This window comes from Larkinella harenae (assembly GCF_054780515.1).
In genome coordinates this window covers 315,311-704,896 of the sequence record NZ_BAAGWE010000003.1, presented here as the reverse complement: position 1 = coordinate 704,896, position 389,586 = coordinate 315,311, and the positions used below count along the sequence as shown (strand labels likewise).

325 protein-coding genes, 7 tRNA genes, 1 rRNA gene and 1 riboswitch (1 of these 334 running past the window's edge) are annotated in these 389,586 nt (G+C 50.1%); of the genes, 195 read left to right on the top strand and 138 right to left on the bottom strand.

From position 1 onward, the window contains the following. Positions 1–11 precede the first annotated feature (11 nt). The 11 genes from rrf (at position 12) to typA (ending at position 13,031) form a co-directional block, all read left to right on the top strand. Positions 12–123, top strand: a 5S ribosomal RNA gene (rrf, locus tag ACYVH9_RS20010). Positions 124–310: 187 nt separating this feature from the next. Continuing rightward, a complete protein-coding gene (locus ACYVH9_RS20005; protein WP_460638155.1) occupies positions 311–676 on the top strand; it encodes an ISAon1 family transposase N-terminal region protein in 366 nt (121 codons plus the stop codon). Between the two features lie 654 nt (positions 677–1,330). Then, positions 1,331–1,960 (top strand): TetR/AcrR family transcriptional regulator, encoded by a 630-nt coding sequence (locus tag ACYVH9_RS20000; protein WP_460638154.1) that lies wholly within the window; start codon positions 1,331–1,333, stop codon positions 1,958–1,960. Next, complete coding sequence (locus tag ACYVH9_RS19995; RefSeq protein WP_460638153.1) at positions 1,917–3,335, top strand: TolC family protein; 1,419 nt, start codon at positions 1,917–1,919, stop codon at positions 3,333–3,335. The genes ACYVH9_RS20000 and ACYVH9_RS19995 overlap by 44 nt, the downstream gene beginning before the upstream one ends. A 43-nt stretch (positions 3,336–3,378) precedes the next feature. After that, positions 3,379–4,512 carry an efflux RND transporter periplasmic adaptor subunit gene (locus ACYVH9_RS19990; protein ID WP_460638152.1) on the top strand — a complete coding sequence of 378 codons (1,134 nt, stop codon included), beginning with the start codon at positions 3,379–3,381 and terminating at the stop codon, positions 4,510–4,512. 38 nt (positions 4,513–4,550) lie between these two features. Then, a complete protein-coding gene (locus ACYVH9_RS19985) occupies positions 4,551–7,976 on the top strand; it encodes an efflux RND transporter permease subunit (RefSeq protein ID WP_460638151.1) in 3,426 nt (1,141 codons plus the stop codon). A 67-nt stretch (positions 7,977–8,043) separates the two neighbouring features. Continuing rightward, complete coding sequence (locus ACYVH9_RS19980; protein WP_460638150.1) at positions 8,044–9,321, top strand: metallophosphoesterase; 1,278 nt, start codon at positions 8,044–8,046, stop codon at positions 9,319–9,321. Positions 9,322–9,391: 70 nt separating this feature from the next. Next, entirely contained in the window at positions 9,392–10,240 is an 849-nt protein-coding gene (locus ACYVH9_RS19975; RefSeq protein ID WP_460638149.1) for a dienelactone hydrolase family protein, read from the top strand. Positions 10,241–10,345: 105 nt separating this feature from the next. Further along, positions 10,346–10,636 (top strand): hypothetical protein, encoded by a 291-nt coding sequence (locus ACYVH9_RS19970; protein ID WP_460638148.1) that lies wholly within the window; start codon positions 10,346–10,348, stop codon positions 10,634–10,636. Positions 10,637–10,797: 161 nt separating this feature from the next. Beyond that, positions 10,798–11,013 (top strand): hypothetical protein, encoded by a 216-nt coding sequence (locus ACYVH9_RS19965; protein ID WP_460638147.1) that lies wholly within the window; start codon positions 10,798–10,800, stop codon positions 11,011–11,013. Between the two features lie 203 nt (positions 11,014–11,216). Continuing rightward, positions 11,217–13,031, top strand: a complete 1,815-nt coding sequence (typA, locus tag ACYVH9_RS19960; RefSeq protein ID WP_460638146.1) for a translational GTPase TypA — start codon at positions 11,217–11,219, stop codon at positions 13,029–13,031. A gap of 36 nt (positions 13,032–13,067) precedes the next feature. Here typA and ACYVH9_RS19955 read toward each other — a convergent pair whose 3' ends face one another. From ACYVH9_RS19955 to ACYVH9_RS19920, 8 genes are all read right to left on the bottom strand, one after another. Further along, positions 13,068–14,051: a hypothetical protein gene (locus ACYVH9_RS19955; protein ID WP_460638145.1), complete on the bottom strand. Its 984-nt coding sequence runs from the start codon at positions 14,049–14,051 to the stop codon at positions 13,068–13,070. 17 nt (positions 14,052–14,068) lie between these two features. Continuing rightward, a complete protein-coding gene (locus tag ACYVH9_RS19950; protein WP_460638144.1) occupies positions 14,069–14,671 on the bottom strand; it encodes a hypothetical protein in 603 nt (200 codons plus the stop codon). A gap of 1 nt (position 14,672) precedes the next feature. After that, complete coding sequence (locus ACYVH9_RS19945; RefSeq protein ID WP_460638143.1) at positions 14,673–15,965, bottom strand: LVIVD repeat-containing protein; 1,293 nt, start codon at positions 15,963–15,965, stop codon at positions 14,673–14,675. Between the two features lie 125 nt (positions 15,966–16,090). Next, positions 16,091–16,519: a hypothetical protein gene (locus tag ACYVH9_RS19940; protein WP_460638142.1), complete on the bottom strand. Its 429-nt coding sequence runs from the start codon at positions 16,517–16,519 to the stop codon at positions 16,091–16,093. Between the two features lie 71 nt (positions 16,520–16,590). Further along, positions 16,591–17,049 carry an META domain-containing protein gene (locus ACYVH9_RS19935; RefSeq protein ID WP_460638141.1) on the bottom strand — a complete coding sequence of 153 codons (459 nt, stop codon included), beginning with the start codon at positions 17,047–17,049 and terminating at the stop codon, positions 16,591–16,593. Then, a complete protein-coding gene (locus tag ACYVH9_RS19930) occupies positions 17,046–18,293 on the bottom strand; it encodes a serpin family protein (protein ID WP_460638140.1) in 1,248 nt (415 codons plus the stop codon). Before ACYVH9_RS19930 ends, ACYVH9_RS19935 begins: the two co-directional genes overlap by 4 nt. 165 nt (positions 18,294–18,458) lie before the next feature. Further along, positions 18,459–20,138, bottom strand: a complete 1,680-nt coding sequence (locus tag ACYVH9_RS19925; RefSeq protein WP_460638139.1) for a hypothetical protein — start codon at positions 20,136–20,138, stop codon at positions 18,459–18,461. After that, complete coding sequence (locus ACYVH9_RS19920; RefSeq protein ID WP_460638138.1) at positions 20,135–20,680, bottom strand: RNA polymerase sigma factor; 546 nt, start codon at positions 20,678–20,680, stop codon at positions 20,135–20,137. Before ACYVH9_RS19920 ends, ACYVH9_RS19925 begins: the two co-directional genes overlap by 4 nt. 135 nt (positions 20,681–20,815) lie before the next feature. Between ACYVH9_RS19920 and ACYVH9_RS19915 the strand changes: the two genes are divergently transcribed. Both ACYVH9_RS19915 and ACYVH9_RS19910 read left to right on the top strand, forming a co-directional pair. Continuing rightward, positions 20,816–21,694, top strand: coding sequence for a sugar phosphate isomerase/epimerase family protein (locus tag ACYVH9_RS19915; protein WP_460638137.1), 879 nt, complete (start codon positions 20,816–20,818; stop codon positions 21,692–21,694). A gap of 111 nt (positions 21,695–21,805) precedes the next feature. Beyond that, positions 21,806–24,739, top strand: coding sequence for a PVC-type heme-binding CxxCH protein (locus ACYVH9_RS19910; RefSeq protein WP_460638136.1), 2,934 nt, complete (start codon positions 21,806–21,808; stop codon positions 24,737–24,739). A gap of 91 nt (positions 24,740–24,830) precedes the next feature. Here ACYVH9_RS19910 and ACYVH9_RS19905 read toward each other — a convergent pair whose 3' ends face one another. After that, entirely contained in the window at positions 24,831–26,159 is a 1,329-nt protein-coding gene (locus tag ACYVH9_RS19905; protein WP_460638135.1) for a UDP-N-acetylmuramate--L-alanine ligase, read from the bottom strand. A gap of 327 nt (positions 26,160–26,486) precedes the next feature. Here ACYVH9_RS19905 and ACYVH9_RS19900 point away from each other — a divergent pair, with 327 nt between their 5' ends. Further along, positions 26,487–27,965, top strand: coding sequence for a type III PLP-dependent enzyme domain-containing protein (locus ACYVH9_RS19900; protein WP_460638134.1), 1,479 nt, complete (start codon positions 26,487–26,489; stop codon positions 27,963–27,965). Between the two features lie 195 nt (positions 27,966–28,160). Here the strand turns inward: ACYVH9_RS19900 and ACYVH9_RS19895 are convergent, their stop codons facing one another. Then, positions 28,161–28,688 (bottom strand): D-glycero-alpha-D-manno-heptose-1,7-bisphosphate 7-phosphatase, encoded by a 528-nt coding sequence (locus ACYVH9_RS19895; protein WP_460638133.1) that lies wholly within the window; start codon positions 28,686–28,688, stop codon positions 28,161–28,163. A 178-nt stretch (positions 28,689–28,866) separates the two neighbouring features. On the opposite strand from ACYVH9_RS19895, the gene ACYVH9_RS19890 reads away from it, so the two are divergent. Together ACYVH9_RS19890 and ACYVH9_RS19885 are read left to right on the top strand one after the other, a co-directional pair. Next, a complete protein-coding gene (locus ACYVH9_RS19890; protein ID WP_460638132.1) occupies positions 28,867–29,955 on the top strand; it encodes an OmpA family protein in 1,089 nt (362 codons plus the stop codon). Positions 29,956–30,363: 408 nt separating this feature from the next. Then, positions 30,364–32,478, top strand: coding sequence for an outer membrane protein assembly factor BamB family protein (locus ACYVH9_RS19885; RefSeq protein WP_460638168.1), 2,115 nt, complete (start codon positions 30,364–30,366; stop codon positions 32,476–32,478). 24 nt (positions 32,479–32,502) lie between these two features. Here the strand turns inward: ACYVH9_RS19885 and ACYVH9_RS19880 are convergent, their stop codons facing one another. Beyond that, positions 32,503–32,985: a DUF3291 domain-containing protein gene (locus ACYVH9_RS19880; protein ID WP_460638131.1), complete on the bottom strand. Its 483-nt coding sequence runs from the start codon at positions 32,983–32,985 to the stop codon at positions 32,503–32,505. A 220-nt stretch (positions 32,986–33,205) separates the two neighbouring features. Then, the gene (locus tag ACYVH9_RS19875; RefSeq protein ID WP_460638130.1) at positions 33,206–35,881 is read right to left on the bottom strand and encodes a valine--tRNA ligase; all 2,676 of its coding nucleotides are present in this window, start codon (positions 35,879–35,881) and stop codon (positions 33,206–33,208) included. A 181-nt stretch (positions 35,882–36,062) separates the two neighbouring features. Here ACYVH9_RS19875 and ACYVH9_RS19870 point away from each other — a divergent pair, with 181 nt between their 5' ends. From ACYVH9_RS19870 to ACYVH9_RS19835, 8 genes are all read left to right on the top strand, one after another. Beyond that, positions 36,063–36,989: a DUF72 domain-containing protein gene (locus ACYVH9_RS19870; protein ID WP_460638129.1), complete on the top strand. Its 927-nt coding sequence runs from the start codon at positions 36,063–36,065 to the stop codon at positions 36,987–36,989. A 171-nt stretch (positions 36,990–37,160) separates the two neighbouring features. After that, on the top strand, positions 37,161–37,754 hold the full coding sequence (hisH, locus tag ACYVH9_RS19865) for an imidazole glycerol phosphate synthase subunit HisH (RefSeq protein ID WP_460638128.1): 594 nt from the start codon (positions 37,161–37,163) through the stop codon (positions 37,752–37,754). Positions 37,755–37,865: 111 nt separating this feature from the next. Continuing rightward, positions 37,866–38,585, top strand: a complete 720-nt coding sequence (gene hisA, locus ACYVH9_RS19860) for a 1-(5-phosphoribosyl)-5-[(5-phosphoribosylamino)methylideneamino]imidazole-4-carboxamide isomerase (protein WP_460638127.1) — start codon at positions 37,866–37,868, stop codon at positions 38,583–38,585. Between the two features lie 60 nt (positions 38,586–38,645). Further along, the gene (gene hisF, locus ACYVH9_RS19855) at positions 38,646–39,407 is read left to right on the top strand and encodes an imidazole glycerol phosphate synthase subunit HisF (RefSeq protein ID WP_460638126.1); all 762 of its coding nucleotides are present in this window, start codon (positions 38,646–38,648) and stop codon (positions 39,405–39,407) included. 2 nt (positions 39,408–39,409) lie between these two features. Then, positions 39,410–40,015, top strand: coding sequence for a bifunctional phosphoribosyl-AMP cyclohydrolase/phosphoribosyl-ATP diphosphatase HisIE (hisIE, locus tag ACYVH9_RS19850; protein ID WP_460638125.1), 606 nt, complete (start codon positions 39,410–39,412; stop codon positions 40,013–40,015). 98 nt (positions 40,016–40,113) lie between these two features. Next, positions 40,114–40,455 (top strand): phage holin family protein, encoded by a 342-nt coding sequence (locus tag ACYVH9_RS19845; RefSeq protein ID WP_460638124.1) that lies wholly within the window; start codon positions 40,114–40,116, stop codon positions 40,453–40,455. A 121-nt stretch (positions 40,456–40,576) separates the two neighbouring features. Then, positions 40,577–41,353 carry a hypothetical protein gene (locus tag ACYVH9_RS19840; protein WP_460638123.1) on the top strand — a complete coding sequence of 259 codons (777 nt, stop codon included), beginning with the start codon at positions 40,577–40,579 and terminating at the stop codon, positions 41,351–41,353. Between the two features lie 63 nt (positions 41,354–41,416). Continuing rightward, positions 41,417–41,971 (top strand): LOG family protein, encoded by a 555-nt coding sequence (locus ACYVH9_RS19835; RefSeq protein ID WP_460638122.1) that lies wholly within the window; start codon positions 41,417–41,419, stop codon positions 41,969–41,971. Here ACYVH9_RS19835 and ACYVH9_RS19830 read toward each other — a convergent pair. Next, positions 41,968–42,144, bottom strand: a complete 177-nt coding sequence (locus ACYVH9_RS19830; RefSeq protein ID WP_460638121.1) for a hypothetical protein — start codon at positions 42,142–42,144, stop codon at positions 41,968–41,970. The two genes, ACYVH9_RS19835 and ACYVH9_RS19830, sit on opposite strands and share 4 nt — an antisense overlap. 281 nt (positions 42,145–42,425) lie before the next feature. On the opposite strand from ACYVH9_RS19830, the gene ACYVH9_RS19825 reads away from it, so the two are divergent. Next, positions 42,426–43,958: an OmpA family protein gene (locus ACYVH9_RS19825; RefSeq protein WP_460638167.1), complete on the top strand. Its 1,533-nt coding sequence runs from the start codon at positions 42,426–42,428 to the stop codon at positions 43,956–43,958. Here ACYVH9_RS19825 and ACYVH9_RS19820 read toward each other — a convergent pair whose 3' ends face one another. Both ACYVH9_RS19820 and ACYVH9_RS19815 read right to left on the bottom strand, forming a co-directional pair. Next, the gene (locus ACYVH9_RS19820; RefSeq protein ID WP_460638120.1) at positions 43,959–44,375 is read right to left on the bottom strand and encodes a DUF6157 family protein; all 417 of its coding nucleotides are present in this window, start codon (positions 44,373–44,375) and stop codon (positions 43,959–43,961) included. It lies immediately after the preceding gene. 23 nt (positions 44,376–44,398) lie between these two features. Then, complete coding sequence (locus tag ACYVH9_RS19815) at positions 44,399–45,145, bottom strand: hypothetical protein (protein WP_460638119.1); 747 nt, start codon at positions 45,143–45,145, stop codon at positions 44,399–44,401. 304 nt (positions 45,146–45,449) lie between these two features. On the opposite strand from ACYVH9_RS19815, the gene ACYVH9_RS19810 reads away from it, so the two are divergent. Continuing rightward, positions 45,450–46,877, top strand: coding sequence for a serine hydrolase domain-containing protein (locus ACYVH9_RS19810; RefSeq protein ID WP_460638118.1), 1,428 nt, complete (start codon positions 45,450–45,452; stop codon positions 46,875–46,877). Then, on the top strand, positions 46,874–47,704 hold the full coding sequence (locus tag ACYVH9_RS19805) for an SDR family oxidoreductase (RefSeq protein WP_460638117.1): 831 nt from the start codon (positions 46,874–46,876) through the stop codon (positions 47,702–47,704). Before ACYVH9_RS19810 ends, ACYVH9_RS19805 begins: the two co-directional genes overlap by 4 nt. Positions 47,705–47,743: 39 nt before the next feature. On the opposite strand, the gene ACYVH9_RS19800 is transcribed toward ACYVH9_RS19805, so the two are convergent. Beyond that, complete coding sequence (locus tag ACYVH9_RS19800) at positions 47,744–50,032, bottom strand: TonB-dependent receptor (RefSeq protein WP_460638116.1); 2,289 nt, start codon at positions 50,030–50,032, stop codon at positions 47,744–47,746. Between the two features lie 438 nt (positions 50,033–50,470). On the opposite strand from ACYVH9_RS19800, the gene ACYVH9_RS19795 reads away from it, so the two are divergent. The 9 genes from ACYVH9_RS19795 (at position 50,471) to ACYVH9_RS19755 (ending at position 62,981) form a co-directional block, all read left to right on the top strand. Next, positions 50,471–50,983, top strand: a complete 513-nt coding sequence (locus ACYVH9_RS19795; RefSeq protein WP_460638115.1) for an RNA polymerase sigma factor — start codon at positions 50,471–50,473, stop codon at positions 50,981–50,983. A gap of 272 nt (positions 50,984–51,255) precedes the next feature. Next, the gene (locus ACYVH9_RS19790) at positions 51,256–52,728 is read left to right on the top strand and encodes a phytoene desaturase family protein (protein ID WP_460638114.1); all 1,473 of its coding nucleotides are present in this window, start codon (positions 51,256–51,258) and stop codon (positions 52,726–52,728) included. Between the two features lie 77 nt (positions 52,729–52,805). Beyond that, a complete protein-coding gene (locus tag ACYVH9_RS19785; protein WP_460638113.1) occupies positions 52,806–53,642 on the top strand; it encodes a phytoene/squalene synthase family protein in 837 nt (278 codons plus the stop codon). A 272-nt stretch (positions 53,643–53,914) separates the two neighbouring features. Continuing rightward, positions 53,915–55,813 carry an AAA domain-containing protein gene (locus tag ACYVH9_RS19780; RefSeq protein WP_460638112.1) on the top strand — a complete coding sequence of 633 codons (1,899 nt, stop codon included), beginning with the start codon at positions 53,915–53,917 and terminating at the stop codon, positions 55,811–55,813. 152 nt (positions 55,814–55,965) lie between these two features. Continuing rightward, positions 55,966–57,537, top strand: a complete 1,572-nt coding sequence (locus ACYVH9_RS19775) for a hybrid sensor histidine kinase/response regulator (protein ID WP_460638111.1) — start codon at positions 55,966–55,968, stop codon at positions 57,535–57,537. A 27-nt stretch (positions 57,538–57,564) separates the two neighbouring features. Continuing rightward, on the top strand, positions 57,565–61,179 hold the full coding sequence (locus tag ACYVH9_RS19770) for a response regulator (RefSeq protein WP_460638110.1): 3,615 nt from the start codon (positions 57,565–57,567) through the stop codon (positions 61,177–61,179). Between the two features lie 40 nt (positions 61,180–61,219). Further along, entirely contained in the window at positions 61,220–61,585 is a 366-nt protein-coding gene (locus ACYVH9_RS19765; RefSeq protein ID WP_460638109.1) for a response regulator, read from the top strand. A gap of 14 nt (positions 61,586–61,599) precedes the next feature. After that, positions 61,600–62,409 carry a CheR family methyltransferase gene (locus ACYVH9_RS19760; protein ID WP_460638108.1) on the top strand — a complete coding sequence of 270 codons (810 nt, stop codon included), beginning with the start codon at positions 61,600–61,602 and terminating at the stop codon, positions 62,407–62,409. Next, complete coding sequence (locus ACYVH9_RS19755; protein ID WP_460638107.1) at positions 62,391–62,981, top strand: chemotaxis protein CheB; 591 nt, start codon at positions 62,391–62,393, stop codon at positions 62,979–62,981. Before ACYVH9_RS19760 ends, ACYVH9_RS19755 begins: the two co-directional genes overlap by 19 nt. A 9-nt stretch (positions 62,982–62,990) precedes the next feature. Here ACYVH9_RS19755 and ACYVH9_RS19750 read toward each other — a convergent pair whose 3' ends face one another. Then, positions 62,991–63,767 carry a hypothetical protein gene (locus tag ACYVH9_RS19750; protein ID WP_460638106.1) on the bottom strand — a complete coding sequence of 259 codons (777 nt, stop codon included), beginning with the start codon at positions 63,765–63,767 and terminating at the stop codon, positions 62,991–62,993. A gap of 255 nt (positions 63,768–64,022) precedes the next feature. On the opposite strand from ACYVH9_RS19750, the gene ACYVH9_RS19745 reads away from it, so the two are divergent. Continuing rightward, positions 64,023–65,648 (top strand): amidohydrolase family protein, encoded by a 1,626-nt coding sequence (locus ACYVH9_RS19745; RefSeq protein ID WP_460638105.1) that lies wholly within the window; start codon positions 64,023–64,025, stop codon positions 65,646–65,648. Between the two features lie 127 nt (positions 65,649–65,775). Here ACYVH9_RS19745 and ACYVH9_RS19740 read toward each other — a convergent pair whose 3' ends face one another. Continuing rightward, complete coding sequence (locus ACYVH9_RS19740) at positions 65,776–67,371, bottom strand: M28 family peptidase (RefSeq protein ID WP_460638104.1); 1,596 nt, start codon at positions 67,369–67,371, stop codon at positions 65,776–65,778. Positions 67,372–67,524: 153 nt separating this feature from the next. Continuing rightward, entirely contained in the window at positions 67,525–68,505 is a 981-nt protein-coding gene (locus ACYVH9_RS19735; protein ID WP_460638103.1) for a lysylphosphatidylglycerol synthase transmembrane domain-containing protein, read from the bottom strand. Between the two features lie 145 nt (positions 68,506–68,650). Here ACYVH9_RS19735 and ACYVH9_RS19730 point away from each other — a divergent pair, with 145 nt between their 5' ends. From ACYVH9_RS19730 to ACYVH9_RS19710, 5 genes are read left to right on the top strand one after another with little or no spacing between them, the layout of a single operon-like run. Beyond that, positions 68,651–70,738: a DUF7657 domain-containing protein gene (locus ACYVH9_RS19730; protein ID WP_460638102.1), complete on the top strand. Its 2,088-nt coding sequence runs from the start codon at positions 68,651–68,653 to the stop codon at positions 70,736–70,738. Positions 70,739–70,741: 3 nt separating this feature from the next. Continuing rightward, positions 70,742–71,488, top strand: coding sequence for a glycosyltransferase family 2 protein (locus tag ACYVH9_RS19725; protein ID WP_460638101.1), 747 nt, complete (start codon positions 70,742–70,744; stop codon positions 71,486–71,488). Then, entirely contained in the window at positions 71,469–71,870 is a 402-nt protein-coding gene (locus ACYVH9_RS19720) for a DUF2304 domain-containing protein (RefSeq protein ID WP_460638100.1), read from the top strand. The genes ACYVH9_RS19725 and ACYVH9_RS19720 overlap by 20 nt, the downstream gene beginning before the upstream one ends. After that, entirely contained in the window at positions 71,863–72,891 is a 1,029-nt protein-coding gene (locus tag ACYVH9_RS19715; protein WP_460638099.1) for a glycosyltransferase family protein, read from the top strand. The genes ACYVH9_RS19720 and ACYVH9_RS19715 overlap by 8 nt, the downstream gene beginning before the upstream one ends. Continuing rightward, positions 72,888–73,646, top strand: coding sequence for a TylF/MycF/NovP-related O-methyltransferase (locus tag ACYVH9_RS19710; protein WP_460638098.1), 759 nt, complete (start codon positions 72,888–72,890; stop codon positions 73,644–73,646). Before ACYVH9_RS19715 ends, ACYVH9_RS19710 begins: the two co-directional genes overlap by 4 nt. Before the next feature lies 1 nt (position 73,647). On the opposite strand, the gene ACYVH9_RS19705 is transcribed toward ACYVH9_RS19710, so the two are convergent. Both ACYVH9_RS19705 and ACYVH9_RS19700 read right to left on the bottom strand, forming a co-directional pair. Further along, complete coding sequence (locus ACYVH9_RS19705; protein WP_460638097.1) at positions 73,648–74,394, bottom strand: hypothetical protein; 747 nt, start codon at positions 74,392–74,394, stop codon at positions 73,648–73,650. After that, positions 74,372–75,577, bottom strand: coding sequence for a glycosyltransferase family 9 protein (locus ACYVH9_RS19700; RefSeq protein WP_460638096.1), 1,206 nt, complete (start codon positions 75,575–75,577; stop codon positions 74,372–74,374). Before ACYVH9_RS19700 ends, ACYVH9_RS19705 begins: the two co-directional genes overlap by 23 nt. 142 nt (positions 75,578–75,719) lie before the next feature. Between ACYVH9_RS19700 and gcvP the strand changes: the two genes are divergently transcribed. Beyond that, a complete protein-coding gene (gcvP, locus tag ACYVH9_RS19695; protein ID WP_460638095.1) occupies positions 75,720–78,602 on the top strand; it encodes an aminomethyl-transferring glycine dehydrogenase in 2,883 nt (960 codons plus the stop codon). Positions 78,603–79,142: 540 nt separating this feature from the next. On the opposite strand, the gene ACYVH9_RS19690 is transcribed toward gcvP, so the two are convergent. Then, on the bottom strand, positions 79,143–79,802 hold the full coding sequence (locus ACYVH9_RS19690) for a phosphatidylserine decarboxylase family protein (RefSeq protein ID WP_460638094.1): 660 nt from the start codon (positions 79,800–79,802) through the stop codon (positions 79,143–79,145). Positions 79,803–79,945: 143 nt separating this feature from the next. After that, positions 79,946–81,220, bottom strand: coding sequence for a Glu/Leu/Phe/Val family dehydrogenase (locus tag ACYVH9_RS19685; RefSeq protein ID WP_460638093.1), 1,275 nt, complete (start codon positions 81,218–81,220; stop codon positions 79,946–79,948). Between the two features lie 336 nt (positions 81,221–81,556). Here ACYVH9_RS19685 and ACYVH9_RS19680 point away from each other — a divergent pair, with 336 nt between their 5' ends. The 4 genes from ACYVH9_RS19680 (at position 81,557) to ACYVH9_RS19665 (ending at position 83,871) form a co-directional block, all read left to right on the top strand. Next, positions 81,557–81,940 (top strand): TraR/DksA family transcriptional regulator, encoded by a 384-nt coding sequence (locus tag ACYVH9_RS19680; RefSeq protein WP_460638092.1) that lies wholly within the window; start codon positions 81,557–81,559, stop codon positions 81,938–81,940. A 214-nt stretch (positions 81,941–82,154) separates the two neighbouring features. Further along, positions 82,155–82,580 carry a phage holin family protein gene (locus ACYVH9_RS19675; RefSeq protein ID WP_460638091.1) on the top strand — a complete coding sequence of 142 codons (426 nt, stop codon included), beginning with the start codon at positions 82,155–82,157 and terminating at the stop codon, positions 82,578–82,580. An 87-nt stretch (positions 82,581–82,667) separates the two neighbouring features. Beyond that, positions 82,668–83,120, top strand: coding sequence for a hypothetical protein (locus ACYVH9_RS19670; RefSeq protein ID WP_460638090.1), 453 nt, complete (start codon positions 82,668–82,670; stop codon positions 83,118–83,120). Then, positions 83,083–83,871: a phosphoglycerol geranylgeranyltransferase gene (locus ACYVH9_RS19665; RefSeq protein WP_460638089.1), complete on the top strand. Its 789-nt coding sequence runs from the start codon at positions 83,083–83,085 to the stop codon at positions 83,869–83,871. The genes ACYVH9_RS19670 and ACYVH9_RS19665 overlap by 38 nt, the downstream gene beginning before the upstream one ends. Positions 83,872–83,956: 85 nt before the next feature. On the opposite strand, the gene ACYVH9_RS19660 is transcribed toward ACYVH9_RS19665, so the two are convergent. From ACYVH9_RS19660 to ACYVH9_RS19645, 4 genes are all read right to left on the bottom strand, one after another. Continuing rightward, positions 83,957–84,883 (bottom strand): helix-turn-helix domain-containing protein, encoded by a 927-nt coding sequence (locus ACYVH9_RS19660; protein WP_460638088.1) that lies wholly within the window; start codon positions 84,881–84,883, stop codon positions 83,957–83,959. Between the two features lie 171 nt (positions 84,884–85,054). Further along, positions 85,055–86,224, bottom strand: a complete 1,170-nt coding sequence (locus ACYVH9_RS19655; RefSeq protein ID WP_460638087.1) for an acyl-CoA dehydrogenase — start codon at positions 86,222–86,224, stop codon at positions 85,055–85,057. 101 nt (positions 86,225–86,325) lie between these two features. Further along, positions 86,326–87,300, bottom strand: coding sequence for an NADPH:quinone oxidoreductase family protein (locus ACYVH9_RS19650; RefSeq protein WP_460638086.1), 975 nt, complete (start codon positions 87,298–87,300; stop codon positions 86,326–86,328). An 11-nt stretch (positions 87,301–87,311) separates the two neighbouring features. Further along, positions 87,312–88,205, bottom strand: coding sequence for an EamA family transporter (locus ACYVH9_RS19645; RefSeq protein ID WP_460638085.1), 894 nt, complete (start codon positions 88,203–88,205; stop codon positions 87,312–87,314). 46 nt (positions 88,206–88,251) lie between these two features. Here ACYVH9_RS19645 and ACYVH9_RS19640 point away from each other — a divergent pair, with 46 nt between their 5' ends. The 3 genes from ACYVH9_RS19640 (at position 88,252) to ACYVH9_RS19630 (ending at position 92,197) form a co-directional block, all read left to right on the top strand. After that, positions 88,252–89,187, top strand: a complete 936-nt coding sequence (locus ACYVH9_RS19640) for a polysaccharide deacetylase family protein (protein ID WP_460638084.1) — start codon at positions 88,252–88,254, stop codon at positions 89,185–89,187. Positions 89,188–89,359: 172 nt separating this feature from the next. Continuing rightward, positions 89,360–90,298 carry a CPBP family intramembrane glutamic endopeptidase gene (locus tag ACYVH9_RS19635; protein ID WP_460638083.1) on the top strand — a complete coding sequence of 313 codons (939 nt, stop codon included), beginning with the start codon at positions 89,360–89,362 and terminating at the stop codon, positions 90,296–90,298. Positions 90,299–90,340: 42 nt separating this feature from the next. Beyond that, positions 90,341–92,197: a MutS-related protein gene (locus ACYVH9_RS19630; protein ID WP_460638082.1), complete on the top strand. Its 1,857-nt coding sequence runs from the start codon at positions 90,341–90,343 to the stop codon at positions 92,195–92,197. Between the two features lie 3 nt (positions 92,198–92,200). Here ACYVH9_RS19630 and ACYVH9_RS19625 read toward each other — a convergent pair whose 3' ends face one another. Beyond that, a complete protein-coding gene (locus tag ACYVH9_RS19625) occupies positions 92,201–93,778 on the bottom strand; it encodes a M81 family metallopeptidase (protein ID WP_460638081.1) in 1,578 nt (525 codons plus the stop codon). 157 nt (positions 93,779–93,935) lie between these two features. Then, the gene (locus ACYVH9_RS19620; protein WP_460638080.1) at positions 93,936–95,636 is read right to left on the bottom strand and encodes an ArnT family glycosyltransferase; all 1,701 of its coding nucleotides are present in this window, start codon (positions 95,634–95,636) and stop codon (positions 93,936–93,938) included. A gap of 91 nt (positions 95,637–95,727) precedes the next feature. Between ACYVH9_RS19620 and mog the strand changes: the two genes are divergently transcribed. Then, positions 95,728–96,264 (top strand): molybdopterin adenylyltransferase, encoded by a 537-nt coding sequence (gene mog / locus ACYVH9_RS19615; protein WP_460638079.1) that lies wholly within the window; start codon positions 95,728–95,730, stop codon positions 96,262–96,264. A gap of 3 nt (positions 96,265–96,267) precedes the next feature. Here mog and ACYVH9_RS19610 read toward each other — a convergent pair whose 3' ends face one another. Continuing rightward, positions 96,268–97,548, bottom strand: coding sequence for an anthranilate phosphoribosyltransferase (locus ACYVH9_RS19610; RefSeq protein ID WP_460638078.1), 1,281 nt, complete (start codon positions 97,546–97,548; stop codon positions 96,268–96,270). A gap of 281 nt (positions 97,549–97,829) precedes the next feature. Beyond that, positions 97,830–98,480 carry a phosphatase PAP2 family protein gene (locus tag ACYVH9_RS19605; RefSeq protein WP_460638077.1) on the bottom strand — a complete coding sequence of 217 codons (651 nt, stop codon included), beginning with the start codon at positions 98,478–98,480 and terminating at the stop codon, positions 97,830–97,832. A gap of 116 nt (positions 98,481–98,596) precedes the next feature. Between ACYVH9_RS19605 and ACYVH9_RS19600 the strand changes: the two genes are divergently transcribed. The 9 genes from ACYVH9_RS19600 (at position 98,597) to ACYVH9_RS19560 (ending at position 106,328) form a co-directional block, all read left to right on the top strand. After that, complete coding sequence (locus ACYVH9_RS19600; protein WP_460638076.1) at positions 98,597–99,145, top strand: YceD family protein; 549 nt, start codon at positions 98,597–98,599, stop codon at positions 99,143–99,145. 79 nt (positions 99,146–99,224) lie between these two features. After that, positions 99,225–99,419, top strand: a complete 195-nt coding sequence (rpmF, locus tag ACYVH9_RS19595) for a 50S ribosomal protein L32 (protein WP_460638075.1) — start codon at positions 99,225–99,227, stop codon at positions 99,417–99,419. Between the two features lie 184 nt (positions 99,420–99,603). Then, on the top strand, positions 99,604–100,542 hold the full coding sequence (gene plsX, locus ACYVH9_RS19590; protein ID WP_460638074.1) for a phosphate acyltransferase PlsX: 939 nt from the start codon (positions 99,604–99,606) through the stop codon (positions 100,540–100,542). A 128-nt stretch (positions 100,543–100,670) separates the two neighbouring features. After that, entirely contained in the window at positions 100,671–101,657 is a 987-nt protein-coding gene (locus ACYVH9_RS19585) for a beta-ketoacyl-ACP synthase III (RefSeq protein ID WP_460638073.1), read from the top strand. 91 nt (positions 101,658–101,748) lie between these two features. Next, positions 101,749–102,312 (top strand): elongation factor P, encoded by a 564-nt coding sequence (gene efp / locus ACYVH9_RS19580; RefSeq protein ID WP_460638072.1) that lies wholly within the window; start codon positions 101,749–101,751, stop codon positions 102,310–102,312. A gap of 63 nt (positions 102,313–102,375) precedes the next feature. After that, positions 102,376–102,849 carry an acetyl-CoA carboxylase biotin carboxyl carrier protein gene (gene accB / locus ACYVH9_RS19575; RefSeq protein ID WP_460638166.1) on the top strand — a complete coding sequence of 158 codons (474 nt, stop codon included), beginning with the start codon at positions 102,376–102,378 and terminating at the stop codon, positions 102,847–102,849. 77 nt (positions 102,850–102,926) lie between these two features. Continuing rightward, on the top strand, positions 102,927–104,270 hold the full coding sequence (accC, locus tag ACYVH9_RS19570) for an acetyl-CoA carboxylase biotin carboxylase subunit (RefSeq protein ID WP_460638071.1): 1,344 nt from the start codon (positions 102,927–102,929) through the stop codon (positions 104,268–104,270). 171 nt (positions 104,271–104,441) lie between these two features. After that, on the top strand, positions 104,442–105,782 hold the full coding sequence (gene xylA, locus ACYVH9_RS19565; RefSeq protein ID WP_460638070.1) for a xylose isomerase: 1,341 nt from the start codon (positions 104,442–104,444) through the stop codon (positions 105,780–105,782). An 84-nt stretch (positions 105,783–105,866) separates the two neighbouring features. Beyond that, positions 105,867–106,328 carry a nuclear transport factor 2 family protein gene (locus ACYVH9_RS19560; RefSeq protein WP_460638069.1) on the top strand — a complete coding sequence of 154 codons (462 nt, stop codon included), beginning with the start codon at positions 105,867–105,869 and terminating at the stop codon, positions 106,326–106,328. On the opposite strand, the gene ACYVH9_RS19555 is transcribed toward ACYVH9_RS19560, so the two are convergent. Further along, a complete protein-coding gene (locus ACYVH9_RS19555) occupies positions 106,320–107,147 on the bottom strand; it encodes an enoyl-CoA hydratase-related protein (protein WP_460638068.1) in 828 nt (275 codons plus the stop codon). The two genes, ACYVH9_RS19560 and ACYVH9_RS19555, sit on opposite strands and share 9 nt — an antisense overlap. A 122-nt stretch (positions 107,148–107,269) precedes the next feature. Here ACYVH9_RS19555 and ACYVH9_RS19550 point away from each other — a divergent pair, with 122 nt between their 5' ends. After that, a complete protein-coding gene (locus ACYVH9_RS19550; RefSeq protein WP_460638067.1) occupies positions 107,270–108,367 on the top strand; it encodes a T9SS type A sorting domain-containing protein in 1,098 nt (365 codons plus the stop codon). A 49-nt stretch (positions 108,368–108,416) separates the two neighbouring features. Here the strand turns inward: ACYVH9_RS19550 and accD are convergent, their stop codons facing one another. Together accD and ACYVH9_RS19540 are read right to left on the bottom strand one after the other, a co-directional pair. Then, positions 108,417–109,259, bottom strand: coding sequence for an acetyl-CoA carboxylase, carboxyltransferase subunit beta (accD, locus tag ACYVH9_RS19545; RefSeq protein WP_460638066.1), 843 nt, complete (start codon positions 109,257–109,259; stop codon positions 108,417–108,419). Positions 109,260–109,348: 89 nt separating this feature from the next. Next, entirely contained in the window at positions 109,349–110,047 is a 699-nt protein-coding gene (locus ACYVH9_RS19540) for a DNA alkylation repair protein (RefSeq protein WP_460638065.1), read from the bottom strand. Positions 110,048–110,124: 77 nt separating this feature from the next. Here ACYVH9_RS19540 and ACYVH9_RS19535 point away from each other — a divergent pair, with 77 nt between their 5' ends. Beyond that, the gene (locus ACYVH9_RS19535; RefSeq protein ID WP_460638064.1) at positions 110,125–110,685 is read left to right on the top strand and encodes an NADPH-dependent FMN reductase; all 561 of its coding nucleotides are present in this window, start codon (positions 110,125–110,127) and stop codon (positions 110,683–110,685) included. A 58-nt stretch (positions 110,686–110,743) separates the two neighbouring features. On the opposite strand, the gene ftsZ is transcribed toward ACYVH9_RS19535, so the two are convergent. The 17 genes from ftsZ to ACYVH9_RS19450 form a co-directional block, all read right to left on the bottom strand. Next, positions 110,744–112,168, bottom strand: coding sequence for a cell division protein FtsZ (ftsZ, locus tag ACYVH9_RS19530; protein WP_460638063.1), 1,425 nt, complete (start codon positions 112,166–112,168; stop codon positions 110,744–110,746). 175 nt (positions 112,169–112,343) lie between these two features. After that, positions 112,344–113,738, bottom strand: a complete 1,395-nt coding sequence (gene ftsA, locus ACYVH9_RS19525) for a cell division protein FtsA (RefSeq protein ID WP_460638062.1) — start codon at positions 113,736–113,738, stop codon at positions 112,344–112,346. Next, positions 113,735–114,511 carry a cell division protein FtsQ/DivIB gene (locus ACYVH9_RS19520; protein WP_460638061.1) on the bottom strand — a complete coding sequence of 259 codons (777 nt, stop codon included), beginning with the start codon at positions 114,509–114,511 and terminating at the stop codon, positions 113,735–113,737. The genes ftsA and ACYVH9_RS19520 overlap by 4 nt, the downstream gene beginning before the upstream one ends. Positions 114,512–114,543: 32 nt before the next feature. Further along, on the bottom strand, positions 114,544–115,932 hold the full coding sequence (murC, locus tag ACYVH9_RS19515) for a UDP-N-acetylmuramate--L-alanine ligase (RefSeq protein ID WP_460638060.1): 1,389 nt from the start codon (positions 115,930–115,932) through the stop codon (positions 114,544–114,546). A 67-nt stretch (positions 115,933–115,999) separates the two neighbouring features. After that, positions 116,000–117,097: an undecaprenyldiphospho-muramoylpentapeptide beta-N-acetylglucosaminyltransferase gene (gene murG, locus ACYVH9_RS19510; RefSeq protein WP_460638059.1), complete on the bottom strand. Its 1,098-nt coding sequence runs from the start codon at positions 117,095–117,097 to the stop codon at positions 116,000–116,002. An 85-nt stretch (positions 117,098–117,182) separates the two neighbouring features. Then, entirely contained in the window at positions 117,183–118,337 is a 1,155-nt protein-coding gene (locus ACYVH9_RS19505) for an FtsW/RodA/SpoVE family cell cycle protein (RefSeq protein ID WP_460638058.1), read from the bottom strand. Positions 118,338–118,402: 65 nt separating this feature from the next. Then, positions 118,403–119,764 (bottom strand): UDP-N-acetylmuramoyl-L-alanine--D-glutamate ligase, encoded by a 1,362-nt coding sequence (murD, locus tag ACYVH9_RS19500; RefSeq protein WP_460638057.1) that lies wholly within the window; start codon positions 119,762–119,764, stop codon positions 118,403–118,405. A 131-nt stretch (positions 119,765–119,895) separates the two neighbouring features. Next, positions 119,896–120,228 (bottom strand): large-conductance mechanosensitive channel protein MscL, encoded by a 333-nt coding sequence (gene mscL, locus ACYVH9_RS19495; protein WP_460638056.1) that lies wholly within the window; start codon positions 120,226–120,228, stop codon positions 119,896–119,898. 113 nt (positions 120,229–120,341) lie between these two features. Further along, positions 120,342–121,124, bottom strand: coding sequence for a transglutaminase family protein (locus ACYVH9_RS19490; RefSeq protein ID WP_460638055.1), 783 nt, complete (start codon positions 121,122–121,124; stop codon positions 120,342–120,344). A gap of 170 nt (positions 121,125–121,294) precedes the next feature. Beyond that, positions 121,295–121,543, bottom strand: a complete 249-nt coding sequence (atpC, locus tag ACYVH9_RS19485) for an ATP synthase F1 subunit epsilon (protein WP_460638054.1) — start codon at positions 121,541–121,543, stop codon at positions 121,295–121,297. A gap of 85 nt (positions 121,544–121,628) precedes the next feature. After that, a complete protein-coding gene (gene atpD, locus ACYVH9_RS19480; RefSeq protein WP_460638053.1) occupies positions 121,629–123,152 on the bottom strand; it encodes a F0F1 ATP synthase subunit beta in 1,524 nt (507 codons plus the stop codon). Positions 123,153–123,466: 314 nt separating this feature from the next. Further along, positions 123,467–125,092 (bottom strand): M28 family metallopeptidase, encoded by a 1,626-nt coding sequence (locus ACYVH9_RS19475; protein WP_460638052.1) that lies wholly within the window; start codon positions 125,090–125,092, stop codon positions 123,467–123,469. 110 nt (positions 125,093–125,202) lie between these two features. Then, on the bottom strand, positions 125,203–127,911 hold the full coding sequence (locus ACYVH9_RS19470) for a TonB-dependent receptor (RefSeq protein WP_460638051.1): 2,709 nt from the start codon (positions 127,909–127,911) through the stop codon (positions 125,203–125,205). A gap of 239 nt (positions 127,912–128,150) precedes the next feature. Then, the gene (locus ACYVH9_RS19465) at positions 128,151–129,143 is read right to left on the bottom strand and encodes an aspartate-semialdehyde dehydrogenase (protein WP_460638050.1); all 993 of its coding nucleotides are present in this window, start codon (positions 129,141–129,143) and stop codon (positions 128,151–128,153) included. 110 nt (positions 129,144–129,253) lie between these two features. Further along, positions 129,254–129,901: a hypothetical protein gene (locus ACYVH9_RS19460; RefSeq protein WP_460638049.1), complete on the bottom strand. Its 648-nt coding sequence runs from the start codon at positions 129,899–129,901 to the stop codon at positions 129,254–129,256. Positions 129,902–130,048: 147 nt separating this feature from the next. Next, entirely contained in the window at positions 130,049–131,683 is a 1,635-nt protein-coding gene (locus tag ACYVH9_RS19455; RefSeq protein ID WP_460638048.1) for a sodium/sugar symporter, read from the bottom strand. A 156-nt stretch (positions 131,684–131,839) separates the two neighbouring features. Then, on the bottom strand, positions 131,840–133,309 hold the full coding sequence (locus tag ACYVH9_RS19450) for a TonB-dependent receptor (RefSeq protein ID WP_460638047.1): 1,470 nt from the start codon (positions 133,307–133,309) through the stop codon (positions 131,840–131,842). A gap of 85 nt (positions 133,310–133,394) precedes the next feature. Here ACYVH9_RS19450 and ACYVH9_RS19445 point away from each other — a divergent pair, with 85 nt between their 5' ends. After that, a complete protein-coding gene (locus tag ACYVH9_RS19445; RefSeq protein WP_460638046.1) occupies positions 133,395–133,802 on the top strand; it encodes a gamma-glutamylcyclotransferase family protein in 408 nt (135 codons plus the stop codon). Positions 133,803–133,821: 19 nt separating this feature from the next. On the opposite strand, the gene ACYVH9_RS19440 is transcribed toward ACYVH9_RS19445, so the two are convergent. Together ACYVH9_RS19440 and ACYVH9_RS19435 are read right to left on the bottom strand one after the other, a co-directional pair. Continuing rightward, complete coding sequence (locus ACYVH9_RS19440) at positions 133,822–135,264, bottom strand: S41 family peptidase (RefSeq protein WP_460638045.1); 1,443 nt, start codon at positions 135,262–135,264, stop codon at positions 133,822–133,824. Between the two features lie 256 nt (positions 135,265–135,520). Next, positions 135,521–136,192 (bottom strand): hypothetical protein, encoded by a 672-nt coding sequence (locus tag ACYVH9_RS19435; RefSeq protein WP_460638044.1) that lies wholly within the window; start codon positions 136,190–136,192, stop codon positions 135,521–135,523. A 176-nt stretch (positions 136,193–136,368) separates the two neighbouring features. Here ACYVH9_RS19435 and ACYVH9_RS19430 point away from each other — a divergent pair, with 176 nt between their 5' ends. The 4 genes from ACYVH9_RS19430 (at position 136,369) to ACYVH9_RS19415 (ending at position 141,739) form a co-directional block, all read left to right on the top strand. Next, positions 136,369–137,406, top strand: coding sequence for an oxidoreductase (locus tag ACYVH9_RS19430; protein WP_460638043.1), 1,038 nt, complete (start codon positions 136,369–136,371; stop codon positions 137,404–137,406). Positions 137,407–137,536: 130 nt separating this feature from the next. After that, positions 137,537–137,998: a MarR family winged helix-turn-helix transcriptional regulator gene (locus ACYVH9_RS19425; protein WP_460638042.1), complete on the top strand. Its 462-nt coding sequence runs from the start codon at positions 137,537–137,539 to the stop codon at positions 137,996–137,998. Between the two features lie 66 nt (positions 137,999–138,064). Next, positions 138,065–140,518, top strand: coding sequence for a 3-hydroxyacyl-CoA dehydrogenase/enoyl-CoA hydratase family protein (locus tag ACYVH9_RS19420; RefSeq protein ID WP_460638041.1), 2,454 nt, complete (start codon positions 138,065–138,067; stop codon positions 140,516–140,518). 45 nt (positions 140,519–140,563) lie between these two features. Beyond that, positions 140,564–141,739: an acetyl-CoA C-acyltransferase gene (locus tag ACYVH9_RS19415; RefSeq protein ID WP_460638040.1), complete on the top strand. Its 1,176-nt coding sequence runs from the start codon at positions 140,564–140,566 to the stop codon at positions 141,737–141,739. A 28-nt stretch (positions 141,740–141,767) separates the two neighbouring features. Here ACYVH9_RS19415 and ACYVH9_RS19410 read toward each other — a convergent pair whose 3' ends face one another. Next, complete coding sequence (locus ACYVH9_RS19410) at positions 141,768–143,996, bottom strand: LysM peptidoglycan-binding domain-containing protein (protein WP_460638039.1); 2,229 nt, start codon at positions 143,994–143,996, stop codon at positions 141,768–141,770. A 282-nt stretch (positions 143,997–144,278) separates the two neighbouring features. Between ACYVH9_RS19410 and ACYVH9_RS19405 the strand changes: the two genes are divergently transcribed. Together ACYVH9_RS19405 and ACYVH9_RS19400 are read left to right on the top strand one after the other, a co-directional pair. Then, positions 144,279–146,093, top strand: a complete 1,815-nt coding sequence (locus tag ACYVH9_RS19405) for an acyl-CoA dehydrogenase family protein (protein WP_460638038.1) — start codon at positions 144,279–144,281, stop codon at positions 146,091–146,093. Between the two features lie 248 nt (positions 146,094–146,341). Beyond that, positions 146,342–147,790: a Gfo/Idh/MocA family protein gene (locus ACYVH9_RS19400; protein ID WP_460638037.1), complete on the top strand. Its 1,449-nt coding sequence runs from the start codon at positions 146,342–146,344 to the stop codon at positions 147,788–147,790. Positions 147,791–147,853: 63 nt separating this feature from the next. On the opposite strand, the gene galK is transcribed toward ACYVH9_RS19400, so the two are convergent. Continuing rightward, positions 147,854–149,023 carry a galactokinase gene (gene galK, locus ACYVH9_RS19395; protein WP_460638036.1) on the bottom strand — a complete coding sequence of 390 codons (1,170 nt, stop codon included), beginning with the start codon at positions 149,021–149,023 and terminating at the stop codon, positions 147,854–147,856. Between the two features lie 193 nt (positions 149,024–149,216). Here galK and ACYVH9_RS19390 point away from each other — a divergent pair, with 193 nt between their 5' ends. Continuing rightward, positions 149,217–150,758 carry a YifB family Mg chelatase-like AAA ATPase gene (locus ACYVH9_RS19390; RefSeq protein ID WP_460638035.1) on the top strand — a complete coding sequence of 514 codons (1,542 nt, stop codon included), beginning with the start codon at positions 149,217–149,219 and terminating at the stop codon, positions 150,756–150,758. Between the two features lie 3 nt (positions 150,759–150,761). On the opposite strand, the gene recF is transcribed toward ACYVH9_RS19390, so the two are convergent. Beyond that, complete coding sequence (gene recF, locus ACYVH9_RS19385) at positions 150,762–151,847, bottom strand: DNA replication/repair protein RecF (protein ID WP_460638034.1); 1,086 nt, start codon at positions 151,845–151,847, stop codon at positions 150,762–150,764. A gap of 193 nt (positions 151,848–152,040) precedes the next feature. Between recF and pdhA the strand changes: the two genes are divergently transcribed. The 5 genes from pdhA (at position 152,041) to serS (ending at position 157,469) form a co-directional block, all read left to right on the top strand. After that, positions 152,041–153,075 carry a pyruvate dehydrogenase (acetyl-transferring) E1 component subunit alpha gene (gene pdhA / locus ACYVH9_RS19380; protein ID WP_460638033.1) on the top strand — a complete coding sequence of 345 codons (1,035 nt, stop codon included), beginning with the start codon at positions 152,041–152,043 and terminating at the stop codon, positions 153,073–153,075. 174 nt (positions 153,076–153,249) lie between these two features. Next, complete coding sequence (locus ACYVH9_RS19375; RefSeq protein ID WP_460638032.1) at positions 153,250–153,951, top strand: tetratricopeptide repeat protein; 702 nt, start codon at positions 153,250–153,252, stop codon at positions 153,949–153,951. Positions 153,952–154,125: 174 nt separating this feature from the next. Continuing rightward, positions 154,126–154,635, top strand: coding sequence for a 6,7-dimethyl-8-ribityllumazine synthase (gene ribH, locus ACYVH9_RS19370; RefSeq protein ID WP_460638031.1), 510 nt, complete (start codon positions 154,126–154,128; stop codon positions 154,633–154,635). A 121-nt stretch (positions 154,636–154,756) separates the two neighbouring features. Continuing rightward, on the top strand, positions 154,757–156,091 hold the full coding sequence (locus ACYVH9_RS19365) for an aspartate kinase (RefSeq protein ID WP_460638030.1): 1,335 nt from the start codon (positions 154,757–154,759) through the stop codon (positions 156,089–156,091). A 94-nt stretch (positions 156,092–156,185) separates the two neighbouring features. After that, positions 156,186–157,469 carry a serine--tRNA ligase gene (serS, locus tag ACYVH9_RS19360; protein WP_460638029.1) on the top strand — a complete coding sequence of 428 codons (1,284 nt, stop codon included), beginning with the start codon at positions 156,186–156,188 and terminating at the stop codon, positions 157,467–157,469. Between the two features lie 61 nt (positions 157,470–157,530). Here serS and surE read toward each other — a convergent pair whose 3' ends face one another. Beyond that, on the bottom strand, positions 157,531–158,271 hold the full coding sequence (gene surE, locus ACYVH9_RS19355; protein ID WP_460638028.1) for a 5'/3'-nucleotidase SurE: 741 nt from the start codon (positions 158,269–158,271) through the stop codon (positions 157,531–157,533). Between the two features lie 74 nt (positions 158,272–158,345). On the opposite strand from surE, the gene ACYVH9_RS19350 reads away from it, so the two are divergent. Further along, entirely contained in the window at positions 158,346–159,251 is a 906-nt protein-coding gene (locus ACYVH9_RS19350) for a diacylglycerol/lipid kinase family protein (protein WP_460638027.1), read from the top strand. 32 nt (positions 159,252–159,283) lie between these two features. Here ACYVH9_RS19350 and ACYVH9_RS19345 read toward each other — a convergent pair whose 3' ends face one another. After that, positions 159,284–160,735, bottom strand: a complete 1,452-nt coding sequence (locus ACYVH9_RS19345; protein WP_460638026.1) for a TonB family protein — start codon at positions 160,733–160,735, stop codon at positions 159,284–159,286. Positions 160,736–160,827: 92 nt separating this feature from the next. Here ACYVH9_RS19345 and ACYVH9_RS19340 point away from each other — a divergent pair, with 92 nt between their 5' ends. The 3 genes from ACYVH9_RS19340 (at position 160,828) to ACYVH9_RS19330 (ending at position 162,752) form a co-directional block, all read left to right on the top strand. Further along, entirely contained in the window at positions 160,828–161,148 is a 321-nt protein-coding gene (locus tag ACYVH9_RS19340; protein ID WP_460638025.1) for a hypothetical protein, read from the top strand. Further along, a complete protein-coding gene (locus ACYVH9_RS19335; protein WP_460638024.1) occupies positions 161,145–161,813 on the top strand; it encodes an ATP-binding cassette domain-containing protein in 669 nt (222 codons plus the stop codon). Before ACYVH9_RS19340 ends, ACYVH9_RS19335 begins: the two co-directional genes overlap by 4 nt. A gap of 195 nt (positions 161,814–162,008) precedes the next feature. Then, entirely contained in the window at positions 162,009–162,752 is a 744-nt protein-coding gene (locus ACYVH9_RS19330) for a YHYH protein (RefSeq protein ID WP_460638023.1), read from the top strand. A 22-nt stretch (positions 162,753–162,774) separates the two neighbouring features. On the opposite strand, the gene ACYVH9_RS19325 is transcribed toward ACYVH9_RS19330, so the two are convergent. After that, the gene (locus ACYVH9_RS19325; protein ID WP_460638022.1) at positions 162,775–163,668 is read right to left on the bottom strand and encodes an outer membrane beta-barrel protein; all 894 of its coding nucleotides are present in this window, start codon (positions 163,666–163,668) and stop codon (positions 162,775–162,777) included. Between the two features lie 38 nt (positions 163,669–163,706). On the opposite strand from ACYVH9_RS19325, the gene gldB reads away from it, so the two are divergent. The 5 genes from gldB (at position 163,707) to ACYVH9_RS19300 (ending at position 170,007) form a co-directional block, all read left to right on the top strand. After that, entirely contained in the window at positions 163,707–164,681 is a 975-nt protein-coding gene (gene gldB, locus ACYVH9_RS19320) for a gliding motility lipoprotein GldB (RefSeq protein ID WP_460638021.1), read from the top strand. A 42-nt stretch (positions 164,682–164,723) separates the two neighbouring features. Beyond that, positions 164,724–166,538, top strand: coding sequence for an ABC transporter ATP-binding protein (locus ACYVH9_RS19315; protein WP_460638020.1), 1,815 nt, complete (start codon positions 164,724–164,726; stop codon positions 166,536–166,538). Between the two features lie 24 nt (positions 166,539–166,562). Then, positions 166,563–166,988: a Fur family transcriptional regulator gene (locus tag ACYVH9_RS19310; RefSeq protein ID WP_460638019.1), complete on the top strand. Its 426-nt coding sequence runs from the start codon at positions 166,563–166,565 to the stop codon at positions 166,986–166,988. After that, complete coding sequence (locus ACYVH9_RS19305; RefSeq protein WP_460638018.1) at positions 166,988–168,796, top strand: MutS-related protein; 1,809 nt, start codon at positions 166,988–166,990, stop codon at positions 168,794–168,796. The genes ACYVH9_RS19310 and ACYVH9_RS19305 overlap by 1 nt, the downstream gene beginning before the upstream one ends. A gap of 260 nt (positions 168,797–169,056) precedes the next feature. Next, positions 169,057–170,007: a serine hydrolase domain-containing protein gene (locus ACYVH9_RS19300; RefSeq protein WP_460638017.1), complete on the top strand. Its 951-nt coding sequence runs from the start codon at positions 169,057–169,059 to the stop codon at positions 170,005–170,007. A gap of 84 nt (positions 170,008–170,091) precedes the next feature. Here ACYVH9_RS19300 and ACYVH9_RS19295 read toward each other — a convergent pair whose 3' ends face one another. Both ACYVH9_RS19295 and ACYVH9_RS19290 read right to left on the bottom strand, forming a co-directional pair. Then, positions 170,092–171,303 carry an ATP-grasp domain-containing protein gene (locus ACYVH9_RS19295; protein ID WP_460638016.1) on the bottom strand — a complete coding sequence of 404 codons (1,212 nt, stop codon included), beginning with the start codon at positions 171,301–171,303 and terminating at the stop codon, positions 170,092–170,094. Between the two features lie 62 nt (positions 171,304–171,365). Then, positions 171,366–172,829 (bottom strand): leucyl aminopeptidase family protein, encoded by a 1,464-nt coding sequence (locus tag ACYVH9_RS19290; protein ID WP_460638015.1) that lies wholly within the window; start codon positions 172,827–172,829, stop codon positions 171,366–171,368. A 223-nt stretch (positions 172,830–173,052) separates the two neighbouring features. Here ACYVH9_RS19290 and ACYVH9_RS19285 point away from each other — a divergent pair, with 223 nt between their 5' ends. Then, complete coding sequence (locus ACYVH9_RS19285) at positions 173,053–174,684, top strand: carboxylesterase/lipase family protein (RefSeq protein WP_460638014.1); 1,632 nt, start codon at positions 173,053–173,055, stop codon at positions 174,682–174,684. Positions 174,685–175,085: 401 nt separating this feature from the next. Continuing rightward, positions 175,086–175,238 carry a hypothetical protein gene (locus ACYVH9_RS19280; protein ID WP_460638013.1) on the top strand — a complete coding sequence of 51 codons (153 nt, stop codon included), beginning with the start codon at positions 175,086–175,088 and terminating at the stop codon, positions 175,236–175,238. 77 nt (positions 175,239–175,315) lie between these two features. Here ACYVH9_RS19280 and ACYVH9_RS19275 read toward each other — a convergent pair whose 3' ends face one another. From ACYVH9_RS19275 to ACYVH9_RS19265, 3 genes are all read right to left on the bottom strand, one after another. Beyond that, positions 175,316–177,034, bottom strand: coding sequence for a GMC oxidoreductase (locus ACYVH9_RS19275; RefSeq protein ID WP_460638012.1), 1,719 nt, complete (start codon positions 177,032–177,034; stop codon positions 175,316–175,318). Positions 177,035–177,048: 14 nt separating this feature from the next. Further along, the gene (locus tag ACYVH9_RS19270) at positions 177,049–177,570 is read right to left on the bottom strand and encodes a gluconate 2-dehydrogenase subunit 3 family protein (RefSeq protein ID WP_460638011.1); all 522 of its coding nucleotides are present in this window, start codon (positions 177,568–177,570) and stop codon (positions 177,049–177,051) included. Between the two features lie 358 nt (positions 177,571–177,928). Then, a tRNA-Phe gene (locus ACYVH9_RS19265) sits at positions 177,929–178,001 on the bottom strand. Positions 178,002–178,066: 65 nt separating this feature from the next. Between ACYVH9_RS19265 and ACYVH9_RS19260 the strand changes: the two genes are divergently transcribed. From ACYVH9_RS19260 to ACYVH9_RS19240, 5 genes are all read left to right on the top strand, one after another. Then, positions 178,067–179,407, top strand: coding sequence for a 4Fe-4S dicluster domain-containing protein (locus ACYVH9_RS19260; protein ID WP_460638010.1), 1,341 nt, complete (start codon positions 178,067–178,069; stop codon positions 179,405–179,407). A 131-nt stretch (positions 179,408–179,538) separates the two neighbouring features. Beyond that, entirely contained in the window at positions 179,539–180,804 is a 1,266-nt protein-coding gene (locus ACYVH9_RS19255) for a hypothetical protein (RefSeq protein ID WP_460638009.1), read from the top strand. A gap of 12 nt (positions 180,805–180,816) precedes the next feature. After that, positions 180,817–181,617, top strand: a complete 801-nt coding sequence (locus ACYVH9_RS19250) for a (Fe-S)-binding protein (protein WP_460638008.1) — start codon at positions 180,817–180,819, stop codon at positions 181,615–181,617. 74 nt (positions 181,618–181,691) lie between these two features. Beyond that, positions 181,692–182,189 carry a hypothetical protein gene (locus ACYVH9_RS19245; RefSeq protein ID WP_460638007.1) on the top strand — a complete coding sequence of 166 codons (498 nt, stop codon included), beginning with the start codon at positions 181,692–181,694 and terminating at the stop codon, positions 182,187–182,189. A 2-nt stretch (positions 182,190–182,191) separates the two neighbouring features. After that, positions 182,192–182,683, top strand: a complete 492-nt coding sequence (locus tag ACYVH9_RS19240) for a GAF domain-containing protein (protein ID WP_460638006.1) — start codon at positions 182,192–182,194, stop codon at positions 182,681–182,683. An 18-nt stretch (positions 182,684–182,701) separates the two neighbouring features. Here ACYVH9_RS19240 and mnmC2 read toward each other — a convergent pair whose 3' ends face one another. Then, positions 182,702–183,382 carry a tRNA (5-methylaminomethyl-2-thiouridine)(34)-methyltransferase MnmC2 gene (gene mnmC2, locus ACYVH9_RS19235; RefSeq protein WP_460638005.1) on the bottom strand — a complete coding sequence of 227 codons (681 nt, stop codon included), beginning with the start codon at positions 183,380–183,382 and terminating at the stop codon, positions 182,702–182,704. Between the two features lie 31 nt (positions 183,383–183,413). Here mnmC2 and ACYVH9_RS19230 point away from each other — a divergent pair, with 31 nt between their 5' ends. Next, positions 183,414–183,887 (top strand): DUF4293 domain-containing protein, encoded by a 474-nt coding sequence (locus ACYVH9_RS19230; protein WP_460638004.1) that lies wholly within the window; start codon positions 183,414–183,416, stop codon positions 183,885–183,887. Positions 183,888–183,963: 76 nt separating this feature from the next. On the opposite strand, the gene ACYVH9_RS19225 is transcribed toward ACYVH9_RS19230, so the two are convergent. Next, complete coding sequence (locus ACYVH9_RS19225; RefSeq protein WP_460638003.1) at positions 183,964–184,941, bottom strand: KpsF/GutQ family sugar-phosphate isomerase; 978 nt, start codon at positions 184,939–184,941, stop codon at positions 183,964–183,966. A gap of 88 nt (positions 184,942–185,029) precedes the next feature. Here ACYVH9_RS19225 and recQ point away from each other — a divergent pair, with 88 nt between their 5' ends. Then, positions 185,030–187,237, top strand: a complete 2,208-nt coding sequence (recQ, locus tag ACYVH9_RS19220; protein ID WP_460638002.1) for a DNA helicase RecQ — start codon at positions 185,030–185,032, stop codon at positions 187,235–187,237. Between the two features lie 45 nt (positions 187,238–187,282). Then, positions 187,283–188,572, top strand: coding sequence for a phosphoribosylamine--glycine ligase (purD, locus tag ACYVH9_RS19215; RefSeq protein ID WP_460638001.1), 1,290 nt, complete (start codon positions 187,283–187,285; stop codon positions 188,570–188,572). A 470-nt stretch (positions 188,573–189,042) separates the two neighbouring features. Then, a riboswitch (SAM riboswitch) is annotated at positions 189,043–189,151 on the top strand. Between the two features lie 148 nt (positions 189,152–189,299). On the opposite strand, the gene ACYVH9_RS19210 is transcribed toward purD, so the two are convergent. From ACYVH9_RS19210 to ACYVH9_RS19165, 10 genes are all read right to left on the bottom strand, one after another. Then, entirely contained in the window at positions 189,300–189,788 is a 489-nt protein-coding gene (locus ACYVH9_RS19210; protein WP_460638000.1) for a DUF6644 family protein, read from the bottom strand. Next, a complete protein-coding gene (locus ACYVH9_RS19205; RefSeq protein WP_460637999.1) occupies positions 189,785–190,141 on the bottom strand; it encodes a DUF6152 family protein in 357 nt (118 codons plus the stop codon). Before ACYVH9_RS19205 ends, ACYVH9_RS19210 begins: the two co-directional genes overlap by 4 nt. 33 nt (positions 190,142–190,174) lie before the next feature. Continuing rightward, the gene (locus tag ACYVH9_RS19200) at positions 190,175–192,391 is read right to left on the bottom strand and encodes a xanthine dehydrogenase family protein molybdopterin-binding subunit (protein WP_460637998.1); all 2,217 of its coding nucleotides are present in this window, start codon (positions 192,389–192,391) and stop codon (positions 190,175–190,177) included. Between the two features lie 6 nt (positions 192,392–192,397). After that, on the bottom strand, positions 192,398–192,871 hold the full coding sequence (locus ACYVH9_RS19195; RefSeq protein ID WP_460637997.1) for a (2Fe-2S)-binding protein: 474 nt from the start codon (positions 192,869–192,871) through the stop codon (positions 192,398–192,400). Between the two features lie 242 nt (positions 192,872–193,113). After that, the gene (locus ACYVH9_RS19190; protein WP_460637996.1) at positions 193,114–193,887 is read right to left on the bottom strand and encodes a carboxypeptidase-like regulatory domain-containing protein; all 774 of its coding nucleotides are present in this window, start codon (positions 193,885–193,887) and stop codon (positions 193,114–193,116) included. Positions 193,888–194,004: 117 nt separating this feature from the next. After that, a complete protein-coding gene (locus tag ACYVH9_RS19185; protein ID WP_460637995.1) occupies positions 194,005–194,739 on the bottom strand; it encodes an ABC transporter ATP-binding protein in 735 nt (244 codons plus the stop codon). A gap of 19 nt (positions 194,740–194,758) precedes the next feature. Then, a complete protein-coding gene (locus ACYVH9_RS19180) occupies positions 194,759–195,259 on the bottom strand; it encodes a hypothetical protein (protein ID WP_460637994.1) in 501 nt (166 codons plus the stop codon). A 41-nt stretch (positions 195,260–195,300) separates the two neighbouring features. Beyond that, positions 195,301–198,330, bottom strand: a complete 3,030-nt coding sequence (locus ACYVH9_RS19175) for a tetratricopeptide repeat protein (RefSeq protein ID WP_460637993.1) — start codon at positions 198,328–198,330, stop codon at positions 195,301–195,303. A gap of 148 nt (positions 198,331–198,478) precedes the next feature. After that, positions 198,479–199,405 carry a sugar phosphate isomerase/epimerase family protein gene (locus tag ACYVH9_RS19170; protein ID WP_460637992.1) on the bottom strand — a complete coding sequence of 309 codons (927 nt, stop codon included), beginning with the start codon at positions 199,403–199,405 and terminating at the stop codon, positions 198,479–198,481. Between the two features lie 6 nt (positions 199,406–199,411). After that, a complete protein-coding gene (locus ACYVH9_RS19165; protein WP_460637991.1) occupies positions 199,412–200,701 on the bottom strand; it encodes a Gfo/Idh/MocA family protein in 1,290 nt (429 codons plus the stop codon). A 243-nt stretch (positions 200,702–200,944) separates the two neighbouring features. Between ACYVH9_RS19165 and ACYVH9_RS19160 the strand changes: the two genes are divergently transcribed. Then, positions 200,945–201,886 (top strand): toxin-antitoxin system YwqK family antitoxin, encoded by a 942-nt coding sequence (locus ACYVH9_RS19160; protein WP_460637990.1) that lies wholly within the window; start codon positions 200,945–200,947, stop codon positions 201,884–201,886. 2 nt (positions 201,887–201,888) lie between these two features. Here the strand turns inward: ACYVH9_RS19160 and ACYVH9_RS19155 are convergent, their stop codons facing one another. The 5 genes from ACYVH9_RS19155 to ACYVH9_RS19135 all read right to left on the bottom strand — a co-directional run bounded on the left by ACYVH9_RS19155 (position 201,889) and on the right by ACYVH9_RS19135 (position 206,855). After that, complete coding sequence (locus ACYVH9_RS19155) at positions 201,889–202,593, bottom strand: SGNH/GDSL hydrolase family protein (RefSeq protein ID WP_460637989.1); 705 nt, start codon at positions 202,591–202,593, stop codon at positions 201,889–201,891. A gap of 87 nt (positions 202,594–202,680) precedes the next feature. Continuing rightward, positions 202,681–203,649, bottom strand: coding sequence for a hypothetical protein (locus tag ACYVH9_RS19150; protein WP_460637988.1), 969 nt, complete (start codon positions 203,647–203,649; stop codon positions 202,681–202,683). 35 nt (positions 203,650–203,684) lie between these two features. Next, the gene (locus ACYVH9_RS19145) at positions 203,685–204,761 is read right to left on the bottom strand and encodes a hypothetical protein (protein ID WP_460637987.1); all 1,077 of its coding nucleotides are present in this window, start codon (positions 204,759–204,761) and stop codon (positions 203,685–203,687) included. Between the two features lie 25 nt (positions 204,762–204,786). Continuing rightward, on the bottom strand, positions 204,787–206,490 hold the full coding sequence (locus ACYVH9_RS19140) for a M56 family metallopeptidase (RefSeq protein ID WP_460637986.1): 1,704 nt from the start codon (positions 206,488–206,490) through the stop codon (positions 204,787–204,789). 2 nt (positions 206,491–206,492) lie between these two features. Continuing rightward, positions 206,493–206,855 (bottom strand): BlaI/MecI/CopY family transcriptional regulator, encoded by a 363-nt coding sequence (locus tag ACYVH9_RS19135; RefSeq protein WP_460637985.1) that lies wholly within the window; start codon positions 206,853–206,855, stop codon positions 206,493–206,495. Positions 206,856–207,045: 190 nt separating this feature from the next. On the opposite strand from ACYVH9_RS19135, the gene ACYVH9_RS19130 reads away from it, so the two are divergent. Together ACYVH9_RS19130 and ACYVH9_RS19125 are read left to right on the top strand one after the other, a co-directional pair. Beyond that, positions 207,046–207,519: a gliding motility lipoprotein GldH gene (locus tag ACYVH9_RS19130; RefSeq protein WP_460637984.1), complete on the top strand. Its 474-nt coding sequence runs from the start codon at positions 207,046–207,048 to the stop codon at positions 207,517–207,519. A 1-nt stretch (position 207,520) separates the two neighbouring features. Continuing rightward, on the top strand, positions 207,521–208,150 hold the full coding sequence (locus tag ACYVH9_RS19125) for an LON peptidase substrate-binding domain-containing protein (RefSeq protein ID WP_460637983.1): 630 nt from the start codon (positions 207,521–207,523) through the stop codon (positions 208,148–208,150). 21 nt (positions 208,151–208,171) lie between these two features. On the opposite strand, the gene ACYVH9_RS19120 is transcribed toward ACYVH9_RS19125, so the two are convergent. Further along, positions 208,172–209,308, bottom strand: a complete 1,137-nt coding sequence (locus ACYVH9_RS19120) for an AI-2E family transporter (RefSeq protein WP_460637982.1) — start codon at positions 209,306–209,308, stop codon at positions 208,172–208,174. 71 nt (positions 209,309–209,379) lie between these two features. On the opposite strand from ACYVH9_RS19120, the gene ACYVH9_RS19115 reads away from it, so the two are divergent. Further along, positions 209,380–210,225 (top strand): SdiA-regulated domain-containing protein, encoded by an 846-nt coding sequence (locus tag ACYVH9_RS19115; protein ID WP_460637981.1) that lies wholly within the window; start codon positions 209,380–209,382, stop codon positions 210,223–210,225. Positions 210,226–210,242: 17 nt separating this feature from the next. Here ACYVH9_RS19115 and ACYVH9_RS19110 read toward each other — a convergent pair whose 3' ends face one another. Further along, entirely contained in the window at positions 210,243–210,731 is a 489-nt protein-coding gene (locus ACYVH9_RS19110; protein ID WP_460637980.1) for a GNAT family N-acetyltransferase, read from the bottom strand. A 281-nt stretch (positions 210,732–211,012) separates the two neighbouring features. Here ACYVH9_RS19110 and ACYVH9_RS19105 point away from each other — a divergent pair, with 281 nt between their 5' ends. Further along, positions 211,013–211,498, top strand: coding sequence for a hypothetical protein (locus ACYVH9_RS19105; RefSeq protein WP_460637979.1), 486 nt, complete (start codon positions 211,013–211,015; stop codon positions 211,496–211,498). A gap of 31 nt (positions 211,499–211,529) precedes the next feature. Here the strand turns inward: ACYVH9_RS19105 and ACYVH9_RS19100 are convergent, their stop codons facing one another. Both ACYVH9_RS19100 and ACYVH9_RS19095 read right to left on the bottom strand, forming a co-directional pair. Further along, positions 211,530–212,636 (bottom strand): GHMP family kinase ATP-binding protein, encoded by a 1,107-nt coding sequence (locus ACYVH9_RS19100; RefSeq protein WP_460637978.1) that lies wholly within the window; start codon positions 212,634–212,636, stop codon positions 211,530–211,532. 260 nt (positions 212,637–212,896) lie between these two features. After that, on the bottom strand, positions 212,897–214,267 hold the full coding sequence (locus ACYVH9_RS19095; protein ID WP_460637977.1) for a Gfo/Idh/MocA family protein: 1,371 nt from the start codon (positions 214,265–214,267) through the stop codon (positions 212,897–212,899). 239 nt (positions 214,268–214,506) lie between these two features. Here ACYVH9_RS19095 and ACYVH9_RS19090 point away from each other — a divergent pair, with 239 nt between their 5' ends. Further along, positions 214,507–215,529 (top strand): LacI family DNA-binding transcriptional regulator, encoded by a 1,023-nt coding sequence (locus tag ACYVH9_RS19090; protein WP_460637976.1) that lies wholly within the window; start codon positions 214,507–214,509, stop codon positions 215,527–215,529. 10 nt (positions 215,530–215,539) lie between these two features. On the opposite strand, the gene ACYVH9_RS19085 is transcribed toward ACYVH9_RS19090, so the two are convergent. Continuing rightward, positions 215,540–217,018 carry a xylulokinase gene (locus tag ACYVH9_RS19085; protein WP_460637975.1) on the bottom strand — a complete coding sequence of 493 codons (1,479 nt, stop codon included), beginning with the start codon at positions 217,016–217,018 and terminating at the stop codon, positions 215,540–215,542. A gap of 177 nt (positions 217,019–217,195) precedes the next feature. Here ACYVH9_RS19085 and ACYVH9_RS19080 point away from each other — a divergent pair, with 177 nt between their 5' ends. Both ACYVH9_RS19080 and fcl read left to right on the top strand, forming a co-directional pair. Next, positions 217,196–218,104 carry a metallophosphoesterase gene (locus ACYVH9_RS19080; protein WP_460637974.1) on the top strand — a complete coding sequence of 303 codons (909 nt, stop codon included), beginning with the start codon at positions 217,196–217,198 and terminating at the stop codon, positions 218,102–218,104. Between the two features lie 126 nt (positions 218,105–218,230). After that, a complete protein-coding gene (fcl, locus tag ACYVH9_RS19075; RefSeq protein WP_460637973.1) occupies positions 218,231–219,169 on the top strand; it encodes a GDP-L-fucose synthase in 939 nt (312 codons plus the stop codon). A gap of 86 nt (positions 219,170–219,255) precedes the next feature. Here fcl and ACYVH9_RS19070 read toward each other — a convergent pair whose 3' ends face one another. Then, positions 219,256–219,891 (bottom strand): acetyltransferase, encoded by a 636-nt coding sequence (locus tag ACYVH9_RS19070; RefSeq protein ID WP_460637972.1) that lies wholly within the window; start codon positions 219,889–219,891, stop codon positions 219,256–219,258. 115 nt (positions 219,892–220,006) lie between these two features. Here ACYVH9_RS19070 and ACYVH9_RS19065 point away from each other — a divergent pair, with 115 nt between their 5' ends. The 3 genes from ACYVH9_RS19065 to ACYVH9_RS19055 all read left to right on the top strand — a co-directional run bounded on the left by ACYVH9_RS19065 (position 220,007) and on the right by ACYVH9_RS19055 (position 225,185). Beyond that, on the top strand, positions 220,007–220,792 hold the full coding sequence (locus tag ACYVH9_RS19065) for a UDP-2,3-diacylglucosamine diphosphatase (RefSeq protein ID WP_460637971.1): 786 nt from the start codon (positions 220,007–220,009) through the stop codon (positions 220,790–220,792). Between the two features lie 78 nt (positions 220,793–220,870). Continuing rightward, positions 220,871–222,133, top strand: a complete 1,263-nt coding sequence (gene sbcD / locus ACYVH9_RS19060) for an exonuclease subunit SbcD (protein ID WP_460637970.1) — start codon at positions 220,871–220,873, stop codon at positions 222,131–222,133. Then, entirely contained in the window at positions 222,105–225,185 is a 3,081-nt protein-coding gene (locus ACYVH9_RS19055; protein ID WP_460637969.1) for an AAA family ATPase, read from the top strand. Before sbcD ends, ACYVH9_RS19055 begins: the two co-directional genes overlap by 29 nt. Positions 225,186–225,281: 96 nt before the next feature. Here ACYVH9_RS19055 and ACYVH9_RS19050 read toward each other — a convergent pair whose 3' ends face one another. Both ACYVH9_RS19050 and ACYVH9_RS19045 read right to left on the bottom strand, forming a co-directional pair. Beyond that, the gene (locus tag ACYVH9_RS19050) at positions 225,282–226,112 is read right to left on the bottom strand and encodes an enoyl-ACP reductase FabI (protein WP_460637968.1); all 831 of its coding nucleotides are present in this window, start codon (positions 226,110–226,112) and stop codon (positions 225,282–225,284) included. Positions 226,113–226,205: 93 nt separating this feature from the next. Beyond that, a complete protein-coding gene (locus tag ACYVH9_RS19045) occupies positions 226,206–227,579 on the bottom strand; it encodes a methyltransferase RsmF C-terminal domain-like protein (RefSeq protein ID WP_460637967.1) in 1,374 nt (457 codons plus the stop codon). Positions 227,580–227,853: 274 nt separating this feature from the next. Between ACYVH9_RS19045 and ACYVH9_RS19040 the strand changes: the two genes are divergently transcribed. Beyond that, positions 227,854–231,066, top strand: coding sequence for a SusC/RagA family TonB-linked outer membrane protein (locus tag ACYVH9_RS19040; RefSeq protein WP_460637966.1), 3,213 nt, complete (start codon positions 227,854–227,856; stop codon positions 231,064–231,066). A 101-nt stretch (positions 231,067–231,167) separates the two neighbouring features. Next, positions 231,168–232,622 carry a SusD/RagB family nutrient-binding outer membrane lipoprotein gene (locus ACYVH9_RS19035; protein ID WP_460637965.1) on the top strand — a complete coding sequence of 485 codons (1,455 nt, stop codon included), beginning with the start codon at positions 231,168–231,170 and terminating at the stop codon, positions 232,620–232,622. A gap of 86 nt (positions 232,623–232,708) precedes the next feature. On the opposite strand, the gene lon is transcribed toward ACYVH9_RS19035, so the two are convergent. From lon to ACYVH9_RS19010, 5 genes are all read right to left on the bottom strand, one after another. Further along, on the bottom strand, positions 232,709–235,228 hold the full coding sequence (lon, locus tag ACYVH9_RS19030; protein WP_460637964.1) for an endopeptidase La: 2,520 nt from the start codon (positions 235,226–235,228) through the stop codon (positions 232,709–232,711). A gap of 208 nt (positions 235,229–235,436) precedes the next feature. After that, the gene (locus ACYVH9_RS19025) at positions 235,437–235,967 is read right to left on the bottom strand and encodes a DUF6702 family protein (protein ID WP_460638165.1); all 531 of its coding nucleotides are present in this window, start codon (positions 235,965–235,967) and stop codon (positions 235,437–235,439) included. A gap of 82 nt (positions 235,968–236,049) precedes the next feature. Next, positions 236,050–237,387: an RIP metalloprotease RseP gene (rseP, locus tag ACYVH9_RS19020; protein ID WP_460637963.1), complete on the bottom strand. Its 1,338-nt coding sequence runs from the start codon at positions 237,385–237,387 to the stop codon at positions 236,050–236,052. A gap of 247 nt (positions 237,388–237,634) precedes the next feature. Further along, a complete protein-coding gene (locus ACYVH9_RS19015) occupies positions 237,635–238,804 on the bottom strand; it encodes a 1-deoxy-D-xylulose-5-phosphate reductoisomerase (RefSeq protein ID WP_460637962.1) in 1,170 nt (389 codons plus the stop codon). A gap of 106 nt (positions 238,805–238,910) precedes the next feature. Further along, a complete protein-coding gene (locus ACYVH9_RS19010; protein WP_460637961.1) occupies positions 238,911–240,404 on the bottom strand; it encodes a GH3 auxin-responsive promoter family protein in 1,494 nt (497 codons plus the stop codon). 237 nt (positions 240,405–240,641) lie between these two features. Between ACYVH9_RS19010 and ACYVH9_RS19005 the strand changes: the two genes are divergently transcribed. The 15 genes from ACYVH9_RS19005 to ACYVH9_RS18935 all read left to right on the top strand — a co-directional run bounded on the left by ACYVH9_RS19005 (position 240,642) and on the right by ACYVH9_RS18935 (position 258,841). After that, a complete protein-coding gene (locus ACYVH9_RS19005; protein ID WP_379848302.1) occupies positions 240,642–241,667 on the top strand; it encodes a rod shape-determining protein in 1,026 nt (341 codons plus the stop codon). A gap of 82 nt (positions 241,668–241,749) precedes the next feature. Next, on the top strand, positions 241,750–242,589 hold the full coding sequence (mreC, locus tag ACYVH9_RS19000) for a rod shape-determining protein MreC (RefSeq protein ID WP_460637960.1): 840 nt from the start codon (positions 241,750–241,752) through the stop codon (positions 242,587–242,589). Positions 242,590–242,647: 58 nt separating this feature from the next. Further along, entirely contained in the window at positions 242,648–243,154 is a 507-nt protein-coding gene (locus ACYVH9_RS18995; protein ID WP_460637959.1) for a hypothetical protein, read from the top strand. 68 nt (positions 243,155–243,222) lie between these two features. Then, on the top strand, positions 243,223–244,722 hold the full coding sequence (gene glpK, locus ACYVH9_RS18990; protein ID WP_460637958.1) for a glycerol kinase GlpK: 1,500 nt from the start codon (positions 243,223–243,225) through the stop codon (positions 244,720–244,722). Positions 244,723–244,830: 108 nt separating this feature from the next. Beyond that, positions 244,831–245,640, top strand: coding sequence for an exonuclease domain-containing protein (locus tag ACYVH9_RS18985; protein WP_460637957.1), 810 nt, complete (start codon positions 244,831–244,833; stop codon positions 245,638–245,640). Between the two features lie 156 nt (positions 245,641–245,796). Next, complete coding sequence (gene nuoK, locus ACYVH9_RS18980) at positions 245,797–246,144, top strand: NADH-quinone oxidoreductase subunit NuoK (RefSeq protein ID WP_460637956.1); 348 nt, start codon at positions 245,797–245,799, stop codon at positions 246,142–246,144. A gap of 126 nt (positions 246,145–246,270) precedes the next feature. Next, a complete protein-coding gene (gene nuoL, locus ACYVH9_RS18975) occupies positions 246,271–248,184 on the top strand; it encodes an NADH-quinone oxidoreductase subunit L (RefSeq protein ID WP_460637955.1) in 1,914 nt (637 codons plus the stop codon). A gap of 52 nt (positions 248,185–248,236) precedes the next feature. Further along, the gene (locus ACYVH9_RS18970; RefSeq protein ID WP_460637954.1) at positions 248,237–249,691 is read left to right on the top strand and encodes a complex I subunit 4 family protein; all 1,455 of its coding nucleotides are present in this window, start codon (positions 248,237–248,239) and stop codon (positions 249,689–249,691) included. Positions 249,692–249,754: 63 nt separating this feature from the next. Beyond that, positions 249,755–251,146: an NADH-quinone oxidoreductase subunit N gene (locus ACYVH9_RS18965; RefSeq protein ID WP_460637953.1), complete on the top strand. Its 1,392-nt coding sequence runs from the start codon at positions 249,755–249,757 to the stop codon at positions 251,144–251,146. A 29-nt stretch (positions 251,147–251,175) separates the two neighbouring features. Beyond that, positions 251,176–251,718 (top strand): GtrA family protein, encoded by a 543-nt coding sequence (locus ACYVH9_RS18960; RefSeq protein WP_460637952.1) that lies wholly within the window; start codon positions 251,176–251,178, stop codon positions 251,716–251,718. A gap of 124 nt (positions 251,719–251,842) precedes the next feature. After that, complete coding sequence (locus tag ACYVH9_RS18955; protein ID WP_460637951.1) at positions 251,843–252,034, top strand: hypothetical protein; 192 nt, start codon at positions 251,843–251,845, stop codon at positions 252,032–252,034. Between the two features lie 73 nt (positions 252,035–252,107). Continuing rightward, positions 252,108–252,710, top strand: a complete 603-nt coding sequence (locus tag ACYVH9_RS18950) for a SprT-like domain-containing protein (RefSeq protein WP_460637950.1) — start codon at positions 252,108–252,110, stop codon at positions 252,708–252,710. Between the two features lie 25 nt (positions 252,711–252,735). Beyond that, complete coding sequence (porU, locus tag ACYVH9_RS18945) at positions 252,736–256,113, top strand: type IX secretion system sortase PorU (protein WP_460637949.1); 3,378 nt, start codon at positions 252,736–252,738, stop codon at positions 256,111–256,113. Between the two features lie 116 nt (positions 256,114–256,229). Beyond that, complete coding sequence (gene porV / locus ACYVH9_RS18940) at positions 256,230–257,471, top strand: type IX secretion system outer membrane channel protein PorV (protein ID WP_460637948.1); 1,242 nt, start codon at positions 256,230–256,232, stop codon at positions 257,469–257,471. A gap of 86 nt (positions 257,472–257,557) precedes the next feature. Beyond that, a complete protein-coding gene (locus tag ACYVH9_RS18935) occupies positions 257,558–258,841 on the top strand; it encodes a M16 family metallopeptidase (RefSeq protein ID WP_460637947.1) in 1,284 nt (427 codons plus the stop codon). 90 nt (positions 258,842–258,931) lie between these two features. On the opposite strand, the gene ACYVH9_RS18930 is transcribed toward ACYVH9_RS18935, so the two are convergent. Next, positions 258,932–259,849 (bottom strand): PfkB family carbohydrate kinase, encoded by a 918-nt coding sequence (locus ACYVH9_RS18930; RefSeq protein WP_460637946.1) that lies wholly within the window; start codon positions 259,847–259,849, stop codon positions 258,932–258,934. Positions 259,850–259,940: 91 nt separating this feature from the next. After that, positions 259,941–261,125, bottom strand: coding sequence for a hypothetical protein (locus tag ACYVH9_RS18925; RefSeq protein WP_460637945.1), 1,185 nt, complete (start codon positions 261,123–261,125; stop codon positions 259,941–259,943). A gap of 175 nt (positions 261,126–261,300) precedes the next feature. On the opposite strand from ACYVH9_RS18925, the gene cysS reads away from it, so the two are divergent. Genes cysS through ACYVH9_RS18910 form a run of 3 tightly spaced genes read left to right on the top strand, consistent with a single transcriptional unit; the run spans position 261,301 to position 264,248 of the window. Beyond that, on the top strand, positions 261,301–262,800 hold the full coding sequence (gene cysS, locus ACYVH9_RS18920) for a cysteine--tRNA ligase (protein WP_460637944.1): 1,500 nt from the start codon (positions 261,301–261,303) through the stop codon (positions 262,798–262,800). Positions 262,801–262,809: 9 nt separating this feature from the next. Next, a complete protein-coding gene (locus tag ACYVH9_RS18915) occupies positions 262,810–263,820 on the top strand; it encodes a M28 family peptidase (RefSeq protein ID WP_460637943.1) in 1,011 nt (336 codons plus the stop codon). Then, the gene (locus tag ACYVH9_RS18910) at positions 263,817–264,248 is read left to right on the top strand and encodes a hypothetical protein (RefSeq protein WP_460637942.1); all 432 of its coding nucleotides are present in this window, start codon (positions 263,817–263,819) and stop codon (positions 264,246–264,248) included. Before ACYVH9_RS18915 ends, ACYVH9_RS18910 begins: the two co-directional genes overlap by 4 nt. Before the next feature lie 107 nt (positions 264,249–264,355). On the opposite strand, the gene ACYVH9_RS18905 is transcribed toward ACYVH9_RS18910, so the two are convergent. From ACYVH9_RS18905 to ACYVH9_RS18890, 4 genes are all read right to left on the bottom strand, one after another. Further along, complete coding sequence (locus ACYVH9_RS18905) at positions 264,356–266,113, bottom strand: RagB/SusD family nutrient uptake outer membrane protein (RefSeq protein WP_460637941.1); 1,758 nt, start codon at positions 266,111–266,113, stop codon at positions 264,356–264,358. A 17-nt stretch (positions 266,114–266,130) separates the two neighbouring features. Further along, on the bottom strand, positions 266,131–269,235 hold the full coding sequence (locus ACYVH9_RS18900; protein ID WP_460637940.1) for a SusC/RagA family TonB-linked outer membrane protein: 3,105 nt from the start codon (positions 269,233–269,235) through the stop codon (positions 266,131–266,133). Positions 269,236–269,947: 712 nt separating this feature from the next. Beyond that, positions 269,948–270,031 (bottom strand) — tRNA-OTHER (locus ACYVH9_RS18895). 106 nt (positions 270,032–270,137) lie between these two features. Continuing rightward, positions 270,138–271,550, bottom strand: a complete 1,413-nt coding sequence (locus ACYVH9_RS18890; protein ID WP_460637939.1) for an MBL fold metallo-hydrolase RNA specificity domain-containing protein — start codon at positions 271,548–271,550, stop codon at positions 270,138–270,140. 124 nt (positions 271,551–271,674) lie between these two features. On the opposite strand from ACYVH9_RS18890, the gene pbpC reads away from it, so the two are divergent. Further along, entirely contained in the window at positions 271,675–274,017 is a 2,343-nt protein-coding gene (gene pbpC, locus ACYVH9_RS18885) for a penicillin-binding protein 1C (RefSeq protein ID WP_460638164.1), read from the top strand. A 164-nt stretch (positions 274,018–274,181) separates the two neighbouring features. Beyond that, positions 274,182–275,345, top strand: a complete 1,164-nt coding sequence (locus tag ACYVH9_RS18880) for a Gfo/Idh/MocA family protein (RefSeq protein ID WP_460637938.1) — start codon at positions 274,182–274,184, stop codon at positions 275,343–275,345. A gap of 70 nt (positions 275,346–275,415) precedes the next feature. On the opposite strand, the gene ACYVH9_RS18875 is transcribed toward ACYVH9_RS18880, so the two are convergent. Further along, positions 275,416–276,144, bottom strand: a complete 729-nt coding sequence (locus ACYVH9_RS18875; RefSeq protein ID WP_460637937.1) for a ThuA domain-containing protein — start codon at positions 276,142–276,144, stop codon at positions 275,416–275,418. Between the two features lie 83 nt (positions 276,145–276,227). Between ACYVH9_RS18875 and ACYVH9_RS18870 the strand changes: the two genes are divergently transcribed. Beyond that, entirely contained in the window at positions 276,228–276,668 is a 441-nt protein-coding gene (locus ACYVH9_RS18870; RefSeq protein ID WP_460637936.1) for an NUDIX domain-containing protein, read from the top strand. Between the two features lie 6 nt (positions 276,669–276,674). Here the strand turns inward: ACYVH9_RS18870 and ACYVH9_RS18865 are convergent, their stop codons facing one another. From ACYVH9_RS18865 to ACYVH9_RS18825, 9 genes are all read right to left on the bottom strand, one after another. Then, positions 276,675–278,057 (bottom strand): high affinity choline transporter 1, encoded by a 1,383-nt coding sequence (locus tag ACYVH9_RS18865; RefSeq protein ID WP_460637935.1) that lies wholly within the window; start codon positions 278,055–278,057, stop codon positions 276,675–276,677. Positions 278,058–278,140: 83 nt separating this feature from the next. Then, positions 278,141–279,019, bottom strand: coding sequence for an inositol oxygenase family protein (locus tag ACYVH9_RS18860; RefSeq protein ID WP_460637934.1), 879 nt, complete (start codon positions 279,017–279,019; stop codon positions 278,141–278,143). Positions 279,020–279,110: 91 nt separating this feature from the next. Continuing rightward, positions 279,111–280,211 (bottom strand): serine hydrolase domain-containing protein, encoded by a 1,101-nt coding sequence (locus ACYVH9_RS18855; RefSeq protein WP_460637933.1) that lies wholly within the window; start codon positions 280,209–280,211, stop codon positions 279,111–279,113. A 32-nt stretch (positions 280,212–280,243) separates the two neighbouring features. Beyond that, complete coding sequence (locus ACYVH9_RS18850) at positions 280,244–280,831, bottom strand: 5-formyltetrahydrofolate cyclo-ligase (protein WP_460637932.1); 588 nt, start codon at positions 280,829–280,831, stop codon at positions 280,244–280,246. Positions 280,832–280,835: 4 nt separating this feature from the next. Beyond that, complete coding sequence (gene bshC / locus ACYVH9_RS18845) at positions 280,836–282,395, bottom strand: bacillithiol biosynthesis cysteine-adding enzyme BshC (RefSeq protein WP_460637931.1); 1,560 nt, start codon at positions 282,393–282,395, stop codon at positions 280,836–280,838. A 133-nt stretch (positions 282,396–282,528) separates the two neighbouring features. After that, entirely contained in the window at positions 282,529–282,849 is a 321-nt protein-coding gene (locus tag ACYVH9_RS18840) for a PadR family transcriptional regulator (RefSeq protein ID WP_460637930.1), read from the bottom strand. 103 nt (positions 282,850–282,952) lie between these two features. Continuing rightward, positions 282,953–283,675 (bottom strand): 3-keto-disaccharide hydrolase, encoded by a 723-nt coding sequence (locus tag ACYVH9_RS18835; RefSeq protein ID WP_460637929.1) that lies wholly within the window; start codon positions 283,673–283,675, stop codon positions 282,953–282,955. A gap of 79 nt (positions 283,676–283,754) precedes the next feature. After that, entirely contained in the window at positions 283,755–285,119 is a 1,365-nt protein-coding gene (locus ACYVH9_RS18830; protein ID WP_460637928.1) for a Gfo/Idh/MocA family protein, read from the bottom strand. 135 nt (positions 285,120–285,254) lie between these two features. Continuing rightward, positions 285,255–285,830, bottom strand: coding sequence for a hypothetical protein (locus ACYVH9_RS18825; RefSeq protein ID WP_460637927.1), 576 nt, complete (start codon positions 285,828–285,830; stop codon positions 285,255–285,257). Positions 285,831–285,992: 162 nt separating this feature from the next. Between ACYVH9_RS18825 and prfA the strand changes: the two genes are divergently transcribed. Further along, complete coding sequence (gene prfA / locus ACYVH9_RS18820) at positions 285,993–287,066, top strand: peptide chain release factor 1 (RefSeq protein WP_460637926.1); 1,074 nt, start codon at positions 285,993–285,995, stop codon at positions 287,064–287,066. Between the two features lie 90 nt (positions 287,067–287,156). Here the strand turns inward: prfA and uvrB are convergent, their stop codons facing one another. After that, positions 287,157–289,184: an excinuclease ABC subunit UvrB gene (gene uvrB, locus ACYVH9_RS18815; RefSeq protein WP_460637925.1), complete on the bottom strand. Its 2,028-nt coding sequence runs from the start codon at positions 289,182–289,184 to the stop codon at positions 287,157–287,159. 163 nt (positions 289,185–289,347) lie between these two features. Here uvrB and ACYVH9_RS18810 point away from each other — a divergent pair, with 163 nt between their 5' ends. Then, on the top strand, positions 289,348–289,608 hold the full coding sequence (locus tag ACYVH9_RS18810) for a hypothetical protein (RefSeq protein WP_460637924.1): 261 nt from the start codon (positions 289,348–289,350) through the stop codon (positions 289,606–289,608). 47 nt (positions 289,609–289,655) lie between these two features. Here the strand turns inward: ACYVH9_RS18810 and ACYVH9_RS18805 are convergent, their stop codons facing one another. Further along, entirely contained in the window at positions 289,656–291,113 is a 1,458-nt protein-coding gene (locus ACYVH9_RS18805) for a M61 family metallopeptidase (protein WP_460637923.1), read from the bottom strand. A gap of 337 nt (positions 291,114–291,450) precedes the next feature. On the opposite strand from ACYVH9_RS18805, the gene rpmH reads away from it, so the two are divergent. The 5 genes from rpmH to ACYVH9_RS18780 all read left to right on the top strand — a co-directional run bounded on the left by rpmH (position 291,451) and on the right by ACYVH9_RS18780 (position 295,162). Further along, positions 291,451–291,618: a 50S ribosomal protein L34 gene (gene rpmH / locus ACYVH9_RS18800; RefSeq protein ID WP_111628991.1), complete on the top strand. Its 168-nt coding sequence runs from the start codon at positions 291,451–291,453 to the stop codon at positions 291,616–291,618. An 85-nt stretch (positions 291,619–291,703) separates the two neighbouring features. Next, the gene (locus ACYVH9_RS18795; protein WP_460637922.1) at positions 291,704–292,114 is read left to right on the top strand and encodes a ribonuclease P protein component; all 411 of its coding nucleotides are present in this window, start codon (positions 291,704–291,706) and stop codon (positions 292,112–292,114) included. Between the two features lie 87 nt (positions 292,115–292,201). Next, positions 292,202–293,863, top strand: a complete 1,662-nt coding sequence (locus tag ACYVH9_RS18790) for a S41 family peptidase (protein ID WP_460637921.1) — start codon at positions 292,202–292,204, stop codon at positions 293,861–293,863. An 82-nt stretch (positions 293,864–293,945) separates the two neighbouring features. Further along, positions 293,946–294,638, top strand: a complete 693-nt coding sequence (gene tsaB / locus ACYVH9_RS18785; RefSeq protein ID WP_460637920.1) for a tRNA (adenosine(37)-N6)-threonylcarbamoyltransferase complex dimerization subunit type 1 TsaB — start codon at positions 293,946–293,948, stop codon at positions 294,636–294,638. A gap of 5 nt (positions 294,639–294,643) precedes the next feature. Beyond that, entirely contained in the window at positions 294,644–295,162 is a 519-nt protein-coding gene (locus ACYVH9_RS18780) for a DUF2480 family protein (RefSeq protein WP_460637919.1), read from the top strand. Between the two features lie 64 nt (positions 295,163–295,226). On the opposite strand, the gene ACYVH9_RS18775 is transcribed toward ACYVH9_RS18780, so the two are convergent. The 5 genes from ACYVH9_RS18775 to ACYVH9_RS18755 form a co-directional block, all read right to left on the bottom strand. Next, entirely contained in the window at positions 295,227–296,048 is an 822-nt protein-coding gene (locus ACYVH9_RS18775; protein WP_460637918.1) for a hypothetical protein, read from the bottom strand. 117 nt (positions 296,049–296,165) lie between these two features. Then, a complete protein-coding gene (locus tag ACYVH9_RS18770) occupies positions 296,166–296,756 on the bottom strand; it encodes a ribonuclease HII (RefSeq protein ID WP_460637917.1) in 591 nt (196 codons plus the stop codon). Positions 296,757–296,822: 66 nt separating this feature from the next. Further along, a complete protein-coding gene (locus ACYVH9_RS18765) occupies positions 296,823–297,833 on the bottom strand; it encodes a vWA domain-containing protein (protein ID WP_460637916.1) in 1,011 nt (336 codons plus the stop codon). Positions 297,834–297,843: 10 nt separating this feature from the next. Continuing rightward, positions 297,844–298,809, bottom strand: coding sequence for a hypothetical protein (locus ACYVH9_RS18760; RefSeq protein WP_460637915.1), 966 nt, complete (start codon positions 298,807–298,809; stop codon positions 297,844–297,846). Positions 298,810–298,828: 19 nt separating this feature from the next. Further along, on the bottom strand, positions 298,829–299,629 hold the full coding sequence (locus tag ACYVH9_RS18755) for a DUF58 domain-containing protein (RefSeq protein WP_460638163.1): 801 nt from the start codon (positions 299,627–299,629) through the stop codon (positions 298,829–298,831). Positions 299,630–299,832: 203 nt separating this feature from the next. On the opposite strand from ACYVH9_RS18755, the gene ACYVH9_RS18750 reads away from it, so the two are divergent. The 8 genes from ACYVH9_RS18750 (at position 299,833) to ACYVH9_RS18715 (ending at position 309,671) form a co-directional block, all read left to right on the top strand. Continuing rightward, positions 299,833–300,276 carry a DUF4296 domain-containing protein gene (locus ACYVH9_RS18750; RefSeq protein WP_460637914.1) on the top strand — a complete coding sequence of 148 codons (444 nt, stop codon included), beginning with the start codon at positions 299,833–299,835 and terminating at the stop codon, positions 300,274–300,276. Next, complete coding sequence (hemG, locus tag ACYVH9_RS18745) at positions 300,273–301,598, top strand: protoporphyrinogen oxidase (RefSeq protein WP_460637913.1); 1,326 nt, start codon at positions 300,273–300,275, stop codon at positions 301,596–301,598. Before ACYVH9_RS18750 ends, hemG begins: the two co-directional genes overlap by 4 nt. A gap of 89 nt (positions 301,599–301,687) precedes the next feature. Continuing rightward, positions 301,688–302,488 carry a polyprenol monophosphomannose synthase gene (locus ACYVH9_RS18740; RefSeq protein ID WP_460637912.1) on the top strand — a complete coding sequence of 267 codons (801 nt, stop codon included), beginning with the start codon at positions 301,688–301,690 and terminating at the stop codon, positions 302,486–302,488. 135 nt (positions 302,489–302,623) lie between these two features. Continuing rightward, the gene (locus ACYVH9_RS18735) at positions 302,624–303,076 is read left to right on the top strand and encodes a carboxymuconolactone decarboxylase family protein (RefSeq protein ID WP_460637911.1); all 453 of its coding nucleotides are present in this window, start codon (positions 302,624–302,626) and stop codon (positions 303,074–303,076) included. A 33-nt stretch (positions 303,077–303,109) separates the two neighbouring features. Further along, positions 303,110–303,463 (top strand): YciI family protein, encoded by a 354-nt coding sequence (locus tag ACYVH9_RS18730; RefSeq protein WP_460637910.1) that lies wholly within the window; start codon positions 303,110–303,112, stop codon positions 303,461–303,463. A gap of 47 nt (positions 303,464–303,510) precedes the next feature. Next, positions 303,511–304,755, top strand: a complete 1,245-nt coding sequence (locus ACYVH9_RS18725; RefSeq protein ID WP_460637909.1) for an RNA polymerase sigma factor — start codon at positions 303,511–303,513, stop codon at positions 304,753–304,755. A gap of 480 nt (positions 304,756–305,235) precedes the next feature. Beyond that, the gene (locus ACYVH9_RS18720; protein ID WP_460637908.1) at positions 305,236–305,580 is read left to right on the top strand and encodes a hypothetical protein; all 345 of its coding nucleotides are present in this window, start codon (positions 305,236–305,238) and stop codon (positions 305,578–305,580) included. 80 nt (positions 305,581–305,660) lie between these two features. After that, entirely contained in the window at positions 305,661–309,671 is a 4,011-nt protein-coding gene (locus ACYVH9_RS18715) for a S8 family serine peptidase (RefSeq protein ID WP_460637907.1), read from the top strand. Between the two features lie 36 nt (positions 309,672–309,707). On the opposite strand, the gene ACYVH9_RS18710 is transcribed toward ACYVH9_RS18715, so the two are convergent. Together ACYVH9_RS18710 and ACYVH9_RS18705 are read right to left on the bottom strand one after the other, a co-directional pair. Beyond that, a complete protein-coding gene (locus ACYVH9_RS18710) occupies positions 309,708–310,130 on the bottom strand; it encodes an EamA family transporter (protein ID WP_460637906.1) in 423 nt (140 codons plus the stop codon). 324 nt (positions 310,131–310,454) lie between these two features. Then, positions 310,455–311,369 carry a carboxypeptidase-like regulatory domain-containing protein gene (locus tag ACYVH9_RS18705; protein ID WP_460637905.1) on the bottom strand — a complete coding sequence of 305 codons (915 nt, stop codon included), beginning with the start codon at positions 311,367–311,369 and terminating at the stop codon, positions 310,455–310,457. Between the two features lie 104 nt (positions 311,370–311,473). Here ACYVH9_RS18705 and gcvT point away from each other — a divergent pair, with 104 nt between their 5' ends. Together gcvT and ACYVH9_RS18695 are read left to right on the top strand one after the other, a co-directional pair. Further along, positions 311,474–312,568, top strand: coding sequence for a glycine cleavage system aminomethyltransferase GcvT (gene gcvT, locus ACYVH9_RS18700; protein WP_460637904.1), 1,095 nt, complete (start codon positions 311,474–311,476; stop codon positions 312,566–312,568). Positions 312,569–312,717: 149 nt separating this feature from the next. Beyond that, positions 312,718–313,434, top strand: coding sequence for a 2-phosphosulfolactate phosphatase (locus ACYVH9_RS18695; protein ID WP_460637903.1), 717 nt, complete (start codon positions 312,718–312,720; stop codon positions 313,432–313,434). A gap of 10 nt (positions 313,435–313,444) precedes the next feature. On the opposite strand, the gene ACYVH9_RS18690 is transcribed toward ACYVH9_RS18695, so the two are convergent. The 5 genes from ACYVH9_RS18690 to ACYVH9_RS18670 form a co-directional block, all read right to left on the bottom strand. Beyond that, positions 313,445–315,271: a tetratricopeptide repeat-containing sensor histidine kinase gene (locus ACYVH9_RS18690; protein ID WP_460637902.1), complete on the bottom strand. Its 1,827-nt coding sequence runs from the start codon at positions 315,269–315,271 to the stop codon at positions 313,445–313,447. A 306-nt stretch (positions 315,272–315,577) separates the two neighbouring features. Then, positions 315,578–315,817 carry an acyl carrier protein gene (gene acpP / locus ACYVH9_RS18685; protein WP_460637901.1) on the bottom strand — a complete coding sequence of 80 codons (240 nt, stop codon included), beginning with the start codon at positions 315,815–315,817 and terminating at the stop codon, positions 315,578–315,580. 134 nt (positions 315,818–315,951) lie between these two features. Further along, entirely contained in the window at positions 315,952–317,250 is a 1,299-nt protein-coding gene (locus ACYVH9_RS18680; protein ID WP_460637900.1) for a TolC family protein, read from the bottom strand. 63 nt (positions 317,251–317,313) lie between these two features. After that, the gene (locus ACYVH9_RS18675; protein WP_460637899.1) at positions 317,314–318,891 is read right to left on the bottom strand and encodes a DHA2 family efflux MFS transporter permease subunit; all 1,578 of its coding nucleotides are present in this window, start codon (positions 318,889–318,891) and stop codon (positions 317,314–317,316) included. 2 nt (positions 318,892–318,893) lie between these two features. Continuing rightward, positions 318,894–319,979 carry an HlyD family secretion protein gene (locus ACYVH9_RS18670; RefSeq protein ID WP_460637898.1) on the bottom strand — a complete coding sequence of 362 codons (1,086 nt, stop codon included), beginning with the start codon at positions 319,977–319,979 and terminating at the stop codon, positions 318,894–318,896. A 219-nt stretch (positions 319,980–320,198) separates the two neighbouring features. On the opposite strand from ACYVH9_RS18670, the gene ACYVH9_RS18665 reads away from it, so the two are divergent. After that, positions 320,199–320,720 (top strand): MarR family winged helix-turn-helix transcriptional regulator, encoded by a 522-nt coding sequence (locus ACYVH9_RS18665; RefSeq protein ID WP_460637897.1) that lies wholly within the window; start codon positions 320,199–320,201, stop codon positions 320,718–320,720. Between the two features lie 80 nt (positions 320,721–320,800). Continuing rightward, positions 320,801–322,156 (top strand): NAD-dependent succinate-semialdehyde dehydrogenase, encoded by a 1,356-nt coding sequence (locus ACYVH9_RS18660; RefSeq protein WP_460637896.1) that lies wholly within the window; start codon positions 320,801–320,803, stop codon positions 322,154–322,156. Positions 322,157–322,162: 6 nt separating this feature from the next. Here ACYVH9_RS18660 and ACYVH9_RS18655 read toward each other — a convergent pair whose 3' ends face one another. From ACYVH9_RS18655 to rpmG, 7 genes are all read right to left on the bottom strand, one after another. Further along, complete coding sequence (locus ACYVH9_RS18655) at positions 322,163–324,115, bottom strand: sensor histidine kinase (protein ID WP_460637895.1); 1,953 nt, start codon at positions 324,113–324,115, stop codon at positions 322,163–322,165. 55 nt (positions 324,116–324,170) lie between these two features. Next, a complete protein-coding gene (gene rimO / locus ACYVH9_RS18650; RefSeq protein WP_460637894.1) occupies positions 324,171–325,493 on the bottom strand; it encodes a 30S ribosomal protein S12 methylthiotransferase RimO in 1,323 nt (440 codons plus the stop codon). Between the two features lie 92 nt (positions 325,494–325,585). Then, positions 325,586–325,786: a hypothetical protein gene (locus ACYVH9_RS18645; protein WP_460637893.1), complete on the bottom strand. Its 201-nt coding sequence runs from the start codon at positions 325,784–325,786 to the stop codon at positions 325,586–325,588. Positions 325,787–325,792: 6 nt separating this feature from the next. Beyond that, positions 325,793–326,257 carry a hypothetical protein gene (locus ACYVH9_RS18640; protein ID WP_460637892.1) on the bottom strand — a complete coding sequence of 155 codons (465 nt, stop codon included), beginning with the start codon at positions 326,255–326,257 and terminating at the stop codon, positions 325,793–325,795. A gap of 24 nt (positions 326,258–326,281) precedes the next feature. Then, on the bottom strand, positions 326,282–327,241 hold the full coding sequence (gene ftsY, locus ACYVH9_RS18635; protein ID WP_460637891.1) for a signal recognition particle-docking protein FtsY: 960 nt from the start codon (positions 327,239–327,241) through the stop codon (positions 326,282–326,284). 135 nt (positions 327,242–327,376) lie between these two features. Beyond that, a complete protein-coding gene (locus ACYVH9_RS18630; protein WP_111626371.1) occupies positions 327,377–327,532 on the bottom strand; it encodes a DUF4295 domain-containing protein in 156 nt (51 codons plus the stop codon). Between the two features lie 33 nt (positions 327,533–327,565). Further along, positions 327,566–327,748 carry a 50S ribosomal protein L33 gene (rpmG, locus tag ACYVH9_RS18625; RefSeq protein WP_038121932.1) on the bottom strand — a complete coding sequence of 61 codons (183 nt, stop codon included), beginning with the start codon at positions 327,746–327,748 and terminating at the stop codon, positions 327,566–327,568. Positions 327,749–328,016: 268 nt separating this feature from the next. On the opposite strand from rpmG, the gene ACYVH9_RS18620 reads away from it, so the two are divergent. Next, positions 328,017–329,252: an NADH-quinone oxidoreductase subunit D gene (locus ACYVH9_RS18620; RefSeq protein WP_460637890.1), complete on the top strand. Its 1,236-nt coding sequence runs from the start codon at positions 328,017–328,019 to the stop codon at positions 329,250–329,252. Here the strand turns inward: ACYVH9_RS18620 and hpt are convergent. Beyond that, positions 329,249–329,776, bottom strand: coding sequence for a hypoxanthine phosphoribosyltransferase (gene hpt, locus ACYVH9_RS18615; RefSeq protein ID WP_460637889.1), 528 nt, complete (start codon positions 329,774–329,776; stop codon positions 329,249–329,251). The two genes, ACYVH9_RS18620 and hpt, sit on opposite strands and share 4 nt — an antisense overlap. A gap of 123 nt (positions 329,777–329,899) precedes the next feature. On the opposite strand from hpt, the gene ACYVH9_RS18610 reads away from it, so the two are divergent. Further along, positions 329,900–331,120, top strand: a complete 1,221-nt coding sequence (locus ACYVH9_RS18610) for a tetratricopeptide repeat protein (RefSeq protein WP_460637888.1) — start codon at positions 329,900–329,902, stop codon at positions 331,118–331,120. 92 nt (positions 331,121–331,212) lie between these two features. Here the strand turns inward: ACYVH9_RS18610 and ACYVH9_RS18605 are convergent, their stop codons facing one another. Beyond that, positions 331,213–331,683 (bottom strand): Lrp/AsnC family transcriptional regulator, encoded by a 471-nt coding sequence (locus ACYVH9_RS18605; RefSeq protein ID WP_111626375.1) that lies wholly within the window; start codon positions 331,681–331,683, stop codon positions 331,213–331,215. A gap of 418 nt (positions 331,684–332,101) precedes the next feature. Between ACYVH9_RS18605 and ACYVH9_RS18600 the strand changes: the two genes are divergently transcribed. Continuing rightward, the gene (locus tag ACYVH9_RS18600) at positions 332,102–333,643 is read left to right on the top strand and encodes a glycoside hydrolase family 10 protein (protein ID WP_460637887.1); all 1,542 of its coding nucleotides are present in this window, start codon (positions 332,102–332,104) and stop codon (positions 333,641–333,643) included. Between the two features lie 80 nt (positions 333,644–333,723). Here the strand turns inward: ACYVH9_RS18600 and ACYVH9_RS18595 are convergent, their stop codons facing one another. The 3 genes from ACYVH9_RS18595 to ACYVH9_RS18585 form a co-directional block, all read right to left on the bottom strand. After that, positions 333,724–334,566, bottom strand: coding sequence for a sugar phosphate isomerase/epimerase family protein (locus tag ACYVH9_RS18595; protein WP_460637886.1), 843 nt, complete (start codon positions 334,564–334,566; stop codon positions 333,724–333,726). 162 nt (positions 334,567–334,728) lie between these two features. After that, complete coding sequence (locus tag ACYVH9_RS18590; RefSeq protein ID WP_460637885.1) at positions 334,729–335,970, bottom strand: 4-hydroxy-3-methylbut-2-enyl diphosphate reductase; 1,242 nt, start codon at positions 335,968–335,970, stop codon at positions 334,729–334,731. A 60-nt stretch (positions 335,971–336,030) separates the two neighbouring features. Next, positions 336,031–337,557, bottom strand: coding sequence for a GH3 auxin-responsive promoter family protein (locus ACYVH9_RS18585; protein WP_460637884.1), 1,527 nt, complete (start codon positions 337,555–337,557; stop codon positions 336,031–336,033). 228 nt (positions 337,558–337,785) lie between these two features. Here ACYVH9_RS18585 and ACYVH9_RS18580 point away from each other — a divergent pair, with 228 nt between their 5' ends. The 42 genes from ACYVH9_RS18580 (at position 337,786) to rpsG (ending at position 380,179) form a co-directional block, all read left to right on the top strand. Continuing rightward, the gene (locus tag ACYVH9_RS18580; protein ID WP_460637883.1) at positions 337,786–340,221 is read left to right on the top strand and encodes a penicillin acylase family protein; all 2,436 of its coding nucleotides are present in this window, start codon (positions 337,786–337,788) and stop codon (positions 340,219–340,221) included. Continuing rightward, positions 340,221–340,571, top strand: coding sequence for a hypothetical protein (locus ACYVH9_RS18575; RefSeq protein ID WP_460637882.1), 351 nt, complete (start codon positions 340,221–340,223; stop codon positions 340,569–340,571). Before ACYVH9_RS18580 ends, ACYVH9_RS18575 begins: the two co-directional genes overlap by 1 nt. Positions 340,572–340,660: 89 nt before the next feature. Further along, positions 340,661–341,263: an OmpH/Skp family outer membrane protein gene (locus ACYVH9_RS18570; protein ID WP_460637881.1), complete on the top strand. Its 603-nt coding sequence runs from the start codon at positions 340,661–340,663 to the stop codon at positions 341,261–341,263. Between the two features lie 534 nt (positions 341,264–341,797). After that, complete coding sequence (gene smpB / locus ACYVH9_RS18565) at positions 341,798–342,259, top strand: SsrA-binding protein SmpB (protein WP_460637880.1); 462 nt, start codon at positions 341,798–341,800, stop codon at positions 342,257–342,259. Between the two features lie 129 nt (positions 342,260–342,388). Then, on the top strand, positions 342,389–342,901 hold the full coding sequence (locus tag ACYVH9_RS18560) for an HNH endonuclease (RefSeq protein WP_460637879.1): 513 nt from the start codon (positions 342,389–342,391) through the stop codon (positions 342,899–342,901). Positions 342,902–343,082: 181 nt separating this feature from the next. Further along, complete coding sequence (gene rpsA / locus ACYVH9_RS18555) at positions 343,083–344,867, top strand: 30S ribosomal protein S1 (RefSeq protein WP_460637878.1); 1,785 nt, start codon at positions 343,083–343,085, stop codon at positions 344,865–344,867. A gap of 156 nt (positions 344,868–345,023) precedes the next feature. Next, positions 345,024–345,094, top strand: a tRNA-Cys gene (locus ACYVH9_RS18550). A 365-nt stretch (positions 345,095–345,459) separates the two neighbouring features. Continuing rightward, complete coding sequence (locus tag ACYVH9_RS18545) at positions 345,460–346,626, top strand: cytochrome c3 family protein (protein WP_460637877.1); 1,167 nt, start codon at positions 345,460–345,462, stop codon at positions 346,624–346,626. A 45-nt stretch (positions 346,627–346,671) separates the two neighbouring features. After that, positions 346,672–349,776: a TAT-variant-translocated molybdopterin oxidoreductase gene (locus ACYVH9_RS18540; RefSeq protein WP_460637876.1), complete on the top strand. Its 3,105-nt coding sequence runs from the start codon at positions 346,672–346,674 to the stop codon at positions 349,774–349,776. A 57-nt stretch (positions 349,777–349,833) separates the two neighbouring features. Continuing rightward, complete coding sequence (gene nrfD, locus ACYVH9_RS18535; RefSeq protein ID WP_460637875.1) at positions 349,834–351,261, top strand: NrfD/PsrC family molybdoenzyme membrane anchor subunit; 1,428 nt, start codon at positions 349,834–349,836, stop codon at positions 351,259–351,261. Positions 351,262–351,309: 48 nt separating this feature from the next. After that, entirely contained in the window at positions 351,310–351,843 is a 534-nt protein-coding gene (locus ACYVH9_RS18530; protein ID WP_460637874.1) for a DUF3341 domain-containing protein, read from the top strand. Positions 351,844–351,858: 15 nt separating this feature from the next. Next, positions 351,859–352,473, top strand: coding sequence for a c-type cytochrome (locus ACYVH9_RS18525; RefSeq protein WP_460637873.1), 615 nt, complete (start codon positions 351,859–351,861; stop codon positions 352,471–352,473). A 37-nt stretch (positions 352,474–352,510) separates the two neighbouring features. Beyond that, positions 352,511–353,833 carry a quinol:cytochrome C oxidoreductase gene (locus ACYVH9_RS18520; RefSeq protein WP_460637872.1) on the top strand — a complete coding sequence of 441 codons (1,323 nt, stop codon included), beginning with the start codon at positions 352,511–352,513 and terminating at the stop codon, positions 353,831–353,833. Positions 353,834–353,872: 39 nt separating this feature from the next. Further along, a complete protein-coding gene (locus ACYVH9_RS18515; protein WP_460637871.1) occupies positions 353,873–355,000 on the top strand; it encodes a cytochrome c oxidase subunit II in 1,128 nt (375 codons plus the stop codon). A 31-nt stretch (positions 355,001–355,031) separates the two neighbouring features. Next, positions 355,032–356,912 (top strand): cytochrome c oxidase subunit I, encoded by a 1,881-nt coding sequence (locus ACYVH9_RS18510; protein ID WP_460637870.1) that lies wholly within the window; start codon positions 355,032–355,034, stop codon positions 356,910–356,912. Continuing rightward, positions 356,887–357,909 carry a COX15/CtaA family protein gene (locus tag ACYVH9_RS18505; RefSeq protein WP_460637869.1) on the top strand — a complete coding sequence of 341 codons (1,023 nt, stop codon included), beginning with the start codon at positions 356,887–356,889 and terminating at the stop codon, positions 357,907–357,909. The genes ACYVH9_RS18510 and ACYVH9_RS18505 overlap by 26 nt, the downstream gene beginning before the upstream one ends. Position 357,910: 1 nt before the next feature. Beyond that, positions 357,911–358,798, top strand: coding sequence for a heme o synthase (cyoE, locus tag ACYVH9_RS18500; protein ID WP_460637868.1), 888 nt, complete (start codon positions 357,911–357,913; stop codon positions 358,796–358,798). A gap of 6 nt (positions 358,799–358,804) precedes the next feature. Continuing rightward, positions 358,805–359,395 carry a cytochrome c oxidase subunit 3 gene (locus tag ACYVH9_RS18495; protein ID WP_460637867.1) on the top strand — a complete coding sequence of 197 codons (591 nt, stop codon included), beginning with the start codon at positions 358,805–358,807 and terminating at the stop codon, positions 359,393–359,395. A 17-nt stretch (positions 359,396–359,412) separates the two neighbouring features. Continuing rightward, positions 359,413–360,189, top strand: a complete 777-nt coding sequence (locus tag ACYVH9_RS18490; protein WP_460637866.1) for a cytochrome c oxidase subunit 3 — start codon at positions 359,413–359,415, stop codon at positions 360,187–360,189. 22 nt (positions 360,190–360,211) lie between these two features. Continuing rightward, a complete protein-coding gene (locus ACYVH9_RS18485) occupies positions 360,212–360,541 on the top strand; it encodes a cytochrome C oxidase subunit IV family protein (protein ID WP_460637865.1) in 330 nt (109 codons plus the stop codon). 1 nt (position 360,542) lies between these two features. Next, complete coding sequence (locus tag ACYVH9_RS18480; protein ID WP_460637864.1) at positions 360,543–361,232, top strand: SCO family protein; 690 nt, start codon at positions 360,543–360,545, stop codon at positions 361,230–361,232. Between the two features lie 8 nt (positions 361,233–361,240). Further along, a complete protein-coding gene (locus tag ACYVH9_RS18475) occupies positions 361,241–361,783 on the top strand; it encodes a DUF420 domain-containing protein (RefSeq protein ID WP_460637863.1) in 543 nt (180 codons plus the stop codon). 240 nt (positions 361,784–362,023) lie between these two features. Continuing rightward, positions 362,024–362,413 (top strand): DUF983 domain-containing protein, encoded by a 390-nt coding sequence (locus tag ACYVH9_RS18470; protein WP_460637862.1) that lies wholly within the window; start codon positions 362,024–362,026, stop codon positions 362,411–362,413. A gap of 111 nt (positions 362,414–362,524) precedes the next feature. Next, positions 362,525–363,112 (top strand): RNA polymerase sigma factor, encoded by a 588-nt coding sequence (locus ACYVH9_RS18465; RefSeq protein WP_460637861.1) that lies wholly within the window; start codon positions 362,525–362,527, stop codon positions 363,110–363,112. Further along, on the top strand, positions 363,093–363,926 hold the full coding sequence (locus ACYVH9_RS18460; RefSeq protein WP_460637860.1) for a hypothetical protein: 834 nt from the start codon (positions 363,093–363,095) through the stop codon (positions 363,924–363,926). The genes ACYVH9_RS18465 and ACYVH9_RS18460 overlap by 20 nt, the downstream gene beginning before the upstream one ends. Before the next feature lie 4 nt (positions 363,927–363,930). Further along, complete coding sequence (locus ACYVH9_RS18455) at positions 363,931–364,953, top strand: outer membrane beta-barrel protein (RefSeq protein WP_460637859.1); 1,023 nt, start codon at positions 363,931–363,933, stop codon at positions 364,951–364,953. Between the two features lie 190 nt (positions 364,954–365,143). Then, positions 365,144–365,226 (top strand) — tRNA-Tyr (locus ACYVH9_RS18450). Positions 365,227–365,269: 43 nt separating this feature from the next. Next, positions 365,270–365,345, top strand: a tRNA-Gly gene (locus tag ACYVH9_RS18445). Positions 365,346–365,430: 85 nt separating this feature from the next. Next, positions 365,431–365,502, top strand: a tRNA-Thr gene (locus ACYVH9_RS18440). Positions 365,503–365,562: 60 nt separating this feature from the next. Then, on the top strand, positions 365,563–366,750 hold the full coding sequence (gene tuf, locus ACYVH9_RS18435) for an elongation factor Tu (RefSeq protein ID WP_265993608.1): 1,188 nt from the start codon (positions 365,563–365,565) through the stop codon (positions 366,748–366,750). Positions 366,751–366,928: 178 nt separating this feature from the next. Beyond that, positions 366,929–367,002, top strand: a tRNA-Trp gene (locus tag ACYVH9_RS18430). Between the two features lie 12 nt (positions 367,003–367,014). Next, a complete protein-coding gene (secE, locus tag ACYVH9_RS18425) occupies positions 367,015–367,206 on the top strand; it encodes a preprotein translocase subunit SecE (RefSeq protein ID WP_460638162.1) in 192 nt (63 codons plus the stop codon). A gap of 77 nt (positions 367,207–367,283) precedes the next feature. After that, positions 367,284–367,841, top strand: a complete 558-nt coding sequence (gene nusG, locus ACYVH9_RS18420; RefSeq protein WP_460637858.1) for a transcription termination/antitermination protein NusG — start codon at positions 367,284–367,286, stop codon at positions 367,839–367,841. 86 nt (positions 367,842–367,927) lie between these two features. Beyond that, positions 367,928–368,371: a 50S ribosomal protein L11 gene (gene rplK / locus ACYVH9_RS18415; protein ID WP_460637857.1), complete on the top strand. Its 444-nt coding sequence runs from the start codon at positions 367,928–367,930 to the stop codon at positions 368,369–368,371. A gap of 27 nt (positions 368,372–368,398) precedes the next feature. Continuing rightward, complete coding sequence (gene rplA, locus ACYVH9_RS18410; RefSeq protein ID WP_460637856.1) at positions 368,399–369,097, top strand: 50S ribosomal protein L1; 699 nt, start codon at positions 368,399–368,401, stop codon at positions 369,095–369,097. Between the two features lies 1 nt (position 369,098). Then, complete coding sequence (gene rplJ / locus ACYVH9_RS18405) at positions 369,099–369,635, top strand: 50S ribosomal protein L10 (protein ID WP_460637855.1); 537 nt, start codon at positions 369,099–369,101, stop codon at positions 369,633–369,635. Positions 369,636–369,703: 68 nt separating this feature from the next. Continuing rightward, complete coding sequence (gene rplL / locus ACYVH9_RS18400; protein ID WP_460637854.1) at positions 369,704–370,090, top strand: 50S ribosomal protein L7/L12; 387 nt, start codon at positions 369,704–369,706, stop codon at positions 370,088–370,090. A 202-nt stretch (positions 370,091–370,292) separates the two neighbouring features. Continuing rightward, positions 370,293–374,156, top strand: coding sequence for a DNA-directed RNA polymerase subunit beta (gene rpoB / locus ACYVH9_RS18395; protein WP_460637853.1), 3,864 nt, complete (start codon positions 370,293–370,295; stop codon positions 374,154–374,156). A gap of 87 nt (positions 374,157–374,243) precedes the next feature. After that, positions 374,244–378,572 carry a DNA-directed RNA polymerase subunit beta' gene (gene rpoC, locus ACYVH9_RS18390; protein ID WP_460637852.1) on the top strand — a complete coding sequence of 1,443 codons (4,329 nt, stop codon included), beginning with the start codon at positions 374,244–374,246 and terminating at the stop codon, positions 378,570–378,572. Positions 378,573–378,778: 206 nt separating this feature from the next. After that, on the top strand, positions 378,779–379,099 hold the full coding sequence (locus tag ACYVH9_RS18385; protein WP_460637851.1) for a DUF3467 domain-containing protein: 321 nt from the start codon (positions 378,779–378,781) through the stop codon (positions 379,097–379,099). A 122-nt stretch (positions 379,100–379,221) separates the two neighbouring features. Further along, positions 379,222–379,635 carry a 30S ribosomal protein S12 gene (gene rpsL / locus ACYVH9_RS18380; RefSeq protein WP_460637850.1) on the top strand — a complete coding sequence of 138 codons (414 nt, stop codon included), beginning with the start codon at positions 379,222–379,224 and terminating at the stop codon, positions 379,633–379,635. Positions 379,636–379,711: 76 nt separating this feature from the next. Continuing rightward, entirely contained in the window at positions 379,712–380,179 is a 468-nt protein-coding gene (rpsG, locus tag ACYVH9_RS18375; protein ID WP_460637849.1) for a 30S ribosomal protein S7, read from the top strand. Positions 380,180–380,234: 55 nt separating this feature from the next. Here the strand turns inward: rpsG and ACYVH9_RS18370 are convergent, their stop codons facing one another. Then, positions 380,235–382,985 (bottom strand): ligand-binding sensor domain-containing protein, encoded by a 2,751-nt coding sequence (locus ACYVH9_RS18370; RefSeq protein WP_460637848.1) that lies wholly within the window; start codon positions 382,983–382,985, stop codon positions 380,235–380,237. Between the two features lie 244 nt (positions 382,986–383,229). Here ACYVH9_RS18370 and ACYVH9_RS18365 point away from each other — a divergent pair, with 244 nt between their 5' ends. From ACYVH9_RS18365 to ACYVH9_RS18355, 3 genes are all read left to right on the top strand, one after another. Further along, positions 383,230–386,202, top strand: coding sequence for a SusC/RagA family TonB-linked outer membrane protein (locus ACYVH9_RS18365; protein WP_460637847.1), 2,973 nt, complete (start codon positions 383,230–383,232; stop codon positions 386,200–386,202). An 18-nt stretch (positions 386,203–386,220) separates the two neighbouring features. Next, positions 386,221–387,699: a RagB/SusD family nutrient uptake outer membrane protein gene (locus ACYVH9_RS18360; RefSeq protein ID WP_460637846.1), complete on the top strand. Its 1,479-nt coding sequence runs from the start codon at positions 386,221–386,223 to the stop codon at positions 387,697–387,699. Between the two features lie 81 nt (positions 387,700–387,780). Continuing rightward, positions 387,781–389,385 (top strand): glucoamylase family protein, encoded by a 1,605-nt coding sequence (locus ACYVH9_RS18355; RefSeq protein ID WP_460637845.1) that lies wholly within the window; start codon positions 387,781–387,783, stop codon positions 389,383–389,385. 60 nt (positions 389,386–389,445) lie between these two features. Here ACYVH9_RS18355 and ACYVH9_RS18350 read toward each other — a convergent pair whose 3' ends face one another. Further along, positions 389,446–389,586, bottom strand: partial view of a DUF5989 family protein gene (locus ACYVH9_RS18350; protein ID WP_460637844.1) — the 3' portion only. The gene runs 9 nt beyond the window's last position; 141 of the gene's 150 nt are visible here — the last part of the coding sequence; the start codon falls outside the window, past its right edge; its stop codon occupies positions 389,446–389,448.

Genomic DNA, 389,586 nt, shown 5'->3' with positions numbered 1-389,586 from the left:
GCAAGAGCTGGGATGGTGGTAAGGGTGCGGGGGAACACCTCTTCCCATACCGAACAGAGCCGTTAAGCCCCGTTACGCCGATGGTACTGGAGTCACTTCCGGGAGAGTAGGTTGCCGCCACCACAGAATGATTAGCCTGCCGGGTTCGCCCAGCAGGCTTTTTTTTGTTGTCTTCTTTCTGGGGGGCAGCAGGTCTAGTGTGGGGAAACGGAGGATCAGTCGGAAAAGTTGGGGGCGCGGAAAAAAGTAGTTGTTTTGCAAAGAATCAATATTAAGTGCCTTGCCAGAGTCCTCCCAAACCCTCGTTCGTTTGCTGGTGCCCGAGGGAATCTTAGGATATTTCGAGCTGTCCAAGGTCGCTCGAACCCGTACCGGTCTGCACATTTATCGGGTTGAAAAGAACGAGCCTCCCATTGACTGTAAAGATCAAAAAATGGAGTCTAAAGGCTTTTTGCCAGAGATCGCCATTCAGGACTTTCCAATTCGCAACCAGCATGTTACCCTCTTTATCAAGCGTCGTCGGTGGGAAGTTAAAGAGACCGGGGCGATCATCAGCCTAGATTGGCATTTAGTCCGGCAAGGCACGCGAATGACGAAAGGATTTGCGGCTTTTTTATCGGGGCGCCGAAGCGAAAGGATTGTATCGATAACAACCCCATCAGTTACTTTCAAGTAGGGAAATACTTTCATCTGGACGGTAAATTACTTCAGCATCAGTACAAAGATCACATCAGTGATTACAAGAACTGGAACCAGCGTGCGCATGCGGCCGAATGGGTTTATATCCTGAAAACCTCAGTGCTTCTCTGAGCATTGACGAGACGTCTCTGTCGAACGGAGAGCTGTATACAATTGTGACCAACAAAGCGGCCATCCTCCAGGGGAGTCAGAGATATTCCCTTCTTCCTATTCCGATTGACCAAACTGTATGCCTAACTGCCCACAACTTTTCAGCTTGATCTCTGTTAATTGGTTTTATCCTGCAAAATTTCGGGTTGACATCAATCTTCTCTACGATTTAGGCTATTTAGAAGGAATCAGAATGTTCTGTCTGCTTGCTTTTGGTAATGCCTTTTCACAAAATGACCATATAGGCTCCCTATTTTTGATTTCCAATCTTGTCTTCCCAGCTGATATCTTCTTTTACCTTTCATCTTCCAAAATAGGTTGTTTCATCCCCAAAATCAGCCGATTCACTCTTTTACTGTTGATCAACAACTTCCGTTGATAGACATTTGTAGTGTGCTCTAATGAAATAATAATGAAAACTATGGAAACTTTGAACTTATTATTAGTTTCCCAAGTTTCGGATTAAAAATGTTCTATTTCATTGGAGGTCAAAGAACGAATCATAGCAAAGGCTGAAGCTCTATTCTGGAAATTCGGTACCCGAAGTATCACAATGGACGATATTTCCAGAGAAATTGGTATTTCCAAAAAAACGCTTTATCAGCACTTTACGGATAAGGATGACATCGTATACCAAGTCATTCAGTACCGATTGGATAAAAATCGCGATACGGTAGTTTGTCATATTGCTGATGCGCATGATCCCATTGAAGAAATACTACTGGCGTCGGAAATGGTGCGACAACATCTGGCAGAAATGAACCCGGCTTTGATGGTTGATGTGCAACGGCTTTATCCAAGAGCCTGGGAAATCTGTACGGAGTATAAAGAAAAGTTTTTGCTGGAGTCAATTCGGTCAAATTTGAGGAGAGGAATTGAGCAGGGGCTTTACAGGCCGGAAATGGATGTGGAGATCATGGCTCGTTTGCGCGTAGAGTTGATACGTATGGCGGGGGATGTCGACGTGTTTCCTAGATTGGCGAGTATGACCGAAGTCCAACTACAGTTACTTCATCATTTTGTGAGAGGAATACTTACCGAAAAAGGATTAATTATCTACAACCAACATGTTCAGAAATATCAGCATGATCCCAATTCCACTTCCCGCTAGAACGCTCCTTGGTGTTCTGCTATTAACGGGGATTTTAGGCTCGGCGATGGCCCAGACACAGCGCGACTTTTCACTCAACGAAGCTATTCAATTCGCAACTCAGCAAAACCTTAATGTCAAGAATACCCAGTTGGATGCGTTAAGCGCTGAAGCTCGCATCAAGGAAGTGAAGGGCCTGGCGCTTCCTCAGGTAAACATTGGTGCCTCAGCCACTTATAATGCAATTATTCAAAAGTTTATTTTTCCGGCAGGTGGCTTTGGTGCTCCCGTTGATTCAACCGCAACGGGCGGTGGCGGTGGGGGCGATGACGTTACAGCGATTCCTTTCGGGGTAAAATACCAGGGAAATGTGGCCGCTAACGTCAATCAATTGATTTTTGATGCCTCTTACAAAATAGGTTTGAGAGCTGCTGCTACGTATCGGGAATTAGCTCAGAAGAACATTACGGCTTCTAAAATCAATGTGGCTGAGCAAGTGGCCAAAGCATATTACGGGGTTTTGGTAAGTGCTGAACGTCTGAAGCTGCTGGATTTAAATATCGCCCGAGTCGACACACTGCTGCGCGAAACCAGAGCAATGAATACCCAGGGGTTTGTCGAAAAGATTGACATAGACCGCCTGGAGGTGCAGTTGAACAATCTGAAAACCGATCGGCAAAATGTAAAGAACTTGGTTGACTTGAGCTATAATCTGCTAAAATTCCAGATGGGCTTACCCATCAATTATCCCATTCAGTTGACCGATCAGATCGAAACATATAGCCAGCAGGACCTCGAACGTGCAGCGGTTTTAGATTCATCTTTTGATTATGGTCAACGCATCGAATTTTCGACTCTGCAAACCCAGGTTACTTTAGCTGATTTGGATTATCAAAGCATTGGAAAGCAATACTATCCTCGTTTGACGGCCGCTGTCACGTACGGGCATAACAATGGCCGGAATAATTTCATGGACTTCTGGACTACACAGTGGTTCAATTCGGCGGCTGTTACGCTGAATCTGAACGTACCGGTTTTTGACGGTTTTCAGAAGCGATACGCGGCTCAACAACGGAAAATAGCCGTTGATAAAGCGCGGCAAAGTGGAGAGTTGCTCAAGAATTCGATTGACCTACAGATTAAACAGGCAACAGTAACGCTCACGAATAACCTGCAAACCTTGCAAAGCCAGAAACGAAATATGGACCTGGCCGAAGAGATTGTGCGGGTTACCCGAATAAAATACAAAGAAGGTGTCGGTTCTAATATTGAGGTGTTAAATGCCGAAACCTCGTTCCGGGAAGCCCAGACCAATTACTTCGCATCACTACTGGATTATATGATTACCAAGGTTGATCTGGACAAAGCGTTGGGAAAACTATACACCGGCCAGTAACCATTCATATTCACGATTTCAAAGCAGTTTACTGATTTACAAGATGAAGACATATTACATGATAGGATTGGCAGCGGCAATTTTCATGTCCTGCTCGTCAGAAGAAAAAAAGTCGGACATAGCCTCGAAAAAACAGGAGTTAGCCGATCTGAAAGCCCAACAAACGGAACTAGCGGGCAAAATCCGGACGCTGGAAGCAGAAGTTTCCAAGCTGGATCCCAATCAGGTCGTTCAAACAAAGGTGAAGGATGTGACGGTGGCACCATTAGCCGCCACCACATTCAAGCATTTTGTGGAACTACAGGGTACTATTGACGCTAAAAACAATGTACAGGTCAGTCCCAAAGCCGGTGGGCCGGTTACGGCAGTGTATGTTAAAGAAGGGGATGCTGTAAAAGCCGGTACGGTTTTGGCCAAAATTGACGATCAGATCTTGCGAGAATCGCTGGAAGAGATTCGGAACCAGCTCACCCTGGCGAATACAGTTTACGAGAAGCAAGCCAACCTGTGGAAACAGCAGATCGGCACGGAAATTCAGTATCTGCAAGCGAAAAACAACAAGGAAGGGCTCGAAAAGCGGCTGGGGACGCTCAATGCCCAGCTCTCGCAGTCGAACGTAACCTCGCCGATTTCGGGGGTGGTAGACCGGGTCAATGTGAAAGCGGGTGAAACGGCCATGCCGGGCGTCGGTATTGTCAACGTCGTTAACCTGTCGCAACTGAAAGTGGTGGCCAAAGTGGCTGATTCGTACGCGGGAAGTGTGCGTCGGGGTGATGCCGTTGTGGTCCGGTTTCCAGACATCAACAAAGAGCTTACAACCCGCATCAGCTTCGTTTCTACCACCGTTGATCCGTTGAACCGAACATTTACAATTGAAGCTCCGCTACCGTCTGACAACAGCCTGAAGCCGAACATGCTGGCGCAGGTTAAAATCAATGATGTTTCGAAACCAAAAACCATTGTTATCAACCAGAATCTGGTGCAGAGCACGGAAAACGGACAGTTGGTGTACGTGGCCGTAAACGATAAGAATAAGAAAGTAGCCAAGGCCCGTCAGGTAAAAACCGGTCTGAGCTACGGGGGGCAGGTAGAGATTACGGACGGGTTACAGGCGGGCGATCAGCTCATTACACAAGGCTATCAGGAGTTGGTTGACGGACAACCGATCAACTTTTAAGTTTCCTTTTTCACGAGTGGCACAAACAAACCATCGCCATGAAATTTGAACAGTATAAAACCCTGGGATTCACCAACTGGTGCGTAGAGAACCGGACGGCTATTTACATCTTTACGTTTATCATCACATTAGGCGGATTGGTGGTTTATAATAACCTGCCCAAGGAGCAGTTTCCTGACATTAAAGTACCTCAGATTTACATCAATACAATTTATCTGGGTACCGCTCCGGCGGATGTAGAAAACACCATTAATAAACCCATCGAGAAACAGTTAAAATCAATTAATGGCGTTAAGAAAATCAAATCCAATGCCTTGCAGGATGTATCGGTTATTCTGGTAGAATTCAATCCGGATGTACAGATACCTGATGCCTTGCAGCGGGTTCGGGATGCCATCGACAAAGCCCGTCAGGATTTACCTCAGAAGCTCGACAATGGCCCCACAGCACAAGATGTCAATTTCTCAGAATTCCCGATCATGAACGTCAACCTGGCGGGGAACTTTTCACTGAAGCGATTGAAGGAATACGCCGAGGATTTGCAGGACGGGATTGAAGCCATGCCGGAAATCAGTCGGGTTGATATCGTGGGCGCGCTGGAACGGGAGATTCAGATCAACGTTGATTTGCCCAAAATGCAATCGGCGGGGCTGGCATTCTACGACATCCAGCAGGCCGTGCAGGGTGAGAATATCAACGTGTCGGGTGGTGAACTCAATGTAGACGGTGTTCGGCGGACGCTGCGGGTAAAGGGCGAATTCAACGCGGTGCAGCAATTGCAGAATTTGCAGATTCGGACGTCGACGGGTGCCACGGTTCGGCTGGGCGATGTGGCCGATGTTCAGGACAGCTTTGAAGAACAGCAGGATTTTGCGCGGTTGAATAATAAATCGGTTGTAACGCTGAATGTGATCAAGCGCTCCGGTGCAAACCTGATTTCGGCGTCTGACAAGATTGAAGAAATCATCAAAGAATACCGTGAGACCCGCTTTCCACAAGGGTTGGATATCAAAGTCACCGCCGACCAGTCTGAGCGGACCCGCGCTGACTTGCATGACCTGATCAATACCGTAATTCTTGGTTTTATTTTCGTTGTATTGGTTCTTATGTTTTTCATGGGCGTTCGGGATGCCATTTTCGTTGGACTTTCCGTACCGCTTTCGGCGTTGGTGGCCTTCGTATGTATGCCCATCGTTGGGCCGGTGGTCGGAACGGTTTTTACCCTGAATACCATCGTTTTGTTCGCGTTCCTGCTTGGTCTGGGCCTGGTCGTAGACGATGCCATCGTGGTTATTGAAAATACGCACCGCTTGTTCAACCTCAACAAAGACTGGGACATTAAAAAAGCCGTAAAGGCGGGTGCGGGTGAAGTATTTATTCCGGTGTTGTCTGGTACGCTGACCACCATTGCGCCGTTCTTTCCGCTGTTATTCTGGCCTGGAATCGTGGGTGAATTCATGAAGTTTTTGCCGCTAACGTTGATTCTAACCCTGTTCTCGTCCCTGTTCGTTGCGTACGTTATGAACCCGGTCTTTGCCGTCACGTTCATGAAGCGCCACGACGAGGATCATCATGAGGATAATCAGGGCTTTCAACCCATCCGTCGGCCATTGATTATCATGGCGGTTCTGGCGGGTTTGGGCTATGTGATCGACCGCGGTATTGGTAATTTTATGGTGTTTTTCATCATTCTGTACGTATTCAACCACTATATCCTCACCCCTTATATTATCGTTCCGTTCCAGGAAAAACTGCTGCCCAAGTTGAAAAATGGGTATCGGAAACTCATATCCTGGGTATTGGTCGGCTGGCGGCCCGTCGGAGCAATCGTCAGCATGGTTGTATTACTGGTCTTGACGTTTTTCCTGATGGGTATCGTACAACCCAAAGTGATTTTCTTCCCGAGTGGTGATCCGGACTACATTTACGTTTACAATGTGATGCCGGTCGGTACGGATGCGCAAGTAACCGACTCTGTGACGAAAATCATCGAGAAACGGGTTTTTGACGTACTCGACAAGCATAAGGCGAATGACATTGTAAATTCCGTGATTGCCAACGTAGGAAAAAACGCCGGTGATCCGTTCAACCCCGACCGGTCAGACACGCCCCACAAATCGAAAGTGACAGTGGCTTTCGAGAAAAAAGAACTCCGGCACGGAATCTCGTCCGAAATGCTGCTCAATGAAGTCCGGACGGCTACGCAGGGCATCCCCGGAACGGAAATCTCGGTTGAAAGGGAAAGCAACGGACCGCCGACCGGGAAACCCATTTCGATCGAAATTTCGGGCGATGACTTCAAGATGTTGCAAAATCTGGAAAAACAGGTACGCCAGAAAGTAGCCCAATCCGGAATCCAGGGAATTGATCAGTTGAAGTCCGATTTGATTACCAACAAGCCGGAGATTGTCATCAACATTGACCGGGAGAAAGCGGAGCGCGAAGGCATCTCGTCGGCGCAGGTAGCAATGGCCGTTCGAACAGCCTTGTTTGGATTGGAGGTGTCCAAGTTCCGGGATGACAAAGATGAGTACCCCATCATGGTTCGGCTGAAGCAGGACGACCGTAGCCAGATCGAGCGTCTGCTGAGTTTGAATATCGTGTACCGCGACATGAACCTGGGTGGCCAACTGCGGCAGGTGCCAATTCAGTCGGTGGCCAACATCAGCTATTCGACGACGTTCAGCCAGATCAATCGGCAAAATCAGGAACGGGTTGTTACGTTAGCATCCGATGTCGTGCCCGGTTATAACGCCAACGAGATTGTGGGCCAGATTCAACAGCTGATCACAGAGATCGAAGTTCCAAACGGATACGTCATCAAAATGGGCGGTGAACAGGAGGATCAGGCGGAGTCGATGAACTTCCTAACGTCGGCTTTCGGCCTGGCCATGTTGCTGATCTACCTGATTCTGGCCACGCAGTTCAATTCGGCGGTCAAACCCGTCATTATTTTCTTCACCATCGTGTTGTCATTGATCGGGGTCTTGCTTGGATTCATGATCACTGGAAAAACATTCTCCGTCATCATGTCCGGAGTCGGTATTATCGCGCTGGCCGGCATTGTGGTGAAAAACGGTATTCTGCTCATTGAGTTCATCGAAGAGCTCCGGGAGCGGGGTACGCCGTTGCGCGAAGCGATCATTGAAGGCGGAGCGATTCGTCTGACGCCGGTTTTGCTGACCGCTTCAGCGGCTGTACTTGGGCTGGTGCCGCTGGCCTTGGGTCTAACCATCGACTTTGTCGGACTCTTCCAGAATTTTGCCCCACACATCATTATCGGTGGCGACAGTGCGGTGTTCTGGAATATCCTGGCCTGGACGATCATCTACGGACTGACCTTCTCAACGGTTTTGACGCTGGTAATCGTGCCGTGTATGTATTGGGTCAGTGAGCGAGTGAAAGGACGGTTTTCGAAAAAATCGTCTGAACGGGTCCACGAACCTGAATTAGTAAACGAATAACTAACTGTATAGAACCGAAAAACCCACAGTGTTTGTTTACGCTGTGGGTTTTCTATTTTCAACCATTATGAACCGTCTTGTTTTGTTTGTCATTGTATCGGCCATTCTCGTCCTGATTGATTGGTATGTTTTTCAGGCCGTCAAAACCGTAACTCGCTCAACTTCAGAAGCTACGCAGCGGGTTATTCATTATATTTACTGGGGTTTCACCGCCATTACCGTTATCACCTACCTGACGATGCAGGTGTTGCCACCAGACGCGGTAGGGCGGGTAACGCGAGGGTTTATCTGGACGGCCATTCTGATTCCGTATTTTTCCAAAACCGTTGCCATTCTGTTTATTTTCGTCGATGATCTGGGGCGATTTGTGCGTTGGGTCGCTTCATTGTTTTATCGACCCGATATTCGGGCGGCAGTTAACGATACAACCCAGGCCACTATTCCGGCTACGAACGTTATTCCGCGTTCCGAGTTTTTGATGAAAACCGCTCTGATTGCGAGCACCGTGCCCCTGGTAGGGTTTACGTATGGGATCATCTCCGGTGCGCACGATTACCGCATCCGGCGCATTAAACTACCGCTTAAAAATCTACCTTCGGGTTTTGATGGACTAAAAATTGCTCAACTGTCGGATATTCATTCCGGGAGTTTCTTTAACAAGACGGCGGTGAAGGGAGGGGTAGAAATGCTATTGCGCGAAAAGCCGGATGTCGTTTTTTTTACCGGTGATCTGGTCAACGACACGGCGGATGAGGTAGAACAATACATCGATATTTTCAACAAGGTTAAAGCACCGATGGGCGTTTATTCGACGCTGGGTAACCACGACTACGGTGAGTACGTGAACTGGCCGAGCCTGCAAGCCAAGCGTCAGAATTTGCAAAACCTGATGGCCGCCCATAAACTCCTGGGTTGGAATTTATTGATGGACGAAAACCGTGTTTTAGAACAAAACGGGGACAAAATCGCTTTAATAGGCATCCAGAACTGGGGTTCAGGCCGGTGGCCCAAATACGGCGATCTGGCCAAGGCATATAAAGGTGCCGAAGATTACCCGATTAAACTGTTGCTCTCGCACGATCCAAGTCATTGGGATGCGCAGGTTCGGCCGCAGTTTTCGGACGTTGATGTCATGTTTGCGGGCCACACACACGGTATGCAGTTTGGGGTTGAAATAGGCAATATTCGATGGAGTCCATCGCAATACGCTTATAAACAGTGGGCTGGTCTGTATCAGGAGGGCCAGCAATACTTGTATGTCAACCGGGGATATGGCTATTTAGGGTATCCGGGCCGAGTTGGTATCCTGCCGGAAATAACCATTTTTGAGTTGAAGAAAGCATAATTCCGAACCGCCGGTCGGCCCAGCCGACCGTTTTACTTTAGCATCCCAGGACATAATCTAAAACCACGCTATGAAAAAACTCTCACTTTTTGCCTGTGGCCTGTTGGCCGCGCTGGCTTCTTATGCCCAGGCGCCGTCCTGCTGCGACCAGCCCACGGCTGATGTTTCGAATGATATGGCACTTTTGGCCAGTAATAAATCATTTGTTATGCTGCACGAAGAACCATTGCCCTTTCATTACCAGAGCGCTGCGGGTGAGATGGTGAAATTTAAAACGCCCGATGGAAAGGAAGCCAACGGGTTTTTGCTGAAAGCACCGAAGGAAACCAACAAATGGCTGCTGGTCTACCAAGAATGGTGGGGCCTGAACGATTATATCAAGCAGGAAGCAGAGAAACTTTACAATGATCTGAAAGACGTCAATGTCCTGGCGGTAGATATGTACGACGGTAAAGTGGCAACCACCCGCGAAGAGGCTTCCAAACTGGTTCAGGTACCCCGCGAACGGTTGGGGGCTATTATACAGGGCGCCATTTCGTATGTTGGCCCCCAGGCTCAGGTGGCCAGTGTTGGCTGGTGTTTTGGCGGAGGCATGTCATTGCAATCCGCCATTCTGGGCGGCAAACAAACCGTGGGCTGTGTGTTGTATTACGGTCAGCCGGAAAAAAACGTGGATAAGTTAAAAGCCCTGAACACGGATGTACTGGGTATTTTCGGGGCGCAGGATTCCGGCATTCCGCCCGCAGCGGTGGCCGAGTTTGAAAAGAACATGAAAGAAGCTGGCAAGGGAGTAACCATCAAAATGTACGATGCTCCCCACGCTTTTGCGAATCCCAGTAATCCGGGGTTCAATAAAGAAGCTACCGCCGACGCTTACCAGATCACCCTAAATTACCTGAAAAGCCATTTGAAAGTGTAAGGCAGTTTGGCAATCTGAACAACTTTTTTGGATTATGCGTTAAACTTATGAGAACCAAACGAGTCTAACGGTTATCGACCTGTGTAACTAAAGACTTTTGTGATCATGAAAACGCATAATCTGACTTCGTTGCTGGTGATTGCAGTATTAGGAATTGTGTTGACCAGTTGTGCGCCTTCGGTGGGGGTAAGAGCCGATTATGGCTATGGACCCCGGTACGGATACGGTTATAGCCCATACCGTTATTATCGTCAACCGCCGGTTATTGTAACCCCACCGCCCCGGGTCTATTATAAATCGCATCCCCGGCGTCACCGGGAATATCGTTATCGTAATTACCGGAGAGCCCCGCAACAATACGGATATCGCCAAAACCGCAGCCGTGGGCCGCGTTAAGGCAATGTTTCATAAAAAACCGTTGCGTAAGCAACGGTTTTTTACTTTCTGCTGCGCTATCTTCCCCTTTTGCTGAATTGACTGAATAGAAAAAAGTTTATCAACTTTACGTAATTTTAGCTTGTCTTTGCGTTTTAGCAATAAGAAGAGCCGGTGAATCTATGAAAAAGCTTTTGATACTGTGTCTAACCCTGGGATTGATGCTTCCGCTGGAAGCCACGGTCGAAGCGGCAGCGGTTGATGTGCGCTCCGTAAATGGTGAACTACAGAACACGTTGGTCTTAAAACGGAAAAAAGCACGCGCTTATCGGAAAAAGAAAGGCTTTATGTGGGGTCTTTTTAAGAAGAAAAACGGGTGCGGTTGTCCGAAGTTCTAATCCGTACGTATCGTAAATTGTACTTATAGCCGGGGTAACCCGGCTTTTTGTTTTTCAACAGGTTAATAAATTGTAAAATACTGTTATTCAGCTAAAAATTCCGTATCTTTGCGGCTTAATTGAGAAGACAATAGAAATCCCTTTTAACAAACCGGACGAAAGCGCCTTTTACCTCTTGTCTTTGCTCTTTTATTAAACCTTGTATGCAATCTATTCGCAACATAGCTATTATAGCACACGTTGACCACGGGAAGACTACGCTGGTCGACAAAATTATTCACGCTTCCAAGCTCTTTCGGGAGAATCAGGAGTTCGGTGATCTGATCTTGGATAACAATGACCTGGAACGGGAGCGTGGTATCACGATTGTATCGAAAAACGTTTCCGTACGTTACAATGATGTCAAAATCAACATCATCGATACCCCCGGTCACTCCGATTTTGGGGGTGAAGTAGAACGCGTTTTGAAAATGGCCGACGGCGTATGTCTGCTTGTTGATGCCTTTGAAGGTGCGATGCCCCAAACGCGCTTCGTACTTGGCAAAGCGCTGCAATTGGGATTGAAGCCGATTCTGGTCATTAACAAGGTTGACAAAGAAAACTGCCGTCCGGAAGAAGTACACGAAGAAGTGTTCGATCTGATGTTCAACTTGGGTGCCACCGAAGAGCAATTGGATTTTCCGACGGTTTACGGATCCTCGAAGCAAGGCTGGATGGGCCCCGACTGGAAAACGCCAACGGACAACATCACGTACCTGCTGGATACCATCGTGGAGCATATTCAACCGGCTCCCGTGCTGGAAGGAACACCGCAGATGCAAATTACCTCCCTCGATTATTCGGCTTTTGTGGGCCGGATCGCCATTGGCCGAGTAGTACGTGGAACCCTGAAAGAAGGCGCTAACATGGCGTTGGTGAAAGCAGGAGATGTCATTAAAAAGGTTAAGATTAAAGAACTGCAAACGTTTGAGGGCTTAGGCAAACAAAAGGTGGCCGAAGTACAATGCGGTGATATCTGCGCTGTGACCGGCCTGGAAGACTTTGAAATTGGCGATACCCTGACGGATGCTGAAAATCCGGAAGCACTCGACCGGATTGCGGTAGACGAACCGACGATGAACATGTTGTTCACGATCAACAACTCACCGTTTTTCGGGAAAGAAGGCAAGTTTGTTACATCGCGCCATTTGCGGGATCGGTTGTATAAAGAGATTGAGAAAAACCTGGCATTGCGGGTTGAAAACACGGATAGCGAAGACCGTTTCCTGGTATACGGACGTGGTATTCTGCACTTGTCGGTTCTGATCGAAACCATGCGTCGCGAAGGCTATGAGCTACAAGTTGGTCAGCCGCAGGTGTTGTACAAGTTCGATGACAACGGCAATCGCCTGGAACCGGTTGAAACGCTGGTCGTGGACGTGCCGGAAGAAACCGCCGGAAAGGTAATCGAGCTGGCCACGCAACGGAAAGGTGAGCTGCTGATTATGGAACCGAAGGGCGATTTGCAGCACCTGGAATTCGAAATTCCGTCGCGCGGGTTGATTGGTTTGCGTTCGAACGTGCTGACGGCTACGTTTGGTGAAGCCGTCATGACGCACCGTTTCAAAAGCTTTGAACCGTACAAAGGTGCCATTCCTGAGCGGATCAACGGTTCGTTGATCTCAATGACCAGTGGCGTTGCTACGGCTTACTCCATTGATAAATTGCAGGATCGGGGTACTTTCTTCATCGAGCCGGGTGATGAGGTGTATACGGGTCAGGTAATTGGTGAGCATAACCGCCAGAACGATATCGTTGTGAACGTACAAACCGCGAAGCAGTTGACGAACATGCGGGCTTCGGGTTCAGATACCAACGTTCGGATTGCACCGAAGGTATCGTTCTCCCTGGAAGAGTCCATGGAATATATTCAGAAAGATGAATACCTGGAGGTAACGCCAAAGTCGATGCGGATTCGGAAGATCTACCTCGACGAAAACGAGCGGAAACGCAATCAGCATAAATTTGCGATGGCATAAAAAACAAGAGCCCCGGCCTAAACCGGGGCTTTTTAATTAAAGACGTTTTACCACTTGAAAACCGAGGGCCAAACCGTCGTCAACGGGAGGTGTATACACATTGATGGACACTTTCCTGTGCGATTGTGCTTTTTTGTACGCGCTTCGATTGATCAGGCTCAGCAACGTAGTTGCGGCTCCCGCTCCGATGTTGATCATCGAAACGGTTCGCTTCGACCGGTTACTGGGTAGTTCCCGGCCATAATAGGTGCTTTGAGTCAGGACGTTGTAATCATAGGAAAACTTTTCCAGGTTGATGATTCCCAAAGTCGTGGTCGCAAGTCCGGTCAGTATGCCCCAGGTGCTGATTTGTTTAGGATTCATACCCGGCCGGTTCATGAACTGTGCCCCACTTAGGGCCACATTGGCACCATTTAATAAGGCCGACGAAATAGCGTACGAGTTGGTGACCTTGTATTGTTTTGAAATAACCGGCGGAGGAGGGGGCGAATACGACGGCTGAATCATCTGGCATTCCTCCCGCGTCAACCCCGACTCGGCAATCCAGTTCAATAAGTCCGGATCGTCCATTTCGTAAATCGTTGCGTACTGGTAGCGATCATTGATTTTTTCAGCCATTTCCCGGCCGGCAGTTTGTTCAACCAGGTAACCCACTGCACAGATTGCTCCATCTTGATCAATAAAACACGGTTTTCGTTCGTGTTGATAGCTGTAATTCTTGGGGAAAATACCGCGTTGCCGGTATTCCTGTAATTTGTCCAGCAATAGAAGCCGTTTCTCTTGCCGCTCCGTGCTTAAATCATTAGTATTCTTTTGCCGCAATTGGTGTTCGACGTATTCAAGATGGGTATGAATGCGCAGACTGTCATTGGTTGTTTCATTCGGTTCATAGCCAAACTTGGCAACAAAACTTTCGTTGCCGATCAGCGGATTGATTGTAGTCGCTGCAATCTGTTTGTCTAATTGCAGGCCCGCAAGGGCTAACAACAAGCCCACAAAGAGTAAAAAACGAGATTTCATACGGCTACGAAGGAACGTTAAAAACTAACACCCAATCGAAAGGCTACTCGGTTATAGACGCGGCTTTCGTGTTTATAAAATTCATTCCAGCCCAACGGTTTTTCGACTTCGGCTTCCTGGCGCCGGTAGCTGAGCGACATAATGAAATTGGCATTCTGGGGCCGGCCAATCCGAAAACCGATACCGGGCGAAATCACCCAGCCACCCCGGGTTTCGTAGCCGGTTGGATCCTCGTGTAGCCACGTAAAACCGTACCCTGTGTCGAGACTGGAGAACACCCGAAGATTCTTTTTCCCGGGTTTGGCCAGATCGTACCGAATACCCGCGCAGACGGGTGTGATAAGGGCCGCCGTATACCAATCGACGCCCACCGTACCGCCTACGGCCAGCCTGGGTCGTAGTTGAACACCGTTGAAGGTTTGAGCCGTTATATTTTGCCGTTTTCCGACGTTCTCCGTCGAGAAATTGATATTGTAGCGGAATTGCCCGAACGAAGCACCAAACTCCGTCATGTTCGTAAAAAAGGGCTTAAAACGCTCCTTCTCCGTTTGGTCCTGCGCGTAGGCTGGAACTACCAGCAGACTCAGCAGCCAGATTATGTTGCCAACGAACGGTTTCATATCAGCTGGCGGGGTAAGGACGTTGGACGGGAATTTTGCTCAGCAGCCGCAGTTTTTTCGGGTTGCTGTAATCATACTGATAAAAGCCGTCCCGGCCAATCATCAGCAGTGATGTCCCGAGCGGAATTACATCGTAAGCCTGAAATCCTTCCAGGTGCTCCAGCTGATCGATTTTCAGCGCATCGGCGGCATTGAATGTTTTCAGACCGTAAGCTCCCTCGCAGATGAACAGGGTTGGAAAGTCGATACCCAGCCCGTGCGGATTTTTCATCGCGTAACTTTTCAGTAGCCGTGGACTGTAAAGATTAGAAACGTCGACTACGTCCAGTTGGTTGGTAAAGCCCTGGCAGGCGTTGCCGGAACGCAGCGTTACATAGGCTTTATCTTCGTGTACGACCACCGGGTCGCAGACGTTGGCGTGGGCGAATGTCGACATCCGGACCGGTTTTTCCGGATTACTGTTGTCGTAAATGTGCATACCAGACTGTGCACCGATGAACAGCTTGTCTTTGTAGGGGAAAATAGTTTCGATACCCCAGCCCAGATTGACTTTGTTGCCGATTTTAGGGTTGGAAGGAGTTCTGATATCAAACAACTGCATATCGGACTGGCTGACGGTATACAGGTAGTTGTCGTACAGGGTAAAACGTGCCATCGAACCGCCGGTTCCGTTGGTGTTGGGCGAGGGAGCTGCACTACTGAAGCTTTGAACCCAACTCCCCCGGCTGTCGAGCGCCATAAAGCAATTGGTGCAGCCGTTGTTCGTCAGCGTGTTCTCGCAATTGGTGCTGACGGTCTGCGTAATGTATTCAACTTTCTGATCGTTGATGATATTCTGTTGGGCATTGACCGACCAGTAACCGCCCTCAAACTGACCATTCGGAAACACGCCTGTAACCCGGTTGATTTCCCGAATATTTTGCAGATTGCTAATATCAAACGCCACCAGATCCATGTAGCTGTCGGCATACAGGGTATGATTACGAATAGCCATGTCGCCATTACCCGGAATCCGTAGAAACGCAACCATTTTAGGAGCCGACGGATTGCGGTTGTCAATCACGTGAATCCCTTCCTTGATTTCGTTGATGAGCAGAAAACCGTCTTTTGTGTAGATTTTACCCGGATTGGCGAGGGTGCGGGGCGGTTCGGTCTGAACGCCGTTCCGGACCTGTTCGATGGTCACGGTAAAGGGCGTGAACTGCCGGATTGTCCGGGTTTCTTTGCATTTGTCGGTGCAGCCAGTCAGGCCTGCCAGCATGACGCCCAGCAAGAGGTAGATGGTAAATCGCATAACAGCAAGGTGTTTAGGTATATCTGCTCAGACCCGGCTGCTTTCTGAAACGTTGGAATAGCCCATAAAAAATTGCCCGGCAGGCAAAGCCGCCGGGCAATCCGGTTTGCACAATGAATCAGAGGTCAAAGTTTTCGGTATTCGTAAACAGCTCCGTCGGCCAGCACCCCTCCTTCGGGAGCGCGTTCATACAGCCGCAGGGTATTTTCCTGAACACCGTAAGGTTGGTAGGTCGTATCGGTATAATAGATCGCTACCTTAAACCCGGCAATATTTTGAATTGGAGACGTATAAAAAGACGTCTTTTCTTCTTCTTTATCGTTTTTCAGCCGCCGGAATGTTCCGTCGGTAGCGTATTCCAGCACTTCTTTATAACCTGCTTCCTGCGCTGTCACCACGGTGCCGGTCATCCCGTACCTGATGTGGGTTAACTCCCACCGACCACTGAGTTGAGAATCTCGTGGAGGTGCTGGCGAGCAGCCACACATCGGCTCGCAGGCCAGGGCGCAAAAGATAAGCGCCAAAAGGAATAAAGAACTACGGACTAATCTCATACGAAAAAGTGGAGGAAGCCGGCTGGTGTGGATTTTTACCGGCTTCCGTACCGTATTATTTTCAGGTTGTATTATTTCTCTTTTTCGTACACCAGGGCGTCCGTGCCACTGTCTCCAACCAGCAACCGTAACCGGCCATCGACAATTTCGTACCGTTTCACGGCTTGCAATTTTTTGAAATAATTGTCTTCAAACGCCATCGCTTCCGGCGGACCAGCCATTTTGGTAGCGCCAATGGCACTAACCTGCACGGCATCCGACGCTGGAGATCCGGTTAGGGTACTGAAGTAGTGGTTTACCGAAGAACGACCACCAATTTTGTAAGCTACCCGGTTAGCCACTTCGCTACTCGCCGAATCGGGCGTCAGCACCAGCGATACGTCAAATTTGGAAGCGGGTTCAACCAGTTTATAAGTTCCAGCCGCCGTGGACGCGGACGCAAACAAAGGCTGAACCGTTGAGTTTGTCGTATGATTACAGGAAGCAGCGCCTAATAGAATCGCTGAAACCAGCATTAGGGTCATTTTCATTGTATTGTTGTTTGTGGATTGACAATCTTACCCATGAAGAGGACCGAACCCGTTCCCTTCTCGGTGATCAGCACCACGAAAGGCCGGTCGCAGATCAGCGAGGGAGGCATCGAAGTTACCTCAACGCCAATGCTGGTTACGGCTGCCGCTTCTGTTCCTTTCTCATCGACAGCAACAAACGTGTTCTGTTTGACAAAACTGACTTTCAATCCCTGCGTGGTACTGATTTTTGAAAAATTGGCTGCATCCGTGAAAGCTGTCGGCATTCCCATTTTTGAGAGCGCATCGTTCAGATTAGCTTCGTACTCCAGCGCAAATTTGGGCAAGCCAATGGCCACTTTGCTTTCTTTCATCGCCTGTTGCAGGTCGGCCCATTCCGTTGCATTCAACGAATTAATGACTGCTTCGGCAGACGAGCTTTCGTTGGGTAGCAACACCGTCATGGAATAGGTGCCATCGCCATAGGGTAGTTCAAATGCTCCGTAGGTAGGCCGGAAAGCGTGGCGAATACCGGCGTTCATGTGCATCATTTTAACGGTTTTATCGGAACCCGAAACCAGTTTAAATGAAGCGTCGGCGGTATTTTTCGGATCAAACTGGTATTTCCAGTCGCCTTTGAAATACAGGGCATTCAGCAGAAACAGGACTTGATCATCCTTAATCTCCTGAATAACTTTCTTTATTTTGGCATTGGTATTGTCGCTCGCCCATTGATTTATTTTATTGATGACCGGAGCCGGATTGCTAAAATCCTCACCCGAAATCTGGGCATTGAACGTCTTTTTGGTAGCATCGAGGTAAGATGGCGCAACGGAAAAACCGTTGCGGTACCAAATGGAATTAGCCAGTTTTGTTGTTACTTTCGGATCAGCGGTGGGCAACCCTTGCATTAAAAACTCATAGGTCTGGTTGGCGTCGGCCGTTGAAACACCTTGCAGGTGCATCGCTTTTTTCATTTCGTCCGCCGTCTGACCATCAGCGCCATTCAGCAGCATACCGAGGGCCATGTGCAGGCTCAGCGGAGAAACAAAAATATTCTCATCCTTCTTCTGCTGTTCGTTAACCCGCTTCAGAAAGTCAAAAGAAAAATCGTTCGTTTTTTGGGCAAAAGCCCGGGCTTCCGGTGTCGATTTCAGACCACCAGTGTTTGGATTGGGTGAATTGTCGTTGTTCTGACAGCCAGCGGTTGTTACCAGCAAAGTTGCTGCGGCTACGAAACTTGAAAAAAATGCTACTCGTCTCATCACAAATCGGTTTTGTTTTCCTCGTTGAGCACTCAATGACAAAGACCCGATTTGTACTGAATAGGTTGGAAGGTGTTGAAAAAATAGAGAGAAAAGTGGGAGAATTAAGAAAAAAAGCAGAATTACGTTACCGGTTTTGCAAATATGGTAACGTAATTCGGTGTGTTAGAAATGGTAGTTAAGTCCAAACCCAACGCCGATTGCCTGCGGCCGAACTTGCAATACGGCATCGGATTGCGTACCATTTTGCAGCGCCTGCTGGTAGGATCCTGTCAATGAGCCGGACCAGTGGTGGGTCGGGTGGTAATTGACTCGAAGTCCGGCAGTACCAGCCAGCGAGGTAGGGCGGTAGACTTGATCCTCCGGATTTATTTCCAGACTTCCGCTAATGGTATTCTTCAGAAAAACGTTGGCCATCACTCCACCCAGAACGGAATAGCTAATTTTCCGTTGGGGCAAAATATGGTAGCCGACGTTAACCGGTACCTGGATGTACTGAAAGTTATTGGAAACAACCTGGTCTGCCGGAATAACCTTCAGGTAAGATGAGTTGACCAGATTGTTCTTGTCTAGCCCGGTAGGAAGAAAGGAATTGCCATTCTGGGGAGCGGGAGCATCCATCGCCAACGAGGCATTAGGGCTGCTGCTGCGCACGGCATTGATGAGCAGGCTTTCCGTCTGGTTGGTGAAGGCGTTCGTTACCGAAGCATTGTTTTGAGTCTGCGATCGTCCATTCAGGTATTGTACACCGGCTTCTACGGACCAGTGTTTATTGAGCTGCACCCCGGTGCTGGCCTGCCAGGCCATCGAAATCTGGGCCTGATTCTGGAGCGTGGCTGCACTGGCCACTCGGCTGCTTTGCATAACACCATTATAAACGCTATATGCCTCGCCAAGCCTTGACTGTACAGATGCCATCGGATTGAACGACATGGGTGTTGCGGTCAAAGCTGCCCAGTATTCTTTTCGTGAGGACTCTTTCGGCTGTTGTGGTTCAATCGTCGTTTCGGGTGCCCGGTACCAGATGATTCGACTGATCGGGCGCGGAGCCTTGGCAACGGTTACTTTATTCTTGATGTAAGCGGCTTCGTAGGCTAGCCGCGTGTCGGCGGTTTCGGCGACTGGTTCAAAACCAGCTGGGGACGCTTCCGGATGAGCCATCGGTTGCTCGGGTGTGGTTGGCCGATCTGAGCCTGACTTCGACACACGCTGGGGGGAGTGAGCGTCGGCTAACCGCCCGGCATCGGGCTGACGTTCGGGGCCAGCTGAAGCCTGGGGTACTGCATTCGTCCGGTTCTTGGAGGCCAATACCGATTGATTTCTACGAACCTCACCAATTGTTCCAGTGTTTTCCGAACTTTTCTGTACCGATGAAATGGAACTGCCAGCAGCGCGTTTGCCGGGCGATGCCGAATGGTTCTGGGCTAGGGCTTCATCCTGTTGGTCGGTGTTTCCGGATTCGGGGCGTTGCTTTGCCAGGTCTGGAGTTGCCGGATTGGTAGACTGCTCTGGCGCGGCAGCAACGGTTTTATCCTGTGCTACCGCCTGATCGGCATTCGTCTTGGTTTGTGGGGACCCCGTCGTTTGACCAGCCACCGGGCGGTTGAGGTCTGCGGTATTAATAGATTGGGTTGCCCACCAGCCTACTAAAAGGGCAATAACAGATGCGGCCACTCCGTATACCCAGGGTCTTACCCGGGGCCAGAGTGGTATTATGGGCTCAGCCTCCTCCTCGTCTAACCGACGGGCAATGCTGTCCCAAAGCTCATCCGATGGGCTTTCTTCAGCATTTTCGAAGAGGTTGCGCCACTCTTCATTAAATTGTTCTTCTTTAGAGAGACTCATTTCGGAATCGGACGCTCGTTCTGAATCTTTTGTTGCAGCAGCATGCGGGCACGCGAAAACTGCGATTTAGATGTACCTTCTGAAATATCTAATAATTCCGCGATTTCGGGGTGTGTATAGCCTTCAATCGCGTACAGGTTAAATACAGCCTGACATCCCGGCGGGAGTTCCTGCACCATCTTCAAAAGTTGCTGGTAGTGCAGACCCGATAGGCTGTCTTCCGTCTGCGGTAGGGCATTGGGGGCCACATCGTCCAGCTCCGCCTGGTTCTGCCAGGGTTTCTGTTTACGAATGTGCTTTAATGCCGTATTGATCACAATCCGTTTGAGCCATGCTTCCAGAGGGCACTCGAAACGAAATGTATCAATATGCTGAAACGCTTTCACAAATGAATCCTGCAACACATCTTCGGCGTCGTCACGGTTTTTCGTATACCGTTGGCTAACCACAAAGAGCTTCCTGGCGAATAACTCGTACAGTTTTCGCTGAGCAGTTCGGTCTCTATGTCGACAGCCGTCAACTAACGCTCGTTCATCCAACATATTGTTTCATTCTCCTGACCCCAACGATGTAGTAATGGTTGGAATGCACTCAAAAAAAATTTACGCTAACCCACTGGCAACGAGCGAATATGAATTTTGACCTGTACTTTTGACTAAAATCTATTCCTAATCTCCATGAATCGACGCACCGCCCTCCGGCAAACACTGGGTTTTCTGAGCCTCAGTGAACCGGTTTTCCGAGACTTTTTCGTCTCTAAAATTACTTCACAAAACCCAAATGACCAACGCTTTCGCATTGGAGCCTGCGATTGGTCGATCGGGCAGTCCAGTAAAATCGAAGCCTTCGACGTAGCCAAAACCATCGGTCTTGATGGAATTCAGGTGAACATGGGTTCGGAAAAAAACGACATGCACCTCCGCCAAAAGAGCCTGCAAAAAACCTGGCGCGAAACCGCTAAACGAACCGGCGTTCAGATCGGTGGGCTGGCGCTGGGGGAGCTCAACAATGTACCTTATAAATCCGACCCACGGGCAGAACAGTGGGTTCAGGATAGCATCGCTGTTGCCAAAGCTTTGGGGACCAAAACTATTTTGCTGGCTTTTTTTAACAAAGGGGATTTAAAAAACGATCCACAAGGAACGCAGGTTGTGATTGAGCGGCTAAGGGCCGTTGCACCAAAAGCAGAGAAGGCGGGCGTGACGCTAGCGATTGAATCCTGGCTGAGTGCCGAGGAGCATATGACGATTATTGATGCAGTGGCGTCGCCCGCTGTGAAAGTGTATTATGACGTGTGCAACGCCACAGTAATGGGTTATAATATTTTAAAGGAAATTCGCTGGTTGGGAAAGCAAAAACAGATCGCTGAATTCCACTTCAAGGAGAATAGTTATTTGCTTGGCCAGGGAAAGGTGGATTACCCGGCGGTCCGCAAGGCGTTGGACGATATTCAATACCAAGGATGGATTCATATCGAAGGTGCTGTGCCAGAGGGTAAAACCATGTTGGAAAGTTACACTTATAATAATAAGTTTGTAAGAGATATTCTTTCGTAGGACGGTTTCTTCACTGTTCCACGATTTTTTGCAATTGTCACTTATTATAATAAGTTTATTAGTCCTTAAATGTTGTTTTTCAGGTAATTATTCCACGTGGAACACTAAACCATGAACGTAACTATTCCTAGCCCCCTTCGATCTCTAAGTGCGTCCGTTCTATTGGGAGGACTGACTTGGTGGAGCATTGCAGTACCTCAATCAGACCGGCAAGCTGGTGCCCGACCCGACCCCATTGAGCCCATTCGCAAGGGACTGATGGTAGCGTCCGATTCCAGCAGACTGTACCTGCCCGACGACCTGGAGGCCACGGTCTGGGCGGAGGCTCCAATGTTTTATAACCCGACCAATATTGATGTTGATACCCGCGGGCGCATCTGGGTAACGGAGGCTGTCAACTACCGAAACTTTAACAACAAACCCGAAACTCGGCTCGATCATCCGAACGGCGAACGGGTGGTTATTCTGGAAGATACCAATGGCGACGGCAAGGCCGACCACTCGAAAGTTTATGTCGAAGACAAGGACCTGGTGTCACCCCTGGGTATTGCAGTCATCGGTAACAAAACCATCGTGTCGGCGGCTCCGCATCTGGTTATCTATACCGACGAAAACGGCGACGATAAACCCGACAAAAAAGAGGTTTTTCTAACCGGCTTCGGCGGACTCGACCACGACCATTCGTTACACGCTCTGGTAGCCGGACCCGATGGACGCTGGTATTTCAATACCGGTAATGCAGGGCCGCATGCCGTAACTGATAAAGCTGGATGGACGCTGCGGTCGGGAAGTATTTATACAGGTGGCACCCCCTACAACAAACTTAACAAAGGCAATATGGTCAGCGATGACGGCCGGGTTTGGGTTGGCGGTTTGGCCTTACGGATCAACCCCGATGGCACGGGGTTGAAAGTAATGGGGCACAACTTCCGGAACAATTACGAAACCGCGCTCGACTCCTATGGCAATATGTGGCAGAACGACAACGACGATCAGGTGGTGGCCTGCCGGACCAGCTGGTTGATGGAGGGCGGTAATATGGGCTATTTCAGCCAGGATGGAACCCGGTACTGGCAAGGTGATCAACGGCCCGGCCAGGATGTTCCAACGGCGCACTGGCACCAGGAAGACCCCGGTGTTGTTCCGGTGGGCGACATCAGCGGAGCCGGTTCGCCAACAGGGATGGTTTTTTACGAAGGCGATCAGCTGGGCGAAAAATACCGGGGCGTATTATTGAGCGCCGAAGCGGGACGGAACGTTATCTTTAGCTACAAGCCCGAACCACAGGGGGCCGGTTACCGGATGCCGAGGACTGACTTCATCAGTACGTTTCCGCAGGTAGAAGAAGATTACAAATGGAACGACATCAGGGACGACATTCGCAAATGGTTTCGCCCGAGCGACGTGGCCGTTGGAACCGACGGAGCCTTGTACATTGCCGACTGGTTCGATCCGGTGGTGGGTGGACACCAGATGAAAGATAAAAAAGGGTACGGACGGATTTACCGAATTACACCGAAAGGGAAAAAGCTGACGAACCCGCAGATCAATACCGCAAAAACGAAAGGACAGATTCTGGCGCTGACAAACCCGGCGGTTAATATTCGGGTATTGGGTTTTGAAAAATTAAAAGCGCAGGGTGACAAGGTTGTAAAACCCGTGGCCAAACTGCTGAATGCACCCAATCCATACCACCGGGCGCGGGCCGTCTGGCTGCTTTCGCAACTCGGTCCCAAAGGCAGGCAAAAAGTGGAAGAATTGCTGACGTCCGATCAGGTCGATTTGCGGATTACGGCATTTCGGGCGCTGAAGCAGGTGCAGCCGGATATGGTGGCGCTGGCCCAAAAGGTAGTTGATGATCCGTCGCCGGCCGTTCGGCGAGAAGTTGCCATTGCCTTGCGGGATGTGCCCTTCGAACAATGCAAAGACTTGTTGATAAAATTGGTCAAAGGATACGATGGCACCGATCGGTTTTATCTGGAGGCTCTCGGGATTGCGGCTGACAAAAAAGAAGAAGCTTTGTATGCAGCCTTAAAACCGTCCGTTTCGGCTAACCCGATTCAATGGGATCAAAAAAGCACAAACCTGATCTGGCGGCTTCACCCGGTCAGTACGGTGGATTTAATGAAGCAACGGGCGCAATCCCCGTCGTTAACCGCCGATGCCCGCAAACAGGCGTTGGTAGCCCTTGGTTTCATGAAAGATGCCGCAGCCGCCCGGGCAATGGTCGAACTATCGAAAAGCCTGGACCAAACCGTTGCTCCACTGGCCAACTACTGGGTGAACTTCCGGCGGTCGAATGATTGGGCTACCTTGCTGAACTGGGATGAAGTGATGCCACCCAAGCTGTCGGAAGCTGAGCAAAAAGCGCTGGCCATGCGGCAGAAATTAATGGAGGAATATGCTCCGGCGGCAGACAAGCTGAAACTGGCAAAAGAGATGGCGGTGAATCCGGAGGGAGGGAAGCTGCTCGTTGGTCTGGCGGCTGAAAAGAAATTGCCGGAAAGCCTGAAGCCCGCTATCAGTGAAGTTATTTTTACCAATCCTGATCAGAGTGTGCGCACGATGGCAGGCGACTACTTCACTCGCTCCGGGGGAATGGCTTCGCTGTCGTTGAAAAAAATCGCGGCCTTGACCGGCAATGAGGCTACCGGTTTGACGGTTTTCAAAACCAACTGTGCTACCTGCCATCGTCACGGGCAAGAGGGAAAGGACATTGGTCCAGAGTTGACGAAGATTCATCAGAAGTTTGATCGGAACGGTTTGCTGGATGCCATTCTAAATCCGAGCGCCGGACTGGCATTTGGGTATGAGCCGTGGCTATTGACAACGAAAAACGGGCAGACGTTCTACGGTTTTCTGATCAGTGATGGTCAGCAGGCGGTGGTAATGAAGGATGCCGCCGGACAAAAACATACGATTCCAACGTCACAAATTGCCTCCCGCAAACAATACAGTACGAGCCTGATGCCCGATCCGTCGTCGCTGGGACTATCTGAACAACAACTAGCGGATCTGGTGGCGTATCTGCTGAAAAAGTCGTGAACTAGAAATGACGCAGATTAAAGGATTAACTAAGAAGCGTTAGTGACAATCTTTTAATCTGCGTCATTCCAGTTTAGATAGCTGTGGAGTGCTAATTCAGGCTATTGAACGTGGCTGAACCCATCAGCAGAAAAACCGTTGGCTGACCGTTGTTCTGGGTTTTTAAAAAAGTTTGTAAATCTGCGAAGTCAGAAAAAACCTGTAAATCGGGGCGGTCGAAAGCCTTTGCGAGCTCGTTGATTGAAAGAGATTCAGGACTCGAACCGGAGTTATAGAAGATAGCGGCTACATCGGCTTTATCCAGTTTGTCGCGGTACTGGTTCAAAAACGTCTTGTTCAAGCTACTAACCAAAGGCAGCTCAACACCAGCGATCAGTCTGTGGTTGGGATACTGGGCTTTTACCGCTTCGGTGGCGGCTTCTATTTTGGAGGGCGACTGAGCCAAATCCTGGAAAATAATGGTAGAGCCGTCGGTCGTCTTTTGTAATCGCCGGGGTAAACCCGTAAAGCTCTGAATTGCCTCATAAAACATTTCCTCCGTAATGCCCAGGTGGTCGCAGACGGCCAGAGCACCACTAAGGTTTTTCATGTTGTGTTTACCAAAAAACGCAACGGGCACGTTCCCCTGGTTTTTGGTGACCAGTACGGTTTTTCCGTTTTCGATCCGGTACGAATGCACGTCATACGGCTGGCGGGTTACATCCTCCCGTTCTTTCAGGGCAACGACGTCCAGCATGTCGTCGGTATCGTCAAAGACGATGGTTCCGGATTTGTCCATTGAATCGGCCAGTAACTCAAAATGACGGACATATTGCTCGTAAGTGGGGTAGAGGTTGGCGTGATCCCAGGCAATACCGCTGATCAGAACAAGATGGGGCTGATAATGCAAAAACTTTGGCCGGGAGTCGATGGGCGACGTGCCGTGTTCATCGCCCTCTATAATCACCACGGGCGCATCCGTACTCAGCCTAACGGCCGTATCAGAACCTTCGGTATCGGCCCCAATCAGGTAATCGAAATGACGTTGGTGGTACGTAAGCACGTGCAAAATCATGGATGCAATCGTAGTCTTGCCGTGGCTACCCGTAACCACGATCCGCTGTTTATTACGGCATAGGTGGTACACAAATTCCGGATAGGAGTACACCGGCAGGTTTAGTTCCTGCGCCCGTTGCAATTCTGGGTTGCTGGGTTGGGTGCGTACGCCCAGCACAACTACATCGAGACCATTGTGAATTGCGTCGGTATGCCAGCCAGCCTGCGCCGGCAGCAAACCGTATTGGTTAAGTTGGGTTCGGGAGGATTCGCTAAGTTCCTCGTCTGAACCAGTGATGTGGTGTCCCTGTTGATGCAGCGCAATGGCCAGGTTGGTCATGACGCTACCGCCGATGGCGATAAAATGAATGGTCAATGGCTTCATTCTGAATGAATTTGTGGCGCTAAAAATACAAGTTCTTTTGATTTTAAAATGAAAAGTCGCCGGAGAGGCCATAAAACCGAGCGTATCTACGGGTTGATGAGGCACGACTTCAAAAATTAACCCGATTAGCCGAATCAAAAACCGTGTTTTTTCGTTTTCAATAATGCGAAAGTATATTTATGCAGCAGCTTGACAATCAGGCGCCCGGTCTGTGTTACATTTTGTTTCTGTAAACAGGTTACCGCCCCGTTGCAAAGCTGCCTTTTTTATGGCATTTTCGCAGACTTTTTTCAAACCAAGACACTCTTTTATGCTTCTGCCGAAAGGATGAAAAGTTACAATGACCTGATCGAACAGACCTTTGAATTTCCAACCCTGGAATTCAAGGTGGAGAACAACAATCTGCTGTTTAACAATGTTCCGCTGATGGATATCATCAAGCAGTATGGAACACCGCTTAAATTGACCTATTTGCCTAAAATTACCGAGCATATTGAACATGCGCGTTTGTTGTTCAAGAATGCGATGAAGCGGTATAATTACAAGGGTACGTATACCTATTGTTATTGCACAAAGTCGTCGCATTTTCGTTTTGTCCTGGAGGAAGCCTTAAAAAATAAAATTCATCTGGAGACTTCATCGGCTTTTGACATTCCGATACTTCGGGAGTTGTACAAGGACGACAAGATTGACAAGAGTACCTTCATTATCTGCAACGGTTACAAGCGCCCCTTGTACACGCAATACATTGGCGAACTGATTAATGATGGATTTAACGTAGTTCCGGTTCTGGATAACCTGAAAGAGATCGAAGCTTACGAAAACGTGACGGCCGAAACCGTGAACCTAGGCATCCGGATCGCTACGGACGAAGAGCCGAATTTTGCGTTTTACACCTCCCGGCTTGGTATTCGATACAGTGATATTAATGAACTTTATCGTTCGAAAATCCAGAATAGCGATAAGTTCAAGCTGAAAATGCTGCACTTTTTTATCAATACTGGGATCAAAGACAGCGCCTATTACTGGAGTGAGCTGAGCCGGTTCATGTATAAATACTGCGAATTGCGGAAAATCTGTCCTGACCTGGATTCCATCGACATTGGTGGCGGCATGCCGATCCAAACGTCGTTCCAGTTTACGTATGACTATCAAGCTATGGTAGACCAGATTGTGGAAAGTATCCAGTGGATCTGCAATAAAAACAACGTACCGGTACCGCACATCTTCACGGAGTTCGGCAGTTATACGGTAGGAGAGAGTGGCGCCGTTATCTATAAGGTGATCGATCAGAAATTGCAGAACGACAAGGAGCTGTGGTATATGATCGATGGTTCGTTCATCACGCATTTGCCGGATTCGTGGGGCCTGGGTCAGAAATACATCATGCTGTCGGTGAACAACTGGGATAATCCGTATCAGAAAGTCAATCTGGGTGGGTTAACCTGCGATTCGCACGATTTTTACAATACGGAAGCCCACAGCGCCGATTTGTATCTGCCAATTTTTGAACGGGACACTGAAGATCAGTATATTGGCTTTTTCCATACCGGTGCTTATCAGGAGTCGCTGGGTGGCTATGGCGGGATTCAGCATTGCCTGATTCCGGCTCCGCAGCATGTTATTGTGGATCGGGACAGCGAAGGCAAACTAACAACGCGTCTGTTTGCACCCGAACAGGATAGCGAGGTAATGTTAAAAATTCTGGGTTATCAACAGACTGCAACACCGGTAAAACTGGAAATTGAAGCGGCTGCTGAAGAGCAGGAACAACCAGAAGAAGAATTAGAAAAACAGGAAAATTAAAATAGCACAGTTTTTGCCCTGTCCACAAAAGCCGTACGGCTTTTGTGGACAGAAAAAAGGAGGAGAAATGAAAAAGATCGGTATGATTTTGGGCCTGGTTGCCCTGGTATCACTCGGTTCATGTGCACGCAGGGCGTGTCCGGCGTATGACAGCCATTTGCAGCAGAAGCAGCCCGTTCCGACAGAACAAGTTGCTTAATTAACCGCAGCGAGCTCAACCACCATTTTTGAAGCTTCCAGTAAGTTGGACGCCTGTTGATCCCCAACTGGTGGCTTGGGTATCTCGTGCGTTATGTGCAACGTCCGCACGCCCACCCGCTTGCCGGCTTGTATATCCCGCAATGCGTCGCCGATCATCCACGAACGGCTGACGTCGATATTATATTTGGCAATGGCTTTTTCCAGCATCAAGGAATTGGGCTTGCGCAGGAGCGACTGCGTATCAAAATCAGGATGGTGCGGACAGTAGTAAATGTCGTCGATCAGGTGGCCACATTGATCCTGCAGATACTGGTGACACCGCATGACGTCATTCCGTGAATACAGTCCTCGGGCGATTCCGGCCTGATTGGTGACCACAATTAACAGATAGCCAGCGTTTTTTAGCAGCTGCAATCCCTCGACAACGCCTTCCGGAATAATAAAATCTTCTACCCGGTACACGTAATCTGTTCGGTCTTCGTTCAAAACACCGTCCCGATCTAAAAAAATGCACTTGCTCATTGTGTGGAATGTTATTATTTTCCTTGTGTGACTAATTTGAAGTCGTTCATTGTACATTGAACAACCTAATTAGTGATAAAATTATATTTTTTTGCTTTTTGTTGCTAAAAAAAGTGAAAAAAAGTATGTCTACAACGACAGTTCCATACGTTACAACGGGAGACAGGTGATGAATGGCATGACAAAACGGTGGTTTTTGATTTTATGGTTTCTGATAACCGGTTTTAATTTGGACGCGCAGGCGCAGAAAATCGTCCAGCGCGATACCGATCCACCCCAGGTAAATAACCATCATGGCGGTTTGGTGACCAAAGTAGAATACACGCAGCATAAAATGATTGTTCATTTCAGGGCTGAAAACAATGAGCATGCAACGATTTATGGACCAGGCCACCCCAACAGCTGGCGTCTGTACGATGAACAGAACAAAAAAGAGTATGCTCTGCTGTACATCCGAAACATTCGGGTTGACGGCAATCTCATCGTCCCGATGCTGGACAAACCGCAGGGAGAAGAGTTCACACAGGCTCGACTCCTGACCTGTGAAGCCCATTTTGAACGCCCTGGGAAGGATACACGAAAAGTTAACCTGATTGAAGAGGGAGTGCAGCAATACAAAAGTCGGACTCCAAACGGTATTAATGCTCAGTGGCCCTACAATGTATATGATCTTCGCGTACTGGTGTACAAAGATGATATGCGTAATGCTAGCCCACCCGCCACGAAAGCCGCCGTTAAACCGAAGCCAGCGGCTCCGGCCCCAAAATCAACCGTGAAGCCGAAACCCGCAACGCCGACCAAAAAACCGGCTCCCCAAACCGTTCCGAAGGATTCCGCGATTGCGCAAATACCACCTAAAACATTGCCGAAGCCCACAGCGCCAGCTCCCAAAGTAGAAAATTTTGGCTCGAATGTCGAAGCTGGCCGAACCTACCGGCTCAATAACCTGCTGTTTAACCAGTCGGCTTACGAGATCCAGCCGAATTCGTATCCCGAGCTGGATTCACTGGTGGCCCTTATGCAACGTAATCCTACGATGGAAATTGAACTGGCCGGCCATACCGATAACGTGGGTGATGCCAAGCTAAACATAGCCTTGTCGCAGAACCGGGTTAATGCGGTTAAAAGCTACCTGGTGAATAAGAAAATTCCGGCCAATCGGATCCAGACCAAGGCATACGGCGGAAGTAAACCCATTGCAAGCAACGCCCAGGAACAAACCCGACGCCTGAATCGCCGGGTAGAGGTGACCATTCTAAAGCAATAACTTGTTTCGGCTGGTTGCTACCAGGGAAGTTCTAAGAGGTTTTCAATCGACAAACCCGTCTTTTCTCTACCAAATCGCTGCGTATCGTTTAGTAGGTTGGCGAAGCTATATTCTTTTATCATCCAGATAAGGTACGGTTGGATTCTTCCCTGATCGGCGGAAAGAGGCCTTGCATTCTCAATCGGTTGCAGATCACATTCTTTTTAAGATGGCAACAGAAATAAATAGTAAGAACGTAGTGGTTAATTGAAACAGGATGCGGCCGCGTTCCGCCTACACCCGAGCATGAAACGTAGTGAAAAAATGAGTAAAACCACTGGCAATCATTTCTTGTCAGTGGTTTTTTGGCCCACCACCCGAAAAATGATTGTAGCGGGACTGGTTGTGGGGAGCTGGCTATTGTACGGTATGCAGGAGCCCGGTAACCAGTTGGAAACGGGCCGCGACTGGCCCAGTTACGGTGGGAATAAGGCAGGAAACCGGTATTCTCCTCTAGCGCAGATCAACACCCAAAACGTCAGGAATTTGCAGGTAGCCTGGACGTATGACGCTTCCGAAAAGCCCGACGCGAACGGTCGGCGGAGAGATCGGGCGATCCAGTGCCAGCCGATTGTTGTACACGGTATTTTGTACGGCACAACGCCCGAACTGAAATTATTCGCCCTGAAAGCCGGTACGGGTGAGCAGATATGGAAATTCGAACCTTCTAAAGATGACCGGCTTAATTCAAACCGGGGCGTCATGTACTGGGAAAGCGGGGACGATCAACGCATTCTGTATACGGTAGGCTCCAGCTTATACGCCGTTAATGCGCAAACTGGTCAGTTAATTACCACGTTCGGGAACAACGGGCGAACGGATTTGCACCAGGGACTGCAAACCAACCTGGACCACGACGTCAGTAAATTGTCGGTGACGGCTACATCACCCGGAGTTATTTACCGCAATACGGTCATTATGGGATCTAGTGTGTCGGAGTCGGGGGACGCTGCTCCGGGCCATATTCGGGCTTTCGATGTGGTGACAGGAAAATTAAAGTGGGTTTTTCACACCATTCCGCAACCCGGTGAACCTGGCTACGATACCTGGCCGAAAGATGCCTACAAAAAAATCGGTGGGGTTAATAACTGGAGCGGTATGTCGCTCGACGAAAAGCGGGGTGTTGTTTATTTTGGAACCGGTTCGCCCGCTTCGGATTTCTACGGCGGTGATCGGAAAGGAGCCAATCTGTTTGCCAACTGCATTATGGCGCTCGACGCCGAAACCGGCAAAATGAAATGGTATTACCAGACCATTCACCATGACCTCTGGGATCGCGATCATGCCTGTCCGCCCAATCTGGTGACGATAAAACGGAATGGAAAAGCCGTTGATGCCGTGGTGCAGGCCACCAAAGATGGGTTGGTATACGTGCTCGACCGTGATAAAGGCACCGCCCTGTTTCCAGTTGAGGAACGGAAAGTGCCCACTAATGGGTTGCCCGGTGAACATCCGTATCCGACGCAAAAATACCCGCTCAAACCGTTGCCGCTCTCCCGCCAGGTCTATACAGAAGCCGATCTGACGGATGTTTCGCCCGAAGCCCGCGCGTATGTAAAGGAACGTTACGAGAAAATTCGAACTGATCATAATTTTGCACCACCGAATACGACCGGAACCTTGTTGTTTGGCTACAGCGGTGGGGCTGAATGGGGCGGGAATGCGGCTGATCCTGACGGTATTTTCTATCAGAATGTAAATGAAGAGCCCTGGGAACTGATTATGACGGAGCGGGCTAACGTCAATAAACCCAATGCGCCGGTAACGGCCGGAAATGCGCTCTACATTACCAATTGCGCTGCCTGCCACGGACAGGATCGCAAAGGCAGTGGCCCAGAATTACCTCCCTTAGTCGATATTGGTAAAAAACGATCCGCCGACGAAATCAAAGCAATTCTAAAAACGGGTAGCGGCCGGATGCCTTCGTTTCAGCACCTTTCGGAGAAGGATCGCGATGCCATCGTCAACTTTTTGCTGAATAAAGAAACCAGTTCTCCCACGGTTGCCAGTAAGTCATCTGGTAATTCTGTCGAAAAAAACGCCAGCGGTTTTCCGTACCTGCCCGCCTACGTGAGCAAGGTTTGGCGACGGTTTACGGATCAGGATGGGTATCCAGGCATCAAACCGCCCTGGGGAACGCTGAATGCGATAGACCTGAACACCGGCGAATACCTTTGGCGAGTGCCTCTGGGTGAATACCCGGAACTGACGAGAAAAGGCGTTCCCATTACCGGAACCGACAGTTACGGTGGCCCGGTGGTTACGGCAGGTGGGCTGGTTTTTATTGCCGGTACGAAAGATGAACGAATTCGGGCGTTCGACCGGAAAAACGGGAAAATAGTCTGGGAATACCAGCTCCCGGCGGGTGGTTTTGCAACCCCGATTACCTATGAAGTGGCTGGAAAACAATATGTTGTCATTGCCGCTGGCGGGGGGCGTGGCCAGAAGCCCGGTGGAAACTACATCGCTTTTGCCCTGAAGTAACTACGGAATAGGGAAAGGAGTGATTCAGGTCTGTGTCAGATTATTCGTGTCGATCTGTTCGGCGGGATTTTCAAATGGATTTCGGAAGGTAAAAGCGAAACGAGTGGGGCCAAACTGGTTTAGGGCATCGAGCCGCTGACGAGCCTCCAAAGGCGTTGGAAACTGCCCGGCTTCCATCCACCACAAAGCCATGTAAAAACCCTGGAACTTACTGAACCACTCCCGGCGACGCTTCATAATGGCTGTATGGGCCGTATGATACGTGTAGTGTTTCAGTGCATCGATGGTTTCCCAGACGGACAGGTTAACCAGAATCAACTCATCGTCGAAAGCCTGAACGGTCGTGGCGTCGCCTTCATCCGTTTTGAGCCGCCAGACAAAACCGGTGCTTTGGTCGGCCAGAGCATTAATAGGGTCCAGATTGGCTACGAAGTCGGCCAGCAGAGGACTGTCAAGCGGAGCCAGCAGGTGGGCTACGTTGACCTGTGCAAGTTGATAGGTTGGCATAAAACAGCGGTTGAAAAGTCGAAATTGGGATAAGGCGGACATCCGTTCAATGCTGACCTGCCTGAAATGGTAAAAGCTCTGGTTGAAATGGCCAGATCGAGTTATCACCGGTAGAGCCGACGTGATGTAAGCCGGGAGTTCACCGCAAAAAATGAGTCCGTGTTTTGCGTTTCTCAGCAGGAAACGCAAAACACGGACTAAAAGAGATCAATCGAATAACTTACAAGGCGGCCAGATTTTCTTCCAGCGTCTTGATTTTCGCTTCGGCGTCGGCCAGTTTCTGCCGTTCGCGTTCGATCACTTCTGGCTTGGCGTTGGCCACGAATTTTTCGTTCGAAAGTTTCTTCATGACCGACTCCAGAAAACCTTTGGCGTAGGCTAATTCCTTCTCAATGTTGGCCCGTTCCTGCTCAACGTCAATTTCTCCGGCGATGTTGACGAAGAACTCCGTGTTTTTAATCAGGAAGGACACGCCCTCGGCTTTTTCGGTAACGTAGCTAATTTCGGAAACCACTGCCAGTTTCTGAATCAAACTTTCGAGCGGCCGGAAACGGACTGTGTCGTCGGTTTTGATTGCCAGCGGCAGGGCGGTTTTCGGGCTGATCTGTTTGCTGTTCCGGACATTCCGAATGGCAGAAATGATTTCGAACAAGGTATCAAAATCCGCCAGCAACGCTTTGTCAACGGCTCCGGCAGTTGGGTAGTCCGAAACACAGATGCTTTCGCCTTCTTGCCGTTCGCTGATCTCTTGCCAGATTTCTTCCGTGATAAACGGCATGAACGGATGCGCCAGTTTCATCAGCCGTTCGAAGAAGTCAATCGTTGCGTCGTACGTAACTTTATCGATGGGCCGGACCTGATCCTGCTGTTCGTAACCCGGCTTAATCATTTCGAGGTACTGCGAGCAGAAATCGTCCCAGATCAGCTTATAAACCGTCTGTAGGGCGTCCGACATCCGGTATTTGCTGAAATGATCTTCCAGATCAATCAGGGTCTGGTTCAACTTCGATTCAAACCACTGAACCGCCAGCGGTTTTTCAACCACCGACGTATCTTCGCTCACCCGCCAGCCTTTCACCAACCGGAAGGCGTTCCAGATTTTGTTGCAGAAGTTACGGCCCTGCTCCACCAGCTTCTCATCGTACAGCAAGTCGTTGCCCGCCGGGGAGCTGAACAGCATACCCGTCCGCACGCCATCAGCCCCAAATTGTTCAATCAGGTCAATGGGATCCGGTGAATTGCCTAACTGCTTTGACATTTTACGGCCAAGTTTATCCCGCACCATTCCGGTAAAATACACATTCCGAAACGGTTCCTGGCCCTTGAATTCGTAACCTGCCATAATCATCCGGGCAACCCAGAAAAAGATAATGTCAAAGCCGGTAACCAGGTCATTGGTGGGGTAATAATAATCCAGATCGCCCGGCGCGGCTTTCGGATCGTTCGAGTCGTTGGACGGCAAAAAGACTGACATGGGCCAGAGCCAGGACGAAAACCAGGTATCGAGTACGTCTTCGTCCTGCGTCAGATCGGTTTCGCTCAGGGCAAACAACTGGTATTTATCACGGGCAATCCGCAACGCGTCTTTCTTGGTTTTGGCGACGATGATAGTGCCGTCTTTCATGTAAAACGCCGGAATCCGGTGGCCCCACCAGAGTTGACGGCTGATGCACCAATCGTGCGGGGCTTCCATCCACGAGCGATACATGTTCTTGAATTTAGCCGGGTGCAACTGAACGGTATCGTTCATGACGTTTTCGAGCGCCGGTTTTGAAATCTCTTTCATTTTCAGAAACCATTGCAGCGACAGCTTCGGCTCAATGACCGCGTTGGTCCGTTCCGAAAACCCGACGTTCGACTTGTATTCTTCGGCTTTGACCAGATAGCCTTTTTCTTCCAGTTCCTTAATGATAGCTTTCCGGGCCGCAAACCGATCCTGGCCGACGTAAATCTGCGCTTTTTCGTTCAGCGTTCCGTCGTCGTTCAGAATGTCGATCACCGGCAGGCGGTGTTTGATGCCCAGTTCGTAGTCATTCGGGTCGTGGGCGGGCGTTACTTTCAAACCACCCGTACCGAAATCCATCGTCACATACTCATCCGTGATAATCGGAATTTCCCGGTTAATCAGCGGAATCAGGGCTTTTTTGCCGTGCAGATGCGAATACCGCTCGTCGTTGGGATTCACGCAAATAGCCGCATCGGCCATGATCGTTTCGGGCCGAACCGTGGCAATGGTGATGTAGTCGGGGTTTTCGTCGCCCTCTGCTCCATGCGCTCTGCTCCCCGCAATCTCATACCGAATATAAACCAGCTTTTGCTGAACCTCTTTGGTGATGACCTCCTCGTCCGAAACCGCCGTCCGGCCCTGCGGGTCCCAGTTTACCATCCGAACACCCCGGTAAATCTGGCCTTTATTGTACAGATCCACAAACGTGTCAATGACGGCATCGTACAGCGCCGGTTCCATCGTGAAGCGCGTGCGGTCCCAATCGCAGGATGCGCCGAGCTTGCGGAGTTGTTTCAGAATGATACCGCCGTATTTGTGGGTCCATTCCCAGGCATGTTCCAGAAACTTCTCCCGGCCGATGTCACGTTTTTCAATGCCCTGCTCCTTCAGCATCGCCACCACTTTCGCTTCCGTTGCGATGGATGCGTGGTCGGTTCCCGGCACCCAGCAGGCGTTTTTGCCCTGCATCCGGGCTTTCCGAATCAGCACATCCTGAATGGTATTGTTCAGCATGTGGCCCATGTGCAGCACCCCGGTTACGTTCGGGGGCGGAATGACGATGGTGTACGGTTCGCGCTCGTCGGGGGTGGAATGAAAAAAGCGGTTTTCCAGCCAGTACTGGTACCACTTTTCCTCGATGTCTTTCGGATTATACGTCTTTGAAATCATGTCGATGCGAAGTGCGAGGTGAGACTAGAGATAAAAGATTGTTCCGATTGGCTAAGTCTTTTCTCCTTTGTCTTACTTCTCTTGTCTATTTCATCCACAAAATTAGTCAATTCAGAACGGGCGCGAAAACGAAACACCGGATTTGGTGGTTTTACGTTCACACGACCATCTTTCTACGCTCATGGACTTCGGAAAACTGCCCAACGTTGATACCGTTGACTTTACGTTACCGGCCGATTCCTCTTTCAATCAAACGGTTTGGGACAAGGTGGAGCCGACCGTGGCTCCGGAAGTATTTATTGGTGGACCGCTCTGGTCAAATAAAACGTATGTGGGCCGAATTTACCCGTCGCAGGCCAAAGAGCGGGATTTCCTGCATTATTACACCCAGCAATTCAATACCATTGAGCTGAACAGCACCCACTACCAGATTCCGACGCCGGGAATGATTGAAAAGTGGAAAACCGAAGCCGCCAGTTCGTCGATCCGCCCCCGGTTTGTGTATTGCCCAAAATTTCCGCAGGCCATCAGCCACGAGCGGGCGCTGGTAGCCGCCGAGTCATTAACCGAAGAATTTGTCAATGCCGTGTTGAGTCTGGAAGAATTTCTGGGCACAACGTTCCTGCAACTGCCACCGAATTTCGGGCCAGACAAGTGGCCGGTGCTCGAAAAATACCTGAAGAGCCTGCCCGATGACCTGGAAGTTGCCGTGGAGTTTCGGCACCCCGACTGGTTTCGCAACCCGGGCATCTGGCAGCAAACGCTGGAACGGCTTTGCGCCCTGCACCGCCATGTCGTGATGAGTGATGTAGCCGGTCGGCGCGACGTGCTGCATATGAGTCTGACCAGCCCGAATCTGGTGTTACGATTTGTGGCGAATGAAGGCCACCGGACGGATTATGAGCGCACCGATGCCTGGGTAGAGCGACTGAAAACCTGGTTTGGAAAGGGGTTACATACAGCGTACCTGTTTATTCACGGTGGAGAGGAAAACGACACGGCCCCCGAACTGATTCGGTACTGGGTGCAGCGACTTAACGCGGTTTGTGGCCTAAATTTGCAGGAACCGACAATTCGACCGGAAGTGGTTCAGGGTAGTTTGTTTTGATTTTATAACTCGCCGGTTTACCTTTGCCGCATGAATCCTGCAAAAACCGTTCGTCATCATCATCACTCTGTCTGTTAGCACGGCAGAACGGATGCGTTTTTGGGGTTGAGCAACGAAACAACGAATTCCCGATACCAAGCCCGGTTCTGTCAACGAACCGGGTTTTTTGTTATGAAAACCGTCATTATCAAATACAACGCCGGAAATGTGCAGTCGGTAATGTATGCGCTGGACCGGATCGGCGCCAATTACCTGCTGACCGACGACGAAGCTGAAATCCGTTCGGCCGATAAAGTTATCTTTCCCGGTGTCGGTGAGGCCAGCACCGCGATGGCCTACCTGCGCGAACGCGGTTTGGATAAGGTCATTCCGTCGCTCAAGCAGCCAGTGCTGGGTACCTGCGTCGGGATGCAACTGCTTTGCCGGTATTCGGAAGAGGGCGATACAACCTGCATGGGGGTGTTCGACGTGGATGTTCGGCGGTTTCCGGCCACGCCCGGTTTCAAAGTTCCGCACATGGGTTGGAATAGCCTGACCAACCTGAAAGGACCACTGACGGAAGGGCTTCCGGACAATGCCTACGTCTATTTTGTGCACAGTTACTGCGCCGACGTTTGCCCGGAAACCACGGCGGTTTGCGATTATGTCCGACCGTTCAGCGCGATGTTGCAGAAAAATAACTTTTACGCGGCCCAATTCCACGCCGAAATCAGCGGCAACGTCGGACAACGAATACTGGAAAATTTTTTGAAAATAGATTCATAGCGATGAGAAGATAGACAAGAGAATAAGGAAGAACAAAAACCGTCAAAACATTCTCTTGTCTCAACTATCTTGTCTTAACGGTCCGCTGTCGCGGCTCTCTTGTCTGAAAAAATGCACATTATACCCGCAATTGACCTTATTGAAGGGAAAGCCGTTCGGTTAACCCAGGGCGATTACAGCCAGAAGAAAGAATACAACGCCCGCCCGCTCGAAGTGGCCCAGCAGTTTGAAGATGCTGGTTTGACGCGCCTGCACCTGGTTGACCTCGACGGGGCGAAGGAAAAACGCGTTGTCAACTGGAAAGTACTGGAACTCATTGCGGGCAAAACCGGGCTACACATCGATTTTGGCGGGGGTGTGCAGTCGGAAGAGGATTTGCGGATTGTGTTCGAATGTGGTGCCAGGCAGTTAACGGGTGGCAGTATCGCCGTTAAAAAACCAGACGTGTTCGAACGTTGGTTGAGTCAATACGGCCCGGAAGCGATCATTCTGGGCGCGGATGCTAAAAACGAAAAAATTGCGGTAAGTGGCTGGGAAGAAGCTACGGAGGTTTGGGTGTACGACTTTGTGGAAAACTATGTGGAAAAAGGGATAAAATACGTGATTAGCACCGACGTAGCCAAAGACGGCTTGTTGCAAGGCCCTTCGTTTGAACTGTACCGGAATTTACAGGACCAATTTCCGGGCCTAAATATCATCGCCAGCGGGGGTGTCAGCGGAATGCAGGATCTGGAAGTGCTGGCCGACATGAATGTATTCGGTACCATCGTCGGCAAAGCGATTTACGAAGGCCGGGTGACGTTGAAGGAATTATCGAAGTTTTTAAAATGAGAATAGCGGTTATATAGAATTTTCTCAGATGAACTCGGTGTACCAACACCTTATTAACTTATGCTAACCAAACGTATCATTCCCTGCCTGGATATCAAAGACGGCCGGACTGTGAAAGGAACTAATTTCGTCAACCTGCGCGATGCGGGTGATCCGGTCGAACTGGGCGCGATTTACGCCCGGCAAGGCGCTGATGAACTGGTTTTTCTGGATATTACAGCGACGGTTGACGAGCGTAAAACGCTGGTGGACCTGGTTCGGCGGGTTGCTCACGTGGTCAACATTCCGTTTACGGTCGGCGGAGGCATCTCGTCGAAAGCCGATGTATCGGCGCTGCTTAATGCCGGGGCGGATAAAGTTTCCATCAATTCCTCGGCGGTTCGGAATCCGGCGCTGGTGGACGAGCTGGCGCAGGAGTTTGGTAGCCAGTGCATTGTGGTTGCTATTGATACCCGGTTTGTCGACGGCGAACACGTTGTTCACACGCACGGTGGGCGGAAACCGACGGAAATCCGGACAATTCCCTGGGCGAAAGAAATTGAAAACCGGGGCGCGGGCGAAATTCTGTTGACCTCAATGGATACCGACGGCACCAAAGCCGGTTTTGCGCTGGAACTGACATCGCAAATTTCGGGCGCGGCCAACATCCCGGTGATTGCGTCGGGCGGTGCCGGTTCGATGGAGCACTTTGTGGATGTGTTTACGAGTGGAAAAGCTGATGCCGGATTAGCCGCCAGCATTTTTCACTTCAAAGAAATTGAAATACCGGCCTTAAAAGCATATTTGCGAAATAATGGTATCGAGATTCGTTTAACGGATTAAGGATGAAGACAGAAATTGATTTCTCAAAAAATACCGACGGTTTGATTCCGGCCGTCATTCAGGATGCCGAAACGGGCAAAGTGCTGATGCTGGGCTACATGAATCAGGAAGCTTACGCTAAAACTCTGGCCGAAAATGTGGTAACGTTTTTCAGCCGCAGTAAACAACGGCTCTGGACCAAGGGCGAAACCTCTACTAATTTCCTACATGTGCAGGAGATCAGGGTGGATTGCGACGGCGATACGCTGTTGATTAAAGCCCGGCCCGCTGGTCCAACCTGCCACACCGGAGCGGATACCTGTTTTGATGAAGTGAACGGAGGGAAAGGGTTATTTCTCAATTACTTGCAGAGCGTTATTCGGGATCGTAAGCGGAACCCGAACGAAGGTTCTTATACGGCGTCCTTGTTCAAAAAAGGCGTCAATAAAATTGCACAGAAAGTAGGAGAGGAAGCCGTAGAGCTGGTGATCGAAGCCAAAGACAGCAATGACGACCTGTTCAAAGGAGAAGCGGCTGACCTGTTGTATCACTACCTGATTCTACTGGAACAGAAAAATATTGATCTGGATGAGGTGATTGCGGTATTGCAGCAACGCCATTCCCGCTAAAGCCATCAAACAATGGTTTAAAGTTTACAGTTTGAAGATTGGAGTTAGGTATTTTTTCATACAACTTTAGCCGTCAAACTTTAAACTCTAAACGCATTATGGGTCTTATCATACGCATTCTGATCAGTGCCGTGGCGGTATTGATTGCCAGTTACATCCTGAAATCATTCGGCGTATTTGTCGACGGTTTTGGAACAGCCATCATTGTAGCCATTGTACTGGGGTTGTTCAATGCCATTCTGAAACCGATTTTGGTGGTACTCACCATTCCAATCACCATTATTACCCTGGGATTGTTTTACCTGGTCATCAACGTGTTGATGGTGTACTTAACCGCTTCGTTGGTACCCGGATTTCATGTCGATAATTTTATCGGGGCTTTATTATTTAGTATTATCGTGTCCATCGTTAGCAGCATCATCGGCTCGCTGGTTGATTGAAAATCAGAACTATACACAACGAGTCAGGTCCGGACGGGTCTGACTCGTTGTGTTACGGGCCGGTTGGAATTTTGATAACCTTTTGCTAGGCAATGTGTTATTTAACAAAATCGCTCACGCAATGAAACATTTTATTTTCTCAATACTTGCTTTATGCCTTGGTCTGACCACTGCTTTCGGCCAATGCGATCCTCCCACACCGGCGCAAAATGCGGCTTACGAAAAAATTGTAAAAGAACTGCAGAACCAGTTTCGAAACCACCCACCATCGGGCGACTGGAAAATATTTGACGAACGGCATTCGCTGGGCAAGCTGGAGTTGAGCGATGAGTACGGGAAAATCTTCCGGATTTGCGGAGATCGTTATGATTTAACATTCATACAGGCTTCGGCAGCTAATCAGCAGCGTGCTCGCGCCGACAGCGCCACCGCCATTGGTGACACCATCACGCAACAGCAACGCTCGTTTGTGATGAGTACAGACTCGGTTTATCGCGAGGCAGACCCCAATCGGGCCAGCGATTTGTCAAAATCGACCGTCGATATCAACGTAGAAATGAATGCCGGAAATTACCGGGTTGAAGAACCGATTAGCAACCGTTTTGCGGCTTCCTACAAAACGATTCCGGTAAAGGGGGCTGCACTGGCGCTTCAGATTACCTTAAAACCCAACGAAGCCGGTATTGCCGCCCGGCCTGAAACCGTGGTTTTGCTGGGAAACTGGAAAAATAATCTTCAGAAAAATCCGAAGGGTGATAAGCTGTATCACTATTCGTATCGGAAGGGCGGCACCCTGATTGAAAACCTGGTCGTAACGATCAAAGCTCCGTTTGATGTCGCCAGCGAAATTGTGAAGAACATCGACTGGCAGGCTATCAGCAATACCCTGACGAAATAAATCCTGTTGTACATTATTGATCAGCACTAGCTGAATACCGCTTCGCAATTGTATTTTTGCGACATGAAAAGTATTGTCGTTTACTGCGGCTCAAGTGCCGGTACCAATCCTGTTTACAGAGAAGCCGCCCGGGAATTAGGCGAAAAATTCGCAGAGAAAGCAATCCGGCTGATTTATGGAGGAGGAAATGTGGGCCTGATGGGAGCTATGGCTGACGCGGTGTTATCGAACGGCGGTCAGGTTACGGGCGTGATTCCTAATTTTCTGGCTGCCCTGGAAGTGGCGCATAATACCCTTACGGAGTTGCACTTCGTTGAAACCATGCACGAACGTAAATTCAAGATGGTGCAGTTCGCCAAAGGAGTTATTGCGCTGCCCGGCGGCTATGGTACGTTCGACGAGCTGTTTGAAATTCTGACCTGGCGGCAATTGCAGCTGTATGACGGCCCCATTGGAGTCCTGAATGTGAACGGTTTTTACGACTTGCTATTGCAGCAGTTGGACCGCATGGTGGATGATGGTTTCCTGAAAGCGGAAAACCGGGATTTACTTATTGTGGCAACGACGGGGGAGGAGCTGCTGGCGAAAATTGAGGAGTACTGGGAGCAGCAGGTCTAGATGTCGTAATCGGTAGGTTTTGAAAACTGCACGAACAGGAAGAACGTGAAGATAGCGACTAGTAACCAGCCCATAATCAATCCTTTAGCAACGCAGGAAAAGCCGAATACCAACCCGATTAGACACAACAGGATATTGACCAGCAGGCGAATCAGCCCGCGGTACGATGACACGACATGGAGAAAGACAGGCTTCTTTTTCTTTCTTCTAAACGGATCCATCTTCATGGAGATAAATACGGGTATAAAGTTTAGAAAAAAAGTAATACTTTATACGCTTTGTCTTCTAAATATTTACAGCAAAAAACAGGCCGATCAGGTAGTGTGGCATCAGGTTTGACAGTCCTTTCGATAAACTAATTCCGATTCATTCTTCGTTCTTATTGTTTATGAACTCCTCTACCGTAGCAATGAAACTTCGGGAATGCACGTTGATTGGACTTTTGGGACTTATTATGCCGGTGGCCGTTGCCCAGCAAAATCCGGCGCTCAAGGCAGAAGGTCTTGGAAATCAGGTTAATTCTGAATACAATGAAGTAAATCCGGTTATTTCACCGGACGGCAAGACGCTGTATTTTGCGCGCATCAGCCACCCCCAGAATACCCACGGCAATAAAGGCAGTCAGGACATTTGGTACTCAGAACTCGGACCCGGTGAAAAATGGGGCCCAGCCCGACGCATGGGCGCTCCGCTCAATAAAGATGAGTATAACTGCGCATACAGCATCACGCCCGACGGAAATACGATGTTGATTAAGGGCGCCTACAACAACGGTACTTACGAAACCCGCGGTTTTTCAACCAGTAAGCGAACGGCCAATGGGTGGTCGGCTCCGCAGAAAATAAACATTCCCGGTTACGAGCGAACCAGTAAAGGTCAATACGACTGCGGCTATCTCTCGGCTGATGGCAAGGTGCTAGTTATGGCCTTCAGTGAAAAAAAGAATAGTAAAGAAGATGATATTTACGTCAGCTTCCGCCAGAAAGACGGTTCGTGGAGTAAACCGTTGAACCTGGGTCCGGAAATCAATACCGATGGAACCGAAACAACGCCGTTTCTGGCCGCTGATGGCGCTACCTTGTATTTTTCCAGCGACCGGCCCGGCGGATTGGGCAGCAACGATATTTATGTTGCCAAGCGCGTTGATAAAACCTGGAAGCATTGGTCTAAACCGGTGAACCTCGGGCCATCGATCAATACGGATGGGTATGATGCTTATTATTCGGTAGCCGCTTCGGGCGAATATGCCTACATGACGAGCTTCAAAAATACCTTGGGCAAAGGTGATATTGTGCGGGTCAAACTCATCGATAAATCAAATCCGGATGATAAAACCGTTCCGCAGGAAACCCGTCCCGATCCGGTAGTGCTCGTTAGCGGAAAAGTCATTGACCAGAAAACCGGTAAGCCCATTGAGGCCAAGGTCGTTTACCAGACCTTACCCGATGGCGCCGAAGCTGGCGAGGCAACGTCGGACCCGGTTACGGGCGAATACAAAATCGTATTGCCTTACGGAAAGCAATACAGCATGCGGGCCGTAGCTCCCAATTTTATTGCCGAAGGAGGAAATATTGACCTGACCGAAGCCAAAGGTTTTCAGGAAATCAAAGGCAAAGAACTGAACCTGATTCCCATCGAGGTGGGGCGGGCCGTACGGCTTAACAACATTTTCTTTGATGTCGGAAAAGCGACCCTGCGCGACGAATCATTTCCGGAATTGGACCGGATGGTGACTACGTTCAACGAAAATCCCAAAATGGGCGTCGAAGTGGGGGGGCATACTGATGCTACGGGTTCCAATGAATTAAACCTGAAGCTTTCGCAAGATCGCGCTGATGCCGTTCGTGAGTATTTTATTGGCAAGGGCATCGAGCCTGATCGGGTAGCCAGCAAAGGTTACGGCGAAGCCCGGCCCGTGGCCAGCAACGATACCGAAGAAGGGCGGCAAACCAACCGGCGGGTGGAGTTTGTGATCAAGAAAAAATAGCTACGCTCTCTTTGTGTTCATCGCCTTCAATACCTTCACCGACTCGTCTTTGCTGAAGTTGTCGTAGGCGTTGGTTTCAACGCCTACCAGAGCCATTTTGCCCGCCCGGTCGTAATGAATACCCCAGCCATACCGTTTGGTCAGTGGTGAGGCCCGGAAGCAGGGTTGGCCTTTGGAAAAAAAATGGACTCTGGCGGTGGCCAGCTCGCTTTCAGCCAGGTCGTTGCGCCGGGCATATACCTGAAACAGAACCTCATCGGATGTATACTGATACGGTTTTTTGCTCAGCAACTCAAACTGAAGGTTCGCCACCGACTTGGTATCACCCTTCGATGGTGGAACTTCACCCTGAGTTGCCGGACAATCATCAGCAACCGCAATAAATGTATCCTGGTAATTGGTCGTATGAACTTTCATAGCGCTCCGTTTTGATCGGAGCACTAATCTAAGCCGGGCCGCCGGAAATTCCGTGCTTTCGGAAAGGTTTCTTCCGTTCGTTGCCGGATTCGGCCGAGTAGCACGAGCATATCCAGCACATTATCGGTTTTTTCAGGATAATTCTCCAGCAGCGTATGCCAAGCCAGCAACGATTGGTCAACGCTGACCAGCACCAGCTTTGCCTTTCCGTTGAAATAATCCTGAATCGTAGCGTTATGAGCGAGTCCTTTATTGATTTGTAAGGCCGAAACTACTTTAACCGGAATCAGCGTGCGGTACCATTTAATGGTTTCCCAGGCGTCTTTCAATCGGTTCAGCACAGCAACGGCTTCTTCTTCGGATCGAATGCCCAAATTGGTTTCAAAGATTTGCTGATGGCCTGCCTGTTCCAAGAGGTTTTTTTCCTGTTTCAGCCAGGCTGCGGTTTGGCCCAAGTAATTATCGCATAAGGCCATGAGTGGATTGGGTACTTCTTCTTCGGTGGAAACATCAACCGCATTCAGTTCCTGCTGCAGCATTTTGGCTTCAGGCAAAAGCCGTTGCGCGCGGGCTTTATCAAGGTACGATTTTGTAAGCTCCAGTGTTTCCATCAACCGATTCACCAGCGTTTCGGCATTCATCGAAGGTTGCTCCAAACCATCCGGATGCTGTGCCGAAAAATTCTGACACCGCTTGGTGAACGGACATCGTTCACACCACGAATCACAGTAATTGTAAATGCCTTCTATTGGCTCCACTTCCTCTTTCATGATTATTAGACAGTTACGGTATTTATAACGTTCTGTAGATAAACGCTTGTTATAAGCTACAAAAAATATACTGGTGAATTTACAGGATTTGGTATAAAAAACCAATGTTGCCTGGTATTAATACAGTATTGTTCTGTATATAATTTTCTTTGCAACGGTTTCTTTGGTACTTCCTTATGCGGTACAATTTTTTATGAATAGAACTTTTCCAGTTTACCTGCAGAGTTAATACTTGCTGAATTTTAAGTAATTCCTGGGGGTTATTATCAAGAAGAGTTATTTTTAGCCTGTCAACCCGTCCACCATGAAATACATCTTTTATTTACTGCTGCTGGTTTCGTTCTCATCCATGGCGCAGACCCCGGAAGCCGCTTCATTTGATACGCTAACTGAAACCGTCAAACGACATTTCAACAACCAGCAACCTGACTCGCTTTACGCTCTGATGGGCACATCCTTTCAGACTCAGATTTCGGCTACGCAGTTCGCCCAGATTTCGCAGGGGCTGAAGGCGCAATTAGGCAACTGGCAAGCAACCGAACGGCGAAACATCAAGAACGGTATCGCTCGTTATAAGGTAACATTTGAGAGAGGCCTGATTGACTTTTACGTCAGTCGCGATAACGCGGGCAAAGTCCAGACGTTTCTGTTCAAACCTTACGAAGCCGATGTGGCTGATAAAACCGCGCCGGTATTGAGCAGCAACCCTCTTCGGACGGTTTTTGATAAACAGGTAGATGCGGTTGCGCAAGGGTACATCAAAAAGTCAAATACCGTTGGACTGAGCATCGGGGTATGGCGAAACGACAGTCTGTTTACCTACAATTATGGCGAAACCGCCAAAGGAAACGGCCAGCTTCCGGATGCCAATACACTGTTTGAAATTGGTTCGATCAGCAAGACGTTTACGGCTGCGTTGCTGGCCGATGCTGTGCAGAGCGGACGGGTTAAGCTCAACGATCCGGTGAACAAGTATTTGCCAGACTCGATTCCGGCTCTACAGAAAGATGGTATTCCGGTGACCCTCAAAACGTTGTCGAATCATACGTCTGGCCTGCCGCGCCTGCCGACAAATTTGCTACCAACGGCAACGGATGCCACCAACCCCTACAAGCATTACGATCGCAAACTACTGTATACCTACCTCAAAACAGCGACGGTATCGCGTCAGCCGGGCACCGAATACGAATACTCCAATCTGGCGGTCGGACTGCTGGGCACCATTCTCGAAACCGTTTATAAAAAACCGTACGAAGAACTCGTAAAAGAACGCATCGCAAAACCGTTGGGCATGACGCATACAGTCATTATGGTAAATGAAGTCGATAAAAAACGGTTTGCCCAGGGGCATGATGATCAAGGAAATCCGGCGTCGTCCTGGGAGTTTCAATCGCTGGCGGCTGCGGGAGCACTGCGGTCGTCGGTGCATGATCTGGTGCCTTACCTGAAAGCTGCGTTGGGAAAAGGTCCGCAGAAGGTGGTTGAGGCTCTCAAAGAAACCCAGCAAAAAACATTTGCCAACGACCAGCTAACCGTTGGCCTGGGCTGGCACTGGCAAACGAAAGATGCGCAGCCCTGGTTTACGCATCAGGGAGGAACGGGCGGTTTTGTTACCTTTGTTGCGTTCAACCCGTCCCGCCAGGCGGCTCTTATTATACTGACCAACAGCCAGAGCCCCATTGATGGATTGGTGGCTGGATTTGTTAAAATCACCGAAGAAAAGACCAAATGAAAATTGAAACTGTCAGTATTTTGGGCTGCGGCTGGCTGGGGTATCCGCTGGCTGAACAATTGCTGGATAGCGGCTATATCGTGAAAGGCAGTACTACCTCCCGGGAAAAGTTACCGATTTTCTGGAAAAGGGGTCTTAAACCGTATGAACTGCGGTTTGATCCGGAACCTACGGGCGACGATTTGGCGGATTTTCTGGATACTGACGCCCTGATCATCGATATTCCGCCCAAAGCCGGAAAGCAGGGTGACGATTTTCATCCCCAGCAGATTCAGGCCGTAGCCGCTGCGCTGCGGAAAAACGGCGAAAAAATACCGTACATAATTTACGTCAGTTCGACCTCCATTTATCCAGACCTGAACCGTGAGGTGAAAGAGGAAGACGTGGTCATGCCCGCGCAATCGGAATCGCCGGCTTTTGTAGAAGCTGAACAAACGGTTCTGGCACTGACAAATTCAACGATTCTGCGGTTTGGCGGTTTGTTAGGTTACAACCGCATCCCGGGCCGTTATGTGGCCGGAAAACAAAAGTTGACGACGGGTTCGATTCCGGTGAATTACATCCACCGCGACGATGGTGTGCAAATTATTAAAGCGTTCCTGAAAAATCCGCAGCCGGATCAAACGTTCAACGTGGTGTCGCCCGAACACCCAACGCGCGAGGCCATTTATCGGAAAAACTGCGATGATTTTGGCTATGAAACGCCTACTTTCGAAGAACCGTTGGAAACCGCGCCATTTAAAATTGTCAGCCCGGCCAAGCTGATCGACACACTCGGGTATGACTTTCAATATCCCGATCCTCTGGCATTTTATTACGCACCTTAAATTTGCTGTAAATCTCCGTTCAGATTCTGGACCACGTTATCAAAACTTCCATTTTAACCGCACAGATATATTGCGGCCCGGATCATCGGCGTAGTACCGAAAACGATTCAGGTAATCGCGGTAAACCGTGTTGAACACATTGGCAACCGTGAGCCCCACGTCCAGTTGGTGTTTCTCCGAAACCGGAACCGCAAAACCCGCCGTGATATTCCAGAGCGCGTAGGCAGGTGGGGGAGGAAGGAAGTCACTGTTGGCCGGAACGCGGTGCTGGCGAGCTACCCACAGGTTTCCAAGACCCACAAAAACATTCTGCAAGGTTCCCCATTTGCCGGGCTCGTAGCGCAGGCTGTTTTCCCAGCGGTTGGGTGGTATCATCACAATGGGTTGTTGCAGAAGTAAATCCTGAACATACAGCAGTGACAGCTTCGACGAGCCGCTTAACTTCGGCCACAAATCGGCTTGAACACTGGCATCCATTCCGGCATATAGCGCGTCAGTTTGCGTGTACTGGAACGATGGAAAAGCACCCCGGATGGTCAGAATAGGCTCTGCCCGAGGTTTCAGGTAGATATAATCCCGAATGGTGTTGTAGAAAAAACCGATCTCGGCCTGTACTTTTTTGCCGGTGTATTCAGTACTCAGGCTCAGCGTGTACGCCTTTTCCGGGTTCAGCGTGCGGTCGCCAAGTTCGTACGTTGCTGCGCCGTGGTGTACACCATCGCTGAACAGTTCGTTGACATTGGGCGCGCGCCAGGAAGTTCCGGCGTTGAAGCGCGTTGTCCACTGGTCATTCAGGAAGTACGTCGCACCGAGGGTTCCCGAAAAATTCTGAAAGACGAACAGCGGTTTTTCCAGAACCTGACGCTCATACCGAAAAACCTGCGTGTGCCGGTAGTCGTACCGCAGCCCGGCTTCGTATTCCCAGCGGTTTCGCTTCAGCTTTTCGATCCAGAAAATCCCCGCGTTATACGTCCGGAAGTTCGGAATCAGCGGGCGGCCGTTCATGATGTTGTACTGGTAAAAGGTGCTGATACCCAGGCTTCCGGTCAGTTTTTCGGCAATGGGTTTGTGTTCAAAAATTACATCGCCGGTGTAAGTGGTCAGCCGAAAGCGGAGTTCCGGGCGATTTAGAGCCGCCAGCGAATCGTTCTTAGGCCGGTGAAGGTCGTATTCCAACCGGTCGTCGTACTGGCGGGCCAGTGTCAGGCTCCAGTTGCCGCCCGCTGCTGGCTTCCAGTCGGTTTTCCATTTTAGTAAGTCGTGCGCAATTTGCTGAAAGGGTCGCCCGATGGTGTACGAAAAGCCCGATTTTATGAACGGTTCGCCATTTCTCAAAATAGCCTGTAGATCGCTCAGATTGCCGATATGGGAGCCCGAAAAGATACCTAATTGGCTGAAGAACCGGCTGTAGTACAGTTCGGTACGGAATCGCTTGCTGCGGTAGCCCGTTGCGGCCGAAAAGTTTTGTTCCGAAATTCCGGTATTGTCCAGGAAATAATTGGGAGTGCGGAGGTTGCCGCCCCGTTTGAGTGTGCCCTGCACCCGCCAGCCGAAGCCTTGGCCAAAACCGCCTTCGGCCTGTAGTGACGCAACACCCTGGCGACCGTTGCTGAAACCAACCAGATTAAGTTCGCCGTGTACAGGCCGGGTGGTTGGTAATGCATCGGGTTCAACGAGAATCACGCCCCCAATGGCATCGGAGCCAAACCGGACCCCCGCAGCGCCTTTGATAACTGTAATTCGGTTTGCCACGAACGGATCAATTTCCGGCGCGTGTTCCGAGCCCCACTGTTGTCCTTCCTGCCGAATTCCGTTATTCAGAATCAGCACCCGGTTGCTGTGCATTCCGTGAATGACCGGTTTTGCGATGGACGAGCCAGTTTGTAAGGTCGTAACGCCGATCACGTTGCGCAAGGCATCGCCCAGCGACTGCCCCCGGGTTTGATCGAGTGCCTGGCCGGCCAGCTGCGAAATTGTCTGACTGTTCAGGGCCGCAGCTCGTTGGGCCGTCACATTCACATCCTGTAAATGGATATCATCTTCTGTGAGCAGTACATTTTTTTCAGCGGTGTGAACCAGCGTGACGGCTTGGCTGATCTCCTTGTACCCTAAAATGCGACTAACCAGCGTGTATTGCCCCTGACAGAGCCGGTCAATTCGGTATTGGCCCTGAGCATCGGTTGTGGTTCCCCTGGAAATTTCTCTTATAAATACCGCTGCACCGGGGATGGGTTGATGGCTGTCTTTGTCTAGCACAATGCCTTTGATGAAACAATCGCAGGGTTCTTGGGCAAAAGTGGGGAACAGATTTCCCACTGCAAGCAGCATAGCAAAAAGAAAAGAAAAATATATAGAACTAGTCAGTCTCACCGTCAAGTAGTTACCAAGATAAACGACTGCAAAGTTACGTTAAAATTGCAACACTGTTGCAGAGGTGGTGCGGTTTTTATTGGGTGTAGGACAGATTCTGAAAAGGGCCAGTTTGAGCCGGAAAAGGCTTGTCTGTTAAGTTTGTTTAACTAAATTTGGGAAAAGTTAAACAAAGTGTGGTGTGCGATTCCACACACTGTGGTAATTATTCCACAATTTGTTCTTTGGCATTGTTGGGGAGTTACGTTCCATTTTCTCATTTAAGAAATTGTAAGTTATTGTTTATGACAAGGTTATGGTTAATTAGAGAGATCTAATTCAAAAAAAGAAGGTTTTGGTTGCATTGTTGTCTAATGGATAAGCAGACTTGGTTCAACGAAAAACGACTTATAAATCATGACAGCACTTGAATTTACCTACAACATCGGAAAAGTTTCAAAGTCGCTGAAACCTTTTGCCCTGCGGTTGACGAAAGACGTTGAGGATGCAAATGACTTGTTGCAGGACACCTTACTGAAAGCTTTCACCAATCGTGACAAATATACCGATGGTACAAACCTGAAAGCCTGGTTGTATACCATCATGAAAAATACGTTCATTACCAATTACCAGCGCATGGTGCGGAAAAACACGTTCATCGATACAACGGACAACCTGCACTATATTAACTCGACGGAGAGCAGCACCGATAACACGGCTTACTCTTCGTTTGCTCAGGATGACATCAACCGGGCAGTTAATTCGCTGGACGATACGTACCGGACGCCATTCATGATGCACTTTCGCGGCTTTAAATACCACGAAATCGCTGCCCGGCTGGATATCCCCATCGGAACAGTTAAAAACCGTATCCACATCGCTCGTAAAGAGCTGAAAGATAGACTGAAAGTTTACGCTTATCAGTCGTAACACGAGATGAAGAGATCAGACAGGAGATGAAAGATATAGAGGAAGGAGAAATGTGTTAGTGTAAAGTAATCTTTTATCTCTTGTCTTTTCTCGCACATCCCGAAAGACATTGATTGAGTAGTTTTTGGTTAAAAAAGAGGAAGGTTCCGAAAAGTTAGATGGTTTCCGTCTAACTTTTTTGGTTGAAATGAGGACGGATTCTCCAATCCGTCTTTTTTGTGTTTATTGCAACCCATTGTAACCGAAGCGGTTTTGAAAACCGTTGGGCACGTATGTCTAAGCATGTTATTGTAATTGGGGCCGGTTTTGCCGGTTTGTCAGCAGCCACGAGTCTGGCCGATAAGGGGTTTCGGGTTACGGTTCTGGAAAAAAACGACCAGGCCGGGGGCCGGGCCCGTGTCTTTCAACAAAACGGTTTTACGTTCGATATGGGCCCCAGCTGGTACTGGATGCCCGATGTGTTTGAAACCTATTTTGGCCGGTTTGGCAAAAAAACGGCCGACTATTACAACCTGGTTCGGCTTGATCCGTCGTATGCGGTTATTTTCGGGGCCGACGACGCTGTTGACCTGCCCGCGGGGCTGGAAAGTCTGCAGGCAGTTTTTGAAGAAATGGAGCCGGGTGCCAGTCGGCGGCTACTCGATTTTCTGAAACAGGCGGCTTATAAATACGATGTTGGCATCAATCAGTTTGTTTGGAAGCCCAGCCGTCGGGTTTCCGAATTTATGAGTTTGAAGTTGTTACAGGATGCGCTGCGGCTGGATGTGTTTCAGTCTTTTTCCAGTCACATTCGTAAGTATTTCAGCAACGAGCGATTGTTGCAGTTGATGGAATTTCCGATTCTTTTTCTGGGCGCAACTCCCCAAAATACACCGGCCCTATACAGTCTGATGAATTACGCCGAGATTTCGATGGGAACCTGGTACCCCATGGGCGGTATGCACGAGATTGTAAAGGCTATGGTTAAACTGGCCGAAGAGAAAGGTGTAGAAATATTATTAAACCGTCCGGTCAAACAAATTGATGTAACAAATGGTATAGCCACCAGAGTTGAAACGTATCAGGAAACGTTTGACGCCGATATTGTGGTGGCGGGGGCCGATTATCAACATGTCGAAACCAAATTGCTGGCCCCGGAATACCGTAACTACGATGATCGTTACTGGAATAGTCGGGTGATGGCCCCGTCGTCGTTGCTGTTTTACCTGGGAGTGAACAAACGGATTCCGCGTTTGCGGCACCATAATCTGTTTTTCGACGAAGATTTTGGACTGCATGCGCTCGAGATTTATGAAAAACCGCAGTGGCCGACCAAACCGCTGTTTTACGTGTCGGCACCGTCGAAAACGGATGCAAGTGTGGCCCCGGCCGGTATGGAGAATTTGTTTATTCTGATTCCGGTTGCGCCGGACTTGAACGATCCGGAAGAAACACGCGAACGGTATTACAACATCGTGATGGATCGGCTGGAAGCGTACGTGGGCGAGTCCATCCGTGAGCATGTTGTGTTTAAACGGAGCTACGCCCACAGCAATTTTATCGCCGATTACCACGCTTTCCGGGGTAATGCCTACGGGCTGGCCAACACATTGCGGCAGACGGCCATCTTGAAACCCGGCCTGAAGAACAAAAGGGTGAACAACTTGTTTTACACGGGTCAATTGACGGTTCCGGGGCCGGGTGTGCCTCCTTCGTTGATCTCCGGGTTGGTCGTAGCCGATGAGGTAGCCAAAGAATTCAGATAGAAACGTGTCCTGAAATGAAATGACAAATAGCTGGTCCAACGGTAACAGAACCGGGATGCAGCGCAGCAAAACTCTTTATGATCGAGTTATTCAATCGAACCGCGGTAGAATGCAGCAAGCTGATTACCGAGCAATACAGCACCTCATTCACGCTGGGTATCAAAACATTGGATCGGAAATTTCATTTTCCGATCTATGCCGTCTACGGTTTTGTCCGGTATGCCGATGAAATTGTAGATACGTTTTACGATTATGATCAAAAATATTTGCTGGATAAGTTCAAGGCGGATACGTACGAAGCCCTCGAAGACGGTATTAGCCTGAACCCGATCCTGCATGCTTTTCAGCGGGTGGTGAAAGAATACGGTATCGAGCGGAGTCTGATCGACGCCTTTCTGAAAAGCATGGAAATGGATCTCTATTTCAATGAATACAACGAGAACGGGTATCAGGAATACATCTATGGGTCAGCCGAAGTCGTAGGGCTGATGTGCCTGCGGGTATTTTGCGAAGGCGATCGGGCCATGTTCGACCGGCTGAAAGAACCGGCCTGCAAATTAGGATCGGCTTTTCAGAAAGTGAACTTTCTGCGGGATGTGAAAAGTGATTATGTAGATCGCGGACGGATTTATTTCCCCGGTGTCGATTTCAATGACTTTACGAAAGACGCCAAACGGCTGATCGAAGAAGATATTCAACGGGATTTTGACGAAGCCTACGCCGGAATCATCAAATTGCCCCGCGGTGCGCGCATGGGAGTTCATCTGGCGTACACCTATTACCAAACCCTCTTTAATAAAATCAAGCAGGTGCCTGCATCCCGCATTCAGGAAGAGCGGGTTCGGGTGCCGGACATGAAAAAAATTGCCCTGTTGGCTCAAACTTACGTACGGTTTCGGTGGAGTGGTATATAGCTCGTTCATAATCATTCACCTGGTTGCTGAAATAAACTCCATTACTTCTTACACCTCCTTCTTTTTTAAGCTTTTGCGCTGTATTACAAACCGCTCTGAAAAAGCCTGATAAGACGATTTGTTAAGCGTATTCGACTATCCGAAACCCGCATCCAAAAGAATAATAAGGACTCTCCAGTAACATCACAACCGTATCGATCCGAATCAGGCAACTGGGTTGATACGGTTTTTTTGTGGAACAAAGGGGAATCGAATAACCGTTACCTTTGTAGATGGATTATTTCAAACACCTGCTCGATTTATTAAAAACCGAACGCGAAGAAGATCGCCAGCAATACCGCAGACTGACCGAAGCTACCTCCATTGCCGAACGACGGGCTAACGGCCTGACCTGGTATCCCATCGCTATTCGGGGTTCAGAAATGAGTCGGGGTGATTACCTGACGGTGGAAGTCGAGCGCACCACTCACCACGAGTTTTCGCATCAATTCCGGGCAGGCATGCCCGCCGTGTTTTTCAGCAACCACGATCCCAAAAACGACCGCGTGGAAGGTACGGTTTCGCACCAGAGCGGCAATCGGCTTAAAATTACGTTGCTGACCGACGAGTTGCCGGATTGGTCGCGGGATGGTAAACTTGGTGTTGAGCTGCTTTTTGATGACAAAAGCTACGACGAAATGCAGGATGCGCTCAAGCTGGCGAATGGGCAGGCTGAGAAGTCGCAAAACCGCCTGGTGCAAATCCTGACCGGGCAGGCATCGCCCACTTTTCGTACAGATCTTCCGCCGTTTCCATTTCCACAACTCAATGAAAGTCAGCAGCGAGCAGTCGACCGGATTCGGGCCGCCAACGAGCTGGCCATCGTGCATGGCCCTCCCGGAACGGGCAAAACTACTACGCTGGTACAGGCTATTAAAGCGCTTTACAAAGAGAATCATACGAAAATTCTGGTCGTTGCGCCCAGCAATACAGCGGTGGACTTGCTGAGCGAGCGACTTCATGAGCAAGGGCTGAATGTGCTGCGGGTGGGCAATCCGGCCCGCGTTTCCGAACGGCTGATGGCGCTTACGCTGGACCATAAAATGGCGGAACATCCTATGATGAAGGAAGCCAAAAAGCTTAAGAAACAGGCCAGTGAATTCAAAAATATGGCGCACAAATACAAGCGCAATTTTGGAAAAGCCGAACGAGATCAGCGGAAGGCGTTGTTTGATGAAGCGCACCGGATCATGAAAGAAGTGGCTGATTCAGAACAATATATCATTGATGATTTAGTCGCAAAAGCGCAGGTTGTCACCGCAACGCTGGTGGGGTCAAACCAATACATGATTCGGAACCTTCGCTTTCATACCGTCGTGATCGATGAAGCCGGTCAGGCGTTGGAACCGGCCTGCTGGATTCCGATTCTGAAAGCGCAGAAGGTGGTGCTGGCGGGCGATCATTGCCAGCTTCCACCCACCATCAAATCGCCGGAAGCCGCCCGTAAAGGGTTGAATACAACCTTGTTGGAAAAATGCGTTGGGTGGCATCCCGAGGCCGTGAGTCTACTGGAAGAGCAATATCGGATGCACGAGTCCATCATGGGCTATTCATCGCAGGTATTTTACGCCAATCGGGTGAAAGCGCATCCATCGGTGGCTACGCACGCGCTGTTTGCGGGTGATACCTCTTTGCAGTTTATTGATACGGCAGGTTGCGGTTTTGAGGAAAAGCTCGACGGAACGAGTTCCACCAATCCGGAAGAAGCAGCTTTGTTAATCAAGCATTTGACGCAACTCGTAGGCGATCTTAGCCCGTTCTATAAACCGCATGATTTTCCGAGCATCGCAATTATTTCGCCGTATAAGCAACAGCTCGTGGTTTTGCAGGAGCAACTTGCGCACACGCCTGATTTACAAGCTTATTTGTCAAGAATTTCAATCAATACCGTTGATGGCTTTCAGGGTCAGGAACGGGATATTGTGTACATTTCGATGACGCGCAGCAACGCGGATGGGGAGATCGGTTTTTTGTCGGATATACGTCGGATGAACGTTGCCATGACCCGCGCCCGAAAAAAATTGATCGTCGTTGGCGATAGCGCGACGCTGGCGAGCCTGTCTTTTTACGCTGACTTTATCACTTATTCCGAAAAACTCGACGCTTATCGCAGTGCCTGGGAGTGGTTGTAATGAGGCTATTTAGCTCATAATAATTTATTTACTGTACACAATTAGATTTGGAACCACCCACTTTACTGACCTATCTTCACATTTCCTTTTAAAAGGAAGAGTCGGAAACACGTAAACGGCCTTTTTCGTAGCCCTAAATACCTGCGTTGCCTATGATTTTAATTGTTGATGACAGGCCGGAGAATATTTTACCCTTAAAGAAGATCCTTGAATTACATAGCTTTTCGGTCGAAACCGCTGAATCGGGAGAAGAGGCCCTGAAAAAAGTGCTTAAAGCCCGGTACGCTGTTATTATTCTGGATGTTCAGATGCCCGGGATGGACGGTTTTGAAGTGGCCAATGCCATCGGCGGGTTTAGCAAATCCAAAGATACCTCCATCATTTTCCTGTCGGCTGTCAATACCGAAAAGAAGTTCATCACCCGCGGATATACTTCCGGCGGGGTTGATTACCTGACAAAGCCCGTCGACCCGGACATTCTGGTCCTGAAGGTGAAAACACTGTACCGGCTTTATCGCCAGCAACAGGAGTTACGCGAAACGCAGCAATCTTTACAGAAAGAAGTGGAAGTCCGCAAACAGGCACAGGAAGAAATTGCCGCCCGGATGCAGGAGCTGTGGACCGTATTGGCGTCGCTGCCCCAAATGGCCTTCACCGTGGCCCCCAACGGTCAGATTGAGTACGTGAATGAGCATTGGTTTCGGTATTCAACCGATGCAAAAGCGTTTCCCCAAACGCACGCTGATGACGACGTTTGTTCCGAATGGGAAACGTATTTGAAAAATGGAATAGAGTTTACGCGCGAAATCCGCCTGATGGAGCTCAAAACCGGCGAGTATCGCTACCATTTGTTACGGATTGTCCCCGTGAAACAGCAAAACATTCCGGTGCGTTGGGTCGGCACCTTCACGGATATTCATCCGCAAAAGATGGCGGCTGAATTGCTGGAACAAGAAGTCGAATTACGAACGAAAGAGCTGCTGGTCAAAAACGTCGAGCTGGAACGAAGCAACCACGAACTTCAGCAATTTACTTGGGTTGTTTCCCACGATTTAAAAGAGCCACTGCGGAAAATTCAGATTCTGAATGATTTAATTAAGCAGAAATATTTAGTGGGTAATGAAGAAGCCATTGCCTATCTCGACCGGTCCATTAATTCGTCGGCCCGGATGTCTAGTTTGATCAAAGATCTGCTGGATTATTCCCAATTATCGACCCCGGCGCTTTTTCAACCTACGGATCTTACTGGCGTTGTCCAGGAAATTGTGTCGGATTTTGATGAAGTAATCAGCCGGAAAAACGCCCGCATCCTGGTTGATCCGTTACCGGTAATTGACACGATTCCGGGCCGCATTCGTCAGGTTTTTCAAAACCTGATCAGTAACGCGCTGAAGTTTTCAAAATCTGATACCTCGCCGGTTATCCGTATTTCGGCCGAACGCATTGCGGAAAAGCAGATTGACAGTAAAATAGATCCGGGAGGGAGCTTTTATCGGATCACTGTAAGTGATAACGGGATTGGATTCGATGAAAAATTTATTGACCGCATTTTTGTGATATTTCAACGGCTGGCTACCCAGTCTAGCTATGAAGGAACCGGAATTGGGCTGGCCATCGCCAAAAAGAACATGGATCGGCACAACGGAATTATTTCTGCAAAGAGCCAACTCCATGAAGGAAGCCAGTTTATTCTGATTTTGCCAATTCATCAGGTTAACGAGTAGCGTAACTGCATTAACTATAAAGCACACATGCCGCAAACGATATCAAATACCGTTATTCGACAGCTTCAAATTGTCTTTTCTCTTTCTGTTTTATTGTTGTTGGTCAGTTTGGTGGCTTCTTTTTACAGTACGCAAAAGCTGATCGAAAATTCTAAGCTGGTCAATCACACCAATCAGGTTCTGATCGAGGCAGAAAATATTATTTCGTACGTAAAAGATGCTGAAACGGCGCAGCGGGGGTACCTGATTACACTTGATCAGACGTTTCTGGACCCTTATAATGGAAGCTACGAAAAAGTAACGGCCAGTTACAACACCGTTCAGGAGCTTACCCTCGATAATCCGGCTCAGCAAAAAAATCTGGCGGATGTCAAAGCGTTGTATCAGGCAAAGTTTGCCCAAATGCAGCGGATTATCGACATGACGAAACGCAGCAAAACGTTTGGCCGCGATACCGTTGCCCGCCATACGGAGATGACACGCGGAAAAAAAGTAATGGATGATCTCAGAGCGCTCGTCAACCAGATCAAAAAAGATGAGAATACCATACTGACGCGCCGGCTTGAACAGCAGCAGGTCTACATCACGTATACGCCGTATCTGCTCGTTATCGCAGCTATCATTTCTGTGATCATCACCGGAAGTGCTTACATGCGGATCAAAAAAGATCTCGACGACCGCATTGCCAAGCAGAGAGAATCGGAGGCAAAATACCGGGAAACCGCGGAGCGGATAAGCCTTATGGAAGACATCACGTCAGACATTGCCGAAGGAAACTACGCCATTCGGAGCCAGGATGACCACGATGACGAACTGGGGCGGATTGCCAAAGCGCTCAATACAATGGCTGAATCGCTTGAAACCACCTTCACGGATTTGAACAGGCGAAACTGGCTGCAAACAGGAACGGTTAACCTCAGCGAGGCCATTCGGGGCGAGCGAAATCTGGAGAAGCTGGCTAGTAACCTGATTTCGACCATTACCGCCTATATTGATGCACCGTTAGGAACGGTTTATATCATCGACCGCGACTCTACGTTTAAATTGGCCGGCAGTTTTGCAACGACCAACGCGCCTGAACTGGTTGAGGCTGGCAAAGGGCTGATTGGGGAGGTCATCAAAACGAAAAAAACGATTATTATTCAGGATCTGCCGCCCAATTACCTCCAGGTTAGCTCATCACTGGGAACAACTCCGCCGACGGCCTTACTTATTGTGCCGCTGGTGTATGCCCATGTGTGCATTGGCGCCATTGAAATTGGCCTGCTGCGGAATCCCGAACCCATAGAAATTGAGTTTTTAGAATCTAACCTGGAAACAATTTCCACGGGAGTCAATTCGGCCCTGGATTATGTGAAGCTGCAAAATTACCTGGAGGAAACGCAGGCGCAGTCGGAAGAATTGCAGGCGCAGCACAATGAGCTGGAAAACGTCAATGCAGAGCTGGAAGCGCAGGCGCTAAAACTCCAGGCATCCGAAGAAGAATTGCGGGTCCAGCAGGAAGAGTTACAGCAAACCAACGCAGAACTCGAAGAACGCAGCTTTTTGCTGGAGGAGAAAAACAACGAAATTCAGAAAAAAGCCGAGGAACTGGAAATCAGTACCCGCTACAAATCCGAATTTCTGGCCAACATGTCGCACGAGCTTCGGACGCCCCTCAATTCCATTCTGCTGCTAAGCCGCCTGCTGGCCGAAAATAACGAAGAAAACCTGACGAACGATCAGATTGATTACGCCAAAGTCATTCAGTCGTCGGGGAATGGGTTGCTTGGGTTGATTGATGAAATTCTGGATCTTTCCAAGATTGAAGCGGGGCAGATGAAACTCGAATACGCCGATATTTCACTCCCCGAGATAACCGAAGAATTACAGGCTTTGTTTGCGCCGTTGGCCAAGGAAAAAGGGCTGGATTTTACGATCGATATTGCCAAAAACGTACCGCAGGTCATTGAAACAGATAAAATGCGGCTGGGGCAAATCCTGAAAAATTTGATTTCAAACGCTCTCAAATTTACGTCACAAGGTGGAATTACGCTTATCGTGAAGCGGGCCGCCCGGAAAGATTCCGTGCTCAGCTTTACGGTAAAAGATACAGGTATTGGCATTCCGCCGGAAAAACAGCAGCTTATTTTTGAAGCGTTCCAGCAGGCTGATGGCTCTACCAAACGGAAGTACGGCGGTACCGGATTAGGGCTATCGATCAGCCGCGAATTGGCAAAACTGCTCGGTGGCGAAATTGTACTTTCCAGCAAAGTAAACGAGGGTAGTGAATTTACGGTGTACCTGCCGATCAAAGGAATGCTAACCGAGCAGGAACCTGGTCAGACGCACTCGTACGTAAGCCGGAAGTTGGAACTGCCCCCGCAGCCAGCGGCCGAAAAAACCGAAGCGGTAAGCAAGTACCTGAGCACCGTTATTCCATCGAATATTCCGGATGACCGCCAGACGATTACGGAGCGAGATAAGGTGATTCTGATTGTTGAAGACGATACGAATTTTGCGAAATCGTTGCTGGATTACTCCCGGAAAAAAGGCTACAAAGGCATCGTGGCCGTGCGGGGGGACGAGGGGTTGAAACTGGCCGGAACGTATAAGCCACTCGGTATTTTGCTTGATATTCAATTGCCGATCATGAGTGGCTGGCAGGTTATGGATGCCTTGAAAGCGGATCCGGAAACCCGCCATATTCCGGTTCACATCATGTCGTCGCACAAGCTGAAAAACGAAAGTTTGATGAAGGGGGCGGTCGATTTTGTGGATAAACCGATGGCTTTCGAGCAGATGTCGGAGATTTTTAACAAGATCGAGTATGTGTTGAACCGTACGAGCAAAAAAGTGCTGATTATTGAAGACAATCCGAAGCACGCCAAGGCACTGGCGTACTTCCTGGAAACCTTTAATATCCATTCTGAACTGAAGAGTAACGTTGCCGAAGGAGTGGACGCGTTGCAGAAAGATGAGATTGATTGCGTGATTCTGGATATGGGTATTCCGGATAGCAAAGCCTACGAAACGCTCGAAGAAGCCAAGAAAAACCCGGGACTCGAAAACCTGCCCATTATCATCTTTACCGGAAAAAGCCTTTCTTTAGCCGAAGAGCTGAAAATTAAGAAATACGCCGATTCCATCATCGTCAAAACCGCTCATTCGTACCAGCGTATGCTCGACGAAGTTTCGCTGTTTCTGCACCTGGTCAATGAGAATAAAAAAGCCGGTAACCTGACGGAAGATTTCAAAAAGCTAGGGGCATTGAGCCAGGTTCTGGCAGGAAAAACCGTCCTGATTGCCGACGACGACGTACGCAATATATTCTCGCTGACGAAAGCGCTTGAGACGTATAAAATGAATGTTATTACGGCGCTGGATGGGAAAGAAGCGTACCAGAAGCTCCAGGAAAATCCGACGATCGATGTGGTGTTACTGGATATGATGATGCCGCAGATGGACGGGTACGAAACCGCAAAAAAAATCCGGGAAAACTACCAGTGGAAAAACTTGCCGGTGATTGCCGTAACGGCCAAAGCCATGACGGGGGATCGCGAAAAGTGCATTCAGGCCGGTGCATCGGATTACATCACCAAGCCGGTGGATATCGATCAGCTTATGTCGTTGCTGCGGGTCTGGTTGTATGAACGATCCTAAAAAGAAGCAGAGCACCAGGAAACAAACTTAACATGCCGCCATGCGTAAGAAGCGAGTTTTAATTATTGATGATGATGCGCGAAATATTTTTGCGCTGAGCGCGACATTGCGGTCTAAATCGTTCGATTGTCTTTCGTGCACGAATGCGCAGGATGCGCTGGAACTGTTGAAAACGGATGAAGAGGTGGATGCGGTTCTAATCGATATGATGATGCCCGAAATGGACGGGTATGAAGCGATCCCGAGAATCAAAAACATCGAAAAGCGCGTTAAAACGCCCATTATTGCGGTGACGGCCCAGGCAATGGTGGGCGATCGGGAAAAATGCCTGCAAGCCGGAGCCACGGATTATATCTCAAAACCGGTAGACGTCGATCGGTTGTTGCAACTGTTGGCGAATGTGTAACAACGCGACCTATGATGATTGATGATGAGGAAATAGAGTTGTTGTTGAGCGATCTATTTGAATTATACGGATATGACTTCACCAATTACGCCCAGGCGTCTCTGAAACGACGAGTTAACCGGCTGTTCATGCTGGATAAATTTCCGAGTTTTGCCGAATTTCGATACCAGGTTAAGTCTGATCCAAACTATATAAAGCGTGTTGTAGAAGGGTTGACGGTGACGGTTACCGAAATGTTTCGTGACCCGTTGTTTTACAGCGCTCTACGAACGGAGGTTGTGCCAACATTGGCCGCCAAACCGTTCATTCGGATCTGGCACGCAGGCTGCTCAACTGGTGAGGAGGTATTTTCGATGGCAATTTTGCTGAAGGAGGCCAATCTGCTGCATAAATCATTGCTCTACGCCACGGATTTAAATCCGGAAGTGCTCGAAAAAGCGCGCAGCGGTATTTTTCCGTTGGCACAGATGAAACTGTATTCCGCTAATTACATCGAATCGGGCGGTAAAAACGACTTCTCGTCTTATTATACCGCGCAATATGGACAGGTTAAATTTGATGAAGCGCTGGCAGAACGAATGATTTTTTCGACGCACAACCTGGTTTCTGACCGGTCTTTCAACGAATTCGATTTGGTGTTGTGCCGCAATGTATTGATCTATTTTGACAAAGATTTACAGGATCGTACCTTAAAATTGTTCGATGAAAGTATCGGCACACTCGGCTATCTGGCGTTGGGTTCCAAAGAAACGCTGAACTTTTCGGCGATCAAGCCCCAGTATAAACTGTTTCACAAAGAAAAAATATGGCGCAAAGTGAGTTGAGAGACCGGTGCAAAGCGGTGGTCATTGGCGGATCTGCCGGCAGTATTGAAGTGCTGTTGCGACTGCTGCCAGCGCTGCCCTCTGCTTTATCATTTACGGTTATTATCGTATTGCACCGGAAAAGCTCAACCGACTCATCGCTAGCGGATTTGCTGTCCTTAAAAACCGCAGCTCCCATCAAGGAAGTCGAAGACAAAGACCCGGTCATCCGTGGAGCCATGTACCTGGCGCCCGCCGATTACCACCTGCTGATCGAAAAAGAAGAGGTGTTTTCGCTCGATAATTCCGAAAAAGTCAATTACAGCCGCCCATCGCTCGATGTTACGTTTGAGTCGGCGGCTGATGTGTACGGTTCTTCGTTGGTTGGCATCCTGTTGTCGGGGGCTAACTCCGACGGTACGGCGGGGCTGAACGCTGTCAAGAAAGCCGGCGGTATCATCGTCGCCCAAAAGCCCGAGTCGGCGGTTTCGAGCTTTATGCCCCAGCAAGCTATCCTGCACACACCGATCGATCTCGTTCTGGACGTAGATGGCCTGGTTGCCTTTGTCCGTTCGCTGAACAGGGTTGCGTAGCGAGAGCGGTTATTGTTCCTCCACGTGTCCGGCACCCAGCTCCTGAAATAACGTCTGCCAATACTGAGTAACTGCCGGGTTGTTTTCTTTCACGGATGCATCCGGCGAAAACGGCAGGATCATGGTAATATCCGGGCTACCGATGGTATACCGTTTCAACTGTCCAACATCGGCTTTGGCCCAGGCTTCGGCCTGCGCATTGTCTTTGGGAGGAGTTTTGTGAAAATCCCGGCGCCCGGCCCGGTAAACACTTTCGACCATATCGCTCAGGTAATAAACTTTTACCGTTGCCCCCGTTTCGTTGGCTTTGGCAATCACCGGCAAGCTCGCCCAGATGTCGGTTTCTTTGTTCGAGGAGGAGGCATTGGGCGTGGCCAACTGCTGCAACACTCGCTGGCGGATGGCGGCCTTCTCGCGGCCGAGCGACAAATCAAAGCTCGTTTGGGCGGCTTCACGGTCGGTGGCATTGGCGCTGCTGACGTCTTCCATTTCGGAGCGGGTGGTGACTGAAAGCGCCCGGGCTTTTGATGTGTTCTCGTGAATAAAATAGACGTCTAATTGATCGCCCTTGCCTTTCATATTTTGGTCAATGATCTCATTGACGGCTCCCTGGTATTTCTGAGCCACGAAGGCTTTGTTGGCGTTGACGCTGACGGATTTGTCGAGAAAGATCAGCGTGTAAATAGGTCCGGCTTTAGGTGAATTGGCATCGGTTTCTTTTCCGCTATCGGAGGAGCAGGCAACGAGTGTCAGCAGCAGAGCGCAGCTAAAAAGTACGGTTTTCATAAAAGTAAGTGGTCGTTGAAGGCCGATTGCCCAACCGCGCAGTGTCGGGCTGTTGGTATTGGTAAAACGTTACGTGCCGTCAGATGTTTGTTACTACCATTCGTGATCCGGTATAATTTGTATTTTCTCCTTCAATAATGATCCGAATCTTGACTTTTCTAGGCTCAGGATCAAAACCGGGTTCTGGAAAAATCAAATGTACAACAAACTCTGTATCTTGCTTAATCTGCTGATCAACAAACCCTCACTTCCGGTATGAACTCGATTTTTACCCATCGGTTTGCCTACATACTCATTCTGCTTTTCCTCACATCCCGCTTACCGGCCCAGATCACCAGCGCCCCCGCCCGGAAGGAAGGAGATGGTCCCAACAAGCGTCTGATCATCCGGGGAGTAACACTTATCAACAGCACTGGCGCTCCTCCGGTTGGGCCGGTGGACATTGTGGTGGAGAAAAACCGCATTGCCCAGATTCGGCAGGTGGGCCATCCCGGCGTTCCGATCGACTCAAAAAACCGTCCGCAGGCTGGCCCCGGCGATAAAGAATTGAACTGCGAAGGTATGTATCTGATGCCGGGTTTTGTGGATATGCACGGCCATATCGGCGGCAAGGGTCAGGGCACGCCGTCGGAGTACGTTTTCAAACTCTGGCTCGGACACGGTATTACCACCATTCGGGACCCATCGGCGGGCAACGGACTGGACTGGGTACTGGAGCACCGTGCCAAAAGTGAACGCAACGAGATTACGGCACCGCGCATTAAAGCCTATACGTCGTTCGGACAGGGAGCCAAGGAGCCTATCTCGACCCCGGAACAGGCGCGGGCCTGGGTGCGGGAGAACGCCAAAAGAGGAGCCGACGGGATCAAGTTTTTCGGGGCCGAACCGGCGGTTTTTCGCGCGGCTCTGGACGAAAACAAAAAGCTGGGCCTGCGCTCGGCCTGCCACCATGCTCAGCTGGAAGTGGCCCGGATGAACGCCCTGGCGACGGCCAAAGCTGGACTGACCACGATGGAGCATTGGTACGGGTTGCCCGAAGCGTTGTTTGAAGACAAAACGATTCAGTCGTATCCCGCTGATTACAACTACAACAACGAACAAAACCGGTTTGAGGAAGCGGGTAAACTCTGGCTGCAGGCCGCCAAACCGGGAACGGAAAAGTGGAATAAAGTGATGGACGAACTGATCGCGATGGACTTTACCATCGACCCGACGTTCAACATTTACGAAGCCAACCGCGAACTGATGCTGGCGCGCCGGGCGGAGTGGCACGACGAGTATACGCTTCCGGCGCTCTGGCGGTTTTACGGACCCAGCCGGATTTCGCACGGATCGTACTGGCACAACTGGGGAACGGAACAGGAAGTGACCTGGAAACGCAATTATCAGCTCTGGATGGCGTTTATCAACGAATACAAAAACCGGGGTGGCCGTGTCACAACCGGTTCGGATTCGGGCTTTATTTACCAGTTATACGGTTTTGCGTACATCCGTGAGCTGGAGCTGTTGCGTGAAGCGGGTTTCCATCCGCTGGAGGTAATTCGGGCCGCAACGCTGAAAGGGGCCGAAGCCCTGGGCATGGCTGATCAGATTGGCTCGGTTGAAGTGGGTAAGCTAGCTGATTTCGTCATCACGGAGGAAAACCCGCTGGCCAATCTGAAGGTTCTGTACGGAACCGGTGCTATTCACCTGAATGAGAAGAACGAAGTAACGCGGATCGGTGGCGTGAAATACACCGTAAAAGACGGTATTGTTTACGACGCGAAGCAGCTGCTGGCCGATGTCCGGAAAATCGTAACTGACGCCAAGCAGAAAGAAAACTTCGAAATCACCCAGCCCGGCGTGGCTCCCAAGCCTGCCAAACTTTCGGGCGGAAATTAGTTTCTGAACTCGGCTTACACAGATTAAAGGACTATCGGCCCGCCGACGCGGCTAAGATGGCTATCGCAATCTTCATTTAAATCCTGTTTAATCCTTTGATCTGTGTAAGCTGAGTTCAAGACGGGTATTACGGTTTGTTGCTATCAACCACCAGCTTATTATCCCGGTTCACGATTTCCCAGGCCGTATAAAACACCAGCCGTGCTGATTTTTCGGCCAGCTTGAAATCGATTTTTTCAACGTCATCGCCGGGGCGGTGATAATCGGCGTGCAGTCCGTTGAAGTAAAAAATAATGGGGATTTTATGCTTGGCAAAGTTGTAGTGGTCGGAACGATAATAAATACGCTGTGGATCGTTGGGATCGTTGTACTTGTAATCCAGCTCCATCATCGTGTATTTCCGGTTAGCATCTTCGCTGATCTGGTGCAGTTCCGATGAAAGTTTGTCAGAACCAATCACGTAAATGTAATTGTCGGATTTTCCTTCGTGGAGATCGTCCACCCGGCCCACCATGTCGATATTCAGGTTGCTGACGGTTTTGTTCAGCGGTAAAACCGGATCCATATCCGCGTAATATTCGGAACCCAGCAAGCCTTTTTCTTCGCCCGAAACCGTCAGGAACAAGATACTCCGGCGCGGGCCGTGACCCTCGGCTTTGGCTTTGGCAAAAGCCTGCGCAATTTCAATGACCGACACCGTTCCCGAGCCGTCGTCGTTGGCACCATTGTTGATCTGGCCATCTGCACCAATGCCAATGTGATCGTAGTGCGCAGAAATGACCAGAACCTCGTCTTTTTTGTCGGTTCCTTCCAGAAAGCCCAGGACATTGCTGCTTTCCAGAATTTCGTCTTTCCGTTCGGCTTTCAGGCTGATTTTACCTTTCAATACCCCGGAGTTGGTTTTCCCGGTTTTGTTAATCTTGGCCACCGCAGCCTGTAATTTGGCGGGTGTGGTGTTGAGCAAATCGGCGCCCATTTCTTGGGTAATCAGAAAGGTGCCAACGGCGCCAATCTTTTCCATCGACGGTTTCAGGCCCATCCGGTTGAACCGGCCCATCAGGGCCGTACGCTGGGCCACCAGCCGACGATAGGCTTCCGGCGATTCGGCCGAAATGATGAAGACCTGGTCAGCACCTTTGTCTTTGGCAATCAGCGCTTTTTTGCGAACGCTTTCTTCATTGCTCCAGTCCGACGGTTTGGTTGAGTTGGAAATGACATAATTACCGTTTGCCTTTTTGGGCTCGCCTTCCAGAATGACCACGGCTTTGCCCTGGACGTTCAGCTTGGCGTAATCGTTATAGCCATCCGTCAGAATACCGTAGCCCGCAAAAACCGTCTCGACCGATGTTTCCTGCATGACGGCAAACAACCCGTTGACAATGAAATCTTTCGGATAAGTGTAGATTTTGTCACCTGCCTTGACGTAAAAGTCACCCCAGGTTTTCTGATACAACTTAAACGGTTGAAAATAACTCGTCTTGCCGCCGTCGGTTTTGACAATGGGCTGGAGGTTTTCGGCGGCAAATTGTTTGGCAATGTAGTCGGCGGCTTTCCGCTGACCCGGTTTCCCGGTTTCGCGGCCTTCCATGTCGTCGGCTGCCAGCACGCGAAGGTGTTTTTCGAGATCGCCAGCCTGAATAGTGTTGGCGTAATCGGTGACGGTTTGGGCCGCAGCCAATTGGCCGAACAGCAGCAGACCGACACCATACTTCATATACTTCATAGGAATGTTGTGAAGAAATAAAAAAGCAAAAGCAGGACCAAACCGATCCTGCCTGTGCAAAGATAAACGAAATCATGGGTTAATTTAGTACGGTCTTGCCTACGGCACGGGGAGCGTAGCACCAACGGAGAAACGGATCGGGGGCTTTGCCGGTCAGGACGATTTTTTGGTCAGCAGCAGAGGAACGATCAAAAAACTGAGGCTGCTCAATACCAGGTTGATGGCAAAGCCAACGGCGTGCAGAAAGGTGGCAATAACCGCGCCTTCTGCGGCCGGAAAACCGTACAGCACCAGCACCCGGCTGACCAGAAAGTGATACGTTCCGATGCCCCCCTGCGTAGGCACTGCCAAACCACCCAGCGAACTGACGGCTAAAATGGTAAGGGCAGCCGTGGGCGGGAGCGAATGGGTATGGTCCAGTGCTAATAGCAGAAAATAGGTGCTAAGCCACGAAATAAGTTGATTTAACACTGTTAGAAGTACAAACAAATAAAAGTTGGGTAATTGTCGAATCGCAGAAAATCCACGCCAAAGGCCCTTAACAGTGTTAAGTAGTTGTACCAACAAGTGATGTTTTCTTATGCCAGAGTTTAGTAACATTTTCCCGGCCAGTACGCCGACTAGGAGCAAAGCCGCCATTCCGCTGAGCAGCCACCAGCCATTTGTGGTCGGCAGGTTGAACGCCAGCCCGGATGCGTAGGTTTGCATCCGGGGCAGTTCGACCAGGAACGTGAGCAGCAGAACCAGCGCGAGCATGCCCAGATCGATTACGCGCTCAGCCACGACGGAGCCAACGCCCTGCGAGAAAGGCACGTTGTCGGTTCGTTGTAAGGTAGCGCAGCGGGTTAGCTCGCCCGAGCCCGGCACGATTAGGCTGGCAATCACACCCGCGAGGATGGAAACCGTAGCCCGGAAAACCGTTGGGAAGTAGCCCAGCGCTATCAGGGGCTGCTGCCAGCGTTTACCGCGTACCACATAAACCAGAACCGTTAGCACAGCTACCAGCCCAATCCAGCCGTAATGCGCTTGCCGAAACTGTTGACCGATAGCAACAAATGAAATATCCTTGAGCGCATAGATGAGCAGCCCAAGGGCTAGTACAATCGGCAGGATCTGTTTAAAAAGTGATTTCATTCTGTTGGGACGACTCGGCCGTAAGTTAGGCAAACAAACCGATAATTTATGGCACATAATTTGACCCGGATTGGGCGTCCTGTTACTTTTAAGCTATCAGGAAAACTAGATTTAGTTTTGTTATCATTAATTTGCTTCACCAAGCATGTCAAAGTCGGATAAGAAAAAAACGGCTCCTGTTTCGGCCAAACCCAAGTCCAGCATTGCTCCGGCGGCTGAGATGAAAGAGCCATCGGCACATTCATCTGCAACGTCCACGCTGACCGAACGCCCCCCACAGCCCGGAGGTATTGAGCTGATTCGATTCGATACGCGCTTGAAGTGGTTTTTAGGAATGTGCCTGAGCTTGTTTATCCTATTTACCCTGGCCAAAATTCATCCCATTTCCCTCCCGATGTGGAACCAACTTTTGCCTGATGGCAGCGACGCCAAACGGGGGCTCATTTCCGGCACTCCGCGCGCCATCCGGATGGACGACTACGCTGTGGGAACGCCCTGGGTGTTATCCCAGGCCAATCGGGGGTTCCCGGTCGAAAACGAAACCATCGGGGGCGAAAAAGCTCCGATTTTACTGCTTCCAACCCGGCACTTCAGTGCCTTATTCCGCCCCGACCATTGGGGGTTCTTTTTTCTGAGTCTGGATCACGCTTATGCCTGGATTTATGCTTTCCGGGGAATGTTTGCTCTGGTGGGCGCGACGTTGATGTTGCTTTTGCTAACCCGGAACAATTTCTGGCTGTCGGTCTTTGGCAGTCTCTGGCTCTTTCTATCGTCGGGCACCCAATCCTGGACGTATATTCCAACGATGATGATTGGGTGCGTCAGTTTTCTATTTGTAGCGGCCATTTACCTGGTATACAGCACCCGCAAAATTCACATTCTTGGCAGTTCGCTGGCGCTGGCCTGGCTGGCTTTTGTCTACGCCCTGTTGCTTTACCCGCCGTATCAGATTCCACTGAGTTATGCTGTAGCGGCTCTGCTGGCTGGCTACATGCTAAATAATTTTTTACCCCAAAACATGCTGGTGCAGTGGCCAGTCAAAACGGTGGGGGCGGTTCTGGCAGTTGCGGTGTTGGCGGTTTCGGGCCTGGCGTTCTATGCCGATGCCAAGCCGACGCTGGATGCGGTTATGAACACGGTTTATCCGGGCCGACGCAGCGAATCGGGCGGTACGGGTTTCATTGCCAACTGGTTTTCTGAATATTTCTCCTGGTTGTATACGGACACGAAGTTTCCCAAAAACTGGCTCAACCACTGCGAGCTGTCTCATTATGTTTCCTTTGCGCCCATCGTTATTCCGGCCGCTGGCCTTTCGTTTGCCCTGACCCGCAAAATAGACTGGGTGGTGATGTTGCTGAGTCTGTTCGTTATTTGGGGTTATATCTGGATTGAGATCGGGTTTCCGGAGTGGCTGGCGAAGGGAACGCTGTGGAGCATGAGCCCGACGCGTCGCACGCAAATTCCGTTCGGGATTGCCAATGTATTGCTGACGATTGCTTACCTGTATTTCCTGACAACCCGGCCGTGGCCGTCTCGCTCATCGTTGTACACGGTTTTAGGGGGCGTGGCTGTGCTGGTGTTTATGATTTATGCGGCCTATGTAAACATTAACGATTCCGACGGTTTTTTCAAAGGCCACCAGATGATCGTTCCGGTGGTGTTCATGACCGGGCTTGGGTTGTTGTTGCTCCCAACCTGGCAGATCCCGTACCGGACAGCCCTGTTTAGTGTGGGAATGATTCTTTTCCTGCTGCCGAATTTTCGGTTGAACCCGGTTTCGAAAGGGCTGGGCCCCATCACTGATCATACTTTGTACAAAACCGTGCAAAACCTTCACCAGCAGGAACCCAAAGCCCGTTGGGTTATATTCGGAAGTCAGTATCTGTCGTATCTGGTAACTGCTACAGGAGTCGATTTGCTGAGCGGGGTTAAATATACGCCGGCCCGCCAACTGCTAAAAGTGCTCGATCCGCAGATGAAACGGGATTCGGCCTATAACCGCTACGCACACACGGTTTACAGCACCTATATAGATGGACGGACCGATACGGTCGTTATTCAGAATACCTTTGAGGATGGGTATCAGGTCGCGATGGATCCCTGCTCGCCCCGCTTTAAACAAATGAACGTCAAATACATTATTTTTGATCGGCAACCTCAGCCGGTGGAAGTGCGGTGTATGAAGCAAGTGAGTACGCTCGGGTCAATCAGTATTTACCGCATCAATGACTAAAGAATGCTGACGACGCCCTGTATTCTGGTGATTGTGCCCTGCTATAACGAAGAAACCGCGATTCCGGCTGTCATTAAGGAAATCAATCAGGCCAAGCAAAAATTTGGGCTCCGGCTTGACATTCTGGTGGTCAACGACTGCTCGACCGATCGCTCGCTGGAGGTTATCCGCCAGCTCCATTGTTTGTACATTGACTTGCCCGTCAATTTGGGCATCGGGGGGGCCATGCACGCCGGTTATAAATTTGCGTATCGGCACGGGTACGATATTGCCGTCCAGATTGATGGAGACGGGCAACATCCGGCGGACGAAATCAACGTCATTCTGGAAGCCATTCGAAACGACGAAGCAGATGTTGTGATAGGATCCCGGTTTCTCAAAAAGAACGGTTTTCAGTCAACGTATCTGCGCCGAACGGGCATTCATTATTTCCGGTGGCTGAACTGCCTGCTGATCGGGAAAACGATTCACGATAGCACCTCTGGTTTTCGGGCCTTTAATCGCCGGACTATCGCCCTAGTGAATGACTATTACCCGGATGAATATCCGGAGCCGGAATCCATCGTCCAGTTTGGGCTGAACCGCCTGCGGATTCTGGAAGTGCCGGTGACGATGCGCGAAAGACAGGGGGGCGTTTCGTCGATCACCTGGTTGCGGGCGGTCTATTACATGTGGAAGGTAACGCTGGGAATTATCTTTGTCTATATGCGTTTACGAAACAAACCGCCGTATGGAAACACTACCGATTAAGATTCAGCTTTTTAGCCTGTGCGGAGCCCTGGTCTTTATGTATTTCATTGCCCGGCTGATCGTGAAAGGTAAGCTTCGGGAAGAATATTCCATCATCTGGATCCTTTGCACACTAATTCTTCTGGTTTTTTCAGTCTGGCGGAAGGGGCTGGAACAGATTGCTACCCTCTTGGGGGTGTTTTATCCGCCATCGCTGATTTTTCTAGCGGCCATTTTTGCCATCACGGTTTTTCTGGTACACCTCTCACTGGTTAATTCGCGGCTCCAGACCCAGATTAAAAACCTGACCCACGAAGTTGCTTTTCTTAAACAGCAAAGTGAAGCAAAAAAAACGGCCATTGATCAATCTTTCTCGAAAAAAAACGGCGACCGGAATGGCTAAGATTCATATTATCAATCAATATGTGTGGCCGGATGGGTCGCCGGTTTGCCTGATTTCGGAGCAGCTGAGCGTTTACCTGACCCAGCAGCGGGTGCCGGTGGTAATGGTGGGGGGGGGGGGAGAATACCGCCCGTCGTCGCGCCCGAAGCCCGCGTGCGAAGTGGTGAATCTGCCCACCCGGGTTTTCAAACGGAACAACGTCTTTCAAATTCTGGCAGAATATGCTTCGGTTTTTCGGACGTTCAGACGGTACATCCGGCAACACGTCCGGCCGGGCGATCTGGTCATCATCACCAGTGCCCCCTTTCTAAATATTCTGCTGCGCCATTCAATCCGACCGCAGAAAGTAACGACGTTTTTCTGGCTGTTTGATTATTTTCCGGCTTCTATTTTCACCCTGAATGCCCCCCGGTTTTTATACCGCTGGGTTAAAAAATGGTGGGATTGGGAGCTTTCATATTTTGAAACCGTCATTAAAATTTCTTCTAATCTGGGCTATTTTGGGCCCAATGCCGTCGTGCATCGCCAATGGCCAATGATCCCGATTGCCCCCAATCCTGCCATTATTCCGGCACGAAAAGCCCTGTATACCGGCAATCTCGGTCTGGCGCACGATGTCGATGCGCTGGTGAACGAATGCGAGCAGTTGCGCGATGCCGGTTATGAGATCAATATTCATGCGGATGGCCCGGGTTTAGCACAACTGCCAGACTGGCTCAAGGCCCGTTCAAAAGGTGTCTTCAAAAGCAGCGAGCAATTGATTCGGGCTCTCCACGAACACGAAGTCCATCTGGTAACGGGAACACCGGGCACCGACGAGCTGAGTTTTCCATCCAAACTCTGGAACAGTATTGCTTCCGGACGACGCATCATTGCTTGCGGTTTTACCGGGAAAATGCAAGAAGAGCTAAGACTGACCCTGGCAGCGGACTATAAACGCCATTTACCGGATCTAGCCGCTTTCATTACGTCGTCTTTTCAGTTGGACCCACGGAATCATTCAAAAACTGCTATGCCATGAGCCTGCTTACGATCGTTCAGAACGCCCTGCATCCGTTCGGAATTCATCTCAATCGCTACATCGAGCGGGCGGTGGGCGGTTTTTCGTACCAGACCGTTTCGCCCAATGCCACATATGCTCCCTGGACGACGGATCAGGCCTTTCTGAACATTTACCGACAAATTTGTTCGCATACGCTGGTCGATGTGTACCGTTGTTATGAATTATGGACGCTGATGGCGCAGGTCGGAAAATTGCCTGGCCCGGGCGACTGCCTGGAAGTGGGCGTATGGCGGGGCGGAACAGCCGGTTTGATGGCTTCCAAAATGAAAGAAGACGGTTTAGCGGGTCAATTATACGCAGCCGATACGTTTGAAGGGGTGGTAAAAGCCAACGAAAACGACGCATCTTATCGGGGGGGCGAACACGCGAATACCAGCTTGGAAAGGGTGGAAGCGTTACTTTTCCGGCAGTTAAACTGTACCAATGTGCGGTTGTTAAAAGGGATTTTTCCGGATGATACGGCGCACCAGATTCCCGCCGATGCAGTTTTTCGGTTCTGTCATATTGACGTTGATGTGTATCAGTCGGCTAAAGACATTCTGGGCTGGGTGTGGGAACGTCTGCTGGTGGGTGGTATAGTGGTCTTCGATGACTACGGTTTCTCGACCTGCGACGGCATAACCCGGTTAGTGGAAGAATGGCGGAACGACCCAAGATGTCTGCTGATTCATAACCTAAACGGTCATGCCATCCTGTTCAAAGTCAGTTCATAAGCTAGCTTTGGCTTGCCAGGTGTTCGGCGACCAGCCAGCCGTGCTCCAGGCTGTATTCGATCACTCGGAAGTCGGGCCGGTTTTGCACATCGGTCAGGGAGCGAAAGTGTTTCAAATGATGAATATCATCCAGAATGAGCCAGTACGGTTTTGTGCCAAGCGTATCCCGGACGGTTTGGTATTCCAGCCAGCCAATACCTCCCGCCGAATCCAGCACAATCAAAGGACGCTGATCTCCCCACTGCAGCAGCAATTGGTGCAACAAGTCTTCCGGCCGTGTTAAAAAAGTCTTTCCAAACCAAGCCGTCAGGTTAACCAGCGGATGGCTGCCGAGCTTGCCTTCAAGCTCGGCGGTATAGAATCCGGCCGGATTCTGTATATCGTCAATAAAAACCGCCGGATACCGTTCATGATGGTGAATGGCTTCGTCCTTTTGAATGAATTGGAGGGCTTCTTCCTGCGCGATGGTGGCACCCCAAAGCGGTTTTACGAACCCCCAATGGCGAAGGTTAAAGCGGGCCAGGAGATGAAACGCCAGATTAGCCTCGATGGTAAAATACCGTTGGGGCGGCCGATTGGCCGGAAAGGCGTTAGCAATCGTTCGGGTTGATCCCTTGCCGATAAAAGTTCCGGTTTCGATCACGGTAGTAATGATGTGTCGGGTAAACAATTCGCGTAACGTACTTTGAAACAAACTATCTTCCGACATTGAAATCGAGAAGTGATTATGATCTGTATACAGTTTCATAATAATGGTGGACTTTTTGAATGATGACGCTATAAACCGCCGGGGTTTCGAAGGATTCTGTATAAAACTGTTTAAAACCGACGCGGGGCAGAATGTAATCTTGGCTGGCTTTGTGGTTATGAATAACGGTTACCGGAAAGTTGCCAATGGGAAAAAACTCAGCACCGGTTCCGTTTTTAAAAAAGGCAATAACCGGACAGAAAATCGCGCAGAGATGGGCGGGCATCGACTCCAGCGTTAAAGCCAGACGAGCCTGCCGAGCCAGGTTAGCCAGATCATTCAGATTTAGCTTGCCAACGGCGTCAATCAGGCGGTACGTGGAGGGAGCAAATTTGGGATGTTGAAAAATAGCGGTCGACTCTTTTTGTTGGCCACACAAAATTAAGGTAGCAACTGTTTCCTTTAACATCCGCTCTGTTAATTCCTGCCAGAACGGGACAGAAAGTTGCCGCCGGGATTCACCGGTTTCTGGAAAAAGCAGAATGAACGGCTGCGGAGGAAGCGGTTGACCCAGGTGCCGCGCCAATTCATTTGGGGAAGACGCGGGCAGTGGGAAAACCGGTTGAATCGTTTCCAGACGTGCGTCGATGCCTAAAGCACGGAACAACGGTTCGCTCACCGAAAAATGGTGAAAAGCGCTACCAATGGGTGGTACAAAAAACTCATGGTCGAGTAACCCGCCGTACCGGCGGGTTCCCATGCCTATACTCTTTCTGACTCGAATAAAGGGCAACAAAAAATGGGAGGGAGGATCCGCGTAGCGAATATCCAGGGAATAATCGTACGTTTCCCAACGCAGGGCCCCAAGGGCTTGCCAAAAACTACGCCAATATGCCCATACCCGCTGCAGGAACGATTGCCGTCTGCGGTTGGCAACGATGTGGTCAACCGAAATGAATCGGCGCACTGCCGGATTGGCATCGATGATGGGCTTAATCCAACTGCCGGCTACCAAATCAATGTGGGCGTTGGGATATCGTGCCTGGATGAGCGGAAATACGTACGACAAAATCAGGGCATCACCCAAATGGCCAAACGTCAGAATCAGGATACTGGTCGGAGCGCCCGGGGGCGAGGTCCGGTTTTTGCCAAACAGCCAGACCAAGAAATCCGTAACGAGATCAACCGACCAAAGAAAAAGTCGAATCGACAATTTTCGTTCGTAATAGCGTCGGACAAACATACTAATAGCGGACTTGAAGGAAAAAGAGTTGAAAGAAAAAAGATATACTTCCTGCCTGCAAGATAAGATTACGCGTAAAACTTAGATTTTTCGTAATTTCGTAAAACCATTCCAATCAGTTCTCTTGGTTGCAACTCCATCAATGAAGCTCAATCTAAACTATCAGGAACGTTTCGAAGACCGGCACAACGGTTCCGACGTTTCACAAACGAATGCCATCCTGAAAACCATCGGCGTTGCGTCGGTGGACGAACTCATCGAACAAACTGTTCCGGAAATCATTCGGCTCGAAAAACCGCTTGATCTACCGAAGGCCAAATCGGAACACCAGTTTCTGGCCGATTTCAAGAAACTCGCTCAACAAAATAAAGTATACAAATCGTACATCGGTACGGGCTATTACGACACCATCACGCCGAATGTGATTCTCCGCAATATACTGGAAAATCCGGCCTGGTATACGGCGTACACACCGTATCAGGCAGAAATTGCGCAGGGACGGCTGGAAGCGCTGCTGAATTTCCAGACGGCCGTAATCGACCTGACCGGAATGGAAATTGCCAACGCGTCGCTGCTCGATGAAGGAACCGCGGCCGCCGAAGCCATGCACGTGCTGTTTGCACAGCGTCCGGCGGCTAAAAAATCGGCGATGACCTTTTTTGTGTCGGAGCGTTGCCATCCGCAAACAATTGACGTCATCAAAACCCGTGCCACACCCCTGGGCATTCAGGTTCAGGTGGGCGACCATCAGCACGTGAATGTGACGTCCGATGATTTGTTTGGAATGCTGGTGCAATACCCCGCTTCCGATGGAGAGGTGTTTGATTATACTGATCTGATCGCGGCTGCCCACGAACACCATGTCTTTGTAACCGTAGCGGCCGATCTGCTCAGCCTGACGATGCTGACATCACCAGGCGAAATGGGGGCCGACGTGGTGGTGGGGTCTTCGCAGCGGTTTGGCGTTCCGATGGGGTACGGTGGACCTCATGCGGCTTTTTTCGCAACCAAGGAGGCTTTCAAGCGGCAGATCCCGGGCCGGATTATCGGCGTTTCGGTGGATGCTGAAGGCAATCCGGCCTTACGGATGGCACTACAAACCCGTGAACAGCACATTCGCCGTGAAAAGGCAACGTCCAATATCTGTACAGCACAGGTGTTGCTGGCGGTGATGGCGGGCAGCTACGCGGTGTACCACGGTCCGCAGCGGCTCAAGGCTATTGCCGAACGCGTCCACGGCTTGACCAAACTGTTTGCAACGGTTTTGCGCTGGAACGGCTACACGGTACAGACTCAGCATTACTTCGATACCCTAACCGTTAAAGTTGACGATGTCGAATCATTGCAGAAGTCGGCCCGGATGGCGGAAGTGAACCTGCGGTATCTGGACGACGAGCACGTTTGCGTTTCTTTTGACGAAGCCAAATCCATTGATGACGTTATTCAACTGCTGGATGTTTTCGGTCTTTCGGCCGATCTAGACGCTGCCGTTGAAACGCTGGCCATCACCTGGCCGGAGCGGCTGATTCGGACGTCGGAGTACCTGACGCATCCAGTGTTCAATACGCACCATACTGAGCATCAGATGTTGCGGTATTTGAAGTCATTGGAAGAAAAGGATCTTTCGCTGGTTCATTCGATGATTTCGCTTGGTAGCTGCACGATGAAACTGAATGCAACCGCTGAGATGATTCCGGTAACCTGGCCGGAGTTTGGAGCAATTCACCCATTTGCACCGAAAGAGCAGGTGGCCGGGTATCAGCAACTGATAAGCGATTTAAGCCGCTGGTTGTGTGAAATTACAGGCTTTGCGGCTGTTTCGCTGCAACCCAACTCCGGAGCGCAGGGCGAGTATGCGGGCCTGATGGTCATTCGGGCGTACCATGAAAGCCGGAACCAGAGTCACCGTACGGTATCGCTCATTCCATCGTCGGCGCACGGGACCAACCCGGCCAGCGCCGTGATGGCTGGCATGAAGGTCGTTATTGTCAAATGCGACGAGCGTGGCAACATCGACGTGGAAGATCTGCGGGCGAAGGCCGAGCAATACAGCAATGACCTGTCGTGTCTGATGGTCACCTATCCGTCAACGCACGGTGTTTTTGAGGAAACCATCAAGGAAATTTGCGCGATTATCCACGAACACGGCGGTCAGGTTTACATGGATGGTGCCAACATGAACGCTCAGGTAGGGCTGACAAGTCCGGCAACGATTGGGGCCGACGTTTGTCACCTGAATCTGCATAAAACCTTCTGTATTCCGCACGGCGGAGGTGGACCCGGCATGGGGCCGATCGGCGTTGTGGAACACCTGGAACCGTTCCTGCCGGGAAATCCGATGGTGGAAACAGGTGGTAAAAAAGCCATTCATGCGATTTCGGCTGCTCCGTACGGTTCGGCCAGTATTCTGACGATCTCATATGCCTACATTGCAATGATGGGGGGCGAAGGGTTGACGAATGCGACAAAAACCGCTATTCGGAATGCCAATTACTTGAAAGCTAGGCTGGAAGAGTATTATCCGATTTTGTATACGGGGAAAAACGGTCGGTGCGCCCACGAAATGATTGTGGATTGTCGTCCGTTCAAAGCTGCCGGAATTGAAGTAGAAGACATTGCCAAGCGGTTGATGGACTACGGTTTTCACGCGCCAACGGTTTCATTCCCGGTGCCGGGCACGATGATGATTGAGCCAACCGAATCCGAATCGAAAGATGAACTCGACCGTTTCTGCGAGGCCTTGATCAGCATTCGGGCCGAAATCCAGGAGGTGGAGGAAGGCAAGGCCGACAAAGGCAATAACGTACTGAAACAGGCGCCCCACACCATTCGGGTCTTCATCGCCGATCAGTGGGATCGTCCTTACAGCCGCGAAAAAGCCGCTTTTCCGTTGCCCTATGTAAAAGCCCGCAAATTCTGGCCGAGCGTCAGCCGGATTGACAACGCTTACGGTGACCGGAATCTGGTCTGTGCGTGTTTGCCAACGGAGGAATACGAGGTGGAAAACGTGGAAACGGCTTCGTAATATCAAAAATAGCCTTCCTAAAAAGCCCACACCCGAACCCAGGTGTGGGCTTTTTTATTTGATGCTCACCACTGAACAGACGGGCTAATGGTCCAACTCAGCGAGTTCTTTTCAACCTTTTCTAAGGCCTTTGGCCAGGTTTTTTCGAAATGCTCAAGGTATTCATTCGTCCGCAATATCAATCGCGACGGTAAACACCGTCTGAGAATCAACGGTTTTTAGTGCGTAGTTTTCCATGGAACCGGTCCATTCCTGGGCGTGTAAACTGTCCAGCGTTGTTCATGCCGCCAAATGCGTAGACCTTCACCAAGAGCAGAGGGCCATGCCGGCTATGTCGCGTTGCCCCAAAGAATGTTCCAGACGGTTTTGCACACGGCACTGATGGTGCTCTGAACTTCTTGCATTTCCATAATCGGTTGTTTTTTACAGAGGATCGGAAGGAAAGGAGCAGTAACGGCTATTGGCGGGGTGGATTCCGGCTGCGAGTTGGACCGCGCTACAAATCAGGAAGGCGGATTTGATTAGGTTAGCACAAGCCGCCTACAAATCCGCAATGACGGTGATGCCACCTTTCGTTTTTTCGCCAATTTTTACTTTTACCTCGGCATCCAGTGGCAAAAATAGGTCGACCCGCGAACCGAATTTGATAAAGCCCAGCTCGTGGCCCTGTTGCACCTGTTGGCCTTCTTTGGCATACCAGACGATGCGCCGGGCCAGCGCGCCCGCAATCTGTCGCAGGAGAACTTCGGCCCCGTTTTTAGCCTTGATAACAACGGAAGTCCGTTCGTTTTCGGTGCTCGATTTCGGGTGCCACGCTACCAGGTACTTGCCGGGGTAGTATTTTACGTACTCGACAGTACCGCTAATGGGATGGAAATTGATATGAACGTTCAGGGGCGACATGAAAATGGAAACCTGCCGACGCTTTCCCCGAAAATATTCCGGTTCGTCTACTTCTTCAATCACTACCACCGTACCGTCGCAGGGTGAAATAACGTGTTGGTCGTTCAGCGGAGTGGAACGGCGGGGTTTCCGGAAAAACTGTAAAATCAACAGGAAAAGCACCAGGCTAATTGCCAAAACCAGCGTAATAGCTGTTTCATTGCCGTTAAAAAGATAAGAAATTGATAAAAAGTTGATTCCTAGCAGGATCAACACTGTCCAAAACAAAATTTGATATCCTTCCTTGTGGATGGTCATAATCGGTATGTCTTATTAATAAGATGGGCCGGAGCGGTGAAGGTACGAAACAAACCCCATTGTCGCCAACGGGTTTGTTACATTCGGACCATAGCAAGGACCCGTTACCAGCCGGTTTAGGACTGGTAACGGGGTCTGTTGAGTTAATAACCTCCGCGGAATTTGTACGTGCTGGCCACCTTGTCGATGGCTACAATATAAGCCGCCAGGCGCATCGATACTTTGTATTTCTGCGATGTTTCAAAAACCCGGTCAAAGGCGTCCTTCATGTTGCGGTCGGCCCGGCGGTTGATCCGATCAAGCGTCCATTTATAACCGATACGGTTTTGAACCCATTCGAAATACGAAACCGTTACGCCACCGGCATTGGCCAGAATGTCCGGTACAACCAGAATCCCTTTTTCGTTAATGATATCGTCGGCACTGGCCGACGTGGGGCCATTGGCACCTTCCACAATCATTTTGGCCTGGATGGAATCCGCATTTTCGGCCGTAATCACATCTTCCTTAGCTGCCGGAACCAGCACATCAACCGGTAGAGCCAGCAGTTCTTCGTTTGTGATATGCTCGGCTTCCTTAAAACCGTCGAGGGTTCCCTTATTGGCATTTCGATAAGCGATGACTTCGCCGATGTCAAGGCCCTTCTCGTTGTAATATCCTCCCGTTACATCGCTGATTGCCGTTACCGTAACGCCCCGTTCGTGCAGCAATTCGGCCGCAAATGAGCCCACATTACCAAAGCCCTGAATCGCTGCGGTTGAGCGGTAGGGATTCATCCGTAACTTATCCATCGCTGATAGCGCGGCTACTGTTACCCCGCGTCCGGTCGCTTCCGTGCGGCCCAGGGAACCTCCCAACACGAGCGGTTTTCCGGTTACAACTCCGTTGATGGTCATACCGCGCGATTTTGAGTATTCATCCATGAGCCAGGCCATTTCCCGCTGACCGGTGCCCATATCGGGGGCCGGGATGTCGCGGTCGGGACCAAATACATCGAGCATCGCCACCGTGTAAGCCCGAATCAGGCGCTCAATTTCACCCGCCGACATGTCACGGGGGTTGCAGGCAATGCCACCTTTGGCTCCGCCGTAAGGAATATCGACCACGGCACACTTCCAGGTCATCCAGGCCGCCAAAGCCCTTACTTCGTCCAGCGTCACGGCCGGATCAAGTCGAATGCCGCCTTTTGAGGGCCCCAGGATGGTTGAATGAATAACGCGGTGACCTTCAAATACTTTAATGGACCCATCATCCATCGTAATGGGTAACCCTACCATGACTTGCCGGGCCGGAACTTTCAGAATGTAGTACATTTCTTCCGTAATGCCGAGCATTTGTGCAGCCGCATCAAACCGCGACATCATGGATTCAAGCGGATTTTCTTTATCTTTTATAGGAGCTGGTTCAATGTATGCCATGATCTTGTCTTTTTAGTGGATAAGCTTCCTAAAGCCAGGCAGCAAACTTATCAAAAAAGATAACGATGTCAGTTAAGAACTATTTTTTCGTGGTATTGTATAATTTCAATATTCAAAATCATGTATCAAGCAGAAGCCACTCTGCCAAACACGTTTAAAGGTACGTGCGCGCGTAGCCAAATTTTGATTGGCTTTTGTAGGTATTTACCAATGACTGTTTTTTGAACTTTTTTTTAAACGGTATACTCCATTCGTTGAAAAAGAATCAATAGAGTTGTAATTTTGTTGTTTAATTAGACGGAGTTAATTCACCCACTTAACTAGCTGATCAGTACGATGGTTCAGGAAGAAAAGAAAAGATACTCGGAAGAGGAGCTAAAAGAGTTCGAGGTGCTGATTAGTCAGAAATTAGAGGCCTCCCGTAACGAACTAAACTATATCAAGGAGACGCTAAGCAAGCGAAACGATAGTGGTACGGATAATACGTCGGGAACGTCCAAACTACTTGAAGACGGGGCTGACACCAGTGAACGCGAAAATTTCAGTCAGTTGGCCGCTCGCCAGCAGAAATTTATTCAGCAATTGGAAGCGGCTTTGATTCGGATCAAGAACGGAACGTACGGTATTTGTATTGATACGGGCCGACTGATTCCGAAGGAGCGGCTGCGGGCCGTTCCGCACACCCAGCAGACCATTGAAGCGAAACTGAAGCGCTCGTAATTCTGCTCAGCAATTTAGCAAGGAGAAATACACTCACTTTCCCGTTCCAAATCCGGAACGGGATTTTTTTTGCGTATAAGTAGGGATGACCATTCGGTTTTTTTTCGTCCAATAGCTAGAAGGAATACCGAAACCAAGCTGAATGCCAAACTTTTTCCAAACAAAATGAACGCTAATTGGTAACTACTACAACGGCCACAAACGACGAACCGCTATGTTAGAGAAACTGGAAGAAATCAGGGAAAGCATCTTTAAATATTTGGAAGCGCGGATTGAGCTATTTAAGCTGGAAACACGTAGCCAGGTCGAAAACGCGGCATTAAATGCTGTGCACGGAATTGTACTTGGCTTTTTGATAACCATTACCACTATTTTCCTGTTCTCCTTACTGGCAGCCTACCTGAACGAAGTGCTGGACAGCCGGTATTTGGGATTTCTGATTGTGGCTGGTTTTTTTCTGCTGCTAACTCTGATCTGGGCGTTTGCAAAAGGAAGCGTAGAAAATATGCTCCGGAAAACAACCTACAATATGCTTAAGAACAAGCAGGAAAAAAGAGCGGAGGATCGGGCCGACGCCATCCAGGAATTAATGGCTCAAACGCGTAATTCGATGGACGAACGCGGTTCGGCCGCCGAATAAAAACCGACAATTATCCTCAAATTTGAAGTAAGTAGTACGTAATATCGCAAGTCAATCCATTTTTTACTAATTTTAGAACGCTCTTTTATGGATACAAATGTGCCCTTTTCAGATACATCAGCCCGTCGGGCCGAGTTGATGGAAGCCACCGAGCAGTATAAAAATTCGATTGAAGCCAATGTCAAGGCCTTAAAAGAGGATGCCGCAGAGGTCGGCAAAACCGTGGCGCTGGTAGCAGGCGTTTGTTTAGCCGCTTATGTGGTTGCCAGTATCGTATTGCCTAAGTCTGATAAACCAGATGTAGACTATGATGAAGACGATGAAGAGGCTGAGTATTCAGGCGGAAGCGCCCGTGACCACGCGCGTCGGGCCGCTAAAGCCGCGGAAGATGCTCCTAAAAAATCGGCAATCGGTGGCGCTATCACCGGGATCGTGACGTCAATTTTGACTAATCTAGCCCGTCAGCAGCTAACTGAGTTTATTTCGCGTATACGTCAGAATAATGCAACCACACAACCAGAACCAGGCCAGTACCCGTAACTCGCTACTTGATGCCCTGTACAGCCGCAAGGAAACAGGTCAAAAATCATTTGCCGTCTTGCTCGATCCAGATAAGATCGAGCAAGACTCGTTTAAAGACCTATTGATCCGGAGTGTGGAAAACCGGGTCGATTTCTTTTTTGTAGGTGGTAGTCTGATCACCAACTTCATTCTACGCGAAGTTGTCGAAACCATTCGGACCTATACCAACATTCCGGCGATCTTGTTTCCGGGAAACAGCCTTCATATTGAGCCCAGTGCTGATGCAATTCTGCTGCTTTCCCTGATTTCGGGCCGTAATCCGGAATTTTTGATTGGGCAACATGTCATTGCGGCCCCTCTTTTGAAAAAAAGCGGTCTGGAAATCCTGCCGACCGGGTATATGCTGGTCGATAGCGGTACGCAAACCACCGTCTCCTACATCAGTAACACCACCCCACTGCCGCACGATAAACCGGGTGTAGCCGCCTGCACAGCCATGGCTGGGGAGATGTTGGGCTTAAAGCTTATTTACATGGATGCTGGCAGCGGAGCCCGGCGACCGGTTTCGCCGGAAATGATTGCTGCTGTTCGCTCGTGTGTCGATACGCCGATTGTAGTAGGCGGGGGCATCAATTCCGTCGAACGCGCGAAGGTTGCGTTGCAGGCCGGTGCCGATGTGATTGTAGTGGGCAACGGCATTGAGCATAATCCCGAATTGTTACCCGAAATTGCCGCTGTGGTTCAGGAAGCCAACCGGCAACTGGCCTGAAGCAATAAAATCAAAAAGGGCGTAACGAAAGAAGAGGGATACATCCTTTCTTTCGTTACGCCCTTTCTGGCTTTTCACTGCTTACTTATACGTTCATCAGCGACTCCCGACGGCGCATTTTACCCGCCGGAATACCGAACATCATCTTAAATCGACGGCAGAAATACGCCGTATCCTTGTAACCCACTTCGGCACCAATGGCCCGGATGCTTTTCTTCGACGTCCGGAGCAAACCGACGGCAGCTTCCATTCGCTGGTATTCAATGTAATCCTGCGGATTAATTCCCGTCAGCATTTTGAAATACTGCCCGACGTAATCTTCCGACACGTTGGCTACATTGGCCAGCACCTTGTTCGACAGATCGCCACCCAGGTTATCCTTGATGTAAGCGAAAATATCGATCAAACGCGGATCTTTGAAGTACGTACTGTTGGTCACTAGCTGTTCAACAAAGAGACGGTTTTTCAAAATGTAGCGAATAACTTCAATAACGATTTCTTCAGTTTTGATTTTGATGATCCGCCCTTTGCCGGCTGTATCCAGCATATCTTCCGCCAAAATCTGGTTAATCGTGTGCACCAGTGAATCTTCCCGCTTGATGATAAACGGAGGAACATCCAGCGAATTGAAGAAGTTGACCGAGTCAAAAACTTTGGCTTCAAACGATACGTAGCCGAATGAATTCGGCATGTTACCGATTTTCTGCGGATCGCGGTTGGCCTCAAAGTATTGCTCCCGGTGAATCATGAACTCTTCGTTCGTGACGGTTTTGGGTTGCGAAGCATCACCGTAAGTAACGGTAACGTGTTTTCCACCCGGAATAAACAGCATATCGCCAGTTTCTACCTTTACCTTTTCTTCGCCAAACGATACTTCACCATTGTAGAGAACCGTCAACGTATTTTCAACATCATAATAATTTTTGATGGTGATAGGCTGTAAAATACGGATGTTGCGGGCTTTTATGAATTTTACGCCCAGCGATTCGATTATTTTATTATAGTCTTCCATAGGGGGAAAGTAATGTATCTACATGGATTATACTGCAAAGTTGCACAAAACTAATAAATTGTACAAATCCAATACAATATACATTCTTGCGAAAAGATAAAAAAAATAGCGCGATACCAATAAAGCAGCGCGCGTGTTTTTTGAAAAAATTGTGCTAGCGGTGAAAAAGTTCTATTTGATTAGCTCACGGGCGATTACTAATTTTTGGATTTCGGACGTACCCTCGTAAATCTGCGTAATCTTGGCGTCACGCATCAACCTTTCAACATGATACTCCTTGACGTATCCGTATCCTCCGTGGATTTGAACGGCTTCGGTAGTAGCCCACATCGCAACTTCCGAAGCAAATAATTTGGCCATGGCAGCCGCCTGTACATAGTCCTTGTCTTCGTCTTTCAAACGAGCGGCTTTGTAAACGAGCAGACGAGCAGCTTCGATCTTTGTCGCCATTTCGGCCAGTTTAAACTGGATAGCCTGATGCTCAAAAATTTTTTTTCCGAAAGATTGCCGTTCCTGCGCGTACGCCAACGCCAGTTCATAGGCACCAGCCGCGATGCCCAGCGCCTGAGCCGCAATGCCGATCCGACCGCCGTTTAAAGTAGACATGGCAAATTTGAAGCCAAAACCATCGGCACCGATCCGATTTTCTTTCGGAACGGTTACATCCGAGAACATCAGCGAATGCGTATCCGAGGCCCGAATGCCCATTTTATCCTCTTTTTTTCCCACCACAAAACCGTCCTGCCCTTTTTCAACGATCAGGCAGTTGATGCCGCGGTGCTTTTTTTCGACATCCGTTTGCGCCATCACCAGACAAACACTGGCCGCATTGCCGTTGGTGATCCAGTTTTTGGTACCGTTCAGCAAATAATAATCACCTTTGTCGATGGCCGTTGTGTGTTGTGAAGTGGCATCCGAACCTGCTTCCGGTTCGGAAAGGCAGAAGGCACCGATGACTTCGCCCGTAGCCAGTCGGGTCAGGTACTTCTGCTTTTGCTCCTCAGTACCAAATTTTTCCAACCCCCAGCAAACTAGCGAGTTATTGACCGACATGATAACTGAGCAGGAGGCATCGACCTTGGAGATTTCTTCCATCGCGATGACGTACGAAACCGTATCCATGCCACCTCCGCCGTAATCGGGTGGTACCATCATGCCCAGAAAGCCCAGTTCGCCCATTCGCCGGACCTGCTCGGCCGGAAACTTGGCCGCGTTATCGCGTTCGATTACACCGGGCAGCAGCTCAGTATGGGTAAAATCCCGCGCGGCTTCCCGCACGGCCAGGTGTTCTTCAGTGAGGTTAAAGTTTAAACCGGATAATTCCAGTGTGGAAGATGCCATATGTGTTCAAGTGTTGTTTAGTGCATGCGAATTTCTGTTGTTTGCCCGGATAAACAAATGGGCACAGAAGCCCTTCGTTGAAAGCCTCTATGCAGGGTCTGTTACGGGACAATAACTATTTTTCCCAAGATCTGCCGATTCATCATTTCGCGCAGCGCCTGAGGTGCTTTTTCAAGTGGGTAGGTGGCTTGAATATGCGGTTTGATCGCCCCCTGCTCGTAAAACGTCAGCAATTGCTGTACATTGTTTAAATTATCATTCGGTTGTTTTTCGGCAAACGCCCCCCAGAACACCCCTACTACCGAGCACCCTTTCAGCAAAGCTAAATTGAGCGGGATGGACGGAATTTGTCCAGCCGCAAAACCGACCACCAGATACCGGCCACGCCAGGCCACGGAGCGTAAAGCCGCTTCGGTCAGGGTGCCGCCAACGGGGTCATAAATTACATCGACGCCCTTGCCGTCGGTTAGTTCCCGGATACGCTGGCGCAGGTCGTCGCGGCTGTAGTTGATGGTGTGGCTGGCCCCGGTTTGGCGGCAAAGTGCCAGCTTTTCGTCCGTTGAAGCGGCTGCAATCACGGTGGCACCCATCATTTTACCTAATTCAACAGCAGCCAGTCCAACGCCCCCGGCGGCTCCCAATACCAGCAGCGTTTCGCCCGGTTGCAGGTTGGCCCGGTCTTTCAGGGCGTGATACGACGTGCCGTAGGTATACATCAGCGCAGCCGCCGTGCCATACGCCATGCCGTCGGGCAGGAGAAACGTCTTGAAACCGTCGGCCAGGGTTTGTTCTGCAAAACCGCCTGAGCCGGTCAGGGCAAAGACCTTGTCACCGGGTTTCAGGTGCGTAACTCCGGCCCCCACTTCGTTGACCACCCCGGCCACTTCCCCGCCCGGCGAAAACGGAAAGGGTGGTTTGACCTGGTATTTTCCCTGAATCATGAGTGTATCCGGAAAATTTACCCCGCAGGCCTTTACCTGAATCACCAGTTTGCCTGCCGTAGCCCTGGGCGCTTCGGTTTCTTCCAGCATCAGACTTTCGGGTGGACCGTATTGACGACAAAGAATAGCTTTCATGGATCATTTTCTCATTTAAAAGTCACAATCAGTACCGCGCCTGTGACCATGATGGTTGCGCCAATGAGTTTTTGAACAATATTCGTTTCCCGGAAAAAATGGTAGCCAAATAGTACGCTCAACAAGGCGGAGGTTTGAAACAGCGCCAGCGCATAACCGACCTGCGTACCTCCGAAGGCGATGTTGGTTGAAAACTGCATTAACCCGGCGGAAATAAATAAGCCGATATAGGTTGTTTTCTGCGTCATGAAAACACGACACTGCTCCTGCCAACGACCGCGCAACGTGATGCTGACCCAGACAAGGGCGAAGATGAACCCCAGCACGCACCAGCATACATAGGTGGTCAGGGGTGATGAAAGCAGCATGGCCCGCTTAATGAAAACTGCTTCAATGGCGGAGCACACCAGCGCGATCAGCCGAAACTGAATTTCCGGCTTTTTAAGCAGCTCCCACGAAAAACCGTGCCCACGCCCGCCGGAGCCAAGAACAATATAACTACCTGCTACGATCAGTGCAACACCCAGCAGACCCAGCCAGCTCGGAACTTCATTCAGCAACACGATGCCGAAAATAATACTAACCACGGATTTGTAGGCGTTGACTGGCCCCAGCACGGATAAATCCCCGGTTCGTAGGGCTTTGACCAAAAAAACATTGCCCAAAACACCCAGCAGATTGAAAATGAAAACGTTCTGCCAGAATAGGCCAGGAAGATCAAGCAGATTCAAATCCGACCAGAATGGAAACGTCAGCAGGCTTAAAAAACCGTAGGTGGCCGCCGTTACGAAGAGCGGTTCGGCGTTGCGCTGGGTGAGTTGTTTTTGAAAAACGTTGGATAAGGGATTGGCCGCAATGCGAACTAAAATGGCTACGGTGGTCAGCGTAATGATGAGTAATACCATGTAATTCGTAATCTTGTAAAAAATACGGTTTTCAAAATCCGATGTTATGAAGCATTTGGGTCTCTTTATCAGTTTTTGCCTTTTCAGTGCCGGTCTTTGGGCTCAGAAAAAAATCGCCATTACCGTTGATGATTTACCCGGGGTGACGCAATACTACCGAACACCCGATGGCAAGCTGCTCATGAACCAACAACTGGTCCGGCATTTTACAACGCACCGGGTTCCGGCCATCGGTTTTGTGGTTTCGCAGTGGTTGTCCCGCGACGGGGCGCCCGACCCGAGCCAGGTCAATGTACTAAAAATATGGCTTGATGCCGGACTTGAACTGGGCAATCACACGTTTTCGCACAAGGATTATACCGTCATTACCGTTCAGGATTATTTTGACGAAGTAGTTCGTGGCGAGCAAGTTATCAAACAACTGGTAGAACAGCGCAACAAACCGTTCCGTTTTTTCCGGCACCCATTTTTGCGCAAAGGCGAGACGCCCGCCAAGAAAGATTCGCTTGAGCAGTTTTTGGCCCAGCGAAAATACCGGGAGGCTCCCGTGACCGTTGACAACAACGATTATCTGTTTTCGCTGGCTTACGACAAAGCGCTGCTGAAGGGTGATACCGCGGCTGCGGCTGAAGTAGGGCGACAGTATCTGGATTACATGACGGCCTGCGTCCGGTATTACGAAGCCCAGTCGGATTCGTTGTTTGGGCGGCTTATTCCGCAGACCCTGCTGACGCACGCCAATACGATCAATGCGGTTTACATGGGCGAACTGCTAAACCGGCTGGCCCAAAGTGGATACAAATTTGTGTCGCTGGATGAAGCGCTCCAGGACGAAGCGTACCAATCGCCGGATCGTTACGTTGGTAAGGGTGGCATTTCGTGGATACACCGTTGGGCGATAACCCAAGGGAAGAAAGGTCCCTTTTTCAAGGGCGAACCCGAGGTGCCCGCGCTGGTAACCCAATGGGTCGAAGGGAAATAATTCATCCGCTGTACTACAAGCCCCGAGGGCTATCTATTAGTCAAGCCCTGAGTGCAACCCGGGAACGGGGTTGCCAGTTCAATGGCCATAAGTTACAGTTCGTTGCGGCTTATTGACCGTTTTGACCGGATGGTTTTGGTTCCCCGGTGGCTTTCCTCCAATTTTAAGGATCATGCGCACCCTTATCCGTTACCTTCGCGAACAGCTGAAAGCCGATTTTCGCGCCGATTTGTATGCAATTGCCGCGCTGTTTCTGGCGGTTTGCATCAGTATTAATTATTACCTGGATCTGGAAGATAGCTACATTGACGCCCATCGGGGGCAGAACATCCGGATTTTTTATTACTTTTTGCTGTACGCCTTTGCGTATTATTCCGGTGTTGCGTTGTGGACACGGTTTCACCGGCGGCTGGACATCTGGCGCCGATCCGACTTCTGGCTATATAGCCTTTCAGGACTGGCCATTTACAGTTGGTATGCCGGTTTCTACGGTTTTAGCGACTGGAGCCATGCGGTGTTTAATGGGCAGATTTACACATTCGCATTTTACTGTCTGCGTAATTTACAATCACTGCTGACGGTTATTCTGCCGTTGCTGCTGTTTTACCGATTTGTTGAAAAAGAGCCAAACGGTTTTTACGGGATGCGTCCGAAGTGGAAAGGACTGCAAGTTTACTTTGTTTTGCTGCTGTGTATGGTGCCGTTGATCACCTATGCATCGTTTCAGCCGTCTTTTCTGGAGTCGTACCCGACGTACCGCGACACCAATGCCGACGAGTTTTTTAACGTACCAACCTGGGTCACAGCTTTGGTGTATGAATTAGCCTACGGCTGGGATTTTGTGCCGACCGAATTGATGTTCCGCGGTTTTCTGGTAATCGGGATGGCGCGGATTCTGGGCCGGGGCGCGGTGTTGCCGATGGTGATCACGTACGCATTCATTCATTTCGGTAAGCCGCCGGGCGAAACCGTTAGTTCCATTTTTGGTGGGTACATTCTGGGCGTCATTGCGCTACAAACCCGCAGCATCTGGGGTGGTATCATTATTCACCTTGGCGTGGCCTGGCTGATGGAGCTGGCGGCTTTTATTCAGGTAGGATTGAGGGAGTAGATTCGCTTATGGTGCTGGTTAAACGTGATAAGGATACCGTGTATGGAGATTTATAAAAAGAAAATAGGTGAATATGAGGGTAAACTTGCCGAATTACAGCAAGCTTTAGATCAGCTTTCCACCATTCGTCTGATTGCCTTTGTCGGATCAATTGCGCTCATTCTTTTTCTGGCTAATGCCGGATCGGTTACGGGCGTATTGCTGGTTCTGTCCGTGAGCCTGCTGGGTTTTGGGTACCTAATCAAGCAATACAATCGGAGAACTGCCCAAAAAAGGCATATTACTTTCTTAAAGGAAATCAATGAACAGGAGGTTTTAAGGGCGGAGAACAAACTGGCGGCCTTCCCAACGGGCCAGCGTTTTATCAACCGCGATCACGCCTACGCGTCCGATGTCGATGTGTTTGGCAACCACTCGATTTTCCAACTGATTAACCGAACCACCACCGAATCAGGGCAAATCCGGCTGGCCGAATGGTTGACCGAGCCAGCTTCGAAGGCGGTTATTCAGGAAAGGCAGCAAGCAATTCAGGAGCTGACTCCGCAACTGGATTGGCGGCAGCATTTTCAGGCTGCGGGGATGCCCTTCACGAATGCCAAAAGCGATTATGCGAAATTGCTGAACTGGATTGATAAACCCGTTCATTTGCTGCCCAGCCGATCGAAGCACCTGACAGTAGCTCTGGTGCTGGCGGTTTTGGCAACGGTGGCAGGTGTTGTCTGGCTGCGGCATTTGGTTCAGGTTATTTATCTGAATCAGGCGTTTTCAATTGCCTACCTGATTCCGTTCCTTTTCATGATGGTGGTCAATTCGCGGGTATTGAAAAAGGTCAAACCGCTTGCTGAAGAAATCATCGAAAATACCCAGCAAAATGTTAATATATTGGGCGGTTACGAATCACTTATCTCCGCCATTGAAACCGGAAGCTTTCGGGCAAAACCGTTGCAACAACTTCAGGGTACGCTCCGGCAGGGTGACTACTCCGCCGTGCAGGAAATTGGCCGCTTAAAGAAAATTCTGGAAGGTTTTCAGCAACGGGGAGCACGCAACCCGATAGGTGGTAATGCTTTCTATAGCATTTTGAATAGCTTTTGGCTACTGGATATTCACTGGATCATTCTGACGGAAAAATGGAAAAGCAAAAACCGTTCGCACCTGCGCAATTGGGCCTGGGCGGTCAGTGAGTTTGAGGTATTCAGCAGTCTGGCCGGTTTTTCATACGCCAACCCGTCTTTTACATTTCCGGAAATCAAGGAAGAGCTGTACTGGATTCATTTTGAAGCGCTCGGCCATCCGTTGATTCATGCGGAGCGCAGGGTCTGCAATGATTTTGACTTGACGGGGCGCGGCACCATTGCCATGATTACCGGGTCCAACATGGCCGGAAAAAGCACGTTTTTGCGCACGATCGGGATTAACCTGGTTTTGGCCCTCATGGGCGCGCCCTGTTGTGCCGCATCGGGGCAGGTATCCACCATGCGGTTATTTACCAGCATGCGGACGCAGGATAACCTGGAGGAGGGTGTTTCTTCTTTTTACGCCGAACTGAAGCGAATTGAGCAACTGCTCGCGCTGGTAGAAAGCGGACAGCCTATTTTCTTTCTACTGGACGAAATGTTTAAAGGCACCAACTCGCAGGATCGCTACAAAGGCGGGGTTTCGCTCATCAAACAGTTGAACGAACTCAATGCGTTTGGCCTGATTTCGACCCATGATCTGGAGCTGGCCAACGTGGCCGCCGAACACATGACCGTAACGAATTTTAGCTTTAATAGCGTCATTCAGGACGGCAATCTGCTTTTTAACTACAAGCTGAATCGTGGGATTTGCACCGACTTCAACGCGAGTGAATTAATGAAAAGGAGCGGGATCAAGCTCCTTTCCCTATTCGATCAATAACCGTTATTTGGATTCTCCCGAAATCGGCACCAGTTGGGCCGCCAGATTGGGCGTTTTCATGTCTTTGTCAAACGGAAACATGGGGCGTTGAATCCGCTTGTACGGCAGCCGGAACAAATCCTGATCGACGCCACCCGGAGTCAGGGCCATAATCCAGTCGGCCTGCATGGTATACAATTCGGGCTCGAGATACCCGATTTTCACGACTACTATAGCGGCTTTTCGGGGTTCGAGGCCCAGCCGGGTAAAATCCCGTTCTTTGTGGTACGGTTTGCGTTTCTGAGTGACGATCACGTGCACACTGCCTACTTTTACCACCACTTCTACTTCTGCATCGCGATCGCCTTTTACAATCGATTCAACCGTGCCTTTCAGCGGAACCGGCGGAGCAAAGCGGGCATCAACAATGGCCCCGGCTTTACCGTCTATCTGTCCACCCACACCAACTACCAGGGCTTTTTTTATCAGCTCCGGATCGGGAATAGATGCGTAAAGTAGCGGAGGACCATCTGCCCGCTGAAATTCCGGGCGGGCCAGCAATTGCGTGAGGGTCCAGGTGACATCTCCAGCACCTCCGGCCGTGGGGTTATCGCCCGTATCGCTGATGAAGAAAGGACGCTTCTGGCTTGGAATGGCTTTGGCCAGGCACTCGTTCAGCGTCCCCGTGGGGGCAACAAAATCAAACTGCGACCGCACGTTCCAGAAAGCCGTGGCTAGTTTTTCGGCGGTTTGGACCACCTTTGCTTTATCGTCGCCTACGGCCATCACAACGGCATGGTTGCGTGGTTCGTCGGCCCAGGCATACCCAATCCAGATGGCGGCATCCACAATTCCGTCCTGTTTGTCGGCCAGCGGTGCTACCTGCTGATACAAACTTTTACCCGGCTCGATGCGTGTGCTCGTTTTTTCGCCCGGCAACAGAATCGGGACCGGTATCCAGGCTTTGTACGCGGGTTTCCCTTTGCCACTTTTGATCCGTTCCAGCAGGTTGACAACCGCACGTTCCTTGGTTTGCATCGCATCTTCGTGCGGAGCCATCCGGTAGCACGTCATCAAATCGGTATTTTGAGCCAGGCGCCAGGAAACGTTACCGTGCAAATCCATCGACGTAGAAATGAGGGTTTTATAACCAATTACTTGCCGAATACGCGTGATGAAATCGCCTTCCGGATCGTCCAGGCCCTTAACACTCATCGCGCCGTGAATATCAAAATACAGACCGTCGTAGGGAGCGTACTTCTTGAGCGTGTCCAGCGTCTTGTTCACCAGCGATTCGTAGGCTTCGCGGGTGACGGCTCCCCCGGGCAGCGACTTCCCGACGATGGCGGGCAACCAGATGGCTTGTTTGCGCAGGGGCGATACGGGCATCATGAACGGATACGCATTGAAAACTTCACCACTGTATCGGGCGTGAAACGCTTCTTCGTGCGTGACAGCCGGAGAAAACGTACTGGATTCGATTCCTAAACCCGCGATGGCGATTCGGGGAAGTTTCGTAGCCGGAGCCTTATTGGAAGACTGCGCCAAAGTGGAGAAGGCCAACGAGAGACCAACCGAAAAAGTTAAGAGAAGCTGTTTCATACCACAAGTTAAATTATTGGGAAGAATAGAGGCTATTTCTTAAAATTATTTAAGAATATAATGGCACAAATGACATGCCTACTAGTGCATAAATAGAAAAAAGGCAATCCAGATTAGCTCATCACGGCAGTGCCTTTCTGGGAGAAATCGTACTGGATTACTTAAAATCCGGTTTTCGACGGAGAAATACGAAACCGGCTTCTTCCCGGATAATTTCCAGGTTTGGATTGTACCGGTATTGGTCGATGTTGATGTTGCGGGTTACAAAAAACGCCGGTTTGTCTATCGGGCCATTGAGCAGCCAGTCTTCGTTATAGCTATTGGGGTTGGTTGGCGGCTGTTTCTGAAAATAGAAAAGATGCGCGTAACTTTTATAGCCGATGGGTTCGATATAAATGTCCTGCCCCTGTTTTGCTTCGTAAAAATCGATGACAGCACCCTGCGTAAAACGCTCAATTTTGGGCGCAATAACCGGCAGCACAAACCACAATAGCAGCGGGGTCGCCAGAAACAACGCCAGCATGCTCCACACGGGCTCTTTTTTTCGCACCCACATAACGCCCAGAATGGCCAAACCGTAAAGCGTACCAATCATCCATTCCCAGCCCGCCCATTCAACCGGGGCGGTTAGGTTGGCGGCTGCAAACCGATCTTTAATGTGCGGAATCAGCTCGGCGGCATTCATGCCCACGAGTGGCAGGGTCGTAATCAGTAAACCCAAAAGGCTGCCAATCAAGGCAATGCCAACCGTTAGCCAGCGGTTCCACCGGACCGATCCGTTTAAATAACCGTACAAAACCGTCACGGCCAGGTAAGAAACCGGAAACCAGGCCATCGACGAATAATGCACGATTTTGGTTTTGACGATTGAAAAAAGAATCATCACAACCCAAAAAAGAATGATCATCCAGCGTCGGAAGAAAACCGTTCGTTCAACTGTATCATTCGCATTTCGATTGTGATTATCCAGAGCAGGTTGCTGATCCGCACGAACTCCGGAGGAGTTAAGGAAAAAGCCGCGAATGGCCAGCAGTGACATCGGAAAACAACCCAGCAGCACCACCACGAAATGATAATAAAAAGGCTGCTGGTGGCCAGCATCAGGCGTGGAGAAAAGCCGGATCTGGTAACTAATAAACTCTTCAAAGAACCAGAAGCCGTTCTTGATCAGCTCCAGTCCGAACCAAACCGAGGCCACGAGCAGCGCGCAACCAAAAAATAGCAAACCGTTCCGAAAGCTGAGTATGGGTCGAAACCGTTGCGTAGCCCAATACACCAGAAACGTCAGGCCAAGCAACAAACCACCAACGGGGCCTTTGGTCAAAACGGCCAGTCCGACAAAAAGCCCCGACAAAACCGCCATCCACGTGGCTTTGGCCGTTCCATACGCTAAAACCGCCTGCGCAATAAACCATACGCTCAGGAAGATAAACAGGTTGAAAGTGGGGTCGATAATGCCGGATTTGAAGTACAGATGGGGCGTTAATGAACCGAAATAAACCAACGCCCAAAAAAGTCCAAAACGCTCGTTAACTAATTTCTTGCCGAGTGAATACAGCACCAATAGCGTAATAACTCCGATCAGGGCGTTCGGAAAGCGGGCGGCAAACTCGTTGATGCCGAACGCCTTCATGGACAAAACCTGCAACCAGAAGAACAAGGGCGGTTTTTCCCAGAAAGGTTGAAAATTGATTTGAACACGGGTATAATTGCCCGTCACGATCATTTCGCGGGCTGATTCGGCAAAGTTGATTTCGTCCCAGTCAAACAGGTGGACGCGGCCCAGAAACGGAAAATAGAACAACGCTCCGGCCACAACCAGCAACAAGGGAATGACGCGCGACAGAATTCGGGGCATAGCGTAGGAGTTAATTGCGCAAAAGTACGGAAACTCCCGTTCGGTAGTGCGTCAGCGTGTATCTTTGCCGCAGCATCTTAAAACGTCTCTGATGGCAATTCCTATTCGTATCGGTGTAATCAATGTGTCGGACCGGGCCAGCGCGGGTATTTACGAAGACATTCCGGGCAAAGCCGTGGTGAATTTATTGACCCGCTACCTGAGTTGTGCGTGGGAGCCCGTTTACCGCGTGATTCCCGACGAGCAGCCCCAGCTGGAAGCAACGATGATCGAGCTGGCCGATGCAGAAGGCTGTTGCCTGGTGGTAACAACGGGCGGAACCGGCCCCGCGCTGCGTGATGTGACCCCCGAAGCCACCGAAGCAGTTTGCCAGAAAATGCTGCCAGGGTTTGGTGAATTGATGCGGCAGGAAAGTCTGAAATACGTGCCGACCGCCATTCTGTCGCGGCAGACCGCCGGGATTCGTAACCAGACGCTGCTGCTGAACCTGCCCGGAAAACCGTCGGCCATCGAGCAGTGTTTGTCGGTGGTTTTTCCGGCTATTCCGTATTGCATCGACTTGATTGGTGGGCCATACCTGACCACGCAAGAAACCGTCATGAAGGTATTTCGTCCTAAATCGGCCTAGCTTTTACAGAAATTGGCCGTTCAGTTGGCCTTCGATCCAGTCCATACCGCGGCCCAGTAAGGCCTGCATGAAGCGGGCACGGTTATCAAAGTCAGGGCTGGAAGTCTGTTCTGCGGCCATAAAGTCCCGAATCAGCCGGGCGTTGGTGTTGACCTGGAGATTCATTATCATTTCGTCACTTTCGGTACGGTATTCGGCAAAAGCCGGTAAATCAGCGTCGAAATGTTGATAAAATAAATGGCCCCGGGCGGTTCGAACGGCGCACAGAATCCCGCTGCTTCGGCTGGTGGAGGGCGACAGGCTACCTTCCAGACCGCGTTTCAGAACCACAACGGCTTCGAAACCGGCCATGAGCGCCAGTTCGGCCATTTTCATTTGCGTACTGACCTGAAAAACGGAGGTGACCAGGATGCGGGCATTGCAGGGGTTCAAGATTTTTTCAAGAGTCGATAAAAACGGACGCTTCAGAATGACTCGCCGACGATCAACCCAGCGGTTGAGCGCGGGTGAAAGCGCCTTCTGATCGAGCACCCAGCCGAATGGCTCCGGCGGGGTATTGATTTCGTGGTTGCTCTGGAGCATCTGGCAACCCAGAAAAAGGTATAGATCGTGGGCGTTGAGAGCGTACTTAGGGCCGGGCGTGCGACCTACCACGGACAAGGCGCCGTAGCCCCGCTGCTCAAAAAAATGGGCCAGTAAAGGAGTAATTAAGTAGGTATGCTCGACGCCATCGAACGGTTCGGCGATCTGGACCAGCGTGCGGTCAACGCAACTTAACTGACGGAAACCGGGGGTGATGGTTTCCATAGCAGCCTCATACAACCCCTTATATTCATCGTTGGATTCGCTACGAATGCGTAAGATGCTGGCTGCCATGCCTTTGAAGGTTTCGCATTCATCTTTCTGAAACAAAAACGTACCCAACTGGTGAGCCTCACTGGTGCGTAGAATATGCCCTTTCAGGAGCTTGGTCGCGATAGGAAATAAGCTTGTTGGTAAATCGGGACAGGCCTTATTGATAAAAAAAGCGGGATTGAGAAAAGCATCTTTCCCAAAAATCATTTCGAGGGTGCGTTCTTCGGTTGTAGGACCTTTAGCCAGCAACGCCCCCAGAAAGGCTCCTTTTTGCAAGGGGTCTACCTCGCTAGACAGCAATGCCTGCTTGCATTCTTCCACCAATGTCGGCGGCAATGAGCGGCTACCTTGCTTACCAATCCCGATGTGCTGAATGCCCCGGCCCAGAGCGGTAGTGGCGGGATCAGCAATGAATGGCGGTTGAGACATGATCAATAAGAACCTCTGATTTTTATCATGAAATTACAAAAAGAGATAGTTTTTAGCAGAGAATGCTTTTTTTTAACCTGTATTTTTGATAAAAACCGAATAATTGTTGATACTTAGTTGCTTCGAATAGCTATTATTTTGGAAATAGGTTATTATTCCAAATCAGTAGTAGTTGGGGGCTGGTTATTATCGGCTAGGTCTGTAGGCAAAAGACGAGCGGGCAAGTTATTTACCGCCTAGATGTAATTATTTGCAGATTATTTTGGATGTGATTCTGAGGGTCAAAACTTTATCCGCCGATATTGCCAGCTTTTGGGGTGTTGATCCAGGTAAGCGCCTAGCCCTAAAAATGTGGCTAGGGACGACAGCGTACCAATAAAGGAACCAACGTAAATATCTTCCACAAAATGCTGGAACAGATACAGGCGCGAGTAAGCAGTGATGATGGCAAGCAGGGCGAAAACCCAACCCCGGCTTTTTCGCTTATCGAGCAGGGCCAGCATGCAGAAAACCGCAAAAGCCGTGGTCGAATGCCCGGAGGGAAAACTGTTATAACTATGAATATCAAGGCCGTCTATAATCCGGTATTGCCAGTCTGAATGCTCAAAATACTTCAGCGGGCGCAGGGAGTCTGAAAAAATAAGCTGTTTCAGAATGCGTACGATTAGGGTTGATCCCAGGAATGAAACGGCTCCCATCAGCGCAAAACGAAAGGATCGGAAGGCCAGCACCACGGTAATGATAATGGCAAAAGCGCCGTCGCCCAAATACGTTACATTCTGGAAGAATACATCAGCCGCGGAAGCGTTGTGTGTATTCACCCACTGCATCAGTTCGGCTTTGCTGTAAAGCAGCAGCAGCGTGCCGACGATCACCACGAAAACCAGATAAACACTAAAAAATGAGCGGTTTGCTTTGATCACTTCTCCCATAGCTGGCAAAATTAACAGTTCCTATAACCCGTTGGGACAAAGGTGTTCTAAATTGTGGGTTAATCTTTTATGGTTCATAAAAAGTTCGTAACTTTGCGGACTATTTTGAGAAGAGCGTGAAGGAGTTACAGAAATATACCGTCTCAATCGGTAGCCTTGATCACAAATCGTACGAGTTTGACTTTGAGTCGGGCGATGCGTTTTTTGAGGCTATGGAGCAGGAGTTGATTCAACACGGATCTTTCAAGACGCATTTGGTGCTTACCAAGTCGGCCTCGATGATTCAGCTGAATTTCCACATCCAGGGAACGGTAGAACTGATTTGCGACCGGAGCCTGGAGCCGTTTGGCGAGCCGATCGACATTCGGGAGCAGCTGTTTCTGAAATATGCCGATCGGGTTGAGGAGTTGACTGATGAAATTGAATTGATTTTGTGGGATACGCAGCAAATTAATATTGCGCGGTACCTGTTCGATTTTATCGTGCTGGCATTGCCAATGAAAAAACTCCATCCCCGTTTTCGTCAGGAGGAGAGTGAGGAAGACGAAGAGCAGGAGGGCAAGGTTGTGTACCGGTCAGGCGCATCGGACACAGAGCCGGACGACCAGGAGCCTCCGATTGATCCCCGCTGGGATTTGTTACGAAAACTGAATAATAATAATTAATACCACTGTTGTTTCTTCCGCGTCCGTTGGGGCAGTGGAAGGAATGGCAAGACTGACTGATAATTGACAAAATAAAGTTATGGCACATCCCAAGCGCAGACATTCAACCACCCGGCGGGACAAGCGTAGAACGCACGATAAACTGACCGCGAAGGCACTTTCCTTTGATGCAACAACGGGCGAAATTCACGTTCGTCACAAAGCGCACGTATTCGAAGGCAACCTGTATTACAAAGGCAAAGTAGTGATCGAAAACTACGCGCCCACTGCCTGATCATTCAGCCCCCAACCCCCTGCAGGGGCTTTTTCTGGTTTATCGAAACCCTCTTTTAGATGGTTGGGGTAACAAGTATTTCACAGGAATCTGCACTGGATGAGCGTGAAATACTTTTTTATTGGCGGGCAACTAGTATTTTTACACGTACTTTTACCAATTCAGCGCACCCAAACCTGGTTCAATGAGAATCGCAGTCGACGCTATGGGTGGCGATTTCGCTCCAGAGGCTATAGTAGAAGGAGTTGTAATGGCCACTAACGAATTATCGAATAACGTTACCATCGTACTGGTGGGAAAACAGCCGATAATCGAAAGCCTTCTTCAGAAGTATAACTACGCAGGCTCCAGCGTGGAGATTGTCCACGCAGAAGATGTAATTGAAATGGGCGAGCACCCCACCAAGGCGCTCTCGCAGAAACCCAATTCCAGCATCGGAGTTGGGTTTAAACTTTTACGCGACAAACTCGTCGACGCTTTTTGCAGCGCGGGCAATACCGGAGCAATGCATGTTGGCGCTTTGTTTAGTATAAAGGCCATTGAAGGAGTCATGCGGCCCGCCATTGCGGGATTTGTTCCGCAGTTAAGTGGTGGTTTCGCGGTTATTGTGGATATTGGTGCCAATGCCGATTGCAAGCCGGAAATGTTGCTGCAATTCGGTGAGATTGGCTCTATCTACGCCCAGTATACTTTCGGTATTGATAAACCCCGGGTGGCTTTGATGAACATCGGCGAAGAAGAACAAAAAGGTTCGCTGGTGGCGCAGGCGGCTTATCAGTTGCTGAAAAACAGCCGAAAAATTAATTTTGTCGGGAACATGGAAGGGGGCGACTTCTTCCGCGATAAGGCCGATGTGATCGTTACAGACGGTTTCAACGGTAATATCCTGTTCAAAATGGGCGAATCCATTTACGAAATCACCAAAGAGCTGGGCCTCCAACACGATTTTATTGATAAAACCAATTATGAGTCGGTGGGTGGCAGCCCAATTGTTGGGGTGAACGGAAACGTTATCATTGCCCACGGTATTTCATCGCCCTTAGCCATCAAAAATATGCTTAACCTGGCGAAAAGGCAGGTCGAATCCGGCGCTTATACCAAAATTGCCCAGGCGTTAAGTTGACATTTGACAATAGATAAAAGACATGAGACAAAAGATTGGCGACAGCGGTACATGGATTTTAACACCCGGCGATTCTATTGTCTTTCATCAACCTTCTTTTGTCTATAAAATTGATTGCACCCCCGAGTATGAACAGTAGAGCGGCAATTACAGGCGTATACGGCTACGTACCGGACTACATCCTGACCAATGCAGAGTTGGAAAAAATGGTGGATACCAGTGACGAGTGGATCACCAGCCGCACCGGTATTAAAGAACGGCATATTTTAAAAGGCGAAGGGCTGGGCACGTCGCACATGGCGGCCAAAGCCGTAGAAGGCTTGCTGAAAAAAACCGGTACGGAACCCAACGAAGTGGAGTTGTTGATTTGTGCAACCACCACACCGGACTATGTATTTCCGTCGACGGCTAATCTGATTTGCGATATGACCGGCATCCGGGCTATCGGCAGTTTTGATATACAGGCCGCCTGTTCGGGTTTTTTGTATGCCTTAACGATTGGTTCTCAATTTATTGAGACCGGAAAGTATAAAAAAGTTGTTGTTGTGGGGGCCGATAAAATGTCGGCTATTGTGGATTATACCGATCGGACCACCTGTGTCTTGTTTGGCGATGGGGCCGGGGCGGTTTTACTGGAACCGAACACGGAGGGCAACGGTATTGTGGATTCCATCATCCGTTCCGACGGGGCGGGCCAGAATCACCTGGTACAGAAAGCCGGAGGAAGCCGGTATCCGCCCTCCCACGAAACCATCGACAAGCGCTGGCACTTCGTCTACCAGGATGGGCCATCGGTGTTCAAGTTTGCTGTCAAAAATATGGCCGACGTCTCCGCCGAAATTATGGAGCGTAACAACCTGACCGGCAACGATATCGCCTGGCTGGTGCCCCACCAGGCCAACAAGCGGATCATCGAAGCCACTGCCAATCGCATGGGGCTGGGCATGGACCGGGTCATGCTGAATATTCATAAATACGGTAATACCACCGCAGCCACCATCCCGCTTTGCCTGTTCGACTACGAGTCGGAATTGAAAAAAGGTGATAACCTGGTTCTGGCCGCTTTTGGCGGAGGGTTCACCTGGGGAGCGGCTTATGTAAAATGGGCCTATTAATAAGTCTGGAGTTTGAGACCGATCGTTAAACGCTTTTTACGTAAACGGAATAGTGCCTTAAACGCTGAACATTAAACGTTAAACTACTAGAATGGCAACGACCGCAGATCTTCGGAACGGTCTCGTGATCAATTTCAATCACGATCTGTTTCAAGTTGTAGAATTTCAACACGTTAAACCAGGTAAGGGGGGCGCTTTTGTCCGTACCAAATTGAAAAGCCTTACGTCGGGCAAAGTGCTTGATAATACCTTTAACGCTGGCGTATCGATTTATCCGGTGCGGGTAGAGCGTCGTAAATTTCAGTATCTCTACAAAGACGAAGCGGGTTACAATTTCATGGATAATGAAACGTTCGATCAAATTAACCTGACGGATAAGCTGGTTGAAACCGCCGATTTGATGAAAGAAGGCCAGGAGGTGGAGATTCTGATCAACGCCGAAACAGAAACGCCCCTGACGTGTGAAATGCCGCCATTTGTTGAATTGGAAGTAACCTATGCTGAGCCCGGTATCCGGGGAGATACCGCCAACAGCCCCAAAAAGAAAGTTGAAGTTGCAACCGGCGCGACCATCATGGTACCGTTGTTTATCGAACAGGGCGATAAAATCCGGGTTGATACCCGCACGTACGATTACGTTGAACGAGTAAAATAAAAGAATGGTGGATGATGAATGAGTAAAAGAATTCATCGTTATCATTCCCCATTCAAAAAAGAGATGGACACGAAAGACATTCAAAAACTCATTGACTTTATTGCCCAGTCGGGTCTGGATGAGGTCAGTATTGAGACCAACGAACTGAAGTTGAGTGTAAAACGCTTTGGACAGGCACCGGTTGTTACCAGCCAGCCAGCTTTACCAGCGGTTTCCCAACCGGCTTTGCCAGCCAGCCAGCCAGCGGCTGCTCCGGCATCCAGCCCGGCTCCGGCCCCCAAAGCTGATACATCGAATTACCTGACCATCAAATCACCGATGATCGGAACGTTCTATCGTTCGTCAGGACCGGATACTGCCGCGTTTGTGGAAATTGGTGATGAAGTAAAGCCGGGGAAAACCGTGTGCATCATTGAAGCCATGAAGCTCTTCAACGAGATCGAGTCCGAGGTAGCGGGCCGAATTGTCAAAGTGCTGGTGGAAAACGCGACGCCGGTCGAATACGATCAACCTTTGTTCCTTGTCGAACCTATCTAAGTCTACGGTTTACAGTTTACGGTTTATAGTTATCCTGTGAACCGTAAACCATAAACCGTAAACCGTAAACTGACTTTATGTTCAAGAAAATACTCATCGCCAACCGGGGCGAAATTGCGTTGCGGATCATCCGGACGTGTCGCGAGATGGGCATCAAAACGGTGGCGGTTTATTCAACTGCCGACCGCGATAGCCTGCACGTGCGGTTTGCCGACGAAGCGGTTTGCATTGGCCCTCCGCCCAGCCGTCAGTCCTACCTGAATATTCCAAATATAATCTCTGCCGCCGAAGTAACCAGCGCCGATGCTATTCACCCCGGCTACGGTTTTCTGTCCGAAAATGCGGAATTTTCCCAGATCTGCGCCGACTACGGAATTAAATTCATCGGCGCAACGGCCGAGCAGATCAACGCCATGGGCGACAAAGCAACGGCCAAAGCAACCATGAAAGCGGCCGGAGTGCCGGTTATTCCGGGTTCGGATGGGTTGCTGGAGTCGGTTGAACAGGGCAAGCAGCTGGCGGCTGAGATGGGTTACCCGGTTATTGTGAAGGCAACCGCCGGTGGTGGTGGCCGTGGTATGCGGATTATTCGGAGCGAAGCTGATTTTGACAAAGCCTGGCTTGACGCCCGGATGGAAGCCGGGGCCGCGTTTGGCAACGACGGGTTGTACCTGGAAAAATTTGTGGAAGAGCCGCGCCACATTGAGATTCAGATTGTTGGGGATCAATACGGCAAAGTTTGCCACTTGTCGGAGCGGGATTGCTCGATTCAGCGTCGGCATCAGAAACTGGTTGAAGAAACCCCCTCGCCAATCATCAGCTCGGAGTTGCGGGAACGAATGGGCGAAGCGGCCATCAAAGGAGCCTCGGCCATTGGATACGAAGGGGCCGGAACCATTGAGTTCTTGGTCGATAAGTACGGGGAGTTCTATTTCATGGAGATGAACACCCGGATTCAGGTGGAGCACCCAATCACGGAAGAAGTTACCGATTTTGACCTGATCAAGGAGCAAATTAAGGTGGCTGCCGGGGTGCCGATTTCCGGAAAAAATTACCTTCCGAAGGTGTACGCAATGGAATGCCGCATCAACGCGGAAGATCCCGCCAACGGCTTTCGGCCGTCGCCGGGTAAGATCACGAACCTGCACTTCCCCGGTGGGCACGGCATCCGAATTGATAGCCATGTGTACAGCGGTTATACCATTCCACCAAATTATGACTCAATGATCGCCAAAGTGATTGTATCGGGTCAGTCGCGCGAGGAAGTAATCACCCGGATGAAGCGGGCTTTGCAGGAGTTTGTTATTGAAGGCATTAAAACCACAATTCCGTTCCACATTAAGCTGATGGATGACCCCAAATTCCAATCGGGTGAATTCACCACTGCCTTTCTGGAAGGATTTGATTTCAGCACCTTATAAAAAAACTGCGGACTTAGGTCCGAAATCTATCAAATCGGAAGCCCGCAAGAGCTTCCGGTTTTTTGTTGGGTGCTCGGGTGAGGATATTTTATTGGATACTTCCTTTTAAGCTTGGTATCTTGTCGGGAGAACCTGATTTTTAGCGTATTCATTTTCTAATCCCAAAATGACATGTCAACATTGAATCTGACACTGGGCGACAAAACGTATTTTCCGTTTGTAAAAGAGCCCATTGCTTATGAAGGACGCGAATCGGACAATCCACTTGCCTTTAAATGGTATGATGCAAACCGTACCATCCTGGGAAAACCGATGAATGAACTGTTCCGGTTTGCTGTTGCCTACTGGCATACGTTCTGTGGCACGGGGGCGGATCCGTTCGGGCCGGGGGTTAAGCAATTTCCCTGGGATGCCAGCGTCGATCCGTTGGCGGCTGCGCACGAGAAAATGGATGCGGCTTTTGAATTTATAACCAAAATGGGCATGGAATATTACTGCTTCCACGATGTGGATGTAGCGCCCGAGGGTAAATCCAACGCCGAATTTGAAAGCAACTTCCGGAAAATTGTTGATTACGCCAAACAGAAACAACAGGCCAGTGGTGTAAGGCTTTTGTGGGGTACGGCCAACCTCTTTTCGCACGCCCGTTACATGAATGGTGCAGCCACTAACCCGGATTTCCACGTTTTGGCGCACGGCGGTTGGCAGGTCAAAAATGCCATTGATGCCACTATCGAGCTGGGTGGCTCGGGATATACCTTCTGGGGAGGTCGCGAAGGCTACATGTCGCTGCTGAATACAAACATGAAACGCGAACAGGAGCACCTCGGTCGCTTCCTGACGATGGCGCGTGATTATGCCCGCAAACAGGGTTTCAAAGGGGCTTTCTATATCGAGCCCAAACCGATGGAACCGAGCAAACACCAGTACGATTTCGACGCGGCTACGGTGGTCGGTTTTCTGAACAAATTCGGTTTGCAGGACGATTTTGAGTTGAACGTCGAAACCAACCACGCTACATTGGCGAACCACACGTTTGCGCACGAATTGCAGGTTGCCGCCGATAATAACATGCTCGGTAGCATTGATGCCAACCGGGGTGATTACCAGAACGGCTGGGATACCGACCAGTTTCCGATGGATCTCTACGAACTGACGGAAGCCATGCTGGTGATTCTGGAAGCGGGCGGCTTGAAATCGGGCGGGGTCAACTTCGACGCTAAAACCCGCCGGAATTCCACTGATCTGGAAGATATTTTTATCGCCCATATTGGTGGGATGGATGCCTTTGCCCGGGCCGCCATCGTTGCTGAAGCTATCCTCGCCAAATCACAATACAAAAAACTGCGCACCGATCGTTACGCCAGCTTCGATACTGGCGAAGGCGCTCGGTTTGAGAAAGGCGAACTGACGCTGGAGGACCTGCGGGAATTTGCCCTGAACAATGGCGAGCCCAAGCAGATTAGTGGTAAACAGGAACTTTATGAAATGATTATCAATCAATATATTTAGGCGTTGCGGACGATCCTCCTGTCAGGTCATGAATCAGCGCTGGCAGGGGATCGTTCTCGTAAAACCGTACTTCATTAGCAAGCGATGAAAAAGGGCTTACTGCTTCTGGGTTGCCTGTTGCCGCTGACAATTTTGGCACAGTCGGATGAGGAGAAAACCGTTCGGGCTACAATCACCCAACTGTTCGATGGCATGCGAAAAGCGGATACAACGCTTTTTAAAGCCGTTTTTGCCCCGGGTGCTTCCTTACAGAGTGTGGCGAAAAACAGAGAGGGCGGGGTCAGCGTTCGGAATGAATCAATTACGGATTTTGTGACTTCGGTGGGCAAACAGAAACCGGGCGCGCTCGACGAACGGCTTTCGGCTTATGACGTAAAGGTTGACGCCGAATTAGCCGTAGCCTGGACCCCGTACGTTTTTTATTACAACGGTCAGAAAAGCCACTGTGGCGTCAACGCCTTTACGCTGGTCAAACTGAGCGGTGTGTGGAAAATACAGACCATCATCGACACCCGCCGGAAAGACGGGTGTCCGGATTTACATTAATTCATCTCCCCTCCATTTTGGGGCTCGTTTTTCCAGAAAGGCGGCCATGCCTTCCCGTGCATCGGCGGTTTGCTGAATCTGTTGAAACTGCTCGTGCAAAAAAGTCTGCTGCTGATCGGGCGGGATTTTTTTTAATTGCTGATACGCGCGCAGTCCGAACTGCATAGCGGTTGGCGAATACTGCTTCAATTCATCGATCCATTGCTGAGCGGCCTTGTCCAACTCATCGCCAGCGACTAGGTTCGTCACCAAACCCACGGCGAGGGCGTCGGTTGCTGATAAAGTCCGGGCGCGCAAACAAAGATCAAGAACCGTTCGGGCAGGCATAATTTCGAGCAGACTGGCCATCACCTGAAACGGAAACAGCCCCCGCTTTACCTCCGGCAAACTAAACGTAGCGGCATCGGTAGCAATGACGTGGGTGCTGCCAGCCACCAGTAAGAAACCGCCCGCATACACCGGGCCCTGTACCTTTGCCAGACACGGTTTTTGTACATTGGCCAGCAGTTCCGCCAATCGCACTGGGCCAGCGGGTGGGGGAACAGTATCATCTGTTGATTCGCCTGCCGACAGACTTTTCAGGTCCATACCGGCGCAGAAGACGTCGCCCGAAGCGGCCAGCACCACCAGCCAGACATTCTTTTCGTAACGTGCGTACGTCAGAGCAAACGCCAGTTCATTCAATAGCGTCGTATTAAGTGCATTTTTCTTCTCCGGCCGATTGAGCGTTAGGGTCAGGACGTGCTCTTTCTGCGCAACCAAAAGATGCCGAAACCGTTGTGTGCCGAAACGGGCGGTTTGTTGGGGTGTATAAAGCATTCGTTGTCAGGCAATAATCTAGACGATAGTTGGTAAAAGTAATACTACAAAATTGTGTTTTCCGTTTCAACAATACGAGACAAACGGTTCTTATAGTTTCCTCCTACTCCTTACCGGCTGCTATGAAAAAAATCGCTACGTTATTGTTGCTTCTTGGTGGTCTGCCTGCTTTTGGCACACACATGGTTGGTGGTTATATTCAGGTACGAAATGTACAGGGGTTAACGTATGAGATTACGGTCAGACTTTACATGGATCAATCGCCTGTCAGCGCACAGACAGACAAAATTGAGGTTTGTTTCGATACGGGTTTAAGTGCCGTTTCGGTTTCACGTATCCAGAGCGTTGTGCTGGATGGCGGTGTGTTGATGAACGAATACCGGGCAACACACTCGTACAATGGCAGCGGTTCCGGTAACCGGACGATATCCGTATCCATCCCCAACCGAACTGATTCCCGCAATGCTCCTATGGCTTTTCGCATGCCCGTATATTTCCGTACGACTTTTACGACGGCTCAATCGAACAGCACACCCACTTTTCAGAATCTGGGCCAGCAGGTAACCGGGCTGGTCAACCAGCGAAACGAATATAATTTTCGGGCTAGCGATGCCGACGGAGACAGTATCGTTTATTCACTCATTCGGCCGCAGGACGGCGCTTGTGGCCGCATCCGCATTCCGGTTTCTCCATACACGTTCCCCAATGACGTAACACGAAAAGGAACGTTTAAGATCAATGCTCAAAACGGGCAATTAGTCTGGAACGCACCCACCGAAACCGGTCGGTACAGTTTTGCGGTGATGGTGAAAGAATGGCGTAATGGGCTCCTGATCAGTGAAACAATCGCTGACATGATGGCCTTGATCGTTGATAATGTCGGCGGTAACCCGGGGTCGGTTCCTTCGTATGAACCGGCCGTGGAAAGTGACTTACTGACGGCGGTAGAACAACGGATTGATGATCAGGATTTGACCCTTACGGTTTTTCCCAGCCCGTCGCCGGGGCGTTTTCAGGTAGTACTGCAAAGTCAGAAACCCACCACGGCCACCTTTCAGTTGCTCGATAGCCAGGGTAAAATGATCCAGGAAGTCAAAGCGAATGCAGCCGCTCTGGAACACCGGCAGTCCATCGGAAATGAACAGCTGGCACCCGGCTTGTACCTTATTCGAAGCTTCGTTCGTGGACGAGTCTACACCAGCAAGGTAATCAAGCGGTAAACGGTTTTACGACAATAGTTTCCGGTTCCCCTGCGGTTAGGCTCCTGATCTATTGCAGCATTTTAAACAGCGTCGTGAGTTTTTCTTTCAGATCTTTCCGGTCGACAATGAAATCCAGAAAACCGTGTTCAAGCACGAATTCGGCGCTCTGGAATCCTTCGGGCAGGTTTTTGCCAATGGTTTCGCGAATAACGCGCGGACCGGCAAAACCGATCAGGGCACCCGGTTCGGCAATGTTGAAATCGCCCAGCATGGCAAATGAAGCCGTAACACCGCCGGTGGTTGGGTCGGTCAGCAACGAAACATACGGTATTTTTTCGTTGGATAGCTGCGCCAGTCGAGCGGATGTCTTAGCCATTTGCATCAGCGAATAGCCTGCTTCCATCATCCGGGCTCCACCCGAGCGCGAAATCATCAGAAACGGTGTCCGGGTTTTCAGCGAATGATCGATTGCCCGCGCAATCTTTTCTCCCACGACTGACCCCATTGAACCGCCAATAAAGTTAAAATCCATGCAGGCGATGGTCACATCCAGGTCATTTATTTTCCCGTAGGCCGACCGGACCGCGTCTTTCAGGTTCGTTTTGGCAATGCTGGCCTTCACCCGCTCCGGATACGGTTTCGTATCGACAAATTTCAGCGGATCGGCCGAAGTCATATTGGCGTCCAGTTCGGTAAACTGACCATCATCGAATAAGATGGAGAAATACGCATCCGATCCGATTTTCTCGTGGTAATTGCAGTGTACGCAGGTGTAAGCGTTAAGTTTGTGCTCCCGCGTGTGCATTATTTTTTTGCAATTCGGGCATTGGTACCATAAACCGTCCGGCGCTTCGCGCTTCATTTCGGTTGGGGTATTGATACCTTTTTCTTTACGGATAAACCACGACATAGGGTGTCAGTCTCCAGTTAACAGTTCGTAATCAACAGTTTTACTTTCGCAAGCAGGGGGCAAAGATAGTAAGAAAACGACAGGCATGGTCATAATTCAAGATAGTACTTTCGGCGCGCTGGTTCAAACCGCTCGATTGCGTACCGTAAAGCCGTTCTGGGTAACTGCCCGGTATGATCGTGCAGAAACTCTTCCAGCGCATCCGTATTTTTCTTACCAACCTCCCGTAACATCCAGCCAATAGCCTTGTGAATCAGGTCGTGCCGGTTTTTGAGTAACAGTTCCGCAATTTGAAAAGTGTCCTGAAATTGATTTTTGCGGATAAAGGCTATTGTCGATACCATTGCAATCCGCTGCGACCACAGGTAATTTTCCTGCGCTAACTCGTACAAAATGCTGCGATCTTTAGTCAATAAGTAATTTCCGACCAATTCTGGACAGCTTGTATCTACCAGATCCCAGTTATTAACAAACGTTTTATTCCGGAGATAGTATTCAAAAAGGAGTTTCCGGTTTGCCTCGCCCCCGCGTTTGGCCTGATTGGTCCAGATGATTAAACCCGTCAGGCGGCACTCGTGCAACGGATCGCGCACCAGATTTTCGGTTTCTTCGGGGAGGAGCAGGCGGTATTTTTGCGCAATGGCGCGTTGTTGCGGAACCGACAGCCCCAGAAACTCGTCACCCTCCCCATATTGACCGGGGCCGGTTTTAAAAAATTGCTTGAGAAAGGCGGCCTTTTCAGAATCTTTTTGAGCCAGTAAGTCGTCTTTGACGTGTTGGGAAGTCATGGGAATCGATGAACTAAAACCGGACTGGGTTGTTATTGCTGCAATCGAATGTATCTTCGGTGAAAGAAAAAAAGCGTATGAATGTAAACCCTACTGAACCGGAAAGTGAGGCTCCCATCATTATCATTGTCGGAACAAACCGGAAAAATTCCATGTCGCGCAACATTGCCGATTATTACCACGGGATTTTGCTGCGCCTGAATATACCGAGTGAGATTCTGGATCTGAGCGGTCTTCCGGCCGATTTTGTGACAACGGCTTTATACGAAAATACGGGAAAAAATCCTGAATTCAACCGGTACAAGGAAGTCGTTGAGCGGGCTAAAAAACTGGTTTTGATCGTTCCAGAATACAACAATTCGTACCCGGGCGTGTTAAAGGCGTTTATTGACGGGATGAGTTATCCCAGCGGGTTGTCAAACAAGAAAGTTGCGTTAGTGGGGCTTTCGGCCAATCACCAGGGAGGTGCACTGGCGCTGAGCCATTTAAACGATATCTTCAGCTATCTGGGTACCAACACGCTGGCGTTGCGGGTCAAGCTGGCACAAATCAGAAACTACTGGAAAGAAGGAGCGCTCCACAATGATCTGTATAATTTGCTGTTGCAGCAGCAGGCCGAGCAGTTGATTAGCTTCTAAAATTCAAAGAAAATGGGATCCGATTGTCGGATCCCATTTTCTTTGAATGGCATTTGTTTTAGTCATTCAGGCGACTGCGGACAATGTCACGTTCGTCAAGCAGGGGCAATTCGTATAAATTGAGCTTCTGGCGCATGAAGGCTGGCGTTTCCAGTTCCCGCTCCCGATCCTGGTAACGAACCTGCGCGAATGCTTCGACCATTTTCTGGATTTGCAGCAGATCGTCTTCCCGCTTCTCATCAACCAGGATGTCTTCAAGCCGAACTTGAGGCTGAGGATACGCACCACGGGTCGGTGTCTCTTCGTACGTGGGCAAATCAGCGCTGACGCCCGTCGGAGTCAGCGTATGGGGTTCTGCCTCAACTTCGGTGTCGACTTCGATTTCCGCCTGGACTTCTTCTTCGACAAACGGCAGGTTTTTAACGCCGTCGTCTTTTTTCGGCTCGGGTTGATGCCAGTCTTTAGGTGGGAAGTCCGGCCGTTCGGAAGGCAGGTCAAAACCGGCCGCAATAACTGTTACGCGGAGGTTTTTACCCAGTGTTTCATCCTTAATCGTTCCGTATTTGAACAGATGGGCCTGCTTATCCTTACCGATTTTTTCCTTAATATAACCGGTAATGATCTGTAATTCTTTCATAGTCGTACGAGCCTCCGGACCGGATGCCATCGTAAGCAGGATCCGTTTAGCACCCCGAATGTCGCGGTCGTTGAGCAACGGCGAGTTGAGTGCATCCTGGATAGCGGTCAACGCACGATTTTCGCCCACGGAGTCGGCAGAGCCCATAACGGCTTGTCCGGCCCCTTCCAGTACCCGCTTCACGTCCATGAAGTCGACGTTGATTTCGCCCTGGACGGTAATGATTTCTGCAATGCTTTTCACGGCGTTGGCCAGTACGTCATCCGCTTTGGCAAAAGCCTGATCCATCGGGAAATCTTCAAAAATCTCCGCCAGTTTGTCGTTCAGGATGACCAGAACTGTATCGCAGTACTCCTTCAATTCTTCGATACCGCGCATCGCCTGATCGAGCTTCTCGATTCCTTCGAAGTCGAACGGTGCCGTAACGACGGCAATCGTCAGTAATCCCATTTCGCGGGCAATCTGCGCAATAACCGGTGCGGCACCCGTACCGGTACCCCCTCCCATACCCGCCGTAATGAAAACCATTTTGGTGGGTTCGCCCAGTAAAAGCCGGATGTCTTCGGTGTTTTCCAGTGCCGCCTGCCGACCCACTTCCGGGTTGGTTCCTGCCCCCAGGCCGGAAGTCAGAAGCGCGCCCAACTGAATTCTGGTCTTAACAGGACTGTTGGCCAGCGCCTGGCGGTCGGTATTGCAGACGATAAAGTCAACATCTTTAACGCCCATCCGGTACATATGGTTGACGGCGTTGCTTCCGCCCCCGCCGACACCTATTACTTTGATAATGGGTTCTTCCTCATCGTCAGGAAATTCAAACCTCATGCCGTATTCCAATGCCTCTGGCATACCTACTAATGTTTGGTGCGCTATTGAACTATCTATCTGGTAACGCTGGCTAACCAGGCGTTGTGCTTTCAAAATTGAGTACTTGAGTAATACAACAAAGTTATTTTAGTAATAAGCCATTGGTAAACCATTTAGTGTCAATAACTTATGCTAAAATAACTTGATATTGGTATTGCTACTGGTTGTACCGATCGTCGGGTCCGAGATCTTTTCCCAAGTCATCGTTCAGGAAATTCTGAAACCATTTCAGAATTCCGCCGGACTTTTCTTTGGGCTTCTCGGGTCCTTTTACACTATGGCCAGGTCCATGACTATGTCCGTTAGGGCTTGGGCCGAGCGACGGGTTGCTAACCGTATGCTGCAACGGAATCCGGTCGTCCAACCGTTTAAATCCAGCCCAGACCAAACCGACTGCCGTGGCAAAGGCCGGGTCACTTACTAAATCCGCTTTCACATTATGCTCCAACTGATCCGGAAATCCAATCCGCACATCCAGGCTCGTTACCCGCTCAAAAATACGCTCAATGCCTGAGATGGCGGCTGTTCCACCCGTCAGTACCACACCACCCACTAATTTGTCGCGGTAGCCCGACCGAATAATCTCGGCCTGTACCATCGCGGCAATCTCTTTCAAACGAGCCTCGATCACCAGCGCAACGTTTTTGAGCAGAATATCCTTTGGCGGGCGACCACTCAGATTGGGTACAGCCACGACTTCGTTCAATCGGAAATCGCTCGGATCTGCGCTGCCAAATTTCGTTTTTAGCAATTCGGCCTGCGTTGGCAGCACCCGGCATCCGATTTCCAGATCGGAAGTCAGGCTGTTGCCGGCGTACGGAATAACGGCAACATGCCGCAGCACATTTTTATGGTAAATGGCAATTTCGGTGGTTCCTCCACCAATGTCGACCAGAGCCACACCAGCCTGCTTTTCCTCCTCCGTTAAAACGGCTAATGCCGACGCCAGGGGCGCCAGCAAAAATTTGTCATTTTCCAGCGGTTCCTTCTGGGGGGATACCGAGCGCGCCCGTTGAATGCATTTTCGGGTGTACGAAGCCGAGCTGGTCTGGGCGGTAATAACTTGAAAGTCGGCCTCCAGCTTGACGCCGATTCGGCCAACCGGATAGTCGATATTGGATTCGCTATCGACGGTGAAATCCATGGGCAGCACGTGAACGATTTCGGAACCGGCGGGCAGGACCGAACGATACATGTCCCCAACCAGATGTTCGATATCATCGGCGACAACTTCATCGCCGGGAGAGGTGCGCGTAATACTCCCGTGTTGCCGACGGGCGGTTACGTTCTGGCCGGAAAAGCTGACGTTGACAACGTGGATATCGATATTGGCCTGTCCGGCCGCTTCTTCAACGGCCCGATTGATGGCTTCTACGGTTTGCCCGATGTTGACCACCGAACCTTTAGTAACTCCTTTAGAGACGGCTTTCCCCACACCCAGGACGTCCAGTCTGGGGTGGTCGTTATTGCGAATAAGGCGACCGGCCACGGCGCATACTTTGGTGCTGCCAATGTCCAGCCCGACTATAATTTCTTCCTGCTTAGGTATCATTCGCACACTATCTGGTTACGGTACTGCACACTTACCCTTCGGTAACGTTCCCACCCTTTTAAAGGCAGAATGTGTTTGTAAAACAACTTTATTTTCTCAAATTTCGAATCCAGCTCAACGGGCTGGCCAATTTCGATCAGGCAGTCACCTACCTGCGGAATAAGTGTTACTTCGCGATTCTTGTCGACCACTATCTGCGCGACCTGTGCTTTCCAGAACGGATCGGTTTCGATCTGTTTGAGCAACTTAAGCAACGGCTGGTTTTTTTCTGCCGTCAACGACTTGCGTTCGCTAAAATAAGGGCCGGAAAGCAACACAACCCGCGCCGTGTAATTCATCGATAGCGGAAACCACTCGCCATCTTCCGTCAAATAATACCCTGCATAGGCCGATTTATCCTCTGTGCCGTCAGGAACCAAACGTGCCAGAGGCCGTTGCTGTTTAATATCAGCAACCAAAATTCCTTTTAAATCCCGAAAGACCTGACAACTTTTAACCAAACCGTTCTGCCTCAGGCGTTTTTCCAGCCGCTTTAAATTGATGCTGGCGTAGTCATCACCCAGCAATGGATCGGCTCCGTCGTTTGTTAGTGTTCGGAGTACATCGTTTCGATTCAGAAACCGATGGCCATCCACCTCGTCCATCCGGATGTCGATACCTTCACACTGCCGGTGGTTTTGCTTGTGTTCTGTAAAGGCTATCAACCCCACCAAACTGGCTAAACCGGCTGCGGTCAGAATGAAAGTTCTATTTAAGGGAAAAATAGAAAACATCCGTGTTTATTAACTCTAAATAAAATGAATTTTTATTGATTGGTCTGAAACAGGTCACGCAGGACCGGAATCATTTGATCAATGTCACCAGCGCCGATTGTTGCGACTAATTCTGGCGGATCGTTTCGTAAAATGTCGGACAGGTCGGCTTTACTACACTGAATTTTATCTTCTACCTGAATTTTCCTGAAAATCAAATCCGCGCTGACGCCATCAATGGGCAGTTCACGGGCGGGGTAAATATCAAGCAGGATTACCCGGTCGGCCAGCGAAAGGCTTTTGGCAAATTCATCGGCAAAATCCCGGGTCCGGCTGAACAGATGGGGCTGAAAAATAGCCGTTACCTTCCGTTCGGGATACAGGGCTTTCAATGATGACAGAAAAGCAGCTACTTCGGCAGGGTGGTGCGCGTAATCATCGATAAATATAGTGTTTTTTGATTTGAGTATATACTCGAACCGACGTTTTACACCTTTATAATTACCGAGCGCCCGACGGATCGCTTCGGGGTCAATGCCGACCTGTAGGGCCGCTGCGGTGGCCGCTACCGCATTCTCGGCATTATGAAAGCCGGGCATTTGCAACGCTACATTTTCAATAACGCCCTCAGGGTAAACGATATCGAATACAAAGTGCGCATTTTCAATGCGCAGGTTCCGGCTGTGGTAAGCGCCTTCGCTCAAGGAATACTCATACACCGTTGCTGGTGTATGGTCGGCCAACGCCAGCCCTTTTTTCATGAACAGCGTTCCATCAGGGTGAATCTGTCCGACAAATGCCCGAAACGAATCCAGTACAGAGTTGTGATCCCCGTAAATATCGAGGTGGTCGGCGTCGGTAGACGTAACGATTGCAACTTTAGGAAAAAGCGTCAGAAAAGAACGGTCGAACTCGTCAGCTTCGACGACACAAATTACCTTCGACAAATCGTCGGTCGGTTCGTTGAGCAGAAAATTGGTGCCGTAGTTTTGGGTAATGCCGCCCAGAAAGGCCGCGCTATTAAGGCCGGCATCTTTCAAAATATGGGCAACCATGGATGAGGTCGTTGTTTTTCCGTGCGTGCCGGCAATGGCAACGGTGGTCATTTGTCCTGCGAGCAAACCCAGTACCTGTGAGCGTTTTTGCAAGGTAAAACCGTTCTCAGTCAGGTAAATGTATTCTTGGTGTGTTTTCGGAACGGCGGGCGTGTAAATGACCAGGGTCTGGGCCCGGTTTTCCCGAAAATGAACCGGAATCTGCTCGACATCTTCTTCAAAATGGATCGCCATTCCTTCCTGTTGCAGGGTATGAGTCAACGGCGTCGGTGTTTTGTCATAACCGGCTACCTCATAGCCATTCACCCGAAACCAGCGCGCCAGCGCACTCATACCAATGCCGCCAATGCCGAGAAAATAGACGTAACGAATGTTATCTAATGTCATTTGTTAACAGGAGGGAAGAACGAACAGGAGCCAGCGGAGAGTTCCGCTATCTCTTTTTCGTTCATCCTCATTTAATGAGTTTCAAGACTTCTTCCGCAATTTCCCGTGCGGCTTTGGGGCGGGCTAAACCGCTGATATTCTGACTAAGTGTGTGCTGCTGAACGGCATCGGCCAAAAGCCGTAAAGCCGCCGGAACCAGGTCGGCCGGAGCTGAGCGGTCGTTGATGAGCAAAGCCGCGTTCCGGTTGACCAGACTCAGGGCATTTTTCGTCTGATGGTCTTCTGAAGCTGCCGGGAATGGCACCAGAATCGCCGGTTTTTGTACCAAACAAAGTTCGGAAACAGACAGTGCTCCGGCCCTCGATACCACCGCATCGGCGGCAGCGTATGCCAGGTCCATTTCGTAAATAAAATCAAAGGCATTAATACGGCTGGCTTTCGCATCGGCGATGGCTTTGCGAGCGCGCTCAATAAACGCTGGCCCGGTTTGCCATAGCACCTGGTAGCCGGCATCTACCAACAGCCGCAGGTCTTTTTCGATGCTTTCGTTGATGGTCCGGGCTCCCTGGCTGCCCCCGATAATCAATAACGTTTTGCGCTCGGCTTCCAGCCCGAAAAAAGCCAGTGCATCCATCCGTTTGGTACCGGCCTGCATGATATCCGTTCGGACGGGGTTGCCGGTCAGTATGATTTTCTGGGCGGGAAAAAACGCTTCCATGCCAGGATAAGCCACACAAATGGTTTTGGCCCGGCGCGCCAGCAGTTTGTTGGTAAGTCCGGCATAGGAGTTCTGCTCCTGAATCAGGGTTGGAATACCTTTCAGCGAAGCGGCCAGCAAAACCGGGCCGCTGGCGTAACCACCCACCCCTACGGCCACATCCGGCCCAAATTCACGGACAACTTGTTGCGCTCGCAAAAAACTCTTTCCCAACTTGAACGGAAAGATCAAATTCTCGACGGTCAATTGCCGCTTGATACCCACAACCGGCAACCCGATGATGCGGTAACCGGCCCGGGGCACCTTTTCCATTTCCATCTTTCCTTCGGCTCCTACAAACAGGAGTTCAATCGACGGATCAATGATTTTTAGCTCATTGGCAATGGCAATGGCCGGATAGATGTGTCCACCCGTTCCTCCGCCACTGATGATAATGCGTTTTGGCATAAATTTGACTCAAACCGTTGATTGGTTTTTCGTTGGATGCTACTAACGAAAAACCGTACCCCAAAAACCGTAAACTATATAATCCCTAAGTCGCCTTGATTAAATTGCTTTCATCCGTGTCACCACGACTCACGCTGATGATAATACCGATGGCGGTTCCGGTAAAAAGGAGGGAAGTACCACCCATACTCAGCAAAGGCAGCGGTTGGCCCGTGACCGGAACCAGCCCCACCGACACGGCCATGTTGATCATGGCCTGAATGACAATACTAAACGTCAGTCCCGCCGATAACAAACCGCCATACGCCCGGTTGGCCTTTCGGATGGCTCGCATCCCGCGCCAGAGCAGATAGAGATAGGCCAAAATGATGACGATACCGCCGATCAGGCCGTACTCCTCAACAATCATGGCAAAAATAAAGTCGGAATAGGAGTGGGGAAGAAAATTTCGCTGGTGGCTGTTGCCGGGCCCCTGCCCATAAATACCACCGTGCGCCAGCGCAATGTACGACTGCTCAACCTGGAATTCCGGCGGACGTGTTCCCTGAAATGTTTCCCAATAATTCTTGATGCGGCTGCCCGAGGTTTTGGCGCGCTGCCCAAGCAGTAAGGCAAAACTGCCCATAACCATACAAACCGCGACCAGAATGACCAGGTATTTGCCCGGCACCCGACCAATGTACATCAGCAAAAAGCAGGTCGCGGCCAGTAAAGCCGCCGTTGAAGCATTACTCAAAACGATGCAGGCACAAATCAAACCAATCCAGATAATCATGTTGGTCAGAATGCTGGCGTCGTACTGTTCCCGTTTGATGTGCTGGCGTTTCGCCAGCATAGCCGCCAGGTTAGAAATGAGGGCCAGCTTGGCCAAATCGGAGGGTTGAAAGGTTTGATTGATCAACGGAATGGTGATCCAGCGCGATGCTTCATTGAGGTTGGTTCCTTTAAAATAGGCCCACAACAATAGCGGCACCGATAACCACATACCAAACCGGGATAAACGGGCGTAATAAATGTAATTAAACCGGTGGGCTATCCACATGCAGGCCAGACCCAGCACCACCAGCGCACCGTGCTTGAATAAATAGTGCTCCGTCGATTGCAACTTCTGGTAGGCCATCGTTCCCGTGGCGCTGTACACCACGGCCACACTCATAATCGACAAAAACAGTACGACCCCCCAAATATGGTAGTCGCCTTTGATGTTTTTCTTAAGCCAGTCGGTCGCTGAGATAGTCATCTTTTTAGTGAATGATGAGTGATAAATATTGCATTATGAATGAATAGGCGCGGGACATTCATCGTTCATAATTGAACATTCATCATTTGTTTAACCGCTTCTTTAAACTGATTGCCCCGGTCTTGGTAATTCCGGAAGAGATCAAAGCTGGCACAGGCGGGTGACAGCAAAACCGTATCGCCGGAACTGGCCAGTGCGAGACTTTTCGCAACGGCTTCGGTAACGTCCTGGGTTTCAAACAAAGTCGGAACGGTTTTCGCAAAGGCATCAACCAGCTTCCGGTTATCTTTTCCCAGACAAATTAATGCTTTTACTTTTTCCTGCACCAACGGCATGAGTTGATCGTATTCGTTGCCCTTGTCCAAGCCGCCCGCGATCCAGACCACGGGCGTCGTCATGCTTTCGAGCGCGTAATAAACCGAATCTACGTTGGTTGCTTTGGAATCGTTAATGAAATGAACGCCCTGAATGTCTCCGGCTGGCTCAAGCCGGTGGGCGGCATTTTGGAACGTCAACAAACTCTCCTGGATGACATTGGCGCTAATTCCAACCGACTGTGCGGCCAACATAGCCGCCAGCATGTTGATGGCATTATGCTTGCCTTTCAGGGGCAAGTCGGCCAGACCCGTCTGCAACGATTGCTGCCCGTTGTCCGCAACCAACCAGCCGTCTTTCAGATAAGCGCCCGGTTGGGGCGCATCGGTCAGCGAAACCGGTAACTGCCGGACGGACGGTTTTCGGCGGGCAAGTTCCTCGCTGATGACGGTGCTTTCCTGGTAATAGATAAACGTATCGTCCGGTGTCATGTTTTGCAGGATCCGGAACTTTGAGTCAACGTAATTTTGGAAACGGTATTCGTAGCGGTCGAGGTGATCCGGCGTAATATTCAGCAGTATGGCTACGTCGAGCCGAACCTGCTGCATATCATCCAGTTGAAAGCTACTCAGTTCAAGCACGTAATAGTCGAATGAGTTTTCGAGAACCTGACGGGCAAAGCTTTCGCCGATGTTGCCTGCCAGCCCGACATTCAGCCCGGCGGCTTTGAGCAAATGGTACGTCAGAAGGGTGGTCGTAGTTTTGCCGTTGCTGCCCGTAATACCGATCAGCTTCGCATTTGTATACCGGGCCGCCAGCTCAATTTCCGAAATGACGGGAATGTTTTGCTGCCGTATTTTCTGAATGATGGCCGCTTTTTCGGGAATACCGGGGCTTTTTACTACCTCGGTTGCCTGCAAAATCAGGTCTTCTGTATGCTGGCCTTCTTCAAAGGGAATGGCATATTCCCGGAGTGTATGACGATAGGAGTCCTGCAGCAGACTTTTGTCCGATAAAAAAACGCTGTAGCCTTTTGCTTTGGCAAGTAAAGCCGCGCCAACGCCACTTTCTCCTCCGCCCAGAATGACCATCAACGGTATTGTATTTTCCATAAACTTATGTGCAAACCGGGGACAAAAATAGGGGTTTCGCCGTAGTCTGGCTGTCAGAGCCGCAATCTTTTTATTTAAAAAAGAAACCCCACTTTTGAGTGGGGCCAAATGGGGTGGGTACAGCGGAAAGGTTATTCTTTCTTTTCCAGCGACGACGAAACACGTAACCGATTTGCCGCTTTGACAATCAGGAACACGACCCAGGCAATAATCAAAAACTGAATGACAATGTTGAAGAAATTACCGTACCGGATGGCAACTTCGGGCGTATCGCCGACTGCTTCTTTCAGAACAATTTTCAACTGGCTGAAATCGATTCCTCCGGTTATCAGCCCTAGAATGGGATTAATAATGTCTTCAACAAGAGAGGTAGTAATTTTTCCGAAAGCCGCGCCAATAATAACACCTACAGCCAAATCAAGTACATTGCCCTGAGCAATAAATGTTTTAAATTCTCTTAGCATGGATTAAGTGGTTAAGTTGATTTGCAGGAAGTTATGAAATGTAACCATTTTGTCAAATTTATTTCCAAAAAAATAATACGGCTCCCAACTCTCCTGTCTGACAATGGAAAAACCTATAGTTTTTCCTCGACCCAGACCTTCATACTTTTCAAATCCATTGGACCGTATTGCGTGGCCAGCGCCACGTCGGCGGCATCACGACCGTAGGCTACGACGATTCGATTCCCACGGGGTTCTTTCTGAGTAGCGTCGAAAGTATACCAGCGGCCATCGATAAAAGCCTCGAACCAGGCGTGTAAATCCATCGGCTCAAGTTTATACAAATAGCCTACCACCATCCGGGCCGGTATATTGAGGCTGCGACAGAGCGAAATGCCAAGATGCGTAAAGTCCCGGCAGACGCCGATCCGTTTTTCGGCGGTTTCGATGGCCGATGTACTGGCATCACTCGTGCCATACTGGTACGTTACGTGGGTTTGAATCCAGCTTCGGATGGCCTCCACCTGGTCGTAGCCGGGAAGGGCATGGGCTGTTATATCAGCGGCCAGCTGCCCCAGTCGGTCTGACTGGCAATACCGGCTGGGCAACAGGAATTGCAGCACATCGTCTGGCAGGTCCTGAACGGGAACAAAAGGAGCGCCGGGGGCCGTATCAATCACATCGGCGGTATCAACCACGAGCGTGATCCGGATCTTGAATTCTCCTTCTGGGGCCATGAGCCGCTGGCATAAATTACCATAGGAGTCGGTGTACTCCACAACGGGCGTATTAGGCTCAAGCTGATATTCTTCGGAAATGATCCATTGACCAGCCCCGGAGCGGGGACGCAACATCAGCACAACAGGTGCCGAAGCCGGAACATCGTAAAGGAGTTCGCAGCCAGCAAAAAGTTTCATAGTTTATTCGTAAGGCGAGTGTGAAAGCCATCTAACGGTATTTTCAAGAAAATTGTTTTTAGTTTTCCCGATGTTGGACTCGATTCTAAAAATTATGCTTTTTGGAATGAGCAATGCAATAAAAAAGGGGCCCAAAGCCCCTTTTTTATACTCTCAATACATGATGGTAATTAGGCTGCCAAAATCGCTTCGGCTAGTACCAATACCTTGTTATTCAATACTTCGACAACACCGCCGTCGACGGTAAAAGTCTGGTTTCCGCTTCCGGTGGCCACCGTAATCGGTCCGCGCGCCAGCGTACTGACAATAGGAGCGTGGTCGTTCAGAACCTGAAACTGGCCTTCGCTTCCCGGAAACGTGACCGCCGTAGCTTCGCCGGTAAAAACTTTCCGATCAGGGGTAATGATCTCCAGATGCATTTTTTTATCGTTTAAGGTTTAAGGCTTAAAGGGTAACGTCTCAGTTTTAATCCTCAAACGTTACCCTTCAAACGTTAAACGATTTTTACTTTCCGGCTTCTTTCAACAGACGCTCGCCTTTTGCAGCGGCATCGTCAATGGTTCCAACGAGGTTGAAGGCTGCTTCGGGCAGGTGATCCCACTTACCGTCGATGATTTCGTTGAAGCCCCGGATGGTTTCTTCGATCGGGACCAGAACCCCTTTCAAACCGGTGAACTGCTCGGCCACGAAGAACGGCTGCGACAGGAAGCGTTGCACACGACGTGCGCGGTTTACCGTCTGCTTGTCTTCTTCCGAAAGTTCTTCCATACCAAGGATGGCGATGATATCCTGCAATTCTTTGTAGCGTTGCAGAATCTCTTTCACGCGCTGGGCGGTATTGTAATGTTCGTCACCCAGGATTTCGGCGGTCAGAATCCGGGAGGTTGAATCCAGCGGGTCAACTGCCGGGTAGATGCCTAACTCGGAAATTTTCCGGCTCAATACCGTAGTGGCATCCAAGTGGGCAAACGTCGTTGCCGGGGCCGGGTCAGTCAAGTCATCGGCAGGTACGTAAACGGCCTGTACTGACGTGATCGAACCGCGTTTGGTCGACGTAATGCGCTCTTGCATGGTCCCCATTTCGGTGGCCAGCGTGGGCTGGTAACCTACGGCCGACGGCATCCGACCCAAGAGAGCGGATACTTCGGAACCCGCCTGGGTAAACCGGAAGATGTTATCAATAAAGAACAGAATATCACGTCCCTGGCCCGTACCATCACCGTCGCGGAAGTGCTCGGCAATTGTCAGACCTGACAAGGCAACACGGGCACGCGCTCCGGGAGGCTCGTTCATCTGGCCGAAAATAAAGGTTGCCTGGCTGTCTTTCAGGGTTTCAGAATCCACTTTTGACAAATCCCAGCCACCTTCTTCCATCGAGTGTTTAAAGTCGTCGCCGTATTTAATAATTCCGGCTTCGATCATCTCGCGCAGCAGGTCATTTCCTTCGCGGGTACGCTCACCCACACCGGCAAATACCGACAGACCGGAATAAGCCTTAGCGATGTTGTTGATCAATTCCTGAATCAATACGGTTTTTCCTACACCCGCACCACCGAACAGACCGATCTTACCCCCTTTGGCGTAAGGCTCGAGCAGGTCAATAACCTTAATCCCGGTAAACAGAACTTCGGTTGAAGTGGCAAGGTCCTCAAACTTCGGAGCCGCCCGGTGAATGGGCAAACCGCCGGTGCTCTGGGGTTGGGGAATACCATCGATGGCCGTTCCTACGACATTGAACAGACGGCCCCGAATACCATCACCTGTCGGCATAGTAATCTGGGTACCAAGGTGAACCACGGTCATGCCGCGCTCCAGCCCCTCGGTAGCGTCCATTGAGATCGTGCGGACCCGGTCTTCGCCAAGGTGCTGCTGGCACTCCAATATAACTTTTTGGCCATTGGCTTTTGTGACTTCCAGAGCGTCCAGAATCGCCGGTAGCCGCGACCCTTCGCCCTCAAAACTCACGTCAACAACCGGGCCGATTACTTGCGTAACTTTACCCGTATTCGTTGCTGTTGCAGTTGTCATGCTATGAAGTTGAGAAATTTAGTAGGCGTAATAAATGCGACCGCAAAATTAGGAGATAATTTGCTTAAACCCAAGGTACAGTTTAATCTATTTTTAAGATTTATAAGCCGAAATCGTTTTTGTTCCAACTAGTTCGCGAATCTGAGCCTCCGGCGGGCCGTTTGCACAAAACAAAGATTTTGGCTTTAGGTGAATCTGTTCATATAACGAAACCGTACTTCGGGTCAGGCTTAAAAAATCAACCGTCAGGTCGGGCAGAGCGAACAAGCCAGCGTTGACTCCGATTTACGAACCAAAATCGAAGCGACTTCGGGCTATTTGGCGCCTTTTTCCCGAATTCCTCTGAACTCCGACCCCGCTTTCCAGCCCGGAAACACCGATTCGTTGCTGAGCCGGTAGCCCACATTAAATAGCAATTGCATGTCTTCAAGAATGCCCGAGATATCCCAGGAGGACGAATATTCGTCTGAGGGCGCGTGATACCGGGTCAAATTGTGCTCTTCCAGTTGGGCTTTTCCCCAGGCTTCGCCGTTTTTAACGGAATTGACGCCAGTTTTGAGGTACAAAGCCGGAACACCCACTTTCGCGAAGTTGAAATGGTCGGATCGGAAATAACTGCCAGCCGCCGGATTGAAATCACCGCGGATTGTGCGGCCTTGCTTAGTGGCGGCCGCTGCGGCATAGTCTTCCAGATCCGATTGCCCCTGCCCAACGATCACCACGTCTTTAGTCCGACCGATCGGAATAAAAGCGTCCATATTGATGTTGGCTACGGTTTTATTCAACGGAAAAACCGGGTGGGTGGCGTAATATTCCGAGCCCAGCAAGCCCTGCTCTTCGGCGGTAACGGCCAGAAAAAGGATGGAACGGGCCGGTTTCTTTTTCAATTTCGCAAACGTCTCGGCCAGTTCGAGCAACGCAGCAGTTCCGGATGCGTTGTCCGAGGCACCGTTGTAAATGGAGTCGCCCCTGATGGCTTCACCTTTGCCCAGATGATCCCAGTGTGAGCTGTAGATGATGTATTCGTTTCGGCGGCTGGTGCCCGGAAGCAACGCCAGGACATTTTTCGATGTCGATTTGGTGATCTGATTGTCGATGGTCAGTGAGGTACGGATGCCCAGCGGAACGGCTTTGAAACCGCGAATACCCGCTTCCCGGAATAATTCCGGCGAAACGCCCGCCAGTTTAAACAGACTCTTGGCCGCGTCGAGCGTGAGCCAGCCTTCCATAATCGCTTTGGATCGGTTACCGTCGGCAGCCTCCAGATACAGTTTCGATTTTGAAAAGCTGCTGCGGACAACCGACCAGCCGTAACTGGCGGCTTTCGATTCGTGAACGATCAGCACACCGGCGGCTCCCTGCCGGGCGGCCTCTTCGTATTTGTACGTCCAGCGACCGTAATAGGTCATGGTGTTCCCTTTGAACAACGTGCTATCAATCTGGCCTGGATCGTTGACCATCACCACCACGGTTTTGCCTTTGACATCCAGTCCGGCGTAATCATTCCATTGGTATTCGGGCGCTACGATACCGTACCCGACAAACACCAGTTCCGAATTGGTGACCTTGACCTGCGGCTGAACGTGCGGGGTCGTGGCGACGAAATCATCCAGATTTTTAAGCGAAACCGTTCCATTTTTCCCGGTCAAGACCAGCGGCCCCGCCGGTTTGGAGGCAATGGTGACCATCGGAACGTCCTGAAAATAGCTTTTTCCGTTGCCGGGTTGCAGGCCCATCCGTTGGAATTCAGTTTTCAGGTACTGAACGGTTTTTTCCTCGCCGACTGTGCCCGGTTTTCGCCCTTCGTAGGCATCAGACGCCAAGACCTGAATGTGCCTGGTAAACGCCTTTCCATCAATGGCAACGCTGTCGGCAGTTGCCAGAGCAGGTGTTCCGGCTACGAATAACAAGCCGCTTAATGCAAAAAGATGATGAAGCATAGCCGTACCCACGGACTCGAATCCGTGTTTTTAACCAGTGAGTGAAACCAACTGACACGCACCGCCGGGCCTGGGAAGGCCCGGCGGTGCGTGAGTACGTAAATATACGCTTAAAAATCATTCTCGCCGGGCGTATCGTCCCGGTCGCGGTTTTGATCCCGGTCTTTTTCGCGGACAACGGCTTTGGTCAGACGGTAGCTGAATCCAATGAAACCGATGCGGGTTTCGCGCTTATTGCGACTGCTCGACACGAAGTTGGGGCCGAAGCTTTCGTTCTGGAATTGCAACGTATTGAAAATATCGCTGATGCGCAGGTTAATCGTTCCGCGGCCTTTCAGCACATTTTGTTTAACGCCCAGATCGACATTGAAGAATCCTTTGATGGTGCCCTGTGCCACGATAAAAGGCGAGCGGTAGTTGAGGGCCACTTGAATATCAGTTCCTTTTTTGGGATTCATATTGGAGGTAATCCGGGTAGTCCAGCTGCGGTTGCTGCGGGTCAGAATACCGGGTACATCGGCACTGGCCTGAATGCTCCGCTGAAAAAAGGAGAAGTTTCCGTTGACTTTCCACCAGCGCGTAATATCCTGCGTCACTACTACCTCCAGACCGTAATTCTGCGAGCGGTTCAAGTTCAGGAAGGTTTGTTCCGTAATGCCATCGGGCCGCAGGGTCTGATACCGGGTTACCTCGTTGTTGGTTTGGCGGTAGAAGAGAGACGATGTCAAGGTAGTACTCTTTCCGTACAGTAAGTGGCTAATCTCAAACGAGTTGACTAGCTCCGGGTTCAGATTTGGGTTTCCAAATCGAATGTTGAGCGGGTCGGACAGGTCAATGAATGGATTCAGGGACCAGGTGGATGGCCGATTGATGCGACGGCTGTAGTTGATTTGCATTTTCTGCGACTCGCTGGCGTTATAGTTCAGGAAAACGCTGGGAAACAAGTAAATATAATCGCGCCGGTTCCGCGTATTGGTTGTCCGCTGATCCGTTTCAATGGCGGTATATTCCGTGCGTAAACCGACCTGATAACTAAATTTACGGATTTCATTTCCAAAGTTGGCGTAAGCCGCGCTGGTTCGTTCGTCGTAAATGAAATCATTGCTGATGGCCGGGTTGACCGTCCAGTTTTCGTTGAGCAGGTTTTCGAAGGTGTACGTAGAACCCAATCGCCGGTACGTGTGTTTCAGGCCAGCTTCAAACTTTCTCTTGTCTTTGAAGGGTTCGACAAAGTCCAGTTGCAGCACCGCCACTCGGTTATCGCGGCCGTTGTTGGCGCGCTGCTGCCCAATCAGAAAGTTCGGGGTCAACAGGTTTTCTGGCAATGTCGTGGTGTTGTTGAAATTCTGGTACTCAGTGCTCCGGTTATCGGAGAGCGTTGCGTCAAACGACAGTTCGCGCCCTTTTTTATCGAACGTCCGGCGGTAGCCAAACGAATAATCCAACCCTTGCTCCGGTTCAGTTTCTTCCGTGGTCCGGATGGTTTGTCCGAGCGAAAGACGGTTTTCATCGAGCGTGTTGAAGACTTCAACTTCGGTATCGCGGCTGTATTCCGGGCGGTACATAATGGAAGCCGTGATGTTGTCGCGGGCCGATAAGGAGTAATCAAAGCCAAACCGCAGGTTATTATTCACCCGTCGGCGAATGGCATCGTTGCGCTGGGCCAGAAAGCTGGTCGAATCTTCGAATAGGTTCTGCCGGTCTGAAATCCGGTACTGAAAACGGCGGTCGGCCCGGAAGTTGTAACTACTGAATAGGTTAAGTTTCTTAAACCGCGAATTAAGGTTAATCGATGCGTTGTATTTATCGCGCGTACCGACGTTGAGCTGCACATTGCCATTGAAGCCCGGGCCACGTTCTTTTTTCAGGACAATGTTGATGATCCCCGCAGCGCCGTCGGCATCGAATCGCGACGAAGGGTTGGTAATCATCTCAATCCGTTCAATATTACTGGCCGGAATCTGATCCAGAATGGCTTGACGATCCAGCCCCGTAAGGCCCGACGGTTTTCCGTCGACCAGCACAATCACGTTGCTGCTACCGCGCAGGCTCAGGGTTCCGTCGACATCAATCGTGACCGACGGAACGTTTTGCAAAATATCGATGGCCGAACCACCCTGCGCAATCGGCAGTTGATCGGCGTTCACAATTTTACGGTCCAGCGAGTATTCGTAAGCCTGTTTTTGTCCCTGAACCGTCACTTCCTGAAGCTGCTGGGCGGTTTCGGTCAGTAAAATATTGCCAAGATCGACCACGGGTTTGTCCTCACTGATTACGATGCGCGGAATACGTTTGGCCGCGAACCCCAGACTTTGAATGAGCAGATAATAAGCATCCGGGGCTAGGTTGTTCATCTGGAAAAGCCCTTTCTCATCCGTCAGCGCTCCGGTAACCGAGCTTGAATCCCGTGAGCGAAACAGACCGATGCTGGCAAACTCGACGGGCTGATTTTTACCGCTTTGTGGTGTCACCAGTTTTCCGCTGATCTTGCCGGCCCCAACCACGGGCGGTGCGTTGTCGGCACTGGCCGGGCGGTTTGCTGGTGCCTGAGAAGCTGGTGTTGTTGCGGGCGTACTGGCGGGCAGAGCCGGTTGGGGTACTGGCTGTGTTTGTAAAGAACGAACGGTATCAGGGCGGTCGGCTACGTTGTACTGCGTGGTATCCGGGCGGGTTGGTGCCGCGGGTCGGGTTGTATCAGATTCCAGACCAATAGCCTCCATCATGCTATTGGATAGGGGCGCTGGTTGCTGCGCGAGAACGGAATGAGCCACTGACACGCTTACACAAACCATCAGAAAAGTGGCCGAAAATGTCTTCATAATTTGGTGATAAAAATTGTATTCATTCAATAAAGCACACATACTTCTTTCAGGACCCGAAAAAACCAACGTGCTGAAAAAAACAAGGCAACGGGGATTTTTACAGGCTATTTTCGGATCAATTCGGGCGAATCAGTCCAAAAAAACGGATTGTACGGTGTGTTCTTGAGTAGATGGAGGTGTAAACAAAAAAGCCTGTCAACCTCAGGCTGACAGGCTTATATACCTATAACGGGATGTTAGACTAAATTGTTTTCAACTAAATATTCTGCAATCTGAACAGCGTTGGTAGCAGCTCCTTTGCGCAGGTTATCGGCAACGATCCACAGGTTGAGGGCGTTCGGCTGGCTTTCGTCGCGACGAATCCGACCCACAAAAACCTCGTCTTTTCCGTGTGCCGTCAATGGCATGGGGTACAGGTAGTTTTTCGGATCGTCCTGCACGATGACGCCTTCCGCTTCCGACAGAATTTTCTGAACATCGCCTACTTCGTAATCGTTCTCAAATTCAACATTTACCGCTTCGGAGTGACCACCAATGGTTGGAATTCGCACGGTCGTGGCGGTAACCTGAATGGAGTCATCACCCATGATTTTCTTGGTCTCGTTCACCATCTTCATCTCCTCCTTGGTATAACCGTTGTCGAGGAAAACGTCGATGTGCGGCAGAACGTTGAGGTCGATCTGATGCGGATATACCTTCTCCGTCGACTGATCGCCCGAGCGCTCGGCAAACAGCTGATCAACGGCGGCTTTGCCGGTTCCGGTTACAGACTGATAGGTTGAAACCACCACACGCTTGATGCCGTATTTTTTATGCAGCGGGTTCAGCACCACCACCATCTGAATGGTTGAGCAGTTGGGGTTGGCAATGATTTTATCTTCCGGTGTCAGCGTGTGAGCGTTGATTTCTGGCACCACCAGTTTTTTGGTGGGGTCCATCCGCCAGGCTGATGAGTTATCGACAACCGTAATGCCGGCTTCGGCAAACTGCGGAGCCAGTTTAAGCGAGGTGCCGCCCCCGGCCGAGAAAATCGCAATAGCCGGTTTTGCCGCGATGGCATCCTCGAAGCCCACGATCGTAACCTGTTTACCCTTAAACGTAATCTGTTTACCCACCGAGCGTTCTGACGCGACAGGAATCAGTTCCGTTACCGGGAAGTTACGCTCTTCGAGCACTTTCAGGATCTCACCACCGACCAGGCCGGTTGCTCCTACTACTGCAATTTTCATTTGTCCGACTAATTAAGTGAATTGTTCTGCAAAATTGGGTGCAAAAATACGGAGAAATGCGGACAGATAAGGAAATGCCCAACAAAAATATCTGTATAATTCGCTCATTGTCAAAACCGCGCAACTACACCCAGGACTCCGTGCTTACCATTCCATTGCGGTTCCAGCCGAATGGAAACGTCGTTGGTCCGGAGCGATTTGTTGTAATACTGAACTGATCGCCGGAAATGAATACCGGGTCTGCGAATCAGCGAGCCGATCAGCAGGGTGGTAAGACCGGTCGAGAGCGTGATCAACCCGCTTTTCCGGATTTCTTTTCTCGGTTCTGCACCGGCATAAGGGTCTCCGTAAAAAATCATACCGTTTCCGTACCAGGCTCCATTTTGAAATACCAACCCTGGCGGAACGGTTTTTTGGCCCGGTACCTCTTTCGGAATGGCGGTTAGAATCATACCCACGAGTGACGTGGCTCCGCCAGCGATCATCAGGCCGGTGCCAACATCGCGGCCACGTTTGAACTGACGGTATTCACGGATGGCGTTCGGGTCGCCGGAAGCCAGAATGTATTGGCCTAGCTCAGTAGCCCGGCGGACTTCAATGCCGTCGTAGAGGTAGCGGGAGGTGTAATGAGGCCGGAACCCGATCCGGGTATAAACGGGTTCGGAGTACCTGACGATTTCAATGGGCTTTAAAGGTTCCGACTGCGCCCATACTCCTACGGGCAAAGCCAGTAATAGCAATACGTACAGAGTTTTCATAGCTGATCATTTTCAGAAAGTTATGAAAAAACCCTGTTTATATGATTAAAGTTTGATTAGATATTTGTTAGAATACCTCACATAAATTACGTTGCTCGTCATGGCCCAAAATGCTGAACCGTGGAAAGCACTTGTTTGGGTAATTTTCTACCAGAAATTAGCGTACAAAACCGCTAAAACCGTCAAAATCACGAGCGAACCGGCAATGAACGATGGCGTGACACGGAACATCCGCCGGTCTACTTCCAGCCCTTTCTCGTTATGATGACTGGCCGGATCCGTCAGCGTGACAACAACCATGATGGCCACATCAAGGCAGAATACCCACATGGTCCGGTGAAGAAACGCTATTTCGTCGGCCTGAACGCCAAACAGATTCATGACTTCCGGCCAGAATTTGAGCAAAACCGAGAGCGGGATGCTGAGAATGGCCGCGGTCAGAGCGGCCCGGGTGGTGGTACGCTTCCAGAAGAAACCAAGCAGAAAAATAGCGAAGACGCCGGGCGAAACGAAGTTGGTGTATTCCTGAATGTACTGATAAACCTGATCGAAAGACCGCAGCATGGGCGCTACCACAATGGCAATGGCAAAAGCCACGATCACGGCATACCGCCCAACGCGCACCAGTTTCTGTTCTGACGCGTTTTTGTCGAAGAATTTTTTGTAAATGTCGAGGGTGAAAATGGTCGAGATACTGTTGCATTTGCCCGCCAGCGACGCTACCACGGCGGCCGTCAAAGCCGCAAAAGCCAGCCCTTTCATGCCCGTAGGCAGCAGGTTCATCAAAACGGGATAGGCGTTGTCGGGTCGTACCGCACCGTTGCTGGTCATGGCATCCTGAAATGTGCCGTTTTTGAACAAAACGTAAGCGGCAATACCCGGAATGACCACGATGAGCGGAATCAGCAGCTTAAGGAAAGCTGCGAACAGAATGCCGCTGCGGGCAGTTTTCAGATCTGCTCCCAGCGCCCGTTGAACGATGTATTGGTTACACCCCCAGTACGACAGGTTATTGACCCACATGCCGCCCGTTACCAGCGCCATGCCCGGGAGCGTGTAATAGTGCGGGTGTCCTTCCGGAAAGTACATGTGAAAATGCGAATCGGCTTCGGTGCGCAGTGATACCAAACCGTTCCAGACACCATCCAATCCCAGTTTTTCGGAGACCAGTTGCAGCGCGAGATAAGTCACAACCAGTCCGCCACAAATCAGTACCACAACCTGAATTACATCGGTATAGCCAATCACCTTCATGCCGCCGAGGGTAATGAAGATTGCAAAAAGGGCCAGCCCAATGGTGCAGGTGGTGAACGAAATGCCCGCCAGCGACTCGATAGCAATGGCGCCCAGATACAGAATGGACGTCAGGTTGACCAACACGTAAACCACCAGCCAGAAAATTGCCAGAATCGTGCTGACGGTATCGTTATACCGTTGCGCCAGAAACTGCGGCATGGTGTAAATGTGGTTTTTCAGGTAGATGGGAATGAAATAAACCGCCACAATAATTAGCACGGCAGCCGCAATCCATTCGTAAGAAGAAATGGCCAAGCCCATCGCAAAACCCGAACCGGCCATGCCGATGAAGTGTTCGGCGGAGATGTTGGAGGCAATCAGCGAAGCACCGATGGCCCACCAGGTGAGGGAGCCTTCGGCCAGAAAAAAGTCTTTGGTGTTGGTTTCGGCGGTTTTCCGACGGCGGTAAATCCAGTAACCGTACCCGGATACAACGATGAAATAAAGCAAAAACACCGCATAATCTGCGGGTTGAAGGTGGTTCATTCGGTCGATGATTTAGGCTAAAAGAACGGCAAAATAGAATTATTTCCAATTCTATTCAAATTCCGACCGGCAGAGATAGGTATGGATCGGTTTTGCAACATCACTGGGGTTATCCTATGATCAACCCCAGTGATGGTACGATAGGGAGACGGTATTTTATGAAGAAGAAACTTTGGAAGTCTCCCGAGCTTTTTTTGCTATGGGGGTGTATTTCACTTCGCATGGATAACCGAATAGGCAATTATCCTTGATAATCTTAGCAACGCCTTCGGGTACCATCACTTCCCAGCCGTCTTCTCCCGCTTTGACCATTTGCAGGACCCGATCGGTTGAAATGTGCAGGTTTTCTTCGTTGTAATCGGCAATGTCTTCAATCTTATCGTTGGCAACTAGGTATTGATACAACGGTTGCAGGTTGGGAGCCAACTGAAAATCCTGGCATCGGTAAATCACACCATCGGAGAGCAGGGTTGGGTAAACGAACAATTTTACTTTTCGGCTGAACAGAGTCGCAAACGATTCCAGAATGCCGCCGGGGAGGTTCTTATAGTGTTGTTCCTCAAAAATGTACTCCAGATTCGGAATGCCGAGAATGATTCCGATTTTCTGACGGGTCAGGCGCGACAGATAGGCCACCAGCCGGTAATATTCCAGAAAGCTCGAAATCATCACGGTTTGCCCCAGCGAACACAGAATATCGACGCGGTCGAGAAAGTCTTTTTCGTCGATACCGTGGTCCACGTTGGCAGCCAGATTATGTAAAGTCAGCTCGGCAATCGTCACCACGCGGTCGGGATCGATTTCGGGTTCTTCCAGAAACTGCTTGTAGCCGTTGCTGAGCATGTCGATATGAACGTTCGTGACGGGCCGCAGCCGCCCGCGTAACAGCAGAATATTGCGTTTGTACAACGCTTCTGACGGTTGTAACACCTTGCCATCCGGCCCGAACAAGGCCGCATTGGTAAAGCCGTTCCGAACCAGGTACAAACTCATGATCCGGTTATCGACATTCATAAAGTCCGGCCCGTCGAACCGGATCATGTCGATTTCGATGCGCTCCGGCGACAGATCGTCCATTAGCGAGAGCAGCAGGGTTTCCGGCGACTTGTAGTAGTAATAACAGCCGTAAATCAGATTGACGCCAATGACACCCAGCGCCTGCTGTTGCAAGACATTTTCGTTGTCGAGCATCCGGACGTGGATGATCACTTCATTGTACCGGGCTTTGGGTTCGAGCTGAAACCGTAGCCCGATCCAGCCGTGCGATTCGTTGGTTTTCTGGTAATTAAGGGCGACGACGGTATTGGCAAAAGCAAAAAACGTGGTTGTTTCACCACGTTGATCAGCCAGTCGTTTTTCCATCAAGCTATATTCTTTGCCGAGCATTTTCGTCAGCCGCGATTCGACTACGTAGCGGCCACTTTCTTCGGGGCCGTAGATCGCATCACTAAAGGTCATATCGTAAGCCGACATGGTTTTGGCGATCGTTCCCGATGCACCCCCGGCTTTGAAAAACATCGCTGCGGTTTCCTGTCCGGCCCCAATTTCGGCAAAGGAGCCGTAAATTCGTCGGTCGAGGTTGATCCGCAGCGCCTTCTGTTTGGTACCAATGGTTTTATCGTACATAGGTTGGCGGTATACTGGTCAGACGTAGCAGCCCGAATGACTTTTGGTTTAAATTTACAAAGATCATCCGAATATCACGTATAGAATGCTTTCTTCTGCAACACCTGAAACCCACATGTTTGTTTATGGGACGCTATTAAGTGTTTCAAAAGTTCCGATGGCCGAGTATTTTCACCAGCATAGTGAGTTGTGCGGAACGGGCTTTTTTTCGGGGCGGTTGTACGATCTTGGCACGTACCCCGGCGCAGTGTATAAGGCGCAAAGTGAAACCGTAGTTCATGGTGAAATCTATCGGTTGAAACCCGATTTCAACCCGTTGCTGCACCGACTTGATGAATACGAAGGTGATGAATACATCCGGGCCATCGTACCCGTACAAACTAATAGCGGTTTGGTGAATTGCTGGACGTATCTTTTCTCGGAGCCGACGGATGCGCTGACGCTGATTGCATCCGGTCGGTTTTTACCGAAAAACCGACCGGATACTTTTTAGAAATGATAGGCGCTACTACTCAGAACGTTGTGCGAGTCAACGGTTTTACGTCATCGAACATGTTGCTGCCCCCGGCCCGCCGTTCAACGGACGAACCGATAGCAGGCAACTGAGGGCCTTGGTCGGCCGGAAGCCGGGCCGCACTCGTTCCGATAATCTGCGCCATTGCCGTTCCCAGATAGGTTTCCTGCAAATCGCCCAGCGGTTTAACTTCGAGGGGTTCGCTTTTGGCGATGGTGGGCGTAAAACCCGTTGAATAATTCGACTGGTTCAGCGCGTTAAAAGACTTGAAAACAATGGGTTGCATTCCCCATTTGATTTTGCCGGTTTGGTCCGAAATCGTGATGGAACCGACGTTTTTACCGTACGTGGTTTCACCAATGGTAATGACTGGCATGAACGGTTTTAGTCCATTGATGATCAGTTCGCTGGCAGAGGCCGTTCCGCCGGTTGTCAGCACAAAAACGCGCGACAGGTTGCCGCCGATGTTTTGCGTTTTATTTTGAAAACGAACCGTTAGCTGGTCGGCTTTACCTTCTTTTTCCAGTGCTGCCATCACTTCCTTGTTGTATTCCGTCCGGTAAAAGGTTTGGCTAGCATCAACACCTTTGGCAATCATGCTCGCCAGCTTAACCGACGAGGAAACAAAACCGCCTGGGTTGTAGCGTAAATCAAGAACGAGTTCATTGACGCCCCGGGCTTTGAATTTGCTGAAAACCTGTTCCAGTTTTTGATCGTATGTGGGGGTCGTACTGCCATTGGGACCGGGAATGAACTGGTTGTAAACCAGGTACCCAATACGCTTACCGCCAATGATATAGATGGAATCCAGCAGTACAGGGTTTTGCTGAAACACCGTCGCCGTTGCCGTTTTTACGGTTTGGGTATCCACGATCTTACCATTTTCAACTTTGGCAATACCGTAATTGAACGTTGTCGGGTCACTGGCGAGCGAAGCGTAATTGCTCGTCGTGAGTTTCTGACCATTGATGGCCGAAACAATTTCACCGCGTTTCAGTCCGGCTTTTTCGGCCGGCGATCCGGGTAAAACGTAGAGGACTTTCATGATTACATTCGTCGATCCTTGTTCCCGCAGGTAGTATTTTACTTCCAGTCCGGTCGTTTTTTGTTCGCCGTTCAGGGACGATTTGAGGTCGTCGACATTCTCCTGAATCCACGAAAACCGGTCGCGTTCGGGATTAGCCCGGTTATTGTAATCATAAAGTAGCGAGTAAAAGAAAGCGCTGGGGGCCAGTGTTGTATCTGGATTCGCCGGAATTTTATCATTCCAATAATAAAGGCCCCGCATGTTTTCCAGAATCCAGTTTGTAACGGATTGATCCGTTTTTGAGGAAATACTGGTGACGGGCGGTTCGGGCGTCACCGCGGGGTCTTTTGTGCAACTTGTCATCCAAAAACCAACGCCCACGGCCACGATCCAGGCATAGGATCGTACGTTCACAAAAAATCTCATGTAGGTTGTCTGCTGACGGTTAGACTACGATATCGCAGGAATTCACCTGCCATTCTCTAAGTTAACGTTAGACAGAAGCGCATGTTTTATTTCTGCGATTGGATTAATCAAATCTTAATTGGATTTTACTGCCAAAAGAGTAGGCTACAAAGAGCGGGAGCGGAAAAAACCGTTGACTAAAAAATATAGCCCCGTAATTTCACAAGGGATGAAATTACGGGGCTACGGCAATCGACTTGGTTGCTTATTTGTCTTTCTTTTTCGTGTCTTTGCTGTTCCAGCTTACGTTGAATTTCCCTTCGGTAATGCTGATTTCTCCGCTTCCTTCCGTGCGCCGGGTGTTGTCGTGGTCGTGCGGCCCCGCTTTGGTTAGCATACCACCGCCGGCGGCTGTAATTACTTTGTCTTCAATGTTTTGCCGCAGACCAAACCCCGAAACCGTAGCCAGGGCGCGTTTTTTGTAAGTGACCTCTTTCAAGGTTGCCTCAAACGTTCCTTCAATGCTGTGATCGGTTACGTTGGTAATCGTTACGGTGCCTTTCCATGATTCGCCGTCCCGGAACGCGTGCCCCAGTCCTTTCGATTCTTCGGTGTAATCAACCAGCGCCCAGATGACGTTCCCGTTGGCGTCCTTGTATTTCTTTTCCATCTCCCGGTCGTTTTCCGAAATGATCGGATAAGTACCCGGTTTCAGTTGATCGGTGTAAATCAAACGGATCCAGGTTTGAACATCCGGATTGACGTTCATCCCGGCAATGGCCAGGTATCTAACGTTGGTAAACGGCAGATTTAACCGTTGGGCTTTGGCCTGCCATTCTTTCCCGTTAATTTTGGCGGAAACTGTGTTTTCTGGCGATTGCCCGTACGTTAGTACGCTCCAGCCAAGACTTAGGATAAGGGCGAAAATCTTTTTCATAAGTTCTTCTATTAGTTATTGTTGTATGAAAAGCTGAACAAACATACCGGAAACGGAAGCAAATCGATTGACCGTTTACGAAAAGCCGTTCACAAAAGTAAAGGACGGCCCAGCGTTAGAATTCTATAACCGGATTGTATTGCCATTTTACCGCGTTAAAACCGCTCTTTTTCCGTATGAAGCTGTTATGGTTCCTGCTTTTTCCTTCTTTCGTTTTGGCACAATGGCAACCGCAGACGAGTGGGACGGATGCCAATTTCCGATCCGTCAGCGCGGTTAGCCGGAACGTAGTTTGGGCGGGAGGCAGCAAGGGGACCTTTCTGCGTACGACAAATGGTGGCAAAACCTGGCACGCCGGGACGGTGCCGGGGGCCGAAACCTGCGATTTTCGCGACGTTCACGCTTTCAGTGCGAAAGAAGCAATCCTGATGGTGGCCGGACCCGCCGAGCAAAGACAGGCGCGGCTTTACCTAACCACCAACGGCGGCAAAACCTGGAAACTGATTTATCAAACTAACCAGACCGGGGTCTTTTTCGATTCTATGGATTTCTGGAACCGTTGGGAAGGGATGGTTTTCAGCGATCCGGTCAATGGCAAATGGTTCGTATTAACGACCACCAACGGCGGTAAAACCTGGAAACGCCTTCCGCCCGACCGATTGCCGCCTTTGCAAAAAGGAGAAGCGGCTTTTGCCGCCAGCGGAACAAGTTTGATAACGCGCGGCTATAAATGGCGGATGCAGAACTACCAGCGCGCCTGGATTGCTTCCGGAGGAGCCGACAAAGGGCGAATTTATTCAACCGTGTCGGTTGATGCGCCCTGGCAGGTAAGTGAAACGACCATTCCCGCCGGACCAACCGCCGGCATCTTTGGCCTTTGGTTTGATGGATCGGGGCAGAACGGTATAGCCGTGGGGGGCGACTACAAAAACGAAAAAGCGGAATGGGCCAACGTGTCTGTCACGACCGACGGTGGACGAACCTGGCGGGCCGGTGCGCCCACCAATCCGCCCGGTTTGAAAGAGGGCGTCGGTAAATTGTCGCGAAAACGGCTCATTGCCGTTGGCCCCTCGGGAACGGGCTACACGGATGATTTTGGCCAGAGTTGGACAAAAATCGACGATTCGGCTTTCCACGCCATCTCCTGTGCGGGCGGCCAATGCTGGGCCGTGGGCGCAAAAGGTGCCGTGGCGGTGATCCGGGCGGTAAAATAATTCTTGATTCCTACTATCTTTTCCTGCTTTTTCCCAATTTTATTGCTCTTTCCTTAACGGTATGCTTGCATAATACCTCTTAAAAATTGTAGCTTTACTGTCTGTATCCTGACCAAGGAGTACTACTGACATGAAAAAGGAAAAAACCGTCGATTACCACATCAAACTGGGTTGGCACGCTATTTCGCGGATGTACAATGCTTATGCGGCCCGCTACGACATGACGATGGCAATCGGTTTTGTGCTGCTAAACATCGACCTGGAACAGGGAACACCCGCAACAAAAATTGGTCCACTATTGGGCATGGAACCCCGAAGTCTCGTCCGGATGCTGAAGAGTCTGGAAGAAAGGGGCTGGATTCGGCGGGTTGTCGACGAAAACGACAAACGGTTTGTCCGGATTTTTCTCACCGACGTCGGAAAGGAGAAACGCGAAATTGCGCGCGAAGGTGTTATTCAGTTCAATAATGTGATTCGGGAAAATATTCCGCTTGACAAGCTCGTGGTTTTCTTCGAGGTTATGAAGGAGATCAACCGGTTGGTGGAAGATGAAAACGCCAAAATTAAAGCCAGCGGAGTTGAAGATTTTTAATTAAAATAATCTGAACCGGGATTCTACGGATTAATCTGTGGAATCTCAGTGCAAGAATTGACTCTTATGCAAACAACCCTTTCAAAACCACAATCAGAAGGCCGGGTACCGGTCGCGAAAAACCGCAGTATTCGTCGGGTCGCCGTGCTGGGCTCGGGGATTATGGGTTCCCGGATTGCCGCTCATTTCGCCAACATCGGTGTTGAAGTACTGCTGCTGGACATTGCTCCCAGCGCCCTGACACCCGCTGAAGAAGCCAAAGGACTGACGCTCGATAAACCCGTTGTTCGCAACCGGATCGTGAACGACGCTTTCCAGAATCTGCTAAAAGCCAGTCCGGCAGCGCTCTATAGCTCGAAATTTGCCAGCCGCATTACGCTCGGCAACTTCGATGATAACCTGCAAGATATTGGGAAGTACGACTGGGTGATTGAAGTGGTGGTGGAGCGGCTGGACATCAAACGGTCGTTGTACGAGCGCGTTGAGCAGTTCCGCAAACCGGGCACGCTGATTACATCCAATACATCCGGCATCCCGATGCACCTGCTGACCGAGGGGCGAAGCGAGGATTTTCGTCGGCATTTCTGCGGAACGCACTTCTTCAACCCACCCCGTTACCTGCGGTTGCTGGAAATCATTCCCGGCCCGGATACCGACCCGGCGATCATCGATTTTCTGATGAAGTACGGTGATTTGTACCTGGGAAAAACAACGGTTTTGTGCAAGGATACACCCGCTTTCATTGCCAACCGGCTGGGTATTTACGCCATGATTCAGACCATTCGCGTGGCTGAAGAAATGGGCCTGACGGTGGAGGAAGTTGATAAACTGACGGGCCCCGTAGTGGGGCGCCCAAAATCAGGGACGTTCCGGCTATCGGATGTGGTCGGTCTGGATACAACGGTCAACGTAGCCAGTAATCTGCTGAACGTATTGACCAACGATGAATCCAAAGACGGTTTTCAACTACCGTCGGTGATTCAGAAGTTGATGGAAAACAAATGGCTGGGCGATAAAACCGGGCAGGGATTCTACAAAAAAATCAAGGACGAAAAAGGGCAGTCGGTGATCCTGGCGCTTGATTTGAAAACGTTCGAATACAAACCATCACAGAAGGTTAAGTTTGCGACGCTGGAAGGTACGAAGAGCATAGATAATCTGAAAAAACGGTTCTCTGTGTTGCTGGCCGGTCAGGATAAGGCGGGTGAGTTTTACCGTAAAACATTCGCTGATCAGTTCCGTTACGCCAGCTACCGCATTCCTGAAGTGGCCGATGAATTATACCGCATCGATGCCGCCATCACCGCCGGGTTTGGCTGGCAACTGGGCCTGTTCGAAACCTGGGATGCCATCGGAGTCCGTAAAGGTGTTGAGCTGATCGAGTCGCTGGGTCAAAAACCGGCGCAGTGGGTTTACGACATGCTCGAAGCGGGTTTTGAAAGCTTTTACAAGCCCGAAGACGGTGTTCGGAAATATTACGACATTCCGACGAAGAGCTACAAAGCTGTTCCGGGCATGGAGCAGTTTATCTTGCTGGAAAACATCTCCAACAACGTTGTCTGGAAAAATGCGGGGTCGGTTCTGTACGACCTGGGCGATGGTATTCTGAATCTGGAATTCCGGAGTAAGATGAACACGATGGGCGCCGAGGTGATTGAGGGAATCAACAAAGCCATCAGCCTGGGCGAGAAAGAGTTTCGTGGCCTGGTCATCGGCAATGAATCGGCGGAGGCTTTCTCAGCGGGGGCCAACCTGGCGACCCTGTTTATGTTTGCCATCGAACAGGAATTTGACGAGATCAACCTGATGATTGCGCAGTTCCAGCAGACCATGATGCGGGCGCGGTATTCAGCCATTCCGGTGGTGGGCGCTCCGCATTCGCTGGCGCTCGGTGGCGGCTGCGAATTAAATCTGCACTGCGACCGGGTGGTGGCGCATTCCGAACTGTACATGGGCTTGGTGGAAGTGGGCGTCGGACTGATTCCGGCGGGGGGCGGAACGAAAGAAATGGCCGCCCGCGCCAGTGATTTGTACCAAACCGGCGACCCCGAATTGAATATTCTGCAAAGCATGTTCATGAACATTGCCACGGCCAAAGTTTCCACATCGGCGCAGGAAGCCCGCGAAATGAATTATCTGTTGCCCACGGCCCAGATCGTGCTGAATCGAAGCCGTCTGATTGCCGAGGCCAAGCAGGTCGCCATCGAACTGGCCGAGAATGGATACACGCAGCCGAAACCGCGTAAGGACATTAAAGTACAGGGCAAAACCGGAATTGCTTTGTTCAAAGCCGGTATTACGGCCATGCGCATGGGCCGTTACATATCCGACCACGACCAGAAAATTGCCGAAAAGCTGGCTTACGTGATCTGTGGCGGAGATCTGAGCACACCCCAAACCGTCAGTGAGCAATACCTGATTGAGCTGGAACGCGAAGCGTTTTTATCGCTAACTGGCGAGAAGAAGACGCTGGAACGGATGCAGGGGTTGTTGCAGGGAGGAAAGCCGCCGAGAAATTGATGTGCGAGATCATGCATTTGTCTACTCTCTTTAATCTCAAAAAAAATGGAGGCATACATTGTAGCTGGATATAGAACCGCTGTCGGGAAAGCACCCCGGGGCGGATTACGACTCACCCGCCCGGACGACATGGCGGCTGAAGTCATTAAACATTTACTGGCGCAGGTGCCAAATTTTGATCCCGCCCGCGTCGATGACCTGATTGTCGGCAATGCCGTGCCGGAAGCGGAACAGGGTATGCAGATTGCACGCTATGTGGCGCTACTGTCGCTGCCCAATAGCGTGCCGGGCATGACCATCAACCGGTATTGCGGGTCGGGCCTGGAAGCCATCGCCATTGCATCGGCCAAAATCCACGCCGGACTGGCCGACTGCATCATTGCCGGAGGAACCGAGTCGATGTCGCTGGTACCGGTGATGGGCTGGAAAACCGCCCTAAATTTTGAAATTGCGCAGAAACACCCCGATTATTACATCGGTATGGGCCTGACCGCCGAGCAGGTGGCCGAGCAATTCAAAATCAGTCGGGAAGCACAGGATCAGTTTGCTTATGAGTCGCACCAGAAAGCACTGGCGGCTCAGGCAGCCGGAAAGTTTGCTGACGAAATTGTGCCGATCACGGTGAAAGAAACCTATTTTGACGCTGATGCGGGCAAGAAGAAAACCCGTGAATGGGCCGTTAACAAAGATGAAGGGCCGCGCGCCGATACGAGTGTTGAAGCCCTGAACAAATTGAAACCGGTATTTGCCGCTGGCGGTTCGGTTACGGCAGGAAACTCCTCGCAAACCTCCGACGGAGCCGCGTTTGTAATCGTAATGTCCGAAAAACTGGTGAATGAGCTGGGGTTGAAGCCGAAAGCGCGGATGATGTCGTACGCGGCCGCCGGGGTCGAACCGCGCATCATGGGTATCGGGCCGGTCAATGCGATTCCGCTGGCCTTGCAAAAAGCGGGTCTGAAACAGGATGATATTGATCAGATTGAACTGAATGAAGCTTTTGCCGCCCAATCACTGGCGGTTATTCAGGAATTGGGTCTTGATCGGAGCAAAATCAATCCGAACGGTGGGGCTATCGCCTTGGGTCATGCGCTGGGGTCCACTGGCGCTCGCTTATCGGTCCAGCTTCTGAATGAGATGGAACGCCAGAACCAAAAATACGGCCTGGTGTCGGCCTGCGTCGGCGGAGGGCAGGGCGTCGCCGGAATTTTCGAACGACTTTAATCAACGAAGGGAGCCAATGCAGCTCCCTTTATTTTTTTCGAATAATTAGCCGCGCTCCGATCACCGCTGTCAGATCCGGTAAGTTATTCCACTGCTGAATCTGGGTTGGTTTTACGTTATACCGCAGGCCAATGCGGTACATGTTCTCACCCGCTTGTACAACGTGAATGATCTCATCGGAATAAGTGTAGGTAGGTGCGGGTGCCTGGGTTGGCTTGGCGATCGGCGGCTTGGCTACGGCGGGTTTTGGTGTTGATGCTGCTAGCGTTTTTGCTACAACGGTTTTGAGGGATGGCGTCGTTACTGGCTTGGCTACGGCGGTTTTGGGAGCTGATGGTGGCACTGGTTTGTCTGCAACAGTTTTGGGAACCGGAGCCGTTACTGGTTTTGCTACCGACGGTTTTGCAATGATGGGCTTGGCGGGCGGTTTGGTTGCCAGCGGAACCAACTCTTTCGTGGTTGGGCTTTTCGACTGGTCAATCAGCAGCAATTGTCCCGGTTGCAGCGGTTTCAGGGCGGATAGATTATTCCAGGTATACAATTGCTGAACCGTAACGTGATACTGGCGAGCCACGGTGGCGTAGGTATCGGTTTTTTCGGCAATATGCATGATCAGCGGGCCACTTACTTCTTCCGCTTCTTCATCAGGCAGTTTTTCCGGGTTGGCAATCTTGGCCGAACGAACCGGGTGAATCGTTTTTGTGGCACTTGAGCGGAAGACGGGTAGCTCTGGTTTGTTTAGCGCAGCAATCATGCTGTCCAGCATAGCTAACGTATTGCTTGGTGGTACAGTAGGGGGCAGGGCCAAGGGGGCTACTGGCTGAATCTGTGGTTTGGGTGCAGCGACGCCGGGCCGGGTTTGGACCAGAACAGGATCTGTTTTAGGAATGGACGGTGCTGAATCAGGTGATTTGGGCGACCGGTAATACTCAACCGGCAGATTTCGCGGACGTTTCTTTTGCAGCCATAACACGCGGGTGGGCGTGGGTTGCTGTTCCGGGTTAATAGCGTTATAGGCGATTAGTCTCTCCAGCTTAATACCGTATTGCTGAGAAATTGACCAAAGTGATTGACCCCGTTTAACAATGTGGAAGGGAACGCGGGCTCGTTTACTTTTTTTGCGCAGGTAATAAATTTCACCGGCCACAATCGGGCGATCCCCACGCAAATCGTTATAGTGTTCGAATTTCTTTACTTTCAATTTACCCTGGTAAGCCAGCGTGATTCGGCTGTCGAACAATTGCGCCTGAATCCCTTTCTTTCCGTTGATTCGGTAAAAAGTTCCGCCCCGTTGAGGAGCGTCAGCGATTTTCTCTAAGGCTGGAAATCCGGCATCTTGCAGTGCCATCGGGTTGTTGTCGGCAGGGTTTGTCCGGCGTTTCAGCTCGACGTAGTGTTCCAGTGTGACCGGTATATAAACCGTATAATCGTCTTGGTCCGGGACTCGGGGTGCTTTCAGCCAGGTATTGTATTGGGCAACACGCTTTTCGGTGGCCTGGCATTGTTCCGCAATCTGCGGGATACTTTTTCCCCGTGATTCTTCATACGGAAATAAGACCGTTTGGTTGGATGGGTGATAGACCGACATGGCCCGCTCCAGCACAATTTTAGTGGCCAGCAACCGGATTAAAAACCTGTCCTGCGCATTCGTGAGTGCATACACCTTGTTATCGCCGGTTTCAGGAGCCAGTAATCGGGTTGTATCAGCGCGCAAAAACAGGTCGTAGCGGTGGATAGCAGATACCCAGTTGGCTTTCTGTTGGTAAAGCTGTTTCAGGCGATTGATGGCTGCCAGGGTTGACCGCACCGGGTGTAAGCGCTCGTCGACAAAAGGATTAATACGTAATTCTGGGAGCTGACTTTTGCCGAGTGCCCAAAAACCGTTACCAGGCTCATCCGTAACCGGCGCGGGATCATAAAGTGCCAGAAATATAAAATCGTCGGATAAGGAATGTTGCGCCAGGAATGGCTTAATAATCGGAATATAGAGGTTCAGCCGTTCTAGCTGGGCAGTAACCAAAGCCCGGTTGACGTATAAGATTTCGGCTTCCTGCTGGACAAAATGCTGTGTTGCCTCGTTCAGATGGATTGTTACGCCCGCGAATTCCAGACGGTTTCCAACGCGGGGAACACCCTGGGCCTGACTTACTCCGTATGCGAAGAAAACTCCCAGACTCAGCCCCAGTACGAACTTTACCCACGGAAAATGCGAAATATGCCTGATGACTACCTGTCTGAGTTCATTTATATTGTTCATAAATACCTCGTAATCGCTGACGAAAGATACTATTAAACAATATATGTACAACCAATTGTTACTTAAATTTCTATCTTTTAGCAATTAACGCGCGGTGTACGCCCACTTTTACGGCACTTTATAGCTCGTTACCATTCTGTTGAATGCGATTTTTATACAAGATTCAACCTGAATAGTACTAAATTTAATCGTATGCTTGCATACCATAACGGCTTTTGTTAGCTTTGCAAGTAATGGTGTGATGGCACACCGCCCGACAACAACCCTATTGATCTATACGTCATGATTGCCACGGAACCTACAGCATCGATTAAAGGCGGGGAGTTTCTGATCAAAGAAACGGACGCATCGCAGGTGTTTATTCCCGAAGAGTTTACGGAAGAACAGCAAATGATTGCCGCTACGTGCCGCGAATTTCTGGAGCGTGAAATCTGGCCCCGGCTGGATGAGATCGATCACGCGAAATCACCGGAGCTAATTGCATCGTTGATGGACAAAGCCGGAGAACTCGGTTTGCTCGGAACTTCGGTACCGGAAGAGTACGGCGGGTTTGGCATGAATTTCAATACATCGATGCTGGTGACGGAAGTCACGGGCGCCGGACATTCGTTCTCCGTTGCATTGTCGGCCCATACCGGAATCGGGACGTTGCCGATTGTTTATTACGGAAATGAAGAACAGAAAGCAAACTATTTACCCAAGCTAGCCACCGGCGAATGGAAAGCCGCGTACTGTCTGACGGAACCGGATTCGGGTTCGGATGCCAACTCGGGCAAAACAAAAGCCCGCTTGTCGGAAGATGGCAAACATTACATCATCAACGGCCAGAAAATGTGGATTACGAACGGCGGTTTTGCCGATCTGTTTATCGTTTTTGCCAAGATTGACGATGGCAACGGGCAAGTCGATAAAAACCTGAGTGCTTTCCTGATTGAAAAAGAGTTTGGTGGCATCACAATGAACGAGCCGGAGCACAAAATGGGTATCAAAGGCTCCGATACCCGTCAATTGTTTTTCAACGACTGTAAAGTACCTGTTGAGAACCTGCTGTCGACGCGCGGCAACGGTTTTAAGATTGCCGTTAACATTCTTAACGTCGGTCGGATCAAACTGGGCGTTGCCGCCGTTGGGGGGGCTAAAGAAGTGCTCAATAATGCCATTCGATACGCCAACGAGCGCAAACAGTTTGGGACATTGATTTCAAGCTTTGGAGCGATCAAACACAAGCTGGCCGAAATGGCGGTTAAGATGTATGCCTGCGAAACGGCCTGTTACCGGGCGGGGCAGAACATTGATGATTTGATTGAAAGCCTGAAAGCCAACGGTGTAAGTGATGCCGACGCCAAGCTGAAAGCTCTGGAGCAGTTTGCGATTGAGTGTGCCATGATGAAAGTTCACGGTTCCGAAATACTCGACTACGTTGTTGACGAAGGGGTTCAGGTTTATGGCGGGATGGGCTACTCGGCCGATGCGCCGATGGACCGTGCGTACCGCGATGCCCGGATCAACCGAATTTTTGAGGGAACGAACGAAATTAACCGGATGCTGACGATTGATATGATTCTGAAGCGGACGATGAAGGGTGAACTGGATCTGATGGGGCCAGCGATGGCGGTTTCCAAAGAAATCATGTCCATTCCGGATTTCAGCGCCGAAGAAGAGGAGGTGTTGTTTGCCGCCGAGAAGAAAGTGTTGCGGAACCTGAAGAAAGCGGTTTTGATGGTTGCGGGCGCTGCGGTTCAGAAATTCATGATGAAACTGTCGGAAGAACAGGAGATCTTAATGAATCTGGCCGATATGGTCATCGAAGTCTACGTGGCCGAATCCGTTTTGCTGCGGGTCGAAAAGCGGATCCGAACCAAAGTGGAATCCGACGTTGCGCTCCAAAAGGATCTGGCACTGACGTATCTGCACGAAGCCGTCGAAAAAATCAATAACGCTGGCCGGGCTGCAATCACATCCTTTGCCGAGGGCGACGAACTGCGGGTAATGCTGATGGGCCTGAAGCGGTTTACAAAAATTGAGCCGTTGAATTTGAAAGAAACCCGCCGTCGGATTGCTGACGCGATGATTGCGGAGAACAAATATATTTTTTAAAAGATGCTGGTCTGTAAACCGCAGACCGAACGAGTAACTTCTAAACTAAAAACCATAAATGGTATAAGCCGGCTGCGGATTCGCGGTCGGCTTTATTGTTTGCTGCCAACAATTTTAAGCGGCTTAATAGTCTGATTGTCGCCTTTCTGCGTATTGTTTTCAGTCTGGTTCTGGATTTTCGGAGCGTTCGTCATTGTCGTAGCGGAGATGCGAAACCGGTCTGTTCCTTTCTCTAAACCCTTTTACATATGGACGACAATCACCAAACTACAGACAATTCAAGCCGCCGGGATTTTCTGAAAACCTCATCACTGGCGGCTACTTCGTTTTTTATCGTTCCCCGTCATGTGCTGGGTAAAGGTTTTATTGCTCCTAGCGACAAACTCAATATCGCCGGTATTGGTGTAGGCGGTAAAGGGAAAAGCGACCTGGCGTCATTTGCTAAGAGCCCCAACGTCAACATTGTGGCGCTTTGTGATGTCGACGATCGGCAGGCCGTTGAGTCTCGCAAGAATTTTCCGAAAGCGACGTATTACAAGGACTTTCGGGAAATGCTAGCGAAAGAGCGCAAAAATATCGATGCCTGCTCCGTGTCGACCCCCGACAACACCCATGCCGTAGCCACGCTGGCGGCTATGCAGCTGGGAAAACACGTGTATACCCAAAAACCGTTAACGCACGACATCTACGAAGCCCGGATGCTGGGGCAGGCGGCTAAAAAATACAAAGTGGTAACCCAGATGGGCAACCAGGGCGGTTCGGGCAACGGCGTTCGGCGGATGAAAGAAATCTACGATTCGGGCATTATTGGCGATGTCAATAAAGTACTGGCCTGGACCAACCGCCCGGTATGGCCGCAAGCTATTCCGACGGACCGGACGTTCGACGTTCCAAAGGAGCTAGATTTTGACCTGTGGCTGGGACCCGCCAAAAAAGTGCCGTACAACGAAGCCTACCTGCCCTGGAACTGGCGTGGCTGGTGGCCGTACGGAACCGGCGCGCTCGGTGATATGGCCTGTCACATTCTGGACCCGGTATTCCGGATTCTGCCCCTCGAATACCCCAATTCGGTGGAATGTAGCGTAGCGGGTACCTGGACGTTTACGCTCCGCGAGCAGGACCATAATCCGGACTGGACACCGTTTTCGTCGTCTATTCACCTGAATTACCCCCGGAAAGACGGAAAAGGCGATATTAAATTAAGCTGGTACGATGGCGGTATTCTGCCCGAGCTGCCGGAAGAATTATTGCCGGGCGAAGCCTTCGGAAATTCCGATGGTGGGGTTTTGTTCGTTGGGTCGAAAGGGAAATTGATGGCCGATTGTTACGGGGCCAATCCGCGCCTGTTGCCGCTGAAAGCCAACGAGAGCCTGAACGTTCCTCAGACGATTGCCCGCGTGCCGAATGAAGACCATTATTTGCAGTGGGTCGATGCCTGCATTGCCGGTTATGGCAAAGGAAAAACCAGTTCGCCTTTCGAATACGCAGCGCCATTCACTGAAAGCATTTTGATTGGAAACCTGGCTTTGAGAAGCTGGATGTTGCGTGACAATCCAAACGGGAAGAAAACCGTTGACAAGTACAACGGTCGTAAAAAACTGTTGTGGGATGCCGCCAACATGAAAGTAACCAACTACGATCTGGCGAATCAATATGTTAAGCGGGAATACCGCGAAGGCTGGACGCTGACGGTCTAACGCAAAGTATAGATTGACGGCCTCATCCGTTCTAAAGCAGATGAGGCCGCTTTTACTTTTTTACTATTCCAGGACCGAGGTTCCGTTTGTGATTCGAACCGGATAACATTTCAGTTCAATCTGGAACTCATTCTGGTAAGCTTCTTTCAGTCGGTTAACAAATGAATCCGCGATTTCGTGTTTGACCAGGTTAATCGTACAGCCACCAAAACCGCCCCCCATCATTCGGGCTCCCAAAACCGTATCGTCCGCGCGGGTCTGGTCGACCAAAAAATCCAGTTCTGGGCAGCTGACTTCGTAATCGTGCTGCAAACCATCGTGGGTTTCGTACATCTTCTGGCCAAAAGCCGTCAAGTCGTTGTTCAGTAGATCCTGACATGCCACCTGAACGCGCCGGATTTCTTCAGTAACGTATCGGCAACGCTGGTACACTTTTCCCGGCATCTCGTCGCGGTGGGCATCAACGAGTTCGGTGGTCGCGTCGCGCAGCAACTGGATGGCCGGATTATACTGTTGCAGAATCGCAACGCCGGTTTCACACTCGCTCCGGCGGGTGTTGTATTCGCTGTCGTCGAGTGAGTGTTTGACGCCCGTATCGCACAGAATCAAGGCATAATCGGTTGTCAGAAACGGGAAATATTCATGGTGCAGGGATTTGCAATCCAATTGAATGACGGCCTGCTCGCGCCCAAACATCGACGCAAACTGGTCCATAATTCCGCAATTGACCCCAACAAACTGGTTTTCGGCGCGTTGACTGAGTTGCACCATGTCCAGCGTTGATAGCTCCAGCTCGTAAAGGTTATTTAACGCAAATGCCAGCCCGCATTCCAGGGCCGCCGATGAGGATAAACCTGCTCCGGCGGGAATGTTTCCCCCAAAAACCAGGTCAAAGCCACCGGGTTGGCGACCGGCTTTCTGCAACTGATCAACCACACCCATCAGGTAATTTGGCCAGCCCAGAGACGATTGGGTTAACTGGTGGAGTTCGAACGAAAACGACTGATTCAGGTTTTCGGCCACGATACGGCCCGTTGAGTCGTCGCGCCGGGCGATAGCAAATACAATTTCTTTGTCGATACTGGCGGGCAGCACCAGGCCGCCGTTGTAATCGGTATGTTCACCCAGTAAATTAATCCGGCCGGGGCCACGGACCAGCAATTCGGGTTCCCGGTCAAATTCGGTTCGAAAAACCGCCTTAATCTGCTCACTATACGATTGGGGAGAAGTCATGCTTTTGGTGCTAAAAGGTCTATCGGACTCGTACTGATCTGAATTTTGCTCCAAAGTTTGTTGCCTTTTTAGAGTTAACAAACAGACGGGCGTCAAATCTGGTGAATTTGTGCGATTTCATCCAGAAAAACGGAAGGTTCGTGTGTCCTTCCCGTCGGTTGTTCGTCTAACCTATAAATAGATTCCTGCTTACATGCTGGCTAAAACCTTCGGAAGTGCCGTTCATGGCGTTAGTGCGACCATTATTACGATTGAAGTTGCTGTGGCTCAAGGGTTACATTTTCATCTGGTTGGTTTGCCCGACAGCGCCGTCAAAGAAAGCGAACACCGGGTCGAATCATCGTTAAAATACTTTGGCTACCGAATGCCGCGGCAAAAAGTGGTGGTGAATCTGGCTCCGGCTGATATTCGAAAAGAAGGTTCTTCGTACGACTTACCAATTGCACTCTGTGTTCTCCAGGCTTCCGAGCAAATCAATCCCGAGCGCAGTCTGGAAGAATACGTTATTATGGGTGAATTGTCGCTCGATGGTCGGCTGCGGCCCATTAAGGGTGTTTTACCCATTGCCATTGAAGCTCGTAAAAGAGGATACAAGGGATTTGTGTTGCCCGCCGAGAATGCGCCCGAAGCCGCCATTGTGAATAATCTGGATGTCATTGGTGTGGAGACCATGATGGATGCGGTTGACTACTTTGCCGGAAAAAAAGCGATTGAGCCGCTGGTAACGGATACACGCGAGTTGTTCACCAAAACACAAAACGCTTACGAAGCCGATTTTGCCCACGTTCAAGGGCAGGAAAATATCAAACGGGCAATGGAGATTGCCGCTGCCGGTGGGCATAACGTCATCATGATTGGTCCACCGGGGGCCGGAAAAACCATGCTGGCGAAGCGCTTGCCGAGCATTTTACCGCCATTGACGTTGCATGAAGCGCTGGAAACCACCAAAATTCATTCGGTAGCCGGGAAGCTGGGCAGCCGGGCTACGCTGATTGCTACCCGACCGTTTCGGTCTCCGCACCACACCATCAGCGATGCGGCTTTGGTAGGAGGGGGCAGCTTTCCGCAGCCCGGGGAGATTTCACTTTCGCACAACGGCGTGCTGTTTCTGGACGAATTGCCTGAATTTAAGCGGACGGCGCTGGAGGTAATGCGGCAACCGCTGGAAGAACGGAAAGTAAGCATTTCGAGGGCGCGATGGGCGGTGGAATTTCCGGCCAATTTTATGCTGATTGCCAGCATGAATCCGTGCCCCTGCGGGTATTACAACCACCCGGAAAAAGAGTGTGTCTGTGGCCCGGGTGTGGTGCAACGGTATTTAAACAAAATCAGCGGACCGTTGCTGGACCGCATCGATCTGCACGTTGAAGTAACGCCCGTTTCCTTCGATCAAATGACGGCCAACCGCCCTTCCGAGAGCAGCGACGCCATTCGGGAGCGCGTGATCCGGGCGCGGGAGATCCAGACGAAGCGGTTTGAAGAGCAGACCGGAATCTATTCCAACGCCATGATGCCGTCGCAGATGGTAAAAGACGTTTGCGTCATTGATGAGGCCGGGCTAGCGCTGCTAAAAACCGCTATGGATCGGTTGGGTCTGTCGGCCCGCGCCTACGACCGGATTCTGAAAGTATCGCGCACAATTGCGGATTTGGCCAGCAGTAAGCAAATTGAAATCGAGCACCTGGCCGAAGCAATTCAGTACCGTAGCCTGGACCGCGAGAACTGGGCGGGGTAGTGGTTACCCTTCCGTCTGAAAATAGGCTACCTCGGCTTTCACGGAGGCCAGCAACTCCCGAGTCCGCTCGGGCCGGGCGTCGGTGATGAAAATCTGTCCGAAGGTATGATGTTCCATGAGGGTGATGAGTTTGCCGATCCGGCGGTCATCGAGCTTATCGAAAATGTCATCCAGCAGCAACATCGGTTTGGTCCCTTTTTCGGCCTGAAGCTGCTCGAATTGTGCCAGTTTGAGGGCAATAACAAAAGTTTTCTGCTGACCTTGCGAGCCAAACTTTTTCAGGGCAACGCCGTTGGCTTCGAACACAAAATCATCTTTATGAACTCCTTTGTTGGTTCGCTGTAATTGAATGTCGCGCTGACGGTTTCGGCGGAAATCTTTCGGGAACTCCTCGTTACCAACTTCTGACTCGTAAATAATGTCGACGGCTTCGCGGGCTTCGCTCAGGTAGGCGTAATGCTTTTGAACGATCGGTAAAAACTCCGCAATAAACTGCTTCCGGCGGACGTAAATCTTCTGAGCAAGTTGCAGCAACGGTTCGTTATAGGTTTCGAGCAGTTCCTCATCCAGGTAATTCCGTTCAGCAAACAGTTTCAGGGTGCCGTTGCGCTGCTTCAGCAGTTGGTGATAAAACAAATAATCGCGTAGGTAATCGGCATCCAGCTGCGCCAAAACTCCATCGAAAAAATGCCGCCGTTCTTCGCTATGCTCCCGCACCAGATCGGTATCATTGGGCGCCAGCATCACCACCGGAAAGCGCCCGATGTGTTCGCTGATGCGATCGTACGGTTTTTTGTCCGACAATAGCACTTTTCGCTGCCCCCGCTGGAGGCTGCACGTAATCTGAACCGGCCGGTTGTCGAGCCGGAACATGCCGTCAATGATAAAGAAATCGCTCTGATGGTTAATACTTAAGGCATCCTGATTGTGAAATGCGCTTTTGCTCAGGGATAAAAAATAGACCGCATCCAGCAAATTGGTTTTTCCGCTGCCGTTCGACCCCACAATGCAATTAATCTGTTCGCTAAATGTAAAACTCCCTTCCTCGTAGTTTTTGAAGTTAGTCAGGTTGAGTTTTTCCAAATACATCGGTATGGTTGTTAGCGGGAAATGCGTATTTTCGCGGCACCGTAGTGCTCCGGTCCTCTGAGACTAGCGGGAGTCACTGCGTGTTTAAGCAACAAAGATACAGGTCGTTTGTTATGGAATGACTAGCTACCTGCATCGGAAACGATTTCCGTTTTTAAATTCGGTTATCCTTTTTTTACGCCCAAAGAACTATATGGCAAGTGTAAAGGAAAAATCTAAGTCTTCGCCAGCTGCGACAAAAACCAAGCACCCCAAAGAGCGCTACCTCTACTGGTATGAATCGATGATGCTTCAACGGAAGTTTGAAGAAAAAGCCGGTCAGCTTTATGGGCAACAGAAAATCCGGGGGTTCTGTCACCTCTACATCGGGCAGGAAGCCTGTTCCTCAGGGTCGTATTCGGCACTGACTAAAGATGATAAATGGATTACGGCTTACCGTGATCACGGTATTCCGCTGGCCTTGGGTTCTGACCCGAAAGCCATCATGGCCGAATTATTCGGTAAGCAAACCGGATCGTCGAAAGGAAAAGGGGGCTCGATGCACATTTTTGACAAATCGGTCAACTTTATGGGCGGCCACGGTATTGTCGGGGCTCAGATACCACTCGGTGCCGGGATTGCCTTTGCCGAGAAATACAACCAAACTACCAACCTCTGCATGTGCTTCATGGGCGATGGAGCGGTTCGGCAGGGTGCATTCCACGAAACGCTCAACATGGCTATGACGTGGAAATTGCCCGTTATCTTCGTGATTGAAAACAACGGGTATGCAATGGGAACTTCCGTTGCCCGGACGTCGAACGTAACGGATCTATACACCCTTGGTGAGGCCTACGACATGCCGTCGGAGCCGGTTGATGCCATGAGCGTAGAGGCTGTTCACGAAGCTGTTAGCCGGGCCGCCGAGCGTGCCCGCAAAGGCGAAGGCCCGACGTTGCTGGAATTCCGGACGTACCGGTACCGCGGTCACTCCATGTCAGATCCGCAGAAGTACCGGACCAAAGACGAACTGGAGCAGTACAAACAACGTGACCCCATCGAGAACGTCCGTGCCGCCATTTTGGAGCAGAAATTAGCGACTGAAGATGAGCTGGGAGCTATTGATCAGAAAATCAAAGGCATTGTAGACGAGTCGGTGAAGTTTGCCGAAGAGTCGCCTTATCCGTCACCGGACGAAGCGTTCAAAGACGTTTACATGCAGAAAGATTATCCATTCCTTACCGAATAAAGGAGGAAAAGAAGGAAAGGAGGAAGAAACGAGAAAATGCTTCGGCTTTTCTTCGGCTCTTCCTCCTTCTTTTCTTCTTCTTTTTCCTTTATTATCAAAACTTTGTCCTGCGTTTTTCTTTCTATTGTGTGGAGATTTGCTAAATTTGCAGTCCCAAATTTTGGATAATCTTAAATGAGTAAGACACAAACAAGCTCCAAACTGGAGTTTCTGGAAGATCCTACCGCATTAGCGGGGTCGTTAGGGAAGGCAGAGGTGTTTTTTGAGCGAAATCAGAAACTGGTTCTGGGCCTGCTGGGCGCGGTTGTGCTGGTTATTGCCGGCTTTATTGGTTACCGGTACTGGGTAAGTAGCCAGGACGAAGAAGCTCAGACGGCGATGTTTCCCTCAGTTTATGAATGGGAGGCCGATTCACTCAAAAAAGCATTGAATGGTAATGGTGCTAACGAAGGTTTGATCGCTATTTCGGAAGAGTATAGTGCGGCTCCCGCCGGAAATCTTGCCAGTTTCTATTCAGGTGTTGCCTTGCTGAAACAAGGAAAATACGATGACGCCATCGACAAACTGAAGAACTTTAGCTCTTCTGATTTGCTGGTACAAGGCCGGACGTATACCTTGATCGGTGATGCTTACATGGAAAAGAAAGCGTATAGCGACGCGATCGATTACTATAAAAAAGCGGCTGATTACAAGCCAAATCAATATTTTACACCCGCTTACCTGATGAAGCTGGCAGTTGCTTACGAGCAAAACAAGCAAAATCAGGAGGCAATCAGCACGTACAACCAGATTATCGACAAGTATCCGACTTCGGCAGAATCCGCCAATGCCAAGAAGTATAAATCCGTCCTGGAAAGCACGGTCGGTGAGTCGTAAGCAGCGTTGAAACAACCCATTGCGAAAGGACAAAACCGACCGAGGTTTTGTCCTTTTTTTTGGACTCGGATTAGCAGGATAGAAAGGTGTCCGGGTCAATGTTGACAGGTCTCAAACCTGAATCTAAGTTACTAAATCTGCGTTAATTGTTTAATCTGTGTAATCCGAGTTCAGATGGCCAGTGAATTAAAGAATTTAAGTGTTTTTTCAACTGAAAACCTCCCCGATATTAGCAAACGATGCTTTGCCATTGTTGTGGCTGAGTGGAATGCCGAAGTTACGGAAGCCCTGTTTGAAGGTGCTTATCAAACCCTGCTGCAATACGGAGCCGTAGCTGGTAACATCATTCGGGGGAATGTGCCGGGGAGTTTTGAGCTGAGTCTCGGAGCGCAGTGGTTTGCCCAGCGCGACGATATTGATGCCGTAATTGCCCTTGGCTGCGTGATTCAGGGAGAAACTAAACACAATGATTACATCAACCACGCAGTGGCGCAGGGATTAACCCAGGTCGGAATTCAAACCGGAAAACCGGTTATTTTCGGGGTGCTGACACCCAATAACCAGCAGCAGGCTATCGACCGCGCGGGTGGTATCCACGGCAACAAAGGCGACGAAGCTGCCATGACGGCCATCAAAATGTTAGGCTTACAGCAACAAGTTTATAGTTATTCACCCAAACTCTAATTTTGAATGAGTAAACGATAGATGGTGTCAATAGCTGCGCTAGAAACTATTCACTGGCAAAACTGTTCGCCCATTCACCGCTCCGGCGGCCCGGTCATTTACTCATTTACTCATTAATCCCATGCAAGTCTGGAAATTTGGCGGAACGTCTGTTGGCAAGCCCGAACGGATGCATTCGATCCGCAGCCTGATTACCTCCGATGATCAGCAGAAAATCATCGTCCTGTCGGCCCTGTCCGGCACCACCAACGCGCTCCTGTCCATTGCGGAATCGCTGAAGCTGGATCAGCCCGAGGAAGCCGCCGAAAAAATCGAGCACCTAAAAGCGCACTATGATACATTCGTGCGGGAGCTGTACAAAACATCGGATGGGTTGACCAAAGGCCAGAAGATCATTGAAAACGAATTTTCGTTTATCCGATCGTTGACTCGCATCCGGCCGTTTACCCTGAAACAGGAAAAGGAGCTGGTGGCTGAAGGCGAATTGCTGAGCACCCAGATGTTTCAGGCTTATCTGGAAGAAACCGAACAGGAGTCTATTCTGCTGCCAGCGCTGGAATTTATGCGGGTCGATGCCGACGGCGAACCGGAGCTGGATTTTACGGAGCGTAAACTGCGGGAGTTGCTGCGGGCGCACGGTGATAAGAGAATAATTGTTACTCAGGGCTTTATTTGTCGTAATCCGCGCGGAGAAGTCGATAACCTGAAACGGGGTGGTTCTGATTATACAGCTTCGCTGATTGGCGGTGCCATCCGGGCCGACGAAATTCAGATCTGGACCGACATTGACGGAATGCACAATAACGACCCGCGGATTGTGAAGAACACCTTCCCGATTCGGGCGTTGACGTTTGAGGAAGCTGCGGAGCTAGCGTATTTCGGAGCCAAAATACTGCACCCGTCTACCATCACACCCGCCAAAATGTTTGGCGTACCGGTGCGCCTGAAAAATACGATGGACCCGCAGGCCGAAGGGACGCTGATTGCCAGCAAAACCTCCGACCAGGTGTTTAAAGCCGTGGCGGCCAAAGATGGTATTACGGCCCTGTATATTCACTCACTGCGGATGCTGAACGCGTACGGTTTTCTGCGTCGGATTTTCGAAGTGTTTGAAAAATATAAAACCCCGGTTGATCTGATTGCAACGTCGGAAGTATCGGTTTCGGTCACCATCGACAAAACGGATAACCTGACCGAACTGATGGCCGAACTGCGGACCTTCTGCGATCTGGAAGAGCCGGATTATGACCAGACGATTGTCTGTATTGTCGGTAACTTCAGCGCCGACCATGCCGGTATAGCTTTGCAGGTTTTGAAAGCATTGGAAGGCATCCCGATCCGGATGATTTCGTACGGCGGAACTGAACACAATATTTCATTGCTGATGCACGGCCGTTACAAGGCCGAAGCGTTGAATGCGCTGAATGAGGGGTTGTTCAATTTAACAGAAGCTTAAAAAGATGCAGAGCTCTGGCAGGTTTTTAGAACCTGCCAGGGTTTCAACTAGAAATACTTATCGCTGCTCAACCGCAGTTATTATCCGATTAACCATGCTTTTACTCCCTTTCATCCGCGAAAATAAAGAAGCCACGCTGGCAGGCCTGAACAAGAAACGGTTTGCCAACGCAGAAGCCATCGTTGAGCAGGTGCTGGCGCTGGATCAAGTACGGCGCGATACCCAAAAAGAATTGGATGACGTGCTGGCTCGCTCCAACGCGAAGGCCAAGGAAATTGGGGCTTTCATGAAGGCTGGCCAGAAAGCCGAAGCCGAAGCGGCCAAATCTGAAACCGCTGAGCTGAAAACGCGTTCGAAAGAACTGGAGGAAAGCCTGAAATTTACCGAGCAACAATTGCAGAACGTCATGGTTACGCTTCCTAACCTGCCCCACAGTAGTGTTCCGGAAGGTCGTAATGCAGAAGACAACGAAGTGGTGTTGCAACACGGGGATATTCCGACGCTGGCGGAAGGTACTTTGCCGCACTGGGAACTGATCAAAAAGTACGGTATCATCGATTTCGATCTGGGCAACAAAATTTCGGGAGCCGGTTTTCCGGTTTATCGGGGCAAAGGTGCCCGCATTCAGCGAGCGATGATTAACTTTTTCCTCGATGAAGCCCTTAAGGCAGGCTATTTCGAAATTCAGCCGCCCATTCTGATCAACGAAGATTCGGGGTTTGGAACGGGTCAGTTGCCCGACAAAGAAGGGCAGATGTACTACGTAACGGAAGATAAACTGTACCTGATTCCAACGGCCGAAGTACCCATCACGAACCTGTATCGCGACGTGATTGTATCTGAAGACCAATTGCCGATCAAAAACGTGGGGCATACGCCTTGTTTCCGGCGCGAAGCGGGTTCCTGGGGCGCACACGTCCGGGGACTTAACCGGCTGCATCAGTTTGACAAGGTTGAGATTGTGCAGATTCGCAAACCGGAAGAATCCTACCAGGCACTGGAGGAAATGAGCCAGTATGTGCAAAGTCTGTTGCAAAAGCTGGAATTGCCCTACCGGGTTTTGCGGCTTTGCGGAGGTGACATGGGTTTCGCGTCAGCGTTGACGTATGATATGGAAGTTTGGTCGGCGGCCCAACAGCGCTGGCTGGAAGTAAGCTCAGTTTCTAACTTCGAGACCTATCAATCCAATCGGTTGAAACTCCGGTACCGGGCTGATCGCGACGGCGGACCGGCAAAGACGCAGTTGCTGCATACCTTGAACGGTTCGGCGCTGGCGTTGCCGCGAATTCTGGCCGCCATTCTGGAAAACAACCAGACACCGGATGGCATCCGGATTCCGCAAGTACTGGTGCCCTACTGCGGTTTTGAAACCATTTAGCCAGGCTATTGAATTAAAAAATAAAGCCCCTTCTGGTGACGGAAGGGGCTTTACTTTTTGGTTATACCGTAATAGGTTGTTCTTTCAGAGCTTTGTTGAGCGCCTGTTCATCGGTCAGATCGAGTCTCAAAGGTGTAATTGAAACGTACCCCTGATCAACAGCCCAGCGGTCCGTTCCTTCTTCGGCCGGTTCCAGGGGTGTTACCGTAAACCAATAGTGTTTACGACCCAATGGGTCCATTCCCGGTACAATTGTTCCATCGTATAACCGAACCGACTGACGTGTCCACTTGATGTCGGTAGGATTGGGAGGAAAATTGACGTTGTAAAGTGACAATTCAGTATCTTTCAACAGCAGTTCCAAGGTTTTCTCCACGTACGGCTCCAGCGCTTTGAAGTCGGGTTCGGTTTTACCGACTGGGGTGCTGAGGGCAATGCCTTTGATGCCCAGCAAAACCGCTTGTTTGGCAGCCGCCAGTGTACCCGAATGCCACATGGAATTGCCCAGATTTGGTCCCATGTTGATGCCCGATAAGACCACATCCGTTTGTCCGCCAATGTGACTTCCCAGCGCCACGCAATCGGCGGGCGTACCATTAACACGGTAGGCTTCAATGCCTTCAAACTTGATCGGGGAGGGTTTGTATGAAAGTGGGCGTGAATGGGTTACCGCGTGACCCATGGAAGACTGCTCAACATCGGGCGCTACAACGCGTACTTCGCCGAAACGGGAAGCTATGCGAGCCAGAGCCGCAATACCCGGGCTGTAAATACCGTCATCGTTGGTGATTAATATTCTCATGGTATTGTCATTTTGTACAAATATTCCAACAGAAAAACGCCAATGATGTTTAATATATCGTTATAACGGACTTTATGAAAATTGCTCAGCTCTTACACAACCCCGGCGCTGGTGATGAGGAACATTCCAAGAAGGAACTCATGGCGCTAATTGAATCGGAAGGATTTGTCTGCCGGTATGCATCCACGAAAAAAAGCGACTGGAAAGAATTAAAAACGGATGTCGATTTTTTGGTCGTGGCTGGCGGGGACGGCACCGTTCGGCGGGTCGCCAAACACCTGTTAAACCGGAAACTGATCGAAAAACCGTATCCGATCGCTTTATTGCCCAACGGAACGGCGAACAACATCGCCGGTGCACTCCATATTCCGGTTGATGATCCCTTGCCGATTGTGAAGAGCTGGAAAAAAGGCGAGCGGAAGCGTTTTGACGTGGGCCTGGTAGAGGGGTTGTCCAAGCATCACTTTTTCCTGGAAGGAATTGGGTACGGCGTTTTTCCGAAGCTGATGAAAGAAATGGACAAGCGGGAAGAAAAATCGGATGATTCGCCGGAAGATAGGTTAAAAACCGCTTTGGAAGTGCTGGCAGAGATTATCCAATCTTACAAAACCCGTCATTGCCAGATCGAAATAGACGGGGTTGATTATTCGGGAGATTACCTGCTGGTAGAAGTGATGAATATTCGTTCCATTGGCCCTAAGTTGGTGTTGGATCCTGCCGCCGACCCGGGCGATGGTCAGTTTGAAGTGGTCTTAGTGGCAGAAAATCAACGTGACGTTCTGGCAACCTATGTGCAAAACCGTCTCCAGGGCGTCGAGGGTGATTATTGGGGAACCATCCTGAAAGGGCGCTCGATCCGGATGAAATGGGAAGGGGCTGAATTACACCTGGACGATCAGTTGGTCAAGTCCAAGAAAGCTCGGAACATTCAGATTTCGCTGCATGAAGGTGCCTTGAGCTTTCTGGGGGTACAGAAGTAATTAAAACGGGTTTTGATAAAAGCCGGGTTATCTTATTGCAGGGCGAAATTCAGGGGCATCGTATACCGTACGTTAACTTTTCGGCCGCGCTGGATACCCGGCGTCCACTTACCATCGGTGGCTTTAACAACCCGCATGGCTTCCTCATCGGCTCCGTATCCAATCCCGCGTATTACTTTCACATCGCTGACGTGCCCATCGGCATCGATAGTAAAGGTCACCAACACCCGGCCTTGTACTTTTTTCTGTTGTGCTTCTACCGGATACCGCAGGGTACTGGATAGAAAACGCCCTAATCCGGCCATTCCACCTTTAAACTCCGGCTGCTTCTCGAGTTCGTTGTAGGTCGATACGTTCCCTTTTTCGTCGTATAATTTTCCGGAGATCAACTTGCCGTTGTCGTAAGTTTCCCGATAAACCAATTGATCATTTTTTAACCGCCCGACCCAGTCGCCATTTTTCTGGCTATTCTCCAACATTCCGCTTTCCCGCAACAGTTTCCTATTATTGAGGGAGGTAAAAGTTGCCTGCCCGGTTCCATTGACAACGGTTGGTTTACCCGTCGAATCCCACTGGCTTACCTGTTGAAGCTCATAGCGGAAAAGGGCTACACCGTTCATGTCACGAACACCAACCTGATGAAGCTGTCCGGTGGGGTACCAGCGCCATTCCCGCGTTTTCTTTTCAGTATCCGACTCTTCCAAACTCTTTACGACCCCATTCCGATAGTAGTAATACGAAGTACGTGACCGTTTCCCGTCTTCATAAGGCTCACTAGATAACAGGGTGCCATCCGCTAAAAATGAGTAGTGAACTTGCTGATTACTGCCGAGCTCATCGAAAATTTGAAGCCGGTACGCACTGATCGAATCGGGCAGAGCGGGGTCGTCATGATTGTAATGCATGAAGGACTCCTTTTGGAAACGGTAGTGGCTAAATTCTTTCCAGCTTTTTCCGTTTTTTCGATACACGATGGGCCCTTCGGTAGGATAGCCCAATGTATCTACCGGAGAAACAAGTCTGAAAGCCGCCTTGGTGGAGTCGTCGGTAAACTCGCCTTTGTCATTGTAATACCGAATAATTTGGCCCGGTCGGCAATCCAGGCCATTGGGCACAAACCGTACTGTATACGTAATCTGTTGCCGAACGGTTTTTCCGTCTTTTTGGGCGGGTATCCAGGCATTAAACAAACGCAGAACACGAACGGCTTCGCGGTCACAGTCGGGTTGGAGTTTGCGCAGTAGGTTTACCTCCGAAATTTTGCCGTTGGGTTCTACCACGGCGGATAAAATAACCGCTCCTTTGGTACGATTTACTTCGGCAGCATACGGCATACGCCGGTTCACATCAACAAACTTTTCCAGCAACGGTAAACCGCCGATAGGGTGGGCTACGGAATCAACTTCAAACTCTTTGTAAATGGTCTGGGCATGTACAAAGAAGACCATTATTGAAAAAAGGAGCGTAAAGAGGCTGCGTTTCATCGGTTGTTGATTGAAGTTCGGAGAGCGAATTTATAAAAAATGTTAATAATTTCCTTTGAAATTGGACTTACGTTAGCTTGCTAAAAAAGCGTATGATACTCCGAAAGTTCAGAGCCATTTTCTTTTTCTACCGGACATTCTGGTTGTTTACCAATATGGTGACTCTGGGCTTACTGATTGTCAGTATTGAACGGCTAAATGGCTATTTTTTGCTTTTTCTGGTGTACTTCCTCTGGTTTAAGCTACTTTCCGAGGTAGGTGTCTGGTACATTGTACAGCAGCATCAGCGAAATCAGTTCTGCTTTTACCATAATCTGGGTTTATCCAGAACCGTATTGTTCGGCGGAGCTTTTACGTTGGATCTACTGATTGCTTTATTGCTAATTGGTATCACTTATCAGTTGAGGCTATGAATGGCAGGCCTGCACAGCTGGAAGCCGACAGCATTTGGCTTCAATTCGGCGGTCGGAAAATCCTCCAGAGTGTCTACATTCGGTTGCAGGTGGGGCAGGTGACGGGTTTGCTGGGCCGGAATGGCTGCGGAAAATCCTGTTTGTTGCAAAGCATGATGGGGTTGATGCCCACCGAAAGTCAGTCGATCCGGATTGATGGGCGGTACGTTGAAAAACCGTACCAGCAACCAACTTTGATCCGGTATTTGCCCCAACGCCCGTTTGTGCCAGCTGGCTTAACTATTCAGGCGGCTTTTGCGTGGTACGGGGTAAGTATAGACGAGATTTCCGAAGCCTATCCCTTACTTTACCAGTTCAGGAAACATAAAATGGGCGAGTTGTCGGGTGGCGAAAAGCGACTGGCCGAAATTCTGCTGATTCTCAAATCCGATACAACTTTTGTCTTGCTCGATGAACCGTTTTCGCATCTGATGCCAGTTCAGCTGGAGCAAGTGCAGCAAACCATCCAACACGAAGCCCGGCGTAAAGCAATTCTTCTGTCCGATCACCTGTATACATCGGTACTGGCCCTGAGCGACACCGTCTATTATCTCCACACAGGTGGTCGTACGCAGCTATTGAACTCACCTGCGGAGAACCTGAAAGACATGGGCTATATCAGCTGAATCGATACACCACCGTGCATATTTGATCGGTTCCGACGACTTTGGGGATTTACAATCTGTGAAGCTGGCGTCATTAGATAGCGCTTACAATTGACCTTTTACTGATGCTGACGCCGGATTTTTCAAATTTTCTGGATGTAACGTGTGATTTTTCGGACTAGGGTCGTCTAAATAAACGTATACCCTCCGCCACATATGAAACCCAGAACCGTAACCGTTTTTGTTGCCGCTTTAAGCCTTTTGGCGTCCGGCCTGCTCATGATTTCCTGCCTAAACGATCCTGACCCGGAAGCCGAAGTATTTGTAACCGCCGTGCCAGAAGTGTATCGGAAAATTTACGGAGCCAGCAGCGTGACGCGGTCTGGAAACTACGTTGTGATTAAAACCAAGGGTCTTCCGGATCATAAAAGTCCTTACTTTCAGCATACAAAATGGGCCACCGCACAATACGAAGCGTACAATGGCACGAACCCAGCCTGGAAGCAAAGTTCGAATGAGATTGATTCGGTGAGTTATACATTTCAACTACCAATCGATCCGAAAGCAGCCTCCCCAAAAGCAACGTTGAAGGGTGGAGAACCCAGCGGAATTGCGCTGAATGGTGTACCGTTTTTTAGTCAGCATGAAGCCGGAGAGAGTGGCCTCGATCAGTACAATGGGCACCCGACTACCACGGGCGATTATCACTATCACCTGGAGCCCACATTTTTGACGACCAATAAAGGAAAGGAAGCTCTGGTAGGGTTTATGCTCGACGGTTTTCCCGTTTACGGGCCTGTAGAAAATGGAAAGCCCGTGGCCAGCAGTAGCCTGGATGCGTATCATGGACACCGCCACCCAACCGCCGATTACCCACAGGGTATTTACCATTACCACATAACAGCGTCCTCTAGTAGCGGCACTGCTTTGTACGGAACGCTGGGCACCTATACGAAATAGGCATTCAACGGCTATAAAACCGTTAGAATTTCAACCCCAGTTCGAGCGAGACTACATGGTTTTTCGAGATCAGATCCCGCGCCCGGGCCACGTCCGTCAAACCGCGCTGGTAACTGATTCCCATCAGCAGAGCCTGGCTGCGGTTCAAACGGTATTGAATGCCCGTGCCGAGCAGCAGGCTCAGGCTACCGAAACTGTACTGACGGCTGTATTTACCGCTGTCTTCCGCAAACTGGTATAGGGCGTTGCGTGTTGGATCAAGCGCTTTTTCGGCCAGCTTGATGTTGATCAAACCGCCCGTCTGGATGTAAAACCGTGCGTTGGGAAACAGGTTATTGGCGTACATTTTCACGGTAGCCGGTAGCTGTAGGTATTGTAAGTTGTAAGACGACTGCTGGACTTTAGCGCCCGGATCCCAAACCGGCTGCCCAAACTGGCCCGGAATCCGATACCCTGATCGGTGAATCGTGTACCAAAGTCCAGAACTGAATGAATACCGATCTTTGAAAAAGAAATAATCAATGCTGGGGCCGAGACTCATCCGCATAGCGGCTCCATTATCCCGAAATCCTGCGTATGAACCGAAGCCTTCGGCCGTGTTGATCGTAACCGAGGGGGCCAGCCGGAAACTCATTTCGATTAGTTTTTGTGGGGGAGCATAATCAATCTCATCGTCCTGAATTCGCTGAAAAACCCGGTCGGTAGCGCGGTTGGGACGTCGTTGGTCGTTTGATTGACGCTTGCTTTTTCGGGGAGCGGGCTGTCCCCAGCCGTCGTCTGAGGTCCGGTCCGATTGGCGGGGTTCCTGCACCGTTACCCGCCCCTGTGCGTGAGCGTTCCCAATCGCCAGGGATAAAAGCAGGCCGGTTACTGCAATCATCTGGCCGGAAGGCCGGAACAAACCCAACTTTTTCATAAATTTGTATGTTTCCAAGAGAACGCTCATTAGTAAGAATGAAAATCTGGCTTGTTGTTTTTTGTTTAGTAAGTATACTCATTTTCAACGCCTGCTCCAAAACGGAGGAACTGGTAACGATTGAACGGCCGGAACAGGAACTGTTTGCGTCGCGTCAGCCGGAGGCCATCCGTCAGTGGCTGGACAGTCATAAGTCCATTGCTCAGGTTTACTTTGGTACAACCCGTTTTGGGGAGGACACGGCGTTGGTGAATGAATTGCTCAAACGAGTTAACGATAAGGAGCTTGACGTATTGTATAAGCAGATCAATAAGGAATTCGGGACAATGGGCGACGTGCAGGGGCAACTGTCGAAAGCCTTCAACCGGATCCGTGAAAACTTCCCGGAGTTCAAACCGCCGAGAGTGGTAACGATGGTGTCGGGGTTTATGGGGCAGGATCTGGTCATTAGTGATACGTTAGTCATCATTGGATTGGATTATTTCGCGGGACCGGAAGCCAAATACCGCCCACGAGGCTTACCCGCGTACATTCTGCGCCGGTACCAGAAACCGTTTATCGCTCCGACGATCATAACGGCTCTGTCTGAACGGTTTAATAAAACCAACCAGCAGGATCAGACTTTGCTGGCTGACATGATTTATTACGGAAAAGGCTATGTGTTTACGAAAGAAATGCTGCCCGACGTACCGGATAGTCTGATTATCGGCTATACCGATCAACAGCTCACACAAACCTACAACGTGCAGGAAAATATCTGGGCGTATTTTATCGACGCCAAACTGCTGTTTGAAGTCAGCCCCGCCATCAAAAACCGGTATCTCGCTGAGCGGCCTTTTACCGCCGAAATCAGCAACAAAAGTCCCGGCGCCATCGGCCGCTGGCTAGGCTGGCGAATTGTCGGAAAGTATTACGATGAAAAAAAGCCGGATATTAAGGAGCTGATGGACAATGAGAACGCTCCACAGATTTTTGAACAGTCGGGTTACAAAGGATTTAAAGACGAGGATTAATACAATATCGCAGGCGGTTGGCCGACCCCACATAAAAACAGTATGGCAAAGAGAGGTAGAAGTTCCGAGGAGAACGAAGAAGATAAAAAAGTAAAAGTGACCCGCGACGCGCTGCAAAAGTCGTTGCGATTGTTCCGGTTTATCAAACCGTACCGGTGGTATTTCATCATTGGGTTGGTTTTTCTGTTACTGTCGTCGGCAACGACGATGGTATTTCCGAAATTACTGGGCGACATTCTGAAAGTTGTAGAAGACCGGCTGGCGGCTGGCTCGTTGAATCAGATAACACTAATGCTGTTTGGCTTGCTGGTGGTGCAGTCGGTGTTTTCGTTTGCGCGCGTCTATCTGTTTGCGCAAGTCAGCGAACGGGCTATGGCCGACGTGCGACGGGCGGTTTACAAAAAAATCATCACGTTGCCGGTTTTCTTCTTTGAGCAACGGCGGGTGGGCGAGCTGACCAGCCGGATTTCGTCGGACGTCACCCAACTGCAGGATGTCTTGTCGACCACCCTGGCCGAGTTTCTCCGGCAGATCATCACCTTACTCGCTGGTGTAGCCCTGATTTCGTTCACTTCTTTGAAGCTGACGGGCTTTATGCTGGCCACGGTGCCGGTTGTCATCGTAGCGGCTATATTCTTCGGTAAGTTCATCCGGAAACTGTCGCGGAAAGCCCAGGACGAACTGGCGCTGGCCAACGTTGTCGTGGAAGAGACCCTGCAATCGGTTAGTGTCGTAAAAGCCTTTACGAATGAACCCTACGAAGTTCGACGGTATTCGACGGCGCTTGACAAAGTGGTTCAGAATGCCCTTCGGGTGGCCAACTTCCGGGGCGGTTTTGTATCGTTCATCGTTTTTGCGCTTTTTGGCGGTATTGTTGGGGTGGTCTGGTACGGGGCGAATTTGATGCTGGCGGGCGAGCTGACGTTTTCGCAACTGGTTACGTTTGTTATTTACACCATGTACATTGGCGGGGCCGTCGGCGGTTTGGGCGATCTGTATGCCCAGATTCAACGTACCATCGGGGCTTCGGAACGAATTCTGGATATTTTGGAAGAGCGTTCGGAACTGGATTTGCCAGCCACTGAGCCAGCCACGTGGCCTGCACCCTTGCGCGGTGAGGTTGCGTTTAGGGATATCCATTTTGCGTATCCATCGCGGCCCGATGTTGACGTGTTGAAAGGCATCTCGTTGCAGGTTCCGGCGGGGCACAAGATTGCGCTGGTGGGCCAGAGTGGGGCCGGAAAATCAACCATCGTACAACTGTTGTTGCGGTATTATTCCGTCAATAGCGGTTTGATTACGGTGGACGGCGAGCCGATTGAAAACATTGATATTCGGTATCTGCGTCAGAATATTGCCGTTGTTCCGCAGGAAGTTATTCTGTTTGGCGGTACAATTCTGGAAAATATTGCCTACGGAAAGCCCGGAGCTACCGAAGCCGAGGTGCTGGCAGCGGCCCGCAAGGCCAACGCGCTGGATTTCATCGAATCGTTTCCGGAAAAATTCCAGACGGTTGTGGGCGAAAGGGGCGTCAAACTCTCGGGTGGTCAGCGGCAACGGATTGCCATTGCCCGCGCCATTCTGAAAGATCCGGCTATTCTGGTGCTCGATGAGGCTACGAGCTCACTGGATGCGGAGTCGGAACGGCTGGTGCAGGAAGCACTGGACGAGCTGATGCAAAACCGTACCACCATCATTATTGCCCACCGGCTGGCTACCATTCGGAAAGTAGATACCATCTACGTGATTCGCGAAGGGCAAATCAGCGAAACCGGCACGCACGAGGAATTGAGCCTGCTGGAAGACGGTTTGTACGCGAATCTGGTTAAATTACAGTTTGAAACAACGGATAGTTAAAATGCCTCGACGGCTTTTACGCTTATGAACGCTGCTATTAAACAGACTCTGGACGACTTCCATCTACGACACACGAGTTGTCGGGAGGGCGTACTGGATACATTTTTTGCCGCTAACTATGCGCTGGCGCACCACGATATTGAGGAAAGCCTGAAGAATGATTTTGATCGGGTAACCATTTACCGGACGCTCAAAACGTTTGTGGACAAAGGGATTCTGCACAAAGTGCTGGACGATGAAGGCGGCTTGAAATACGCTCTCTGTCGGGAAGCCTGTGCCCACGATCATCACCATGATCATGTTCATTTCAAATGCGAACAGTGTGGGCAGACAACCTGTCTGGAAAATACCCTCATCCCGGCCGTCAGCCTGCCTTCTGGCTATAGCCGAAAAGAAACCAATCTATTGATTCAGGGCGTCTGTTCGCTTTGTAATAAAAACGTTGCGTAATGTCCGAGTCGATTTTTGCGGAACGTGAAACCCATTATTTGCAGGAAGAATTAAAAGCGCGGGCGGGCTACAACCGGCTGGCAATTGTTCGGTTAGCCTGGTTTGTCGGGGCGGCTTTTCTGCTTTATTTTTTGATTGACCAGGGGCAGAACGCGCTCGCTATTGGTGTTGGTTTACTGGCGGTTACCGGTTTTCTGGTGCTGCTGAAACGTCACCAGGCCGTTCAGCGCCGACGCGATCGGGCGCGTTGGCTGGCCTTCATCAACCGCGATGAGACGGCCCGGCTCGAACGAAAATTTCTGCGTCCCGAAACCGGCCTGCCGTATACCGATGCGAACCACCCCTACGCGGGCGATCTGGATGTTTTCGGCAACCATTCCCTGTTTCGGCTGCTGAACCGGACGCATACCTGCGAAGGAGGGCGGAAACTGGCGGCTTACTTGCTGTCCCCCGTGCCTGTCAGCCAGGTCTTGCTGCGTCAGCAGGCCGTTGCTGAGCTGAAACCGTTGCTCGACTGGCGGCAGGAACTGGAAGCCCTGGCCTGCCTGAGTCCTACCGTTGGCGATTCGCCCGAAGAACTCAAAAACTGGGCAACCAAACCTGCGGAACCGCTGCCCGTTTATTTAACCATTGCCCGTTGGGCGCTTCCGGCCATTACGCTGGCGCTGCTGGTCTTGTGGCTAAACGGGATGCTGGCGGGCTGGGCAGTAACGGCTTCGTTGCTGGTGCATGTTTTGATATTGGGAAAAGCGGCTGAACGGGCTAAAAATGCCAGCGAGCAGACATATACGATGTCGCAAACGCTGAAAACGTACCGCGATTTATTGCAGCACCTCGAAAATCCACGGTTTGAATCGGCTATTCTACACCGCCTTCAAACGATACTAACGTTCGAAAACCGTGCTGCTGCGGATGCTATCGGAAGACTAGGGAAATTGGTTGAAAACCTGAATTTCCGCCGAAATCCGTATTTCTTCCTCTTGATCGGGATTTTTACTCTTTGGGATATTCATTATTTACAGGCGCTGGACCGCTGGAAACGGGTGTACGGCCCCCATCTGGCCGACTGGCTCGATGCTCTGGCCGAAGCCGAAGCCCTGAACAGTCTGGCGGGTTTAGCCTATGCCCATCCGGAATATGCTGTTCCGGAATTCAACGAAGAAGCGCTGCAACTTGATGCACAACAGGTACGGCATCCAATGCTGCTGCGCAGTCGGAGTGTGGCAAATTCGTTGCAAATTGACGGCAACGGGCAGACAATCCTGATCACGGGCTCCAATATGTCGGGGAAAAGTACCTTCCTGCGGACAATCGGGACCAATGTCGTGCTGGCGCTGGCTGGGTCGGTTGTGGCGGCTGATCGGCTGGTGTGTTCGCCGGTGCAGGTGTTTACGAGCATGCGTACGCAGGATTCGCTGGAGGAAAATACGTCGTCGTTCTATGCCGAGTTGAAACGCCTGAAAACGCTCATCGACCGCACGCGGCAAACGTCCAATTGGCCGGTGCTGTATTTCCTGGACGAAATCCTGAAAGGTACCAACTCCGCTGATCGGCACCGGGGCGCGCGGGCTTTGATTATGCAATTGCACGAAACAGCGGCTTCCGGTTTTGTTTCGACCCACGATGTAGAATTGGGTGAACTGGCGGCTTCGCATCCGTTTGTGCATAATTATAGTTTCAGTTCGGATGTGATCGAGGGCAAACTGCATTTCGATTACCAGTTGCGGACGGGTGTTTGCCGCAGCTTCAACGCCAGCCAGTTGATGGAGTCGATTGGCATTGAGATGCATAAATTTCAGGCGAGCTAACTTTTCATTTGTCATACCGTTCAACCGACTGTAATGTAATACAGATTCAATCGTCTTTGCGCTTTAATCCTCCTTTCAACTTTCTATGAAACGGTTTAAGGCGACTTCTTTGCTAGGCATTTGTTTGCTCATTGGGGCTTCAAGTTTCTTAAAAGCGCAAAAACCTTCTCTCCAAACCGTTCAGAATTCTACCATTAAGAAGTATGCCCTCAATTATTTGCAGAAAGAGGGCACAGTAGGCATTTCCGTTGGAATTATCCATGACGGAAAAAACGACGAGTACCATTTTGGCCAGATCGAAAAAGGGAGCCGGTCTGCACCAACCTCCACAACGCTATATTCGATTGGTTCCATTGCCAACTTTTGCGGCTACCTTAACCGCCCAGGCGGTGCTGGAGGGAAAATGTAAGTTGCAGGATGATATCCGAAAGTACCTGCCCGATAGCCTGGATTTCTCCAATTTGAGTTATCAGGGCTGGCCCATCCAACTGCTGCATCTGTGCAATCATACGTCCCGGATTCCCGCACAGTTGGCCCCGCTTCCGGCCAATTGGAATAGCTTGTCCGCAGATGAGAAATACCAGTACAAGAAAAAGTACACTGCCCAGGCTTTTTTGAACGACTTGCAGCACCTCCGGGTGGATACAATACCAGGGACGAAATATGCCTACTCGAACGCAGCGGTGAAGCTCCTGACGCTGATTGTAGAGCGAATTTATCAACGGCCTTATGCTGTTTTGCTGGAGGATTACATTCAGAAAGAGATGGGCTTACAGGATACCAAACTGTATTTAAATGCGTTGGACTGGACCCGGTTTGCCAGTGGAAGGCAGGATAAAGCGGTGCTGATCCGAACCAAAGATAGTGATGATTTTACGAGCGGGCCGGGCTTGAATTCAACGCTAAGTGATATGCTCCGGTACGTAGCGTTCCAGATGGCTGAAAAAAATAAGGCGACGACACTCACTCACCAGCAAACCTGGGAGGGTTCAAACGACATTCGAATTGGACTAATCTGGCGGATGGGCAGGCTTCCCAATCAGGAAACCTACTTTTATCACAGTGGACAAGGTTGGGGCTGCATGAGCTTCAGTATCTTTTCGGTCCAAAGCAAGCGGGGAGTCGTCATCCTGGTGAATGATACAATGGATCAAAAAAGCCTGATTGATTTAGGGGAACGTATTTTTCAGGAGTTGGCCGCAGTCAAATGAATCAAAGAAGAGTAATGGAAAAGCCTCATTTCCTGTGTAGAATGAACAGGTTAGCACCTTGAGGTTTGTTATTTGACAGCATGACTAATTCGTTGGTTTGTCCGGAACAGGGGCCGACGCGTGGTATTCCTGGTAAATCCGGTGCATGTAATCGTCAAGTAATTGCAAAACCCGTTCCCGCTCAGCGGCCTTAACAATAAAACCGACGTGGTACTCCTTGTGCATTCGCCACGCAATTTCGGCATCCGAAAAACCGTCGGTATTGGGCCACTGCTGGCGGGCCAGCGAGATGATCAGGCCCGCGTAATGGTTCTGGACAGCGGGCAACTGGTAGGTTTCCTGACGGGCCAGAGCATTTTCCAGCCGCGCCCACTCGCGCCAGAGATTAATGCCCGACGATACCTCAACCAGTTCGGCAATATTGGCCCCGCCCACGCGCGACGAGGTTTCCAGAAAATAATAGGCGCCGTCGTGATCACTCCGAATGTATTCGGCATGCGAAGCGCTGGATTGCATTCGGAACGCTTTCAAAACTGCATCATTCAATTCGTACAAATGCCGGGCTTCGTCGGAATCGAATGGTAAAACCGCCGTTCGGAAAACACCCCCGCCGTGGGCAACCTCCATCGGCGTCGCCAGGTATTGGCTTGCTCGGGTGAACAGCACTTTACCATCCTGTGAAAGTGAATCGACGTGAAAAACCCGGCCGGGCTTGAACTGCTCAATCAGAAACTGGTGTCGGCTGTTGCCCAGCGAATGAATAACCTGCCAGGCTTCGTCCAGCGAATAAACCTTTTTGATGCCGGTAGCCGAAGCCTCGGATCGGGGTTTGATGAGCCAGGGGGCTTCGGTGTTGCGCAAAAATGCGGTAACGGTTTCGTCGTGAAAGAGGCTGCTGAACGCCGGAACGCGGATGCCTTCGGCGGCTGCCCGCATCCGCATGGCCAGCTTGTCGCGGAAAAACCGGGCGGTGGTTTGTCCCATGCCCGGAATCCGGAACGTTTCGCGCACCAGAGCCGCTTTTTCCACGTCAAAATCATCCATCGCCACCACCCGATCGATCTTCCGCGACCGCATTGTGTGGGCCAGCCCGGTGATCATGAGGTCCAGGTTCTGCGACGAATTATCCTGCGACGGCAAATAAAAAAACTCATCAATGGCTTCGCGGGGCCACGGATGGTTGGCCAGTTTCTCGTACGTCAGCAGGTAAACGGTATTTCCGGCTTCTTTACAGGCTTTCAGGAAAGCTTCTCCTTTGAAATACGTTGAGATGCAGAGAAACGACAGCTGGCTCATGAATGGGGTGTTTGTTGAAGAGGTTGGAACGCCAGCAAATTAACCATTTCAACCCTTGAACGTTACAGATTTCGTAGAAAATCGATCAACAACCGAATGCCAAATCCCGTGGCGTTTTTCTGGCTCCCAAACTCGGTATCTGTAAAGGCCATTCCGGCGATGTCCAGGTGCGCCCAGGCCGGATGCGATTCCGTAAATACTTCCAGAAACTTGGCGGCACTGATGGCGCCCGCCATCGGTTTTCCGCTGAAATTTCGCAGATCGGCTACGTCCGATTGAATGTCTTCGTTGTACACGTCCCAGAGCGGCAATGGCCAAACCTGCTCGCCCGTTTGCCGAGCCGATTGCTGGAGTTGCGCCGTTAGTTCGTCGTTGTTGCTAAACAAACCGGCGGCATGGTAGCCCAGCGTGGAAATAACACTGCCGGTGAGCGTCGCCAGATCAATTAAAACGTCGGTTTGGAAATTACGCACCAGATAGCCCAGGCCGTCGGCCAGTATAATGCGGCCTTCGGCATCGGTATCAATTACTTCAATGGTTTTGCCCAGGTAGGAACCAATAACATCGCCGGGTTTGGTCGCCTGCCCATCGACCATGTTTTCGGTAGAAGGAACAATACCAATCAGGTGAACCGGCAGCCGGAGTTTGGCGGCCACTTCCAGCGTACCCAATACCGCAGCGGCTCCGCCCATGTCGCTTTTCATCAGGTGCATGTTGGTCGACGGTTTGATGGAAATTCCACCCGTATCAAACGTAATGCCTTTGCCAACCAGCCCGACGGTTTTGGCATCCGGCTGATCGGCGGGTTTGTACTCGGCAATGATGAAAACCGGCGGATGGGCGCTGCCTTTGTTCACGCTCAAGAGCGCCTGAAGCCCCTGACGCTCGATTTCGGCCTGGTCGAAAACCGTTACGGAATAGCCGTACCGTTGTCCGGAAGCCGTAGCCCAATCGGCCAGCGTCTGCGGGATTTTGTAATTTGAAGGCGAATTCATCAGATCCAGCATCTGGCGGTGCGTATCTGCTATGGCTTCGGCGCGCTGGAGGGCCTCGGCGGCACCGTCCCGCTGCTCATCGGCAACGATAATAAATAATTCTCCTTCGCCACCATAAAAACCGTCGGGTTGCGACTTCTCCGAACCGTGGAGCTTTAGGTCGTACCCTCCCCAGCGAATACCGATCACCACGCTTTCAACCACTTCCGGATCAAAACCGCTCAAGTCGACGGCCACTATGGAGGTAAACCGTTTTTTGTGGCGAAAAAACAAGTCGCGGAAAGCCCGCAGCCAGCCGATGGCCGTCGTCTCTTTTCCCAGACCCAGGAAGTAGGTTTTCCGCCCGTCGGGTTGGTAAAAGGGCAGGATTTCCCGGAAGTCGGCTTTGAAATCGTGCTGTAAAACCGCTGCGTTCAAACCGAGACGGTTGGCTAGTGTATGAAGCGTATCCGCTACTGTATCCGTCTGTTGAACGGGAATCACCAGCGTTTCGGCTGTTGATGAGGGGCTGGTAGTCAGTTGAATTTGCATAACAGGAAATAAGATCCTACAAAGGTAGCGAATCAAACCTGGCAGGTCTTCAAGACATTTCAGGTTTAAAAGCTATATATTGGAAATAGGTAGGATTTAATGGGATAATAATTATGTTTTCACGTTTCCCCAGTCGTAAATAGTATCAAGGTAAATCCGTATTATTGCTCCTGACGGGCGCTGAATTAGCAGCGGCTGGATTCATAGATGAAATAGAATGATCATGAAAACTCTTTTATCCTTGCTCGTATCAACTGTTTTAACCACCCAGATTGCGGATGCGCAGTCGACGAAGACTCCGCAAGCCAAAACCGTCAATGGGGTGGTAGAGGGCGTTACCGAATCCAGCGGTATCCGGGCCTTCAAAGGTATTCCGTTTGCCCAGCCACCTGTGGGAGAATTGCGGTGGAAAGAACCGCAACCCGTCAAGAACTGGCAGGGCGTTCGGAAAACCGTCAAATTTGGTCCGCGGGCGATGCAACGTCCTATTTTTGGCGACATGGGTTTTCGATCGGATGGTATGAGTGAAGATTGCCTTTACCTGAATGTCTGGACCCCCGCCAAATCGGCGAAGGAAAAACTACCGGTGCTGGTGTATTTCTACGGGGGCGGTTTTATGGCGGGCGACGGCTCAGAAGGGCGTTACGATGGCGAAAGCATGGCCACGAAAGGGATGGTGGCCCTAACAGTTAACTATCGTCTTGGTGTGTTTGGCTTTATGGCGCACCCGGAGCTGACGAAAGAATCATCCCATCGCTCGTCGGGCAACTATGCATACCTGGATATGGCGGCTGCGTTGCGCTGGGTGCAGCAAAACATTGCCGCTTTTGGCGGAGATCCCAAACGGGTGACCATTGCCGGAGAGTCGGCGGGGTCAATTGCGGTGAGCGGTTTGATGGCGTCACCGTTATCGAAAGGACTCATTGCCGGAGCGATTGGTGAAAGTGGATCGTTGTTGGGCGGGTTGCCCCCGGTGCCGCTCAATACCGGCGAAGAAGCCGGTCTGGCGTTTGCCAAAGCCGTTGGCGCGAATTCATTGGCGGAGTTGCGGGCAATGCCAGCTGAGCAGTTGCTCGAAGCCACCGGAAAGCCCAATATACCCCGTTTCAGTGCGACGGTCGATGGGTATTTCTTTCCAAAAGCCCCGTTGGAAATTTACAAAGCGGGCGAACAGGCGCAGATACCTTTGCTGGCTGGCTGGAACTCAGAGGAGATGAACGCCCGCGCTATTCTGGGGCAGGAAAAACCGACACCCGAAAATTACGCCAATGCGGTAAAAAAACTGTATAACGACAAGGCCGACGAAGTGTTGAAGCTGTATCCGGGTTCGACGGAAGAGGAAGTGCTGGAATCGGCGACGGCGTTGGCCGGCGACCGTTTTCTGGCTTACAGTACCTGGAAGTGGGCGGATTTACAAAGCAAGACTGGCGGTAACAAACCCGTGTACCGGTACTATTATTCCCGTCCGCGTCCGGCGATGGTGCCCGAAATGGGCAACGCAGCTCCCGGCCTGGCCGGAGGTGTGGTCAAATCGACGGATGCCAATGCGGTGAAGATTCCGCCCGCGCGGGGTGCGGTCCACTCCGCCGAAATTGAATACGCCATGGGCAATCTCTCGAAAAACAAAGTGTATGCCTGGACGCCCGAAGACCATAAGGTTTCGGAAGTGATGCAGAATTTTTTCGCCAACTTTATCAAAAACGGCAACCCAAACGGGGCCGGTTTGCCCAACTGGCCCGCCATCAACAGCGGTAACAGCGTGCAGTATATGCAAATCGACGTGAACACGCGGTTGGAAACGGAAAAAGACCGGGCGCGTTATCTGTTTCTCGACCCTTATTATACGAAGCAGTAATAACCGTATTGGAAGACAAAAAGGACCAAATTTTTGGTCCTTTTTTAATAAATGTTTTGTCTGATAAATAAGGTGTCTATTCTGCGAGATTAGCAATGAGTAAATTTTGTCACAACCAGCCCTTTACGTATCAAGTCGATTGATAAGTTACTTACTTGCAGTTTCTTACGTTAACAGACAAAGCTTTTTACTCCCTGCCTCAAGACAGCATGAATTATGTTAAGATTCTCGCATCTACCCTTCTGTTTCTCCTAGGATCGTTTGGGCACTGGTACATCATGTACTGGCAATTCAAGTCGGAACGATGGATAAAGTCACCGATTCCATATTTGTTGGCGGTTGGTTGCGCGTGGGTTTGGATAAAAGCGTCTGAATACGGTGTTGCAGGGTTTAACGGATCCATGTGGTCGAATCGGTTTCTATTTTTTGTCACGGGTGTCATTGCCGGTAGTATTCTGTATCCAATTCATTACGGCCAGCCTTTTACATTAAAAGTATTGGTCCAGTTGATCCTGGCGATTTCTATTATTGCGGTTTCGGTTTTGTGGAAATAGTGATCGTAAAAAATACCCTATTCATTGGCGATCAGTCCAACAAATAGGGTATTCTTTACGCTAAACTGGTTTGTTCGTTACAGATTCTTCTTCTTCAGCTCACTCACCGCATGGTTGGCCGCGCGTGCCGTGATGGCCATAAACGTCAGTGACGGGTTCTGAGTGGATGTGGACGTCATGCAGGCACCGTCGGTAACGAAGACGTTCTTGCAGTTATGGAACTGATTCCACTTGTTCAGCAGCGACGTTTTCGGGTCTTTGCCCATCCGAACACCACCCATCTCGTGAATGTCGAGGCCGGGCGCTTTATCGGGTTTGTCGTGGGTCTGAATGTTGGTGAAACCGGCCAGCGTCAGCATTTCGGTCATCTGCTCGTGGAAGTCCCGGATCATTTTTTCGTCGTTGTCGTCGTAACCAACCGACACCCGCAGGAGTGGAATGCCCCAGGCGTCTTTCTGCTCTGAGTCGAGCGCCAGATAGCTTTCTTCTTTGGGAATGGTTTCGCCCATCATGTGTGAGCCGACCCGCCAGTTGCCGTATTTGCGATTGAAAAGACTGTTTTTTAAGTCTTCTCCAACGCCGGACGTATCGGCGGAGTTGATCCGGCTGCCGCTGAATCCGGCGGCATAACCCCGCAAAAAGTCGGTTTCCTGCTTGAAAACGTTGCGGAATCGGGGAATATAACTACCATTGGGGCGGATACCGGCGGTCGTTTTATCGAGTAATCCTTCGTATTCAGCCGAAATGGTTGTCCGGAAGTTGTGGAAGGCCATGTACTTGCCCAGCAAGCCGTTGTCGTTGCCCAAACCGTTCGGGAAGCGGTTTGATTTGGAATTGAGCAGGATCAGGTTCGAGTTCAGGCAAGCGGCATTAACAAAAATGATGCGGGCGTAGTATTCCGTCGCTTCTTTTGTGTGCGCATCGATTACCCGCACACCGGACGCCTTATTTTTCTTCTCGTCAAAAATGATGGAGTGAACCACCGAATCCGGCCGGAGGGTCAATTTGCCGGTTCTGGCCGCCCAGGGGAGCGTCGAAGAGTTGCTGCTGAAATAGCCTCCATACGGGCAGCCGCGCTGGCAGAGGCTGCGGTTCTGGCACTGGCCACGTCCTTGTTTGAAGTGAATTTCTTTCGGTTGGGTCAGGTGCGCACAACGACCGATAATAATAGGACGGGCACCTTTGTAATGCGTCGCCATCTGGTCGGAGAAGTGTTTTTCGACGCAGGATTGTTCGTGGGGAGGCAGGAATTCGCCATCGGGCAATTGTGCCAAACCATCTTTGTTACCAGCCACACCGATAAACCGTTCTACATGGCTGTACCAGGGGGCCAGATCGGCATAACTCATGGGCCATTCAACCGCAAAACCGTCACGGGCCGGGCCGTCAAAATCGTACTGTGACCAACGCTGGGTACCGCGCGCCCACATCAGTGATTTACCCCCTACTTGGTAGCCCCGAATCCAGTCAAACGGTTTTTCCTGGATGTAAGGGTGCTCAGCGTCTTTTACAAAAAAATGAGCGGCATCTTCATTGAAAGCATAACACCGGCTGGCAATCGGGTTGGCATCTTTCAGGGCCTTCGGGATTTGTCCATAATGTTCAAATTCCCAGGGTGGGGTCATGGTTGTGGGGTAATCGGTGACGTGTTTGACATCGCGCCCCCGTTCCAGTACGAGCGTGCGCAACCCTTTGTCACAAAGTTCCTTAGCGGCCCAGCCGCCACTGATACCCGAGCCAATGACAATGGCATCGAAGGTGCGGTCTTTGACCGAATCAATATTGAAGTATGACATGGAAAGAGGAAGGATCAGTTGTTAACAATATCCACGCAACCGTGGTAAAAAGCGGGTGCCATGACGTATTTCTGCACGTTCGTCATGTAATATTCCGACCCGGTGTAACCCCGGATGGTCAGCCCTTTGACCAGATCCGCAAATTGTTTGGTGGTGGGTTCCGCTGCTGCTCCCAGCTGGCGCAGTAGGTCGGTGCGTTGGGGCGTATCGCAGGCGGTGAATGATTTGCTGTAGGTTTGCTGGGCCAGTTCGTCGGTTTTGACGAGTCCCTGTTTCAGTAAATCCTGGACTGAAGGATCATAGCAGTCGTTAATCATCCGTAAAACGAACTGATGCACCTTCAGGGTTTTGGCGCCGGGCGTAGTGGTTTCGGGGATAAAGGTTTCAACCACTTCGGCCAGCATCATTTCTTCACTGGGCGAAACAAAAGCGGTCTGACCAACGGTTTCGGGTGTCCAGCCAGTAGCCCAAGCAGGCAGGGCGACCAGACTACCGGTTGCGGCAATCAGGTTTTTAAGTACAGTACGGCGTTTCATTGGCTATAGTTTTACTAGAACAAAAATATCAAAGCTTTTCGCTAATCAGAAGATTATTTTGTTATAAACGCATAAAGATGCTGAAACCGTGTGTAGGAGTAAGGCTTACGAAAGGGCCGCTGTAATTGTAAAAAAAGGTGATTGCCTGTCGGTTTGGCCAGGGAAGCAGCAAAATGGGTCGGCTTACGCAAGAAGACGCTGGGCGGTTTTTCGAAAAACTTTCAAATCTTTTCTTTGCGCCGGAAGAGACCTTGCGTTTATTTGCCCTTATCTTGTTGCCAACAAAACACCGAAGCGCCATGTTGTACCAAAATAAAAAAGCAGTTACAACTTTCGCCGTAACTGCTTCGCTTTGAGGTGGTGATGGACGGAATCGAACCGCCGACACAAGGATTTTCAGTCCTTTGCTCTACCAACTGAGCTACATCACCGGATAGCACAAGTGGTGTTTTTTGTGGGTGCAAAGGTAGTAGTTTTTTTCATTACACCAAATACAATGACAATTCTTCAACAAATTTTATTTGTAGCCGCCCTGGCCACCGCGGCCTGGTTCCTGATTCGACGCGTCAATCTCATTCGGCGTGCTATTCAACTCGGGCAGCCCGAAAACCGTACCGACCAGCCCAATGAGCGACTGAACATTATGCTGCGTGTGGCCTTCGGGCAGAAAAAGATGATGACCAACCTGACCGTCGGGTTAATGCATTTTGTGATTTATGTCGGCTTCATCATCGTCAATATCGAAGTGCTGGAAATCATACTTGATGGTATGTTGGGGACGCATCGGCTTTTTGCCCCTTTTCTTGGAACGGTTTACCCCTTCCTGATCAACACCTTTGAGATTCTGGCCCTGGGTGTTTGGATCGTTTGCGCGGTTTTTCTGATTCGACGGTTTGTCACGAAGGTGCCCCGTTTTCAACAGGAGCGCCACCGCGAAATGGCTCGCTGGCCCCGGACCGATGCGGCTTTGATTCTGGTCTTCGAAATTCTGTTGATGACGGCATTCCTGCTCTGGAATGCGTCGGATAGCGTCCTGCGCGAACGGGCAGTGGGGCATTATGCCGACCTGAAAGGCATCGAACCGTTTGTGATCAGTCAATTTCTAATGCCGTTGTTTACCAACTGGGGTGATTCGGCCCTGATCATTTGCGAGCGGCTGACGTGGTGGTTCCACATTCTGGGCATTCTGTTCTTTGCGGTTTATCTGACCTATTCAAAACACCTTCACATCGTGCTGGCCTTCCCCAATACGTATTTTTCCGACCTGAAACCCAAGGGGGAGATGAAAAACATGCCGGTGATCACGAAGGAAGTTCAACTGGCGCTGGGTATTGCGCAGGCCGATCCGGAAGAAACACCCGCCGATCCGGGACGATTTGGGGCCAAAGACGTTCAGGATCTGACGTGGAAAAACCTGATGGATGCCTACAGCTGTACCGAATGCGGGCGCTGTACGGCGGCTTGTCCGGCCAATATCACGGGTAAAAAGCTGTCTCCGCGCAAGATCATGATGGATACCCGCGACCGGTTGGAAGATATTCAGCGCGGCTGGCAGCAGCACGGTGCCGATTACGACGATGGGAAAACGTTGCTGGGCGACTACATTCTGGCCGAAGAGATAAACGCCTGCACTACCTGCCAGGCGTGTGTGCAGGAATGTCCCGTCAATATCAATCCGCTGGAGATTATTCTGCAACTGCGTCGGTATAAAATCATGGAAGAAGCGCAGGCACCAGCCTCCTGGAATGCCATGTTCAGCAACGTCGAAAACAACATGGCACCGTGGAAGTTTTCGCCGGGCGATCGTTTTAACTGGGCTGATCAGGTCAACCAATAGCGGCTTTATTGTGGTAAAAAGCAAAGAAAATACCGGTATTGCCCGGAAGAGGGCTGATTTTTAGGGCGTACGGTGACTCCCTGATTTGTCTTGGAAAAATTTATCGGTCTTGCGGGCGTTATCTTACTTATATGTCAGTACTGATTTTCAAGATAGCAATTGCACTGTTGGCGTCAGCGGTCACCATTGGACTGTTGCGTTTTCGGGATCTTTTTGACCGGATAACGGGTCCTCAGCAAAAAAACTTTTTGGCCCTGTTTTTTGTGCTATTCCGCGTCGTGCCCTTTGTGACCGTCTATGTACTGCTGCAACTGGAATCAAAGTCCGACGTGCCGGTCTTTTACGATGCGGCCCTGAAAGCCATGCAGGGGCAGGTCGTTTACCGCGATTTCTGGACGCCCTACAGCCCGTTATTTCCGTATGCAACCACGTTGCTGCTCTGGCTCTGGAAGAGCGCCGACGCCGTGATTCTTCAGATGATTCTGATGGAAGGGCTGGCACTCTGGCTGACCTGGCGCATCTACCGCTCAAATGTTCGGGATATTTTTGTGCGGATGCTGGCGTATTTGACATTGCCCGGCCCGTTGGTCCTTTGTGTGCTGGGCGGTCAGGAAGACATCTGGATGTGGCTGTTCGGCGTCGTTTCCATTCTGGTCTGGCAGCGCACCTGCGATAGTTTCTGGATTGGGGTGGTGATGGCACTGGCGCTGATGACTACCAAAGCCCTGGCGTTGTTGATCATCATTCCCATGTCGTTTCTGGTCAACAAACCCATTCGTTATGTGATGGGATTGGCATTGACAGGCTTGCCGGTGCTGGCGGTTCTGATCGTGCTGGTCGGCGACAAGTTTCTGACACCATTGGCGTTTGCCGATATACCGTTTGCACCTAATGTATGGACGCTGATTAGCCCTATAATCGGCGATTTCCGGCCATATGCCACGGCCCTGAGTTGGATCGGGGTTGGGTTAACCATTGGGGTGGCGTCGTTAGGCGCTATGGTGCTGAAACAGCGGATGAGTTATTCAAAAGCGTTGCCGGTTTTATGGTGCCTATGTTTTTGTTTCATGATGTTTATTCATAAGAGCTCATTCAGTAATTATGCTTTCATTTTTCTGATGCCGATGCTGGTCAGTGTCATTGATTTAAAAAACTTTCGACATATCGCCGTATTACTGGTATTTAATGCCTTAATTGTTGTGCATCCAACGTATTGGTGGCGGCTGAACATGCCCATTTACACCCGTTGGAACCATTTACATTCGTTGAATCATTTGATTGAATACGCAATGGAGATCGGCCTCGTCGGCTGTTTGGTGTATTTTATGGGGGTTCTGTACCAAGTTGTTGGTCACGGGCAACACCGGCATACAAACGTTCCCGTTAGCTATCTCTGAATTTTATAAGTTATGGCCGCAGATAGAACATACCAGGTGCCGACAATGGCGGACTGGGCCGCGAAAGGCGAAGCACCGGAAATCCTTTTCTGGGTGGGATGTGCCGGATCATTCGATGATCGGTATAAAAAAGTAACCATCGCTTTTGTCAAAATCCTGAACCACATCGGCGTCAAATTCGCGGTTTTGGGAACGGAAGAAACCTGTACGGGTGATCCGGCCCGGCGGGCAGGCAATGAATTCCTGTTCCAAATGCAGGCGATGGCCAACATTCAGGTGCTGGACGGCTACGGTATTAAAAAAATTGTGACGGCCTGCCCACACTGCTTCAATACCCTGAAGAACGAATATCCGGAACTGGGTGGAAATTATGAAGTCATTCACCATTCGCAGTTTTTGCAGCAACTGATCAATGAAGGCAAAGTAACCCTGAAAGGCGGGGGCGATTTCAAGGGCCGACGGATTACGTTTCATGATTCGTGTTATTTGGGAAGGGCCAATAAAGTGTATGAAGCACCCCGCGAGGTGTTACAGGCGCTGGATGCAGATCTGGTCGAAATGAAGCGTTCCCGCACCAAAGGATTGTGTTGTGGAGCAGGTGGGGCGCAGTACTTTAAAGAACCCGAGCCGGGCCGAAAAGATGTTAATGTCGAGCGCACGGAAGAAGCCCTGGCAACCGGGGCCGATACCATTGCCGTTGCCTGCCCATTCTGCATGACGATGATGTCCGACGGAATTAAGAACAAAGACCGCGAAGATTCTGTCAAAGTCTACGACCTGGCGGAACTCGTTGCCAAAGCGCAGAGTTTGTAAAAGCGTAGGCAGAAGGGTGAGGGTATGGGGCGAAAAAGATCCCGGATTTACTCTTCTCCAAACTAAGTAAGCTCATGTGGACTTCATTTAACCAACTTCCTGATACTGCGCGCGTCTGGGTTTACCAGGCCGCCCGCCCATTGACCAACGCCGAAGTAGCGGCTATAGAGACTGATTTGCAACCCGCTGTGGAGAGTTGGGCTGCTCACGGGACGCCTTTGCTGGGATCGGCACAATTGCTGCACAACCGGTTTCTGATTGTAGCCGTTGATGAAGGGCATCATTTGCCGAGTGGGTGCTCTATCGATTCTTCAGTACGCTGGGTGCGGGAGATCGGTCAGAAATTGAATACTGACTTCTTCGACCGTTCGGCAGCTTATGTAACAGCCGATGGCAGTATTGAAACCGTTGCCTTGCCCCAGATCAAAGCCGCCGTGGCCGAAGGACGTCTCGCGCCCGAAACCACGGTTTTCAACAATCTGGTAGCAACGAAACGTGAATTGGAGAACAACTGGCAGATTCCGGCTGGTGACTCGTGGCTGAAGCGGTATTTTAAAAAAGTTACCGCCTGATTATGGCTGAAACGCTGACGCTTCCGAAAACTACCCAACGCTCGGAGCTTTACGAAAGCCTGCTGCCGCAGTTGCGGGCGCTGACTGAGCAGGAACCCGATTTGATCGCCAATCTGGCGAACATTGCCGCAGCTTTGAAAGAAGCCTTCGGTTTTTTCTGGGTCGGTTTTTACCTCAAAAAAGAAAATCAACTCGTGCTGGGACCGTTTCAGGGTCCCATTGCCTGCACTCGCATTCAATTCGGTAAAGGCGTTTGCGGAGCCAGTTATGCACGCAAAGAAACCATTCTGGTGCCGGATGTCGAGCAGTTTCCGGGGCATATTGCCTGTAGTTCGCTGTCGAAGTCCGAAATTGTCGTACCGGTTTTTGATCAGCACGGCGAAGTTGCGATGGTGCTGGATGTCGACAGTGACCAGCTCAATGATTTCAGCGAAGTTGACCAGCGGGCGCTGGAACATATAGCTGCTCTGATCACCTCATTCTTACCGGATTGATTCCGCAAAATCGTGCGCCTAAAGGGCTTTAATGGCCCGGAGAACTTCCCGTTTCCGGGCAGGGCCCGGGTGTTTTTCAACCAAAAAACCGGCGGCTTTCAGGTTCCGCTTCACGTAGCCTTTCGAACAATACGTCGTCAGTATACCACCCGGTTGTAGCATGGCCGCAATCTGCGCAAAAATTTCGGACGTCCAGAGTTCCGGCTGGGCCTCCGGCGCAAAGGCATCAAAATACACGAGATTAAACCGTTCTTCCGTCTGGAAATCCTGCAAACGACCTTCGTATTTGAATAAATCGAAGTACGGCGTGATGGCAACTTGGCGGTTCCAGGGTGCTTCGTGCAAGGCGATGACGCGGTTGGTGTGCAGCAATTCATCGAAATTAAGCTGGCGGGCTTCTTCCGGCGGCAACGGAAAGGCTTCTACGGCCGTATAGCTTACCATTCGCTGCTTCTTTTCGGCTTCCAAAGCCGTTAAAATCGCATTCAGGCCGGTGCCCAAACCCATCTCAAAAACACGGATTGTGTCAAATCGCTCGAAAGCGGTTTCCAGCCCCAATTCGATAAAAACCCGTTGTGACTCCTGCAAAGCACCGAAAATCGAGTGGTAATGCTGGTTGAATTCGGAATTATAAACCGAACTAGAACCATCTGCGGTTAAAACGACGCGCGATTCTGTTTTCTTTTCAGTATTCCTCATTGTATCTTCGCAAGCTCAAAAATTTTATATTATGCTTCAACGCATTCAAACCATATTTCTGTTCCTGATTGTCGCGTGTATGGGCGTAGTGCTGGCTTTTCCGATTTGGGAGAAAGCCGGCCTGGCACCGAACGAAACGGTTAGTCTGACCGCTCTCCGATTGGTTTACACCAAAGGAGTTAGCTCCGAAATCACTCCCGTGTATTATCTGGCTGTTATGGCCCTTGCTGTCGCCGGGGTTTCGCTGTTTACCATTTTCAAATACCGCAACCGGTTGCTGCAAATGGGAATGTGTGCCGTCAACGCGATTTTGCTGACGGCGATCATGGGTTTTGTCCTATATCTGACACTTTATAAAGGCAAAGATTTTTTTAATCCGGACGATCAGGGCAATTTCGGCATCGGCTTTTTTGCCATCGTTGCCGCGCTGATTTTAAATATGCTGGCTAATCGGTTCATTCGCCGGGACGAAAAACTGGTCCAGGAGTCGAACCGACTGCGCTAAGCGAATGAAGGGTTAAAAGAATAAAGTCGAGCGGAAGGCGTCAGACAACTCATAACTTTTAACGCTTAATTTTGAATTAAATAAGTCCTTCCTTCAGCAAATCGTGTAGATGAACGAAGCCTTTGATTTGGTTATCAACGGCGACGATCAATTGCGTGATGCTACGGTTTTGCATGATTTCGAGGGCATGGGTGGCGTATTCGTCGGGATGAATGCAGAGGGGAGAGGGCGTCATGATGTCAGAAGCGCAAAGCCGTTCAAGCTGTAACGCACTGAAACGATTGAGCATCCGGCGTAAATCACCGTCGGTGATAATTCCCACCAGCTGGCCATTTTCATCGGCAACAGCCGTTGCGCCCAATCGCTTGGAGGTCATTTCCAGAATGACTTCCTGAATGGACGCCCGCAGAGAAACCGTTGGAATTTCGTGGTGTGGATAAATATCACTAACTTTTAAATACAGTTTTTTGCCCAGGGAACCGCCGGGGTGAAAACGGGCGAAATCCTGACTGGTAAATCCCCGGGCGTTGAGCAGGCTAACCGCCAGCGCATCGCCCAATGCCAGCGCAACGGTTGTGCTGGTGGTTGGGACCAGATTGAGCGGGTCGGCTTCGGTTTCGGCGGAGGCCTTCAGAACAAAATCGGCCTGCCGACAGAGGTACGAATTGGTTTGGGAAGCCAGCGCGATGAGGGTTACGCCGGTTCGTTTCAAAAGAGGAACGAGTACTTTAATTTCGGGTGTGTTGCCGCTTTTGGAGATGCAGAGTACCACATCGTTGGCCTGTATCATGCCCAAATCGCCGTGAATGGCATCGGCCGCGTGCATAAACAACGCGGGGGTTCCGGTGGAGTTGAGCGTAGCAACAATTTTTTGTCCGATTAAGGCGCTTTTTCCAATACCGGTAACCACGACCCGGCCCGAACTTTGCAGGATGGTATGAACGATCTGTTCAAACTGCTCGTCAATAGCGTCAACCGCCTGCCGGATCGCATCGGATTCAGCAAGCAAAACCTGTCGGGCTGTCAACTGAATATTTTTTTTTACTAATTTCAATGTTGCTTTTGTCAATCGGTTTTTAACTAATTTTATAAAGGCAAAGATACAACCTAAAAACGTGCAGTAACTTCCGTAATTTTTTGAGATGACAACGCAGATAGACTCCTCGGTACAGCTATCTTTAAAAGAGAAACTGAAAGAAATATTTGGATTTAGCCAATTCCGGGGCGACCAGGAAGCCATTATCCATAATATTCTGGCGGGTATCAATTCCTTTGTAATTATGCCCACAGGTGCCGGCAAATCCCTGTGCTACCAACTTCCGGCTATTTCCTCGGATGGAACGGCCATTGTCATTTCTCCCCTGATCGCCCTGATGAAAAACCAGGTGGATCAAATGAATGCCTTTGGTATCAATGCTCAGTTCCTGAATTCGACCCTGAGCAAGGCCGAAATGAGCAAAGTAAAAAAAGATACCCTGAACGGAACGCTTAAACTGCTCTACATTGCCCCTGAGTCTTTGACGAAAGAAGAAAATTTGGATTTTCTGAAGAAAGCCAATATATCGTTTGTGGCCATTGACGAAGCGCACTGTATTTCGGAATGGGGACACGATTTTCGGCCCGAATACCGTAAAATCCGGGGCATAATTGATAATATCGGCAATTTGCCAGTGATTGCGCTGACGGCTACAGCCACGCCCAAAGTACAGCAGGATATCCAGAAAAACCTCCAGATGGAGGATGCTCACATTTATAAAACTTCATTCAATCGAAAGAATCTTTACTACGAAATCCGGGCAAAAGCAGATGCGAAAAGGCAATTGATCCGGTACATTAAAAACAACAAAGGCAAGTCCGGAATCGTCTATTGCCTGAGCCGAAAAACCGTCGAAGAAATCTCGGAGTTGCTGAACGTCAACGATATCAAGGCGTTGCCGTACCATGCCGGACTGGATGCACAGACACGGATGTCCAATCAGGATGCGTTTCTGAATGAAGACGTTGATGTAGTTGTCGCTACGATTGCGTTCGGGATGGGGATCGACAAACCGGATGTACGGTTTGTGATTCACTACGATGCGCCCAAGTCACTCGAAGGGTATTACCAGGAAACCGGGCGCGCGGGTCGCGACGGACTGGAAGGAAACTGTCTGATGTTCTACAGCTACGATGACATTGTCAAGCTGGAAAAATTCAACAAAGATAAGTCCGTAACGGAACGCGACAACGCCAAGCACCTGCTCATGGAAATGGTGTCGTACGCCAACCTCGGTGTTTGCCGTCGTCGACAGCTGCTGAGTTATTTTGGTGAGTACCAGGAAAAAGACTGCGGTTTTTGCGACAATTGCATGAAGCCGACCGATAAGTTCAAAGCCCAGGAGGAGGTTGTACTGGCTCTACAAACCGTATTGCAAACGGACCAACGATTTGACGCTCCTCACCTGGCCGATGTCTTGACTGGTACGGAAAACCAGTACATTACTAGTTACGAGCACCACACTTTGCCGGTTTACGGAAAAGGCAAAGAGTTTAACGAAACCGTGGCGTATTGGTGCTCGCTGATTCGGCAAATCACCATTTACGGGTATTTGGATAAGGATGTTGATAATTACGGGGTTTTGAAGCTTTCGCAAAAAGGGCAGAGCTACATGGAAGATCCGTATCCCATCACCTTATCGAAAGACCATAATTACGAGGAGGGCGAGGAAAAAAGCGAGGACGAAGACAAGGATACCAATACCTCGTCGGGTGGTGCGTATGACGAAGCGCTGCTGGGCCTGCTAAAGGCGATGCGTAAGAAGGTCGCTAAAGAAAAAAACCTGCCGCCGTATGTGATCTTCCAGGATCCGTCGATCGAGGAAATGGCGACCACCTACCCAACTACCCGGGAGGAAATGGCTCAGATCAACGGTGTTGGAATGGGCAAGGTGGTTAAGTTTGGAAAACCGTTCATTGACTTAATTGCCAAGTATGTAGAGGAGAATGATATCGAGACGGCCAAAGATGTAGTGGTCAAATCGATGGTCAATAAATCGAAGGTCAAAATCTTCATCATTCAGCAGATTGACCGGAAAGTAGATCTGGAAGAAATTTCGGAATCGAAAGGGCTGACGATGGAAGATTTAATCGAAGAGATTGAACACATCTGTTATTCCGGCACCCGGCTGAACCTGGATTACTACATCAACCAGGTTATGGACAGCGACCGGCAGGACGACATTTACGACTACTTCATGCGGGCCGAAACCGACAACATTGGTGTGGCGATGCGGGAGTTTGCGGGCGAAGATTATACAGAAGAAGAAGTGCGGTTAATGCGAATTAAGTTTTTATCAGAAGTTGCTAATTAAAATGATGCCCGCTGACCAGTCAGCGGGCATCATGCATCATTTAGAATGAATATACTCATACTTGGTTCGGGCGGAAGAGAACATGCATTTGCCTGGAAAATAGCCCAGAGCCCCTTGTGTCATAAGCTGTTTGTTGCACCGGGTAATGCCGGAACAGCGTTCGTGGCAACGAATCTGCCGATTGCTTTCAATGATCAGGAAGCCATTGCCCAGGCCATTCAGGAAAAAGAGATTGATTTGCTGATTGTAGGCCCCGAAGAGCCGTTGGTAAAGGGGCTGGTCGACTATTTACGCTCTAAAAAAGCGCTGGAAAAACTGCGCATTGTCGGGCCGGATCAACGCGGAGCACAGCTTGAAGGAAGTAAGGACTTTTCCAAGCAATTCATGCAGCGGTATGGCATTCCAACGGCATCGTCGCGTACGTTCACGACCGAAACACTCGAGGAAGGACTGGCTTACCTGGAAACTCATTCGTTGCCGGTGGTGCTTAAGGCAGATGGGCTGGCGGCCGGTAAAGGTGTGATCATCTCCGAAAACGTCGCCGAAGCAAAATCTGTACTGACTGACATGCTGGCCGGTGGACGCTTCGGCGAAGCCGGGCATAAAGTAGTGGTGGAGCAGTTTCTGCGGGGCATCGAGTTATCGGTTTTTGTATTGACGGATGGCGTCAATTACAAGATTTTACCTGAAGCCAAGGATTACAAACGCATTGGCGAGGGAGATACAGGACCCAACACCGGTGGCATGGGGGCCGTGTCACCGGTAAAATTTGCGACGGCGAAGTTTCTGAACAAGGTGGAGGAGAAGATCGTAAAGCCAACGTTAGCCGGTTTGCAAAGTGAAAATATTCGGTATCAGGGCTTCATTTTTATTGGCCTGATCAACGTAAAAGAAGAGCCATACGTCATTGAATACAATGCCCGCATGGGTGATCCGGAGACGGAAGTCGTGCTACCGCGGATTCAAAACGATTTTGCGGAGCTAATGATTGCGACGGCGAAGGGAGAACTCGACAAAATCCAGTTACAGGTATCACCCCAAACGGCCGTAACCACCGTCGTGGTATCGGGTGGTTATCCGGATGCTTACGAAAAAGGTAAATCCATTACCGAGTTGGCTGGTTTGGACGACGTAACGGCTTTTCATGCTGGAACAAAGCCGGGCTTCAACGGGCATATTTTGACGGACGGGGGGCGTGTACTGGCGCTGACGGCCGTGGCTAATTCCCTCGAAAATGCCGTTATGAAGTCGCAGAAAGCAGCCCGTTCGGTACAATTTGAGGGCAAATATTACCGAAAAGATATTGGTCTCGACTTGATCCGCTACCAGGATTAAGCAAGCAAGGCTGAAAAATTATTTGTTTGAAAAAACCGCTCTGAAGCAGAGCGGTTTTTTTGTGCCTTCTGATCATAAGGTGGGCGGAGGGGTATCCAGCGCCACGGTGGAGTTGTGAGTCAAGTCATTACCTATCGGTTGTTGACTGACCGGACGGATCGTTTTGTGATTGTTCACCTGACGCCTGATGGGTTGGTTACGGATTGAGATGTAGTGAATAAGTAACCAAATGCAGCATCGGCTCAGCGAGATGGTTAGTTTAATTCCCAGAGCTTTACGGAACTAAGCTGGAATGGAAGCCCTGTATATCAGAATGGATTTCGTAATATGTTGATTATTAAGTAATAATAAGTGTTTGATTTATTAATCTACAAATAATATAGAATTAGTTTGCATTATAAAATATCACCTTCTATATTTGCATCATCATCTCACCTACTCGCAGGAGTAGTTCCGGGAATCCGGTTCGAGATTTATACCGAAAGGGGGAGAGACAGGCTCAATGAACCCTTAGCAACTTTCTGAAGGCTTCGGAAGAATAAGTGCTAACCTGCCTAAAATTATTAGGAACTATAAATTAAAAACCATCATGAAAAAGCAAACTTCGTATCAGCGTTGTGACCCCGACCAGGATTGGCACTTGGCCCCGATTCGGTAAGGTAGATCTCCAAAAGGAATCGCCAGCGATAGTCAGCGCTGGCGATTCTGTTTTTAGTGGCTTTTCGGTTCAATAGGCCAACAATCGCCCGCAACCGATCGTCGCCAGCCAGGCTACAATCGAAACGATAGCCGCAGTTTTGGCTCCAATCGGTATATTGCCATCGTTCCAACTAGCGGTCGACCGGAATGTAATGCGGTGAAAAATCAATACATTAACGCCAGCCACGGCGATCAGCAGCAGTTTCAGCCAAAACATTGGATCGTTGCCTAATGCTTCAGCGTTCGTACAAAAAAGCAATAACCCAGACGGAACAACTAGCAGCAAACCTCGCTGCGACCAGGGCAAAACGTGTGTTGCCAGATTCGTGACCGGAATGAAGGGCGAAAGCCCCAGCAACCGGAAATCGAAGACAAACGCACCCCCTACGAGCAGGACAATGCCAATAATGTGCACGATTTCAAGCCCGGGATAAAGCCAGGTTGATTGCCGAATGGCGACCGCCAGCGTGGTGTTTTCAATGGCCTGCAACCACCCGGCAGCACGATCCGGGCTCATCGGCGTAATTCGTATTTCTTACCGTCGATAAAAATGCGTTCGGCGCGCATTTCATTTTTGACTTTTTTATGCGGGTAGCCAACCACCCGAACGGTTGCGCCTTTTTCCAGCATAGCCGCGCTAACGCCCCGTTCCTGCATCCGGCTCGTAGGAGCCAGCACAACCAGCCACGTTTTATCGTTGTCTTTCACCCGGGCAGTCGCGTGCGGGTTCTCATATTTTGCCTCTTCAATTGTACCGGAATAATCCAGCGCTTTAGTCTGATCGTAGTCTGCCCAGCCGTGGTGCAGCGGTGCAAAAGCCGCTCCCAGCCAGACGAGCAGCAGCAAGAAAGAATTTTTTAAAAAGGCCATGTTGGTTTGGATTTAGCGTTGATACTGAAAAAATTAACTCACAATTTTCTCCGGGCGAAGGGGCAAATGCCGGATCCGTTTACCACAGGCCCGGTACACCGCATTGACTACTGCGGCTGCGGTCGGTCCCTGAGCGGCTTCGCCTGCGCCTAGCGGTTTTTCGGTAGGTTGGTTGATCACAACCACCTCTGTTTCGGGCACATCACTGAATCGGAAAATGGGATACGACACCCAATCCCGACTACTCACGTGCTGTCGGTCGAACTGTACTTCTTCTTTTACTGTCCAGCTAGCGGCCTGAATCATACCGCCTTCAGTCTGGTTTTTAATTCCGTCGAGGTTGATCACCTCGCCCGCGTCGATGACTGACCACAATTTCTGCACCTGTACGTTTCCGGTTTTTACATCCACCGCTACCCGAGCGGCAACGGCGCAGTACGTTGCTACATTTTTATACCGGGAAAACGCAAAACCAATTCCCTCGCCGGGTTTTAGGTTCTCGGAACGGGTTATTTCCTGGAGTTTCTTGATTACTGCTATGGCCCGGTCGTCTTCCAGGTGCATCAGCCGAAATTCAAGCGGATCTTTTCCGGCCTTTTCGGCCAGCTCATCCATGAACGACTCAATGGCAAACACGTTTGCATAAGCCCCCAGGCTGCGCAAAGCCGACACCCGCAGTGGCCCTTCAAAAGTGTGAGCCTCAATTTTCTGGTTTGGAAGAACGTAATAAGGTTCCGAATTGCGGTATCCGCCCCCGCTGTACCCCGACGACGGTTGTTTGAACGGTTTTTCAAGAAGTTGGGCGGCCAGTAAATTACCCGGTTCTCCGCCCGGGCGGGTGCTGTGTGAATCGGTCCAGACACCGTACCGCCAGTGCGTTATTTTTCCGGATGGATCCAGCCGGGCTTCCACGTTCATTTGCATGGCGCTGCCGTATGGTTCCCAGCCGTGTTCGTCATCCCGCGACCATTGCAAGCGAACGGGTTTGCCGGGATAGGCCATGGCCAGGAGGGCCGCGTCTGCCGCTACATCATCGGCGCCGTTATGCCCGTAACAACCTGAACCCGGGACACCCACAACGTGAATGGCGTCCGCCGGCAGATTTAGCATTTTTTTCAGTGCTTCCTGCAACGGATAAACTCCCTGGCTGTGCGTCCAGATATGTAGTTTATTTGACTGATACAATGCCAGGGCACAGGATGGGCCAATCGAGCCGTGCATGTGGTACGGCTTGAAGTAGCTGGCCTTTAGGGTATTAGTATCTGATTGGTCGAGCGCTTTTACGTTGCCCGTTTCCTTAACCGTTCGGCTTTTGACCGGTAACGTTTTGATGTAATCGGATAACTTCTGATCGTTGGGCAACGGTTTGGCATTTTCCCAACGCACTTGTTCACGAGCTACCAGCTGGGCCTGAACAGCTTCGTATTCCTCTACGGTAATAATGCCAAGGAAATTTCCGTTTCGAACGGTTTTTAGAATTCCCGGAACCGCTTTTTTCAGAGCGGCTTCATTGACCGAACGGAGTTGAGCACCGTAGGCCAGAGGGCGCACCACGCGCGCGTGTACCATGCCGGGCATTCGCATATCCTGCACGTATACAGCTTCGGCGCGTACCATTTTTTCAATATCCTGGCGTGGAATGGCTTTGCCGACCCAGCGGTATTCCGATTTGGGCTTGAGCGTCACCGGCAGACGAACCTCGTCGGTGAGTTGGTTACCATTCAGCAACTGCGCAAAAGTCAGTTGATCGTTGCCGGTTTTGGTCGTTACTTTTCCATCCGCAAGCCGGAGTTGATCCACCGGTTTGTTCCAGCGTTGAGCGGCCAGTTCGAGGAGTTTTTGTCGGGCCGCAGCCGCGGCATACCGGACGGCCATTGCGCTGTTCTCGATGGAGCCGCTTCCGGCGGTATAGCCCTCGTGCGGAGTGCGACCGGTCTCGGCCAGATGTACCTCTATTTTAGTCGGTTCCAGGTCCAGTTCCTCTGCCGCAACCTGTGCAATGGCCGTTCGGACTCCCTGACCTAATTCCATTTTGCCGGTCAGTACCCGAACGCGCCCGTCTTCCAGTATTTTCAGCCAGGCGTTGATCTGGGGTTGTTGCCGCAATGAACCTGGTAGCGAGTCCTGCAACGGCGGTTTAGAAGCAGCCCACAGGGGCTGGCAGGCGAAAGAAAAGCCGATGGATAGGCACCCGGTTGTTTTCAGAAAATTCCGTCGCGACAGGGATGAAGTGGTTTTGAGTTCGTTCATGTCGGATCACGGTTTTGATTCGTCAGCCGCCTGACGGATTGCCCGAAGAATACGGGATTGGGTACCGCACCGGCACAAGACACGTTCCATTCCTTTCCGAATTGTAGCGTCGTCGGGTTGTTTGTGTTCCGACAGCAGGGCCGTTGCCGAGATCACCATCCCGTTCAGGCAATACCCGCATTGAGCGGCTTGCTGCTCCACAAAAGCGCGTTGCACCGGATGTAACTTACCGTCGGCCTGGGTTAGTCCCTCCAGCGTGACGACAGACTGATTTTTGATGGTACTAACGGGCAGCAGGCAACTGGGCGTGGCTTTTCCGTCCAGCAAAACCATGCAGGCTCCGCATTGTTCCAGTCCGCAGCCGTATTTAGGGCCGTTGAGTTGCAGGTTATTCCGTAAAACATACAGCAGCGGAGTGGCCGGGTCGACCTCAACGGTATGCCGCTTCCGGTTTACATCAATTGTAAGTCGGGCTTTCATCGTCTTGCTTTTGTCCACGGTAAATAATCTAACAACCTGTAAAAAAGCAATTTGTTGAGTTTAATTCGGGTCTGATGAGCTAGGTTTTATCTTTATTATTAAACCATTTAGCTCCAAGAAAGCTTTAGCGCATTCCTGACAAAGCCTAACACGGCGGTTCAGGCGGTAATGGCCCAATTGTTTCTAAACGTCGAATGCCCGACGGCAAGGCGCGGGCAAAGGGGAGGGTTCGAGACGGTTTGTTAGCCTTTTTCCGTTTTTTCCTGAACCAGAAAGTCTTTCAGGCAGCCTCGAATGGCCACAATCAGATCGTATTCGGTGGCTTCGAGGACAAATTTTTCGGGAAGTTTACAAAATGCCAGGAAAGCGGTCAATCGCTCTTCTTTCAAATCCGTGATGCGCGAAACCCAGACGGGGTCCAGGCGTGAATGGTAGCGTTGTTTGTTGACTTCGGCCTGGTTCAGCTGCAAAAGTTTGCGCTCGTTTTTAGCCTCTTTGCTAAATTTGCCGTAGAGCGCCGAAACCGGACCTTTCATCGTTAGTTTGGGCGCAAGTGTGGTGTAATCGTACCCCATTCGTCCCACATTACCCAGCGACTTACCGACCAGGTCCGGGGCGGTTTTTATATCGATTACCCGTTTGTCGGCAATGTCTAGTTTCAAAAATTCTTCTTTGAATCGGCTTTCAGTCCACCCTTTGATCACTACTTCGTTCAGCAACTTTACCTCCTGCACCATTTCGACAGATAGTTCCTGATCTTGAGCCGGAACGATCAGCTGGACGGGTTTGTAACCGATGCAGGAAATTAAGAGGGTGTCGCTGGGGGCTGCGGTTATCCGGAACTGTCCGGCTTCGGTGCTCATTGTGGCCCGGCGCAGGGTGGTATTCTGAACCGTTGCTGAAGCAATCGGTTTTCGGGTCACTTGATCAATCACCGAGCCGCTGCGGATGTGCTGAGCCATTCCGGGCAGGGTCATCAGAACTGATAGCAGCAGTGAAAGTAATGCTTTTTTCATGCGAGTCCGGAGGCCGGTCTATTCAGAACGCAAGCTAACCGTTTTGCGGATAGTCCCTCCGGATTTAACATTTTTTAGCTTTCCCGATTCCGCTTCATCATTTTGACTGCCCTCAGCTCAGGATTCGTCGGCGGTTTGAATAAAAGCCCGGGCTTTGCGAATATTGGCGTTGGCGCGATCGGTTTCAATCAACCCGTCGCGCAGCCGGACAATTCGGTGGGCATATTCGGCAATATCTTCTTCGTGCGTCACCATAATCACGGTATTGCCCTTGCTGTGGATCTGATCGAATAAATCCATGATTTCGTACGACGTTTTGGTATCGAGGTTTCCCGTGGGTTCGTCGGCCAGCAAAATACTCGGATCGTTTACGAGCGCCCGTGCCACGGCCACCCGCTGGCGTTGCCCACCGGATAACTCGTTGGGCCGGTGGCCCGCCCGGTGGTCCAGCCCCACATTTTTGAGGGCCAGCATGGCTTTTTCGGTTCGGTCGGCTTTGCTGTAGCCCGCGTAGATAAGCGGTAATGCCACATTTTCCAGCGACGTCTGGCGGGGCAGCAGGTTAAAGGTCTGAAACACAAAACCAATCTCCTTATTTCGCACTTCCGCCAGGGCGTTTTCGCTCATGTTGCTAACATCCTGTCCGTTCAGGATGTAGGTACCGGAGGTGGGCGTATCCAGGCAGCCAACGATGTTCATCAGCGTTGATTTGCCCGAACCCGACGGCCCCATAAACGCAACATATTCGCCCTTTTTAACGGTAATTGTCACCGATTTTAGGGCGTCAATAATTTCACTACCCATCACGTAACGTTTGGAGATATCCCGGGTTTCAATAATAGTTTTGTTCATGATCAGTTGGGAACACAGACTAGGTCGTGGCAATTTTTCGCTTCCGCAGAAAATAATTTCGAACAAACAAGCCCGTCAGAATCAGCATCTCCGCATTGGGCATGTCAGTGACCAGCTCAATGGTACCTTCGTCGGCTAAAAACTTTCGGGTGCGGTCGTAATGGACAATTTCCTGCCCGACATCCGCCCCCGGTTTATCCATCAGCAGGCTCCATTGGTGCATTGTGAAGTTTTCCCGGCACCAGGTGTATTTTTCTCCAGTTTCCAGGTAAACCGATGCGCCGTTAAATCCTTCAAAATCAATCCGGCCGATAATCTTGTTGTCGGCATTTTTGTCGTGAATATTGACTGAATGCACCAGAAAACCCTGAACATCGAAAAAAATGTGAATACCGTTCAGGTGTGCATCGACATCCCGAACCAGCAGATCCCGGTGCATCCCACCCACCACCTGTTCGCCATCCATAATAACAACCTGACGGCTGAACGCTTCTTTAACCCAATGAAGTTGCTTTTCCATAGGCGATTAGCGTAGCTAACAACTTGTTAAACTTACTCAAATTATTGAAATGCTTCCCGCTGTTTTTCAATCAACGCACGTTTCGCCTGATAGCTTGCCAGAAATGCCTGATAATCGGTGGGAGAGGTGGCAACCCGCAGCCGGGTCAGGCTTTCTTCGGCGTAGTCGGTCAGGCCCAGATCGAGACACAGCAGCACGTATATTTTTAACAAATCCGGATGTCGTTCGTTCAGCGGTAAGGCCTCCAGCACCCGATTGTAGGCTAGTTCAGTTTTACCATTCTGCCGTTCAAAAGCCGCTGATGTCGCCACAAGTTCGGCATCGAAAGGTGCCCTTCGAAGCGCTTCGGCATAAAACTGGCGTGCTTGAGCCAGTTGGCGTTTGGCCTGATACGCCTGCGCCACCAGGAAGTCCTTTTCCGCCTGGAAAGCCGGTAAAACCGCTTGTCGGGCATCCGCAATGGTCTGGTCATATTGCCCTTTTGCGTTCCGCAGGCGGAGGTACGTCACCGTCATGGCCGAACCTGCATAAGCATTCAACCTGACTTCCTGCGGAATCTGTTCGTACCAGCTTTCAGCTACTGCCAACTGGCGAGCGGCCAAATAGCGTTTGACCAGAGCCGTCACGACGACGGTTTTCAGGTTGTCATCACGCATGGATGCGTGTAAAGCCCGTTGCGCTTCAGACTGATCGAGTTCCGGGTCGTACAGCAGCACAAAGGCTTTCTCAAGGTCCGTGGCTGGTTGTCTTTGGTGATACAATACCGCGGCCAGCGCCCGTACGCCAGGATCATTCTGACCGGCGGCCTCCCAGAGCGAACGTGCCACGAGTGGATCCCCGGATTTGGTCAGGGCCAGTGCCTGATAATACATGGAAAGCGTATCGGTGTTCTGAGCCAGGATGTCGGCGGCTTTGCGGTTAAGACCCTGCTCCAGCAGCCACATCCCCGTAATCGAATTGTAAAAAGCGCCTTTTTGCTGGTTATCCCGTGCTAGTTGCTCGGTTAGTTCAAACGCCGTCCGTTTGTTGCCAGTATTGTAATTGGCGACAGCCCGGGCAAATAACAAATCATCCGTGAAATCCTGATTAGCGGGGTTCTCGCCCAGGCGGTTCAATACACTGAGCAGGGTGGTGTCGGCGGTTCGGTTCCGAATGGCGTAATTATACAACCGGGCAAACCGGCCTACGCTCAAACCATCGTTGTCCAGAGGTTCGCTGATCCAGTCGGGCTGCTGAATGGCCGAACTGTCGACAACGGTCTGAAAGAACGTCAGGGCCGACCGGTTGGCTTCATACGATTCGTAGGCGATGGGTTTAGACGCACTTGCCAGCGAGTCGATGGAAATCAGTTGCGGATTTCGGGCCCAGAACGCCAGCAGGTTTGTCTCCGGAACTTCCTCGCGGGCGGTATGGCCACTGGCTGCGGCCAGATAATAATACGCTGAGTCGGCTACGCTGGTTTTGGCGTACAAATAGCCCAGGTTATTCTGCAACTCGCCGTTGTTTGGAAAAGCCCGGATGCCGCGTTGCAACATCTTTACAGCTTCAAAAAACAGATTGTCATCCCGTAAAACCGCGGCAAGTCCCGCATAAGCCTGCGGTGACGGTTGTTTCAGCAGCGCCTGTTTGAAATAATAGGCCGCCGTGGCCTGATCGCCCTGCACCAGCGCCAGCGAAGCCATGCCATAGTTGGATTTATGATTCTGAAATTCGGCATTCAGCGCCAGGCCGTAATATTGCTCGGCAATCCGAACTTCACCCGTTGCCGCATGATAGTCACCCACGGTGTTGAAATAACCGGCAGTAGCCTGGTTCAGGGGAAAGAAATTTTCGATCCCGATGATGACTCCCGCCAGAACTGCGGCAATCAGGCGGGTTTGCAAGAGCGAAAACCGGGTGGGTTTGTACAGAACTTTGTAAACTGGTAATGCCTGTCGGTAGAGGGGCAGAAAATTGAAGACCACGTACAACACAAACACCAGCCCCGTAGCCAGGTGGGTGTAGACGATGACATCTTCCAGGGCTTCCACCAGCGGATCGTTGGCCGAGGCAAACGCGTAAGTGATGGTCAGGGTAGTAATGAGGGCCAACCCAAGGTATAGAAATGCACCGCCATCGTGAAAGGGCATAAAATTATCGCTCTGACGAATTTGCTGCCGGAATCCCCAAAGTCCTAATACCAGCGAAATCATAAACAGAATAAACGGACTGATGACCACCGGGTTCCAGCTAATCGTCTTGGTATTGCTTAGCCAGATGAGTACCAGGTTGGCCAGGTATAGTGCGCTTATGATCAGAAAATTGTTCATTCCAAGGGGCCGGCCAGAACCGTCGCTGCGGTTATTCCGCGTGACGGAGGTGATGTACACCAGAGCCGCGATGATTTCCGCCGAAATCCAGAAGATGAAGCCCAGGGAGATGATCAGTAAGCCGGGGAGCGCGTAGCCGACAAAAGCCAGCGCGGGCAGCGGCTGTCCGGCCAGTTGGTCAATGACCAGCCAGCCCGGCAGGATCAGACCCGCAAAAATCAGCAAGCGGATGGGCAGCGAAACCTCAATCCGAAACGCGTGGAAGTAGTAACTGACCAGGCCCAGAATCAATACGATGGCGACGAAGGGCAGTCGTCCGCCAAGAGCCGTGCCTAAAAAACCAGGTAGTTGCAGGATTTCCAGCCGGAACGTGGCCAGCAGGACAATCAACGCTCCCATACCGATCAGATAATACCAGCGCGGAAGCCGGGTGATGCTTGCTAGTACAAAAGCTAGCCCGAGGCAGATGCCCAGCGTTACCAGCCGGGCCGCCAGCTCGTTGGCCTGCATGGTTGAGGCTACAAACTGCTCTGTAACGAGGTACGACTTACCCGTTATGGAATAGTCGAACAACCCGTCCGTAAAAGCACCAATAGGGGTAGAAAGGTCGGTTAGTTCACTCAGCACATCCCAGCGAACCACGTTTTGTACACCCTGTATCCAGGCCCGGATCATGCCGGCAATGGCTAGCACAAACAGCGCCAGACCCGTCCAGTAGGCCGTTTGGTGGCCCGTTCTCCAATTCTTCCAGAAAAAAAACATAGGATCAAAAACAAACCGGCAAGTGTTTTGAAGCTTGCCGGTTGAGACTATTCTAGCAACGTTGGAAAGCGGCAGTTAGTGCCTGTTGCCGGGATAAGAAAGGCCGTTCAGAGCGCAGTTTGAGATAAAGCCGCCGAACGATTGTAAGCTATGCCTTAAAAATAGCGTCCATTTTTTCCCGAATGGTGAGCAGACGGTTTCGGTCGCCCCCATTAACCTCGGCGGAGGCCCAGCCCGAGTAACCGATTTTCCGGAGTGCGTTGTTCACTTCCGGCCAGTTGCAATCTCCCTCCAGAAATTCGACGTTGAAACCTTTCCAAAGGCCTTCATCCTGTTGTTTTTTCAGGCTGAACTCCTTGATGTCCAGCTTCAGAATTCGCTTGCCGAGTGTTTCAATCCAATGGGCGGGCCAGCCGTACCGCAGGATATTGCCTACGTCGAAGTACCAACCCACCATCGGGTGCTTGAATTCGTCGACAAACCGGGCGGCTTCCATCGGGCTAATCAGGAAGCTATTCCAGACATTTTCGAACGCAATTTTGACGCCGGTTTTTTCAGCCACTGGCAGGAGTTTTTTGATTTCTTCGCGGCAGCGTTTGTAAGCGTCTTCGTAGCTAACGTCGGCTTTCACGACGCCCGGAACGAGCAAAACTGTGGTGCCGCCGTACTGTTTCGTATCCTGCAATGACTTTTTCATCGCGTCGACGCAGGCAGCCCGCACCTTCGGGTCGGGGTCCGACAGCGGTGACTTCCAGTGGAACGAGTTGACGGTGCCCGGCAGCTCCAGCCCGGTTTTATCGCGGGCTTCCAGCACCTCCTTCATATTGAGGTCGTTGGGCGTGTCCAGTTCGACACCGTCGTACCCCAGGTCTTTCAGTAACTTGAACTTGTCGAGAATCGATAACTCTTCTTTCACCATACCCCACTTCAGGCTTTTTTTAACCATCGGCTGGGCCGCAATGGGTTGAAGGATAGGGTTTACAAACGGTTCAAGGGTTTTAGGAACAGTCTCGAGGGCGGCAAAACCGCCAACAGCTGCCAGTGAGCTGTTTTTTAGAAATTCTCTACGGTGCATGGTGGTTTAGGAGAACGTGGTAATACCTGGTTTGGCTATTTCCGCAAGGGGGGGAATCATATCAAAACTATAGGTGTCTGGCCCCAGCTTTTCGGTGGAGTTCATGGCTTCGTCCCACGTAATCCGACGACCGGTGTAGGCCGCCATCCGCCCCATAATACCCAGCAGTGTACTGTTGGCCATGTATTCGCCCTGATTGATCACGTCACCCTTCCGGATAGCGGCAAACAGTTCGTCGTGTTCCGTCTGGTACATATCGTTGGCTACGCCGTTGTATTTCCATTTCTTCCGGCCGGTAATTTCGTGCACATTCCGCGAAACGTTGGCCATCGCCCGGCCTTTGGTACCGAGGGCTTCGCACAAGTAACTTCCTTCACAATTGACCTGCTGGCGGCTGAAATGGAAACCTTTCGCGCCGTCTTCGTATTCGTACGTGATGGCAAAGTGATCGTAAATATTCCCGTACATCGGATCGACGCGCACCTGTCGGCCACCGGTTCCGGATGCCGATAGCGGCAGCTTGTCACCAAATGCCCACGACATCATGTCGACGCTGTGAATGGCCTGCTCAACCAGGTGGTCGCCCGACAGCCAGGTGTAATAATACCAGTTCCGGAAAACGTATTCCGCATCGGACCATTCCGGTTTGCGAGCGTGCGACCAGACCGTACCCGTATTGTAGGTGTTATAAACCGTCAGAACGTCGCCGATGGCGCCATCCTGAATTTTCTTGAACGTGGCCCGCTTCGGCTCGTGAAAACGCCAGCAGAAGCCCGACATGAGTGAAATTTTCTTCTCTTTTGCAATTCGGGCAGCATCCAGAATCTTACGGACGCCGGGCGCATCGACCGCCATCGGTTTTTCGCAGAAAACGTGCTTCCCGGCCTGGACGGTGGCCATCAGGTGTTCCGGACGGAAGTGGGGGGGGGTGGCCAGAATAACCACGTCTACGCCCGAGTCCAATACTTTTTTGTAGGCGTCGAACCCTAAAAATTTATGCTCTTCGTCAACTTTAACCTTGTCGCCGTGGACTTTTCTCAGGTTATCCAGGGAGCTTTCCATCTTATCTTTGAAGATGTCACCGACGGCGTGCAGAACGACGTTCGGATCGGCTTTCAGGGCTTGAGCCGCAGCTCCGGACCCCCGGCCCCCGCAGCCGATTAGCCCCACTTTTAACGTGTCGCTGTTGGTTCCGGCAAACGCACGCTGGGGATGTAAAATGGTAACGGAAGGCAATACACTACTGGCCAAAGCCATGCCGGTCATTTTTAAGACGTCTCGACGGGAAGTGTTCATACAAATGAAGGGTTAGTTTACGGGAGGAAAATCAATAGGATTGAGGCTGAAAGATAGATAGTATCGGCGGGAAAGTCAAAATTCGGCAAGAATCCCTAATTCGGCGCTGAAAACGATTGGGTACGCAAACACCAATCAAAAATGGCACTCTTATTGTTGACCTGAAATGTACTAGAATCCGATAAAAACCGTTTTAATAACGTAAAAATCTGTTCGGGCCTTGTAGCCTGTTTTTACTACCGCATGAAGCGAATTACCGTATTTGGATTGTTGTTGGGAAGCTGGCAACTGGTGATGGCACAAACCACTACCTCACCGGTTCAGAACTCGTTTACAACGGCGCAGGCACCCGTTACGACGAAGTCGGCGAAAGGTGAAAAAAACGGGCCGTCGCTGGTTCCGTCTGGCGTTGAGACGTTGGTTGGTGAAACCCTACCGGATCTGGGGTTGAAAGTAAAACAATTCAAGAAAGATCAGAAGGATAAGGCCGAGCGTCGGAAAAAACAGAAAATGCTCCGCACCGAGTACGAGGGCATCCCGATCGTGGAACAATATACCAAGTTTGGGAGCGGTGACCGGACTATCATCGAGAAGTTTACCGTATTGCGGCAATACCGTCAGCCAAATCCCTACGTTCGCGAAACGTATTGGTTTGATCCGAAAGCCCAGCGGGTTTCGTCGGCGTTGATCAAAGACAAAGATAAAGTGATGATTCTGCACGGGCCCTACAAACGGTATCAGAACGGTATTCTGCTCGAAGAAGGCTTTTACTACCTTGGTGCTAAAGACGGCCGTTGGGAGAAGTACGACGCCAATTACATGCTTCTCGATAAGCAGAAATGGAATCGTGGCTTTCCCTCCGAATCCGAGATTACCTACTATGACTCGGCGCACACAAAAATAAAGGAAGTGCTACCGAAGGAGTTTGGGCGTGTGCACGGGCAATACATGGCTTTTTACGAAGGTGGCCAGCTGGCTGCTGAAGGAAAGTACGATCAGGGCGTGAAAGTGGGCCGCTGGACGGAGTATTACCAATACCGTCGGCAACGCAAGAAGATCACCCAGTACGGCCGTGACCGCTGGACCGAAGAGTTTGAACCTTATGTCATCAGCGAGTGGGACGACAAGGGGAAAATTACCTACCAGCGTCCGAAAGAAAAAGAAGTGGCCGAAGAGGATCAATAGATTCACAGGAGTTGCTGGACAACTGGCAGCGCTTTTTCGGCCCATTGCCGGTACTGATTGCCCGAATAATGCAAACCATCATCCGCTAGTTGCGACGGATCAGTGGCCGTTCTGGATATCGGCGTAATATCCACGTAGACAATTCCCGCTTTCCGGCATTCATCCTGCGCTACAGCATTGAAGGCGTTGATTTCGTCCGCAATTTTCCCCCGGTTCTGCCCCGCGTTGGCGGCATATGGTGTAACGCCCCAGTCGGGAATGGACAGCACAAAAACCCGCCCCGGTTTATCGGCCGCCAAGCGAACGGCGGTTTGTAGCAATTCCCGAAATTCGTTGCGGTAGCGACCTATATCCTGCCCACGGTATTGGTTATTGACCCCAATCAGTACTGACACCAGTCCGTACGTTTTCTGATTTCTGCTTTGTCTGATAGCGTCGCTTAATTCACCCGTGGTCCAGCCGGTGCGGGCAATAATGTCCGGATTTGCGACATCAGCCCCATTTTGCCGAAGTAAGCCCGCCAATTGAACGCTCCAGCGATCGGTAGCCGGAACATTTTCGCCAATCGTATACGAATCACCGAGCGCCAGATAGGTGTATTGATGCGCCGTTCCATCGGGATTCGTAAGCACACTATCGTCACCGGCGTCGGGTTGAGCGCAGGCGCAGAAAAGCAGCAGAGCCAGGAAGATCACAGTGCGTGGCAAAAGAAACCGTTTAGGGACAGCGAAAAAACGTTGGACGCAAGCGCCATTCACCTAACGAGCAACGACGGTTGTATGTTGGCGGAAGACTTAAAAATCGCCGGAATAGAAGGGACTAAAAACGTAGTAACTGCTATCGCGGACGGCCCGTTTAGGCGAGGTTTCAATGTACAGCAAATACCGGCTCTGGCGCCCGCTTTTGCGCATCCATTTCGAGTAAGGGCGCTCGTGGGTATACAGCCGGTTGATTTCGCGTACGTGAACGGTTTCAACCTCTTTAGGATCAACCGCAAGGCCGTTGATGAATACATCGATATCCCGGGCAAACTCATCCTGTAACTTCAAATGCTGGTTTTTGGTGCGTTTGACGAACACATCCCGGTATTCGAAAAAGGTCGCTTCAAGCACTTTGTTCATTGAATACGAGTGCGAAACACCCAGCGGATGAGCCGATAGGGCCGCGGCTTCCAGCAACGATAGCAACTGTTCCCGACCGGGTAATGCGGCAATCGGCTGGTCACTAATCTGCATCAATATCCGGTACGGTTTTGGGTCTTCGTTATCCAGTCCTTCGAACTGATGAAGTACAAACACCTCCTCGATGTACGCTGTTTTCAGATCTGTTAACAAATCCAGTGAAGCTTCTTTGCCGTTTAGGTAAAGAATCGTTTGGGTGCGGTACGGCTCCGCCAGCGTGAGTACGCCGTTTTGTAGATTTAGAATGAAGGGCTCACCAAAAGTCAGCACGGATTCTGATTTTCCTACGACTTTTTTTTGATGATACGTCATTAACCGGCCCCAGGCAACGCTGGATTCAAGCTGATCCACCAGCAGGCGGGTGGGATTAGTTAGCGGAAACGAAGAGCGGTTGACCACTGGCGACTCGTCTTTCTGCCAGTTCTGGCACGCCATTACCAGCAAAACCGTCAGGCTCCACAGCAGAACATACCGCCACCAGCCCGCATCGGAACGGCCCTGGTTCATCATCCGAATCCGGCCTTTCAGCCCCGTGTATTCAAATTGATTCGTGAAAGAGTAACGATAAGGCGCTTTTTTCATAGCAATGACGTAGCAAATACTGCTTTGATTTAGAGCTACTCCTGAAGAAAAAGCTGAACGTACCGTTTTTCCTGCTTTGATGACCCTTCCCGCAGATCGGAGACAATAACGGTATGGAGAAATTTGGGAATGAGGTGCGTAACTTCTTCCGCTTTTATCTCTTTCCCGTTGATCAGAACTTTCGCCAGTTCCGGTTGGTAGAGCTGAACACGGTTTTCGGTATCGATAAAAACGCCCAGATTTTCGTTCCGTCGGCCCGGGTTGGCACGTAGCCATTCGCCGGTAGTGGTTGTAGTGCTACCCAAACCCCTTTTCTGCACTTTCTGGATCAGGTATCCGATTCGTTTTTCTTCCACCAGTTGACCAATAGCAGCTTCATCTTCTTTGGCAAGTTGCTTCAACGCAGCAGGCATTCCGATGCTGTCATCATCCTTCATTTCCCCGATACCCAGCGAGCCTTTGGCGGCCAGATAGCCCCCCACCGATTTAATGGGCTTGTCGCTGCCTTCTCCCTGCATTCCTGAACCGGCACTGCCTTTGTCTTTGCTAATAGTAAAGCCAAGCACATTGATGTAGACTTGAAAAGGATCAAATTTGATTTGGGTAAAATCAAAGGTGAAGGCAGTCTTGGCTTCAACGGTTTGCTTCAGCTCGCTAAGATCGTTAAACGACATTTTCGGCGTGATGATCCAATAAAGCATGTCGCCTTGTTCAACCACATAACGGCTTTGACTTTTGACTTCCGCAACTGCCGGTTCAACAGTGACTTGTGTTGAATCCGGAGCTGTTAACGGTTTTTCAGGGGTTGGCTCATCAACTTTTCGGACGCCTTTCGAACTCAAAACCGTTGGCTTTTTGTGGGCAGCGACGGATGGTTCCGATTTCGAAACGGTTTTATTCGGCCCCTTAATCCATTCTGCTTTTTTCTTTTTTTCCACAGCAGCCATCGAGGATACCAGCCCCATGACAGCAACCAGAAAAACATAGACGGGCCAGGAACGCCGGTATTTTTCCCGCTGATTCATCATCCGAATCCGGTTTTTAAGAAACCGGCCACCAAAGCGATTGACAAAACGGAACTCTTCCGGTTGCTTTGACAAGAAACGTTTCATGTTCGTGATCGCGTTGTTACGACAATTAAAGCAATTGACTTTTCGTAGTTACCACCACCAGCCCCTTGGTGGTGAAGGGCGGGTTTACGGTCCCGGCCGTCCGCTGATCGAAAACCGCAATGGATAGCTTATCATCAATTGGCACTCCCAGAAATTGCTGGTAAGAGCCTACTTTGCCATCGATCAGGTACGTAAAAAGATGCTGCTGATTCAGGGGAAGCGTTTTTTTGTGCAGCAACTGGCGCCCCATCGCCATGACGTCTGGATTGGCCGAAAAAACCGCATCCAGAATTTTGCCATCAATCGTGGTGGCACCAAACCGTCCGGTGGTACCAAATCGTTTTACGGCTTCCTGCGCCGTCAGCACCTGCCGCTTGTGATCGGCCACCGAACCAAACCCAAACGGTTGGCCCGGGCGCAGGTTCAGCACGCGGCCATTGAGTACGATCATCGGTTTTTCGCGCTCCCAGATTGAGAACAGCGTATCGGGCAATTGCATGATCCGGCGGGTTGTCTGCACCACGTACGGCATCGACCGTTTCGGTTGCACGGCTGTCACCACAAACGGCGGAATTTGTCGAAGCGATTTGGCTACCACTTTCTGTCCGGCGGTTACTTCAACGGAAATATAATCGATCTGACCGGCCGGATTAATGTCGGCTTGGTAGTGCAGCGTCATACCTTTTTCGGCAAAAGCGGCCCGCATCACTTCCAGATCCTGACCAGTTGTCACGGCGGTGACGAGTCCGAAAACCCCGGATTCAGTGGAAACAACGTATTTGGACACCGTTTTGGGGGCGATGAAAGCCGTACTGAAAAGCAAAATCCACAGGCTGAAAAGCAGGTAGCGCTGCCAGCCGGACGTCAGGCTTGAGCGATTCATCATCTGAATCCGGCTTTTCAATTGTTGCTGGTTAAATGAATTGGTGGTGGGCCGAACCGGAATGGGGGCGGCACCGGACAGGCTGGCTTTCAACAGGTAATATTGATACGCTTTGCGTTCAACCCCTTCTTCCAGAACTTCCCGATCCACCAGGTATTCCAGGTTTTCCTGGACCAGTTGCTGATGCCACCAGGCAAACGGGTTGAACCAGAAAACAATTCGCAGAAGTTCCGCCAGCAGCATATCCAGGCTATGCCACTGGCGGCAGTGAACGCGTTCGTGTAGTAGAATCTGGCTGAATTCATCCGGTTCATACAAATCCGGATTCAGAACCACCCAGTGAAAGAACGAAAAAGGAGCTTGAATTTTTGAGTTGACCACCAGCCGGATACCATCCTCCTGCGAGCGCTCCGACCGTAGTATCAGCCGGGCCAGCGACAAGAGTTGTACCAGCAGGCGGCCTGCCAGAAAGATCACCCCTGCCAGGTAAAGCCACAACACCAGCTTTTGCCACTGGAATAGTATTTCTTCCGATGGGGACGGCACCAGCTCATCGGGTACACGGGCTTGTAGTTTGGGACCTGCTGACACCTCCGGGGCCGGATTCAGCCTCGACCAATCCATTGCCCGCAGGTTAGGAACGGTTTGCTGAACCAGATTGCGAACGGGTGCGGGCCGGAAGTCGGGCAGTTCGACCAGCGGCAGCGCCAGCGACAGGCCAACGTTCAGCGCCAGCAAATACCGGTTGAGGCCAAACCAGGTGGCCCGACGGAGCAGTACCCGATAGCAGAGCGTTAGCACTGCCAGAATCAGACCCGCTTGCAGGAGGTAAATCAACAGGTTCATGGCTACTGCCCTTTCTCGATCATCGTAATGATTTCTTTCAGCTCATCCACCGAAATCTTGTCCTTCTTGGCGAAATAGCTCACCAGATTCTTGTAAGAATCATCAAAATAGTCGGATACGACTTTTTTCAGGACAAAGCGGTTCTGGTAGTCTTCCTTGCTGATGATCGGGTAGTATTCGTGGGTGTTGCCGTACGCCCGGTGGCCAACGTAACCTTTTTCTTCCAGATTACGGATGATGGTCGATACGGTGTTATAATGGAGCGGGGGATCGGTAAAGTAGGGCAGCATATCTTTTACAAACGACTGCTCGACTTTCCACAAAACCTGCATGATTTCTTCTTCTTTAGCGGTTAGCTTTTCCATTGTGCTTTACGTATAGGTTAACATTTTTTCAGGTTGCCGGACAAAATCCAGGCTACTTGAACACAAGATAAAACGATCCGGATAGTTTGCAAACTATTTTCGTAGTTTTTTATCGTAATGAATCCGGATTTCGTTTCATTGGAAACTTATCCTGACGGTCGTAGTTTTGCAGAAAGACCGTTTACGCCCGATGAAGAAATTAACACTAGGAGTACTGGCCGTATTGGGGTGGCTGCTCGTCAGCTGCGACGAAAAAGCCGTCTATAAGGGCATCGACGATATCAAAGATGGAACCTGGTACATCAACAATGCGCCGGAATTTACGTTTGAGATTGAAGATACAACCATCACATATTCCATTTATTATAACATCCGAAACAGTGTTTCGTACCCGTACTACAACCTTTACATTCGTCGTTATTTGCTCGATGATGGGGATAAAACGCTGGAATCGAAACTGGATGAGCTGACGCTGCTTGATCCTAAAACCGGAAAACCGTACGGCGACGGCCTGGGCGACCTGTTTGATCACCGCATCAGCATGTTGAAAAACTACCGTTTCCCCCGCAGGGGAAAATACACGATCCGGCTGCGACAGTACATGCGCCAGAATCCCCTGCCAGCCATTCACAGTGTGGGCGTAACGGTGGAAAAAGATCTGTAGTATGGAACATTACTTGCCCCTCTTCCCGCTGAATCTGGTTGTTTATCCGAATGAAGAGTTAAATCTGCACATTTTTGAGGAACGATACCGGCAATTGATTGGCGAATGCCTGGAAACCGGCGAACCGTTTGGAATTCCGGCTTTTATCAACAACAAAATGCCCGGTTACGGAACCGAGGTTCGCATCACCAGCTTGTCGAAGCGCTACGAGGACGGTCGGCTGGACATCCAATCAAAAGGTATCCGAATTTTCCAGATCGCGAGCTTTGAAAATCCGGTGCCGGGTAAGTTGTATGCGGGTGGGCGGGTCAAGATACAGGAAACCATACCCGAAATGGGCCAGCATCTGGACGAATTAACCCAGAAATTAAGGCAGCTTTATAAATTGCTTCAAATCAAATCAGAGGTTGATTTTGCTACCCCTTTGTTATCGTTCCGGATTGCGCACAAAATGGGTCTGTCGGTTGATGAAGAGTACGAGCTGCTGACCTTGGCGGACGAAAATGAACGCCAGCAATTCCTGGTCCGACACCTCGACCGGATTCTGCCCGTAGTTTCCGAAATCGAACGGACCAAGGAACGCATCAAAATGAACGGGCATTTCAAAAACCTGGACCCGCTAAAGTTTTAGTGATTGCGTTTGGCCAGTTTCTCAATCCACCAGATTCTTCACCTTTTTGGGGAGTTTATCGGTCAACTCTTTTACATTCAGTGGTTTGGTTTTTTGTCGCTCGGCTTCGCCCAACAGGAAACCGTATGGTTTGAGCGGATCAACGGCGTCGAAAATGACCTTGAGGATGGCTGTCATGGGTAGTGCAAGAATCAAGCCCGTGACGCCCCAGAGCTGGCCCCAAAGCAATAAAACAACAATAGCAGCCAATGGATTGATGCTAACTTTTGAGCCGACGATATAGGGCGTAATAAAATTACCTTCCAGAATCTGGACAAACGAAAAAACGCCAATTACGCCCAGCGCAATCAGCGGATTGTCATTGGTCAGCAGCGTGAACAACGCGGGCAGCAGTGATCCGATCAGAATGCCGATGTATGGGATCAGAATCATAAATGCACCCAGAAAACCGAAGAAAACGGCGTAGTCGATGCCCAGAATAAGCAGCCCGACGGTATTGAGCACCCCCACAATAACGATAACCAGCACCAGGCCAACCAGATAATCTTTCACTACGGTATAGATACGGCCAAATACCACATCAATTTTTGCCCGTTTGGTGCTGCTGAATACCTTGTAAAAAAATGACCGGAAAAAATCGCGGTACAGCATCAGAAAGAAAATATACAGCGGCACAATCGAAATTGTCGACAGCGTGTTGGTCGTTGCCAGCAGCGTGGAGGTCAGGAACGATCCGCTTTCCCGAATCAGGTCATTGAAATAGGTTTTGGCCCGTTCGGCCAGTTCGGTGCGCTCAATATGAAACCGGTCTTCGCCGAAGGTCTGAAGCCGATCCAGAATCTGATTTCCTTTTTGCAGTAATTTGGGGGCTTCCTGCGTAAAGCTGGTAATTTGCAGCGAGACCAGGTAAAATAGTAGGTACAAAAAACCGATTACGATGACTAGGCATACCAGAATTGCCGGAACCCGTGGTACTCCCAAGCGCTCCAACCGATGATCGATGGGATACAGAATCATGGCAAACAGCACGGAAAAGATCAGGGGAACCAGCAACTCCTGAATCGCGGACAACCAATAAACCAGAATTGTTGTGATGATCAGGATACAGGCCAGCCGGACGTACGACGGTAGATTGACTTCGGGAAATTTGTTTTCCATATTTTTGAAAATAAGACGATAGATGAGCGAAAAAGCTTTTCCCGAGTCTATCGTTCAAACGTAGTGGGCTTATGACCTCTTTCTTACTCTTTTTATTCTCGATAAAAGTTGCATTCTGCTCCTGCCACGTCGAAAACAAACGCAGCGGTTTTCGGAGCGGTCGTTCGCAGTATACCGTTTCGCGGATGGGGCAGTTGGCGGCTGTGGTCAACGAAAGTTCCGGACTCGTTTACCAACCGCACCGCCGGACGTTCTGGACCCATAACGACAGCGGAGGCCGCCCCACGCTTTACGAAATTGACCACGCGGGTTCCCTCGTTGATTCGCTTCCGTTGCCCATGCTTCAAAACCGGGATTGGGAAGCGCTGACCCGCTCGGATTCGACGGTTTTTTTCATTGGCGATATCGGTAATAATGCCAATGCCCGGCCCCAACTCCAGATTTACCGGGTTGATACCAAACTACCTAACCAATTTCGGCAAATAACGTTTCGTTACGCCAACCAGGAAAGTTTCCCCGCTTCGAAAGATACGCGTAATTTCGACAGTGAGGCCCTGTTTTTCGCCAAAGACAGCTTGTTTTTAGTGTCAAAAAATCGTTCATACCCCCGGCGGTTTGTCAACCTGTACGGCCTGCCCGCCCAGGCTGGCGAATACGCCGTATCACCGTTGGATAGTGTATTCCTGAAAAGCATGGTGACGGATGCGGCCCTTAGTCCCGACGGGCAGACACTGGCGGTGCTGACTTACGGAAAGATTTTTCTGTTCGAACAGAAAAATAACCGAATCAACTTCCGGCATCCAACCCGTTGCCTACGGATTCCGCGCGGCCAAACCGAGGGTCTTACGTTTGTGAACAACACCGATCTGGTGATGACAAACGAGCGGGGAAAGATGTATCTGATTCAGAAGAAATAAATAGGTTTCCCCAGCGGTTAAAACCGGAGAATGTAATACTGGCAGCGAAACGCCCGTCCAAATTCGTGAATAGTTTTCTGGTACGTGGGCACAAAACCGTTTCGTTCATAAAACCGCATCAGCGAAGGCCGGGTAGCATCGGTTTCGAGCTGAATTTCCCGGAGTCCGCGTTGTAGACACGCCTGGCGGCAAAAGGCGAGGATGGGGGCAAAGAAATTCTGTCCGGCAAAAGAGCGCCGAATCGCCAGTTTGTGAATAAAACCGGCGGTGTTGTCGGGCACATCCCCAAAGTAGAGTGGATCTTTCCATTGCAGAATGAACGTGGCTGCGGGTTCGTCATCGGCGTACATTACGTAGCAGTTGCCCCGCGTATAATCATCAAAGAGATTCTCCGCTACGAGGGTATCCGGCTGCCATAATTCCTGCTGGGAGTCGGTGAGCCATTGGCCCACTTCGCGTACAATGGCCAGAAAATCGTCGGGTCGGTCGTTCCGAAACGTAAACATGCAGCCTGTACCGAACGGTTTTGAGAAGGTGGCCCGGCGGTATCATAGCAAACTTATAGCTACTACAGTTCCAGCGAGAGCGGCAAAATTTCAGTTACGAGCGGTTTTCAGGTTGCAGGCGACTTCGCGGCAGGCGTATCTGTTTTAGTAACTCAGATTTTGTCCTTTCGAATACCCTTTTTGACTACGCAAACGAGTCTTTTGTCCCGGCAAGTGGTGACGGTCAACTGGCGGGCTATGGCGTGCTTACATTTGATGATCACGATCAAATTATTCACACCATGAAAAAGATTTTATTGGCCGTAAGCCTGGTTTGGGCGGTCACGGCCTGTCAATTGCAACAGGGGACCGAGCTGGTCAATCCGTTGAAAAATCCCGCCACTACCCCGGGTGGCCCCGTTTTGAACATCCCCGATGACTTGCCTTTGGTGCCGGTTGTGCATGGGCAGGGCGAGATCCAATACCGGTACATCCCATCTGCCACCGCTGGCGTGTTTATTTTTTATACGACCAGATCCTTTACCGCGTCGCAGTATATGGAAATCAGGGTCGATGGGAAGGCAATGGGACGAATAACCAAAAGCTGGAAAAACTCAGAACCGCCGGGTTCCAATGCTCCGCTCGACGGCTCCGTCGTTTTTGTGCGGGCGACGGCGGGTAAACACAGCGTTGGCTATTTTTTCAACGCGGGGGGCGGTTCTACCTCGGAGTATTATGTTGCGAACGTTCCAATCGATGCCTGGTCGTATCAACCTTACCGGTTTTAGCAAATACCCGGAAACCGGACAAGTCTAGCTTTTAGTCAGTAACGGGCAGCACCTGTGGATGCAGCGACACACCCTGATCAACCCGAATGATGTACGGTTTTCCTCCCGCGCGCTCGATGGCTTCGGCAACGGCTTCCGGGTTTTCGGGGGCATAGGCAAACATGCAGCCACCCCCTCCGGAACCGTTGATTTTTCCACCGTAGGCACCCGCTTTCATTGCTTCTTCAATCATTCGGTCAATCTTGGGCGTCGAAACCCGTTTGGCCTCCCGAAGACTATTCTGGTGAGTGGTCAGCAAATCGCCCAGCCGTTGATGATCAACAGCGCCGGTTTTGAACATGGTGAGCGCTTCCCACAGCACATCGCGGTCGGAGAGGTTGCCTTTTAGCAGAACGATCTCGTCCGGCGTCAGCAAATGGCGGTATTCTTCCGCTTTCTCCCGGGGGCAATCGGGGAGCGAAAACGTTGGGTCATACTGACGGATTTTTTCCATTGCACCGAGCATACCGAATTTGACGTGCCTCAACACGCCGATGGTGTCTTTGGGTTGGCGGGAGTCGCCCAGAACAAACGTGCCAAGTTGGGGGCGAAACGATTCCAGATGAATGGTCGGTTGGGATTCCAGGTAGATAACGCCCCCGACCGCCGTGGCGTAGTGGTCCATCATGCCGCCGGGTTCGCCAAATTCCAGCACTTCGGCCGTGTAGGCCAGTTCGGCCAGGCGTTTGGCGGAAAGCGTTTGGGGAACATCGGCCAACTGGCTCAGAACAGCAAGCCAGGTGACCAGCAGTGCGGATGAACTCGACGTTCCGGAATTGATCGGAATATTTCCCCGAACCTCGCCCCGGATACCATTCGAAAACCGAAACCCTTCCCGGATGAGAATATTGATGGCCGAGCGGAAATAATCCCGGTCGTGTTGGTAGGGCAGCGGAAGCGTGGCCAGCGAAAATCGTTCTTCAGCCTCTATATCGGGCAGGGCCAACCTCACTTCTAGCTGCGAAAAAGGTTCGGCGGTGATCTGGATGCGTTGGGAAATGGCTGCGGCAATGACGGGCAATCCCAGGTAATCCTGGTGCTCTCCAAACAAACAAATACGGCCAGGGGTAGAGATGGTAAGTGGTACGATTAAAGACATGAGCAAGGGGTATTACGAAAACAGAAAATGGGTTTACTACGCCGACACGACCATCAACACAAACCGACAAGCAGTTTGCTTGGGGCAAACTACTTGTCGGGAAAAGAACGCGGTATTTACGAAAGAAAAGGGTTGGGTTAGGAGAGTCATTAAAGTGATTCGGACGGAGGTTGTTTCTGGTTGAAAGCGTTGATTCCCAGCAACAGGCGTTCCGTTGATCAAGTGTATGGTGGAACCGGCTACCTACGTAGCAACTTGAATTAATAAATCTCGTTCAGTCCGAAAATCGGTTTGTTGGTTTTCCACTTGCCGCGCGTAAAATCCGGAATTTCAATTGGTTTGCTGCCTTTGGCAATGGACTCTTCCGAAAGCGGGCTGATGGCGCTCCAAACGGCGGCATCATACACATCAATCGGTGGGGCAACCTGTGCTTTAACGGATTCGATGAAAGCCCGCATCACGAAGAAATCAATACCGCCGTGGCCTCCGCTTTGGGCTGTCTGGCCGTGTTGTTTCCAGAGCGGGTGATCATATTTTTCCTGGTAGGCACTGAACGGTTCCCACTCGTGTGGTTTAGGGCTGGTTCCTTCCAGGTAAATCGTTTTGCCGTCGTCCATCCAGATGCCCTTTGTGCCCTGCGCCCGAAAACCGAGCGAATAGGGGCGGGGCGAGTTGGTGTCGTGCATGATGACGATGTTTTCGCCGTTGGCACACTGCACCATCGTGGTCACCACATCACCGAGTTTGAAATTAACCTTCGCATTGGGGTGATTCGGCCCGCCCTTGTCAACAATGTAGTTGTGCAAGCCACGCGATTTGGTGGCCATTGAGGTCAGGTAGGTAAACCGGTTTCCACGGTTGATGTCCAGCCAGTGGGCCACGGGTCCCAATCCGTGCGTTGGGTACAGATCACCGTTGCGGTCCACCGAGTGCTGGGTACGCCAGCGGGCTTCAGAATAGCCTTTTTCGCCAAACTCGGCCCCAACGCCCCCTTTGCCATCGTTGAATTTGATGTTGCGCAGATCGTGCTGGTAGCCACAATGAGCGTAGAGCATCTCCCCAAACATTCCCTGCCGGATCATGTTCAGCACCGCCAGCACATCCCGGCGGTAGCAGACGTTCTCCAGAATCATGCAATGGGAACCGGTTTTCTCGAACGTATTAACCAGGTCCCAGGATTCTTTCAGCGTTACCGTGGCCGACACTTCAACTGCGGCATACTTTTTGGCTTTCATGGTAGCCACGGCCATCGGCACGTGCCATTCCCAGGGAGTGGCAATCACCACGCCGTCGATGTCGTCGCGCTTCAGCATGTTCAGGAAATCCTCATCGCCTTTGGTATACGCCACGGGCTTTTTCTTGCCCGCTTTTTCAATCATGGCGTTGGTGCGGCTGATGGCCTCCGGATCGGGATCGCAAATGGCCGTAATCACCACATCATCGCGCAGCGTGGCCTGACGAACGTGGCTGCGGCCCCGTGACCCCACGCCAATGAAAGCCAGACGAACCTGCGACAGAGCTGCCGGTTTCTGAGCCGCCGTAGCGGTTTCGAACAGCGAAGGAATCAAAGGAACAGCCGCCGTGCTGAGGGCTGCCGTGCGCAGGAAGTTTCGGCGTGAAGAGATGGACATGCAAGGGTCGCTGGAATGAAATACGGTTATTCTGGGTACAATGAAATTCTAATCAGTGCTGAAAATTGGCGAAAATCAGACTGCCAATCAATCAAAATCGTCGCATCATCGGGCTGGTTTAGGCCATTTTCGGTTGCGCAAACGTTTGTTCTAAGCTGCGCAAACGTTTGTGCAAACCACAGGAAATTTTGGAGTCGTTGACGAATGAAGTAAATTGTAAGGCGATTAGACGACACACAATGAAAGAGGCCGTTACGATTAAAGAGATTGCCCGGCAATTGAATGTGTCGCCATCCACCGTATCCCGGGCGTTGCAAAACCATCCGCGCATCAGTACGCATACCCGCGACGCGGTTCACGCGCTGGCCGATCAGTTGAAGTACTTGCCCAGTACAACGGCCCGCAACCTGCAACGGGGCCGCACGGGGGTTATCGGGATGGTTTTGCCCGAAATTCGGGAGGATTTTTTCTCGGAAGTAATCAACGGCGTGGAGGAGCTGGCGTTTGAACACCATGTGACGGTGGCTTTGTACCAATCCCGTAACCGGTTCGACCGCGAAAAGCAGATTCTGACGATGCTGGCGTCCAACCGGGTCGACGGGGTGTTGTTGTCCGTTGCCAAGGAAACCCAGCAGGTGCATCATATTCAGGAACTGGTAGACCGCCAGATTCCGCTGGTGCTTTTTGATCGTATTCCGCCCCACATTGCGGCCCATCAGGTAGAATGCAACATTGAGCAGGGCGCTTACGAAGCCACCAAATGGCTGGCCCGGCGCGGCCACCAACGCATTGCGCTTCTGAATGGCCCCCACACGCTACTGGCGAGCGAGGAACGGTATCGCGGCTACATTACGGCGCTGGTGGAAGAAGGCCTTCCCGTCGAAAATACGCTGATCAAGCGAAGCGATCTGACCACGCCGGAAACGGTTCTAAAAATGAACCAGCTCCTGTCGTCAGCTACGCCACCAGATGCTGTGCTGGCGTTCAATGATTACGTGGCGCTGGATGCCATGCAGGTTTGCCGGACGCATGGATTGGTGGTCAACCGCGATATTGCGTTCGTAAGTTTTGCGAACCTGCCACTTAATACCTACCTGGAGCACCCACCCCTGGCGTCGGTTGAGCAGCATCCGTACCAGATCGGGTTTATGGCGGCTGAAATTCTGCTGAACGTGATCAACGGGAAAATCGCGCCGAACGATTTGCAAAAAATAACCCTCGCGCCCGAATTGGTAATCCGGGGAGCCAATGAACTGATTTAGTAGGTGCCGCCTAGCCGTTGAGCGTGTCTAACCATTTTTCGTACGCATTCCGGTAGGCTTCCTGCGCCCGCATGTCGGGTTCGATAACGCGGGTGACCTTCAAGCCCGTAAACGCTTCCTGACGGTTTTTGTACAGGCCAAGCCCCAACCCCGCACCCCGGGCGGCTCCCTGCGCGCCATCGGTATTAAAGAGCTGAATTTCGGCACCAGTCAGGTTTGCGAGGGTATCGCGGAAGAGCGGACTGAGGAACATGTTGGCCTCGCCGGCGCGGATTGTTTTGAGGCCAACGCCCACTTGTTCCATCACCTGAATACCGTAGTAAAACGAGAACACGATACCTTCCTGAGCGGCCCGAATCCAGTGGGGTAAACCGTGGCGAGTCAATTGCAAACCGTGGAATGATGCGCCGTGATCCTGATTTTCCAGCACCCGCTCGGCGCCGTTGCCGAAAGGCAGACATACCAGACCGTCGGCCCCGACGGGTGCCTGAATCGCCAGATCGTTCATTTCGGCGTAACTAACCGAACCGCGTAGTAGTTGATTGCGCAGCCAGCTGTTCAGAATTCCCGTGCCGTTGATGCAAAGCAGAACGCCGTAGCGCGGGGCTTCGGGTGTGTGGCTGACGTGCAGAAACGTATTGACGCGGGATTGCGGATCGTATTTGGCCTGATCACTGACTCCGTAAACGACGCCCGAGGTTCCGGCGGTGGCCGCAATTTCGTTGGGTTCCAGGACGTTCAGCGAAAACGCGTTGTTGGGCTGGTCGCCCGCCCGGTAGGTAACCGGCGTGCCGGGAGCCAGGCCAAGTTCGCTGGCGGCCCGGGAGGTCAGTTCCCCCTGAACGGAGAAAGTTGGTTTTAAACTGGAAACAAGGGCCGGGTCGAACCCAAAATAATCGAGCAGGAAATCCGCCGGTTGTTCGTTCTGAAAGTCCCAGAGAATGCCTTCCGACAGGCCCGAAGACGTGGTGACAACTTCGCCGGTCATGCGGGCTGCCAGGTAATCGCCCGGTAGCATGAATTTATGGATTTTGTCGTATACGGTGGGTTCGTTTTCTTTCACCCACGCCAGTTTTGCCGCCGTAAAATTGCCCGGTGAATTGAGCAGGTGTTGCAGACTTTTGGTACGTCCAACCTGTTCAAACGCTTTTTCGCCGTACGGAACCGCCCGGCTGTCGCACCAGATGATGGATGGGCGTAAAGCATTTAGTTCCTTGTCAACCACCACCAAACCGTGCATTTGGTACGAAATACCGATGGCTTTCACATCCTGCGGTTTTACACTGGCTTTTGACAAAACGGTTTTGGAAGCCAGACAGGCGTTTTTCCACCAGGCATCGGGATTCTGTTCGGCAAAACCGGGCTGGGGCGCGTCAATCGCCATTTCTGATTCAGGGAAAAATGCCGTAGCGGCAACCGCGCCGGTTTCCGCTTCCAGTAGACACGCTTTTACGGAAGAACTGCCAAGATCAAATCCAAGAAGATACATGCTGCGCAAGGTTCAGGGTTGAGTTGCAAAGTAACGCATGAGCGCCAAGTTCGCCAAATGAATGCGGAGCAACACGGTTTTACCGATAGAACGGCATTCTCTTATTTCGTCAATGTTCGTTTGGTAACTACCCGGAATCTCTATTTCTTCGCTGGAATTTGTAACGCGCTGATTCATATGCGAACGCTGTACGGTTTTTTTCGGGTGCTGGCCTTTTGGCTGATGGGAACTTGGGCGATGGCCCAAACCGACAGCATTCCGCTGTTTACGTTTGGCATCATGACCGATGTGCAGTATTGCGACTGCGACAATGCCGGAACACGGCATTACCGTTCTTCGCTCCGGAAACTTCGGGAGGCTGTGAAGGTGTTCAACCAGAATAACGTAGACTTTGTGATGCACCTGGGCGATTTTATCGATCACGACTTTCAAAGTTACGACACACTGAACGCGCTGGTCAGCCAGCTGGAAAGCCCGCTTTTTCAGGTGCTGGGCAACCATGATTTTTCGGTTCGGCCCGAAGAACTAAAAAAAGTGCCAAAGACGTTGCGGATGAAAGGGCGGTATTATTCGATGGTTCGGGCTCGCTGGCGGTTTATCGTGCTGGATGGGAATGATCGCAGCGTATACGGTCAGGAAAAAACGAGTGAAGAATATGAACTGGCTGTCCGGCAATTAGAAGCACTGAAGGCAAAGAAAGCGCCCAATGCCCAGACCTGGAACGGCGGGCTGGGCGAAAAGCAGCTCGGCTGGCTGCGAAAAGAATTGGCCAGGGCGGCCAAAAAGAAAGAAAACGTGCTGGTGTTCTGCCATTTTCCGCTCGTACCCGAAAACGATCCGCATCTGTTGTGGAATGCACAGAACGTGCGGTCGTTGCTGGAAGAGTATCCGAATGTGGTCGCATATCTGAATGGTCATGTGCACGTGAGCAGTCATCTTACTCAAAAAGGCATTCAGTACGTGACGCTTCGAGGAATGGTGGAGCTGGAAGAAAATGGCTTTGGTATCGTGAATGTGTACCGCGATTCCGTAAAAATCAACGGTTTTGGTTCCGAAAAAGACCGGCTGTTGCGCAAGGAGAATTAGGATTCGGTCGACCAATGGATTGAGCGGCACTCCTGGTTGATGGTTTTGCGAAACAACGGTTTTTGTCGAAAAACCGTTGTTTCTTTTCTCAAAAACCGTGTATAACTTCGTTCAAAAATAATACTTGTGGAAAAAGACGCAAAAATATACGTAGCGGGTCACCGAGGCATGGTGGGATCGGCCATTGTCCGGAAATTGCAGGCTGAAGGGTTTGAAAATTTGCTGGTTCGTACCTCGTCGGAGCTGGATTTGCGGAACCAGGCGGCTGTGGAGGAGTTTTTTGAAACCGAAAAACCGGATTATGTTTTTCTGGCGGCTGCCAAAGTGGGCGGCATCGTGGCCAACAATACGTACCGTGCCGAGTTTTTGTACGATAACCTGCTCATCGAGGCCAATATTATTCACCAGGCTTATCGGACAGGCGTTAAAAAACTGCTGTTCCTGGGCTCTTCGTGTATTTACCCCAAACTGGCTCCGCAGCCGTTGCAAGAGGACTATTTGCTGAGTGGCTTTCTGGAAGAAACCAACGAACCGTACGCCATCGCGAAAATTGCTGGTATCAAATTGTGCGAATCGTACCGGCGGCAATACGGCTGCAATTTTATTTCGGCCATGCCTACCAACCTGTATGGTCCGAACGACAACTACGATTTGCAGAATTCGCACGTTTTGCCCGCCTTGATCCGCAAATTCCACGAAGCGAAAGTGAACGGGCAGCCTTCCGTCGAAGTCTGGGGCACTGGCTCACCGCGTCGGGAATTTCTGCACGCTGATGACCTGGCCGATGCCTGCTTCTTCCTGATGGAGAATTACAATGACGAGCTGTTTGTCAACATCGGCACGGGCGAGGACGAAACCATTCGCGAACTGGTGGATCAGGTGCGGCAGGTGGTGGGCTATGAGGGCGAGGTTCACTGGAATACCGACAAACCCGATGGAACCCCCCGCAAACTCATGGACGTATCGCGGCTGCACGCGCTGGGCTGGAAACACACCACTTCACTGAAAGACGGTCTGGTAATTACCTACCAGGATTTCCTGGCGAATGAAGAACTCTATGTGTAATCATTAACGATCACCCAGCACTAATCAGAGACTCTCACGCTTATTCAAATGTTCTCTGATTAGTGCTGGGTAGCCACTCAAATCGCTTACCCCACTTTCTGCGCCGGATTCCCAAATACCGTAGTATTGGCGGCTACATTTTCAATAACAACGGAACCCGCTCCGATCCGGGCGTTTTTGCCAATCGTGACGCCCGCAACAATCGTAACGCCCGTGCCAATAAACGCGCCTTCTTCAATTGTGACGGCCGGATTGATGAGACTTCCCGTTCCGATGTGTACGAAATCTCCCAGCTTGGCCTGTGCGTCAATCACCGAGCCGGATTGAATGATGCAATGCTGCCCGATTTCGGCAAACGGGTTGACAACTACCCGGGCGGCAATCAGGTTGCCGTGGCCGATACTAGCCAGCGTCGAAACCGTGGCCGTGTCGTGAATGGCATTGACGGGTTGCACATGCCGCCGATCATTGAGCATTTTGACGAGCTTTTTTCGGACACGCGTATCGCCCAGCGCCACAAATGCTTCGCACTTCTGGCCGATCAGTTTCAGAAAACCGTCATCGTCGGTTTCGCCCAGCACCGACACATCGCCGAATTCCCGACCATGTAAGCTTTTATTGTCATCCAGCAAACCGTAGACGACCACGCCGTTGCGCTGGAAAATATCCAGGGCCGTGACGCCCAGACTGCCTGCTCCGAAGATGAGTACCGGATTCTCCATTATGTATTGATTCCTGTTATGGTATTGTTAAGAAACCCCGCAACCACCCCAAAAAGTTTGCAATCCGGTAAAATTGCGGCAATAGCGCCTTCATAATCGAATCGTATTTTCGGACATGAAACACACTACTCATTTCCGGACGATCGTCGTTTCGGATGTGCATTTGGGAACGAGCGGTTCGAAGGCAAAAGAAGTAACGGATTTCTTGAAGTACTACAGTTGCCAGAAATTAATTCTCAACGGCGACATCATTGACGGCTGGCAGTTGCGCCGGGGGAGCGAGTGGAAGAAAAAACACACGGCGTTCTGGCGGGCCGTGCTGAAGGCGATGGACAAACATGATACGAAAGTAATTTACCTGCGCGGCAACCACGATGATTTTCTGGACCAGATCATGCCCCTGCGGCTCGGGAAATTCTTCTCCATCCGGAAAGATTACGTGTTGAGCTCCGGCGAAAAACGGTTTTACATCACCCACGGCGACGTTTTCGATACCATTACGACCCAGATGAAGTGGTTGGCGTACCTGGGCGATATGGGCTACACCTTTCTGTTGTGGATCAATAAATGTTATAATAATTACCGGGCCTGGCGCGGGCTGTCGTATTACTCACTGTCGCAACGCGTCAAAAATCGGGTCAAGCAGGCCGTTAATTACATCTCGGACTTCGAAGAGAAACTGACCGAACTGGCCAAAGCCCGCAACTGCGACGGCGTTATCTGCGGCCATATTCACCACCCGGCGATCCGGCAGTTTGGCGATCTGATTTACATGAATTCCGGTGATTGGGTCGAATCGCTCAGTGCCCTGGTCGAAGATCACGAGGGCAACTGGAACTTGCTGTATTATAGCGCCGAACTCGAAAAAGCCGAGTTGCTGCCCGCTCTTTACCAGTCCTGATTCCAGTTTTTCGTCATCTACGAAATTGGCCGCTTCCAGTATTTTTCGCTAACTTCCGGTTGAGAAGTACTGGCAACTATGAAAATCCTGCATACCGCAGACTGGCATCTGGGGAAACGGCTGTATAAACACGATTTGCGCGACGACCATGTCCGGTTTCTGGACTGGCTGGCCGAAACGATGGAAAACCGTGAAATCGATGTCCTGCTTATTTCGGGGGATGTATTCGATACCACCAACCCCAACGACGGGTCGATGCAGCTGTACTACCAGTTTCTGACCCGAATGCTGCCACTGGAACGGAAAATCATCATTACCGGCGGCAACCACGACTCCCCCAGCAAACTCAACGCCCCCCGCGAACTGCTCCGCCATCTGAACATGCACGTGGTTGGCTGCACGACGGGCGACTGCACGGACGAAATCATTCGGCTGGCCACCGGCTCGACGGATCTGCTTGTGGCTGCCGTACCGTACCTCCGGGATAGTGATTTGCGACAGTCGATTTCCGGGCAAACGTACGAAGACCGCATTGAGGCTGTGCGGATGGGCATTCGTAATCATTACGAACGCCTTGTTGACCACTGCCAGACCGACTACCGTGATGTGCCGGTGTTGGCAATGGGGCATTTGTACGTCAACGGTGCTACGGTTTCGCCGGAAAGCGAGCGGGAGATTCACGCTGTGGGCGGGCAGGCGGCCTTTTCGTCGGAGCATTTTCCGCCGGGTTTTGATTATGTCGCTCTGGGGCACATTCACGTTCCACAAGTCATTGGTGCGGTCGAAACCGTGCGGTACAGCGGTTCGCCGTTGCCACTGAGTTTTGGCGAACGCGACAACCGGCATCAGGTGCTGGAACTGACGGTGGAGAATGGCAAAATCAAAACCGTAGAAACCGTGCCAGTGCCGCGTTTTCGATCGTTGCGGCAGGTGGCAGGCCCCCTGGATGCGGTGCGGGAAACGCTGGATCAGTTAGAAACTACCGAAGAGTTGACCACCCTGGTGGAAGTGCTGGTGGAAGAAGAAAGTGAAAGCCTGTTGGTGCGCCAGCATTTTGAAAAACTGCAACGGGATTATGCCAACGCCCCGTTCCAGATTGCCAAATCCCGGCTGACGTTTCGCAATAAATTGAAAGGGCTGGATGCCCTGTACGTAGCGGATACCAATCTACAAGATTTGTCGTACCTCGATGTGTTCGACCGTCGGCTGGATGCGTCGCAGGTCGAGGGGCAAGAGCGCGAGGTGCTTCTGGAAACTTATAAAGAATTGTATCGTTTGGTTACGGAACAGGCGGCCCATCCCGTACAACTGCATGAAAATCCGACAAATACGCTTTCGTAATATCAATTCCTTTTACGGCGAACACCCGCCAATTCAGTTCAACGACGGTTTGTTGAAAAGTACCGGTCTGTTTGTCATTGCCGGACCCACCGGTGCGGGCAAATCGACCTTGCTGGATGTGATTACACTGGCGCTGTTCAACCGCGTTCCGCGAATTTCGGGGGCTATTTCGAACAGCAATATCGTTGAAGAGGGAATTCTGGTCAATCAGCAGGCGGCCTTGGAACCCGGTACGGCGGCTTATGCGGAGGTGGAATACGAAGTGAGCGGCAAGGCATATCGGTCGCGCTGGTCGATCAAGAAAAACCGAAACGGCAACTGGAACAACTACGAAATGGAAATTGCCTTTCTGCCCGAAGGGGAAACAGAAGGCCAGTTGTTGCCAATCAAAGGCCTGAGTGAATTTCCGAAGAAAAACGAAGAACTAATCGGACTGACCTACGACCAGTTTATCCGGTCGATCGTGCTGGCGCAGGGCGCGTTTGATCAGTTTCTGAAAGCCCGGGCGGCCGAGCGGAGCAAAATGCTCGAACGCATTACCGGCACCGAAATTTACCGCCAACTGAGTCAGCGGGCCCACCAGGTCAATCGAGAGTACGAATTGAAAATTGCGGATAAACGCAAAGGGGTTGATCTGATTAATCTGCTCAGTGATGAACAGATCGAAGCGCTCAACGCACGCCAGAACGTGGTGGGTAGGCGCCTGGACGAACTGGCCAAAGAACTTGTTTTTTATACGCATGAAGAACAATACCGGCGCCAAATTACGGCGTCCGACCGGCAGCTTACTGATCTGGCAAAGCACCGCGAACGATTGGCCGAACAACGCCAGGCGTTTGTACCGGATGCCTTGCGCCTGCAGCGTCACGAACAGGTGGCCGATCTGGCCGCTCAGTTCTCCGACATTGCCAACGCTGAGCGCAACCGGAAAACCGCCGAGGAAGAACAGCAAGCCGCCCGCGCCAACCTGAGCGAGTTGGCCAAACAGCAGACTGTTTTGCTGGAGAAAGCCCAAAAGCTGACGCAGAACGCGCAACTGACCGACCAGGCGTTTGAGAAAGAAATCAACGATTTTCGGGAAAAGGTGCTGGCGTTGGTCAATCAGTACAATGCCGAGCGAGAAAAGGCCAAACCGGCCTTCAATTCCATCAGGAAGGAGTTGGAAAGTACCAAACTGGAATGGTTCCGGGCGCTGGATGTGCGGGATGTTGACGATATGAGTCGGTTGGTGAACGGACGGTTACAAGAGGTCAACATTCAACTGGTTCAGATTGAACAGGATTACCCCGCGCTGACGTCGGCTTCGATCCAGAACGAATTAAACCGGCTGCTGGACCAGGACCGTAATCTAGCCGAGTTGCGCACTATGTTGATTCAGCAGCAGGAACGATTGTTGGACGGCACGACCTTGAACGGCAAAATCAATGATCATACGGCTTTCCTGAATGAGTATCAAAAACCGTTGGGTAAGCTGGCGGCTGACGTAGAAGCGCTTCAGAACAGGATTGAACAGCTTCAAAACGCAAAACGGCGCCTGGCCGAAGAGGCCGATCTGGAGGAACTCCGGAAAGCATTGCAAGATAATGAGCCCTGCCCGTTGTGCGGCTCGCTGGATCATCCGTATGCGCAGCATTACATCAACCAGACCGGCAAACTTGAAGTAGAATTGCAGTTGGTGACGAAAGACTGGCAGATCCAAAAAGAAAAATACGAGGCATTACGGGCCAAGCTGCTGAAAATGCAGTCGGAGCTGGATACGTACCTCGACCAGCGAAACACCCTGCGGAAAGCGTATTCCGAAAAACGGAGTTTTATTTCCAATCGGCTGACCACCCTGGCTCTTGACCCTGAGCTTTCGCCGGAGCAGATTAACGATGCGCAGCAACTGAACCAGATTCAGCGGCAAGAACTAAACGAAATTCAAACGCTCTGGGAGCACGAGACTTTGCTTCGGCGGCTTTCGGACGATCTGGAAATCGTTCAGCAAAGCAAAAAGCAGGCCGAGGAGTTAAAAGCCCAGAAGGAACGGTTATTTGTGGGCGATGATGTACGGTTTTCGTGCGAGCAGCTGATCAATCAGTTCAATACCGTTCAGGCAAAAATCAGCACCCAGCAAACGTTGCTGGAAAAAGCCGGGCTGGCGGACGAAAGCGCGGACCAAAATTACCAGGCGCTGACTGCACACTTGCTGCCCATTTTGTCGGAACGCGGTTTTGACAGCCTGAGCGATGCCCGGGCGTGTCTGCTCGAAATCTCGACCGTCCGGCAGTTGCAGGACCGGAAAACCGCACTGGAAAAAGAAGCCGCCGAGCTGGATCGCAGGCAAAAGGAGGAAACACTAAAGCGGCAGGAGGCCGTAACCGCCTGTCAGACAGAATTGTCGTTGGAGGAGATCACGACCCAACTGCTGGAAGCCAAAAAAGAAGAAGCTCGCGAGCGGGAGAATATCGGCTACTACAAACGGCAATTGGAAGAAGACAAGGAAAAACGCCGGAATCATAAGCAATTGGCTAAAGACCTCCACAAGCTCGAAAACGAAGCGCGGCCCTGGCATGAGCTGGATCGGTTGATTGGCAGCGCAAAAGGCGATGACTACAGCAAATTTGCGCAGGGGCTGACACTGGCGCAGTTAATCGGCCTGGCCAACCGGCGTTTGAAAGACCTGTCGGATCGTTATCTGCTGTTGAAACCGCGCGATGGTCAGGATGAACTCTACGTGGTCGATCTGTACCAGGGGAGCACCGAACGGACGGTTTCCAGCTTGTCCGGTGGAGAGACGTTTACGCTCAGTCTGGCGCTGGCGCTGGGGCTGTCTGACCTGGCGTCTCAAAACGTGCAGATCAACAGCCTGTTTATTGACGAAGGTTTCGGAACCCTCGACCCCGATGCACTCGATACCGCCATTGTCATGCTCGAAAAGTTACAGCACGACAGCCAGAAAACGATTGGAATTATTTCTCACCGGCACGAAATCAAGGAGCGAATCAGCGTGCAGATCCAGGTGGAAAAAGGAATGGAGGGAAAGAGTAAGATTAAAATTCTTGAACTCTGATTACACGGATCGAAGGATACGAAAAAAGAATTTCAATGCATTCTTAGTAATCCTTCAATCCGTGTAATCACTGTCGCTTCGGCGGTCTAATCAAGACTACTGCTGTTGTTGTTGCATCTGGATCATTTTGTTCGCCATGTCTTCCGAAATACCGACGCTGGAGAAACCGCCATCGTGCAGCAGGTTCTGCATCGTTACTTTGCGGGTCAGGTCGCTAAACAGGGTGACCACATAATTGGCACAATCTTCAGCCGTTGCATTACCCAGCGGAGACATTACATCGGCATATTCGAAGAAAACATCAAAACCACCAACACCAGAACCGGCGGTGGTCATGGTTGGTGATTGAGAAATCGTGTTGACCCGAACATTTTTGGCTTTACCATACCGATAACCATAGCCACGGGCGATGGATTCGAGCACGGCTTTGGCGTCGGCCATATCCGTATAAAACGGAAAGGTACGCTGGGCCGCAATGTAGCTAAGGGCTACCACCGAACCCCATTCGTTGATGGCATCCAATTTTTCGGCAACATGCATCATTTTATGAAATGACAGGGCCGATACATCAATACTTTTCTGGTACCAATCGTAATTCAAATCGCCGTACGGACGGTTTTTGCGGATGTTCGGGCTCATGCCGATGGAGTGCAGCACAAAGTCGATTTTGCCCCCTAAAACGTCAATAGACTTGATATAAAGGTTTTCGATGTCTTCCAGAGAGGTGGCATCGGCCGAGATAATTTCGGCTTCGCACTGGTCTGCCAGTTGTTTAATGGCACCCATTCGCATCGCAATTGGTGCGTTCGACAGCGTAAAGGTGGCACCTTCTTCTTTCGCTTTCAGTGCTACCTGCCAGGCAATGGATTTCTCGTCCAATGCTCCGGTAATGATTCCTCGCTTGCCTTTCAATAATCCGTAAGCCATGAATTCAGTTACTTTTTTGGGTGATCGAGTCGATTCAGAAGGGGGCAAAGTAACTACTTTTTTTGCTGGAATACCAATTCAGTGATTCAGGGTTTAGTACTCCTTGATATCCATCCGGATGCGCCATTCTTTGGGCAAATAATTGTTAACCCGATTACCAACGCCTTTCAGCCAGCCCAGGTTCAAGCCCTCGTATCGCGCCAGTAACCAGCCTTTTACGGTTTCGTTCAGAATCAGGTTTTCCTTCTTGAAATACCGAATGGCTTCTTCTTTGATCAGATCAATAGCCGGGAGGTTGTCGGCCAGCGCGGTGCTTAATGCAAGCGCGTGCGACGGGATGAAGTCATCCCCTTTAAAGGTTCCCATCTCCAGGCCAAATCCTTTGTTGTGTAAAGCCGTGTCCAGCATTCGCAGATCGGAAGATAACGCTTCCGGGATGGCAAAAACCGTTTCGTTTGGCTTAACGTAAAACGAGAAACCGTCGGGCTGTTTCAGATACGACTGCAAGATCTTGATCTGCCAGTTGCGCACGGGTTTCAGCGAGCGAAAGGCACGCGGAACCGCCATAACCGGGCTGGACCGCTGTTTCTTTTTGAAAACGCTCAGGAAAAAACCTTCACCTTTAACCCGGTGCGGATAACATTGATAGCCGATTGTCGGGCCCCTCTGTTTTTCAACAACACCCCACGACTCCGGTAGGCTTAGCTTTAGGCTTTCAAAACCTTGTTCGGCCAGCCAGGCCGCATTGTCCAGGTTTTCCTGATCGTTGTACGTACAGGTGCTGTAGAGCAGCAAACCGTCATCGCACAGCAGGGGAGCCGCAGCCGTCAGAATCCGTTGCTGCCGGGCCGCACAGATCCGAACGTTTTCTTCCGACCATTCACGCATGGCTTCCGGGTCTTTCCGAAACAGACCTTCGCCCGAGCAGGGAGCGTCGACCAGAACGAGATCGAAAAAACCGTTCAGGCTTCTGAAATCCTCCGGATCGTGATTACTGATCGCAACGTTAGGGTTGCCCCATTTTTCGAGATTTTCTCTCAGAATAGGGACCCGGCTACGGATTACTTCATTGCACACCAGAAGGCTGTCGGTGTTGAGGAGGGACGCGAGCAGGGTGCTTTTTCCGCCGGGGGCGGCACACAGATCGAGCATCCGCAACGGACGTTGCAAACGGACGGTTTGTTGCAGGGCTTCGGCCAACAGCATCGAGGAAGCTTCCTGGACATAATAGGCACCGGCCTGAAACCGGGGATCCAGCGTAAAAATGGGCCGTTCCGGCAAATAATGACCCTCCGCGCACCAGGGTATCAATTCTGACGGCGTCTCTAACCGAACATTCTTCTGTGGATTTATTCGAATACTTACTGGAGGTTGCTGCTGTAATGCGTCGCTAAAGGGCAAATAGTCCGTGCCCAACTGCTGTTGCATCCGTTGACGAAATGAGTCAGGTAGTTGGCTTTCAATCATTTGGTAAATATAATTTAACTAAGGCAATAAACTCTTTTAATCAGATTTTAATGTGTATAATTTTATCATAGTGTTAACCTGTTGCTTAGAAATTAACACTGTGATTAACAAAAAGTTACCCATTTTTTTTGCGCTTTTTTGAAGCGTAAAAAATAGGATTTGCCTAATGTGGGGCCGTGGATTACTGCTTTTTTGATTATTGACAAAAGAAAATTTTGTAGTAACTTCACTTTTCAAAATAGAGTACATAGTTTCATTAACCTAAGCTAAAAACATGTTTAAACGTTTACTAGTTGCATCATTGTGCCTATTGGGTGCAGTGAGCATCTCGTTTGCCCAAACACGTACGATTTCGGGCAAAGTGACTTCTGCCGAAGACAGCTCCCCCCTTCCCGGTGTTAACATTGTGGTAAAAGGGACCTCCCGCGGGACAACTTCGAACACCAACGGCGAATACTCGCTCAGTGTTACTGACAACGCCACAACGCTAACGTTCTCCTTCATTGGGTTCAAAACGACCGATGTTTCAATCGGAAACCGTTCTACCGTCGATCTCGTTCTGGAACCGGATGCTTCTACCTTGCAGGAAATCGTGGTAACTGCGCTTGGTATTGCGCGGGACAAAAAAGCCCTCAACTACGCTGTTCAGGACCTGAAGCAGGAAAAACTGAACATTGCCCGCGATCAGAACGTGGCCAATGCCCTGGCTGGTAAAATCGCTGGGGTGCAGGTTTTGGGTCAATCGGGAGCTAAATTTGGTAGCCCGAGCATTCGGATCCGCGGGGTGAACTCGCTGACCGGTGGAGATCCGCTGTACGTGGTAGACGGAACCCCGACCGATGTTAGCCAGGTAAACATGGATGATGTCGAAAACCTTTCCGTGCTGAAAGGCCCTTCGGCAACGGCACTGTACGGTAACCGGGCTTCGGCCGGGGTTATCGTCATCACGACCAAGCGCGCCAAAGCGGGTGAGACCCGGTTGGATATCAATCATAGCACGACGCTCGACATGGTAGGTATGTTACCAAACTACCAGAATGAGTACGGAGGAGGTTATTCACAGGATTGGGATACGTTTCAATATGATCCTGCACTGCACCCAGCCGCCTGGGCTTCGTTCAACGGTCAGCGTATTCTGGATTACTCGGCCGATGAAAGCTGGGGACCCCGGATCGATAATCAACCGCACCGCTCGGCGTTTTCGTGGCAGCAAGGCCCACAGTTTGGTCAGTTGACGCCTTATTCAGCGAATCCAAACAACGTGCGTGATTTCTTCGCTAAGCCGATCAGCAACAACACGAACATTGCCTTCTCGCGCGGTACGGATGCTTTCCAGAGCCGGATTTCGTATACGCACATCATCAACAACGGTATCGTACCGAATTCCTCGCAAACCCGGGATTACGTCAGTGCCAAAAACACGATTAAGTTTGCGGACAAGTTGTCAGCAAATTTGAACATCAATTATACGGCATTCAAAACGAACAACCTGCCAGCGGATAACTACGGATCAAGCGGAGGGAGAACACCTTCAAACAGCCCACTTGGTATTTCGAACGCAACGTTGAATGGTTACAACCAAACGGCCGGGATGTTTAACCAGTGGTTCCAACGGCAGCTCAGCATTGACGACCTGCGGAATTACAGAAACCCGGATGGCACATTCCGGAGCTGGAACATTGGTAGCCCTACCGACCCTCGCCCGAAATACTGGGATAGCCCGTACACACAAATTTACGAAAACACCAACACCAACCGGAGCGACAGGCTGTTTGGGGATATCGGTTTGACGTATGAGTTTACGCCCTTCCTGAAAGCTTCCGCTACGGTTCGTCGGGATCAGAACTATTTCAGCCAGGAGTCGCGCGTTGCGCAGGGAACCCTGAACGCGGGTGGTTTGGGTGCTTACGCCATGCTGGGTGCCAACGCCCGGGAGAACAACTATGAAGTATTGGTTAACTACAACCAGGACTTCAATGATCTTTCGATCGTTGCTAACGCCGGTGGAAACATTCGTTACAACCGGACGGAAGCCCTGTTTCAGGCTACGGTGGGTGGCCTCTCGGCTCCGAACTTCTATAACATTGCCGCTTCGATCGACCGGCCAATTGCCAACAACTACCTCTATGAGCGTCAGGTTAACAGCTTGTTTGGTAACGTGAGCGTTGGTTACAAAGATTTTGTCTTCGTTGAAGCTTCCATCCGGAATGACTGGGCATCGACGCTGCCCAAAGCCAACAACTCGTATCTGTATCCTTCGGTATCGGCCGGTCTGGTATTCTCGGAGCTGATCCCGCAAAACAACATCCTGTCGTACGGTAAAATCCGCGCTGGTTACGCGCAAGTTGGTACAGACGTAGGCCCTTATCAAACGGCCCTGGCTTATGGTGCTGGCACGCCCTACGGTAACAGCGCAACACTGACATTGCCGACGACGCTTCCCAACGCCGGATTGCAGCCTGGTCTGTCGTCATCGTATGAAGGAGGAATTGACCTGCGCTTCCTGAACAACCGCTTGGGTCTTGAATTTACGGCGTACCGCAACGACAACAAAAACCAGATTATTCCGGTCCCGGTAACACCAACCAGCGGTTACACCAACGCCGTTATCAATGCCGGTTTGATTCAAACCAGCGGTCTGGAACTGCACATTAATGCCGTACCGGTTCGTTCGGCTTCCGGTTTTACCTGGGAATTCGACATCAACCTGGATCGCAACCGTACAAAAGTAGTTAGCCTGCGTGAAGGGTTGACGAACTATCAGATTCCGGAAGGAGCACAGTGGCGGACGCTGACGTTGAATGCTCGCGAAGGCGAAGATTGGGGCTTGCTGGTTGGTCAGGGTATCAAAAAAGACGCTAACGGTAACCGATTGGTTTACCCCAAAGGACACGTAAACGAAGGGTTGTATATCAAGGAAGAAAACGTACCGTTGGGTTCGGTTCTGCCGAAATTTAAAGGGGGCTGGTTGAACACCTTTACGTACAAAGGCCTGTCGCTGCGGGTGAACGCCGACTTCATTGCAGGCGGTAAATTCTTCTCGACCACCAAAATGTTTAACAACTACTCTGGTTTGGGTGCCGAAACCGCTGGCCTGAACGAATTGGGTAAACCCCTGCGTGATGACCCGGCAACGGGTGGTGGTGTCCTGCTGGAGGGTGTAACCGAAGATGGTCAGCCGAACACTACGCGGGTTGATGCACAAAACCTGTATTCTAACTGGTTGTTTGCGCTGAACGAGTACTGGATCTACGACAAGTCGTATATCAAAATGCGGGAAATCGCGCTGGGTTATAACCTGCCTAAAAACGTGCTGGGTAAATTTATCAAATCGGCTAACATCTCGCTGATCGCTCGTAACCCATTCCTGATTTATAGCGCCATTGGTGGCGGTATCGATATCTCGGAATCAGAGACGCTTTGGTATGAAGGTGGTCAGTTGCCGCCGGTTCGTTCGTTTGGTGTAAACCTGCGTCTTGGCCTCTAATTAAGGAGAAAGCATGATAGAAAAAGCGCCTGTTTTCGTTATAAAAAGGGGGCTTTCTATCCTGAATTTCAATCACAAAAAACATTTCAAAAGCAGACACTATGAAATTGTATAAATCCCTTCTTGCGGCAGGGTTGATGTTGACTACAGTGGCTTGTAGCAACTTCGAAGAAATGAACGTCAACCCGAATAGCCCATTGGCTCCTAATACGGCCAGTCTTTTTACCGCGGCCATTCGGACGGGTGTTGGAGCAACGAACAGTCAGGTTGGACCGTCTGGTTTTAACATCACTCCAGCGTTGTACGTTCAGCAATTTGGCGATGTGATTTACATCGAGGATTCGCGGTACAAAACCATCAACTTTAGCTACAACGGTTTGTATGCGGGGCCGCTGGTGAACCTTCAGGCCATCATCGACCAGAATACCAACGAAGCCACCCGGGCTGGGGTAGCGGTTTACGGTTCTAACAATAACCAGATTGCGATTGCCCGGATTTTGAAAGCGTATATCTATCAGTGGATAACCGACCGCTGGGGTGATATCCCTTATTCGCAAGCGTTGAAAGGTGATCAAAATTTCTCGCCCGCTTTCGATAAACAGCAGGCTATTTACAATGATCTGTTCAAAGAATACAAAGAAGCCGCTGCTCAGTTTGACGCTGGAACGGCGGTAAGAGGTGATATCCTGCTGAGTGGTAACGCGACCCGCTGGAAGAAATTTGCAGCAACCCAACGCCTGCTGGCCGCTTTACAACTTTCCAAAGTAGATCCAACGAAAGGCAAAGCTGAATTTACGGCGGCCCTGGCTGATGGGGTACTGGCTTCAAATGCCGATAATGTTCGCTATACTTTCCTGGCGGATGCCAACAACGAAAACCCGTTGTATAACAACTACGTTCGGAGCAACCGGAAGGACTTTGCCGTAAGTGATGTGTTTGTTAACTACCTGAAAAAGGTGAGCGATCCTCGTTTGCCCTACATGGCTGCTCCTAATCAACGGGGTGAGTTCGTCGGCGTTCCGTATGCTGTTTTCCCGGCAACTGGCCCGGCGCAGAACTTCTCACTGGCTGCTTCAACGGTGTCTGCTCAGAATGCACCAGCGAACGTCGTAACTTATGCAGAAGTATTGTTCGCCCAGGCAGAAGCGGCCAAACTGGGCTGGATCACCGGCGATGCGAAAGCACTTTACGAATCGGCGGTTAAAGCATCGTTGCAGCAATGGATGGGTACGGCTTACACAGATGCTGCGTACACCGCTTACATTGCTCAACCGGATGTTGCTTACGCGGATGCAAAAGCAATTGAATTAATTGCTACCCAACGCTGGATTGCGCTATTCTTCCAGGGAACTTCAGCCTGGAACTCATGGCGTCGGACGGGATTCCCGGTGCTGAAGCCGGCCGCTGCCCCGCTAAATGGTGGTACGGCAATTCCTCGTCGGTTGGCTTACCCCGTCACGACGGAAGGAACGCTGAACACGACTAATTACAATGCCGTTATTGCCAGCCAGGGCGCGGATACGCCGTATACGCGCGTATGGTGGGATAAACAATAAGTGTAATGCCCAAAAAAGCCGCCTGAGTTCTCAGGCGGCTTTTTTGTTTTATGGGTCGTTCCGAAAACAACTCCGTAAGGGCCGTATTACAAAACCGTTACTTTCTCAGGAGTCGATTCGGGCTCTTTATCTTTGTCTTTCGGAAAAACAAACTTCATCGGTTTGGATACTTGCTGGGGCAAAAGAGCGGTTTCCAGCACCTGATCCACGGTATCAACGTAGTGAATAGTCAGGTCCTTGATGTATTGTGGATTGATTTCTTCTACATCTTTCCTGTTTTTCGAGCAGAGTAGAATTTCTTTAACGCCCGCCCGGTTGGCGGCCAGAATCTTTTCTTTGATACCACCCACCGGCAGCACTTTGCCACGCAGGGTAATTTCACCTGTCATGGCCAGAAACGGCCGCACCTTCCGCTGGGTAAAAATAGACGCCATCGATGTTAGCATCGTGATACCTGCCGAGGGGCCGTCTTTCGGGACCGCGCCGGCCGGAATGTGTACGTGCAGATCATAATGGTTGAAGATACTGTAATCAATGCCCAACGGATCGTAATGGGCTTTGAGGTACGACAAAGCCGTAATGGCCGATTCTTTCATGACGTCGCCCAACTGGCCGGAAAGGGTAAGATTACCTTTCCCCCGGCTGAGACTCGATTCAATGAACAAAATCTCCCCGCCAACCTGTGTCCAGGCCAGCCCGGTTACGATGCCGGCAATATCGTCGTCGGAATAGAGATCCCGGTCGAAGATTTCGGCACCCAGTGATTTCAGCACATCGGCGGGTTTGATGTGTTTGGGATAATCTTCTTCCAACGCAATGGATTTGGCGATCTTCCGAATAAGCGCGCCGATTTTCTGCTCCAACGTCCGAACGCCGGATTCGCGGGTATAACCTTCGACAATCCGCTGAATGGCTTTATCATCCACCATCAGGTCTTTCGGCTTCAACCCGTGTTCTTTGCGTTGCTTCGGAATCAGGTATTTCTTGGCAATCTGGATTTTTTCTTCTACGGTATAACCAGACAACTCAATGATTTCCATCCGGTCACGCAGGGCCGGGTGAATGGTGTCAAGGGAGTTGGCGGTGGCGATAAATAACACCTTCGACAAGTCGTATTCGACTTCCAGATAATTATCGATAAACGTTGAATTCTGTTCCGGGTCGAGTACTTCGAGTAGTGCCGATGACGGATCTCCGCGAAAATCAGAACTTACTTTGTCGATTTCGTCCAGAATAAAAACCGGGTTGGAAGAGTCCGACTTTTTTATGTTCTGAATGATTTTGCCCGGCATAGCGCCGATGTACGTTTTACGGTGTCCGCGAATTTCGGCTTCATCATGAACCCCGCCCAGAGCCATCCGGATGTATTTCCGGCCCAGTGCCTTGGCAATCGATCGACCCAGTGACGTTTTACCCACGCCCGGAGGGCCATACAAACACAGAATTGGCGCTTTCATTCCCTCGAAAGCCCGGTCATTTTTCAGCTTCAGGACGGCCAGGTATTCAATAATCCGTTCCTTGACCTTCTCCAGACCAAAATGGTCACTGTCCAGTATTTTCTGAGCCCGTTTGAGGTCAAAGTTATCTTTTGAGTACTCGTTCCAGGGAAGGTCAACCATCAATTCGATGTAATTCATCGTTACCGGATATTCCGGAGCCATCGGATTGATGCGTTGCAGTTTGCTGAGTTCCTTTTCAAAATGGGCGTGTACGCTCACTGGCCACTTTTTGCGGGCTGCGCGCAGCCGGATTTCCTCCAGATCCCGATCGGGGCTGTCCATTCCGAGCTCGTCCTGCAACACCTTGATCTGCTGCCGCAGAAAATAATCCCGTTGCTGCTGATCGATGTCCGAGCTGGCTTTAGTCTGAATTTCGCGTTTCAATTCCAGCAACTGAATCTGCCGCAGCATATATTCGAGCAGCAGCGTGGCTTGCTGGGCCCCTTCGGTTGTTTCCAGCAGTTTTTGTTTGTCGGATACCTCGGCGTCAAGATTCGACGACAGAAAGTGCATCAAGAACATGGGACTTTCAATGTTGTCCAATGCAATGCGGGCTTCCTGCGGAATTTCCGGATTCAGGCGCAGAATTTTGTAGGCCGCTTCTTTCAGTGACTGAATCAGCGCTTTTGATTCTTTGCGGTTTGGATTCGGAAAGTGGTCGTCAATCTGACGGACATTTGCCGTCAGGTACGGATCTTCCTGCAGGAAGCTGACAATTTCGAAGCGTTTTTTACCCTGGATGATGATGGTGATATTGCCATCGGGGAGCGTAATCATCTTAATGATGTAGGCCACCGTACCCAGACGATACAGATCATCAGCCGTGGGCTCGTCTTTCTGTTGATTCGACTGGGCCACTACACCAATGATGCGGTTTCCCTTGTATGCTTTTTTTACCAGCTTAATCGATTTCTGCCGTCCAACTGTTACCGGAATGACCATGCCCGGAAAAAGCACGGTATTTCGTACGGGAAGGATCGACAGATCATTGGGTACAATATAGTCGTCGTCGGCATCATCCGTTGATCCCAGCGGAACAATTTCTAGATTGTCCAGGTCCGACTCGGCCAACCATAATTGGGTATCGTATTTATTGGTTACACTCATAGTAAAGTGCCTGCCAAATTGACAGTCTTAACGTCGTATGCAGGCTTATATGGGTATTGAAAAACAAAGAATTATATCTAACGCAAGGGGTATGCCAAACGGGCTGAGTACGGAAAATACTGTTAAAATAGCTGTACCGCTTACAAGTAACGAAAAAGGTAATGAAAGTCAAAACGAACGGTAAAGCAATGCGCGAGCGGCCATAAGGCTACCAACTCAGTACCTGTTGGGTATTGTTCTTTCGAAACAGTACGGTTTTTCGCTCGGACAGGTATGACACATTGACCAAATTGACCTGATCATCAAACAGATCCAGCAAGACCGACTGGTGCAATATACTTCCCTGAACGGGTTCGCCGAAAGGTACTTCTACATAAATCCAGGTCGCATCCATCTCCTGTTCTTTTCCAAGGTAACGAAATGGTTTGCGCTGACGGTTTGTAATGAGTCCGAAATGTTTACGAATGTAACGCTCTACCAGCGGATCGTTGTTGTCTTTGTCGCTCAGCCGTACCCGCTGGTTGTTGTTCTCTTTCGCCAGCGCTTCTTCCAGGTCATCGGTAAAGATTCGCAGACTTACTTCAAAGGTCTTGTCTTTGGCATTATACTGCATCTGCGTCACACTCGTATGCACCGGATGTGCAGAACGGCTGGCTGTTAGGACAAAGACAGTGAGAAGGCAGCCGGTTAGGGCACGAACGGTGACGCCCGGCGGTTGAGCGAAACCAACTACAGGCAGGCCGAAAAATGCTCCGCTAAACCTCGTTGAACTCGACTCAATTGCCCGGCGGCACCGTCCGCGAACTAATTTCAACTTTCTTTTAAAAAACCGCTTTAAAGACATCATTGAAGATTGCAAACGCCATCAATCCGAGCAGAATGACCATTCCAACCCGCTGAGCGCCTTCCAGGAATCGGTCAGACGGTTTACGACCTGACACGATTTCGTAGAGCAAAAGGGCCGAATGGCCACCATCCAGCGCCGGGATGGGGAGGGCATTCATGAAAGCCAGCGCCATCGAAAGAAGCCCCGTTACAAACCAGAAACGTTCCCACATCCAGATGCCGCCAAAGAGATTCTGGGCAATACCAATAGGCCCACTAAGAGCTTTGGAGGCCGAAACATCGCCCTGGAAGATCTTCCGGAAGCCCTTGATGTTATCGTAAACCACGCTGAAAGCCTGCTCCGTACCTTTTGCTACGGATTCTCCGAATGTGTAATCAATGTGCGTTTTCTTCAGCAGGGTTTCGGCACCAAATCCAATCTGGCCTTTGTCCGTCACCGTTGTGCGCAGCGTTACCGGTTGTGCGCTGCTTGGGCGTTGAACGGTCAGGGTAATGGGCTTATTGACGTTGGCTTTCAGTACTTCCTGGAATTCATGATAGAAGCGGGTTGGCTGACCGTTAACCGCCGTAATCACGTCACCTTTCTGCAATCCTGACTTTTCGGCAGGCATACCCGGCACCAGCTCTCCAACCCGGAAAGGCTGAATGGGTTCGATAAACAGACCCGCGTTCTTTTTGTCGGATAGTTTATCTATAAAATCGTTCGGTATATCAATGATGACTTCTTCCGTTTTGCCGTCGACACCCGTGCGTTCGACCGTATAGAAGCTATCGGAGCCCAGAAAAACTTCACCGCTGCGGATATCGCTGAAGTCTTCAAACGGTTTGCCATTGATTTTTACAATCCTATCACCGGTTTTGAGGCCAATTTGCTTTGCCAGGTCGTAGGCAACAATACCGTATTTCGCATCGCGGACCGAAGTGTAAGTTTCGCCGTTTTTATACGTAAGCGCCACAAAAATGACAATGCCGGTAATGACGTTGACGATAATTCCGCCCAGCATTACAATCAGCCGCTGTCCGGCCGGTTTGGCGCGGAACTCCCAGGGCTGCGGTTCTTTCTGCATTGACTTGGTATCGAGCGATTCATCAATCATGCCGGAAATTTTGACAAAACCACCGAGCGGAATCGCCCCCAAACCGTACTCCGTTTCTCCGCGCTTAATGCTCCAGATTTTCGGCGGAAAACCGATGAAATACTGCTCAACCCGCATTCCGAATGCTTTGGCGGCTAATAAGTGTCCCAACTCGTGCAAGCCCACTAAAATTGACAGGCCCAGAATGAGCTGTCCTGCCATGATTGCTATTTCCATTCGTCTAAACTGAGTGCATCGGCGAGCCGACGGCTTTTTTATTAGTGTATGATTGGTTGTGTTGCTGGTATAATGGCTTGAGCCGAATAGAAAAGGGCTACGTTTTTCGTTTTAAAACTTTTAGCAGCAGGAAGCCAATCAGTAGCCCGATGATAAACCAAATCCAAAAGTCCATACGTCAATAACGTCGTACGCGTGAAAAACTTCCGCTTCCCGACGGATTTATTTGTGGTTTGTGGGGAAACAATTAAACGAAACTTTTAATTCGAGCGGCCGCAATTCGTCGGGTTTCTTCGTCAGTTTGGACATAATCCTCATACGTTGGCTGAGCTACGAAGGCCACTTTCTGCATCCCTTCCGCAATGATGTCAGAAATTTCCAGAAAGCCGATTTCATCGTGCAAAAAAGCATCTACCGCTACTTCATTTGCCGCATTGACGATGCAGGGCACATTACCACCGCGCCCCAGGGCGTCAAAAGCAAGTTGCAAGTTACGAAATGTTTCAAGATCAGCCTGTTCGAATGTGAGGGACGGATAATTCAGGAAGTCGAAGCGCGGAAATTCGGACGACAGGCGGTTGGGATAGGCCAACGCGTACTGAATCGGCAATCGCATATCGGGCAGTCCCATCTGAGCTTTCATGCTGCCGTCGCGGAATTGAACCATTGAGTGAATGATACTCTGGGGGTGGACTACGACCTCTATTTGCGCGGGTTCCAGACCAAACAACCATTTCGCTTCGATGACCTCCAGGCCTTTGTTCATCAGCGTTGCCGAGTCGATGGTAATTTTTGCGCCCATTGTCCAGTTGGGGTGTTTCAGGGCTTGCGCTTTCGTCACAGTTTTCAGAAACTCCCGCGACTTGCCGCGAAACGGGCCACCCGAAGCTGTCAGAATGATTTTTTCAATTGGATTATGAAATTCACCCGCCAGGCATTGAAAAATGGCCGAATGTTCCGAATCGACGGGTAGAATGCTCACGCCTTTTTCCTGCGCCAGCTTCGTGATCAGTTCGCCCGCTACCACGAGGGTTTCTTTGTTGGCCAGCGCAATATGTTTTCCGGCTTCAATGGCTTTAATGGTTGGTAGCAAACCGGCGTAACCTACCATCGCCGTCAGAACGATGTCGATGCTATCCATCTGAACGACGGATGCCACGGCTTTGGCCCCCGCGTACACCTTAATTCCGAGTGGGTCGAGGGCAGAAAAAACCGCATCATACCGATCTTCGTTGCAGATCACCACAACGTTGGGCCGGACCTGAGCGGCTTGTTCAATCAATAGGTCGGCATTGGTGTTGGCCACCAGAACCTCCACTTCAAAAGCTTCCGGATGGGCCAGAATAACATCGATGGCCTGGGTGCCGATGGAACCCGTCGAGCCCAGAATGGCGATATGGCGTTTGGGATTAGTCATTTAATTCACTGTATATAAAAATAGAGTCGGTGTAGCTGGCCGGATTTCTTTGCCAGTAAGTAGTTCAATTCCCCGATTCGTCAACACGGTTGGAGGCAGAATATAGTTACACCGTTTGCAATAATCCTTCACCAATTGTCCGGTCGTTGGCCAGGCGCGGCACTTTGTTCTGCCCACCAAGTTTGCCCTGTGTCTTCATATAATTCCGGAAGGTATCACGGGGCAAAACCGTCAGCTTCAAAGGCTGTAGGATGCTGCCCGAAATCAGGTCGTCATAATAAACATTGAGTTTGGTCAACCGTTGGTCAATGTCGCGGGCAAAAGTGGCCAGATCGTTGGGTGGGGTTGCAAACTCGATGAACCATTCGTGGTAGGGGAGGCCTTCCGTGGGCGTTACCATCGGAGCCACCGTAAACTCCACCACTTCCGTTTCCGGGTGTTGGGTCATCGCATAGTGCAGTGCTTTTTCGACTTCCTCGCCAATGACGTGCTCACCGAATGCCGAGATAAAATGTTTGATGCGCCCGGTCACCACCAGTCGATACGGATTATCCGAAACAAATTTGACGGTATCGCCCAGAGAATAGCCCCACAGACCGGCGTTGTTGTTGATCACGACCGCATAGTTCTTGCCCAATTCAACCTGATCAATGGTCAACCGGCGCGGATTTTTTGAAAAATAATCTTCCGGCGGAATGAATTCAAAGAAGATACCGCTGTTCAGCATCATCAGCAACCCTTCTTCCGTCTGCGTATCCTGATAAGCAATAAAGCCCTCCGAAGCCGGGTAGGTCTCAATGCTGTCAATTTTCTTACCGATGGATTCGTACAGTTTGGCGCGGTAGGGTTCAAAATTGACACCCCCGTACACAAACAGCGAAAAGTCCGGGAAGACGTCCTTGATTTTCTTACCGGTTCGCGCCTGAATCCGGTCGAAATACATCTGTACCCAGGGCGGTATGCCCGAGATCAGCGACATCGGCTGGGACAGCGTCTCGTCAATAATTTTTTCCAGCTTGGTTTCCCAGTCGTCGATGATATTGGTTTCGAAGGACGGGAGCTGATTGGTGCGCAGATACTCCGGCACGTGGTGGTTTGAGATGCCCGAAAGCCGGCCGATGTTGATGCCATTTTTAACCACCAGCTCCGGACTACCGGACAGAAAAATGAGCTTTTTATCCAGAAAAGCCGATTTGCCAGTTTCGTGAATGTAATTCAGCAGGGCATCGCGGGCGGAGTTGATGTGGTTGGGAATCGATTCTTTCGTAATGGGAATGTATTTGGTTCCGGAAGTGGTTCCGGAGGTTTTGGCAAAATAAACCGGTTTGCCTTTCCAGAGCACATCCGATTCGCCTTCCCGGATTCGTTCAACATACGGTTTGAGATCTTCGTAGTCGCGGACGGGAACGGCTTGCCGGAATTCGGGATAGGTGCGAATATCTTTAAACCGATGATCACGGCCAAAGGCGGTATGCTGTGCCCCATCGAGCAAGGCTCGAAACCACCGTTGCTGCGTTTCGCCGGGGCGGTGCATCCACTCCTGCTGTCGTTGTACGACAAACTGGGCCAGTGGCTTGCTCAAAACAGATCGGATTCCCATATCCTGCAAAGTTAAATGTTTTACGCGAATGTATCCTGAATGGGGCAATATGCGCACAAGTTCGCCTAAGCTGCTACGTTTTAACGAACTAACCGGTAGCCCTCATCAGGTTTATGAAAAAAAGAGCATCTGTAAAAAGTAATAAAAAGGTACTTACTGCGCGGAAGTTATCTCAAATTATCTATATTTTTGCACCTCCAAAACAGATGCTACCCCGTGCTTGCACAAAATTAACGAATGGCACTATTTAACTTTCTCTCCAGCGATATTGCGATTGACCTCGGTACAGCCAATACGCTGATTATTCACAAGGATCGGATTGTGGTGGATGAGCCTTCCATCATTGCTATGGACAAAATCAATGGAAAAGTCCTGGCAATTGGTCATAAGGCGATGCAGATGCATGAAAAGACAAATGAGAATATCAAAACAATCCGCCCGCTGAAAGACGGAGTGATCGCTGATTTTACGGCGGCCGAGTTGATGATTCGCGGGTTGATTAAGATGATCGATACAGGCAGCCGGTTATTTTCACCCTCTCACCGAATGGTGATTTGTATTCCGTCAGGGATCACGGAGGTAGAAAAGCGGGCTGTCAAGGACTCCGCTGAACACGCTGGAGCCAAAGAAGTATACATGGTACACGAACCCATTGCTGCGGCAATCGGGATTGGGATCGACATTACGCAGCCAAACGGGACAATGATTGTTGATATCGGTGGAGGAACCACGGAGATTGCCGTCATTGCGCTGTCCGGGATCGTCTGCGAACAATCCATCCGGATTGCCGGTGATGTCTTCACGCGGGATATCGTCGATTACATGCGCCGGGAGCACAACCTGCTGATTGGCGAACGTTCGGCCGAACAGATTAAGATGGAAGTAGGTTCGGCTTTGCCCGAGCTGGATAATCCGCCTGCCGATTACGAAATTCGGGGTCGTGACCTGATGACCGGGATTCCGAAAGAAATCAAGGTGACCTACAGCGAAATTGCCTACGCGCTTGACAAATCGATCTCCAAGATTGAAGAAGCCGTGATGAAGGCGCTGGAAATTTCACCGCCGGAATTGTCGGCCGATATTTATACCAACGGTATTCATCTGACGGGCGGGGGCGCGTTGCTGCACGGTCTGGACAAACGGATTGGTGCCAAAACCAAACTGCCAATCCACGTTGCCGACGATCCGCTGAAAGCCGTCGTAAAAGGAACCGGCGAGGTAATCAAAAACCTCGATATGTATAAATCCGTCCTAATCAGTTAAGAATTAAGAGTTAGGAGTTAAGAGTTGGCGGACGCCTTAAACCCTTAACTCCTAACTCTTAACTCATCATTCTTAACTTCCTATGCTTGAGTTATTCCAGTTCATCATCCGAAGCCGGAACTTCATTTTGTTTGTTCTGCTGGAGGTGCTGAGCTTTTATTTTATTATCAATACCAATAACTACTGGAGCGTACGGTTTTTCAATACATCGAATTATTACGCGGCCAAAGTACTGGATTGGTCGAATAAGGCGAAGGAATATGCGCAACTGCGACAGGTCAACACTGATCTGGCCGAAGAAAACCGCCGACTCAATACCTTGGTGACGCAGCTTCAGCAACAGAAACCGCCTGCCTTGACGAGTTACAAGACGGATTCCATCTTCGCAACCCGTTTTCAGTACCGGGTTGCGCGCGTAATCAACAACACGACCCAACACCCCAATAACTATATTACGTTAGACAAAGGAACCGCCGACGGTATTCAGCCGGGCATGGGTGTTATTTCGCCAACCGGCGTGGTGGGAAAAGTCAAAAGTTGTTCGGAGCACCTTTCGATTGTCACTTCCGTTTTACATTCCGATTTCATGGTATCGTCGAGACTGGTAAAAGCGGGTGAAATGGGATCTGTCAAATGGGATGGAATCAGTCCGCAACGGATGAAAATGCTGTACATTTCCCGCAATACAAAGATGTACCGGGGCGACTCGGTCGTTACATCGGAATATAACTCTATTTTTCCGTCCGGAATTCTCGTGGGGCGCGTCATTGGCGTTCGGGAAACTCCGGCCCAGACTTTTCATGACGTAACGCTCTCGGTGGGTACGGATTTCAGCAACCTGTCGTTTGTGTATGTTGTCGAAAATAAGCTACAGGGTGAGCAGGAAAAGCTGGAGAAAAGTATTGAGCCAGAGCGAAAATAGCCTTGGCAGGTACACAATAATTAATCAATAAACCGTCCGAAATTTCGAGTTCACACCAATGACGTTACGGGAAATACTGAATGTTGTCTTTCTTTTTTTGCTGTATCTGTCGTTACAGATTCTGATTGTCCGGAATCTGGTGTTGTTCGATGTGGCGTTTTGTTTTGTCTACGTGGCCTGTATTCTTTTATTGCCCACCGAGATGAGTTTGTCAGCTACCTTGCTGACGGCTTTCGGGGTGGGCATTGTAGTTGATACGTTCTATAATACACTGGGAATGCACGCTGCTGCCACGGTTATGATGGCCTATGTTCGGCCAGTTGTAGTGCGGGTGCAGGCTGCTCAGCGCGGATTCGACAGCCGAACGGCTTTTTCCATTCGGGAAATGGGCTCGCGCAATTTCTTCTATTATGTGTTGGTCTTGACATTTATTCATCACTTCGCCCTCTTTCTGATCGAAGCCAACAACATCCTTCTTTTTTTGCCAGCCATGGTGAAAATACTGGCCAGTACGCTTTTTACGTCCGTAACGATTATGCTGGTTCAGTATTTTTCGCGGAATTAATAAAACGTTTTCGTGCTAATCAATGATATTTGGGTGCAAAATGCCCTTATCCATTAAAAGCCACGAATATGCCTCCCTACATTGCTGCCATTGACCAGGGCACCACCAGTACCCGCTGCATCGTTTTCGATCGGCAGGGGTCGATTGTGTCTGTTGGCCAAAAAGAACACGAACAGATTTATCCCCAACCCGGCTGGGTCGAGCACAATCCGGAAGAAATCTGGCGTAATACGCAGGAGGTTATTGCGTTAGCCCGGATCAAGGCACAACTCCAGGCCAGCGACATTGCTGCAGTTGGAATCACGAATCAGCGCGAGACTACGGTTGTCTGGAACCGGAAAACGGGAAAGCCCTATTATAATGCGCTCGTCTGGCAGGATACCCGGACCGGCGATCTGGTGGCCCGGTTTGCCGCCGAGGGTGGACAGGACCGCTTTCGATCGCTGACTGGTTTGCCCCTGGCAACCTATTTCAGCGGTCTGAAAATCAAGTGGATTCTAGACAATGTACCCGACGTCCGGGATGATGCCGAGCGGGGGTTGGCTTTGTTTGGTAATATGGACACTTTTCTGATCTGGCACTTGACGGGCGGAACGTATAACGGCCTGCACATTACTGATGTGACCAACGCCAGCCGGACCCAGTTGATGAACCTGGAAACCCTCGACTGGGACGATCAACTCTTGCAGGCCTTTGACATTCCGAGGGCCATTTTGCCGCAAATCCGTTCCAGCAGTGAAATTTACGGTCATGTTGTTTCGGAAGTGCTGCCAGGCGTTCCTATCGCTGGTATTCTGGGCGATCAGCAGGCGGCCTTAGTGGGGCAGACGTGTTTTGAACCTGGGCAGGCCAAAAATACGTACGGAACCGGTTGTTTCCTTCTCATGAATACGGGTACCGAGCTACGGCACTCGACCTGCGGATTGCTAACGACCGTTGCCTACCGGTTTGGCAATCAGCCCGCCCATTACGCGCTGGAAGGAAGTATCGCCATTGCGGGCGCCCTGGTGCAGTGGCTGCGCGACAACCTGGGTATCATTGCCACCAGTGCCGATGTGGATGCGTTGGCCCGAACCGTGGCTGACAACGGCGGGGCTTATTTCGTACCAGCTTTTTCGGGTTTGTACGCGCCCTATTGGAAGGCTGATGCGCGGGGTGTGATCGCGGGGCTAACACGATTTGTAAATAAAGGGCATTTGGCGCGCGCGGTGTTGGAAGCAACGGCTTACCAGACACTGGATGTGGTGCAGGCGATGGAAAAAGATGCCGACATTCAAATGAGTTCATTGCGGGTGGACGGCGGAATGACCGTTAACGAATTGCTGATGCAGTTTCAGGCCGATATGCTGAGTGTGCCCGTAATCCGGCCTATCATGACCGAAACAACGGCCCTGGGAGCGGCCTACGCGGCTGGTCTGGCGGTGGGCTACTGGAGTAGTTTTGACGACCTGCGGCAGAACTGGGGCATCGACCGGACATTTGAGCCGCAGATGTCCGAAGCCGATCGGAAACGGTTGTACGGCGGTTGGCAAAAAGCTGTTGAACGCTCGTTTGGCTGGGAAAATTGAGCCATCTATTTTTGCCGTTGCGGAATAATTAGGGGCCTACAGGAAGGTGGAGACCGTACTCCTGTGTATTTTTGTAGCCTTATTCACGTACGCCGTACGTAACTTGCTATGAAGCACACGCTTTTTCTGAAAAAACCGCTGGCTTTCTTCGATCTGGAAACAACGGGTATTGACCCAATGAAAGATCGGATTGTTGAAATCAGCATTGCCAAGGCATTGCCCAACGGTGAGGTAGTGGTGAAAACCCAGCGCATCAATCCCACCATTCCGATCCCGATTGAAACCAGCCTTATTCACGGTATTTACGACGAGGATATCAAGGAGGAGCCTACGTTTAAATCCGTTGCCCGCACGATGGCGCAGTTTCTGGACGGCTGCGATCTGGGCGGTTATAACTGCAACCGATTCGATATTCCTCTGTTGGTAGAAGAGTTTTTACGGGCTAATGTCGATTTTGATCTGAAAAACCGCCGGTTAATTGACGTTCAGCGGATTTTTCACGTCATGGAACCGCGAACGCTGAAAGCAGCCTATAAATTCTATTGTGGCAAAGAATTGATCAACGCACACAGCGCCGAAGCCGATACGCTGGCGACGTTTGAAGTGCTGGAGTCGATGGTAGTGCGCTACGACGGTGCCATTGCGGCCGATGAAAAAGGGAATGAGGTAATCATCGGGAATGATATTGAAATCCTTAACAAGTTGATGCTCAATAATAACGTCGATTTGCGGGGGCACATGGTGTATAATAAAGACGGGAAAGAAGTGGTCAATTTTGGGAAACACAAAGGCACGTTGGTGGTCGATGTGTTGCAAAAAGAGCCTTCTTTTTACGACTGGATTCTAAAAAGCGAGTTTCCGCTCGACACCAAGCGGAAACTCACAGAGATTAAACTGCGGATGTTTAACAAACGGTAACCGGAGAACCGGGTCGTTAAACAACCTGTACTGATTCCAAATTCCCAAACCATTTGAGTAAGCGGGAATAATACTTAACTTTGTCGGGTCTTTTTCGGCATCGGGGTAAGAACCCTGATGAGACCGTAACGAATAGTAATCGAACCTCAGAGTAGTATGCAGCCAACCCAAGTGCCGCTTCAAGTTCCCGAAGTCATCCAACTGATCGACTTGAAATATTACCTAATCATCAGCACGGCGCTGTTCGTAATCGGCATCATCGGCGTCCTGACCCGTCGCAACGCCATCATCATTTTCATGTCGATTGAATTGATGCTCAACGCGGTTAACCTGATGCTCATTGCTTTCTCATCCTACCGGGCCGATCCTTCTGGTCAGGTTTTTGTATTTTTCATCATGGCCGTAGCCGCGGCTGAAGTTGCCGTCGGATTGGCTATTATCGTGATGATTTACCGCAATACCCGTTCGATTGACGTCGGATTGCTCAATAAACTGAAGTGGTAGGTACCGCATGATGCAATATGGCTTATGAAGGATGAACATCCGTTCATCACCGCAAAGCGTTTTTGTTGAAATTCATGATCCATCGTTCATCATTCATCATTACAAAATAATCGCTATAGCTTAACTATGCAGACGGATTTACTGATATTATTGATTCCGCTGTTGCCCTTAATCGGATTCATCATTAATGGAGTTGGTTTCCGGAAAGTACCGAATAGCCTGGTCGGTATTCTGGCAACCGCAGGGCCGCTGGCCGCTTTTGTTTGTGTCCTGCTTTTATTCAACAACTTTACCGAGCCCGTCCGAACGGTTGTTTTCGATTGGATTACGATTGGGCACTTTAACATTCCATTTGCCTTCCAGATCGACCAGCTCTCGCTGATCATGCTGCTGATCGTAACGGGCGTCGGTTCGCTGATTCACATTTATTCTATCGGGTACATGCACCACGACGACGGGTACGGAAAATTTATGGCTTTCCTGAACCTGTTTTTGTTCTTCATGCTCCTGCTGGTGATGGGATCCAACTACGTCATCATGTTCATTGGCTGGGAGGGCGTTGGGCTTTGCTCGTACCTGCTGATCGGTTTCTGGAATAAAAACACCAGCTACAACAACGCAGCCCGGAAAGCCTTTGTCATGAACCGGATTGGGGACCTCGGTTTTCTGCTCGGCATTTTTATGATCATGGGCGCGTTTGGCTCCGTCGAATACAGCGAAGTGTTTGAGCAGGCGGCTGGCTTCCCAATCAGCGACCCTACCGTGGTGGCTATTACGCTGCTGCTGTTCGTTGGCGCGATGGGTAAATCGGCACAAATTCCGCTGTATACCTGGCTGCCCGACGCGATGGCAGGCCCGACTCCGGTTTCGGCCCTGATTCACGCAGCAACGATGGTGACGGCCGGCATCTACATGGTGGTTCGTTCGAACGTTCTTTACACCTTATCACCCATCACCCTGGAAATCATGGGCGGTATCGCCATTGCAACGGCTTTGCTGGCAGCTTCCATTGGCCTCGTGCAGAACGATATCAAGAAAGTACTGGCCTACTCAACGGTCAGTCAGCTGGGGTATATGTTTCTGGGGCTGAGCGTGATGGGCTATACCTCGGGGATGTTTCACGTGATGACACACGCGTTCTTCAAGGCGCTGTTGTTTCTCGGAGCCGGTAGCGTCATTCACGCGATGGCCGATGAGCAGGATATTCGTAAAATGGGCGGTTTGCGTAAATACCTACCCGTCACGTACTGGACCTTCCTGATTGCCACCATTGCCATTTCCGGTATTCCGCCGTTTGCCGGTTTCTTTTCGAAAGATGAAATTCTGATGCACGTCTACGAACACAATAAAGTGCTGTGGGCGCTCGGTGTGCTCGGATCGGCGATGACTTCTTTTTACATGTTCCGCTTGCTGTTTCTGACATTCTTTGGCCGTTTCCGCGGTTCAGAACACACGCGCGAACACCTGCACGAATCGCCCGCAACCATGACTATTCCGTTGCTGGTACTGGCGGTTTTGTCGGTCATCGGCGGTTTCTTCAACGTACCGGAAGTATTGGGGGGGAGCGCTAAACTGGGCGAATTCCTAAACCCGATTTTTGAATTATCCCACAAAGTGAACCCGCAGGCGTTTGGTGAGACCATGCTGACGCACAGCGAAGAATACGTCCTGATGGGTGTTTCATCGGGCGTTGCTATTCTGGCGTTGATTGTGGCTTACGTTCTTTACATCCAGCGTGTTACCATTCCGGATGCCGATACCGTCGAGCGGCCGGTAGTTGAAAAGGTGCTCTACAACAAATACTATATCGACGAATTCTACGAAACCGTTTTTGTGAAGCCAATCCGGGGCTTGTCGGATGCCTTCTACAGTTTCGGTGAATTCATCGTTGACGGTATTGTGGGCGTAACGGCCTGGGCCGTCAAAGAAACATCGGGCCAGCTACGGAAGCTCCAAACCGGTTCGATTGGTTTCTACGTGTTTGCCATGGTGGTCAGTATTGTTGCCATTCTGTGGCTACGGTTTTTTGTGAAGTTTTAGTCTATTGGCACGGGTTGACCAATTGCCATCCTTAACTTACTATAGCTTGTAGATGCTTACACTTTCTATTCTGCTCTTCCCGATCCTGGCCGCCTTACTCGTGCTGGCTGTGGGGGGGAAACAGGCTAAACAAATCGCTTTTTTCGGTGCTTTAATCGAATTAGGTTTATCAGGTTACGCATTTTTCAATTTTGTTCCTGATGCGACCTCGCAGTTCGGTTTCGATTATTCGTGGCTGGCTGCGGGCACCATTCGTTTTAGCGCCGGTATTGATGGCGTCAGTCTGCTGCTGGTCTTCCTGACCGGTTTACTGACTCCCTTTATTATTCTATCGACGTTCCAGCGCAACTACGACCGGCCAGCGGTATTTTATGCGTTGATTCTTTTCATGCAGGCCGCTCTGATGGGCGTTTTCACCGCGCGGGATGCCTTTTTGTTCTACCTATACTTCGAAGCTGCGCTGATTCCTATTTATTTCCTGGCGGCTTCCTGGGGCGGAGAAAACCGTATTCCCGTTACGTTTAAGTTCTTCCTGTATACCATTTTTGGTAGTCTGTTCATGCTGGTGGCGCTGGTTTATCTTTATTTTCAAACCTCGTCTGCAACCGGTCTGCACTCAGCGGCCATTGTTGATCTGTATAATCTGAAACTCAGCGCAACGGAGCAAACCTGGATTTTCTGGGCGTTTTTTATCGCCTTTGCCATCAAAATGCCGGTTTTCCCATTCCATACCTGGCAACCCGACACATACGTTGAATCGCCGACACCAGCCACCATGCTGCTGGCCGGTATTATGCTGAAAATGGGCGTCTACGGTGTTATTCGCCTGCTGCTACCCGTGGTTCCGGAAGGCGTCGGTATGTGGGGTACAACCGCCATTGTGCTGTCGGTGATTGGAATTGTTTACGGAGCAATTATTGCGATTCGGCAGCGTGATATCAAGCGCCTGATTGCGTATTCGTCGTTCTCACATGTCGGTCTGATGGCCGCTGGTGTTTTCTCGCAAACAACCTATGGCATTCAGGGCGCGCTGGTGCAAATGCTGGCGCACGGTATCAATGTCGTCGGAATGTTCTTTGTGGCGGATATTATTGCGTCCCGCACGAATACGCGGCTGTTGGATCAGTTGGGCGGCATCACCCGCTATACACCAAAGCTGACGGTTTATTTTATGATTTTGCTGCTGGGCAGTGTGGCTCTGCCGTTGACCAACGGGTTTGTCGGAGAGTTTCTGCTGCTGGCGGGTGTGTTCGAACGACACAACATTCTTGGCGCCGTAGCGGGGCTAACCATCATTTTCGGGGCGGTGTACATGCTCCGGATGTTCCAGAAGGCAATGTTTGGGAAAACCAGTGACTTGACGACCGGCTTTAATGACGTGTCGGGCAGCGAGAGCTGGGTTTTTATTCCGCTTTGTTTCATGGTTTTCTGGATTGGCCTGGTGCCCAACTCGTTCCTGAAGCTGACCGAGCCCGCCGTTACCAATCTGTTACAGTTTATAAAATAGTTTGATGTTGACGACCTGACCAGCAGCGTCAGCCCGAAACCTGATTTTCAAACGACAAAAAATATGCTTTCGATTATACTCCTGTCTGTATTTGGAATCGTGCTCCTGTATCTGGGCTTTCTGAAATCCCGGGCGGTTCTGTTACCGGCTGCGCTTTTGTTTATCCTGATTGCCTTGGGAGCCAGCCTTACGGAGTGGAATAAATCATATCTGTACTTCGGCGATATGCTGCTGGTCAGCAACGTGGCTATTCTTTTTACAGCCATTGTACTAATTTCAGCCTTTATGGTTGTGGCGCTTTCCGGCGACTTCCTGGAAGATGAATCCGCGCAACCAGCCGAATATTACGCTATTCTGCTCTTTTCAATTGTGGGCGCTATCATGATGATCGGTTACGAAAACCTGATCATGCTTTTTATCGGTGTCGAGATTCTATCGGTTTCCATGTACGTACTGACCGGTAGCGAAAAACGCAATCTGCGGTCGAACGAAGCGGCTCTGAAGTATTTTCTGATGGGTGCCTTTGCCACGGGTATTATGCTCTTCGGGATGGCCTTGCTCTACGGAGCAGCTGGCTCCTTTACGCTGACCGATATCAAAGGATACATTGCTCTATCGCAGGGGCGTCCTTCGCTGCTCTTGTATGCAGGCGTGTTGATGGTGTTGATCGGCATGTTATTCAAAGTGTCGGCGGCTCCTTTCCACTTCTGGACTCCCGATGTTTATGAAGGTGCACCAACCCTATTTACGGCCTTCATGTCAACCGTAGTAAAAACGGCTGGCTTTGCCGCTTTGCTCCAGCTGTTGTCCGTTGCTTTCGGCGCTATATACGGTTTTTGGTGGATCATGCTGGCCGGCATTACGGTTCTAACGTTGTTGATCGGCAACCTCACAGCTGCGTATCAAAACAGCTTTAAACGAATGATGGCTTATTCCAGTATTTCGCACGCGGGGTATCTGCTGATCGGCCTGACTGCACTGGGGCAACAGTCAAAACCGGCGTTGGTGTTCTATTCCATGGCGTATTCTATTGCGACCATTGCGGCCTTTGGCATCCTGCTGCTGGTTGCAAAACAGCGGACGATTGATGGTCGTCCTGACGATACCTATTCGGCTTTTAACGGATTGTCCCGCCAGAATCCGTTACTTGCTTTCATTTTATCAGTCTCAATGTTATCACTGGCCGGCATTCCGCTGACAGCTGGGTTCTGGGGTAAATTCATGGTCTTCTCGGCAGCGGTTGACAAAGGTATGGTATGGGTTTTGATACTGGCCGTGCTGATGTCGGCAGTAGGGATTTATTATTATTTCCGGGTCGTTATTGCGATGTACTTCCGGGAAGGAACGGCCTCCCGAATTCAGGTGGCGCCCTTCTACCGGTTTGTATTAATTGCGGCTACCGTTATTACCATCGTTTTGGGGCTCGTTCCCGGCTTATTTCAGGATTTAGTATAAGCTTTGGACCATTCGCTCATAAACATCTGGTGAATAAGGCTAAGTTTCTACCTTTGAATTTTCAAACAACAATAGCTCCTACGCCAGTGATTAGTGTGAAGAACAGCGAACTAAAAACAGCAGAGGTAAAAAGCCTCTTTACGTTCTTTTTGACTGCGCTTTTAGGAGCATCGGTAAATTTTGTGTCCCAGATTTTTTATCGAAAAGCCTTTAATTTTGACACTAGTGTGTTGCTGGGTTACCTGACGGCAACGGTGGTTAGTTTTGTGCCAACCAAAAATTACGCGTTTGCGGCCAAGGCAACCGGAAATACCGCCCGTGAAATGGTGAAGTTTTTGGTTATCGCCCTCATTGCCTGGGGCGTACAGGTCGGCGTGGCGGTAGCAACCTTGCAATGGGTTGCCAATCCTTATTTTCCGACGGCATCGCTTTTTCTTCGTGAAAAAACTTCGCACGTTGTAGGAATGGGCTTCAGTTTTTTAGCCAATTATTTTGGCCACAAATTATTAACATTTCGCAGCACCGGAATGTACGACAAATTCAGGGCCCGATCGAACCGGAATACTGAATAAGTACCAGAAGGAATGGTAAAATTATAAGCCTTTATCATATTTTTTCGGTTGAGAGCTAGGAGTTTATTGTATTTTTTGATTTTATGTTAAATTTGCGGCTCAAACCTTAAACGCCCCTGAACGGATGAAAAAAGTATTAGCTCTTTTATTCGTAGGTAGCATGATCACGTTCGCTGCCTGCCAAAGCAAACCAAAGACAGAAGAAACAACGTCGACGGATAGCACGTCTGTTATCTCAACGGACAGCAGCACGATGGCAGCAGACAGCGCAACGGCTGCTCCGGCTGACAGCGCTGCCGCTGACACGACGAAGTAATCAGTCAATCTAACAAAAGAACTGGTGGAAAAGCTCTATCTTTAGATAGGGCTTTTTATTTTTGATGGATTGCATGGATGTACGTCAAATTTTTGAAAAACACCTACCGGTAAATGCTGTATCGTACTGTTATGATTTATGGCAGACCCATTTATTTACTTTTCATGTTTCACGACCCCGACAGACCAAACTAGGCGATTTTCGGGCTGAACCGGGAAAGGGGTTTACCATTACAGTCAACAGCGATTTAAACCCGTATGCTTTTCTGATTACGTACCTGCATGAAGTATCACATTTAGTGGTGTATCAGCAAAACCGCTGGTTTGGCCGACCGCACGGACCGACCTGGAAAAAAGCTTTTCGGGCTATTATGCAGCCTGTTCTGCACGATGCGGTTTTTCCCGTCGAGGTGCTGGCCCCTCTGAAAGACTATCTGAAAAATCCGGCGGCCTCGACCGGAGCGCATCCGTATCTGACCCGTGCCTTGCGTGAGCAGGATCATCAACCTTCCGGAAAGCAATTGTTAATTGAAATGCCGGAAGGTGAAACGTTTCGATTTTTGCAGAAAGAATACATCCGGGGCATGAAACGACGGACCCGTGTCGTTTGTACGGAGAAGATGACTGGTTTGAAAGTGTCGATTTGGGCGCATGTTTGGGTGGAAAAATCGGAATAACTACCGTTTACTAATCTGGCTGATTATGATCAGCTGGAGTTTGAACGTGCAGGCGCAACCGTCAGCCTCGGTGCTGGCAGAGGGCCGCTGGCTGAAAATCGGAATCACCCAAACCGGCGTTTATAAGATCGATGCGGCTTTTCTGAACCGGGCTGGCGTCGTCACTGCTTCGCTTGATCCGCGTACGATTCGATTGTATGGTAACGGTGGAGCGCCTTTGCCCCAGGCCAACCAAAAAGCGCGTCCTCGTGATCTGACTGAAAACGCCATTTGGGTACCTGGTGAAACCGATGGCCGTTTTGATGCCGCTGATGCCGTTTATTTTTTTGCCGAAAGCCCACATCCGATTGCATATGATTCAACGGCGCGCCGATTGACGCACCAGATTAATCCCTATACCGATACAACGTATTACTTTCTGACGTTTGGTGCTGGCCCCGGAAAACGAATTACCACGCAGGCAGCCCTCCCGCCATCAGGAACGGTCATCACCGAATTTGACGATTACGCATTTTACAAACCGTCCGGCGAGATGACTAACCCCGTTCGGTCGGGCCGCGACTGGTTGGAATACCTGGGCATTGGTACCGAGAAAACCGTATCGTTTGACCTGCCAGGTATTGTTGCTAATTCGACAGCTTTAGTTACATCGGCCGTCGTGGGCCGGGCGCTGGTTGCTACGCAATTTCAGTTGAAGTGGGGAGCACAAGTGGTTGGAACGCAGGAAATTGAAAGTGTGACGGACTATACGTATGATCGAAAAGGCCGTCTAAACTATCGGACGTTTACCGTTACACCTGCATCAACCGAAAGCCCCGCCCGGCTATCCCTAGTGTATGATCGGACCGGCCAGGGGTATTTACAAACGCTGGGACTCCAGACCCGGCGCGAACTTCGCCGGTACGATGAAGCCTTTCTCTTCCGTTCCCTGGAATCGGTTCGTTCAGCTACGGTTCGGTATGTGATTCGGCAAGCCAATTCCAGCATGCAGGTTTGGGAAGTGACAAACCGGCAAACACCCGTTCAGCTACCGATAACGATCAATGATCGACAGGAGGGAAGTGTTGTAACCGCAGGTAGTCAATTGCGTGAATACCTGGTTTTCGCACCGGAGCAGGCACGAGCGCCGGAGGTGGTTTCGGCGGTAAACAACCAGAACTTGCAGGCAAACCGCACACCTGATTTGCTTATTGTGACACCGGCGACCTGGCGAGCCGAAGCCGACCGGCTGGCGGACTTTCGCCGGACGAATGATAAGCTAGAGGTGCTGGTGGTGAATTCGCAGGAGGTTTACCATGAGTTTGCTTCTGGCCAGCCTGATCCAACCGCTATCCGGGATTTTGCCCGGGCATTGAATAACCAGACGCCCCACAAGCTGAAATACCTGCTGCTTTTTGGTGATGCCACCTTCGATTACAAAAACTATACGAAGCTACTGACACCGGCGCAACAGGCCGCTACGATTCCGACGTACGAAAGCCGGGAATCGCTGCACCCGGTTTTGAGCTACAGTTCCGACGACTATTTTGGGTTTCTAGAAACGGCTGAAGGCGAATGGGAGGAGGATTTTTCGGGTGATCACACGCTCGACATTGGCGTTGGACGCCTGCCCGTTAAGTCGGTAGAAGAGGCTAGAGCTATGGTTGATAAATTGATTCGGTACGCAACAACAGAAAGTCTACCGGGCGATTGGCAGACAAAAATCGCCTTTGTTGCCGACGATGGTGACCGTGATTTTCCAAACATTCACCAGAATGATGCGGATCGACTGGCGCAGCTGATTGCCGGACAACGTCCTTCGTTGCGAATCGAAAAACTTTATCTGGATAGCTTCGTGCAGGAGTCCGGTCCCAGTGGTCAACGGGCGCCTGCTATGAATCAGGCGATTACCAAAGCGTTGAATGATGGCCGGTTGATTGTGAACTACACCGGTCACGGTGGGGAGTCGGGCTGGGCGGAAGAGCAAATCGTTACGTTGCAGGATATTCTGGGCTGGAAGAACCAACGTCTTCCGGTTTTTGTAACGGCAACCTGTCAGTTTGGGCGTTACGACGATCCGGGTCTGACTTCGGGGGCCGAAATTGCACTGCTCAGCCCGCGGGGAGGGGGAATTGCCTTGCTGACCACGGCACGTCCGGTTTATGCCAGCACGAATTACCTGCTGAACCGCGCATTCTATGACGCTTTGGCCGCGCAGACAGCCGAAGAAGCACCCCGATTGGGCGATCTGATTCGGATGACCAAAAACAACAGCCTGAGCGGAAGCCTGAACCGTAATTTCACCTTGCTGGGCGATCCGTCCATGCAGCTGGCTTTTCCGTCGGCTAAAGCTACATTGACGCGTATCAACGGCAAAACCGTCGGGAGCGAGCTGGATACGCTCCGGGCGCTGCAAACCGTTCGGCTGGAGGGCGAAATTCGACAGAATGGGCAGATAGTAAACGCATTTACCGGATTGGTCAAAGTAACGCTCTTTGATAAGGCCGACACGATGACAACCTACGGAACGGAATTCAGCCCACCTATGGTTTATACCGATTATCGCAATCCATTGTATGTCGGACTGGCTCGGGTTCAAAATGGGAAATTTGTATCTGAGTTTGTGATGCCCAAAGACCTTGACTACCGGCTTGGACTAGGCAAGGTTTTTCTCTACGCTGTTCGGTCGGACAGTTTGATGGAAGCAGCCGGAAACTACGATAAGTTATTAATCGGTAAAAGCGTGCCGAATCCGGTAGCAGACACTAAACCGCCGGTGATTCAGCTTTTTATCAACGATACAACGTTTGTGGACGGGGGAACGGTTTTGGGACCAATTACTACATTAATCGCCAAATTAAATGACGAAAATGGCATCAATATTGCGCGAAACGGTATTGGTCACGAAATAATGATCCAGTTAAACGATGAACCGCCCAGGGTGGTAAATGATTACTTTACGACCGATCTGGATGATTACCGACGCGGAACAGTCGAATACATCTGGGAGCATTTACGACCTGGAGTTTATACCGTTCGGTTAAAAGCTTGGGATGTTTACAATAATCCGGCTGAAACTACGTTGAAATTTGTAGTTTCCGAACAGCCGGCCCTCGTAATTCAGTCGGTTGATGTAACACCCAACCCATTCCAAGAACAGGCCAACTTCCGGGTTCAGCATAATCGCCCGGGTGACGAGTTGGAAGCCACACTGATAATTGCCGACTTGAGCGGACGAATTGTGAACGAACGAGTATATTCATGTTCCAGCTGTGATCCATCCATGACGGGTATAACCTGGAATGGCAATATGGCCAGCGGGATGCCCATCATACGCGGAATGTATGTGTACCGGCTTGTATTACGTTCGAAGACCGATGGATCTGTAGCAAGCCAAGGAGGCAAGTTGCTCTACATTAGGTAGTTATGAAAATATATTCCAGGTGGCCTTTTACATTCTGTCTTAAACATTGTACATTTGGCGTTCTTACGGTGGTTACCCCAACGAACGCGCTATTCGGGAGTTAATTAACCTCTTCTATGACACGTACCTTATCGTCAATTTGTTTACTTGGTTGCCTTACACTTCCTTTCTTTTCAAAAGCCCAGGGGGTTGGCGGGGCTATATTAGGGCAGGATACGGTTGCTTTGCGGATTCCGCAAACGGCAGTACCCTTCCTGAACTTTACGCCCGATGCCCGGAGTGCTGGATTAGGAGATGCCGGTGCTGCGTTGAGTGCTGATGCCAATGCCATCTTCTGGAATCCTGCAAAGCTGGTTTTTGCCGAGAAGGATCAGGGAGTAGCGTTGTCGTATACGCCTTGGTTGCGGAGTGTTGGTGTAGACGATATGTTTTTTACTTACTTGTCGGGGTATAAAAAAGTAAGCAAGAACGACGTAATCGGTCTTTCCCTGTTGTATTTCGATATGGGAACCATCGATTTTACGACGATTCTGGGACAGCCTGCCGGTTCGTTCAACTCCCGTGAGTATGCCGCAACGGCTTCGTATTCGCGCCGGTTGTTTCAAAACTTCTCCATGGGTGTCAACCTGCGGTATATCAACTCCAACTTATCCGGAAACTATTCCGTCAACGGAATGTCGCTGAAACCCGCTTCGACGGCGGCATTCGACATCAGCGCTTTTTACCAAAATGAAGTGCGGGACGACATCACTGGAAAAGGGGTGAAATGGGCTTTCGGCGGTATCATCTCCAACATTGGTGGAAAAGTAAGCTACGGCACCCGAGAATTGTCGCCCATTCCGACCAACCTGAGATTAGGAACGGCGTTGACGCTGTATACTGATAAGTTCAATAAATTCAACTTCGCGCTTGATCTGAACAAACTGATGGTGCCGACTCCGCCGATTTACAAAACCATCAATGGCGTGGTACAGTATAACGGGAGTGATCCTATCATTGAGCAGGGACGCAATCCGAACCGGCCTACATTGAGCTCCATCTTTGGTTCATTCTCCGATGCCCCCGGCGGTTTTTCGGAAGAAATGAAAGAAATCAATATTTCGACGGGAATTGAGTACTGGTACAACGAGCAATTTGCGGCCCGCTTGGGGTATTACCACGAGCCCCGTGTGAAAGGTGATCGGAAATTCGTTACGACCGGTTTGGGAATCCGGCTGCAACAAAAATACGGGATTGATTTTGCGTACTTGATTCCGGTGACGCAGGGAAGCCCGCTGGCGCAAACTTTCCGAATCTCCTTAATTATCGATATTGACAAAAAGGCGCGTTCGGCTGAAACGGATGAGGATCTAGAATAGTCAGAACCAACATTGAATGAATAATGGCATTTCTTCGGAGGTGCCATTGTTTTTTTATAGCTTCAGGATTGCATATTGACTGTACAATGGAATTGGTAAATCGAACAGAAGTACCCGAATACAAGCAGATTGAAGACGTAAAAGTCCCGGCGGTTTCTACGCTGACGATGGACAACGGGCAGCCGGTTTACTGGATCAATGCCGGGCAGCAACCCGTTATCCGACTGGAAATCATTTTTGACGCCGGAGCCTGGTACGAGCCGCTGGTTGGCGTATCGTCGCTGGCTATGAAAATGCTGACCGAAGGAACGCACTCGCACACATCGGCCCAGATCAGCGAATATTTTGACCGCTACGGAGCCTTTCTGGAACAACATAGTGGTACCAATCGCGCCAGTCTGATGGTATACGGTTTGACAAAGCACCTGCCCGTCATTTTGCCGATGATTCAGGAAATGCTGACGGATTCGATTATTCCGGAAAAAGAACTGAACCACCAGAAGAATATAACGGGTCAGAATCTGCGGGTTAATCTGGAGAAAAACAATTTCGTAGCCGGGCGATTGATCCGTGAAAAGGTTTTTGGCAAACAACACCCATACGGGTATAACCAATACCCGGAGACGCTGGAAGCAATTCAGCGCGATACAGTTGAAGCGTTCTATCATCAACGGATTCGGCACCGGCCGTTCCGAGTGGTGGCCGCCGGGCAGGTTACAGAAATGGAAGTGGCTTTGATCAATCAGTATCTGGGTCAATTGGTGGTTGAACCCATTTTACCGGAAAGTGGAACGGACAAAAGTGTCGTGAGCGATTTCTCTCCCGCGTTGGTTGAGAAGACGGATAGCCTGCAATCGTCCATCCGGTTGGGGCGGTTGCTGTTTACCCGTCAGCATCCAGACTACTTTCCAATGATGGTATTCAATGAAGTGCTGGGTGGCTATTTCGGTTCGCGGCTGATGAAAAACATTCGGGAAGAAAAGGGATTCACCTACGGCATCTGGTCTAATCTGTCGCTATTTCCCAAAGAAGGCTATTTCCTGGTTGGTACCGACGTTAAACGTGAGAATACGCAGCAAACGCTGGATGAGGTCTGGAAGGAAATTCGTCGGCTGCGCGACGAACCCGTTCCTGAAGATGAACTGGAAACCGTTCGGAACTACATGGCGGGTTCGTACGTCGGGTCGCTGAATACCCCGTTTGAACTGGCCGACCGGTACAAAATGGTGCTGTTTGATGGCTTACCCGCTGATTATATCAATACGTATATCCACCGCATTCAGGCCGTCACGGCCGAGCAGGTTCAGGAAATGGCAAACCGCTATTTGCCGGATGGCTCGCTGATTGAAGTCGTGGTGGGCGGGAAATAAACGGTCGGACGTCTTGAACTAAGATTCCACGGATTAAGCGATAAACAGGGTATAAAATCGTTTAATCCGAGGAATCCCGGTTCAGACGATTTAAGCAATCTCGAACGCCGACAGTTGCACAAACTTGGCAACGCGTTCGTTCAGTTCTTCCGTTGTAAGGTTGAAAAGCCGTTCGGCGCCGAACTTTTCTACGCAGAACGAAGCCATTGCCGAACCGTAAATAATACCACGTTTCATGTTGTTGAACGACACATCGCCGGTGCTGGCCAAATAGCCAATAAAACCGCCCGCGAACGTGTCGCCCGCGCCAGTCGGGTCGAAGACTTCTTCCAGCGGCAAGGCCGGAGCAAAGAAGATGCTGGGACCGTGGAAGAGCAACGCACCGTGCTCCCCTTTTTTGATGATAACGGTTTCGGGGCCCATTGCCTGAATTTTAGCAGCCGCTTTGACCAGCGCATATTCGCCGGACAACTGGCGCGCTTCTTCATCGTTGACCGTCAGCACATCCACCAGCTTGATAACTTCCATCAGGTCGTCCCAAGCCGTATCCATCCAGAAGTTCATGGTATCAAGCATAATCAGTTTTGGGCGTTTCGAAAGCCGTTCGATCACCAGTTTTTGAATGGCCGGTGCGGTATTTCCCAGCATCAGAAACTCACAATCCTGATACTGTTCCGGAATGGCCGGGTTGAAGTTTCCCATCACATTGAGCTGAACATCCACGGTATCGCGTGTATTCATGTCATTATGATATTTCCCCGACCAGAAAAACGTTTTTTCGCCCTGCCGGATTTCCAGCCCCGCGGTATCGACGCCGTGATCTTTCAGAATGTCGATCATCTCCTGCGGAAAATCGTCGCCGACTACCGCTACCAGATTGTTTTTATTGGTAAAGTAGGAGGCTGATAGCGTAATATACGTAGCGGCTCCGCCAATGATCTTATCGGTTTTTCCGAAAGGAGTTTCCAGCGCGTCAAAGGCAACTGAACCAACGGTTAATAAACTCATGCTGAATGGATAAATTCGGTTTTCAATAAATAGATTTCGGTAACTATAGAACACATTACCGGCTCAAAAGTCTGCCAAAATATTGGCTTTTTCAAATAGAAGGATGCCGTTTGAATTCTTTGGTCCGGTCAAAAAGATAACGGTAGGTAACGTGTTCTTTGTGGACAACCCCGCCCAGCATTTTGGCAAAACGGATCATCTTGGGGTTAAAATCGCCCACCCAGTTCAATTCAAGCTCTTCGTATTGGTAATTCGGTCGCCAGGCTACCCGGGTAAACGCCAGTGCAATGGCCGATTCGATGCCTCTGCCCTGATACTCCGGAATGATACCGAAAATCACGCCAAATGCCTTTTTGTTGGTTTTCATCAGCTTGTGATACAGAAACTTCAGCTTTCCAATCAGGTCGAGTTTGCCGTTGACGTGCTTGAAAATCTGGTTCAGTTCGGGGAGCATGATAAAAAAAGAAATAGGTTCTTCTTTGTGATACCCGAACCAGATCAGCTCTTCTTCAAGCACGGGTTTCATGCGTAACATGAGCCGCCGGGACTGTTCCGCCGACATTTCGCCAACGCTCAAATGCCGGGCCCAGGCTTTGTTATAAATGTACCGAAAATCGTCCGCGTATTTGTCCAGTTCGGCTTTGGTAATGTGCCGAAAATCATACGTTGGATCGTTCAGAGCACGCATGGATCGCTCAAAAACCGACGGGTGGAGCAAATGGCGCACCTTGTCTTCGCGCATGGGCAGCAAATAGGTGAACTGCCGGAAGTAATTCTGAAAACCGTAGTTCTCGAAAAAAGGAACATAATAGGAGTGGGTGTACGGCATTCCATAGGTCGGCTCCTTGTCAAACCCGCTGACGAGCAATCCCCACCAACGATCGCGTTCGCCAAAGTTGATCGGACCGTCCATCGCTTCCATTCCTTTACTTTTCAGCCAGGCTTTGGCCGTATCGAACAACGTAAAGGCGGCCTGCTGGTTGTCAATGCACTCAAAAAATCCCAGACCGCCGGTGGGCTGATCGTTGTTGCGATTGGCGGTATCGGCGTTGATGAAAGCCGCTATTCGCCCAATGGTCTGCTTCTGATCGTCGAACAGGAGCCACCGAATGCATTCACCATGCTGAAAGAGCTTGTTTTTGGCCGGATTGAATACGTCTTCAATGTCTTTGTCGAGCGGACGAATCCAGTATGGATTATTCCGGTATAACCGAACCGGTAGTTTTATAAATTCTTTCTGATAAGCGGGATTTGCACCAACTTCAATAAGTTGCATACCGTAGGGAGTAAGTAAAAAACAAGGCGGAACTGCGCCCAGATTGCAGCGTAGTCTGTTGCGAAGATAGGAAAAGTACCGCATTTGCCGCTGATCATAATACGCTGACTTCCGCCGAACATTGTGTAGATTTGCTGCTGCAAATTACCGCGTTGACGGATCGACAGATTGAAGGATGACAACACCGACACAACCGCTGAAGTTATACAATACGCTTACCCGCCGAAAAGAGCTGTTCGTACCCCTGAGTTCGCCCTACGTTGGGCTGTATGTGTGTGGACCAACGGTTTATAACTATGTGCATCTGGGAAACATCCGGACATTTCTGACGTTTGATACGTTATTCCGTTACCTGACTCATATCGGTTACAAAGTGCGCTACGTCCGCAATATCACGGATGTGGGCCATTTGGTGGGTGATGGCGACGATGGTGAAGATAAAATTGGCCGGATGGCAAAGCTGGAGAAAATAGAGCCAATGGAGGTGGTGCAGCGTTATACCAATGATTTTCATTCGGTAACTGCCCTGTTCAACCTTTTGTCTCCCAGTATTGAACCAACGGCCACCGGTCACATGGTCGAACAGGTTGAAGCGGTTCGGTTGCTGATTGAGAAGGGACTGGCGTATGAGTCGAATGGTTCGGTTTATTTCGACATTCTGAAATACAACCAGGAAGGGGGCGATTACGGCAAGCTGTCTGGGCGCGTACTGGAGGATTTGCTGAACGAAACCCGCGACCTGGACGGACAATCCGAAAAGCGGAATCCGCTGGATTTTGCACTGTGGAAACGAGCCGCTCCCGAGCACCTGATGCGCTGGCCGTCGCCCTGGAGCAACGGTTTTCCGGGCTGGCACCTGGAGTGTACGTGCATGAGTACCAAGTACCTGGGCAAGCAGTTCGATATTCACGGCGGAGGAATGGATTTGAAGTTCCCGCACCATGAATGCGAAGTAGCGCAGGGCAAAAGTATCTACGGTGAAGAACCGGCGCGCTACTGGATGCATTCCAATATGTTGACGGTCAACGGTCAGAAAATGTCGAAGTCGCTGGGCAACTCGTTTTTGCCATCGGAGCTGATTGCGGGATCACACCATCTGCTCGAACAGCCCTATAGTCCGATGACAGTACGGTTTTTCATGCTGCAATCGCACTACCGAAGCACGCTCGACTTTTCGAACGAAGCACTGAAAGCGGCCCAGAAAGGGTATAAGCGGCTCGCCAACGGGCTGCGGATTGCTAAATCCTTGCAGTATACGTTTGTTGGTGACGCGCCGATTGACGCGAAAAAGCAGCAGGAAATTCGTAAGGCCGTCGACGATTTTTACGGCGCTCTGAACGATGATTTGAATACGGCTGTTGGTATTGCGCAGTTATTTACGCTGCTTAAATACGTTAATATGCTGTATCTTAACCAAATCCAGGCGTCAGCTTTGGGTGAGGAGGTATTCAATCTACTGAAGGATTCCTTCCTGCAATTTATGGAAGGTGTGCTGGGGCTGATTGAGGAGAAAACGGAAAGCAACGCCGTGTTGGACGGTATGCTGATCCTATACCGCGAATACAAGGAGCAGAAGCAATACGATAAAGTCGATCAGGTCCGTTCCTATTTCAAGGCGCAGGGATTGGTCATCAAGGACATGAAGCACCGCATCGACTGGGCTTACGAAGAATAATACAGAACTATGCACTTGAACAGAAAACTAATATTTTTCTTTTTCGGGCTGGCAGTCGTTATAGCTGTCAGCTCCTGTAAAAGTAAAAAGCAGGATCAGCAGGAGGAAAGTCAGGCTACCGAGGTCAAAATGGTAACGGCTCCGTCTTTCAACGCGGATTCGGCCTATGCGTACATTGAAAAGCAAGTTTCTTTTGGACCACGGGTGCCCAATACCGACGCTCACCGCCGTTGTGGGGATTACCTCATTGCCACGCTAAAAGCATTGGGGTGTGAGGTAACCGTGCAGGAGTTTAGCGCAACGACGTACGACAACCTCAAGTTGAATGCCCGGAATATTATCGGTAGCATCAATCCGCAGGCGACCAAACGGATTTTGCTGGCGTCGCACTGGGATTCACGGCCGTTTGCCGATCAGGATAGCGTGGCCCGCAACAAGCCCGTGATGGGTGCCAATGATGGCGCTAGTGGGGTTGGCGTACTGCTCGAAATGGCCCGGACGATTCAGCAGGCAGCAGCTAAACCGGACGTGGGCATTGACCTTATTTTCTTCGATGCTGAAGATTGGGGGAACTCGGAATTGGCCCGTAACGACGAATACAGCGGTTTTTGTTTAGGATCGCGGCATTGGGCGGCCAACAAGCACAAGCCCGGCTATACAGCCTATTATGGGGTTTTGCTGGATATGGTTGGGGCAAAAGGGGCTACATTCCTGAAAGAAGGCTATTCCATGCAATATGCGCCCACGGTTGTGAATACGATTTGGGAAACTGCCAGCCGGATGGGATATAACCAGTTTTTTGTGGATACCGGTCAGTCGGGGCCAGCCATTACCGACGATCATTTGCCAGTGAATCGGGTTGCCAAAATCCCGATGATTGACATTATTCACCTGAATGTCGGTTCGGGCAGTTTTTTCGAAGACTGGCACACCACTGGCGACGGAATGGATAACATCGACCGTGGCACACTGAAAGCCGTTGGACAGGTTTTGTTGCAAACCTTATACAACGAACAATGAATCAGGAACAATCCATAAGACGATTGCTACCAAACCGTCTCGTTGTTCTTTCATTGCTCATTTATCCCGGTTTAATGGCTTTCTTGATGGGTTGTTCGGCTCCGCCGGACCAGCTCGGGAAGCTGGATCTGGCGAAATGGCGCACCGATCGTGGGGGATGTCAGGGCGTTAGAGCGCTGCTGGTGGATGATTTTAAAGCCGTTCGGCAGGAACTGAAAGGAAAGTCGGCCAACGAAATTGGAAAGCTGCTGGGCCGTCCGGATAACGAACAGCTTGACGACCGAAATCAAAAATTTTATATTTATTTCCTCGAATCCGGCCCGCACTGCCAGGACCCTAAAGTTAAATCAGAAAGCCGTTCGGTAGCCCTGCGCCTGAGTGCCATCGGTTTGGTAACCGAAATTACGTTCCAGCGGGGCAGACCGTAACGCAGTTCTTGAGTATGATAAGCAAAGACCGTACTCGCTTGACTCGGTCTTTTGATCGCAAGTAAAAGGGCTGCCATTGCTTCTTGAGCAATGGCAGCCCTTTTACTTTATTGTATGGTGGTCAGGGGGGCGACATTCCGGTTTGCTCCGTCATAGCCTGCATTCTGGTTGATCACCCCTTTAGTATTGGCGGTGATGACCACCGACGGAATGGGCCATAACGCATGAAAAGGTGCCATGTTTGCCGTATTTCCCAGAAGCTGGATTTTCTTCTCGTAGGTATTGTTGTACCGCATCACCCGGTCAAAATAGTAGTTCTTTTCGCTAAAATTGTTCAGATTGTAGCCATTCAGCCCTGATTTTGCCATGATGTAGGAAATGCGTATCAGCTCAGAGTGACGCGGTTCTTCGGCGAAAAGCTCCCGGGCTCGTTCATGCAGAATGAAGTCAATGGTAACCTCACTGGCGGAAATCGGGATTGCCTTTGCGCGTTGCCGGACTTTATTGAGATCGTCGGCTGCTAATGCCAGCTGATTTTTCCAAAAATAGGCTTCTGCCCGGAGCAGATAGGTCTCGGCCAGCCGGAAGATATACCAGTCGCCGTTACCACCCATTGGCACGGCTTTCGGGTCGTCCTGTGGATTGTACATAATGTAATGCGGCATGGCATAAACGTGTTTGAACGTATCCACCTGAGCCGCCAGGTACTTGATGTTGATGGGCTTACCGAAGTCGACCGAAGCCGGATTGTTGTATTTCAGCTCGTGAATATCCACCCAGTTGATATCCGCCCGGCGCAAATCGGTTGTTGTGCGCCAGTTGTCGCCCTTGTACGACCAGAGGTTGTATTGGTAATACCCCGTCAGTCGGACGTTTGCATTCCCTCGGCCCAGCGAATCATACATTGCCCCGCTTGCGACCATCCCCGGCTTGCCCTGGCTGTCGAGAACCTGGGGCTGAAACCATTGGCAATTGTATAAGCGCATAGTATAGAGCCCTTGCGAACGGGCAGCGGGAGGGGCTTCAAAACGATCGATGGCTGCCAGGATCGTCTCGGTATTCTGGGCAATACTAAAGTTCTTCGAGCGGTGCAGATCCCAGATGACGTTACGATTGGCCTTGCTCATATCAATGCCAAAACGCTGTGTCATAAGGGCATAAGGACCATTGATTACTTTGCTGGCCGCTTCAATGGCTTTGTCGTATTCCAGGTTAGCGAGGTAAATTTTGGTCAGCAGATGGTTCGCAGCGCCTTTGGTGATAGCGCCCGGTCTGGTGCTTACCGGCAGCCATTCGGCCGCAAATTCAGTGTCTGCCTGGATCTTGCTTAAGATAGCCCAGCGGCTGTGCGTCTGGAAGTCCAGCTTGGCGTTCTGGATTTCCTGCCCGAGGAACGGCACATCGCCGTAAGAATTTACCAGACGGTAATACCAGTACGCCCGGTGCCACAATGCTTCAGCCAGGATCGCGTTTCGCTCCTGATCGGATTTCCACTGGATGTCGTCGATTCTGGAAATAAGCACATTGGAATTTTTTATGGAGCCATAAATCTGGGTAAACATCGCCAGGAAACGGTAGTACTGGTCGGTGTTGGGCGTCAGGTTGTAGAAATCCAGCTGCGACCAGGGCGAAGCCAGGTCGGATGCGGCAAACTCCATCGTGAGGTTCGGCATGGTGCCGGTGCTTTCATTCTTCAGATCCTTGCGCATCGTAATGAGCAGGGCTTCCATCCCGGCTTTATCGACGAATACATTTTCCGGACTGAAAAACGACAGCGGTTCCGGTTTGAGCCATTCTTTGTCACAAGCCGTTAGGGTAGATAGTACCACGAACAGGGCCAGGTATATTTTGCTGATTCTTTTCATCGTCAGTGAGTTTTGAATTACAGGGAAAGGTTCAGACCCAACGTGAAGTTTTTTGGCATAGGTAGGTTGTTGCCATTGGCATCCCAGGCTTCAGGATCCCATCCCGGCCATTTGGTAAAGGTGAGCAGGTTGCGCGCGGATGCAAAAAAACGCACATTGTTCATTTTTAGCTTCTTAGCCGTAGCCGCTGGCAGCGAGTAGCCAAGATTAACATCCTGAACCCGTACAAAGGACAGTTCTTTATAAACCTTGATCCCACCGCCAAATACATTGGTATTGTTGTTTAACCGCGCGTAGTCGTTGATGGAATTCTCAGGTGTCCAGTAGGGAAAATCGTTGGTATTCCGGCGGTCGTACGTGTCCGAACCTCCCGTTCGTAAACCTTCCGCAAACGGTGCGATGTGTCCGAGTTCGCTACGGATAAAAACCGAAGCCGTAAAGTTTTTCAGGAAGGCAAATTCGTTACGCAGACCGATGCGAAACCGGGGTTGGCGGTATCCAATAAACTGTTTATCCGTCAAGGCTTCGTATTTACCGTTGCCATCGACATCTACGGCTTTGAAATCACCGGGCTGCAATTTGTATACGGCCGCTGCGTCTTTTTCGCCCGTCTGCCAGATACCGGTCACATTGTAATTCCAGACGCGGTCGATAGGCTGACCCGGAAACCATTCGTTGGAATAATCGGGCAATTCGGTACTGACGGTTTTCCCATCGACGGTTTTTTCCTGGTAATCACCAAATAGGTGTTTGATCTTATTCCGGTTCAGGGAGAATACCAGCCCGGATCGCCAGGAAAAATTCGCCTTTTCCAGGTTCACCGTATTGACCGTCAATTCAAATCCCTTGTTTCCCAGTAATCCCAGGTTGGTTGTGATATCTTTGAAGCCAGTGATTTCGGGCAACAGACGCTTCATGAGCAGGTCAGTAGTCGTCATGTCGTAATATTCCAGCGTCATATCAATCCGGTTTCTTAGCATACTCATGTCCAGTCCGATGTTGATCGATTTTGTTTTTTCCCAGACCAGATTGGGGTTTGCGAGCGTGGTATTGTAAACGCCCACCTGCACGTTGGTACCATCGTAATACATGGCCGAGAGCAATTGGGCCAGAGCGGAATAGGCGCCGATGTCACGGTTGCCGTTGACCCCCCACGACAACCGAAGTTTCATCTGGCTGATGAAATCCAGGCTAAAAAACTTCTCTTCCGAGATTTTCCAGGCCAGGGCGGCCGCCGGGAATACCGCCCGCGGTTGCTTGGTGCCAAATGCGGAGAATCCATCCCGGCGAACCGATGCCGTAAGCAGGTATTTATTCAGTAACGTATAATTGATGCGGGCCATAGCCGCATCGCCGGTAATCTGGGTGTCGTTGGTAGACACCGTCGGGTTGGTGCCGTACTGTAATCCGTGAAAACCGAGATTCTGGTTCGGCACAAAAGTCTGGTTGGAGATGGCCGACGACCAGCCCCGGTTGCGCTCGGCACTGTAAAGCATGGTGAGATCGAACTGGTGAATGCCGAATTGCTTGTTCCAGTGCAGGAGGTTATCCAGGATGTATTCGTAAGTAGATGCATCGTTACGCACGCCATACCCGCCGGACCGCGTGGAGCCTCCTTCCATTGTTTTGGATGACCAGAAGCTGTAGTCCTTGATCGTCTCATACCGGGGCTGGAAAGAAATTTTGTAATCAAATCCAAAAGGCAGCTTGATTTTTCCGTACAGTGAAGCGAAAAGCGTATTGATTTTCCGAAGTCTGTCCTGCCCGTAATAATTGATCATCGGGTTTGCAACCGCAAAACTGTTGGGAAACCAGGAAACATCTCCGTTTTGATCGAACATCGAACCGTAAGGGCTCATTATGAACATCTGGGCGAAATTCGCCTGAACGGCGCTTTCATCGCGGTCGGCAAACTGGCTATTGACGCCCACATTCAGCCAGTCGGTCACCCGGAAATCAACATTAAGACGGGAACGAATAGTCGAAAATTTATCGCCCCGGATAATCCCTTCGTTATTCTGATACCCAAGTGACCAGTAGTACGTCACATCTTTGGAACCGCCACCGATGCTGACATCGTAATTTTGCCGCAGGCCCGTTCGGATCACTTCCTTGTACCAATCAACTGTTTTGCCAGCCAGGTAATTCTCCACTTCGATTGGGAAAAACCGTAGCCGGCTTAGCCATTCCTGGGTATTATCGGTTTGGGGATTGTTGCTTGCGTTGCGCCATTGATCCAGCGAAACACCCGCCGGTAACGTACCCGGATTGTCATAATAAAAAACAGGGCGGTCCGGATTGGTCGCACGAAGCACGTCACGCCGGAAGGTCAGGTAGCCCTGTGCATCGAATGGCTTGAAATCGTGGGTGGTGGAGGCTGTTCCTACATTCGCTGATACGTTGATTATGGGCTTGCCCTGATTTCCTTTTTTGGTTGTAACCAGGATCACTCCCCCGGCGGCTCTGGCTCCGAACACGGCTGCCGAACTCGCATCTTTCAGGATATCGATGCTTTCGATGTCTACGGGGTTGATATCGGCCACGCTGCCGTTGAAGATCACGCCGTCCACCACGACCATCGGGCTTGAGGTGGCATTCAACGATTTTGGGCCCCGGATCTGAAGGGAGCTTCCCCCCGCAGCGGAGGTAGCCTGATTGGCGTTAAAACCGGCCACCGTACCAGTAAGCATATCCGTGAGCTGGGTCATTGGTTGGTTCTTGAAGGTTTTGGAATCAATCCGGATCACCGCGCCGGTCAGGTCGCTTTTCTTCATAGTACCATAGCCCACCACGACCAACTCATCCAGGGTGTTGGTACTGGGCTGTAACGTTATTGTAACGGATGTCTGATTGCCTACGGGCTTTTCCTGTATCAAATAACCTACATAGCTAAAAGAAAGAATATCCTTGGGGGCGGCCTGAATGCTGTATCGTCCGTCGGCATTGGTAGTCGTGCCGCGCTGGGTTCCTTTGATAACCACGGTTACGCCGGGCAGACCCTGGTTGGAGAGGCTGTCAATGACAGTACCTGTAATTTCTCTGTTCTGCCCGTAGAGGCCCAGCGGTAGGGCTAAAAGAAAGAGCAAAAGGCACCATACGATGGCTGGTAGTTGTATTCGCATAGTAATTATGGTTAAGGGTGATTTTGCTGTATTCTTTTAGCGAGACGCTTTTCTTCTATTTTCTCGCACGAAAGAGGATATTATAGTGCGGTAGTCGTTTTATTGTATATTTAATTCTGTTGTATAGCAATATTATAATTAAATAGATCGCTTTATACGGTAATAGCCAAAAATAATACCGGTAACGTTCTCGGAGCTGATAATTGCTTCAAATAGAGCCATTTCAACCAGAATGCTTTTGCACATCCAGTGAATCGGATTGTTATTGAGGGAAAAACAGTCGGGGCAACTGATCTGTTGGCAGTAGTCATCTGATGGTTAGGCATTGTAAAAATTACCACAGCCAAAATAACGATACGGTTTTTACGTGACTATCTCCTCCAGCTGCTTCCAAGAAACAGACTGACCACCAATGCAGCAAAGTGTTAGTGCCAATGCGCTAGTTGCTTTTGTGGGAATTGCGGCCTCTGGTGCAGAGCCAGCGGTTGATCAACGTTGCCCCTTGATCGATAGGCTGGAGCAGTGCGGCAGTCTGGAAAAATCTTCGGACGGTGTTCGGTGTAGTAGCAGGAATACTGCTCGTTTATTGAAGCTGAGTGGATAGATATTGCGGGTTGCCATTTTGCATTTTTCGTCGCCATTTTCTGCCATTACGACACCCACCAAAAAGAAAAACGCTGTAAATCAATTGATTTACAGCGTTTTGACTTAGTGCCGAAGGCGAGACTCGAACTCGCATGAACTCACGTTCACACGCCCCTGAAACGTGCGTGTCTACCAGTTTCACCACTTCGGCATTTGTTCCCAGCGATTGGGAATGCAAAGATGTACGCTTTTGCAGATTTATGCAAGCAATAGAAGGATATTTTTTGTGGTAAGCGCTTTTTTGTTTATCAATCCCGTTATAATTCGACTGATTCGTACAAGGATGGAATTGATACGTTTTGAAAACCAGCGCTGTGGAGCTTTTGCCGAAAAAGAACCTGCCGGTCGTACTCACCGTGGACCAAAAACACCTGTTTCACCAGGGACGGATTTTGGCAGGCCAGAAAATCGAGCATTTCCTGGTAATCGCCGTGGGCACTGAACGAATCCATGACTTCAACATCCGCACGCACCTGATACGTTTCACCAAAAATCTTTACCTGCGAATCGCCCCGCTTCAGGGCACCGCCGAGCGTTTCGGGCCCACAGTAGCCTACAATCAAAATGGTGCAGCGCGGATCTTCGACGTTGTTCCGGATGTGATGCTTGATACGGCCGGCTTCAGCCATGCCCGACGATGAAATAATGATACACGGTTCGTCGCGGTTGTTGATGGCTTTGGAATCTTCCACGTCCGAAATGTAATGCAGATTCGGAAAGGCAAATGCGTCGCCATCTTTTTCAATGTACGCCAGAATTTCCGGATTGAAACATTCTTCGTGTTCCTTCATTAGTTGCGTCGCTTTAACGGCCATCGGACTGTCAATGTACACATTTAGCCGGGGCAACTCACCGCGATTGGCAAGTTGGTCGAGGGCGTACACCAACTCCTGTGTTCGGTCAACGGCAAAAGCCGGGATGATGAGCTTTCCACCGCGCACTACGCAGGTTTCGTGCACGATCCGGAGCAGGTGCGCCCGCATATCCGGTTCTGGTTCGTGAAGCCGGTCACCGTAGGTCGACTCGCAGAGAATGTAATCCGCCTGCGGAAACGGCTCGGGCATTTTGAGTATCTTGTCGTGCGGGCGGCCAATGTCGCCACTGAAAAACAGGCGCTTTTCGACGGTTTGGCCCTGCGCGTCGGTTTCCCGAACGGTTAGACTAATGGCGGCACTACCCAGCAGATGAGCAGTATCAGTGAACAAAACCTGCACTTCGTCGCGGCTGAGCCAGAAAGTTTCTCCGTAAGCGATAGGTTGCATCAGCTGGAGTGCGCGTGTCACATCGGCGGCTTCGTACAGAATATCGAGTAGCGGTCGTCCCTGTCGTTCCCGGCGGTCGTTCACCCGTTTCAGGTCTTTTTCCTGGATGTGAGCGCTGTCGAGCAGCATAATACGGCAGAGATCAGCCGTTGCGGGTGTGCAGTAAATAGGGCCATTGAATCCCTGACGAACCAGGCGCGGAATCAGGCCGGAGTGATCGATGTGAGCATGGGACAGAATCAGGTAATCGATTTCCGACGCATTAAAGCGAAAATGCTGGTTCAGGTCATCGGTATTGAGACCCTGAAACAACCCGCAATCGAGCAGGATGCGGGTTCCGCGTTGGGTCGTAATCAGGTGTTTACTTCCGGTAACGGTTCGGGCTGCGCCAAAAAACTGAAGTTTCATCGAAAAAAGGAGTAAAGGACGAAGAAATAAAAGGGTTGCCACTACTTTGGTTGCCTCAATGGATCAACAAAGACCTGGCGGGCACATCATCGTAGTTTTCAACAGAGTGAGTTAAAGCGTTTGCATATTGGAAAAATTACGCCACATCACCAAAAAACGCTGGCAACTAGGCTGGATCAAAGCACTGCTGGCGCTGGCAGTTTTGTTTTTCGGCTTGAATCTGGTGTTTCCGTTAAAGGTCCGGCCCCGGTATTCAACCATCATTACCGCTGGCGATGGCACCATTCTGAATGCGTTTCTGAGTGATGACGATAAATGGCGGTTGGCCACGGAGCTAGAGGAGATAACGCCCCTTTTACGAAAAACGATTGTATACAAGGAGGATAAATATTTCTATTATCACCCCGGTTTTAATCCGGCGGCTATGCTGCGGGCGGCTTTTCGCAACCTGACAACCGGCCGCCGAACCTCCGGAGCTTCGACCATTACCATGCAGGTTGTCAGGTTGCTGGAACCGCGTGAACGAACGTATTGCAGTAAAATTATTGAGTTGTTTCGGGCGGTGCAGCTCGAAGTCTTTTATACCAAAGACGAAATCCTGCAATTTTATGTAAACCTGATTCCGTATGGCAGTAACATTGAAGGAATCAAATCGGCCTCGATGCTGTATTTTGGCAAACCACCCCAATTGTTGAGTCTGGCCGAAATTACAACCTTGACGATCATTCCAAACCGTCCGTCGAGCTTGCGGTTGGGGCGGAATAACAAGCTGATCGTGCAGGAACGAAATCGCTGGCTGAATCGCTTTCGAAAAACTGATCTGTTCTCGTCCGATGCCATTGCGGATGCTCTGGCCGAACCGCTGGATGCCCACCGCCGGGCGTTGCCCAAACAGGCTCCTCACCTGGCGTGGCGACTCAAGCAGCAGTATGCTGATCATCCCGTCATTCATACAACACTTCGATCAAACCGTCAGAATCAGGCGGAGCAGCTGGTTGCCAATTATGTCGCACGGATGCGGTCCATGAATATTCACAATGCGGCTGTGCTGATTGTAAACAACCAGACAATGGCGGTGGAAGCCTACGTGGGTTCGGCAGGTTTTGGAAATAACGACGATGGGGGGCAGGTGGATGGCATTCGGGCGGTGCGCTCACCAGGTAGTACGTTGAAACCGCTGTTGTACGCGCTGGCGTTCGACAAAGGGCTGATGACACCCAAAACCGTTCTGAACGACGTGCCGACAAGCTTTTCCGGTTACGAGCCGGAAAATTACGACCGTCAGTTTTACGGTCCCATTACCGTGGAATCGGCGCTGGCGAATTCGCTGAACGTTCCGGCGGTAAAAACATTGCAGCAGGTTAGCACACCGGTCTTTGTCGATCAGTTGAAAAAAGCCGGTTTTGAAACCATCAAAAAACAGGCGGGTAATCTGGGCCTATCGCTTATTCTGGGCGGTTGTGGGGTATCGCTGGAGGAGCTGACGCGCCTGTTTGCGGCTTTTGCCAACCAGGGGCAACTAAGCAGCCTCCGGTTCATTGCAGCGGAGGAAGCGGAAAATAAAACGAAAAAAAGCCAACTGATTTCGCCAAGTGCAGCTTTTCTCATTACAAACACGCTGACGCAAATTACCCGCCCGGATTTGCCCAACAACTTCGACAACAGTTACCACCTGCCACGTATCGCCTGGAAAACGGGCACGTCCTACGGTCGGCGGGATGCCTGGAGTATTGGATACAACAAACGTTATACGGTGGGCGTCTGGGTGGGTAATTTTTCGGGTGAAAGCGTTCCGGAACTAAGCGGTGCCAACATCGCCACGCCGTTGCTGTTCAGTCTTTTCAACGCGATTGATTACAACTCGGGCCGCGGGTGGTTCAGGATGCCGATAAGTCTGTCGATGCGGCAGGTCTGCGCCGAAACGGGCGAGATTCCGGGCGAATTCTGCGACCATAAAATTGTGGACTATGCCATCATGGGCGTTTCACCCTATCGCCGTTGTCAGCATCAGAAAGCTGTCTGGACCAATGCACCCGGAACGGTTTCGTACTGCGCGCACTGTTTACCCGAAGACAACGAATCCGAGCAGGCTGTTCGGCGACGCTATCCCAACCTGGCTCCGGAACTGATCGCGTTTTACGAAAGTCGCCGGATTCCGTATGCCAAAATACCGCCCCATAATCCAGCCTGTACGCGGATTTTCGCCCAGCAGGGACCGCAGATTGTCAGTCCGACCGAGGGCAGCGAGTATTTCATCAATTCGAAACAACCGCAGCAATTGCAGCTAAGTTGCCAGGCCGATAACGAGGTGAAGCAGGTTTACTGGTATTTGAATGACAAGCTGTACCAAAAAGCATCGCCGAGCGAAGGCGTTTTCTTTATTCCGCAGCCCGGTGCGCTCAAAATTTCCTGTGCTGATGACAAAGGCCGGAATACGGACATCCAGATCGTAATTCGCGCGGAATAAGGCTATAAACTTACCAATAGGTCTTTCAAAATAGCTATACTTCATTAGATTTGTGCAATTGCTTCTCGAGACAAGTGAGGGAGACAAAAGCGGATAGGCTTTTATCTTCTGGCTCCTGTCTTTATTCTTTTGCCTTTAATTATTATCTCTTTACGTTAAATTCAATGGCTACTAACCGACGTGATTTTCTACAAAAACTTTCGAAAGGAATCGGCGCTTCGGCGCTCTCGTTACCGTTGGCGGGTTATGCCGCGACACTAAACCAGCAAGATCAATTTGCCCGGATCAACACCCTCGTTTCGCACCTAGGCGAGCCCTTGCAGCAGGGACGTAAACTGGGTATGGCGCTGGTTGGTCTGGGCGGTTACAGCAAAAACCAGCTGGCTCCGGCCTTGCAGCAAACGCAGCACGTCCGGTTGGCCGGGATTGTAACCGGAACGCCCTCCAAAGCCGAGGAATGGATGGGGAAATACAACATTCCAAAGGCAAACGTCTACGATTACAAAACGTTTGACCGGATCATTGATAACAAAGACATCGACATCGTTTACGTGGTTTTGCCGAATTCGATGCACGCCGAGTACGTGATTCGGGCCGCCAAGGCGGGCAAGCACGTGATCTGCGAAAAGCCGATGGCTATTACGGTGAAAGAGTGCCAGGAGATGATTGATGCCTGTAAAAAAGCCAATCGACAACTGGCCATCGGTTACCGGTTGCATTATGAACCGTTTACGCAGGAAATGATGCGGCTGGGCCGGGAAAAAGTATTCGGTAACCTGAAGTTTCTGGAAGCCAGCGATGGTTTTAAAGCCGGAGATCCGAACCAGTGGCGGCTTAAGAAGTCGATGGCGGGCGGTGGCCCGATGATGGACGTAGGAATCTATGCCATTCAGGGCGTTCGGTTGGTGACGGGCCTGGAACCGCTTTCAGTAACGGCCCAGTTTGCACCCAAAACCGATCCGCAGAAGTTCAAAGATGTGGAAGAAACGATGTACTGGCAGTTTGAATTTCCGAACGGCATCACCTCCATGTCAACCACCAGTTACGCTGCGGGCGTTGAGCGCTTATATGCTTCCGCCGAAAATGGCTGGTTCGAACTGCGCCCGGCGTTTGGTTACGGACCGTTGAAGGGAATGACCAGCAAAGGGCCCATCGAAAAACCGATCGTTAACCATCAGGCAATGCACATGGATGGTATTTGTAAGGACCTGATCGATGGCAAGCAACTGCCGAAACACATCACAGGTGAAGAAGGATTGCAGGATGTGAAAATCATTCAGGCCACGTATCAGGCCGCCGAAACTGGTCGAAAGATTAAGATTAGCTAAGCGTTGAAAAGGGTATATTTCGCAGAGTTAAACAGGCGCTCTGCTTAACTCTGCGAAATAACTCTTTAATTTACTTCTTTTTACCCATCGCGTACTTGATGCCACCCAGCACGTGCGCCATAAACTGCGGGTCGCTGTAAGACTCATCAGTGTGGCCCCCGCCCGTGTAGAACGACCGGCCCCCGTCGAACTCGCGGTACCAGATGAACGGGTGGTTATCGCCGTTTTTGCCGCCCTCGTACGTTTTTTCGTCCAGGTTTCCCAGCACCTTAATTCCCGGTACAATGCTTTTGTAATTGTACCATTCATCGTACCGTTTCCAGCGGTCGGGCAGCATCTTGGTCGACAGGTGCTTTTTATCGACAATGACGATTTCAGCGTTTTGTTGCTTCGGATGGCTCAGGAAGTAAGCGCCAACCAGTTGGTTGTACCACGGCCATTCGTACTCCGTATCGGCAGCTGCATGAATACCGACAAAACCGCCCCCTTTTTTGATGTATTGTTCAAAGGCCGTCTGTTGTTCGGCATTCAGGATGTCGCCGGTTGTGCTCAGAAAAACAACGGCCTTGTATTTTTTCAAATTTTCGTGGGTGAAAAGGGCTGCGTTTTCGGTCGTGTCGACGCTGAAACCGTTTTCCCGCCCCAATTTGATGAGCCCCAGTTTGCCGGGTTCAATGGACTTGTGCCGGAAGCCCTTGGTCTTTGAGAAAACCAGGATCGCATCCTTGGTTTTCAGGCCATCGGCGGAGACACAGGTGATCAGGCTAAGAAGGCTAAAAAGCGTTAAAATCGTTTTCATGGACCATGATTTAGAAGTATAGTGCCAAAAGTATCGGTTTTGTTGTACTTTACTGCTCAAGTTTCATCAATTTCTTTCCCATTATGAAAGTACGGCCTGCGTTGCTGTTAGTCGAAAATAATCATTTGTTGTTGATGCATTATCGCTACGGCGAAACCGATGTGTATGGACTGCCCGGCGGCAACACTGACAAAGGCGAAACGTTGGATCAAACGGTTGGGCGTGAATTGCAGGAAGAGCTCGGAATTGAAGTGGAAGTAGGTCCGGTCGCCTTTTTTGGGGAAGTCATCATGCCCGATACCGCCAAAGAGGATGTACTGCATGTGGTGTTTCTGGGGCAACTCATTGGCGGCATTCCCCAGATCAATCCGCAGGAAACCACCGCGCTGGCCGTGGCCTGGAAACCAGTTAGCGAACTGGATACCCTGAACCTCTACCCAAACGTCGGAAAGCAAATTCAACAGCTTTTCGATTCACAAAATAGTCCGGGTTACATCGGGAAAATCGATCAAACGTTTTTCTGACGCTTGTTACGGTTTTTCGGTGGTTTTCGTTGGGAGCAGCGCGCCAAGAAGCATTCCCATTGTGCTGGCCAGCAAACCGTAAACCAGTGGCGGGTACTCGGTTTCAATTCCCAGGCAGAGTAGCCAGACAATGATACCGCTGAGCATCGACAGCAGGCAACCCAGCGTATTGGCCCGTTTCCAATATAAACCAGCCGTCAGCGGTACAAACAGACAAACCAGACTGAATGCCGACGATTCACCGACGAGTTCAAATATGTTGACATCGCGAGCAGCCGTCATCCAGACGCAGATCAGCGTGATGGCCATGACCGCCAGTCGAATTGTGAGTAGCAAGGTTTTATCGCTGGTATCGGGGCGAAAAAACCGGAAAATGTTCTCGCCAAAAACCGTGGCCGGGGCCAAAATGGCGCCACTCGATACGCTTAGGATGGCCGACAGCAACGCTCCGAAAAACAGAATTTGCAGTGGCATACCTCCCTGTTGCAAGACCATGTTCGGAATCAGCATCTGGTTGTCCTGTTTCAGGTCCGGATACAGTTGTTTCCCCATCAGGCCAATAAAAAGGGGCAACATGGCGATGGTAATGTAGAAGAAAGACGCCAGGTACGATGCCTGCACCGTTGTTCGCTCGCTTTTGGCCGACATCACCCGCTGAAAAACATCCTGCTGCGGAATGGAACCCAAACCGATGGTGATCCAGGCTGCCACCCAGCTCACACTGTCTTTGAACGTTGGGGCAGGCAGCGGGTTGAAGAAACCCGGTTTGGTGTTTTTTACAATGCTTTCAAAACCGCCCGTCTGGTTGTAGAGAATAACCGCAATGATAATCAGGGCAATGACGATGATGATGTTGTGAAAGAAGTCCGTGATCGACAGTGACCACATGCCACCCAGCATCGTGTAGATCATCACAATTGTTGCGCTGGACGCGATACACCAGAAAATTGGCAACCCGGTCACTAGGTTCAAGACAATCCCGATGGCGATAAACTGGGCCGAAATCCAGCTGAAGTAGGAGGGAATAACCAAAACCGCCGACAAAAATTCCGCCGAGCGGCCAAACCGCAGGCTGAAATAATCCGAAAAGGTGGTGATGCCCAGACGATACAGTGGCCGCGCGTAGAAAGCGCCCACCAGAAATAAGCATAGCGCCGATCCAAACGGTTCTTCGATGATGCCCAACAAACCCTCCTCCACAAAAATAGCCGGAGCGCCCATAATCGTTTCCGACCCAAACCAGGTGGCAAACGTGGCCGAAGCCGCCAGTGCCAATGGAAGCTGCCGACCCGCTAGCACAAAATCCTGACTACTGCTGACTTTTCGGGCGGCCCAGGCACCCACGGCGAGATTGGAAAGAAGGTAAAGAGCGATAAACGTGAGGAGCATCTGCGAATCAGCTTGTATTCACTCAAAACTAACAAAAAAGCCGATGTCGAAACACCGGCTTTGGATATAGCTAAAAAGGTTTTTTACAGCCGAATGGTTGCGGGCAAATATTTCGCAATCAGGTCTTCGTAATACGGTTTCAGTTCCGAAACCACGGGCGTCACCGGACTTTTCGAATACAGATCGTACGGATTAAATTTATTCACCCACTTGAACATCTCATGGTCGTGCGCGTCCATCAGGTGATCATAGGCATTCTCGCGGTGTTGCGCGTAGAATGAGTGATACCGGATCATATACAACGCCGGTTCGGGCAGGTGATCCTTCGTGATGTGGTACAGGTACTCGTCATGGCCCCACGACATCGTAACGTTTTTCAGGCCGCAATTGGGTTCGTAAATACCGTATTTGGTATTATACCGTTCGTCTTTCGAATCCGGGTTGTTCTGAAAAAACTCGGGATACACAATCCGGTCGGAATGCGCGCAACCCACCGGGAAGGTGTCGCCCACCACGGCCCACTGCGGTTCGCCGAACAGACACAGCACTTTGCCCATGTCGTGCAGAAAGCCGGTCAGCACAAACCAGTCGGGGTGACCGTCGGCGCGGATGGCTTCGGCAGTTTGCAGCAGGTGTTGCAGCTGATCCAGTTCAATATCCGGATCAGAATCGTCGACGAGCGTATTCAGAAACTCCATCGCGCCCCAAACCGGGATTTCTTTCTTGTCGAATTTCAGAAACTCCGCCCGCTTTTCCTGCACAAAATCGTACGTCTGGTACGTGTGATTGAGCCGGTAAAACTCGCGAACCGTATCACGGCCGGGATTTTCGTAATTGCGGTAATCTTCTTTTGCTTTATGCCCTGTCAGGGCCGAGTCCGGTTCGGGATAGCGGACCAGCAGATCATCTTCCCATTGTTCCAGGCTGTTGAGCGGATTCCGCTCTGTTTCGGTAAATGCCATAGTAAGGTAACTATTTGTAAGCCAGTTATCGGGTTGTAAAGTTAAGAATTCCCCGGACTATTTCAAGAGCGCCGGTATTCGAAATAGTCACTCAATTCGTCAGATTGTGCAACGTCCAGACATCTCCCAAAAGTTCAACTTCCGGTTTCAAAGTGTTCAGTATGTCTGCAAACGGCCGGTGATTATCAGCCAGATTGGCGAACAGCACAAGTAAGGTTTTTGTTGCTGGCAGCCAGACCACGCAATTACTGAAGCCGCAGGTGCTGCCCGAATGAAACAACTCTGGCGTCCCATCCTTTGTTTGGGTCAAAAACCAGCCCAGGCCGTAAAAACCGTTTGGTGCCCCGGTGAGCGGATACTTGATGCGGCTGAGCTGTTTCGGCAAATCGACCAGTTGGTTGGTAACCAGCGCATCGTTCCATTTTTTATAATCCGTCAGGGAGGTATAAACGCAGCCGTCGCCCTGGGTGCCGCTCGTCACGCTCTGATCCGAAAATCGAATGGTTTGGTCCTGATTTCGCGCGTAACCCATCGCCCGGTTCGGAATTGTTCGGTTGGGCTCGTACAACGTTGTCTGGCTCATGCCTAGCGGTTTGAAAAGGTTTTCGGTGATAAACGCCCGATACGGTTTTTTCGTGACCCGTTCCACCACCTGCGTCAGCAAACAAAAGGCCGAATTGCTGTAGCGAAACCGGCTGCCCGGTTCAAAATACGTTGAATCCTGTGGTTTCAGCAATGCCAGTACTTCGGCGTCAAAAATCTGGTCTTTTCGATCATCGGGTAGGAGCGATTCGTAGTCCAGAAGGCCAGAAGTATGCGTAAGCAAGTGCCTCAGCTTGATTTTCTGGCCGACGCGCGGATTGAAGTCCGGAAAAAACCGGAGCAGGTTATCATCGAAAGAAATTTTCTTCTGTTTTTCCAGCAGCAGAATGCACATGGCCGTGAACTGCTTGGAAACCGATGCCATCCGGAAGTTAGTCTCGGGCGTAATCGGCGCTTTCGTTTCCTGATTAGCCAGCCCAACACCCCGGTTGTAGATGGTTTTTCCGTTGATCACCACCAGCAATGCTCCGCCGGGCTGATCGGCCGGAAAGTTTTGGTGCATTACCGCGTCGAGCGCGGCCACGGTTTTTTGGGCCCAAATGGGTTGAATTGCCAGTAACATACAACACCCGAATGCAAGGATTTTCATTGCGGTAATCTACAAAAGATGTGGTAGAAATCTCAGGAGAACGTCCAGAACCGTTCGGGGGTAAAGCAGCCATTCAAAGGAACGTCACCTTCAAACACATCGTCAATTCGTTCAACCGGATCGAACAGCGATAAGCCAATCTTGAGGCAGTCTGGGCGGCACTCGGGCAAAAAACGGTCGTAGAAACCGCCCCCGTACCCTACGCGATTGCCAGACCGGTCGAAGGCCAGGAGGGGCACCAAGACCAGATCGATGGATGAATCAGGAATGATGAACGATGAATTGGGTTCGGGAATACCGTAGCGGCTTGTTGTAAACTCGGTTGTGGGGGTAATGGAGTAATGGGTCAGGGTTCCGGCTGCCAGATCCGTCACCGGTGCGGCTACCCGGATTTGTGGGAAATCCCGCCAGAGCCGTCGGACAATCAACCAGGTGTCGACCTCCTGCTGATGAACGATGGGCAAAAACGAGCTGACGACCGAAACCGTCCGTTGCCAACGGTTGCTTTGAAGCAAGGCCATAAACAACTCCGAAAGCGCCAGACAGCGGTTTTGCCAGTCGGCTGCCGGTAATGACCGGCGCTTCTGGCGAAACTCAGTGCGGAGTTCGGCTTTGGTCATGCGGTCAGTCTTTCAGGATCTGCATCTGGTATTCCAGCGGATCAAAAACCGTCAGCAATTTCTGGATAAACTGCGGATCGTTGAGCTGGAAATTGAGGTAGTTTTCGGAGCGTTCCTGAATGCCGCCGTTTGGAAAGAGTTTGTTTTTGAGGGTCATCAACTGGGTCAAAACCGTCTCGTGATTCTTTTCTTCCGTTTTCTTGAGCCGTTTTTCCAGATGGTCAATTGTATGCATCAGCCGGGCTTTTTCGGCCAGAACGGCCCCTTCCAGGGACTTGTCAACCTTAACGGATTTATCAAGAATTTCGGCAAAACACTGTTCCAGGCACGCTTTCTGGTCGGATAGATCCAGGGAATATTCGCTGATCCGTTGCGTATACGTCCGGCGCAGCTTCACTTCATCCCAGAACAATTCTTCGGGCAGTACGCCAAGCTTATCCATTTTTTTTGCGCTGGCCGGGTTGACGTACAGGGCAAAGTTGCGGGGCATGAGCAGCGGGAACGGTAGCTGGAAGTGATCGAAAATACCTTTTAGTTGGAGCCAGTAGGGCACTTCGGAGGGACCACCGATGTAGGCCAGATTGGGCAGAATTACTTCCTGATAAACCGGGCGAAGGACCACATTCGGGCTAAACCGCTCGGGATGTTCGTCCACGAGTTTCAACAGGTCCTCCTGCGAAAATCGCAGATCGGTGTTCAGGACCTGGTACGAAACCGTTTCGTCCTCCGCCGTTTCGCGGACAATCCGCTCGCGCAGTTGCTCGTCCAGGTAAAAAAGGTTGATTTCGCGGGGCGTTATCTGCGTTTTGTAACCGAGGGCTTCCAGTTGTTCACTGGTTTCGGTAACAATACCGCTGGTTGGTTGGTGAAGCAGTTCTTCTTTGATGATTGGCGCAAAAAGCCGCTTCAGATCGGCGTCGTCGGGGTCCAGACAAATCAGCCCCTCGCTGCCCAGTAGTTCGTTAACGTACCAGCGCACGGCATCAGAAAGCGTGTCGTGTTTCAGGTACGCTTCTTCAAACAGAAACAGCTTTTCCGGCATCTGCTCGAAGATAGTCTGTAACTCTTTCGGATTCATGCGACCAACGGCCCCGCGCTGTTCCGTTTCCCAGGTATAGCTTTTGCCAAAGAGTGTAAAATGATTGATTTCGGCAAAGTCGTGGTCTTCGGCGGCCAGCCAGTAGATCGGGACAAACCGGTATTCGGGGAACGTTTCGTTCAGCTTTTTGGCCAGGTTGACCGTCGTAATCCACTTGTAAAGCACGTAGAGCGGCCCCGTGAAAATATTGAGCTGATGCCCCGTGGTAACTGTAAACGTGTTGGGTTGGGTGAGGACGGAAAAGTCTGGTTTGTTCGGAATGTTGCGGTACTGTCGCTCCAGAACTTCCACCAGCGTCCGGCGTTTTGCTTCATCGAATGACCGGCTTTTTGCCTGCTCGGCGAAGGCTTCCAGCGTCGGAAAGCGGTTGTAATAAGGCTGAATTGCTTCTTTTTGAGAGATATAATCGAGGAAGAGCGATGAAAACTGGCCGGTAGCGGTTAGCGGAAGGTACTGACAGTCCATGAAAATGGGATTTTTGTCTGTCAACACAAAATCGGGTGGCAAGGTTCGGACGTGCGGACAGGATTACACAAATGGCCAATAAACTTTGCGTGAAAAGATCAGCAAATGGTGTGCCACATGGCTAGTAGTCAGGTTAAACGGCTTTGGGAATCAGGTTCCAGAGCTGGTTGCGAGTTGTATGAATTTCCTGCAAAGCCCGGGTTCCGCCCACGGTCACGGTAAAAAAACGTTTTCGCCGTCCACCGCGCTCGGCCGTTGCTCCGCCCATTTCGGAATTTAGATAGCCTTTTTCTTCCAGCCGTTGCAGCGTCGCGTGAATCGCACTCAAACTCACCGTTCGGCCCGTTTGCTTCTCAATGGCATCGAGAATGGCTACGCCGTACGCCTGACCGTTGAGCATGGCAACAGCCAGCAGCACCAGTTCTTCAAATTCTCCCAGGTACGGACGATTCATATTTGTTTAGGTTTTGCAAAACAAATATAATCCGTTTCGTTTGACACCCAAGAGCCGTTTGGTAAATCACCGACATGATGCGGTCAAACTGGGTAAGCAATTTTCAAAGCGGGCGAATTTTGATATTTCGGTACCAAACCGTACTGCCCCAGTCCTGCAAACCGATTCGCCCGGCGTATTGCCCTTTACTGAGCGGGGCGGTTTTCAGGTTACTGGCGGCCACGCGTTTTTTCCAGTCGTCGCTATCAATGTTGTGCTCCTGAATCAAATACCCGTTCATGTACACCGATAACATCTTGCCTTTCAGTTTGAAATGGAGCTGGTTCCACTCGCCAACTGGCTTCGGTTCGCGGATGCGGGCGTTGGCAACGCTGAAAAAATCACCCGACCGGTGGGTGTTTTCCGGCGCACCCTCGTAAATGGCATTGTCGAGCACCTGAAGCTCCAGACCGGTATGGTAAATTTGCTTGTATTCCGGCGATTCGGTCACAAAGAAGAAAATTCCGCTGTTGGTAAACCGTTCGACCTTAAAATCCGCCTTGAATTCAAAATCGCCTTTGAAAGATAAATCCGTGGCTAAATCGCCCCCATTTTTGGCTTTGTTTCCGGCTCGTTCGGGTACATTTAGTTTCAGTGCCTGGTCTTCAATGATCCAGGCCGACCCAACTCCGGTTTTGCCGTAAGTATGCCAGCCGGAAACATCTTTGCCGTTGAAGAGCAATTTCCAGCCTTCTTTCTTTTCCTGCGCGGTTAGGGTATTGGGTGCCTGCGCCAGCAGTTGCAGCGTCGACAGGACAAAGGCCACGAACAATAATTGTTTTTTCATTTGAAAAATGCGAGAGAAGAGCAGTGATACAAGCGATTTTATGGCTTGTATCACTACCTACATATAATTTCTACACCCACTACATCGCCCAGCCCTGGCGGTAATCGCGTTTCAGGTACTGGTTCAGTTCGGGAGCATTGGTAAACTGCATGTTTTTGGTGTCCCAATTCAGTTTTGTTCCTTGTTTGTAGAGGGCCACAATACCGAGCAGCATACTTTCGCACAACGGCCCCGCATATTCAAAGGGTGAAACCGCCTTACCGTTGCCTTTGCAGGCTTCGGCCCAGTTGCGTTCGTGGCTCATGCCCACGCGAGGAATGGTCTGTGCCGGTTTTTTGTACGAATCCATCTTTTCCTGGGGGAGCAGCCGGGGTTTGGAGCCGTAGGTTTCGTGGAAGAGTTTTCCTTTTGTACCAACGTAGAGTACTCCGCCACTTTTCGGTACAGGACCATCGCCAAACTCCATCGGTTTGGGCGGCAGAATGCCACCGTCGTACCAGGTCATGATCAGCGGATTCTTCTTGTCTTTGGTTTCAAATTCGTAAGTTACCATCGACGCCATCGGGTAGCTCTGCTTGTTGAAGGGTGTTGAGGAAGCTTCGACGCTGATCGGCGGATTGAGGCCCAGGGCCCAATAGGGGTGGTCAACCAGGTGAGCGCCCATGTCGCCGAGCGCACCAGCGCCGTAATCGACCCAGCCACGCCACTTAAACGGCGTATAAGCCGGATTGTAAGGCCGGTGCGGAGCCGGACCCAGAAATAACTCCCAGTCCAGGGTTGAGGGCGCATCGACGGCTTCTTTCGGCACGTCCATGCCCTGCGGCCAGATGGGGCGGTTGGTCCAGACGTGTACTTCCTGTACCTTTCCGATGGCACCGTCTGCAATCCATTCGTTGATCAGCCGGGCGTCGTCGTTCGAGTGCCCCTGGTTACCCATTTGCGTGACCACTTTCGGATATTCCTTCGCCAGCCGGGCCAGTTCGCGGGATTCCCAAACCGTAACGGTGAGCGGTTTTTGCACATAAACGTGTTTGCCGAGTTTCATGGCCGCTGAAGCAATGACGCCGTGCAGGTGATCGGGCGTTGCTACTACCACACCGTCGATGTCTTTTTGGGCTTCCAGCATCTTCCGGTAATCCTTATACCGCTTGGCGTTCGGGTACTTTTCAAAGACCGGCCCGGCGTATTTTTCATCGACATCGCAGAGGGCAACGATGTTTTCGGTCGGAGCCAGGGCGTTCAGGTTGCTTTTGCCCATACCACCAATGCCGACGCCTGCCACGTTGAGTTTATCCGACGGGGCAATGTAACCCGACCCGTCGGGCCGCTTCCCACCTAATACATGTCGGGGTAGAATGGTAACGCCAGCCAACGCCAGCGACGAAGCTTTGACAAAACCGCGACGGCTAACCGACTGATCTGCTTTGTTGTTCAGATTGCTCATGCGTGAAATCCTGCGTTTGTTAAGGGATGGAACTTGATGGTTTTCAAAAGTACAAAATAGCTATTTGGATCGTGCTATTTGGTCGCTTTTTTGTACAAATTCGGGCAGGGTATGGCAATCTGTAGCTGTTGCTTGTTATTGTAGTTTCTTCGGATTGATGCGCCGGATGATTTCCCGCTTTTTGAAAATGATGCGCCAGGTTACAAACGGCAGGGCTGCATTGTCCGCGCAGGTTTTACAAATAACGTCAGTAACCGGAACCGGCGAGTTGTAGACAAAAAGGGAGTCGTTCAGTTTTTGAATATTGTCGCTCTGCTCAAGTTTGTTCTCGGCATTGTAGGTGTAAGCGGCCAATAATTCCCGCTCTTTGGCGTCCAGGGTTGCATTTGCGGTATCCCTGGCACTCAGCAGATCGATGTTGACGGCGTACTGTTTTTCCAGCTTCTGTATGGTTGGGATATCGTTTAGCGAGCAGGGGGGGGCTACGGTTTTTTTATCCAGCGCACTCGTCAGCGCTTTGCGAGAGGTTTCCACGAGCTTTTTACCCCAGTCGTCGATGGCAGCGGTCAGTTGCGCATCCGTTACGCGTTTGATTTTTCGGTCGTTCATTTCCTGCGCCAGTTCCTTCGTATTCTGGTTGCGGTCGGGGCTGCAGGAACAAAAAAAGCCTACGCCAAGAAAGAAGACGCAAAGCGAAAAGATGCGGTTCATTGCGAGGAACTTAGTGCGATAAATTCTTGTCATCTATCTGGATAACGATGAAGTGTGTTGTTTCGTTGACAAATGTAATACGGAACGGTTGACTGACCGAATTTTCGTAGATTTGTACTGACGAATACGAATGGATACCATCGTTTTGACACTATTCTAACAATGATTGACCAATTAGAAGCCATAAAGGAACGGTTTGACGAGGTTTCGCAGCAGATCATGATGCCGGAAATCGTTTCTGATCAGAAGAAATACACGAAGCTGAGCAAGGAATACAAGGACCTCGACAAGATCGTCAAGCAATATCAGCAGTATAAAAGACTATTGCAGGACATTGATGGGGCGAAGGAAATTCTGGCGACGGAGCGTGATGAAGACCTGCGGGAACTCGCCAAAGCTGAGCTGGAAGAGTTGCAGCCGCAGCGGGAACCGATGGAAGAAGTATTGAAAGAAATGCTCATTCCGAAAGATCCGAACGACAGCAAAAACGTCATTCTCGAAGTTCGGGCCGGAACCGGGGGCGACGAAGCTTCTATTTTTGCCGGAGATATGTTCCGGATGTACCAGCGCCTGTGCGACCGCATGGGCTGGCGGATGTCGCTGATGGACTATACCGAAGGGACTTCGGGCGGTTACAAAGAGATTATTGTTCAGATTGAGGGCGAAGACGTTTACGGTAAATTGAAGTTCGAGTCCGGCGTACACCGTGTCCAGCGCGTTCCGGCAACCGAATCGCAGGGGCGGATTCACACTTCGGCGGCCAGTGTGGCGGTGTTGCCCGAAGCCGAAGAAGTGGACGTGCAGATCAACATGAACGACATTCGGAAAGATACATTCTGTTCGTCGGGTGCGGGTGGCCAGTCGGTTAACACCACGTATTCAGCGGTTCGGCTGACGCACATTCCCTCAGGGCTGGTTGTGCAGTGTCAGGATGAACGGTCGCAGTTGAAGAATACTGAAAAAGCCCTGACGGTTTTACGGTCCCGATTGTACGAAATCGAATTACAGAAACACAACGACGAAATCAGTTCGCAGCGCAAATCAATGGTGGGCAGTGGAGACCGTTCGGATAAAATCCGGACGTATAACTATCCGCAAAGCCGCGTGACTGATCACCGCATCGGTCTGACGGTTTATAACCTGCCGTCAGTGATGGATGGTAACATTGATGATTTCATTGATCAACTTCGCATTGCTGAAAACGCCGAGCGCATGAAAGAAGCGGCAACGGTATAAGGACGGACTTTAGTTCGTGTGATTTTGGTGTAATAAACGCGTAAGAATCACACGAACTAAAGCGGCCGCGCCCGACCGTCCGCCGGTCCATCAGACCTGGGCTGTTTTTAAGCGATCGCGCAACTGAAACAGTTCATCCCGCAATCGAGCCGCTTCGAGGAAATCCAGTTCCTTGGCGGCTTTTTCCATTTTAGCCTGGGTATCTTTGATAACCTGTTCCAGGTCATTTTTACCCATATACTGCACCACCGGGTCGGCAGCAATCCGGATTTCCTCGGGTTCGATGTAAAACTGTTTGGCCGCCGGGCGCGAATCAGCCACTTTGGTTTGTTCCATGATGGCTTCGCGGGATTTCAAAACCGTGGTGGGCGTAATACCGTGTTCCAGGTTATAGGCCATCTGAATTTCCCGCCGTCGGTTGGTTTCACTGATCGCCTTTTCCATCGAGCCCGTGATGCGGTCGGCATACATCAATACTTTACCGTTGGCGTTCCGGGCGGCCCGGCCGATGGTTTGGATCAGCGAACGGATGTCACGCAGGAAACCCTCTTTGTCGGCGTCCATGATAGCCACCAGCGACACTTCCGGTAAGTCGAGTCCTTCCCGCAGGAGGTTAACGCCTACCAGCACGTCAAACACGCCCAAGCGTAGTTCCCGCAGGATCTCTACCCGGTCCAGTGCTTTGACTTCCGAGTGGATGTAGCGGCCTTTGATCCCCACCCGCTCCAGGTATTTGCTCAATTCTTCGGCCATCCGCTTGGTGAGCGTTGTTACCAGAACCCGTTCCCCTTTTTTGATGCGGCTGTCGATTTCTTCAAGCAAATCGTCAATCTGGTTGAGACTGGGGCGTACCTGAATTTCCGGATCGAGCAGACCCGTCGGGCGAATCAGCTGTTCGACTACCACCCCCTCACTCCGGCGCAGCTCGTAATCGGCGGGCGTGGCACTCACGTAGATCGTTTGCGAGGTCAATTCCTCAAATTCCTGAAACGTAAGCGGGCGGTTATCCAGCGCCGACGGCAACCGAAAACCATAGTCCACAAGAGCCTCCTTGCGGGAGCGGTCACCGCCCCACATCGCCCGGATTTGCGGCATCGTTACGTGGCTTTCATCAACCACCGTCAGAAAATCATCCGGAAAATAATCGAGCAGACAGAACGGGCGTTGCCCCGGCATCCGGCGGTCAAAATACCGCGAGTAGTTTTCAATCCCGGAGCAATAACCCAATTCGCGCATCATCTCGATGTCGAACTCGGTGCGCTCCTTGATCCGTTCCGCTTCCAGATTACGAAATTCCGATTCAAAATACCGTATCTGCGAAACCAGATCATTTTGAATTTCTCCAATGGCCATATTCAGCGTATCACGCCCCGTAACGAACAGATTGGCCGGGAAGATGGCAATCATCCGATCGTCGGCAATTTTTTTGCCCGAAGCCGGATCAATGCGCTGAATGCTTTCCACTTCGTCGCCGAAAAAGATAACCCGGTACGCGAAATCCGCATAACCCGGGAAAATATCGACGGTATCGCCTTTCACCCGGAACGTGCCCCGCGTAAATTCCACTTCGGTTCGGCTGTAGAGAATTTCGACCAGTTTGAACAGAAACTGGTTGCGGCTCATGATCTCGCCAACACCCAGCCTTACAATGCTTTTTTTGTATTCATTGGGGTTTCCGGCACCGTAAATGCAGGAAACGGAAGCAATCACCACAATATCTCGCCGACCACTCATGAGTGCCGAAACCGCAGCCAGTCGCAGTTTGTCGATCTCCTCATTGATGGCCAGGTCTTTCTCAATATATGTGTTGGTCGTTGCGATGAACGCTTCCGGCTGGTAGTAATCGTAATACGAGATAAAATAGTGAACAGCATTGTCGGGAAAAAACTGCTTGAACTCGCCGTAAAGCTGGGCTGCCAGGGTCTTGTTGTGGCTCAGAACGAGCGTTGGGCGGTTGAGCTGGGCAATGACGTTGGCTACGGTATACGTTTTTCCTGATCCGGTAACCCCAAGTAATACCTGCGATGGTTCGCCTTCCTGAAGGCCTTTTACCAGCTTTTCAATGGCCTTTGGCTGGTCGCCAGTTGGTTTAAATTCTGAAGTCAGCTTGAAATTCATAACAAGCTAAGATACGAAAAAATGAGATCGAAAACAAGGACGGTTCTGATCATAACAACGCTTTGTTCGGGTTGTTTACCAAGGATCATTCCGTCATTTTCCTGAACAACTCCCGGGGTGTTCTGTTAAATAAGTGTTCTATTCACCCAACGTTTTGATAATCATGAAAAACAACCTGAAAAATGGAAGTCGAAGCCTGCCCGTCGGGTTGGGGATTCTGCTGACCGCTTTTTGTTTAAGCTGCGGTTCCAAGACCGAAAGTACGAATGCAACAACCGACTCGTCGGAGATGGCAACGGATACCACCATTATGGGCTTGCAGGGCGATACAACCAGCCACAGCCTGGATGGACCTCAGACCCGGCCACGCGACACTACGGAGGGTCAGACGTTGCCCGAAATGCGGGCTAAAGTGAAAAAATAAGCCGAATGGGTAAGTAATCCTGGTCAGCTCAATCGATCTGTCAGCGGTTACTTACCCAACCAGCGGTGGCGGTTTTTGAGCCCTTCCGGGTTGTCGATTGAAACGAGCAGAACCGAAGGCGTACTGACCGGATCGGTCGCGTCGGATTCAAGTTGAAGCCCGATGAAAGCCAGGTAATCGTTCAAAAGGTCTTCCAGTGGTTCGTTACCGAAAATGCAGCGCTCGTAATACCAGTCGAGCGGTTCACCCGCTACTTCTTCCGTAATGGCGCGGTAATCTTCAATTGAATAACCGACAAACGGTTTTCCAAACCGTTCCCACATGAGCCGCATCACATCGTCCAGTGACCGTTCGTGCTGCCACTTCCGGCGAATGTGCAAATCCAGAATCAGAGCGACTGTTGCTCCCTTATGATACACCGACACTTTGCGGTTTGGGACGCCTTTGTCGTAACCGTCAAGCCACAAATCCCAGGAGGATTCGGTCAGCGACTGAAAGGCCCGCCCGCTAGGTTCGAAGTGGCGCTTCAGCAACACCTGAAGTTCCTTAAAATAGGCAAGATCGTTGAAAACGCCCGACCGCCGGAGCATTAGGTCACCGTAATAGGTCGTAACACCCTCAGCCACAAAGCAGGTCGTAAAGTAGTTCTCCCGCGTAAAATCGTACGGTAGCAGTTCCGTAGGACGAATACGAATGACATTCCAGGCATGAAACAACTCGTGCGACGAAACACCCAGCAAATCCGTGTACAAGCCCTCGCCCTCGTCATTAGGGCCTAGTACCAGCATCGTGGAGTTCCGGTGTTCGACGCCGTGGTAAAAGGCGGTCGTCAGGATTAAGGTCAGAAAGTGGTATTCTTTTTCCGGAAACTCGCCAAAAAGCCGCACTTGTTCTTCCGAAAAAAGCCGGAAATCGTGCCGGATGCGCTCCCAGTCGGGGGTGATGGCACCGTTAATCCAAACGTGAAAAACCGTCTCGTCTACTTCATAAGCCGCATGTTGCAAATCGGGTGAAGCGATCAGCGGGCAATCTACCAGTTCGTAATAGTCCGACGCGCTCAGAAGACCCGGCGCGGTTTGCTGTAAGCCACAGGCAATCTGCCACTCAGCAGGAATGGCCAGTTTCAACGTACAGGCTTCCTGCAAATGGGAATCGGCATACAGGCAGAGGTTCACCGGGTTGATGTAGAAAAGCCGTTCATCGGCAAAGCTGGTTCCGGCATTCACGGTATTGCTGTAATACGTATACCGGGCAACCAGTTCTGACACTCCTTCGGTTTGGACCCGCCAGCGGTCTTTGGTAATTTTATGAAAGACCAGCGGTTTTCCGGTTTGGTCGAAGATTTCAAACCGTTGAATGTTTTTGGCAAAGTTCTGCAATTCATACCGCCCGGGCCGCCAGGCCGGAAGCTGGAGCTCGACGGTTGAATCAGAAATTGCTGTGAGAAAAAATTCAACCTCGATCAGGCGGGACGCGGGATTGCTGGACGAAATACGGTAGTGCATAAGTGCGAAGATAAGCCTTGTTTGATTGTAACATTCGGCTGCCGGTAATAAAGAGCAATATAAAATAGGGTTATCGTATACAGGATCACCCAAAAACCCTGATAGCAGCCTTTCCAATTTGTCTAGAATTGTAACGGTAGGCTACCGGTCTTTCAAAGCGGCTCTGGCCGACCCGGTCAGGTCCTTGCGATCAGAATGAGTTGGCAGAAACGGTAACGTGTTTGATCATTAGCGGTTTAGAAAATGCTAAATCTGCGAACCAAACTTGCGCTGTTCCAAAACATTCCCTACCTTTGCAGACTCATTTGAAAAACAGGCATACAATATATAATAAGTCATGAAAAGAACGTTTCAACCTTCGAACCGTAAGCGCCGGAACAAGCACGGTTTCCGCGAGCGCATGGCCTCTGCCAATGGCCGCCGAGTATTGGCCGCCCGTCGCGCGAAAGGACGTCATAAACTGACGGTTTCGGACGAGAAAAAAGGCGATCGGTTTAAGATCTAATTCGTTTATAGTTTAAGGTTTATTGTTTATGGTTCCGTTAATCGGGCCAGACTATGAACTATAAACACTAAACTATGAACCGATAATGAAGCAAACGTTCAAGAAATCCGAACGGCTTTGCAGTAAAAAAACCATCGGAGAGTTATTCCAGAAAGGTAGTGCGACCACGCGGACGTTCTACCTTTTTCCGTTTCGGCTCCTTTATCGGAATGAGCCCGATCGGGAGCGTGCTACCGAGAGCAGTCCAGCCGGGGCCGCTCCACTACCCGCTATTCTTATTTCCGTTTCGAGCCGAAATTTCAAAAAAGCCGTCGACCGCAACCTCATCCGCCGTCGCGCCCGCGAAGCCTACCGTAAAAACAAATCGCTTTTATTGGGTACAGCCGAAAAACCGAAGCAGCCCCCGGCTTATATTGTCTTTTTATATACCGCCCGCGAGAAAATTTCGTTTGAAGAGATAGAAAAAAGTATGAAATTAGCTTTGGCTCGTATGTAGATTATAGAGATTCAACGGGAGACAAGAGAAATTTGCCTCTCGCGCAAGTCCTTTATCTCTTGTCTTGCCTCTCAAATCTATAAAAACATGTTTACGCGCAAACGTCTGACTGTCGCCCTGGGCGCGACCCTCCTGGCAGGAAGCCTTGGTTTTTATTCGTTCCGCAACGACGACCGTTTCTTCGAAATCGCGCGTAACCTGGATATTTACGCGACGCTCTTCAAAGAGCTAAACCTGTATTACGTAGACGAACTGAATCCGAACCGGATGGTGAAATCCAGCATCGACGCCATGCTGAAATCGCTCGATCCATACACCAACTTTTTCGCCGAAGACGAGATCGAAGATTACATGACCATGACCACCGGCCGTTACAACGGCATCGGGGCCTTGATCGGTTCGCGGCAGGGAAAGAGTATCGTCATGATGATTTACGAAGGCACACCCGCTGAAAAATCCGGTTTGCAGATTGGGGACGAAATTGTCAAAATAGATGGCGTGGATATCAAAACCCGGCGTGAGATGGACTCGGATAAACTGTTGCGCGGGCAAACCAATACCGCTGTCAAACTGACTGTTAAACGGTTTGGAAACACATCGCCCATCGACCTGAATGTGACGCGCGACGTTGTCAAAATGACCAACGTGCCCTATTATGGCATGATTACCAATGAGGTAGGCTATATTGATCTGAAGGATTTTACGGGAACGGCTTCGCGGGAAGTTCGTAACGCGTTTACCGAGCTGAAAGGCAAAGGCATGAAAAAGCTGGTGCTGGACGTGCGCGAAAATCCGGGTGGTTTACTGAACATGGCCATTGATATTGCCAACATCTGGTTGCCGCGCGAGTCGGAGATTGTGACGACAAAGGGCAAAGTGACCGAATGGAATAAAACATACACAGCTCTGAATCCGCCCCTGGATCTCGAAATTCCGATTGTGGTGCTGACCAACAGCCGGAGTGCATCGGCCGCCGAAATTGTTTCGGGCGTTATTCAGGATTATGACCGGGGCGTTCTGGTGGGCCAGCTGACGTACGGCAAAGGGCTCGTGCAAACCACGCGCGAACTTTCGTACAATACCAAACTGAAAATCACAACGGCCAAATACTACATTCCGAGCGGGCGGTGTATTCAGGCCATCGACTATAGTCACCGGAATCCGGATGGTAGCGTAGGGAAGATTCCGGATTCACTGAAAACCGCATTCAAAACCAAGGCGGGGCGCCCGGTGTACGACGGGGGCGGTGTTACGCCGGATGTGGCAATTGAGCCGAGCATTCCCGCGCCGATTGCGCTTAGCCTGACCAACAAGGGCCTGATCTTCGATTACGCCGTGAAATACCGCCACGATCACCCGACGATCAAACCGGCCCGCGAGTTTCACCTGACTGACGCGGAGTACCAGGAGTTTGTAACGTGGCTGAAAGACAAGGAATACGATTACACCACGCAGGTCGAAAAAGATCTGGGGACGCTGGAAGCATCGGCTAAAAAAGAAAAGTCGTTCAATCAGATTCAGGATCAGCTGAAAGCGCTCAAAACCAAACTGTCGCACAGCAAGGATGTGGATCTGGCAACGTTCAAGGGTGAACTGAAAGCGCTGCTGGAGCAGGAGATTGTGGGGCATTACTACCTGCAAAAAGGGATGAAAGAGGCCTCGTTCGCAACTGATCCCGAAATAAAAGCCGCCCTGGGTCTGTTCGGCGACATGAACCGCTATCAGTCTATTTTAAAAGGAAAACAGTAGTTTTATTAATGATAAATTATGAAGGATGAACGAGTTGACGCGACTCTATTAGTTTATCGTTCATAACGCATCATTCCGTTAAATGTCGCTCATTCTCTCCATCGATACCTCTACGACCGTTTGTTCGGTGGCGCTGCACCGCGACGGGGTTGTAGCCGCCAGTTACGAATTATTTACGGAAAAATCCTCCTCAGGAATGCTGACAACGCTGGTTCAGCATACGGTACTGCACAGTGGGCATCAGCTTGCTGACTTGGATGCTATTGCGGTGGCCAAAGGGCCGGGTTCCTATACGGGTTTACGGATTGGCGTTTCGACGGCGAAAGGATTGTGTTTTGCACTTGAGAAACCGCTGCTGGCCATCGATACCCTCGCGGCAATGGTACATCAGGTGAACGGCTTTTATCCGCAGTCCTACGCCCTTTGTCCCATGCTCGACGCCCGGCGAATGGAAGTCTATTGTGCGGTTTTCGACACGGAAGGACGGGAAATGATGGCTACTTCAGCGCAGATTATCGACGAACATTCCTTTACTGATCTGCTGGCCCAGCAGCCTGTGGTATTCTTCGGCAACGGGGCGGCCAAATGCCAGAAAGTGCTCGATCACCACGTTAATGCGGTTTTTCCGCAGCAATCCATTCATCCCTCCGCAAAAACCGTTGGACAGCTGGCTGCTATTGCCTACGATCAGGGGCAGTTTGAAGACGTAGCCAATTTTGAGCCGTATTACCTCAAGGATTTTGTGGGAACCAAGCCGAAGAAGTTGGTTGTTTAGCGGGTATGGAAACCGAATTGATTGTAAACCGTGTGGCCAAAAGCGGCCTGGTGACGCTGGATCTGGAAGATTATTATCATTCTGGCGAACGGCTTGTCTACGACTTGAAAGACAACCTTTTCATGGGCATGATTCTTAAGGAAAAAGATTTTCGTGAGTTTCTGAAAGCCCACGACTGGAGCCAGTACGCCGGTAAAAATGTGGCCGTGACCTGTTCGGAGGATGCCATCATTCCAACCTGGGCTTACATGTTGCTGACGATCTACCTGGAGCCGTACGCCCATACGGTTGTTTTTGGATCGTTGCAGGATCTGGAGGAAAAACTATATTTCGACGCTATCAACCGGATTACTATTGAAGATTACCGCGATAGCCGGGTGGTAGTGAAAGGGTGCAGCAAAGTGCCGGTGCCAACAGCCGCTTATGTTGAAGTGACGCGTCGATTGCGGCCCGTTGCCCAAAGTATTATGTTTGGCGAACCGTGCAGCACCGTACCCTTGTATAAACGTCCAAAGCAGGGTTAGAGTTTGCGCGTTTCAGTTGCTCCTTTTTCGCGATGAAATGCGTCAGCAACCGGGAACTATACTCCTATCGGCTATAAATAAACTCCTCTTTCCGCCCATCTTCATAAATCATCCGGGCCGGATAACCGTCTGGGCGGTATTCGTAGCGCCATTGCTCATCGGAATTAATGCCCGAAGCCAGATTAGCGGACTTCTGTCGGATGATGTTATTACGACTCATATACCAGCTGATAGTAGTTCTCATTTGGGTGGTATGGTGCGGGTTAGGTGCGTTGTCGTATTCGTACGTAGTAACGATATTCGGTTGGGCTGTGTTGGAAACGTTGGAGTAAAGTGTTTCCCTGATCACATTATCCCGTGTGTCGTATTCAAAAACCGTGTAAGAGCCGAGCTTTCCGTCAAGTGAATAATTGTTTAAGCGCGTGAGTCGTTTTTGGGGATCGTATTCGTACTTTGTAGAAGAGCGGTATTGTGGCTGGTTGTTATCCAGCATATACTGTTTTTGTTCAAGAACCGTCGTATCTGGATTGAATACAACTTCATTATAGGTGTGCATTTTCAACGGCAATCCTGGTTGAATGCTGCTCGACCAAGGAGGATTCGTAAAATAATGCTCGATACGCAGGATGTTGCTTTTCACCCAGTTATGAACTAATTTGCTGTAAACAGGGCCATCTGCGTTTTCGGACGTTACTACTTCGCGCAAAAGATTGTTCGCATCATATTCGTAACGAGTTGACTGAGACAACGACGCATTAGCCGGAACACCGTAATAATCGGTGCGAATCAGCCGGAATGATTGTCCCCGCGCCAGGATAGCGTCCTCATTCTTGCGGTTGCAGGCCGTAACCAGTAGCAGGAGTGACAGAAGTAAAAAAACTCTCATAAAAATCCCCGGGAAAGCGTATATGGTCAAGACTCCAGGACGTCGTAAAGCGTTGGAATAGACCGTGAATTTGCGAGCGCCCAAAGAAATCGGGCCGGTTCGATGGCTTATACGAATTTACAGCAACCGAAAGCTCCGTCGGTGCCATTGACACGGCCCATGTTCCAAAATAGCCCGGCGGTGAAACGGAGTTGGATAGCCAACGTTTTGCGCCCAGCCGTAGTGCGGAAATTCCAGCGATAACTTTTCCATCAGCTCATCCCGGTGGGTTTTGGCCAGTACGGATGCGGCTGCAATCGACAGAAATTTGCTGTCGCCCTTCACAATACACGTATGCGGAATCATCGGGTAATTGACAAACCGGTTGCCATCCACCAGCAAGTGATCGGGTTTGATTCCATCGAGCTCACTCATGATGGAATCCAGCGCCCGGTGCATAGCCAGAAAACTGGCTTTCAGAATATTAATCTGATCGATTTCTTCATTGGAAACTTCGGCAACGGCCCAGGCCAGCGCATCGCGCTGCAATTCGCCCCGCAGCTGTTCGCGTTGAAACCGGCTTAATTGCTTGGAATCCGTCAAAATCGGGTGCGTATAGTTTTTGGGGAGAATCACCGCAGCCGCCACTACCGGGCCGGCCAGGCATCCCCGCCCGACTTCGTCCAGCCCCGCTTCAATGGCGGTTTCGTTGTAACAAGATAAGAGCATAGTAGACAGGAGAGTAAAGGCTACGCACTGGTTTTTGGCTTCTCTATTTTCTTCACTCTTCGTTTTTTAATCCTCTAAAATATTTCCAAAAATTGTATTTTTCAACAACAGAGTCAGAAGCAGGAAGACAATAGCCCAATACAGATAAACCCGGTAGAAATCCTTCACATCCTTATAAATAACGGTTTTGACGGGGGCCTTCTCCAGTCGGTCGATCTCGTTGAAAACCGCCTGCAAACGGGGGGCGTCACCCGCCCGAAAAAACGTTCCGCTACCAATGTTGGCAATGGTGGTCAGAATACCTTCGTCGACCGTAACCGTTGCAATGTTGTTGGGAACACTCAGACGGGGAGGGCGCCCGATAGCGACGGTGTAAATCCGGATGTTGAAGGCTTTGGCCAGCCGTGCTACCGTCACCGGGTCGAGATTGCCAGCGGTATTATCGCCGTCGCTGAGCAAAATAGTCACCTTGCTTTTGACTTTCGATTCGCGCATCCGGTTGATGCAAACCGCCAGCGCGCTACCAATGGCGGTGCCGGATGTTTTGATCATGCTATTGTCAAGTTCGTTCAAATAACTGTTGAGCAAATCGTGATCGGTGGTAAGCGGGCATAGCGAATAGGCTTCGCCGGCAAATACCACCAGGCCAATCCGGTCATTCTGCCGACTCTTCACGAAGGCACGGGCTACGCGCTTGGCTGCTTCCAACCGATTGGGTTTCAGGTCGGTTTCGGCCATAGATGACGAAATGTCGATTGCCAACATCAAATCAATCCCTTCGGCTACGCGCTCGGGCTCCTCCCGAATAAGTTGAGGACGCGCCAGTGTAACCAGAATAAGAGCAAGGCTGATGAATAAGCTAACAGGTACCAAATACCGTAAACTACCCACCAACGTCGGTTGAAGTTCCGTGCGGTTGAGGGCAATGTTCAGGCGTTGCTGAGACCGGCTTGATAGTAACGTTCGCAAGCCAAAAATGAGGAAAATGGCCGGAATAACGTACAAATAGATCGGGTGCGCCCAGGAAAACTGGCGTAATTGCGAGATAGCAAACCATTTGTACGAAAACCACTCCATTCTATTTAATTCAAGTCGTCAATTCCTGACTCATTTCCTGCAAATGAGCACTGCTCCGGCGGAAGGCGCTGTCGGCTACTTCGTTCAGAATGCGCAGCGACTGCTGCGTACGATCGGAATAAAAACTGCCATAAATAACGCCGTCGATTTCTTTCAGCGCGTCAGCCAGCCGGTCGTCCTGCACCAGCTCTACAATTTCGCGGGTGGTTAGCGACGTAAACGGTTTGCGTTCCAGCCGTTCCATGTATTTTTTCCAGATGATAACGGCCCGCCCGGCATCTTCGTGGGCCGTTTCAGGGCCGATACCGCGCGTCAGGCGGTTGAACGACCGTTGAAACTCCTGATACTGCCGGTATAATTGATAACGTCGGATTCGCGTTCGGATGCTATTGCCAAAAAACAAAAATAAGACGCCCGCCAACCCGCATAAAATCAGCAGAATGACCAACAGGAGCGGATAGTTCATTTGCTGCCGCAGCGAAACCACCTTCGTTTCGGTCGATAGCCGGAGCGTGTCGGGCCGCATCGTTTGAATTCGCTCCCGGAGCTGAACGGTATCAATGTTGGATAGTACCTGGGTGCAGTCGGTGGGGGAGCGCAGCAGAACAATCGGGACCTGCAGCGTTTGGGAAGGTCTGGTTTCAAACGAAATCAGAGTATAAACCGAACTGTCCAGGCTACCGCTGGCATCGGTTTGGGTTGAAAAAATAGTGATGTCACGCACCAGAAACGGACTGAAATGCCGGGCCGTGTCTGGGAACAGGACATCTACGCTGGCTCGGTGGCGAACACTCAGTGAATACTGAAACGGTTTTCCGATTTCGATGGTATCAGTCAGAAATACACCTTTGGGCAACTGCGCTTTGGCCGGAACGAACAACAAACAGACAAGGAACAGTGAACAGCCAGCCTGGAGCCTACGGAAAAGATGCAGGAAGGGAAACAAGCTGATCAACGGTTTTTCCTTTCTATTCATTGGTTAATTTTCCAGGGCTTTATCGGGTTTTTCGGACACGGAAGAGCTCGATCAGCTGCGGTACATAATCCGCTTGTGAATCGAGAGCCACGTAATCGGCGTTGTACTGTTTGCACAACCGTTCCAGTTGTTGCTGACTTTGCCGAAACGTTTGCTTGATAGTATTCCGAAAGCGGGGCGATGACGTATTAACCCAGACGGTTCGACGGCTTTCGGTGTCGTAAACCGGGATAATGCCCAGCCGGGGCAAGTTGGTTTCCCGTTGGTCGTACATATGAATAACAACCAGATCGTGCTTGCGGGCAAGTGCTTTCAGGTTATGCTCGTAGCCAGAATCGATGAAGTCGGAAACCAGAAAGACCACACTCCGGCGCTTTAAGACATTGAGCGTGAAAAGCAGCGCGTCGGCCAGGTTGGTACGGACGGATTCAGGCTTTAATTTGAAAAGGTTGACAACCAGTTGATAACCGTGCTTCATACTGTTCGACGGTTTCAGGTATTTCTCTTTCTGATCCGAAAAACAATACATCCCAACGTGGCTGGCTTCCTTGATGGCTGACAAGGCCAGAACGCCACATACTTCGCGGGTTGTATCGAGTTTCGAGCGTGTTGTTGTCCCGATCTCCTGAGAAGCACTGACGTCGATCAGGAAAAAAACCGTTTGGTCCTTCTCTTCCCGAAAAATTTTCACAAAGGTTCCGTGCCCTTTTGACGACACGTTCCAGTCAATAGTACGAACGTCATCGCCGTATTGGTACGTGCGCAAGTCACTAAATTCAAGGCCCGATCCTTTAAAAATGGAGCGGAAGTTACCGCGCATCTGCGAGTTGACGGCTTTCCGTATCCGGATTTCGAACTGATAGAGTCTTTTCAAAAACTCGTGTACCGTATTATTCTGTCCTAACACCGTCCAAAACCAGGTTAAATTTGTTCCATGAAGAATAGCAGCCGTCAGCAGCGTGTTATACGAACAGGATTCCCGACATTTGTACTGAAATGCCAGTTTTGACAAAAATAACGAAAATGAAGGCGCAACCGTGCAACCCTTTCCGACTATTGGGCCTGTTGCTACTGACAGGCTGGGTGCTGGCTTGTCAAAATTCGGTGGTAGAAGCTCCCAAAAACCTCATTCCGGAGGAGAAGATGGTGCAGGTGTTGACCGAGATTCATCTGGCCGAGGCTCGGGTTACCAAGATGAATCGCGTGTCGCAGGATAGCAATACGCTGATTTACAAGCGGCTCGAGATGAGGGTTTTTAAAAAATACCAGGTTGACACGGCGGCTTATTCAAAGAGTTATACGTATTATTCGTCAAATCCTGAGCAGTTGGCCGATATTTACAAACAGGTGACGGAGGAATTGGAGCGACGCAAAAAATTGACCGACAGTACGGAAACCGGCAAAAAGACGAGCACGGACCTGAGCCCCAGCAAACTTCCGGCCCGACTTAAAAATTTAAAGAAATGATTGCCATTATTGGAGCAGGGATATCGGGCCTGACGCTGGCCTACGAACTTCAGCAACGCAACATTGCGTGCCGGGTATTCGATAAAGGAAATGAACCGGGTGGGCTGATGCGTTCCCGACGCGAAGGTGACTACCTGATTGAACTGGGTCCCAATTCTTTACTGGGCGACGCCAATTTGCTGTCCTGGCTCGACCGGCTGGGGCTGACGTCGGAAATCCGCTTTGCCAATCCCGTCAGCAAAGCGCGCTACATTTATCGCAATGGTGACTACCAGCAACTGCCTTCTGGACCACTGGCCATCTTGTTTAGTTCTTTCTTCGGTTGGGGAACCAAGAAGGCAATCTGGAAGGAACGGTCCAACCATTCGGTTTCGCCCCCGGGTGAGACGTTGAGTGCTTTCTTTCGCCGACGGTTTTCGCAGGAAGTGGTCGAATACGCACTGGCGCCGTTTGTGGCCGGTATCTACGCCGGTGATCCCGATCAATTGCTGGTTTCCGAAACCTTCCCGATGCTGCTGGATTACGAAAGAAAGTACGGTTCGGTGCTGCGCGGTTTTATTAAAAATGTGGAGTCCATGGGTCGGCGGCAGTCGTTTACCTTCCTCAATGGCCTGCAAACGTTGCCCAACCTATTGTCGAAAGAACTGACGAATCTGCATCTGAATGATGCTGTAAATCGTTTGGAGAAAACGGAAACCGGCTGGCTGCTGGAAACCCAAAGCGGCTCGTACCCGGCTGATGCGGTGGTGCTGGCCTGTGATACCCTGGCTGCGGCCAGTTTGCTTCAGGCTGATCGGCCTGCAACGGCTGACTTATTGCGTCAAATTAATTATCCCCCCATGATTGCCGTTCATTCAGTTTATAAACGGGCTGATATAAAACACCCGCTGAACGGTTTTGGTGGATTGAATCCTCGAATTGAAGGTCGTTTTGCATCCGGGCATATCTGGAATAGCTCGGTTTTCCCCGAACGTTGCCCGGCTGATGAAGTGCTGTTCACCAGCCTGGTGGGTGGCATCCAGGGACGCGAAAACACCCGTCAATCCGACAATATAGTCCGGCAACGGGTCCACCAGGAATTGAGTCAGTCCTTTGGTATTGGCACCGAAAATCCGGTCCGACAGTGGGTGACGCGCTGGGAACGCGCAATTCCGCAGTATGATGCCCGGATTGTGCCGGTGAAACGGGGCATTCCGAAACTAGAAGCCGATGGCCTGTATGTGTGTGCAAACTGGTACCAGGGCACGAGCTTATCCGACTGCATTCAGAAGGGCCGGGAGTTGGGCGGGCGGCTGTCAATGTTGAAAACGGCTGACTCTTAGCTGGTTTTAACAATTTTTAAGGATTAAATTGCATAGAAACGGCTTCTTTTATGTTATTTAATCAATAGCGTAATTTAATCAATCATATTTTGAAAGAGTGCTTAGTGGTCATTCCGACCTATAACGAAATCGAAAACATCGAAGCCATCATTCGCAAGGTGTTGAGTTTGCCCGCGCCCTTTGATGTGTTGATTGTCGATGACGGATCGCCGGACGGGACAGCCCAGCGGGTAAAAGTCCTGCAACGCGAGTTTGAGGCTGGTGAGGGGGGGCAACGGCTTCATCTCATGGAGCGTCGGGGAAAACTCGGTCTCGGTACGGCTTATATCGCCAGCTTTCACTGGGCGTTGAACGAAGGGTACCAGTATGTCTGCGAAATGGATGCGGATTTTTCCCATAATCCCGACGATCTGGTTCGGCTGTACGAAGCCTGTGTCATTGGCGGGAATGATGTGGCTATTGGCTCTCGGTACATCACGGGGGTGAACGTGGTCAACTGGCCGATGGGCCGCGTGCTGATGTCGTATTTTGCCGGCGTTTACGTTCGTTTCATCACCGGAATGTCGGTAATGGATCCAACGGCCGGTTTTATCTGCTACAACCAGGCGGTTTTAAAAGCGGTGCTTCAGAATAACATTCGGTTTGTTGGCTACGCTTTTCAGATTGAAATGAAATTTTTGACCTGGAAGTACGGTTTCCGGATAACGGAAGTGCCGATTATTTTCACAGATCGTACCAAGGGTGTTTCCAAAATGTCGACCGGTATTTTCAAGGAAGCGGTTTTTGGCGTCCTGCAAATGAAAGTGGGCAGCTTTTTCCGGCATTATATTCCGCCCAAAAACGATCCGGTACCGGTGCCGGTTCAACAAAAAGCAACTGAAACGGTGTAGGCAAGCCTGCACCGTTTTTTTGTGAAATAGGAGTTGAGCGCGACGCGCGGATGGATGCTGGAATTTTTCTAAAAAAATTGTCACCGTTGTCCAATTCTGAGAATCCAGTTGTCATGAATAAAAATTCAGATACCAATGGAACAACGATTGAACATTCATGAAAAAGGGCAGGGGGCCCTGAAACCTCTTTTTGGTATTGGCGGCTATCTAAAGAAATCGCCGGTTGATACAAATCTGCTGGAACTGGTTTATTTCCGGGTATCCCAGATCAACCAATGTGCTTATTGCCTCGACATGCATTCAAAAGATTTGCGGGCGAGAGGAGAAACCGAGCAGCGCCTGTATGGACTAAGTGCCTGGCGAGAAGCCCCGTATTACACCGAGCGGGAAAGAGCCGCCCTGGCCTGGGCAGAAGCGGTGACGCAATGCCACGTAACAGATAAGGTATACAATTGGGCGAATAATCAGTTTTCGGACGAAGAACTAATCGATCTCACACTGGCTATTACGACCATCAATACCTGGAACCGCATCAACTTGGCTTTTCCGGCAGCCATCGGAACGTATCAAGTGGGCCAGTTCGCTTAAATCAAACCATTTTCTTGTAAACAAAAAAACGCTATGAACGAATTTCTCTTGGCCATCCACCGGGATCTGACCAGCAAAGACGCCAGCCCATCGCCCGAGCAAATGCAGGCCGCAATTAAGCCGTTTCAGGATTGGATCGGTAGCATAGCCGCCCAAAACAAACTGGTTAGCCCACCCCGGCGCTGGGATGCTGGCGGCCGGGTGATCCGTTCCAACCACACGGTAACCAACGGGCCTTATGCCGAAATTAAGGAATCGCTGGGCGGTTTGATCATGATTCGGGCGGTCGATTATGACGAAGCCGTAGAAATTGCGAAAGGTTGCCCAATCATTCAGTGGGGGGCCGTCGTTGAAGTGCGAATGGCCATGCCAGCACCGACGGTATAAACGACCAAAAACCGCCTTCTGACAACGAAGGCGGTTTTCCTGGCTATATGGAAGAACGAGAGCTGTTACCCCATTTGTTCCGGACGGAGTACCGAAAAATTGTTTCAGTACTTTGCTATTGGTTTGGTATTGAGCATATTGAGGTCGCCGAGGATATTGTTAGCGATACGTTCCTGTCGGCTACAGAATTGTGGAGTTTAAAAGGTATTCCCGATAACCCGACGGGTTGGCTGTATACCGTTGCCAAGAACAAAACCAAAAATCACCTAAAACGGAATTCGCTTTTTGAGCAGAAGCTTTTGGCTGAAATAAAGTATACGGCTCCAAAAAACGAAGAAATTGATCTTGATTTATCCCATAAAAATATTGCCGACAGTCAGTTAGCGATGATTTTTGCGGTTTGTAATCCCTGTATTTCCAGTGAAGCGCAGGTTGCACTCGCCCTGAATTTGCTGTGCGGTTTTGGGATTCAGGAAATAGCCGATGCCTTCATCACGAACAAGGAGGTTATCTATAAGCGAATCCAGCGGGCGAAAGAAAAGCTGAAAGAAGCCCGGATTAAAATTGAACAGCCTAATCTGTCGGAGATCAACAGCCGGTTGGAAACCGTTCTGCAAACCCTGTACCTGTTGTTTTCCGAGGGATATTATTCTACCTCACAAAATATTCCACTGCGCAAGGATCTCTGTGCCGAAGCTATGCGCCTGAATTACCTGCTGATCGAAAACGAAATTACCAACAAGCCCGCCGTTCATGCGCTGTTTGCGCTGATGTGCTTTCACGCTTCCCGCTTTGAGGCCCGGAGCAATTCAGAAGGCGAAATTATTTTGTACGAAGATCAGGACGAAACCCGCTGGGACCGGGGACTGATCGAAAAAGGTACCTACCATTTAATTCAGGCATCGCACGGAAATCAGCTCTCCAGTTATCATCTGGAAGCCGGAATAGCTTATTGGCATACCCACAAAGAAGATACTTCCGAAAAGTGGGAACAGATCTTGCAGCTTTACAACCACCTGCTTATACTGGAATATTCACCCATAGCTGCCCTGAACCGTACATTTGCCCTGGCAAAAACCAATGGAAAAGAAGCCGCCATTCGAGAAGCTGAAAAGCTACAGCTAACCGACAATCATTTTTATTTTTCATTATTAGGTCATCTCTACACCGGTCTTGATAATGTCAAAGCGCTAAGCCATTTTGAATCCGCTCTTGCTATAGCTAGTTCGGCTGCGGACAGAGCTGTTATTGCCAAATACATCGCTCGATTGGCGCTTGTTCTTCCTTCATAAAGCGGCACAAAGCATCCATTGCGCGAATAGTATTCTGTTCATTGGCTCATTTAAGTTAATTATTTATTGGACTATTCGGCTGTACGCACTTTACGACCTTTCGTGCTGCCAGGTGCTCATTGTTACCACGAATTCCTTAATTCGCTCCATTATCGGTGCTACAAATGTTCGGAAAAATTCAGAAAATTAGGTTTTTTACCTCTATAAATAAAAATAAAAATTGTATTATATAAAGAATATTTGAATTTTTTCATTATTCTCAATTCTTGAGTAAATGGCTTAAATAGAAATATGATGAAGACTGATTGTAGTTAAGCCAAATATTATTTGGTTTTATAAAATGCAATTTTAATAATATGCTTAAATTTAAATTGTACTGTAAATCAGTTGATTAATTGTGGTGAACCAAATGTTATCTTTATATAGTTACTTTGTTGAAACAGATTCAAAAAAGGTTTTCCACTGTAAACAAATAAAAAGATGAACACCACACTGAAAGCTTCGTTGATTGCCCTCGGAATGGGCTTTATTATGATTTGTGTCGTTGACGCCGTTGTTCCTCAGTCTTTACTGGGCTCGCTGCTGGGTCAATCCGCACCGAAAGCGAATGTAACTGTCGTTGTCAACCGGGTCGATGATCAACCTGTAACGGTTCAACTGTCGAAACTGAACGGCGAAGTAATCGCCAGTGAGCAACTGATCGAAGGAAATACCATTCACTTTGGCTTGAATGATGCTGTCAACGGAACATACCGGGTTGAAGTATCCAATAGCACCACTAAAAAGGTAAAAGACGTAACCTTGTCGGCTCAAAAGGCGGTTTAATACGAAACGGACGAAAAATCCGTTCAGTAAATGTGCTAACTATAACAGTTTTGGTAAACTTGTTGTAGTTAGCATTTTTTATGTCATTACTTCTTCGATACCTGTGGGTTTGCTTGTGGCTGATGCTGGCGTTCAGTGCGCGGGCGCAAAAACCGTTGTACACCCCAAAACAACGGACGGCCCTCGAACGGCTTAGTCAGGATTTGCAACAAACCCGTCGTCCGTCTTACCGCCGAGCCCTCGAAATTGCCCAAAAACGCGCTATCCCCTTACGGGAAGTCCGTTCTGACGGAACCGTGGTGATCCTGCACGACGTGGACGAACGTGGAAACCTACTGTTCAACGCAACGAACAGTGCAACCCGGGCCGGAAATACAACGCGCACTTCTGCCCTTTACGAAGGGGGAGGGCTCGGTCTGGCATTGTCGGGAAGTAGCCCGTCGGTGCGGGACAAGCTGGGCGTGTGGGATGGCGGTAAACCGCGAACGAGCCACGTTGAACTGACGGGTCGCGTGACTCAAGTGGACAATGTAACGGCGATTTCAAACCATCCTACGCACGTCGCTGGCATCATGATTGGAACGGGTTTGAACGAGCGTACCCGCGGAATGGCGTATGCGGCCAACCTGAAAGCCTACGATTTCGCGAACGATAATGCCGAAGTGGCGGCTGCTGCTCCTAATTTGCTGGTCTCCAACCACTCGTACAACATCCAGGCCGGCTGGATTTTCAACGCCGACCGCGCGGGTGATATCAAATGGGAATGGTGGGGCGATACGACCATTAGTGCCACGGAAGATTATAAATTCGGCATTTATAACAACGGCTCCCGCAACTGGGACCGGATTGCCGTGGCCGCACCGTACTACCTGCTCGTTAAATCGGCGGGCAACACGCACGGACAAAATGGCCCCGGAGCCGGCGTGGCTTACTGGCTGGGCAGCAGTAACACGCAAAGCAGAACCCCCCGCAACAATCAGAACGGTTACGACCAGATTTCAACGGATGGCAACGCCAAAAATATTCTGTCGATTGGCGCCGTCAGCAGCATTTCTCCGGTCTATACGCAACCGTCGGATGTGCGGCTGGCAAGCTTCAGTTCCTGGGGGCCTACCGACGATGGGCGTATCAAACCGGATTTAGTCGGAGTTGGGGTCAGTGTTTTATCAAGCGGTTCGGCCGGGGATAATGCTTATACAACGCTTTCCGGGACATCAATGGCGGCTCCGAATGTGTCGGCTTCGCTTCTTTTGTTGCAGGAATATTTTGCGCAGTTGCACGAAGGACAGGTAATGCGCTCGTCGACGTTGAAAGGTCTGGTCCTGCATACGGCTGATGAATCAGGTGATGCGCCCGGGCCGGATTATCGGTTTGGCTGGGGCTTATTGAACATGGAGCGAGCGGCCCGCGTCATCGGGAATACGGATAAAAGTCATTGGCTGGAAGAACGAACGCTGAGTCAGGGCGAGCGGCAAACCGTTCAACTGGTGGCATCGGGCCGCGGGCCACTGGTAGTCACGATTTGCTGGACGGACCCGGAGGCTACGGCGCTGACGGCGGCAGCATCCAACCTGAACAACCGCAGTCCGCGCTTGGTCAATGATCTGGACATTCGGGTGGCCGACGGTTCGCAGGTTATTCTGCCCTGGGTGCTAGACCCTGAAAATCCGGTAAATCCAGCCACGCGGGGCGATAACATCCGGGACAACGTGGAGCAGATTCTGATTGCCAACGCCATCCCCGGCAAAACGTACACATTGACGGTTTCGCACAAAAATGCCCTTCAGACCGGAAAGCAGGATTTCGCGCTGATTGCCAGCGGAGTTGGAGGAAAGGCATACTGTGCGTCAGCTGCTGCGGCTGCGGGGCCGGCGAACGTAGACCGGGTGCGATTTGGCACAATCAATCAGGTTGGAAACAGCGGTTGCCAGGCGTATTCGGACTTCACCAGCATAAGTTCGAACGTGTCGATTGGACAACAGATTCCGTTGGAAGTTACCATGGGAAGTTGTGGTGAAAACCGTTCGACGATCACTAAAACGTTCATCGACTGGAATTTAGACGGCGATTTTGACGATGAAAACGAACTGGTTGCTACTTCCACTCCCCTGACCACGCCAGCTACTTTTTCAGCGAATGTAACAGTTCCGGGCGGTTTGGCGGAGGGCCAGTTGACTCGGATGCGCATTGTAACGGTCGAAACCACGGATGCGGGAGCGGTGTCGGCCTGTGGGAATTATGCGAACGGTGAAACGCAGGATTATGGCGTTCGGTTTGTACGTCCTCAAACCGATGTTGGAATTAGCGCGCTGGTAACGCCCCAGAACGGTTTTTGCAACCAAAATGAGCTGCAAGTGGCTGTCATGGTTCGCAATTACGGTTCTACAGACCAACGGAACATTCCGGTGATCGTTCAGGTGCTGGCCCCTTTCGGCAGCACGGTGGCTAGTTTTCAGGACACACTTCGGACGGTTTTGGGGCCCTCCAAGGAGGCCCAGTTGCTGCTGCATGGCCCGGCAACAATTTTAGCTGCAACGGCTTATCGGTTTACGGTGCGCACCCGCTTACCAGATGACCAGAATACGGCCAATGACCAGCTGGTAAGCATTTTGACCACGGCTGCCGCGGCCACCGAGCAGGGCGAATTCTCGGTGTCGGCCTGTGATACGAATGGAATTTCATTGCGCAATACTGGCGTGGGAACGGCTTTTTGGTACGATGCTCCCACGGGCGGAAATCTGGTTGGGGCCGGAAATCAGGCCACGGCACTGCGGCAAGTGACTAATGGAACGTATTATGCTGCTTTGAACCAGTTTGCGGGAAGCGTCGGGCCGGCTGATAAACAACGTTTTGGTGGGGGAACGTATTCAGGTAATTTTGGACCCCAACCCCTCATTTCGACCCAGGTTCCGCTTGTGCTGGAAAGCGCCCGGCTGTATATCGGAAGTCCGGGACGGATTATTTTCACGGTTCAGCGGCTAAATGGCACCCCGGTTTCCAGTGTTATCCTCGATGTAACGCCCACCCGTAACCCGGATACGCCGGTTGGTACGCCACCCGCGGGGCAGCAATCCGACGATCCGGCAGACCCCGGAGCAGAGTATTTGCTCAATTTGTCAATTCCTGAAGCTGGTAATTATAAAATTGCGATTGAGTATGAAGACGGAGCAACCATTTTTCGGAGTAACATCGGCGTCGCGGGTTTTCCGTTCCAGCTTCCAGGCGTCATTAGCTTACGAGGGTCGGTTTTCAATAGTGACACCCTAACCAATGCCTATTATTATCTCTATAATTTGCGGGTAAAAGCGATAGGTTGTCCAGCCGCCCAGCGCGTAGCGGTCACTGCCAGGCCGGGCTCGGCTGTGGTGGCTACGATTACGCCGGATGGGGCAACGGATATTTGCCGGGGCAGCGAAGTGGTGTTGCGGGCGGGCGATGTGGCCGATTATACATACCAGTGGTTTCGGGATGGGCAAACGGTTTCGGGAGCAAGCTCGTCGACGCTGGCAGTTTCGGCTGCGGGCTCTTATAGCGTTCGGGTGGCCGGGGAGTGCCCGCCGGTTACATCGGCAGCTGTGGTAGTTACCGTTAAAGAGCCGCAGGCACCCATCATTTCCCGCGATGGGTATACGTTACGATCCAATGCCGCGTCGGGAAACCAGTGGCTCCTGAACGGTGTGCCGATTTCGGGCGCTACCCAACAAACCTATAACGCCCGCCAGTCCGGAAGGTATTCGGTGAGGGCTAATGTAAACGGCTGCGCTGAGCTGGTTTCGCAGGAAATCCAACTGGATGTCGTTACCTCGGTAAATCCACCGGTTGTTTCGGCGGCCCGATTACTGGTTTCGCCCAATCCGGCTTCACGCCTGGTTTCAATCATTTTCGTTCCCGAGTCGGGCAAACGTCACACGTACTCCGGTTTGCTGGTCGATGCCCGGGGGCGGGTAGTACGGTCAACGGTTTTGGCTCAAACCGCGACCGATTATGCGGGCGTATTGGATGTGTCAACTGTAGCGGCTGGTTTGTTTTTTGTCCTGATTCAGGATGAGCAGGGGCAAACGATTCAACGAAGCAAGGTGCTAAAACCGTAAAGGAGCAGAAGTAGTAATAGCGAGTTTAACCCGGGTTCATTCCCGAGCCAAAGCGATCAAAATAGCTCCGGCCGCCATCAGAACAGCTCCGGCAACCACTTGCCAGTTTATTTTTTCTTTCAGAAACACAACCGCCAGAATGATGGTAAACACCAGCGAGATTTTGTCCAATGGCGAAGCTCGGGCGGCATCCCCTAGTTTCAGGGCTCGAAACGAAAACAGCGACGATATACAGGTAATGATGCCCGCCGAGATCAGATAAATCCAGACACGGCGTTCAATGCGGCTGACATCGGCCAAACTTCCCTGACTAATAACAACACCCCACGACACAATTAAAATGCAAATGGATTGAATGGCGAAGGCCAGACTGGAGTCGACATCTTTGATGCCTGCTTTGGAGAGCGTTACAACCAGGGCGGAGGCCAGAGCCGCCAGCAGCGAAAAGAGAATCCACATCGTCTCAGTAAAAAGGTTCAATGGGGGTAATAGCCGAAAAGGTCAAAATGATTTAGAATCTGATTAACAGGTTTTGAATGGGTACTGACTTTTGACCAAACGGTCGTTTCAAAGAAAAGCGAATGGAATCAAAAACAGCCATCAACACCTATTAGAAGTGGTTTCACGTCTGCGAGCACGAATTCCAATCACCGCGGTCAGATTGCCTGGCTCAAAAGCCGTCTGCCGGGCGGCAAACCGGCGAAAGATTGAAACACCGGTCAGGGGTTGCAATCCCAACTAGCAAGGGCTATTCAAACGCATTCTTTGGTTACTTGGCCCGGCTCATTCCAGGGCAATCTTAGCCTGAATGACCGGGTGCTCGCTCTGGCCGACCCGTGAAAGAGGGGCATTGCGTCGCCAGGTGCCGCCATTGATCCGTTCCCAGTAAAGAGCAGGTCGTAATTCACGGTTAAATGCCAGGTATTGTCCGAAGCATTCGCGTACGTTCTTTTGTCCATCCGGCATTTTGAATGAAGTCGCAAACTTGTAGCGGTCCTCGTCCGTCGGTAGCCATTCCATCGCGATAAACAGGCCTTCCTTCGGAAACGAAATCTGGTAACGCGACAAATCAACTTCACACCAGGTGTTACCCCGCCGGGCGGCCACGACAAGACTCTGAGGCAACAGATCTTCGCCTGGTTCACCGCCTTCATTGGCATACACCCGCACCCGGAAGGGTGCCGTGGCCACACCTCCGCGAGCAATCAGGTACGAAACCCGTTGCAGGTACCCCCGGATGCCTTTTGGATTCCGGACGTGCAAGGCAAACTCAATGTTCCGTCCGGAGCAATTGCCCCACACTATGGGGGCTCGTTTGCGGGTAGCTCCCACAGTTGCCAGGCGAGGTTTGCGGCCTCGCACTACAATTTCGGCCAGCACATTTGATTTAGGACGAAGGCGAAAAACGGCCGTATCAGATTGGGAAAAACCGTTTAGGGGGAGCAGTAAGTTTTCAAAACCTACGCAGCTAATAAGCAGTGTATCAATTTTTTCGGGAATTCGAGCTGTAAAGCTCCCCTGTGCGTCGGCATACGTACCGAAACGGTGCTGTGGCTCACTGATTAAAGCGTAGGACACTGGTTGATGAGTAGCCTCGATAACGACCCGGCCTCTGACGGTCGTTTGAGCAAACACGAACAGGGGATAAAATACAAAGACAAATAGAGCCGGAAACCGGCGGCAAAAGTTCGTATACATGGAAAACCGTTAACAATTCGGTAGTTTTGTAATCCGGGTAGGCAAGGACGCTAGATTCGCTGCGTTGAACCAAAATCCGATTGTATTTTCAATTCATCAGCTGCATGGAATTAAAACACGTTCCCCTCGAAACGATTCATGAAAAACTAGGGGCAAAAATGGTGCCGTTTGCCGGATTTTTGATGCCCGTACGGTATTCGTCCGATATTGAAGAACACCAGACGGTCCGCAATGCTGTCGGGATCTTCGATGTATCGCACATGGGAGAATTCGTGTTGAAGGGTGAAAAAGCCATTGATCTGATTCAGAAAGTATCGGCCAATGATGCTTCACTCCTGTTTGATGGTAAAGTTCAATATAGCTACCTTCCTAATAATCAGGGTGGTGTGGTTGATGACCTATTGATTTACCAGATCAGCCCCATCGAATTCATGCTGGTGGTCAATGCGTCGAATATCGAAAAAGACTGGAATTGGATCGAAAGCCAGAATGATTTTGGTGACGGTGTGGAAATGGTCAATATCTCGGATGGAACCTGTCTGTTTGCTGTTCAGGGACCGCTGGCGGCTCAGGCGCTGCAACCGCTGACAAATGCCAAACTGGATTCGATGTCGTACTACACCTTTGAAAAAACGGATTTTGCCGGTTTTCCGAATGTTATTGTTTCTGCCACGGGTTACACGGGCGCGGGTGGTTTTGAGATTTACGTGGCCAACGAACAGGCCGAAGCCGTCTGGAATGCAATTATGAAAGCCGGAGAACCGTACGGAATCAAACCCATTGGGCTAGGAGCGCGTGATACATTGCGGTTGGAAATGGGCTTTTGCTTGTACGGCAATGATGTTGATGATACGGTTTCTCCGCTGGAAGCCGGCCTGGGTTGGGTGACCAAGTTTACCAAACCGTTTGTTAATTCCGAAAGCCTGCAAGCTCAGAAAAATGAGGGGTTGAAGCGCAAATTAGTAGGCTTTGAACTCATCGACCGGGGAATTCCGCGCAGCCATTACGAACTGTGCGACGCCGACGGCAACCGCATTGGTGAAGTCACTTCCGGCACGCAGTCGCCCACACTGGGCAAAGGCATTGGCATGGGCTACGTTCCGACCGACTACAGCAAACCGGGTTCCGAAATTTTTGTTAAAGTGCGCGACCGGCTGCTGAAAGCGCAGGTTGTGAAAGTACCGTTTGTGAAAAAATAAGAAACTACGTTTCGGTATTTGGTAGCCGGTTCGCGCAACGATGCGCTGCGTGAACCACTGAAAACCACAAGGCCACTACTGGAACTTTTACTAATCAGCTACCTCTAACGCCTGATGCCGCGTGTGGATCCTGCGTTCTGTTTCCAACTATGAAAACCATTGACGTCTGCCTGACTCCCGATTTACTCCACCTTCATACTGATTCGCTCGAAAATTCCATTGTTGTTGTTGCCGATGTATTCCGGGCTACCTCCTGCATGGTAACGGCTTTTGCATACGGTGTCAATAGTATCATTCCCGTGGCTACCGTTGAGGAGTGCAGCCAGTTGCAGAATCGGGGGTACCTGGCTGCAGCGGAGCGGAATGCTAAAATGGTCGACGGGTTCGATCTGGATAATTCGCCCTTCAGTTACATGGACGAGCGGCTCATTGGTGCCAACATTGCTATGACAACCACCAACGGTACGTACGCCATTACCCGATCGCGGAAGGCGGTAAAGGTGCTGGTGGGCTCTTTCCTGAATCTGGACGCCATTGTGCGGTATTTACGGGGAGAGCGTTATGACGTTATGGTGCTGTGTGCGGGTTGGAAGGGGCGCGTCAATCTGGAGGATACGTTGTTTGCCGGCGCCCTCATTGAACGGCTCAAAGATGAGTACATGGTTCCGGAAGACAGTGGCCTGATGGCCTGGCGGATGTACGTACAGGGTAAAAATGATTTGGCGGGCTTTCTGGCCAATTCATCGCACGTCCGGCGGCTGCATCGGCTGAGTATTCACAAAGACATTATTTACTGCCTTCAGCACGATCTCTACGACGTGATTCCGGTATTGCGCGGCAGTGCGCTGGTGAGCATGGAAGTATGACGGTTTTGTTTTACTGGTCAACCTGAGCCATCGTGTTCACGGTGGATGAGACAGGTTGAGGTAAGACATAAAAGAAAGTGGTTCCGCTGCCAGAAACGCTTTCGGCCCAGATTCGTCCGTTCAATTTGGTAATAAACTCTTTGCAAATGGTCAGGGCCACTCCAGCGCTTTGATCGACCTGGCTATACTTGGTAGTTGCAAATGAGAAAAGTTGATCAAGTTGTCGCTTGGTCATGCCGGTTCCTTCGTCCCGCACCGAGACAGTAAATTCTCCATTATCATACCTAGCGTCGATGGTAATGGAACCACCTTCTGGCGAAAACTTGATAGCGTTGTGAATCAGGTTTCGGTTGACAAACTGAATGACCTCTTTATCAGTCGTTATGGACAAATTCGTATCAATCCGGTTGAAAAGCGTTACTTTTTTGGACTGCATGAGCGAATGGTGAATCAAAGCCGCTTCTTCAATCAACGAATTAGCCATCAATGTCTCGGCTGTAGCGCTGTAACCGGCGTATTGTTTTTTTACCCACTGCAAAATATTGTCGAAAGTCCTTAATATCGTTTCCACCTCTGTTTGCAGTGAATTATGAAGCAGATCCATTTCTTCTTTTGTAAGGTGGAAATCCTCTTTCATAAAAGTCACCATGTTCAACGTGGAGTTAAGTGGTGACCGGAAGTCATGAGCCAGCATGGAAACGAGTTTGGCTTTGAATTCGTCAGACTGCGTCAACAATGCATTTTGCTCCGTAATTTTTTTGTTGAGTTCCAATTGTAAGCGCGCGTGTTCGCGTAGCTTTTTGTAACCGGAATACATAACCGCAATTGTACCAATTGATAGAACAGAAAATCCAATAAGGAGCCAGATAATTCGCTGTTTATCCGTAGACTCCTTTTCGATGAGATTAATTTCCTGCTGGGTATTGTAATAAGTAATATAATCGCCAATAAAATTCTTGTTGTTATTTTTTTCTTCTTCCAGCGCCTGTACCAGCCGGTTATTGGTACGAGCAAGTTCTTTTTCATCTTTAGTGAGTCGGTAGCAGTCCAGCAGCGATTTTAAAACTTCGATTTTGAAGGTAATAAAACCGTTCTTTGCGGCTAAGGCATAACTTCTGTCGTAGCACGCGATGGCGCTGTCAATTTTCTTCAATTTAAGAAAGTACGCTCCGTAATAACTCAGGCCGACAATCTCATGATATTCCCAGTGATGGCGTTGGGCAATTTGTAGCGATTGCTGGATGAGCTGTAAGGCGTCCTGGGTTCTACCGGCTTTCAGGAGCTTATCACTTTTGAGTTGTTTCACAAAAAGCAGGGCGCGATCATACTTGAAACGGCGGGCAATTTGCTCGGCTTTGTTCAGGTAATAATCCGCCGAGTCTGGATTGAGTTGCGGTCGGAGTAACTCGTAATTGGCGTACAACATGCTCCGGGTCGAATCCGGCGGAAGTGCGGCTGCCTTGTTTAAGGCGAGTTGGGAAAATTTTAACGAATTGGAAGAGTCGCCCAAAACGTCATAAACAACCGCCGAATTCATGAGCATATTGACGGTGCCAATACTGTTGGGAATGCTTTCGTACTCCCGCATGGCTTTTGCGTATAAATCCAGTGCCTGGCTGTAAGCTCCTTTCAAAAAAAGGGCCGTTGCAATGTTACAAATCGCATCTGCTTTGCCTTTCGGATAATTGTGCCGATCGGCCATCGACTTGGCCTTAATACCGTATGACAAACAGCTGTCGGCACTTTTCATGTGCATCATAAAACCGATCAGATTTAGCTTATCCAGGTAAACGGTACTATCTGTTATTTTTGGGAGCTGCGCTTGCAATGATCTCATTTCGGATAGCTGGGCTTGGGCCGAATGGCAAATCAGGAAGGATAGAAACAGTAAAAAATGAACAGTGAACTTTACTGTCTTTGAAGCTAGCATTTCACGTAGTTTGTAAGAAATAAATTATCTTTTTTGAAGGCTAAGGAGAGCGGGACAGAAGTAGTGTAAAATAATTTCTTCAGAGGAAGGCCGGGATAGGTTTTAGGATTCACTAAACCTGTTTGCTGATGGGGCTGCTAAAATAAGCAAAGTCAAAAGCCAAAAAAAGCCGGAATGAATTCATTCCGGCTCGGTCATGATCATTTTTGCGATTTAATCCTGATACGCAACATGCTGTTCGGTTTGCAGGTAATCGACAACTCCCTGAAAAGTCGTCAATTTAGAGTAGTCTTCATCCGGAATCCGAACCCCAAATTCCTGTTCCAGTTGCATAATCAAGTCAACCGTATCCAGGCTATCCAGACCCAGATCGCGCGTAAAGTGAACGTCCGGGTGAATGGCTGATTCTTTGACGCCAAAGTTTTTGAGGATGTTGGTTACGCGGTCTTTCATAGTCGTAGCTGTTTTCAGGTTGCTAAATGGTGCAGGTGTGACGTCTGCTTGTGTGATCTGTGTAAAGTGGCTGTGCTTAGAGAACCGCCGGTTTTCTTTTTTAGTTTGCCCGTTTATGAACTTTTCGTTACCATTTACAACAAATTCTCGCCCACGAGTCGTTTGTACTCCAATTGGTTCAGAACTAGCTGATATTGGTAATTCAATCGGGCCAGTTCCGCTTCTTCGACTCCGGTTTCGGCGCTTTGCAATTCAACGGGCGTAATGACACCGGACTGGAGCCGAACCTGAGCGATTTCCAGCGCTTTCCGGGCCTGGAGGACCTGCGTTTCGAGGTTTTGCAAGCGCAGTTGATTGCTCCGAATATCGGCATTCAACTGCTCCAGATTCTGCTGCAACTGCGCGTTGGCATTTTCCACGGCATACCGGCTGGCATCCAGATTCAGACGGGCCGCCTGGTTTTGCAGGCTATACCGTTTGCCGGAATAAATCGGAACGGTTAGGTTCACGCCGGCGGCTATGTTAAATTTCAGGGTGCCAATGTCCGGTAAATACCCGTTGCGGTATCCGGCCGAACCACTAAAACTTAGATTGGGCCGACCGCTCCGGCTGGAAGCCAGTATATCGGTCTGAGCCGCCCGAACCCGGTCCTGTGCTAGTTGTATTTCTTTGTTAGTGGATTGAGCCGTTTGCAGGCTACCTTCCAGTGTGAATGGCTGTCCTGTTGCTCCAAATTGAGCGGCAGCCGGGCTGATGGCCGGGTTTGGATTACCGGTCAGGTACGTCAATAACGCCCGTTGTCGCTCCAGATTGTTTTGCAGGTCAATTTTTCGATTTTGGGCGGTTTTCAGGCGCACCTGTTGCGTCAGCAAATCATACTGCAAAGCTTCTCCATTTTGCAGCCGGTTGGCAAAAATTTGAATATTCCGCTGCGCCACGCTAATCACCGAATCCTGTACAATGAGGCTTTTCTGCAAAAAACCGATACCGTAATAAGCCGCTGCAACCTGATAGCCTAGGTTCTGCTGTGTCAGCTCAAGAGCTCGTTTCAGGATCTGAACGTTGTCGGCGGCTTGCCGAATGCTGGCGTCGGTTCGCCCGAAGTCGTACAGCGTCTGTCCTAGGCCAATATTGGCGTTGATATTGTGGTTGGGCTGAAACTGAATAGTGGTTTCGTTGCCATTGACGGGCAAGGTGGCTTTGGCAACGGGGGTGACGTACTGGTAGGTGCCATTACCCGTAATATTCGGCTGGTAAGCCGACCGGGCAATATCTACCTGCACTTCGCCCGCCCGAAGCTGCTGTTGCTGCTCTTTCAACCGAGGGAAATTGGTATTGGCCTGGTTGATCAATCCTCGCAGGTCGTCGGGGATGGATTGCGCCCTGGCAACCGTGGTGGTCAGAACAATACTGATGAATAAGAACGGTTTCATTGTGTGTTTTTTGAAGAAGTTGTGGATCAACTATATCCGGAGATCGGAACGGTTTTTCGGGGATTAATGGGCTGCATCCGCTGCGGCTTTGGCTGCTGCCGGATCCATTTTCTTGTTTTTCATGAAAAACAGCAAGGGTAATGTCACCACGAAAAAAAGACCCGCCAGCCGGAACGTATCCAGGTACGAAATCATCAGCGCCTGTTTGGTAATGATGGCATCCAGGTTGCGGTAAGCGCCCGTAACGGCGTCGATGGCGTTGATACCCCGGGCTGCCAATCCCTGCGCCAGGGTATTTAGCCGGTCGCTGGTTAGCGGATCACCCGCTTGCAGATTCGATACCAGATCACTGCGATGAACGGCAGTACGCTGGGCGATGTACGTATTTGTGATGGCAACTCCGAAGGCTCCACCCAGTTGCCGAACCATGTTTGTGAAGGCAATTCCGGTCGGTAATTCCTGCGGTTTCAACGTCGAGATGGACTGGTTGATCAGCGGTGCGTTGATCATGGCCATGCCTGCTCCGCGCACCAGCAGCGCCCACGTAAAATCGCTTTCGCCCGCTTCGGCGTTCAGGTTCGACATCATGAAACAGAACAGAATGAATGACAGATAGCCGAGAACCGCGAAAAGTCGCGGTGAAACCCCCTTGGCCAGCGACCGCCCGACAATAGGAAACATCAACAGGGAAATCGCTCCGCCCGGAATCAGGATATTGCCGGTTTTGGTAGCTGTATACCCTACAATTCGCTGGGCAAACAGCGGGAATAACAGAATGGAGGTGAACAGACCGTAGCCGATGATAAATACCAGAATGGACCCAATGGCCAGGTTCTGATTTCTCACCACCCGCAAATCCATAACCGGGCTGTCGGTTTTCAATTCCCACCACAGGAAAAGTGGTATGGAAATGGCGGCTGCGATTGTCAAGTACAGAATGGTGTGGTCGTCGAACCAGTCGTCGGCTTCGCCCCGTTCCAGCACATACTGCAAGCTGCCGATGCCGACTGCCAGCAGCAGAATGCCAATCTGGTCGATTTTAATCTTACTACGGTCGATATTGAACTCGTAAGGCTGTTTTTCAATGAAGGCTGAACACAGAAAAATCGCCAGAATACCGATGGGAATGTTGATGAAAAACATCCAGCTCCAGTGGTAATTATCGATGATATAACCACCCAGCGTCGGGCCGAGCGTTGGTCCCATGACAATGCCCATCCCGAAAACCGCAGAAGCAATCGGCCGCTGACTTTGGGGAAACGCATCGTACATGATTCCTTGCGAAGTGGAGAGCAAAGCGCCCCCACCGATACCCTGCAAAAACCGGAAAGCCGTCAGCGTCCACAAATCGTCGGCAATGCCGCACAAATAAGACGCGATGGTAAAGAGGATGATGGAACCGATGTAATAGTTTTTCCGGCCAAAATAATTTTGCAGAAAACCAGTCATCGGAATGATGATCACGTTGGCAATGGCATACGCCGTAACGACCCACGAAATATCTTCGATCGTCACGCCCAGATTACCCGCCATTTGCGTCAGGCCGACGTTAACGATCGAGGTGTCGATCAGTTCCAGAATGGCCGCTGATACCGTCGTGATGACGACAATCCACCGTCTGAATCCCGTTGGTGCTGCCATATTTACTGTACTTTAACGGCGATGTCTGTGCTCAAACCGGCCCGCAACAGCCCTTTGTATTTTGCCGGATTGTCGATTTCAATCTTAACCGGAACGCGCTGCGTGACTTTAACGAAGTTGCCTGATGCGTTGTCTGGTGGCAGGAGGGCAAATTTGGCGCCGGTTGCTTCCGAAAGCGATACCACTTTCCCTTTGACTTCAAGATCGGGGTAGGCATCGATTTTTACGTCCACCGGCTGCCCCACGCGCATGTGCTCCAACTGCGTTTCCTTGAAGTTGGCCACCACCCAGAATGTTGAATCGTTCACGATGGTGAATAGCGTCTGGCCGGGCTGCACGTATTGGCCAACAACCACGTTTTTCTTCCCGATTTTGCCCGTAATCGGGGCGGTGATCTTAGCGTATCCCAGCCGGAGCTTTGCATTGTCGATTGCGGCCTGTTTCACTTTCAGCAGGGCTTCCGCTTTCTGAATGTTAGCCTGGGCTTTAGCAATGGCAGCTTTAGCTACGTTTTCCGAAGTTCTGGCTAAACCGATCTGTTGCACGTTTGCGTCATACTGACGCGCCTGCACTTCGGAGTTATTCCGCGAATCGTCCAGCTGTTTCTGGGTTAGTGACTGGCCTTTGTAAAGATTTTCATCGCGTTTAAGGTCGTTATTTGCTTTTGAAACCCGTGATGCCTGTACATCAGCGTTTGATTGGGCTACTTTCAGGTTCTGCCGAACGTTGGTCAAATTAGCCTGTGCATTCTGCAAATCTGCTTTGGCCGTTTGGACATCGGCCAGTGTTTGTTGATAATCCGCTTCCGCCTGTTGCAACGCTACTTCATATTCCTGCGGGTCAATGCTAATCAGGCTTTCTCCGCGTTTGACAGTGGCATAGTCCTCAATGCCAACTTGTTGCACGTAGCCAGCAACCCGCGCCAAAACCGGTGCGGTATTTCCTTCAATCTGCGCGTTGTCGGTCGTTTCGTAATGCTGGTTGTAACGATATGACTGAAAACCGTAAAAAGCAGCCGCACCCACCACAACCAGGATGAGCAGACGCGGAAGGTATTTTTTTACGGGTGTGGGCTGTTCAGAGGCCATTTTCTTAAAGCGTTTTTTTAGTAAACTAAGTTGACTATTTTTGTGCAAAATTATATTTTGAAACTCAAATCGTCAACCTGGTTTACTAAATGTTCGTTCACTTTAACAGAATTTTAATAAGCTGCCAAAGCACAGTCGTTTCGGTTTGAACAAGGCATTATTATTAATTTGTGAAAAAATTATAACTTGTTGAGCTGGTAAAGAACAACACCAATTGTTATGAATACCAATGAATTACTAACTGAAGAAGCGTTCAGCTTTCAGTCTTTCTATAAAATACGGGATCGAGCCCTGGGCCGAATTCTGTCCAAAGTAAAGCGGTACGTAGGGCGGTACATTGAGCAGCGGTTACCCGAATTGGGCTTCCCGGATTTCAAAGCGAGTTACTTAGCTTTTCTGGCTAATCTGGAAGAAGGCGGTATTACGAACAACGAACTGGCCCGCCGGGCGGGGGTCACCAAGCAGGCGATGAGCAAGGTGGTCAAACTGCTGGAAGACGACGGTTATATTTATACCGTTAAAAATGAACAAGATTCTCGTTCCAGCCGCATTTTCCTGAATGAACGCGGCAAACAGCTTCTGGTGGCGCTTTTGGTTTGTATGCAGGAAGTACGCGAAAAGTTTGATGCCATTGCGGGCCACGAGCGGGTTGAGGCAATGATTGATACAATGACCTTGCTGGTGCAGGAGCTTGACAAAGAAACCGATTACCTTCCGTTCCCCGGCTCAACCTGCGTGTAAACGGCCTTTTGTTAAAAACGCTCCAGACTGCTTAATCGGCTGGGGCGTTTTTTTGTTAGTAGTAAATAAACCGGAACCGTATGAAATTCACATCCATTAATCCCTATACGCAGAAGAAAGTCCAGTCGTATCCTGCTCTAAGCCAGCACGCACTTGCTAAAAAGTTGCAACAAGCCGACCGCGCTTTTCAGGATTGGTCGGCGATATCGCTGGAGGAGCGAAGCACGTATATTCAAAATGTAGCCAATCATTTACGGGCCGAAAAAAAGCATTATGCGGAGTTGATGACGGCCGAAATGGGTAAAACGCTGAAGGAAGCCAGCGCCGAAGTAGAAAAGTGTGCTACCGGCTGCGATTATTACCTCGAAAACGCTCCGGCATTTCTGGCTGATCTGAAGGTTTCGACGGAGGCCAAGAAGAGTTTTGTTGCTTACCAGCCGCTAGGCGCGGTGCTGGCCGTAATGCCGTGGAATTTTCCGTTCTGGCAGGTATTTCGCTTTGCCATCCCGTCGCTGCTGGCTGGTAATGTGGGGCTATTGAAACATGCCGCCAATGTTAGTGGGTGCTCGCTGGCTATTGAAGAAATTTTTCGGGCCAGCAACTTGCCAACTGGCGTTTTTCAATCGCTGCTGATCGAATCCAAAACCGTTGAAACCGTATTGAAAGACCCGCGTGTTAAAGCCGTTACGCTAACGGGAAGTGAAAAAGCCGGTGCGTCGGTTGCTGCCATTGCCGGAAGTCAGATCAAAAAATCGGTGCTCGAACTGGGTGGAAGCGATGCGCTGGTGGTGCTGGCGGATGCAAATCTGGAAAAAGCAGCTGAGGTGGCTGTTCAGTCCCGTATGCAGAATGCGGGGCAGAGTTGCATCGCGGCTAAACGGTTTATTGTCGAAAAGTCGGTCAAAAAGGAGTTTACAGATCGGGTGTTGCAGCACATTCGGGAGATCCAGCAAGGAGATCCGACGGATGAAAAAACTACGATGGGGCCGGTTGCGCGGCTTGATCTGGCCGAAGCCATTGAGCAGCAGTGCGCCCAAAGCGTTCGTGAGGGTGCCCGGGTTCTGCAAAGTGGGAAACGCGACGGTTGCAACGTTCCCCCGATTTTGCTGGATAAAGTGAAACCAGGCATAACGGCGTTCGATGAAGAAACCTTTGGCCCGCTGGCGGTTATCATTGAAGCAAAAGATGAACAGGACGCCGTGAAGCTGGCGAATCAATCCCAGTACGGTTTGGGGGCTGCGCTCTGGACGCGGGATCTCGACCGGGCCGACCGGCTGGCGCGCCAGATTCAGGCGGGTTCGGTGTTTGTCAATTCCCTGATGCGTTCTGACCCGCGGGTACCGTTTGGGGGTGTCAAACTATCCGGTTTTGGGCGCGAGCTTGCGGAAGTCGGTATGAAGGAATTTCTGAACGTTAAAACCGTCTGGATGGAGTAGCGTCCGTCAGACGGCTACTTCAACAACCGTTCCGTGGTCAGCGTAAATCCGGAACTGTCCGCCGAGTTCTTCGGCCCGTTTCTTCATATTCTGTAAACCGTAATGGTTATCAAACGACTCGCCGTCATTCCAGACAAAACCGTTGCCATTGTCACTAACACTCAACCGGAACGAACCGTCATCTTTGGCCCGAAGCAAAACCGTTACTTTCGTAGCCTGCGCGTGTTTGACTACGTTGTGCAGGGCTTCCTGCATAATCCGGAACATATTCAGCGCCTGCACGGAGGTCAACGGTTGGGTCAGATGGCCCTCCGTTTGAATCAGGACCTGAGGAGCTTCCATCTGCTGGAAATACCGGCTAACGTAATGGTTGATCCGTTCCTCAAACTCTTCCAGCGTAAAGCTTTCCTGATGGATAGCCCAGATCGTATCCCGAAGCATTTTGATGGCTTCGCGGGTATAATCGACGATGGAACGGAGCTGCAAGGTCAATTGAAAGGTATTTGGAATGGGTTGTTTCTCGGTCTGGCGGCCGATTTGTTGCAGGCTGGTGACAATAAACGACAGTTGCGCTCCAACGTTATCGTGAAGGTCGCGGGCGATCCGTTCCTTTTCCTGTAACGAATCATTTTTGAGCTGCAATGCCTGAACGTGGGCTTCGTAAGCCAGTCGTTGCTGTTGAGTGCGTTCGTCGCTGAGTTGCTCGTTATGGTCGCGGATGAGTTTGTAGCGATACGCCAAACCAAACGTCAGCACCATAACTTCAAACAAAGCCGCCAACGCATAATTTTCGTAGCTTTCCAGAAAGGTATAAGTCGGTAAAAGCCTGAAATTGCAGAGAATAACGAGAAAGTTGAGTGTATAAAACGGGGTGACTGCCACCAGATACAACCAGGCTTCCTGAACGCGATAGCGCCGAATCAAGTTGACCACAATGAAAGCCCAGATCAAGGGCATGGGTAGCCAGTAAAAAATGATGAATAACCGCATCAATACCAGTTCAACTGCGGGCGGAACGTAAAGCACCCATTCGGCCAGCAGGGAAATCAGACAGAAAAGGCCGCCCGCCAAAGCCACGGTTGCAATCCGGTGCCACAGGCGGCTGGGGGTGTTTTGGAGGGATAAAAACGAGCGGACAAACAGTAGTTGAAAGAAAAAGAGCAGTAGCGGAAATACAAAGTAAATATTCCGGTTGGGCATCCAAAACTGACTCCCGAAAAAGAATTGATACAAAAAACCGTCGTTGATAAAAAAGTAGCCCGCCAGGCTTACTACGCACAGGATGTATTTGCCATAAATCCGATCGAGCGTGGTCAGGTAAAAGAAAAAGCTAATGACAATAACAAAAGCAAAAATGGCAAAAATACCGCCCCAGAAAGCATAATCTTTCAGAATGAACGTAGCAAGGGTATGTTGCGGACGAATGCAAATTGGAAGGACCTGAACACCCCGGCTTTTGAACGCCTTAATATAGCAGACAACCTCTTTTTGGGCCGGTAGGCTGAACGGGAACCAGAAATTTCGGTGGTAAACCGTCTTCTGTGCGACGGGTGTTTTCCAGCCATAAACGGGCGATACCTCAAGGACCTGTTCACCGTCGGTAATAAAGAGTTGTAGCTCGTCAAACGCCCAGAAATCAATTTGGCAAAACAGGGCTTGCACCACTTCTGACGGGTTCCGAAGCCGGAAGCGTAGCCAGACGGGATAAGCGTGCTGGTTGCCGCTGGTGTACCCGAAATTTGGAACGGGCGAGAAACTGGGCTGGAATTGGGCCGCTATCGTTGGTTTCAGAACCTCATCAATGGTGAGCCGGTGGGTCGTATCCTGAATATACCACAAACCGTGATCAAGAACCAGGGCATCATTGCCGGACGGCATGGTGATAACCGGTTGCTCTGCCCGGGAAACTACCGGGAATAGGAGACCTAGCAAAGCAATAAACCGGTAAAGAAGAGCCATACCGCCGGTGGTTTAGCACCAAATATAGCGAAAAGTGGTCTTGGTAGCGAGGTAGTTAGCTATTTTCTGGCGAAACTACTTCTCCGTATAGATCGAACTCGTGGGCTTCCGTGATCCGCACGTTCGCAAAATCACCCTGACGCACATACTGACCCGCTGGAACCAGTACTTCGTTATCTACTTCCGGAGAATCGAATTCCGTGCGGCCAATGAAAAAACCGCCCTCTTTCCGGTCGAACAGCACTTTGTAAGTGTTGCCAAGCTTTTGCTGATTGAGCTCCGACGAAATACCCTGCTGCAATTCCATGATGGCGTCGACACGTTCCTGCTTAGTATCGGCCGGAATGTCGTCGGGAAGGGTATACGAGTGTGTATTGTCTTCGTGCGAATAGGTGAAGGCGCCCAAACGGTCAAACCGCATACGTTCTACAAACTCGTAAGTCTCGTCAAACATCGCTTCGGTTTCGCCGGGATGACCCACAATAAGTGTGGTGCGGAGGGCAATATTCGGTACTTTATCACGGATGCTGTGAATCAGGGCTTCGGTTTTTTCCCGCGTGATACCCCGGCGCATGATTTTCAGCAGTTCAGTGGAGCCGGTTTGCAGCGGCATGTCCAGGTAATTGCAGACGTTGGACCGGTCGCGCATCACGTCGAGCACATCCATCGGAAAGCCGGATGGATAAGCGTATTGCAAACGAATCCAGTCGATGCCTTCGACGTCGGCAAGTCGGTTGAGTAGGTCAGCCAGGGTCCGTTTTTTGTAAAGGTCCAACCCGTAATAGGTCAAATCCTGAGCAATCAGAATCAGTTCTTTGGTGCCGCGCCGGGCCAGCGACTGGGCTTCTTTGACCAGTTCATCGGCGGGGCGCGAAACGTGGTGACCGCGCATGAGCGGGATGGCGCAGAACGAGCAGGGGCGGTCGCAACCTTCGGCAATTTTCAGGTACGCAAAGTGAGCCGGGGTGGTCAAAAGACGTTCGCCTACGAGTTCGTGTTTGTAGTCAGCTTTCAGCGTTTTGAGCAGACGCGGCAATTCATTGGTTCCAAACCAGGCATCGACGGTTGGAATTTCGACTTCCAGCTCATCTTTGTAACGGTGCGACAAACAGCCTGTTACGTATACTTTGTCAACCACACCCGCGTCCTTGGCGTCAACGTACCGCAGAATGGTGTTGATGGATTCCTCCTTGGCGTTATCGATAAAACCGCAGGTATTAATAACCACAATATTCGCGTCGTCTTTCTTCGACTCGTGCGAAACATTGTAACCATTTCCCTTTAGTTGTGTAAAAAGTACTTCAGAGTCCACCAGGTTTTTAGAACAACCCAGTGTAACGATATTAATTTTATTCGAGCGTAATCCTTTTGTTTTCAAAATAGTAAAATGCTAGGCAACCGTGTGCCGACCGTCCTGACACAACATCGCTAATTTTTACAAAGTTCGGAAAAGTACAATTCAGGAGAAAGTTATACGGGCAAAATCCACGGAATTTTATGCGGAATGCGTTGGATCGGAACGGTTTTAAAATAATCGTCGAGGGCGAAATCCAGATAGCTCTTGTTATGATTCAGGCAAACCCGATGGCCGTCTTTCAGGTGAACGATTGAATACCGGTAGCCCTCGTATAGCCAATCATTTGGTAAGTGAACCCGCCCAAAGGCATCCATAGACGGTCAATATACCGCCTGGTACGTAATTTCGAAAGTGATCGTGGATTGGCGGTTTTTCTCGACTTTCACCGGGAAAATGTTGTTATCACCGTCGAATAGATTAGCGTAGAGGCCCTTTTCTTCCTGAACGAATACCGAATAGGTGCCCGGACGCAGGTTCACGCAGAATTTGCCTTCTTTGTCGGACTTGACCTTTTTGACCAGCTGCGTATTGACTTTGCTGTAAAAACCGTCCTCGGTGGATTCGGCCTGATCCGTTTTGGTCAGCTCATAAATCAGCACATCACGCACGACAGGCTGGCCTTTGGGCTGAGGCCGGTCCGGCCCGGGCATGTGATTCCCGGATTTAAAGATAACTGTGCCGCAGATGCCCTGCGCCTGGCCCTGGCTGGATTTGCAAGCCACAGTCCACAATACCGTTGCCAGCAGCCCTGTAGCCAGAAAAAAAATCCGTTGCCTGATTTGCATAAGTTCGATTTGATCAAGAAGCGATCATACTTTCTTAAAAAACGAATCAACAAACTCCATCTTGCTGAATGTCTGCAAATCTTCAATTTTTTCGCCCACTCCGATGTATTTGACCGGAATCTTGAATTGATCCGAAATGCCGATCACCACGCCACCTTTGGCCGTGCCATCGAGTTTGGTAATCGCCAGGGCGGTCACGTCCGTGGCTTTTGTAAATTCCGTAGCTTGGATAAAGGCGTTCTGGCCCGTCGATCCGTCGAGGACAAGCAGCACTTCGTGGGGCGCTTCGGGTAGAAATTTCTGCACCACCCGCTTGATTTTCGATAGCTCGTTCATCAGGTTCACTTTGGTGTGCAGCCGGCCCGCCGTGTCAATAATCACCACGTCGGCGTTCATGTCTACGGCTTTTTTGACCGCATCGAAAGCCACCGCCGACGGATCGGTATTCATGCCATGCTCAATAACTGGCACGCCAACGCGCTGGCCCCAAAGTTTCAGTTGCGTCACAGCAGCGGCCCGGAAGGTGTCGCCCGCACCTAGTACAACCTGATAACCGCGTTTATGGAATTGAGCGGCTAACTTGCCAATAGTTGTGGTTTTACCCACGCCATTGACGCCCACCACCATAATTACGTACGGTTTTTTACCGGCAGGCAGGGCAAAGTCATCATCCACATCGACGGATTTGTTTTCGGCCAGCAGCGCGGCAATTTCCTCCCGTAAAATCCGGTCCAGTTCGCTGGTGTTGACATATTTGTCCCGCGCAACACGCTCTTCGATGCGCCGGATGATTTTAACGGTTGTTCCAACGCCCACGTCGGACGTGATCAGGACTTCTTCCAACTCGTCCAGTACCTCTTCATCGACGGTCGATTTGCCGACGACGGCGCGGTTCAGTTTTGAGAAAAAGCTTTCTTTGGACTTTTCCAGTCCTTTGTCGAGTGATTCTTTTTTTTCCTTCGAGAAAAAATCAAACAGACCCATTGCGTAGACGTTAGAACTTTTGATGGTAGATAAAAGATCGCGGTTTGGGGACCGGCCTTTTGTCTCGAACAAATATAAAAACAAAAAAGTCCCACCGAGGACCGAGGGACTTTGAATTACTGTAGAACCCAAAGACTAGCCTTTCAGAGCAGCCTGTACTTCTTCCAGTGGGACCATTTCTTCTCTAAAGGTGTAAGCACCGGTTTTCGGTGATTTTACGGCTTTGATGATCTTTGCGAAGTTCTTACCGCCACCTTCCTTCTTCAGGGTTGCAACAACTTTCTTTGCCATGTTGGATCGTCGGGAACATTCCCGCAGTTACGATTATTTAATTTCTTTATGAACAGTTACGCGCTTCAAATTCGGATTGTACTTTTTCAGTTCGATCCGGCTTGGCGTGTTCTTACGGTTTTTGGTGGTGATGTAGCGCGAAGTTCCCGGTACGTTCGTATCCTTCTGCTCCGTGCACTCCAAAATCACCTGGATTCTATTGCCTTTCTTAGCCATTGCTGTAAATATTTTCTCAAACAGGAACGCAAAGGTAAGATAAAGTCTTAAGAACCACAACGGTTGTACAGGAAATAATTGTGAAAAACGGTTTATGGTTGGCGGTTTTCCCGTTGTAGTATTCGGTCTACCTCTCTACCGGGACCGATGTATTCGTTCTGACGCTATGTTATTTACGGTATATGGTAACCAAAAACCGTAAACTATACTCCGAAAACCGTATGCCTGTTTTGATTTTTGCGTGTCCACTACCGACCTTTGATTTGCAATGACCACACAAACCATTCAATACGAATACCAGCCCGGGTTGTTTCAGACTTCCGAACCGAGCAAGTACACGCCCGAAGCGCTCGGGCCGGGGGAAATGATTCTGAACATGGGGCCGCAGCACCCGTCTACCCACGGCGTTCTCCGCATGGAAATTGTCACCGACGGTGAAATCATCGTTGATGTGGTGCCGCATCTGGGGTATCTGCACCGTTGCTTTGAGAAACATGCCGAATCGTTGCCCTACAACCAGACGTTACCATTCGTCGATCGGCTGGATTATATGGCTGCCATGAACAGCGAACACGTCTTCTGCATGGGCGTAGAGCGAATGCTGGGTATTGACAAGGAGTTGCTGAGTCGGCCCGATGGTCGGCGGATTGAATACATTCGGGTGTTGGTAGCCGAGCTCAATCGGCTGGCATCGCACTTCGTAGCCATTGGAACTTATGCCCTTGATATTGGCGCTTACACTCCGTTTTTGTGGATGATGCGCGACCGCGAGCACTTGCAGCGGTTGCTGGAATGGATCAGCGGGGCGCGGATGCTGTACAATTACATCTGGATCGGCGGTTTGTATTACGACCTGCCGGTGGGTTTTGAAGAACGGTGCGGAGAGTTTCTGAAGTATCTGAAACCGAAGTTGGTAGAATTACAGCAGTTGGTTGTTGATAACACGATTTTTGTGAAACGGACGGCCAATGTGGGCGTTTTGCCGCTGCCGGTGGCTATTAATTACGGCTGCTCTGGACCCGTCTTGCGGGCGTCGGGCTTGCGGTACGATTTGCGCCGGGTAGATGCCTATTCCGTCTACCCCGAACTGGATTTTGACATTCCGATTGGCGAGGGAACTGTAGGGACACTGGGCGATTGCTGGGACCGGAATTACGTGCGGGTGCTGGAGTGCTGGGAATCCGTGAAAATTGCGGAACAATGCCTCACGCAGCTCACCGGCGATCTGAAGCGTACCCGGGATTTCGATCCGCAGGCTATTGTACCGAAGAAAATTCGTCCGAAAGCGCAGGAATTTTACATTCGGGGCGAAATTCCGAAGGGTGAACTGGGCTTCTTTTTCCGGGCCGACGGCCGGTCGGACATTCCGTTCCGTTGCCGGGCGCGCTCCTGCTCGTACCATAACCTGTCGGTGATCAGTGAAATATCGAAAGGGGCCATGATTGCCGACCTGGTAGCGATCATCGGTTCCATTGATGTCGTAATGGGCGAAGTGGATCGTTAAGCCAGTACGTAGATTTCCCGGGTGTTACGGCCAAAACCGTCGTAATCCAGACCGTAACCCACAACAAACCGGTTTTCAATTTCAAAACCGACGTATTGAATGGTTACATTGACTTGCAATGCTTCGGGTTTGAAGAGCATCGTTGCGATTGCCAGCGAAGCGGGCTCCTGTTCGTTCAGTTGCCGGGTTACATCCTGAATGGTGAGTCCCGTGTCAACAATATCTTCAATCAGAATGACGTCCTGCCCAGCTAAAGATTCACTAAGCCCGAGCAATTCCCGTACAACGCCCGTCGAGGCCGTTTGTTGGTACGAACTGACCCGCAGAAAAGTTACCCGGCACGGTATTGTCAGGTGCGTCATCAATTCGGCCGCAAAAATGAAGGCCCCGTTGAGCACTACCACCAGCATCGGTTCTTTGTCCCGGTAGTCCTGATTGATCTGATTGGCCAACTGAACAATCCGGTTTTTCAGCTTGTTTTGATCGATGAACGGAACGAACGTTTTGTCTTTGATAGTCAGCATAAGGGGCCAGTTGAGCACAATTCCAAAGGTACGGTATCCGGTGGGTTCGTAAAAACTTTTGGTTGGGTAAACTGGAAATTCAAAAACTTCGTTGATACAAGACGATACTTGTGTCCTGTAAAAATGAAAAAAAACATCCTTGTTCTGATCAGTCTGTTGGTGACCTTTTCGGCGCGTGCTCAGGTCTATTCGCTGGCTGAATTCGACAAAAAATACGACATGCTCCTGAAGCACCCCGGCGTTCAGATTGAGTCGGCGGAGGCTATCAATAACTTGTATAATTACAAATTTTACGAAGCCGATAAAGAGTTTCGCTGGCTCCAGCAGCGGTATCCGGATCATCCGATGCCGTATTTTTTGATGGCTCTGGCTGAGTGGTGGAAAATTGTGCCGAACACCGAAAATACGGATTTCGATGACAAGTGCGAGTCGTACCTGGATATGACCATCCAGCGAGCCGAAAAATTGTACGATAGCAAGGAGAACAAAGTCGAACCATCGTTTTTCCTGGCGGCAGCCTACGGTTTCAAAGGCCGCCTATATTCAGAACGGAAGAAATGGGCCAAAGCAACCTGGGCCGGTAAAAATGCCCTGAAGTATTTTGATAAATGCAAAGGCAATGGCGATTTGACGCCCGAACTGCTGTTTGGCGACGGTTTATACAATTATTACGCCCAGTGGATTCCCAAAAATTATCCGGCTTTGAAACCGATTTTGATGTTCTTTCCAAAAGGTAATAAGGCGGAAGGAATTCGGCAGCTGGAGGCTACGGCCAACAACGCTTTTTATACGCGAACGGAAGCGCGGTATTTCCTGCTGCAAATCTACAGCATGGAGAACCAGTACGACAAGGCGTACGATCTGGCAAAATACATGTGGCAGCAATTTCCGGACAACCCGTACTTTGAACGGTATTATGCCCGAACGGCTTTTGTGCGCGGCTATAATAATGAAGCAACCTCGGCTGCTAACAGCATTTTAAGTAAAATTGAGCGCGGAATGGATGGTTATGAAGGTGTTGGAGGGCGGACGGCAGCTTATATTCTGGCGTACAATAACCACCACTATTTTCGCGATCTGACAAAAGCAAAACAGTATTACCAGAAAACCATTGATTTTGCCAAACAGACCAATTCATACGATGCGGCTTACTATTGGGCATCGGTGCTGAGCCTGGGTAAAATTGCTGCGAGCGAAAAAGATTACGATCAGGCGCAGACGTATTATAAAGAAGTGATTGATAAAGCCGACCGTAAATCCAGTCAGTACAAAGAAGCCAAGGGTGGCTTGGATAATCTGAAAAAATTGCGGAGAGAAGAACGCCGGAAGGGGAGAAGGGGGTAAAAGCTACGAGTTAAGAATTAAGAGTTGGCTAATGCTTTCTAGCTTGAGCAGCGCATTTTGAAACTCTTAATTCTTAACTATTAATATTTGACTCAGGGTATTGGAAGAACTTTACTTTCTTTGAAGGTCGACAGAATGACCATAGTCTGCGTGCTGGCTACTTCTTCAATCTCGTTGATTTTTTCCAGCATCAACACCTGGTAAGAGGAGATATCCTTGGCGATCACCTTGAGCAGAAAGTCGCCCGAACCCGTGATGTGGTGACATTCGATAATCTCCGGAATATTCTTAACCGCGTTGACAAACGATTCGGTTACCTGCTTTTTATGGCCAACCAGCGACACCTGCACGAACGTAGTAACCCCCAGCCCAACACGATCACGATTTAACTGAGCGTGATAGCTTTGAATGATTCCTGAGGTTTCTAATTTTTTTACACGCTCGAGCGTCGGAGCAGGTGACAGGCCTATTTCTTTTGAAAGTTGAGCGTTCGTGATTTTTGCGTTTGTCTGTAAAATTTCTAATACTTTCCGATCAATCTGATCGAGCTTGATTCCTGACATGATAGTAGTGAACTTAAAACTTTATCCAACCAATATGAGATCGTACAAAACTAAACACAATCCTTGTATTTTTATAAAAAAATATGGATTTTTTACTAAAATGTAAAATAATGATTGGTTTTGCGACCCGATTTTCTGCCCAAAATTACTGTAAACAATAGTTATACCAAATACTGTTTACCATCGAAATAACCCGTTCCTAATTTTTTTCCAAATAATATTCGGCAAGCAGGTCAAGAATTTATACGAAAAAAGGCCGACAAAAGATCGTTTGTCTTTATAAAGTACAAAAACTTGTTTGCGGATACATAGTAGGTGTGTGCGGGTTGTGCAATAAATCCGTTTCGGGAAAAGTTTGAAAGAGGACGGGCTTCTTCCGTATCTTTGACCATTCTGTTTTGTCGATTAATTCTTGCGCATGCGCTGTACGTACCGGACTATTCTTATCCTTTTTATCGGCCTTCTTTGGAATTCGAGTGAAGTGCAAGCGCAGCATCCGCCCAAACGGGAGTTTCGGGCGGTTTGGATTGCAACTGTCGATAACATCGATTGGCCACGAAAGCGGGGTATGCCGGCCGATAGCCAACGGGCCGAATTTATCAAAATTCTGGATCAGCATCAGCGGGCGGGAATCAACGCCGTCGTTGTTCAGATTCGGGCGGCCGCAGATGCTTTTTATGCCAAAGGTTCGGAGCCGTGGTCGGTTTGGTTAACGGGTCAGCAAGGGCGAGCGCCCGTCCCGTTTTATGATCCGTTGGAGTTCATGCTGCGCGAAACCCACGACCGGGGGATGGAATTTCACGCCTGGTTCAACCTCGACCGGGCCACGTTTAGTAAGCTGTCGGTTGTAACCCCCGATCATATTAGCAACCGCAAGCCGGAATGGATGCTACAGTATGGCGGGCGGAAGTTGTTTAACCTGGGTCTGCCCGAGGTTCGGAATTATGTGACCGGCATCGTAACCAATATTGTGCGGAACTACGACGTAGACGGTATTCACTTCGACGATTATTTTTATCCATACGGGATTGCTGGTCAGGTCATTCGGGACGAGGAAACGTTCAAGGCCTATTCCAACGGGATGAGTCGTGACAACTGGCGTCGGGAAAACATCAACCAGTTAATCCACCAGTTGCGGGATTCGATTCAGGCTATAAAACCGCACGTGAAGTTTGGGGTAAGCCCGTTTGGCGTCTGGAAAAACCGTAGCCAGGATCCGGAAGGATCGGAAACTACGGGCGGACTGACCTCGTATTTTGATTTGTACGCCGATACGCGGAAGTGGATTCGGGAAGGATGGATCGACTACATTGCCCCTCAGATTTACTTCAGTACGGATTTTCAGAAGGTTCCGTACCGATTACTGACAGACTGGTGGGTGAAAAATGGCTTCAACCGTCACCTGTATATTGGTCAGGGAGCTTTTCGGATCAACCGTTCGACGCCCCGCGATCGGGCCTGGAATGATCCGAATGAGATGAGTACACAATTGAATTACAACCGCCAGTTTAACCAGATTCATGGCAGTATTTTTTTCAGTTCCAAGTCATTGACCGACAATCTGAACGGCGTTCGGGATACCTTGTTAACAAACTTTTACCGGTATCCGGCCCTTATTCCGTCCATGCCCTGGAAAGATCCTGAACCACCGCTTTCTCCCAAAGATCTGAAAGCAAATCCGACGGCGGAAGGCGTTGAATTGTTCTGGCTCGAACCAGAGCCCGCGTCCGACGGCGACCGCGCTCATTACTACGTCATTTACCGCTTCGACCGCAAGGAAAAAGTCAATATGGAAGATCCAACCCGCATTGTTGCGATCTGTATTGGCGAACACACGACCCGTTTCATTGACCGAACAGCCGAACCGGATAGCCGCTATGTTTACGTTGTTACTTCCTTTGACCGTCTTCACAACGAGAGTACGCCCAGTCAGGTCAACGTCCGGGTGCCGGAGGAATAATAAAAAGGATAGACAACAGAATAAAAAGGTACGGTTGAATTACCCGTGTTTTCTCTTGTCTACCCTCCCTGTTCTAAAATCTATACCGTTTTTAGGAACGCCAGTCCTTTTACGGCGATATCTTCGCCGGAGGCCTCGATGTCGCGCCAGATGGCTGCGGCTTTGGCGATGGCTTTCACTTCGGGCGTAAAGGATTCGATCACAAGCTGCCCTTTGAAGTCGATGTCTTTCAGTGCCTGCCGGATCGAATTCCAGTCGATGTGGTCGTTACCCGGAATGCCCCGATCGCAGCCGCAGCTGTGCAACAGTTCCAGCCGGGAGCCAGCTTTCCGAATTGCGTCGGCCTGGAACTTCTCTTCAATATTCATGTGAAAGGTATCCAGGTGCAACCGCACGGCGTTGCTGCCTACCAGATCGGCTAACTCGATTGCCTGATCAACGGTGTTGATAAAGTCGGTTTCGAAGCGGTTGAGGGGTTCGAGCGCAATTTTTAAGCCTTTGCTTTCGGCATAGGCTGCCAGCTCTTTCAAATGCTTGACAACGGTTTTTTGCTGTTCGGCATAAACGTCCTTCGGCGTGGCTTCAGCCCGACCCACACTCGAATACAGCGGTCCAACCAGCATTTCGGCACCAATGATTGCCATCACATCCAACAAGCCTTTCAGATACGTCATGGCACTTTGCTGTTGCTCCACATTACCGCGAAAATCCCGATCGGGGCCCATCGCAGCGCAGACGGTTTTGCAACCCAGATTAGCCTCGGTCAGTGCTTTTTTTACCAGTTCGGGGTCAACGTTGGCGGGATCTTCCAGACCGATTTCAACGGTATCGAAGCCCCATTCTGCAAACTTTGAAAACCACTTGACGCTCTCGTTGGTAAAAGGCGACGTAAATAAAAACGTGTTGATTCCGATGGTGTACATGCTTTTCGTTTTGTTAGGATTCAGTCTGTTTTGGATTCATCTCCAGGCATAAAAGTTGTTGCCCAGGCAAGCAAAAACCTTATTTTTCTCCCCAAGCAAAGGAGAGGCAGGGCGCTTTTTACTGTCGTAAAGCCACATTTGTAGGGAGTGGCCCGGGCCCGATCAGGAAATATATTGTTGGCGAACTTCCTCCATTACGTCGTCGATGGGTCGGGCATTCGGAAAGAATGAAACAATTTTCAGGAGAATACTTTCAACCACAGCGTCGGGGCAGGAAGCTCCGCACGTCAGCAAAACCGTTACAGGTTCGTGCTGGGGAATAAAGTGCTCCGTAACCACTTCCTGTTTCGTGTGGACATTGAAGTGCCGAATCAAATCCCGCGACAGAATTTTCTGCTCGGTTTCAATAAAGTAGGTTGGTATCTTCTCTTCACACAGTTCTACGATATGAGACGTGTTGGAGCTGTTGTAGCCGCCTGCAACGACGGCGAAGTCAGCCGGATGGGTCAGCAGGGCGTAAGTCGAGTCCTGGTTGTCGTTGGTGGCGTAACAGAGCGTGTCGCGGGTGTTGGCGAAACGGGATTCGACGTCTTCCGGCATCAGGCGGTAGTGGCGAATCATAACGGTTTTCAGGAAGTCAGCAATTTGTTGGGTGTCCGACGCCAGCATCGTTGTTTGATTCACGACGCCGATGCGCTGCAAATCCCGTTCCGGGTCAAAACCGTCGGAATGCTGACCGCGGAACTCCGTGTAAAATTGTTCTTTCGGGGATTCGCCGGTGAGGTAAGTCGCCAGGCGTTGGGCCTGTGCCATGTTTTTTACAACCACCGTTGGACCGGCTTCTTTGCTGTGTGAAAATGTTGCCCGGGTTTCTTCGTGCGATGGTTTTCCGTGCACCACCACGGTGTAATTTTTCTGTCCGATCTGGTTGGCTTTGTTCCAGACTTTTTCCACGAAAGGGCAGGTCGTGTCGTATTGTTCGACGTTAAGTCCGATCTCGTTCAATCGGTGCTGAATTTCGACTGTAGTGCCAAAGGCAGGAATAACCACTACATCGTCGGCCCGTAAATCATCCCAGGGAATGAGCTGTTTCCCGGATGTTTCCATAATAAACCGAACACCGCGCGTTAGCAAATCCCGGTTAACATCCGGGTTATGGATCATTTCGCTCAGCAGAAAAATTCGCTTTTCGGGGTTTTCAGCAATGGCTCGGTAGGCGATTTCGATGGCGTTTTCAACGCCGTAGCAAAAGCCGAAATGCCGGGCTACTAAAAAGCGAACCGGGCCAAAATCGAGTTGCGTTGGGGTAAAATCACGCTTTAGCTTATCGCGTTTCCGGCGAAGTTCTTTCAGCGGACTGATGAGATGGCTGCGGTAATAATCGGGGATGTTGAAGGATTTCATTCACTGCAAATTAAACAGACTCCACCGAAAGAACAACGATCGGAAAAGCTTTGTTCGCTATCAGGAAAGTGTCGTCAGGCGACCCAGAATATCGTCCAGGTATTCCCGGCTGTTGCTCAGTCGCGGCACTTTATGCTGCCCACCGAGTTTGCCCCGGGTCTTCATCCAGTCGTAGAACGTACCGCGTGGCACCGCATGAACCAGGGGCGGTTGCAACACCATATCATTATACCGCTTGGCGTCGTAGTCGGAGTTGACCTGGCGTAGCGTCTGGTCGAGAACGGTTCGGAAGGTATCAAAATTATTGGGTTCGCCCGAAAACTCGATGATCCATTCGTGACGACCGTTGGAACCGCTGCCCATGTACACTGGTCCGGCGGTATAATCACTGACGGTGGCGCCGGTGGCTGTGCAGGCCCGCGTAATGGCGGTTTCGGCATTTTCGATGATGACTTCTTCGCCGAACGCATTGATAAAATGCTTGGTTCGCCCACTGACTCGTAACCGGAACGGATGGCGCGATGTAAACCGAACCGTATCACCCACGCGGTATCGCCAGAGCCCACCGTTGGTAGAAATGACCAGCGCGTAATTCTTATTTAGTTCGACTTCTTCAATGGTCAGTGCCTTTGGAAACGGTTTTTCCGCTTCCTCCATAGGTACAAACTCGTAGAAAATACCGTAGTCGAGCATCAGTAGCATTTCACCGATGCGTTTGATATCGTCCTGAATGGCAAAAAAACCTTCCGAGGCATTGTAAATTTCGAGGTATTTTATCTCGGTGGAGGGAAATACGTCGTTGGCAAACAATTCACGGTACGGCTGGAAAGCGACTGCGCCGTGGATGAATACCTCGAAATTGGGCCAGACCTCCAGAATGCTCCGCTTGCCGGTTAGTGCCAGAACCCGTTCCAGCAAAACCAGGGCCCAGGTTGGAACGCCCAAAATACTCGTCACGTTTTCATGGGCCGCAATTTCGGCCATCCGGTCAATTTTCTCCTCCCACTTATCCATCAGGGCTACCTCGATGGGCGGAGTACGGATGTATTGGGCCCATGAGGGCAGGTTTTTCATCACCACCGCCGACACATCGCCCGCAAAACCGTGCTGACTATACGGATTCGGGTGCAAACTGCCACCAATCGACAAGCCTTTGCCCTCAAACGTTTTGGTTTCCGGCCGATTGGCGACGTACAGCGCCATCATATCTTTTCCGCCTTTAAAATGGCTTTCGTCCAGCGATTCCTGCGAAACCGGAATAAATTTGCTGCGGGCGTTGGTGGTGCCCGACGATTTGGAGAACCAGTGAATGCGCGAGGGCCAAAGAAGTTTCTGCTCGCCCTTCATGGTCCGTTCGATATACGGAAACAGATCTTCGTAAGACGAAACCGGAACGCGCTCCTGAAAATCGCGGACCGTTCGGATGGACTCGTACCGGTGGTCACGACCCCATTTCGTATGGCGACCTTTGCTGATGAGTTGTCGAAAAACCGCCTGTTGGGTTTCGCCAGGACGCGCCATCATAGCTTCGATGCGAGGCATACGCCGGAGCAACAGCCATTTAAGTGTCGTATTCAACAATGTCATACGCGAAGCGGTAAATCCAATCCAAACTTACTAAAAATGTTGTATTTAGAAGAACTTTGCTTCATAACCTGATTTGACGGGTATTGTTATTTGTACTTAGGCTTTGTCAATGCAGGAAAAGAAACGAGTTGTGTTTCATTTTTTGGGATAGAAGAAAGAATAAATTTTCTTTGTAAAAGCCGCAGATCTACGGATTCGGGCAAAAAGACAGCGTGGCTATTAACCTTTATGAAAACACTGAAACCGTTTCTTTGCCTGCTCATTTCCGTTGTTCTAACTACTGTTCTAAGCCGTCCCTGGGGGACGGTTCCGGCCCTGGGTCGGCTGCTGAGTCCTTTTGAAGGATTCTGGCAAAACGCGGAAAAGGCCGATCCTGATTTGCAACAAACGATCTCCATCCAGGGAACGCGGGAAGAGGTTACGGTTTTATACGATGATCTGCACGTACCGCACGTTTTTGCGAAAAATGATTATGACGCTTACTTTGCCCAGGGCTACGTTACCGCCCGCGACCGGCTCTGGCAGATGGAGTTTCAGACGCACGCAGCCGCCGGGCGGATTTCGGAGCTGATCGGTGACCGGGCGCTGGAGCTGGATCGCTACAACCGCCGGCTAGGAATGGTCTATGGGGCCGAAAAATCGCTGGAAGGCATGATGAACGACCCGGTTTCCCGGTCAATTCTGGAGGCTTATTCGGCGGGTATCAACGCCCACATTCGTCAGCTGAAACCCGCAGATTACCCGCTTGAATACAAACTACTCGGCTATACTCCCGAACCGTGGACGCCCCTGAAAGTGGCCTTCCTGCTGAAGCAGATGACTCAGACGCTGGCTGCGGGCGCCGACGATCTGATGATGACCAACATTCGCCAGCAACTGGGACCGGCGCTGACGGCTAACCTGTTTCCCGATTATCCCGCGAAGGAAGATCCCATCATTCCTATCGGTACTCGCTGGGATTTTGCGCCAGTCAAGGTGCCACCGGTTCCGCAGCAAACGGAGCTGGATAGCAGCGTGGCCCTGGGCTGGCAACGGCACGATCCGGGGATTGGCAGTAATAACTGGGCCGTTGGCCCGCAGAAGTCGGCAACGGGCTACCCCATTCTGGCAAACGATCCGCACCTGACCCTAAGCCTGCCGTCGATCTGGTACCAGATCCAACTGGTCACTCCTACCTTAAATGTTTACGGTGTGTCGCTGCCCGGGGCGCCCGGTGTGATCATTGGTTTTAATAAAGACATAGCCTGGGGTGTCACCAACGTGGGGGCCGATGTGCTGGATTTTTACAAAATTCGCTTTCGCGATAACAGCCGACGCGAATATTGGCACGATGGTCAATGGAAGCCGGTTCGCCGACGGGTTGAGGTAATCAAAGTGAAAGGAAAGCCCGACGTAGCCGATACGGTTTTATACACGCACCACGGGCCCGTGGTTTATCAGCCGAATGAAAAACCGTTTCGCAGTAATTTCCCGGCGGGATGCGCCATGCGTTGGATTGCGCACGAAGTCGACAATGGATTAAAGACATTTTATCTGTTGAACCGGGCAAAAACCTACGCGGATTACGTAACGGCCTTGTCATTTTATTCCGCTCCTGCGCAGAATTTTATTTTTGCCAATGCTGAAAAAGACATTGCCATCTCACCCAATGGACGGTTTCCGTTGAAATGGCGCGACCAAGGCAAGTTTCTGCTGGATGGCACGAACTCGGCTCACGATTGGCAGGGCTGGATTCCGGCGGATCAGAACCCGCGCGTCAAGAATCCACCGAGGGGGTTTGTCAGTTCGGCCAATCAATTTTCAACCGATCCGACGTATCCTTATTACCTCAACTGGCAGTTCGAATCGCCGGAGCGGGGAATGCGCATCAATCAACGACTGGCAACAATGCAAAAAGTGACGGTTGACAGCATGCGCCGGTTGCAAAACGATGTATATAACCTCCAGGCTGCTCACTTTTTGCCCGTTTTGTTGCCCAATATTCAGGAAAAAGCCCTTTCGGAGGCACAGAAACAGACGCTGGCAGTCGTCCGGCAATGGAATTATCAGCAGGATACGGCCTCTGTGGCGGGTACGGTTTTTACGGAATGGATCAACCATTTGGAGCGCATGGTTTGGGAGGACGACTTTGCCGGTGCAGAAAACCGTCCCATGCGGTTTCCGGCCACTAACCGGTTGCTACAATTAATGGTTGAAGATCCTAAATCCCGCTGGTTTGACGATATTCGGACCCCAAACCGTACGGAAACGCTCTCGGAAGTTGTTACCGGCAGTTTCCAGTCAGCTGTTGACTCGCTTACCAAACAACACGGTTCGCTGGGAAAAAGCTGGGCCTGGGCCTTTCACAAAGCCACTTCTGTTCAGCACCTGATTCCGGGCATGGATGCCTTCAGCGCCTTGAATGTACAGATTGGCGGTGGCCGTGGCATTGTCAATGCGGCTGGTCGTCGGGCGGGACCGTCGTGGCGGATGGTGGTGCAGACGGGGCCGCAACTCCGCGCATACGGTGTTTACCCGGGCGGTCAGTCCGGCAATCCCGGTAGCCCGTATTACCTGAACATGCTTGAAACCTGGCGCAAAGGCGATTTGTACGAACTGCTTTACCTCAAAACGGAATCCGACCAACACCCGCGACTCAAATCGACCCTTAAACTGACTCCCTGATGCTACTGCCTCTGTTGTTGATTGCTTTATTGAGCGCTCTGGCGCAGTTATTTTTGCCGTGGTGGGTTGTCGCCGTCGTTGCGTTTGGGGTGTGTTTCTGGCGCAGCCGCACGGGTTGGCGGGCTTTTGGGAACGGTTTTGCTGGTATTGCCGTGGTGTGGTTCCTGTACGCGCTGGTCATTCACTTGCAGACCGACGGCATTCTGACGGAGCGGATGGCGGTTCTTTTTTTCAAAACACCCTCACCGGTTTTTCTGCTGGCCCTTACTCCTTTGCTGGGTGGTTTGGTGGGCGGATTCGCCGGATTGGCGGGGCAGCAATTGCGAACGGTTTTTAGCGCAAAACCGTGACCGGCATTTCTGACGCTACAATCTAATTGCTAGGTAATTTGTAAATTGTACCTTTGTAAAATCATTAATCCATTAATTAACTGTTTCTTGTGAAAAACGCATCACTTGTTTTGAATGCCGTGCTGGCAGTTGCAGTCGCGGTTTTGTATTACCTGCATTTCTCTGAAAAAAGCGCCACTGAACCAGTTGCAGCTAGCGAAACGAAGTCTGAGCCTGATCGCAAGATAGTGTATGTAAATGTAGACTCGTTGTTGACCAATTACGACTATTTCAAAGACACCCGGAAAACGTTGGAAAGCAAACGGTTTCAGCTGGATAACGAGCTGAATAATAAAGGTCGTTCGTTGCAGAATGAAGTGGCATTTTTTCAGCAACGTGCCCAGACGATGACCATGGAGCAGGGGCGGGCTACGGAAGCTGCCCTGCAAAAAAAGCAGCAGGATTTGATGGCGTATCGGGATCGGGTGGTGCAGCAACTGGCCGAAGAGGAGCAAAAGAAAAACGAAGAGTTGTATAACCAGATCCACGATTACCTGGAAAAAGTTAACAAGCAAAACAAATACGAGTTTGTTATGGGCTACTCAAAAGGGGGCGGAATCCTCTTTGCAGATAATTCGCTCGATGCTACCAAATCGATTATTACCGGTTTGAACAAAGAATACCAACAGAAGCAGCAAAAAACGAAGAAATAAGCCTGGATATACCATAAAGCTTAGGATAAAGCTCCACCCTCACCCGGTGGAGCTTTCTTTTTGTCTTTTTCCGTTCAGTAAATCTGTTTGCGGTTTTTTAAAATACAAAACTGAAAACGGCATAGAAATTGTAAAGTATCACATATTGTTGCATGTATAGGCAATTGTTTTGCTGCTTTTCGAAGTGATAAGCCATTTTGAAGCGTCATGGAAATCAGTATGGGGCGTAATCCATTTATATACTATATAGAAGTGATGAAGGAAATCCTGGTGGATGCTGGTGGTACAGAAGGGTCTTGAGGCTGTGATTCGGCTGTACACCGACCTTTTTAGGTACGGTAAACACCAGCTTCACCAGGCAGTCATGCATAGGAGTTGTCTAATTCAATACCCCGAAGGAGCCTTCGGGGTATTTTTGTTTACATTTCGGTAATTTTGACCCCAAAAATAGTTTACTTATTATCGTCTCTTTCAACGGCTGTTTATCGATAGCCAGAAGGCGAAAAAACCAACAGAACCAGAGACTGCTTCAATATGTCTGATAAAACTCTTGCTAAAACCATTGAGATCCGTAACCGCCGGGCCTCTTTTGAATACTTTTTTCTTGAAACGTTTGCAGCCGGCATCATGCTGACGGGTACTGAGATCAAATCTGTCCGTCAGGGAAAAGTGAATCTGGGCGACGCCTATTGTCTTTTCATGCACGACGAACTGTATGTTCGCCAGATGCATATTTCCCAGTATACGGAAGGGACTTACAACAATCATGAGCCGCTGCGGGACCGCAAATTGCTGTTGCAGAAACGAGAGCTCAAACGTTTGATCAATAAATTAACGGATCAGGGACTGACCATTATCCCAACCCGGTTTTTTATCAATGACCGGGGATTTGCTAAGCTTGAAATTGCGCTGGCCAAAGGGAAAAAGCTCTATGACAAACGTGATTCGATTAAAGAACGTGATGTGTCACGGGAGATGAGTCGGGAGCGGTATTAAGCTACTTCCGGTGTCAACACCGTGGGCATCAGGCTCTTTAAAAAAGTGTGAATTATTCATCTTCCCCTGTTATTTATAATGAAATATCGTTAACTTGCTAAAGAAAGAAAGGAGTCTGATACATTGTTTATGGGTAGGAAAGTCCTGGTACTAAATCAAGATTATAGTGCGCTAGGCATCTGTTCTGTACCAAAAGCGTTCTTGTTAGTCTACCTGAACAAAGCAGAACTGGTTGCTCAATCTCAGATTTTCGTCCTGCGTACAGTCGACGATGAATATCCGTCTCCAACCGTCATCCGCCTTCACCGCTACATTCATCTGCCATACAAAGGCGTGATGCTCAATCGGCAAAACATCTTTAAACGCGATGGCAACCGTTGCCAGTATTGTGGAAAGTACGATGACCTGACGCTGGATCACGTTATGCCCAAATCGCGGGGCGGCAAAACCAATTGGGATAACCTGATTACGGCCTGCAAGCGCTGTAACTCCCAGAAAGGTGATCTGACACCGGAAGAAGCAGGGATGAAACTCTACCAGCGCCCATTTAAACCTTCTTTTCTCGTTTTTCTACGCGATTTCTCCGGCTCGGTAGACGAAACCTGGATGCCTTTCCTGGCCAAACGCGAGAAGATGTACTGAGGACGTACATTTCCGCGAAATTTTCCTCAAGGCAAGAGACTTTTTTTGCATTAAAAATGCATTTCCAGAAAATATTGCTATTTTTGCACCTCCATTTTTGGGGCAGTGTCTCCAATTGTCAACAAAATTCAGCCAGGAAGGCCCGGGGGCTGATGTATAAATGGGTCACAACCAAACTTTTATGAGCAAAACGCAAACACTGCCTGATTTTGATTGGGATAAGGCAGACAACCGGGGCTTTGGCAGCGGCTATTCTGCGGCAGAACGCGACCGCCTGGCCGAATTGTACGATAACACCCTGGCGCAAGTAAACGAGAAAGAAGTAGTGATTGGGACCGTTGTCGGGATTACCGACCGGGAGATTATCTTAAACATTGGTTTCAAATCTGACGGTCTGGTTCCGGCTTCGGAATTCCGTGATCTGCCGGATCTGAAAATTGGTGATGAGGTTGAAGTTTACGTTGAAAACCAGGAAGACCCGAACGGTCAGTTGGTTTTGTCGCGCAAGAAAGCCAAAGTCATTACGGCATGGCAGAAAATTCAGCGCGCGCTGGACGAAGATTTGGTTATCGAAGGTTTTGTGAAACGTCGGACGAAAGGTGGTCTGATCGTTGATATTTATAGCATTGAAGCTTTCTTGCCAGGTTCGCAGATCGACGTGAAGCCGATCCGTGACTTCGACGTATTTGTCGGTAAGAAAATGGAAGTGAAAGTAGTGAAAATCAACTATGCGAACGACAACGTAGTTGTTTCTCACAAAGTCCTGATCGAAAAAGATCTGGAAGCACAGCGTCAGCAAATCCTGAACAACCTGCAAAAAGGTCAGGTGCTGGAAGGTGTGATCAAAAACATGACCAACTTCGGGGTATTTATCGACCTCGGTGGTGTTGATGGTCTGTTGCACATCACGGATATCTCGTGGGGCCGCATCAGCCACCCGTCTGAATTGTTGCACCTCGACCAGAAAGTCAATGTGGTAGTGCTTGATTTCGACGAAGACAAAAAACGGATTTCGCTGGGCATGAAACAACTGCAGGCTCATCCGTGGGATTCACTGGAAGAAAACATTCAGGTTGGTTCGAAAGTAAAAGGCCGTATTGTGAATGTAGCTGATTACGGTGCTTTCCTGGAAATCATGCCGGGTGTTGAAGGCTTGATCCACGTTTCCGAAATGTCGTGGTCACAGCATTTGCGCAATCCGCAAGACTTCCTGAAAGTAAGCGACGAAGTAGAAGCTGTCGTGCTGACACTGGATCGCAACGATCGCAAGATGTCTCTGGGTATCAAACAACTGACGGCTGATCCCTGGTCACGTCCGGAACTGGTTGAGAAATACGCGGTTGGCACCAAGCACAAGGGGGTTGTTCGTAACCTGACGAACTTCGGTCTCTTCCTCGAACTGGAAGAAGGTATCGATGGTCTGGTTCACGTTTCTGACTTGTCTTGGACCAAGAAGATCAAACACCCGTCCGACTTTATCAAAGTTGGTGAAGAACTGGAAGTAATCGTTCTGGAACTGGATATCGAAAACCGTCGTCTGGCACTGGGTCACAAACAACTGGAAGAAAATCCGTGGGATACGTTCGAAAGCGTATTTGTACCGGGTTCAACCCATCGTTCTACGATCCTGTCGAAAAACGACAAACTGGCTACCCTCGAATTACCGTACGGTATTGAAGGCTTCGCAGCACTGAAGAGCCTGCAGAAAGAAGACGGTTCGTGGGCAGAAGTTGGCGAAACGCTGGAGTTCAAAGTTCTGGAGTTCTCGAAAGAAGAAAAACGCATTATGCTGTCGCACACCAAAACGTGGCAGGAAAAAGGCGACGATCGGAAACCTGAGAAACGGCCAGCAGCAGCTAAAACTCCGACCGCTAGCAAAGAGCCTGAGCGTGCTACGCTGGGCGACCTGGACGCTCTCGCGGCTTTGAAAGAACAAATGGAAGGACGTTCGTCAAAAGGCGAATAAGTTTCCGAAATTTTTAGAGTAATCTAGTGTCTGGAACAAATTTTGTAGTAAGTTTGCGACACTGAAATGAGTAAAGGAGTTGGGAAATTGAAGTCGTTGATTACTTCAGACACTGAGTAAAATTCCTCGATTTGATTTCTCAACTCCTAACTAAAGGGTCCTGTGGCCGAGTGGCTAGGCAGAGGTCTGCAAAACCTTTTACAGCGGTTCGAATCCGCTCGGGACCTCCTTCAAGGTGTGAATGCAAGCACCACAATTGCCTACAGATAATACCATCCGGAAAGCTGTTCAAGCATGGGCCGGATGGTATTTTTTTTAGGTTTATTTTGCCTTTCATCCCTTCTTTCAAGTTCTAAATAAGCTAAGAAAAGACGGTTACTTAGACAAAGTATAAATAAAATTGTACTCCAAAATATCAAACCGCAAGTGTTTGATTAAAACCGTTCCTGTACTACTTTTGTGCGTTAATGGAAAATAATTAGTAGGTATGCATACTGATTTTATCGGTTTCTCATTGCTTAAAAAGTGTTCTCGACGTGCAATTAGCCCTTTCATAATTGTACTTTCACTACTCTTTAGTGGCTATCAGTCGATGGCACAAGATGCCGCAGCTGGTGGCGCTGATCCGGAAAAGGGAAAGGAACTATTCTCCACTTTGTGTCAGCAATGTCATGCTGTAACGGACGAGAAGGTTATCGGTCCGGGCTTGAAAGGTATTACTAGTCGGCGTGATGAAGCCTGGCTTATCAAATGGATCAAAAATCCTCAGGCGGTTATTTCCAGTGGCGACGCTTATGCGGTTGCTCTGTATAATAAGTACCAGCCGTTGGTAATGCAGAGCTTCCCGGACTTGTCAGATGGTGATATTAAAAACATCCTGGCCTACGTTGAATCAGCGGGCAAACCCACTCCGTCTCAAGGAGACGGACAAGCGGCTGGAGGTCAGCAAGTAGCTGCGGCTGCTGCCAGTGAAAGTCCTTCGGGCCTATTCACGGCTGTTCTGGTAGCGCTATTGGTTGTTATGCTGCTGGTGCTGGGCGTTTTGCTGGTGTTGGTAACAATTTTGTCAAAAGCGGTATCAACGAAAGGTGATGAAGCCGGACAAACGAAATCGTTTACAGAACGGCTGAAAACCAGCTTTGCTGCAGCAGCCGGTAACAGTACGCTTCGCTCGATCATTCTGTGGTTATTCGTTTTCGTTGTGGTTAAACAAACCTTCGACGGATTGTACAGCGTGGGCGTTTCACAAGGATACGCTCCCAAACAACCCATTGCTTTTTCGCACAAACTGCACGCTGGCCAATACCAGATCAATTGCAACTACTGTCATACGAGCGTATACAAAGGAAAGATTGCTACGATTCCATCCGCCAACATCTGTATGAATTGCCACGGTGAAATCAAACGGGAATCACCGGAAATTCAGAAAATTTACAAGGCGATCGAAACCGATACGCCGATTGAGTGGGTACGGGTACATAACCTGCCGGATCTGGCTTACTTCAACCACGCTCAACATACCAATGTGGGCCAGGTTGAATGTCAGACTTGCCATGGTGAAGTGGAAAAAATGGAAGTGATGGAACAGCGCTCTTCACTGACAATGGGTTGGTGTATTGACTGCCACCGAAAAACGGAAGTTGCTACGAAGGATAATGCCTACTACGATAAATTAGTTGCCCTCCATAAAAAGGGAAGCAAAGAACCGTTACGTGTGGCTAATATCGGTGGCCTCGAATGTTCAAAATGCCACTATTAATCACATCGTATCCCATTAAACAGTTGAACGAATCTTAAGGACTGTATGGAAAATACAAATAAACGGTATTGGAGGGGACTGGAAGAGCTACGAAACGACGAATCTTTTGTTAAAAACGCGTACAAGGAGTTCTCAGAAGCCGATACAAATAAATCTACTGAATCAGGAAGTATTGTCGACGGTATTGGAAGTGACCGTCGGGATTTCTTAAAAGTATTAGGATTTGGTATGGCAGCCGTTACCCTGGCTGCCTGCGAAACGCCAGTTCATAAGGCGATTCCTTATATCAATAAGCCGGAAACCACATTCCCAGGTATTGCTGACTACTATGCATCGACGTACAGCGAGGGAGGTGAATATGTGCCGGTTCTGGTGAAAACCCGCGAAGGCCGCCCCATCAAAATTGAGGGGAATACGTCTTCGAGCATTACAAAAGGCGGTACGTCGGCCCGGGTACAGGCTTCAGTGTTATCGCTCTACGATAATGACAAGCTGAAAGGGCCGAAACGGGGAGAAGCAGATAGCGAATGGCAGGCTATTGATACCGAAATTCAGACGCAATTGCAACGGGGAGGAGCCATTCGGATCGTCTCTTCAACGCTATTGAGCCCGTCAACGAAAGCCGTTATTGCTGCATTCATTGCCAAATACCCCACGGCTACGCATATTCAATACGACGCCAATTCGGTATCGGGTCTGGTTCAGGCCAATCAGACGTCGTTTGGTCAGGCAGTCGTTCCTTCTTATGATTTCAGTAAAGCGAAAACGATTGTTAGCATCGGTGCCGACTTCCTGGGTAGCTGGATTGCTCCGCTGGAATACACGGATCAGTATGTAGCAACGCGGAAAGTAGGCGCTAATGCTGGAAACAAAAAGGATATGTCACGGCACTATCAGTTTGAAACTGGTTTGTCGATAACGGGTTCCAACGCCGATTACCGGACTGCTATCAAGCCTTCGCAAGAAGGGCTGGTGGTTGCGGCTCTTTATAATAAGGTTGCCGCAAAATTGGGTGGTGCGCCAATCAGCACAGCAGCAATTGATGTGGCCAATCTGGACAAAGCAGCTACTGATCTGGCGGCTTCACGCGGAGCAGCGCTGGTCGTATCAGGATCAAATGACCCGAACGTCCAAGTGGTTGTCAATGCGTTGAACAATCTACTGGGCAGTTACGGAACAACAATTGATCTGAGCCGCCCGGTCAATTACCGTCAGGGAAATGACGCAGCTATGAACGCTTTCATTGCGGATGCAAAAGCGGGACGGGTACAAGGCGTTATCTTCTACGCAGCTAATCCGGTATACGATCACCCCCGCGGTGCAGAATTGAAAGAAGCGCTGCCGAAAATTGGCCTGTCGGTTTCCTTGTCGGATCGGGCAGACGAAACGGCTTCGCTTTGTAAATACATCTGTCCGGCGTCTCATTACCTGGAGTCTTGGGATGACGCTTCTCCGAAAGCTGGAATCTACAGCCTGACTCAGCCAACCATCAACACGATTTTCAAGACTCGCCAGGCGCAATCTTCTTTGCTGAAATGGGCGGGTTTGAATCCGAGCTACGAAGCATTTATTAAGAGCTACTGGCGGACTAACTTATATCCGCAAGCTGGCAAAGGAGCTTCCTTCGACCAGTTCTGGATTCAGTCCCTGCATGATGGCGTTCTGGAACTGAATGCACCGGCTGCAGCTGCGGGTACGTTCAATGCCGGAAGTGTAGCATCAGCTGCCGCCGGAATTGCGCAACGCTACAAAGCTAACGCAACCGGTCTGGAATTGTCACTTTACGAAAAAGTAGGTATCGGTACGGGTGCCATGGCCAACAACCCCTGGTTACAGGAGTTGCCTGACCCGGTTTCGAAAGCCTGCTGGGATAATTACGCCTGTCTGTCGCAAAAAACGGCTACGGAACTTGGATTGCAACAGCACGATCTGGTAACGGTTGAAGTAACGGGTAAACCCGCTATTGAATTGCCAGTGCTGGTTCAGCCGGGACAAGCTGACGGAACGGTTTCGATTGCCATTGGTTATGGCCGTGAAAAGGCGGGCAAATCGGCTGACGGCGTTGGTAAAAATGTGTATCCGCTGGCATCTGTTGTCAATAACCTGACTCAGTTTTCGGCCACCGACATAAAAATTAACAAAGCTGGCGGTTCACGCACGATTGCTCAGACGCAAACGCACGATACCGTAATGGGTCGCCGGGCCGTTATTCAGGAAACTGTTCTTTCTGCTTACAAGAAAGACGTGAAGGCCGGACGGTATTTCCCGAAAGTTGTTACGTCTGAAGGACCGGTACCGACTACGGATATTTCTCTGTGGAAAGGCTATGAAAAGCCAAACCACTCGTGGGGAATGGTTATTGACCTGAACTCTTGTACGGGTTGTGCCGCGTGCGTAATTGGTTGCCAGGCAGAAAATAACATTCCCGTAGTAGGTCGGCAGGAAGTGATTAACCGACGCGAAATGCACTGGATCCGGATTGACCGTTACTATAGCAGTGATGCGGAAGTCGACGATCGTAAAGGAATGGAGATTGCTTCCGCCAATCCGGAAGTGGTATTCCAGCCAATGCTTTGCCAACACTGTTCGAACGCGCCTTGCGAAACCGTATGTCCGGTATTGGCAACGACACATAGTACGGAAGGGTTGAACCAAATGACGTACAACCGTTGCGTAGGAACGCGGTACTGCGCCAACAACTGTCCGTACAAAGTTCGCCGGTTCAACTGGTTCAAATACTTTGATAACGACAATTTCGATTACAACTTCAACAACGACCTCGGTAAGATGGTTATTAACCCGGATGTAACGGTTCGTTCGCGGGGTGTTATCGAAAAATGCTCATTCTGCGTACAACGGATTCAGGATGGTAAACTGACTGCTAAAAAAGAACGCAGAAGACCGAAACCGGATGAAATTCAGGTAGCTTGTGCGCAGGCTTGCCCAACCGGTGGTATCGTCTTTGGTGATATGAACGATCCGGAAAGCACGATTTCCAAACTGTTGAAAGAGGAAAATGAAGGCCGGGCCTTCCAAGTACTGGAAGAAATCAACGTAAGACCGCAGATTTCGTACCTGACTAAGATCCGGAATAAGGATGAAGTTGCTAAGCCGGTAGCCGCTGCTGCAGCCGAGCACCACGCTGAATAACTTGTCTCTGATTGTGTATTTCTAGTTCGTTAACTATTCGCATTCAAATTTAAAACCATGCACGTTACATCACCCGTGAGAAACCCACTGGTAACCGGGGGTAAGACATACGCCGACGTGACGGAAGACATCTGCAAGCAGGTCGAAGGGAAACCAACCCGCGCGTGGACCATCGCATTTGTCATTTCGTTTATCGTCTTAATTTACGGTACTTTTTGCCTCTTCTGGACCTGGTGGGAAGGACTGGGCGTCTGGGGTTTGAACAAAACCGTCGGCTGGGCCTGGGATATCACCAACTTCGTATGGTGGGTCGGTATTGGGCACGCTGGTACGTTGATCTCGGCCATCTTGTTGTTATTCCGGATGAAGTACCGGACTTCCATCAACCGGGCGGCAGAAGCCATGACCATCTTTGCGGTAATTTGCGCGGCCAGCTTTATCCTGATGCACATGGGCCGTCCCTGGCTGGCTTATTGGGCATTGCCGTTGCCGAACGCCTTTGGTTCATTGTGGGTAAACTTTAACTCACCCCTGGTTTGGGACGTATTCGCGATCAGTACGTATTTTACCGTATCACTCGTGTTCTGGTACATGGGTCTGGTTCCTGACTTGGCCACCATCCGTGACCGGGCTACTAATAAGGTATCGCGTTATATCTATGGTGCTTTCTCGCTGGGCTGGAATGGTGGAGCTAAAACCTGGGCACGCTATGAATACATCAGCTTGATTCTGGCCGGTATTTCGACGCCACTCGTTCTCTCGGTTCACACAATTGTAAGTATGGACTTTGCAACCTCGGTTATTCCGGGTTGGCACACCACGATTTTCCCTCCTTACTTTGTTGCGGGTGCAATCTTCTCCGGTTTTGCCATGGTACAAAACCTGATGCTGATTACCCGGGTTGTTTTCAAACTGGAAGACTACATCACGTTCGAGCACATCGAGTCGATGAATAAAATCATCACGCTGACCGGTTCGATTGTGGGTGTTGCCTATATCACTGAGTTCTTTATTGCCTGGTATTCAGGCGTTGAATATGAACGGTATGCCTTCTTAAACCGGATGCTGGGTCCGTACTGGTGGGCTTACTGGGCCATGATGACCTGTAACGTAATCTCTCCGCAGCTGTTCTGGTCGCGGAAGATTCGCCGGAGCATCACCTGGACGTTCGTTCTGTCGGTCATTGTTAACATTGGTATGTGGTTCGAGCGTTTCGTAATTATTGTTACTTCGCTACACCGTGACTATCTGCCGTCAAGCTGGGCCATGTTCTCGCCGACGATGTACGACATTGGTGACTATATTTTCTCTTTCGGTTTGTTCTTTACGTTGTTCCTCTTGTTTGCCAAATTCCTACCGGTAATCAACATGTTCGAGGTGAAGGCCATCATTCGGTCAGCCTCTGAAAAGCTGCCAGCATCTGTATCTGGTGTTGCCAAAGGAGATCGTGTAACGAACCCAACTTATAACAAAGACGTCGAGTAGTTTTCGTCTTGAATACTGAAGAACCGGTTTTAAAATCTCATTATAGCAATGGCTCATCATAACGATAGCGCAAAGTTTCTGGTAGGCGTTTACGACGACGACGAAGTTGTCCTGAAAGCTGTGACCGAAGTGAAAAGCGCTGGTGTGCGAATTCACGAAGTTTATACGCCTTTTCCTATTCACGGACTTGACGTTGCCTTAGGCCACCCACGTACGCGGATTGGTATTGCCGCCTTCCTCTTTGGTTTGACGGGATTTCTAACAATGGTTTCCTTGACCTATTATACAATGGGCTACGACTGGCCTATGGTTATTGGGGGAAAAGATAACTATGCCTATCCTGCTTATATTCCGGTAATGTTTGAGCTTACAGTTCTCTTCACCGCATTAGGAATGGTGGGTACATTTCTGGTTTCCAATGGCTTAGGGCCCACGGTGAAACCGTTGATGTTCGATCTTCGCAGCACGGATAACAAATTCGTAATGGCCATTGACCTGAGTAAAAACAAGCATTCAGAAGCTGAAATTGCTACGGTTTTGCGGGCGTCTGGTGCTGCCGAGGTAAATGTAAAACAATTTTAATCCGACTGACGACACATGAAGTTTACGCGACTGAACCGCTCTCTTCTGGTGATGGCAGCCGCCATGCTGACCATAACCGCCTGTAAGCGGGGTCACGACAATCCGGGAACCACATACGCCCCGAATATGTACGAGCCGGTTGGTTATGAGCCATACAAACAGGAAGAAGGGTTCAAAACCCCTTATAGTGAAAAAGGTACCAAGGGTACGGCTTTGTGGCTACCCGTAAAAGGAACCGTATCCCGTCGGAACTACAATACGGCTTTTGGCAAGAGCGATAGTTCGGCCAGAGATCTGATGATTTATAATATTCCGGCTGATAGCATCGAGATTGCTGAGCGTCTAGTGAATCCGGTGCCGCTAACCGAAAAAACGCTAGCGGAAGGAAAAGAATATTACGCTCGTTTTTGCCAACATTGTCACGGTGAAGCCGGCAAAGGGGATGGCTTGGTTGCGGCCCAGTATAAAGGGGTACCTAACTATGCATCAATGTCTGGTATGACGGAGGGGCATGTGTTCCACGTAATCACACACGGTAGAAACCGGATGTGGCCCCACGGCTCGCAGATAACCCCCGAAGACCGCTGGAAGATTGTACATTACGTTCGGAAGCTGCAAACGGGCGGTTAATAGTCTATTGGAAGAATCATTATAGTTCAATAAAAGAATGGCTCATACACATTCAATCCCGTCGCTGGACGAACAATTTGAATTTACAGCCGAAAGCAAGCGGAATCTGACGATCGGCATTGTTGCTGGAGTTGTGCTGGTTGGCATTGGTGCTTTCCTGGCTGCAAAAGGCATTGGTGGACATGAACATGCTGATGCTGCACACGGTGCAGCGGCTCATGGACATGAAGCCGCTCATGGCGCAGCTGAAGGACACCACTACAAATGGACTACCCGTCTGTGGGCTAATGTCTGGGTAAACGCTGTTTACTTTGCAGGAGCATCTGTGATCGGAATGTTCTTTATTGCCTATAACTACCTGGCGCAAGCGGGCTGGTCGGCAGTTTTCAAACGCGTACCCGAAGCATTGCCTGCTTTTCTGCCAATCACAGGGGTGATAATGCTGATAACATTTTTTGTGGCTGGGCATGATCTATTCCACTGGACTCACGAAGGGTTGTATGAGGTTGGAGGTCCAGAATATGATCCAATTATTGCCGGGAAAAAAGGCTTTCTGAATACGCCATTCTTCTTGATTCGCCTGGTAATTTATTTTGTTGCCTGGTACTGGTTATGGCGGGTTGTTCGTAAATTCTCTTTGCAAGAGGATCTGGAGGGCGGAACTGAATACTACGAGAAAAGCATTAAATATTCGACGGCTTTCCTTGTTGTTTTTGCTGTAACTTCCTCTACTTCGGCCTGGGATTTGGTGATGTCAATCGATACGCACTGGTTCAGTACGATGTTTGGTTGGTATACCTTGGCCAGCTGGCACGTAACGGGTCTGGCAATTATTACTTTGATCGTGGTAAGCCTGAAAGAAAAAGGTTTTCTCAAAGCGGTCAACGCAAGTCATCTACACGACTTGGGTAAATTCATGTTTGCGTTTAGTATTTTCTGGGCGTATGTGTGGTTTGCTCAATTCATGTTGATTTATTACGCTAACTTACCGGAAGAAACCATTTATTATCGCGAGCGCTTCAGTGGTCACGGTGGTATTTATCTGGCACCCTTCTGGATTAATTTGTTATTGTGCTTCTTATTCCCATTCCTGGTCTTAATGACCCGGGATGCGAAGCGGACGCCAATTATTCTAAAAGTCGCTTGCTGGGGAATCATCGTTGGTCACTATTTTGACTTTTACAACAACGTAATGCCAGGTACCGTTGGTGAACACGGTGGCTGGGGACCTATTGAATTCGGAATGATTCTGATTTTTGCCTGTGCTTTCATCTGGTCGGTTTCTACGCAACTGACGAAAGCAAACCTGATTCCGAAAAATCACCCGATGTTGGAAGAGTCGTTGCATCACGATATTTAGAACCAGTACTTTTTGTATTAAAATTCATTCTAGCTTGTTATGGTTTACGTTGTAGGACTTTTGTCGTTGGTATTTTTGGTACTGGCAATTCTGGTGCTGACGCGATTGACCTCTGTTTTGAAAGGCGTCAATGGCGGTGACACCACCGAAGAGATCGAACGTGTAGGAACGGGAAACCGTATCAACGCAGTTTTGTTCGTTGTATTCTTTGTTGGCGGGGCAATAGCTGCTACCTGGTCGTTTTTACACGCCCGGCAATATTTCCTCCCCGAAGCATCGTCCCCGCACGGACGGCATACGGATGGTTTGTTCTGGTTAGTTATGTCCATCATCACAATTGCTTTTGTGGTAACGAACGCTTTACTGTTCATTTTTGCGTTCAAATACCAGTATCGCAAGGGGCATAAAGCAACTTACTATCCAGAAAACCATAAACTGGAATTGATCTGGACGGTTATTCCGGCGGTGGTAATGGCGCTGCTGGTTTTCACAGGCTGGCGGGCTTGGCGTGACATCACAAGTGAAGCGCCCGAAGATGCCGAAGTGATCGAAATTGTTGGAAAGCAGTTTAACTGGGAGATGCGGTATGCCGGCGTTGATAATAACAAGCTGGGAAACTATAACTATAAACTGATCGACGCTAACAACAGTTTGGGTATCGATTTGGAAGATGAAGCTTCGTTTGATGACTTCACTGTTTCATCCGAAATGCATATTCCTGTTAACCGTCCGGTGTTGCTTAAAATTCGGGCAAAAGATGTATTGCATAGCGTTTTCATTCCGCATATGCGCGTAAAAATGGATGCAGTGCCGGGCATGCCGACGAAGTTTTGGTTCATTGCCGATAAAACTACGGAAGAGATGCGGAACGAAACCGGTAATCAAAGTTTCAAGTATGAAATCGCTTGTACGGAGGTTTGCGGACGTGGACACTTTTCAATGCGTACAACTGTAGTTGTCGATGATGAAGAATCGTACAAAGCCTGGGTCGCTAAACAAAAACCGTGGTTGACCAACAATCCAGACTATCTGGCTCGTGTACCGGAAAAGCTGAAAGCGAAGGCCGCCAAGTACATTCAGGCGGATTCGGCAGAAACTCCATCCGACAGTACGGCTGCTCCGAGTGAAGAAGGAGCGGGGGCTGCACCTAGTGCATCATTGCGATAACTAACTCTAAGAGACATTAAATTATAATACTATGGCTACCCTTGAGACAAATTCAGCATCGGCGGCTCATGTTGAAGAACATGATCACCATGAAGAGCTGAGTTTTATAAGGAAATATATTTTCTCAGAAGACCACAAGGTAATCGCAAAACAGTACATGTTTTCGGGAATCTTCTGGGCAATTATTGGAGCTTCACTTTCCATCATTTTCCGCTTGCAGTTGGGCTTTCCCAACATGAAGCTGGAATGGTTACGGCCTATACTCGGTGGCTGGATTGACGAGTCCGGAAAGCTGGATCCTGAATTCTACCTGGCGCTGGTAACAATGCACGGAACCATTATGGTGTTCTTTGTATTGACCGCGGGACTGAGTGGGACCTTTAGTAACTTCCTGATTCCGTTACAGATAGGAGCGCGCGATATGGCATCGGGCTTTCTGAATATGCTCTCTTACTGGTTCTTCTTCCTGTCCAGTGTCTTGATGTTCTTTTCATTGTTCATTGAGACGGGTCCTGCTTCAGGTGGCTGGGTTATTTATCCACCTTTGAGTGCTTTGCCACAGGCAATGTCAGGGTCAGGGCTGGGGATGACGCTCTGGCTGATGAGTATGGCCATCTTTATTGTATCACAGTTGCTCGGTGGAATCAATTATATTACAACGGTTATTAACCTGCGTACGCGGGGTATGTCATTCAGCAAAATGCCGCTGACCATCTGGGCGTTTCTGCTGACGGCTATCTTGGGCTTGATTTCTTTCCCGGTACTTTTGTCGGCTGCGCTGCTGCTGATCTTCGACCGGAGCATGGGAACCAGCTTCTATTTGTCGGAAATTTACATTGGTGGAGAAGCATTACCGAACGTTGGAGGTAGCCCCATCTTGTTTCAACACTTATTCTGGTTCCTGGGCCACCCGGAAGTATACATCGTTCTTCTACCAGCTTTAGGAATCACATCCGAAATTATTGCTACGAATTCCCGCAAACCTATCTTTGGTTATCGGGCCATGATTGCTTCCATGATCGGTATTGCCTTCCTGGCGTTTATCGTATGGGCGCACCATATGTTCGTAACGGGTATGAATCCATTCCTGGGGTCAATCTTTATGTTCTTAACGCTGATCATTGCGGTACCATCTGCTGTAAAAGCGTTTAACTACATTACGACTCTATGGCGCGGTAACATTGTATTCACGCCAGCTATGTTGTTCTCAATTGGTCTGGTATCCTTCTTTATTTCAGGTGGTTTGACGGGTATTATTCTTGGCAACAGTGCGCTGGATATTCAGTTACACGATACCTATTTTGTGGTTGCTCACTTCCACCTTGTTATGGGGGCGGCTTCCGCATTCGGTTTTCTGGCGGGGGTTTATCACTGGTTTCCGAAATTCTTCGGCCGGATGATGAACAAAACATTGGGTTATATCCACTTCTGGTTCACATTTGTAGGTATTTACCTGGTTTTCTTCCCAATGCACTATATCGGTATTGCCGGATTCCCTCGTCGGTATTATTCATTCACAACTTACGAAGCGTTCCGCACATTTGGCGATTTGAACATGTTCGTGAGTATTGCAGCTATCTTTACTTTTGTAGCGCAGTTGCTCTTTGTCTGGAACTTCTTCTACAGCATTTTCAAAGGTAAGAAGGCTCCGTTGAACCCATGGCGTTCGAATACACTGGAATGGACTACCCCTGTTCATCCAGGTCATGGTAACTGGCCAGGTGAAATTCCTGCTGTGTATCGCTGGGCATATGATTACAGCAAACCGGGAGCTAACGATGACTTCATCCCGCAGAATGTTCCTTACTCTCAAACTCCAGAATCGAATCTGCCGCATGAAAATGCCTTGATTGCGATCGAGAAAGAGATTGAGGCTCAAAATTATAATGACCAGTTTAAGCAACCTCACTAATAAACGCGAACGCCTGTTCCGGCGCCTGGTTTTACTTGCTGTCATTTCCATCTACCTCGTTATTGTAGCGGGTGGAATTGTCAGAAGTACTGGTTCCGGAATGGGCTGCCCCGATTGGCCGAGGTGTTTTGGACGCTGGGTACCACCAACCGACTTGTCTCAGCTGCCGGCCAATTACCAAGAAATATACGGGGCTAAACTAAAAGGTGAAATAGAATTTAATCCGGTTAAGACCTGGATTGAATACATAAACCGATTGGTCGGAGCAGTGGCCGGGCTGTTGGTTTTTGGTCTTCTGCTGGTTTCAACTCATTATCTACAAAAAGATAAGCGCGTATTTTACGGAAGCCTTCTAGGGCTTTTCCTGATTGGTTTTAACGGCTGGCTGGGATCGCGGGTTGTTGCAACGGAGCTAACTCCTTACCTGGTTACCCTGCACATGTTGCTCGCTATTCTGGTCGTTTTTGTCTTGCTATACGTGATGGCAATTTCGTACCGGGGCCAAGTAGCTGTTGAACCGCTGGCCGGAAATAGAGCGCTTGTAAATCGTATTTTGATCTGGACATTGATTCTGTCGCTGGTTCAGGTTTTGATAGGAACTCAGGTGCGTGAAGCCATTGATGAAGTAATTCAACGGATTGGCTATAGCGAACGTGACCGGTGGATTGATAGCCTTGATTATCGCTTTTACATCCATCGTTCTTTTTCATTGGTAATACTGGCTTTTCATCTGGTTCTGATTTACCAGCTCCGTAAGCACATTACCAGAAAGGGTCTGCTCACGACCTTGACTAATGCGTTGATCGTATTTGTAGCTATCGAAATTGTAACGGGTTTGTTTTTGGCTTATCTTTCTGTACCAGCCTTTGCTCAACCTATTCATTTGACGTTAGCCATTATTATGCTAGGCTTGCAATTTGTAGCTTTGTTAGTGCTGAATGCGGATCGGTTATTAAAAAACCAGGCTGTTCACCAGCCTTATTATTCGAAAGTGTAGAATGCAACAAGCTAAAACTATAAGTGCTAATGCCTTTGCTCTAAAAAGCAAAGCATATTTTGATTTACTGAAATTCCGTTTGTCGGCATTTATTGCTTTGTCGGGCATGTTCGGCTATAGTTTGGCCACTAATTCCAGTGATTGGGGGAAGCTAGGGTTATTGTTTATTGCTTCTGTGGCGATGACCGGATCGGCGAACATAATCAACCAAATTATTGAGAAAGAATACGATAAATTGATGAAACGGACGGCAGGTCGGCCTTTACCGACTGGTCGTTTGAGCGTTCAGGAAGCAGCTATTTTTGCATTTGTCTTATTTGTTGCGGCTTGTTATTTGTTTATCGTCTTTTTTAATCTGCGGGCTTGCGTACTGTCAGTTCTTTCGTTACTTCTCTACGGGTTTGTATATACTCCATTAAAGCGAGTAGGACCGATTGCCGTTTTTGTTGGTGCGTTGCCGGGTGCTTTTCCACCCATGATTGGCTGGGTAGCCGCTACGAATCATTACGGACTTGAACCCGGTATTCTCTTTGCTATTCAGTTTTTCTGGCAATTTCCCCACTTCTGGGCAATTGCATGGGTTGCGGATAAAGATTATACCAAAGCAGGATTCAAACTATTGCCTTCAACAGGAGGGAAAGATGAAAAAACCGCTCTGCAAATCATGCTGTATACCTTGTTTTTATTGCCCGTAGGCTGGTTGCCTTACCAGTTGGGTATGACGGGGCTAAATTCTGCTTTGATTGCTACGGTTTGTGGAATTCTATTTTTGGCTCAAACGTTTTATCTGATGAGAAAACATACGGATAAAGCGGCATTGCAGATCATGTTCGGATCATTTCTGTACCTGCCGATTGTTCAAATTGCGTTCTTATTGGATAAATTATAACAAACTATGAGCGAAGCAGTTAAAATTATGGCAGTGGCGGAGGAGCCCGAAGAGACATTGTCAATGAACCCCAAGAAGTTCATCCTTTGGCTTTTTGTGGTCAGTATTGTGATGTTATTTGCGGCTATGACGAGTGCTTATCTCGTACGGCGTGCAGAAGGAAACTGGCTGGAATTCGAAATGCCCCCCATTTTTTGGTACAGTACGGTGGTCCTGGTGATCAGCAGTGTATCGATGCACTGGGCTTACTGTGCGGCAAAAAAAGATGATTTCGGGGTATTGAGAACAGCAATTTCTATTACTTTTGCGTTCGGGTTGGCCTTTTTGGTAATGCAATTTTTGGGTTGGAAAGACCTGGTTGCCCAAAATGTCTATTTCGTTGGCAACCCGTCCGGATCGTTTTTGTACGTTTTTACCGGGCTGCATGCCTTTCACCTTTTTAGTGGTTTGCTGGTGCTTTTGTTCGCCTTACGAGCTTCTTTTCAGCTGAAAATTCATGCGAAGAACCTGAACCAAATTGAAATTTGTGCGACTTACTGGCATTTTCTGGATGTTCTGTGGGTCTATTTATTTGGCTTTTTACTGTATTTTAATTGATTCAATTTCTGTAAAGCATGGCTGCTACTGCAACAACCGACGCGCCAGTATTTGATAAGAAAACCTGGATGGGCGGGGTAGAACCGATGAAAGCGAGCTACGGTAAGCTGATGATGTGGTTCTTTCTTATTTCGGATACTTTCACTTTCTCCGCTCTGCTGGTCACCTACGGGATGATCCGGTTTAGCTATCCGGCTTATGATCCAGCCGTTCACGGTGAGTTTCACTTCTCAAATCTATACTGGCCAATCCCGGAGAAAGTATACGAAGCGGTACCATTTCTGCACGGTATGGAGCTTCCGCTGGTGTTTGTTGGAATTATGACATTCATCCTTATTTTCTCATCGGTAACAATGGTACTGGCCGTAGAGGCTGGTCATCGGATGGACCGGGCGGCAGTAGAAAAGTACATGCTGTGGACGATTCTGGGTGGTTTGACCTTTCTGGGAAGCCAGGCATGGGAATGGACGCACTTTATTCATGGAACAGATGAGGGTACTGTGATCCGGGAAATTATAGATGGTAAATGGGTTGAGCGGACGATCTTTGGTGCTAACCTGACCGAGAACCAGTATGGCCCCCCGGCTTTTGCTGATCTGTTTTTCTTTATTACAGGCTTCCACGGAACGCACGTATTGAGTGGAGTTGTTTTGAATATCCTGATTTTCTACCGGACGTCTTTTGGCTTGTACGAGCGTCGGGGACACTATGAGATGGTCGAAAAAGTTGGCCTTTACTGGCACTTTGTTGACCTGGTTTGGGTATTTGTCTTTACGTTCTTCTATCTGGTATAAAATAATAAGCTATAGTCAAATCATGGCAGATCATCATTCACATCACCACGATACAGAGCACGGTGTTATTGCTGAACCGCAAACCAAAGGAATCTGGAAAACCTTCATTATTCTGTCGGTCCTGACGGCTTTTGAATTCTTGATTGCGTTTACTGTTCCGCATGGTTTCTTTAAAACGTCGGTCTTCGTAATCATGACCATCGTAAAAGCCTTTTACATCGTCGGCGAGTTTATGCACTTGAAGCACGAAGTAAAGTCATTAATCTGGGCGATTATTCTGCCCTGTATCTTCGTAGTTTGGCTGATGCTTGCCTTGTTGATGGAAGGAAACTTCATCTTTATCGCAAAATAGCATGACGCGTTTGTTAAAAGCCGGAATCCTCCTGCTCCTGTTGGTGGTTCCGGCTTTTATTTTTTTGTTCCTCAAGATCTTCGGCGAGAACCAGTTTACCCTCCAGACCTTTTTTCCAGTGGTCGACGCAAAAACTGGAAAAATCGAAACTCGCCCCGGCAGCGATCCGTTGCTGGGTAACAAAACTCAGGATACGGTTTTTTATACGTTGCCTCCCATCGTTGGCACACTGCCTGGCAAAAAACCATTTTCTACCGCTGCTTTACAGGGTAAACTTTACATTGCGTCGTTTTTTGGATTGGACTGTGATACAACATGTGCGAAAGTGGCCAACCAGGTTAACCGCGTACAGGATATTTTTTCCCAAAATCCGGACGTCATCCTAGTATCGTACGTGGATAATGACTCAGCAGCCCAACACGTTATCCAGTCGAATGAAGTATTGCCCGATAAATGGTTATTGGCCCGACCTGATTCCCTGGAAACTACTTTTGTAGCGGAGCAGTATTATCGTATCAAACAACGTCCTATGACGGGCCGGAAGAACGAAACTTTTACATTATACGAGGGGTTGGTATTGATAGATCGACAAGGGCACATTCGGGGCTTTTATAATGGAACAGATAAAACGGATGTTGATCGATTGGTGCTGGAAATCAGGGTTTTATTAGATATTGATTCAAAAGAATAATTTCTTTCATGGTGACTTTGCAATTAGAACATAGTAAAAAGTATAATCGCCTTATCAATGTTCTGGCTATTGTGATTCCGGTAGTTGTAGCTTTGTTATTGGGTATTCGGCAGAAAATAGATCTGGGAGTCTGGACAACCTACCTGCCACACATCAATGCGATCATTAACTCAGCTACAGCAGCTTTATTACTGCTTGGCTTCTATTTCATCAAACAGCGAAACATCAATGCGCATCGCAATGTCATGCTGACGGCTTTTACGCTTGGGTTTCTGTTTTTGGTAAGTTACGTGCTGTATCATTTGTCGAACGATTCGACCCCGTTTGGTGGAGAAGGGCTTATCCGGCCAGTGTATTATTTCTTGCTGGTTAGTCACATTGCTCTATCGATTGTGGTAGTGTGGTTTGTGCTTCGGGCCGTTTATTTTGCCCTGAGTGGTCAGATCGCCCGGCACAAATCGGTAGTTCGGTGGGCCTATCCCATTTGGTTGTATGTCAGTATCACGGGCGTAATCGTTTATTTTATGATTGCTCCCTATTACCAACATTAATAGTGAACTTGATGAAGAACTGGAAAACCTTTATAGCCACCGGAATACTGTATATTCTGAGTTTGGCGGATACGTTTGCCCAATGCGCTATGTGCAGGGGAACCGTAGAAAGCACAATGAGCAATGGACGCAACCAGGTTGCGGTTGGGTTAAATACCGGAATTCTTTATTTATTTGTCATGCCTTATCTACTGGTTGCGGTTATCATCTTTTTATGGATAAGGACCAGTAAAAAAGAATATGTCCAACGTCTCGAAATTGCAAGCCGTGTCAGACGGGCTATGTCCTAGATGTAGGCGGGGTGAAATTTTTAAATACCCTTTTTACAGTATTCGACACTTTGATGAAATGTACGAACATTGCCCAAATTGTCGGCTTCGTTATGAAATCGAGCCGGGATATTTCTGGGGAGCCATGTTTGTTAGCTACATGTTGTCGGCCGGTGTAGCATTGGTGGCCGGATTCCTGATTTTTTATGGACTTAATGACCCGGATGGCTGGACCTATGTTTTAATCATTTGTCCATTGCTGATTTTGATAACACCAATCAATTTCCGAATCTCACGAATACTTTGGCTTCATTACGTTTCCGGAATTTCTTATGAACCGGATAAACGCTCAGAATTTTAAGTAAACCCCGCCAGGAATGGCGGGGTTTACTTTTTTTAGAAAATTTCGAACCCTCGTGCAACCTTGACCAAGACGGTTTGCATCTTGCTACTGAAAAGGAGCTCACCCTACATGATTCGACGGTTACTGGGATACTCGACGGAAACGCAACTGGTTTCGGCACTGCAACGGGCCGACAGCCGGGCGCAGAAGACGTTGTTCGAACGGTATTCGTCGAAAATGCTGACGATTTGCGTGCGGTATGTGTCCAACCGGTATGAAGCGGAAGAAATTCTGATGGACGGGTTTATGCGGGTTTTTGAAAAGATCGGGCAGTATAAAAGTGAAGGGAGTTTTGAAGGTTGGATTCGGCGCATCATGGTCAATGAATCGCTGATGTACTTGCGCCGGAACAAACAATGGCGGGCTGAAATAGCGTTGGATGATGCACCGGAAGAAGCTGAGCCAGCGTATGCCGACCAGGAGTTGGTTGCAGAAGATCTTCTGAATATTCTGGAACAACTGCCCGCTGGTTATAAGACGGTTTTTAACCTGTATGCTATTGAGGGTTACAATCACGCCGAGATAGCCGATTTATTGGGAATCACAGAAAGTACATCCAAATCGCAACTACACCGGGCCCGAGCGCTTCTGCAACGGTTGGTAGCGCAGGCAGATGTAAAAAAAAAATCGATAAACTATGAGCAAGCATCCTATTGACGATCTGTTTGCCGATCAGTTAAGGAATCATGGTGTAAAGCCGGAGCGGGCAACTTGGGAAGAGTTACAGCGCCGGATGAATGGGAAACAGAAAAACCGTGTGCCTTTTACCATATGGTATGCTTCGGCGGCTAGTGTTGCAGTTGTTGTATTGGCTTCCTGGTGGCTTTGGTCGGTCAAAGATGCCGATAAAACCGATCTGGCCACGAATCAGATTGTCCGGCATGTTCCTGAAAAAACAACACCTACCCGGCAAATGGATGCTGTAGAAGAGACAAAAGTACCTGTTAACAACAGATTAGCAGAATCTTCGGTAATGGCATATCAAAAGCCCGTGACGCCCGCTAAAAGGAAGCAAAATGACACGGATCGCCAACCTTCGGCGTCTGCCGAATCCACAAAGCCGGTGATGCCGCAGGATCCGATGTTGACAGAACCAATAGAAATGCCGGTCATGCGCTTGGCCGAAGCGACGCCGAAAGAATCTGAAAGAACATTGATAGTACGGATTGCAACTCCTGAAATGAAAACTGCCGATGAAGACGTTGACATTGCTACCGAATCAAAGGAATTGGCTGCTGTGGATGATAGTGCAGAAAGACCGCAGAAAAAGCGCTTTCGATTGGGACGGGTCCTGCGGCAAATCAACAAATTAAAGGCTGGAGAAGCTGTAGAGTGGGAGGATGTAGGGGTAAAGCCTGGCGCTTTAATGGCTCGGGCGAGTGAAAAAGTACAGGAAGGAAAAGTGAAAATTGCTGATTCGTATGAAAACCTGCGGTATAACGCATTCCGAAAAAACTCAAACAACAAATAGAACGATGAAAAGTGTATTAACCACCATGCTGATAATAATCAGCAGTTTGGCCTGGGCCAGCCCTGCCAGCTCAAAAGCGGATTCATTGGTGATATTGTTTGGCAACAAAACCCGCCTAGTAATCCACACCAACGATAGGGAAGGAATTCGGCAACTGTCAAATTACGATATCAACAAGATTATCCGGGATATGGGTCTCAAGCTGGATTCGGTTCAAAAAGGAGAAACCTTTATTGTAATTGATGAAAACAAGGTACAACGCTATTTACGGGACACCGTGCTGATCGTTACTCAACAGGACGGTGAAGTTCGGGTTACGATAAAAGAATCGGCAGGACGTAGCTATGACCGTTCGGACAATGATACGGACACCGATGGGCCGGATCGCAACCGCAATCGCCGGCGGAAAAAGGATAATTGGGACATTAGCGCAGAAGGCGCAGGAATCGGGCTTAACACGCTGATTGAGAAAAGTCCAAATCCGAATTATGCTTCCGAAGCGTACAGACTTCGGCCCCTCGGCTCGCGTTACATCAGCCTAGCGCTGAGTCAGGCACCTACTTTAGCGCGCAGCCAGCATGTATCGCTAAAACTTTTTTACGGGCTGGAAGTATCCTGGAACAATTACATGTTCGAAAACGATGTTATTGCGCAAAAAGGGGCAGATGGAGTTGTGTTTGCCGACGCTGGCAGGGATTTACGGAAAAGTAAGCTTACCATGTGTACAATTAACCTGCCCGTGGTGCCACGACTTAGTTTTTACAGTAGCAGCGGACGGAAACTAGGCCATCTGGGCTTTGGAGGGTACGCGGGTTACCGGGTGGATAGCTATACAAAAATTAAGGAACAGGATGGGAACAAGGAACGCCAACATTCCAATTTTTACCTGAATGATTTACGCTACGGATTAATTGCACATATCGGAATTGCCCGTATGAATTTCTTCGTCAAATACGACTTGAATCCGCTTTTCGCTGAGAATCGGGGTCCGGATGTGCGTACATTAAGTTTCGGAATCGGCCTCTGAGAGCCGTTTGACCTCTCAAAGTAAACCGCTGTTGGCTTGAGTCCAGTAGCGGTTTTTGAGCGTTAAAATCGATAATCCTAAATTTATTTTAAGTGAATAGTTGACATAGAGAAAAAAGGATGTAATTTTGCAACTCCATTGGCAGAAGAGCCGGATGGAATTGAGTAAAAAAGTACTTTTTAGGCTAAAAGGGGAGTTTCCAGAGTGGCCAAATGGATCAGACTGTAAATCTGCTGGCGAACGCCTTCGGAGGTTCGAATCCTCCACTCCCCACAAGCTCAACAACGAATATTTCAGTAAGCAGTTGAGATAATAAGCGGGAGTAGCTCATTTGGTAGAGCGGTAGCCTTCCAAGCTTCAGGTGGCGGGTTCGAGCCCCGTCTCCCGCTCCAGATAATGAATAGTGTATTATGAATGTGACGAGTCAATCATTTTCATTCTACATTATTCATTTTTCGTAGAAAAAGCAGTATATAAGCCGTTGTAGCTCAGGGGTAGAGCACTTCCTTGGTAAGGAAGAGGTCAGGGGTTCAAATCCCCTCAACGGCTCAGAAACGGCTAAATTTTAAATAAAAAATAAAAACCAGTTCAATTTAAGCTTTTCCAACAATGGCTAAAGAAAATTTTGACCGTTCCAAGCCGCACGTCAATATTGGTACGATTGGTCACGTTGACCACGGTAAAACGACCTTGACCGCTGCCATCACGAAAGTGTTGTCAGAAAAGGGTCTGGCTGAAAAACGTGACTTCTCGTCGATCGACAACGCACCGGAAGAAAGAGAGCGTGGTATTACCATCAATACTTCGCACGTAGAATATCAGACGCAAAACCGTCACTATGCACACGTTGACTGTCCGGGCCACGCTGACTATGTGAAGAACATGGTTACGGGTGCTGCTCAGATGGACGGTGCTATCCTGGTGGTAGCCGCTACAGATGGTCCGATGCCGCAGACCCGCGAGCACATCCTTCTGGCTCGTCAGGTAGGTGTTCCTCAGCTGGTTGTATTTATGAACAAAGTGGACATGGTTGACGATCCAGAACTTCTGGAACTCGTTGAAATGGAAATCCGCGAGCTGTTGAGTTTCTACGAATACGATGGCGACAACATTCCGGTTATTCAGGGTTCTGCTCTGGGTGGTCTGAACGGCGACGCTAAATGGGTTGCTACGATCGAAGATCTGATGGCCAACGTAGATAGCTATATTCCGCTGCCTCCGCGTCAAACGGATCTGCCGTTCCTGATGCCGGTAGAAGACGTATTCTCGATCACAGGTCGTGGTACGGTTGCTACGGGACGTATTGAGCGGGGTATCATCAACTCAGGTGAGCCAGTTGAAATCCTGGGTATGGGTGCAGAAAACCTGAAATCAGTTGTAACGGGTGTTGAAATGTTCCGGAAAATTCTGGATCGTGGCGAAGCCGGTGACAACGTAGGTCTGCTGCTCCGTGGTATTGAGAAAACCGATATCCGTCGGGGTATGGTTATCTGTAAACCAGGTTCTGTAAAACCGCACGCTAAATTCAAAGCTGAGGTTTACGTTCTGTCGAAAGAAGAAGGTGGCCGTCACACGCCATTCTTTAACAAATACCGTCCGCAGTTCTATTTCCGTACCACGGACGTAACGGGTGAAATCTCCCTGCCAGCCAACGTTGAGATGGTTATGCCAGGTGATAACATCACGATTGAGGTTCAACTGATCAACAAGATTGCTATGGAGAAAGGTCTTCGCTTCGCTATTCGCGAAGGTGGCCGGACGGTTGGCGCTGGTCAGGTAACGGAAATCCTCGACTAAGGTAAAAGTAACTGAACAAATGCATTTCTTTCGGGGAATGCATTTGTTTTTTATGATAATTTGGTATCTTTGCAGTCCGTTTCAACGGGCAAACAGGAATAGAGAGAAAAGAGATAAGATAAAAAGCTGGTTTAGTTCTCTTTTATCTTACGTCTTTTCTCTTTCTTCTAATCAATACACGGGTGTAGTTCAAGGGTAGAATAGCGGTCTCCAAAACCGTTGATGGGAGTTCGAATCTCTCCACCCGTGCCAATCACATCACAGATGGACAAGGTTTCCTCATTTCTGAAAGACTCCTGGGAGGAGGTTCAGCATAATGTTACATGGCCGAAGTTTAGTGATCTGCAAGCCAGCTCTACGTTGGTTTTGATAGCATCGCTGATTTTTGCACTACTGGTAGGAGGCATCGACTTTTTGTTTGAGAACGCACTGAATTTGTTTTATCAGTCGTTCTGATGCCGGGTCATGATTGTCGCTGAGTGATTCGTTCATTAAATCAAGCAGCAGCAATTACAAATCGTAACAATTTCACGATGGAAAGCGGAATAAAATGGTATGTCGTCCGGGCTATCTCTGGCCAGGAGAAAAAGGTCAAATCGTATCTGGAAAATGAAATTACCAGACAGGGTTTGAGTGACTTTGTTCCACAAATTCTGATTCCTTCCGAAAAGGTTTACGAAATGCGAAACGGGAAGAAACGGGTTCGGGAAAAGACCTTCTTTCCGGGTTATATTTTGATTTCTGCCGATCTTTCTAATGGCGAAGTAATGCACGTCATTACCAGTATGCCGGGCGTTTTGGGTTTCCTGGGTAATTCCAATGGACCTACCAAAATTCCGGTACCGCTGCGCCAGGCTGAAGTAAACCGTATTCTGGGGAAGGTTGATGAGGAAACTCAGGAAGTGACCACTCCAACGGTTTCATTCCTGAAAGGAGAATCGGTGAAAGTTGTGGATGGCCCGTTCAGCGGTTTTATCGGTACGGTCGAAGAAGTTTTCGACGAGCGGAAGAAGCTGAATGTTGTCGTCAAAATTTTCGGTAGAAATACCCCTGTAGAGCTGAGTTACGCACAAGTAGAAAAGGAAATATAAAACAAGCTATGCCCGAGACGATGCCGTCAATGCTTCCCACTGGACGGACAGTCATTTGCAGGGCTTAGCGTAACAAACCAGAAGCAATGGCAAAAGAAGTAGTTGGCTACGTGAAATTGCAGGTGAAGGGTGGTCAAGCCAATCCCTCTCCTCCGATTGGACCGGCGCTGGGTTCCAAGGGTTTGAATATCATGGAATTCTGCAAGCAGTTCAACGGTCGGACGCAGGACAAGATGGGCATGGTTCTCCCGGTACTGATCACGTACTACAAGGACAAATCATTCGATTTTGTCATCAAAACACCGCCTGCCCCCATCCTGTTGATGGAGGCTGCCAAACTGAAAACCGCATCGGCTCAGCCGAACCGGAACAAAGTTGGCTCAGTAACCTGGGATCAGGTGAAGCAAATCGCTGAAACCAAAATGCCAGATCTGAACGCCTTCACCATCGAATCTGCGATGAAGATGATTGCCGGTACCGCCCGGAGTATGGGAATCACGGTATCGGGGACAGCTCCCTGGGACAATTAATTTCAGCCGTCAAATTCAGCGAAGATCATGGGAAAACTGACAAAAAAACAAAAAGAGGCTCAGAGCAAATACGATGTTGCGCAAGAGTACTCATTGGCGCAGGCAGCCGAGATTTTAAAGACAATCTCTTATACGAAGTTTGATGCTTCTGTGGATATCGATGTTCGTTTGGGCGTTGATCCCCGGAAAGCCGATCAGATGGTACGGGGTGTAGCTACACTGCCACATGGTACGGGTAAAACCGTTCGGGTGTTGGTGTTGTGCACGCCGGATAAAGAAGCCGAAGCAAAAGAAGCAGGTGCTGATTATGTGGGGCTGGACGAATACATTACTAAAATCGAACAAGGCTGGACGGACATTGATGTGATTATCACAATGCCGAGTGTGATGGCCAAAGTCGGAAAGCTGGGCCGGGTACTGGGGCCGCGCGGTTTGATGCCAAACCCGAAGTCGGGTACGGTAACACCCGAAGTGGGCAAAGCCGTCCGTGAAGTGAAAGCCGGTAAAATCGACTTTAAAGTTGATAAATTCGGTATCATTCATACCAGCATCGGGAAAGTATCGTTCACGCCGGATAAGCTGGCTGAAAATGCACAGGAAGTTATCGCAACATTACTGCGCCTAAAACCTTCTTCTTCGAAAGGTACGTATGTAAGAACGATTCATTTGTCCAGCACAATGAGTCCGAGTGTAGTAATTGACAAAACGACGGTATCAGGACTGTAACATGACACGGGAAGAAAAAGGAGCAATTATTGAGGAGCTGAGCGAGAAGTTCAAGTCAGTTCCCTACTTCTACATCACCGATGCCAGTGGCATGTCGGTTGCCGAAGTAAACAAACTGCGCCGGATGTGTTTCGACCAGGGCATCGAATATGTAGTAGTTAAAAACACGTTGATCCGGAAAGCTCTGGAGACGCTGGATACGGATTACGCTTCATTCGATGATACGGTATTGAAAGGTTTTTCCGGGGTAATGTTTCACGCAGAATCGGGCAAAGTTCCGGCTAAGCTGATCAAACAATACCGCAAAGAAGCTGGTAACGATAAGTTGAAACTGAAAGGTGCTTCAGTCGATTATAGCCTGTTCATTGGCGCTGATCAACTGGATACCCTGTTGACGCTGAAGAGCAAACAAGAACTGGTTGCCGACGTTATCGCCCTGCTGCAATCACCCGCCAAGAATGTTATTTCTGGTCTTCAGGGTGGTGGCAACAAATTGGCCGGTATCCTCAAAACATTGTCGGAGCGCGAAGCGGCTTAATACCCCGCTGCCCGATGTAGTAGTGTATTTAAAATCAATTTTGTAACAATCTAATCAAGAATACGAAAATGGCAGATTTGAAAGCGTTCGCAGAGCAGCTTGTCAACCTGACGGTAAAAGAAGTTAACGAACTGGCTGCTATTCTGAAAGACGAATACGGTATCGAGCCGGCTGCTGCCGCTCCAGTAATGGTAGCTGGTGGTGCAGGAGCTGGTGGTGACGAAGCCGCTGCTGCTCCTGAGAAAACGTCATTCGACGTGATCCTGAAGGCAGCTGGTGCCAGCAAACTGGCTGTTGTGAAACTGGTGAAAGACCTGACGGGTCTGGGCCTGAAAGAAGCCAAAGAATTGGTTGACACCGCACCGAAACCGGTAAAAGAAGGTGTTGCTAAAGACGAAGCCGAAGCACTGCGCAAGCAACTGGAAGAGGCTGGAGCTGAAGTTGAAGTAAAATAACCCTGCTTAGGGATTTACTCTCTCCCCCGGGAATAGGCCTGGCATCTGTCAGGTCTTTTCCTGTTTGGGGAGTTTTGCGCTGTACAAACGGGCGAGAATAAACTATTTTCCCGTATATTACGTTGTCCGATTACGCCCTATTATACACTACAGGTATACGGACGAAATACTATCGATCACTATAACTAAACGCAACGAGGTCTTGGCTACGAAAACAACCACGCGTATAAGTTTTGCGAAAATCAAACCAGTGATCGAATATCCGGATTTTTTGGATGTTCAGATACAATCTTTCCAAGATTTTTTTCAGTTAGACACCCCTTCTGATAATCGTTCGAAAGAAGGTTTGTTTAAAGTTTTTCAGGAAAATTTTCCGATTTCTGACTCCCGCGAAAACTTCGTACTGGAGTTCATTGATTATTCTGTTGATCCACCGAAATACTCCGTTGACGAATGCATCGATCGGGGACTGACGTATTCTGTACCGCTGAAAGCTAAATTACGGCTTTCCTGCAATGATGCAGATAACGAAGACTTCGAAACTATCGAACAGGAAGTATTTCTGGGGAACATTCCGTACATGACCGCCAAAGGTTCGTTTGTCATTAACGGAGCGGAACGGGTAATTGTTTCGCAATTGCACCGTTCACCTGGGGTGTTCTTCTCGATGAGCAAGCACACCAACGGAACGAAATTGTATTCAGCACGGATCATTCCGTTTAAAGGTTCATGGATTGAATTTTCAACCGACGTCAACAATGTCATGTATGCTTATATCGACCGGAAGAAGAAATTCCCGGTAACGACATTGCTGCGTGCCATTGGTTTCGGTTCGGATAAGGAAATCCTGGATTTGTTCGGATTGTCTGAAGAAATACCGGCAACGCCGGCAAGCCTGAAGAAAATAGTTGGCCGTCGGCTGGCTGCTCGGGTACTGCGGACGTGGACGGAGGACTTTGTGGACGAGGATACGGGTGAAGTCGTGTCGATCAGCCGGAATGAAGTATTGATGGAGCGTGATTCGGTTGTTACGTCGGATCACATCGATACGATTACTGATTCCGGTCAGAAGTCGATTATTCTGCACAAGGAAGATATGAACGTAGCGGATTATAATATCATTTATAATACGCTGCAAAAAGATAGCTCTAACTCAGAAAAAGAAGCGGTTGAACAAATCTACCGCCAGCTTCGGAACACGGAAGCGCCGGACGAGCAAACCGCCCGTGAAATTATCCAGAGTTTGTTCTTCTCGGATAAGCGGTACGATCTGGGTGATGTAGGCCGGTACCGGATCAACAAAAAGCTGGGACTGGACGTAGCGGCTGACACGAAAGTATTGACGACGGAAGATATTGTTTCCATCGTGAAATACCTGATTGGCCTGATCAACTCCAAAGCGGTTGTTGATGATATTGACCACTTGAGCAACCGGCGCGTCCGGACGGTAGGTGAGCAATTGTACGCTCAGTTCGGTGTCGGTTTGGCCCGGATGGCCCGGACCATCAAAGAGCGGATGAACGTTCGTGATAACGAAGATTTCAAACCGGTTGATTTGATCAACGCCCGGACCCTGTCTTCGGTCATCAACTCGTTCTTTGGAACTAACCAGCTCTCGCAGTTCATGGACCAGACGAATCCGCTGGCCGAAGTGACGCACAAACGTCGCATGTCGGCACTCGGACCCGGTGGTCTATCGCGTGAGCGGGCCGGTTTTGAGGTTCGTGACGTTCACTATACGCACTACGGTCGTCTGTGTACAATTGAAACGCCGGAAGGTCCGAATATCGGGTTGATTTCATCGCTCTGTGTTTACGCCAAAGTAAACAGCATGGGCTTCATCGAAACCCCGTACCGCATTATTGAAAGCGGACAGGTAGCCCAGGATCAACCGGTGAAATACCTGACGGCGGAAGAAGAAGATACGCACTACATTGCGCAGGCAAACACGGAGGTAGATGGTGAAGGAGCCCTAACGGGTGACCGGATCAAATCCCGTTTTGAAGGGGACTTCCCAATGTCAGAGCCGACCAGTGTAACCTATATGGACATTGCGCCGAACCAAATTGTGTCGGTGGCGGCTTCGATGATTCCGTTTCTGGAGCACGATGATGCCAACCGGGCTTTGATGGGGTCGAACATGCAACGGCAGGCGGTTCCGCTTCTGCGCCCACAGGCCCCGATTGTCGGAACCGGTCTGGAAGGACGGGTTGCCATCGATTCACGGGCTCTGGTGATCGCTGAAGAAAACGGGGTTATTGACTTTGTTGATTCTACGAAGATTGTGGTTCGCTACGATCTGGCCGACGATCAACGGTTAGTAAGCTTCGACGACGATCTGAAAACATACAACCTGATCAAGTTCCGACGGACCAACCAGGATACCTGCATCAACCTGAAGCCGATGGTGCTGAAGGGGCAGCGGGTGAAAAAAGGAGAACCACTTTGCGAAGGATACGCAACGGAAGGTGGCGAACTGGCGCTTGGCCGGAACATGAAAGTGGCTTTCATGCCTTGGCAGGGATACAACTTTGAGGATGCAATTGTGATTTCGGAGCGTGTAGTTCGCGAAGATATCTTCACATCCATTCACATTGAAGAATTTGAACTTGAAGTTCGTGATACCAAGCGTGGTGAAGAGGAGTTGACGGCGGAGATTCCGAACGTTTCGGAAGAAACCGTGAAAAACCTCGACGAAAACGGTATCGTGCGGGTTGGTACGGAAGTGAAGGAAGGCGATATCCTGATTGGTAAAATCACACCAAAAGGAGAAAGTGATCCGACACCGGAAGAAAAACTGCTCCGCGCCATCTTTGGTGACAAAGCCGGTGATGTGAAGGATGCTTCCAAAAAAGCACCGCCGTCGCTGAAAGGCGTGGTAATCGATACCAAGCTGTTCTCCCGCCCGAATAAAGACGAGCGTTCGAAGCACAAAGATGAAATCAAGGCGTTGATGAAACGCTATAGCCGGGAGTTGGTCGGCGTTCGCGAGAAGATGATCAACAAGATGTCGACGCTGCTGGAAGGTAAGACTTCACAGGGCATCAATCACAAATTCGGCGATAACATCACCAGCAAGGGCGTTAAGTTTACCCGGAAAAACATCACGGATAACCTCTTCCCGGACAAAAACCCGTACCGCGACGAAAGCAGCTATTCGGTACCAGAAGAAGTTAACCTGTTGGGTGATTTGCTGATTGAAGGCTGGACAGACGATCCGCACACCAACAAGTTGTTGACCCAGATGGTTAAGAATTACAATAACCGTCGGAACGAGATTACGGGCCGTTTCAAACGCGAGCGGTTTACCTTGGAGGTTGGTGATGAGCTGCCGGCAGGTATTGTGAAACTGGCGAAAGTTTATGTTGCCAAGAAGCGGAAGCTGAAAGTAGGTGATAAAATGGCTGGTCGTCACGGTAACAAGGGGGTAGTTGCCCGGATTGTTCGGGATGAAGACATGCCGTTCCTGGAAGACGGAACGCCAGTGGATATCGTACTGAACCCGCTTGGTGTACCTTCCCGGATGAACCTTGGACAGATTTACGAAACCGTCTTGGGATGGGCCGGTCTGAAACTGGGTCGCAAGTACGCAACCCCGATTTTCGACGGTGCCACTGAAGATCAGGTGGTGGCCGAACTGAATGCTGCCGGTCTGCCGTCGTTCGGTCGGACGTATTTGCACGACGGTTTGTCGGGCGAACGTTTTGATCAACCCGTTACGGTCGGTGTCATTTACATGCTGAAACTGGGTCACTTGGTTGACGATAAAATGCACGCCCGTTCAATTGGACCTTACTCACTCATTACGCAGCAGCCGTTGGGTGGTAAGGCACAGTTTGGTGGACAGCGGTTTGGCGAAATGGAGGTATGGGCACTCGAAGCATTCGGGGCGTCGCATATTCTTCAGGAAATTCTGACCGTAAAATCCGATGACGTGGTGGGACGGGCTAAGGCCTATGAAGCCATCGTAAAAGGCGAAAACCTGCCGAAACCCAACATTCCGGAATCGTTCAACGTGTTAGTACACGAGTTGCGCGGTCTGGCTCTCGAGGTTACGATGGATTAACACCAGCTGATTTTTGGCCCGCAGACCAACCGGTGTGCGGGCCAAAAGCGGCTATAAGAATATTTTCACCCAATAAAACTCCATCCAATGTCATTCAAAAAGAATAAGAAGCTCAACAGCGACTTTTCCAGAGTGCTGATCAGCCTGGCCTCGCCCGAGTCCATTCTGGAGAGTTCGTATGGCGAAGTGACGCAACCGGAGACGATCAACTACCGGACCTACAAGCCTGAAATGGGCGGGTTGTTCTGTGAGCGGATCTTCGGTCCAGTCAAAGACTGGGAGTGTCATTGTGGTAAATACAAACGTATTCGCTACAAAGGCATTATCTGCGATCGCTGTGGGGTAGAAGTGACGGAGAAGAAAGTGCGTCGGGAACGGATGGGACACATTGAACTGGTTGTTCCGGTGGCACACATCTGGTATTTCCGGAGCCTTCCCAATAAAATTGGATATCTGCTCGGGCTTTCTACAAAAAAACTTGATCAGATTATCTACTACGAACGGTATGTAGTTGCTCAACCGGGTATTAAAGGCGAGGACGGTATTCAGGAACTGGATTTCCTGACAGAAGACGAGTACCTGGATATTGTTGACAAACTGCCGAGCGGTAACCAACTGCTGCCGGATTCCGATCCGCAGAAATTTATTGCTAAAATGGGAGCTGAGGCTCTCGAACTGTTGTTGTCGCGGGTGAATCTGGACGAACTGTCTTACAACCTGCGTCATGCGGCTGCAACGGATACCTCGCAGCAACGGAAAGCCGAAGCGTTGAAACGCCTGAAGGTGGTAGAAGCCTTCCGGGATGCGAATACCCGCGTTGAAAACCGTCCGGAATGGATGGTAATTCGGATGGTACCGGTTATTCCGCCGGAACTGCGTCCGCTGGTCCCCTTGGACGGTGGTCGTTTTGCAACCTCCGATTTGAACGATCTGTACCGCCGGGTAATTATCCGGAATAACCGTCTGAAGCGTCTGATCGAAATCAAGGCACCGGAGGTGATTCTGCGGAACGAAAAACGGATGTTGCAGGAAGCCGTTGACTCCTTGTTTGACAACTCGCGGAAAGTAAACGCTGTGCGTTCGGAAGGAAACCGGGCCTTGAAATCCCTCTCTGACATGCTGAAAGGGAAGCAGGGACGGTTCCGTCAAAACCTGCTCGGTAAGCGGGTTGACTACTCGGGCCGTTCGGTTATCGTGGTAGGTCCGGAGTTAAAACTGCACGAGTGCGGTTTGCCCAAAGATATGGCGGCTGAGTTGTTCAAACCGTTCATTATCCGGAAACTGATCGAACGGGGTATCGTTAAAACCGTTAAATCAGCGAAGAAAATCGTTGACCGGAAGGACCCGATTATCTGGGATATTCTGGAAAACGTATTGAAAGGACACCCCGTTCTGCTGAACCGAGCTCCAACGCTGCACCGTCTGGGTATTCAGGCTTTCCAGCCAAAACTGATCGAAGGAAAAGCGATTCAGCTGCACCCGTTGGTCTGTACGGCTTTCAACGCTGACTTTGACGGTGACCAGATGGCCGTTCACGTTCCGCTGGGACAGGAAGCTATTCTGGAAGCCTCGATGCTGATGCTGGCGTCGCACAACATCCTGAACCCTGCCAACGGGGCGCCGATTACGGTACCATCGCAGGACATGGTATTGGGACTGTATTATGTGACAAAAGGCCGTAAGAGCACACCTGAATACCCGATTGCGGGGGAAGGAATGACGTTCTACGGAGCAGATGAGGTAATCATTGCTATCAACGAAAAGAAAGTTTCAAAGCACGCCAACATCAAGGTCCGGACGAAAGTACGGAACGAGAAAGGTGAGCTGGAAACGAAGATTATCGAAACTGTAGCTGGCCGTGTTCTGTTCAACCAGTCAGTGCCGGAAGAAGTAGGGTATATCAATGAACTGTTGACGAAGAAAAAACTGCAGCAGATCATCTCGTATATTTTCAAGATCTCGGGTGGCTCTAAAACCGCTCAGTTCCTGGACGACATCAAAGAACTCGGTTTCCAGATGGCCTTCAAAGGTGGTTTGTCGATCGGTTTGAGCGATGTGAAAGTGCCCGATGCCAAAGAACAACTGATTGGCGAAGCCAAGCAGGAAGTAGAAGGTGTCTGGAATAACTATCTGATGGGTCTGATCACGGAAAACGAGCGTTACAACCAGGTGATTGATATCTGGACGCGTGTTAATAGCCGGATTACAGAAACCCTCATGAAGCAGTTGGAAGCCGATCAGCAAGGATTCAACTCAATCTTCATGATGATGCACTCTGGTGCGCGGGGTTCTCGCGAACAGATTCGTCAGCTCGGTGGTATGCGGGGTTTGATGGCCAAGCCGCAGAAAAACCTGCAAGGGTCGGTCGGTGAGATCATCGAAAACCCGATTCTGTCGAACTTCAAAGAAGGGCTGGACGTATTGGAGTACTTCATCTCGACGCACGGTGCACGGAAAGGTTTGGCGGATACGGCTTTGAAAACGGCCGATGCCGGTTACCTGACCCGTCGTCTGCACGACGTTGCGCAGGATGTCATCATTACCGAAGATGATTGCGGAACACTTCGTGGTCTGCAAATCTCGGCGCTGAAAGACAACGAGGATATTGTTGAACCGCTGTCGGAGCGGATCCTGGGCCGGGTCACGGTGCACGATCTGTACAATCCGTTGACCAAAGAACTGATCATTGCTGGTGGTAGCGAAATCAATGAAGAGATTGCCGCAGCCATCGACGAAACCAGCATCGAAACCGTTGAAATCCGTTCTGTACTAACGTGTGAATCCAAGAAAGGGGTTTGTGCGAAATGCTACGGCCGGAACCTGGCAACGGGCCGGATGGTTGATATCGGTGAAGCCGTTGGGGTAATTGCTTCGCAATCCATCGGTGAACCGGGAACGCAGTTGACACTTCGTACTTTCCACGTGGGTGGTACGGCTTCTAACATTGCGGTTGATGCCTCGATCCGGGCGAAGTTTGATGGTCTGGTTCAGTTCGAAGAAATGCGGACGGTTGAATCAGTCGACAACGAAGGCAACCCGATCACAGTAGTAATGGGGCGTTCGGGTGAGATCAAGATTGTTGATCCACAGAACCCGAACCTGGTGCTGATCAGCAACAACGTACCGTATGGTGCTTTCCTTCGCGTTAAAGAAAATACCCTCGTGAAGAAGGGAGATGAGCTTTGCGCTTGGGATCCGTACAACGCCGTTATTTTGTCCGAACTAACCGGTAAGGTTTCGTTTGAGGCAATCGAAGAAGCCATCACATACCGTGAAGAGTTTGACGAACAAACGGGCTTCCAGGAGATGGTGATCATCGAAAGTCGTGATAAAACCAAGAACCCGGCAATCGTTGTCAAAGGAACCAGTACTTTGCTGGAAGATACAACCGAGAAAGGTTATAACCTGCCGGTAAGCGCCCGTCTGGTAGTGAAAAACGGCCAAGACATTAAAGCGGGCCAGCCGGTTGCCAAGATTCCGCGTAACGTGGGTAAAACCCGCGATATTACGGGTGGTCTGCCACGGGTAACGGAATTGTTCGAAGCGCGTAATCCGTCGAACCCGGCGGTTGTGAGTGAAATCGACGGTGTTGTTACCTACGGTACAATCAAACGTGGTAACCGGGAGATCTTCATCGAGTCGAAAGACGGAACGAAGAAAAAATACCTGGTGCCATTGTCGAAACACATTCTGGTACAGGATAATGACTTCGTACGGGCGGGTGATCCGCTGTCGGATGGTGCCATTACGCCGTCGGATATTCTCTCAATCAAAGGCCCAACTGCGGTGCAGGAGTACCTGGTGAACGAGATTCAGGAAGTATACCGTCTGCAAGGGGTGAAAATCAACGACAAGCACATTGAAGCGATTGTTCGTCAGATGATGCAGAAAGTTGAGATCATGGATGCAGGTGATACAATCTTCCTGGATATGCAATCAGTGGATAAGTGGAGCTTCCGGAACGAAAACGACAAAATCATGAACATGAAAGTCGTGACCGATTCGGGCGATTCAGATACGCTGAAAGCAGGCCAGATTATTTCGGTTCGCCGTCTGCGCGATGAAAACTCAAGCCTGAAACGTCGGGATATGAAGCTGGTGGAAGTGCGCGATGCAATGCCAGCGGTTTCTCAGCCAACCTTACAGGGAATCACGCAGGCGTCGTTGGGAACGGAAAGCTTCCTCTCGGCGGCTTCCTTCCAGGAAACGACCAAAGTATTGAGCGAGGCTTCCATCCGTGGAAAAGCTGATTACCTCGAAGGGTTGAAAGAAAACGTGTTGGTGGGCCACCTGATTCCGGCTGGAACGGGGATGCGTCGGTACAACAACATCATTGTCAATTCGAAAGAGGAATACGAATCGTTCGTTGAGACGCGTGAGAAGTTTACGCGTACCAAAAGACGTGAGACGGTTTAAAACCGTTCGTGAATAAAAACGACCAGGGTCAAACCGAAAGGTTTGGCCCTGTTTTTGTCTTATAATGAGGGGTCTATGGAGGGTTAACAAACGCGGCTTTCGGGGTTCGACCGACACCATCAGGCTCTACAGTAAATAACGCAACGCATCGCAAACTACCTAAAGCCGCAGATAGTTGTTTGTTTTTGATTCTTATAGCTAATACGATGGAAAACCAGTCTCCTGATCAGGAAAACCAGATCAACGTCGAACTGACGGAAGAAATTGCGGAGGGCATTTATGCCAACCTTGCTATGATTGCCCACTCCAATAGCGAATTTATCATTGACTTTATTCGCCTGATGCCTGGTATTCCGAAGGCAAAAGTAAAATCGCGGATAATTCTGACCCCCGAGCATGCCAAGCGCCTGTTAACGGCTCTGAAAGACAATATCCGCAAATTCGAAGATGCTTACGGTAGTATTAATGGAGCCGATGAAGCCTTTCGTTTTCCCACCCAGTTTGGCGGACCCATTGGCGAAGCCTAAGAAGGTCAAGGACAGGTAGGTAGTTGAAATTAATTCAGTTATCTTTTTGGTTTTCCATTTGATTTGGCTAATTTTGCACTCCTAATTTTCCAGAGGACTGTAGTAATACTTATTCTGATACAATGCCTACGATACAACAATTAGTACGCAAGGGCCGCGAAAAACTGACTTTTAAGTCAAAGTCACCGGCGCTGGACTCTTGCCCACAACGTCGTGGTGTGTGTACGCGTGTGTACACAACCACCCCTAAAAAGCCTAACTCGGCTTTGCGTAAAGTAGCTCGTGTGCGTTTGTCACACGGCAAAGAGGTCAACGCCTATATTCCGGGCGAAGGTCACAACCTGCAGGAGCACTCAATTGTACTGGTTCGCGGTGGCCGGGTAAAAGACCTTCCAGGGGTTCGTTACCACATTGTTCGGGGTGCGCTTGATACCGCTGGTGTAAGCGGCCGGAAACAAGCCCGCTCGAAATACGGTGCAAAACGTCCGAAACCAGGTCAGGTAGCGGCTCCAACCAAAGGAGGCAAGAAGAAATAATTCACTCCTTATTAAATTTTAACTGAGTGCCGTAAACGCTGCACAGCACTTAGAGTAAGATTCATATCTGAAGATCATGAGAAAGGCAAAACCAAAGAAAAGATACGTTTTACCCGATCCTAAATTCAAGGAGACGCTGGTAACGAAATTTGTAAATAACCTCATGTACGAAGGCAAGAAAAGCCTTTCGTACTCCATTTTCTACGATGCACTGGAGCTGGTTGAGAAAAAAACCAACGACAATGGTCTGGAAATATGGAAAAAGGCATTGAACAATGTAATGCCTGCTGTTGAGGTAAAAAGCCGCCGGGTTGGTGGTGCAACATTCCAGGTTCCGACGGAAGTGCGTCCTGATCGTAAAGTATCAGTAGGCATGAAATGGCTGATCAAGTATGCCCGTTCTCGTGGTGAAAAAACCATGGTAGATCGTTTGGCTGCGGAAATCATAGCCGCATCGAAAGGTGAGGGCGCTGCCGTTAAGAAGAAGGATGATACACACCGGATGGCAGAAGCGAACAAGGCTTTCTCCCACTTCCGGTTCTAATCCAACCTTGTGTAACTTCTTTAAAAGGCCTTCCCAATTGGGAAGGCCTTTTTGTTTAGAATGCCATCATGAATTCGGTGAGATTGGCTTCTGGGTCCAGGCTCAAGCGCTTTCGCAATCGATACCGTTTTAACTCAACGCCACGAACGGTAATATTCAGAAGTTTGGCAACTTCCTTGCTCGAGAGATTCATCCGCAGGTAAGCTGCCAGCCGCAAGTCATCAGGCGTCAGACCATTGTACTGGCTGAGCAGCTGTTTAAAAAACTGTTCATGGACCTTGTTGAAGTTTTTCTCGAACAGCTTCCAGTCCTGCCGACTCGAAATATTGGAATCAATCAATCTAATGAGCTGGTTGATATGGCCGGTAGCCTGATCAATCGTTTGCCGTTGTTGAACCTCACCTTTCAACTTTTCAACTTCGTCCTTTAGCTTGATCAGCAAATCGTTTTTGTGAATCAGGTTCATTGTGGTGTTAGCCAGTTCTTCCGCCTTGCCAATAACATCCTGTTCGAGTTTTTCCTTCTGCAACCGCATCACCTGCTGGCGGTGCCGCTCCTGTTCCTGAGCCAGTTGCTCCTCCATCTGCCGCCAGACTTGTAACTGATGCGCGCGAACCTGTCGCTTATGAACATAAATAGTCAGACCGGCCAACCCACAAAGCAGCAGAAAATAACATCCGTACGCCCAGTTGCTTTGATACCAGGGCGGCAGGATTTCAAAATGAAGGGAAGTAAAGGTGCCATCGTCGTTAGACCGTACCTGAAACCAATAATTGCCCGGTTGTAAACTTGCATATTCTTTATCGCTAACCTTACTGAACTCGGACCATTGCTCATCAAGTCCGAGCAGCCGATAGCTAAACAAAGGTGCGTGAATCGATGCCGGATGGCTGAAACGGAAAGTGAGGTGATTTTCTTCGGCTTTCAGAACGGGCTGAGCAGATTGGAGCGAAAGGGAGTTCCGAAAGGTAAAGGAGCGGTTTTCCGGACTATTGACGATGGTCAACTGACGAATCAACGGTTTGCTTGTTAGCTGTCGGTTGCTTACCGCCATGATTTCCTGGCGTGGCAGCAGGGCATATCCTTTTTCAAAGCACAGCAGATAGTAAGCTGAGTCCAGTGGCACAATGTTCTCGTAGTCGTCCATCCAGGAAAAATTGCTGATGGCAAATTCCGCTCTTAACCCGTTCGGATTAACCACAAGCAGCGGCCCCGCTTGCCGCAAAAACAGAAGTTCGTCTTTCCAGCCCGTAAAAACCTGCCGAATGTCGCCGGTTACCCGAAAATCACGCTTTAATTTTTCATCGTTGGAATAGGTTGTAAACCATTTGAATTGATTGACCTTACGCACATCTGGCGAGAGTTTGATCCTGTATACGCCATGATGGGCGTGGCGGAGCCAGATCTGCCCGGCTGCATCTTCCCAAATGTCCCGGATGGGCTCGTTAAAACCGCTCACTGGATGGCTGAATTTCCAGTTGCCGGCTGCATCGCGCCGATAAACACAGAGGCCCGTATACGTCGCCTGTAGGGCAAAACCAGTTTGGGAAGCCAACGGATGAAACCGCCTGCCACCCGCCTGATGAGAGAGTCGCTCCCAACCGCCATCTGATGTAATCCGAAACGTACCCGAATTGTGGCCACACAGCAATTGATTGTCCAACACGGTCAGGTCCCAGACCTGACCCTGCGATCCTTCGACAAAATGGTAAACCGGTGCTCCTGACGGAAGAAAATCGCACCAGTAAACCCCATGATTAGTGCCCAGATAAAGTCGGTTGTTGTAAAGAACGGCATCGTAAGTCGTCCCCAACTGTCCGTTCGGATCACTGAAGTATTTTAAGGGCGTATTGAAGGAAAGGGCGTCGATGCCATCATCGAGCCCGGCCCATAAACTACCTTGCTTGTCCAGAGCGAGCGCAAGAATTGTGTTATTCTGCAACCCATCCTGCTGATTGATCGAATGGAGAACCGTACCGGTGGTATCAGTCACCAGAATCCCGTTCGAGATGGTCCCAAAAGCATACTGGCCATTTGGCAATATCAATCCCTTGTTGCATTGATACCGTTTTAAAAACTGGCTGGCCGAACGTTGAAAAGGAAAAAGTTGTCCGTTCTGATAGCGAAACAAGCCGTGATCGTGGGTGCCAATCAGTAAGCCATTTGAACCGAACGGAAGGATGGAATGAACGGCCATCGGAGCCAGAGACTCCGTTCCGGGGAGGGCCACAAACTTGGTACCAATCAGTTCGTATAAGCCTCTTCCAATACTTTGTATAAAATAGCGCTGATCGACAGCGTATAGAAACAAAACATTTCCGGGTAGGCGAAGCTCTTCAACCTGGCCAGCGCGGTACATAAATGCCGCTGAGAATGATTGGAAGAAAACAAAATCGGGCCCAACAACGATGTTCCAGATCTCTTCCTTCGGAAAACGTTTGGTATGAATCAGTTTCGTTAACGAATGGTAGTGCAGCACACCCGATGCGTTAGGCTGCCAATAGCCAATTTCACCCAGACCGCCCGTAAATATTCTCCCCTGCTGATCGATGGCGACGGCGCGGACAATGGTTTGTTTGGGAAGTCGATAAAGTTGCCACCGGGTGCCATCAAACTCCAGCAATCCTTTGGAATTTCCTGCGTACAGAAAACCGGTAGTGGAGTCCTGGCAAAGTGACCAGTTTTGATTGTAAGCTTGATAATCCTGTTTGGAAAAATTACGAATGTAAGGAGCAAAATCGTGGGTCGAAAAGTTTGGAGACGCAACTGCTCCTGCTGCTATAAGTAACCAAATAAACAGTACCAAATACTTATTTATTCGATAAGAACAATTCATGTTGATGAGCACCAAAAAATCTGGAAAAAATTTCTCAAAGATACAACCTGTTCACTATTAATGCATAATAAGGTGAGATATGCGTATTAAGAGTATCGTAACTAAATGACTAGTTAAAATGATGTAGTAGTGATGTACCCTCTTTTTAACCTGATTGGCGCATTGTTAGTTTATATTTGAGCTACAAAAAATAGAATATTTTATAAGAAAAATTATGAAGAGGGGTTTACGAATTTTGATGCCCCTGCTGCTGCTGGCAGCCACGACATGGGCGCAGCAACGTGTAAGCGGCAGAGTAACGGATAGCGAAGGAGCCGGGTTACCGGGTGTAAGTGTGCAAGTGAAGAGCACAACAAAAGGAGCTAATACCGACGCCAACGGACAGTACAGCATTGAGGCCAACCAGGGAGAGGTACTGGTGTTCAGCTTTATTGGGATGAAGACAACCGAACGGCCCGTGAACGGTGCCTCACTGGACGTTCAGTTGGAGGAAGATGTCACAACGCTCACCGAGGTAGTTGCCATCGGATATGGCGTACAACGGAAAGCGGATGTAACGGGCGCTATTTCTTCCGTAAAAGCGCAGGATATCGCCAGCCGGCCGGTTGCTTCAGCTACGCAGGCATTGCAGGGAAAGGCCGCCGGAGTATTGATCACGACAAACCAGGGTTTGCCGGGCGCGGCTCCCAATGTTCGGATTCGGGGCGTTGGAACCGTCGGCAATAGCAATCCACTCTACGTGGTAGATGGTATGTTTGTCGATGACATCCGGTTTCTGAACCCCTCCGACATCCAGACCATTGATGTGTTGAAAGATGCGTCTTCACTGGCAATCTATGGGGTACGGGGTGCTAACGGGGTGGTCTTGATTACCACAAAAGGTGGGAAGTCAGGGCGAACAGTCTTTAATTACGAAGGCTACGCGGGCGTTACGCAGCTCAGTAAGAAGCTGGACATGACCAACGCCAGCGAATTTGCCACGCTGGTGAATGAAGTGGCAGTCAGCGAGGGAGGGCAGCCTAAGTTTCCGAATCCGGGTTCACTAGGGGCCGGAACCGACTGGTTCGATTACATCTTCCGTTCGGGAAGCATCCAAAATCACCAGATTACGGCTTCGGGCGGCAACGAACGGGTGACTTTCAATGTCAGCGGGAGTTATTACGACGAAAAAGGAATTGTAAAACAATCGGCGTATAACCGTCTGACGTTCCGGGTCAACAACACGTATAAGATGACGAGCAATTTCCGGCTTGGGAATAACCTGGCTTTCTCGCGGTCGCAATCCAACAACATACCCTCCGGTATTGTTCAGACGGCTTATAATGCCGATCCGACTATTACGCCCATAAACGCCAACGGTTCATACGGTTTCTCGAACGTCAGCACCGTTGCCAACCCGGCGGCTACGCTGGCCTACCAGACCGATGATATCGTTAAGAGTGGGCAACTAGTTGGGAATATCTACGGCGAACTCGACTTTTTGAAATCGTTTACCCTGCGTTCGAGCTTTGGGGTGGATCTGGGCCTCAACAACAGTCGGGTGTATTTGCCGCAATACCTGGTGTCGGCCAGTCAGCGCAACGATCAGAGCAAACTGACACGAGAATACGGTCTTAACACCACCTGGTTGTGGGAAAACACGTTGACGTTCAACCAGACGTTTGGCAAAATTCATAACATCAATGCTCTGCTGGGTGCTACGGCCCAAACCACCCGGGCCGACTTGTTGCAGGGAATCCGGTTCAACGTACCGGGTTATAGCGACGACGTTAAATTTCTGTCGCTGGGCAGTACGGTCGGAGCGCAGGCAACCGATAATCCCGATAACCGGAGTTACGAATTTACCTACGCATCGTATCTGTTCCGGGTAAATTACAGCTTGCTGGACCGGTATTTACTGACCGTGAGCCTCCGGCGGGATGGTTCGTCGCGCTTTCCACCCGAAAGCCGCTGGGCTACTTTTCCGGCAGTCGGTCTGGGCTGGCGGATTATTGATGAATCCTTCATGAAAGGCCAGCAGCTATTTTCCAATCTGAAACTGCGGGTTAGTTACGGAAAGCTGGGTAACACGAACATTCCGAACTACCTCTATTACTCCCGAATCACCAGTGGATTGAACGGTATTTTCGGACCTGGACAAAACATTCAGCAGGGGGCCACGCTGGAAAGCACAACGACCTCAAACCTGACCTGGGAAACCGTCACGCAAACCGATATTGGCTTGGAAATGGGCTTTCTGGATAACCGGCTGACGGCTGAGATAGATTACTACAACCGGCAGACCTCCGATATGATTCTGAATGTCAACATCGGAAACGGGCGTCAGGTGCAAGCCAACGCTGCCAGTGCTTACAACCGGGGTTTTGAAGTAACGGCAGGCTGGAATGACAATGTTGGCGGTTTGAAATACAGCCTGAATGCCAACCTGACCACGGTGCAGAACGAAGTAACCAATCTAGGAAACGGCGGTATTCCGATTATCGGCGGTAGCCTCGGAAACGGTCGTACGGCGACTCTGACGGATGTAGGCCGCCCTATTGGCGCTTTCTACGGCTATCGTATGGTGGGCGTTTTCCAAACGGCAGACGAAGTTCGGGGCAGTGCCCAGCCCGCTGCCCAACCCGGTGATTTGCGCTATGAAGATGTTAATGGTGATGGCGTCATCAACGGCGACGACCGTGTGTACCTGGGAACACCCATTCCGAAAATGTTCTGGGGTTTTAACTCTAACTTCTCTTTCAAAGGCTTTGATCTGGGGCTGGACTTTCAGGGATCACACGGTAATAAAATTTACAACGGTCGGCGGGCTGTGCGCTTCGGGAACGAAAATTATGAGCGGATTGCCTTGGAACGCTGGACTCCGCAAAACCCGTCGACTACACAGCCGCGCCTGACCAACGGTGGGCAGAACTACGACGTGTCGAATTATTTCATCGAAAGCGGCTCTTTTGTCCGGATTCGGAATATCCAGATTGGCTATACACTGCCATCGAGCCTGCTGAGTTCCATTGGCATCCGTTCCATTCGGGCGTATGTTAATGCCCTGAACCCGGTGACGTTTACCAATTATTCCGGATTCTCACCGGAGGTGGGTGGCAACGAAAGCAGCACCTTAAGCCGGGGTGTCGATCTCGATGTGGTTCCGGTTTACCGGACAACAACCGTTGGTTTACAGATTGGCTTCTAATTTTAATTGGCAACAACCATGAATTCGATATCAAAACAGTTTTTAAAAATCGCTCTGGCGGGTGCCCTGATGCTAACGGGGCAGGGATGCAGCGAGGAATTTCTGGAAAAAAAACCGCAGGGTGAGCTCGTTACTGATGATTTCTTCAACAGCCAGGAAGGGGCTATTCAGGCAACCAACGCTATTTACTGGCAACTCCGTCAGTGGCCGACGCACGTATTTGCCTTCATAGCCGTGTCGAGCCTGACTTCCGATGATGCCGAGAAAGGGAGTGAACCGGGCGATGCTTCTTTTCTGAGTGAGTTTGACCGGTTTACGCTAACGTCTACCAACGGCGGGGTAAACGACTTCTGGAGTGGGCAGTACCTGGGCATTGCCAAGGCCAATCAGGTCATTGAACGGGTTCCGGCGATTGCCATGGACGAAACCCTGAAAGCACGGCTGATCGGTGAAGCGAAAATGATCCGGGCCTATCTGTATTTCAACCTCGTCCGGACGTTTGGCGGGATTCCCCTGATTACGCAACTTCAGGACGACAATGCTCCGGCGGTGCCACGAGCCACCAGCGCCGAGATTTACGCCCAAATCGAAAAGGATCTGAACGACGCGATAGCCGCGCTACCGGAGAAATCCGCGTACGCAGCTACGGATTTGGGCCGCGCTACCAAAGGAGCCGCCAAAGGTTGGCTGGCCAAGGTGTCGATGTACCAGGGTAAGTGGAGTGAAGTGCTGCGGCTGACCAATGAAATCATGCAATCGGGGCAGTATGATCTGAAAACACCCTACGGAGTGATCTTTACCGAAGCCGGTGAAAATTCATCAGAATCGTTGTTTGAGGTCCAGGCGGCTGCTCTGCCGCAGGGGGGCGGAGGATCGCAGTACGCCGAAGTACAAAGCGTGCGCGGGCAATTTGGCTGGGGCTTTAACGTGCCGTCGGAGGACCTGGTGAAAGCCTACGAATCCGGCGATCCACGCAAGGATGCGACCATTATCGAGCGGGGTGAAACCATGCCCGACGGGGTCGTGATTATTTCAAATGCGACCAATCCGTATTACAACCAGAAAGCTTATGTGGCGCAAAACGAGACGAAATCACCCAATGGTTTGGGCGATTCCAATAAGAACATCCGTTTGTTGCGCTATGCCGATATTGTGTTGATGAACGCCGAAGCCGCCAACGAACTGAATCAATCGCAGCAGGCCGTTACCTCGCTGAATTCAGTCCGGGCGCGGGCGCGGGGTAACAATACCGGTATTCTGCCGAACGTGGCCTTCACCAACAAAGAGCAACTGAAAATGGCGATCTGGAAAGAACGCCGGGTGGAATTGGCGATGGAACACGACCGCTTCTGGGATCTGGTGCGGCAGGGTCGGGCCGGAACGGTGTTGCGGGCCTTGGGCAAGCAGTTCGTCAACGGAAAAAGTGAACTGATGCCGATTCCGCAGCCGCAGATTGATGCCAGTGGGGGCGTGCTAACCCAAAATCCGGGGTACTAAACACCGCTAGTTTGCATAAAACAAGTGCCGAAGAGGCTATAGCGATTTGTTTATAGCCTCTTTTCTTTTAACGACAGCCAGATGAAACACTTAAAAATAGTATTCCTCTTTTTACCGGCCCTGGTCGCTCAACTGACCTGCCGGGCTCAATCGAATTTGCCAGCCACATCCGTTACCAACGAATACAGCGAATACATGGAAACCGTCCAGAAAGCTACGTTTAGCTATTTCTGGGATTTTGCCCATCCGGTTTCCGGCCTGGCTCCTGAACGGACAGCTACGCCCAATGTGGTTACAACGGGTGGAACGGGTTTTGGCATCATGGCCATCGTGGTCGGGGCTGATCGCCGGTGGGTGAGCCGTGCCGAAGCGGTTCAGCGGTTGCAGAAGATGGTCGGTTTTCTGGAAAAAGCTGACCGGTTTCACGGGGTCTGGCCACACTGGCTCGACGGCAATTCGGGGAAGGTCATTCCCTTCTCAAATTATGATAATGGGGGCGATCTGGTTGAAACGGCTTTTCTGGTGAACGGTTTATTGAGCGCCCGAACGTATTTTGACGGGGCGATCGGTGCCGAAAAAGACCTGCGCCAACGGATCGATAAACTCTGGCGCGAAGTGGAATGGGACTGGTACGTCCGCGACGGTAAACTGCTCTGGCATTGGTCACCGAATCACGAATGGAAAATGAACCATCCTCTGCGGGGCCATGACGAAACCCTGATTACGTATGTACTGGCGCTGGGATCGCCGACGCACGCCATCAAACCGGAAGTTTACCAAAATACGTACAAGCAAAGCGACCATTACGTCAACAACCAGACTTACTTCGGTTACAAATTACCGCTGGGTTTTCCGATGGGTGGGCCGCTGTTCTTTACGCATTATTCGTTTCTGAGCCTCGACCCGCGGTTGATGCAGGATGAGCAGACGAACTACTGGCAGCAGAATATGAACCACACGCTCATCAACCGCGCGCACTGCCTGCAACCACGTCAGGCCATGTTTGGTTATGGTCCGGGCAATTGGGGCCTGACCGCTAGTGATGACTATAACTTCTATGATGCGCACTCGCCCACAAATGACAACGGTACCATCAGTCCAACGGCTGCTTTGTCGTCTTTTCCATATACGCCCTACTACTCCATGCAGGTGCTGCGGAATCTGTACCTGCGGGAGGGGAACCGGCTGTTTGGTTCTTACGGTTTTTACGATGCCTACAACAAGGGCTTAAACTGGTATTCAAACCAGTATCTGGCGATTGATCAGGGGCCAATTGTGGTAATGATGGAAAATTACCGCTCGGGTTTGATCTGGAAACTGGGCGAGAAAACGCCGGAGTTGTGGATTGGTTTAACCAAAATGGGTATTAAAAAACCGACCTATTCCACCGGCTTTTATTCCTACGCCCCGGATTTTCGAACCGGTTATATTGACCTCTGGAAGCACCCGGATCGCGGGGCTTATGTGCTCGACTTCGCTGTAAAAGGAACCCAGGCCGTAACGCTAATGGTGCGCGACGAAACGGGCCGGGATGGGCAGAAATTAATCGATAACAAGACTTATCCCGAAGGAACGCACCAGTTCACCTTCCAGCTACCGGACGGCAAATACGAATTCGAATGGACGCAGGGGGAAGTAAAGCAGCGGGTTAAGATTTCACTTCATCAAGGTGTGGATAACCAGTAAGAGTTTGATGAGCAATAGCTTATAACCATTGCTCATTGGAATCGACGGACGGGCCATCGATTAGAAAAGTGAGTAAATAAATGGAGCGAGGGCCGAGCCGGTTGTAAAAACGGTTAATGCGCTCAGCAACAGCAAAAGAATTAGCAATGGATAAAGCCAGTACCGTTTGCGCGTCCGCATGAAAAGCCAAAAATCGTGTAG

What these genes read in the sequence shown, in the direction of transcription:
- ACYVH9_RS19995 (WP_460638153.1), top strand. Translation starts at nt 1,917, where the DNA reads ATGTTCAGAAATATCAGCATGATCCCAATTCCACTTCCCGCTAGAACG.
- ACYVH9_RS19990 (WP_460638152.1), top strand. Translation starts at nt 3,379, where the DNA reads ATGAAGACATATTACATGATAGGATTGGCAGCGGCAATTTTCATGTCC.
- ACYVH9_RS19985 (WP_460638151.1), top strand. Translation starts at nt 4,551, where the DNA reads ATGAAATTTGAACAGTATAAAACCCTGGGATTCACCAACTGGTGCGTA.
- ACYVH9_RS19980 (WP_460638150.1), top strand. Translation starts at nt 8,044, where the DNA reads ATGAACCGTCTTGTTTTGTTTGTCATTGTATCGGCCATTCTCGTCCTG.
- ACYVH9_RS19975 (WP_460638149.1), top strand. Translation starts at nt 9,392, where the DNA reads ATGAAAAAACTCTCACTTTTTGCCTGTGGCCTGTTGGCCGCGCTGGCT.
- ACYVH9_RS19970 (WP_460638148.1), top strand. Translation starts at nt 10,346, where the DNA reads ATGAAAACGCATAATCTGACTTCGTTGCTGGTGATTGCAGTATTAGGA.
- ACYVH9_RS19965 (WP_460638147.1), top strand. Translation starts at nt 10,798, where the DNA reads ATGAAAAAGCTTTTGATACTGTGTCTAACCCTGGGATTGATGCTTCCG.
- typA (WP_460638146.1), top strand. Translation starts at nt 11,217, where the DNA reads ATGCAATCTATTCGCAACATAGCTATTATAGCACACGTTGACCACGGG.
- ACYVH9_RS19955 (WP_460638145.1), bottom strand. Translation starts at nt 14,051, where the DNA reads ATGAAATCTCGTTTTTTACTCTTTGTGGGCTTGTTGTTAGCCCTTGCG.
- ACYVH9_RS19950 (WP_460638144.1), bottom strand. Translation starts at nt 14,671, where the DNA reads ATGAAACCGTTCGTTGGCAACATAATCTGGCTGCTGAGTCTGCTGGTA.
- ACYVH9_RS19945 (WP_460638143.1), bottom strand. Translation starts at nt 15,965, where the DNA reads ATGCGATTTACCATCTACCTCTTGCTGGGCGTCATGCTGGCAGGCCTG.
- ACYVH9_RS19940 (WP_460638142.1), bottom strand. Translation starts at nt 16,519, where the DNA reads ATGAGATTAGTCCGTAGTTCTTTATTCCTTTTGGCGCTTATCTTTTGC.
- ACYVH9_RS19935 (WP_460638141.1), bottom strand. Translation starts at nt 17,049, where the DNA reads ATGAAAATGACCCTAATGCTGGTTTCAGCGATTCTATTAGGCGCTGCT.
- ACYVH9_RS19930 (WP_460638140.1), bottom strand. Translation starts at nt 18,293, where the DNA reads ATGAGACGAGTAGCATTTTTTTCAAGTTTCGTAGCCGCAGCAACTTTG.
- ACYVH9_RS19925 (WP_460638139.1), bottom strand. Translation starts at nt 20,138, where the DNA reads ATGAGTCTCTCTAAAGAAGAACAATTTAATGAAGAGTGGCGCAACCTC.
- ACYVH9_RS19920 (WP_460638138.1), bottom strand. Translation starts at nt 20,680, where the DNA reads ATGTTGGATGAACGAGCGTTAGTTGACGGCTGTCGACATAGAGACCGA.
- ACYVH9_RS19915 (WP_460638137.1), top strand. Translation starts at nt 20,816, where the DNA reads ATGAATCGACGCACCGCCCTCCGGCAAACACTGGGTTTTCTGAGCCTC.
- ACYVH9_RS19910 (WP_460638136.1), top strand. Translation starts at nt 21,806, where the DNA reads ATGAACGTAACTATTCCTAGCCCCCTTCGATCTCTAAGTGCGTCCGTT.
- ACYVH9_RS19905 (WP_460638135.1), bottom strand. Translation starts at nt 26,159, where the DNA reads ATGAAGCCATTGACCATTCATTTTATCGCCATCGGCGGTAGCGTCATG.
- ACYVH9_RS19900 (WP_460638134.1), top strand. Translation starts at nt 26,487, where the DNA reads ATGAAAAGTTACAATGACCTGATCGAACAGACCTTTGAATTTCCAACC.
- ACYVH9_RS19895 (WP_460638133.1), bottom strand. Translation starts at nt 28,688, where the DNA reads ATGAGCAAGTGCATTTTTTTAGATCGGGACGGTGTTTTGAACGAAGAC.
- ACYVH9_RS19890 (WP_460638132.1), top strand. Translation starts at nt 28,867, where the DNA reads ATGACAAAACGGTGGTTTTTGATTTTATGGTTTCTGATAACCGGTTTT.
- ACYVH9_RS19885 (WP_460638168.1), top strand. Translation starts at nt 30,364, where the DNA reads ATGCAGGAGCCCGGTAACCAGTTGGAAACGGGCCGCGACTGGCCCAGT.
- ACYVH9_RS19880 (WP_460638131.1), bottom strand. Translation starts at nt 32,985, where the DNA reads ATGCCAACCTATCAACTTGCACAGGTCAACGTAGCCCACCTGCTGGCT.
- ACYVH9_RS19875 (WP_460638130.1), bottom strand. Translation starts at nt 35,881, where the DNA reads ATGATTTCAAAGACGTATAATCCGAAAGACATCGAGGAAAAGTGGTAC.
- ACYVH9_RS19870 (WP_460638129.1), top strand. Translation starts at nt 36,063, where the DNA reads ATGGACTTCGGAAAACTGCCCAACGTTGATACCGTTGACTTTACGTTA.
- hisH (WP_460638128.1), top strand. Translation starts at nt 37,161, where the DNA reads ATGAAAACCGTCATTATCAAATACAACGCCGGAAATGTGCAGTCGGTA.
- hisA (WP_460638127.1), top strand. Translation starts at nt 37,866, where the DNA reads ATGCACATTATACCCGCAATTGACCTTATTGAAGGGAAAGCCGTTCGG.
- hisF (WP_460638126.1), top strand. Translation starts at nt 38,646, where the DNA reads ATGCTAACCAAACGTATCATTCCCTGCCTGGATATCAAAGACGGCCGG.
- hisIE (WP_460638125.1), top strand. Translation starts at nt 39,410, where the DNA reads ATGAAGACAGAAATTGATTTCTCAAAAAATACCGACGGTTTGATTCCG.
- ACYVH9_RS19845 (WP_460638124.1), top strand. Translation starts at nt 40,114, where the DNA reads ATGGGTCTTATCATACGCATTCTGATCAGTGCCGTGGCGGTATTGATT.
- ACYVH9_RS19840 (WP_460638123.1), top strand. Translation starts at nt 40,577, where the DNA reads ATGAAACATTTTATTTTCTCAATACTTGCTTTATGCCTTGGTCTGACC.
- ACYVH9_RS19835 (WP_460638122.1), top strand. Translation starts at nt 41,417, where the DNA reads ATGAAAAGTATTGTCGTTTACTGCGGCTCAAGTGCCGGTACCAATCCT.
- ACYVH9_RS19825 (WP_460638167.1), top strand. Translation starts at nt 42,426, where the DNA reads ATGCCGGTGGCCGTTGCCCAGCAAAATCCGGCGCTCAAGGCAGAAGGT.
- ACYVH9_RS19820 (WP_460638120.1), bottom strand. Translation starts at nt 44,375, where the DNA reads ATGAAAGTTCATACGACCAATTACCAGGATACATTTATTGCGGTTGCT.
- ACYVH9_RS19815 (WP_460638119.1), bottom strand. Translation starts at nt 45,145, where the DNA reads ATGAAAGAGGAAGTGGAGCCAATAGAAGGCATTTACAATTACTGTGAT.
- ACYVH9_RS19810 (WP_460638118.1), top strand. Translation starts at nt 45,450, where the DNA reads ATGAAATACATCTTTTATTTACTGCTGCTGGTTTCGTTCTCATCCATG.
- ACYVH9_RS19805 (WP_460638117.1), top strand. Translation starts at nt 46,874, where the DNA reads ATGAAAATTGAAACTGTCAGTATTTTGGGCTGCGGCTGGCTGGGGTAT.
- ACYVH9_RS19800 (WP_460638116.1), bottom strand. Translation starts at nt 50,032, where the DNA reads ATGCTGCTTGCAGTGGGAAATCTGTTCCCCACTTTTGCCCAAGAACCC.
- ACYVH9_RS19795 (WP_460638115.1), top strand. Translation starts at nt 50,471, where the DNA reads ATGACAGCACTTGAATTTACCTACAACATCGGAAAAGTTTCAAAGTCG.
- ACYVH9_RS19790 (WP_460638114.1), top strand. Translation starts at nt 51,256, where the DNA reads ATGTCTAAGCATGTTATTGTAATTGGGGCCGGTTTTGCCGGTTTGTCA.
- ACYVH9_RS19785 (WP_460638113.1), top strand. Translation starts at nt 52,806, where the DNA reads ATGATCGAGTTATTCAATCGAACCGCGGTAGAATGCAGCAAGCTGATT.
- ACYVH9_RS19780 (WP_460638112.1), top strand. Translation starts at nt 53,915, where the DNA reads ATGGATTATTTCAAACACCTGCTCGATTTATTAAAAACCGAACGCGAA.
- ACYVH9_RS19775 (WP_460638111.1), top strand. Translation starts at nt 55,966, where the DNA reads ATGATTTTAATTGTTGATGACAGGCCGGAGAATATTTTACCCTTAAAG.
- ACYVH9_RS19770 (WP_460638110.1), top strand. Translation starts at nt 57,565, where the DNA reads ATGCCGCAAACGATATCAAATACCGTTATTCGACAGCTTCAAATTGTC.
- ACYVH9_RS19765 (WP_460638109.1), top strand. Translation starts at nt 61,220, where the DNA reads ATGCGTAAGAAGCGAGTTTTAATTATTGATGATGATGCGCGAAATATT.
- ACYVH9_RS19760 (WP_460638108.1), top strand. Translation starts at nt 61,600, where the DNA reads ATGATTGATGATGAGGAAATAGAGTTGTTGTTGAGCGATCTATTTGAA.
- ACYVH9_RS19755 (WP_460638107.1), top strand. Translation starts at nt 62,391, where the DNA reads ATGGCGCAAAGTGAGTTGAGAGACCGGTGCAAAGCGGTGGTCATTGGC.
- ACYVH9_RS19750 (WP_460638106.1), bottom strand. Translation starts at nt 63,767, where the DNA reads ATGAAAACCGTACTTTTTAGCTGCGCTCTGCTGCTGACACTCGTTGCC.
- ACYVH9_RS19745 (WP_460638105.1), top strand. Translation starts at nt 64,023, where the DNA reads ATGAACTCGATTTTTACCCATCGGTTTGCCTACATACTCATTCTGCTT.
- ACYVH9_RS19740 (WP_460638104.1), bottom strand. Translation starts at nt 67,371, where the DNA reads ATGAAGTATATGAAGTATGGTGTCGGTCTGCTGCTGTTCGGCCAATTG.
- ACYVH9_RS19735 (WP_460638103.1), bottom strand. Translation starts at nt 68,505, where the DNA reads ATGAAATCACTTTTTAAACAGATCCTGCCGATTGTACTAGCCCTTGGG.
- ACYVH9_RS19730 (WP_460638102.1), top strand. Translation starts at nt 68,651, where the DNA reads ATGTCAAAGTCGGATAAGAAAAAAACGGCTCCTGTTTCGGCCAAACCC.
- ACYVH9_RS19725 (WP_460638101.1), top strand. Translation starts at nt 70,742, where the DNA reads ATGCTGACGACGCCCTGTATTCTGGTGATTGTGCCCTGCTATAACGAA.
- ACYVH9_RS19720 (WP_460638100.1), top strand. Translation starts at nt 71,469, where the DNA reads ATGGAAACACTACCGATTAAGATTCAGCTTTTTAGCCTGTGCGGAGCC.
- ACYVH9_RS19715 (WP_460638099.1), top strand. Translation starts at nt 71,863, where the DNA reads ATGGCTAAGATTCATATTATCAATCAATATGTGTGGCCGGATGGGTCG.
- ACYVH9_RS19710 (WP_460638098.1), top strand. Translation starts at nt 72,888, where the DNA reads ATGAGCCTGCTTACGATCGTTCAGAACGCCCTGCATCCGTTCGGAATT.
- ACYVH9_RS19705 (WP_460638097.1), bottom strand. Translation starts at nt 74,394, where the DNA reads ATGAAACTGTATACAGATCATAATCACTTCTCGATTTCAATGTCGGAA.
- ACYVH9_RS19700 (WP_460638096.1), bottom strand. Translation starts at nt 75,577, where the DNA reads ATGTTTGTCCGACGCTATTACGAACGAAAATTGTCGATTCGACTTTTT.
- gcvP (WP_460638095.1), top strand. Translation starts at nt 75,720, where the DNA reads ATGAAGCTCAATCTAAACTATCAGGAACGTTTCGAAGACCGGCACAAC.
- ACYVH9_RS19690 (WP_460638094.1), bottom strand. Translation starts at nt 79,802, where the DNA reads ATGACCATCCACAAGGAAGGATATCAAATTTTGTTTTGGACAGTGTTG.
- ACYVH9_RS19685 (WP_460638093.1), bottom strand. Translation starts at nt 81,220, where the DNA reads ATGGCATACATTGAACCAGCTCCTATAAAAGATAAAGAAAATCCGCTT.
- ACYVH9_RS19680 (WP_460638092.1), top strand. Translation starts at nt 81,557, where the DNA reads ATGGTTCAGGAAGAAAAGAAAAGATACTCGGAAGAGGAGCTAAAAGAG.
- ACYVH9_RS19675 (WP_460638091.1), top strand. Translation starts at nt 82,155, where the DNA reads ATGTTAGAGAAACTGGAAGAAATCAGGGAAAGCATCTTTAAATATTTG.
- ACYVH9_RS19670 (WP_460638090.1), top strand. Translation starts at nt 82,668, where the DNA reads ATGGATACAAATGTGCCCTTTTCAGATACATCAGCCCGTCGGGCCGAG.
- ACYVH9_RS19665 (WP_460638089.1), top strand. Translation starts at nt 83,083, where the DNA reads ATGCAACCACACAACCAGAACCAGGCCAGTACCCGTAACTCGCTACTT.
- ACYVH9_RS19660 (WP_460638088.1), bottom strand. Translation starts at nt 84,883, where the DNA reads ATGGAAGACTATAATAAAATAATCGAATCGCTGGGCGTAAAATTCATA.
- ACYVH9_RS19655 (WP_460638087.1), bottom strand. Translation starts at nt 86,224, where the DNA reads ATGGCATCTTCCACACTGGAATTATCCGGTTTAAACTTTAACCTCACT.
- ACYVH9_RS19650 (WP_460638086.1), bottom strand. Translation starts at nt 87,300, where the DNA reads ATGAAAGCTATTCTTTGTCGTCAATACGGTCCACCCGAAAGTCTGATG.
- ACYVH9_RS19645 (WP_460638085.1), bottom strand. Translation starts at nt 88,205, where the DNA reads ATGGTATTACTCATCATTACGCTGACCACCGTAGCCATTTTAGTTCGC.
- ACYVH9_RS19640 (WP_460638084.1), top strand. Translation starts at nt 88,252, where the DNA reads ATGAAGCATTTGGGTCTCTTTATCAGTTTTTGCCTTTTCAGTGCCGGT.
- ACYVH9_RS19635 (WP_460638083.1), top strand. Translation starts at nt 89,360, where the DNA reads ATGCGCACCCTTATCCGTTACCTTCGCGAACAGCTGAAAGCCGATTTT.
- ACYVH9_RS19630 (WP_460638082.1), top strand. Translation starts at nt 90,341, where the DNA reads ATGGAGATTTATAAAAAGAAAATAGGTGAATATGAGGGTAAACTTGCC.
- ACYVH9_RS19625 (WP_460638081.1), bottom strand. Translation starts at nt 93,778, where the DNA reads ATGAAACAGCTTCTCTTAACTTTTTCGGTTGGTCTCTCGTTGGCCTTC.
- ACYVH9_RS19620 (WP_460638080.1), bottom strand. Translation starts at nt 95,636, where the DNA reads ATGCCCCGAATTCTGTCGCGCGTCATTCCCTTGTTGCTGGTTGTGGCC.
- mog (WP_460638079.1), top strand. Translation starts at nt 95,728, where the DNA reads ATGGCAATTCCTATTCGTATCGGTGTAATCAATGTGTCGGACCGGGCC.
- ACYVH9_RS19610 (WP_460638078.1), bottom strand. Translation starts at nt 97,548, where the DNA reads ATGTCTCAACCGCCATTCATTGCTGATCCCGCCACTACCGCTCTGGGC.
- ACYVH9_RS19605 (WP_460638077.1), bottom strand. Translation starts at nt 98,480, where the DNA reads ATGGGAGAAGTGATCAAAGCAAACCGCTCATTTTTTAGTGTTTATCTG.
- rpmF (WP_460638075.1), top strand. Translation starts at nt 99,225, where the DNA reads ATGGCACATCCCAAGCGCAGACATTCAACCACCCGGCGGGACAAGCGT.
- plsX (WP_460638074.1), top strand. Translation starts at nt 99,604, where the DNA reads ATGAGAATCGCAGTCGACGCTATGGGTGGCGATTTCGCTCCAGAGGCT.
- ACYVH9_RS19585 (WP_460638073.1), top strand. Translation starts at nt 100,671, where the DNA reads ATGAACAGTAGAGCGGCAATTACAGGCGTATACGGCTACGTACCGGAC.
- efp (WP_460638072.1), top strand. Translation starts at nt 101,749, where the DNA reads ATGGCAACGACCGCAGATCTTCGGAACGGTCTCGTGATCAATTTCAAT.
- accB (WP_460638166.1), top strand. Translation starts at nt 102,376, where the DNA reads ATGGACACGAAAGACATTCAAAAACTCATTGACTTTATTGCCCAGTCG.
- accC (WP_460638071.1), top strand. Translation starts at nt 102,927, where the DNA reads ATGTTCAAGAAAATACTCATCGCCAACCGGGGCGAAATTGCGTTGCGG.
- xylA (WP_460638070.1), top strand. Translation starts at nt 104,442, where the DNA reads ATGTCAACATTGAATCTGACACTGGGCGACAAAACGTATTTTCCGTTT.
- ACYVH9_RS19560 (WP_460638069.1), top strand. Translation starts at nt 105,867, where the DNA reads ATGAAAAAGGGCTTACTGCTTCTGGGTTGCCTGTTGCCGCTGACAATT.
- ACYVH9_RS19555 (WP_460638068.1), bottom strand. Translation starts at nt 107,147, where the DNA reads ATGCTTTATACACCCCAACAAACCGCCCGTTTCGGCACACAACGGTTT.
- ACYVH9_RS19550 (WP_460638067.1), top strand. Translation starts at nt 107,270, where the DNA reads ATGAAAAAAATCGCTACGTTATTGTTGCTTCTTGGTGGTCTGCCTGCT.
- accD (WP_460638066.1), bottom strand. Translation starts at nt 109,259, where the DNA reads ATGTCGTGGTTTATCCGTAAAGAAAAAGGTATCAATACCCCAACCGAA.
- ACYVH9_RS19540 (WP_460638065.1), bottom strand. Translation starts at nt 110,047, where the DNA reads ATGACTTCCCAACACGTCAAAGACGACTTACTGGCTCAAAAAGATTCT.
- ACYVH9_RS19535 (WP_460638064.1), top strand. Translation starts at nt 110,125, where the DNA reads ATGAATGTAAACCCTACTGAACCGGAAAGTGAGGCTCCCATCATTATC.
- ftsZ (WP_460638063.1), bottom strand. Translation starts at nt 112,168, where the DNA reads ATGCCAGAGGCATTGGAATACGGCATGAGGTTTGAATTTCCTGACGAT.
- ftsA (WP_460638062.1), bottom strand. Translation starts at nt 113,738, where the DNA reads ATGATACCTAAGCAGGAAGAAATTATAGTCGGGCTGGACATTGGCAGC.
- ACYVH9_RS19520 (WP_460638061.1), bottom strand. Translation starts at nt 114,511, where the DNA reads ATGTTTTCTATTTTTCCCTTAAATAGAACTTTCATTCTGACCGCAGCC.
- murC (WP_460638060.1), bottom strand. Translation starts at nt 115,932, where the DNA reads ATGACATTAGATAACATTCGTTACGTCTATTTTCTCGGCATTGGCGGC.
- murG (WP_460638059.1), bottom strand. Translation starts at nt 117,097, where the DNA reads ATGCCAAAACGCATTATCATCAGTGGCGGAGGAACGGGTGGACACATC.
- ACYVH9_RS19505 (WP_460638058.1), bottom strand. Translation starts at nt 118,337, where the DNA reads ATGACTATCTCAGCGACCGACTGGCTTAAGAAAAACATCAAAGGCGAC.
- murD (WP_460638057.1), bottom strand. Translation starts at nt 119,764, where the DNA reads ATGGAAAATACAATACCGTTGATGGTCATTCTGGGCGGAGGAGAAAGT.
- mscL (WP_460638056.1), bottom strand. Translation starts at nt 120,228, where the DNA reads ATGCTAAGAGAATTTAAAACATTTATTGCTCAGGGCAATGTACTTGAT.
- ACYVH9_RS19490 (WP_460638055.1), bottom strand. Translation starts at nt 121,124, where the DNA reads ATGAAACTTTTTGCTGGCTGCGAACTCCTTTACGATGTTCCGGCTTCG.
- atpC (WP_460638054.1), bottom strand. Translation starts at nt 121,543, where the DNA reads ATGCATCTGGAGATCATTACCCCTGATCGGAAAGTTTTTACCGGCGAA.
- atpD (WP_460638053.1), bottom strand. Translation starts at nt 123,152, where the DNA reads ATGACAACTGCAACAGCAACGAATACGGGTAAAGTTACGCAAGTAATC.
- ACYVH9_RS19475 (WP_460638052.1), bottom strand. Translation starts at nt 125,092, where the DNA reads ATGCTTCATCATCTTTTTGCATTAAGCGGCTTGTTATTCGTAGCCGGA.
- ACYVH9_RS19470 (WP_460638051.1), bottom strand. Translation starts at nt 127,911, where the DNA reads ATGAAGACATTTTCGGCCACTTTTCTGATGGTTTGTGTAAGCGTGTCA.
- ACYVH9_RS19465 (WP_460638050.1), bottom strand. Translation starts at nt 129,143, where the DNA reads ATGAAAATTGCAGTAGTAGGAGCAACCGGCCTGGTCGGTGGTGAGATC.
- ACYVH9_RS19460 (WP_460638049.1), bottom strand. Translation starts at nt 129,901, where the DNA reads ATGAAAACTCTGTACGTATTGCTATTACTGGCTTTGCCCGTAGGAGTA.
- ACYVH9_RS19455 (WP_460638048.1), bottom strand. Translation starts at nt 131,683, where the DNA reads ATGAACCACCTTCAACCCGCAGATTATGCGGTGTTTTTGCTTTATTTC.
- ACYVH9_RS19450 (WP_460638047.1), bottom strand. Translation starts at nt 133,309, where the DNA reads ATGTACGATAAAACCATTGGTACCAAACAGAAGGCGCTGCGGATCAAC.
- ACYVH9_RS19445 (WP_460638046.1), top strand. Translation starts at nt 133,395, where the DNA reads ATGCTTTCTTCTGCAACACCTGAAACCCACATGTTTGTTTATGGGACG.
- ACYVH9_RS19435 (WP_460638044.1), bottom strand. Translation starts at nt 136,192, where the DNA reads ATGAAAAAGATTTTCGCCCTTATCCTAAGTCTTGGCTGGAGCGTACTA.
- ACYVH9_RS19430 (WP_460638043.1), top strand. Translation starts at nt 136,369, where the DNA reads ATGAAGCTGTTATGGTTCCTGCTTTTTCCTTCTTTCGTTTTGGCACAA.
- ACYVH9_RS19425 (WP_460638042.1), top strand. Translation starts at nt 137,537, where the DNA reads ATGAAAAAGGAAAAAACCGTCGATTACCACATCAAACTGGGTTGGCAC.
- ACYVH9_RS19420 (WP_460638041.1), top strand. Translation starts at nt 138,065, where the DNA reads ATGCAAACAACCCTTTCAAAACCACAATCAGAAGGCCGGGTACCGGTC.
- ACYVH9_RS19415 (WP_460638040.1), top strand. Translation starts at nt 140,564, where the DNA reads ATGGAGGCATACATTGTAGCTGGATATAGAACCGCTGTCGGGAAAGCA.
- ACYVH9_RS19410 (WP_460638039.1), bottom strand. Translation starts at nt 143,996, where the DNA reads ATGAACAATATAAATGAACTCAGACAGGTAGTCATCAGGCATATTTCG.
- ACYVH9_RS19405 (WP_460638038.1), top strand. Translation starts at nt 144,279, where the DNA reads ATGATTGCCACGGAACCTACAGCATCGATTAAAGGCGGGGAGTTTCTG.
- ACYVH9_RS19400 (WP_460638037.1), top strand. Translation starts at nt 146,342, where the DNA reads ATGGACGACAATCACCAAACTACAGACAATTCAAGCCGCCGGGATTTT.
- galK (WP_460638036.1), bottom strand. Translation starts at nt 149,023, where the DNA reads ATGACTTCTCCCCAATCGTATAGTGAGCAGATTAAGGCGGTTTTTCGA.
- ACYVH9_RS19390 (WP_460638035.1), top strand. Translation starts at nt 149,217, where the DNA reads ATGCTGGCTAAAACCTTCGGAAGTGCCGTTCATGGCGTTAGTGCGACC.
- recF (WP_460638034.1), bottom strand. Translation starts at nt 151,847, where the DNA reads ATGTATTTGGAAAAACTCAACCTGACTAACTTCAAAAACTACGAGGAA.
- pdhA (WP_460638033.1), top strand. Translation starts at nt 152,041, where the DNA reads ATGGCAAGTGTAAAGGAAAAATCTAAGTCTTCGCCAGCTGCGACAAAA.
- ACYVH9_RS19375 (WP_460638032.1), top strand. Translation starts at nt 153,250, where the DNA reads ATGAGTAAGACACAAACAAGCTCCAAACTGGAGTTTCTGGAAGATCCT.
- ribH (WP_460638031.1), top strand. Translation starts at nt 154,126, where the DNA reads ATGGCCAGTGAATTAAAGAATTTAAGTGTTTTTTCAACTGAAAACCTC.
- ACYVH9_RS19365 (WP_460638030.1), top strand. Translation starts at nt 154,757, where the DNA reads ATGCAAGTCTGGAAATTTGGCGGAACGTCTGTTGGCAAGCCCGAACGG.
- serS (WP_460638029.1), top strand. Translation starts at nt 156,186, where the DNA reads ATGCTTTTACTCCCTTTCATCCGCGAAAATAAAGAAGCCACGCTGGCA.
- surE (WP_460638028.1), bottom strand. Translation starts at nt 158,271, where the DNA reads ATGAGAATATTAATCACCAACGATGACGGTATTTACAGCCCGGGTATT.
- ACYVH9_RS19350 (WP_460638027.1), top strand. Translation starts at nt 158,346, where the DNA reads ATGAAAATTGCTCAGCTCTTACACAACCCCGGCGCTGGTGATGAGGAA.
- ACYVH9_RS19345 (WP_460638026.1), bottom strand. Translation starts at nt 160,735, where the DNA reads ATGAAACGCAGCCTCTTTACGCTCCTTTTTTCAATAATGGTCTTCTTT.
- ACYVH9_RS19340 (WP_460638025.1), top strand. Translation starts at nt 160,828, where the DNA reads ATGATACTCCGAAAGTTCAGAGCCATTTTCTTTTTCTACCGGACATTC.
- ACYVH9_RS19335 (WP_460638024.1), top strand. Translation starts at nt 161,145, where the DNA reads ATGAATGGCAGGCCTGCACAGCTGGAAGCCGACAGCATTTGGCTTCAA.
- ACYVH9_RS19330 (WP_460638023.1), top strand. Translation starts at nt 162,009, where the DNA reads ATGAAACCCAGAACCGTAACCGTTTTTGTTGCCGCTTTAAGCCTTTTG.
- ACYVH9_RS19325 (WP_460638022.1), bottom strand. Translation starts at nt 163,668, where the DNA reads ATGAAAAAGTTGGGTTTGTTCCGGCCTTCCGGCCAGATGATTGCAGTA.
- gldB (WP_460638021.1), top strand. Translation starts at nt 163,707, where the DNA reads ATGAAAATCTGGCTTGTTGTTTTTTGTTTAGTAAGTATACTCATTTTC.
- ACYVH9_RS19315 (WP_460638020.1), top strand. Translation starts at nt 164,724, where the DNA reads ATGGCAAAGAGAGGTAGAAGTTCCGAGGAGAACGAAGAAGATAAAAAA.
- ACYVH9_RS19310 (WP_460638019.1), top strand. Translation starts at nt 166,563, where the DNA reads ATGAACGCTGCTATTAAACAGACTCTGGACGACTTCCATCTACGACAC.
- ACYVH9_RS19305 (WP_460638018.1), top strand. Translation starts at nt 166,988, where the DNA reads ATGTCCGAGTCGATTTTTGCGGAACGTGAAACCCATTATTTGCAGGAA.
- ACYVH9_RS19300 (WP_460638017.1), top strand. Translation starts at nt 169,057, where the DNA reads ATGACGGAAAAAACGACGAGTACCATTTTGGCCAGATCGAAAAAGGGA.
- ACYVH9_RS19295 (WP_460638016.1), bottom strand. Translation starts at nt 171,303, where the DNA reads ATGAGCCAGCTGTCGTTTCTCTGCATCTCAACGTATTTCAAAGGAGAA.
- ACYVH9_RS19290 (WP_460638015.1), bottom strand. Translation starts at nt 172,829, where the DNA reads ATGCAAATTCAACTGACTACCAGCCCCTCATCAACAGCCGAAACGCTG.
- ACYVH9_RS19285 (WP_460638014.1), top strand. Translation starts at nt 173,053, where the DNA reads ATGAAAACTCTTTTATCCTTGCTCGTATCAACTGTTTTAACCACCCAG.
- ACYVH9_RS19280 (WP_460638013.1), top strand. Translation starts at nt 175,086, where the DNA reads ATGTGGTCGAATCGGTTTCTATTTTTTGTCACGGGTGTCATTGCCGGT.
- ACYVH9_RS19275 (WP_460638012.1), bottom strand. Translation starts at nt 177,034, where the DNA reads ATGTCATACTTCAATATTGATTCGGTCAAAGACCGCACCTTCGATGCC.
- ACYVH9_RS19270 (WP_460638011.1), bottom strand. Translation starts at nt 177,570, where the DNA reads ATGAAACGCCGTACTGTACTTAAAAACCTGATTGCCGCAACCGGTAGT.
- ACYVH9_RS19260 (WP_460638010.1), top strand. Translation starts at nt 178,067, where the DNA reads ATGACAATTCTTCAACAAATTTTATTTGTAGCCGCCCTGGCCACCGCG.
- ACYVH9_RS19255 (WP_460638009.1), top strand. Translation starts at nt 179,539, where the DNA reads ATGTCAGTACTGATTTTCAAGATAGCAATTGCACTGTTGGCGTCAGCG.
- ACYVH9_RS19250 (WP_460638008.1), top strand. Translation starts at nt 180,817, where the DNA reads ATGGCCGCAGATAGAACATACCAGGTGCCGACAATGGCGGACTGGGCC.
- ACYVH9_RS19245 (WP_460638007.1), top strand. Translation starts at nt 181,692, where the DNA reads ATGTGGACTTCATTTAACCAACTTCCTGATACTGCGCGCGTCTGGGTT.
- ACYVH9_RS19240 (WP_460638006.1), top strand. Translation starts at nt 182,192, where the DNA reads ATGGCTGAAACGCTGACGCTTCCGAAAACTACCCAACGCTCGGAGCTT.
- mnmC2 (WP_460638005.1), bottom strand. Translation starts at nt 183,382, where the DNA reads ATGAGGAATACTGAAAAGAAAACAGAATCGCGCGTCGTTTTAACCGCA.
- ACYVH9_RS19230 (WP_460638004.1), top strand. Translation starts at nt 183,414, where the DNA reads ATGCTTCAACGCATTCAAACCATATTTCTGTTCCTGATTGTCGCGTGT.
- recQ (WP_460638002.1), top strand. Translation starts at nt 185,030, where the DNA reads ATGACAACGCAGATAGACTCCTCGGTACAGCTATCTTTAAAAGAGAAA.
- purD (WP_460638001.1), top strand. Translation starts at nt 187,283, where the DNA reads ATGAATATACTCATACTTGGTTCGGGCGGAAGAGAACATGCATTTGCC.
- ACYVH9_RS19210 (WP_460638000.1), bottom strand. Translation starts at nt 189,788, where the DNA reads ATGAGCCCGGATCGTGCTGCCGGGTGGTTGCAGGCCATTGAAAACACC.
- ACYVH9_RS19205 (WP_460637999.1), bottom strand. Translation starts at nt 190,141, where the DNA reads ATGGCCTTTTTAAAAAATTCTTTCTTGCTGCTGCTCGTCTGGCTGGGA.
- ACYVH9_RS19200 (WP_460637998.1), bottom strand. Translation starts at nt 192,391, where the DNA reads ATGAACGAACTCAAAACCACTTCATCCCTGTCGCGACGGAATTTTCTG.
- ACYVH9_RS19195 (WP_460637997.1), bottom strand. Translation starts at nt 192,871, where the DNA reads ATGAAAGCCCGACTTACAATTGATGTAAACCGGAAGCGGCATACCGTT.
- ACYVH9_RS19190 (WP_460637996.1), bottom strand. Translation starts at nt 193,887, where the DNA reads ATGAAAAAAGCATTACTTTCACTGCTGCTATCAGTTCTGATGACCCTG.
- ACYVH9_RS19185 (WP_460637995.1), bottom strand. Translation starts at nt 194,739, where the DNA reads ATGAACAAAACTATTATTGAAACCCGGGATATCTCCAAACGTTACGTG.
- ACYVH9_RS19180 (WP_460637994.1), bottom strand. Translation starts at nt 195,259, where the DNA reads ATGGAAAAGCAACTTCATTGGGTTAAAGAAGCGTTCAGCCGTCAGGTT.
- ACYVH9_RS19175 (WP_460637993.1), bottom strand. Translation starts at nt 198,330, where the DNA reads ATGTTTTTTTTCTGGAAGAATTGGAGAACGGGCCACCAAACGGCCTAC.
- ACYVH9_RS19170 (WP_460637992.1), bottom strand. Translation starts at nt 199,405, where the DNA reads ATGCACCGTAGAGAATTTCTAAAAAACAGCTCACTGGCAGCTGTTGGC.
- ACYVH9_RS19165 (WP_460637991.1), bottom strand. Translation starts at nt 200,701, where the DNA reads ATGAACACTTCCCGTCGAGACGTCTTAAAAATGACCGGCATGGCTTTG.
- ACYVH9_RS19160 (WP_460637990.1), top strand. Translation starts at nt 200,945, where the DNA reads ATGAAGCGAATTACCGTATTTGGATTGTTGTTGGGAAGCTGGCAACTG.
- ACYVH9_RS19150 (WP_460637988.1), bottom strand. Translation starts at nt 203,649, where the DNA reads ATGAAAAAAGCGCCTTATCGTTACTCTTTCACGAATCAATTTGAATAC.
- ACYVH9_RS19145 (WP_460637987.1), bottom strand. Translation starts at nt 204,761, where the DNA reads ATGAAACGTTTCTTGTCAAAGCAACCGGAAGAGTTCCGTTTTGTCAAT.
- ACYVH9_RS19140 (WP_460637986.1), bottom strand. Translation starts at nt 206,490, where the DNA reads ATGAACCTGTTGATTTACCTCCTGCAAGCGGGTCTGATTCTGGCAGTG.
- ACYVH9_RS19135 (WP_460637985.1), bottom strand. Translation starts at nt 206,855, where the DNA reads ATGGAAAAGCTAACCGCTAAAGAAGAAGAAATCATGCAGGTTTTGTGG.
- ACYVH9_RS19130 (WP_460637984.1), top strand. Translation starts at nt 207,046, where the DNA reads ATGAAGAAATTAACACTAGGAGTACTGGCCGTATTGGGGTGGCTGCTC.
- ACYVH9_RS19125 (WP_460637983.1), top strand. Translation starts at nt 207,521, where the DNA reads ATGGAACATTACTTGCCCCTCTTCCCGCTGAATCTGGTTGTTTATCCG.
- ACYVH9_RS19120 (WP_460637982.1), bottom strand. Translation starts at nt 209,308, where the DNA reads ATGGAAAACAAATTTCCCGAAGTCAATCTACCGTCGTACGTCCGGCTG.
- ACYVH9_RS19115 (WP_460637981.1), top strand. Translation starts at nt 209,380, where the DNA reads ATGACCTCTTTCTTACTCTTTTTATTCTCGATAAAAGTTGCATTCTGC.
- ACYVH9_RS19110 (WP_460637980.1), bottom strand. Translation starts at nt 210,731, where the DNA reads ATGTTTACGTTTCGGAACGACCGACCCGACGATTTTCTGGCCATTGTA.
- ACYVH9_RS19105 (WP_460637979.1), top strand. Translation starts at nt 211,013, where the DNA reads ATGAAAAAGATTTTATTGGCCGTAAGCCTGGTTTGGGCGGTCACGGCC.
- ACYVH9_RS19100 (WP_460637978.1), bottom strand. Translation starts at nt 212,636, where the DNA reads ATGTCTTTAATCGTACCACTTACCATCTCTACCCCTGGCCGTATTTGT.
- ACYVH9_RS19095 (WP_460637977.1), bottom strand. Translation starts at nt 214,267, where the DNA reads ATGTCCATCTCTTCACGCCGAAACTTCCTGCGCACGGCAGCCCTCAGC.
- ACYVH9_RS19090 (WP_460637976.1), top strand. Translation starts at nt 214,507, where the DNA reads ATGAAAGAGGCCGTTACGATTAAAGAGATTGCCCGGCAATTGAATGTG.
- ACYVH9_RS19085 (WP_460637975.1), bottom strand. Translation starts at nt 217,018, where the DNA reads ATGTATCTTCTTGGATTTGATCTTGGCAGTTCTTCCGTAAAAGCGTGT.
- ACYVH9_RS19080 (WP_460637974.1), top strand. Translation starts at nt 217,196, where the DNA reads ATGCGAACGCTGTACGGTTTTTTTCGGGTGCTGGCCTTTTGGCTGATG.
- ACYVH9_RS19070 (WP_460637972.1), bottom strand. Translation starts at nt 219,891, where the DNA reads ATGGAGAATCCGGTACTCATCTTCGGAGCAGGCAGTCTGGGCGTCACG.
- ACYVH9_RS19065 (WP_460637971.1), top strand. Translation starts at nt 220,007, where the DNA reads ATGAAACACACTACTCATTTCCGGACGATCGTCGTTTCGGATGTGCAT.
- sbcD (WP_460637970.1), top strand. Translation starts at nt 220,871, where the DNA reads ATGAAAATCCTGCATACCGCAGACTGGCATCTGGGGAAACGGCTGTAT.
- ACYVH9_RS19055 (WP_460637969.1), top strand. Translation starts at nt 222,105, where the DNA reads ATGAAAATCCGACAAATACGCTTTCGTAATATCAATTCCTTTTACGGC.
- ACYVH9_RS19050 (WP_460637968.1), bottom strand. Translation starts at nt 226,112, where the DNA reads ATGGCTTACGGATTATTGAAAGGCAAGCGAGGAATCATTACCGGAGCA.
- ACYVH9_RS19045 (WP_460637967.1), bottom strand. Translation starts at nt 227,579, where the DNA reads ATGATTGAAAGCCAACTACCTGACTCATTTCGTCAACGGATGCAACAG.
- ACYVH9_RS19040 (WP_460637966.1), top strand. Translation starts at nt 227,854, where the DNA reads ATGTTTAAACGTTTACTAGTTGCATCATTGTGCCTATTGGGTGCAGTG.
- ACYVH9_RS19035 (WP_460637965.1), top strand. Translation starts at nt 231,168, where the DNA reads ATGAAATTGTATAAATCCCTTCTTGCGGCAGGGTTGATGTTGACTACA.
- lon (WP_460637964.1), bottom strand. Translation starts at nt 235,228, where the DNA reads ATGAGTGTAACCAATAAATACGATACCCAATTATGGTTGGCCGAGTCG.
- rseP (WP_460637963.1), bottom strand. Translation starts at nt 237,387, where the DNA reads ATGGAAATAGCAATCATGGCAGGACAGCTCATTCTGGGCCTGTCAATT.
- ACYVH9_RS19015 (WP_460637962.1), bottom strand. Translation starts at nt 238,804, where the DNA reads ATGACTAATCCCAAACGCCATATCGCCATTCTGGGCTCGACGGGTTCC.
- ACYVH9_RS19010 (WP_460637961.1), bottom strand. Translation starts at nt 240,404, where the DNA reads ATGGGAATCCGATCTGTTTTGAGCAAGCCACTGGCCCAGTTTGTCGTA.
- ACYVH9_RS19005 (WP_379848302.1), top strand. Translation starts at nt 240,642, where the DNA reads ATGGCACTATTTAACTTTCTCTCCAGCGATATTGCGATTGACCTCGGT.
- mreC (WP_460637960.1), top strand. Translation starts at nt 241,750, where the DNA reads ATGCTTGAGTTATTCCAGTTCATCATCCGAAGCCGGAACTTCATTTTG.
- ACYVH9_RS18995 (WP_460637959.1), top strand. Translation starts at nt 242,648, where the DNA reads ATGACGTTACGGGAAATACTGAATGTTGTCTTTCTTTTTTTGCTGTAT.
- glpK (WP_460637958.1), top strand. Translation starts at nt 243,223, where the DNA reads ATGCCTCCCTACATTGCTGCCATTGACCAGGGCACCACCAGTACCCGC.
- ACYVH9_RS18985 (WP_460637957.1), top strand. Translation starts at nt 244,831, where the DNA reads ATGAAGCACACGCTTTTTCTGAAAAAACCGCTGGCTTTCTTCGATCTG.
- nuoK (WP_460637956.1), top strand. Translation starts at nt 245,797, where the DNA reads ATGCAGCCAACCCAAGTGCCGCTTCAAGTTCCCGAAGTCATCCAACTG.
- nuoL (WP_460637955.1), top strand. Translation starts at nt 246,271, where the DNA reads ATGCAGACGGATTTACTGATATTATTGATTCCGCTGTTGCCCTTAATC.
- ACYVH9_RS18970 (WP_460637954.1), top strand. Translation starts at nt 248,237, where the DNA reads ATGCTTACACTTTCTATTCTGCTCTTCCCGATCCTGGCCGCCTTACTC.
- ACYVH9_RS18965 (WP_460637953.1), top strand. Translation starts at nt 249,755, where the DNA reads ATGCTTTCGATTATACTCCTGTCTGTATTTGGAATCGTGCTCCTGTAT.
- ACYVH9_RS18955 (WP_460637951.1), top strand. Translation starts at nt 251,843, where the DNA reads ATGAAAAAAGTATTAGCTCTTTTATTCGTAGGTAGCATGATCACGTTC.
- ACYVH9_RS18950 (WP_460637950.1), top strand. Translation starts at nt 252,108, where the DNA reads ATGGATGTACGTCAAATTTTTGAAAAACACCTACCGGTAAATGCTGTA.
- porU (WP_460637949.1), top strand. Translation starts at nt 252,736, where the DNA reads ATGATCAGCTGGAGTTTGAACGTGCAGGCGCAACCGTCAGCCTCGGTG.
- porV (WP_460637948.1), top strand. Translation starts at nt 256,230, where the DNA reads ATGACACGTACCTTATCGTCAATTTGTTTACTTGGTTGCCTTACACTT.
- ACYVH9_RS18935 (WP_460637947.1), top strand. Translation starts at nt 257,558, where the DNA reads ATGGAATTGGTAAATCGAACAGAAGTACCCGAATACAAGCAGATTGAA.
- ACYVH9_RS18930 (WP_460637946.1), bottom strand. Translation starts at nt 259,849, where the DNA reads ATGAGTTTATTAACCGTTGGTTCAGTTGCCTTTGACGCGCTGGAAACT.
- ACYVH9_RS18925 (WP_460637945.1), bottom strand. Translation starts at nt 261,125, where the DNA reads ATGCAACTTATTGAAGTTGGTGCAAATCCCGCTTATCAGAAAGAATTT.
- cysS (WP_460637944.1), top strand. Translation starts at nt 261,301, where the DNA reads ATGACAACACCGACACAACCGCTGAAGTTATACAATACGCTTACCCGC.
- ACYVH9_RS18915 (WP_460637943.1), top strand. Translation starts at nt 262,810, where the DNA reads ATGCACTTGAACAGAAAACTAATATTTTTCTTTTTCGGGCTGGCAGTC.
- ACYVH9_RS18910 (WP_460637942.1), top strand. Translation starts at nt 263,817, where the DNA reads ATGAATCAGGAACAATCCATAAGACGATTGCTACCAAACCGTCTCGTT.
- ACYVH9_RS18905 (WP_460637941.1), bottom strand. Translation starts at nt 266,113, where the DNA reads ATGAAAAGAATCAGCAAAATATACCTGGCCCTGTTCGTGGTACTATCT.
- ACYVH9_RS18900 (WP_460637940.1), bottom strand. Translation starts at nt 269,235, where the DNA reads ATGCGAATACAACTACCAGCCATCGTATGGTGCCTTTTGCTCTTTCTT.
- ACYVH9_RS18890 (WP_460637939.1), bottom strand. Translation starts at nt 271,550, where the DNA reads ATGAAACTTCAGTTTTTTGGCGCAGCCCGAACCGTTACCGGAAGTAAA.
- ACYVH9_RS18880 (WP_460637938.1), top strand. Translation starts at nt 274,182, where the DNA reads ATGGCTACTAACCGACGTGATTTTCTACAAAAACTTTCGAAAGGAATC.
- ACYVH9_RS18875 (WP_460637937.1), bottom strand. Translation starts at nt 276,144, where the DNA reads ATGAAAACGATTTTAACGCTTTTTAGCCTTCTTAGCCTGATCACCTGT.
- ACYVH9_RS18870 (WP_460637936.1), top strand. Translation starts at nt 276,228, where the DNA reads ATGAAAGTACGGCCTGCGTTGCTGTTAGTCGAAAATAATCATTTGTTG.
- ACYVH9_RS18865 (WP_460637935.1), bottom strand. Translation starts at nt 278,057, where the DNA reads ATGCTCCTCACGTTTATCGCTCTTTACCTTCTTTCCAATCTCGCCGTG.
- ACYVH9_RS18860 (WP_460637934.1), bottom strand. Translation starts at nt 279,019, where the DNA reads ATGGCATTTACCGAAACAGAGCGGAATCCGCTCAACAGCCTGGAACAA.
- ACYVH9_RS18855 (WP_460637933.1), bottom strand. Translation starts at nt 280,211, where the DNA reads ATGAAAATCCTTGCATTCGGGTGTTGTATGTTACTGGCAATTCAACCC.
- ACYVH9_RS18850 (WP_460637932.1), bottom strand. Translation starts at nt 280,831, where the DNA reads ATGACCAAAGCCGAACTCCGCACTGAGTTTCGCCAGAAGCGCCGGTCA.
- bshC (WP_460637931.1), bottom strand. Translation starts at nt 282,395, where the DNA reads ATGGACTGTCAGTACCTTCCGCTAACCGCTACCGGCCAGTTTTCATCG.
- ACYVH9_RS18840 (WP_460637930.1), bottom strand. Translation starts at nt 282,849, where the DNA reads ATGAATCGTCCGTACCTGGGAGAATTTGAAGAACTGGTGCTGCTGGCT.
- ACYVH9_RS18835 (WP_460637929.1), bottom strand. Translation starts at nt 283,675, where the DNA reads ATGAAAAAACAATTATTGTTCGTGGCCTTTGTCCTGTCGACGCTGCAA.
- ACYVH9_RS18830 (WP_460637928.1), bottom strand. Translation starts at nt 285,119, where the DNA reads ATGAGCAATCTGAACAACAAAGCAGATCAGTCGGTTAGCCGTCGCGGT.
- ACYVH9_RS18825 (WP_460637927.1), bottom strand. Translation starts at nt 285,830, where the DNA reads ATGAACCGCATCTTTTCGCTTTGCGTCTTCTTTCTTGGCGTAGGCTTT.
- prfA (WP_460637926.1), top strand. Translation starts at nt 285,993, where the DNA reads ATGATTGACCAATTAGAAGCCATAAAGGAACGGTTTGACGAGGTTTCG.
- uvrB (WP_460637925.1), bottom strand. Translation starts at nt 289,184, where the DNA reads ATGAATTTCAAGCTGACTTCAGAATTTAAACCAACTGGCGACCAGCCA.
- ACYVH9_RS18810 (WP_460637924.1), top strand. Translation starts at nt 289,348, where the DNA reads ATGAAAAACAACCTGAAAAATGGAAGTCGAAGCCTGCCCGTCGGGTTG.
- ACYVH9_RS18805 (WP_460637923.1), bottom strand. Translation starts at nt 291,113, where the DNA reads ATGCACTACCGTATTTCGTCCAGCAATCCCGCGTCCCGCCTGATCGAG.
- rpmH (WP_111628991.1), top strand. Translation starts at nt 291,451, where the DNA reads ATGAAAAGAACGTTTCAACCTTCGAACCGTAAGCGCCGGAACAAGCAC.
- ACYVH9_RS18795 (WP_460637922.1), top strand. Translation starts at nt 291,704, where the DNA reads ATGAAGCAAACGTTCAAGAAATCCGAACGGCTTTGCAGTAAAAAAACC.
- ACYVH9_RS18790 (WP_460637921.1), top strand. Translation starts at nt 292,202, where the DNA reads ATGTTTACGCGCAAACGTCTGACTGTCGCCCTGGGCGCGACCCTCCTG.
- tsaB (WP_460637920.1), top strand. Translation starts at nt 293,946, where the DNA reads ATGTCGCTCATTCTCTCCATCGATACCTCTACGACCGTTTGTTCGGTG.
- ACYVH9_RS18780 (WP_460637919.1), top strand. Translation starts at nt 294,644, where the DNA reads ATGGAAACCGAATTGATTGTAAACCGTGTGGCCAAAAGCGGCCTGGTG.
- ACYVH9_RS18775 (WP_460637918.1), bottom strand. Translation starts at nt 296,048, where the DNA reads ATGAGAGTTTTTTTACTTCTGTCACTCCTGCTACTGGTTACGGCCTGC.
- ACYVH9_RS18770 (WP_460637917.1), bottom strand. Translation starts at nt 296,756, where the DNA reads ATGCTCTTATCTTGTTACAACGAAACCGCCATTGAAGCGGGGCTGGAC.
- ACYVH9_RS18765 (WP_460637916.1), bottom strand. Translation starts at nt 297,833, where the DNA reads ATGGAGTGGTTTTCGTACAAATGGTTTGCTATCTCGCAATTACGCCAG.
- ACYVH9_RS18760 (WP_460637915.1), bottom strand. Translation starts at nt 298,809, where the DNA reads ATGAATAGAAAGGAAAAACCGTTGATCAGCTTGTTTCCCTTCCTGCAT.
- ACYVH9_RS18755 (WP_460638163.1), bottom strand. Translation starts at nt 299,629, where the DNA reads ATGCGCGGTAACTTCCGCTCCATTTTTAAAGGATCGGGCCTTGAATTT.
- ACYVH9_RS18750 (WP_460637914.1), top strand. Translation starts at nt 299,833, where the DNA reads ATGAAGGCGCAACCGTGCAACCCTTTCCGACTATTGGGCCTGTTGCTA.
- hemG (WP_460637913.1), top strand. Translation starts at nt 300,273, where the DNA reads ATGATTGCCATTATTGGAGCAGGGATATCGGGCCTGACGCTGGCCTAC.
- ACYVH9_RS18735 (WP_460637911.1), top strand. Translation starts at nt 302,624, where the DNA reads ATGGAACAACGATTGAACATTCATGAAAAAGGGCAGGGGGCCCTGAAA.
- ACYVH9_RS18730 (WP_460637910.1), top strand. Translation starts at nt 303,110, where the DNA reads ATGAACGAATTTCTCTTGGCCATCCACCGGGATCTGACCAGCAAAGAC.
- ACYVH9_RS18725 (WP_460637909.1), top strand. Translation starts at nt 303,511, where the DNA reads ATGGAAGAACGAGAGCTGTTACCCCATTTGTTCCGGACGGAGTACCGA.
- ACYVH9_RS18720 (WP_460637908.1), top strand. Translation starts at nt 305,236, where the DNA reads ATGAACACCACACTGAAAGCTTCGTTGATTGCCCTCGGAATGGGCTTT.
- ACYVH9_RS18715 (WP_460637907.1), top strand. Translation starts at nt 305,661, where the DNA reads ATGTCATTACTTCTTCGATACCTGTGGGTTTGCTTGTGGCTGATGCTG.
- ACYVH9_RS18710 (WP_460637906.1), bottom strand. Translation starts at nt 310,130, where the DNA reads ATGTGGATTCTCTTTTCGCTGCTGGCGGCTCTGGCCTCCGCCCTGGTT.
- ACYVH9_RS18705 (WP_460637905.1), bottom strand. Translation starts at nt 311,369, where the DNA reads ATGTATACGAACTTTTGCCGCCGGTTTCCGGCTCTATTTGTCTTTGTA.
- gcvT (WP_460637904.1), top strand. Translation starts at nt 311,474, where the DNA reads ATGGAATTAAAACACGTTCCCCTCGAAACGATTCATGAAAAACTAGGG.
- ACYVH9_RS18695 (WP_460637903.1), top strand. Translation starts at nt 312,718, where the DNA reads ATGAAAACCATTGACGTCTGCCTGACTCCCGATTTACTCCACCTTCAT.
- ACYVH9_RS18690 (WP_460637902.1), bottom strand. Translation starts at nt 315,271, where the DNA reads ATGAGATCATTGCAAGCGCAGCTCCCAAAAATAACAGATAGTACCGTT.
- acpP (WP_460637901.1), bottom strand. Translation starts at nt 315,817, where the DNA reads ATGAAAGACCGCGTAACCAACATCCTCAAAAACTTTGGCGTCAAAGAA.
- ACYVH9_RS18680 (WP_460637900.1), bottom strand. Translation starts at nt 317,250, where the DNA reads ATGAAACCGTTCTTATTCATCAGTATTGTTCTGACCACCACGGTTGCC.
- ACYVH9_RS18675 (WP_460637899.1), bottom strand. Translation starts at nt 318,891, where the DNA reads ATGGCAGCACCAACGGGATTCAGACGGTGGATTGTCGTCATCACGACG.
- ACYVH9_RS18670 (WP_460637898.1), bottom strand. Translation starts at nt 319,979, where the DNA reads ATGGCCTCTGAACAGCCCACACCCGTAAAAAAATACCTTCCGCGTCTG.
- ACYVH9_RS18665 (WP_460637897.1), top strand. Translation starts at nt 320,199, where the DNA reads ATGAATACCAATGAATTACTAACTGAAGAAGCGTTCAGCTTTCAGTCT.
- ACYVH9_RS18660 (WP_460637896.1), top strand. Translation starts at nt 320,801, where the DNA reads ATGAAATTCACATCCATTAATCCCTATACGCAGAAGAAAGTCCAGTCG.
- ACYVH9_RS18655 (WP_460637895.1), bottom strand. Translation starts at nt 324,115, where the DNA reads ATGGCTCTTCTTTACCGGTTTATTGCTTTGCTAGGTCTCCTATTCCCG.
- ACYVH9_RS18645 (WP_460637893.1), bottom strand. Translation starts at nt 325,786, where the DNA reads ATGGATGCCTTTGGGCGGGTTCACTTACCAAATGATTGGCTATACGAG.
- ACYVH9_RS18640 (WP_460637892.1), bottom strand. Translation starts at nt 326,257, where the DNA reads ATGCAAATCAGGCAACGGATTTTTTTTCTGGCTACAGGGCTGCTGGCA.
- ftsY (WP_460637891.1), bottom strand. Translation starts at nt 327,241, where the DNA reads ATGGGTCTGTTTGATTTTTTCTCGAAGGAAAAAAAAGAATCACTCGAC.
- ACYVH9_RS18630 (WP_111626371.1), bottom strand. Translation starts at nt 327,532, where the DNA reads ATGGCAAAGAAAGTTGTTGCAACCCTGAAGAAGGAAGGTGGCGGTAAG.
- rpmG (WP_038121932.1), bottom strand. Translation starts at nt 327,748, where the DNA reads ATGGCTAAGAAAGGCAATAGAATCCAGGTGATTTTGGAGTGCACGGAG.
- ACYVH9_RS18620 (WP_460637890.1), top strand. Translation starts at nt 328,017, where the DNA reads ATGACCACACAAACCATTCAATACGAATACCAGCCCGGGTTGTTTCAG.
- hpt (WP_460637889.1), bottom strand. Translation starts at nt 329,776, where the DNA reads ATGCTGACTATCAAAGACAAAACGTTCGTTCCGTTCATCGATCAAAAC.
- ACYVH9_RS18610 (WP_460637888.1), top strand. Translation starts at nt 329,900, where the DNA reads ATGAAAAAAAACATCCTTGTTCTGATCAGTCTGTTGGTGACCTTTTCG.
- ACYVH9_RS18605 (WP_111626375.1), bottom strand. Translation starts at nt 331,683, where the DNA reads ATGTCAGGAATCAAGCTCGATCAGATTGATCGGAAAGTATTAGAAATT.
- ACYVH9_RS18600 (WP_460637887.1), top strand. Translation starts at nt 332,102, where the DNA reads ATGCGCTGTACGTACCGGACTATTCTTATCCTTTTTATCGGCCTTCTT.
- ACYVH9_RS18595 (WP_460637886.1), bottom strand. Translation starts at nt 334,566, where the DNA reads ATGTACACCATCGGAATCAACACGTTTTTATTTACGTCGCCTTTTACC.
- ACYVH9_RS18590 (WP_460637885.1), bottom strand. Translation starts at nt 335,970, where the DNA reads ATGAAATCCTTCAACATCCCCGATTATTACCGCAGCCATCTCATCAGT.
- ACYVH9_RS18585 (WP_460637884.1), bottom strand. Translation starts at nt 337,557, where the DNA reads ATGACATTGTTGAATACGACACTTAAATGGCTGTTGCTCCGGCGTATG.
- ACYVH9_RS18580 (WP_460637883.1), top strand. Translation starts at nt 337,786, where the DNA reads ATGAAAACACTGAAACCGTTTCTTTGCCTGCTCATTTCCGTTGTTCTA.
- ACYVH9_RS18575 (WP_460637882.1), top strand. Translation starts at nt 340,221, where the DNA reads ATGCTACTGCCTCTGTTGTTGATTGCTTTATTGAGCGCTCTGGCGCAG.
- smpB (WP_460637880.1), top strand. Translation starts at nt 341,798, where the DNA reads ATGTCTGATAAAACTCTTGCTAAAACCATTGAGATCCGTAACCGCCGG.
- ACYVH9_RS18560 (WP_460637879.1), top strand. Translation starts at nt 342,389, where the DNA reads ATGGGTAGGAAAGTCCTGGTACTAAATCAAGATTATAGTGCGCTAGGC.
- rpsA (WP_460637878.1), top strand. Translation starts at nt 343,083, where the DNA reads ATGAGCAAAACGCAAACACTGCCTGATTTTGATTGGGATAAGGCAGAC.
- ACYVH9_RS18545 (WP_460637877.1), top strand. Translation starts at nt 345,460, where the DNA reads ATGGCACAAGATGCCGCAGCTGGTGGCGCTGATCCGGAAAAGGGAAAG.
- ACYVH9_RS18540 (WP_460637876.1), top strand. Translation starts at nt 346,672, where the DNA reads ATGGAAAATACAAATAAACGGTATTGGAGGGGACTGGAAGAGCTACGA.
- nrfD (WP_460637875.1), top strand. Translation starts at nt 349,834, where the DNA reads ATGCACGTTACATCACCCGTGAGAAACCCACTGGTAACCGGGGGTAAG.
- ACYVH9_RS18530 (WP_460637874.1), top strand. Translation starts at nt 351,310, where the DNA reads ATGGCTCATCATAACGATAGCGCAAAGTTTCTGGTAGGCGTTTACGAC.
- ACYVH9_RS18525 (WP_460637873.1), top strand. Translation starts at nt 351,859, where the DNA reads ATGAAGTTTACGCGACTGAACCGCTCTCTTCTGGTGATGGCAGCCGCC.
- ACYVH9_RS18520 (WP_460637872.1), top strand. Translation starts at nt 352,511, where the DNA reads ATGGCTCATACACATTCAATCCCGTCGCTGGACGAACAATTTGAATTT.
- ACYVH9_RS18515 (WP_460637871.1), top strand. Translation starts at nt 353,873, where the DNA reads ATGGTTTACGTTGTAGGACTTTTGTCGTTGGTATTTTTGGTACTGGCA.
- ACYVH9_RS18510 (WP_460637870.1), top strand. Translation starts at nt 355,032, where the DNA reads ATGGCTACCCTTGAGACAAATTCAGCATCGGCGGCTCATGTTGAAGAA.
- ACYVH9_RS18505 (WP_460637869.1), top strand. Translation starts at nt 356,887, where the DNA reads ATGACCAGTTTAAGCAACCTCACTAATAAACGCGAACGCCTGTTCCGG.
- cyoE (WP_460637868.1), top strand. Translation starts at nt 357,911, where the DNA reads ATGCAACAAGCTAAAACTATAAGTGCTAATGCCTTTGCTCTAAAAAGC.
- ACYVH9_RS18495 (WP_460637867.1), top strand. Translation starts at nt 358,805, where the DNA reads ATGAGCGAAGCAGTTAAAATTATGGCAGTGGCGGAGGAGCCCGAAGAG.
- ACYVH9_RS18490 (WP_460637866.1), top strand. Translation starts at nt 359,413, where the DNA reads ATGGCTGCTACTGCAACAACCGACGCGCCAGTATTTGATAAGAAAACC.
- ACYVH9_RS18485 (WP_460637865.1), top strand. Translation starts at nt 360,212, where the DNA reads ATGGCAGATCATCATTCACATCACCACGATACAGAGCACGGTGTTATT.
- ACYVH9_RS18480 (WP_460637864.1), top strand. Translation starts at nt 360,543, where the DNA reads ATGACGCGTTTGTTAAAAGCCGGAATCCTCCTGCTCCTGTTGGTGGTT.
- ACYVH9_RS18475 (WP_460637863.1), top strand. Translation starts at nt 361,241, where the DNA reads ATGGTGACTTTGCAATTAGAACATAGTAAAAAGTATAATCGCCTTATC.
- ACYVH9_RS18470 (WP_460637862.1), top strand. Translation starts at nt 362,024, where the DNA reads ATGTCCAACGTCTCGAAATTGCAAGCCGTGTCAGACGGGCTATGTCCT.
- ACYVH9_RS18465 (WP_460637861.1), top strand. Translation starts at nt 362,525, where the DNA reads ATGATTCGACGGTTACTGGGATACTCGACGGAAACGCAACTGGTTTCG.
- ACYVH9_RS18460 (WP_460637860.1), top strand. Translation starts at nt 363,093, where the DNA reads ATGAGCAAGCATCCTATTGACGATCTGTTTGCCGATCAGTTAAGGAAT.
- ACYVH9_RS18455 (WP_460637859.1), top strand. Translation starts at nt 363,931, where the DNA reads ATGAAAAGTGTATTAACCACCATGCTGATAATAATCAGCAGTTTGGCC.
- tuf (WP_265993608.1), top strand. Translation starts at nt 365,563, where the DNA reads ATGGCTAAAGAAAATTTTGACCGTTCCAAGCCGCACGTCAATATTGGT.
- secE (WP_460638162.1), top strand. Translation starts at nt 367,015, where the DNA reads ATGGACAAGGTTTCCTCATTTCTGAAAGACTCCTGGGAGGAGGTTCAG.
- nusG (WP_460637858.1), top strand. Translation starts at nt 367,284, where the DNA reads ATGGAAAGCGGAATAAAATGGTATGTCGTCCGGGCTATCTCTGGCCAG.
- rplK (WP_460637857.1), top strand. Translation starts at nt 367,928, where the DNA reads ATGGCAAAAGAAGTAGTTGGCTACGTGAAATTGCAGGTGAAGGGTGGT.
- rplA (WP_460637856.1), top strand. Translation starts at nt 368,399, where the DNA reads ATGGGAAAACTGACAAAAAAACAAAAAGAGGCTCAGAGCAAATACGAT.
- rplJ (WP_460637855.1), top strand. Translation starts at nt 369,099, where the DNA reads ATGACACGGGAAGAAAAAGGAGCAATTATTGAGGAGCTGAGCGAGAAG.
- rplL (WP_460637854.1), top strand. Translation starts at nt 369,704, where the DNA reads ATGGCAGATTTGAAAGCGTTCGCAGAGCAGCTTGTCAACCTGACGGTA.
- rpoC (WP_460637852.1), top strand. Translation starts at nt 374,244, where the DNA reads ATGTCATTCAAAAAGAATAAGAAGCTCAACAGCGACTTTTCCAGAGTG.
- ACYVH9_RS18385 (WP_460637851.1), top strand. Translation starts at nt 378,779, where the DNA reads ATGGAAAACCAGTCTCCTGATCAGGAAAACCAGATCAACGTCGAACTG.
- rpsL (WP_460637850.1), top strand. Translation starts at nt 379,222, where the DNA reads ATGCCTACGATACAACAATTAGTACGCAAGGGCCGCGAAAAACTGACT.
- rpsG (WP_460637849.1), top strand. Translation starts at nt 379,712, where the DNA reads ATGAGAAAGGCAAAACCAAAGAAAAGATACGTTTTACCCGATCCTAAA.
- ACYVH9_RS18365 (WP_460637847.1), top strand. Translation starts at nt 383,230, where the DNA reads ATGAAGAGGGGTTTACGAATTTTGATGCCCCTGCTGCTGCTGGCAGCC.
- ACYVH9_RS18360 (WP_460637846.1), top strand. Translation starts at nt 386,221, where the DNA reads ATGAATTCGATATCAAAACAGTTTTTAAAAATCGCTCTGGCGGGTGCC.
- ACYVH9_RS18355 (WP_460637845.1), top strand. Translation starts at nt 387,781, where the DNA reads ATGAAACACTTAAAAATAGTATTCCTCTTTTTACCGGCCCTGGTCGCT.